Raw genomic sequence first — 461,373 nt, 5'->3', positions numbered from 1 at the left:
GCGGTGATCGCGGCTTCGGCGATCAGTCTCGTCTATCCCGGTGAAGGATTGGCCGGATATGACAAAGAGCAGTTCATCGCCGACTTGGTGAATGAGGCGGAGGCCGATATCCGCAGTAGCCTCGAGGCGGGTGCGGACAGTGTTCAGATCGACTTCACCGAGGGCAGGTTGTCGCTGAAGCTCGACCCGTCGGGCGGGCTGCTGCAGTCCTTTGTGGACCTGAACAACGCCGTGCTGGACCGGTTCTCGGCGGAGGAGCGGAAGAAGATCGGCGTGCACACCTGCCCCGGTGGCGACCAGGACTCGGTGCACAGCCTGGACGTCGACTACGCGGGGCTGCTGCCGACGTTGTTCCAGCTCAAGGTGGGCAACGTCTACGTCCAGCTGGCCAGTGAGAGCGATCCGGAGCGGGCGCTGCGGGTGATCGCCGAGCACGCGGGGCCGGAGCAGCGGGTCTTCGTCGGCGTCACCGACCCGATCGACCCGCGGGTCGAAACCGCCGAGGAGGTCCGGGACCGGGTGCTCCGGGCCGCGCGGTTCATCCCGCCGGACCGCCTGGGCACCTGTGACGACTGCGGGTTCTCGCCGTTCGCGGACGACACTTCGACGTCACGGGAGATCGCGTTCGCCAAGATCGCCGCCCGCGTCGAAGGCACGCGCCTCGCCGCCGAATCGCTCGGTTGACATCGCGTGATGGGCACCTTCGCTCAGTTCTGGACGGCGACCTTGATGCCGAGCCCGACGAGGAAGGTGCCCATCACCGCGTCCATCGCGCGCCGCACCCGGCCGGAGCCGAAGAACCGCCGGAGTGAGCCGACCAGCGTCGCCAGGGTGAAAGTCCACACCACGGCCACCGTCGTGGCCAGCACCGCCAGCTGCAGGGTCTGCGCTGTCGAGGCCGAATGCGGGAGGAACTGGGGGATCAGCGCGAGGAAGAAGACAGCGACCTTCGGGTTGAGCAGGTTGGTGAACAAGCCCTGGCGGAACGCCTCCTTGGGCGAGACGACGGGTGTCACCTTGTCCTTGAGTTCGCTGTAGTCGCCGCGGCGCACCGCCAGCCACGCCTTGACACCGAGGAAGATCAGGTATGCGGCGCCGACCAGTTTCACCACGGTGAAGGCGATCGCCGACACGGTGAGGATCGCCGCGACACCGAGCGCTATCGCGACCACCCAGACGAAGACGCCGATCGCGATGCCCGCTCCGGCGGCGATCCCGGCCTTCCGCCCGCCGAGGATCGCGCTGCGGGTCACCACCAGGAAATCCGGGCCGGGGGCCATCGCCCCGAGCAGGCAGACCAAGACGAACGAGAATGCGGTAGCCCCGGAGATCATGTCGCGATGCTATCCGGCTTTTCGACGCCCCGGGCCATCACGGCGCCCGGGATCTCGACGCCGTCGGGCGTCGTCACCGTCACCCGCTCGACTTCGGTGAAGCCGAACGACAGGTACAGCGGGACGCCGGGCATGGTCGCGGTCAGCGTGAGCGAGGTGAACCCCTCGGCCTTCGCGGCGAGACGGCACGACTCGAGGATCGCGCGTCCGAGCCCGCGCCGGGTCCAGTCGCCGCGGACGAACATGGCGCGCACCCGCGCGGGTTCGGTGGCCGGATCGAGCGGACGGTCGTCGTCGGCCGCGTCCCCGGCGCCGGCGTGCGTCTTGTTGCGCCTGCTCCAACCCCCGCAGGCGACGATCTCGCCGTCTGCCTCGTGCACGAAGTAGGTGCCGTCCTCGAGCAACCGCAGATCGAGATGCGCGATGTGCTCCGCCGCGCTCGCGGTCTGCCGTTCGTCGTAGAACCGGGGGAACAACTCCAGCACCGAGGCCCGCATCAGCGCCGCGATGGCGGGCGCGTCCGTGAGCGTGGCCGTCCGCTGCGGCGGCGTGTACGTCGTCATGTCGCGGAAGATAGTCAACGGCGGCGGTCGCGCCTACCGGATAATCGCGGGGTGATCACCGACGACGGCCGCGAGCTGTGGACCTCGGCGAGCGGCCGGGGCGAACCGATCCTGTGCTGCCACGGCGGCCCCGGCCTGTGGGACATGTTCGGCACGCTCGACCTCGGCCCGCGGTTCCGGCTGCTCCGATGGGACCAGCGCGGCGCCGGTCGCTCGGAACCGCGCGGCCCGTACACGCTCGACCGGATGGTGGCCGACGTCGACGCCGTCCGTGAGTGGCACGGACTCGACCGTGTCCCGGTGCTCGGCCATTCGTGGGGCGCGCACCTCGGTCTTCTCTACGCCCTCGCGCGTCCGGAGCGGGTGAGCGCGCTCGTCTACGTGTCGGGCGTCGGCCTCGGCCACGACTGGCACGCGGAGTTCGAGCGGAACTTCGAGCGGGTGCTGGGCGACCGGCATCCGCGATGGGCCGAGCTCCGCGCGATGGAGCGCGACGAGGCCGAGGAGCGCGAACTCGCGGTGCTGCAATGGACGGCCGATTTCGTGGCGGAGGGAAGCCGGCGGGCCGAAGCGATGGCGACGCCCTGGTTCCCGCTCAACTACGAGGCGAATGCCTTGCTGAGCGAGGAAATGCGGGCGAGGCCGGAGGAGGAGCTGATCTCGGCTTGCCGGTCCCTGCGGGTGCCGACGCTGATCGTGGACGGGTTGGCGGACAACCGGCCGCGGTGGGCCGTCGACTCGCTGGAGCACGCGCTGCCGTCGGTGACCAGGGTGCGGCTGCCCGGTGTCGGCCACGTGCCGTGGCTGGAGGCGCCGGAGGAGTTCCGGGCCGCCGTGGCCGACTTCCTGGATGGCCGCGCCGACTCATCGCCGTAGGTACCTATTGAGGAGAAGGGCACGTCGTGCTCGTGTCGGCCTCAGGGCGGGTATTGCGAAAGCCTCGTTCGCAACCTTCAACGTTGCGAACGAGGCTTTCGCAACACCGTCGTCCGCCGGAGAAAACGGCGGTGTCGATGAGTGGCGATGTGGGTTTGGCCTCAGGCCTTGGTGATCGGCTGCTGCAGTTCGGTGACCCACTTGTCCCCGTCGGCCGGGCAGTCGAGGTAGTACTCCCGCGCCGGGCCGCTCGCGCGGTACCCGTGCGCGTCGACCCACTTCGCCAGCGCCTGGTAGCTGGAGAGCACTGTCTCCATCGCTCCCCGGTGCAGGATCGTCGCGGCGGACGGTACCTCGGCGAGGCTCACCGTCGAGAATCCATCGGTGCCGTTGGTTTCGGCCGAGATCGGGACGGCGGCGTGGATCAGCACTCGCTCGCCGTCGGCGTCGTCCTCGTAGTAGGCGATGAGCGGTCCCGACGGCGTGATCGGGCCGAGCGCCCCGAACAGGTCCTTGTACAGTCCCTGCACGACCGGCCCGATCTCCTCGTTCACGTAGCCGCTGGCCGTGCCGGTCAGTTCGGCGACACGGACCGCGGGCAGGCTTTTGACGACGACGTCTTCGGAAGGCATGGTTCCCTCGCTTTCGATCGACCGGAGCCTCGCCTCGACGGCCATGAGCCGCGCCTGGTCGGCCGAGATGGCAGCCTCGAGCTCGGTGCGCCGTAGCCGCAGCATCCCGCGCAACTCGTCCGCGCTGATCTCCGCGTCGAGGATCTCCTGCACCTGGGTGAGCGTGAAGCCGAGATCCTTGAGCGCGATCACTCGGTTGAGCCGGGCCAGCTGCTCGCCCGAGTAAGACCGATAGCCGCTGAACGGGTCGACGTGGGCGGGCCGCAGCAGCCCGATGGCGTCGTAGTGACGCAGCATCCGGACCGACACCCGGCCGTGTTTGGCGAAGTCTCCGATACTGAACATGACGCCTCCCAGCGGACAGCCTGACACGGTGTCACAGTCAAGCCGTCACCGCACGAGCCGGAAGAACGATCGCACCTCCTCGGTGAACACGCCGGGCTGTTCGAAGGCCGCGAAGTGGCCACCCCGCACCAGTTCGTTCCAGTACCGGATGTCGGTGAACCGGCGTTCGGCCCAGCGGCGGGAGGGGCGCGGGGTTTCGCGCGGGAAGATCGAACAGCCTGCCGGTACGGCGATGGTGTCCACAGTGGAGTCCGAGAACCAGCTCGACACCTCGGCGAAGCTCTCCCAGTACAACCGGGCCGACGAGGCGCCGGTGCCTGTCAGCCAGTAGAGCGTGATGTCGTCGAGCATCGCGTCCCGGCTCAGGGCGTTTTCGGGATGGCCGTCGCAATCCGTCCAGGCTTGGAACTTCTCGACGATCCACGCGCACAGCGCGACCGGTGAGTCGGCCAGCGCGTAGCCGATCGTCTGCGGCCTCGTCGTCTGCTGGATCGCGTAGCCCGAACCATCCGCCTTGGCGCGCTCGAGATCGTCGAGCGACTTCCGTTCGGCTTCGGTGAGGTCGCCGAACGTCGCCGGATCGGGTGCCGCCAACGGTGGGTTGAGGTGGATCCCGGCCAGGCGTTCGGGAGCCGTCCGCGCCATGAGCGTGGTGATGCTGGTGCCCCAATCGCCGCCTTGGGCGCCGTAGCGTTCGTAGCCGAGGCCGTCCATGAGACGGATCCACGCGTCGGCGATGCGCTGGATCGACCAAGCCCGCTCGCGCGGGTTTGTCGCTGAAGCCGTACCCGGGAAGGGAAGGGACGACGACGTGGAAGGCGTCCGCGGCGTCGCCTCCGTGGGCGACCGGATCGGTGAGTGGGCCGAGCACGTCGAGGAATTCGAAGACCGAACCCGGCCAGCCGTGGCTGAGGATCAGCGGCAGCGCGCCGGGATGCGGGGAGCGGGCGTGCAGGTAGTGGATGCCGAGCCCGTCGATCTCGGTCTTGAACTGGGGGATCGCGTTGAGCCGGGACTCGGCGGCCCGCCAGTCGTAGGTCTCCGCCCAGTACGAGCACAGTTCGCGCAAGTAGGCGGCCGGGACGCCTGTCGGCCTCCGGGACCCGGGATCGGAATGGAGTGGTGTCCATGGCGGCCGACGGTAGCGAGGGGGCACGACAATAATTCACGTGCGCCCGCCGTTCCCGTCCGCCTACGGTTTCGGGGTGATTCACACGTATCCTCCGCTGAACCTCGAGGTGCGGACGCCGCGGCTGACCTTGGCCGGGGCGACGGATGAGTTGCTGGAGCGGCTGGTCCCGATCGTCCGTGCCGGGGTCGCCGATACCGCGCCATGGCCGTTCGACGACCCGATGTCGCTGTACCTGGACAGTCCCGATCGCGAGTGGCGCTGGTTGCGGGGTATCTGGGCCGGACGTGCTCGCGTCAACGAGGAGTTCTGGCGGCTGTACTTCGTCGTGCTGCGGGATGGCGAGCCGATCGGGATGCAGGATCTGATCGGATCCGATTTCACGAAGTTCGGGACGGTCACCTCCTTCTCATGGCTGGCGCCGGGACAGCGCGGGCGCGGGATCGGGGCGGAGATGCGCGCGGCCATCCTGCATCTGGCCTTCGCCGGGCTGGGGGCCAAAGAGGCCACGAGCGACGCCTTCACCGACAACCACGCGTCCAACCGGGTGTCCGCCGCGTTGGGTTACGAGCGGAACGGCACCACTTGGGACACCCGCCGCGGCGAGGTGGCGCGGATCCAGTGCTGGCGGCTGACCCGGGAAGCCTGGGAGCGAGCCCGACGCGACGACATCGAACTGACCGGCGTTCGGGAATGCCTGCCCGCACTGGGTCTCGCCTGATCATTCGTGGACTTCCGGTGGGCCGGATGCTATAACCAAACTACATACTGTATACAATCTGCCGTGAGCGGGGTGGGACCCATGCCCGATCCTCGAATCCTGCGAGACCACTACGGACGCCGGTATCGCGTCGGTGAAAGCGACGTGGACCTGCTCGGCAAGCCGAGGTCGTGGATGTCGTGGCTCAGTTGGGCCGCGATGTTCGCCGCCGGGATCCAGCAGTACGGCTTCGGTGTGGTCGCACCGGTCTTGATGACGACCTACGGCTGGACGTTCCCCGAAGTGGTCGTCTCGTTCGCGCTCTGGACGGTGTGCCAGGCCTGCGCGGTGTACCCGGCCGCGTTGCTGCGCGAGCGCGGGTTGTTCCCGCCCGCCGTGGCGGTGATCGCCGGCGGGGTGCTCTGTTCAGCCGGGATGTTCACCTTGGGTCACGCGAACAATCTGGTCGCGATGTTCATCGGCTACTCGGTGCTCGGCGGGATCGGGACCGGCGTCGTCTACGCGACGTGTGTCGGCACGGTGATGAACTGGTTCCCCGACCGTGTCCCGGCGCGGGTGGGCGCGGTCAGTGGTGCTTTCGCCTACGGCAGCGTGCTTTTCTTGCTGGCGGCGGGTTTCTGGCTGACGGAGGCCAACCGCGGGCCGCTGCTGGACGTCGTCGCGGTGGTGGTGCTCATGATGATCGCGGGCACCGCGGTCCTGCTGCGCGATCCGCCGCACCGCTGGTGGCCGGACCGGCCGGACCCGCGTGCGTGGGCGGCGGACAAGGTGCGCAACCGCGGCGTCGCGGTGAACCGGCCCGCTTTGCGCGAGTACCGGCCGGGGGAGGTGCTCCGCTGTCCCGCCGCGCTGGCGATGTACCTCATCGTCGTGCTGGCCGGTGCGGTCCTGCTCTTCGACGTCGCCTATCTCGCGACTTTCGTGGCCGCACAAGGAGGCGGCCCGGTACTCGCCGCCGTCGCGCTCGCGGTGCTCGCCGGGGTGACCGGTGCCGGACGGGTCCTGCTCGGCGGGCTCTCGGACCGGCTCGGCAGGCGTCGCATCCTGCGGCTGGCGTTGGCGACGGGCGGGATCGCCCAGTTCGTCCTGCTCTATTCGGGCGATCACGCGGTGGGACTCATCGCCGGCGCCGCGCTGGCCGGGCTCGGGAACGGAAGTTGTTACTCGCTCCTGGTGTCGCTGGTCCGCGACTACTTCGGCGAGGAGTCGGCGCTGCAGAACTTCGGAGTGCTCTACAGCGCCAAGGCCGTCGGGGCGCTGCTCGGAGTCGGCCTGGCCGCGTTCGTCGTGTCCACGCACGGTTACCTCGGCGCGTTCGCGGTGGCGGGGGCGCTCAGCGTGCTCGGCGCGCTGCTCGGCGGACGGCTTTCCCAGCCGGGACGGCCGAAGTCGCTGTTGCCGGCGGTCCGCTGATGGGTCGCGTGACGAGCAGACGGCGGGTGGTCCGCGTCGTCGAAGGTGTGTCCGGCGCCCGCCCGGACACACTGACCGTCGAAGAGCCCTTGGAGATCCGCGTCGGCGGGAAGCCGCTCACGATCACGATGCGCACTCCCGGGCACGACTTCGACCTCGCCGCCGGGTTTCTCGTCGGCGAAGGGGTTTCCCGTTCGAGCAAGGACATCCACTCGATCCGCTACTGCGCGGGGGCGACCGCCGACGGCTCCAACACCTACAACGTGCTGGACGTCGTCCTCGCTGACGGTGTCGCCCCGCCTGACGCTTCGCTGGAGCGCAATTTCTACACGACGTCCTCGTGCGGTCTGTGCGGCAAGGCGAGCCTTGACGCCGTGCGGACCACCGCGACCTGGCCGGTGGACGGCGACGACCTGGTGATCTCACCGTCCACAGTGGCCGAACTGCCGGACAAGCTCCGGACGGCCCAACTGGTGTTCGACCGCACCGGCGGTCTCCACGCGGCAGGACTCTTCAGCGCCGAAGGGGAACTGTTGTGCCTTCGGGAGGATGTCGGGAGGCATAACGCCGTCGACAAGGTGGTCGGCTGGGCGGCCCGCGAAGGGAAACTGCCGCTGTCCGGGACCGTGCTGATGGTCAGCGGGAGGGCCTCGTTCGAGCTGGTGCAGAAGGCGGTCATGGCCGGGATTCCGCTCCTGGCGGCGGTTTCCGCGCCGTCTTCGCTGGCGGTGGACCTCGCCGCGGAGATGGGGCTGACGCTGGTGGGGTTCCTGCGCGGCACGTCGATGAACGTGTACAGCCGCCCGGACCGCCTCGGCTTGTCCTGACCCCTCGCGTTTAGTCCTCTGGATGCGGTACTTGCGTGTGCAAGTACCGCATCCAGAGGACTAAACGCGGGAGAGGGTTTCCCGGACGAGCGCGGCGGTCTCGCCCGGAGTCCGGCCGACCTGGATCCCCGCCGCCTCGAGTGCCTTCTTCTTCGCCTCGGCCGTCCCGCTCGACCCGGACACGATCGCGCCGGCGTGCCCCATCGTCTTTCCTGCCGGCGCGGTGAATCCGGCGATGTACCCGATGACGGGTTTGCTCACCCGCGAGCGGATGTATTCGGCCGCGCGTTCTTCCGCGTCTCCGCCGATCTCGCCGATGAGCACGATCACGTCGGTCTCGGGGTCCATCTCGAACTCCTCGACGGCGTCGATGTGCGTCGTGCCGATGATCGGGTCGCCGCCGATGCCGACGCAGGTCGAGAACCCGTGCTCGCGCAGTTCGTGCATCAGCTGATAGGTCAGCGTGCCGGATTTCGAGACCAGGCCGATCCTCCCGGGTTTCGTGATCCCGTCCGGGATGATCCCGGCGTTGGACCGGCCGGGACTGATCACGCCGGGGCAATTCGGCCCGATGACGCGGGTCGGGCTTTCCTTGGCGTGGGCCCAGAACGCGGCCGCGTCGTGCACCGGAACCCCTTCGGTGATGACGACCGCCAGCCGGATACCCGCGTCGACGGCTTCGATGACGGCGTCCTTCACCGCGGGCGGCGGGACGAACAGCACCGAGACGTCCGCGCCGGTCGCGCTGACGGCTTCCGTCGCGCTGCCGAACACCGGCAGGTCGCTGCCCGCCAGAGCGATCACTTGACCGGCTTTGCGTGGGTTGATCCCGCCGACGACGTTCGTTCCCGCCGCCAGCATGCGCGCGGTGTGCTTGCGTCCTTCGGCGCCGGTCATGCCCGCGACGACGACCTTGCTGTGTTCGTCGAGGAAGATCGCCATTTCACGCCTCCGGTTCCGCTGCCGCCAGTTTCGCCGCCGCGCCCGCGGCGTCGTCCATCGTGTCCACCAGGGTCACCAAGGGATGCGCCGCCTCGGTGAGGATCCGCCTGCCCTCGGCGACGTTGTTGCCGTCGAGCCGCACCACGAGCGGTTTGGCGGCGCTGTCACCGAGCAGGGCGAGCGCGCGCACGATCCCGTCGGCGACGGCGTCACAGGCGGTGATCCCGCCGAAGACATTCACGAAAACGCTGCGCACCTGGTCATCGCCGATGATTACATCGAGCCCGGCCGCCATGATCTCCGCCGACGCCCCGCCACCGATGTCGAGGAAGTTCGCCGGGCCGCGGGCGCCCGCCTCCGCCGCGGCCGCCGCCACGACGTCCAAAGTGGACATCACCAGTCCGGCGCCGTTGCCGATCACGCCGATGTCGCCGTCGAGCTTGACGTAGTTGAGCCCGGCCTCGCGGGCACGTCGTTCGAGCGGGTCTTCGTCCGGTGAGTCGACGAACACGGCGTGGGACGGTCGCCGGAACGCGGCATTGGCGTCCAGCGTGACCTTTCCGTCCACCGCGACGACCGTTCCGTCCGTGGTCAGCACCAGCGGGTTGACCTCCACGAGCGTGGCGTCTTCCGCGACGAAGACGTTCCACAGCGCGACGACGGCGTCGGCCGCGGCTTCGGGCAACCCGGCGGCTTCGATGATCCGCGCCGCCAGGGCGGTGTCCACACCGGTCCGCGGATCGACCGGGATCCTTGCCAGCGCCTCGGGTGTGGCGGACGCCACCGCCTCGATGTCCATTCCGCCTTCGGCCGAGGCCATCGCGAGGAACGTCCGTTCTGCGCGATCGAGCAGGAACGAGAGGTAGAACTCGTCCGCGATCGCGCTGGCCTCGGTGACGAGCACCTCGTGGACGAAGTGTCCCTTGATGTCCATTCCGAGGATGTCCTCGGCGGCTTGCTCGGCGTCGTCAGGGGAGTGGACGACCTTCACGCCGCCGGCCTTGCCGCGCCCGCCCGTCTTCACCTGGGCCTTGACCACGACGGATCCGCCGAGTTCGACGGCGATCGCCCTTGCCGTTTCCGGGGTGGTGGCGACCTTTCCCCGGGGGACCGGGACGCCGTGCCGCTCGAAGAGATCTCGTGCCTCGTGCTCGAAAAGGTCCACGCGAAGTCCTTTCTCTGTGGGAGAGGACGAGCCCCGGCGGGCGGAAGAAACCTGCTTGCGGCCCTGGACACCGGAGCGTTCGAAGAGTAACTATATGCCTACCTCATACGGTATGCAATCTACAGTCTGCCGCGACCAGGGGCTTTGCGTAGGGGCCGCGCGGACGGAGCAGATCCGGAACGAGCGCACGGATCAGAGAGGTCCGGCGTGCGAGAAAGAGGAGTTGAACGATGGCGCCAACGACCGGCCGGGTGGACTCGGCGGACACCGCGAAGGCCACCACCAACGGTTCCGAACCCGCCCCGGATCTGATCTCCGGCGGCCACCTGGTGGCCAAGGCGCTCAAGGCGGAGGGCGTCGACACGATCTTCACCTTGTGCGGCGGGCACATCATCGACATCTACGACGGCTGCGTCGACGAGGGCATCGAAGTCATCGACGTCCGGCACGAACAGGTCGCCGCGCACGCGGCCGACGGGTACGCGCGGATCACCGGCCGGCCGGGGTGCGCCGTCGTCACCGCGGGCCCGGGGACGACGGACGCCGTGACCGGTGTCGCGAACGCCTTGCGCGCGGAGAGCCCGATGCTCCTCATCGGCGGGCAGGGAGCGCTGACGCAGCACAAGATGGGGTCGCTGCAGGACCTCCCGCACGTCGACATGATGGCGCCGATCACCAAGTTCTCCGCGACCGTCCCGGACACCGCGCGGGTGGCGGACCTGGTCTCGATGGCGTTCCGCGAGTGCTACCACGGCGCACCCGGACCGTCCTTTTTGGAGATACCCCGCGACGTCCTCGACGCGAAGGTCCCGGTGGACAAGGCGCGGGTTCCCTCGGCGGGCCGATACCGCGCCTCCACGCGTAACGCCGGCGACCCCGCCGACATCGAGAAACTCGCCGACCTCCTCGTCCACGCGAAGAAGCCGGCCATCCTGCTGGGCAGCCAGGTGTGGACGACGCGGGCCACCGAACCGGCCACCGAACTGGTGCGCAGGCTGAACATCCCGGCCTACATGAACGGCGCCGGCCGCGGGACGCTGCCGCCCGGCGACCCGCACCACTTCCAGCTCTCCCGCCGCTACGCCTTCGACAACGCCGACGTGATCGTCATCGTCGGCACCCCGTTCGACTTCCGCATGGGCTACGGCAAACGGCTGTCCCCGGACGCGACGGTCGTACAGATCGATCTCGACTACCGCACCGTCGGGAAGAACCGGGACGTCGACCTCGGCATCGTCGGTGACGCGGGTCAGGTGCTCGCCGCGGTCGCGGAGGCGGCGACCGGACGGGTCGACAACGGCGCCGTCGCGCGCAAGGTCTGGCTGGAGGAACTGCAGGGCGTGGAGGAGAAGGCGAAGCAGAAGCGGTTGCCGCTCCAGCATTCCGACGCGAGCCCGATCCATCCGTACCGGCTGGTGCACGAGATCAACGAGTTCCTCACCGAAGACTCGCTGTACATCGGCGACGGCGGCGACATCGTCACGTTCTCCGGACAGGTCGTCCAGCCGAAGGCACCGGGGCACTGGATGGACCCGGGTCCGCTCGGCACGCTCGGCGTCGGGATCCCGTTCGTGCTCGCCGCGAAACACGCGCGGCCGGAGAAGGAGGTGGTCGCGCTGTTCGGCGATGGCGCGTTCAGCTTGACCGGCTGGGATTTCGAAACCCTGGTGCGCTTCGATCTGCCGTTCGTCGGGATCGTCGGCAACAACTCGTCCATGAACCAGATCCGCTACGGGCAGGCCGCGAAGTACGGCCTCGGCCGTGAACGGATCGGCAACACGCTCGGCGACGTCCCCTACGACGAGTTCGCCCGGATGCTCGGCGGGCACGGCGAGGCGGTGCGTGACCCCGCGGACATCGGCCCGGCGCTCCTGCGCGCCCGCGAGTCTGGGAAGCCTTCGCTCATCAACGTTTGGATCGATCCGGACGTGTACGCGCCCGGAACCATGAACCAGACCATGTACAAGTAGCCGGGAGGGATCACCGATGGGAAAGGCACTCGACGGCGTCCGTGTCCTCGACATGACGCATGTCCAATCAGGACCTTCGTCCACGCAGATCCTGGCCTGGCTCGGCGCGGACGTGATCAAATTGGAGACACCGGGCCGTGGCGACATCACCCGTGGCCAGCTCCGTGACCTGCCGGGGGTGGACAGCCTCTACTTCACGATGCTCAACGCCAACAAGCGCAGCATCACCCTGAACATGAAGAGCGAGCAGGGAAAGAAGGTCTTCGAGCAGCTCGCGTCCAGTGTGGACGTCTTGGTGGAGAACTTCGGGCCCGGCGTCGTCGACCGCTTCGGTTACCCGTGGGAGAGGCTTGCGGAGCTGAACCCCCGGCTGATCTACGCTTCCATCAAGGGTTTCGGCCCTGGCCGGTACGCGGATTTCAAGGCCTACGAAGTCATCGCGCAGGCGATGGGCGGCGCGATGAGCACCACCGGGTTCGAGGACGGCCCGCCGACCGCGACCGGCGCCCAGATCGGGGACTCGGGAACCGGGATCCACCTGGTCGCCGCGATCCTCGCCGCGTTGTACCAGCGCACCAACTCCGGCCGGGGCCAGCGGGTCCAGGTCGCGATGCAGGACGCGGTGCTCAACCTCTGCCGCGTCAAACTCCGCGACCAGCAGCGACTGGCGCACGGTCCGCTCAACGAGTACCCGAACGACGTCTTCGGCGACGAGGTCCCGCGTTCGGGCAACGCCTCCGGTGGCGGGCAGCCGGGCTGGGCGGTGAAATGCGCGCCGGGCGGCCCGAACGACTACATCTACGTGATCATCCAGCCGGTCGGCTGGCAGCCCATCGCCGAACTGATCGGGAAACCCGAACTGGCCGAAGATCCGGACTGGTCGACGCCGGAGGCGCGACTGTCCAAACTGGACAAAGCGTTCGGGATGATCGAGGAGTGGACCGAGAAGCACACCAAATGGGAGGTGATGGAGGCGCTCAACGCCCACAACATCCCCTGCGGGCCGATCCTGTCCACCCGTGAGCTGGCCGAGGACGCCACGCTGGCCGAATTGGGCACGGTCGTCGAGGTCGAGCACCCCGAACGAGGTGCCTTCAAAACGGTGGGCTGCCCGCTGAAGCTCTCGGATTCGCCGGTCGAGGTCGAACGCTCGCCCTTGCTCGGCGAGCACAACGCCGAGGTCCTCGGCGAACTCGGCTACGGCGCGGACGACCTGGACCGGCTGCGCGCGGCCGGCGTGATCTGAGGGAGAGGGCGCATGGCAGACAAAGAGATCGTCGAAAAGATCCTCGAGAAGATCGCCGCCGAAGGCCGCACCTCGCTGACCGCGCCGGAAGGCCGTCAGGTGTGCGAGGCCTACGGGATCCCGACGCCGCGAGAGCGGCTCGCGACCACCGCGGAGGAAGCCGTCGCGCAGGCCGAGGAGATCGGTCTCCCGGTGGTGCTGAAGATCGTCTCGCCCGACATCCTCCACAAAACCGAGGCGGGCGGGGTGCTCGTCGGCCTGGCGTCGGCGGACGCCGTGGCAGCCGGGTTCCGGACCATCGTGGCCAACGCGAAGGCGTACGACGCCGGCGCGGACATCACGGGTGTCCAGGTTCAGCAGATGCTGACCACCGGACAGGAGGTGATCATCGGCGCGACCACCGACGCCACGTTCGGCAAGATCGTCGCCTTCGGACTCGGCGGGGTGCTGGTCGAGGTACTCAAGGACGTCACGTTCCGGCTGGCCCCGCTCGAGCGTGACCAGGCGTTCTCGATGATCGACGGGATCGCGGCCGCCGAGATCCTGCACGGGGTGCGCGGCGCGGAACCGGTGAGCAGGGAAGCGCTCGCCGACGTGCTCACACGCGTTGGCGCTCTGGTCACCGATTTCCCGCAACTGGCCGAAGTCGACCTCAACCCGGTGCTGGCCACGCCCGAGGGCGCCACCGCGGTCGACGTCCGGATCCTGGTCGATCCCGAGGCCGCGCGCGAGCCGGTGCGGTTCGGCCAGGAGGAGATCCTGGCGTCGATGACCCGGATCATGAAACCGGCGTCGATCGCCGTCATCGGGGCGTCCGCCGAAGCGGGCAAGATCGGCAACTCGGTGATGAAGAACCTCGTCAACGGCGGCTTCGCGGGCGAGATCCACCCGATCAACCCCAAAGCGGCCGAGATCCTGGACCGCAAGGCGTATCCGAGCATCTCCGACGTCCCGGGTGACGTCGACGTCGCGGTGTTCGCCATTCCGGCCAAGTTCGTCCCCGCCGCGCTGGAACAGGCGGGCCGGAAAGGGGTGGCGGGCGCGATCCTGATCCCGTCGGGCTTCGGTGAGACCGGAAACATCGAGTTACAGGACCAGGTCGTCGCGATCGCGCGGGAACACGGCGTCCGGATCCTCGGCCCGAACATCTACGGCTACTACTACACGCCCGAGAATCTTTCGGCGACGTTCTGCACGCCGTACGACGTCAAGGGCGGTGTCGCGCTTTCCTCACAGAGCGGCGGCATCGGGATGGCGATCCTCGGATTCAGCCGGTCGGCGAAAATGGGGGTCTCCGCGATCGTCGGAGTGGGCAACAAGGCCGATATCGACGAGGACGATCTGCTCACCTTCTTCGAGCAGGACGAAAACACCGACCTCATCGCCATGCATCTGGAAGACCTGAAAGACGGGCGATCGTTCGCGGAAACGGCGAAACGGGTTTCCGAGCGGAAACCGGTCGTCGTACTCAAAGCGGGCCGGACTTCGCAAGGCGCGAAAGCGGCGAGTTCGCACACCGGGGCGCTCGCCGGTGACGACAAGGTCTACGACGACATCCTGCGCCAGAGCGGCGTCATCCGGGCGCCCGGCCTGAACGACCTGCTCGAGTACGCGCGTGGCATCCCGCTCCTGCCGACACCGAAGGGCGAGAACGTCGTCATCATCACCGGCGCGGGCGGCTCCGGTGTGCTGCTTTCCGACGCCTGTGTGGACAACGGGCTGAGCCTGATGGAGATCCCGCCCGATCTCGACACGTCCTTCCGGGAGTTCATCCCGCCGTTCGGCGCGGCCGGGAACCCGGTGGACATCACCGGCGGCGAACCGCCTTCCACCTACCGGAACACGATCGCGCTCGGGTTGGCGGACGAGCGGATCCATGCCCTGATCCTCGGTTACTGGCATACGATCGTCACCCCGCCGATGGTCTTCGCGGAACTGGTTTCCGAGGTCGTGTCCGAATTTCGCGCGAAGGGGATCCACAAGCCCGTCGTCGCCTCGCTGGCAGGCGACGTCGAGGTCGAACAGGCCAGCAGTTATCTCTACGAGCACGGCGTCGTGGCCTATCCGTACACGACGGAGAAACCGGTGGCCGTACTCGGCGCGAAGTATCGCTGGGCACGTTCGGCGGGGCTTCTCGGCTGATTTCCGGTCCCCAACCGACCCAAGGAGAATGACAATGACGTCATCGACCGCGGCTCAACCACCCGGAACGTACAAGGAAGTAACCGATTCGAACGGCCGGATCTACCGGATCGGCGAGACCGATCGCGACATCATGGGCCGTCCACGATGGACGATGGTGATCCTGCCCTGGATCGCCATGATGGCCATCAGTTCCTCGGAATACGCGTTCACGTCGGCGGAGGAGACGCTGTCGTCGGCGCACGGCTGGCACGGCGCGACCATCTTCTGGCTGCTCGGGGTCTGGGTGTTCTTCCAGGCGATCGTGGCCTTCCCCGCCGGGAAGATGCGGGAGAACGGCACCCTGCCGGCGAAGGCGGCGATGATGTTGGGAGCGGCGGGCACCCTGCTCGCCTACCTTTCCCTCGCCTACGCGCCCAGTGAGGTCTGGGCGTATCTCGGCTTCGGGTTCTTCGGCGGTGGCGGGGCGGGCCTGGTCTACGCGACCTGCGTCAACATGGTGGGGAAGTGGTATCCGGAGCGGAGGGGCGGCAAGACCGGTTTCGTCAACGGCGGCTTCGCCTACGGTTCGGTGCCGTTCATCTTCCTCTTCACCTCCTACATGGACCTTTCCAACTTTTCGGGCGTGCTGCTCGTGGTCGGGATCTTCCTGGCGGCGGTGGTCGCGGTGAGCGGCTTCTACTTCCAGGACCCGCCGAAGAACTGGTGGCCGTCGCACGTCGACCCGCTGAAGGTGTCCGACGATCCGCGGATCCGCCGGTCGCTGCAGAAGAATCCGCCGGCGGTGAAGCAGTACACGCCCCAGGAAGCACTTCGGACCGGGATGCTGCCGCTGATGTGGTTCTGCCTGCTGTGCACGGCGGGGGTGAACATCTTCGGCATCGCGATGCAGGTCCCGTTCGGCAACGAGATGGGCTTCGCGGGCGGGATCGTCGCGCTGGCGATGAGCCTGAAGGCGATCATCAACGGCACCGGCCGCGGCGTCATCGGCTGGATCTCCGACCGTTACGGGCGGCGGCAGACGCTGTTCATGGTCTGCGTGGTGCTCGGCCTCGCGCAGGTCGCGGTGTACCTGTCCGGCTCGATCGGCAGCATGCCGCTGTTCCTGCTCGCCTCGATGGTGTCCGGCTTCGGCGGCGGCGCGATCTTCCCGCTGTTCGCGGCGATGACGGCGGACTTCTACGGCGAGAACAACAACGCCAGCAACTACGGCCTGGTCTACAGCTCGAAGCTGATATCGGGCCTGGTCGGCTCCGGTGTCGGCGCGATGGTCGTGGTGGCGTGGGGCTACGGCGGCGCGTTCTTCCTCGCGGGCGGGACGAGCCTGTTCGCGGCCGCGCTCAGTTTGCTGCTGCGCCAGCCCGGGCGTTCGCGGACGCGGACTCCCCGGCCTGAACAGGAGTTGAAGCCCGTCTAGTCCTCCTTCGGGCGTTCGTGGAAGGCCTGCCGGGTGCGCTCGGTGTGCTGGTTCATGATCCGCTCGGCGGCGGTGGTGTCACCGGCGGCGATGGCCTTGATCAGTTCCTCGTGTTCGTGCCAGGCGTCGTGGCTTCGGGGGCGGGCGATCGGCGTGTAGTACCAGCGGACCCGGCGATCGACCATGCCGATCATCTCGGCGAGGACGGTGTTCCCGGACAGTTCGGTGATGAACGCGTGGAGTGCGGCGTTGGCCGCGACGAGGCCTTCGGTGTCGTCGGCGGCCAACGCCTCCAGCCCGGTCTTCTGCAGTTCCCACAAGCGTTCGACGTCTTCGTCCCCGGCCCTGTCGGCGGCGAGACGGGCGGAGTGCGCCTCCAGGACGGTGCGCACGCTGAGGAGTTGATCGGCCTCCTCGTCGGTGGGCATGTGCACGAAGGCACCCTGCGCGGGGCGGAGGTCCACCCAGCCTTCGCTTTGCAGGCGCTGCAACGCTTCCCGGACCGGCTGCCGGCTCACGCCCAGGTACTCGGCGAGGTCGGCCTCGACGAGGTGCTGGCCGGGCTCGAGGGTCCGGTTGATGATCAGCTCCGCGAGCGCGTCGTAGACGACCTGCCGCAACGGCGCCGGCCGCTCGACGCGTTTGGCCGTCGCCGAGCTGAGCGTGCCCTTGGTGCGGCGGCCGGTGGGACCGCGCTCGGGCAGGGGTGAAACGGGCTGGCTCACAGGACCTCCGGAGGACTCGTCCGCCTCAGGATACAGGTTTTGGTATGCAAAATCCCGACAATCTCCCCTTCATTCCGCATTTCGTCCTCTGGATGCGGTCCTGTCCCGCGGCCAACGCCGATCTCGCGTGCTTGGAGGCGGAACTCACGTGACCAGACCCGGAACTCGCGTGCTTGGGGGCGGAACTCGCGTCGAGGGGCGGCTACGGGGTAGATCGGCCTCCAGACACGCGAGTTCCGTCTCCAGACACGCGAGTTCCGGGTGGTGGCGTGACGGAATGCGGGCTGGCGCGGCGACCATCTACAGGATACTGTATGCAATCTGGTCTTTCGGCTGAGCGGGAGGCACGTCATGAAGGTCGCTGTTCTGGGAGCGGGCGCGATCGGCGCGTACGTCGGGGCCGCGCTGCACCGAGGCGGGGCGGAGGTCCACCTCATCGCGAGGCGGGCGCACGGGGACGCGATGCGCGCTCACGGCGTGCGGGTGCTCAGCCCGCGCGGGAACTTCACCGTCCGGCCCCACGTCACCGACGATCCGGCGCAAGTCGGCCCCGTAGACTTCGTCTTCCTTGGCCTGAAAGCGAATTCGTACGCCTCGTGCGGTCCGCTGATCGCGCCACTGCTGGGTGAGGACACCGCGATCGTGGCCGCGCAGAACGGGATCCCGTGGTGGTACTTCCACGGTCTCACCGGACATCCGCTGGAGGACCGTCGCGTCGAGACGGTCGATCCCGGCGGCGCTGTCAGCGAGGTCCTGGAGCTGAGGCGCGCGATCGGCTGCGTCGTCTACTGCTCGACGGTGATCGAGGAACCAGGCGTGATCCGGCATCTCGAAGGCACCCGATTCGCTTTGGGGGAGCCGAAAGGCGGCGTCTCCTCGCGGTGCGCGGCGCTCGCCGACGCGCTGATCGCGGGCGGGTTGAAGGCGCCGGTCGAACTCGACCTGCGCGACGAGATCTGGGTCAAGCTCATGGGCAACGTCGCCTTCAACCCGCTCAGCGCGCTGACCAGGGCGACCATGGTCCAGATGTGCGAGCATCCGGACACCCGCGAGCTCGTCGCCACGATGATGAACGAGACCCTCGCGATCGCCCGTGCCGCGGGCAGCGACCCCAAGGTGTCGGTCGAGAAGCGCATCAACGGCGCCTGGCGCGTCGGCCACCACAAGACGTCGATGCTGCAGGACCTCGAAGCGGGCAAACCGCTGGAGATCGACGCGATCATCGGCGCCGTCGTCGAACTCGCCGAGCTCACCGGCGTGTCCGCCCCCGCGTTGCGGCACGTCCACGCCGCGATCGGCCTGCTCGACCAGACCGCGAACGCCGTTCCCGTCGGAGCGCACTGAATCGGAGGAACCCGGTGAAGCGCAAGAACACCGAGCCGTACGTCCGGCTCACGCAGCCACTGGTCCGCGACTCGGGAGTGTTGCGCCCGGCGACCTGGGAGGAGGCGCTGGAGCGCGCCGCCGCCGGGTTCCGGCGCACGCTCGAGACCAAGGGGCCCGAAGCCTTCGGCATGTTCTCCTGTGCCAGGGCGACCAACGAGATGAACTACGTCGCGCAGAAGTTCACCCGGGCGGTGATCGGTACCAACAACGTCGATTCGTGCAACCGCACCTGTCACGCGCCGAGTGTCGCCGGGCTGGCACGGGTGTTCGACAGCGGCGGCGGAACGTCTTCGTACCAGGAGATCGAAGACGCCGACGTCATCGTCGTCTGGGGTGGCAACCCGCGTGAAGCGCATCCGATCTTCTTCCAGCACGTGCTCAAGGCGATCCACCGCGGCGCGAAGCTGTTCGTCATCGACCCGCGCCGCACCAGCACCGCGAGCTGGGCGCACCGGCAACTCCAGTTGCACGTCGGCACGGACATCCCGCTGGCGCACGCGATCGCCCGCGAGATCATCCACTCCGGACTCGCCAACACCGCCTTCATCGAACGTGCCACCGAGGGTCTCGCCGAGTTCGCGGCGTCGGTCGAGCCGTGGACGCTCGAGGTCGCCGAAGAGACGACCGGTGTCCCGGCCGAGCTGATCAAGGAACTCGCGCACACCTACGCCCGCGCCGATCGCGGCCAGCTGTCGTGGACGCTCGGGATCACCGAACACCACAACGGCACCGACAACGTCCTGTCGCTGATCAACCTCGCGTTGCTGGCCGGGCACGTCGGCCGCTACGGCGCCGGGCTCAACCCGTTGCGCGGGCAGAACAACGTCCAGGGCGGCGGCGACATGGGCGCCATCCCGGACCGGATGCCCGGGTTCCAGAACATCCTGGACACCGGCGTCCGGGCGAAGTTCGACGCGGCGTGGGGTTCGGCCATTCCGCCGCACAAGGGTCTCAACCTCACGCAGATGCTCGACGCGATGGAGCGTGGCGAGCTGACCTGCGTCTACATCATCGGGGAGAACCCGGTCCAGTCCGAGGCGGACTGCGAGCACACGATCAAACGGTTGTCCAATGTGGACCACCTGGTGGTGCAGGACATCTTCCTCACCAAGACCGCGCAGCTGGCCGATGTCGTGCTGCCCGCCTCGGCGGCCTGGTGCGAATCCGACGGCACCTTCACCAACAGCGAGCGCCGGGTCCAGCGGGTCCGCAAGGCGCTCGAACCGCCAGAGGGCGCGCGTGACGACATCCAGCTGTTGTGCGAACTCGCCCGCCGTCTCGGCCACGACTGGCACTACGAGGGCGGCGAGGACGTCTGGGACGAACTCCGGACGCTGTCGCCGATGCACGCCGGGATGAGCTACGCACGGCTCGAGGAACTCGGCGGTATCCAATGGCCTTGCTACCGCGAGGACGAGCTCGAACCGACGTTCCTGCACGGGCGTCTCTGGGAGGAAGACCCGGCGAAACGCGGCCGCCCGGCGCCGTTCACCGTGATCGTGCACAGCCCGCCGGTGGACCTGCTCACCGAGGACTTCCCGATCCGGCTGACCACCGGGCGACGGCTGGACTCGTACAACACCGGCGTCCAGTCCGGGGGATTCCCGTCGCCGTTGCGCCGTGGGGAGACCCTCGATCTCTGCCTGGCCGACGCCGTCAAGCTGGGAGTCACCGAGGACGAGGTCGTGCGGATTTCGTCCCGCCGCGGCGAGATCGAGGCGCCGGTCCGGATCGACGAGGGGCTGCGTCCGGGCCTGGCGTTCATGACCTTCCACTTCCCGGACGAGATCGACGTCAACGTGATCACCATCGAGGCGACCTGTCCGGTCGCGGGTACGGCCGAGTACAAGGCCGCCGCGATCCGGGTCGAGAAGCTGCCCGCCACCGTGTGAGGAGTCCCGAATGGACCTGCGCTTCCTGAACGCCGAACCGACGGACACCGAACGGGAGGCCGTCGACGCGCTCGGGACCGGATCGGCCCGCGATCAGTTGCTCCCGGCCCTGCACGCGGTGAACGACCGGGTCGGCTGGATCAGCCAGGGAGCGCTGAACCACATTTGCCGACGGCTGAACGTCCCGCCGGCGGAGGCGTACGGGGTGGCCAGCTTCTACGCGCTGTTCTCGCTGAAGGAACGGCCGCCGCGGGTCGTCCACGTCTGCACGGACCTGGCCTGTCGGGTCAACGGCGCGGAGGCGGTGTGCGACGCGCTGACCGAGACCGCCGGCGCCGCGGGGTTCACCTGGCATCGCAGTCCTTGCCTGGGTGTCTGCGAACGCGCCCCCGCGGCGCTGGCTTTCGAAGCGGGCGACCCCGCCGAGGAACGCTTGCTCGCTCCGGCGACCCCAGAGGAGATCGCCCGCGGGACGTTCGATCGGGAGGAAGCGCCGATCTCCGTTCCGCAGCAAGGGGAACCGGGACTGCGCTTGCTGCGCAGAGTCGGCGTCGTCGACCCCGAGAGCCTGGACGCTTACCGCGCGGCGGGCGGTTATGCGGCCTTGCGCAACGCGTTGGTGCTCGGCTCGGCCGGGGTCATCCGCGAAGTGACCGACTCGGGGCTGATGGGCCGCGGCGGGGCCGCGTTCCCGACCGGCCGGAAATGGGACGCCACCGCCCGGCAACCGGAGCGGACCCGGTACCTGGTCTGCAACGCCGACGAGAGCGAACCGGGCACTTTCAAGGACCGAGTCCTGATCGAGGGTGACCCATTCGCGCTCGTCGAGGCGATGACCATCGCCGCGTTCGCCATCGGGGCGCAAAAGGGTTACGTCTACCTGCGCGGCGAGTACCCGCGAGCCCTGCGGCTGCTGCGCAACGCGATCGACGTCGCCCGCGAACGCGGGTTCCTGGGTGAGAACATCATGGGACGCCACGGTTTCTCGTTCGACATCGAGATCAGGCGGGGCGCGGGCGCCTACATCTGCGGCGAGGAAACGGCGATCTTCAACTCGATCGAGGGGTTCCGCGGCGAGCCGAGAACCAAACCGCCCTTCCCGGTGGAGAAGGGGTTGTTCGGCAAGCCGACGGTGGTGAACAACGTCGAGACCCTGGTCAACGTCCCGCTGATCCTCACCGAGGGCTGCGAGGCCTACCGCCGCATCGGGACCGAGCGTTCGGCCGGGCCGAAGCTGTTCTGCCTGTCCGGCAACGTCCGGCGTCCCGGTGTGTACGAGGTGCCGTTCGGGGCGACGTTGGGCGAACTGCTCGAACTGGCCGGGGGAGTGCCGGAAGGCCGCGAACTCCGGGCCGTCCTGCTCGGTGGCGCGGCGGGCGGTTTCGTCCGGCCCGACGAGCTCGGCCTGCCGCTGACCATGGAGGACGCCCGCGCGGCCGGGACCACACTCGGCTCGGGAGTCGTGCTGGCGCTGGACGACCGGGCCGACCTCGGCGGATTCCTGCTGCGGATCGCCGCGTTCTTCCGTGACGAGTCGTGCGGGCAGTGCGTGCCTTGCCGCATCGGGACCGTGCGGCAGGAGGAGGCACTGCACCGGATCGTCGGCGGCCGGAAGCTCAGCACCGGCGGAGACGATCTCGCGCTGCTGCGCGAAGTCGGCCAGGTGATGCGGGATTCGTCCATCTGCGGACTGGGCCAGACCGCCTGGAACGCCATCGAGTCGGCGATCGACCGGCTCGGCGCGCTGGAGGAGCGAACGTGACCATTGTCGAAATAGGACTCCCGCGGCGGCTCATCGAGTTCACTGTGGACGGTGAGACGGTCCGGGTTCCCGAAGGCTCCACGATCCTCGATGCCTGTACCGCGGCGGGAAAGAACATCCCGACGTTGTGTTACGGCGACACACTCGAACCGGCGAACGCCTGCCGTGTCTGCATGGTGGAGGTCGAGGGAACGCGCACGCTCGTGCCGTCGTGCTCCCGCAAGGCGGAACCGGGAATGGTGGTGCGGACCGAGACCGACCGGACCCGGCTCAGCCGCAAGGTGGTGCTCGAACTCCTCGGCTCGGCCACGGATCTGTCGACCACCCCCGACGTCGCGGGCTGGATGACCGAGTGCGACGCGGAACCCGGACGCTTCGGCCCGCCGGCAGCGCCTTCGAGCGACCGTGACGAGCGTCGTCCAGGCGAGCACGAGATCCCGGACGGGATGACGGCGGCGACCGTACGCCAGCCGGTCAAGGTGGACAACGAACTCTACGTCCGCGACTACGGGAAATGCATCCAGTGCTACAAATGCGTCGACGCCTGCGGCGAGCAGTGGCAGAACACCTTCGCCATCACCATGGCTGGGCGGGGATTCGACGCGCGGATCTCGACGGAGTTCGCGAATCCTCTGCCGGACAGCGCGTGTGTCTACTGTGGAAACTGTGTCGAGGTCTGCCCGACAGGCGCGCTGAGCTTCAAACGCGAGCACGACAAGCGCGAGGACGGCACCTGGGACGAGTCCCGGCAAACCGCGACGACCACCGTGTGCACCTTCTGCGGGGTCGGCTGCAACCTCACCTTGCATGTCCAGGACAACGAGATCGTCAAGGTCACCTCGCCGCACGAGAGCTCGGTGACGCACGGGAACCTCTGCATCAAGGGCCGCTTCGGCTGGCAGCACGTCCAGAACCGCTGACGGTCACCCCCGGCGCAGTGGGTCGGGGCGGGTGCCAGGTTTGGGGGCGGCGTTGCGGCGTTGCGAAAGCCACTTTCGCAACCTTCAACGTTGCGGAAGTGGCTTTCGCAACGTCCGGTGGGTCGTGACTGGCGATTCGGGATGCGGCCCGTGAAGGCCTCCTTCGCTACTGGACGCTCACCGTCGCCGCCCGCGAACACGTCGCGCTCACGGGCACCCAGCTCCCGTCGCCGGTATACCGCCCGTTGACCGAGGACAGGTCAGCGGGCTATTCTCGATATACGAAAGAAAGTTTCCGCAGAGCGAAATAACTGAGGTTTCGATGGTTGATCTTGCCGGTTCGCGTCATGCCTTGCCCTACGTGCTGAACCTGTCACTGGTCTTCACCGAGTTGCCGTTGCTCGACCGTGCGGAGGCGGCGCGGGCGGCGGGTTTCACCGCGGTCGAGTACTGGTGGCCGTTCGAGGCGCCGGTACCGGACGCCGCCGAGGCCGACGCGTTCGTGGCGTCGGTCGAGCGCGCGGGTGTCGCGGTGACGGGGCTGAACTTCTTCCCCGGTGACATGGCCGGCGGCGACCGCGGCCTGGTCACCTGGCCCGGCCGCGAGGACGAGTTCGCCCGCGGCCTCGCCTCCGCGATCGAGCTCGGCGAGCGGCTCGGCTGCCGCCGGTTCAACGCGCTCTACGGAAACCGGATCGACGGCGCGGACCCGGCCGGGCAGGACAAGCTGGGCCTGTCGAATCTGGCGCTCGCGTCGGACGCGGCCGCGGGGATCGGCGCGGAGGTCGTCTTGGAGCCGTTGTCGGGGGCGGACAAGTACCCGCTCAAGACCGCGGACGACGTGCTGAAGGTGCTCGACGAACTCGGGCGGGACAACGTGAAGCTGCTGGCCGACCTGTACCACCTGGCGGTCAACGGTGACGACCTCGACACGGTCACGACCGTCCACACCGGACGGATCGGCCATGTGCAGATCGCCGATTCCCCAGGGCGCCACCAGCCGGGGACCGGAACGCTGGACATCGAGGGATACCTGGAAAAGCTGCAGACGGCGGGCTACCGCGGGCAGGTCGGCGTGGAGTACAAACCCGACGGGCCGAGCGCGGATTCGCTGTCGTGGCTGCCTTTCGAACGAAGGGGACTGGCATGACCAAGCTGGGATTCATCGGCCTGGGGATCATGGGCGGGCCGATGGCGGGACATCTCGTCGCCGCCGGCCACGAGGTGAGCGGATTCGACACGAACGCGGACGCGCTCGCCAGGCTGGAAGAGGCGGGCGGCAGGGCTGCGAACGGGATCACGGACGCCGTTGCCGGCGCGGAAGTCGTCATCACCATGCTGCCGAACCATCCGCAGGTCGAGGCCGTCGTGCTGGCGGCGGGCGGGGTGCTGGAATCGGCAAAACCGGGAACCCTGCTGATCGACATGAGCACGATCCGGCCGGAGACCTCCATCGAGGTGGCCGAGCGGGCGGGCGAACGGGAGATCCGCGTGCTGGACGCGCCCGTTTCGGGCGGTCAGGCGGGCGCCGAGCAGGCCTCACTGTCCATTATGGCCGGTGGTGACGACGACGATTTCGCCGCCGCGCTCCCGATCCTGGAGGCCGTCGGCAAGACGATCGTCCACGTGGGGCCGCACGGCGCCGGCCAGGTCGTCAAGGCCGCCAACCAGCTGGTCGTCGGCGGGACCTACGGACTGATCGCCGAGGCGATCGTGCTGCTCGAGGCGTCCGGTGTGGACGCCGGTGTCGGGCTGGACGTCCTCGCGGGCGGCCTGGCGGGCAGCCGGATCCTCGAGCTCAAGCGGAAGTCCATGGTGGCGCGGGAATTCGCGCCGGGTTTCCGGATCGATCTGCACCACAAGGACATGGGCATCGCGCTCGCCGCCGCAAGGCAGGCCGACGTCGCGTTGCCGATCACCGGGCTGGTCGCCCAGCTCGTCGCCGCCGGACGGGCGATGGGACACGGCTCGCTCGATCACTCCGCCCTGCTGAAGGTCGTCGAAGCGCTGTCCGGCGCGGAAAGCAAGGAGTGAGGAATGCCCAGAATCCCCGCCATGCAGGCCGTCGTCGACGTCCTGATCAGTGAGGGCGTCGACACCGCGTTCGGCTGCCCCGGTGCCGCGATCCTCCCGCTGTACCACGCGATGCAGGGCAGCGGCATCGAGCACCTGATCGTGCGCCACGAAGAAGGCGCGACCCATATGGCCGACGGGTGGGCCAGGACCACCGGCAACGTCGGCGTCGCGATCGGCACCTCCGGGCCCGCCGGGACGAACATGATCACCGGCCTCTACACCGCGCAGGCCGACTCGATCCCGATCCTGTGCATCACCGGGCAGGCCGACTCGCGGAAGCTGCACACCGAAGCGTTCCAGGCCGTCGACATCGTCGAGATCGCCAAGCCGGTGACGAAATGGGCGGTGCAGGTCAAGGAGGCGGCGCAGCTGCCCTGGGTGTTCCGGGAGGCGTTCCGGATCGCGCGGTCCGGCCGTCCGGGCCCGGTCCTGATCGACCTGCCGATCGACGTCCAGCGGCAGGACATCGAATGGGACTCCAGCATCGACTCGCCGCTGCCGGTCATCACGGCGACGCCGTCGCCCGCCAGGGTCGAGCGGGCGCTGGATCTGCTCTTGGCCGCCGAACGGCCGCTGATCCTCGCGGGCGGCGGCGTGGTGCTGGGCGGCGCGAGCGATCGGCTGCGGACAGCGGCCGAACTGCTCGGAGTCCCGGTCGGCGTGACGCTGATGGGCAAGGGGACCTTCCCCGAGGACCACGAACTGTTCGCGGGTATGGCCGGTATCCAGACGTCGCAGCGCTGGGCGAACGCGGCCTTCCTCGAAGCGGATCTGGTGCTGGCGCTCGGCGCGCGGTTCGGCGACCGGCACACCGGTGACCTCGACGTCTACCGCGGCAGCCGGAAGTTCATCCACGTCGACATCGAGCCGACACAGCTGGGCAAAGTGTTCGGGCCGGACCTCGGGATCGTGTCGGACACGGGCGCGTTCCTGGACGCCCTGATCGAGGCGGCGTCGCGGCGTTCTCCGGCACGAGACCGCGCTTGGCCGCGACGCATCGGCGAGTTGAAGGAGAGCCTGCCCCGGCGGGAGGACTTCGAGGACACGCCGATCAAGGCTCCCCGGGTGTTCAAGGAGATCAACGAGTTCTACGGCGAGGACGCCTACTTCGTCACCGCGATCGGGCTGTACCAGATCTGGTCCGGGCAGTTCCAGCGCGCGCACAAGCCACGCCACTACCAGGTGTGCGGCCAGGCTGGCCCGCTCGGCTGGGAGATCCCGGCGGCGATCGGTGTCAAGAAGGCGAAACCGGAGGCCGAAGTCGTCGGCGTCGTCGGGGACTACTCGTTCCAGTTCCTGGTGGAGGAACTGGCGGTGGCCGCGCAGTACGACGTCGGATTCGTGCTGATCATGCTCAACAACGAGTACCTCGGGCTCATCCGGCAGGCCGAGACCGGCTACGAGATGAACTTCGAGGTCGACATCCACTACGACAAGAACGGCACGGACAACGTGAAGGTGATGGAGGCCTACGGGTGTTCCGGCACCCGCATCACCGAGCCGGGCGAGATCCGGGCGTCGCTGGAGTGGGCGCGCAAGGAGGCCGAGCGGACGTCGCGGCCGGTGCTGGTGGAGATCATGATCGAACGCGAAGGGAACGCCGCGATGGGCAAGGCGCTCGACAGCGTCGTCGAGTTCGAGCCGATCGCGGGCTGATGACGGTGTCCCGGCGGTTCGCCCGCCGGGACACCGTCATGCGATCAAGCCTTGCCTTGGTCGTTGCTCAGCCACTTCTCCGGCCGGACGCGGACAAGCACGGAATTGTCGCTGAGGGCACCGTCGACGTACTTCGTGGCCTCCGCCTCCGGCAGATAGCGGCGCGCGATCTTCAGCGCCTGCTCCCGGGTCGGCGGCGCGGCGTTGGCGATGACCGGCCCTTCGGCCGTCACGTACTTGTACGGCAAGGTCTCCGACTGCGCGACCAGGCTGAGCCTGCCCGCCTTCTTGATCGTCTTGTCCTTGACCGAACCGCCGTCCATCCAGATCAGGAGTTCCCCGCCGGGCTCGTAGTCGTACCAGACCGGTACGGCCAGCGGAGCCCGTCCTTCCCGCTCCACGGCCAAGACCCCGACGTGGACCTCGCTCAGGAACGCTTCCCGTTCTTCGGCGGTCATGACGAAAGACGACATCCGTGTCTCGCTTCTCTTGGTTGGTGAGCTACGAGAAGCGACAACGCGGGGTGGCTTCAGGACATTCCGGGTGCCCGCACCTCGTGAGTGGCGATTCGGGTTGGGGCCAACCGTGTCTTAGGTACCTACGGTCCGGCGGTGTCGCGTGATCAGACGGACGACACGCGTGTCGTCCGTCTGATCACGCGCGTCGTCCGCTCGGTCACGCGAAAGCACCGGCTCGGCCCGCGTGTCTCGTGAGTGGCAAATCGGGTTAGAACTGTCCTTGCCACTCACGAGCCGGAGTGCTGGGTCAGGCGAAGGCGTGACTCGTGTGATCAGGGACCGCACTCGTGTGATCGGGGACGGGACTCACGTGATTGGAGGCCGCACTCGGGTGTGCGGTCCCTGATCACGTGAGTTACGGGGTGGGCGAAGCGGAGCTGGTCGGGGTCGTCTCACCGGTGTTGCCCGCCGGTGTCGACGACGGCGGCGCCGAAGACGTGCTGGACGGCGGAGGCGTCGATGACGGGGGCGTGCTCGAAGGCGGTGTCGACGAGGGCGGGGTCGAGGACGGCGGGGTGCTCGTCGGCTTCGAGGGCGAAGTGCTGCTCGGAGGTGTGCTGCTGCTCGGCGGGAACGACGTGCCGGGCAACGGGGTCGGCGGCGGGGTGGTCGTGCCGGGCGGGGGAGTGCCTGGCAGGGTGGGCACCGGGACCTGACCACCGGGCACGCCGGCGGCGACGTCCGGGGAGTCGGGGGCGCCGACCGGGACCTGGCTGTCCGGGAACGTCGCGACTCCGCCGCGGTAGGAGACCGCCCACCGGATCACGGTGTCCACATAGGACAGCGAGTGGTTGTAGCGGTACACCGCCACGCGCTGGGTCTGCTCGGACGTCAGGTCGACGCCGCCGGAGCAGAGGTAGCGGCCCGAGCCCAGCGTCGCGTCGTAGATGTTGTTCGGGTTCGACTCGCCGTCGCCGTTCCCGTCGGAGGCGTAGCCCTTCCACGTGGACGGGATGAACTGCGTCGGGCCGACGGCGCGGTCCCACACCGTGTCGCCGTCGTACTTGCCGCCGTCGGTGTCGGAGATCGCGGCGAACGGGCCGGCGCCGTTGAGCTGCGGGCCGAGGATCGGTTCGAGTGTGTTGCCCTTGGCGTCGACATAGCCGCCGCGTGCGTGGTTGGACTCGATGCGGCCGATGCTCGCGATCAGCGCCCAGTCGATGTGACAGCCGGGCAGTTCCTTCGCGAGGATGTCGGCCGCGTTCTTGTACGCCTTCATCATGCTCGCCGGGATGCCGAGCGCGCCCGACGGCGCGAACGAGCCGCCGACGTTGCCGGTGCCGCCGGGGACCGTCAGCGGGTCCGGATTGGGCGGCTCGGGGAGGCTGCCGTCGACGGCGATCTCCGGGACCGTGCCCACCGGCGGTTGCCAGGCCGCGGCCTGGTTCTGCGGTGCGGCCGGTTTCGGCGCGGCGATCGGCGTGTCGGGACCCGCCGAGGCGGTGACCGCGGGCAGGACGGCGAGCGCGCCACCGGCGAGCGCGAAGGCCGTCCGGTGCCGGGCGGACAGCCTGTCCGTCTGTCGAGGGCGGTGCTTCGGCATGTTCTCTCCCGCTAGGTCGACTCCGCGCAAAACTATCCGATACAACCGAATTTCGGGGAAGGCGCAACGAAAAACCTGCGAACCTGTCGAGTTTTCGTCCGCCCGGCACAAGACCTTCGTAGTGAAGTTGTCAATTTCACGCTGAGTTCACCGAAACGTCAGCAGAATCCTCGGGCACTTCAAGAACGTGGTCTGAACCGCGTGCAAAGATGTCTTTGCACAATCTCCTTTGCACGAGGTACCTTGGTGCCATGACCGGCCCGCCACCGCCCGAGGAGATCACCGACGCCGCCGTGCTCAAGGCGGTGATGCACCCGTTGCGCAGGCGGATCATGGAGTCGCTGGGCAGGGAGCCCGCCACGGCGACGAAGCTGGCCAAGGAACTGGGGGAGAGTTCGGGCGCGACCAGCTATCACCTGCGAGAACTGGCGAAGTACGACTTCATCGACGAGGCACCGGAACTCGCGCACGGCAAGGAGCGCTGGTGGCGCGCGCGGCAACGGGACATCCGCTGGCCCCGGCACAGCGAGCAGAGCGAAGAGATGCGCGCGGTGTTCGACGAGGCGCAGCGCGCCGCGTTCAACGAGGACCTCGAGCAGATGGCGCGCTTCCTCGAACGCCGCGACGAGCTGGGCGAATGGGGTGACGCGCTGGTGTTCTCGCGTGGCGCCGTGCACGTCGAACTCGAAGAGCTCAAGCAGTTCTGGGAGGAGTACCTGGAGCTGTTGCGCCGCTACTGGCGGCCGGAACCCGGCCCGGACGCGCGGAAGGTGTACGTGCGCTGGACGGCGTTCCCGGATCCGGACGGAGAGTAAAGGGGGAACCGAAAACCGGTGGGAGAGCGGCCACTCGACCACCGACATCGCGTCACCACGCCGGACGGCGTGTCTTCACGAACGAACTCCAAACACAAAGGGGGAGCAGCATGCTGCTCTGGAAACGGATCGCGGCCGTCGGCGCCGCGATGAGCCTCCTCGCGGCGGGGACCGCGACGGCGGCGCAACCGCCGGATGGCGTATCCCGGGCGGATGCCACCATCCGCTACACCGAGTACGGCATCCCGCACATCGTCGCGAACGACTACGTGAACCTGGGCTTCGGTCAGGGGTACGCCGCGGCCAAGGACAATCTCTGCGCGATCGCGGACGTCGCGGTCACGACGCGGGCCGAGCGGTCCCGCTGGCTCGGCCCGGACGCGCCGCCGACGAGCGGGGTGAGCCAGGCGAGCACGAACCTCGCCAGTGACCTGTACTTCCAAGGCCTGAACGAAAGCGGCGCCGTCGAGCGGATGCTGGCCGAGCCGGCGCCGCGCGGGCCGTACCGCGAGGTCCGCGAACTGATCCGCGGTTACGTCGAGGGCGTCAACAAGTATCTGCGCACCGGGAAGAACACCGACCCGGCCTGCCGGGGCGCCGGCTGGCTGAAGCCGATCACCGAACTCGACGTCTACCGGCACAGTCACGCGATCGGGATGATCTTCGGGCAGGGCGGGGTCGCGGACTCGATCACCGCGTCACTTCCGGGTGCCCCGCCCGCGGGCACGGGACGTGAGCAGATGACCGGGGAGACCGGTATCGGCAGCAACGCGATCGCGATCGGTTCGGCCGCTTCGGCGAACGGGCGCGGTGTCTCGCTGGCCAACCCGCATCTGCCGTGGCAGCTGGGCGGGACCAGGCTGTGGCAGTCGCAGCTGACCCTGCCGGGCAAACTCGACGTCAGCGGCGCCGGTGTCGTCGGTATCCCGCTGATGTGGCTGGGGCACAACGAAACCGCGGCTTGGAGCGGCACGGCCACCGACACGACACGCACGTACACGCTGTTCGAGCTGAAGCTCGTCCCCGGCTCGCCGACGACGTACCTGGTCGACGGGAAACCCGAGCGGATGCGGCGCTCCGACGTGAGTGTCCTGTCCCGCAAGGCGGACGGCACCCTGGAGCGCGTCGTGCGCCCACAATGGACGACCAGATACGGTCCGGTGACGACCAGGCTCGGCCAACGGGAACTGCCGTGGACGGCGTCGAGCGCCTTCGCGATCGCGGACGCCAACGCCGGGAACCTCGGGATGACGAACTCGATGTTCGAGATCGCCCGCGGCCGGACGGCGGGGGAAATGATCGACGCGGTGCGCAGAACACAGGGGTTGCCGTGGATGAACATCCTCGCCACCGACGATCGCGGCCGGGTGGAGTACAGCCAGATCCACGGGGTCCCGCACGTCACCGACGCGAAGGCCGCGCGGTGCAACACTTCACTGGGCAAGGAGCTGTTCGAGGCCGACGGTGTCGCGGTACTCGACGGCTCCAGGACGGCCTGCGCTTGGGGCCGTGACGGCGACGCGCTGCGGCCCGGCGTCTTCGGACCGGCCAGCCTGCCGAACCTGACCCGGGACGACTACCTGGCGAACTCGAACGACAGCTACTGGCTGTTCAACCCCACCGCGCCGAAAACCGGCTTTCCCCGGATCGTGGGTCCGGTGCGTTACGAGCAGAACATGCGGACGCGGGGCGGCTTCATCGAGATCGCCGATCAACTGGAGAAGGGCGGGTTCACCGGGCAGGCCATGCGGGACTTGATGTTCTCGCATCGCGACCACGCGGCCGAACTCGTGCGAGCCGATGTCGTCGGGATGTGCGCCACGATGCCGGGAATGGACGCCGCGTGCGCCGCACTGGCGGGTTGGGACGGGCGTTCGGACACGGGCAGCCGGGGCGCGCTGCTGTTCGATCGCTTCTGGTCCCTTGTGGACCGAATGGGGCCCGGCATCTGGAAGGTGCCTTTCGATGTCAAGGATCCTGTCCGCACTCCGAACACCCTCGACACCGGGAACACGGCGATCCGCAAGGCACTCACGGACGCCGTCGCCGAGCTGACGGCGGCGAAGATCCCGCTCGACGCGCCCTACGGCGACAACCACTACGTCGAACGCAACGGCAAGAAGATCCCGCTCGGTGGCGGGACCGCCGGGCGCGGTGTCTACAACTCCTTGGGCGGGCCTTGGGATCCGGCTCGCGGATACACCGAGATCGTGCACGGCGGGACGTATCTGCACGTCGTGGCATTCAACGGTACCGGTTGCCCGGATACGACGACGCTGCTGACCTACTCGCAGTCCGCGAACCCGGAATCCGCGCACCACAGCGACCAGACGGAGCTGTACTCGCGCAAGCACTGGGTCACCGAAAGGTATTGCGAGAAGGACATCCTCGCTTCGCCGTCGCTCGAGGTGGTCCGGGTGAGCAGGCGATGATCGCCGCGCTGCTCGCCGCCGTCGTCGCGGTGTCGTCACCGGTGCCCGCCGCCGCTCCGGCCGGCGACGTCTCGTTCACCAGCCATGGCGTGACCTTGCACGGAACGGTGGTCGCGCCGGAAGGCGGCGGCCCGGCGCCGGGCATCGTCATGGTGCACGGTTCCGGCGAACACGACAGGGACGACTACCGCGCCGAGGCCGAAGCCTTCGCCAAAGCGGGGATCGCGACGTTGATCTACGACAAGCGGACCGAGGGCTATTCGCTGTTCGAGCGGGATTACTCGGTACTGGCCGATGACGCGCTCGCCGCGGTCCAGGCACTGCGCTCGCGTCCTGGCGTGGATCCGGCACGTGTCGGCGTCTGGGGCTTGAGCGAAGGCGGCTGGGTCGCGCCGTTGGCGGCGTCGAGGTCGAAGGACGTCGCTTTCGCGATCACCGTCGGCGCCAACGGGGTCTCGCCCGACCGTCAGCAGTCGTGGGCCTTGGAGACCTACCTGCGGCACGGCGGGGTCGACGGCTCGATGGTGGACATGGTGGCGTCGACGAACATGCGGACCCTCGCGGGCGCCGGTTTGTTCCCCGAAGCCGGGTACGACCCGGTACCGGTGCTGGAGAACCTGCGGCGGCCGGTGCTCGGGCTGTGGGGTGAACTGGACCGGCTCACCCCGCCCGGCGAGGCCGTCCGGATCTTCCGGGAAACGTTGGAACGGGCCGGGAACCAGCAGTACACGCTGAAGGTGTTCCCTCAGTCCCAGCACGCGCTCCGGCGGACCACCGACGGTTTCGACAAACTCGACGGGTTCGCCCCCGGCTACCTCGACCTCGTCGGGACCTGGGTGAACGGCCTCGCGGACGGGCCCGTCCGGCCGTCCTCGGATCCGCCACCGGAGCAAGCGAGTCAGAGCGTCGCCCTGGCACCGCTCTCGTGGTACGAGACGCCGTGGCTGCAGCTCGCCGGGTGGGCGCTGGCGTTGCTGGCGTTCGCGGCCTATCCGGTGACGGCGTTGTTCCGCCGTCGCGAGGAAGTGCCGCTCGCGCGGCCGGCCCGCTGGCTGGCGTCGACCGGTCTGCTCGCCACGGCGGGATTCCTCGTCTACTACGTCACCTTGTCGATGGGGGCGGCGATGGCGCCCGGGCCAGTCCTTTTCGGACGGACGCTGCCCTGGCTCGCGTTGCAGCTGCTCGCGGTGGGCGTCGTCATCGCCGGTGTGGTGACGGCGGTTTCGTGGTGGCGGCGCGAGGATCGCGGGGGAGTCCGGGTCGGGCTGTTGCTGGCCGGAACGCTTCTGTTCGTCCCGTGGGCGGTCCAGTGGGGACTGCTGGTGCCGTGACGTGAAACCTGGGTGCCGGGCGGCCACCCGGCACCCAGGCGAACGGAAGCCGCGTCACCACGCCCGAGGGCGTGTCTTCACGAACGGACCTCCGATTCAGAAGATACTCAGGACCTCGGGGTGACGGCGAACCGGCGCAGCTCCAGAGCCGGGTTCTTGGCGCGCACCTCGGAGATCCGCTCGGCGGAGACCTCGCCGGTCGCGGTGCCCGTGCGCTCGCCGAGCGAGGCGACGACGACGCCCATCGGGTCGACGATCATGCTGTGCCCCGAACCGGTCGGCGCGGCCTGCCCCGCGGCGACGAGATAGATCGTGTTCTCGATCGCCCGCGCCCGGATCAGGGTGGTCCAGTGGTCTTCCTTGAGCGGGCCGGGCATCCACTCGGCGGGCAGCAGCACCGCGTCCGCCCCTGCGTCGACCAGCCTGCGGGTGACCTCCGGGAACCGCAGGTCATAGCAGGTCTGGAGACCGAAGACGATCCCGTCGACCTCGAAGGTCTCCGGGGCTTCGATGTCGCCGGGCCGGACCAGCTCCGATTCGCGGAAGCCGAAGGCGTCGTACAGGTGCAGTTTGCGGTAGAGCGCGGCGATCGCCCCGTCGGGACCGGCCGCGACGAGCGTGTTCGAGATCCGTTCGCCGCCGGGCAGAGCCTCGTTGATGCCCGCGACGACGGTGATCTGCCGGTCCTTCGCGAGACCGCGCAGTTCGGTGACGAACCGGCCGTCGAGGTCTTCGGCCGAGGTCAAGAATTCCCGGCTCATCGCCGCTACGGTGAACAGCGAGTACTCGGGCAGCACGACCACCCGCGCCCCGCGGTCGGCCGCTTCGCCGACGAGGGAGGCGACGCGGGCGACGTTGGCCTCTTTGTCGTTGCCGGGCGCGAACTGCGCCACCGCGACGTGCACCATGGGACCCCTTCCGATAGGTGGAAGTCTTGTATACATGATGGATACTTAGCTGGTCCAGGTGTAGGGTCTGGTGCGGAGAGTGACTGCCGTAGAGGGGGAGCGAGATGACTGTGACCGCCGAGGGGGGCGGCCCGGCGCGCGAGCGGGTCTACACGTGGCTGCGCGACGGAATCATCTCGGGCGAGCTGGAAGGCGGCCGCTTCCTCGACGAAATGTGGGTTTCCGGTGTCGTCGGGGTGTCCAGGACGCCGGTGCGCGAGGCGTTCCACCGCTTGGCCGCCGAACGGTTCATCAGCCTCTTGCCCCGCAAGGGCGCCCAGGTGCGCACGGTCACTTCCAGGGAGCTGGAAGAGGTCTACCAGAGCAGGCGGCTGATCGAAGGTCACGCCATCGCGACGCTCTGCGCGAACCGCGCCGGAGCCCCCGCCGAAATGGCCGAACTCATCGAAGAGATGGTGCGCGCCGGCGCCGAACGCGACTGGTTCGCCGTTTCGGGGCTGGACCGCCGATTCCATCGCGCCATCGTGAACGCCGCGGGCAACACCGTCCTGACCGAGTTGTACGACACGCTCCGCTCGCGGCAGCAGCGGGTCACGGTCCGCGCGCTGGAGGCGCGCCCGGAGCGGCTGACGGTGATCAACGACGAACACCGGGCGCTCGTCGCCGCACTGGCCGACCACGACGTTAAAGAGGCATCACGGTTGCTGGAGCAGCATTTGCGCCCGGTGTCCGAAGTGATGTCGTTGCTGCCTCAGGAAGGCTGACCCGGCTGGTCGTGCGTCGAGCAGTGGATCCCGCCGCCGCCCGAGGCGATGGTCGAGATCTTCACCGGCACGATCTCGCGGCCGGGGAACTGCTCGCGCAGGATCTGCTGCGCGCGCTCGTCCGCCGCGGCGTCGCCGAACTTCGGCACGAAGACCGACTTGTTCGCGACGTAGAAGTTGGCGTACGAGATCACGCTGTCTTCGCCGTAGCCTTCGACCTTGTCCGGATCCGGCTGGACGAGATCGATCACCTTGAAGGGTTTGCCGTCGGCGTCGGTGGCGCCCGCGAGGACCGACCTCGCCTGATCGGCGGCACGGGACCACGAATCGGGCGGGGTGCCGGGGGCGGCCTTGTCCAGCAGGACCACGCCGGGAGCGGTGAACCGGGCCAGGCAGTCGACGTGGGCGTCGGTGATGTCCTCGCCGCGGACACCCGCGAACCAGATGACCTTCCGGACGCCGAGCACCTTCTTCAGCTCGTCTTCGATCTCCTGGCGGCTCTTGCCCTTGTTGCGGTTGTCGTTGACCAGTGAGCTTTCGGTGACCATCAGCGTTCCGGCGCCGTCGGTCTCGAACGAACCGCCCTCGGCGGTGATCCAGGTTTCGGTGCGGGCCAGGCCGTATTTGCTCAGCACGGACCGTGCGACGGCGTTGTCCTTGTCGTGCGGTTTCTGCTTGTCGCCCCAGCCGTTGAAGTTGAAGTCGACGCCCGCGACCTTGCCCGCCTCCTCCACGAACACGGGGACGGTGTCCCGCGCCCACAGATCGTCGACCGGGATCGGGACGACCTCGACGGTGTCGCCGCAAGCCTGCTGAGCGGCGTCCGCGTGCTCGGGCCGGGCGAGGAGCACCACCGGTTCGTAGCCGGCGATCGCCTTGGCGAGACCGGCGATCTCCTCGCGGACGGCCGGCAGATCCTCTGCCCAGATGGACTTCGACGCGGGCCAGGACATGTAGGTGCGCGCGTGGCTTTCCCATTCGGCGCCCAGTTTGCGGGCCGCCGCGGCGGCGGGCTCCGGCGACTCGGCCGTCGGCGCGGGTGCGGGCTCGGAGGGGCTCGACGAGCACGCCGCGCTCCCGACCGAGACGGCGCCGATCGCCGTCAGGGCGCGCAGAACCGTGCGGCGGGGAAGGGACGAATCGAACACTGTGCACTCCTTGGCTGAACCGATGGCGACACGATAGCATCCTGACTGAAAATTCAGTCAGGACGAAACCGCTAGGGTGAACACCCGTGTTCGAACGTCAGCAGAAGATCTTGGAAGCGGCCGTGCGAGTGATCGCGCGCAGCGGTGTGCGGGGCCTGCGGGTCGAGAAGATCGCGGCCGAAGCCGGGATCTCGACTTCGCTGATCTACTACCACTTCATCAATCGCGCCGGGCTGCTCCGGAAGACGCTGGAGTTCGTCAGCGATCGCGCCGCCGGGTACACCGAGGAGGCCGCGGCCGGTGCGGGTGACTCCCGCGCGGAGCTGGAACTCCTGCTGTTCGGGGAACTCCAGGACACCCAGGCGGTGCGGGAGAACAGCACGGCCTGGGGCGAGCTACGGGCCAGCGCGGTCTTCACCCCCGAGCTGCGCGAACCGCTGGCGGAGTCGACCCGGATCTGGGTGGCGGAGGTCGCCGACGTGATCCGCGGCGTCCACGGCGCCGAGGTCAAGGCGGAGGACGCGGCGGAGCGGCTGACAAGCCTGGTCGAAGGACTCAGCGAGCGGTGGCTTTCTGGTTCGATGGGCCTGGACAGGGCGCGAGACCTGCTGCGCGGCGCGATCGCGCTGGAACTGGACGGGCTGGGGGCCTGAATGGGACTCGAGAAGATCGTCGGCGTCATGCGTGACAACCTCACCGTCCGGCGTGTCTACGGCGAACCGGTCGAGAAGGACGGCGTCGTGGTGATCCCGGCGGCGAGCGTCATCGGCGGCGGAGGCGGCGGGCACGGCTCCGAACAGGAAAAGGAAGGCGAGGGCGGTGGCTTCATAGTGGCCGCTCGCCCTGTCGGCGCGTACGTGCTCAAGGGCGGCGACGTGCGCTGGGTGCCCGCGGTGGACCTGACGGTCCTCGGCGTCGTCTTCGCCGTCATGGTCGCGACGATCCACAAGGCCCGGCGTCGGCGGTGATCCCGGTGAGGATGAGGTCGACCCCGGTGAGGAACTGCTCGCGGTCGTCGTGCTCGCGCACCTGACCGGCGATGGACTTCATGAACGGGTACTCGTCGGAATCGAGCTCTTCCCACGCGTTCGCCGCGGCGTGGAGGAATTCGGCACGATCCACGTCGTCGAGCACGCGGACGTTCGCGGCGTTCTGGCCCGCCGCGCCGAAGATGTAGTGCGCCAGCGCCGAGGTCGCCGTGAACCAGGTGGCTTCGGGTACGCCGAGCGCGCTGACCCGCTGTCCGATGTCCTCGAAGATCCGCGGTGTCACCGAGCCCCAAGGGCTACGGGAAAGCTGTACGGCTAGTTGCGGGGAAAGCCACGGGTGCCGGGCGATCGCGTCGAACAGGCCCAGCGCGAGGGTGCGGATCTCGTCCTGGGGTGATCCCGTGGTTTCGACGGCCAGAGCGTTCGAGACGACGGAATCGGTCGCGGCGTCGAGCAGTTCCGCCTTGTTCGCCACGTGCCAGTAGATCGCACCGGGACCGGTGGTGAGGCGTTCGGTCAGCGTCCGGAAGGTCAGCCCGCTCTCGCCGTCCGCGTCGAGGAGTTCGACGGCGGCTTCGACGATGCGCTCGCGGGACAATGCCTCCGCGCGGGTCCGTGGTGCCATGCCGTTCATCCTGGCAGAGCGCGGGCCGGTCGCTTTCGGGCTAGTTTCCCTGCATGGCGAAAAGCTCGGCGGTGGAGATAGAGGTCGGCGACCGGACCGTGCGCGTCTCGAATCCGGATCGCGTCTACTTCCCGGCGCGGGGTGAGACCAAACTCGACCTCGTCCGGTACTACCTCGCCGTCGGCGACGGGATCGTGCGCGCGCTGCGAGAGCGGCCGTGCATGCTGCACCGGTTCCCGTCCGGGGTCTCGGGGGAGAAGGTCCACCAGAAACGCGTCCCGAACGGTGCGCCGGACTGGTTGCAGACCGTCCGCGTCGACTTCCCGTCCGGCAGGCACGCCTACGAGCTGTGCGTCACGCATCCCGCCGACGTGATCTGGGCGGTGCAGATGTCGACCGTCGAGTTCCATCCCTGGAACTCCCGCCGCGCCGACACCGAACGCCCCGACGAGTGGCGGATCGACCTCGACCCGATGCCCGACTGCCCGTTCTCCACCGTGCGGAAGGTCGCCCACACCGTCCACGAGATCCTGGACGAACTCGGCATCACCGGCTGGCCGAAGACCTCCGGCGGCGCCGGCCTGCACGTGTACGTCCGGATCGAGCCCCGGTGGGGTTTCCAGGAGGTCCGCCGGGCGGCGCTCGCGTTCGCCCGGGAGGTCGAGCGCCGGATGCCCGACGAGGTCACCACCACCTGGTGGCGCAAGGACCGCGATCCCGCGAAACTGTTCGTGGATTACAACCAGAACGCCCGGGACCACACGATCGCGAGCGCTTACTCGGTCCGCGGCGTGCCCGAGGCCGTCGTCTCGACCCCGATCACCTGGGACGAGATCGACGACGTCGAGCCGCGCGAGTGCACCATCGCCACGATGCCCGCGCGCTTCGCCGAACTCGGCGACCTGCACGCGGGCATCGACGACACGGCGTACTCGCTGGACACCCTGCTCGAGTGGGCCGATCGGGACGGCCTCGAGACCGAGGGCCAGTGACTCACCGCATCTAGAGGACTAAATGCCGGTGTTGTGGTGGGGTTGGCTGATGTTGCGAAAGCCACTTTCGCAACCTTCAACGTTGCGAAAGTGGCTTTCGCAACCCCGCCTCAGGTCATCCGCGACCGACGCCTCACCAGACCCCGGTCAGTGACTCACCGCATCTAGAGGACTAAATGCGGGTGTGGTGGTCACTTGCCGACGTAGGCCGCCAGGTGCTCGCCGGTGAGCGTCGAACCGGCTGCGACGAGGTCTGAAGGCGTGCCCTCGAAGACGATCTTGCCGCCGTCGTGGCCGGCACCGGGGCCGAGGTCGATGATCCAGTCGGCGTGCGCCATGACCGCCTGGTGGTGCTCGATCACGATCACGGACTTGCCCGCGTCGACGAGCCGGTCCAGCAGGCCGAGCAGGTTCTCGACGTCGGCGAGGTGCAGACCGGTGGTCGGCTCGTCCAGGACGTAGACGCCGCCCTTGTCGCCCATGTGCGTCGCGAGCTTCAGCCGCTGCCGTTCACCGCCGGAGAGCGTGGTGAGCGGCTGGCCGAGGCTGAGGTAGCCGAGCCCGACGTCGTTGAGCCTGCCGAGGATGGCGTGCGCGGCCGGGACGCGTCCTTCGCCTTCGCCGAAGAACTTCTCGGCCTCGGACACCGGCATCGCGAGCGCCTCGCTGATGTTCTTGCCGCCGAAGGTGTACTCCAGCACCGAGGCCTGGAACCGCCTGCCCTCGCACTCCTCGCAGGTGGTCGCGGTACCCGCCATGATGCCGAGGTCGGTGTAGATGACGCCCGCGCCGTTGCAGTTCGGGCAGGCGCCCTCGGAGTTGGCGCTGAACAGTGCCGGCTTCACGCCGTTGGCCTTGGCGAACGCCTTGCGGATGGGCTCGAGCAGACCGGTGTAGGTGGCCGGGTTGCTCCGCCGCGAGCCGCGGATGGGTGTCTGGTCGACCGAAACCACGCCTTCCGCGGCGGGGATCGACCCGTGGATCAGCGAACTCTTGCCGGAGCCCGCGACACCGGTGACGACGCAGAGGACGCCGAGCGGGACGTCGACGTCGACCTTCCGGAGGTTGTGGCGGTCCGCGCCGCGGATCTCCAGTTTGCCGGTGGGCTTGCGGACGCCGTCCTTGAGCGACGCCCGGTCGTCGAGGTGCCTGCCGGTGCTGGTGTCGCTGGCGCGCAGGCCTTCGACGGTGCCCTCGAAGCAGATCGTCCCGCCCTCCGTGCCCGCGCCGGGGCCGAGGTCGACGACGTGGTCGGCGATGGCGATGGTCTCCGGCTTGTGCTCCACGACCAGCACCGTGTTGCCCTTGTCGCGCAGCTGTCGCAGCAGGTTGTTCATCCGCTGGATGTCGTGCGGGTGCAGGCCGATGGTGGGCTCGTCGAAGACGTAGGTGACGTCGGTGAGCGAGGAGCCGAGGTGCCTGATCATCTTGGTCCGCTGCGCCTCACCGCCGGAAAGCGTGCCGGACGGCCGGTCGAGCGAGAGGTAGCCGAGCCCGATGTCCACGAAGGAGTCGAGCGTGTGCTGCAGCTTCTCCAGCAGCGGCGCGACCGACGGCTCCTTGAGCCCGCGGACCCAGCCGGCGAGGTCGCTGATCTGCATCGCGCACGCGTCGGCGATGTTGATCCGCTTGATCTTCGAAGACCGCGCGAGGTCGCTGAGCCGCGTTCCGTCGCATTCGGGGCAGGTGGTGAAGGTGACCGCCCGGTCGACGAACGCGCGGATATGCGGCTGCATCGCCTCGCGGTCCTTGGCCAGGAAAGACTTCTGGATCGTGGGGATCAAACCCGAGTAGGTCAGGTTGATGCCTTCGATCTTGAGCTTGACCGGCTCCTTGTAGAGGAGGTCGTCCAGCTGCCTCTTGGTGAACTTCTTGATCGGCTTGTCGGGGTCGAAGAAACCGCAGCCGCGGAGGATCCGGCCGAACCAGCCCTCCATGGAGAACCCGGGGATCGAAAGCGCGCCCTCGTTGAGGGACTTGGTCTCGTCGTACAGCGCGGTGAGGTCGATGTCGTTGACCTTGCCCCGGCCCTCGCAGCGGGCGCACATACCGCCGGTGATGCTGAATTCGCGGCGTTCCTTCGTGGTCCGCCCGCCCTTGTCGATGGTGACGGCACCCGCCCCGGAGATCGAGGCGACGTTGAAGGAGAAGGCCTGCGGCGAGCCGATGTGCGGTTTCCCGATCCGGCTGAAGAGGATGCGCAGCATCGCGCTGGCGTCGGTGGCGGTCCCGACGGTGGAGCGCGGGTCGGAGCCCATCCGCTGCTGGTCGACGATGATCGCGGTGGTGAGGCCGTCGAGCACGTCGACCTCGGGCCGGGCCAGCGTCGGCATGAAGCCCTGCACGAAGCTGCTGTAGGTCTCGTTGATCAGCCGCTGCGATTCCGCCGCGATCGTGTCGAAGACCAGCGAGCTCTTGCCCGAGCCGGACACACCGGTGAACACCGTCAGCCGCCGCTTCGGCAGCTCGACCGCGACGTCCTTGAGGTTGTTCTCGCGGGCGCCCAGCACGCGGATCAGGTCGTGGCTGTCGGCGGGGTGCTCCTCGGGCGGCTGCGGCCTGGTGGTCTTGCTCATCGTGTCTCCATCCTCATGTGGGCCGCGTGTACGGTCCGTCAGCCTCACCGGGCTCGATCTAACCAGTTTCGAGCCGTTCGTCCTCTTCAAACGTTCGGTGATCACGCTAGGTGAGTGCGCAGGCGCTCGCTTCTCGATTCCTGACCGGTGGTCAGACGCTCCAGCCCTCGCTCCTGGTCGCCTTGAGGAAGTCCTCGACCGGCGGGCCGACCGGCCTGCCCTCGTACTGCGTCGACAGCACCACCGACGATCTGATCTCGCCGTGTTTGCCCAGCCGTTCGAAGAGGCCCTCGAGATGTTCGAGCGACACCGCCCGCACCTTCAGCATGGTGCAGCGGTCGCCGCTGAGGCGGTGCAGTTCGACCACCTCGGGGTAGTCCTCCGACTTGCTGGTGCGCAGCAGGCAGCTGCCGAGCGAGCAGCGCATCTCGACGAACGCCTGCAGGTCGTACCCGGCGCGGCGCGCGTCGACCTGGGCGCGATACCCGGTGATGACGCCGGCCTCCTCCAGCCGCCGGACCCGTTCGGCGACGGCGGGTGCGGAGAGGTTGACACGGCGGCCCAGTTCCTTGAACGAGAGCCGCCCGTCGCTCTGGAGCGTTTCGACGAGCCGCCAGTCGAGGTCGTCCAGCGCTCTTTCCGATCGTAAGGTCATCGCGCCCGGATTCCTTTCATGATGCGCCTCGCACCCCCGCGAGGCCTTCGTCAGCCTATTCGCCGGAGCCTCCGGAATCCCTAGGTTTGAATCATGAAACCGATGTTCGCGCTCTTCATGGGCGTCGCCTGCCTCAGCACCGCGGTCGTCGGCCTGTCCACCACGGCGGCCTTGATCGTGGTCGAGCACGCCGGTGCCGCGTGGAGCGGGCTGCCGAACGCCGTGCTGGTACTCGGTTCCGCCGCGGGTTCGCTGTCGTCGGGAGCGCTGGCCGCCCGCTACGGCAGGCGGTTCGTCCTGGTATTGATGTACGGCGCCGCTGTGGCGGGCGCGCTGATCTCGTTCGCGGGGGTCCTCGGCGGGTCCGTGCTCGCGCTGGTGGCGGGTATGCCCTTGATCGGCTTCGGCAACAGCGGGGCGCAGCTTTCGCGGTACACGGCCGCCGACCTGTCGCCCGAGCACCGCAAGGGTTTCGCACTGTCCACAATGGTCTGGGCGGGGACCGTCGGCGCGGTCGCGGGGCCCGCCTTGATCGCGCCCGCCGCGGCGCGGGCGGAGGCGGCCGAACTGCCCGCCCTGTCCGGTCCGATCCTGGCGGGCGCACTCGTCGTGGCCGTCGCGGTGGCCGCCGTCGCCTCGCTGCCGCGTGGGCTCGCCGCCCCGGTGGAGGGTGTGCCGCGGCGGGAGCGGATGTCCGTGCGGAACCCGGTGATCCTCGGGCCGCTCGTGGCGATGGTCGGCGCCCAGGTGGCCATGGTGGCGGTGATGACGATGACCCCGGTCCAGTTGCACCAGCACGGTCAGGGACTCGACGTCGTCGGCTGGGTGCTGAGCGCGCATCTGATCGGGATGTTCGCGCTGGCACCGTTGTCCGGCTGGATCACCGACCGCTGGGGCGGCCGCACGGCCATCTTCGGCGGGATCGGCACACTCGCCGTCGCGGCGGTCACCGCGATCGGCGCGCCCGATTCGCCTCATCTGGGCATCCCGGTCGCGATGTTCCTGCTGGGCTACGGCTGGAACCTGGTGTTCGTCGGCGGCAGCGGCATGCTCAGCCGCGAGTTGCCGCCCGCCCAGCGAGCGAGGGCGCAGGGCACGGTCGACGCCTTCGTCTGGGGGACCTCGGCGGCGGCGAGCCTCCTCGCCGGGCATCTGTTCGGCCTGGGTGGATACGTTCTGGTCGCCATCGCGGGCGGTCTGTGCGCCCTCGTCCCGCTCGCGGTGATCGGCCGCCGGGCGGCCGTGCCGGAGCCGGTTGAAAAAGTCGTCCGCCGCTGATCTGCGAAACCCGGGTCCTGCCGTCATACTGCTTCACTCCGACACGAACGAACCCGTGATGACACAGATCACGTCGGTGACCGATTCGAGGGGTCCTAGGGTGAAAGCAGACAAGATGCGGGAGATCGGGGGTGCACGATGAGCGAGTTCGCGGTGAATCTGCGGGACCGGGTACGGCAGGCGAGGGAGGACGTCCGGATCGCCAGGCGGGACTCGGATGAGGACCGTGCCTCCGCCGTCGGCGCCGATCTGGCCAATCTGGAGCGACTGGCCGCCGAGCACGGGGTGGAACTGCCCACACAGGCCTCGGACGACGCCCGGGCGTGACCCCGGGTTCCGCCCCGATGATCGGCCTTTGACACCCTGGGGCTCGTGACCGCAAGCCTGAACCGGATCCGCGCCTTCCTGTCGGATCGTGAGCCGCCGACACCGTGCCTGGTCGTGGACACCGACCTGGTCGCGGAGCGTGCGGCCGCGGTCTCGGCGGCGTTCCCGGGCGCGCTGATCCGGTACGCGGTCAAGGCCAACCCCGTTCCCGAGGTGCTCGACGCGGTGCTGTCGACCGGGGCGGGGTTCGACGTGGCGGGTACGGCGGAGATCGGGTTGTGCCTGTCCCGGGGCGCGCGGGCGACGGAACTGGCCTACGGCAACACGATCAAGAAACCGGCGGACATCGCTTTCGCGTACGCGCGCGGAGTCCGTGAATTCACCACGGATTCCTCCGGTGATCTGGCGAATCTGGCCGAGCACGCGCCCGGCTCGCTGGTTTCGGTCCGGCTGCTGACCGGCGGTCCGGACTCGGTCACGCCGTTCGGGCACAAATTCGGCTGCGAGCCCGCGGTGGCCGCCACTTTGCTCCGTCAAGTAATGGAAGCGGGGCTGCGCCCGGGAATCGCGTTCCACGTCGGCTCTCAGCAACCGGATCCGACCGCTTGGGAGATCGGGATCGCGACGGCGGCCAAGGTCGCCGCCGAAGCCGGTGTCCGCCTGGAGCGGCTCAACATCGGCGGCGGGTTCGCCACCGAGCACCGGGAACCCGTGCCGTCTCTCCCGGACTACGCGGCGGTGATCCACGACGCCCTCGCGGCGCATCTGCCCGGACCGGAACTGATGCTCGAGCCGGGCCGCGTGATCGTCGCGGACGCCGGTCTCATCAGGACCGAAGTCGTCCTGGTGACCACCCGCGCCGCCGCCGACGAACGCCGCTGGGTGTACCTCGACGTCGGCAGGTACAACGGAATGGCGGAGTGTGAGAACGAAGCCGTCGCGTATCGGCTGGAGGCCGTCGGCGTTAAGGGTCCGGAAGGGCCGGTGGTCCTCGCGGGACCGACCTGCGATGGTGACGACGTGCTGTACCAGCGGACGCCGTGCGCGCTGCCGAGGTCGTTGAAGGCGGGTGACCGGCTGGACATCCCGGGCACGGGTGCCTATACCGCCAGCTATTCGTCCGTCGCCTTCAACGGGATCGAGCCGTTGCGCACCTATTGTGTGGGGAGGTTCGCCGATGCCTGGTGAAGAGTCACTCGTCGGCCGGTTCGCCGGCCGTCACGTCCTCGCGGAGTTCGAGGGCATCGAGCCGTCGCTGCTCGACGACGCCGTGCTCCTGAAGAAGACCCTCGCCGAAGCGGTGACCGAGGCGGGGGCGACGGTCTGCGAGGTCGTTTCGCATTCTTTCGCCCCGCAAGGGGTCACCGTACTCGCGCTGCTGGCCGAATCGCATGCGTCCGTGCACACCTATCCGGAGATCGGGTCGGTTTTCGTGGACGTGTTCACCTGCGGCGACCGGGCGGATCCGGAGCGTGCCGTCGCGTTGCTGGCGAAGATGCTGGGCGCCGGCACCGTCCGGATGTCCACTGTGGAACGAGGAGAGAACTGATGGCGCAACGAGTGATCGTCGAGCCGATGGGCGCGGGGCTCACCCGGAACTGGGACGTGGAGGAGGTCCTGTTCGAGGGCCGTACCGCGTTCCAGAACGTCCTCATCGGACGGACGGCGCAGGGGATCTCCCTGTTCTGCGACGACGAGCGGCAGAGCACGGAGCTGAGCCAGCTCGTCTACCACGAGGCGTTGATGATCCCGTCGCTGCTGCTCGCGGACCGTGTTGAGCGCGTGCTGATCATCGGCTCCAGCGAAGGGGTCGCTTCCGAACTCGCTGTCGCCGCCGGGGCCGAGGTGGTCGACCACGTCGACATCGACGCCGAGGCTGTCCGGGTCTGCGCCGAATACCTTCCCTACGGCTACACGCTCGAAGATCTCGCCCTTGCGGAAAAAGGGGAAGGAAAGATCCGTGTCCACTATCGCGACGGCTGGGAGTTCCTCGCCGAAGCGCGGGAGCGCGGGGATTCCTACGACGTGGTCGTGATCGACCTGCCGGACGAGAACGACGATCCGGAGGCACAGCACAACCGGTTGTACGGTAACGATTTCCTGGCCCGGTGCGCGGCTCTGCTGGCTGAGGGCGGGGTGGTCGGCTGTCAAGGGGGCTGCCCCACACTGTGGCGTAACCAGACGCTGATCACGTCGTGGCGCCGGTTCACCGAGTCGTTCGGGACCGCTCTTTACTACGGCTCGGACGAGCACGAGTGGGCTTTCCTCAGTGGCAGGGCCGATGTGCTGATCGATCCGGTCGCCTTCGTCGCGGAGAAGATCGGCAAGGCGGGAATCGGAGAGTCCACTCTGGACGAAGATGCACTGCGGGCGAATACCGTTCCGCCGATTTCCCTGCGGAAGCAATAAGAACCTCGCGGACGGCGGCTCGGCGGCATCACCCGGTCGCCGTAATCCGAGACGTCCTCGTGCAGGATCCTCCATCTGGGCGTTGCCGGGTGCCATGGTGCGGGCCAAAATCGCTCTAGTGAATATCTGGCGCGAGGGGATCGTCGCAGGGGTGGACAGGGAGTCCGCGGTCTGCGCGGCATTCACGGGTCTGACAGCGAGTGTCACGGAGGATCTCGGTCCGGATCGGATCGTGGACACGCTGTCCAGCGAATGTGTGCGGTTGCTGCCGATCGACTCGATGGAAGTCTTCCTGCCCGGTCTGAAACTCGAGCGATACTCCGCGGCGGGCGAGAAAGGGCCCGCGCGTGAGTCTTTCGAAACCGGCAACGACGTCGCGGTCAAGGACCTCTCCGCCGAGGTCGCGCGCTGGCCCGATTACGTCGCCAGGATGACGGATCTGGGCTATGCCGCGGTTTCCGCACTTCCGTTGCGCACGATGGAGGAAACCGTCGGTGCGGTCACGTTCCTCAGTGTCGAAACCGCGGTCTTGAGTGCCGAAGACCGACGGCTGGGTCAGGCGCTGGCCGATGTCGCGACCCTTTGCCTTCGCCAGCAACGGGAAGTGCGCCACTACCGGACGCTTTCGGCACAGTTGCAGTCGGCGCTCGACAGCCGGGTCATCATCGAGCAGGCGAAGGGCGTGCTCGCCGAGCGTGCCGGTATCGGAGTCAGCACGGCGTTTCAGCGGATGCGCTCCTTCGCCCGCAGTTCGAACAGCAAGCTGTCGGACGTCGCGCACGCTGTCGTGGACGGTACGGTGGACAGCGAGAAACTTCTTCGGCCGCGAGGCCGGTGACAACTACCGAAAATCGACCGGAAGTCGCCGGTAGGGCCGTTGGTCACCTGAACCGGGGACTTGTCCCGGTGAACGCGCGACCGTGCGGCCCTTGGGCACGAAGGCCCGATGGGAAAGGCTTCACGCCTAAGAGAGGATGCGTGAGGTCATGGCGCTGCTGGGAAGCCTTCTGGGGAAGAGCCGCTCGGTACGGCCGAGCCTGCTTCCGTTGCTGGAGCTGAGGTCGGCGGTAGTGACGCTGAGGTCCGGATACGGGCTCGCACCGACCGGGTCGGGGACGGTCTGCTTCATCCCCGACGGTCGTCCGGGTGACGGGACGGAAGCGGAGATCATCGCCGGTCTCGCCGGGGACTCCGCCCGCCGCAACGTGGTCACCCACGACGCGCACGGACGGACGATCGTGCGCTGCTGGCGGGAGAACGGCGATCTGGGCTGGCTGCTCGACGACCTCGTCGATGTCAACGACAGGCTCGCGCAGGCGGGCTTCGCGTCCTGGCTGCTGCACACGACCGTCGACTTCGCCGAACTGCGGGACATGCGTCATCCGAGGCTGACGATGGTCTACCGCCGGGAGCGCGGTGCGTTCTACCCGTACGCCCCACGCGGCACCCGAGGACGTGACCGGGCAGCGGAACTGAAGATCCGCTCGTCGCTGACCAGGATCGTGCCGATGGAGGCCGACATCGGCCGGTGGCGCCCGGTCTGACGGGCCGCCCGGTCTCAGCCGGTCGCGCCGCTGAGCCAGCCGCGCAGCCGCTGGACGCGCCGGTCCCGCGGGTTCCATCGCGGGAAGTGGTAGCGGGTGGCATCGTTCTTGGCCGGCGCCTCGGGTTTCACCGCGACCCTCGGCGGTTTCTCGAGTTCGGCGGATACCAGCATCCGGAGGGCGCCAGCGTGCGTGCCGGGACGGCGGCGGGTCTCGCAGATCCTCGTGGTCACGTCCCGGTCACCCTTTCCCCTCGCCGATCCGGCAGTTTGTCACCCTCGACCATGCGGTATCGCGGGCCACTCCGGTCACCGCCGAAGGTAGTGGCATCGAGGGCACAAAGACCCCACTAAGTCGCCGATCGGGTACGGCGTGTCACGGCTTGGCCTCGAATGGCCGAGCCCGTCGGCGACGGTGGGACAATGTCCGGCGGAATCCCCGTCTCCCGTTCTGGGAAAAGGACTTCATGCCCTGTGCCCGCGTCACGCGGGCGGGCAGGCTGTCGGCGGACGTCCGCCGGTGACGGCGGCGGGACGGGAGGCCGGTGATGACCGGGATCCAGCGGCGTGCCGACGTGGTCGTCGGCGTGGACTCCTCGCAGTCTTCGCGGGCGGCGGTGCGCTGGGCGGCGGGGGAGGCGGCGAGGCGGGACAGCACCCTGAAGCTCCTTCACATCGACGGACGTCGCTGGGAGAGCGGTGCGGCACAGGACAACCTCACCGCCGCGAGTGTCGCGAAGGAAGCCGAGCCGGCGGTGCCCACCGAACACGAGGTGAAACTCGGCGAGGTCGCGGGCGAACTGGTCGCGGCGTCGAGGTCGGCGTCGCTGCTGGTGCTGGGAACACACGGTTTCGGCGCGCTGCGCGGAGCCCCGATCGGCGCGGTCGCCGCGGAGGTGGCAGGCCACGCGGGGTGTCCGGTGGTCGTCGTCCGCGGGCTGACCGCCCCCCGTCGGGGTGAAGTGGTCGTCGGGGTCGATCCGTCCGGTGCCAGTGAACGGGCCCTGGCCTTCGCGCTCGACGGCGCTTCGGCGCGGAACACCGACCTGGTCGTCGTCCACGCCTGGCACGACGGCGTTCTCGAAGCGGGTGCCGAGCTGGCGAGTGTGGAAGCGGCGGAGGAACGCGCGCTGGAGGACCGGATGGCGGCCTGGCGTGACAAGTACCCCGGCGTCGGCCTCCGGCTCGCGATCGTCCGCGACCGCAACGTGGCCCGCGCGCTCATCCGCGTCGTCCCGCACGCGGGGCTGATCGTGATCGGCTCGTCCGGTGGTGGGCTCGGGAGCACGGCGCAGGCGCTGCTGGGCCGCGCGCGGTGCCCGGTCGCACTGGTCGGCGGACCGGCACGAGGGTGAATGCGGCCGTGAGCAGGATTGCTTTCCTGGAATCTGCCGGACAATGGTCCCGGCGAGACCACGATCGACGGAGAAGGTGCATGGTTGATCCGACCTCCCCGCTGCCCCTGCCCCCGGCCGCGGGTCCGATCAGGGTGCTCCTGGTCGAGGACCACAAGATGGTCGCCGAGGCACTCGGCGCCGCTTTCGAGGAGTTCCCGGAGATCCACCTGGTGGCGTCGGTGGAGTCCCTCGCGCACGGGATGATCGCGGCGGAGGAGCATCTGCCCGACATCGTCCTGCTCGACCGGCGCCTGCCGGACGGCGACGGGATCGAGGCGATCGCGAGGTTCCGCGCGATTTCGCCGTCGATCAGGGTGCTCGTGCTGACCGGTGACGCGAACAGCGCCATCGCCGCCAGGATCCTCGAGGTCGGCGGAGCCGGGCTGCTGCTGAAATCGGGTCTCCTCGACGAGCTGGTCACGGCGATCCGCACCGTCGCTGCGGGCGACGTGATCATCGACCCCGAACTGCTCGGCGGGGCGCTGGCCATGCTGGCCGGGAGCTCCGGCAGGCTCGGACCGGTGCTGACCGTGCGGGAACGACAGGTGCTCGGCCTGATCGCCGACGGCGCGGGAACCGACCGGATCGCGGAAGAGTTGCGGCTCGCGCGGAATACCGTGCGGAATCACGTGCAACGGATCCTGGTGAAGACCGGTACCCATTCGAAACTCGAAGCCGTGGCGCATGCGCGGAAGAATGGCCTCCTCGAACGGCCGTAGCGGTGGGGCGTATCCGAGTGCCAAGCTGCACTATGGCCAAGCTGCCATCGGAACAGGCGCCCGATCACCGCAATGCTGTGCTCTTCGAGTTGTTCGTGCACAGCGTCGTCGACTACGCCATTTACATGCTGGACGTCGACGGCCGGGTGATCAGCTGGAACCCGGGGGCGGAGCGGATCAAGGGGTATTCCGAGGAGGAGATCCTCGGGAGGAATTTCTCCGTTTTCTACACCGAGGACGACGTCGCCGACGGGAAACCCGCCACCGAACTGCTGATGGCCGCGGAGGTGGGCAGCCACGAGGACGAGGGCTGGCGCGTCCGCAGCGGTGGCGAGCGGTTCTGGGCCAACACCGTGATCACCGCGTTACGCGACGAGGAGGGCACTCTCGTCGGTTTCGGCAAAGTCACCCGCGACCTCACCGAACGCCGGAAATCACAGGAAGAAAAGACCGGGCGACGGCAGGCGTTCGCGCATTTGGTCCGGGCACAGGAAACCGAACGCCGTCGTATCGCGTGGGATGTTCACGACGATTCCATCCAGTCGATGATCGCGGTGAGCATGCGCTTGCAGATGCTCGCCGCGCAACGGCGGGATTCCGCTTTGATGCAACTCGACGACGCGATTCAAGGGGCGATCCGGCGGCTGCGGATCCTGGTCGCCCAATTGCGGCCGCCCGCGCTGAACGACGAGGATCTGATCGCCTCCGTCCGTGACTACCTCGACGAGGTCGTCGGTGGCTGGGGGCTGGACAGCACGCTGCGCCACGATTTCACCGCCAAACCGCCACCCGACTTCGTCGTCACCGCCTTCCGGATCCTCCAGGAGGCGCTGGTGAACGTGCGGAAACACGCGAACGCCACCGCCGTCGCGGTGTCACTGGCCGGACAGGACGGCGGGCTGCTGGCGGAGGTCGCCGACAACGGTGACGGGATGAAGCCGGGCGGCGAGACCTCTCACGAAGCGTTGTCGGGCGAGCACATCGGTATGGCATCGATGCGTGAGCGCGCGGAAGCGGCGCAAGGATGGTTCCGGGTTTCCAGCAAGCCGGGTGAAGGTACGTCCGTGGCCTTCTGGATTCCGCTGGCCTCTCCCGGGGTCGTGCGGAGATGACGGTCTCCCCCTGGACCTGGGGAACCCGAACGAAGGAGGCACCTCGATGCCGGAACCGGGGAACAAGCGTGGATCGAGAGACGCGGTCCGAGCAGGCGGGGCGATCGACGACCAAGGCTTGCAGCGACTGCTGGAGGGGCTGAAAGCCGTTCGCGACGGCGATTTCAGCACGCGGCTGCCTCAGGTGGACGACGTGCTGATGGACGAGATGGCCGTCGTCTTCAACGGCATGGTCGACCAGTTGGCGCTGTTCACCTCCGAGGTCACCCGGGTCGCCCGCGAGGTGGGGACCGACGGCAAACTCGGCGGGCAGGCGGCGGTGCCCTCGGTGTCGGGGACCTGGAAGGACCTCACCGATTCGGTGAACGCGATGGCGGGCAACCTCACCGGTCAGGTCCGCGACATCGCCGAGGTCGCGACGGCGGTGGCGAAGGGGGATCTGTCGCAGAAGATCACCGTCGACGTCAAGGGCGAGATGCTGGAGCTGAAGAACACGATCAACACGATGGTGGATCAGCTGTCGTCGTTCGCCGACGAGGTCACCCGTGTCGCGCGCGAGGTGGGCAGTGAAGGACGGCTGGGCGGTCAGGCGGAAGTTCCCGGTGTGGCGGGGACTTGGCGGGATCTGACGACGTCGGTGAACTTCATGGCGGGCAACCTCACCGATCAGGTCCGCTCGATCGCGGAGGTCACCACGGCGGTGGCGAAGGGCGACCTGTCGCAGAAGATCACGGTCGACGCGCGGGGCGAGATCCTGGAGCTGAAGAACACGATCAACACGATGGTGGATCAGCTGTCGTCGTTCGCCGACGAGGTCACCCGTGTCGCCCGCGAGGTCGGCACCGAGGGCGCCCTCGGTGGGCAGGCCCAGGTTCCCGGTGTGGCGGGCACCTGGCGGGATCTGACGACGTCGGTGAACTTCATGGCGGGCAACCTCACCGCGCAGGTGCGTTCGATCGCCCAGGTGGCCACGGCGGTGGCGAAGGGCGACTTGTCGCAGAAGATCACCGTCGACGCGCGGGGCGAGATCCTGGAGTTGAAGAACACGATCAACACGATGGTGGATCAGCTGTCGTCGTTCGCCGACGAGGTCACCCGTGTCGCCCGCGAGGTCGGCACCGAGGGGCGGTTGGGTGGTCAGGCGGATGTGAAGGGGGTGTCGGGGACGTGGAAGGGCTTGACGGAGTCGGTGAACGTCATGGCCGACAACCTCACCGACCAGGTCCGCTCGATCGCGGAGGTCACCACGGCGGTGGCGAAGGGCGACCTGTCGCAGAAGATCCGCGTCGACGCGCGCGGCGAGATCCTGGAGCTCAAGGACACGATCAACACGATGGTCGGCCAGCTGTCGTCGTTCGCCGACGAGGTCACCCGGGTCGCCCGCGAGGTCGGTACGGAAGGGCGGTTGGGTGGTCAGGCGGATGTGAAGGGGGTGTCGGGGACGTGGAAGAGCTTGACCGAGTCGGTCAATGTCATGGCCGACAACCTGACCGACCAGGTCCGCTCCATCGCCCAGGTCGCGACCGCGGTCGCCAGGGGAGACCTGTCGCAGAAGATCACCGTCGAGGCCAAGGGTGAGGTCGCCGCGCTCGCGCAGACGATCAACACGATGGTCGACACGCTTTCGGCGTTCGCCGACGAGGTCACCCGGGTGGCGCGCGAGGTCGGTACCGAGGGCATCCTCGGCGGGCAGGCCCGGGTGCCGAATGTCGCCGGCACCTGGAAGGACCTCACCGACAACGTCAACTCGATGGCGAACAACCTCACCGGACAGGTCCGCAACATCGCCCAGGTGACCACCGCCGTCGCGCAGGGCGACCTCTCCCGCAAGATCGACGTCGACGCGCGCGGCGAGATCTTGGAGCTCAAGACCACGATCAACACGATGGTCGAACAGCTTTCCGCGTTCGCCGCGGAGGTCACGCGCGTCGCGCGCGAGGTCGGCAGTGAGGGACGGCTCGGCGGTCAGGCCGAGGTCGAAGGCGTTTCGGGGACCTGGAAACGGCTGACGGAGAACGTCAACGAACTGGCCGGGAACCTGACGCGCCAGGTCCGGGCGATCGCCGAGGTCACCAGCGCGGTGGCCACCGGCGACCTCACCCGGTCGATCTCCGTCGAAGCGCAGGGCGAAGTCGCGGAACTGAAGGACAACATCAACGCGATGGTCCGGTCGCTGCGTGAGACCACGCGGGCGAACGAGGAACAGGACTGGCTCAACACCAACCTGGCGCGGATATCGGGTCTGATGCAGGGCCACCGCGATCTGCGGGTGGTGGCGACGCTCATCATGAACGAGCTGACGCCGCTGGTCGGCGCGCAGCACGGGACGCTGTTCCTCACCGAGTCCGGCGAGAGTGGCACGCGGCTGCGCCTGATCACCAGCTACGGGCACAGCGACGCCCCGGACACGCCGCCGGACTTCGCGCTGGGCCAGTCGTTGATCGGGCAGGCCGCGCAGACCAAGAAACCGATCGTCGTCGACCGGACACCGCCGGACTTCGTGAAGATCTCGTCGAGTCTCGGCTCCGCCCCGCCGGTCACCCTGATCGTGCTGCCGATCGTCTTCGAGGACCAGGTGCTCGGCGTCATCGAACTGGCGTCGTTCGGTGAGTTCAGCGCCGTCCGCAAGGATTTCCTCGAACAGCTGATGGAGACCATCGGCGTCAACGTCAACACGATCATCGCCAACGCGCGGACCGACTCCCTGCTGGAGGAATCCCAGCGCCTGGCCGAGGAACTGCAGGCACGCTCGGAGGAACTCCAGGCGCAGCAGGCGGAACTCCAGCGGTCCAACGCCGAGCTCGAGGAGAAGGCCGAACTGCTGGTGCGGCAGAACCGCGACATCGAGGTCAAGAACTTCGAAATCGAGCAAGCGCGCCAGGAGATCGAGGAACGCGCGCAGCAGCTCGCGCTGGCGTCGAAGTACAAGTCCGAGTTCCTGGCCAACATGTCGCACGAACTCCGGACCCCGTTGACCAGCCTGCTGATCCTCGCCGGGGTCCTGTCCCAGAACTCGACCCAGAACCTGACGCCGAAACAGGTCGAGTTCGCCAAGGTGATCCAGTCCGCGGGCACCGACCTGCTGCAGCTGATCAACGACATCCTCGATCTTTCGAAGGTCGAGGCGGGCAAGATGGACATCCATCACGAGCCGTTCCCGTTGCGGCAGCTGCTCGACTACGTCGGCACCACGTTCCGTCCGCTGACCGCGGAGAAGGGGCTCGACTTCCAGGTCGCGGTGGAGCCCAACGTGCCGGAACTGCTGTTCACCGACGAGCAGCGGCTGCGGCAGGTGCTGCGGAACCTGCTGTCGAACGCGGTCAAGTTCACCGAAGACGGCAGCGTCGAGCTGCGGGTGAAACTGGTCGACACCATCGTTTCGCCCTCCGCGGCGGGGCACGAGTCCCTGGTCGCGTTCAGCGTGATCGACACCGGGATCGGGATCGCCGAGGAGAACCTCGATTCGATCTTCGGCGCCTTCCAGCAGGCCGACGGCACCACCAGCCGCAAGTACGGCGGCACCGGGCTCGGCCTGTCGATCAGCCGTGAGGTCGCGTACCTGCTCGGCGGCGAGATCCGGGCGGACAGCGTGCTGGGCACCGGCAGCACGTTCACCCTCTACCTGCCGGTGGCCCGGTTCACCGTACCTGCGAGCCCCGGCGAGTCCACTGTGGATAGTTCGGGGGCGGAGCGGCGGGTCCTGGTCGTGGAGAGCGAGCAGAACAGCCTGCTGACCCTGCTCGCTCGCGGTGTCGCGGCCGACATCGCGGACAGTCACGGCTCGGTCCAGGTGCGGGCGGTGGCGAATCCGGCGGAGGCGTTCGAGGAATTGAAGCGCGAAAACTACCGCTGCGTCGTCCTCGACACCAGCATCCCGGGAACGGGCGCTTTGACGTTCCTCAAACGTCTCGCCGACGGGCCGGCCCCTGTCGAAGTCCCGGTGCTGGCGCACGCGACCCGCAAGCTCAGCGCCGCGCAGGACCGGTTGCTGCAAGGGCACGCGCGGGTGCATCCCGTCGAGCTGCTGCCTTCACTCGACATGCTGCGGGAACGCATCATGCTGCACATCTCGGCCAGCGAGCTCGAGGGCATCCTGCCGCTGATGCAGCAGCCCGAGGTCACGCCGGAGGAGACGGTGAAGGTCGCCGACCCGCCGACGGGATCGCCGCGGCTGCAGGGGCGCAAGGTCCTCCTCGTCGACGACGACGCCCGCAATGTGTTCGCGATCTCGGGGATGCTCGAACTGCACGGGCTGTCGGTCGTGCACGCGCCGAACGGCCGCAAGGGCATCGAGGAACTGCTGTCCGACGACGGCATCGACCTGATCCTGATGGACGTGATGATGCCCGAGATGGACGGTCACGCGACGACGGCGGCGATCCGCGAGATGCCGAGATTCGCCGGCCTGCCGATCATCACGGTGACCGCGAAGGCGATGGAAGGGGATCGCGAGAAGAGCCTCGCCGCCGGGGCGAGCGACTACGTCACCAAACCGGTGAACGCGGCGGAGTTGCTGGCCTGTATGGAACGCTGGCTCGCGGACTGATGCCCGTGCTACTCCGTGCCGTTGGCGCTGTTCGCGCAGAGACGTCGGATGGCCGCGACGATCTCGGTGTTGGGGCTGCCCTTGACGAGGTACTCGGTGACGCCCGCGGACGCCATCTGCGCGATGGACCGGGTGTCGCTGTGCGCGGAGAACGCCATCAGCCGGGTATGCGGCACTCGCCGCCGCATCTCCCTCGCCATCCACGCGCCACCCCCGCCGGGGATCCGGACGTCCAGGACGGCGACCTCCGGGACCAGCTGTTCCGCGAGCGCGACCGCCTCGACCGCGTCCAGCGCGATGGCCACCACCTCGATGTCCGGCTCGGTCTCCAGGAGGGCACGCAGGGCGTCGCCGATGACCGGGTTGTCGTCCGCGACGAGCACCCGAAGTCTGAGGGGCGTTCGGTTCATGGCCCAGTCCGTGCCCGCGGTGTCTGCGGCGCCGGTGGTGGTCGCGGGCCCCCCGCCGAGCTTGGCGTGACTCAGCAAGATACTCGTCGGTCGCCTTCGCTCGGCTGTTCGATGAGGGTCCTGGCGACGTCGTGGATCTTCATGTTGTTGTTGCGACAGAAGGAGCGCAGCAATTCGAACGCCGCATCGATGTCGATTTGGTATCGCTCGGCGAGAATGCCCTTCGCCTGCTCGATCGGCAGCCGGTGGTCCAACGCGTACTGGAGCTGTTCGGCGCGGGCTCGATAGAAACGGACGCGGTCGTACATGGCCACGAGCTCGTCGGCCGGGTCGGTAGAGCCGGACGAAGGGGCCGGCGAAAGCGTGGTCTCGGACATGGGCTGATCGTCGCAGCGGCCGACTGCGCCGGGAAGAACAGAACGTCCTGACTCGAATGATGCAAATGAACCTGGTCCGGTCGGCGGCAGGCACTCGAACGGGTGCCGAACAGGGTCCTTCGACCTGTCGCAGTGACCGGTCGTGCACCGTACGCTCAGAGCCGAAGAGGGGGAAACCGTGGAGGTCGGAATGCTCCGGGTGTTTCTGGTCGACGACCACGAGGTGGTCCGTCGAGGGGTCGCGGACATGCTCGAGGAGGACACCGGCCTGTGCGTCGTCGGTCAGGCGGCCACCTTCTCCCAGGCGCTGGCGAGGATTCCGGCACTGCGGCCGGACGTCGCGGTGCTCGACGTGCGGCTGCCGGACGGCAACGGCGTCGAGCTCGCACGCGAACTGCGGTCCAAGATCCCCGAACTGAAATGCCTGATGCTCACGTCCTACACCGACGAGCAGGCGATGCTGGACGCGATCATGGCGGGTGCCAGCGGCTACGTCATCAAGGACATCCGGGGGATGGATCTGGTGGCCGCGGTCAAGGAGGTCGGCCTCGGCCGGTCATTGTTGGACGCGCGGGCCGCCGCGACGCTGATGGCGAAGTTCCGGGACGACGCCGCGAAGAAGGGCCCGCTCGCCGGGCTTTCCGATCAGGAACGGACGCTGCTGGAACTGATCGGCGAGGGGCTGACCAACCGGCAGATCGCCGAGCGGATGTTCCTCGCCGAGAAGACCGTCAAGAACTATGTGTCCCGGTTGCTGACGAAACTCGGGATGCAGCGGCGCACACAGGCGGCCGTGCTGGCCACGGAACTGCGCCGCCACTGAGCCACCGCCGCTCACGCGGAAACGAGCGTGTCGAGCATGACGTCCTCCAGCGGGCGGCGCGGCGTCCACGGCAGCGGCGAGCCGTAGCCGACGCGCAGCAGCACCTGCGGCCACACCCCGCAGCCGAGAAGACGGCGGAGTTCGGCGCGTGCCGCGCGGACCATGATCGGCGGCGAGATGAACGACGCGTCGAGTCCCGCGCCGTTCGCGGTGAGCAGCACCCTTTGCAGCGCCTGCCCCGATTGCAGCCGGTCGAGCCGTCCGTCGGTCAGCGACCCGATGACCACCACCAGCGGATCCGGCCGGGTGCCGGTACTCATGACGCCGAATTCCTCCAGGAGCCAGCTTTCGTCGGCGGGGGAGCCTTCGGTCGCGTAAGACGGCACCCCGTCGCGAGTGCCGGCGGCCAATTCGGTCCAGCGGCCGAGTTCGGCGACGAAGGCTGGATCGGCGAGCTGGTCACGGTGCGCCCGTGCGGCGAGGTCACGCAGGAGACGGCACTGCTCGGCGTCGAGGCTCGGCATCCAGGCGTGCTCGAGTTCGGTGGCGTGGCGGAGCGTGGCGAGTGTGGGCCGCGGGACGACGCAGGACACGAACGGCCGGCGGTTGGTGCGGCGGCGGGGGATCGCGCGGGCGAGCCGGGTGACCTTCGGATCGGGCGTGCGTTCGACGAGCGGGCGGACGACGGCCAGCAGATCCGGATCGGCGCGGCTCGGCATGAGGGTGGTCGCCGGATGGAAACCCAGTGCGTGGATCGCCGTCCGGAGGGTGAACAGCGCGGCGCCGCACGAGAGGACGAGTTCACGTCCGTCCGGATCCGTGACCGGTAGGATACGGCGCGGATCGGCGTGGAGTTCGATCCCGGTGCCGGTGCACCGGAAGAGCCACGGCTGGGTGTTGTGCGTCGACGGGGCCAGCATGGCCGACCGGAGCACGGAATTCACCTGATCGGAGTTCAAACGCCCGACCCCGGTGACTTGTATGGTCATGGTTTCCCCCGCCGTCGCACCACGGGCAATACGGTTGTCTCGTTGAGACGGTCCCCGCCCGCGGTACGGGGCCGAAAGAGGAGAAAGTCACCACGGCCGCGAGTCGTCCCGATCTTCGGAGGCGCTGCAGGATGTCGGCCAAGGACCGCCCCGGCGGAAGCGACGACCGGGTCACCGGCGCGCTTTCCCAGCTGCGGGTGCGTGAGGTGCTGCGGGATCTCCAGGACCGTATCGAGCGGCTCATCGGCACGCGCGACAAGATGGACGGCCTGCTCGAAGCGGTGCTCGCCGTCGCGTCGGGGCTGGAACTGGACGCGACGCTGCACCGGATCGTGCAGGCGGCGATCGACCTCGCCGAAGCCACTTATGGTGCCCTCGGGGTGATCGCGGACGACGGTTCGCTCTCCGAATTCGTCTATCTCGGTATCGACGGTGAGACGAAACAACAGATCGGGCATCTCCCGAAAGGTCATGGTCTGCTGGGTTTCGTCATCGACGAGGCGAAACCGGTGCGGCTGGCCGACATCTCACGGCATCCGGCGTCGGTCGGGTTCCCGCCGTGTCATCCGCCGATGCGCTCGTTCCTCGGCGTGCCGATCCGGGTGCGCGAAGAGGTGTTCGGGAATCTCTATCTCACCGAAAAACGCGGGGAGAGTTTCACCGACGACGACGAGGTGGTCGTCCAGGCACTCGCCGCCGCGGCCGGGATCGCGATCGAGAACGCCCACCTCTACGAGCAGGCGCGGATCCGCCAGCAGTGGCAGGCCGCCACCAGCGAGGTGACCACGGAACTGCTGGGCGGCACCGATCCCGTCGACGCGCTCAACCTGATCGCGGGCAGGGCACTGGAACTGACCGGCTCCGATCTCACTTTGCTGGCACTGCCCGGTTCCGGCAGGCTCGACGTGAGCCCCGACGGCGAGGACGAGGCCGACGAGCTCACCATCGCCGTCTGCGCCGGTGCCCGTGCGGCGGAACTGACCGGGACGCGGATCAGCGTCGCCGCCTCGTTGCCGGGGGCGGTGTATCGCGACCGGACCCCGCGCAGCGTGCCGGAACTGGTGCTGGACGGCGAAGGGGAGTTCACCCTCGGCCCGACGCTCGTGGTGCCGCTCCGGGCGCGGGAACGCACGTCCGGGGTGCTGATGGCGGTGCGGAACCCGGGTTCGGTCCCGTTCGAGCTCGCCCAGTTGCCGGTGGTGGCCTCCTTCGCCGACCAGGCCGCGCTCGCGCTCCAGCTCGCCGCGCAGCAGCGCACGGCCAGGGAACTCGACGTACTCGCCGACCGCGACCGGATCGCCAGGGATCTGCACGATCACGTGATCCAGCGGCTGTTCGCGGTCGGCCTCGCCATGCAGAGCACGCACCGCCGGGCGGGTTCGCCGGAACTGCGGCGGCGGATCGGCGAGAGCATCGACCAGATGCACGAGATCGTGCACGAGATCCGTACGGCGATCTTCGACCTCCACGGCGGCGAGGCGGGCCAGCAAGGTGTCCGGCTGCGGCACCGCCTCTACGACTCGATCACCGAACTCACCGACGACACCGCGATCCACCCGACGGTCAGCCTGTCCGGACCGCTCGACTCGATCCCCTTCCTGTTCGCCGAACACGCCGAGGCGGTGGTGCGGGAGACTGTCGGCAACGTCGTCCGGCACACCCACGCGAGCGGTGTCTCCGTGAGTGTCGTCGTGAAGGACGACGTCCTGCGGATCGTGGTCACCGACGACGGCGCCGGGCTCGGTGAGCACCCCGGCGGCTTCGGCGGGCTGCGAAACCTGCGTGACCGCGCGGAAAAGGCGGGCGGGACGTTCCGGGCGGAGACGCGGGAAGAGGGCGGCACCCGGGTCGAGTGGTCCGCCCCCTTGCGCTGAGCCCGTTCAGTTCGTCGACTGGCCGGCGAGCATTCCGTCGACTTCGACCGAGCGGGCGACGTCGGACGCGACGGTCTCCAGCAGTTCCGCCGTGAGGTCCGAAAGCGCCCTCGTCACCGCGAGATAGGAACCGACCTGGGAGATCGGACTCTCTCTCAGCCCGGCCTCCGCGAGTCCGACACCGACGAACTCACCGCCGTCCTCCAGCCGGAGCAACGCCTCCGCGCGTACTCGGTAGGGCCCGTGCTGCAGAGAAACGTCAATGGTCCATTTGTCGGTCATGGTCGGCTCCGTTCCGGTCATCGAGACTCCCATCGCGGCCGCGCGTGGCACAGGGTCCTAAGTCCTCGCTCGCCGGTTATCGGGGGCGAAAGTCCTCGGAATTCGTGACCGGCGGCCGCTGCGGTCGCCGGATACCCCGGCCCAAGGTGGATCAACCCCTTTCCCCCGGAGCCCATGATGAAGATCCCGTTACCGAACCACGTCGACCAGGCGGTGGCGGCGGCCGTCCGCGCGCCGTCCCCGCTCAACACCCAGCCTTGGCGGTTCGTCGTCGACCGGGACCGGATCGAGGTGTGGCTCGACCGCGCCCGGGTACTCCGGATCGCCGACCCGGACGCCCGCGAAGCGCGGCTTTCGTGCGGCGCCGCCGTGTTCAACCTGATCGTTTCCCTGCGTTCCAACGGGAAGACGCTCTCCCTGCGGGTGCTGCCGAGGCCGGAGGAACCGGATCTGCTCGCCGACCTCCTGATCGACGGCGACCGGTTTTCCTCGCCGGAGGAGCGAAGGCTGGCCGAAGTCGTCTTCCGCCGTCACACGAACCGCCGCCCTTTCCAGGACCGGCCGGTACCGGCGTGGGCGCGGACGACGTTGCGGGCGGCCGCGCTGGTCGAAGGCGGGCTGCTGGAGCTGTTCGGCCGCGGCGACCGGGCGAACGCCGTCGCGCGCGTACTGCACCGGGCCGAAGCCGCTCAGGCGCGCAACGGCGCTTTCCAGGCGGAAGTCGCGTTGTGGACGCGGCGGGCGGCCAACGCCCCGGACGGTGTCCCGGCGCCGACCAAACCGCCGTCACCGCACGGCATCCCGGCGCAGGAGTCGTTCCTCGCCGCCGGGCCCGAAGGCGGTGAGCCGGTGCTCGGCGCGATCCTGACCGCGGCCGGCGGGCCGGCCGCCGACCTGCGGGCGGGGATGGTGCTGCAACGCGTGCTGCTGACCGCGACGGCGGCCGGGCTCGCGACGTCGTTCGTCGGCAGGCCGTTCGAAACCCCGGAGACAAGGATCGCGCTGGACCGGATCTTCGCCGATCTGGGCCGCCCGCATACGGTGCTGCGTCTCGGCTACGGCCGTCCGGCGCCGATGACCGCACGCCGCCAGGTCGACGAGGTGATGCTCCGCCGATCCGGGGTGACGCTCTGACCGGGGTCCGGCCGGCCTTTCCACGCGCCGAGCTGGCGCTGCACGGCGCGTGGAGCTACAAGGCCCGCTGGTGGATCGGTTGAGCGGTACTTCCGTGTCGGTACCGGCCGTTCGGGGGGCTGCCCGGCCGGTACCGACACACCAGAGAAGAGGGGAACCCGTCGCGAGGATGACGCCTGGCCGCGTCTTTCACCTGACCGAGTGAACTGGGCGGTTCGGAGGGCGTCGTTGACCCATTCGGGGTATAAGCCTCACCCGAGGAAGGTCTGCAGCTCGTCGATGACCGTTCGCGGCTGCTCTTCGGCGACGAAGTGACCGGAACCGGCGATCTTCCGCACCCGGACGTCCACCGCCTTGGACGGCAGGACCGCCGCGAGATAGTCGTAGTTGAACTCCGAGCCGAGTCCCAGTGTCGGCGCGGTGATCTTGCCGTAGGCCTTCTGGTCCTCGATGTCCTTGCCGAAGGCCTGGTACCAGCCGTTCCCGGCGCGGATCGCGTCCGGGCGGTCGTACGCCGCGGCGTAGATCGCCCGGTCCCGGTCGCCGATCGAGGCAGGATCGGCCGTCAGATGGTCGAGCATCCAGTCGACGAGGAAGCGCGACCGGCCGGTGAGGAGCTGTTCGGGCAGCGTGGCGACCTGGTTGAAGGCGAACCACCAGACGTGCACGGGCTGTCCGGGCGGGGCCAGCATCGGGATCTGATACAGGCTTTCGTCGGGGTGCGAGACGTCCATGAGCGTGAGGGTCTTCGTCGCGTCCGGGTGGTTAGCGGCGAAGCTGAACGCGACCATGGCGCCGATGTCGTGCCCCGCGATATGCGCCTGCCGGTAGCCCAGCGAGCGGACGAGCTCGAAGATGTCGCGGGCCATCGTCTTCTTGTCGTACCCGTCCTGCGGTTTGCTCGAACCGCCCATGCCCCGCAGGTCGACGGCGATCACGCGGTACCGCTTCGCCAGCGTGGGCATGATCTTGCGGTACTGCCACCACGTCTCCGGCCAGCCCGGCAGCAGGATCAGCGGCTCGCCACGGCCACCCGAGACGTAGTGCAGCCGGACCCCGTTCACCTGGGCGTACGCGCTGCGGAACCCGCCGGGCAGGGACCGGGCGAGTTCGGCGTCGCCGGGGCCACCGGACTGGCCGGCCTCGGCGATGCCACCCGAGGCCACCAGCGCGGCCGCGGCACCCGCGCCGAGGGTGAGCATGGACCGGCGGTTGAGGAAGGAACGGCTGTCTTCGGTCATGCCTTGATCGTGGCCCGTGACGGCGCCCGGCCGTGAGCGGTGTTTTCGCCAACCGGCGTCAGTTTTGAGACAGCCCGTTCAGGCCAGCATCGGCTCGAGGACGCCGAGCCGGGTCCCGAACGTCTCCCGATAGGACACCGGGGTGACCCCGACCTGCCGCCGGAAATGCGGCCGGAGCGCGGCTGAGGAGGAGAACCCGCAGTACCTGGCGATCTCGTCGACCGGGAGATCGGTGGATTCGAGCAGTTGCTGGGCGCGGATGATCCGCTGGTGGGTGAGCCAAGTGCCGGGGGCGGCGCCGGTGATCTCCCGGAACCGGCGGTCGTAGTTGCGCCTGCTCATATGCGCCCGCCTGGCGAGTTCGTCGACCGGGAGCGCGGTGTCCAGCCGGGTGAGCGCCCAGGCCATCGTCTCCGAGACCGGATCGCCCTCGTCGAGTTCCGGCATCGGCGATTCGATGTACTGCGCCTGCCCACCGGGCCGGTGCGGCGGGACGACCATGCCCTTGGCCAGCCGGTTCGCCACCTCCGCTCCGCACCACGAGCGGATGAGGTGCAGGCCGAGGTCCATGCCCGCGGCGCCGCCGCCCGCGGTCAGGATGTCGCCGTCGTCGATGTAGAGCACCGACTCGTCGAGGCGGACGGCGGGGAACCGGGCGGCCAGCAGCGGCGCCATCGCCCAGTGCGTCGTCGCGGGGCGTCCGTCGAGCAGCCCGGCGGCGGCCAGGACGAACGCGCCGCTGCACAATCCGGCCACCCGGGCGCCCCTGTCGTGCGCCGTGCGCAGTGCCTCCAGCGCGGCTTCCGGCGGATCCTCCATCGGCGACCGCCAGTTCGGGACCAGCACCAGATCCGCGTCCCGGACGGCGTCGAGGTCCTCGGGCACCGGGACGGTCAGGCCGCCACCCCGCAACGCGGCGCCCGGTTCGCCTCCGACGACCTTGAGCTCGAGGTCCGGCAGTTCCCCGAAAGCCGACGCCATCTCGAACACCCCGAACGCGAAGGACATCGCGCCGAGCGACGCCCCGTTGAAGACCACGACGGCCAGTCGTTTCATACGGCGAGTGTAAAGGCAGGTGAGCTGATTTTTGACCGTCCGAAGGGGACGGTAGATTCGCCGGACAGGGTCTTCGGGGAAGGAAGCGTCGATGTCGTATCCGCAGGGACCGCCGGGGCAGCAGTGGGGACAGGGACAGCCGCAACAGGGCTATCCCCAGCAGCCGTACCCCCAGCAGCAGTATCCGCAGCAGGGCTATCCGCCGCCGGGCTACGGCGGGCCGCAGTTCCCCGGACAGCAACCGCCGCCGAAGAAGGGCAACGGCCTGATGATCGGGCTGATCGCCGGTGGTGGCGCGCTCGTGGTGGTCGTCTTCGTGATCCTCGCTTTCGTGGCGCCCGGTTTCCTGCTGAGCGACAGCAAGTCCTCGAACTCGGCGAGCGCGACCCAGACTCCGCTCAGCCTCGACTGGGGCCCGGTGCTGGCGGGCAAGTTCATGCTCGCTGTGTTCGGCGACGAGGCCGACAAGGCCGCCGAGGCGGCCTGCGCGGATTCCAAGGCCGCGGTCCGGACCGCGGCGAAGGCCTTCGGCGACAGGAACGCTTCGCTCTCGGCCAAGGATCCGAAGCAGGTGAGCCCGAACCTGATTTCGGTGACCATGACCGGAACACTGAACTACGAAACGGACTTCACCGCGATGATGGAGGTCCGGCGGGAAGCCAACGACCAGTACTGCATCGCCTCGGTCTCGCCGCTGCCGCCTCCGGCCTGAGCGGTCGCGGACCGGGTCGTGAGGGGTAAGGCAAAGATGCCGGGCTGTGAGGGGGCTGGGGGTGCGTTGCGAAAGCCACTTTCGCAACGGTGAAGGTTGCGAAAGTGGCTTTCGCAACGCCTGCCCGCACCTCGCCGCCACCCTGATGTCGCGAAGCCACGAGTCAGTCCACAAAGGACGTCACTGGTCGATCGGCCAGGTCTCGTCCTTCAGCAACCGCTTGAGCACCTTCCCGGTCGCGTTCCGGGGGAGTTCCTCCACGAAGTACACGTCCCGCGGCACCGCGAAGCGCGCCAGCCGGTGGTGGATGTACGCGCGGACGTCGTCCGCGCTCATCCGGGCGCCCCGTTTCGGGACGATGTAGGCCGCGAACCGTTGCCCGAACTCGCGATCCGGCACGCCGATCACGGCCGCTTCGTGGACGCCGGGCAGCGCGACGATGGCCTCTTCGACCGGGCGGGGGGACACGTTCTCCCCGCCGGAAACGATCATCTCGTCCGCCCGGCCGGTGACGAAGAGACGTCCGGCGGCGTCCTGGTATCCGACGTCGCCGGTCGCCATCAGTTCTTCGGCGCGCGGCACGCTGGCACCGTCGGTGTAGCCCTCGAACAGCATGTCGTTGCCGACGAAGATCTGTCCCTCCCAGCCCGGCGGGACCCGGTTGTGGTCGTCGTCGAGGATGGCGACGCGGGTGCCCGGCGGACAGCGGCCCGCGGTGGTCGGCGCGGCGCGGAGGTCTTCGGGTGTGGCGATGCTGGCCCACGAAACCTCCGTGGAGCCGTAGAAGTTGTAGAGCACGTCGCCGAAGGTGTCCATGAACTCGGTGACGATCGGCCCCGGCAGCGCGGATCCGCTGCTCGCGACGATGCGCAGCGACGAGAGGTCGTAGCGGGCGCGGATCCGTTCGGGCAGGTCCAGGATGCGCTGCAACATGATCGGGACGGCGAACAGCACGCCGCAGCGGTGTTCGGCGATGGTCCTCAGTATCTCTTCGGCGTCGAACCGGCGGATGAGCGACAAGGACGCGCGTACGGCCATCCCGATCTGCATCCCGGCTAAGCCCCAGCTGTGGAACAGCGGCGCGGCCACCACGAACCGGTCACCGGAGTGGAGCGGGATGCGGTCCAGCATGGCGGCCGACGTCGCGAGGCCTTTCGGCGTCGGCCGTCGTGCGCTCTTGGGGGTTCCCGAGGTGCCCGAGGTGAGGACGACGAGCCTGCCGATCCGGTCCACCGGTTTGAGTTTGGTGGCGGGCACCCCCGCGATCAGCTGATCGATCGTTGGATAGCCGTTCTCGGTTTCCGGCCAGGTGGACAGCCGCAGGAAATCGCCGGGGATGTCGGCGATGATCCGCGAGAACTCGTCGTCGGCGAGTACCGCGACAGGTTTGTGCAGACCGATGACGTCCGCGACGGCGCCCGCGGAAAGCCCGGTGTTGAGCAGGATCGCGTCCACGCCGAGTTTGCTGCACGCGATCAGCGACTCGACCATCGTCGCGTGGTTGCGGCACAGCAAGGCGATCCGGTCACGGGAACGGACTCCGCGCGCCGCCAGCGCGTTCGCGAGCTGGTTGCTGCGGTCCGCCGTCTGTTTGAACGTCCGGACATTGCGTTCGTCGTGCAGCGCGACGTCTTCGGGCACGCGGGCCGCGTTGGCCGTGTAGCCGCCGGCGACGGTGGCGCCCCACTGCGAAAGCGACGTGAGCTGCTTGGCGATCTTGTCCGGCCGTGCGGCGGCGAGCACCCCGGCCTTGATCAGCGTGCTGGCCGTGTGCAGTGTGGTGGCCTTGGTGTGCGCCGGTTCTTCCTGCGGTGACATCGCCCGGCCGGAAAGGTGCAGATCGATCCGGCGGGCCACCGCGCGGACGGAACGTTTGAACGACGCGGCGGACACCAGATGCGAATGCGGAGCCGGAAGCATCAGCTGCGCCACGAGTTCCGTGCCGTTGTCGGGAGCGGGCCTCAGCTCGACCGAGACCCAGTTGCCGTCGTCCTCGACACCGCACCAGACGACGTGCTCGCCGGGCCGCCAGACCCTGGCTTCGATGTCACCGGCGACGAGCCGGCCTGCCCGCGGCTCCAGGCGGATGACGCACTTCGGACCGCGCCCGCGTTCGGCGGGCTGCCGGATCTCGCACCAGCTGATCTCCGCGACGAACCTCGAGTAGGACTCGGGATCGCCGATCACTTCCCAAACCTGGCCGGGAGCATGCCCGAGAATCGAGCTCGCCTGGACCACATCGTCTCGCATGCGATTCGCCTCACCACGCGCGTTCGGGTGTTGACCGGGCAGCTGCCGGCGCCTCCTTCGTCGATCGAGTTCGGCGAACCTACCAGCAATCGGCCGAACGCAATACTCCGAACGACGCCGGGTTCGCGCCGGTCCAAGGGAACCACTGCGAAAAGGGTAAACGCTCCGGCGGCGGAAAGCCGTCTGTCGACGGTGTCGATCGCGATGTCCGATTCACGCCAGCCTCCGCCGCGCGGGGCGGCGAAGCTGACGGACGTGACAGTTACGACGTCGGCGGCCGAGACCGCGCACACCCGTATTGAGCCCGGCATCCTCTACTTCGGCACCCCTGTGGTGCTCCTCTCGACGGTCGACCAGGAGGGCTCCCCGAACCTGGCCCCGATGTCGTCGGCGTTCTGGCTCGGGTGGCGGGGCATGCTCGGACTGGGCGCGAAATCCAAGACCGCGCAGAATCTCATGCACAACCGTGAATGTGTTCTGAATCTCCCTTCCGTCGATCTGGCGGCCGCCGTCGACGAGCTGGCCCTGACCACCGGGTCGGATCCCGTCCCGCCCCGTAAGTACGAGCGCGGTTACCGGCACGAAGCGGACAAGTTCGGCAGGGCGGGCCTGACCCCGGTCGCCTCGGAAACGGTCCGGCCGTCGCGTGTGGCGGAATGCCCGGTGACGATGGAGGCCGTGGTCGAGGCCGTCCATCCCCTCGCCGAGGACGACGAGGCACAACGCGGCGGTGTCCTCGTGTTCGAGGTTCGCGTGCAGCGCGTCCACGTCCACGACGAGGTGCGGATGCCGGGTACCGAAGACCGGATCGACCCCGACCGGTGGCGGCCGCTGATCATGAGCTTCCAGAAGCTGTACGGACTCGGCCCGCAGGTCCATCCGTCGACGCTGGCGCGGATCCCGGAGCGGCTCTACCGGGGACCCGACATCGAGCGGTCGCGGAATCAGTCGTCGCGGGCGAACGAGAACCGGTTCACCAGCGGCAACCAGCGCTGATAGGACGCGGCCAGCTCCGGCCATGTGCCGCCCTCCATGCCGCGCTCGACCTTCGGCCGGAGTTCGTGGTCGTTCAGTGACGGCACGATCTCGAGCGCGCCGTCGTCGGGGTCGAGCCCGTCGAGGGTGGCGAAGAACCAGGAAGCCACCTCCGGATACCCGACGAGTACGGAGAGCAGGACCAGCACCGCGCGGAACGGTGCCTCGCGGTCGCCGTCGGCGAGGAACTCGGCCAAGTCCTCGCCGGCGAGGCGCGCCCGCAGCAGCCGGTAGAGGTTCAGGAGTCGTTTCGCGGCCCGCGGTGACCGGACGAGCGGGGACAGGGTCGCCAGGAAGTCCAGCTCCGACGGCGAGATCACCAGTCGAGGAGGTCGGAGGTCTATTGTGGACTGTTCGGACGACGGTTCCGGTGCGTCCTCGCGAGGAGGAGCGGTCAACAGTCCCGCCGGGGCGCCGGTGGCCTGAACCGGTTCGGCGGGCTCCGGCACCGGCGTGGCGTCCTGACCCTCGGTGGCGGCGAGCCCGCGCACGAGCCCCGCGAACCCTGGATCGTCCATGGGGGACAACGTGAACGGCACCTGGAAGATCTTCTCGAGATAGTTCTCGGCGAACGTCTCGGGATCGTCGCCGAGCATCTCTTCGTAGTGCTGCTCGACGGCTCTCTTCAGCCACCGGGAATCGACGCCCACCACGACGACGAACACTGGCAGCGCCAGCAGGAGGTGGATGGCTTCGAGCACCTGGACGACGACCTTGGGCGGGCAGCGGTCGAGGTCGTCGATGTAGAGCACGGTCCGTTCGATCTTCCCGGAACCGTGCGGCACCTCGGCGAGCATGGTCGCGAACGTCTCGAGATCCTTGCGCAGCAACGAGACCACGCCCAGATGTTCGACGTAGTCCGAAACCCGGGACTCGGCGAACGACACCAGATCCAGCCCGGGCGCGAGTTCGGTGACCGCTTTCTCGAGCCTGTCGGATTCGGCGTCCAGTTCGGCGAGGCGCCGCTCGGTCTCTTCGTCCTCTTCGGACGGACCACCGAGTTTGTCGAGCGCCTGGTGGATCCGGCCCGCGCTGGCGCGCATCCGCAGGACGACGGTCAGCGCGGAGCTGATCACGGTGAGCCCGCCGAGTACCCCCGAAACCTGGGACCGGCCGACGAGCAACGTGACGACCAGGACCATCACCAGCCCGCCGATCAGGACCAGCAACGGAACCGGATCCTGCCGCAGCCGCCGCCAGAACTCGGCGACGTCCGAACGCAGCCCGCCGGTCTCCTGCGCCAGCCGTTCGAGATCCTCGGCGGTCGGCTGGTCGACGCCGAGCCTGGACGCGATCCAGGCCTTGTCCGCTTCGGTGAGGCTGTCGAAGACCGCACGGACGTACTCGCGTGGCTTCCGTCGCCTTCGGTTCGCTTGTTTCTGCCGGGCCGTCAAGGTCCTGCGTTCGAGGCGGACCGCGCTGAGCCTGCCGAGGAGGGTTTTCTCGGTCTTGCGGCGTTCCGCGAGCGCGTCGGCCTGACGCTGGAGGTCGTTCTCGGCGCCGCTGGCGGCGAGGTTGTCGAAGATGTGGGTGGCGAGACTCGCGAGAAGGTTCGCTTCGCTGTAGTGCCAGGCGTTGAAGCTGATTTGCCGGACGCTCGAACAGTAGGACGACACGGCCTTCCCGTGCGTGCCGGCCACGGTTTCGGCCTCCTGCGCGGAATCGGCGAGCTCGCGGACGCGCAGCTGCATCTGTCGCATGAAGAAGCTCTTGCCGGAACCCCAGCTGCCGAACAGGCCGATCGACAGGGGAGGGGTGATCATTCTGGAGACCACCAGGTCGGCGAGCATGCGCACGTCGGGGCCGATACCGAGGCGATCGACGCCGTCGTCGGTGTCGGGCCGGTAGTCGGCGACGTGGGCGGCGAACAGATCCGGCTCGGTGTTCTCGGCAGCGGCGGGTGTTCGCGCGACGGCGAGTTCGTCGATCGTGCGGATGGATCCCGCTCCCGGGAACATCTTCTCGGCCTTCGCGCGTTCCCCGGCGGAGAGATCCGGGCCGATGCGGAGGACCGTCGGCTCCAGACGATCGATCGCCGCGCGCAGTTCCGGGTGGTCGTACCGGCTCGCGTCGACGAGCCCCAGAAGCCGGCGTTCGGGATACCTTCTCAACCAGGCGGCAACCGCAGTGGGATCGCGTCGGAGGGTCTGGGGCAGCTTCCGGTCCAGCCAGAGGACTGCCGGTCCGCCGAACCGGTCCAGTACGAGTTCGTCGATCTCCGGCTCGATGACCAGTTGTGTTTCCGCGTACGTCGCGGCCAGGGCTTCCCAGGCCGTTCGTCTCGCACCCGAGTAGACCTCGTGGACGACGAGAGTGAAATGCCTGTTCGCGAGCGCGGCGCTGAGCAACGGGTCGATGTCCCTGGGCAGATAAGGTCCCGGGTTTTCGCCTGGTGCCTTGTTCACCAGCAGAATCGACGGATCGACGTCGCGCACCAGCACCATCCGTGCTCCCCTCCCAAGGCCGAACGGAAGGGCAGTCTAGAGGGCGGCCGCTCAGCTGTGGGTGAAACTCCGCCTCCGCTCGGTCACCGCTCGCTACGTTGATCCGATGACGGGGGAACGGCTGGACGGCAGGTACGCCAAACTCTGGGCGGCGAGCACGACATCCGCGCTGGGCAGCGGTCTCGCGACGGTGGCGGCACCTCTGCTGATCGCGTCCCGCACCGATGAGCCACTCGTGGTCTCGGGCGGGTTCGCGGTGGCGTGGCTGCCGTGGCTGCTCTTCTCGCTGCCGGGCGGGGTGCTCGTCGACAGGGTGGACCGGCGGAAGCTGATGATCACCCTCGACTGGATCCGCGTCCCCGCCGTCGCCTTGCTGGCTGTCGCGATCACGACGGGGAACGCCGGTGTCGCCCTGCTCTACGCCGTCCTCTTCGTGATCAACTCGGGCGAGGTCGTGTTCCGGACGGCGAGCGGGGCCATGCTGCCTTCGATCGTCCCGAAGGCGTTGCTGGAGCGGGCGAACGCGCGGCTGTACGCCGGGACGACCTTGACCCACGGCATGCTTTCCGGGCCGCTGAGCGGATTCCTGTTCGGTGTCGCGGCGAGCATCCCGTTCTACGTCAACGCCGGCACGTACGCGGTCAGCGCGCTTCTCCTCGGGCTGATCGCGGGCGCCTACCGGCCACGGCCCGACGGCGGCCCCGGCGAGCCGGTGAAGCGGCGCTCGATCCGGTCGGAGGTGGCCGAAGGGTTCCGCTGGCTCGCGGGTCAGCGCCTGTTGCGGACCATGGTCGGGCTGATCGGCCTGCTGAACGTGACGCTCGTCGCCGCCACCTCGATACTGGTGCTGCTGGCCAAGGAGCGGCTCCAGCTGGAGGCCGTCGGGTACGGCCTGCTCTTCACCTGCATGGCGGTGGGCGGGCTGCTCGGCTCGGTCACGGGCGACCGGCTGATCGCCTGGTGCACGCCGACCTGGACGTTGCGGATCGGGCTGCTGATCGAGGCCGGGACCCATCTCGTGCTCGCGACGAGCACGAGCGCGCCGGTGGTCGGGGTGGTGTTGTTCCTGTTCGGGGTGCACGGCGCGCTGTGGGGCATCGTCGGCAGTTCCCTGCGTCAGCGGCTCACCCCGCCGGAGATGCTCGGCCGCGTCGGCAGCACCACGTTGTTCATCGTCGCGGGCGGGACCTGCTTCGGCGCGCTGCTCGGCGGCGTGGTGGCTTCCGAGTTCGGCCTGACGACGCCTTATTGGGTGGGCTTCGTGGTGGCGATGATCGTTTCCGTGCTCACCTGGCGGGTGTTCGACCGTGAGGTCGTCTCCGCGGCCTACGCGGAAGAGCCCGCTGTCAGCCGTTGATGCCGGTGAGGGCGAAGAACTCCTGGCGCGAGCGGGCGTCTTCGCGCAACGTGCCGAGCAAGGTGGAGGTGACGGTGCTCGAACCGGCGGCCTGGACACCGCGCAGCGTCATGCACGAGTGCTCCGCTTCGATCACCACGCCGACACCGCGCGGCTCGAGCTGCTCGTCGAGCCAGTCGGCGACCTGTTTCGTGAGACGTTCCTGAACCTGCGGGCGACAGGCGAAGTGCTCGACGATCCTGGCCAGCTTGGACAGGCCGAGGATCCGCTCGCCGGGCAGATAGCCGACGTGGGCGACACCGACGAACGGCAGCAGGTGGTGTTCGCAGACGGACCGGACCGGGATCCCCCTCGCGAGGACGAGCTCGTCGTAGCCCTCGTCGTTGGGGAAGGTCGTGAGGTCGAACGGCCGCGGGGTGAACAGTTCGGCGTACGCGCGGGCCATCCGGCCAGGGGTGCCGCGGAGGCTCTCGGAGTCGAGTGAAATGCCCAGCGCGGTGAGGAGATCGGCCGCGGCGGCCTCGGCGGCCTCCAGGTCCGGCCCCGGCCCGGTTTCGTGCACGACACGCAAGGCTGGAGTGGACATAAGGCCTCCTAGGCTGACCGCGATCCCCAGTGCTATTCGACTAAGCTTTTTGGGCTTTTTACCGCCCGCCGGTTCAGCCTACATGGTAGATCCGCAGTTCTGGATGTTCCGCCGACTGAGATGGGCGATATCGTGGTGTACGTGACAGTGTCCGATCCGGACGGCCTCGACGCCCCATCCATCGCCGCGGTGGCGGCACTCGACGACGACCTCCGCCGGGGCATGTACGCCTTCGCCCGGGGCGCGCGGCGTCCGGTGACCCGGGACGAAGCGGCGGCCGCGGTCGGGATCTCCCGGAAGCTCGCCGCCTTCCATCTCGACAAGCTCGTGGCGGCGGGGCTGCTCAAGTTCGGCTTCGCGGCGGGCCCGGTGGTGAAGGTGGGGCGCAAGCCCAAGGTCTACGAACCCGTCGACGAGGCCATCCAGGTGCAGCTTCCCGCGCGGCGGCACGAGATCCTGGCGGCCATCCTCGCCGAGGCCGTGCTCGCCGAAGGCACCGGTGAGACCGCGCGGGACGCCGTGCTGCGGGTCGCGGGGGAGCGCGGCTTCGCGGCGGGCGAGGAGGAGCGCGCGCGGACCCGGCCGGGCAGGCTCGGCGTGGAACGCGCGCTCACCGTGGCGGAAGGGATGCTTCGCCGCTACGGCTTCGAGCCGAGCCGGGACGCCACCACCTGCGTCCGGCTGCGGAACTGCCCGTTCCATCCGCTGGCCGCCGAGGCCCCGGAGCTGGTCTGCGGGCTCAACCAGGCCTTCCTGGCCGGTTTCCTGACCGGCGTGCGCGCCGGGAACGTGGAAGCGGTCCTCGCTCCCGGCGCGGCCGAGTGCTGCGTGGAACTGCGGCAGGCCAGGTAAGGCGCTCAGGCGGCGCCGGCGATCTGCCGGGTGGCGACGTTGAGCCGGTTCCAGGTGTTGATGGCGGCGATGGAGAGGACCAGACTCGAGAGCTGCTTTTCGTCGTAGTGGCGAGCCGCTTCGTCCCAGACGTCGTCGTCGACGGGGTCGGCCCGGTCCGCGATCCGGGTGAGGGCCTCCGTCAGCGCGAGTGCCGCACGTTCGGCGTCGGTGAAGAAGGCCGTGTCACGCCACGCGGCGACGGTGAAGATCCGCTCGTCGGACTCGCCCGCCTTGCGCATTTCCTTGGTGTGCATCTCCAGACAGCCGCTGCAGCCGTTGATCTGGCTCGCGCGAACGTGCATGAGGTGGTGCGTGGTGTTCGGGACACCGGTGTCCCCGGTCGACTCCGCCAACGCGATCAGGGCTTTCAGCGTCGCGGGGTTCGACAGGGCCGGGTTCGGGATCCGGGCTTCCATGATGTTCTCCTCCAGGGTTTTCGTCTTGCTTCCACCGCACTGACGGATCCCGGGAGGAAGATGTGACCGGCCGCTACCAAGGCACGACCTCGCCGTAGAGATCGAGGAACTGCAACCCCTTCGCGCCTGCCTGGGCTTCGAGGACGTCGACGACGGCGGGCATGCTCTCCGCGGGGGAGAGGGGAGCGCCGGGGCCACCGAGCGGCGTCTGGTTGTGGCCGGGGTGGATGAGCAGCTTGGTGTGCCCGTCCTCGGCATACCGGGTGGAGTAGCTGCGCATCAACTGGTTGAGCGCGGCCTTGCTGGCCTTGTACAGCTCGAAGCCGGGCCGGGTGTTCAGCGAGACGCTGCCCTGCCTGGAGGACATGACCGCGACGGTGCCGCCGGGCGTGACCAGATCGCGAAGAGCTTCGACGGTGCGAAGCGGGCTCAACGCGTTGGTGATCATCACTTCGGCGAACGTCTCGGTCGAGACCTCGGTGATGGGCAGGTTCCCGCGATCGATCGCGGCGTTGACGAACAGCAGGTCCAGCTCGGTACCGTCCAGGCGCTCGCGCAGGGCGGCGAGCTGGTCGTCACTGGTCATCTCCAACGATTCGACCCGCAGCCGCCCGTTCGAAGCGTCGGCCTTCGCCCGCAGTTCGCCACCGTTTTGGCGGGCCGTGGCGATCACTCGCCAGCTGCGCCGGGTGAGTTCCTCGGCGAGGACGAGCCCCAGCCCGCGGGAGGCGCCGATGACGAGGGCTTGCCGCCCTGAGGTGTCGGACATTGAAACTCCTTGAAGTTCGAGGATTTGTCTAGACGCGACGTTGCGTCTAGACAGTAGCACGGTAGCTGTCGTGCCCGCCCGCGCCGACCGGTACTGTGGTCCGCATGCCCGCCGCGAACTCGCAGCCCCCCAGGGTGCGCTCCGGCAACCAGCGCGACGAAGCCGCCCGCCTCGCCGTGCTCCATGCCGCGGACGACCTGCTCGTCGAGCACGGCTTCGCCCGGCTGACCATCGAGGCGATCGCGCGCCGGGCGGGCGTCGCCAAGCAGACGATCTACCGCTGGTGGCCGTCGAAGGTCGAGATCCTGCTCGACACGCTCATCGAGGACAGCGAAAAGCGCTTCCCCGTCCCGGTGGAGAAGTCCACAGAGGACAGTATCCGCGGCTACTTCCGCGGTTTCGCACGCTTCGTCACCCGAGACCCGGCGGGCAAGGTCCTGCTCGCTCTCATCGCCGAGGCGCAGCACAACCCCGAAACGGCCAGGAGCCTCCACAGCCGCTATCTCGATCCGCGTCGCGAGCTGGAGCGTGACCTCCTCACGCGCGGAATCGAGGCCGGTGAGGTCTCACCGAGGCTCGACCTCGACGCCACGATCGACGCCGTCGTCGGCCCGGTCGTCTACCGGGCATTGACGGGGGCGAGCGTTCCCCGCGGTCTGGTGGACGCCCTCTTCGACGAGCTGCTCAAGCCCGGCGCCTAGGGAGCCGCCCCCACCTCCGCGCGTTCGCGGAGGGAGACGTCGAGTTTGAAGCCCTTCGGCTTCAGCGTCAGCAGCTCCTGCACTTCCAGCTGGTAGGACGGGTCTCCGCGCAGGTCGTAGCGGCTCAGCAGCATGCCGAGGACCAGCGTCGCCTCGTGCAGGGCGAACTGCCGACCGATGCAGGCGCGCTCTCCGGTGCCGAAAGGCTTGTAGACGTGCGCCGGACGGGCACGGTTGCGATCCGGGGCGAAGCGGTCGGGGTCGAACGCCTCGGGGTCTTCTCCCCAGACGGGGTCGCGGTGCAGTGCCGGGATGAGGACGAGCGCCCACTGCCCCTTCCGCACCTGGTACGTGTCGCCGACGACGGTGTCCACCTGTGCCTGGCGCGCGAACGCGGGAGCTGTCGGCCAGAGTCGGAGCGCCTCGTCGAGCACTCGCCGGACGTAGCGGAGCTTGGCGACCTCCTCGTAGGACGGATCCGGGTTCTCGCCCCAGACCTTGTCCACTTCGGACCGCGCGCGGGCGAGGACGTCCGGGTTCCGGGCGAGGTAGTAGAGGGCGAACGACAGCGCGCCCGACGTGGTCTCGTGCCCGGCCACGAGGAAGGTGATGATCTGGTTCCGGATGTTGACCTCGTCCAGCGCCTCGCCCGTGCTCGGCTGCGTGGTGTTGAGCATGAGCCCGAGCAGGTCTTCGGTGCTCGTGTCGCCCCTGCGTGCTTCGACGACCTCGTCGACCACCGAGTGGAGGAAGGCCAGGTCGGCCTCGTTGCGCTTGTTCGCCTTGCGGCTGAGCAGCGGGCCGATGACCGGCGGCTGGATCGCCGTTCGCTGCGCGTGCCGCAGCGTGCGGACCATCGCGGCGACGAACGGATGCGGTTCGGCGCGTTCGAACGACGAGAAGCTGTAGCCGAACCCCGTCTGCCCGATGGTCTCCAGCGTCAGCTTCGTCATGTCGTCCGCGACGTCGACCTCGCCGCCTCGATCCCACGTGCCCAGCAGTTCGCGGGTGATCGCCAGCATCGTCGGGTGGTAGCGCTGCATGGCGTTGCGGCTGAACGCGGGCGCGAGGATCTCGTGCGCGCGCCGCCAGTTCGGCTCCTCGTTGTGCGCGGTGAACAGCCCGTCGCCGCCGAGTGGGCGCAGGTTCGAGATCGCGGGCGTGACGTGCTTCGCGAACCGTTTCTCGTCGGAGAGGTCGGCGACCATCCCGGCGCCGTGGACGAACACGATCCGGCGTCCGAACACCTTGCGCTCGAAGACGGGGCCCAGTTCGGCGGCGTGCCGCATCGAGTCCTGGACCGGGGTCTTCGGTGACACGCCGAGCACGTCGCCGATCAGCGGGATCCGGCGCGGGGGATGGGGGAGAGCGGTGGCCATCGGGCCCCTCCAGGTGAGCACTGTTGAATCGGCATCCAATAGCGAGAGTGGCGTGTTACTGAACTCGTGTCAAGTAAGTACGATGCTCGAATGGCGCCGAGTGCTTCCGGAAGGCCCCGCAGCAGGCTGAGCACCGCCGAGCGGCGGGAACAGCTGCTGAGGATCGGTGCCCGCCTGTTCGCGGAGCGGCCGTACGACGACGTGTGGATCGAGCAGGTCGCGGACATCGCCGAGGTGTCCCGAGGGCTGCTCTACCACTACTTCCCGACGAAACGGGACTTCGTCACCGAGGTCATCAAGGCCGAGGGCGAACGCCTGCTCGCCATGACCAGGACGGATCCCACGCTGCCCGTCGCGGAGCAGTTGCTGTCGGGACTCGACGCGTATCTCCGCTACGTCGAAGCGAACGAGGACGGGTACCGGGCGCTGCACGCGGGTACGGCCATCGCGGTCGACGACGTCCGGGACGTCCTGGACAACAATTTCGCCGAACAGGGACGCCGGATCCTGGCGGTCCTGTGCCCGGACGCCGAGCCGCCGGAGACCCTGAGGGTGATCGTCCGCGGCTGGCTGGCCTTCGTCGTCGCGGTCTGCCTCGACTGGCTCAAGTACCGGCGGCTGACCCGGGATCAGACCCGCGATCTGTGTGCGAAGGCGCTGTTGGACATCGTCGTCGTGCCAACATGATCTCGGCGCGCTCCTCGATCAGTTTCATCCGCGCGAGCCGTTCCGCGTCGTCGTTGTGCGCGGCGGACGCGGTGACCTGACCCGGCCATTTCCGGTAGTACATACCGCAGGTGGCCACGAAGTACCCGTCGGAAGAGGCGTTCGCGGCGAGGACCAGCCCGGTGTCCTCCGACGCGGGCAGCGCCATCCAGCCGCCGAGTTCCAGCAGCAGTTCGCGGCGGATGCACAGCGTCCCGGCCACCACCGAAGACACGTAGCCGTTGTGTTGCCAGTACCGGAGGATCGCGCCGCATTCGATCGGCCCTTCCTCGGGATCGCTGTCGACGCCGGCCGTGGTCCCGTCCGGGAACAGGTCGAGGACGCGGCAGGTGGTCCAGCCGATCGCGGGATCCTCGAGCGCCGCGATGTCCCGCACGAGCGCGCCAGGCGCCAGGACGTCGTCCGCGTCGAGCGCCTTGATCAGCTCCCCGGAGGCGCGGGACAGCGCCATCATTCGCGCGACCCCAGGGCCGCCTCGGCGGCCGGAACCAGGGAGGACTCGTCCGTCGGTGGGGAGCACGCCGTCGAGCAGACCGGTCTCGCCGTCTTCCTGCACCAACCACTCCCAGGCCCAGCCCGGCGGGAGTTCCTGCGCGGCGAGGGACTCGTACGCCTCGGTCAAATACGGGAGGCTCGGCGGGTGGACCGGGGTGATCACGCTGATGACCGGCATGAACGCAACGCTAACCCGGGCGACGCGCCGTGATCAGCAGGTGTTCCTCCGGAGGCGTCCCCGGCTCGTCCGCGGTGAAGAGCTCCGAATGTGTCCCGATGACCTCGAGCCCGGCCGCCCCGACCCGCCGCACGAGGTCATCCGGCGCGAAACTGGTCTCGAGGAAGGTGCGGCCGAAGAACTCCGCCGGCACGTCCTCGGCGTCCCGAGGCACGGTGACCAGGGCGAACAGGCCGCCGGGCACCAGCCAGCGCGCGACATGGGCAAGCACGGCCTCGGTGTCCTTGCGCGGCATCTGCAGGAACGGGAAGAAGGCGCAAACCGCCTCCCAGGACTCGGGCGGCGAGGTCCATTCGCGCACGTCGGCGTGGACGAAGGTGGCGTCGGGGACCTGCTCGCGGGCGATGTCGATCATCACCTGCGACACGTCGAGCCCGGTCACCCGATGACCGGCGGCGGACAGCTTCTCCGCGACGGGCCTGCCCGTTCCGCTGCCGATGTCGAGCACCCTCGACGACGGCGGCAGCGCGTCCACCAGCTGCCGCACCGCCTTGTCGACCACCGGTGCCCGCCCGAAGGCGTCCTCGTAGGCGGAACCGATGGCGTCGAACAGTTCCGCCGCCGTGACCGGACGGTCCATTCCGCAGCTCCCCAGGTCGAGTGGACTCACCGCGAACCTACCGCCTCGGGAGGGGTGGCGTCGAACCTTTGTCCACTTCGGACAGTCGGCCCGGGCTCCCGGCCCCGTCGGCCGGTTCGCTTAGACTGTGGCCGCCGAGTTGGGGGGTTTCAGGTGAGTGTGCGGAGTGACGAGTTCCACCGGATGCTGGAGACGCTCGCGGACGTCCAGCGTTCCGACGCGACCGAGTGGGAGTCGTACAGCGTTCGTGGCAAGCGGTTCGGGTACTACTGGCCGCGGACCCAGACCGTCGGCTTGAAGCAGACCCTGTCCGAGCAGGAAGCGCTCGTCGCCGAGCGGCCGGACGTCTTCGAAGTGCAGTTCACTTCCGGGGGCTTCGGCTGGGTGGTGGTCCAGCTCGACGGTATCGAGTCCGACGAGCTGATCGAACTCGTCTACGAGGCCTGGCGGCTGTCCGCCCCGGACGAACTCGTCGAGCAGGTTCCGCCGCCCTGCTGAGCGTTTGTTGACGCGCGTCACTGTTTTCGGCCGGAACATTTCGAGCGGTGGTGCGTTGTAGAGGGTGTCGGTACGGATGGTGCCCCCGGGCCTCAACCTCCGCCTTCATGGAATACCGGTTCGGCCGGAGCCATGTCGTGCCATTCGCCGAGAGGCGGCCCTCCGTATCGACGTTCTGCTCCCGCTTCCGCTCGCAGGTAACCCCCAGGCCTTCGCTGAGCGGGAGCGGGTCTTTTGTTTACGGCTGTTCCCGCATTCGTGTGTTGACGCGGGTCACAGCGGTCAGGGCTTGGTGTGGGGGAACATTTCGAGCGGTCGTGCGTTGTAGAGAGTGTCGGTACGGATGGTGCCCCCGGGCCTCAACCTCCGCCTTCATGGAATACCGGTTCGGCCGGAGCCATGTCGTGCCACTCGCCGAGAGGCGGCCCACCGTATCGGCCATAAACTCCCGCTTCTGCTCGCAGGAACCCCCAGCCTTCGCTGAGCGGAAGCGGGACCTTTTCTTTTGTCGTGGTGACCAACGCGTTGAGTCTTTCTCTGGCGGCGTTTGATCGGTTCGGGGTTTCCTCTCGGTGGGCCTCGCGGCGGCTGTCTGGGGATTTCTGCCAAGGGGCCCGTCTCCGGCGTGGGTGGCGGGCTTCTCGGGTCATGCGGTGGTGGAAGCCGCAGAGGTTCCGGAGATTCGTGGGCCGCCTGGTCGCGGATGTTGAGGAGGTGACGTTGGGTTGGGGTGACGAGCCGCTTCAGCCGTCCCACGTCCAGTGGCTCACCTGCCGCGTTCATCACGATGGGGAGTATGAGGCGGCCATGGTTCCGACGAAGTCCTAGTCGCGATCGGGTGTGCTTCTGTCGGAGGATCGGCTTTCGCGGCCTCCGGGTGGTTGTGAGTGGTGAGTCGGGTTCTGGCGGACCGGTATTTGGTTGTCGGCTGGGTCTGGCCTTGTGTGGGTGGTGTGGGCATGCCGAGGGGCCCGTCGCCGGTGGGGGTGGCGGGCTCCTCGGGGTTATGCGGTGGCGCGGTGGAGGGTGTTGCGCCGGGGTTTTCGTAGCGGGTCCAGGTATTGGGGTGGGATGAACTCCGGTAACCCGTCGGCTGCCATCCGGACTTGCCAGTCCCCGTGGTGAATCAGGCGGTGGTGGAAACCGCAGAGCAACACCAGGTTCCGGAGATCCGTGGGCCCGCCGTCTGCCCAATGATCAATATGATGGGCGTGACAGTTCCGCGGCCGCCGATGACAGCCGGGGAACGCGCAGCCCCCGTCACGGATGTTGAGGGCTCGGCGTTGCGCTGGGGTGACGAACCGCTTCAACCGTCCCACATCCAGCGGCTCCCCAGCCGCGTTCATCACGATCGGCAACATCAGGCAGTCGCAGGCGGCCATGCGTGCTTCGCGGGCGGTCATTTTTCCGACGAAGTCTACGCAGGCGGTGCCGAGCCCGGTCTTGAGTTCCTCGAGCCCGATGGTCACGTGGATCAGGGTGCGGTAGCCGTTGGTGCCGGGCTGGTCGGGGCAGGCGACCGCGAGGTCCAGGAGTTCGGCCCAGGCGTCGCCTTGGCGTTCGGCTGTGGTGCGTAGATCGGCTTGGCCGGATTCGTCGATCGGGCGTGGTGCCGCGTAGGCCTCGAGGGCGGCGGCGGTGCGGGCACCGAGTTCGTCGTCGAGGAGGCCGTTCAGTGTCCAGAACCCGTCCTTGCGGCGCTCCAGGGTGACTTCACGGCTGGGTTGCTTGGGTTCGGGGTCTTTGGGTTCGTTCCCATCAGGGTCGAGCCACGCGAGCAGGTTGTCCCCGAGCTTCGACACCTGCCGAGGACCGGCGTCCCGCGCCAGATCAGCGAGAGTCTTCTCCGCACACTCCCGATCCTCCACCGACACATCCGACGGAATCCGAGCCAGAATCTCCAGGATCTGCTTGATCCGTTCACTCCCGATAGCGCCCTCGGCGGCAGCCGCACCCGTAGCGGGAGCCACCGCCGGAACCTCCGTGTCGTCCAGTGCTCGGGTCGGGTTCAGCGCGATCGCCTGACTCACGATCGGACCGGCCTCGCCCCGCGACAACCCGGCCACGTCAGCGAACCACGCTGCTGTACTGCCGTAGCCGTAGAGGTCTTTCGCGCCCCGGGACTCGATCTCCGCCAGATACCGCCCCAACCCGGCGGAGGCGATCCGCATCATCTGCAGGAACTGCAGCACGCCATGGGCAAGCTCCAGCTTGCCGGCACGCCACAGCTCCTGCGGCAGTTCGGGAAGAAAGGTCTCGGACACCCCACAACAATACCGCACATCTGTCGAACAGGTGTTCGTAATTTTAAGCAACAACACAACCGGCGCATTCACCACTGACGGGTGAATCCGCCAGAATCACGCCGCTATCCGGCGCGACACCGAGCAACGACCATCGTATTTAGTCGACTAGATGCGCAATGGCTGCCTTGCTTCGTAGGGTGGCGTGAGTGTTAGAACCGTCCTTGACGCTCACGTCCGCCACCCGCCACCGGCGGATTCAGCACTGACGGGTGAATCCGCCAGAATCACGCCGCTATCCGGCGCGACACCGAGCAACGACCATCGTATTTAGTCGACTAGATGCGCAATGGCTGCCTTGCTTCGTAGGGTGGCGTGAGTGTTAGAACCGTCCCTAACACTCACGTCCGCCACACACCGCCGGCGCAATCTCAGGACTCCACGAGAACCCCGCCGGCCAACCGCACCCGCCGATCCACCTTGATCTCGGTCAGGAACCGCTCATCGTGGCTCACGACCACGAAAGCCCCCTGATACGCCCCGAGCGCGCTCTCCAGCTGCCCGACGCTGACCAAGTCGAGATTGTTCGTCGGTTCGTCCAGTAAAAGCAGCTGAGGCGCGGGCTCGGCGAACAGGACGCAGGCCAGGGTGGCTCGCAGTCGCTCACCCCCGGACAGCACGCCGACGGGGAGCTGGCTGCGCGCGCCCCGGAACAGGAACCGGGCGAGCAGCGTCATCCGTTGCGACTCGGGGAGGCCGGGGGCGAACGCCGCGAAGTTCTCGGCGATGGTCCGGTCCAGGTTCAGTAGGTCCAGCCGTTGCGAGAGGTACGCGATCCGGCCTTCGGCTCGCTTCAGTACGCCGCCGTCGGGCTCCAGATCTCCGTTGAGCACCCGCAGGAGCGTCGACTTGCCGGTGCCGTTGCCACCGGTCAGTGCGATCCGCTCGGGACCGCGGATCGTCAGGTCGACTCCTTCGCCCGCGAAGACGTTTCGGCCGTCGTAGCGGACTTGGAGGTGCTCACCGTGGAACATCGTGCGTCCTGCCGGGACGTTGGTACCCGGCAGGATCAGCGAGATCTTCTGATCGTCGCGAAGGGACCGTTCGGCCTCGTCGAGGCGGTTCTTCGCGTCGCTGACCCGCGCGGCGTGCGTCTCGTTCGCCTTGCCCGCGGACTCCTGGGCGTTGCGTTTCATGGTCCCGGCGAAGATCTTCGGCAGGCCGGCGTTGCCGAGGTTGCGGGCCGCGTTGCCCGCTCGCCGGTCGGCTCGTTCCCTGGCTTGCTGCATCTCCCGCTTCTCGCGTTTCACCTGTTGTTCGGCGCTGCGGACATTGCGTTCGGCGACTTCTTGTTCGGCCTTGACCGCCGCTTCGTACTGGGTGAAGTTTCCGCCGTGGTAACGGAGATCGCCGCGGTCGAGTTCGGCGATCCGGTCCATCCGGTCGAGCAGTTCCCGGTCGTGACTCACCAGCAGCAGGCAACCGGACCAGTCTTCGAGCACGCCGTAGAGCTTGCGGCGGGCGTCGAGGTCGAGGTTGTTGGTCGGTTCGTCCAGCAGCAGGATGTCGGGCCGTTTCAGCAGCTGCGCGGCCAGGCCCAGGGAGATGATCTGCCCGCCGCTCAACGTGCGCAGGCTCCGCTCCAGCGAGATGCCGTCGAGGCCGAGCCTGTCGAGCTGGGCGCGGGTGCGCTCCTCGATGTCCCAATCGTTGCCGATGGTGGTGAAGTGCTCGTCGCTCGCGTCGCCGGACTCGATGGCGCTCAGGGCCGCGAGCTGTGGTGCGATGCCCAACACCTCGGCCACGTTCAGGTCGGCGGTGAGCGGCAGCGACTGCGGCAGGTAGCCGAGGACGCCCTGCGCCGAGACCGACCCGGAGACCGGCCGCAGCTCGCCGGCGATCAGTTTGAGAAGCGTGCTCTTGCCCGCCCCGTTGGGCGCGACGAGGCCGGTGCGGCCACCGGGCACGGTGAAGGACAGGTCGTCGAAGACAGGGGTGTCATCCGGCCAGGAGAAGGACAAGGCGGATACGACGACAAAGGCGTCTGACATGGAATGACCTCGTGAAAGACAGCGGGCGCGTCAAGGCAGCACCGCGGTGGACGTGGCTTGGAGGGGACGACAAAGAGGCCACCTCGGCATCATTGCCGGTGGCCTGGCAACTCCGGCTCACCCGGAGATGTCGTCTTCACCTGCCACGTCTGGTCTCCACGTTCGTTGATCGGCTACCCGTCCACCATAACAAGATCGGCCGGCGTCCGCTCGGGGATCCCGCCGTGCAGATGCGAAATGCGGGCCGATGTGCCGTGTACAACGCGATGAACGGCGATTCGGATTCGCGCGGATACGATTTCCGTTTCTTTGTTTTGACCGCGAAGGTTTCCGGTGAGCGGTACCCGCGATGAATGTGATGTGATGTCGATCATATCAATTGAGGGCGTGTGAGCGGCACTTCTAATGTTCGTCGAGTGACGGTTTCGTGACTGGGGGTTCCAGCCGCCGCGAGATCGTCATCGCCCATTTCTTCGATCCGAGAGGTTCTTTGATGACGCCCAGCGCAAGATCCCGAAGACGAGTCGCGACCACGGTAATCGCACTGGGGGCGTTCGCCCTGGTCGCTCCGCCGGCGCAGGCCGCCGAAGTCGCCGTTCCTTGTGACGCCGCCGCGCTGGTCCAAGCGGTCGCCACGGCCAGCGCCGGCTTCGGGCCGAACACGCTTTCCCTGGCGGCGAACTGCGTTTACACCCTCACCGCGGCCGCCGATGCCGGCCAGAGTGCCGGGCTGCCCTTGATCAGGGGAAAGCTCACCATCAACGGCAACCATGCCACCATCGCCCGTGCTCAGGACGCTCCCCAGTTCCGGATCATCTCGAACTGGGGCGACCTGACTCTGCACGAGATCACGATCGCCGGCGGTCACGCTCCCGACGGTGTCGGCGTCAACGCCTATGGACAGCCGAATCCGGGGAACTCGGGCGGCGGCATCGACAACTGGGGCCCACTGACCATCACCGACAGCGTCATCACCGGCAACACCGCGGGCTCGGGTGCTCCTGGTCCCGACGCCACCGCCACCACCGGCGCGAGTGACGGTGGCAGAGGAGGTTCCGGCGGTGGTATCAGTTCCTACGGTTCCCCACCGGTGACAGTGGCGATCACGAGTAGCTCGATCCGCGGCAATTCCTCCGGCGCCGGTGGCCGGGGCGGTGACGGCGCGGCCGCCAAACCGGGTGGACGGGGTGGCTCGGGCGGTTTCGGGGGCGGTGTCGACGCGCTCAGCGGCACCGTCCTGCGGATGGACGGCGGCGGTATCACCGGCAACATCGCCGGGAACGGTGGTCAGGGTGGTGCGGGAGGCGTCGATGGCGGCTCGGGCGGATCCGGTGGCAGCGGCGGTGTGGCCGGCGGCGTGATGATGTCGACCAGCAGAGGTGTGCTGCTGAATCCGGTCATCACCGGTAGCGACATCTCCGGAAACCAGGCGGGTCGCGGGGGCGACGCCGGTGTCGCGGGGCCGGGTGGCTACGCCGGAATGTCCGGCTATGGAGGCAGGGGCGGCGGGCTCAGCGTCTTCAGCGACAGTCTCACCCTCGACGGCACGAAGGTCGGCGACAACGCCGCGGGTGAGCCGGGAGCAGGCTCCTGGCCCTCACCCGCGTCCGCCGGGGGCATCTACACGCTCGATGGACACGTCACGCTGGTGAACGGGGCCGCGGTGAGCGGTAACCGGCCCGACAACTGCTCTTCCGTCGCGGACGTACCCGGTTGCGTCAACGGGTTCCACGCCGCTCGTGCCCCGCGAGCCCTCGAGTCCGACGGCTTGGACCGGCGGGCCGAGGAACGGGCAGCGGCTTCGGTGAAGCGCGGGTAAGCGACCTGCGGGGTCCTTTCCGGACGAAAGGACCCCGCAGGACACCCGGCCGTCAGCTCAGCCCGTTGAGGCTGATCGCCCGTGCGTACCAGAGCGCGCTTTGTTTCGGTGTCCGCCGCTGGGTCGCGTAGTCGACGTGCACGAGGCCGAACCGCTTGGCGTACCCCTCGGCCCATTCGAAGTTGTCGAGCAGCGACCAATAGAAGTACCCGCGCAGGTCGACGCCCGCCTCGATCGCCTCGTACGCGGCGCGCAGATGCGAGTCGAGGAAGGCGATCCGATCGGTGTCCGCGATGTCCCCGCCGATCAGGGCGTCCGGGTAGGAAGCGCCGTTTTCGGTGATGTAGAGCGGAATCGGCCGGTAGTCGCGGTGCACTCGCAGCAGGCATTCGGTGAGCCGCGAGGGTTGCACCTCCCAGCCGGAGTCGGTGCGCGGTGCCGCTTCGTCCGGGACGAAATGGACGTCGGGGACGCCGAGCCAGTCGGGGCCCGCCGGTTCGCTGCCGGGCAGGGGAGTCCCGGCGACGTGGTAGCCGCGGTAGTAGTTGATGCCCAGCCAGTCGATCGGCGCCGCGATCGTGGCCAGGTCCCCTTCCCTCACCAGGTCTTCGAAACCGAGCGGGGCCAGGTCGGCCACCAGATCGGCGGGGTACGAGCCACGCAGCACCGGGTCCAGGAAGAGCCGGTTCTGCAGACCGTCGACCCGGCGGGCCGCCTCGGCGTCCACAGTGGACGAAGAATCGTTCGCCGACACCGGATACAGGTTCAGCGTGATCCCCGAGGACGCCGCCGGAGCGTGCCGTCGCAGGACGTCCATCGCGAGTCCGTGGCCCAGTAGGAGATGGTGCGCGGCGGCGACGGCGGCGCGAGGCTCCTGCCGCCCTGGAGCGTGGATCCCGCCCGCGTAGCCCAGCATCGCGGCACACCACGGCTCGTTCAGCGTGGACCAGTTCGCCACCCGGTCGCCCAGCCGCGCCACGACCGTTTCGGCGTACTCGGCGAACCGGAAGGCGGTCTCGCGCGAGGCCCAGCCGCCCTCGTCTTCCAGTGCCTGGGGGAGATCCCAGTGATACAGCGTCGCCCAGGGTTGGACACCGGCTTCGAGGAGCCTGTCGACGAGCCGGTCGTAGAAAGCGAGCCCGCGCGGATTCGGTTCACCGCCGTCGGGCCGGATCCGCGGCCACGACAAGGAGAACCGGTACGCGCCGAGCCCGAGCCGCCGCATCAGGTCGACGTCTTCGGCGTAGCGCCGGTAGTGGTCGGCGCCCGGTTCGCCGGTGTCGCCGCCGACGACGGCGCCGGGGCGGCGGGCGAAGACGTCCCAGATCGAATCGGTCCGCCCGTCGGCGGCCGTGGCCCCTTCGACCTGGAAGGCCGCGGTGGCGGCGCCCCACACGAATCCGGGCGGGAACAGCAGCGCGGTCTTCGCCCGGACACTGTCGGGATGAGCGGACATGGTCACCCTTTCACGGCACCTTGCATGATCCCGGCCACGATCTGGCGGCCGAGGAGGAGGAAGACGATGAGGATCGGGATGGTGGCCAAGGTGGTTCCGGCCAGCACCAGTGAATAGTCGACGTAGTAACCGCTCTGCAGCTTCTCCAGTGCCAGCTGGACGGTGGGGTTGCCGGCGTCCAGCACCACGAGCGGCCAGAGGAAGTCGTTCCACGACGTCATGAACGTGAACATCGCCAGGATCGCCGCCGCCGGGCGGACGGCGGGCAGGCAGACGTTCCAGAAGATCCGGATCATGCTGCAGCCGTCGACCCGCGCCGCCTCGATCAGTTCGTACGGCACCGCGTCCACCGTGTACTGACGCATCCAGAAGACGCCGAAAGCGGTCACCAGGTTGGGCACGATCACCGCCTGCAGCCCGCCCGCCCAGCCGAACTCCGACATCGCCATGAACAGCGGGATGATGCCGAGCTGGGTCGGGACGGCGAGGGTGATGACGATGAACACGAACAACCCGTTCCGGCCGCGGAACCGCAGTTTGGCGAACGCGAACCCGGCCAGCGACGAGAACAGCACCGTGGTGAGGGTGACCGTGCCGGACACGAGCAGGCTGTTCGCGAGCGCCTTCCAGAACGGCACCGTGTCGAACACCCGCGCCGCGTTGGCGAAGAAGTTCCCGCCGGGCAGGAAGGGCGGGACGCGTTCGGTGAGCATCCCGCTGTCCCGGCTGGCGACCAGGAACGACCAGTAGAACGGGAAAAGCGAGCCCAGTACGAAGATCGTGAGCACGATGTAGGTGGACCGGCGTGGTTTGGTCATTTCTTCTTCACCGCCGCGAGCCTGCCGGTGAGGAAGAAGTTGACCAGCGCGATCAGCACGATGATCACGAACAGCACCCACGCGATCGCCGAGGCGTAGCCGAGTTCGTAGTTCTCGAAGGCCGTTTGGTACAGGTACAGCGTCACGGTCTGGAACTGGTTGGACGAACCGCCGTTGTTCGACCCCGGCATGGCGTCGAACAGCTTGGGCTCGGTGAAGATCTGCAGCCCGCCGATCGTCGAGGTGATCGTGACGAAGACCAGCGTCGGCTTCAGCAACGGGAGCGTGATGCTGAAGAACCGGCGTGCCGTGCCCGCGCCGTCGATGAGGGCGGCCTCGTGCAGTTCCTTGGGAATCGCCTGCATCGCCGCGAGGACGATCAGCGCGTTGTACCCGGTCCAGCGCCAGTTCACCATGATCGCGATCGCGGCGTGGCTGCTGAACCGCCCGGCCTGCCAGTCGACCGGGTCGAGGCCGAGGGTCTGCAGCAGACCGTTGACCAGGCCGTACTTCGGTCCGAACAGATTCGCGAAGATGATCCCGAGCGCCACCAGGCTGGCGGCGTAGGGGAGCAGGACACCGACGCGCCATCCGGTCGCTCCGCGCAGCCTGGCGCTGAGCAACGCGGCCAGGAGCACCGCGATGATCAGCTGGGGAACGCTGGAGAGCAGGAAGATGCTGACGGTGTTCTCGAGCGCGTTCCAGAACTGCGTGTCGGCGAACAGTTCCTTGAAGTTGTCGAGCCCGATGAAGTCCGGGGCGTCGTCACCCGCCTCCCAGCTGAACAGCGACACGTACGCCGTGTAGAGCAGCGGGAACAACCCGACGATCCCGAACACGAGGAAGAACGGGGCGATGTAGAGGTACGGCGAGACCTTGACGTCCCACCGGCTCAGCCGGTGACGGAGGGTGGGCCGGGGCGGTGTGCGCGCCCCGGCCTCATTCCCTTCCGGCGCGATCTTGTCGACGACGGTCATCGGTCAGCGCGTGATCTTCTTCGCGGCGTCGAGCAGTTGCGTCCAGCCCTCGTCCGCGGACTTGCCCTGTTCGACGGCCTGCAGTGCCGGGCTCGAGGCGTTCTCCTGGATCTGGCCGTCGCCCGGGCCCTTGTACTGGGGCTTCGCGACCTTCTTGGCCTGCTCGGCGAACAACTGGCCGATCTTGGCGCCGCCGAAGTAGGCGTCGGTCTCGCCCAGCAGCGCCGGGTCCTCCAGCGCCTTGACCTGGCTCGGGAAGGTGCCCTTCGCCTGGAACGCCTTGATCTGCTGCTCGGGCGCGGTCAGCCAGGCGGCGAGTTCGGCCGCCTCCTTCGGATGCTTCGACTGCGTGGGCACGGTCAGGTACGAGCCGCCCCAGTTCCCGCCGCCGCCGGGGAAGGCCGCGGTGACCGCCCATTTGCCCGCGTTCTCCGGACCGGAGTGCTCCTCGATCACGCCGAGCATCCACGCGGGGCACACCTTGGTCGCGAACGCGCCCTGCTTGAACCCGGAGTTCCACTCGTTGCTGAACGCGGTCAGCTTGGCCGACTGTCCTTTCGAGACGGCGCCGGTCACCTTGGTCCAGGCGTCCTTGATGCCCTGGTTCGTTTCGAGCGCCAGCTTGTCGTCGGTGCCGAGGTAGCCGGTGGGCAGCTGGTTGACCATGGCGTTGAAGTTCTGCGCCGCCGAGTCGAACCACGCCTTCCCGCCGGTCTTGGACACGTACTGGTCGCCCGCGGCGAAGTAGCTGTCCCAGGTCGCGAACAGCGGCTTGACCGCTTCGGGGTCGGTCGGAAGCCCGGCCGCGGCGAGCATGTCCTCGCGGTAGCACATGGCCAGCGGACCGATATCGGTTCCGTAGCCGATGACCTTGCCGTCCTTGGTCTTCGCCGCGTCGTACTTCCAGCCGAGCCAGCGCCCGGGGGAGGCGTCCGCCGGGCCGATCTCGGGCAGGTCGTTGAACTTCGAGCCCTTGTCGAGGACGTTCGACAGGTGCCCCTCCTCGACAGCGGTGACGTCGGCGAGGCCGGAGCCCGCCGCCAGCTTCGTGATCAGGTCCTGGTGGTACGGCCCGCCCTGGCCGGTCTTGCGGTGGGTGATCTTGATGTTCGGGTGCAGCCGTTCGTATTCGGGAATGAGCTCCTCGTAGCCGAACTCGGTGAACGTCGCCAGTGACAGCTCGACCTTCGCGTTCGGGTCCGACGCGGCGGGTGCCCCGCCGTCGTCACCCCCGCACGCCGCCAGGCCGAACGCCGTCATCGTGATACCCAGTGCCAGCACCAGGCCGTTCCGGATGGTTCTCACGTGTCCTACCCCTTGCCGATGACCGGAAAAATGGGAGCGCTCCCAGGATGCGCCGAGTTTGTCGCCAAGGTAGAGCCGTGTCAAGGGCTTGTAATGAGAGCGTTTCCATCAGGGGAGCGCTCTCAGTGCTCCGGGCCGCCGGACACTAAGCTGGGGGTGTCCGGATGACACTGAAGGGTGAAGGTGACGCGGGTGGGGCCTCGACCAGGGGAAGACGGCCGGCCGACGCTGGAAGACGTCGCCGCGTCCGCCGGGGTCAGCCGTTCGACGGCGTCCCGGGCGTTGAACGACGACGGCTACGTCAGCGCGCGTTCCCGGGAGAAGGTGCAGGCCGCGGCCAGGGAACTCGGCTACTCGCCGAACCAGGCGGCCCGGTCGCTGGTGACGAAGCGGACCGGTGCGGTCGCGGTCGTGCTGTCGGAGCCGGAGGCGCGGCTGCTCGACGACCCGTACCGCACCGCGGTCATGCGGGCGGGCTACCGCGAGCTGGCCGACATCGGCTGTCAGATGGTCTTGATCTTCAGCGATACCCGGGAGGACCTCGACCGCACGGTGCGGTTCCTGGACGGCGGGCACGTCGACGGCGTGCTGGTGTTCGCGCCGCACCGCACCGACCCGTTGCCCAAGGCGTTGCGGCAGTTGAGGATCCCGGTGGTGTACGGCGGGCAGGCGGCCGGGCTCAAACGCGGTGTCCACGTCGTCGACTTCGACAACGAGGGCGGCGCGAAGCTGGCTGTCGCGCATCTGGTCGAAGCGGGTCACCGCCGGATCGCGACGATCGCGGGTCCGCAGGACCAGAGCGCGGCGATAGACCGGCTTTCCGGCTGGCGCAAGACCCTGCTCGACGCCGGACTCGACCCGGCAGACCTGGTCGAGGAGGGCGACTTCACCCTGACCGGCGGGGCGAAGGCGATGGCGAACCTGCTCGCGCGGCGCCCCGACCTCGACGCGGTCTTCGTGGCCAGCGACATGATGGCCCTCGGCGCGCTCCGCACCCTGCATTCCGCCGGACGGCGGATCCCGTCGGACGTCGCCGTCGTCAGCTTCGACGACAACGCGACGCTGGCACCGGAGATGGATCCGCCGCTGACGTCGGTCCACCAGGATCCGCGGGAGCAGGTCCACGCGATGGTCGAGACGCTGCTCGCAGTGATGGACGATCGGGAACTCAAGCCACGCCAACGGATCTTGCCGGTCTCGCTCACGCATCGCGCCTCCAGCTGAGCCGGGCTTCCGTGACCCGACTGTGACTCGGGGAGCGCTTGACCAAGGTCGTGTTATCGCTAACACTTGCGGCACTCGTGACACGGTACCGGCAGGGAGAGACACGCGATGGCGCGCGAAACCGCCGAGGGCAAGCAGGCCAGTCTCACCGACGTGGCCGCGCTCGCGGGCGTTTCGCATATGACGGTCTCCCGGGTCGTCAACGGCACCGGACCGGTCCGCGCCGAGACCCGGGTCCGGGTCAACGCCGCCATCGAGCAGTTGGACTATCGGCCGAACTCGGTCGCCCGCGCACTGGTCACCGGCCGTTCGGGCACGCTCGGCGTGGTCGCGCTGGAGGTCAACCTCTACGGGCCGGCCAGCACGCTGAGCGGGATCGAACACGCCGCCCGCGAGGCCGGGTACGCGACGACCATCACCAGCATCAGCCGTCCGGGCCGCTCGTCGATCACCGACGCGGTGGAGCGCCTGCGACGGCAGGCGGTCGAGGGCATCGTCGTGATCGCGCCGCACGTCACCGCGGGCAAGGCGTTGGAGGCGGCGCCCAGTGACGTGCCGCTCGTCGCGGTCGGCGGCGGGGGAAAGGCGCCGGTGCCGGTGATCTCGGTCGACCAGTACGACGGCGCACGTCGCGCCACCGAGCACCTTCTCGGGCTCGGGCACGAGACCGTCTGGCATGTGGCCGGACCCGAAGACTGGCTGGAGGCGCTCGACCGTGAGCGCGGCTGGCGGGAGACCCTGCGGCGGCACGGCGCGCGGATCCCGCCGGTCGTCCGGGGTGACTGGAGTGCGCGTTCCGGGTACGCGGCGGGGCGATCCCTCGTCGGCGAAAAAAGGCTGGACGCGGTGTTCGTGGCCAACGACCAGATGGCCCTCGGTTTCCTCCGCGCCTGCACCGAGGCCGGGGTGAATGTGCCCGGGGAGATGCGCGTGGTCGGCTTCGACGACGTGCCGGAGGCGGCCTACTACACACCGCCGCTGACGACGGTGCGCCAGGACTTCGTCGAAGTCGGCAGGCGCACGTTCGACCTGCTCCGCCGCCGGATGAACGGCGGTGAGGAACGCGCCCGTGACCTGGTGGTTCCCGAGTTGATCGTGCGGGAGAGCACGGGCATTTCGTAAGCCCGATGCCTGAACGCAGGGTGCTTCACGATAAATTGTTAGCGCTAACAGTACGGAGAAGATGTGCGCTTGATTCCGCCACCTGTTCGGCCTACGACCTTGGAAGGATCTTGGTCTTCCGTCCCGGGGTCGTGGTGCGAGATCGTCAACGTTGTCAGCTCCCTGCTCAGCTGAACCCCTGGAGGTCGAACGCAGTGCTGCGAACACGCCCCATGGTCCTGGTCCTGGCGGTTCTCGCCGGTTCCCTGGTCGCGGCCGGAGCACCGGCCGCGGCCGGTGGCCCACCAGGAGACGTCCAGTCCTATCTCGACGATCCACGAAAGGTGGCGGAAGGACAGGAGCCGCCGCACGCCTTCCTGAAGCCGTACGCGGACATCTCCGCCGCCGCCCGCCGCGACGAACGCAGTCCGTACACGATGTCGCTCGACGGCAAGTGGCGGATCGCGATGGCGGACAACCCGTCCCAGGTCCAGGCCGGTTTTCACGAGGACGGCTACGACGCGTCACGCTGGCGCGAGGTCTCCGTGCCGCATACGTGGCAGACGGACGGCCTGGACCACCCGATCTTCCGCAACATCGCCACCGAGATCCAGCCCGACGATCCGCCGCGCGTCCCGCGTGACGTCAACCCGACAGGCGCCTACGTCCGCGACTTCCCGTTGCCCGCGGACTGGACGAAGAACAGGACATTCCTGCGCTTCGACGGCGTCACCTCGGCGTACTTCGTCTGGGTTAACGGGAAGTACATCGGCTACGACCAGGGCGGGTACACGCCGGCGGAGTTCGACATCTCGTCCGCGCTGCGGCCGGGGCCGAACCGGATCGCCGTACAGGTGCATCGCTGGAGCGCGGGGGCGTACCTCGAGGACGTCGACCAGTGGCGGTACTCCGGCATCTTCCGGTCGGTGACCCTGCACTCGGCGCCCGGGACGTTCATCCAGGACGTCGGGCTGACGACCGACCTCGACGCGACCTATACCGACGCCACTCTCAAGGCCGCGGTCGAGGTCGCCGCCAAACCCGGCGGAACGACGGGCAGGCACCGCGTCGGCCTGAGCCTGCGTGACGCGGCGGGCAAGGAGGTCGGGACGACGAGCGGGGAGGTCGACGCGGGCGGCAAGACCGCGTTGGGCCTGCCTGTCCGCAACCCCGCGAAGTGGACGGACGAGACGCCGAACCTGTACACGGCCGTCCTCACACTGACCGCGCCCGACGGCCGCGTCACCCACATCACCAGTGAGACGGTCGGTTTCCGCGAGATCGAGATCCGCGACAAACAGTTGCTGGTCAACGGGAAGCGAGTGCTGTTCAAGGGCGTCAACCGCGCGGAGACCGATCCGGATCACGGTCGGTACGTGCCCCGGAAGGCGCAGGAACGTGACGTCGCGCTGATGAAGCAGCTCAACGTCAACGCCGTCCGCACCTCGCACTATCCGTCCGACCCGTACTTCTACGAACTGGCCGACCGGCACGGGCTCTGGATCGACGACGAGATCGACATCGAGACCCACAACCACGAGAACTGCGCGAGTTACTGCCAGGCGAACGACCCGGCCTGGCGGGACGCGTTCTTCGACCGCATGATCGGCATGGTCGAGCGGGACAAGAACCACCCGAGTGTCTTCCTGTGGGACACCGGCAACGAAGCGGGTCTCGGCGCGCATCACTTCGCGCTGGCGGAATGGCTCGACGCGAACGAGCCCACCCGGCCGATCTACCACCAGTCCAACAGTCCTGACGGCGACGCTCCTTTCGCGGACGTCTGGGGGCCGCGCTATCCGTCTCCGGAGAAATTCGAGGAACAGGCGAAGAACACCACCAAACCGCTGATCTTCGGCGAGTACGCCCACGCGATGGGCAACAGTCTGGGGAACTTCCGGGAGTTCTGGGACACCATCCGCGCGAACCCCCAGACCCAGGGCGGGTTCATCTGGGACTGGGCGGAGCAGAACATCCGGCAACGGATCCGGACCACGCCGGATTCTTCGGGCAACAACATCTCGGCGCATGTGACCGGGAAACCGGATCTGGTCGAAGGGCATCGCGGCAAGGCGCTGGGACTGTCCGGTTTGGACGATTTCGTCGAGGTCTACCGCGACCGGAAGCTCGACATCACCGGCAAGGCGCTCACCCTCGACGCTTGGGTGAAGCCGGGGAAGTGGACCGGCGACTTCCGCATCCTCGGCAAGGGCGATCACCAGTACGCGCTCAAGATGAAGACGCAGGACACCCTGGAGTTCTTCATCCACAGTGGAACGTGGCAGGCGGTCCAGGCCAAGGTGCCCGCCGACTTCTACGGCAACTGGCACCGGGTGAGCGGTACCTACGACGGCACGGCCCTACGGCTCTACCTCGACGGCAAGGAGATCGGGAGCAAACCGTTCACCGGCGGGATCGACTCGTCGTCGGCGGAGGTCAACATCGGCCGCGACTTCGAGACGTCGTGGAACGATCCGTCGAGCATCGGGTGGATGGGACGCGGCGCCGTCGATGATGTCCGCATCTACGACAAGCCGCTTTCCGCCGCGGAGTTGTCCGGTGGCACTCCGGCAGGCGGCGCGCTGCTGGCCCTGGACTTCGACAGCGTCACCGATCGCGGGAGTCACCTCTCCTACGGGTCGAGTCTGTCCGGTGTGGACGGTCTGATCGGTTCGGACCGTTCGGCGCAGCCGGAAACCGCGCAGATGGCGTGGGCGCATCAGCCGCTCAGGTTCGCCTACTCCGGCGGTGCTCTGTCGGTGACCAACGAGCGGCAGTTCAAGGGCACCGACGAGCTGAACCTGCGATGGCGGGTACAGGAGGGCTCCCGGATCGTCGCGCGCGGCGAACAGCCGTTGCGGGTCGGTGCCGCGTCGACCGGGAAGATCTACTTGCCGGTTCCGGCGAATCCGGGCGATCGCGAGCGGTTCCTCACCGTCGAAGCGGTGACGACCCAGGGCGAGCCGATGCTCGCGCGGGGGCACGTCCTGGCGCACGATCAGTTCTCCTTGGGCGGCAAGCGGGTTCCCGGCCTGGACCGGACGCCGCTCGACGGGAAGTCCGTCGATGTCGTCGAGGACACGGCTTCGGTGACCACGACCGCGGCGGGTGTCACGTACAAAGTGGACAAGGCCACGGGCGCGCTGACGTCGATCCGGCACCAGGGCAAGGAGTTGCTGACGGCGGGTCCGAAGCTCGACGCGTGGCGGGCGCCGATCAGCAACGAGACCTTCGCCTGGGGCCGGGCCGAGGGCGAGGACTGGCGCAAGGCCGGGCTGGACCGGTTGAAGACCACGGTCACGGGTGTCCGTGTCGAGAAGGACGGGACGCGAAGCGCGAAGGTGATCGTGGACAGCCGGGTCGCGGCGCCCGACGTCACCGGGGCGTGGTTCGACCAGACGATGACCTACACCGTCGACCGGACCGGGACGCTGAGCCTCGGCAACAAGGTGGTGCCGCAGGGCAGCGTGCGCACTTTGCCGTACCTGCCCAGGATCGGCGTCTCACTCGCCGTTCCGGACCGCTACGACCGGTTCGCCTGGTACGGGCGGAAGGCCGAGAGCTACGTCGACCGCAAGGACGGGACGCCGATCGGCGTGCAGTCGAGCACGGTGGACGAACAGTACGTCGAGTACCACCGGCCGCAGGACCACGGTAACCACACCGACAGCCGGTGGGCGCTGCTCACCGACGGCCGGACCGGTGGCCTGCTGGTCGGGGGAGCGAACGACGTCAGCGTGACGCCGTTCGACGATCTCGACCGGGCGGCGTACCCGTTCCAGTTGCAGCGCAACAAGGGCTGGTTCACGCTGCACGCGAGCCACGCGGTGACCGGCGTCGGGGACACGCCCAACCCGGTGCGGGAACGCAGTCAGGTCCAGCAGGACCGCACCTACGAGTACACGCTTTCGCTGCGTCCCCTGACGTCGCAGGAAGCGCGGGCGGGGGTGCCGACAGGCGGCTGACCTTCGGCCTCGTGGGTGGCAGGGACGGTTCTAACCCGTCCCTGCCACTCACGAGGTTTCACACCCAGCCGGCTTCGTAGTTCTCGGGCGCGAAATCGCCCGGGCTCGCACCGGTGCGAAATGCTTCTTCGCACTGCGCGGCGTATGCGGCGTTCTTCTCGCAATGCGGGCTCGCGGCGATGTACATGACGTTGCCCCAGCCCTGCTGGTCTTCGACTCCGGCGACGGAATGGATCACGTCACCGTGCCACCAGACGGTGTCACCGGGCTCGACTTCGGGGATCGGTGTGAGCGCGGGCAGCAACGGCGCGTGCCAGCGTTCGTTCACCGGCAGGGCTTCCCCGTTCGCCGATCCGCAGAGATCGTCCTCGGCGACGTCGTCCTGGAGGGCGCGCAGCAGCAGGTAGACCATCGCGGACGGGATCGGGACGGCGTGCAGGACACCCTCGGTGGGCCGCATGTCGGACAACGCCGTCCAGCCCTGGAAGGTGCGGAACGCCGAGCACATGACGGTGGAGGGGAACTCGTGGACGTCGGTGCGGTAGGCCCCGTCCCACGGGTCGTACGCGTCGATGTCGCCGTCGAAGACATGGCGGAAGACGTTCTGATAAGCGGGAAGCAGCCACCGTTCGACCGAGCCGGAATCGGTGTGCGGTGACAGGCCGCGGGAGGTCGCGCCGGGGGCACGGCGGCGGACGCGATCGGGGTAGGCGGTGTCGCGAGTGGGGTCGAACCACACCCGGCCCTCGGATTCGTGCTTCCAGAAGCCGTTGAGGAACCCGCGTACCGCGACCATGTTGGCGTCTTCCCGCGCCTCCAGCTGCGGCCGGGACCAGTAGATCGGGAAGATCGCGGGCTTGCTCGCGGCGAGACCGCCGAACACGCCGTCGTCGATACGACGATACGCCTTCTCGAAGTCGTTGCGCTCCAGGTAGTCCGCCAGTTCGCGGTCCCACGCCTCGGCCCGCGCGCGAGGGAAGGTGTTCTTGACGACCGCGCAGCCGCGGCGCCGGACGGCCGCGACGAGATGGTCCGGCACGGTGCCTTCGGCGACGTCCTCGAATCGGATGACCGGCCAAATCTCTTGGCCGCTTTCGCGGAGGGCGACGATCTCGGCGACCTCGGCGCGCATCAGTTCCTCGGCCCTGGCGAACGCGGCCGCGACATCGCCGATACGGGCGCGGAGCCGTGCCTTGGTCTCGCGGATGGCGGCGGGGACGTCCGCGGGGAGTTCGGTGGTCAGGATCATCGCTGAACCTCCGGTGATTTGGTAAGGTCACCTAACTAGAACCGTCCTGTCAAGGTAGACCGGCGGAAGAGGGGAGCGCAAGGGTGCCGTTGCCGCAAGCCGTCCTGCGTGAGGCCACCGATCGCCGTCTGCTGGAGGAGGTCGTGACCCGGGGCCGGGTCACGAGGGCCGAGCTCGCCGCGGCGACGGGGCTGTCGAAGCCGACGGTGTCGGAAGCCGTGCGCAGGCTGACCGAAAGCGGTCTGCTGGAGGCGACAGGCGCGCAGGAGACCGGACGGCGGGGGCGCGTCGGCACGTTCTACGAACTGGGACCGTCAGCGGGGTGGGTGCTCGCCGTCGAGGTGGGCAAGTCCGGGGTGCGGGCCTGGTCGGCGGATCTCGCCGGCGCGGTGCTGCGCGAACACGAACGTCCGGCCGGCGTCAGGGGTGACGTCGAAGCGGTGGCCGCCGCCCTGCGTTCGGTCGCGTCCGACGCGGTGGATCAAGCGGGGGAAGGGGTTCTGCGCGCGGTCGCCGTTTCGATGGCCAACCCGGTCGACCCCGAGACGCACGACGTCATCGCCGTCCCGGCTTCTCCGTTTCCCGAAGGCCTTCTGAGTCCCGCAGAAATCCTCGTCGGCACCGTGACGGCACCGGTCTTGGTGGACAACGACGTCAACCTCGCCGCGCTCGCCGAACAACGCGCCGGTGGCGCCACCGGGGTGTCGAGTTTCGCGTACGTCTACGTCGGCGCGGGTCTCGGCGTCGGGTTGTACATCGGCGACAGGCTGGTCCGGGGCGCGCACGGGCTTGCGGGTGAGATCGGGTATCTGCCCGGCGCCGGCCGCGGCACGCTCGCCACGGAGCTTGCCGCCGGAATCGGTGGCGCGGGCGCGCGATCGAACGATGTCGCGACGGCGTTGCGGATGCTGGACGATGGCGACACCGAGACGATCGGTCGTGCTGTCGCGCGGGCGATCACGTCGATCACCGCCGTGGTGGATCCGGAACTCGTGTTGCTCGGCGGACCGGTCGGTTGTCATCCGGCGCTCCTGGAACCGGTGCGGGCCGCGCTCCCGCCGAGTCCGACCCGTCTCGAATACGGAAGGCTCGGCACACTCGCTTCACTCCACGGGGCTACATATTCGGCTCTGGAACACGCGCGGACCGCAGCTGTCCGGGTGATGTCGGACTGAGGCCGGTTCCGTCACCCTCGTTGTCGCTAGTCTCGATCTTCGACTGCGAGGGAGAATGAATTCATGGCGGAATGGGCCGATCTGGTCGCGTTCGTACGACACGAATATCGGGTGGTAAAGGACGAACCGGACGAAATTCGCATCCGGTTGTCCTACGGCGACGACGATTACGAAGAACGCGCCCAGACCGTTGTCATCGCGCGGGAGATCTTCGACCGCCGTGAGGATTGGGTGCAGATCGCGACGCCGTTCGCGCGGATCGACGAGGTCGACCTGGCGACCGTGCTGACCGAGATCGGCAACACGATCGTCGTCGGCGGGCTGGTGGTCATGGGCGAACACCTGGTGCTGCGCCATTCCCTGCCGCTGGTGAACCTCGACATCAACGAGTTCACCGACCCGCTCGAACTCGTCGCGGGTTCGGCGGAGCTGCTGGAGCAGCAGTTCACCGGACGCGACGACTACTGAGCCTGGCGACCTCTTCGAAGGAGGTCACGCGTTCGCACTCCTCTTCGGTGAGCTTGTCGATCGCCGCCCGGCACGCCTGCGCTCGGGGCGTGCTGGGCAGTTCGCCCTCGAGGAGACCGGGAAGGCCGAGTTCGAAGCCGCAGCGGGCCCGGACTCCGTAGCGATGCCGGGCCCGGGCGACGGCGGTGGCGACGCGGAGTCCGTGCTCGGTGCCCGGCGGTGTCGCGGGCTTGTCTGTTTCCCTGGCCGCGAAACGGAATCCGTCGGCCTGGGCACAGCTCTCGCAGCTCGTGGGACCCGCGCCGAGTTCGCCGCCGCATTCAGTGCACGACAGCCTGCCCAGGGCCGCGTCGACCACCCGCCACTCGAACGCGGACGTGTCGGCGACGACCATTCCGGCGAGGTCGTTTTCTTCCTTCGTCCCGGCGGCGACGCCGTATTCGACGAGGAGCAGCCGCCAGTAGTCCTCGATACTCGCCTCTACGGCCTCCAAGGCCTCCGCGGGACGGCCGCCGCGAGGAAGACAGGTCATGAGCAGGACCTTAACCCGCGATCGCTATTTCCCGCGGATAAGGGTGTCGGCGTCGATGCAAAGGTGGCCTTCGCAGGGAACGACCGTCAGTTCGTGGGTTTCGAGCGAGGAAGGCCGGCCGTCGCGGTAGTGCAGCGTGACCCGGACCCGGACGGTCGTCGCGGAGGTGGCCGACGCGCTGTGGACGTCCACCGCGTTGATCCTGCCCCAATGGGCTTCGTAATCGCTTAGGCCCCGGCGCTGGAGGTTCGGCCCGATGAGCGGCCATCCGGCTTGAGTGTTCGGCATCAAGCGGTAATAGCCGGTGACGAACTCGGTGATGTCTTCGTTCGAGACGGGCCGGGGCACGGTGGACGTCGTGATGGTCGTCGACGAGGGCGGTGGTGTCACGCGTGGTTCGATCGCCGCGGGGAGCGGTGTCCCGGCGGTCTGGATCGAGCCCGCGAAGTGGACGCCCACGAAAATGGCCGCCAGCAGCGAACCCGAGACCCCGAGGATCAGGAACACCAGCCACACGTTGACCTGTGAGTGCTGGACGTTGTAGACGTTCGTCGTGCCGCCGGTTTGCGGACCGCCGCCGTCGCGGCGGCTGAGGACCTGCGAGATTCCGCTGATCAGCCCGGTCGCGACGGTGAACGCGACGACGAGACCCCAGGCCAGGAAACTGGTCTTGAGGTCGGTCGCGAAATTGATCGCGGTGCCGAGGGCGGCGGCGATGAAGGCGCCGAGCAAGGACCAGAACCACACAGAACCCGCCCGGTTCAAGATCGTCCCCTTCCCGGGTGCCGAAGCCGTCGGCTTACAACTCGCGGGGTGAACAGGCCTTGTTACGGCGGGCGGGATCCGTGGCCCTATCGTGATCGCGTGCGTGCACCGGGGGAGCGGCGATGAATTCTTCCAAATGGGGCGGACTCGTGGCGCTGCTCGCGGGCTTCTTCGTGATCCTGCTCGACACGACGATCGTCGCGGTGGCGAGCCCGAGCATCCAAGCCGATCTCGGCGGGGACGTCGCCGCGCTGTTCTGGGTGACGGCGGGCTATCTGCTCGCCTTTTCGGTTCCTTTGCTGGTCGCGGGCCGGCTCGGCGACCTCTTCGATCCGAAACGCGTCTACCTCTTCGGCATGGCGGGCTTCGCCGTCGCCTCCGCGCTGTGCGGGTTCGCTCCCTCGATCGGATGGCTCATCGCCTTCAGGATCCTGCAAGGCCTGGCCGCGGCCGCGATGTCTCCACAGCCGCTCACGTTGATCAGACGGCTCTTCGCCGAAGACGAGAGGGGCCGCGCCTTCGGCGTCTGGGGCTCGGTCGCCGCCGCTGCCACTCTGCTCGGACCCATTCTGGGCGGGCTGCTGACGGCGAGCCTCGATTGGCGCTGGATCTTCTGGGTCAACGTTCCGCTCTGCGCCATCGCCGTCGTCATGGGGATTCGCCTGATTCCCGGTAGCCAAGGCGGTTTCGCGCGCTTCGACCTCATCGGCGCCGCACTGAGCACAGCGGGTCTGAGCCTTCTCGTGTGGGCGCTGCTGTCCTTTTCGTTGCTCGCGGCCGCCGGCGCCGTCGCCCTGCTCGTGGGTTTCTACTTCCGGGAACGCAGCGAAGGCGCCGACGCGCTCGCGCCATTGCGGCTCTACCGCTCGTCCGGATACCTGTCGGCGAGCCTCGCGATGGCGTCCCTCGGCGCGACGGTCCTCGCGATGGCGCTGCCGACCATGCTCTATATCCAAGAAGTACGCGGTTTCGGGCCGATCGAAGCAGCGATGGTCCTGGCACCGGACGCCGTCGTCGCGATCCTGCTGTCGCCACCGGCGGGCCGCTGGGTCGACCGAGTCGGAGGCCGTCGACCGGCGATCCTCGGCATGAGTCTGCTCGCGGTGAGCTTGCTGCTCATCGGTCTCGTGGTCGTGTCGGAGCTGAATCCCTGGTGGATCACGGCGGGGGCCGCACTTCTGGGCGCCGCCAACGCGGTGGCCTGGTCGCCGCTGTCCGCCATCGCGATGGCGTCCGTGGAACCCGCCGCCGCGGGTGGGGCGTCCGGTCTGTTCAACACGGTGAGGCAGGTGGGCGCGGTCGCGGGGGTCGCGGTGACCGGCGCGGTCCTGGCGGGCCTCGAATCGAGGCCCACGCTGGCTTTCGGGGTCGTGTTCGGCTTCATCGGTCTCGTTGCCGTTGGCGGACTTGTTGCGGCGCTTCGACTTCCGGCGAATCCGAGAGTGGGTGAGCTGGTTGGTGAGGATTAGGGCGGCGTGCTCTCGGGTGGGTCGCGAGTGGTTAGGCGTCGGCTGGCGAAATGCGGTGGTCGACGGTCGATGTCACGTCGGGTAGCAGCGACGTTTTGACGGATTCACCCGTCAGTGGTGAATGCGCCGGTTGTGTTGTTGCTTAAAATTACGAACACCTGTTCGACAGATGTGCGGTATTGTTGTGGGGTGTCCGAGACCTTTCTTCCCGAACTGCCGCAGGAGCTGTGGCGTGCCGGCAAGCTGGAGCTTGCCCATGGCGTGCTGCAGTTCCTGCAGATGATGCGGATCGCCTCCGCCGGGTTGGGGCGGTATCTGGCGGAGATCGAGTCCCGGGGCGCGAAAGACCTCTACGGCTACGGCAGTACAGCAGCGTGGTTCGCTGACGTGGCCGGGTTGTCGCGGGGCGAGGCCGGTCCGATCGTGAGTCAGGCGATCGCGCTGAACCCGACCCGAGCACTGGACGACACGGAGGTTCCGGCGGTGGCTCCCGCTACGGGTGCGGCTGCCGCCGAGGGCGCTATCGGGAGTGAACGGATCAAGCAGATCCTGGAGATTCTGGCTCGGATTCCGTCGGATGTGTCGGTGGAGGATCGGGAGTGTGCGGAGAAGACTCTCGCTGATCTGGCGCGGGACGCCGGTCCTCGGCAGGTGTCGAAGCTCGGGGACAACCTGCTCGCGTGGCTCGACCCTGATGGGAACGAACCCAAAGACCCCGAACCCAAGCAACCCAGCCGTGAAGTCACCCTGGAGCGCCGCAAGGACGGGTTCTGGACACTGAACGGCCTCCTCGACGACGAACTCGGTGCCCGCACCGCCGCCGCCCTCGAGGCCTACGCGGCACCACGCCCGATCGACGAATCCGGCCAAGCCGATCTACGCACCACAGCCGAACGCCAAGGCGACGCCTGGGCCGAACTCCTGGACCTCGCGGTCGCCTGCCCCGACCAGCCCGGCACCAACGGCTACCGCACCCTGATCCACGTGACCATCGGGCTCGAGGAACTCAAGACCGGGCTCGGCACCGCCTGCGTAGACTTCGTCGGAAAAATGACCGCCCGCGAAGCACGCATGGCCGCCTGCGACTGCCTGATGTTGCCGATCGTGATGAACGCGGCTGGGGAGCCGCTGGATGTGGGACGGTTGAAGCGGTTCGTCACCCCAGCGCAACGCCGAGCCCTCAACATCCGTGACGGGGGCTGCGCGTTCCCCGGCTGTCATCGGCGGCCGCGGAACTGTCACGCCCATCATATTGATCATTGGGCAGACGGCGGGCCCACGGATCTCCGGAACCTGGTGTTGCTCTGCGGTTTCCACCACCGCCTGATTCACCACGGGGACTGGCAAGTCCGGATGGCAGCCGACGGGTTACCGGAGTTCATCCCACCCCAATACCTGGACCCGCTACGAAAACCCCGGCGCAACACCCTCCACCGCGCCACCGCATAACCCCGAGGAGCCCGCCACCCCCACCGGCGACGGGCCCCTCGGCATGCCCACACCACCCACACAAGGCCAGACCCAGCCGACAACCAAATACCGGTCCGCCAGAACCCGACTCACCACTCACAACCACCCGGAGGCCGCGAAAGCCGATCCTCCGACAGAAGCACACCCGATCGCGACCAGGTGACCTCGGATGGCCAGCACGTTCTCGGGAGTTCAAATCACAGATCGTGGAGCTGTTCGGCAGAAATCCACTACAGCCCGCCCGACATCTCCGCCTAGCATCACCAGCGTGATCAACGACCAACCAGGCGAAATTCAGCCGGGTGACATCTACGAGGACTGCGCGTTCCACCCCGTGCTCTGCACCTACATCGACGACGGCGACGAGATCGGCGGCATTTCCCTCATCGACGCGAGCGCCCCACGAGCCTGCTCGCTCAGCGGCTGCGGCGTCATCAAGCTTTCCATCGCCGACGTGGTCGCGGCCCGGGCCGACTGGCCTGCCTACCTTGCCCGCCGCCAGGCTGATTTCGAAGCCCCGGACAGCGCGACGTCGTGAGCGGCGGCGAAGGCGACCGTCGACTGTGTGGATTTTGGGACGTCAGATGTCCCAAAATCCACACAGTCCGGACTCAGACCGAATGCCGCCGCGCGAGCGCCTCCGAACCCTGCGCCAGCAAGGAAACATCCGCGCCGACCAGGACGAACGAAGCACCGGCGTCGAGGTACCGCTGAGCCTGCGCGGGGTCGAAGGCGTTGACGCCGACAGGCTTTCCCTGTGCCCGCACGGCCTCGAACGTGCCAAGGACGGCCGCCGTGACGTCGGCGTGCGTCTGCTGTCCGAGCAGGCCCATCGAGGCGGCCAGATCGGACGGCCCGACGAACACGCCGTCGACGCCGTCGACAGCGGCGATTTCGGCGGCGGCCGCGACACCCGCCGTCGACTCGATCTGGACGTACAGCGACGTGAATTCGTCGGCCTTCGTGAGGTAGTCCTCGACCCGGTTCCAGCGCGCGGACCGGGAGAGGGCACTGCCGACACCACGCACGCCTCGCGGCGGATAGCGGACTGCCTGTACGACGGCCTCCGCTTCCTCGGCGCTGTCGACCATGGGCACGAGCAGGTTCTGCGCGCCCAGGTCGAGCAGCTGCTTCAGCGCGACAGTGTCACCGGACGGGGCGCGCACCACCGGCGTGATGGGATACGCGGCGATCGTCTGCAGCAACGATTGCACCGTTTCCAGCCCGGCGGGGGAGTGCTCGGTGTCGATGAGCAGCCAGTCGAGTCCGGAACCCGCGCAGATCTCCGCGACGACCGGGCTTCCCGACGTCACCCACATGCCGATCAGTGGCCGAGTGCCCAGCTGCTCCCGGAACGTCGGCGCTAGACGAAGCGGCATGTGATCGCCCCCAGGTCCCGGTAGTCGGCTGTCACGGTGTCGCCGGGGTGCACCCACATCGGCCGGGTGAACGACCCGGCGAGCACGATGTCGCCGGGCTCCAGTTTGTCGCCGTGTTGCGCGAGTTTGTTCGCCAGCCAGGCGACACCGTTCGCCGGATGGTTCAGCACCGCGGCGGCGACCCCGGATTCTTCGATGGTTTCGTTGCGGTACAACAGCGCCGAAACCCACCGTAGGTCCACGGCGTCCACGGCGACCGGGTTGCCGCCGTAGACCATGCCGCCCATGGCCGCGTTGTCGCTGATCGTGTCCACGATCGTCCGGCCCGTCATTTCGATGCGTGAGGACAGGATCTCCAGTGCGGGTACGACGTACTCGGTCGCGCGCAGGACGTCGAACACCGTGGCGTCCGGTCCGGTGAGGGTGTCCTTGAGCACGAAGGCCAGCTCGACTTCGATGCGCACGTTCGAGAACCGGCTGTGCTCGATCACGGAACCGTTTTCGAACACCATGTCCGCGAAAATGGCGCCGTAGTCGGGTTCGGTGATCCCGGTGGCGGCCTGCATGACCTTCGAGGTGAGCCCGATCTTGCGGCCGACCGGGCGGCGCCCCGACGCGATGCCCCGGCGCCGCCATTCGTTCTGCACGGCGTACGAGTCCTCGACGGTCATGTCCGGGTAGCGCGTCGTCAGCAGCGGGATCGTTGCCCGCGCCTCTTCCGCGGCCGCCAGTTCATCGGCGATCGCGGTGATCGTTTCCTGTTCGAGCATGATCCCGCCTCAGAGCTGGTTGCCGAGTTTGTACTCGCCCTGTTTCCAGGCGGGCAGTTCTCCGTCGTCGTCACCCTTGCGGGTGTAGGAGAAGCCGTCGGCCCCGATGGTGACCTCCAGCTCGCTCTCCTCGGTCCTCGCGACCACCGGCTGCGGCTTGCCGTCGAGGTCGAGCACGAGGGACGCGTCGGTGTACCACGACGGGACGACCGGGGTCCCCCACCAGTCACGGCGCTGGTTGTCGTGCACGTCCCAGGTGACGACCGGGTTGTCGGGGTCGCCGGTGTAGTAGTCCTGCGTGTAGATCTCGACGCGGTGCCCGTCCGGGTCACGCAGATACAGGTAGAACGCGTTCGAGACGCCGTGCCTGCCGGGACCGCGTTCGATGTGGTCCGACATCCGCAGCGAACCGAGTTTGTCGCAAATGGACAGGATGTTGTGCTTCTCGTGCGTGGCGAAAGCGACGTGGTGCATCCGCGGCCCGTCGCCGCCGGTCATCGCGGTGTCGTGCACGGTCGGCTTGCGGCGCATCCAGGCCGCGTAGGTGACGCCCTGATCGTCCTGGATGTCCTCGGTGACACGGAAGTTGAGGTCTTCCATATGCTTCACCGCGAGCGGGACGTCCGGGGTGACCTGGTTGAAGTGGTCGAGCCGCACCAGCGCGCCGGGCAGGTGCAGGTCGTAGCGCCAGCCGAGCCGCTCGACGTGCTGCACGTCGTGGAAGAACTCGATCGGGAAGCCGAGCGGGTCCTGCACGCGCACCGAGTCGCCGATGCCCTTCGTGTACCCGTCCTCGCGGCGCTCGACCCGGCAGCCCAGCTCCGTGTAGAACGCGACGGCCTTGTCCAGATCCTCCGGAGACCGGACGCGGTACGAGAAGGCGGCGACAGCGGCGACCGGGCCTTGGCGCAGCACGAGGTTGTGGTGGATGAACTCGTCGATCGTGCGGAGGCTGACCGTGGTGTCGTCCTCTTCGGTCACCGTCAGGCCGAGGACGTCGGCGTAGAACGCGCGCGAACGCGCCAGATCGGTGACGACGAGTTCCATGTACGCGCAGCGCAGGACGTCCGGCGGTGGCGACGACGGCGTGGGGATCGTGGTCATGGCATCATCCTTTGCCGAAGGCGGGGTTGTGCACCTCGCCGAGATTGATGTGCACCGCCTGCTGGTCGGTGTAGAAGTCGATCGAGCGGTAGCCGCCCTCGTGCCCGAGCCCGGACGCCTTGACCCCGCCGAAGGGCGTGCGCAGATCGCGGACGTTGTTCGAGTTGAGCCACACCATCCCGGCCTCGACGGACTGCGCGAAGTTGTGCGCCCGCTTGAGATCGTTGGTCCAGACGTAGGCCGCGAGCCCGTACTTCGTGTTGTTCGCGAGCTCGAGCGCCTCTTCCTCGCTGTCGAACGGCGTGATCGCGACGACCGGGCCGAAGATCTCCTCCTGGAAGATGCGGGCGTCCGGTTTGACGTCGGCGAACACCGTCGGCGCCACGTAGTTCCCGGTCGGGAAGCCGTCCGGGCGGCCGCCGCCTGCGACCAGCCTGCCTTCGGTCTTCCCGATCTCGATGTACTTCATGACCTTTTCGTAGTGCTCGGGATGCACCAGCGCGCCGACCTCGGTCGCGGGGTCGCTCGGGTCGCCCACCACGACGCGTTTGGCCTGAGCGGCGTAGCGCTCGACGAACTCGTCGTAGATCGCGCGCTCGACCAGGATCCGGCTGCCCGCGGTGCAGCGTTCGCCGTTGAGCGAGAACACGCCGAAGATCGTCGCGTCGATCGCGGTCTCCAGGTCGGCGTCGGCGAAGACGATGGCGGGAGACTTGCCGCCCAGTTCCATCGACAGTCCCTTGAGGAACGGTGCCGCGTTCCCGAAGATCAGGCTCCCGGTGCCGCTCTCGCCGGTGAACGAGATCAGCGGGACGTCCGGATGCTTCACCAGCGCGTCGCCCGCGTCCTCGCCGAAACCGTTGACCAGGTTGAAAACACCCGGCGGAAGCCCGGCCTCTTCGAAGATCTCGGCCCACAGCGACGCCGAAAGCGGGGTGAACTCGGCGGGCTTGAGCACGACGGTGTTACCGGTCGCCAGCGCGGGGGCGAGTTTCCACGATTCCAGCATGAACGGTGTGTTCCACGGCGTGATCAGCCCGGCGACACCGATCGGCTTGCGGTTGACGTAGTTGATCTGGCGGCCGGGCACCTTGTAGGTGTCGTCGGCCTGCGCGACGATCAGATCGGCGAAGAACCGGAAGTTCTCGGCCGCCCGGCGGGCCTGGCCCAGCGCCTGCGAGATCGGCAGGCCCGAATCGAAACTCTCCAGCGCGGCCAGCCGCTTGTCCCGCGATTCGACGAGATCGGCGATGCGGTTGAGCACCCGCGACCGTTCGCGCGGCAGCAGCTTCGGCCACGGCCCCTCGGTGAACGCCTTCCGCGCGGCGGCGACGGCGCGATCGATATCGGCCTTCTTCCCCGCCGCGGCCCGCACGTAGACCTCGTTGGTCACCGGGTCGAGCACGTCGAAAACGGCGCCGTCGGCCGAATCGACGAGCTCGCCGCCGATGTAGTGCCGGATCCGCTCCGGGACACCGTCCGGGATCGGCCGGGGAGTCGTGGTGGTCAAAAGTCCTCCTCAGTCAGCGGTTCGCGCGCTCTCGAGCGTCCAAAAAGGCCTGCATGGTGGCCCAGCGGTGATTGCGCGCGGCGAATTCGATGTCGAGCGGGTCGGCCTTCTCGGAGATCAGCCGGAGGATCTGTTCGTGCTCTTCGACCGACCGGTGCGCGCGGTCGGGCACGAAGGCGAACGTCGAGTCGCGCAGTCCGGACAGCCGCGTCCAGCCTTGGTGCACGAGCTCGAGGATCTGGGGGTTGGGGCAGCATGCGAAGAGCAGCGAGTGGAACTGCTGGTTCAGCGCGGTGAACTCGTGCGCGTCGAAGTGGTCGAGCAGGGCGATCATCCGCTCGTTCACCCTGCGTGCCTTCGCGATGTCCTCTTCGGACAGTCCCGGCGCGGACAGCGCGGTGGCGACGCCCTCGACCACGCCGAGGGTCTGCATGGCGTGGACGTATTCGTTCTGGTCCACCATCGCCACGCGCGCGCCGACGTTGCGCTCGAAGGTCACCAGCCGTTCGGCCTCCAGCCGCCGGATCGCCTCGCGCACCGGCACGACGCTCATGTCGAGCGCGCCGGCGATCTCGGCGAGGACGAGCCGGTAGCCGGGTCCGTACTCGTGCCGGGCGATCCGCTCACGCAGCCACTCGTAGGCGAGTTCGGACTTGCTGGCCGTCTTCACTGCTTCTTCTGCCATGCCTCATACCTTTCCCGCCACAACGGGTTCAGCGGGAAGAGCCCCTCGATCGGGCGGCCCTTGGCGACCTGCTCGGCGATCCAGGCGTCCTCGTCCTCCTGGACGAGTGTCGCGTCGACGATCTCTTCGGCCAGCGACGGCGGGATGACGACCACCCCGTCGTCGTCGCCGACGATGATGTCGCCGGGCAGTACGGTGGCCCCGCCGCAGGCGACCGCGACGTCGGTGTCCCACGGCACGTGCTTGCGGCCGAGGACCGCCGGATGCGGGCCCTGGGAGAACACCGGAAGACCGGTCTCGGCGACGGCCTCGAAGTCGCGGATCCCGCCGTCGGTGACCACCCCGGCCGCGCCGAGGTACCGCGCCCGCAGCGCCAGGATGTCCCCGAGCGTTCCGGAACCCCGGTCGCCCCGGGCTTCGATGACGATCACCTCGCCGGTGCCGACGGAGTCGAAGAGGCGTTTCTGCGCGTTGTAGCCGCCGCCGTGGGATTTGAAGAGGTCTTCGCGGTTCGGGACGAAGCGCAAGGTCCTCGCCGTACCGACGATCTTCGAGCCCGGCAGATTGGGGCGTACGCCGTCGATCGCGACGTTGTTCAGCCCGCGCTTGCGCAACTGGGCGGACAAACCGGCGACCGGCGCGCGCAGGAGTTTGGCGCGAAGCCCTTCGTCGAGAGCGGGAGCGTCCTCTGCGACCGGCTCGTCCGAGGGAGTGCCCCAGGCCTCGGCGCGCTGCTTGTCGTCGACCTCGGGCAGGCTGCCGATGTCCGAAAAGGACCGGATCCCCTGGGAGACGGTGGTGTGGAGCCGTCCGCTGCTGGCGGAGGTGCCGGGGACGTCCACCTCGACCACGACGACGTCACCGGGGGAGACCACGGTGGAGCCGGCGGGGGTCCCGGTGAGGATGACGTCGCCGGGTTCGAGCGTGAAGTGCTGGGAGAGGTCGGAAACGAACTGCCGCAACGGGAAGATCAGCCCGGCCGTCGTGTCCTCCTGCACGAGGTCGCCGTTCACCCAGGTGCGCACGCGCAGGGCGGAGGGGTCGACGTCGCGCGCGTCGATGAGGCCGGGGCCGAGCGGGGTGTAGCCGTCGCCGCCCTTGGACCGGACGTTGGAGCCCTTGTCCGCGGTGCGCAGATCGTAGAGGCCGAAGTCGTTCGCGGCGGTGACGGCGGCGACGTGATCCCACGCCCTGTCCGGTTTGACCCAGCGGGCCGTGGTGCCGATGACCAGCGCGATCTCGCCCTCGAAGGCCAGCAATTCGGTTCCGGCCGGACGTTCGACCGTGCCACCGGACGTGCCGATCGAGCTCGACGGCTTGAAGAAGTACGACGGGTTCGCCGGACGCCGTCCGCGCTGTTCTGCCCGTGACGCGTAGCTGAGATGGACGGCGATGATCTTGCCCGGCCGGGTACCCAGCGGACCGGACCCGCGTCCTGATGGCGCCGTTGCCTCGTAAGTGTCCATGTTTCCCTGAATCCCTCGACCCTTGCTTCGTATCTAATAACGTATATGATTCTGTGCCACAGTGGCAAGGCGGTCACCGAGTGGCCTTCGCCTCGCCCGGGATCTCAGCGGGCCGCCACTCGCGTCAGGCCTACGTCAAAGGAGCCAATGTGTCGAATCCAGCGCAGGATGAACGCACGTCCGGCCGGACCGCCCCACCGTCCTCCGACCGGCGCAGGGTCGCTTTCGCGACCGTCGTCGGAACCACCGTGGAGTGGTACGACTTCTTCGTTTACGCGTCCGCGGCAGGTCTCGTCTTCGGCAAGCTGTTCTTCTCGGGCCTCGGGGCGAACAGCACCCTCGTCTCCTTCGCCACCGTGGGCGTGAGCTTCCTGTTCCGCCCGCTCGGCGCCTTCCTCGCCGGGCACTTCGGCGACAAGTACGGCCGCCGCGTCGTCCTGGTGCTCACCCTGATCCTGATGGGCGCCGCGACCACGCTGATCGGCGTGCTCCCGACCTTCGGCCAGATCGGTGTCCTCGCGCCGGTTCTGCTGATCCTGTTGCGGATCCTGCAGGGCATTTCCGCCGGTGGCGAATGGGGCGGCGCCGTGCTGATGGCCGTCGAGCACGCCCCGCCGAACCGGCGGGGACTCTTCGGCGCTTCACCGCAGATCGGCGTCCCGCTCGGCCTCCTGCTGGCTTCCGGCGTTCTGGCGCTGACCAGCTTGCTCGTCCCCGGGCAGGCGTTCCTCGACTGGGGCTGGCGGATCCCGTTCCTGCTCAGCGTCGGGCTGATCCTGGTCGGGCACTACGTCCGGCGCCGCGTCGAGGAGAGCCCGGTCTTCCGCGAGATCGCCGAACGCCGTGAGCGGACCCGGACGCCGATCATCCAGCTGTTCCGCAAGCACACCGCGCTGGTCCTGGTGGCCGCGCTGGTGTTCGCGGGCAACAACGCCGTCGGCTACATGACCACCGGTGGCTACATCCAGAACTACGCGACCAACCCCAAGGGCCCGATCGGACTCGACCGCGGTCCGGTGCTGTGGGCGGTGACCGCGTCGGCCGCGACCTGGCTGATCTCGACATGGGCGGCGGGCGCGGTGTCCGACCGGATCGGCAGGCGGCGTACCTACGTGGTGGGCTGGATCGCGCAACTCGCCGGCGTCGCGGCCCTCTTTCCCTTGGTGGACACCGGGAACGTCGTCTTGTTGGCGCTGGGGTTGATCATCCTCAGCGTCGGACTCGGCTTCACCTACGGCCAGCAGGCGGCGTTCTACGCGGAACTGTTCCCCGCGTCGATCCGGTTCTCCGGCGTCTCGATCTCGTACGCGCTCGGCGCGATCCTCGGTGGCGCGTTCGCGCCGACGATCGCCACCGCGCTGGTCGGGGCGACCGGCACGTCGTTGTCCGTGGCCGTCTACCTGGCGGGGATGACGGTCGTCGGCCTCATCGCCACCCTGCTGTTGCGTGACCGGTCCGGGATTCCGCTCGGCCCGGACCACGAAGCCGATCAGGCGGTGAGCCCGCTCCGTTTCGGTAAATAGTCTCGCCGTCCGTGACGCTCATCCGCCGAGAGCGTCACGGACGGCCTTCGCCGCCGCCTTGAGCCGCTCCGCGAGCTCGGCGGGGGTGTGCGTGCTGGACAGATAGACGACCGAGAGCGCCGCGGGATTGTGGCCGCGCAGGGGAAGCGGAACCGCGACCGCGCTGAGGTTCTCGATCACTTCGCCATGGCTGTCCGCGTAACCGCGGGCGGCCACTTCGCGTATTCCGTCCGGCCAGTCCTCCGACGGGAGTTGGGAAAGGATCGCCCGGCCGGGGGCGCCGACGGTGAACGGATGCCGGGACCCCGGACGCTGCGCCACGGACGCGACGGCGTGCCGGGGTTCCACGCTGACCAGGGTCACGCATTCTTCGCGGTCCAACACCGCCACGAAACACGTCATGCCGAGTTCGTTCGCGACCGCGGTGAGTTCGGGCAGCGCGGCGGCCTGCAGATCGTGTTTGATCCCCGCCGCGAGCGCGGCCAGACGCGTGCCGAGCTCGAACTTCCCGGTGGGCTCCCGGGTGATGAGCCCGTGGTCCTCGAGCGTGCGGATGAGCCGGTACGCGATCGACCGGTGTACGCCGAGCCGTTCGGCGATCCGGTCGACGCTGAGTGCTTCTTGGGCGTCGGCAAGGACTTCGAGTACGCGGATGCCGCGGCTGAGCGTCTGGGACGTGCTCGCGGTCTTGCGGGAGTCCGAAGCCATCGTATACGATCCATTTCGATAGTTGAACTGGCTGTTCGATTATAGAACAGGAACCGACGATGATGTCACGCGAAACCAGTTTCCTGCCGGGTTCGAACCTGTATCGGCCGCCCGCGCAGTTCTTCCGGGGATGTCTCGGCCGCTTCGCGACCGGTGTCGCGGTGGTGACCTTCGACGCCGCCACGAAACGGCACGGCCTGACGGTGAACTCCTTCACCGCGGTCTCGATGGATCCGCCGCTCGTGCTCGTCTCGATCCAGCGCTCCGTGAAGAGCCACGACCTGCTCGAAGGCCGCCCGTTCGCGGTCAACGTCCTCGGCGCGGAACAAGAGGCGCTCGCGATGAACTTCGCCGGCCGTCCGAGTCCCGAGGGCGCACCGGTGTGGGTCGAAGGCAAGCACGCGCCACGGCTCGGCGGCGTCCTCAGCTGGTTCGACTGCACGCCGTGGGCCGCCTACGACGGCGGCGACCACACCCTGTTCCTCGGCGAGGTGCGGGAATTCGACTACCGCTCCGGCGACGCGCTCGGCTTCGTCAACGGGCGGTTCTCGACCATCCACGAATCCGCGCAAGGCCACGAATCCCTGTTCTGACAAGAGAAGGAGCCTGATATGGGAGCCCGCACCGGACAGCAGTACCTCGACAAGCTCAACGCGATGACGCCGGAGTTGTACGTCGACGGCGAGAAGGTGACCTCGAAGGTCGCCGAGCACGCGGCGTTCCGCAACAACGCGCTGACCTACGCGAAGCTTTTCGACCTCCAGCACGATCCGGCGCATCGCGACGTCCTCACCTACGAATCGCCGACCACGGGGGAGCGCGTCGGCACCTCGTTCCTGGTGCCGCGTACCGAGGAGGACCTCAAGCGCCGTCGTGCCGCTTTCTCCGTATGGGCGGAGTACTCGAACGGTTTCCTCGGCCGCACCGGCGACTACATGAACTCGTCGCTCACCGCGCTTTCGGCCGCGAAGAAGTTCTTCTCCCAGGCCGATCCCGTCTTCGGCGAGCGTATCGAGAAGTACTACGAGATGGCGCGCGAGAACGATCTCCTCGCGACGCACACCTTGATCCCGCCGCAGGTCAACCGTTCGGTCTCCGGGAGCCAGCAGGGTGGCGGCAACCTTTCGGCGAAGGTGGTCGAGGAACGGGAGGACGGCATCGTCATCCGCGGTGCCCGGATGCTCGCCACCATCGCACCGATCGCCGACGAACTCCTCGTGTTCCCGTCGACGGTGCTGCGAGGCACGCCTGAGGACGCTCCGTACTCCTACGCTTTCGCCGTCCCGAACGACGCGCCCGGGCTGAAGTACTTCTGCCGCGCCGGACTCGACCACGGCCGCTCGCGTTTCGACGAGCCGCTCGCCTCCCGGTTCGAGGAGATGGACGCGGTCGTGGTGTTCGACGACGTGTTCGTCCCGAACGAGCGGGTCTTCCTGCTGGGCCACCCGGAACTGTGCAACGCCTGGTACTCCGAGACCGGCGCCGGCGCGCTCATGACCCACCAGGTCGTCACCCGCACACTGGCCAAGACCGAGTTCTACCTCGGCCTCGCCAGTGAGATCGCCGCCGCGATCGGCATCGGCGGGTTCCAGCACATCCAGCAGGATCTTTCGGAGCTGATCTCCTACGTCGAGATCGAGAAGGCCGTGCTGCGCGCGGCCGAGGCCGACGGCACGGTGAGCGAGGACGGCGTCTTCCTGCCCAAGTGGGAAGTCCTCAACGCCGCCCGGAACTGGTACCCCACGAAGGTCTCGCCGCGGCTGACCGAGATCATCCGCAAGTTCTCCGCGTCCGGTCTCATGGCCCTGCCGGGGGAAGCGGATTTCGACGCGGACGGCCGTCCCGACATCGACACGTACCTCCAGTCGGCCACGTTGCCGGCCAAGGACCGCGCGCGGCTGTTCAAGCTGGCGTTCGACGCGTCGGTCTCGAGCTTCGCCGGGCGGGAGTCGCTGTACGAGTACTTCTTCTTCGGTGACCCGGTGCGGATGGCGGGCGCCCAGGTGAACGCGTATCCGAGGGAGGCGCTGCAGGAGCGGGTGCGTGAGTTGCTGGCGCGCGAGGACTGAGAAGGCCGTCGGACACGCCCGGGATTCGCGAACTTGATTCATTCCAGAAAATGGGCCAGACTGCGCCCGTGCCCACGACCCCGGACTTCGAGCGGATGCTGCGCGGGGCCTCCCTGCGCGTGACGCGTCCTCGGGTGGCCGTGCTGACAGCGGTACGCGACCACCCGCACGCCGACACCGACTCCATCATCGGTGCGGTGCGTTCAGAGCTCGGCGAGGTCTCTCACCAGGCCATTTACGACGTGCTGCGGGCATTGACCGCCGCACGTCTCGTCCGGCGGATCCAGCCGTCGGGGTCGGTGGCACGCTATGAATCCCGTGTCGGGGACAACCACCACCACGTCGTGTGTCGATCATGTGGCGCCATCGCCGACGTCGACTGCGCCGTCGGTCCGGCACCCTGCTTGAGCGCGTCGGACGACCACGGCTTCGTGATCGAAGAGGCCGAGGTCATCTACTGGGGCCTGTGTCCCGACTGCGCTATCGAACCCCGTTCCTGAGCCCTGCAGCTCTGATTCCCGGAAGGATTCCCGTGTCTGACAGCCCGGACGCCGTCGTCGGCGAAATGAACGAAGAGAGCGCGGGCGGCTGCCCCGTCTCGTCGGGGCGCCGCAACCACCCCACCGAAGGCGCGGGAAACCGTGACTGGTGGCCGAATCAGCTCAACCTGAAGATCCTCCGGAAGCACACCGCGGCTTCCGACCCGATGGACGCCGGGTTCGACTACGCCGCCGAGTTCAAGACCGTCGACCTCGACGAACTCGCCAAGGACGTCGACGCCGTCCTCACGACTTCGCAGGACTGGTGGCCCGCGGACTTCGGCCACTACGGCGGTCTCATGATCCGTATGGCGTGGCACAGCGCGGGCACGTACCGCATCGAGGACGGCCGCGGCGGCGCGGGCGCGGGCATGCAGCGCTTCGCCCCGCTCAACAGCTGGCCGGACAACGGCAACCTGGACAAGGCCCGCCGTCTGCTGTGGCCGGTCAAGAAGAAGTACGGCCGCAAGATCTCGTGGGCCGACCTGATGATCTTCACCGGCAACCGCGCCCTGGAGACCATGGGCTTCAAGACCTTCGGCTTCGCCGGTGGCCGCGCCGACGTCTGGGAGCCGGACGAGGACGTCTACTGGGGTCCCGAGCGCACGTGGCTCGGCGACGAACGCTACACCGGTGACCGTCAGCTCGAGGGCCCGCTGGCCGCCGTGCAGATGGGTCTCATCTACGTGAACCCGGAAGGCCCGAACGGCAACCCGGACCCGCTGGCCGCGGCCCGCGACATCCGCGAGACCTTCCGCCGCATGGCGATGAACGACGAGGAGACCGTCGCGCTGATCGCCGGCGGCCACACCTTCGGCAAGGCGCACGGCGCGGCGAACCCCGACGAGCACGTCGGCGCCGAGCCCGAGGGCGCTTCGATCGAGGAGCAGGGCCTCGGCTGGAAGAACTCCTTCGGCAGCGGCAAGGGCCGGGACGCCATCACCAGTGGTCTCGAAACCACCTGGACCTCCACGCCGACCCAGTGGAGCCACGGCTTCTTCCAGAACCTGTTCGGCCACGAGTGGGAGCTGACCAAGAGCCCCGCCGGTGCCCACCAGTGGCAGCCGAAGGACGGCGCCGGCGCGAACACCGTGCCCGACCCCGAGTCCGGCGAGCTCACGCGCCCGCCGACGATGCTCACCACCGACCTGTCGCTGCGGTTCGACCCGGTCTACGAGCAGATCTCGCGCCGGTTCCTGGACAACCCGGACCAGTTCGCGGACGCCTTCGCCCGCGCCTGGTACAAGCTGACCCACCGCGACATGGGCCCGATCCAGCGCTACCTCGGCCCGCTGGTGCCGCAGGAAACGCTGATCTGGCAGGACCCGGTGCCCGCCGTCGACCACGAGCTGATCGACGACGCGGACATCGCCTCCCTCAAGGAGAAGCTGCTCGCTTCGGGCCTGTCGGTCTCGCAGCTGGTCTCCACCGCGTGGGCGTCGGCCTCGACCTTCCGCGCCAGCGACAAGCGCGGCGGCGCGAACGGTGCCCGCATCCGCCTCGAGCCGCAGCGCGACTGGGAGGTCAACGACCCGCAGACGCTGGCCCAGGTGCTGCGGACCCTGGAAGGTGTCCAGGAGTCCTTCAACGGCGCCCAGACCGGCGGCAAGAAGGTCTCGCTGGCCGACCTGATCGTGCTCGGCGGCGTCGCGGCCGTGGAGAAGGCGGCCAAGGACGGCGGTCACGACGTCACGGTGCCGTTCACGCCGGGCCGTACCGACGCGACCCAGGAGCAGACCGACGTCGAGTCGTTCGCCCCGCTGGAGCCGACCATCGACGGCTTCCGCAACTACCGGGGCAAGGGCCACCGTCTCCCGACGGAGTACCTGCTCATCGACCGCGCGAACCTGCTGGACCTGAGCGCGCCCGAGCTGTCCGTCCTCGTCGGCGGCCTGCGTGTGCTCGGCGCCAACACCCAGGAGTCGAAGCACGGCGTGTTGACGGAGAAGCCGGGGTCGCTGACCAACGACTTCTTCGCGAACCTGCTCGACATGGGCGTTCAGTGGACCGCCGCGAACGGTGACGCGGAGATCTTCGAAGGTCGCGACTCGGCGACCGGCGAGGTCAAGTGGACCGGTACCCGTGCCGACCTCGTGTTCGGGTCCAACTCCGAGCTTCGCGCGGTGGCCGAGGTCTACGCCAGCGACGACGCCAAGGAGAAGTTCGTCCGCGACTTCGTGGCGGCGTGGGACAAGGTCATGAACCTCGACCGGTACGACGTGGCATGATCCGAGCCTGAACCTGGCTTGACAGCGGGCCGGCCGCGTTTCGCGGCCGGCCCGCTGTGTTTCCGCCGGACGAAGGGAGACGGACGTGGGAGACCTGCTGGCGGCGGGCGGCTGGGGCCTGCTGGCCGGGTCGGCGTTGCTGCTCGGGGCGATGGTCGGCTTCCTGGTCCGGATCCCGAGCAGGGCCGTGGCGAGCGTGATGGCCTTCGGCAGCGGCGTGCTGATCTCCGCCGTCTCGTTCGAACTGATCGCCGAGGCGCACGAGAAAGGCGGCTTCCTGCCGACCGCGCTCGGCGCACTGGGCGGTTCCCTGATCTACACCCTCGCCAACATCGTGCTCGCGCGGCGGGGTGCCCGTCATCGCAAACGTTCGGGTGGCCAACAGCCGTCCGAGACCGAGCAGGCGGGTTCCGGTACGGCCATCGCGCTCGGTGCCCTGTTGGACGGTGTCCCCGAATCGATGGTGATCGGCACCAGCCTGCTCGGCGGCGGGAGTGTCAGTGTCGTGACGGTGGCGGCCGTGTTCATCAGCAATGTCCCGGAAGGACTGTCCAGCGCGGCCGGGATGAAGCGGGCGGGCCGGAGTCCGCGTTACGTTTTCACCCTCTGGAGCGGTATCGCCGTGATCAGCGGGGTGGCGGCCCTGCTCGGCTACGGCGTCCTCGGTGGCGCGTCCGGCACCGTCCTCGCCGTGATCACCGCGCTCGCGGGCGGCGCGATCCTCGCCATGATCGCCGACACGATGATTCCCGAGGCCTTCGACGACGCGCATCTGTGGACCGGCCTGATCACGGTCGCCGGTTTCCTCACCGCTTTCGGCCTTTCACGTATCGAGGGCTGACGGCTGATGCCGGCCGATGGTCAGACGTCGCCCGAGGCCAGCAGGGTCAGCAGTTCGGCGTGCCCTGCCTGGGTGATCAGGCTGGCGGCGTCGAAGTAGACGCGCTCGTTGGTGATCCTGTCCCCGTCGAAGAAGAACACCGCGATGATCGGGACACGGAACGCCTTGCCGGTGGGCGGGCGGCCGTAGAACTCGCCGAGGTTGGTGCCGAGCAGGTCGAACTCGACGATGACCGACTCGTCGGCGTAGTGGTAGCGGACGTTGTCGTGCCGCTGGTCCGGGAACGCCGTCCGGGTCATGCGGTAGTACCCCATGACCTCCTCGTCGCCGTCGAAGATCTGCCCGGTCGCCATGATCTCGTAGTGCGGATGGCCGTTGAAGGTGCCCAGCGTGCGGTCGAACTCCTGGGTCACCTCCGTGTCCATGTGCTCTTCGATGATCTTGTGGCGGCGCTCGCGCAGGTCTTCGCTGGTCACTGGTCCTCCGGGTCGTTGCCGATGGCGATCCGGAGCCTACCGCCCGCGGCCTCGTCGTCGGTTCCGTAGAGCAGGCTGCCGCACGAGCGCGAGAGGCAGGTCATGGCCTCGATCTTGTGACCGGGGAAGTCGCCGATCTTCGCCGGGACGGGGGAGAGGGCGATCGAACCGTCGGAGCGGAGCACGCCCGCCGCGTACACGGCCGAGTCGAACGGGCCGTCGTCACCGGGATCGGAGGCGGCCGAGATCAGGACGCGGCCGTCGGCGGTGATCTCGACGTCGGAGGCGTGCCGGACGTCGGCGGTGGGGTACGCGACGCGGAACGGGATCGACTTCGGCTTCTTGAAGGACAGCTTGGAGACCGAGAACTCCGCTGAGTGGAGCGTGGCCGGACGGGCGTCCTGGCCCCGGTCCGCCCAAACCGCGAACAACCGGTCATTCACCTTTTTCAGCGCGAAACCCTCGTAATTGTCATCCGGGTCGCCTTTCGGTACCCGGAAGGCGCCGAGCACTTTCAGCCGACGGCCGTCGAGCCTGATGTGGAAGCCTTTGCCGTCGCTGGCCAGCGCGATGAATTCACCCGCCTTTCCCGGTACCGCTTCGGCCGCCTCCAGATCGACGGGGAGTTCGCCGGGCCAGTCGATCGGGTCCACCTTGGACACCTGGCCGCGATCGAGCCGCACCCGGACCGCCCGGTTCTCGCCGGGCTTCTTGTTGTCCCGCACCACGAGTGCGTCGATCCGGTCTTCGTCGTGAGCGAGGACGGCGACGCCGCTGGCGCCGGAGGTCATCCCGGCGCCGATCGATTCCCAGCCGTCACCCGCCGATGCCGTCGAGGGCAGGAAGAGAGGGATGACCAGAGCCGGGAGAACGGCGAGGGAGGCGAATTTCATGCGGGGAAACCTAGCCCAGGAACGGGACGGGACGAATGCCGAAATCGGTGCAGTGCGGTTCCGGCGCGGACCCGGGGGATCCGCGCCGGAAACACCGGTTCAGCCGCAGTAAAGGGCGCCGGCGCGGAGCGCGTGGCTCCCTTCGTTCCCGTCGTCGGCCCAGACCACCTGCTTGCCGCCGCGTTCGCAGGTCGGCGAGATGGCGAAGCCTTCGTTGTTCAAGTTCGGCATCGCGCTCGGGCGGTTGAACGTGTCGGTCACGGCGAACTTGCCCTGCGGGTTGACCGAGAGCGTCGTCGAGTTCCCGCTGCAGTTGTCGTCGCAGACCGCCCACAGCTTGCTCGTCGAAGCTTCGTACTCGAGTTCCATGATCGAGTCGAGGCCGCTCTTGAAACTCGCGACACGGGTGTACTTCTCGCCGGCCTGGTCGAGGGCGTAGGCGTAGATCATCCCGTTGCTCTCGAGACCGACGAGGTAGAGGCCGGTGCCGTGGCCGGGGTAGGTGGCCGGGTTGTACGGCGCCTTCGTGCGTTCGTCCACGAACCCCTTCGCGGTGAGCGCGGTGTCCGGGATCCACGACACGGCTTCGAGACCGTCGTTGGCCGAGACCTTCGGCAGATCCGCGGTCAGATTCCATTCGGCTTTGGCGGTGAGGGTTTTGGCCGAGCCGGAGACGTCGTACCGGAGCACCTTGAGCGCGCTCTTCTTGTCGTTGTCACCGTCTCGTTCGGTGGCCGTGACCACGCCGTCCGGGGTGGCGACGACGGCTTCGGCGTCGGGGTCGCCCTTGCCGTTGCGGTAGCGCAGCGCCTTGCCGGACGACCAGCCGTTGGCCGTGTCCGGCTGCCATTTGCCGGCGTTGCGCACGAGGCGGTACAGCGTGCCGGGGCCGTTCTTCACGGCCCACAGGACGTCGGCGCCTTGGAAGGACAATCCGCTCATGTTGCCGCCGAGGACGTCCGAATCGTCGACGGTCGTGACGGCGGACCCGCCTGGCCAGGAGCTGCTCGCGACGGTGCTCGCGTCGGCGGTGGCGGCGGGCAGGACCAGCAGGGCCGCGGCGACGGTGGCCACGGCGGCGGGGCGGATCCGGCGAGGTGATCGGGGCATTCGCGCTCCTTCGGGGCGGACGAAGTGAATCGCGGCGTGTCGTCACAAGTTAAGTAAGTTTCCTTACGAATACAAGATATCGCCGAACTCGCACGAAATGAAGCAACGGCAGGTTTACAAAAAGTGACTACTTGTCAAACCGGGTGTACATCACCTACAGTTTTGTAAACCCAGCCAGCGGAGGAGGGTGCGATGAGCGAGATGACGGGCACGATCCCGGAGGGCTCGACCGAGCGGTGGACCGACCGCAAGCGATACCTGTGGTTGATCGGCCTGGTGGTCCCCTCGCTCGCGTTCCTCGCCATCGGGCTGCACGCGGCCACCGGATGGGGTGTGTGGTTCTGGATCGGGCCGATCGTGATCCTGGTGGTCGTACCGCTGATCGACCTGATCGCCGGGCTGGACCGCGACAACCCGCCGGACGACGTCATCGAACGGCTGGAAAAAGATCGCTACTACCGGTGGATCACCTTCGCGTTCCTGCCCATCCAATACGCGGGTTTCGTGGCCGCGTTCTGGCTGATCTCGCGCGGCGATCTGTCCGTTGTGGACAAGATCGGCCTGGCGATCTCGATCGGTTGCATCGGCGGCATCGGCATCAACACCGCGCACGAACTCGGGCACAAGAAAGAAAGTCACGAGCGCTGGCTGTCGAAGATCGCGCTGGCGCAGAGTTTCTACGGTCACTTCTACATCGAGCACAACCGCGGCCACCACGTCCGGGTGGCGACCCCGGAGGATCCGGCCAGCAGCCGGGTCGGCGAGAGCTTCTACCGGTTCTGGCCGCGCACGGTGTTCGGCTCGCTGAAATCCGCGTGGGGGCTGGAGCGCAAACGGTACGCCCGGCGTGACCGGCATCCGTTCCGGATCGGCAACGACGTGCTCAACGCCTGGCTGATGTCGGCGGTGCTGTGGGCGGCGCTGGCGGTGTGGCTGGGGCCGGGGATCCTGCCGTACCTGGTGATCCAGGCGGTGATCGGGTTCTCGCTGCTGGAGGTCGTGAACTACATGGAGCACTACGGTATGCGGCGGCAGAAGGTCGGCCCGGCGAACCGGCGGCGCTATGAACGGGTGGATCCCAGCCACAGCTGGAATTCCAACAACATCGCCACCAACGTCCTGCTGTATCACCTGCAGCGGCACAGCGATCACCACGCGAACCCGACGCGCCGCTACCAGACGCTGCGCGATTTCGCGGAATCACCGGTTCTGCCGACGGGATACGCCGGAATGATCGTGCTGGCGCTGTTCCCGCCGGTCTGGCGTCGCGTGATGGATCCGCGGGTGCTCGCGCATTTCGACGGCGACATCTCGCGCGCCAACATCCAGCCGTCGAAGCGGGGCAAGATCCTGGCGCGCCACGGCACCCGCGTCACCGCGCCGTCGCGGGTCGCCTCCGACACACACGGCGACGCGACCGAAGGCGGGATGTGCCCGGGTTGCGGCTACGTCTACGACGAGTCACTCGGCGACCCGCGCGAAGGTTTCCCCGCCGGAACACCGTGGTCGGCGATCCCGGATTCGTGGTGCTGCCCGGACTGCGGGGTGCGGGAGAAGGTCGATTTCGTGGCACCGGGAAGGGTCGGAGCATGATGAAGATCGAGGCGGACCGCGCGAAATGCGACGGGCTGGGCATGTGCGAGGCGATGGCGCCCGACTTCTTCGAGGTCGGTGACGACGGCACGGTCGTGGTACTCGACGAGCGGCCCGGCGAGGAATACCGGCAGGATCTGTCGGCCGCTGTCGACGCCTGCCCGGTCCTCGCGCTGAAGCTGCGGGACTGATCGTGACACTGGTCGTCGTAGGAGCCTCGCTGGCCGGACTGCGTGCGGTGGAAGCCGCGCGCCGGGACGGGTACCGCGGGCGGATCGTGCTGATCGGCGCGGAGGACCACCCGCCGTACGACCGGCTTCCGCTGTCGAAGGCGTTCCTCGACGCGGAAGGCCCCGGGCGGATCGAGCCGTTCCACAGTGAGGCCGCGTTGCGTGACGAGCTCGGCGTCGAACCGGTGCTCGGCGCGCCCGCGGACGGACTCGACACCACCGCGCGAGAGGTGGCGGTGGACGGCCGGACGGTGTCTTACGACGCGCTGGTGATCGCGACCGGCGCCACCGCGCGGCGACTGCCCGGGAGCGAGGGGATCGCCGGGGTCCACACGCTGAGGACCGCAGAGGACGCCCTGGCTGTTCGGGCCGCGCTCGACCGCGGTGCGCGGACGGTGGTGATCGGGGCGGGTTTCATCGGCTCGGAGGTCGCCGCGGCCGCCCGGAAGCGCGGTCTGTCGTCGACGATCGTCGAGGCGCTCGACGTCCCGCTCATCCGATCGGTCGGGGCCGAGGCCGGTGCGGTGTGCGCTTCGCTGCACCGGGAGGCGGGCACGGAACTGTGGTTGTCCACGACGGTCACCGGCTTGGAAGCCAACGGCGGCGTGGTGACCGGTGTCCGGCTCGCGAGCGGCGAGGTGCTGCCCGCGGACCTGGTGGTCGCCGGTATCGGCGTCGTCCCGGCCACCGGCTGGCTGGCCGGGAGCGGTGTCCCGCTGCACGAGCGCGACGGCGGCGTGGTGTGCGATGCCACGCTCGCGACGGGTGTGCCCGGCGTGTACGCCGCCGGGGATGTCGCGCACGCCGAGAACCCGCTGTTCGACGGCGAACTGATGCGGCTGGAGCACTGGACGAACGCCGCGGAGCAGGGTGCCGCGGCCGCTCGTCACGCATTCGCCCCGGAGTCGGCGCGGGCGCTGGCGCCGGTGCCGTACTTCTGGTCGGACTGGTACGGCCACCGGATCCAGTTCGTCGGCACCCCGCGCGCGGACGAGGTGGTGACCGCCGTCCCGGCTTCCGGCGGGTTCACCGCGCTGTACCGGCGCAGGGACCGGATCGTCGGCGCGCTGACCGTCGACCGGCCGCGCGAGATCATGAAGTACCGCCGCCACATCGCCGGGCGGGCGCCGTGGCCCGAGGCGCTGGCGTTCGCCGCGGCCACGGCGGCTTAGAATGACGATCATGAGCGAGGCCCCCTCAACGCCGGTCACGGGTGGCCCGTACCGGCAGCCGATCGTCGCGTCGGCCATCGAACTGACCGTGCGTTCCGGCTGGTCCTCGGTGACGATGAGCAGACTCGCGGAGATCGTCGGCGTCAGCCGCCAGACCGTCTACAACGAACTCGGCTCGAAGACCCAGCTGGCCGAAGCGATGATCTCGCACGAACTCGCGCGGTTCCTGTCGGTCGTCCGGGATGCGTTCGAGCGGCATCCGGACGACCTCGTCGAGGCGATCCACGACGCCGTCCGCGGCGTTCTCGAACTCGCCGACGACAACCTCCTGCTGCGCGCGATCGTCTCGGCCACGCACGGCGCCGACACCGAGTTGCTGCCGCTGCTGACGGTCCGGGCCGGCAGCCTGCTGGGCGAAGCGACGATCATGCTGCGCGGCCGTGTCCGCGCCTACGGCCCGCCGTTGGACGCCGAGCAGCTCGACGTCGCGATCGACGTCGTCGTCCGGACGGTGCTGAGTCACATCATGCAGCCGTCGGACACCCCGGCCCGCACCGCCGACGCGCTGGCGTGGATGGCGTCGCGCGTGCTCGGCGCGACCACCACCCGCTCATTGCGGCATCCGTCGCAGGATTAGGGCCGCGGCCTCGGCCGGGCTCAAGTGGGTGTTGTCGATGCGCAGGTGACCGTGCCGCTCGATCAGGTCCTGGGCGTGGACACGGCGCTCCCCGCCGGTGTTCATGACGTAGTCGCGGTCGAGTTCGAGCAGGCTGGCGTGAGAGAACTCGAGATCACGCTTGCTCGGTTTGCGGTCGAGGCGGAGTTCGGTGGAATTGCGCCTGAGGCGCTCGTCGAGGTCCGCGTACAGCTCGACGAACCACGTCCGCCCGCCGCGTGACCGCACGATGTCGACGTACGAGCCGATGAGCTCCGCGTCTTCGGGCAGGTCAAGGCCCCAGACGTTCGTGTAGACGAGCCCGGGCAGATCGGCGTCGGCCGCCTCCTCGATGACACGGCGGCGGAACTCGTTGACGAGCCTGCCGAACGGCGGCGAGCCGAAGGGGAAGACGCCGAGCACAGGCTCGACGGCCATGTGGTTGTGAAACAGCTTGAACCCGGTGAGTTCGCACAGCTTTTCGCCGACGGTCATCTTGCCGACGGCGGGCGGTCCGAAGATCACGACGAACTCCACCCGGTCACGGTATCGGCCCGGCAAAACGGTTAAAAGCGCCAGACCTTCGAAGGGATACGCCGAGGGCGTGCGCTCCTATCGTCAGGGGACGGACCAGAAACCCCTGTGAGGAGCGCGCCTGATGAAGATCGTGCGCATGATCGGACTGGCCGTGGTGACGGCCTCCGCGTTGGTGTTGTCGATGACGGTGGCGTCCGCGCATGATCCCGACACGGCGGAGGGGCAGGCGGCGGCCCGGAGCTTCATGGCCGACCACGTCCCGGCCGAGCGGCACGCCGTCACCGGCACCGCGGCGGGTGTGCCGTGCGTCAACGGCAAGGCCGACATCTACCCGTGCAAGAACGTGGACCTGCTCAGCGTGCTTCCCCTGTCCGGTCTCGGCGGCGGGAACGGCAACGACATCTGGGGCTGGACCGATCCCTCGTCCGGCAAGGAGTACGCCATCGTCGGGCGGACCAACGGCACCGCGTTCGTCGACCTGAGCACACCGACCTCGCCGAAGTTCCTCGGCAACCTGCCGTCCAACGGTGGCAGCAGTTCGTGGCGTGACATGAAGGTGTACAAGGACCACGCGTTCATCGTCGCCGACTTCATCACCGGGCACGGCATGCAGGTGTTCGACCTGACCCGGCTGCGCACGGTCACCACGCCGCAGACCTTCACCGCCGACGCGCTGTACAAGGAATTCGGTCCCGCACACAACATCGCGATCAACGAGGAGACCGGCTTCGCCTACGCGATCGGCTCCAACACCTGCAGCGGCGGACCGCATATCGTCAACATCCAGAAACCGAAGGCCCCGGCCAAGGCGGGCTGCGTTTCGCAGGACGGCTACACCCACGACACACAGTGCGTCGTGTACCGGGGACCGGACGCGGCCTACCGAGGCAAGGAAATCTGCTTCAACGCCAACGAAGACACCTTGACCATCGTGGACGTCACCGACAAGGCCAGGCCGGTCCAGATCTCCCGCAAGGGCTACTCCGGCGCGCAGTACTCGCACCAGGGCTGGCTGACCGGCGACCAGCGCTACTTCCTGCTGGACGACGAACTCGACGAGTCTCGCGGCACCGACAAACGCACCAAGACCTACGTCTGGGATCTGGCCAAACTGTCCGCTCCCGTGCACACCGGTGTCTACAGCTCGCCCGCCACCGCGATCGACCACAACCAGTACATCAAGGGCCAGTATTCCTACCAGGCGAACTACCAGGCGGGCTTGCGCATCCTGGACGTCAGCGGGGTCGCCTCGGCGAAGCTGTCCGAGGTCGGCTACTTCGACATCTACCCGTCGGGCAACGCGGCGAACTTCAACGGGGCGTGGAGCAACTACCCGTACTTCTCCAGCGGCATCGTCATCGTCAACGGTATCGAGCAGGGCTTGGTCGTGGTGAAGCCCAATCTCGGCGGGAAGTAGCCGGGGAAGACCGTGCGCAAACCCCGGTTGACCGATTGGTTGTTCCTCGCGCTGGCCATGGTGATCGGGGTGGCCGCGGTGTTCGTCGCACTCCGCCCGACACCCGGTCCCGGCCACTCGGCACACCGGCCGGTGGTCACGGCGGACCTGGTGCCCGCCGCGCACAGTGACGGATTGTCGGAGGCGGAAAGCGGGTACCGGTTCGAACGGGTCACCACGCCCGCCGCCCGGGGGACCGAGGTTCCGGTCGCGTTCCGGATCCTCGGTCCCGACGGGCGGCCGGTCACCCGCTTCCTCGACAACCAGACCAAACAGCTGCACTTCTTCGCCGTGCGCGACGACATGAACGTCTTCCAGCACGTGCATCCGACGCTGGACGGGGACACCTGGCGCACGAGTCTCGCGCTGACCGACGGCGGCGCGTACCGGATGTTCGCCGAGTTCGTCCCGCTCGACACCAAGGATCCCAGACATCCCGTGGTGCTCGGGGTCCCGTTCACCGTGCCCGGGGACACCACTTTCGTGCCGGTGCCCGCTCCCGCCGGGGACACCGTGACGGCCACGGGCTACCGGGTGGCACGGGCGGAGGGGACGGCTCGGATCTCGGCCATGCGCGCCCAGGTTCTCCGTCTCGCCATCCGCGGTCCCGACGGTGAGCTCGTCACCGCCGTCGACCCGCATCTGGGCGCGAACGGGCATATGACCGGGTTCCACACCATGCTGCTTTCGGCCACGCACCTGCATCCGGTCCAGCCGCTCGGCGCGGCGCTGGTCAACGGCGAACTGACCTTCCACTCGTTGTTCTCGGAACGAGGGGAATACCGGCTGTTCCTCGAGTTCTCCCACGGCGGACGCGTGCACACGGCCGCCATCACCGTCGCGGTGGACTGACTCAGCCCTCGGCCACACCACCCAGTACGACCTCGGCGATCTTCGGCGCCGCTCCTCCCGGCGTCCAGAGGAGCCGGACGCGGTCGGTCACGACATCCTGGGCGGGTAGTTCCGTGTAGCCGCCCGTCATCCTGCCGATCGTCCGCCAAGCGCCCGCCGCGTCCGAGACCTGGACGTCGGCGCCGGCCCCGGCTTCCGCCGTCAAGACGACCACCTTGCCGAGTGCCTTCGGCGTGGCGGCCGCGACGACGAGAGCGTCGCCGGACACCGGCGAAGATGCCGCGGTGTACACCGAATCGGCGTTGTTGTCGGCGGCCGCGGCGAGATTCGGACCCGCCGGGGTTCCGGTGACGGTGTACCGGGGAGTGTCCGGTGTGGACACCGTGAACTCCCGGACCACGACCCAGAAGGCCTGCGGGCCCGTTGTCCGCACGCGCACGAACCGGGCCTGGGCGCCGTCCGGGAGATCCGCCGAGACCACCGGCTCGGTGACCGCTTTGACCAGGGTCCACTGCTCGCCGTCGGCGGAGTATTCGAGGACGCCGTTGTGGACGAAGTCGTCCGGGCTGGTCGGCTTGCCCATCGTGACGTCCACATGGGACACCCGCTGCGCGGAGCCGAGGTCGACGCCGATGGTGTCGCCGACGCGGGGTGCCCAATCACTCCAGTAGAAGGTCTCGGGGTCGCCGTCGACCATCCGGGCGGGAACGTTGTCGGTGTAGGTCCCCAGCGACGTCGTCGGCTGCGGCCGGAGACCCGGGAGGCCGAACCAGCGGTCGGCCTCCGCCAGTGCGGAGTTGAGGAACGGTACGCAGACGTCCGTGCAGGTGCTCGGGTTGCGTGGCCCCCGTGCGGTCTGGACGCGGATCGCCTGCGCTTTCTCGAGCGCGGTGACGAGCTCCCCACGCTCCGACCACGCCTTCGCACCGTCGCCGTCGTGCTGTGCCAGTAGCATTTTCACCGCGTGCCCGCCCGCTTGACCGTAGAGGCCGACCTGGTCGAGCCACGGTCCGACTTCGGCGAGGAACTTCGGATTCGAGGCCATTCCGCGTCGCAGATCGTCGGGATCGGTGGACATGGAAGTGAGATAGCGCTCCAGTTTCGCGGCGGCGTCCCAGGGATCCTTCTTCTCCAGCGCGGACCAGAACGCTGCGATCAGGGGGCGCAGCACCGGTGAATCCAGGTCGGGTCTCCCGGTCTCGAGGCGGGCGAGCAGACTGGAATAGTTGTTCTCCGCGAACACCTTCAGAGCCGGCGCGGACGGACCGGCGAGATCGGCGATGGCGGCGAGCCATGATTTGTCGGGGTCGTATCCCACCGGGTTCCACAGGAAGTCACCCGAGGTGAACTCGGCGATCTTGGACGCCTCGGCCTGCACCATCGGATTCGCGGTGATCCCCGAGAGGACCTTCGCGACCCCGGGTTCGCGGCCGATGTACGGGCCGAGCAGCAGTCGCTCGGTGATGTAGTCGTTGACCGGGTAGTTGTCCCAGATGAGGATGTCGTGTCCGAAGACCTCTTTCGCCTGCTGGGCCTGCTTTTCGGTGATCTGCCCGGCGATCACGCCGACACCGGTCCACTCGACGATCACCGCCTTGTCGAGCTGGGTGCGCAGCGCGGTTTTGTAGGGAGAATCGGCGAGGTCGTAGTACTCGGTCGGGACGGTCTGCAGCCGCTCGACACCGGGATGCGTGGCGATGAAGTCCTGCTGCACCCGGTTGAGCAGGAAGGACTGCGCCGCACCCGCGGCCGCGCCTCCGACGCCGAACTTCGCGGCGTCGGCGTCGCAGTTCCAGCGGGTGTAGGAGATGTCGTCGAGCGGGATCGCGAACGACCGCACCCCGATGTCCCACAGTGACTGGAACTTCGTGACCAGCGCGGCCTTGTCGGCGTCCGAGGAGTAACACACCGAAAGACCGGGGGAGAGGGCGTAGGTGAATTCGACGTGGTTCGCGGTGGCGCGCGCCACCAGTTGCGAGAGCAGCGCGAGCTGTTCGGGTGGGTACTGGTCGCGCCAGCGGGCCCGCAGGAACGGGTCGTCCTTGGGAGAGTAGACATACATGTTCTGCTTGGTGCGTCCGTAGAAGTCCAGTTGCGCCAGCCGATCGGCATGAGACCACGGTGCGCCGTAGAAGCCTTCGATCACTCCGCGCAGCGGCGCCACCGGCCAGTCGCGCATGCTGAACGCGCGGCTCTTGCCGGTGGCGAAGAGCTGCCGGAGCGACTGCGCGGCGTAGAACGTCCCCGAAGTGTCCACCCCGGACAGTGCGATCACACCGCGGTCGGCGGCAAGCACGTAGCCCCCGTGGGCGAGGCCGTCCGGACCCTCGATCCGGAGCGCGGCGAGCGCGAGGGCGGTGGCCCGGCTTTCGGTGGGGCCACCGACGAAGACGACGAGCCCGCCATCGGCCCGCGCCCGGTCGGCCGCGGCTCGGTCACTGTCGGTGATCTTGACGATGGTGCTCGCACCCGCCCCGCGGAGCACCTGGTCCACGACGGCGAGCGCGGACGGATCGGTGCCCCGGCCGACGACCTCGACGACGGTGCGCGGGATGGTCACCTGCCCCGGTCGCGGCGTCACCTGCTGGGGTGCCGGCCACACCTTCGCCGGCGGCGGGGTTCCGGCGGCCGCACTCGCCTCCGGTACGGGAACGGCCACCGCCGCCGCGGTCACCAGCAGCGTCACCGGAATGAGTCGGAGTACCCATCGGAAGGACATCGGCTTGCCCCCAAATCGTCGAACGACGACGGTCTGCGAGCAAGGAAACACCCGATGTGATGATGGGGGCTAGGTCGGTATGGGTGATTTTCCGACAGTCAGACACCCGAAACCGACATGGGCGAGCGACCCGACACCTCTGCCTTACCCCTCAGCGCAGCGCGCAGACCGAGGGCAGAGCGGCAGAGTTCCCCTCACGGACGGACGCCGGGCACGACAGAATGACGTCCGTGCGAATCCTTTGTGTTGTTGCCGCCCTCGTCCTGCTCGGCGTCACCGGATGTCAGGCCGATGTCTCCGGCAAGCCTGAACCCGACGGCGATGGTTTCGTCGTCAAGGACGGATCCCGGCTGCGGTTCCGGCCGGTCGTGGCCGAGCTCCCGCCGAGTCCGGCGACAGGGTCGGCGGCGAACCGTCAGGCCACGGATCCCGCCGGGCAGCAGGCCGCCGCGGCGGCGCTGGACTGCTCACAGGGGCCGGATCCGCTGGACGGCCGCGACGATCCCGCGCTCCCGTTGGTCAGCTGCGACCGCGCCCAGGGCACGAAATACCTGCTCGGACCGGCGTTCCTCACGGGTGCCGACCTCAGCAAGGCGAACGCCCAGCTCGATCAGTCGGGGAGCTCGATCATCGCGCTCAGCTTCACCGACTCCGGGGCGCGGGCCTGGGCCGACTGGACCGCGGCGAACGTCGGCAAACAGGTCGCGATAGTGCTGAAGAGCACCGTCCTGACCGCGCCGTCGATCCAATCCGCCATCACCGGCGGGGAAACGCAGATCACCGGCAAGTACACGCTGCCCGAGGCCCGGCAGCTGGCGCGCGACATCGCCGGCGGCTGAGCCCGGAGACCGCGTGGAATACGCCCGGCCGACCCGACGTTTGAGCGTTCAACTACTTGAGGAGTTGGACAATGGGTTACGAGATCCTGGGCACCCGGCAGGAGCCGTCGTTCGGCCTGGACACCTTCGGAGACGTGGAGAACGGCCCCAACGGCCAGCCGGTGAGCCAGGCCGAGGCCATCCGCCAGGTCGTCGCCGAGGGCGTCCTGGCCGATCAGGTGGGTGTCGACTACTTCGGCGTCGGAGAACACCACCGCGCGGAGATGGCGGTGTCCTCCCCGGACGTCGTGCTGGCCGCGATCGCGGGCCGGACGGAACGGATCCGGCTCGGCACGGCGGTCACGGTGCTCAGCTCGGACGATCCGGTGCGGGTGTACGAGCGGTTCGCCACGCTGGACGCCGTTTCCCGGGGACGCGCCGAGGTCACGCTCGGGCGTGGCTCGTTCACCGAGTCGTTCCCCCTGTTCGGGTATTCGCTGGACGACTACGAAGTGCTGTTCGCCGAGAAACTCGACCTGTTCACGCATCTGCAAGGGGAGAAGCCGGTCGACTGGACGGGGACCGTCCGTCCCGCGCTGGAAGGCGCGCAGGCCTTCCCGGTCACCGAATCGGGTAGTCTGCCCGCTTGGGTCGGGGTCGGCGGCACGCCGCAGTCGGTGGTCCGCGCGGCCGCGTACGGCCTGCCACTGGTGATGGCGGTGATCGGCGGATCGCCGGAACGGTTCACGCCGCTGGCCGATCTGTACCGGCGCGCCTTGAAGGAAGCGGGCCACCAGGAGCTGCCGATTTCCATGCACAGCCCGGGACACGTCGCCGAGACCGATGAACTCGCGATGGCCCAGCACTTCCCGTATCACCAGGCCGCCTTCGCCAAGATCGGCGCCGAACGCGGCTGGGGCCCGATGTCCCGCGCGGACTACGACGCCATGGCAGGGCCGACTGGCGCGCTGTTCGTCGGCTCTCCGGAGACAGTCGCGCAGAAGATCGCCTGGGCGGTGCGGACTCTCGGGCTGTCGCGGTTCCAGCTCAAGTACGGGGCCGGCGCGCTTCCGCACGAGCACCGGATGAACTCGATCCGCCTCTACGGCGAGCAGGTCGTCCCCAGGGTGAAGGAGTTGCTCGGCTAGCCTCGAAACCGTGGTGTTCGACTCCGAGCGATTCGACCTTCAGCCCTACACCGGTTTCGACATGTCCCGCTTCGTCCGGCGGACCTATTGCAGCTGGGAGGATTCCGGCTGGCAGTCCTTGCTCGTCCAGCGCTTCGAGCACGTTCCCGTCGCCGAGGACCTGCATCTGCCCGCCACGGCCGATCTGCACCTGGTCCTGCCTCTCTCGGGGCGGGCGGTGATGGAGACCCGCGGCGAAGGCCGGTGGAACCGCCACCGCTGGGGACGGCTCGAACTCGCCGTCCCCGGCAGGCCGGTGCGGCGCCGCTACCGCGGGAACGAGTCGATGCGCAGCCTCCAGGTGCACATCCCGGGCACCACGGTGGAATCGATCGCCGCCCGGCTGGGTGGCCGTGCGGTGGACCACGAGGCGATGGCGGCTTCCTTGGCCGGGGGAGATCCGCTGCTCGAGGAGCTGATCAGGGCGGTCGGGGACGCGGGGGAGGACGACGATCTGTACGCCGAATCCGCGGCCGCCTTCCTCACCGTGCACCTGCTCACCCGCCACGCGCTGAAACCGGGCCCGCCGAGCGCGGGACGGGAGGACGGCCGCGTCCGCGCGGCCATCGACATGATGCGTGACAGGCTGGCCGAACCCCTGAGCCTGGCCGAAATCGCCGAGGAAGCGCATCTGAGCGTCTACCACTTCATCCGGGTCTTCAAAGAGAAGACCGGCGAGACACCCCATCGTTTCCTCGGCGGGCTCCGGATCGACGAGGCGCGAAGACTGCTGCGCGACACCGACCTCCCGATCGCCCAGATCGCGCCGAGATGCGGATTCTCCACTCCCGGCGCCCTGTCCGCCGCTTTCCTGCGGCACACCGGATCGCGACCTTCGGACTACCGCAATTCCTGACCACGGCTCCGCAATCTCACGCATGGTGACCACGGCCGCCCGTTCCTAGGGTGATCGTGTGAGTGGTTCTCGAATGCGGTCTTACGACGTCATCGCCGAATCGGCGGCATCCCCGGCCCGGTTGTGGGCGCTGTTGCTGAACGCGCGCAGCTGGCCGGACTGGTCGCGCGTGGACGCCCTGGAAGCCGCCGCGTCACAAGGACTGTCCGCCGACGGACGGGACGGTGTCGGTGCGATCCGGGCGTTTCGTACCGGCAAGATGGTCACGAAGGAGCGGATCACCGCGCTCGAACCCGAAAGCAGGTTCGCCTACGAGGGCGTGGAAAACCCCACGATGGCCGACTACCAGGCCGTCGTCGAGCTCCTCGAAACCCCCGGCGGCGGGACACGGATCCGTTGGCGCGGAACGTATCGCGCACGCCGGGGTGGCGCGTGGTTTCTCGAGTGGTATCTGCGTCGCTTCATGCGGGACATGGCGGCGGGGCTCGCCGCCGGCCCGCGTTAGTGGTGGTGTGCCCGCTGGGCGGCTTCGCGGTGGAATCCGGCGATCATGGCTTCGGTGCCCGGCGGGTTGAACGGCTGCCCGAGGGTGCGCATGAGTGAGTTCACGCTGGGCCGGTACATCCCGGTCTTGCAGTAGCGGGAACCTTCGTAGGCGCCGACAGTGCCGCCGTCGGGGGAGGGCTTGCCGAGCCACGTGTACCACTTGGCGCGGCGGTCCCGCATCTGCGCGGCGGTGAGCGCGGACGCGTTGGGCTCCCGGGGTTCGCGGGTTTCGCAGGTGCCGTAGTCGTATTCGTCGGCAAGCCCGCCGATGGAATGCCCGAGTTCGTGGGCGACGATCTGGCTGGCTTGGATGTTGCCGCCGGAGGAAGTCGCGACGCCGCCACCCGCGCCACCGTATTTGGTCGTGTTCGCGAGCATGATGACCTGATCGACGTCCGGCGCGGCCGCGGCGTACTGGTTCGCCTTGGTTTCGTTGACGCACAACAGCCGTTCGATGCCGCCGCACCAGAAGTAGGAGCCCAGCGCGGTGTTGCGCCGCACCCCCTGGGTCGGGTCGTTGGTGACGCCGGATTGCGCGGACACGACGTCGACCTGCCAGAGATTGAACTGTTTGCGGTAGCTCTTGTACGGCTCGATGGCGAACAGCGCCGAGATGCTGGAGCGGACGTGCTGCGAGTACGTGCCCAGCTGTGTCGACGTGTAGCCGTCTCCGACGAAGACCAGGTCGAAGGTGGTCTCGCTGGGGCCGTTGATTTCGATCGGCTTCGCCGCGGCGGCGTTCGCGGCGAGCCGTGGCGCGGCGGTTCTGTCCGAAGACGGCCGGGTGACGTCCACCCGGGTGATGGTTCCCCCGGGTTCGAAGGCTTCCATCGAAGTCGTGAACCGGGGAGCCGCCGAAGCCGTCGCGGGGACGAGGCCGGTGACGAGGGTCGCGGTCAGCGCGAACATGAGACATGCGCGTCGCATGCGTACTCCTTGCAGGAGGAGGGGGGAGTACGAAAAACGATCCCGACTTTCGACGGCTTCCGGCACATCCCAAGTGGCCATAAGGTCCGCGTGATGGATGTCGAGTTACGTCATCTGCGGGTGGTGTGCGCCGTCGCGGACGCCGGCAGCATCACGCGCGCGGCGATCGGGATCGGGAGCACGCAGCCCGCGCTGACCGCCGCCGTGCAACGGATCGAGCGCGCGTTCGGCGGAACCTTGTTCGTCCGCAGCCGCGACGGCGTCTTCCCCACGGCGTTCGGCGAATGCGTCCTCGCCCGCGCGCGGACCGTGCTCGCCGCGGCGGACACGTTGCACCAGGACGCGGCGCGCTGGCTGGCGGACGAGGAGAAGCGTCCTGTCGCGCTGGGTGGGATCGGCGGCTCGATGGTCGTCGAGCTGGCGGACCGGCTGGGTGATTCCGGCCGGGCGCAAGCGGTTTCGGTGACCACCGAGTTCTCGCCCTTGCGGCTGCTGGATCTCGTGGCGGGCGGCCAACTCGACGCCGCCGTCGTCGCCGACTATCCCGGTCACGCCCTGCCCGCGGCACCGGGAGTGGTGTTGCGGCCGCTCGCCGCGCAACCGGTGTTCGTGGCGATCGCCGCGAACCATCCGGCCGCCCGGGGCGCCGAGATCGACCTCGCCGACCTAGCCGGGGAACGGTGGGTGCTCGGGCCGTCCGACGGCGCCGGTTGGCCGGAGTGCTTCGAGGAAGCCTGTGCGCTGGCGGGATTCCGGCCGCAGGTCGCCCACCGGAGTACGGAACTCCGGCCACTGCAACGGTTGATCGCGGCGGGCCGGGCGATTTCCCCGTGCCAGGTCACCTTTCCCGCCACGCTCGGAATCGCGATCCGCCCTCTCACGGGAGATCCGTTGTGGATGCGGTATCTGATCGCCTGGAACACCTCGGGTGCCTTCGGCGGGACGAGCGACGCCTTGATCGCCGCTGCCGAGACGGCCTACCGGTCCGACACCGACAGCAGCCACACCTATCGGCACTGGCTCGCCCGTCGCGGCGACCCCGTCGTCGCCCGGCGTGCCATCGGGTGACACCTGGTCGGGGAATTCCCCTTGTCGGGCAGTGGGTCCTAGCCTCGGAACCCTCAACGACGAAGGGTAAGAAATTGCGTCTGCGCGCCCTGCTGGCCGCTGCTGTCCTGACCATCATCGCCGCTCCGGCCGCGTCCGCCGCGCCGGACGTCGCCCACGGCACGGATGTCCCACCAGGGCAATTCGGGTTCGTCGCGAAGATCGCGATGACGAAGATCCCACGCCCGGACGGTTCCACCTACAGCAGCTACTGCACGGGCGCGCTGATCGCGCCCGGCTGGGTCGTCACCACCGGGCACTGCTTCCACGACGCGAACCGCAAGCGCGTCTCGGGCAAGATCCCGTATCCGACGACGGTGACGTTGGGCCTGGTCGACGAAGCGACCGAATCGGGTGTGGCCCGCAGGGCGACCGAAGTGCTGCAGGCGAGGGAAAACGACGTTGCGCTCATCAAACTGGACACCCCGGTGAGCACGGTGCCGCCGCTGACGGTGAACCGCGTGCTCCCGAAGGTCGGTCAGCAGTTGACGCTGGCGGGCTGGGGCAGCTTGACCGCCACGAATCCCGCTCCGGCGACGCGCATGCAGCAAGGCACCGTCCAGGTGGCGACGGTGGCCCCGACGACAGTGGGCGTCCGCGGCGCGGCCCCGGCGATCACGACCAGCGCCTGCACGTACGACTCGGGCGCCCCGTATTTCGTCCCGGGAGGCAAAAGCGGCGCGTTGGTCTCACTGGAGGCCACCGGGCCGAACTGCCCGCACGCCGGGATCGAGACGACCTCCCGCGCGGACGTCATCGCGGACTGGATCGTCACCCATACGGCCTAGGCGCTGCCGCCTAAGCAGTCGTTTCAGGCGGTGACGCAACGGGTAGCCGCGTGATCAGGAGGTACTGCGATGACGAGTGCTCGAATGACCGCGCCCCCGGCGCCGCCGAACCCGATGCCGCCGGATCCCGGAGTCCCCGATCCCGGTGTTCCCGAGCCGGTGCCGGACCCGGGTAGGCCCGAGCCGCTCCCGGACCCCGGGGTCCCCGAGCCGCTTCCCGAACCGGGACCGGGACCGGGACCTCAGCCGGGAACGGCCGGGCTCAAAGACTGAACGCGAGCCAGAGCGCCAGCCAGGCGCAGGCCGCGACCGCGACGACGACCGCGAACACCCGCAGGCCGACGGTGGCGATCCGGAGCGACGCCGGGTCGTCTTGCTGACGGTGATTGCCCATGATGCCGCCCTCCTCTCAAGATCATCTTGCGCTGCTCCGGCCGTCGTCGCAGCGGGGATGTCTTGCCCGGGTGACCCCATCCGGGTGAGGGCGGCATCAGAACCAGCCGTTGTGAGCGGCGAAAACCCCCAGCTGGAACCGGCTGGAGACACCGGCGCGGTCCATCAGGGTTTCGAGATAGCGGAACAGCGTGCGCCTGCTGACGCCGAGTTCGGCGGCGATCTCGTCGTCCTTGCGCCCGGCGGCGAGCAGGATCAGCAGTTCTCGTTCGATCGGCCGGATCGGCTGCTCCGAAGCCCGGCATTCCTGGTCGAGGGGGAGTGCCGCGGCCCACGAGGTTTCGAACAACCCTTCCAGCGCGGAGAAGAGGCTGCAGGGGCGCACGATGACGATGGACTGGTTGCGGTCGGCCTCGCGGATGGTCAGCGCGATGGTGGCCGCCCGGTCGTCGAAAAGCGTCAGCTTCACCGGGAGTTCGGGCAGCAGCCGTGCCTGCTCTCCGGCTCGCAGGCACGGAAGGATGTTCCCGGTGAGATAGCCGGGATCGCCCAGTGACGCTCCACTGTAGACACAGCGGTAGGTGATCCCGCGCCGTAACTGCTCTTCCTCGAGGAGATTCCGGCGGCCGCCGGTGAAGTAGGGCGGGGAATCGAGACGGCGCACCTGATGCCGCACCATGGTCGCGAGGTGCTGCAAGCGGGGAACGATGGCGTCGCCGGTGACCACTTCGAGCAGGTCTTGCGCCTGCGGCATCCCCGAGTGCGCTCGCCGAAAGGCGCGGTACGCGGTCTGGACGGCGAGCCGCGCGTCGTGCAGTTCCGCCTGGCGTCGCGTGGTCAGCGCGGCCAGCGCCTCACTGGGGTTCGAGGGGAGGAACTCGGTTCCGTCCACTCCGGACGACACCGCGAGCCCTGCGTCCGCCAGTTCCTTCAAGGCCAGTTGGACGGTCTCGACGTCGTCTTCCCATCGCGTCAGTTCCTCGGCGGTCACCGGCGCGCTTTCGAGCATCCGGCGATAGATCCGGGCGGCGGGTTCGCCGAGGCCCAGCCTGCTCAGCTGCGCGCCTAACCCGTCCGGGGGAGTCACCGATGCCACGCTGCACCTGCCTCTCAAGCGGTCCGGGAGCGGTGGCGCCACCGCTCCCGGACCGGTTCACCCGAGCTAGACGCCGGACGTGTCGCGGATCCAGGTGCGGTTGGCCGCGATGCTCGTATGCGTCGAACTGTCCACCTTGTTCCCGGCGATGTGCACGCCGACCTGCTTGCCGCCGACGAAGACCGGCCCGCCGGAGTCGCCGCCGTTGGTCAGCCCGTCGCCCCTGCGCGCCTTGATCAGTCCATTCCCGACACTGGACACCTTCATCCGGGCGACCTTGAGGTACCGCTGCAGATCACCGTCTTCGTTGTAGCCCCAGCCATAAACGTATTCGGTGTCACCGGCGGCGACCGAAGTGCCGAGGGACGCGTACGTCGTGCTGATCGAGCGGTCGAGCCGCAGCAGCGCGATGTCGGCACCGCTGGAAGGCGTGTAGATGTCGGCCACGACGGCGTAAGTCCCAGCCCGGTGGTCGATATCGCCCACCCGGACCGAATACTCGGCACCGGCTTCGTCGATGCAGTGCTGGGCGGTGAGTACCCAGCGGGCGCTGATGATCGAACCGGAGCACCACTGCTCACCGTTCTGCTCGATCATGGCGGCCCACGGCCCGGACTTGGCGTATTCGCCGTCGATGATGGGGGCCGCGCCGGCGGCGGGTGCGGCCGTCGTGAGCCCGGCCGCGCACAGCAGTGCGGTGAGGAGAACTCGGATGCGCATGGGTGCCTTCCACTGCAGGGAACTACAAAGAAAAGGGGAATCGACGGGTCGCCCGTTCATGGCCGCGAGGGGATCGCCAGGGGTCGCCCGGCCGGATCCGCTGCCGGTTTTTCCCATGCTAGGCAAGCGGATGCGGCGGTTGATAGCGACTAAAGACGGGAGAAGGCCGCGCAGAACGGCATCGATCCCGGACTGTCGGCACGGGAGTGCCGATGGCACCGTTGAGACGCGTGGTCGCAAGCGCTACGCGCGGCTATCGACGACGGCGTTTCCTGGGCGGCGCGGGCTCGAGCAGTTCCTCGGCGAGGAGGATCGCCCGGTCCGACAGTGTGGCGGACAGCCGCTCCACCGAATCGCCGATCCGACCGGCTTCCCGGCGCACGCCCTCGCCGACGGGCCTGCTGTGCCGATCGGCCATACCCGCGAGTTTGCTCCCGGAGACCAGGACCAGATCGGCGAGCCGTTCGCCCAGTTCCGTCAGCCGGTTCGCGGTCCTGCCTGCCCGGCGGGCCACGAGGTCTTCGGTCTCCCGCCGCAGCTCCCGGACGGCGGACCGTGACTCGGTTGTCGTCCCCGTGAGTGCGGACCTCAAGGTTTTTGTCACGTCCATTAGGAATCGACCTCCACGCGGCTTGCCTGCGTTTGAGTGTACGCACGTACTCCCGAATTACGGAATACGTGGCGCTGATTTCCCTTGTGTCACAAGAAATTGGCTGAGTTCAGTGCACGAGTATGAGCTGACCTGCTCGCGACGTGACCCGGCGGTCGCCCACAGTATGGCCGAGATGTGAGCCGAGTACGGCCGCCTCCATCGGCAGTCGCAAAATTTCTGAAACATGTCAACTTCTTGCATTTTGTCTCCGGGTTGTTGCATGCTCGTAACGCTCTGGCTCCCTCCCCGCTGTCTCAAAGAAGAGAAGACGCCATGACACGTATGCGCCTGTCCCGGCTCATCGCCGGTTTCCTGGTCACGGGGCTTTCCGTCGCGGGACTCTCCCTCGCGTCCGCCGCGAGCGGTCCACCCCCGGACCCCGCCGCCCCACCCGGACCGGCCGCGCTCGCCGAGGTGCCGTTGGCTCGTACGGTGTCGGCGAGCAGCGCGTTGCCCGGCTATCCCGTCTCGAACGCCGTCGACGGAAACCAGGACAGCTACTGGGAATCCGCGAACAACGCGTTCCCGCAGTGGATACAGGCCGACCTGGGGGCGGCCAAAACCCTCTCGCGGATCGTGCTGAAACTGCCGTCGGGCTGGGAAGCCCGCACTCAGACGCTGACCGTGCGCGGAAGCGCGGACGGCGCGGCGTTCACCGACCTCGCCGCTCCCGCCGGCTACGCGTTCACCCCCGGCGCCAACACGGTCACGATCCCGCTGACCACGTCGGCCCGCTACGTGCGGTTGCAGGTCACCGCGAACACGCGCTGGCCCGCCGCGCAGCTTTCGGAGTTCGAGCTGTACGGACCGGACACCGGCGACACGCAGGCACCGAGCGCGCCCGCGAACCTCGCGCTGACCGAGCCCGCCTCCGGCCAGATCCGGCTGACGTGGTCGGCCTCGGCCGACAATGTCGGTGTCACCGGCTACACCGTCTACCGGGACGGCACGCCGGTCACCACGATCACCGGCACCACGTTCACCGAGGCCCGGCCGACAGGAACACGGGTCGAGTACTTCGTGCGGGCCAAGGACGCGGCGGGCAACGAATCCGGCGACAGCAACCACGTCGTGCGCTCCGGGACGAGCGCGGGTGCGAACCTGGCGGCGGGCAAACCGATCGAGGCCACTTCGGCGGTCCACTCGTTCGTCGCCGCCAACGCCAACGACAACAACACCGCCACCTACTGGGAATCCGCCGCGGGGTATCCGAACTCCCTGACGGTGAAGCTCGGGACCGACGCGGACGTCGACTCGGTCGTGGTCAAGCTCGACCCGGCCGCGATCTGGGGCGCGCGGACGCAGAACTTCGAGATCCTCGGCCGCGAGCAGGGCGCCGCCGCGTTCACCTCGCTGTCGGCGCGGGCGGATCACCGCTTCGACCCGGCGACCGGCCAGAACTCGGTGGTCATCCCGGTCAGCGGACGTGCGTCGGACCTCCGTCTGCAGTTCTTCGCCAACTCCGGCGCCCCCGGTGGACAGGTCGCGGAGTTCCAGGTGTTCGGCACCCCGGCGCCGAACCCGGATCTAGTCGTCACCGGCACGACGTGGACGCCGTCGAATCCGACGGAGACCAGTCAGCTCGCGGTTTCGGCGACGGTGAAGAACGCCGGCACCGCGAACGCGGCCGCGACGACCCTGAACGTCAGCCTCGGCGGCACCGTCGTCGGCGAGGCGGCGGTCGGGGCACTCGCCGCCGGCGCGTCCACCACCGTGACCGTGAACGCGGGAACACGGCCGCAGGGTACTTACAGCGTGGCTGCCGTCGTCGATCCCGCCGGGACGGTGGCCGAGCAGAACGAAACCAACAACAACTACACCTCGCCGACGCCGCTGGTGATCGCGCAGTCGCCGGGGCCCGATCTCGAGATCACCGGCATCACGTCGAACCCGCCCAACCCGGTGGCCGGTTCGGCGGTGTCGTTCACGGTCGCGGTGCACAACCGCGGCACGAGCGACGCGGGTGCTTCGGTGACCAGGCTGGTCGTCGGGGGTACCACGCTGACCGGTGCCACCGGCGCGATCGCGGCGGGCGCCACCGCGAACGTCGCGATCTCGGGAACGTGGACCGCGGCCGACGGTGGCGCGACCCTCACCGCGACCGCCGACTCGACGAACACCGTCGCGGAGACCAACGAGTCCAACAACGGACTCTCGCGGGCGATCGTGGTCGGCCGTGGTGCGGCGGTGCCGTACGTCGAGTACGAAGCGGAAACCGCGCAGTACCAAGGACAGCTGCTGGAGGCCGACCCGCTGCGGACGTTCGGGCACACGAACTTCGCGACCGAATCCTCCGGCCGCAAATCCGTGCGGCTGGCGAACCAGGGCCAGTACGTCGAGTTCACGTCGGCGAACCAGGCGAACTCGATCGTCGTGCGCAACTCCATCCCCGACGCGCCGGCCGGTGGCGGACAGGACGCGACGATCAGCCTGTACGTCAACGGCACGTTCGCGCAGAAGCTGACGCTGTCGTCGAAGCACAGCTGGCTCTACGGCAGCACCGACGATCCCGAAGGCCTGACGAACACCCCGCAGGCCAACGCTCGGCGGCTGTTCGACGAGTCGCACGCGCTGCTGGCCCAGTCGTACCCGCCGGGCACGAAGTTCAAGCTGCAGCGTGACAGCGGGGACAACGCCGCGTTCTACATCGTCGACCTCATCGACCTGGAGCAGGTCGCCCCGGCGTCGCAGAAGCCGGCGAACTGCACGTCGATCACGGAGTACGGCGCGGTGCCGAACGACGGGAACGACGACTCGGCGGCGATCCAGCGCGCGGTCACCGACGACCAGAACGGCGTGATCGGCTGTGTCTGGATCCCGGCGGGGCAGTGGCGGCAGGAGAAGAAGATCCTGACCGACGACCCGAACGTGCCCAACGGCGGCGGCCAGTACAACCAGATCGGCATCTCCAACGTGACGATCCGCGGTGCCGGCATGTGGCATTCGCAGCTGTACTCGCAGATCGAGCCGCAGAACGCGGGCGGCATCAACCACCCGCACGAAGGCAACTTCGGTTTCGACATCGACAAGAACACCCAGATCTCCGACATCGCCATCTTCGGTTCCGGCCGGATCCGCGGCGGGGACGGCGGAGCGGAAGGCGGCGTCGGCCTCAACGGCCGGTTCGGCACCGGCACGAAGATCTCGAACGTGTGGATCGAGCACGCGAACGTCGGGGTGTGGGTCGGCCGGGATTACAGCAACCTCCCGGCGCTCTGGGGTCCGGCCGACGGCCTGGAGTTCAGCGGCATGCGCATCCGGAACACCTACGCCGACGGCATCAACTTCACCAACGGAACCCGGAACTCGAAGGTGTTCGATTCATCGTTCCGCACCACCGGTGACGACTCGCTGGCGGTGTGGGCGAACCAGTACGTGAAGGACACTTCACAGGACATCGCGCACGACAACGTGTTCGCCAACAACACGATCCAGCTTCCGTGGCGCGCCAACGGGATCGCGATCTACGGCGGCTACGGCAACAAGGTCGAGAACAACATCGTCCACGACACGATGAACTACCCGGGCATCATGCTGGCGACGGATCACGATCCGCTGCCGTTCTCGGGGCAGACGCTCATCGCGAACAACGTCCTGTACCGCTGCGGCGGGGTGTTCTGGGGCGAGCAGCAGGAGTTCGGGGCGATCACGTTCTTCGCACAGGGCAAGGACATCCCAGGAGTGGTCCTGCGGGACACCGAGATCCACGATTCGACCTACGACGGTGTCCAGTTCAAGACCGGCGGCGGCGTCGTGACCGCGGCCATCACGAATGTCAAGATCGACAAGTCGAACAACGGGGCCGGCATCCTCGCGATGAGCGGCGCCCGCGGCAGCGCGACGCTGACGAACGTGACGATCACGAACTCGTCGACGGGCGATGTCGTCCGTGAGCCGGGTTCGCAGTTCGTGCTCAACGGCGGACCGGTGCCGGCGGTGGTCTCGTCGGGCCGTCGCGGTACGAAATAGCACCGAAAGCGGGATAGGGCCGGGGTGGGCGACCACCCCGGCCCTGTTCAGTTCCGAGGACTCAAGCCCGCCACGGTCAGCCGGAACAGCCGATCCGCTCGGGCGGCCGGGTCGGGATGGTGCTCAGTGGCCAGGACGATGCCGACGATGACGGCGATCAGATCCCCGACGGTGACCTCCGGCGCCACCGCGCCGTCCCGCGCGGCCTGCCGCAGGAGGGGCTCTCCCGCTTTTTCCAGTGCCGCCGAGCAGGAGTTCTCGTACACGGCGCCGTCATAGGCGAGGGCGGCCGCCAGTCCTCGAGCGGAGACGCAGTAGGCGACGACGTCGTCGAGCCAGTCCATGAGCGCGGCCCGGCTGTCGTCTTTGCCGGTCAGTTCGGCGGCGCGGACGCGGAGTGCCTCGATCCGATGCGCGGACACCGCCTCCAGCAGGGCGCGGCGAGTGGGGAAGTGGCGGCGGACGGTCGCCGAGCCGACGTTGGCGGTGCGGGCGATCTGTTCCAGGGAGGCGCCCGCGCCGTGTGCGGCGACCTCCTTCTCGGCGACCGCGAGGATGCGCGCGTAATTGCGCCGCGCGTCGGCGCGCTGCCCGTCGGACATGCCTTCACCTCGATGGTTGCGAAAGTGGCGGGGCCCGCCATATCGTAGCTGACGTTAAACGGCGGGCCCCGCCACTTACGCCCACGAAGGAGCGACCATGTCCTCAGAGCCCGTTTTGGTCACCGGTGCCACCGGCAGGCAAGGCGGTGCGACCGCCCGCGCCCTGCTCGCGGCAGGCGTGCCGGTCCGCGCGCTGGTGCGAGATCCGGCGAGGGCCGGTGCCGTCGAAGCGCTCGGCGCCGAACTCGTCGTCGGGGACCTTCGCGACCTCGATTCCGTGGTCCGGGCCGCCAAGGGCGCTCGCGCCGTGTTCTCCGTGCAGATGCCCGGCGTGAGCGCGGAAGGGTTCGACTTCGCCGGGGAAGTGACCCAAGGTGTCAACCTCGTCGAGGCCGCGAAGGCCGCCGGAGTGCCGCAGTTCGTACACGCCTCCGTTTCCGGCGCGGGACAGCACGTCGAGGCTCCCGGCTGGGCCGAGGGGCGCTGGTCTTCGATGGAGTCCACGTTGGGCGCCAAGGCGGCCATCCAGGACAGGGTCCGGACGGCGGGCTTTCCGCGGTGGACGTTGCTCAAGCCGGGCTTCTTCATGGAGAACTTCCTGCCCGCCATGAAGTTCCTGTTCCCGAGAGGCGTCGAGGGCGGTCTGGTGAGCGTCCTCAGGCCGGATACCCGACTCTCGCTGGCGGCAGTGGACGACATCGGCGGCGCGGCCGCGGCGGCCATCGCCGAGCCGGAGCGCTTCGACGGCGTCGAACTGGAGTTGGCTAGCGATTTCTTGTCGATGCGGGAGATCGCCGAGATCCTTTCCGGTGCTTTGGGTACGAAGCTGCCCGCGCCGGACATGACGGTGGAGCAGGCGTCCGCCGCCGGAATGCCGCCGATGGGTGCCTCGCACGAGTGGCTGAACGTCGTCGGCCAGCCCGGGCGCCCGGAATACGCGAGGGAGCTGGGTCTTCCGATCACCGGGTTCGACGAGTGGGCGCGAAAGTACCTGCGTCCCGGCGAGGGGCGTTGACAAAGCGGAACAGTGCTCCGTATGTTTGTGGAACACTGTTCCGCTTAGTTTTCCGGTAAGGACAAGTCATGAGCCTTTCGACCGCCGCACCCGTCCTGTCGGTCAGCCCGGTGGTGCTGTCCACGCCGGACCGCGCCGTGGATCTGCAGATCCGGGTCTCCGCGCCGATGACAGGGGAGGAGCTGCCGATCATCCTGCTGTCGCACGGCCAGGGGCACTCGAACCATCTGTCCTCGCTGAACGGCTACGCGCCGCTCGTCACTTTCTGGGCGGCGCACGGGTTCGTCGTCCTCCAGCCCACCCACCTCAGTTCGAGGACGCTGAACCTGGCGTCCGATCACCCCGAGGCGCCGCTGTACTACCGTTCCCGCGCCGAGGACATGATCCGGATCCTCGACCGGCTCGACGAGATCGAGGCCGCCGTGCCACGCCTTCGCGGACGCCTGGACCGGGGAAAGATCGCCGTGGCCGGGCACTCGATGGGCGGGCACACCGCGAGTCTGCTGCTGGGCGCGCGGTACACCGAGCCCCGCGACGGAACGGAGGTGAATCTGGCCGAACCCCGGATCTCCGCCGGGATTCTGCTTGCCGCACCCGGACGCGGCGGCGACGCCGTCACCGAGTTCGTGGCGGAGAACTACTCCTTCTTCCTGAGTACGGATTTCTCCGCGATGGCGACCCCCGCGCTCGTGGTCGCGGGCGACAAGGACACGTCCACCCACTTGACGGTGCGCGGTCCGGAATGGCACACCGATCCTTACTTCCTTTCGCCGGGGCGCAAGACCTTGCTCACCCTGTTCGACGCGGAACACGGGCTCGGTGGGATCTCCGGCTACGACGTGGCCGAGACCACCGACGAGAACCCGGCGCGGGTGGCCGCGGTGCAAAGGCTCACCTGGGCCTACCTTCGCAGCGAGCTCTACCCCGGCGATTCCGCCTGGCAGCGGGCTTCCGCCGAGTTGACCGGCGGCCCCGACCCTCTGGGGCGAGTCGAGGCCAAGTAGGTCTCAGTGCATCGGCGCCGTGTCAGAGCACCGGGATCTCCGCCCACACCGTTTTGTATCCGGCGCCGGTGTCCACGCCCCATTGGGTGCTGATCGCCTCGACCAGTGCCAGCCCTCGCCCGTGGGCGCTGGCCGGATCCTGTTTTGCCACTCGGCGGGGCCGCAGCTGAGGGCGGTGGTCGTCGACCTCGACGCGGACCACGTCCCGGCCGGTGGGGACGGACACCCTCAGCTCGGTGACGCCGTCCGCGTGTTCGTGTGCGTTGGTGACCAGTTCCGTGGTCAGCAGTTCGGTGTCCGCCACGGTGATGCGTCCGACGCCGCGCAGCTGATCTCGCAGCCAGGCCCGGACCTGTCCCAGCGGTGGGGCTACGTCACTGGGGAATTCATAAGCTTCTCGTGTTCCTGTCGTACCCACGCGTGTCTCCTTAGCGGGTTTCCCAGCTGGGCCAAGAGCATGGGCGCAGTAGGGGAGTACCCAAGGAGAACCGCGTTCACACTCAGGCTGGTTCGGCGATCGCGGTGACCCGGATCTCCACCCGCATGTTCGGAGCGCCAAGGGCCGCGACGCCGATCTCGGTCCAGATCGGCAGCCGATCGCCCATCCACTTGCGGAACTGCTCGACCATGACGCGATTGTGGGTCTCGCCGATGAAACCTGGGGTTTCCGGGACGTGGTACGAGTTCACGGCGATGACGTCGCGCCAGGTGGCGCCCGCGGTGGCGAGGGTCCGTTCGACGTTTTCGAAGGCCCGGACGATTTCGTCTTCCAACGACTCGGGGAAGTTCAAGTCGTCGTCCCAGCCACCCTGTCCCGAGATCTCGACGCGATCGCCGACGCGCACCGCCTGGTTGTAGCGCATGACGATCCGTTGCCGGTCGCCGTATCCGGGGGTGGCGAAGAACTCTGGCTCGGTCATTCGTGGATCCTTTCATTAACTTCACGCTTGAAGTCAACGTAGCACAGAATGACTTCACGTGTGAACTCGTCCGGTTCTGGGTAGGGTTTCGCCATGGCCACCCCCGACCCGGACGAAGCGTTGTGGCTGAACCCTGCCGAAAAGGAGGCCTGGACCGGGCTCGTCTCGCTGGTCCTCCTGCTGCCGGGCAAGCTGGAGTCGCCACTGCAGCACGAGGCCGGGCTGACGCTGTTCGAATATCTGACGCTCAGTCATATTTCAGAGGCCCCGGAGCGACGGCTGCGGATGAGCGAATTGGCCTACCTCGCCAACGGTTCGCTCTCGCGTCTGTCCAATGTGGTCAAACGCTTCGAGCAGCGGGGGTGGGTGGAACGCTCACCCGATCCCGCGGACGGCCGGTACACCCTCGCCGCGCTCACCGACGACGGTTACGACGTGGTGGTGGCCGCGGCGCCCACGCACGTCCGCTCCGTGCGGGACCTCGTGCTCGACCCGTTGACCGCCGAGGATCAGCAGGCGCTGGCCCGCATCGCCGCCAAACTGCGGACGCGGCCGGTGGATCTCGCGTAGTCGGGCACCCCGAAGGCAGCGCCCAGGCTCTTACCAGGACACCGCGTACGACGAGGAGCAAGCCCGATGAGCACGATCCCCTCGTTGTCGGAAGACGGGGCCCAGAGCCTGTGGACCGGAGATCGGCCCGGACGCGACGAGTACTTCTTCACCACCGTCGCCGCCACCGGGACCGTGTGGGCGTGGGACTTCGAGACCGGCCTGCTGGAGATCGACGACCAGGACAACGCCCTGGTCCCGTTGTGGCCGCACCCACGGCTGGCCGTGATGGCCGCCGAGGCCATGGGGTTCGAGGACGCCGGTCCGGCGGTCCCGGTCGACGTCGACGTGCTGCTGGACGAGGAGTTCGAGCGCTTCCATCGGGAGGGGCACGAGATCGCCGTCCTGCCCACCGACGGCCAGTTCACCACCATCCTGTCGCTGGAGCGGTTCCGGGTGAAGGTCTTCGAGGCGCGGCTGCAGACCGCCGGACTGACCGACCACGCCGCCCGCGCCCGGCGGGAGGAATTCCACGCGGACCGGATCCGGCGCGCGGACCGGCGGCTCGGTCTGGCGCCGGACGACCGCCACGCCCTCGTGGAGCACCTGCGGGCACGCCTGGCGAGCGCGGCGTGCGACCACCGGATCGCCTTCCCCGCCACCAGGGACTGGATCGAAGCCCAAGGATTCTCCTGGGAACTGCTCTCCCGATCCGCGGTGAAGGTGCTGGCCGCCTGCGACTGCGAGACCCTCGACTACTTCCTGACCACACGGCGTACTTCATCGGCGTAAGCCTCGGGCTGTTCACCACCGTGCCCGTCCGCACGCGGCTCAACCCCCAGTCGATCGTGCGTGGTCCCCCGCAAAGTGGGTCTGTCAACACATTCCCCGTCGACGAAGGACCACAAGTGACCGGTTATTTCGAAGCGTTGACCGCAGGCAAGCTGGATCTGCCCAACCGGCTGGTGATGGCACCGATGACCCGCAGTCGCGCGCACGACGGCCTCGTGACCGAACTGACCGCCGAGTACTACGCGCAGCGCGCCGCGGCGGGATTGATCATCAGCGAGGCCACTCAGATCAGCGAGATCGGGCAGGGCTACATCCAGACCCCCGGTCTTCATTCGGCCGAGCAGGTCGAGGCCTGGCGCGTGGTGACCGACGCGGTCCACGCCGGTGGCGGCCGCATCGTCGCTCAGCTCGTGCACTGCGGCCGGATCGGCCACCCCAGCCTGTACCCCGACGCGGGGTTGCCGCTGGGCCCGTCACCAATCGCCTCCGGGGAGCAGCTGTTCACCCCGGACGGCATGCTGGACCATCCGACGCCTCGGGAGATGACGCCGGACGACATCGGCCGGACCGTCGCCGACTTCGCCGCCGCCGCGCGCAATGCGATCGAGGCCGGGTTCGACGGCGTCGAACTGCATGCCGCCAACGGGTTCCTGCTCCACCAGTTCCTGGCCGACGGCACCAACAAGCGGTCCGACGGGTACGGCGGCTCCATCGCGGGCCGTACCCGCCTCACGCTCGAGGTCGCCCGGGCCGTCAGTGACGCGATCGGCCCGGATCGCGTCGGGATCAGGCTCTCCCCGGGCGTCACCTACAACGGGATGGCCGAGAGCGACACCGCCGAGCTGTACACCGCGCTCGTCGCGGCCCTGGCACCGCTCTCGCTCGCGTACTTGCACGTCGCCGAGTTCCTCACCCGCGACATCACCAGGCTGATCCGCGCCCAGTGGCCCGGGGCCCTGATCCTCAACCCCCATCCCACCGCCGACTCCTTCCCCGGTACCGCCGAGATCGGCGCCGAGGCGCTCCGGGACGGCGTCGCCGACGCGATCTCGCTCGCCGAGCTGTGGCTGGCCAACCCGGATCTCCCTGCCCGGATCCAGACGGGCGGTCCCTACGCGGAGGCGGACAAGGCCACCTTCTACGGCGGCGACCACCGCGGCTACACCGACTATCCGACGCTGAACGACTGAGCAGCCCACCCAAAGATTAGGAACACCATCATGGATCTGGAACTCGCCGGAAAGACCGCCGTCGTCACCGCCGCGAGCGGCGGCATCGGAGGAGCTGTCGTCCGCACCCTCGTCGCCGAGGGCGTGACGGTCCTTGGCGCCGACCGCACGGTCACCCCGCAGTTGAAGGAAACCGGCGCTCTCACCGTCGAGGCGGACCTGCTCACCTCCGAGGGGGTGGCGGAGCTGCGGCGGGTCGCCGAGAACGAGCTCGGCGGCGCCGACCTGCTCGTCAACGGGGTCGGCGGCCTCGCCGGCCTCGACCTGGGCGCGCTGCCCGATCTCGACGACGTGACCTGGCAGCGCGCGTTCGAGCTCAACTTCTTCAGCAACGTGCGCATCACCCGCGCTCTGCTGCCCCTGCTGCGTGAGGCGGTCGTCAACGTCTCCACCAGCGTCGCCCATTGGCCGGCGTCGGGCCCGCACTGGTACGGCGCGTCCAAGGCGGCCGTGACCGCGCTCAGCAAGGGACTGGCCGACGAGCTCGGCCCGCGCGGCATCCGCGTCAACACGGTCTCGCCCGCGCTCATCCGCACCCCGTTGTGGGACGAGTACGGTCCTCGCGTCAGCCAGGCCCGGGGCGCCGACTTCACCCAGCTCATGACGGACCTGCCGGATCAGATCAACGTCACGCTGGGCCGCTGGGGGACACCCCAGGAGGTCGCCAACCTGATCGTCTTCCTCGGGTCCCCGGCGGCCAGTTACATCACCGGCAGCGACTACGTCATCGACGGCGGTTTGCTCAAAACGGTGTGACCAGCGGCCGCATAGCCGATGTCCCGGCGACCTTTCCGGGTCGCCGGGACATCGGGAGGGGCGGGTCACTCGGTCGGCTGGACGGCGATCGCGTCGATCTCGAAGAGCATGTCGGGCAGAGCCAAGGCGGCCACCCCGGTGAGGGTCTGGGTCGGCGGGACGTCTCCCCAGATCTCCCCGATGAGCCGGGCCACCACAGCGAGCTTGTCGGCGTCGTGGTCGACGATGTAGGTGCGGATCTGGATCACCTGCTGGTAGTCGAGTCCAACGGCGGCCAAGGCCGTGCGCAGGTTGATCAGGGACTGGCGGACCTGGTCGGTGAAGTCGGGAGAGGTCACATGCCCCTCGCCGTCCGAGGCGTACTGTCCCGCGACGAACACCAGGCCGCCGCTGGTGCGGGCGAGGTGGCTGTAGCCGTAGCCGACCGGGTTGTGCAGGGTCTCGGGATTGATGATCGTGTGCGACATGACTGTGCTTCCCGTCAGTAGTGGGTGTGGATCGTCGCCGGTGTTCCGGCGGCGATGGTCAGGGTGGTGAGCGGGGCGAGGACACCTCGGGCACTCAACGGTGTGCGTGGTGATGGTCTTTGAGGTCGTCGAGCAGCCGTTCGGCCGCCGCGTCGTCGGGAGCGTTGCGGAAGCGGAAGGTGACGGGGTCGCCGACGCATGCGGCGGCGAGGGAGGTGAAGACGGGCCGGAGGTGGTCGACGGCGCGCAGGCCGCCGGACTCGGCCCCGTAGGCGACGAAGGCCACGGGTTTGGCCCTCCACTCCTCGCGGTACCAGTCGATGGCGTTCTTCAGCGAGGCGGGGAAGCTGTGGTTGTCTTCCGAGGTCACGATGACGAAGCCGTCGGCGGTGGCGAGCCACGGCCGCAGGTCCTCGACGGCGGGTGGGCCACCGGTGGCCGGGGGTTCGGCGGGGAGGACCGTGGGCAGCCACGCCTGTGCGAGGTCGATGACGTCCACATCGAGGTCGGGGCGGCGGTACGCCCTGGCGGCGAGCCAGTCGGCGGCGGCAAGGCCGAAGCGACCCTCCTGGATGCTCCCGATAATGATCGCGATGCGCATCTCGTCCCTTCCCGCTTCGTCGGCTGCCTCCACTGTGCGCGGGGCCGCGCATGATCGGCTGGGGGTCGGCTGCGGATAGCCTCGTGTGATGCGATTCGGTGTACTGGGCCCGCTTTCGGTGTGGGCGGCGGACGGCACGCTCGTTCGGGTGCCGGAGCTGAAGGTGAGGGCGCTGCTCGCCGCGCTCCTGCTGCACGAGGGGCGTCCGGTGTCGACCGACCGGTTGCTGGACTCCTTGTGGGGCGAGGACCAGCCGGGGAATCCCGCCAACACCCTGCAGACCAAGGTCTCCCAGCTCCGGCGTGCCTTGGGCGACCGCGCGCTGGTCGCCTACGGGCCGACTGGGTACTCCCTTGCCAGCACCGCGGTGGACGCCGTGGAGTTCGGCACGCTGTTCTCGGCGGCGCTGGCCAGCCGGGACCTGCGGACCAGGGCGGATCTGCTGACCGACGCGCTGGCGTTGTGGCGCGGCCCCGCATACGCCGACTTCCGTGACACGTTCGCCTACGGCTCGGCTGTCCGGCTCGACGAGCAGCGGCTGACGGCGCTGGAGGAGCAGGCGGAAGTGCGGCTGGCGCTCGGCGAGCACCAACGGCTGGCCGACGAGCTGAGCGAACTCGTGGCCCGGCATCCGCTCCGGGAACGGCTGCGTGCCGCGCACCTTCGAGCGCTGTACCGCGCGGGACGGCAGAGCGAAGCGCTGGCCGGATACACGGACCTGCGCGAACGACTCGCCGATGAGCTGGGACTGGACCCCGGCCCCGACCTGATGGCGCTGCACCGGGCGATCCTGAACCAGGATCTGGGCCTTCCCCCTGTCGCCGTCCCCTTCACCTCGTCCCTGCCCGCGCAGGTCACGTCGCTCATCGGGCGGGAGGGCGAGGTCGCGAGGCTCCATGAGCTGCTGGAGGAGGAACGGCTGGTCACCCTGACCGGTCCCGGTGGGGTCGGCAAGACAAGGCTGGCCCTGGCGGCGGCTTCGGAGGCCGTGTTCCCCGACGGCGTGTGGCTGGTCGAGCTGGCGGGCTCTGACGGCCGCGTCGCCGAGCTGGTGGCGGCCGTGCTCGGTGTCCGGGACGAGACCTCCGCGCCGCCGCAGGTGCCCGTTCCCGAGGTCGCGGACCGGCTGGCCGACGCGCTTCGGACCCGGCGGCTGCTGCTGGTGCTGGACAACTGCGAGCACCTGATCGAGGAGGCCGCTGCCGTGGCGGCGACGCTGCTGCGGGCAGCCCCCGGCGTTCGGGTTCTCGCCACCAGCCGGGAGCCGTTGGCCTTGCCGGCTGAGACCGTCTTCGTGGTGCCGCCGCTCGACCGGGCCGCCGCGTTCGACCTGTTCGCCGAACGGGCGGGCGTGCCGCTGGACGCCGGGGACGTGCACTGGGCGGAGGCCGTCTGCGCGAGGCTGGACGGACTTCCGCTCGCGTTGGAACTGGCCGCCGTCCGGGTGCGGGCGCTCGGTGTGCGCGGAGTCGCCGAACGCCTGGACGACCGGTTCCGGCTGCTGGGCGGCTCGAGCCGGGGCAGACCTGCCCGGCAGCAGACCCTCCGGGCGGTGATCGACTGGAGCTGGGAGCAGCTCACCGAGGAGCAGCGTGCCGGGATGCTGGCGCTGGCCGTGCATCCCGGCGGGTGCACGCTGGAGGCCGCCGAGGCCGTCGGCGTCGATCTCGACCTGCTGGACCAGCTCGTGAACCGGTCGATGGTGACCGGCGCTCCCCGGTACCGGCTCCTGGAGAGCGTCACGGCCTACTGCCTGGAACGGCTCGACGCCGACGCCTCCGTCTTCGAGCTCCGCGACCGCTACTACACCGGCCTGGCGGAGCGGGCCGCCCCGCACCTGTACAGCGGCGGGCAGCGGCAGTGGCTCGCGCGGCTCGACGAGGAGGACCTGAACCTGCGCGCCGTGCTCGACCGGGCGGCACCGTCCCGGCTGGTCCAGGCGCTGACCTGGTACTGGTACCTGCGCGGAAGGCACCAGGAGGGGTACCGGCGCACGAAAGGAACGGCGTGGGGCGCGGGTTTCGCGCTGCTGTCGGGTGCGGGCCGGGTCGAGGGGCCTGTGTTCGCCGACGCGCGTTCGCGGTGGTTCCTGGCCCATGCCCATCTGCACTTCGGGGACGTCGAGGCCGCCTCCGGGCTGTTGGACGAGGCGCTGGCCGAGTTCAGGGCGCGGGGTGATCGGTGGGGTGAGGCTGCCGCGCTGGCGAGCCGTACCAAGCTGGCGATGTTCCGGGGCGACTTCGCGCTGGCCGCGACCAGCGGGGAGCAGAGCATCGATCTGTTCGGTGAGCTCGGCGACCGCTGGGGGCATCTCCAGGCGTCCGACATGCTCGGCTACCTCGCCGAGGTCACTGGTGACCATGCACGTGCCAGGCGGCTGCACAGTGAGGGACTGCGGATCGCGGAGGACCTCGGGTTGCGGACGGACGTCTCCTACCGGCTGTCCAGTCTGGGCCGGGTCGCGCTGCTGACCGGGGATCTGAAACGGTCCACCGATCTGCATGAGCAGGGCATGCGGGTGGCTGCCGAGCAGGCGAACCGGTTCGCCGAGGAGTTCGCGCGAGTCGGGCTGGCGCTGGTGGCGCGCAGATCGGGCGAACTCGACCGCGCCGAGACGCTGCTGCGGGAGTCGTTGAACTGGAACCGGCGGTTGGAGACCGAGTTCGGGGTGCCGTTCTACGGGGTGACCCTGATCCTGGCGGAGCTCGGCTTCGTCGCGGCGGCGCGGGGCGAGACGGCCGTGGCGCGTCGTCTGCACACACGTGGCCTGAACGCGGCTCGTGAGGTCGGTGATCCGCGTTCGGTGGCACTGGCGTTGGAGGGCCTGGCCGAGGTCGAGGCGCTTGAGGGCTCTCCCGTCGAGGCGGCCCGGCTGCTCGGGGAGGCAGAGGATCTTCGCGCGTCGGTCGGCGCGCCGCTCCCGCCCGCCGAACGCGGCGACGTGGATCGGATCCGCTCGTTGATCAGGCCGTGAGGGACCGTCAGCGAATCGTGCGTGGCCCTCGGCAGGGTGGGGCCCATGAGAGCACTCGTCTTCGCCCCGGAGCTGACCTTCGCCGACGTTCCCGACCCGGTCCCCGCTCCCGGCCAGGTCCTGGTCGAGGTGGCGGCTGTCTCCCTCAACTTCGGTGAGGTGGCCTACCGGTCGCCGGTTCCTCGCCCCCGGAATGTTCCGGGCTGGGACGCCGCCGGGGTGGTGGTGCGGGCGGCGGCCGACGGCTCCGGCCCGGCCGTGGGCACCCGGGTGGTGACGTTCGACTGGTCGGGAGCCTGGGCTGAGCAGCGCGCCGTCAGTACCGCCGACCTGGCCGTCGTCCCCGCGGACGTCGATCTGGCTCTGACCGCGGCGTTGCCCGTGGCCGGCGTCACCGCGTTCCAGGCCCTCCGGCGGCTCGGTCCCGTCGACGGCCGCAGAGTATTGGTGACCGGCGCCTCGGGCGGCGTCGGCAGGTTCGCCGTCCAGCTCGCCGCCAAGGCCGGGGCTCACGTGGTCGCGTCGGTAGGCGGGCCGCAGCGTGCGGCCGGGCTGCGCGAGCTGGGCGCGGCCGAGATCGTCGTCGGCCCCGAGGAATTGACGGAGCGCGTGTACGGCGTGCTCGACAACGTGGGCGGAAGCCAGCTCGCCGAGGCGTTCTACCGGCTGGAAGACGACGGCGTGGTCCAGGCGATCGGCAAGGCGTCCAAGGAACCCACCACGATCGACTTCGAGGAGGCTCGCGTCCGGTCCCTGCGTGGCCGGATCGAGAACTTCAGCATCACGGCCCCGTTCGGCGAGGATCTGGCACACCTGGTCGGGCTGCTGGCCACCGGCGAACTCGACGCCCAGGTGGGCTGGCGAGGCCCCTGGGACCGAGCGGCCGAAGCCGCCGGAGCACTGCTGTCCCGCGAGGTCCGGGGCAAGGCCGTCCTGACCCTGGCGTGACAGGGCGGGTGACGGACCCCGACGAGGGGCCGCATTCATGACCATCGACGAGAGGCTGTCTTCATGACCACGGACGAGCGGTTCTTCCCGATCAACGGGGTACACCTGGCGACTCGGCTCGCGGGGGACCCCGCCGATCCGGCGATCCTGTTGATCCACGGCGGAGGCCACTCCCTGCTGAACTGGGACGAGGAGTTCGTGCGGCGACTCGTCGACGGCGGCCGATACGTCGTCCGCTACGACGGCAGGGACGCCGGCCGCTCGACGGTCTCTCCGGCCGGTTCCCCGTCCCACACGTTGCGCGACCTGGCCGCCGACGCCGCCGCGTTGGTGCCGGCGCTCGGCTTGGACAAAGCCCACCTGGTCGGCATGTCACAGGGGGCCGCGGTCGCCCAGCTCGTGGCGCTCGACTGTCCTCAGCGGGTCGCCTCAGTGACGTTGGCCTCCTCGACGCCCGGCGGGCCAGGGCACTTCCACGATGATCTGCCTCGGATGTCGGAAGAGCTCGAGCAGGTGTTCTCGGCCGAGGCGGCCGAACCTGATTGGTCGGACCGCGATGCCGTTCTCGACTATCTGGTCGAGGCCGAACGTCCCTTCGCCGCCGCCTCGCGTCCCTTCGACGTGGCAGCCATGCGGGAGCTCTCCGGACGTGTCCTCGAACGCTCGGCCGACATCGCCGCACAGCTGACCAACCCGTTCCTGCTGGATCCCGGGGAGCCATGGCGGCACCGGCTCGGTCAGATCAGCGCCCCGACACTGGTCCTGCACGGCACCGAGGACCCGTTGTTGCCGGTCGAGCACGGCCACGCCCTGGCCGCCGAGATCCCCGGCGCGCTCTTCCTCGCGATGCCCCGGACCGGACACGAGGTCTTCCCTCGCGACCAGTGGGACACCGTCGTCCCGGCGATCCTCGACCACACCGCCCGCCACTGAACGACCAAAGGACCCCATGCTCGCCGTCTTGCTCGCTTTGGGCGCCAGCCTCGGCTGGGGCACGTCCGACTTCCTGGGTGGACTCAAAAGCCGTTCGCTCCCCTTGACATCGGTACTGCTGATCTCGCAGACCACCGCGCTGGCCCTGCTCGTGGCCCTTGTCGCCGCGAAGGGCACGCCTCTCCCCGAACTCTCCTCACTGGGCCAGGCGGCCATGGCCGGGTTGGCCGAGACGGCGGCCGTCGCCGCTCTCTACCGGGGGCTGGCGGTCGGCCGGATGGGCATCGTCGCCCCGGTCGCGGCGACGGCACCCGTCGTGCCGCTGGTGGCCGGGCTGGTGACCGGACAAGTCCCCGCTCCGCTCCAGTTCGCCGGGCTCGCCCTCGCGCTCGTAGGCCTCGTCATCACCTCGAAGGCCCCGGACGACGGCGGCACGAGCCCCCGGGCCCTGCCGAGCATCCTCTACGGGCTGCTGGCGTCATTGGGCTTCGGGACCTTCTTCCTCGCCATGCACAACGCCAGCGGCGAGGACGTCGGATGGGCCCTGCTGGTCGCCCGGCTCACGGCGGTCACCGCCATCGCGACCGTCATCGCCGCCCAGCGTCGACGCGTGACGTTCACGGGGGCCGACCTGCCCGCGACCGCCGCCATCGGCGTTCTCATCATCACGGCCGACTTCCTGTATGCCACCGCCTCCAACCTCGGCATGGCGAGTATCGCCGCCGTCCTGGGTTCGCTGCACACCATCGTCACCATCGCCCTTGCCCGGATCGTGCTGAAGGAACGGCTCGGGCGGCTGCAACAGTTCGGCATCGCCCTCTCCCTCGTCGGAGTCGTGGCCATCTCCACCGCGACGTGATCGGTCCGGTGTCGTTGGGCATGGCTGTCCGTCCGGTTGGGAGGATGCCGCGCACCCAGCCATCACACGTCCTGCCATCGCTTGTGTCCGTCGCCGACGCTGGTCGGTATGACAAGCGATATCGACGTGGCAGGCATGTGGGTCACCGCGGACGGGCATATCCGGCAGGAGCTGCGCACCGATGGCCGTTACGACGAAGCGCGCGGCGGACGGCGCAGCGCCTACACCGGTCGCTACACGGTGACCGGGAACCACCTCGACTACGTGGACGACACCGGGTTCACCGCGACGGGCGACATCCGCGACGGTGTGCTCTATCACGAGCATCTCGTCCTCTATCGCGAGTCCTCCGCCGCTGACGACCGAGGGCAGGCACGGCGATGAGCGTGCCATCCGCCATCCGTGAGCCGGAAGGCCGTGAACTGGAGGGTAAGGTCGCGCTGGTCACCGGGGCGGCCCGCGGGGTCGGCGCGGCCACGGTCGCCTGGCTGCACGCCCGCGGCGCGCGAGTGCTGGCCACGGACCTTCGGCCCGAGGTGGATGATCTCGCCGCCCGTTTCGACCGGGTGTCCACTTTGGTGGGTGATGTGTCACGGGAGGACGTCGCGGTGCGGTCGGTGGCCGCGGCGATCGACCGGTTCGGCGGCGTGGACATCCTGGTCGGCAACGCCGGCCGATCGGTGAACAAGCCGATCACCGAGACCACCGCGGCCGACTGGGACGAACTGATGTCGGTCAACGCTCGCGGAACTTTTCTGCACGCCCGGGAGGCGTTCCGGGTGATGCGCGAACGCGGTGGGGGTGTGATCGTCACCGTCGGCTCGTTCGCCTGCACGGTCGGTCTGGCCGATGCGGCGGCCTACAGCGCGTCGAAAGGGGCGTTGGCGCAGCTGACCAAGGTGCTCGCGCTGGAGGGCGGCCCACATGGCATCCGCGCCAACGTCGTCGCCCCCGGAGTGATCGAGACCGACATGCTCGACAATTTCCGCGCGGACAGCCGGGAGTATCTGCGCTCCTTCGGCGACGCCCACCCCTTGGGCCGTGTCGCGCAGCCCGAGGAGATCGCCGAGGTGATCGGTTTCCTGGCCTCACCCCGGTCCGGGTTCATCACCGGCGCGGTCGTCGCCGCCGACGGCGGCTACACCGCCGCGTGACACCCCGCGACCACAACGAAGAGCGCGTCATGCCTGGACGGCTCGCCGATTGCCGGCCGATCGCGTCGCGAGATCGATTACCGGGTCGACGTCCATGACACACCACTATGCTCATCGGATGGAATTCACCGTCGACCAGCTTGGCGGCTACGGCGACCGAGACCTTGACGCCGACCTGGCCCGCTGGTTCCCGGACCGGCCGACGATCCGGATCAATGAGCCGATCCGGCCGATCGAGCCGTTCCTCGCCCGGCTACCGCAGGACGCCGCCGCGGCGCTCGCAGCGTTCGACCGCAGAGTCAGGTCAGGGACACTGCCGTGGGTCGTCGACGTGACCGACGACTCCTACGGGTTCGACTTCGCCGGCAACGACTGCCAGATCCTCGACTCCGACTACGAGACAACCCTCTCCGACGACGACGTGTGGTCCATCGCCTCCGACGGCGGCGGAAACCTCTACGTCATGCTGACCAACGGCCGCGTCGCCGTCTGGTTCCACGAGGAGGAGGTCATCGAGGCGAACACCCAGTTCGACAACCTCGATGTCTTCCTCTACTCGATCGTGCGCTACGAAGCCGTTCGGGCACACGCACTGGATCGCGCCGCCGTCGAGGCCGACTTTCAAGCCCTCGCCCAGCCCGGCGCACTGGAACCAGAAGTGGGTCTCCTCGCATACCTGCGCTAGCGCTCAACGCCCTGGTTCACCCCGCAGGCCGTGCACCAACGGCGCACTGCCGCACCACCGAGGCCTGGTAGACAACGCCACCGCGGTAGCGGACCAGGCCAGCGTTCCCGAGTGCAGCACATGCGTCGCGCCGATACGTCCGTTTCACACGGTGGACTCAAGTCTCGACGTGCTGGGTGCGCGAATCGTGTGTAGACCGGACCGCGGTCGAACATCCTTACGTATTCGGGACGTCTCGTCGACGTCCTGGCTTCAGTCCGTCGGCGCGGACGCAGGCGTCGTCGTCGCGCGCGTTGCGCTCGGCGGGCGCTTGGGCGCGGTCGGCCCGATGTTTGGCCTCGCGGTCGAGTCGGCCCCCGCTGTTCCGCTCGTGCAGTACGGGTCTCGGCCTGTTCGGCGGCGGGCGTTGGCGACCAAGGCGACCGCGGACCGGTCGAGCAGGTCCGGGGCTGGTCGGACCTGCGTGACCGTCTGGGTGCCGACCTCACGTAGTTCAGTGCGGAGGACGTTGGGGGCGGATCCCATCGGTGTGCTGTCCGGCGGCGGCGCCCACGAGGGCCGCACGGCATTGGGAGTCGGCTGTCTTGCACCATCCGGGTCGACCTCATTTTCTCATCGCGACGCGCCCGGTTCCACCCCAACCCGGCGTGTACGGCGCAATCATGCCGCTCCCGTCATCACGAACGTCCTGACATGCCGCGATGAGGACCTTTGGGCAAGCGGCTGAACCAGTCGACGCTGCCCGGTCGCCGCAGCTGCCGGACTCACCTCGCACTCGATCAGACGCCGAAAGTGCGATGATCGACCAAATGGGCGTGTGGCTGTCTCATTCGCAGGGAGGCTTGACGCTGATCCCTGGAAAGTACTTGTCCCATTGGGCGGCGGTAATAGGTGCGCGGGGACGAGCGCAGACGGCCGCCGCCGCACGTTCTGGATCGAGGTTCCACCGCCATGCCGTCGAGACCGCTCCGAGACTGGTGCCGATCAAGGCTTTGTCGTGAGGGTGGAATGCCAGAGATTGCAGGACGCCGATGCGACCGGGGAGGTTGATGGTATGCAGCACCGAACCTAGCTCGCGGAGACTTCGGATGGTCAAGCGACCTTCGTCGTCCGCTATCGCGACCAAGTCGAGCTTCGGCGCAATCGCGCCAGAGCCGAGCCGTCCATCGAGGGGGACCGTGGTGAGGATTTCACGTGGCTCGCGAAGGTTCTCCATATCCCATAACGTCAGGCCGCGCGGTTCTCTTGTCAGCGCAATTTTTTCATTGACGATGACCGAGCTGCCCGAATTGTCGGTCCTTACGGGGCCGAGTTGACCCGATTTTGTGATTCTTCCAGTCTTGCCGATCTCCCAAATCTGCATTGACTTGGCGGGTATTGCAGTCGTGGAAATACCCGGATCAATCCCGCAATGCAGCAAGACGGCGCCGGTTCCGAGGAAAGCGGCCCTCATGACAAAACTCTTCCCGATATCTGGCCGCTCTTCGCACGATATAGGGCCCAGCTGGAGAGGTTGTCGGGGATCCTTTAAATCCCATAGCTTAGCTGTATCAGCGCGACGTGGCGAAGCGGGATCTGATGGGATGTCCAGTGTAACTAGAAGTCGACCATCAGGACTTAGCGTACCAAGGCGAGCCGGTTCCGGAATCACGCTGGTTTCTTCCGGTCTTTGGGGTTGTTCGACGTTCCAAATCCTGACTTTGGGGGCTTTGTCCGGGTGATTGTCGCTGGTTGCCGCAATGCCGCTACCGGCGCTTGCGCCCCACCCGCCGACGAGGTCCACGTGCCTCCTCCACTGTTGGTTCGAGAACTGCCAGATCTGCGTCACGTTCTCCCTGCTGGAGGTATACAGAACAGCTCGCCCGTCGTCCGCCGCGTGCGCGCTATTCGGATCGTCGATGACTGGAGTCAGGACCACCCTGTCAGCCGCGGCGGCGATGAAGCCGTCGAGAGTCGCCGCTGACGGAGCCAGCCGGTAGGCGACCAGGCTGAGTTGTGCCGCGAGGTCGGGGTCGATTCTGGACAATTCGCTGATGTCGGTGAGCACTTTCAGCGCGATCGCCTTGTTGCGTTCGCTGTCGGCTTGTTCCTGGGAGTGGGTCGCGTACACGGTGACAGAGACTGCGAGCAGCAGCAGCACACTGAGCAGCGCGAGGAGTTGGCGCTGACGGCGGATCATCCGTCGCTTCGTGTCGCGTTCACGTTCGTCTGCGGTAATGCTCACCTTGAGAAATGCATGCTCTTTCGCGCTGGGCCGGCCTGTGCGGTCGGCCCAGTCACGGATGACGGCGAGCCGGTTCCCGCGGAGCAGCACACTGGGGTCCTGGTCATGCCGTCTCCACGCCGCGGCGGCGTCGGTGAGTTCGCGGTGAACGCGCTGTCCCTCACGGTCCTCGGCCAGCCAGGTGCCCAGTCGTGGCCAAGCCTTGATCAGTGCTTCGTGGGCGAGTTCGAGGCTGTCCTCGCCGCGGGTGAGTAGGCGTGCCTGGGTGAACTGGTCCACGATCCGAGCCAGGACAGGATCGTCGTCGAGTTCAGCGGTACTGATTCTGCGTTTGGTGTCCTCGGTTCCTTTACCAGGGGCGGTCAGTCGCTGGAACAGATCACGAGCGAGGTCTCGCTGACGGTCGTCGAACCTGGTGAAGACGGCCTCAGCGGTCTTCACCAAGGCTCCCTCGAACCCTCCACTGGCTTGAAAGCCAGCATGGGTCAGGGTGGCGCCTCTGCGGCGTCGCCACGTCTCGAGCAGGGCGTGAGACAGCAAAGGCAGCACGCCGGGCCGGTCATGCGTGTACGCGATCAGGCTGGTCAGCAGTGCGTTCTCGACTGTGCACTGAGCCTGGATCGCCGGCTGGGAGATCGCCCGCCGCAGTTCGTCCGAGGACATGGGACCGACCGTGACTTGCGCGTCCTGAAGGGCTTCTGCGAGTTCCGGGTTCAGGGCGCAATGCGGATAGAAGTCGGCGCGCACACCCAACACAACGCGGCAGCGGCTGCCTTCCGCGGTCGCCGCGGTGAGCAGCATCGTGATGAACCGGGACCGTTCGCGCTCGTCCTGACACACCGTGAAGAGCTCCTCGAACTGGTCGAGGACGATCACGATGTAAGCGCCGGACGGGCCATCTGCGAGCTCCCGGCGCACCAGCCTGTGCAAACCGCGTGGCTCACTCGCCAGTTCGTCGTGCACAGCACCGGGCCTGTCGCCGGTCGCTGCCGCGAGCTGGAGCGCGCATTCCTCCAACGGATGAGCGCCCGGGGTGAAGACCAGGGCTCGGGCTGTCAGCCGTGGGACGAAGCCGGCGCGGAGCAGGGAAGACTTCCCGGAGCCTGACGGGCCGAACACAGCGACGAACCGCTGGGCCGCGACCCGGCGGAGCAGGTCCTCGGTAAGGCGCTCGCGCCTGAAGAAACGGTCAGCGTCATCGCCGCCATAGGGACGTAGCCCCACGTACGGCGCGTGCTCGTCGTCATCGATGGCGCGTTCGGTCATCAGCGCCGTCGACTTCGCGGCGACTGAATGCCACCGCCGTTCCCACTGTTCGACATCGCCACCGCACGCCCGGACATACGCCAGCGTGACGTCGAGGCTCGGCAACCGTCGCCCGCCGGCCGCGTCCGACAAGGTCGTCGACGAGTAATGGGCACGCCGACCCAGCTCCCGATACGACGGACCGCCTGCGCCCTCCCGCAGCTTCCGCAGGTCAGAGGCAAATTCCACCAGCGGAGAGCCGTCGCGCTCCAGTGGTCGCTCAGCACGCGGCATGAAGTACCAACCCCTCCCCAAGGCCGGTGACCGATTGTCCGGGCGTTGATGTCCGGCGTCCAGCGCTCGACACCGGACAACCCGTCCGCACTACACCGGAGGCAGTGCCGCGCTCACTCGAAGTCACGGCACCTGCCGGAACAGCCCGGCGACAACGCACGACGAAAGGTGAAAACTCATGCGCCTCTTCAAGGCACTGCCCGCAGCACTCGGGCTCATCGCTCTGGCGACGGTCGCCCCGGCGACCGCGGCGCAAGCCGCCCCGGCGTCGCAAGAAGGTGGTGTGTCGATCACCGCCTACTCGGACTGCCCGTCCGGCTGGTTCTGCGCGTGGGAGCACGCCAACGCTCAGGGCCGAATGGTTCGCTTCCAGACCGGCTCCGCCAATCTCCAGGGACAGAACTTCAACGACCAGATCTCCTCCGTCTACAACCGCACCAACAGGATCTGGTGCACCTACACCGACGCCAACTACGGCGGCACCCTGTGGCGTGTTTCCGTCGACTGGCGAGGAAACGTGCCCGCCCACATGAACGACCGCATCAGTTCGCTGCGCGGCTGCTGAGCAGGGGAGTCGATGCCATGCGTTCAGCCAGCATTCTGAGCACCGCCGTCGCCGCCACGGCTCTGGTAGCCATCCAGCCAGCCGTAACAGCCCACGCGGGCACCGTGTCAGCGGGCTCGTATGCCGCTTGCTCGGCTGGCTGGTTCTGCGCCTGGGACGGACCAGACGGAACGGGTAGGGAAATTCGGACCCAGGTCAGCATCCCCGACCTCAACACCGTCGGCATGGACAACCAGATCTCCTCGCTCTGGAACCGAACCGGCGTCGGATGGTGCGCCTACCTCGAGCCGCACTACCGCGGTCCCGCCTTACGGATCGGCGACTGGATGGGATCGCTGCCACCGTCCGCCGACAATGCGATCAGCTCACTCCGCAGAGGCTGCTAAGCGGACGCGCACCGGCGCTGCCGGCTTCAAGTGCACACGCACTCGAAGTCGGCAGCGCCGCCGGGATGTCCTGCTCTGCCGACGAGCTTGGTGGCCAGTGCGCCGAGTATCCGGTACTGAAGGGGTGGGTCGTCTGGTTTCGGAGGGTGGTGGGTTTCGTGGGAAGTGTCGTATCGGGCCTTGCGGGGGCGCTCATCGGACTGGTGGGCGTCTTGCTCGGCGCAGGGGTCACGAGCCGTTACCAAGACCGGCGCTGGTTGCGGGAACAGAAGTTGAAGGGCGCAGCGGAATTCATTGCGGCTGGCATGCATCTTTACGAATCCCAGCTCAGCCGCAGCGACCAGCACCGTGTCACCACGGCGGAACGCGTGGCCTGGCAGGACAGGTTGCAGACGGGGAGGTCGCAGGTTCATCTGCTGTGTCGGAGCGAAACACGCGAAGCCGCCGACAAGTTCGCGGGTCTGGTGTGGCGGTACGAGGGAACGAAGAAGGTGTCGGAGGAGGCTGACGTCGTTGAAGCCCTTCGAGGTTTCACTGACACCATTCGGCGCGAAATCCGCTCAGGCCGGTGAGTTCTCGAGGAACAGTCACTTCTGTCGTTGGTACGATTCGTGATGTTCCAGAGCTCGCTTTAAGGCGATCCGCTTGATCGTCACTACGATGTCCACACCGAGGATGGCTCGGGTGACGGCGGGCCGCCTCGTGGACGTCAACCTGGACCCTCCGTTCCCGAATGCCATGCCGTTCCGCACAGACTGGCTGCTGCTTCCACGATTTCTTTCGCCGCACCGGATCGGCCGACGAAACCCGACGGCCTCGGCTGGCGGCACGCCGACGTGCTCAGGCGGATGAAACCCGGCTGGCGGGTGGTAGAGCTCAGTGAACGGCAATTCCGTCGCATATTCGATGTCGCTGCGATCACAGGATGACCTACTCCTGGACTTCATGGTCGCTGACGACTGAGAACTTCAACCACTCATGCCGCTGAGCGGACGTGTACGCGTGAAGGGCGTCTCGGACTAAGAGCTTGAGGGCTGACTTGTGAAATTGACTCTGCCGCACGCCAGATAAAAGTGGCCGCAGCGATCGTGCTAAGGGGCTACTGCGGTCAAACTCGCGTCGAACACGCCTGGTGTGACCCACCAAACTCGATATGGCACAGTGGCAATGTCGCCCTTGCTCGCAGTCCCCGGGAAGATCCACACTCCGGCGCTCTTGTTCCCGTAATCGTAGAGGACTTCCAGGTCGGCTTTACCGTCGGCGTCAAAGTCTCCGACTGCGAGCTTGGATGACGCCACACTCCAAGTGCCGGGGTTCGTGTTCCACACTCGATACGGAGCCGTGGCGTTGTCGCCGCGCGCACTGGTCCCAGGGAACACATACAGTCCCGCGCTGGCATTGCCTTGATCGACCAGCGCCAGGAGGTCTGCTTTGCCATCTCCGGTGAAGTCTCCAGAACCGACAACTGACGAGTTTACACTCCACGTACCAGGGCCGGTAGCCCACACCTGGTAAGGCTGGGACGCGAGATTGCCTACCCGAGGGTCGCCGGGGAACACCTAGAGAGCTGCGCTGGCGTTGCCCCGGTCAACCAGCGACAACACATCACTCTTACCATCTCCGGTGAAGTCCCCGGAAGCCAGCTTCGACGAACCCCAAGTACCTTCCCACGCGGCATACGGAGCGGTGTCGTACTCCCCGGTCGCTGCAGTTCCATGAAGCACCATCAATGCCGCATTGCCTGGCCCATAGTTGCGCAGCATCAGCAGGTCGGCGAAGCCATCTCCAGTGAAGTCACTCCGCGTCGCAGATGCCGCGATCCCGGTCCGCAGTGGTGACATCGGCAGTCCCGGTAGGCAAAACCAGACCTGCGAAAAGCAACAGCGAGGCGACGATGTGCACTGCAATCACACCCATCAGTTGAGGTTTATAGTGAATATCGGATCGGCTCTCTCACTCATTCCATACGATTGGCCAGAATCACCCAGAGGGATCAACCTGTTTTGCAGTGCTCCGAGGCAATGCTGGTAGGAGCAAGTGGCTTAACTGCCGATCTTGGAAGTCCTCGACAACCGACAGGTTGTCCGGCGTGGAGAACGCTGAGGACTCGTAACTCGCGACCGGCATGGGCAGCTCGGACGAGTAACTCTTCGCAGAGTTGATCAGTTGCGCCAAGGTCGGCGGCGGCAGGGCGTCAAGGTTAGGTCGGGGTTACTGGTGTGCTGACAGAAGCTGCTTGAGTGCCCCCGAGGCGCCCGGATCGCCAACCACCTCGGCTACCGCCAGGCTGATTCGCCTACTCATCCGCCGCTGCGGCACTCCAGCCCAGCAGATACGTCCGTTCATGCCGCGAGGCGGTCGATGTAGCGACTGGGCGCGGTCATGCCGACGAGCGGACGTGAGTCGGTCCAAGTGGCCTGCGTTGATTGGCACGGTGCGTAACGGTGTGGGTGGTGGATGCGACTGTGCGGTAGCGGAGAGGGAGGAGTCGTGGTGGCTGGTCAGGTTGTGCCTATGCGTTTTGGTGGGGTTGAGGTGCTTGTGACGACGGTGCCGGTGGCGGGGACGGAGCCGACGTCTCGGCTGGGTGATGCTGGTGCGAAGGCGTTGGATGCGTTCGGGCGGGCGCATGAGGTGATCGTGGGTGCGGCGGCATCCACGGTTGAGGTGCTGGGCAAGTTGGCGGCAGAGTCGACGCGTCCGACCAAGTTAGAGGTCGAGTTCGGGTTGGGGTTTTCGGCCAAGGGAAATGTGATTGTCGCTGGCGGGTCGGTGGATGCGACGTTGAAGGTGAAGCTGACCTACGAGCCTCAGGCTGCGGAGTAATCCGATGCCGCAGGGCGTGCGTATTCCCGCCTACCTGGGACGGGTGCTCACCGACGAGGGCGTACCGGTCGGCACGTGTTTTCAGGTGTCTCCGGGTGTGGCGGTGACGGCGTGGCACGTCCTGAACGATCTCGGCCGCGGCGCCGTGCACGACACCGTCGGCATCGACGCGCTAAACGGCGCCACCGAGCCCGCCACAGCAGAGGTCGTCCGAGTTGATCCACTGCACGATCTGGCCGTGCTGCGGGTGGAGTTGCCACTGCCTGAGTCGGTGACCGGATTGTTCGCCACCGACTGGTTGCCGCTCAACGATTCCGTCGTGGTCACGGGGGTTGTCGAGGTCAACGACCCGGGGCATGAGTATGGGCACCTTGACGCGCCTGGCCTTTGGGCGGGTGGGACGACCCGTGACCGGCAGGTGCCGCTGGGCCGGTTGTCGGCCAACGCCGTGATGACGGGCATGAGTGGTGCCCCGGTCCGTCGGATCTCCGACGACCGGGTGGTCGGGGTCGTGTCCGCCCGGTACAACACGGCTGACGGCTGGCTCGAGCATTCAGTGTGGGTAGCCCGGACCGAGGACCTGGAAAACCTGCTTGCCGGTGTCGCGGACATCGCGGTCGCTGGTGCGCCGGATCTGGGTGAGGCCGTTGACCTGGTGCTGTCGGTGACCGAGACAGGGGTCAGGCTGGCTGGGCCGGATACTGTGGTCGCCGCGTCCCATCGTGGGATCAGCCAGGGCCTCGTTGCCGCGCTGGGTGATGTCCGCCGGGCCAGGGCACTCGCCGGCGCCGTGGACCGTACGATCGCGCAGGACACGGAACGAGCTGAAGCGGCGGGAGCGGTGTCGCTGCGGCGGGCTGGGCAGTTGCTGGCGGAGTCGTTCCTGCCCGGGCCGGTCGCGGACGCGCTGGCGCGAATACTCAGGCGCGCCACTGCGGAACATGTGCCTGTCCGCATCGGCATTGACGCGCCCGGTTGGACTGGGCTGCCGTGGGAAGCGCTGCCGGACCCGGTGACGTTGCGGCCTTTGGCGTTGTGTCCGCTGGTTACGGTGTTCCGTCGGGTGCCGGCGCCGAAGGTCAGGAACATTCCGGGGCCACTGCGGATTCTGGTCGCGATCTCCGCTCCGGAGATCGGCGGAGGTCCGGTGCTCGATTACGAGCGTGAACTCCGCAACGTTGTCGCGGCGGTCCGCGGGGCCCGAGCTGGTGACGCGGACGTGCGGGTGGTGCCGTTCGCGACCACCGCCGCGATTCGCGCGGCTTTGGACGAGGCACCGGCGCACATCCTGCATCTGTCCTGCCACGGCGGCCCCGGCGTCCTACACCTCGAAGACGAGGATGGCACCGCGCGCCCCGTGACTGCGGAACACCTGGTGGACGAAGCGGTCCCGCCGGGGATGATGCCGCCGGTAGTTTGCCTGGCCGCCTGCTACACCGATGTTCCCGGCGAGGAAGGAGCGCTGTCGCTGGCAGCGAGCCTGGTCGAGCATGGCGCCAGCGCTGTCATCGGGACCGAGACGTCGGTGACCGACTGGTATGCCACGGCACTGTTCGCCCGCGTCTACCAGGAACTCGCCCAGTCCGCGATCCCGGACATGGTCGCCGCAGTCGCCGACGCCCGCCGGATCGTGCAGCTGCACCTCGCGGCCTCAGAACATCCCCGGGAAGGCAAGCTGGCCGCGCTGGACGAGTGGAGCGTCGTCACCGTCCTGGCCGGTACCGGCTCGATGAGGGTATTCGATCCGGCGGAACACGAGCGCGTGCCGCAGCGGGAGAGCAGGTCGGTTGCCGGGTTGCCGTGGCGTGGTCACGGCAACTTCGTCGGTCGCCGCCGTGAGCAACGAGCACTACCCGCCGCGCTGGGCGGCCACGAGGTCAGCGGTGTCGTCCTGCACGGCATCGGCGGCATCGGGAAGACCACTTTGGCAGCCGAGCTACTGCAGCACCTGCGTTACCCCGTCACGGCTGTCTGCCAGGGCGAACTGTCAGTGGACGACGTGTTTGCTGCGGTGACGGGTGCCCTGCGCCGGCACCTGGCGATGCAGGGTGGTCACGAGCAACTACTGCGCGCTATCGGCTACGCCAGTCAGGTAGGCGAATTGTGGCAGGACCGGTTCCTCGTCTTGCGTGAACAGGTTTTCAGCCAGGTTCCGGTCCTGGTCGTTCTCGACAACTTCGAAGACAACCTCACCAACCGCGAGCTCGGCGACGAGGCACTTGGGAATCTGCTGGAAGAGTGGGCCACCGATCCAGGTGAGAGCCGGCTGCTGATCACCTCACGCCACCCGTTCACCCTTACCGGCGACGCGCACCAGCACCTGCGGTTCTCGCTGGTTGGCCCGATGTCACTCGCCGAGACATTCAAACTCATCTGGTCACTACCGACGCTCGATCAGCTCGACGACGACGACCTTGACAAGGTTTGGCGGCTGGTCGGCGGACATCCCCGCAGCCTCGAATACCTCGACGCCCTCCTCAACCACGGCCACGCCCGCTACCACGACGTCACCGCACGCCTCACCACAGCACTCCAAGCCCATCCCGAGGCCAGGGCTGCCGTGGCCGCTGGCACCCTGGACGCTGCGCTGGCACAGACCGTGACCCTGATCGCCGATGACGTCCTGCTCGACGCGCTCCTGCACACCCTCGAGGACCACCCCGGTGCGCGCGAACTGCTGCTTGGCGCATCGGTCTACCGGGAACCGGTAGGGCTTCCCGCGTTGCTGTTCCAGATCGGCGACGCCGATGAGGCCGCCGCACACATACCGGACCACCAGGGGGCGCAGCGGCATATCCTGGCCGTGCTCGAACAGCACGACATCCCGCTGGCCGAGCTTGACATCGCCGGGCTACCTGCGGACGTGCTGGCCGAGATTCAATCTGACCTCGACAAGCTCGCGGCGGTGCCGATGCCGCCACGGTCAACGTCCTACAACCTAAGCGACCTCGTCGCGGAGCTGGCGGCGACCAGTCTGCTGACCGTGAACTCCAAAGCCGGGACGACGTTCGTGCACCGCTGGACCGCCTCCGCTCTCGAACGCCGCTGCCACGACGAGGAACTGCGGCAAGCACACCGCAAGGCCGCGGAATACTGGAACTGGCGAATCAAAGTCTGGCTTCAAGACCGCGACGCGGACCTGAATGACGCACTGGAAGCGCGTCACCACCTCATCGCAGGCGACCAACTCGACCACGCGGAAACGATCACTCAGACCATCGCTCTCCAGCTTCATCTCGTGGGCGCCTGGGACCACGAGATGACACTCATCCAGCACACACTCGATGTCCTGGCACGAACACCAGAACAACAAGCCCGGTGGTATCACCAGCTTGGCATTCTTGCCCAGGCTCGGGGTGACTACGTCGAGGCCGAGCGTCGTTACACCGACTCTCTCACCATCAACGAAGAACTCGGCAACCGCGTAGGCATCGCCAGCGGCTATCACCAGCTTGGCATGATCGCCCAGCTCCGGGGTGACTACGTCGAGGCCGAGCGTCGTTACACCGACTCTCTCACCATCAAGGAGGAGCTCGGCAACCGCGCAGGCGTGGCCAGCAGCTACGGGCAGCTTGGCATTCTTGCCCAGGCTCGGGGTGACTACGTCGAGGCCGAGCGTCGTTACACCGACTCTCTCACCATCAACGAAGAACTCGGCGACCGCGCCGGTATGGCTCGCGGCTATCACCATCTCGGCATGATCGCCCAGGATCGGGGTGACTACGTCGAGGCCGAGCGTCGTTACACCGACTCTCTCACCATCAACGAAGAACTCGGCGACCGCGCCAGCATCGCCAGCGGCCATCACCAGCTTGGCATTCTTGCCCAGGACCGGGGTGACTACGTCGAGGCCGAGCGTCGTTACACCGACTCTCTCACCATCAAGGAGGAGCTCGGCGACCGCGCCGGTATGGCTCGCGGCTATCACCAGCTTGGCATTCTTGCCCAGGACCGGGGTGACTACGTCGAGGCCGAGCGTCGTTACACCGACTCTCTCACCATCAAAGAGGAGCTCGGCGACCGCGCCGGTATGGCCAGCGGCTATCACCAGCTTGGCATTCTTGCCCAGGCTCGGGGTGACTACGTCGAGGCCGAGCGTCGTTACACCGACTCTCTTACCATCAACGAAGAACTCGGCGACCGCGCCGGTATGGCTCGCGGCTATCACCATCTCGGCATGATCGCCCAGGATCGGGGTGACTACGTCGAGGCCGAGCGTCGTTACACCGACTCTCTCACCATCAACGAAGAACTCGGCGACCGCGCCAGCATCGCCAGCGGCCATCACCAGCTTGGCATTCTTGCCCAGGACCGGGGTGACTACGTCGAGGCCGAGCGTCGTTACACCGACTCTCTCACCATCAACGAAGAACTCGGCAACCGCGCCGACATGGCCAGCACAGTTAGTCAACTCGGAACTCTCGCCGAGGAGTTGAGCGACCCAGTCAGCGCTGTCACTTTTCACGCGCGCGCCGCCTACCTGCGTGTGCAAATGCAGCTGCGCGAACAAGCTTTTGACCTTCAGCGGCTGTTGTCACTGCGCGATGCGTTGGGAGCAAAGACCTTTGGCGGGGCCGTACGAGGAGCAATCGGTGAAGGCGCTGCTGCAGCACTCGCGACTGTATTGGAAGACGACGCGCCCACAGACTGACCGTCGAGCACTTCGCTTACGCATCCGATTTCAACAAGGGCGACCATCTCTGTCTAGGATCCCTACCGATGTCCGCTCGTGCCGCTGAGCGGACGATCAGCGCGACGACAAGGATTGTGATTGCCCGGCACTTCACATGCCGCGATAATCACCGTATGTGGGGGAAACGTATGTGCTTGGTGGTGCCGCTCGTGCTGGCGGTGGCAGCGTGTGGTGGCCCGTCGCGGGAGGACTACAAGGCGGCAGCGACGAGCGCCGGCGCCATGGCTGACCGCGATCTGCACGATCGCTGGGTCGCGGATCGATTCGCCGAACTGGAAAAAGCCACCTCCTGGGCAGAATGGGGCCCGGTGGCGACCCGAATACTCTGCAACGTCGATCGTGCTTCTTCCTTCGGTCAGGCCACTCCGAACACCGTGAGCTGCTCTTCGGCCTGGGTGCGGCAGGCAGGCTTCGACGGCGAGCTGCCTGACCGGATCCGGGCATTCGACGAGATCGTCAGGGCGCACGCATGGGCCGGACATGCCAACTCAATCGCGCAGCCCATCGAGTACTACAGCAAGTTCCGGGGTCGCCCGGAGGGCCCGGGCCGGGTCTATGACGCGAGCAACCTTCCTGGCGTCGGTTACTCCCGCCAAGTGGCCGACACCGGAGACATGGGACTCGGCGAGTCCTGGACCGAAGCGGGACAGCCGGTACTGGAGCGCCCCGAGCCGTCGTCGGACCTTTTCACCCACACCAGCGGGCCGAAACAGCCTGCCCTGATCACCGAGCAGTTGACCCGCCATCGCTACGTCATGACCTTGACCATGAGCACCACTCAGACGTACCCGACACAGTGAACGAGCGTCGTCGATGACGGAGGTTCGTCGAGGCTGTGGGATAGTCGTGACGTGGCTGGGCTGTCCGGGGGTCGTCGGGTTTGGCGTATGAGGTGGTGGGTCCGGCTGCTCTGCGTGGCGGTGCCGCTGGCGATGGCACCGTTCGTTTGGTACCAGCCTTGGATGCTCAACCCCGAGTGGCGGCGTGACGGTATGCCCGCGTCCGAGTGGTGGTGGGCGGCGGCGCTCTATGTCGTCATGGGGTCACTGGCATGGTCGGCGTTTCGCTCGCGGATCAAACTCGGCGACGGACGGCTCCGGGTGGTCAATCCTTGGCGCAGCCACGAGATTTCGACGGCGCACGTGATCGACGTCAAGCCTGGAAGCCTCGGCGTGGAGTTCCTGCTGTCCTCGGGGCGGATCGTGTCCGCGTTCGCGGTCCAATGCACCGCCTTCGAATTCGGTGCGGAACCGCGATGGGTCGATGTCGCCAGAGAAGTGACCGCGCGAGAGCCGGCTTGACGATGAGTTCGACCAGCGACTTCGCTCCGCCCGTCGATCTGGCTGACCGTGTCAGCCAGGTGTGGCGCCGCAGCGGGGAACTGCCGCCCGCGTTGCCGCAGCCGTCCGTGGACCTGTTGGTGTTCGGAGACGGTTCGTTGTGGTTGAGCGGGCCGGAGACGGAAGCCAGAACCGGGAGTCTGACCGAGCCGTTGACGGGGCTGCGGCTGCGACCGGGGACGTGCGCCTCGGTGTTGGGGATCGCCGCGGACGAGGTGCCCTTGACGGGGATGTCGTTTCCCGGCAAGGGGCTCGATGCCGCATTGCGGGCGTTGCGGGCACCGGCCCGTCCAGCCGATCGGGCGGTCAGTCAGGTGCTCCAGGCCATGCGCGCGGCCCCTGGGGCGCCGGTGTCCCACCACGCGGCCGCGGTCGGGTTGTCCGAGCGGCAGTTGCGACGGCGGTTCCTGGTGGCGGTCGGGTTGAGCCCCAAGGCTTACACGCGAGTGGTGCGGTTGCACCGGGCGATGGCGTTGGCGCGGTCGTCTTCGGCACCGGACTGGTCGGAAATCGCTGTCCGCAGTGGGTTCTACGACCAGCCGCACATGATCGCGGAGTTCCGGCGCGCGGTCGGGTCATCGTGTGTCCGTTTCTTCCAAGCGGCGGCCGTGGGCGGGTAGCACCCTGTCGGGATGTCCCTCGAGGAGATCTTCGCTTTCCATGCGCAAGAGGTGGGCCCGGTGCGGTTCGCCGAGTCGTTCGGCGGCTGGGTGGTCACCCGGTACGCGGACGTGGACAGAGTGCTCACCGATCACGAGGTGTTCTCCTCTGACGAGTTGCGCCACAGCACCCAAGCGATCCCGCACAGCTCGAACCCGTTGTTGCGTGGCTTGCAGGCCATGGATCCGCCCCGGCATCACGTGTTGCGCCGAGTGGTCAGCCAGGTTTTCACGCCACGGGCTGTGTCTTCGCTGGAGCCGTCGATCACGGCGAAGGTCGACGCTCTGCTCGCTTCGGCAGGGCCGAGTTTCGACCTGATCGGGGAGGTGGCGTACCCGTTGTCGGTGCATACGATCGCGGGCCTGCTCGGCGTACAACCGTCGCGGTGGCCGGATTTCGTCCGGTGGACCGAGGCCATCACGTCGTTCTTCGGCACGTCCACGGTGGACGAGGCCCGCCAGACCGCCTTCGGCGAGGCGCTGACGGAAATGGGTGACTACTTCCGCGAGGAGTTCGAGCGCCCGTCAGGAATCATCGCGACCCTGATGACGTCGGATCTCACCGAGTACGAGCTGATCGACTTCTGCGCGCTGCTGCTGATCAACGGCCACGAGACGACCAAGACCTTGCTCGTGAACGCCGTCCTTTGCCTTGTCTCCCAAGCGAAGCCGTCCGACATCGGGTTGGCCGGCGAGGAGGTTCTGCGCTACTTGCCGCCCACGGGCGGAACGGACCGGTTCGTCACCCGGCCCACCACTCTCGGCGGTCGGGAACTCCGCGCTGGCGAGAGAGTCGTCGCGATGATCACGGCGGCCAACCGTGATCCCGAGGTCTTCGCCGATCCGCAGACGTTCGACCCGGACCGGAAACCCAACCCTCACCTGTCTTTCGGGCACGGCATCCACTTCTGCCTTGGCGCTCACCTCGCCCGTATGGAGGTTCGCATCGCCCTCGCGGCTCTGCTGCGGCGCTCTTGGCGGATCACCGACCTGGACACGCACCGTACCCCGGTCGGCATCGACATTCTGAAAGCAACTTTGACGATCACGTCGTGACGGCACTACCTTGTGATACTTTGTAGTGGTACTCAGTGCCACTGAGTACAGGGGTGGAAGGGGTGCGATGGACGATCTGACCGAGATGCTGAAGGGCACGCTCGAGGGTTGCGTGCTGCAGATCGTCGGCGGCGAGGAGACCTACGGGTACGCCATCACGCGTCGCTTGAACGAACTCGGCTTCGCCGACGTCGTCGAGGGGACGGTGTACACCATTTTGCTGCGGCTGGAGAAGAACGGGCTGGTCCAGGTGACGAAACGGCCGTCCGGGCAAGGACCCCCGCGCAAGTTCTACGCGCTCAATGACGCGGGGCGTGCACAGCTCGCGACGTTCTGGGCGAAGTGGGAGTACGTCACATCGCGGATCGACAAGCTCAAGGAGGGCGGGGAATGAACTTCTGGGAGACCATCACGGGGAGCGATCTCACCAGGGAATGGAAGGCTTTCGAATCCCGGGTCGAGGAATTGCCTCCCGATCACCGAGCGGCGTGGGAAAAGATCACGGGGCATCTTTCGGTGTATTCGGACTTCAGCGGCCGGAATCTGATGCCGATTCTCGACGGCGCTCTGGGCCTGCTCGAGGAAACCGCCGCGGATGGACAGAGCGTGCACGACGTGCTGGGCGATGACATCGAGGGCTTCTGCGCGGCGCTGGCCGGAGGGGAGCGCCGGCGCGGCTATCGCGACCGTTGGCGCGAGCAGTTGAACAGGAATGTCGCCAGGAAACTGAACCAGCTGGGAGGCTGACGTGGGCATCCAGGACCTCATCGAGGGCAAGAAGCAGTGGCGCGCCCATGTGGCGCGGGTCAAGGCGCTCCCGCCGGATTATCGGATCGTCTACCAGGAGATGCAGAAGTATCTTTTCAAGGTGGGGCCGGTCGATCTGATCGACGGGCCGCTGCTTCCCGGGATCGTGGACTTCTTCGAGGAGGGTGCCGCGTCCGGCAAGGGAGTGTTGGCGCTCATCGGAGATGATGTCGCCGCCTTCTGCGACGACCTGATCAAGGACTCGCCCACCTACGCGGACATCTATCAGGAGTCCATCGGTGCGGCCGAGAAGTAACGCAGCCAAAGGAACGGAAAGGGGGACGGTCTGATGGAGACGCGGGATCAGGCGATCCAGGTGCGAGGCCTGGAGAAATCGTACAAGACACTGCACGTGCTGCGCGGCGTGGACTTCGATGTGGCGAGGGGGAGCATCTTCGCCCTCCTCGGCTCCAACGGGGCGGGCAAGACCACAGTGGTGCGAATCTTGTCCACACTGCTCAAGGCGGACGCGGGAACGGCGAGTGTCGCCGGCTTCGACGTCGCCACGCAGGCGGCGGGCGTCCGGGAGGTCATCAGCCTCACCGGGCAGTTCGCCGCCGTCGACGAGATCCTCAGCGGCCGCGAGAATCTCGTTCTGGTCGCCCGGCTGCGGCATCTGAAACAGCCGGGCAGGATCGCGGACGACTTGCTGGAGCGGTTCTCCCTGAGCGACGCGGCCGCGCGGAAGGTTTCGACCTACTCGGGTGGTATGCGCCGCCGCCTGGACATCGCCATGAGCCTCATCGGGAACCCGCCGGTGATCTTCCTGGACGAGCCGACCACCGGGCTCGATCCCGAGGCGCGTATCGAGGTGTGGGAAGCGGTGAAGGAACTCGCCGCGCGAGGCACGACGGTGCTGCTGACGACACAGTACCTGGACGAGGCGGAACAGCTCGCCGACCGGATCGCGATCCTCCACAAAGGACGGATCATCGTGAACGGCACCCTCGCCGAACTCAAACGGCTGCTGCCGCCCGCCGAGGTCGAATACGTCGAGAAACAGCCGTCCCTCGAGGACGTCTTCCTGGCCATCGTCGGCGCGGACAAGTAGTGGGGGGAGACGATGAACAAGCACTTCTTCGGTGACACCACCGTCCTGGTGGGACGATCGATGAAACACGTCACCCGCAGCATCGACACCATCGTCACGACCGCGATGATGCCGGTCGCCATGATGCTCATGTTCGTCTACGTGTTCGGTGGCGCGATCAACACCGGGTCGGATTCGTATGTGAACTACCTGCTGCCCGGGATCCTGCTGATCACGGTCGCGTCAGGCGTCGCCTACACCGCGCTCCGGCTCTTCACCGACATGAAAAGCGGGATCTTCGAACGCTTCCAATCCTTGCCGATCGCCCGCTCGGGCGTGCTGTGGGCGCACGTGCTGACCTCGCTCGTCGCCAACCTGATCTCGCTCGTGATCGTCGTGGGCGTCGCCCTGCTTCTCGGCTTCCGTTCAGGAGCGGGACTGCCGACCTGGCTCGCGGCCGCCGGCATCCTGCTCCTGTTCACCCTGGCGCTGACGTGGCTGGCCGTCATCCCCGGTCTCTCCGCGAAATCCGTGGACGGCGCGAGCGCGTTCTCCTACCCGCTCATCTTCCTGCCGTTCCTCAGCTCGGCGTTCGTGCCCACCGGCACCATGCCCGGCCCGGTGCGCGCCTTCGCCGAACACCAGCCGGTGACGTCGATCGTGAACGCCCTCCGCGCCCTGTTCGCCCGGCAGCCGGTCGGCACCGAGATCTGGATCGCCCTCGCCTGGTGCGCCGGTCTGCTGGTCTTCGCGTACTTCTTCGCCACGATCACCTACCGTCGCAAGATCTCCTGATCTTGTGCTCGGGGCGTCTAGCATCCGGGCATGGAAAGGGCTGGGGAGGACGACCTCGTCATCGAATTCGTCCCGTCTTTGATCGCGCTGCTGCTGGCCGCGGAGCGTTCCAAGGGTAGTCCTCTCGTGGAGGAGGAAGTCTTCGACATCCGCGACGGGGCAACCTGCATCCGCACGCCGAGGTCGCTGTCCGAGGCGATGGCGGAGCAGCGCGGATACGCCGACCTCGACCCGGAGCGGTGCTGGGAACAGTGGCAGGCCGTGCGGACCGAGCTGGTGGACTGACCGTCAGCGTGGTTTCCCGCCGCTTCAGCCGCCCGGCTGAAGCGGCGGGAAAGAACAAGACTGTTCTTCGCGATTGGCGCCGTGCACGCTCGATGGCACGGATCGCCGATTCGAAGGGGACGCGTGGCCGTGGCCGGCAGTGAAATCGACAAGGAACAGGACTACGTGGCGGACCTCTACGCCCGTCTGGACGCCATGCGCGAGGAAGCGGCCGAGCGGCTGGTGACAGGGCGAAATCGGGAGGCGGCGGCTGTCTGGCGGGCGGAGGTGGCTCGCCTCGAGGCGGTGGAGCAGGGGTTGTGCTTCGGGCGGCTGGACATGCATGACGGACGGCGCGTCTACATCGGCAGGCTCGGCCTGTTCCAGGACGAGGGCGGCGAACCGCTCCTGGTGGATTGGCGCGTTCCGGTGGCACAGGCGTTCTACACCGCGACGGCGATCGCTCCCGAGGGGGTGCGGCGACGGAGGCGGATCACCACGCGAGGCCGGATCGTCGTCGCGCTGGACGACGAGGTGCTGAACCCGGACGATGCCGGCGACGACGGCCTGGTCGGCGAGGCGGCGTTGCTGGCGGCGGTGACCGTGGAGCGGACCGGGCGGATGCGCGACATCGTCACCACCCTTCAAGCCGAACAGGATCGGATCATCCGGCACGAGACCGACGGGGTGCTGGTGGTGCAGGGCGGTCCCGGCACGGGGAAGACGGCCGTCGCGTTGCACCGGGTCGCGTACCTGCTCTACACCCGCCCGCATCTGCGCACCCGGGGCGTCCTGGTGGTGGGTCCGAGCCGGCTCTTCCTCGACTACATCGGCCAGGTCCTTCCCGGCCTCGGCGAGAACAGCGTGGTGACCGCGACCATCACCGATCTGAGGCCCGACGTCGAGGTCAGCCGGGTGGATCCACCCGGGATCGTCGAGCTCAAGGGCGAGGCGGTCATGGCGGAACGGCTGGCGGCGGCGGTGCGGTCGCGGGTCCGGGCACCGGAGCACGTCGTCGACGTCGTGTTCGAACAGGAGGTGCTGCGGCTCGACCCGCGTGAGTGCGGCCGTGCCATGCGGAAGGCCGTGCAAACCGGACTTCCGCACAACCAGGCCAGGCTGGTCTTCCAGCGAGAGATCGTGGATGTGCTCGTGGGGCGCCTGATCGAGGAGATGGAAGCGGTCGTGCTCACCGAAACGGGCGAGGCGCTCGACGGCGGCAGCCCGGACGGCCGGCTCGGCGAGGCCGATCTGCGTGCGCTGGCCGCCGCGGGTGTGGTGATCGACCACGACACCGAGCCGAAGACCATGCTGGACGAGGTGGACCGCGCAGGTCTGCGGGACGCGATGCTCGCCGACACCGGTGTCCAAGCCGCACTCGACGCGCTGTGGCCGGAACTGACCGCGGAAGACGTGGTGTCGGACCTCCTGGGCGAGCGCACCGACGGCTGGAGCGCCGCCGATGTCCCGTTGCTGGACGAAGCCGCCGGTTTGATCGGCCAGGGTGGCGGCCGGGCCACGTTCGGGCACGTGGTCGTCGACGAGGCACAGGAACTGTCCGAAATGGCCTGGCGGATGCTGATGCGCCGGTGCCCCACCAGATCGATGACCATCGTCGGGGACCTCGCCCAGACCGGGAACCCGGCGGGCGCCTCGTCGTGGGACCGCGTACTGCGGCCACAGGTGCGGGATCGATGGCGGCTCGCCCGGCTCACGGTCAACTACCGCACACCGGCGGAGATCATGGCCGCCACCGCGGATCTGCTCGCCGTCCACCATCCCGGAACGCCGCCGACCCGGTCCGTCCGCTCGACGGGCGAACCGCCGTGGCGGATCGGCACCGCCCGCGCGGACCTGGTCACCACCATCGCCGAGCTCGTCGCGGCGCACACCGACGGTCAACTCGGGATCATCGCCCCGGGCAGCCTCATCGAGCCCCTGGCCGCGGCGTCGTCGCTCGCCGTCCCGCCGGATCTGACCGGGAAGGCGGTCCTGCTCACGCCCGAACAGGCGAAGGGCCTGGAGTTCGACTCGGTCCTGATCGCGGACCCGGCCGGAATCCTCGGCGCCGCACCGCACGGCCACAACGACTTGTACGTCGCGATGACCAGGGCCACCCGGCGGCTGGGCGTCGTGCACCCCGGCGAGCCACCGGCCGAACTGTCCTCGCTCCGGGAACTCACGTCTCGCTGAGGTGTCGGGCAGCTGGGGGACGTTGCGACATTCGGTGAATACAAGCCGGTGAATACCGGACAGAGCCGGTTTTCGTCCGGCGAGGTGATCACGGAAAACGCGGAGAAATTCGATCGCTTTCACACTGAAGAGTGGAGGCGCCGAAATTCTTTCAGCGGGACGGACCATCGTGGACCTGGTCTGAGTAGTCCGGATTCTTGAGGACAACTCGTTGAGCGCCTTGACGTACGGCGCTACGGGTGACATTCGAGCCGGGTGCTAACGAAATGCCGGGCATTCCGTCTTTCTCAGGCAACCCACAGGAATTCCGGCCGCCGCCGGGTCTCGAAAGGGAAGTCCATGTCACGAAGACCACTGTTCGTCGTTTTGACCGCCGTCACGGCGATGCTCGCGTCCACCGCGGTCGCCGCCGCGGCCCCGCCGGGGGTGGACCCGGCCACGGTCGACCTCACCCTGAACGCGGGGCAGAGCACGACCGTGACCAAGAACGTGACCACCTCGGCGGTACCGCCGAACCCCGACCTGGTCCTGCTCGCGGACACCACGGGCAGCATGGGCGGGCCGATCGGCAACGTGCGGTCGAACGCCAGTGCCATCACCGGTGACGTGCTCGCCGCGCAGCCGACGGCGCAGTTCGGCGTCGCCGAATACAAGGACTTCACCGACTCGGTGCCCTTCAAGGTGAACCAAGGCATCACCGGCGACACCACCGCTGTTCAGACGGGAATCAACCAGTGGGTGGCCTCGGGCGGCGGGGACACGCCGGAAGCGAACCTCAACGCCCTGTTCCAGCTGGCCACCGGCGCGGTCACCTTCCGCCCGGACGGCACCCGCATCATCGCGTGGTTCGGCGACGCGCCGTCGCACGACCCGAGCGGCGGGCACACTCTGGCGCAGACCATCGCGGCACTTCAGGCGGCGAAGATCCGCGTGGTCGCCGTCAACGTCGGGGGGCTCGACGCCACCGGGCAAGCCAGTGCCATCACCTCGGCGACGGGTGGTGTGCTGCTGAACAACGTCCCCGCCGGTCAGGTCTCCCAGGCCATCCTGGACGGCATCAAGTCCATCGAGGTCACGGTGACCCCGAAGGTGACCAGCTGCGATCCGCAGCTCACGGTCACCAACGCCCCTAGCAGCGTCAAGGTGACCAGTGGTGACGTCGCCACGTTCACCGAGACGATCACGGCGTCGGCCAGCGCGGCTCCCGGCACCTACCACTGCGTGGTCGACTATCAGGTCGACGGCGTTTCGCGGGGGTACATCGAAACCACGACCGTCCGCGTGCTCGGCTTGAGCATCAACGACGTGACGGTCGACGAGGGTTCGGGTGGCGCTCAGGTACCGGCGACCTTCACGGTTTCGCTGCTCGGCGGTCCCAGCCCGAATCCGGTGACGGTCCAGTACTCGACCGCCAACGGCACGGCGACGGCGCCCGCCGACTACGCGACGGCCGGCGGCACTGTCACGTTCGCACCCGGCCAGACGAGCAAGCCGGTGACCGTCCTGGTCAACCCGGACACGGTCGACGAGCCGAACGAGACGTTCACGGTGAATCTCTCGGCTCCCTCGGGCGCCGGGCTCGTCGATCCCACCGGTGTCGGCACGATCATCGACGACGACCGTGACGGAGTGTTCTCCTGCACGGGTACCGCGGCGAACGTTCTCGGGGTGGTCGTGGCCCAGGCGAACCCGGCGAACCTGCCTTGTGCCGACGATTCGCGCACCGTCGCCGCCGCGACGCTCAACGCGGGCGTGATCAAGGTGGACACCCAGGTGCTGACCGCGTCGACCGATCTCACGCCGGACAACCAGTCGGCTGCTCCGGCCGCGGGCGACCGCGCGCTGGCGTCGGCCAGAATCGACAAGACGGTGATCAGCACGCTCGGGCTGACCGTCGAAATCGGCGTGATCCAGTCGCAGGCCACGGCGACCTGCCAGCCGGCGCCGGGCGGTCTCGCCCCGGTCCTGGCGGGCAGTTCGAACGTCGCCTCGCTGAAGATCAACGGTCAGCCGATCACGGTGGGCTCGGCCCCGCTGACCATTCCCCTGGTCATCGGTTCGCTGAAGCTCAACGGCCAGACCGTGGCGAACGGCGTCGTGAAGCAGCAGGCCGTCGCGCTGGAGACCGTGCTCACGAAGATCGTGCTCGCGGAATCCCAGGCGGACGTGCACGGCACCGCCGCACATCCGGCGGGCAACCCTTGCCGCCGCTGATCCGGTGAAACCAGTCGGGGCGGACGGATCTCCGTCCGCCCCGGCAGGTCTGTCAGGAAAGTGCCTTGACCGCCGCCGCCGTGGCGTCCGCGAGGAGCTTGTTGTCGATCTTGGCGTCCGCGGCCGCGCGGTCGGTCAGGACCGAGATGACGATCGGTGCCTTGTCCGGTGGCCAGACGACGCCGATGTCGTTGCGCGTTCCATAGCCCGCCGTGCCGGTCTTGTCGGCGACGGGCCAGCCGGGGACCCCGGCGCGGATGTTCCCGTCCCCGGTGGTGTTGGCGCGCATGATGTCGACCAGGACCTTGCGCTTGTCCTCGGGAAGCGCGTCGCCGAGGGCGAAGGCGCGCAAGCTCACGGCGAGGGCACGGGGCGTGCTGGTGTCCCGGGGGTCACCCGGGAAGGTGTCGTTGAGCAACGGTTCGATCCGGTCGGCGTGGCTCGTGGTGTCACCGATCCCGCGCAATACCGCGTTGAGGCCCTCGGGGCCGCCGAGTTCGCGGAAGAGCAGGTTGCCGCCGGTGTTGTCGCTGTAGCGAAGGGTTGCGTCGATGACGGCGCGCAGCGGCATACCGGTCGCGACGTGCTTCTCCGTCACCGGCGAGTTGGAGACCAGATCCTCCCGGCTGTAGGTGATCGTCCGGTCCAGATCGGCGATGGGCGTCCGTTGCAGGACACCGCCGGCGGTGAACACCTTGTGCGTCGAGGCGTAGGCGAACCGCTCGTCGGCGCGGAAGGCGACCTCGCGACCGGTCGCCGTGTCCACCGCGTACACCCCGAGCCGGGCGGTGAAGGCGCGTTCCAGTTGCTCGAAGTCGGCTCGGCCTGCCGTGGCGACCGGGGTGGCGGCGGGGGCAGGCGGCTGCGGGGGAGCGGGTGTGGAGCACGCGGTGAGTGACAAGACCGAGAGGGCCAGGAGAGCGGCTCGGTTCGTCCACCGGCGAGAGGTGACGGACACGGTGATTCCTTTCGAGATCGTTCGATGTCCGCAGTCTGGCCATCACCGTTCATGCTGTCCAAGACATGAATGACCGATTCCATGCGAAATGCGCATAGTATGTGGTCGTGGACCTGATCGGCAGCTGCCGGGCGTTCGTGAGCGTGAGTGAGGCCGGGACCTTCACCGCGGGAGCCGCGATCGCCCGCATCCCCCAACCGGTGGCGAGCCGTCGGATCGCCGCGCTGGAACGGCATTTCGGCGAGCGGCTGTTCGACCGCTCCACCCGGCGTGCCCGGCTCACCCCGTTCGGCAGGGACATGCTGCCGTCGGCGAAGCGGCTCGTGACCTTGGCCGACGCGATGGAGCACGACGCGCAGCGCGCGAAACTGCGCCCGATGCGGCTCGCGATGCCGGAAACCTGCACCATCCGGGAGCTCGCCGAACTCGACGCGGCGGCACGGGCTCTCGACATCTTCCTGGAGTTCCGGCAGGCCCCGCCGCGGGAACGGGCCGAACTCGTGCGCACCCAAGAGGTTCGCGCGGCTCTCACGGTCGTTCCCGCCGAAGAGGGCGCGTGGCGGGTCGCTTTGGGCCTGGCCGGGGGAGGCAGGCGGCGTCAGGGTTCGCTTCATCTGGAAACGCTGCGTGTCGGCCGGTCCGGTCGCGCGCCTCGCCGGGTCTGGATCCAGCCCGAGGACGACGTCCCGCATATCCGCGACCGCCTGTTCCGCGTCCGCGACTCGGTGGGACTGCGGCCCGCCCAGGTCATCGTCGCCGATTCGCTCACCGCGGCCGCGGCGGCCGTGTTCGGCTCGGACGATCTGCTGCTGTGCTCGACGGCCCAAGCCGCCGAACTCGGCTTGGGCTGGCAGCCCATCGGGGAGATCCGGCTCGCCCGCGGGTTCGAGATCACGGCGGGGCTCGGCGAGGACGCGCAGCGGCTCCGTGCACGATTGTGGTCCGACATCGCCCGGTGTCTCGGCGCGGAGGAAACCGAGGAGACGACATGAACACGGAGACGCTGCTCCTGCGGTTGCGCGCCGAACTGGACGACGGCGGCCTGCGCGGCTCGTTCCTGGTGCGGGATCTGCGGACCGGGTACGAGATCGGCATCGACCCCGAGCTCGAGTTCCCGAGCGCCTCGCTGGTGAAGATCCCGCTCGCCGCGGCGACGCTGGAGCGGATCCGCCGGGGCGAACTGGACGGCTCGGCGCCGATCGACGTCGAGCCGGGCCGGGCCACCACACCGGGGCCGACCGGGCTGACCCGGTTCCGGCATCCGGCCACGGTGGCCATCGACGATCTGCTGTACCTCGCGATGGCCATCAGCGACGAAACCGCGGCCGACACCCTTTTCGCGCTGACCTCGCCGGCCGAAGTCACCAGGTTGACGCGCGAATGGGGGATTTTCGGGATCACCGCGAGGCATTCGGTCGCGGAGCTCAGCGACACGCCGGCGGAACGCTTCGACCCCACGGACGTCCACCTCGCGCACGCCTTGGCGATCAACGCGGGGACCGACGGCCAGGGACATCCCGTTCCCCAGCTCGACATCACACGCGCGAGTTCCGGCTCCGCCCGCGCGTTCGTCGGCCTGCTCGAAGCGCTGTGGAAGCCGTCCAAAGTGGACGGCGAGGTGGCGGCGAGGGTGCGTGAACTGATGGGGCTCAACCTGTTGCGTCAACGGCTCAGCCCCGACTTCGTCTCCGACGCCACGAAATGGTCGTCGAAGACGGGCACCCTGCTGAACATGCGGCACGAGGTCGGGGTGGTCGAACACGCCGACGGCGGGATCTTCGCGATCGCCGCGCTGACCGAATCCCGGGTGCCCGCGGCGATCCAGCCGGAGGCCGAAGTGCTGATGGCCCGCGTGGCGCGGGCCCTGCGCGATCATCTGCGCGCGGGATGAGATCGCTTCGCCGTCGGGTCTGGCGCGGTGGTGGCTACGTCCTGATTGTCGCGTTTGCGTCCCCTCGGCCACGGGTATCAGCGGCGTGTGCTCGACTCATCACATTTCCCGGAGTTGCGGGACCAGCGTCTCGTCGTCGACTACGACGATGCCGACGACCCGGTTCTCCGCCGTCCGGACGGCTCCCCGATCGACACCTGGCGGGAGAACTATCCCTACACGACGCGCATGTCGCGTGACGAATACGAAGTGGTGAAACGGTCGCTGCAGATCGAACTGCTGAAGCTGCAGTACTGGATCAAGGACACCGGCGGCCGCATGGTGATCCTGTTCGAAGGACGCGACGCGGCGGGCAAGGGCGGCACCATCAAACGGTTCACCGAACATCTCAACCCGCGCGGAGCGCGAGTGGTGGCGCTGAGCAAACCCACCGACCGTGAGCAGGGCGAGTGGTACTTCCAGCGGTACGCGAACCATCTGCCCACCGAAGGCGAGATCGTGCTGTTCGACAGGTCCTGGTACAACCGTGCCGGCGTCGAGCGGGTGATGGGTTACTGCACGGACGAACAGTACGAGCGGTTCATTCGCCAGGCCCCGACCTTCGAGGAGATGCTCGTCGACGACGGGATCGTCCTGGTGAAACTGTGGTTCTCGGTGTCGAAATCCGAGCAGCGCACGCGGTTCCTCATCCGGCAGGTCGACCCGGTGCGCCAGTGGAAGCTGAGCTCCAACGACGTCAAATCGCTGGACCGCTGGGACGCCTACACCGAGGCGAAGGTCGCGATGTTCCGGTCCACCGACACGGAGATAGCGCCGTGGACGGTGGTCAAGAGCAACGACAAGAAACGGGCGCGCGTCGAGGCGATGCGCAGCGTGCTCGCGCGGGTGGACTACGCCGACAAGGACGAGGACACCGTCGGCGAGCCGGATCTGAAGGTGGTCGGTGCCGCGGCGACCCTCCTGGAGGAAGGGGAGGACGAAACGTCGCTCAGCCCGACCCCGATCGCGCGGCTGGAGGACCCCGATCACGGGCCGGGCCTGCATCCGGGTTCGGCTGGCCGATGAGCCGACCACCCCGGCAAAGGTGAGCAACCGAGCCACCGAGCCGCGCCGGCGCTGCTCAAGACACCTCTCTCACGCCCGCGAAAGCGAGTACCCAAGAACTGAAGGAAAGCTCATAATAGTGTCATGACCTGCGAAAACATTGGGAACCTGAAGTGATTCCGCGCCTCCAGCTCCCGGCGGCGCGCAAGATGATCACGCTGGAAGTGAAGGAGCGCGTCAGCCTGAGCCCGAACTTCGTGTCGGTCACGCTCGGCGGTCCGGCGTTGAAGGATCTCGTCGTGGCCGGTGCCGATCAGACGGTGCGGTTGTTCTTCCCTCGCGAGGGGCAGCGGCGGCTGCGGATGCCCACCTTCTCGAACGAGGCGTGGATGCCGGAGCTGATGCTGCTGCCCAAGTCGGTCCGGCCCTGGGTGCGCACCCTCACGATCCGCCGGACGAGGCCCGTCGACGACGAGGTCGACATCGAGTTCGCCCTCCACGGGGACTCGCCGATGAGCGAATGGGTCCGGCGGGTGGGGCCGGGGGATCCGGCCGGGATCTTCGACATGGGCACGACCTACCGGCCGCCGGACGACGTCGGCGCGCAGCTCATCGTCGCCGACGAGAGCGCTGTTCCCGCGGCATTGGCGATTCTCGACGGCGCCCCGGAATCCCTTGTCGCGGAAGTCTTCCTGGAGGTGCCGACGGTCGCCGACATCCGGCGATACGAGACCTCCGACGGTGTTCGCGTCCACTGGCTCAGTCGGGACGATCCAGGACGGCGTCCGGGAACCCTCGCCCTCGAAACGGTTCAGCGGGCGTCGCTGCCGCCGGGGCGGTTCTACACGTGGGTCGCGGGGGAGTCCCGTCTCGCGACGACGTTGCGCCGCCACCTGGTCTCCGAGCGGGGTGCGGCGAAGGCGGACATCTCCTTCGCCGGATACTGGCGGCATGGATGGTCGACCCCCGGCTGATCCGCAGGTGTCGAGATCCTGCCATGTCGGGTATCCGCCATCGCCGGGCCGTGTAGGAGACCTGATCACCCGTCTTTACTTCACGTACGGACGTCGGGGGCTCCTGTCGAAAGGGATCATGGTGATCAGTAGTACGAGAAAGACGCGGAGGGGCACGGTGGCGGTCATCGCCGGCGCCTTCCTGGCTTCAGGCCTGGTGCTGGCTCCCGCGGCGGGTGCGGCTCCCGCCGCCAAGGCCGACCCGGACACCGCGGCGCTGGCGGGCGCGCTGACCAAGCAGGCCGTGGCCTGGGGCGAGTGCTCGTTCCCCTCGGTCGCGCCCGCGACGGAAGCCGAACTGAAGAAGGTCAAGGGCCTGGCCTGTGCCACGGTCCAGGTGCCGCGTGACTGGCACAACCCGCAGGACGGCAACACCATCGGCGTCCGCGTCTCCAAGACCGCGACCGCGTACCCCGGCACCGGCAGGCAGGGCATCGCGCTGGTCAACCCGGGCGGACCAGGCGGCGAAGGTCTGCCGTGGGGTGCCGCGATGGCGATGCGCAGCCCGGTGCTGGCCTCGCAGTACGACTTCGTCGGCTTCGACCCGCGCGGCGTCGGCCAGAGCACCCCGCTGACCTGCACCTACACCGTCCCGGACAGCACGGATCAGAACGTGATCAGCCAGGCGAAGGTCGACGGCTGCCTGAAGAACCCGCTCACGAAGTTCATCACCACCGAGCAGACCGCGTACGACATGGACTTCATCCGCGTGCTGCTCGGCGAGAAGAAGACCAGCTACATCGGTTACTCGTACGGCACGTGGCTCGGCACCTGGTACGCCACCACGTTCCCGGGCAAGGCGCACCGGTTCCTGCTCGACTCGTCGACCGACGCGAGCCGATCGACGCTCGAGAAGACCTGGGATCTGCAGCCGCGCAGCCGTGACCGTCAGTTCCAGGACGCGCTGCTGCCCTACATGGCGCGCAACGACGCCAAGTACAAGGCGGGCACCGACCCGCTCGAGATCCGCCGCAACTGGGAGAAGGCCGGCGGCACCCGGGAGTTCGCGGGCATGCTCTACGCCGCCTGGTTCATCATCCCGGCGATGTACGACACCACTCAGTACCCGTCGGCGGCCTCCATGGTGGCCGCGCTGGCCAAGGGACCGGCGCCCGCCGGGACCGACGCGGAGAAGCTCGAGCAGGTCGTCGCCGAGGCGCTGACCACGCCCGGTCTGACCGACGCGAACAAGGCGTTCCTGAACAAGGCCAAGGGCAACGCGCTGGACGCCATCGCCAAGAAGGACTCGGTCGAGCGCAAGGCTTCCTACCAGGGCGGCGCCGAAGTCGAGACCTGGGACGCCGCTTTCGAGGCGATCCGCTGCCAGGACGGCCAGTGGAACCAGAACCTGCACTACTGGAACTACTGGCAGGCCGACCTGACCGTGAACGCGCCGTTCATCGCGCCGATCATGGCCCTCTCGGGCGCGCCGCTGTGCGCGTTCTGGAAGACCGGCAACGCCAAGCCGGCGCCGGACCAGAAGACGTTCCCGAAGCTGCTCATCGCGCAGACGGAACTGGACGCGGCCACGCCGTACGAGGGCGCGCTCGCCACCGCGAACGGCCTGCCGGGCGCCAAGATGATCAGCGTCGACAACGAAGGCAGCCACGGGATCTTCCCGTACAACACCGACTGCGTCGACGACCCGATCGTCGCCTACTTCCAGACCGGTTTCACGCCGAAGAAGAAGTTCACCGGCTGCCAGGGCCTGCCCCTGCCGGGTGAGGACAAGACGGTCGAGGTCGGTGGCAACCTCGGGCACGACGGGAAGATCAAGATCAAGATGATCACGCCCCAGGTGCGCAAGGCGAACGAGATCGTCCGCGAACTGCTCGAAGGGGCCGCCACCCCGGCCGCCGACGAGCAGGGGATGCCCGCCAACAGCTAGTCCCCGAAGGTGCTGAACGAGGCTCCCGCGAGCCGAGCTGGTCCGCGGGAGCCTCTTCGGCGTGGATCTGTGATCCTTTCGTTACCGGTTCAGGCGCACGAACCCGGCACTTTCCCCCTCAAGAACAGTGAGCGGACACAGCGATCCGCGGGGGCTTGACATCGATGTCAGGTCGCTGAGTCCTGGGGTGGGGGAGGAGAAGCGTCATGCTCGCCGAGTCGCGGGGCCTGTCGATGGAGGCCGAGCAGCTGTACCGGGCCATGCTGGACGGGCGCCAGATCACGCCCGGTGCCGAGCTGGCCGAGCTGGAGCGGTTCGGCCTGGTCCGGGCCGGCGCGGCCGGGGTCGAGGTGTGCCCGCCGCGTGCGGCGCTGTCGGCGTTCGCCGCGCAGCACGAGGCCGCGGCCGTCCGCGCGCGAGAGGCGGCCGAGGTGCTCGGAGCCGCCTACTCCTTGAGGACGGGCCGCGACGCGGACTTCGTCGAGGTGCTGCGCAGCCGGGACGAGGTGATCGCCACCTTCGAAGCCATGCAGACGCAGGCGGGCGTGGACATCGTCGCGCTCGACCCCGGGTCGTACATGAGCCCGAAACCCGAGGTGAGCACGGTGCAGCCGGGTTCGATGGCGCGCGGCATCGGCTACCGCGTCGTCTACGACTCGTCCGTGCTGCAAGACGACGACGGCTTCGCCCAGGTGCAGTCGAGTATCGCCCTCGGGGAGCAGGCGAGGGTGTTCCCCAGGCTGCCCTTGAAACTGGTGATCGCCGACAGCAATCGCGCGCTGATCGCCGTTCCGAACTCCGACGCCGGCGACGTGCTGGCGCTGCTGATCCACCCGTCGATGCTGCTCAGCGCGTTGATCGAGCTGTTCGAATCCTTCTGGCGGATGGCCGTGCCGGTCCGGGCGGGCGGTCCGGACGACGCCGAGGCGGCGCAGGAGCCGACCCTCGCCACCCGTCGTCTGCTCGCCTTGCTGAGCGGAGGCCTGACCGACGAGGCGATCGCCCGCGAGCTCGGCATCAGTGAACGCACGGTGCTCCGGCGGATCAGCCGTCTGCAGCAGCTGCTGGGTGCGCAGACCCGGTTCCAGCTGGGAGCACAGGCGTCACGGCAAGGCTGGCTCTAATCGTCCGAAGTGGACTCTTCCGGCGGGCGGGTGCCCAGTAGCTGGTGCGCCCGCAATGTCATCTGGATCTCCAGACGCTGCGCGGGATCCGCGAGGCGTTCGCCGAACAGGTCGCTCAGCTGGCTGACCCGGTAGCGCACCGTCTGCGGATGGATGCCGAGCGCCTGCGCGATGTCCGGCGTGCTCCCGTTGTGCTCCAACCAGGCCAGCAACGTCTCCGCGAGCCGGATCTGTTGTTTCACCGTCAACCCGGAGAACGGCGCGAGCACCTTGTTCGACACCTCGTCGAGCAGGAATCGGTCGAGCAGGAGCCAATGGGTGGCCAGATGGTCCGAAGTGCGGGTCACCGCGCGGTCTTCGAGTACACCCCGGCTCACCAGGTCGAGGGTGCTCCGGGCCCAGCGCAGCGACGTCGCGGCGTCGGCCGGGTGGACCCGTGGGCCGACAGCGGCCCGCCAGCCCGGCAGCCTGCCGTCGAGACCGCGCAGATCGCGGCCCGGATTCGGGGTGAGCAAACAGGGTTCGTTGCCCTCCAGATCGAGAAGGACGTCGTCGGGGACGCGCGGAGCGGGGATCTGGTGTTGTTCCGCACGCGGGTCGAGTGCGACCACACAGACCCACTCCGGCATCTCCCACTTCGCGGCCTTCGCCATCGTCGCGATGGTCGCGGGGGAGGACGGCGGTGTGGCGAGGAGCAGTTCGAGCAGCCTTCTTCGCCGCCGTTCGAGCGTGCCCGTCGCGGTCGCCTGCGCGAGGGTGTAGCCCTCCACCGAATGGGACGAGATCTCGTCCACATAAGCGAAGATCGCCTCCGCGCCGATGCAGAGCACCGCCGGGGGAAGCCGGTGCGCCTGACCGAATTTCGCCACATAGCGCAACGCGGCGCGGCCGCCCGCGCGGTACGCGGCCTGCAACGTGTTCAGGCTTCCGCCATCACGATGCACCCGTTTGCCGACTTCGACGAACAGCCTCACCCAGTCGTCCGGGGGCGAGCCGAGATCCCCGATGCTGTCGATGCAGCTGACGACGGCTTGCTCGATCGCCCGCACGAGGATCTTGCCGAACTCGCCGTCCAGTGGCTTCCCGTACTCGGGGACGGCCTGCTGGATCTCTTCCAGGATCCGCCGCGCGAGCGGATCGGCGTGCGGCCGGAAGCGCCGGGCCACCTCGGCGGGCAATGAGCACCAGAGCCGCTGTGCCTGCCCTGCTCCTCGAGGGCGGGGGACCAGATCGTGTGCGGAGTTCGTGGCCGTTCGGGTCATGGCTACTCCTTGCCGTACGACGACGTACGCGCACGACATGTACTCACATCAGTGAGGAAGTTGGCAACCGCCGGAGGGAGTTCCTGTCGCCGGTGCCAAGAGGGACGGCGGAAATTGTCATTTCGGAGAGGGGTGGTGTTTCGTGGGTGGTATAGACGGTTCCATGTCCGTGAAGGCCTCCTTCCCTACCTTGAGCGTAGGGAAGGAGGCCTTCACGGACATGCACCGACAGGAAAGGTTGCCTTACCCCTCAACAGAACCGTCATTCCCACTCACGAGGGTGAAATGAAATCGACGCTGGTCATGATCGCGCTCGGGGCGTTCGTCACCACCCTCGACAACACGATCGTCGCGGCCGGCGCGCCTTCGATCGCCCGGGACCTCGCTCTCGATCTGCCCACCCTGCAATGGGTGAGCATCGGGTACATGCTCCCGTTCGCCGGGTTGTTGCCGGTGGCCGGAACACTGGTGGACCGCTGGGGGCAGGCCGCGACACTGCGGGCGGGCCTGCTCGCGTTCGGCGCCGGCGCGGTCGCGGGCGGGCTCGCGACGACGGCATGGCTCGTCATCTCCGCGCGGGTGCTGCAAGGTGCCGCCGCGGCGTTCCTGGTACCGGCGTTGCTCAGTTTGCTCCGCACCAATCTCGACGCGCGAAGACGGGCAGTCGGCGCGACGGTGTGGACGGCCTGTCTCGCGGTCGCGCTGGCGCTCGGCCCGACACTCGGCGGTGTGCTGAGCGAGTATCTGGGCTGGGGCTGGATCTTCTTCGTCAATCTTCCGTTCGTGGCGGCGATGCTGATGCTGCTGCGGCGGGTCGCCACCGCCGGTCGAGATCCGGCCACGGGCCGGCCCGCCGTGCTCTCCATGCTGGTGGTGACCACCGGGATGGTCCTGGTCACCGCCGCCGTGGTGGAACTGGGCGAGGGCGGTGCGGTGCTGCCCACGGTGCTCGGCGCGGCGGGAGCGGGCTTCGCGATCTGGTTCGTGCTCAGGGAAAAACGCGCGCGCGAGCGGCTGGTACCCGGGGAACTGACCGGTCAGCGGGTCTTCACCGGCGCGCTCATCGTGCAGTTGCTGTGGGGTTTGGGGGTTTCGGGAGTCTTCTTCTTCACGCCGTTGCTGCACCAGGAATCCCTCGGGCTCGGACCCGGGCTCGCCGGATTGCCGCTGGTCGTGGTGGCGGTCGCGGTCGTCGCCGCGACGCCGCTGGGGCCGTGGGCGGTGCCGCGATTCGGTCCACATCGGACTGTCGCGGCGGGGCTGGCCACGGTGGCCGCCGGACTGCTCGTCCTCGCCGCGGTCAACCATCTGCCGGAAGTGCTCCCGCGGCTGCCCGGGCTCGTGCTGATCGGGGCCGGATCCGCCCTGACGACGCCGTTGACCTCGTACGCGCTGGAAATCGTGGCGGAGCGGCACGCGGGCACCGCTTCGGGCTTGCTCACCGCGTCCCGTGAGTTGTCGAGCGCGCTGGGCGTCGCGCTGATCGGCACGGTGCTGACGGTGGTACGCACGGCGAAGCTCGAAGAAGGTACCGCGTCGGCGTTGGCGAGCGGTTACACGGCGGGCTTGCTGACGGCGGCGGGGCTGGAACTCCTCGGCGCGCTGCTCGCTCTTCGGTTGCTTCGGGACCGGACAGGGCAAAGTCCGTCCCGAGGTGACAAGCGGGGTGCCCCGTTTCTCTCTTCCCGGTGAGCATGGCCGCACCGCCGTCAGCGTTTCGCGCTCCTTTCATTGACACTCTTCCCGGGTGATCCATACAGTTCCGGGCAGACGAAGAACGGCCTCCGGAATGGAATCCGCTTTCGGCAACGGTGCCGTTCCGAATTCACCTGCTCCTGCTCGAGTCGTCAAACGAGGGGCTATGGAAACCATTTCGGAAACGATCGTCGCCGTCCACGGACGGGACGACACACCCGGCGGGGAGTCGTTCGCGACGCTGCTGGAGTACTGGGCGCGGCGGCTCGGCGACGAGATCGCCGTGACCTACCTCGACCATCGTGCCGGTTCGGACGGGCGGGCGATCAGCCTGTCCTGGCGCGAACTCGACGACCGGGTCGAGGTCCTCGCCACGCGGCTGGCCGAATTCGCCACCCCGGGAGAGCGGGCGGCGATCCTGGCGCGGCAGTCCGCCGACTATGTCGTCGCCTTCCTCGGCGCGATCCGGGCCGGGCTGGTCGCGGTCCCGTTGTTCGCCCCCGACCTTCCCGGGCACGGCGGCAGGCTGGCCGCCGTCCTCGCCGACTGCGCGCCGCGGATCGTGCTCACCACCGCCGACGGAATCGACGGTGTCTCGGACTTCCTCGCCTCGACGGACATCGAGCGCCCAGCGGTGCTCGCCGTCGACACCCCAGCTCCGGTCGCGGCCGGTGAACGTTCCTGGCCGCGACCGGAATCGGACGGACTGGCGTACCTGCAGTACACGTCCGGTTCGACGCGGACCCCGGCGGGGGTGATGCTGACCCACCGCAACGCGCTCACCAACGCCCGCCAGGCCTGTGACGCCTACGCGATCGAGACCGGCACGACGTCCACCGTCAGCTGGCTGCCGCTCTTCCACGACATGGGGCTGATCCTCGGCATCGGCGCGCCGATGGCCGCGGGCGCGGCCTCGGTCCTGATGGATCCGCTCGCGTTCCTCGAACGCCCGTCACGATGGCTGCGCGCCCTCTCGGCCAGCCCCGGAGCGATCAGCGCGGCACCCAACTTCGCGTACGCCTACAGCGCTTCCCGTGTGAGCGAAGACGAGAAGAGCTATCTCGAGCTGAGCCGGGTCGTCTCGCTGATCAACGGAAGCGAGCCGGTGCTGCCCTCGACGATCGCGAAGTTCCACGATGCTTTCGAGGAGTGCGGACTGCGCCCCGAGGTGCACCGTTCCTCCTACGGGCTCGCCGAAGCGACCGTGCTCGTCTCGGTCACGGAGGCGGGCAAGGCGCCGCGAGAGGTCACCTTCGATCGCGACCGGCTCGCCGCCGGGGTCGCGACGCCCGCCGCGCCCGGCACGGGGTCCACCACGCTCGTCTCCTGCGGACTTCCGGCCGGCCAGCGGATCCGTATCGCCGATCCGGTCACGGGCGCGCTCGTCGAACCGGGCCGGGTGGGCGAGATCCAGGTCAACGGCCCGAATATCGGCGTCGGCTACTGGGGACGGCCCGCCGCGTCCGCCGCCGTCTTCGGCCTGCCGCCGATCGATCCGGAATCCGGTGCGGGCTGGCTGGCGACCGGGGACCTGGGCGTGCGCCACGACGGTGAGCTGTTCATGACCGGCAGGCTGAAGGACCTCGTCATCGTCGACGGACGCAACCACTACCCACAGGACATCGAACAGACCGTGGAGACGCATCCCGCGGTCCGGCCGCATTCCGCCGCGGCCTTCGCGGTCGAGGACGAAGACGGCGAAGCGGCGGTCGTGGTGCTGGAGCGGGCCAAGGCGACCGACGCCGACATCGACGTGGCGACGGCGGAGATCCGGCGAGCCGTCTCGGCCGCGCACGGGCTGCGGCCGCGAGACGTCGTCTTCCTCCCGCCGGGTGAAGTGCCGCGCACCTCCAGCGGCAAGATCAGCCGGGTGCTGTGCCGTAAGTCCTATCTGGACGGTGCGCTCACCGCACGGCGGCTCGGATGACCGCCCGGATCCGCGCCTGGCTCATCGCGCGGGTGTCGGAGCGGACGGGGTTGCCCGCGGACCGGATCGATCCGGACAGTCCTCTTCACGAGAGCGGGCTTTCCTCACGGGAGTCGATGGAGCTGGCCGCGGACCTGGGCCGGTACCTCGGCCGTCCACTCGCGCCGACCCTGGTGTGGCAGTACCCGACGATCGCCGCCCTCGCCGAGGGTCTGTCCACAATGGAGCACGATGCCGTCGTGAGTGCGGAGGGCCGGGAGGAGGAACCGATCGCGATCGTCGGCGTCGGCTGCCGTCTTCCTGGCGGAGCCGAGTCCCCTGAGAGGTATTGGCGCTTCCTGGACGCTGGACGCGACGGCATCCGCGACATTCCGGAAGACCGCTGGGAAGCGTTCGGCGAGAGCCTCGACTGGCTGCCCGGCAGAGGTGGATTCCTCGACGACATCGCCGGTTTCGACGCCGACTTCTTCGGCATCGTCCCGGGTGAGGCCGAAGCGATGGATCCCCAGCAGCGGATGTTGCTCGAGGTCACTTGGGCGGCGCTGGAGCACGCGGGAATCCCGCCGTCGAGCCTGCGGGGAAGCCGGACGGGCGTCTTCGTCGGGCTCTCGGCGGGGGAGTACGGCCACCTGACGATGACCGACGCCGCCGCCGTCGATGTCTGGTCCGCCACCGGAGCCGCGACGAGTATCGCCGCCAACCGGCTTTCGTACCTGTTCGACCTGCGCGGGCCCAGTCTCACGCTCGACACCGCTTGCTCGTCTTCGCTGGTGGCCGTGCATCAAGCGGTGCGGAGCCTGCGTCAGGGCGAATGCGGGACGGCACTCGTCGCCGGGGTCAACCTGCTGCTTTCACCCGCCGTCACCGCGACCTTCCAGCGTGCCGGTGTACTCGCGCCCGACGGTCACTGCAAACCGTTCGACGCCGCGGCCGACGGCATCGCCCGCGGCGAGGGCTGCGGAGTGGTCGTGCTGAAACCGCTGAAGGCCGCCCGTCGCGCGGGGGACCGGGTGCTCGCGGTGATCCGCGGCAGCGCGGTGAACTCCGACGGCCGGTCCAACGGCCTCGTCGCGCCCAGCCCCGGCGCACAGGCCTCGCTGTTGCGTGACGCCTATTCCGCGGCGGGCGTCGATCCGTCCTCCGTGGACTACGTCGAGGCGCACGGGACCGGTACCGCGCTGGGGGACCCGATCGAGGCCGTCGCGCTCGGCGAGGTTCTCGGCACCGGACGCGAATCCGCCCGCCCGCTGCTGATCGGCTCGGTGAAGGGCAACCTCGGTCATCTCGAAGGCGCGGCGGGGATCGCCGGGCTGATCAAGGTCGTCCTCGCGATGGTCCACCGGCGGCTGCCCCCGACCCCGCACCATCGCGAACCCAGCCCGCATATCGATTTCGACGGCCTCGGCCTGCGTGTGGTCGACACCGGCACGGACTGGCCGCGCTACTCCGGCGTCGCGCGCGCCGGGATCTCCGCGTTCGGCTTCGGTGGCACCAACGCCCATGTCGTCCTCGAAGAGTGGCCTGCCGCGTCGTTCCCCGTGCGCGAGGCGGAAGCCGAGGGCCCCCAGGTGCTCGCGTTGTCCGCCCGCTCGCCCGAAGTTCTCCGGGCACGGGCCACCGATCTGGCGGACTGGCTCGAGGAACACGGCTCGGTGCCGCTGGACGTCGTCGCCGCGACCCTGGCGCGGAGCCGGGATCATCTGCCGGTACGCGGCGCGGTGGTCGCCGAGGACCGCGGCCAGGCTGTCACCGCGTTACGGGAAATGACCGCCGTCGAGACAGAGCCTGTCTCCGATGTCGTGTTCGTCTTCTCCGGCTATGGCTCTCAGTGGCCGGGGATGGGCCGTCGGCTGCTGCGCACCGAACCCGCCTTCCGCGCCGAGGTCGAGGCGCTCGATCCGATCTTCGAGGCCGGAGCCGGCTTCTCCCTGCGCGAGGTGCTTTCCGGCGAGCTCGACCTCCCGGACCTCGGCGCGACGCAACTCGCGTTGTTCGGCATGCAGCTCGCCCTCGCGGGGCTTTGGCGCGCGCACGGCGTCGTCCCGGCCGCGGTGCTCGGGCATTCGATGGGCGAGGTCGCGGCCGCCGTCGTCGCGGGGGCCCTGGACGTCGCCGACGGTTTGCGCGTGATGACCACGCGCGCCCGGCTGCTCGCGGAGGTCGACGCGACCGGCGACGGCGCGATGGCCGTGGTCGAACTTTCGCCTGCCGAACTGGCCGAGCTGGAAGCGGACTTCCCCGGGATCACCGTCGCCGTCTACGCCTCGCCGGTCCAATGCACCGTCAGTGGCGGCGCGGAGCAGGTCGAGGCGCTGGTCTCGCACGTCGAGAGCCTCGGCAGGCTGGCGAGGCGGCTGCCGGTCGGGGGTGCCGGGCATTCGGAAGCCGTCGACGCCGTGCTCGACAGGCTCCGTGCCGATCTCGGCGGACTGTCACCGCGACCGGCTGAAATCCCTTGCTACAGCAGCGTCCTCGAAGATCCCCAGCGGACACCGGTGTTCGACGTCGAGTACTGGGCGGCGAACCTGCGCCGTCCGGTGCGGTTCAGCCAGGCGTTGGCGGCGGCGACCACGGACGGGTACGGCGTGTTCGTCGAGATCTCGCCGCATCCGGTGGCGCTGGCCGCGATCGAGCAGAGCACCGGGGCGCTCGCGCTGCCGTCGGCGAGCCGGAAGATCGATGAGCGGAAGGCGTTCCTGACCACCCTCGCCCGGCTCCACACGCTCGGACTGCCCGGTGTGCTCGACGCCCGTGGTCCCCGGCCGCTGCCGGTGGCGTTGCCCGGCCCGCGCTGGCGGCACCGGCGGTTCTGGCCGCGCCGCGCGGCTGCCCGTCCGGGATCCGGTGGCGCGCATCCGTTGCTGGGTGTCCACATCGAACTGCCGACCGGCGGCGGGCACCTGTGGCGCGCCGACGTCGGGACCGCGGTGCTGCCGTGGCTGGCCGACCACGCGGCGATGGGCGTCCCGCTGTTCCCGGCCGCCGGTTTCCTGGAGCTGGCGCTCGCCGCGGCCAAGGCCGTCCTGCGGCCCGGTGGGCAACTGCGCGTCGGCGGCCTCGAACTGCACCGGGTGCTCCCGCTCGCCGCGCACACCGAAGTGACGACCAGCCTCAGCACCGACTCCGGACCGTCCGAAGTGGACGTCTACACCCGGTCCGCGCACGGCGGCTGGATCCGGCACGCCACCGCTCGCGTCCGCGACGGGGAGACCACGCCGACGCCGTTCGGCGCCGTCGCGAACGACGCCCGGCCGGTCGACCTCTACCGGCTGCTCGCCGGGATGGGGCAGAGCTACGGCCCCGCGTTCCGCGGGCTGCGCGGGGTTTTGGCGGCGCCAGGCCGGGCTTCGGCATCGATCGCCATGCCCGACGATCATCCGGCGTACGTCCTGCACCCGGTGATCGCCGACGCCTGCCTGCACGCGCTGGCCGCGGCCGGCGGGGACGCGCTGCGCGAAGCCGACGGCGTCTTCCTGCCGCTGACCTTGGGTGAGGTCGTCCTCGCCGGTGACCCACGCCGTGGTGTCCGGGTCGACGCCGTGCTCGATTCGCTCGATCCGGCGGGCGACGGCCTGGTCGGCAGCGTTCAGCTCGTCGACGCCGACGACGTCGTGCTGGTCGAGTTCCGTGAGGTCTATTGCCGCCGGTTCCAGCGGTCGGCGCTGCCGGTGCCGATGGCGGACCTGCTGTTCGAAACGGTCTGGAGACAGGCCGAACTCCCGACAGCGGAACCGGGCGCGCGCAGCTGGCTCGTGCTGCACGACGGCGTGCCTTGGTCGACGCCGCTGCGCGACAAGCTCTCCGAAGCCGGGGACGAGCTGGTGACGGCCCCGCTCGGAGACCGCGCCGCGCTGGCGGAACTCCTGCGCTCCCGCGCCGTGACGGGTGTGCTCGCGTGTGTCCCCACCACGGACGATCCGGACCCGATGCGGGCCGCGCGAATGGTCGCCACGCTCTCCGGCGCTCTCGCGGAACTCGCCGAAGTGGCGTCCCCTCCGCGGTTGTGGCTGGTCAGCGCGGGTGCGTCGGCCATCGAACCCGGTGAGCGCGGTGACCCCGGGCAGGCGTCGCTGCGCGGCCTGGTCCGAGTCCTCGCCTTCGAACATCCCGAACTGCGGGCGAGCCAGGTCGACTTCGACGCCGAGCCGGATCCCGCCCGGCTGTGGATCGGCAGGCTGGTCGCGGAGATCCGCGCGGACGCGCCGGACGACGAGATCGCCTGGCGCGAGGGCGTCCGCTACACGCGGCAGTTGGCCCGCCCGAAACTCGGCGAACCCCGCCGCGAAACGATCGTGCGCGAGGGTGCTTACGTGATCACCGGTGGTCTGGGCGGTCTCGGCCTGGTCGCGGCGGAATGGCTGGCGGGGCGTGGGGCGAGCAGGCTGGTCCTCTCCGGTCGCCGAGGCGCGAGCGCCGATGTCGAACCGATATTGGCGGACCTGCGTGAACTGGGCGCTGACGTCCGCGTCGTCGCGGGCGACATCGCCGAACCGGGGACGGCCGAGGCGTTGGTCGCGGCGGCGACGGAAGGCGGTTTGCCGTTGCGCGGTGTGCTGCACGCGGCCGGGGTGCTGTCCGATGGCGCCGCCATCGCCGTCGAAGCCGACGCCGTGGAAGCCGTCTGGCGGGCGAAAGCGCTGGGAGCGTGGCGGTTGCACGAGGCGACCGCCGGACACGAACTCGACTGGTGGCTGACGTATTCGTCGGCGGCCGCGTTGTTCGGGTCGCCGGGGCAGACCGCGTACGCCACCGCGAACGCCTGGGTCGACGCGCTCGTCGAGTGGCGACGGGCCGCCGGACTGCCCGCGGCGTCCATCGGCTGGGGAGCCTGGGGTGAAGCCGGAGCGGCCGTCGGCAGCCGTAACCCGGTGCTCGAACCGCTCGGCACGGAGGAGGCCCTGTCCGCGATGGACGCCGTGCTGGCACGCGATCGCGGGGCGACCGGGATCGCCAGGGTCGACGCCGGGACCGTACTGGCCCTGTTCCCGCGTCTGGCCGGGCGGCCGTTCTTCGAAATACTGGTACCGGGGGAGGAACCGGCGGCCGGACCGTCCACTTGGGATGGACTGGACGCGTTGCGGGCGGTCCTGCCGGAAGCGGCCCGCGAGATGCTGGCCGACTACCTGGCCGGGCTCGTCGCGGGCATGCTCGGCCTCGCCGCGGGCGAGATCGACAGGAACGTCTCGCTCACCCAGCTCGGCCTGGACTCCCTCACCGCCATGCGTGCCAGAGGTGTCGTGGAACGCGATTTCGGCCTGCCGCTGCCGATTCCGCTGCTGTTGCGCGGGGCCAGCCTCGCCGAACTCGCCGACCATCTCGCCGAAGAGGCCGGGTTCGGCGGATCCCGACGGCAGGCTGGGCCGGTTGTGACTGTCGGTCCCCGCGATCCGGCCGAACGCTGGGTCGCCCGGCATTGGCAGGCTGAGCTGGGCGGCACGGAACCCGGTGTCCACGAAGACTTCTTCGACGCGGGCGGCGACGCCGACGCGGCCGAGAGGCTGCGTGCGGCGTTCGCCGGGCAGCTCGGAGCGGTCCCCGATCGGCTCTTCGCCACGCCGACGATCGCCGCGATGGCCGACCTGCTGCGAGACCGCATCGAGGGACGCGGAGGCTGCCCTGTCCGGCCGCTGCGCGAAGGCGGCACGGATCCGGTGTTCCTGTTCCATCCGGCCGGCGGGCCGACGAGCGTCTACGACGGGCTAGTCCGGCTGCTGCCGGAGGGCAGGCCCGTCTACGGGCTCGAACGGATCGACGAAGAGGACACCGTCGAGGGCAAGGCCGAGTGCTACCTCGAGCTGATCCGCGAAATCCAGCCACAGGGCCCGTACCGGCTGGGCGGCTGGTCGTTCGGCGGTTGCCTGGCCTACGAGACGGCGCGGCGGCTGACCGCGGCCGGGGAACGGGTCGACGTCGTGTTCATGATCGACAGCATCCTGCCGTTGCCCGCCCCGGGGAAACCGGCGCACGAGATCCTGCTGGAGCGCTTCGACCGGTTCGCCGAGCACGTCGAGCAGACCTACGGCGTCCCGCTGGACATCCCGCGCGGGGAACTCGTCGAGCTCGGCGACGACGACCAGATCCGGCTGGTGATCGACAGGCTGGCCGCGCGGGTGCCCGGAATGGGGCAGGGAGTGCTGCGCCACCAGTACGAGTCCTATGTGGACGCGCGGGTGGCCGAACGCTACGAGCCGGAACCGTATGCCGGGCCGGTACTGCTGATGCGCGCGCAGGAGCCGCATCCGCTGACCACCACCCTCGACCCGCGCTACCTGCGCACCGACGACGCTCTCGGCTGGGACGCCTTCTGCGCCGACCTCGAGGTCGTGCGGGTCCCGGGCGACCATCTGTCGATGATCGACCCGCCGCATGTCGAGGTGGTCGCCGCGGCGCTCGCGGCCCGGCTCACGGCACCGAGGGCGGCGCGGCCATGACCGACGTCCCGTTCGCTCCGACGACGGCGTTCCGGATCGCCGATCTCGCCGCCCGCCAGGAGGAAGCCGTCCGGATCGCCGAGAAGCGAGCCGTCGACCGGCAGCACGCCAAGGGCAAGCTGACCGCGCGCGAACGCCTCGACCTGTTGCTGGACCCGGGTTCCTTCGTCGAGCTCGACCAGTTCGCGCGGCATCGGTGCACCGAGTTCGGGATGGACGCCAACCGGCCCTACGGCGACGGCGTGGTGACCGGGCACGGCACCGTCGACGGCAGGCAGATCTGTGTGTTCTCGCAGGACTTCACCGTATTCGGCGGCAGTATGGGCGAGGTCTTCGGCGAGAAGGTCCTCAAGGTGATGGACCTGGCGATGACGCTGGGCTGCCCGGTGGTCGGGATCAACGATTCCGGCGGCGCCCGGATCCAGGAAGGCGTCGTCTCGCTGGCCTACTACGCCGAACTCGGCAGGCGCAACGCGCTGGCCTCCGGGGTCATCCCGCAGATCTCGCTGATCATGGGCCCCTGCGCGGGCGGCGCGGTCTACTCGCCGGCGATCACGGACTTCACGGTGATGGTCGACGAGACCGCGCACATGTTCGTCACCGGACCGGACGTCGTGCACGCCGTCAGCGGCGAGCGGGTCACCGCCCAGCAGCTCGGCGGCGCCGCGGTGAACAGCGAGATCTCCGGCAACGCCCATCATCGGGCCGTCGACGAACAGGACGCCGTCGACTGGGTGCAGACCCTCCTCGGCTACCTGCCGTCCAACAACCTGGACCCCGTCCCGGCCTACGCCGACGAGACCGCCGCCGACCTCACCGCCGCCGATCTCGAACTCGACAGGCTGGTTCCCGATTCGCTGAACCAGGCCTACGACATGGCCGAAGTGATCCGCCGCCTCGTCGACGACGGCGAGTTCACCGAGGTGCACAGCGCCTTCGCGCCCAACATGATCTGCGCGTTCGGCCGGGTGCAGGGCCGCACGGTCGGCGTCGTGGCCAACCAGCCGCGGCATCAGGCGGGGGTGATCGACATCGACGCCTCGGAGAAGGCCGCGCGGTTCGTGCGGTTCTGCGACGCCTTCAACATCCCGATCCTGACCCTCGCCGACGTCCCCGGTTACCTGCCCGGCGCGGAACAGGAACGGCACGGGATCATCCGCCGCGGCGCGAAGCTGATCTACGCCTACGCGGAGGCGACCGTGCCGAAGGTGACCGTGGTGATCCGCAAGGCCTACGGCGGCGGCTACGCGGTGATGGGGTCGAAGCATCTCGGCGCGGACGTCAACCTGGCGTGGCCGACCGCGGAGATCGCGGTGATGGGCGCGGAGGGCGCGGTGCGGGTGCTGCACCGGCGCGAGCTGGCCGCGCTGCCGCCGGAACAACGGTCCGCCGAACGGGGACGGCTCACCGAGGCGTACCGCAAACGGCATTCGAACCCGTACCTCGCCGCGGAACGCGGCTATGTCGACCAGGTCATCGCGCCGTCGCAGACCCGCCTGCAGGTGGCGAGGGCGCTGCGCTTGCTGCGGACCAAGCGGCAGACCCTCCCGGCCAAGAAGCACGGAAACATCCCTTTGTGAGCAAGGAGAAGCGATGAACCGAACATGGCGGTGGGGGCTGCTGGTGTTGTCCATGGTGGCCTTGCTGGGGAGCTCGATCCCCGCGAGCGCGGCTCCCACGCGGGTTGCCGCCGACAACGGCGCGAAGGTGGTCGAGGAGACCTGGCTGGACGCGCGCACTGTCGACCTCAAGATCGACTCGCCCGCGCTCGGCACCACCGGCATGGTCCGCCTGTTCGTCCCGACCGGCTGGGCCGCGCAACCCACGCGGACCTGGCCCACGCTGTACCTGCTGCACGGCTGCTGCGAACCGGTCGACTACCGGTCGTGGGACCAGTTCACCGACGCCAAGGCGTTCACCGCGGACAAGGACGCCCTCGTCGTCATGCCGACCGGCGGACCAGCCGGGATGTACACGAAGTGGTGGAACTTCGGGCTCAAGAGCACTCCGGACTGGGACACCTTCCACACCCTGGAAGTACGGCAGATCGTCGAACGCGGTTACCGGGCGGGCACGCGCCGGGCGATCGCCGGGCTGTCGATCGGCGGATACGGCGCACTCGCGTACTCGTTCAAGCACAAGGGAATGTTCGCCGCGGCGGCGTCCTACAGCGGAGTGCCGAACACGTTGAACCAGGGAGCGCCGCTGTTCATCCAAGGGATCCTGGCCCGCGCGGGGATCTTCAACTACCTCAACCTCTGGGGTGACAGCTGGGGGATGCGGCCGCTGTGGACGGCGAACAACCCCTTCGATCACGTCGACGACCTGCGCGGCACGGCGCTCTACGTCTCGTGCGGGAACGGGAAGACCGGCCCGCTCGACCCGCCGGGGCAGTCCGACTTCTTCGAACCGGCGGCGCTGACCTCTTCCGTGAGCTTCACGGATCGGTTGAAGTCCAGCGGGATCCCGGTGACCGTCGACTACTACGGCGAAGGCACCCACAGCTGGCCTTACTGGCAACGGGCGTTGCGTAACTCCTGGCCGGTGCTGGCCGGCGGCCTCGGCCTCTGACCGATCTCGTGTCGGTGCCCACTTCGGGTGTCGCGAAAGCCACTTTCGGGACACCAGACGTCCCGAAAGTGGCTTTCGCGACACCGCCACCGTGCCCACTCACGAGAGTTTCAGCGCGCGATCAGTTCGGCGAAGCGTTCCGGGCTGACGTTCCCGCCGCTGATGATCACCCCGACCCGACCCGAAACGGGCGCTTGACCGCTGAGCAGCGCGGCGAGACCGGTCGCCCCGCTCGGCTCCATGACGAGCTTCAGCCGCTCGAACGCGAACCGCATCGCGTCCCGGACCTGATCGTCGGTGACCAGCGCGATGTCGTCGACGAGCTCCCGGTTGATCGAGAACGTCAGCTCGCCGGGAATCGAGGCGGCCTGACCGTCGGCGATCGTCCGGGGGACCGGGATCGAGACGCGTTCGCCCGCTTCCAGCGAGCGTTTGGTGTCGTCGCCCTCGGCGGGTTCCACGCCGACGACCCGGATGCCGGGCCGGACGGCCTTCGCGGCGGTCGAGCTGCCCGCGATCAGGCCACCGCCCCCGACGGGGACGACCAGGGTGTCCAGGGAATCGGTCTCCTCCAGCAGTTCGAGCGCCGCCGTGCCCTGTCCGGCGATCACGTGCGGGTGCTCGTACGGCGGGATGAGCGCCAGGCCGCGTTCGGCCGCCAGCGCCTCGCCGATCGCGACGCGGTCACCGGTGTACCGGTCATAGGTGACGATCTCGGCGCCGTAGCCCACGGTGGCGTCCTTTTTGGACTGCGGGGTGTCCTCCGGGATCAGGATGACAGCGCTGCTCCCGAGTTCCCGCGCGGCGAGCGCGACGGCCTGGGCGTGGTTGCCCGAGGAGTAGGCGGCGATGCCCTTGGCCAGCTGTTCCGGCGAGAGCCGCGAGGCGGCGTTGTACGCGCCACGGAACTTGAAGGCCCCGACGCGCTGGAGGTTCTCGCATTTGATGAAGACCTCGGCGCCGACGAGGTCGTCGAGGGTGCGGGAACGCACGACCGGGGTCCGGTGCGCGACACCGGCCAGACGGGCGGCGGCGTCACGGATGTCGTCGATGGTCACGGGGGCGGTCATGATGCTCCTTGATCACGGATTTCGGAGAGATAGTTGTAAGCGGACGCACGCGAGATACCGATCCGCGCCGCGACCTGCGGGACGGCCCGCCGTACGGCGAAGACGCCGCGCGCGTGCAGGCTGCGGAACAGGTCGAGACGTTCTTCGCGGCTGAGCGCGGCCCAGGGTTTGTTCAGTCGTAGCTGGTGCTCGTCGACGATCGCGTCCACCACGGCGTCGACGTCGTCGCCGAAGGTGGTGGTCGGCGTTTCGGTGGCGGTGCCGACGTCGGCGAGTTCGCCGACCAGCGTCCGCAGCTGGCCCAGCGCGGTGACGTCGAGGTTCACGCACAGCGCGCCGAACACCGAACCGCCGCCGTCGCGCAGCAGCATGGTCGAAGACTTCACCAGCTTCCCGGACGCCGTCCGGGTGACGTAGTTCAGCTGGTCTTCCGCGTCGTCACCGCGGGCGAGCAGGCCCATGCCGATCTCGCTCATGGATCCGCCGACGCTGCGATCGGTGACCGATCCGGCGATCGCCACCACCGACTTCTCCGGACGGCGGAAGTCGTGCACGACGACCTCGCAGAACGAGCCGAGTGTCGCCGCGATGCCGTCGGCGACCGGGGCGAGCGCGTCGAGGATCGCGTCCTGCTCAGACATCGCGTACTCGGGCGAGGGCCTCGACTTCGACGGTGCCGCCGTAGGGCAGCGACGCGACGCCGACGCAGGTGCGGGCAGGCCGGGGCTCGGCGAAGAACTCTTCGTAGACGCGGTTGAGGCCGTCGCGGTCGACGATGTCGATCAGGTAGACGACGACCTTAACCACGTCGGCCCGGGTCGCGCCCACCGAACACAGCGCGGCGTCGAGGTTGGCGAAGGCCTGCGGGCATTCGGCGTCGAATCCGCCGGGCACCAGCGCGCCGGTCTCGTCCACGCCGAGCCGTCCGGACACGGAGACCAGGTCGCCGCTGCGAAAGGCCGGGGGATAAGGATGCTCGTTGCTCACCAGACTGACTGTATAAGGCTTAGACGAAAAGTCCAAGCGCGCGAAAAGTGACGTACCGCTCACGCAGAGGGAAAGGGATTGATATACTGTATACGGACAGGGAGGGAGTCTCTATGTCCACGGTTTCGACTGGTGCGGTGCGATTCGACGACGGGCGGATCGTCGCCCCGCCGAGCATGGCCGAACTGGCCACCCAAGCGCTGCGCGCGATGATCCTCTCCGGCGAACTCCCGCCCGGTACGCGATTGGTCGAGGCCAAGCTCACCGAACAGCTCGGGGGTTTCCCGTCCGCCGCTGCGCGAAGCGTTGCAGGTCTTGGCTTTCGAGGGGCTCGTGGTGCCCCATCCGCGGCGCGGTGTCATCGTCCGCCCCCTGACCCGGCACGACGTGTACGAAATCATCACCCTGCGCGAGGAGCTCGAAGCCTTCGCCGTCCGGATCGGCATCCCGGTCCGATCGCCGGAACGGCTGCAGGCCTGCCGGAACGCCTTGGCCGCCTTCGAGCAGGCCGGCCTCGACGGTGACGAGGGTGTCTTCACGCAACGCAAGTACGACTTCCATCAGTCGATCGTCGCGCTGGCCGGGCATGAGCGCGTCACCGAGGCGTATCGCGCTCTTTCCCTGCAGATGCAGCTGTGCATGGCGCTCAACCGCAGTGCCCGCCGTGGCGGCGAATCGTTGATGCAGAACGTCGAGAGGCATCGTGAACTGCTCGCCGTCATCGAGGACGGCGACCCCGAGGCGGTGTTGAAGGCGCTGGCCGCCCACGGGCACGGCAGCTTCCTCGACGAGGTGGTCGACCAGCTCGACGGCGACAGCCCCGAATCCGAGCGCTGGCTGGCCGAACGCCGGTCCCGCTAGAGTCCACATCGGACGGTCCACGTGGACCGTCCGATGTGGATCGAACTCAGCCCCAGCCGGGCAGGATGAACAGCAGCCAGGTCGTGATGGGCGCGATCGCGCACATGCTGAAGCCCCAGATCATCAAGCCCCGGAACGTCTTGTCGTTCTGGCCGGCGGGCGCGTTGGCCACGACGAGGGCGCCGCTGGTCGAGAACGGTGACGAGTCGACGACCGAGGACGAGATCGCCAGCGCGATGATCATGCTGACCGCGCCGACCTCGCCCGCCAGCAGGAACGGCACCGCGAGCGGGATGAGCGCGCCGAGGATCCCTGTCGTCGACGCGAACGCCGAAACCACCGCGCCGATGGCGCAGATCAGGATCGCGGCCAGCAGGGGTGAACCGATCTGTGTCACCAGGTTGCCCAGCCAGTCAATCGTCCCGACCCGTTCCATCAGCGAGACGAACGTGACGATCCCGCAGATCAACAGCACCGTCGGCCACGCCACCTCGCTGACGGCCGCCTTCGCCGAGCCCGGCGAGACCAGTGACAGCACTGTCGCCACCGTCAGCGCGGTGAATCCGACGTCGAGTTTGAACACCAGCGCGCCGACGGCGAGCGCCGCCAGCCCGATCAGGGTGAACACGTGGTCGCGAGTGAGCGGAAGGCGTTCCTCCGGCTCATCTGTCTCGTCGCTGGAGGGCGGCGCCGCCGGGGTCTCCGGTCCGGTGGTCGTGGCCGCACCGGCCGAAGCACCGCTGAGCGCGAGCGCCGCCGCGGGCTGGGCGACGACCTCGGCCTTGGCGGCCGAAGACCGGCGGATCAGTTCGCGGCCGCCGAAGAGGAAGAACACCACGACGCACAGCAACAGGTTGAAGACGAAGGAAGACACGAACAGCAGACCGGGGTTGCTCGGCAGGTTGTCTCGGGCGACGACGCCGTTGACGATGCTGCCGAAGATACTGATGGGGGAGAAGCCGCCCGCGCTGGCGCCGTTGATGATCAGCAGGCCCATCAGCATCGGGTTGATCGAGTAACGGCGGGCGAAGCCCATGCCGATCGGGGCGATGATCGCCACCGCGGCAGGCACCACCGCGCCGACGGCGGTCAAGGTCGCGGTGACCACGAACATCACCCAGGGGATCAGGGCGATCCGACCGCCGACGGCGCGCACCACCAGATGCACCAGCCGGTCGACGGTGCCGTTGCCTTTGGCTATCGCGAACAGCAACGTCACCCCGACCAGGATGACGAAGAGATCGCCGGGAAAGCCCGAGACGATGTCGTCGGTGCTCTCCCCGACGAACGCCGTGCCGATCACGAAAGCGGCGACGAACGCCAGCGCTCCCATGTGGACGGGGAGCACGGTCGCGATCAGGAACACGAGGGCGAGCGCCACGACTGTGACGAGTTGTATGGACATCTGAATCCTCTGCGGTCGGCGCTGACACATCCAGGGACTTGAAGTTGTTCCGGGTACCCCCTCGACGGAGTTCGGTACACGGTATACCTTTCAAGCAGCGAGACCAAGGTTTCGCTCTGTGGAACATCTCGAAGACGAGCGTGGAGGCGCACATGACATACGCAGCCGGACGTCACTTCCTGCAGATCCCGGGCCCGACGAACGTCCCGGACGTGGTGCTCCGCGCGATGTCGGCGGCCACCATCGACCACCGCGGTCCCGAGTTCCAGGAGCTGGCCAAGCAGCTGCTGCACGACGTCAAGCCGGTCTTCGGGACCACGAACCCGGTGGTCATCTACCCCGCCACCGGGACCGGCGCGTGGGAGGCGGCCCTGACCAACACGCTCAGCCCGGGCGACACCGTGCTGGCGTTCGAGACCGGTCACTTCGCCACGCTGTGGCAGGAGATGGCGCGGGGTCTCGGGCTGCACGTCGACTTCGTGCCGGGGGACTGGCGGCACGGTGCCAGCCCCGAGGTCGTCGTCGAACGGCTCCTCGCCGACACCAAACACCGGATCAAGGCCGTCTGCGTGGTCCACAACGAGACCTCCACCGGGGTCACGAGCCGGGTGCCGGAGATCCGCGCCGCGATCGACGCCGCCGAACATCCCGCGTTGCTGCTGGTCGACACCATCTCGTCGCTGGGATCGATCGATTACCGGCACGACGAATGGGGTGTCGACGTCACCGTCGCCGGCTCGCAGAAGGGCCTCATGCTCCCGCCGGGCATGAGTTTCAACGCGATCAGCGACAAGGCCCTCAACGCCGCCAAGACCGCGTGCCTGCCGAAGATCTTCTGGGACTGGGGCCCGATGCTCACCGCGAACGAGCGCGGATTCTTCCCCTACACCCCCAACACCAACCTCATGTACGGCCTGCGGGAGGCCTTGCGCCTGCTCTACGACGAGGGCCTCGAGAACGTCTTCGCGCGCCATGCCCGGCACGCCGCCGCGACGCGAGCCGCCGTGCGCGGCTGGGGGCTGGAAGTCCTTTGCGAGGACGAGCGTGAGCATTCCGGCGCGCTGACCGCGGTCCTGGTTCCCGAAGGCATCGACGCCGACAAGGTCCGCGCGATCATCCTCGACCGGTTCGACATGTCCTTGGGCGCGGGGCTGGGCAAACTCGCCGGGAAGATCTTCCGGATCGGGCATCTCGGCGCGTTCAACGACCTCACGCTCGCGGGAACCCTGGCGGGTGTCCAAATGGGACTGACGCTCGCCGGTGCCCCCGCCGATCCGCGGGGGTTGCAGGACGCCCTCGAACTGCTGCAGAACGACTGAAGGCCCGCCGATGACAGCCGAACTGACCCGCACCAGCCCACTCGAAGACGCCCTGAACGCGCGTATCAAGGGCGAAGTCGCCTTCGACGACTACACGCGCCACCTGTTCTCCCGCGACGCGAGCATGTACTCGATCATGCCGCGCGGTGTCGTGTTCCCCCTCGACGCCGAGGACGTCGCCGCGGCCGTCGCCACCGCGGCGGAGTTCGGCGTGCCCGTCGTCCCGCGCGGGGCGGGTACGAGCCTCGCCGGGCAGACCGTCGGTCCAGGACTGGTACTGGACCTCTCCCGGCACATGAACCGGATCATCGACCTCGATCCGGTCGCGCGCACCGCCGTCGTCGAACCCGGTGTCGTCCAGGACCAGCTGAACAAGGCCGCGGCCGCGTACGGGCTGATGTTCGGGCCCGACACCTCGACCAGCAACCGCGCCACCATCGGCGGCATGGTCGGCAACAACTCGGCGGGTTCCGGATCGCTGACCTTCGGGATGACCATCGACCACATCCGCGCGCTGGACGTGGTCCTCGCCGACGGCTCCACAGCGCGGTTCGAGCCGGTGAGCGAAACCGAACGCGAGTGGCGTGCCGAGGTGGACACCCTCGAAGGCCGCATCTACCGCGAGCTGCCCGAACTCGTCACCGCGCACGAGGACGCCATCGCCAAGGGCATGCCGGTGTTCTGGCGCCGTGCCTGCGGCTACCGGCTCGACCGCCTCTCCGGGTACGGCGACCGCAATCCCTTCGACCTGGCCAAATTCGTCGTCGGCGCCGAAGGCACCCTCGTACTGGCCACGCGGATCGAAGTCGACCTGGTGCCCAAGCCGAAGAAGACCGTCTACGCGGTCGGGCATTTCGACACGACGCACGGCGCGATTTCGGCCACGCTCGACGCGCTCAGCTGCGAGCCGCACCAGGTCGAGCTGATGGACAAGACGATCCTCGACCTGTCGCGGGAAAAGATCGAGTACGCCGACCTCGGCAACCACCTCGTCGGCGATCCGGCGGCGCTGCTGTTCGTGTCCTTCTCCGGTGACGACGAGACCGGTCTGGCGGCGAAACTCGACGAGGTCGCCGAGCTCTGGGAGCGCAACGGGCACGGCTATCACACGCTCAAACTGGTCACGGCCGCCGAACAGGCGGCGCTGCTCAAGGTGCGCAAGTCCAGTCTCGGACTGCTGATGGCGGCAGGCGAAGGCACCAAACGGCCGCTGGCGTTCATCGAGGACACCGCCGTCGACCCCGAGCATCTCGCGGAATACACCGCGCGGTTCAAGGGGATCCTCGACGAGCACCGCCTCGAGGCCGGGTTCTACGGCCATTGTTCGGTCGGCTGCCTGCACATCCGGCCGTTCGTCGACCTCACCGATCCCGCGCAGGTCGACACGATGCGCGTGGTCGCGGAGAAGATCAAAGACCTCGTGGCCGAATTCGGCGGCGTGAACTCGTCCGAACACGGTGACGGCCTCGCCCGCTCGGAGTTCAATCGTGAGATCTTCGGCGACGAACTCTACGAAGCCATGCGCCAGGTCAAGAAGCTCTTCGACCCCGCGGGCACGATGAACCCCGGCAAGATCGTCGACGCGCCCCCGATGACCGAGAACCTGCGCGACCGCGACGCCCTGCCGCCCGCGCCGCCGTTGCGGACCATGCTGTCGTTCGAGGTCATCGGCGGAGGCGGGATGCGTGACGCCGCCGACCGCTGCATGAACATCGGGTTGTGCCGCAAGACCACCGCTGGCGTGATGTGCCCGTCCTACCAGGTCACCCTGCAGGAGGAGCATTCCACGCGCGGCCGTGCGAACGCGTTGGTCAAGGCGCTCTCCGAGCCGGATCCGAAGGCCGCGCTCGGCGGAGAACGCCTGCACGAGATCCTCGATCTGTGCCTGATGTGCAAGGCCTGCAAGAGCGAATGCCCGATGAGCGTCGACATGGCGTCGCTCAAGGCCGAGACCTTGCATCAGCATCACGAGGAACACGGCACCCCGCTGCGGTCGCGGATCTTCGGCGCCATCCGGTTCCTCAACCGGATGGGCTCGGCCACCGCGCCACTGTCCAATGTGCCCGGCCGGATCGGGGTGCTCCGCAAGCTCATGGAACGCACCGTCGGCATCAAGGCCGAACGCCCGCTGCCGAAGTTCGTCCGGGACAACCTCGTGCGCTGGAACCGCCGTCGTCCCACGGCCCCGGGGACGGCGGGCACGGTGAACTGGCTGGCCGATTCCTTCACCACCTTCACCGAACCGCAGATCGGCAAGGCGGCCATCGAGTTGCTCGAAAGCGCGGGCTGGGCGGTGGAACTCGCTTCCGGTGGCTGCTGCGGTCGGTCGAGTCTGTCCAAGGGCCTGCTCGACGACGCCAAGAAGAAGGCGACCGGGCTGGTCACTTCTCTGGCCCGCGACACCGAACCGGGATCGCCGATCGTCGGGTGCGAGCCCTCGTGCGTGTTCACCTTGCGGGACGAGACCTTGGCGCTGTTGCCGGAGCTTCCCGAGGCGCAGGAGATCAAAGAGCGGGTCCGCCAGGTCGAGGAACTGCTCGTCGAGGCCATCGACGACGGCAGGCTGAAGCTGCCGGAGCGATCGTGGCTCAGCGGGCGGCGCGTGGTCTTCCACGGCCACTGTCATCAGAAGGCGGAGGTCGGCACCGCCGCCACGATGGCGCTCCTGCGCCGCATCCCGGGGCTGGAGGTCGCCGAGATCGACTCCGGATGCTGTGGGATGGCCGGCTCGTTCGGTTTCGAGGCCGAGCACTACGAGACCTCGATGGCCGTCGGCCGCGATCGTCTTTTCCCCGCGCTGGAACAGGAACCGGCCGAAACGCTGGTCGCCGCCACGGGGGTTTCGTGTCGTCAGCAGATCTTCCACGGTGCGGGCCGGACGGCCTGGCATCCGCTCGAACTGGTCCGCGAAGCGCTCGGAGGGCAGGAATGAGGCTGATCCGCTTCGCCGCCGAGGGAACCGCGCGGACGGGGTGCGTCGAAGGTGACGTGGTCCGCGCCTACGACCCTGTCTCCGGGCCCGGCGAGATCGTCGGCCCGCTGTCCGGCGTCCGGTTGCTCGCCCCGTGCGACCCGCGCACGATCGTCTGCGTCGGCAGCAACTACGCCTGTCAGCTGGAGGAAAAGCGCCGTCCTTGGCCGGAACAGCCCGCGTTGTTCCTCAAGGCCCCCAACGCCGTCACCGGCCCGGGACAGCCGATCCTGCACCCACCCGAGGTGGAGCGCCTCGAGTACGAGGGCGAACTGGCCGTCGTCATCGGCAAGACCGCCCGGAACCTGACCGCCGAGAACGCGGCCGAGCACATCCTCGGCTACACGTGCGCCAACGACGTCACCGCGCACGACTGGCGGGCCGACGGCCAGTGGGCGCGGGCCAAGAGCGCCGACACGTTCTTGCCGCTCGGCCCCTGGATCACCACCGACATCGAGAGCGGAGACCTCAAGGTGACCACCCGGATCAACGATCGGATCGGGCAGCGGTCCACCACCGCGGAAATGATCTTCGACGTGCCCGCGATCCTGACCTGGGTGACCCGCTGGTTCACCCTGCACCCCGGCGACGTCGTGCTCACCGGCAGCCCGGCCGGTGTCGGGCCGATGAAGCCGGGAGACGAGGTGACCGTGGCGATCGAGGGGATCGGCGAGCTGACCAACCCGGTCCGGAGCTGAGCCCGGGTGCGGGTTCGGTACAGGCGGCCGATGTCGCGAAAGCCACTTTCGGGACATCAGACGTCCCGAAAGTGGCTTTCGCGACACCCGGACCAGCACCGCCGCGCTTCCCCTGCGAGCGCCGTCAGAGCACCTCGAAGTTCGCCATCATCCCCATGTCCTCGTGTTCGGCGTTGTGGCAGTGGAAGACGAAGCGGCCGCGGTAGCCGTCGAAGCGGGCGATGACCTCGACCGACTCGCCGGGACTCAGGTCGACGGTGTCCTTGATGCCACCGTCGAACGGTCCCGGCGGGCGGCCGCCGCGCGAGAGGATCCGGAATCCCACCAGGTGCAGATGCACGGGATGGTGGATATCGGCGACGAACCGCCAGATCTCGACGTCGCCGAGACGCGGGCTCGCCGACATCAGGTCCGGTGAGAACGGCTCCCCGCCGATCACCCAGCCTTCACGGCCGTGGACGGTGCCCGCGCGGAACGAGAACTCGCGCGTGGTCGTGGCCTGGTCGCGAGTGAGTGGCGGGATTTCGGCGAGCTTCGCCGGAACCCGGCTTTCGTCCGGGGCGCGCCGGGCGACGACGAACCGCATGACCTGGGCGGTCGAGCCGGTGCCGAGCCGGTTCACCAGGGTGACTTCGGTCCCCACCGGATATCGGCCGAAGTCGACGACGAGGTCGTACCGCTCGGCGGGCGCGATGGGCAGATGGTCGTGCACGCGCGGCGCGTCGAGGAGGCCCTGATCGGCACCGATCTGGACGAAACCGCCCCCGCCGGGCGGCGGCGGGTCCAGTGCCAGGTCGTAGCGGCGGGCGTTGGAGGCGTTGAGGACGCGCAGCCGGTACCGCGCGGCCGCCACCTCGTGCACCGGCCACGGCGCGCCGTTGACCAGGATGACGTCACCGAAAACGCCTTCCACGTAAGCACTTTCCACTCCCGGCGTGGCGCGCAAGGTCCGGTCGAGAGACGGATACGCGAAGGCGCCGTGCTCGTCGAAGGAGCGGTCGGCGATCATCAGCGGCAGCTCGCGCTCGCCGGACGGGAGCCCCAGTGAGTCCTCTTCGTCGTCGCGGACCAGGTGGAACCCGGCGAGGCCCCGGTACACGGCGGGACCGGTGAAGTCCATGCGATGGTCGTGATACCAAAGGGTCGCGGCCCGCTGGCGCAACGGGAAAACGTAGTCGCGCGAACCGTTCGAGAGCTGGGCTCGGGCGTCGGTCATGCCGTGCCCGGCGTGTCCGGTGTCCCAGCCGGACCGCGGCAGGACGAGGTCGGTCGGGTAGCCGTCGGACTCGGCGGGGGTGTGCCCGCCGTGCAGATGGACCACCGTCGGGACGGGAAGTTCGTTGCGATGGTGGACCACGGCCGTCCGGTTCCGCCGCGACTCGATCGTCGGGCCGGGGAAGATCCCGTCATAGCCCCAGATCGGTGTCCGGACACCCGGGAGGATCTCGGCCGTCGCCGTCCGCTGGGTGATCGTGTAGAGATCCGCGTCAGGCGTCCTTTGTGGACTGAGCACCGGCGGGATCGGCAACGGGACCCGGAACGGCTCCGGCAAGGGGAGTCCGCTGCGCAGCAACTCGCCGGTGCCCGGCGAACCCTGCGCGAGGAGCCGGGGAGCGGTGAGTCCCGCGGCGAGGAGGACGCCCGCGCCGCCGGCGAGTCCGAGGAACGTCCTGCGGGGAAGCCCGCGGCTCATCGGTCCACCCGCCAGATCCCGATGGTCGTCAGCACCACTCCGGTGACCAGGGCGACGCCGAGGGGGATGTGCAGATCGAGCGCGCCCGCCATCCCGGCGAGGTACTGCGCGGTCTCGCCCGCCGCGAGCAGCAGGCTGACCCAGAACAGCCAACGCGGTCCGCGGACCAGCCACAGCACCAGGGCCGCCAGGATTTGGGCGTATGCCAGGTACGAGACGGCGTCGGCGCCCCATTTGTGCAGCCAAAGCATGTCGTAGTCGCCGCCGAGATAGCCGCCTGCGAACACCGGCTGGCCGATGATCGCGACGGCGTGGGCGCTCACGAGCACCCGGTTCACCACCAGCGTCCGGCTTCGGGTTGTCACGGTTCCACTCACGCGACCGAACGTAAGAGCCGACGCCTTATGCTGTCCAAGACAAGATCGGTTATCTATTCATAACAAGGGAGGCATCAGCGGTGGATCTTCTGGCGCTCCGGTACTTCCAGACGGTCGCCCGGCTCGAACACGTGGGCCGTGCCGCCGAGAAGCTGCGTGTCGCGCAGCCCTCGCTCAGCCGGACCCTGGCCCGGCTGGAAAACGACCTCGGTGTCCCCCTGTTCGACAGGCACGGCCGCCGGATCCGGCTCAACCGGTTCGGCACCGCGTTCCTCCGCCGCGTCGATCGCGTGCTGGCCGAACTCGACGATGCCCGGCAGGAGCTCGACGACGCCGCCGGACTGGAACGCGGCACGGTCACCGTCGCGGCCGAAAGCCTTCTCGTCCTCACTGAACCGCTTCGCACCTTCATCCCCGGCCATCCGCTGGTGGATGTCCGGCTGTCGCAGGGGTCGGCGGAGGGGATGGCGGAGAAGCTGCGCTCCGGTGACGTCGACCTGTGCGTGACGTCGCAACCGTTGTCCGGCAACGAGATTCGCAGCCGCGTACTGCTCGACGAACCCGTGATGCTCTGCGTGCCGTCCGGGCACCGGCTCGCCGGACGCGGCCGCGTCGGCCTGGCGGATCTCGAGGGAGAGCCGTTCCTCACCACGCGGCCCGGCTACTGGCAGCGCGCACTCGTCGATCGCCTCTTCGCGAAGGCCGGTCTGGAACTCCATATTGTCTGTGAGGGCGACGAAGCCGCCGTGCTCTTCCAGCTGATCGACGCGGGTCTCGGCATCGCGTTCGTGCCGTCTCTCGGGCTGCGTGCCGACACGAGCACCACGGTGGTCTGGCTGGACGTCGACGACCCCGAATGCCGTCGCGTGCTCAGCATCGCGTGGCGCGAGGACACGTACCTTTCCGTCGCCGCACAACGCTTTCGCGATCACGCCGTGGACCATTTCCACGCGCAGGCCGAAGCCGGGCCCCGGTCGAAGTGACCAGGACCCGGCCTCGGGGACGTGCTACTGGTTGAGCGCGACGCCGTAGGCGCTCATGGCCTCGCCGATCGGCTGGAAGTACGAGCTGCCGCCGCCCTTGCCGGAGGTGATGCCCAGGCCGACGCTGCCGGAGAACAGGCAGCCGCCCGAGTCACCGGGGTTGACCAGCGCGTTGGTCTGGATCAGCTGGTAGACCGAGCCTTCGGAGTAGTTCACCGTGACGTTGAGCCGCTGCACCGAGCCCGAGGTGAGGCGGGTGGTGCTGCCGCTCTTGCTGATCCGCTGCCCGACGGTGGCGGATCCGGCGGAGGCGATCCGCTGGGTGGAGCCGTTCCACAGGGTGACGGCGCCGGGGCCGCTGCCGGAGGTGTTGCGGATCAGGCCGTAGTCGTTGGTCGGGAAGCTGGCGCCCTGCGACGGTCCGACGTTCCACTGCGACACCGCGCGGGTGCAGTGACCGGCGTCGAGGATGTAGTTCTGGCCGCCCTTGTTGGTGTTGAAGCCGACCGAGCAGCGGGTGCCGCCGCCGGTGATGGCCTCACCGTTGTAGATGGCGGTGTGCATCTCGCCAGTGGTCCGCTCCACGCGGACACGGTCGCCGAGCGCTTCGGCGGCCTTCACGAGGGCTTCGGAGCCCTTCGCGGCGTCGGACACGGTCAGCACCACCTGGTTGGACTTCGGGTCGAGACCGATCGAAGTGTGCGTGACCGTCGGCAGGGCCTGCAGGGCGTTCTGCGCCCCGGACAGTGCCGCGCTCGAGTGCTTGACCACGCGGGCCTGCGCCCCGGTCGCCCTCACCTGGTCCGCGGCGGCCTGGTCGAGCACGTTCACCACCGGTTTGGCGGCGTCGTCGAGGTAGCCGTCGGCCGCACGGGAGCCGAGCGAGGCGGTGACCTTCTGCAGCGTCTCGACGCTGGCGGTCTGCGTCCGGAGGAACTCGACGGCGGCGGTCTGGCTGATCCCTGCCTCCGAGGCGAGGGACGTCACCGCCTCGTGCTGCACCGTGGGGGAGTAGCCCGCGATGGTGGTGGCGGTGGCCGTGGACGGGGCGAGAAAGCCGATGACCGCGGCCGCGGCCACCAGCGTGGTGGCGGTGCGAGCTAGGGGATGGCCCGGGGACGGTGTGCGCATACCGGTTACTCACTTTCGCGAGGGAGGATCCAGCGCGAAGGGGGACCGCACTGGACACAGTGGGGTAGCCGGGCACGGCCAAGGTGGCCCGGCACCGGTGATCCGGTGCTGATCATGGTGATCCGGATCATCGGCACCGGGTACCGACTTTCGTTGGACAGGAAGAAAAATAGGTATCGTGCCGTCGGGGTTACGGACCTAGCCGCGCACAGCAAACGGACTAGTCGCAAGCGGCCGACGTCGACTGTAGGAGGTGGCGCGCGAAGCGTTCCCCGATCAGCCGGTGCGTGGCCGCGTCCGGGTGGAGGTTGTCGGGCAGCGGCAGGGCGGCATGGTCCGCTTCGCCGTACAGTTCGAGGCCGTCGAGGTAGCGCAGGTTCGGATCGGTCGCGCTCCGCTCCTTGACGATGCGGGCCAGTTCGCCGCGGATCGTGGTGAGTGTCAGCCGTCCCGCGGCGGTTTCCGCGGGGTCACCGGTGGCGATGAAGCGCAGCTTTCCTTCGCTCAGGCCGCCCGGGTCGAACGCGCAGGGTCCCGGGGTGTTCTCGTGGATGGGGCAATGGATCGCCGAGACGACCAGCAACGGCGCGGTGGGGTGCCCTTCCCGGATGGTGTCGAGGAAACCGTGCACGGCCGGGACGAACGCGCGCAGCCGCATCGCGTCGGAGTTGACGAGGTTGATGCCGATCTTGACGCTGATCAGGTCGGCGGGCGTGTCCCGCATGGCGCGGGCGGTGAACGGATCGAGCAGCGCGCTGCCGCCGAAACCCATGTTGACCAGATCCACTCCGGCGAGGGACGCGGCCACGGCGGGCCACGTCCCTGTCGGGCTCGCCGCGTTGGAGCCGTGACTGATCGAGCTGCCGTGGTGCAGCCAAACTTTCCGGCCACCGGACTGTGCACTGTGGACAGTGGTATTCGTGCGCAGGGCGACAAGCTGCGTGGTTTCGTCATGGGGCAGCCAGATCTCGACGTCCTTGTCGCCGCTCGGCAAGTCGCCGAAGCGCAGGGTCCGCACGGGGCCTTGGCGGTTCTCGGCGGTGCCGGTGGCCATGTCGATGGTGAGCGTGTCGCCTTCGGTCACGCTGGCTCGTCCGGCGAGACGCCCGTCGACGAGCAGCTCGTAGACGCCGTCGGGACGGGGTGGCGCGCCGACGAAGACCCGTTTGGTGGCGATGACGTCCAGTTCGACGAGCGTGGCCGTGGTGCGGAAGACCAGCCGCACGCCGGACGGCTGGGATTCCGCCATCGCCAGCTGGCCGTCGGGGATCTGCTGCCGGGCGCGCGGGGGCAGCCGGTGGGGGAGCAGTCCGCGTTCGGTGTACTCGAGGTCCAGGGCGCCGCGTACGAGGGCGGGGGTGATCGGGGTCGTGCGCATTTCCTTGTTCATTTCCTTCGGGGCCAAGCGCGCAGCAGGACGTCCAGCGCGTCGAGGATTTCGGTCCAACTCTCCTGCGAGCCGGGGGTGCTGTGGCTGAAGCCTCCGGCGGCCTCCAGGCCGACGTAGCCGCTGAAGACACTGCCCAGCAGCCGGACCGCGTGCGTCTGGTGCGGTTCGGCCAGGTCGTAACCGCGCAGGATCGCGCGCATCAACTCGGCGTGCCGGACGCCGGCGCTGGTGGCGGCCTTCTCCGGCGCGAGGCGGAATCTCGCGGCGGTGAACCTGCCGGGGTGTTCGAGGGCATAGTCGCGGTGGACGTTCGCCAGCGCGATCAGCGCGTCCCGGCCCGCCAGCCCCGCCACCGCCGTGGCGGCCAGATCGGCGAGTTCGGTCAAAGCCAGCAGGGCTATCTCGGTCTTCAGCTCGTGGGCGTTCTTCACGTGCGAATACAGGCTCGCCGTCTTGACGCCGCACCGCTTCGCGAGCTCTGTCGGGGTCACCTGCTCGAAGCCGATCTCGTCGGCCATCTCCGCCCCTGCCCGGACCACGCGTTCCGTGGTCAATCCCGCTCGTGCCATGTCCGCCACGTTACCATAGTCCATTCTGTAATTAACTAATGCCATTAGGAACAGAAACCTGGGTTCGGTAGCACCGTGGAGCAGGGGAGGCTGAGCGCAGTCCGATCGGAGGTGAGCGTGATGAACACAGTGGACCCGGCCGAGGCCCGCCGCGAGCGCATCGAGCGCTGGAGGGGAGACCGACGCCTGCTCGTCGGCGCGATCGTCGCCTCAGCCGCCGCCCTGGTGTGCGGATTCGTGGCCGGGCGCGGGTTCGGCTCACTCTTCGAGGCGTTCCGGACCATGGCGATCGACAGCGTTTTCGACGACCGCGCCGACGGCGACCCGCCGTACGGAGTGGTGTGGGGAACCTTCGCCGTCTTCGGAGGTATCGCCGGGGTGGGCCTCGCCAGTGGCGCGATGCGGCGCTACCAGGGGCGCCCGTCAGGACCGATGTTCCCGGTCGTGCTGATCTTCGCGGCGAGTACCCTCGGCATCTGGGAATCGTCACGGGAGTGGCTTCCGCCGCTCGCCGTCGGCGTCGCGGTCGACCCGGTCTTCCACACGGACGAACAGTGGGGATTCTGGGGATGGCTGCTCTACTACGCGGACCGGTGGCTGCCCGCGCTCATGCTCGTCCTGACGTTCCTCATGCTGTGGTTCGCCGTCCGCGTCTCGCGCCGGTACGCCGAGATGGTCCGGATCAGGGACTGGCTGCTGGCGTATGGGCGGCGTGTTTTCGCCGAAATCGTCGACGTGAAGGTTCAGCTGGGAGGGGACGAATCCGGGACCCGCGTCGTCGGCGCGACCGTCACGGTGTGCTTCGTCGATCCCTCGGGCGTCCGGCACTGGGTGACCCGCCGCACCAAGGACACCACGATCGCCGGCGCCGAAGTGCTGTTCGATCCGGCTTCGCCCACCGACGACAAGAAGATCTTCGTGGCGCTGCGGCGCCATCCCGCTCTCAGCGACTGGCTGCCCGCGGCCTGAAAGTCAGGAGTTGTGTTCATGTCGGCTCTCCCCGAACCCACCCGCCCCGGCCCGCTGGTCCTCGTCCGCGGATTCCTGACCGGGATCGTCATCGGGACGACACTGTGCGCCTTCGTCGTCGGCATCATCATCGAGTACGTCCCGCTGATCATCGCCGGACTGGGACTTCCCCTCGTCTACGGGATCCTGCTCTACCTCGCCGGGGCGCCGCGACGCGCTCGTGAGGCGGCCGTCGTCCCGGTGGTCGCGCTCGCCAAGATCGAGAGCCTGCGAGCCAGCGGCACGGAAACGGGCGACATCCCGGTCGACTTCGTCCTCACCGTCGCCCCCGACGGCGCGGCGACGCACCGCGTCGAGATCACACACGGCGTCAACCTGGTCGACATCCCGAACCACCGGCCCGGCGGAATCCTCGTCGTCCAGTACCCACCGGACCGGCCGTGGAAGGCGCAGATCGTGGACAGGCCGCCACCGGCTTGGGAGCGCCGCGCGTCCGAAGCCGTGATCGAATCCGCTCCGGAGTCGAGTCTCGTGCAAGAGTCGCCGGAGGGCTGCGCTTTCGGCACGCTCCTGTTGTTCGGTCTGCTGCTGGGCGCGGCGCTCATGCTGTTCCTGTTCCGCGCGGAACTGTTCGCCCCGGAGCCCCGGACCGGATCGGAAGAGACGCAATCCTCGACGTCCAGCGTGACCACGTCTTCGTCAGGCTCCGCCACGGTCACCGTCGGCCAGTCGCTGCTGGGCGAGGGGGAACTGCGCCGGGTGATCGACTCGCTCGCCCAGGCGGCGGATGTTTCGCAGGTGGTCACCGCGGTGGTCGACGAGCGACGGCTGACCGTGGTCTTCGCGCCGTCCGACGCCCAGGTGCCGCGGTTCGACCTGCGCACCTTGCCCGTCGACGGCGTCCCGGCCCTGGTCCGGAGGGCGACGGCCACGATCGAAGTCGGGTCGCCGCAGACCTGGCAGGTCACGATCGTCCCGTTCGGAACCGCGGTGAGCAGCCGGGTCATCGTGACCGGCCCCAAGGGCAGCGGCTCACTCGCGGACGGTGGTTAGCGGGAGGCGCACCGAAGTGTCCGGCACTTTGCCCGTCGTTGAACACTGGCCTGACTGCTGGACTTCGCCTCGTCCCACCGGTAGACCAGAACCTCGTGACCTCCGCCAAGCGCCGCCTCGCCGGTGTCCTCGCCGCCCTGTTGCTCACGGTGGCCGGCACCGCCACACCGGCCTCCGCCGCAACGAACCTGACCGTGCTGAGTTTCAACATCTGGATGCGGGGTTCGCACGGCGGGATCGACGCGGTGGTGAACCAGATCCGCGTCTCGGGCGCGAACGTCGTGGCGCTTTCGGAGACCGGCGGCGGCGCCACCGAGGCCATCGCCGACGCGCTGGGCTGGCAGCACACCGAGCCCGGCTGGGACATCGACGTGATCAGCGCGCTGCCGATCCAGGACACCGACTGGAAGTCCTGGAACGACACGGGCGCGCGGGCCATCACGGCGAAGATCGCCGGTGTCTGGGTCTACGCGATCCATCTCGACTACACGAAGTACGGTCCGTACAACGCGTGCTTCGACAAGGACAACGTCAGCACGATCCTCGCCGACGAGACGAACCGCCGCCGTCAGGCCGAGCAGATCGCGGAGTGGACGGGCAGCAGTCCCGGCATCGTCGCCGGTGATCTGAACAGCCCGTCCCATCAGGACTGGACCGCGGCCGCCAAGTCCAGGCACTGCGGTTACGAGGTGGCCTGGCCGACGACGAAGGCGTTCACCGCCCGGGGCTTCACCGACTCCTACCGGAAACTGCGGCCCGACCCCGTCGCGGATCCGGGCGACACCTGGTCCCCGGTGGTCAAGGACAACCAGGGCAGGCCGGAACCGCAGGACCGGATCGACTTCGTCTTCTACCGTGGCGGATCGATCACGCCCAAGAGCACCCGCACCTTCGGCGGCGGGACGGGCTGGCCGTCGGACCACTTGGCCGTGCTCAGTTCGTTCACGGTGTCCTGACCGGCAGTTCGCGCACTCCGAGCTGCTCGAAGAGCCACAGGATGTCCGCGTTGATCCAGTACTCGGCGATCAGATCACCGTCCACGCGCAGGATGTCGGTGCCGTGGAAGGAAACGCGGCGGCCCACCTGACCTTCGTCCGCGCCGGGGAACCCGCCTCGGTAGGTTCCTTCCGCCAGCCAACGCAGGACGATGAAGGCCCCGTCGACGATGGGTCCGATGTGGACGGTGAAGAGCAGATCCGGGAACGCCGCCCGAAGGCCGCCCACCCAGGTCTTCAGGTTCTCCCGGCCGGTGGTCGCCCGCACCGGCCCGCCGTCGAGCGGCGCCGCGTGCCAGGTGAAGTCCTCGTGCACGGTGGTGTCGGTCAGCGCCAGGGCGCCGTTCCAAAGGCCGATCCAGGACTCGACGAGCTCGTCGGTCATGTCAGTCGCCGTGCTTTCCGGGCGCGGCGCTGCCGGAGTACTCGCCGAGATCGGAGACCAGCTTGGTCAGATCGGGGTCGTTGTCGTAGCGGCGCTGGTGCAGTTCGGCGATCTTCGCGGCCATCTCCGGGTCCGGGTCGTCGGTGATGTCGAAGGACGCGAACTTGTCGACCAGCGGCAGCCCGACCCGGTCGGTGTTCCGGTGCGCCGGGTGGATGAGGTACTCCCAGTAGCCTTCGAGATCCTCGATCATGAAGACGGCGCCCCATTCGTACTCGCCGCCGAAATCGCGGCCGACGACGAAGGATTTCACCGACGGGATGACCCGGCCCTGATTGCGGAGGCTTTCCAGGGCCTCCTCGACCTGTTCCGGGGAGGCGTCGGGCCGGAGGGTGAAACGGTTGCCGTGGTAGATCATCGTGCTTCCTTTCGTTTCGAGAGAAGAGCGGCGAGTGCCGCTCCGGCGCCCATCGCGACGCCGGTCCAGGTGAAGGCACCGTCGATGCCGATGGTCTGGACGAGTGGCTGGACGACGAGCGGGGACAGGAACTGCCCGAGAAAGATCCCGGTGACCAGGCCGCTGAGCACCCGGCCGCGCTGCTCGGGACGGGCGAACTCGGCCAGGCGCAGGTTGAGGTTCGGGACGACGAAGCCGACGCCGAAGCCGCCGACGAGCAGTCCGGCCACGACCTGGACGACGGTGCCCGCCGTACCGATCAGCAGCCAGCCCGCGCCCAGGAGCGCGACACTGACCGTGGTGATCGCGGTGGCGCTCAGGCGTTTGCGCAGGCGGGGGAAGGCCAGCGCGCCGGCGACGCTGGTCAGCGTGCTCCCGGCGACCACTGCGCCGATGACGGCGGGGCCGCTGCCGAAACCTTCCAGCAGGAACGGCAACTGCGTCGGCGCCATGTAGAAGATCAGCGTCGCGACCAGCGCCAGCACGTACACGCCGATGATGCGGCCGGGTAGCCGGGCCCGTTGGTCGTCACTCACCGTGGGATCGCTCCGCCGCGGTTCACGCAGGGAGACGATCGCGAAGACGGCCACGATCGCCGAGGCCGAGTAGATCCAGAACGGCGCCTGCCAGGTCACCGTGGCCAGCAGCCCGGCCAGTGGCAGGAAGACGACACCGCCCAGACTCGCGAACGCCTGTTGGAGCCCGAGGAAGGACGCGCGGCTCGGCCCGTCGAACCAGTCCGTGATCAGCGTGCTGACCGCGGTCATGATCCCGCCGACGGCGAGCCCGAGCCCGGCGCGGGTGATCAGCAGCAGGTAGAGGTCGTCCACGAAGAACCCGGCCGTGCCGGTGACCGCGTAGAGCACGAGACCGGTCAGGAGCAGCGGACGGCGCCCGAAGCGGTCGGCGATGATCCCGGACAGCGGTGCGCTGATCGCGATCGCGAGCGAGGTCACGGTCAGCGCCAACCGCACGAGAAGCCCGGAACCGGGCGTACCGGAGAAGACCTCCCGCATCGCGGGCAGACTGGGCGCGATGATCGCCGCGGCCATGATGGTCAGCGTCGCCGCGGCCAGCACGGTGCCGCGGGCCAGGCGCGTCGGCGTCAAAGCGGCTGCTCGGTTCGTCACGTCACCAACCTCGCAGTGGCACCCGTCGGCTCGCGTCGGTGAAAATCGCCTATCTTCGCGGTATGCCGACACAGCCGGTGGGCCGGACCACTGAGATCAGCGCCCTCGAGGCGGTGATCGCCGACGCCAGGAAGGGCAACGGGGGAGCGCTGGTGCTCCGAGGCGAGCCGGGCATCGGCAAGAGCACGTTGCTGGCCCAGGCGCGGCAGGACGCCTCGGACTTCCGGATCGTCGAGGCGTCCGGATCGGAGTTCGAGACCGAACTCCCGTTCGCCGCTCTGCATCAGCTGTGCGTGCCGGTGCTCGGGTATCTGGGCGAGCTGTCCCCACGGCATCGTGAGGCGCTTCAGGTCGCGTTCGGTCTCGCGACCGGGACGCCGGACCTGTTCCGGATCGGCCTCGCGACGCTGGATCTGCTGTCGTCCGCGGCGCGGAGCGGCCCGCTGTTGTGCGTGATCGACGACGCCCACTGGCTGGACGACGCCTCGACGAGGGCGCTCACGTTCCTCGCCCGGCGCATCACGTCGGAGCCGGTCGCGATGATCTTCGCCGTCCGCACCCCGGCCGGCGGGCTCGACGAGTTACCGGGCTTGGTCGTCGAGGGGCTGAGTGACGCCGACGCGCGGAAGGTGCTGGCGGACGGCGTTTCCGCGGTCGACCCGCGGGTGCGCGACCGTGTCGTCGCCGAGGCGCGCGGGAATCCTCTGGCGCTGCTCGAACTGCCCAAGTCGGGCGGGTTCGCGCTCCCGGACACGGCTTCGTTGCCGAACCGGATCGAGCGCGGCTTCGCGGCAAGGCTGGCCGGGTTGCCCGCCGACGCCCGTCTGCTGCTCACCGTCGCGAGCGCCGACCCGACCGGTGACCCAGGCCTGCTGTGGCCCGCCGCACGACAGCTGGGCGACGGGGTGGTGGCGAGCGCGGACGTGGCGGAGGCGTCCGGACTGGTCGACTTCTCGACCCGGGTGCGGTTCTGCCATCCGCTCGCGCGCTCGGCCGTCTATCTGGCCGCCGCGGCCGACGACCGCAGGCGCGCCCATCAGGCCCTCGCGAGCGTGACCGATCCCGCGGCCGATCCGGACCGGCGGGTCTGGCACCTCGCCCAGGCAAGCACCGGACCGGACGACGACCTCGCCGCGGAGCTGGCCCGTTCCGCCTCCCGCGCCCAGGCACGGGGCGGTGTCGCGGCGGCCGCGGCCTTCCTGGAGCGGGCGGCGGCGCTGTCGCTGGACGCCGGTCTGCGGACCGAGCACACCCTCGGCGCGGCACGCGCGAAACTCGACGCAGGTGCCGCCGACGCGGCCGCCGGGCTGCTCACCACGGTGGAGACCGGTCCGCAGGACGACCTCACCCGGGCGAAGGCCGACCTGCTGCGCGGGCGGATCGCGTTCGCCCGGCACACCGACGGCAACGGCGCGGACTTCATGCTCCGCGCGGCGCATCTCCTCGCCGGTCTGGATCCGGAGTGGTCCCGCGAGTGCTTTCTCGACGCGCTGGAGGTGAGTCTCGTCGTCGGACGGGCGAACGGGGTGATGGACAAAGTGGTGGACGAGGCGCGTTCGGCTCCGCCGGCGTCGTCACCCGACATCCTCGACGCGTTGGTCCTGCTGACCGCCGAGGGCCACCAGGCCGCCGTCCCGGTACTGCGCCGTATTCTGGCCGACCGTCCGATGTGGACTCGACGGCCCGCGCTGGCCACGATGATCGCGGCCGAGCTGTGGGATATCGAAACCCACGCGGAGATCGTCGGCCGGCTGATGGAGACCGGCAGGGAAACCGGATCGCCGCACACCCTCAGGCTCGGCCTCGCCCAGGTGGCGTCCGCCGCCGTGATCACCGGCGACCTCGGCAAGGCGATGTCCGCCATCGCCGAAGAAGAGGCCATCGCGGACGCACTCGGTGTCCCGTCGCTGCGGTATCCACGACTGCATCTGACCGCGATGCGCGGACGGCGGGCGGAAGGCCTCGCCTTGTTCGACACAACGGCCGCCTTGGGCATCGGCCAGCTGATCGCCAACGTCCATTGGACCTCGGCCGTGCTGCACAACGGCTTGGCCGACTATCCGGCCGCGCTGGCCGCGGCACGTCGGGCGACCGAGCCCGGCGACCTGTTCCTCGCCGGGATCGCCCTGCCCGAACTGATCGAGGCCGCCGTCCGTTGCGGCGAGCGTGAGTCGGCTGTGGCCGCGTTGGACTCCCTGACAGAACGCACCGCTCCCAGCGGTACCTCATGGGGGCTGGGCGTCACCGCGTACGCGCGAGGGCTGGTCACCGGCGCTGAAGCCGACTATCGGGAGGCCGTCGATCGGCTCGACGGAAGCCCGACGACCCCGTACCGGGCCAGGGCACACCTGCTCTTCGGGGAATGGCTGCGCCGCGAGGGCAGGCGGCGTGACGCTCGCGAGCACCTCCGGACCGCTCACGAACTGCTGTCCGGCATGGGTATGGAGGCCTTCGCCCGGCGGGCCGCCGACGAGTTGCGAGCCACCGGCGAGGTAGCCCGAAGCCGGTCCGGGCCCGGCGGCGAGGAACTCACCCTGCAGCAGGTGCACATCGCGCGGCTGGTCGCCACCGGCGCGACGTCGAAGGAGGTCGCCGCACGCCTCTTCCTCAGCCCGCGCACGGTCGATGCCCATCTGCGCAACATCTTCCGGAAACTCGGCATCACCTCACGCCGTCAGCTGAGGGACCTGCCCGATCCGCGGATCATCGGTAGCGTGGAAGGATGACCGACGAGATCTTGCCCGCCGTCGCCGGAGAGATCCTCACCGGAGAGGCCGCCCTTTCCATCGCCGGGCGTGACTGGGGAAATCTGATCCACGCGAGGCCCGGCCTGGTGGTGCGGCCCGCCTCGGTGACGGATGTGGCCGTGGTGCTCAGGTTCGCCGCCGCCCGGGGCCTGCCGGTCGCCGCCCGCGGCGCCGGGCATTCACCGTACGGCCAGGGATTGGCCGAAGGCGGGATCGTGCTGGACATGACCTCGTTGCCGCCGCATCGCGTGGTCACCGGGGATCTGGTGTCGGTGGACGCGGGCGCCCGCTGGCGTGAAGTACTGGAAACGACCTTGCCGCACGGGCTGACACCTCCGGTGCTCACCGACTACCTCGAGCTGACCGTCGCCGGCACGCTGGTGGTCGGCGGCATCGGCGGTGCCACCCACCAGTACGGCACGCAGACCGACGGCGTGGTGGAACTGGAGGTCGTCACCGGCACCGGCGAGGTGCTCACCTGCTCCCGTGACACCGACGCGGAACTTTTCGACGCCGTCCTCGGCGGTCTCGGGCAATGCGGGGTGATCACCCGCGTGACCTTGCGGCTGATCCCGGCGCCGGCGCGGGCCAGGCGATGGAAGCTCTACTACGACTCCCTTCCGGCGTTCCTGGCGGATCAGCGTGCCGTCGTCGTGGACGGTCGCTTCGACTACGTGGAAGGCCAGCTGATCCCCGACGGCGACGGCTGGCGGTACATGCTGGAGGCCGTCGCCTACTACACGCCACCCGAGGAGCCGGACGAGGCCGCGCTGCTGGACTCGCTCGGTTTCGGCGAGTCCGAAGTCGAAGACACGACGTACTTCGGTTTCCTGAACCGGATGGCCGACGGGGAGGCGGCGTTACGGGCCGAGGGAAGCTGGTTCCACCCGCATCAATGGCTGAACGTCTTCCTCACCGACGACACTGTCGAGCAGATCGTGGCCGAAACCCTCGCCGCCACCGGCGAAGCGGAGCTGGGCGCCACGGGGCTGATCCTTCTCTACCCGGTGCGGAACGACCGGTTGAAGACCCCTCTGTTCAGCGTGCCGCCGGGTGAGATCTCCTGGCTCTTCTCCCCGCTGCGCACCGGTTCGCCGGACGATCCGCTGCACAACGCGCGGTTGCTGGAGCTGAACGTGGACCTCCACCGGAAGGCGCGGGAACGGGGCGGGAAGGTCTACCCGTCGAACGCGCTGCCGATGTCCACAGAGGACTGGCGTGCGCACTTCGGCGCCGTCTGGCCGAAGCTCGCCGAGGCGAAGGCCCGGTACGCGCCGGGGAACCTGCTCAACCCGGGGCAGCGGTTGCGGGTCCCTTGAGGCCTACGGCCATGACCGGACATCCCGGACACTGATAGAAAGGTCCGATGCGGGATTTCTTCACGGGTTTCCGGATGTTCGGGCGTGGCCTCGGCATCCTTCTGCGGTCGCCGAAGCTGCTGCTGATCGGGGCGCTGCCCGCGGTGCTGACCACGGCGCTGCTGCTCGGCGGGGTGATCGCGCTGGCGTTCCGGATCGACGATCTGTCCACACTGGTCACCCCGTTCGCGGACGACTGGGACTCGGGCCTGCGGACGGCTGTCCGGGTGGCGGCCGGGGCCGCGGTGTTCGGGATGGCGCTGGCCATCGCCATGATCGGGTTCACGGCGATCACCCTCGCCATCGGCGGACCGTTCTACGAGCACATCGCGGAGAAGGTCGAGGACGACCTCGGCGGGGTGCCCGGCGCGGTGGACTTGTCGTGGTGGAAGTTGCTGGTGATGGGGTTGCGCGACGGTCTGCTGCTCGTCCTGCGCTCGCTGATGTTCACCATCCCGCTCCTGATCGCGGGCTTCATCCCGGTGGTGGGGCAGACCGTGGTGCCGGTCCTGCTGGCCTTGGTCACGGCGTGGTTCCTGGCGCTGGAACTGATCGCCGTGCCGTTCTACCGGCGCGGCATGGATCTGAAGCAGCGGAGGCTGGTGCTGCGTAAACGCCGCGCGCTCGCGCTCGGGCTGGGGCTGCCCGTTTCGTTGCTGTGCCTGATCCCGTTCGCCGCGCTCATCGTCATGCCGGTGGGCTTCGTCGGTGGCGTCCTCGTCGCCCGTGAAGTCCTCGCGGTCGATCAGCCAGTCTGAGCTTCACGAAGGTGGTGTCTGTGTCAGATGACGCAGACACCACGAGGCCCCCGGCGTCATCGTTCGCGTGACACTGAGGGGAGCTTCCGATGAAGAGAGCACTGTTCCTGACTGCCGCCATACCGATCGCCGCGCTGCTGATGTCCGGCCCGGCCATGGCCGACCAGGGGGTCGTGTCCGGTGTGGTGAAGGCCGCGGATTCCGGGGAGCCGGTGCCCGGGGCGTGCGTCACCTTGTTCGATCTGGACCTGAAGGAAACGGGTTCGGGTTGCGCGGGCGCGGACGGCCGCTACGAGATCGCGGACGTCGTCCCCGGCAAGTACAAGGCCCGCGCGACCGCCGCCGGATACGGCGAGCTTTGGTCGCACAACAAGGGAAGCGCGCTCGCCGCGGACGTGCTGGACCTGCCGCACGGACTGGATTTCGGGCTGCGACAGGGCACCGCCACCGTCCGAGGGACGATCACCGACCAGGGCAAGCCCGCCGCGGGCGCGTCGGTGAGCCTCACCGATCAGAACCAGCGGTGGTGGTCGACGGTCCTCACCGCGGCGGACGGCACGTACACGTTCGGCGGCGTGAAGGCGGACACCTACACGATGGCGATCACGTACGGCGATCGCACACAATGGATCCGGCAGAAGTCGAACTTCCCGGACGCGGACACCTTCGCCGTTTCCGAGGGCGAGGTGGCCGTCGTCGACGAGGCCATCGCGCCGTACGGGAAACTGAGAGTGACCGCGACGGACGAGAAGACCGGCAAGCCCGTCGCGGGAGCGTGCTCACAGGTCGAACAGGGACATCCGCCGCAGTTGCGGAAATGCGCCGGAGCCGACGGTGTCATGGTCTACGAGGACTTGCCGCCGTTCGGGTACTACACGCTGAGCGTCTGGGGACCGGACGGTTCCTATCAGCCGGTGAACTGGCAGCGTGTCGATCTGAGCCCCGGGCAGACCACCGACTTCCGGGCGTCGATGAAGCCGGCCGCTTCGATCGTGACCACCGTGCGCGACGCGAAGACCAAGGCCCCGCTGGAGCGCATCTGCGTCGACACCTACGCCCTTCCGGTCGTCGGGGTCCTCGACGCCGACTATCAGTACTACTGCAGCGACGAGAACGGCAAACTGGTGATCGGGCCGATCGACCCCGGCGCGTACAAGCTGCTGGTCAAGCCGCTGGACGAGCGCTACGGCGTCCAATGGGCGGGGCAGAACGGCGGCACCGGCGACATCGGGCACGCCCGGACGGTCACCGCCGAACTCGGCAAGGTCGTCTCGATCCCGGACATCCAAATGGATCCCGCGGGCACGATCACCGGGAAGGTCACCGATCGCGCCACGGCAGCCGCGGTGAACGGCGTCTGCGTGTACCCGTACGCGGTCGATCCCCGGATCGGCTTCCACTTCGACGTGAACTGCAGCCGGAACGACGGGACCTACACGATCAAGGGTCTCGGCCCGTACGACTGGCCGCTCGAGTTCGCCTCCTCCCGAGGCGACTACGCGTGGCAGTGGTCGGGAGGCGCCGCGGACCGCTTCGCCGCCCGCCCGGTGCGGGTGCGGCCGAACGCCACGGTGACGGAGAACGCCGCGCTCGTGCCGAACGGCTCGGTCAGCGGAAAGATCCTCGGCAAGGACGGCAAGCCGACCTTCGGCTACGTCTACACCTACAACGCGCGCACCGGCGACATCATCGACTGGACGACACCGGATTCGGCCGGGCAGTACACCGTGAACGGGCTCGCCACCCAGAACGTCAAGATCAAGTACTACACCGATGCCGAATGCTGGCACCGAGACGCGGCCGATTTCGCTTCCGCCACACCGGTTCCGGTCACCGCCGGGCAGACGACGGGAGGGGTGGACCTCGGCCCTTGCCGCCGCTGACAGCTTCCGAGCGGCGACATCGGCTGGCCCGGTCCTCGTAAGGGGTGAGGACGGTTAGAGCGGAGCTGTATTTGCCCACCTACGCCTGGCGTGCTCGAGGATGACGGGTTGCGTGGGTGTTGGAGTTGACGGTGGAGGATTTGGGACGTTCAACGTCCCAAATCCTCCACCGTCGCGAGGCTACTTCCGTCGATCAAGGCCATGCCGGTCACAACCGTCAGCCGACAAGCTCGATCACATCAGCCCCGGCACGAGCTCCGCAGGCTCACCGAGAGGACATCCGGTCCAGCGGCTAGGTGAATACCGCCCTCACCACTCACGAGCACTGGTCCTCTTGCTACCCGATCGGTTCGATCCAGATGTTGCGGAACCGCGGGTTCTCACCGGGGTCGCCGTGATCCTGGAGCCGGATCGCGCCCGGCCCGGCGTTCTCCGGGTTGTTGTCGCCCGTGCCGCCGTCGATCGCCACGTCGTTGTGGACCACGACACCGTTCCAGACCACGGTCACCCGGGCGTTGTCGGTCTTGTTCCCGGCGCCGTCGAACCGCGCGGCGCGGAAGGTGACGTCGTAGGTCTGCCAGGTCCCGGGAGCCGTCGCCATGTTCCGGTCAGGCGCCTTCTTCGAGTAGATCGCGCCCGCCTCGTTGTTGGCGAGCGTGGTGTCCCCGAACGATTCCAGCACCTGCAGTTCGTAGCGCTCCTGGAGATAGATCCCGCTGTTGCCCCTCTGCTGTCCGGTGACCTCCGGCGGATAGTTCGGCTCGTTCCACTCGGCGTGCAACCGGAAATCGCCGAACTGCTGCTTCGTGCGGATGTCGCCGCCGTTGGACTCCATCGCGCCGCCGGACACCGGCCAGGTCGCGGCGCCGCCCGCGCGTTTCTCCCAGGCGTTCAGGTCGGTGCCCTTGAACAGTGGGATGCGCTGAGACTCGGTGACGGTGAGGCTGTCGAGGTTGACGTTGCCCGCGTCGCCGCTGTCGTAGCGATAGGAGATCGTGTTGTTCCCGGCGGCGAGGGTGAGTGTTTCCGGTTGGGAGTTCCAGGTGTCCCAGTTTCCGGTGCTGGCGAGCCTGACCTGTTTGCTCTTGGTCCCGTTGACGTAGACGGTCACGGATTTGGTCCCTGGGGCCGGATCCGGGCCGTTCGAGTAGCGCAAGGACGCGTTGTACGCACCGGCCTTCGGCGCGTTCACGGTGAACGTCGTCGCGGCGCCCTGGTTCCAGTAACCATCGACAAATCCGGTGCCCGCGTAGCCCGCGTGGTTGGTGTTGGTCGCGGCGCCACCGCTCAGCGCGGCACGCTCCGCCTCGTAGGTCGTGCTCGCCGGCGGGCCGCCGACCAGCGAGTTCAGTGTGTACCACGCCTCCGTGCTCCACAGCGCCGCACCGGATTCCGCGGCGAACGGACGCGGGGAGCGGACGTGCACCACGTGCCCGGCCTTCAGTCCGGCCACCTGCAGCGTGACCTTCTTGCGGTCGGGGGACAGGCTCGCGGAGGTGACGGACAAGGTCTGCTCGTCGACCTTAGGCCCGCCGTACGCGGAGGTGGGCTGGTAACGCCACTGCTGCGCCTGGTACTTCGCCGCGAGGTTCTGCGCGGTGTCGGCCGACAGCGGCTGGGTGTACTCGAGTTCGAATCCGCCCGCGACGGCCCGCATCGCACGGATGTCGAAGGCGTTCGTGCCGTTGGGAGTCACCTTCTGGAGGCCGTAGGCGAGTTTGCCGGGCTGGCCCCAGTTGCCCCCGCCGTCGATCCCGCCGGTGTAGATCGCGCCGTCCGGTCCGAGGCTGATCCGGCTGACGCCTGACTCGAGTCCTTGGGTGAGCCGGAAAACGGCGCCCTGGTACTCGCCGTTGACCTTCTCCAGGAAGGCTCGCTGGAGCCCGCCGTAGGTCACGTCGCCGTAGACCATCTGCCCGGCGAAGGGGCCCTGCGACAGCATGACCATGTTGCTCGGCGAGTTCGCGATCTCGTTGTGCGGCAACCACAACACGGGCGCTGTCACCGGCTTCGAGTCGAACGGGCCCGGGGGATTGGTGTAGTGGTTGAAGAAGCGGTCCTGCTTGACCCGCACGAGCTTGTTCGCCGGCAGCCAGCCGCCCTGGTTGTCCGTGACGAAGACGTCGCCTTCCGGGCCCCAGCCGATACCGTGCGGCGTGCGCAGCCCGCCGGCGATGTAGGACACCTGACCGGTGGCCTTGTTGACCTTGATCGTCGTGCCGCGGTTCGGCGCGGGCTGCGGGTCGGTCGTGGCGCCGCCGTAGTTGATGGACACGGAAAGGTTGGCGTAGAAGAAGCCGTCCTTGTACAGCAGGCCGAACGCGAACTCGTGGAAGTTGCCGCCGAACGGCCAGGTGGCGACGGTGCGGTAGTCGTCGGTCACGCCGTCGCCGTTGGTGTCGTTCAGTTCGACGAGCCGCGTCTTCTCCGAAACGTACAGCTTGCCGTCGACGTACTTGACGCCCATCGGTTCCTTCAACCCGCTGGCGACGCGCTTGGTCTGGACCTTGGTCGGATCGGTGTTCCCGCTGACGTTGCTCAGCAGGTGGACCTCGCCGAGGACCTTGTCGGACCCGCCCCACGTGGCGATGGCGAGCCGCCCGTCCGGCAGCCAGTCCATGCCGGTGACCTGCGGCTGGAAACCGTTCGGGCGCAGGTTGGTCAGCGTGAAGCCGGGGTGGACGGCGTTCAGCGGCAAGCCGTCACCCGGCGAATCCGCGGCGCCCTCGCACTCCTTGCGTCCCGGCGAGGTCACGCGGACGACGTCGGCGTCGGTGCTGAGCACCGAATTCGGCACGAGCGTGAAGTCGGCCGCGCCCGGCGGCCGCCATTCGAGGGTGACCTGCTGGTCGTTGGTGTTGTCGAAGTGGTCGATCCGCAGCGCGTGATACCCCGTGCTCAACTGGACCGAGCCGGTCGCGGGCGTCGCCCCGTGCAGGCCGTCGTGGTTGATCACCGTTTGGCCGTCGATGCGAAGCCTGGAGCCGTCGTCGCTGGTGAGCCGGAATTCGTGCTGGCCGGCGGCAGCGATGTTGATGTTTCCGATGACCTCGGAGACGAAACGCTCGCCCAGCCCGAAGTCGGCCGTGCTGGTCCAGTTGATCGTCGGCATCAGCTTGTCGACGTTGGGTGTCTGGCCGGACTTGATCACGCAGAGCTTGGTGATCTCGCGTTGGAGGTCGTACGTGCGGAGCGTGACGCCTGGTTGCTGGGGCGGGATGGCCGCTTCGGCGGGGGCTGTCACCAGCCCGGACAGTGCCGTGACCAGCGCCAAGGAAGCGACGATGGACCGGTTGGAACGCTTGCGGACAGACGGAAGCATCGTTGCTCCTCGAGGTCGGCGGCGGAGCACCTCTGTGACGTCCGCTGAACCTAAGAGGACTTTCGTCCGGAGTCAACGAAAGTATGTACAGATCGGGCGAAAGTTAGACCGAACGGCCGCGCGCTACCCCAGCACCGAAACCACGAGCCGGTCCAACCCCGCCAGCAACCGATCACCCGTCTCCGGCGCGTGCACGATGTGCTCGGTCACCCCGTGCATCGCCGAGTACAGGATCAAGGCCGTCGTCTCCGGATCCGGGGGAGGCGAGTCCAGCGCCGCGAGGAACTCGGCGAACGTGTCGACGACCGTGTTCGGTGTGTCCCGCTCGCCGCGCGCCGTGGGGTGGAAGAGGACGTCGTGGAGGCGGACGTCGCGGAGGTATTCCGTGACGCCCGCCCGCATCCAGGCCCGCACCCCGGCGACGCCGCCGTCCGCGCGCGCGGCGGACAGCTGCACTTCGGCGAACCGGCGCACGTAGCGGTCTCGCAGCGCGTCCAGCAGATCTCCCTTGCTCGTGAAGTGGAGATAGAACGTGCCCTTCGCGACGCCCGCGCCCGTAGTGACGTCCTCGACGGTGAAGCGCTCGGCTCCCTGCTTCTGGACCAGTTCCTCGGCCGCGTCGAGCAGATCCGTCCGGCGCTCGTCCGAGGGTTTGGTCCTGGGTGCCGTGCTCTTCATACCCCCAGCTTAGGACGGCTCAAGATCCGACGACGCCCGCGTGTTGTGCCGCGATGAGCCGGGCGTAGGGCCCGCCTCGGGCCAGAAGGTCCTTGTGGGTCCCGATTTCGGCCACGCGGCCCGCGTCCAGGACGACGATGCGGTCCGCGCCGCGGATCGTGGACAGCCGGTGCGCGATGATGATCGTGGTGTGCCCGCTGCGCAGGTTCCGCAGCGCCGCCTGGATGTTCCGTTCGTTTTCGGTGTCGAGGTTCGAAGCGGCTTCGTCCATGACGAGGACCGAAGCCGGCGAGACGAGCGCGCGGGCGATGGCGAGGCGCTGACGCTGGCCACCGGAGAGCCGCAGCCCTCGCTCACCCGCTTTCGTGTCGTACCCGTCGGGCAGCGCCTCGATGAAGCCGTGGGCGTTGGCGGCCCGTGCCGCGGCTTCGAGTTCGGCGAGGCTCGCGCCGGGCCGTCCGAGGCGGAGGTTGTCGGCGATGGTGGCGTCGAACAGGTAGACGTCCTGGGGGATGACGGTGATGTGCTCCCGCAGGTCCGCCAGCGGGAAGTCCCGCAGATCGTGTCCGCCGAGGGTGATGGCGCCCCGTCCGGCATCCCAGAACCGGAGCAGCAGGTTGACGCACGTCGACTTCCCGGCGCCGGAGTGCCCGACGATCGCGACCGTCGAGCCCGCGGGCACCTCGAAGGAGACGTCGTCGAGAACGGGACGGCCGGGTTCGTAGGAGAACGACACATGATCGAAGCGCACGGCGGGGGACTGGACAGCCGGAGTGGAGGTCGCGGAATCGGGAACCTGCGCCGGCTGGTCGATCAGCTCCACGACCCGGCGGGCGCTGGCGCGCAGAGGCGACAGCTGTCCCGCCATCTCCACCACTTCGGTGACCGGCCGGACCGCGGCGATGACCAGGCCGACGGCGACGGTCGCGATCGCGAGTGAGATCCCGCCCGACGCGCTGAGGACGACCGCCGTGATCAGCACGGTGATCGTGGTGGCCGACGAAAGCAGGTCGGTCACGCCGTTCTGAAAGCCCACGGCGCGTCCGTGCGCGAGCTGGTGACGGCGGATCGCCGACGTGCGCGCGGTGAGTTTGGCCTGCCACGCGTCGATCCGGCGGAAGGCCAGCAGCTCGCGAATTCCTTGCACCCCATCGACGACGTCGCCGTTCAGTCCGCCGAGCTCGGCTCGCAGCCGCTGCCCGTCGCGTTCGGTCCGGCGCGCCACGATGATCGGTACCAGGCTGGTCAGCAGCATGCCGATCCCCGCCGCGGCCGCGAGCCGGAGGTCGATCGTGGCGAGGGCCGCGACGCTCGCGATGCCGATGGTCACCGCGTTGAGGACACCGGGAAGCAGATGCGCGAAGAACAGTTCGAGCTGCTCGATGTCGCCCATCGCGACAGCCGCGACTTCGCCGGTTCGCCTTCCCTGCAGTTCGCGAGGAGCGCTGCGTTCCAAACCGTCGTAGAGCGCCAACCGCAGACCGGCCTGGTACCGGAAGGCGAAGGCGTGCCCGAACTGCGCGGCCGCCCACGTCCCGGCACTGGCGACGACCACCGCGGCGGCGAGCACGATCAAACCGGGGGAGAGGCCGCCGGGTCCGGCGCCGGTCACGGCGGTCGCGATCAGCCAGGCACCGGCGGCCGCGGCGACGACGGCCCCGGCGTGCTGGGCCACGCCGCCGATCAGGGCGAGGACCAGTGCGGTTTTCCCTTGCCGCGCACGGTTCAGCGTCGCGCGAAGCGGGGAGGTGACGGCGTTCATGAGGCTCCTTGTGCGGAGAGGAGATCGGCGTAGCGCCCGGAGCGGGCGAGGAGTTCGTCATGGGTTCCGGTTTCGCGGATCACGCCCGCGTCGAGTACGACGATGCGGTCCGCGTCGCGCACGGTGGAGAGCCGATGCGCGATCACCAGCGTGGTGCGGTCCCGGGTCAGCCTGCCCAGCGCCGCTTGGATCGACGCCTCGGTGGCGGCGTCGACGCTGGCCGTGGCCTCGTCCAGCACGAGGATCGGGGCGTCCAGCAGGACAGCGCGCGCGATCGCCACCCGTTGACGCTGGCCGCCGGAGAGCAGCAGCCCTCGTTCCCCGACCTCGGTGGCGTAGCCGTCCGGCAGCCCGGCGACGAAGCCGTGGATGTCGGCCACCCGTGCGGCTTCGGCGATCTGCTCGTCCGAGGCGTCCGGGCGGGCGAGCGCGATGTTGTCCCGGATGGTGCCGCCGAACAGATGGGTGTCCTGGGAGACGAGCCCGATCATCGACCGGATCTGCTCGAGCGGCAGATCGCGCAGATCGTGCCCGCCCAGTGTCACCCGTCCGGTGCCGGGATCCACGAACCGTTGGAGCAGTGCGACGAGTGTGGACTTCCCCGCACCCGACGGGCCGACGACGGCGACAGTCTCTCCCGGCGCGAGACGCAAGGAGAGTCCACTGAGGACGGTCTCGCCTTCCTGGTAGGCGAAAGACACGTCTTCGAAGCCGATCGACGCAGTCACCCCTTCGGCCGGAGCGACCCCTAGACGCTCCGGGGCGGGTGGCCGCCGCGCGAACAACTTGTGCAGCACCTCGGCCGCGCTCGCGGCGTCGTAACTGGCGTGGAACGACGTGGCGAGTACGCCGACCGCTCGCAGTGCCTCGCCGGAAAGCACCAGGACGACGAACAACGCGGCGACGTCCAGTGAGCCGCCCGCGGCGCGGACGGACGCGACCGCGACGGTCACCGCCACCCCGCCGACGATCGCCAAGGTGTAGATCATCTGCGCGATCAACGCGACCGCCATCACCCGGTTCCAGCCGGTGATCAGCCTGTCCGACACGGTCGCCAGTTCCTCGCGACGCCGTCCCGCCGCGCCGAAGGCCTTGAGCGTGACCAGACCCTGGAGCGTGTCCAGCACGGTCGCGCCCATCCCGAGATACGCCGTCATCAGCTCGTCGCCGCGGCGCTTCAGCATCCGCGACCACAGCTTCGGCAGGATCAGCGCGGCGACGACGAACGCCGCCACGATCACCGCGGACCACGGGTCATAGCCCGCCAGCACCCCGAGCACGATCACCGGCGTCACCGCGACCGCCACGAGCGAGGGCACGTAACGGGCGTAGTACGCCTCCAGGGACTCGATGCCCTCGACGAGCGCGCCTTTCAGCTCGCCGGTGCGTTCACCGGACGTGTGCCCGGGGCCGAGTTCCGCCAGTTTCGCGAACGCCCGCGTCCGCAGTTCCTGCTTGGTCGCGGCCGCGGTGAGCTGTCCGACGATCTCCGCGATCCAGAGCAGCCCGAACCGGAGCAGTGCCGCGGCCCCGACCCCGGCCAGCGGCGCGATCTGCTCGCCGATCCCATGTCCGGTCAGCATTTGCTCCAGCACCCGGGCGAGCAGCAACCCCTGGCCGAGGTAAGTGCAAGTCACGGCGACGCGCAGGAGAACGCCGACGGCCAGATAGCGGCGAACTCCGGTCGCCAGCGTCATGATGCGTCCCACCGGCACCCCCTTCGATAGTTGATTTAGGGTTACCTTAGTTCGACTGACCGACGGTCAGTCAAGAGCGGTCGTTGTGACGTGGGCCACGCGCTTGCGCCATTCAGGTGGGAACGGGGAGAACCCGCGACGGTGGGCGGTTCCCGGGCGACTCCTGGATATGGATCGTTGGGACGACGAGTCCGCGGCCCGCTCTCCGTTGACGCCGCATCAGCTGCCCGCCGTGACCGCCACGTTCGTCGGGAGGGAGTCGGAACTGGCCGAACTCGGCGCCATCGCGGATCGGGGCGAGGACAGCCATTCGGTCGCGGTCGCGATCGTCGCCGGGGCGCCGGGCGTGGGAAAGACCGCACTGGCCGTGCAATGGGCGCATCGGCAGCGCGACCGGTTTCCCCATGGCGATCTCTATTGCGATCTCCACGGCTACGCTCCCGGGCCGCCGAGTACACCGCACGAGGTCCTCGCCGGGTTCCTGCGCGCGCTCGAAGTCCCCGGGAAGATGATTCCGCGAAGCCTCGAGGCGAAATCGGCGCTCTTCCGTTCGCTGGTGAACGATCGCCGCTTCGTCATCGTCTTGGACAACGTCACCTCCCCGGACGAGGTCCGTGCCCTGCTGCCCAGTACGTCCGGCTGCTTCGTCATGGTGACCAGCCGCAGCAGCCTGTCCGGTCTCGTCGTGCGCAACGGCGCGCGGCGGATCACCTTGGACATGCTGTCCCCGGCCGAATCCGAAGCCCTGTTGCGCAAGGCGATCGGGCCAGGGCGAGCGGACGAGGAGGCCGGTGCGACAGCGGAACTCGCCGACCTGTGCGGACACTTGCCCCTCGCACTGCGGATCGCGGGCGAACGCGTGGCCGCCCATCCGTATCTGCGGGTCGCCGACCTCCTCGCCGAACTCGATTCGGAAGCGCGCAGGCTGGACGCGTTCGAAACGGGGGACGACGAAATGTCCGCCCTGCGGCCCGTGTTCTCGTGGTCGTACCGGGCGCTGGATCCCGAGACCGCTCGCCTCTTCCGGTTGCTCGGGCTTCATCCGGGCCCGACCATCAGCGTGACCACCGCGACCGTGCTGTCCGGGATGCCCTCGGCCGAGGTCCGGCGCAGGCTCGACAATCTCACCGGCGGATGTCTGTTGTTCGAGGTCGACCGCGACCGGTTCCGTTTCCATGACCTGCTGCGTGTCTACGCGAAGGAATGCGTCGAGGCCGAGGAGTCCGCCGAAGAGCGGGAAAACGCGCCCAAACGGCTGCTGGAGTGGTATCTCGCCTGTGCCGATTCCGCGGATCGCGTGCTCACCCCCATGCGAAGACGGACCGAGATCGAGTTCTCCGTCGACATCGCCGGCAGGCTCGAATTCGACACCTACGGGGACGCGCTCGCCTGGTGCGAGGCCGAGCAGCCCAATCTGGTCGCGTCGGCGCACGCCGCGCTCGCCGAGGACTGGCCGGTGATCGCGTGCCGGTTGCCGCTCGCGCTGTGGGCGTTCTTCACGCTGCGCAAACCGTGGGCCGACTGGATCGCGACCTACAAGACCGGGGTGGAGGCCGCCAGACGATGTTCCGACCGGTTCAGCGAGGCGTCCCTTCTGGCGGGACTGGGGATCGCCCACCGCGACCTGTGCCGGTTCGAAGAGGCGTCGGAGTACCTTGAATCGGCGCTCGCCATCCGCCGCGAGATCGGCGACTCCTGGGGACAGGGCCAGGCACTGATCAGTCTGGGAATCGCCTACCACGAACAAGGAAGATTCACCGAAGCCCTCGAGCACCACGCCGACGCGCTGTCGGTCTTCCACGCGCTCGGCGACGAATGGGGGGTGGCGCAGACCCTGCACTTCCTCGGTCTCACGAACCACGAGCTGGGCAGATTCGACCAGGCCTACGAGAACCTCCGCCAGGCTTTGGACATCCGCCATCGGATCGACTATCGCTACGGCGAGGCGGAAACGCTGGTGGGGCTCGCGCTCGTGTTCCAGAAGATCCACCGGAGCGGGGAATCGGCGGGACAGCTCGACCGGGCACTGGAACTCCGGCGCGAAATGGGGGATCGCTACGGCGAAGCGGCGGCACTGGACCATCTCGGCCAGCTCTGGGAGGCGAAAGGCAAGGTCGACTCGGCGAGGGGTTGCTGGGGAGACGCGCTGAAGATCTTCAACGAACTCGGCGCGCCGAGAGCCGCGGACGTGTACGCGCGGCTTCGGCGGATCAAGGCCGGCTAGAGACGGGCTCACCCCCGATAACGCTTCCGCGCCCAGGCCACCAGCCCTCTTTTCGTGAGGGACAACGGAACCTCCACCGTGCGGGCGAGCCGCCGCGCGGACGGTTCCGGCAAACCCCTGCCGCGCAGGAACAACGCGACCGCGGCGTGATCGGGAAGCGTCACGAGCCGGGCGTCCCACGTCCGGACCGATTCCACCTCGAACACCTTGCCCAGGAGGGTTTCCGCGATCTCGGCGTCGAAGCTCGACGGCCGTCCCCAGCGAGGTAGTGCCCAGGCCAGCTCGGGGTCGTTCCAGCGGCTGGACGTCGAAACGGCGAGGAGGCCGCCGGGGGTGAGAACCCGGCTCACCTCGGCGAGGGCCTCCACCGGCTCGGGCACGTGGTGCAGCATCCACAGGGCCGCGGCGCCGTCGAAGGTCCCGCCGTGGAAAGGGAGGCCCGCGACATCCGCCCGTACCGCGAACCCCGGTGCCCGGGAGACGTGCGACGAGAGGTCGGCCACCACCGTCGCAACCCGCCTGCGCGTGAGCAACCGCGAGAGCGCTCCGGTGCCGCCTCCGATGTCCAGCACGAGAGAGCAGCCGTCGAGACGGCGAGCGATCTCCGGATGGACGTCGCCACACGAGGAGAACCGTGCCGTCGAGAGGACATTGGCCGCGAAGCGCCCTGGATCGGTCTCGTAGTCGAGGGGTACGGCGTCGTTCGCCGGCGACGGCATCCAGGCACTCCTCCCGCCCCCGGCACTCCAGGGTAAAGACCGGGAGAAGCCGTCCGCGTCGTCTGCTCGGTTAGAGTGCGGTCAGAGCGAGGGAGGGCGTTTGACGACGGGATCAGGCGAGTCCCGGCCGCGGTCGGCCGTTCTCGCGCGGGCGTGGGCGAGCGTCCCCGGGGTGGAGGTCCTGTCGTCGGCCGACGGCGGCCCGCTGACCCGGACGATCAAGAAGATCATCGACCCGCTGGTGATCCGGACGGCGGCGCGTCCCCGGCTCGGCCGTCCCGTGCTGGACCCGGCCGCCGCGGCGGAGCTGACGGAGCTGCTGCTGGCCGACGCGGACAGGCTGCGCGCCACGGCCGCTTGGTTCACCCATCTGAAACGGCGCCGCCGCGCTTTGCGGATCACCGCGGGCAACGTCCAGGACGTGTGCTTCCCGCTGGCGTACGAGCTGGCGACGGCTTTCGGCACGCCGGGTCCGGACGCGACGGCGACCGCCGAGGCGGCGTTGCGCGATCTGCACGGCGAGGGCGGCGTGGCGGGCGTCGATCAGCTCGCCGGGTATCTCTCGGATCCCCGGCTGTCGGCGGAGCTGACCGCGGAGCTCGAACGCCGCTGGCACGCGGAATCCGCCGCATCGCAGGACATCGCCGCGCTCCGGGTGTTCGTCGACGGTCTTTCCGACACTGCCTGGCGGGCCCTCGCCGGTTCCGCCACCGGGCACGCCCTCGGGCTCGCCCTCCGGCGTCCGGGTGGGGCACGAGCCTTGAGCGAGGCCGTCCAGGAGATCTCCGGGCTGCCCGTGCCGGACCTCGGGCTGCAGCGCGGGGATCGCACCGCCGTCCCGCCCTTGAACCGGCGGGACGAGACCGGTGCCGAACTTCTCGAACGCAGCGTCGAAAGGCGAGTACGCGCAACCTTGCGCCGCCTTCCCCCGGATGAGCGGGCTCCCGTCGCCGAGCTCGTCGACGACGAACTGGCCCGGGTCGCCGCCGGGTTCGGGCTCGGCCTGCCGGCGCTGGCGGCCTGCTTCGCGCTCGGTGTCGTCCTCGCGCCCGCGCTCCGGCCGCTCGACGGCGCGGCGCCTGCGGGGGTTCCCGAGTTCGCGCGGCAGCTCAACGCCCAGGTCGCGAGGGAGGGTTACGTGCTGCACGCCCGGCGCGCGCTGGCCGGGGCCACGCCGCTCACGCCGCGGCCCGATGCCGAGCTCCTGCGCGATCTGCGCGAGTTCGCCAAGCAGTTCCTGAGCAGGTTGTGGGTCCGGCTGCACGGTTTCGACGTCCGCGGCGATCTGCCCGCCGATGCCGCCGACGTCCGCGACCTCGTCACCGGCGTGGTCCGGTCGACTTCCCTGGATCTGCGGACGAAGGTGCGGCGCGCGCTCGTGGCCCGCCTGCCGGATCTGGAGGCCGTGTCGTGACGCATCCGGTGCACAGCCCCGTCGTCGCGGCCGACGGCGCCGTCATCCACTTCGCCCTCGCCGAGTTGCTCGACGGCCGGACGTCCTCGATGCGGATCGAACTCAGCGACGCCGGGGCCGCTGAACCGTGGCTGACCCGGCTCGTGGGCGAGGAAACCAGCCTCACCGTGCTCGGCCAAGGCCAGGCGGATCTCCCCGCACGCCCGGAACTGGGCAGACTCGCCCTGCTGCTTTGGCTGCGCCGCTGGTGGCCCGCCAGCCCTTCGCTCGGCGTCCCTTCACTCGACCCGGCGTTGCTGGACCTCGAAACGGCTGTCGCGACGGCTGCGGTCGAGGATCTGGCCGAAGGTCTTCTCGACGCTTTCGAGGCATCGCCCGCCGAGCTGTTCGACGCGGCGATCGCGGAGGGCGCTCTCCTGGCGGCCGCGCGGCCGGTCGCCGACGACGTCCGGGGTATGTGCACTCATCTCGCGGCGTGGTTCGACGACCAGGATGACGTCGTGCGCGCCGAGGCAGCGGCGGAAGTGCGTCCGGAAACCGCGACCTCGGGCCAACGTGCGTACGCGCTGGCCGCGGGCACCGAATCGGCCGCTCCCGGTGAAGGCGTGCTGGCGAGCGGACGGGCGAGCGTCGACTGGGCTCGGGTGCCGCCTGGGATCCTGGACGCCGCCGAAGACACGGTGACCTGGCGGATCGTCGTCGCCACGGCCGCCACCCGGCTCGAAGTCGAGGTCGCGGGCGCGTTCGCCGACGCGGCCATCGTCGCCGTCGCGACCCACGACGGCGAGCCGTTCGCGGAAGTGCCTTTGCACCTGGGAGCCGGACGGTTCACCGGCGCCGCCGAACTGGACGAAGCCGCGATCCGGCTCGCGGCGGGCATCCACAGTGGACGGATCGCCTTGGTCGTCGGAGTGGCCGGCGAGGGTGTCACCGGGACCACTCCGGAAGACCGGGCTCGCGTGGTCGCGCTCGTGCGGGCACGCGAGCCGGGGTTCAGGACGCTCGCCGAACGGGCGGCGGCCGCCTCCGCCGATGAGGAGTTCTGACGTGCTCGTCGGCATGCCGCCACCCCAGAACCCCCCGGATCGCCCGCTCCCGCCCGAACTGAGCCTCGCGACGTCACATGGCTACAACTGCCGTTGTGTGGCAAAGCATTTCGGCCTCGACCCGGCTCCGTACGGTGAAGTGCCCGCGTGCTCGCTGTCCGAACGCCAGTACCGCAAGCTGCTCATCGAAGCCGCCAAGGTCCAGGACCAGGCCAAGCACCTCGCCGCGGTCCGGAACGTCGCCGGGGCGCACCGGAAGTACACGCGGATGCGGGAGATCGCGCAGAAACTCGACCGGACCGACCTCGAGCTCGCCGCTGTCAGCGATCTGGCCCACGTCTGCTACTCCGCGGGCGATCTGCGCAACGCGAGACAATGCGCCGAGGCCGTACTCCAGGTCTTCGGGGTGAGCACCGCCGCCATCGTCCACTTCGGACAGTACGCCGAGGTGCGGATGATCGAAGGCTCCCGGGAGGTCGCCGAGCGCGTGCTCATCTCCCTGGCCACGGAGGAAGGGGACGTCGTCAAGGCGCGTGAGCTGATCGCCGGTCAGCGACGCCGGGCGGCGTTCCGCAAGGAAGCGGGGCCGGACCAGTATCCGCCCGAGTTGCTCGACGTCCACGGTTCCGACGAGATGGAACTGCGGATCTTCGACGTGCGCGTCCAGATCGCCGCCGGGGAGCTGGCGGGTGCGCGGGCCGCGCTCGAGGAGATCCTGGCGGGGCTGGACGTCCTCACCGAGATCGACGAGGTCCGCGAGCGGGCCATCCAGCAGCAGGCCATGGCCAGGGCCGAACGTGCCCGGATCCGCCACGCGGGTGGCGAGGACGCGGACGCGCGGGCCGATCTGCTGAGGCTGAGCGCTCAGCACGAAGGCGGCCCACTGGCCGTGAAGGCAGGCATCGGGCTGGCGGAGGCCCGCGCCCTGGCGGGTGACTTCCCCGGCGCGGTCGCCGCGATCGTCGCCGCCCGCGACGAACTCGCGGCGGCGGGCCTGACCGGCGACGTCGCGGAGGCGAGCTACGCGCTGGGCACGTTGCTGCTGTACACGGGCGACGTCACGCAGGCACGGGAACAGTTCGAGCACGCGAAAACGATCCGGACGGCCAACGGTGACGTCCCGGGCCTGCGCGTCGTCGACACCGCACTGGCCCGCTGCGCCGCGGCGGAAGGCGACTGGGCGACGGCGGAGGACCACGCGACTCGCGCGAGGGAATCAGCGCGACTGTCGGGGGACTGGTCGGACCACCTGCATACGGATTTCGTCGCGGCCACTGTCGGGTTCGCTCGCGGCGAAGACCTGCGGACGCTGCTGGATCTGGTGCTCCCCTTGACGCTCGCGGCGGCGGAGTACCGGTTCGAGTTCATTTCCCCGCAGGCGCGCACGGCCTGGGCGCGTGACATCGCGGCGCCCACGCTGGGGCTCGCGCTGGCGTTGCTGGCCCGGCTGAAGGAACCGAGGCTGGCGGCCGAACTGATCGAGCGCACCTGCGCCGTCGGGGCGTACACAGGGGTCGAGGGGCCGTCGCTCGGCCTGACCGGGACACTGCCGTCCCTCGAAGTACTTCCGTCCACTGAGGATGATCGGCTTCCCTTGGCGGCACTGGGTTCTGTCACCTCGTCCTTGCCGCTGCGGCTCGCTCCGCCGCCCGCCCTGCGCTGGTCGCCGTCTTCGCCGATGGAGCTGGATCGGTGGCATCGCCTCGCCACCGAGCGCTACCGCCTGCCTCGGCTCGCCGCTGAAACCGTCGAGACCTGGCCTGCGGCCCGGCCTGGGCGAGAGACCTTCCTCCTGCGTTTCGCCGATGCCGGGCACACCTTCCTCACCTGGCGGACCACCGAGGACCTCGACACCGTCCACACGCATCCGATCGAGTTCGCCCTGGTCGGGACCGCCCGCGAGGTCCTGGACGCCGCCTCCCCGACACCGCACGAAGGCGAGAGCGTGGCCGACGCCGTCCGGCGTTCACTGGGCGAAGACGCCTTCGGCAGCCTCGCCGGTGAGCAACGCCTGGCCCGCGTCCTCGCCCTCAATCTCTTGCCCGCCGACCTGGTCGCACGGCTCCGGCGATCCGCCGCCGAAGGAAACCGCCCGCTCCTGAGGATCCAGCCGTCCCCGAGCCTCGCCGCTGTCCCATGGGGACTGCTGGCCCTGCCCGACAGGAGGGCGGATCACGTCCTCGAGATCGAGGAGATCGGCACCTGTTTCGACAGCGACGAGCGTGTCGTCGACATCGCCGACGTCTCGCTGCTCGCCCCGGCCGCGATCCCGCGCCGTCCGCCCGCCGCGGACGGCCCGCCCCTCTATCTGCTCGACCCGCGGATCCCCGGCCAGAGTGCGTTCGGCGAGTTGGGTTCCGTACTCGGCAAGCAGGACGCGACGTCGCCGCTGATCCGGCACCTGGACGCGCGGCTCGCCGACGGCCCGGTCCTTCCCGAGGTCGCACACGGGCTCGATCTGGTCCGCCGCGCCGACACCGACCGCCGGCTGCTCGCTGAACTCCTGTCACGGCCCTGTTCGCGGCTGGTGTTCGTGGGCCACGTCAGCCGGGTGCGCGACGAGTACGGCGCTCAGACCGCGCTGCATCTGTCCTGCGCGGCCGATCTCCCCGGAACGGCCGCGCCGATCGGACCGCACCGGCCGTTCACCGCCGCCGACCTCGCACTGTCCGAAGTGGACACCATGCCCGCACGGGTCGCGCTGATCGGCTGCGCCAGCGCGAGCGACTTCGGTCTGGCCGAACCGTTCGGCGTGCTCCTCGCCGCCGTCGCGGCCGGAGCGGGACTGGTCGCCGCCACGGTCTGGGCCCTCCCGACCTCGGCCGCCGTGCCCGGTTCGGACCCGATGTCCGAACTGGTCATCGCCGCCGACACCGCGCTCGCCGGTGAAGATCCGGTCACCGAGCTGAACGCCTGGCAGCGGTCCCGGCTCGCCCGCTGGCGCGAAAAGCCCGAACCGGCGAATTCCCCGGTCTTCTGGGCGCCTCTGACCTGCCTCGACGCGACCGACGACGGGAAAACCTGGGTTCGGTAGCGGTCCGCCCCGCCGAAGCTGTGTTCATCGAGAACGACACAGCGAAAGGCGGGACCCGATGTTCAAGAAGATCCGCGACAAGATCAACGACGCGACGCAGCAGGGCATGGCCCGGGGCGAGCAGGACTTCCAGCGGCACGCGGAGCAGTTCCGGCGGGCCGCGGCCGCGCAGGGGCACGACATCACCCCGCAGCTGCCGACGCCGCAACTGGCCGCGCAGGCGTTCCGGAACATGAACGCCGACCCGGACATGGCCGCGTTCCTGGCGCTGCCGATGGACGAGCAGCTGCGCCAGCAGCAGGAACTGCAGGCCTACGGCACCGAACTGCGGCGGCTCTACGACACCTGCGAGCCCGCCACCCTGGTGATCCGCGGACTGGAGCCGACCGGCCGGAAGATCGCCGGGCAGGCGCAGTACACCGCGACGCTCGAGGTCACTCGCGCCGACGGTGGCACCTACCGGACGGTGACCTCGCTGATCGCGCCGCTGGCGACGATCCAGCAGTACGCGCCCGGTACCCGTCACGAAGCCCGCGTCGACCCCGCCGACCCGGCGAAGGTCGCTGTGTTCGGCCCGATCGGTTAGAGCGGCCATGATGTTCGGTTCCTTCGAGTTCGGCCTGCCGGGCGACCCTCGGCAGGCCCGTCGTCCAGGCCTGCGCCTGTGGCTGCTCGGCGTGCCCACGACGCTCGCCTGGGCGGTCGCGGGCTGGTCGGGCGCCCTCGGGCTGCTGGACGGTTTCCGGCTGATGTCACTCAACCGCGTCGACGCGTGGGGGGCCGACGCGGGCCCGGCGGTTTCGCTCGTCCTGTTCTTCAGCATCTCGATCACGGTCGCTTCGTCGCTCGGGTTCGCGATGCTGTGGGGCGGCGGGATGTCGCTGCGGGGGATGGGCGTCGGCTTCCGGGCGAGCAGCCTCGCCGCGTCGTTGGGCGTGGCGCTGGGCACCGGCTTCGCGATCCCGTCGTGGACTCCGCCCGAGTCGGTGGGGCAGCGGCTGCCGTTCGGCGAGGGCGCGGCCGAACCGTGGACCGACGTCGACTGGATCGTCTACTACGAACCGTATCTCGTGCCGGCGGTGGCCGGGGTGACCGCGCTGGTCATGATCATGGTGCTGGGACGGGCGTTCGTCACCAAGGCGGAGGCGGACGATCGCGCCCACGCGCTGGCCCAGACCGGGCTCCAGGTGATCGGGCAGGTCATCGGCGTCGAGTTCACGAACGTCTGGGTGATGGGGAATCCGCGGTTCACCGTGCAGGTCCGGTTCCCCGCCGAAACCGGGGAGCGGACGGTCATCGCGACGATGATCACCCCGCCGTTGCAGGCGCCGGCCCGCGGTTCGACCGTGAAAGTCACCTACGACCCGCGCAATCCCGACTCGGTCCAGGTGGACCCGGACCCGGCCGATCGGGCCGCGGGCGGGAACCTCGGTGCCTTCCTGCCCCCGCTGTTTTGATCGCCCTCTACACTCCCGCGGATGGACGAACAGACGGCAGAGGTGTCCACCTCTCAAGCGGTCCGCAAAGCGATGATCCGGCTGGTCCCGTTCCTCGGGCTGCTCTATCTGCTCAACTATCTCGACCGGGTCAACGTCGGGTTCGCGGCGCTCACCATGAACGCCGATCTCGGCATCAGTTCGGCGGCCTACGGACTCGGTGCCGGCCTGTTCTTCGTCGGGTACTTCTTCTTCGAGGTGCCCAGCAACGTGATCCTGCACAAGGTGGGCGCCCGCATCTGGATCGCGCGGATCATGGTCACCTGGGGCATCGTCGCCTCGGCCACCGCGTTCATCCAGGGCGAGGTCAGTTTCTACATCGTCCGGGTGCTGCTCGGTATCGCCGAGGCCGGGTTCTTCCCCGGCATCATCCTGTACCTGACCTATTGGTTCCCGCGGAAGGTGCGGGCCAAGATCGTCGCGCTGTTCTTCCTGGCGGTGCCGCTCTCATCGGTGATCGGCAGCCCGATTTCCGCCCTGCTCATCAAGCACGGTGACGGTGTCCTCGGCTTCGACGCCGGCTGGCGCTTCATGTTCTTCGCCGAAGGAGTCCCTTCGATCCTGCTCGGCTTCGCCGTGTTCTTCCTGCTGCCGAACCGGCCCAAGAACGCGAAATGGCTGACCCCGGAGCAGCGCACGGCGCTGCAGACGGCCATCGACGCGGAGGACACACGCGAGGTCGGCAAGGAGGTGAGCACGCGATCGGCGCTGACCGATCCGCGGGTGCTCGCGCTGAGCGCGGTCTACTTCGGAATCATCTTCGGCCTCTACGTGCTCGCGTTCTTCCTCCCGCAGGTGATCAAGGGCTTCCAGCAGCAGTTCCAGACCTCGTACAGCATCGTCGAGATCGGGCTCATCACGGCGATTCCCTACGCCGTGGCCGCGGTCGCCATGGTGCTGTGGGCGCGCCATTCCGACCGCACCGGCGAACGGGCGGGGCATGTCGCCATCGCCGCGTTCGTCGGCGCGGTCTCGATCGCCGTCGCGCTGTACCTGGGTTCGCCACTGCTGGTGATGATCGCGGTGACGCTCTGTGCGATCGGCGTGTTCACCGCGATCCCCGTGTTCTGGCAGCTTCCCAACGCCTTCCTCACCGGCGTCGGCGCCGCGGCCGGGATCGGCCTGATCAACTCGTTCGGCAACCTGTCGGGTTTCGTCGGTCCCTATCTCACCGGCTGGCTGCAGGGCCTGACCGGCAGCTTCCGTGCCGGGATGTGGGCCGTCGCGTTCTTCATGGCGATGGCGGGATTCATCGCGTTGTCCTTCCGTAACAAGGAGAAGAACGCGATCAAGTGAGGTGGTCGAAGTCGCCGCTGACCCACCGGATGTGGGTCTCGGCGCTTCGTCGGACGACGGCGCGGGCGTCACGGTCGATGGTGTCGCCGCCGAGGGTGTAGAGCCTGTCGTAGGAGAAATCGTCGAGCCTGTCGACGATGCGGCGCACCACGGCCGCGGACATCGGGATGTGCTTGGGGAAGTTGCGCTGAAAGGACACCCAATCCGGCGCAAGTCCGCCCGTGATGGTGTCCCCGGCCAGGATGCTGCCGTCCGGTGTCCTGGCCACGGCGCTGCCGCGCATGTGCCCGCCGAGCCGGACGAGTTCGAGGCCCGGTAACGGTTCGGCGTGCTCGTCCCAGAACTCGAACGCCGGATCGGGCGCGGGCAGCCATTCGCGATTACGTTCGTTGACCAGTACCGGGATCCCGCCCAGTGCGCGGCTCCAGCCGAGCTGGGCGCCGAACATATGCGGGTGGCTGGTGGCGATCGCGGCGACGTCGCCGAGGCCTCGCACGAGGTCGAGCACTTCGGTGTCCAACCAGGACGGCGGGTCCCAGAGCAGAGCGCCTGCCGGGGTGACCGCGATGAACGACCAATGCCCGATGGCGAAATGCGGTTCTCGTTTGATGCTGTGCAAGCCGCGGCCGTGATCGCGGTGCAAGGTCTTGTGCGGCGCGGAGATCAGTTCCTCGTGCGTCCACCAGCGTCCGGTGTGCGCGCCGAGGTCGCCTGCTTCTTCGATGCCGACCTCACCGCGGTCGAGAACGCACCGGGGAGGCTCTGGGGTGGCCGGGTGTTCGATACCGCACCTGTCGCAGATCCACATGATCGAGAGCGTGCAACCTCCAGCGTGATGGAGGTCAAGACGCGTCTTCCCCCGGCTCGGCGAGCCGGGGGAAGACGGGTGATCAACTGACGGTCGTCTTGCCGAGGACGGCGTCCTGGTCGGGCGGGTCGAGCGCGAGCTGGACGTCGAACTCGCCGAGCGAGCTGTCGGTGACGATATGCGAGGTCGCCGCGGCGTCCACGCTGCTGGTCGCCTCACCGGCGGGGGTTCCCGCCGGGATGGTGAAGTCGACCTTGCCCTCCGCGGTGAACTTCAGCGGTCCTTCGGCGGGCACCTCGGTGTCCGGGATCGGCAGCTCGATGGGGATCGACACCTTCTGCTCGCCGAGCGCGACGTTCACCTTCGAACTGATCGTGCCGGAGAGCTTCGTGGCGCCGACCAGCCGGAGTCCGTCGCCCGCGGCCTGACCGGCGTCGACGTCGAGGGTGAACGGTACCGAAATCGGCTCCCCGGCCTTCGCCGTCGCCGGGATTTCCGCCTTGACGACCACCGCGACCTGCTGGTCGCCGATGATGGGGAAGCCGCCCTTGTACGTGAGATTCTTTTCGACGGCGGCCGCGGTTCCCGCCGCGGTGAGCATTACGGTTCCGGCGACCGCAGCCGCGATCCCGGCGGCGCAGAACCGGCGAACACCCTTTCGTACGAGGGTTTCCGTCATGTCAGGTCCTTTCGTCGTTGAATGGGCTCGCCGCCGAATCTAGGTGGAAAGTCACCAACGGGGAAAGGAAAAGATCTGCCGGATTTTCTTTACGCGTCGATCTTGTCATGCGTATGCGGAATTGTGCGTTCGTCAATTGTCATGGTGAAGTGGAAAGGGGAAACGCGCCGGTGTTTCTTGTCATGACGGTGACAGGTGCTCCGAGCACGGGGTGACCGGCTAGGGTCTTGATCGTGACCGACCGACCAGAGCCATGGCACCTCCGGACCCGCAAGTTCCTGCGGGCGACGGATCAGCGTGGCGAGCTGGTGCGCGGCGCACGGTTCCTCCGCAGGCTCGTCCCGGGGGAGAGCGACCCGCTGGCGCCGTCGACGGGCCGGTCGTCCGACAGGCTCGCGCGACTGCTCACCGAGGCGGGAGCCGATCGGCCCAGCGCCACCCGTGAGCTGGGGCTGGCCGCCGTGCAGGCCTGGCAGGCCGTCCGCCGGTCCGGCGACCAGCCGCAGGCCACGAACGGCCTCACGGTGCTGTTCACCGACCTCGTCGGCTTCTCGACCTGGGCCTTGCAGGCCGGCGACGAGCGCGTGCTCGAGCTGCTGCGCTCGGTCTCCGAGGTGACCGAGTCGATCGTCACCGGACATCGGGGGAGCGTCGTCAAAGGGCTCGGCGACGGTGTGATGGCCGTGTTCGCCGACCCGGGTGAAGCGGTGAACGCCGCCTACGAGACGTGTTCCGCCGTCGGTGTGATCAAGGCGGAGGGTTACCTGCCGCATCTGCGCGCGGGCCTGCACCGGGGTAACCCGCAGCGTGTCGGCGACGACTACCTCGGTGTCGACGTGAACATCGCGGCCCGGATCATGGCCGCCGCGGACGGCGACGAGGTGCTGGCCAGCGGCAGCGTCGTCGACGAACTGGACCCCGGCGCGGTCATCGTGCGACCGCGCCGGAGTTTCCGCGCCAAGGGGACCCCGAAGGATCTCCGCGTCTACCGCGTCGTGCCTCGCTATTCGGCTACTTAGGCATGTCGGACGGCTGCGAATCCAGCCCGGCCCGGGGCTTCGACCAGCCGCCGCGCGTGAAGTCCGGCACCGCGACCGGTTTCCCGCCACGGGCCAGCGACACCACGCTCAGCGGTACGGGTGAGCACCAGGCCGCCGAGTCGTAGACGTCGATGTCCGGCACGAGCCCGGCGCGCATCTGCTGCACGATCCGCCACTGCAGCACGTAGTCCATGCCGCCGTGACCGCCGAGGTTCGGGTCGTCCTTGAGCTTCTTCCACAGCCAGTGGTCGTGGCGGTCGCGGTACGGCCCGAAGTCCTTCCACGCGTGACCGCTGTGGTCGGGCTCCACGTAGATGCGGGCGGGATAGTCCTCCACGATTCCGCGGCTGCCCGCGAGGCTGTTGATGCGGCTGTACGGACGAGGTGAGCTGACGTCGTGCTCGGCGCGGATGATCCGGCCCTGCTCGGTCTCGATCAGGCAGGACACCAGGTCGCCGTTGATGTAGGTCTCTTTCCACGACGGGTGACCCGGCGGCATGTGCCGCTTCCGGTAGTCGGCGAGCCCCTTCGGCTCGGTCGCCGTGGCGCGCAGCGTGGCGAACCGGTCGCCGCGGTTGACGTCCATGCAGGCGGCGATCGGCGCGAGACCGTGCATCGGGTAGAAACTCGCGGTGCTGCGGGTGTGCCACTTGCGGCGCCACGCGTCGGTGTAATACGTGTCGGAGAACAGCAGTTCGCGCAGGTCGTGCAGGTAGCCGCCGTGCCCGTTGGTGACTTCGCCGAAAACGCCCTCGTGCGCCATCTTGAGGATGGCCAGTTCGTTGCGGCCGTAGCTGCAGTTCTCGGCGAGGAACAGGTGTTTGCGGGTCTGCTCGCTGGTGTTGACCAGATCCCACAACTGGTCGAGTTCGGTGGCGATGGGCAGCTCGATGCCGACGTGCTTTCCGGCCACCAGCGCGGCTTTGCCCTGGGGGTAGTGGAACTCCCACGGCGTGGCTATGTAGACCAGGTCGATGTCGTCGCGGGCGAGCATCTTCTTGTAGGCGTCCGCGGATCCGCCGTACTCGGCCGGACGCGGACGCCCGTCGGCGGCGAGCTTGTCCGCCGCGGCCTTCGCGCGCTCGGCGCGGATGTCGCAGACCGCGGTGACCGCCGCGCCGGGGACGGCGCTCCACCCGCCGATCATGGACATCCCGCGGTTGCCGAGACCGATCATCCCGATCCGGACGGTCTGGTGCCGCTCGAACGGCACCCCGATCATGCTGCGCTGGCCAGGACGGCGGGGTGAGCTTTCGGCCTCTTCCGCGGCGGTGGCGCTCGTCGGGATCGCGGCGAGCGCCCCGGCGGCGAGAGCGCCACCGAACAGTGTCCGCCGGGAAACAGAGGGCAGGTCGGCCATGAAGAACACTCCTTCGTGTCGCCTTCGGTGCCCAGACTGTGTCCAATCGCCGCCGGATATGTCAAGAGATGCATCAAAGTGAGCAGTAAACTGCACTAATGCGCAGTTTGACTGTGTGGAATCGGAAGTTTCACGCAACCCGGGTGCGCGCGCACCCGGGTCACGCGGGCGTTCAGCGCCGGATCAGCACCTGGTCGATCGACTTGCGCACGAGGTTCGGCACGACGCAGTCGTCCGCCGGGTAGCCGACCGGGATGACGGCGAACGCCTTCTCGTTCTGGGGCCGCTCGAGCAGTTCGCCGAGGAACCGCATCGGCGAGGGCGTATGCGTCAACGCGGCCAGCCCGGACAGATGCAACGCCGTGAGCAGCATCCCGACCGCGATGCCCACCGACTCGTCGACGTAGTAGTGCTTGTGCTTCGTGCCGTCCTCGTCGAGGAAGTAGCGCTGCTGGAAGACCACGATGAGGTACGGGGCATCGGTGAGGTGGGTCTTGACGGCGTCGGTGCCCAGCGGTCGCAAGGCGGACAGCCACTCCTCGCCGAGCCTGCCCTCGTAGGAGACGCGTTCCTCCTCTTCGGCGGCCTCGCGGATTCGCTGTTTGGTCGCGGCGTCCTTGATGAGCGCGAAGGTCCACGGCTGCTGATGCGCGCCGCTGGGCGCGGTGGACGCCACCGCGATCGCGTCCACCAGGACCTGCTCGGGCACCGGGTCGGTGGAGAACATCCGCACGGTGCGGCGGTCGTCCATCCGTCGGCGCAGATCGGCGGCGGTGGCCAGCGATTCTTCCGCGGACAGGCGGGCGGGGCGGTAGGGCACCGGCTCGAAGGGGTCGCCGTAGGTCGGGGTCCACTGTGCTGCGGTCATGATCCCGATTGTGGCCCAACGGAAGCCCTGCCGACAGGTTATGCCCCTGGGATTATGCCGCCATCTGTCCCCAGTGGACGGACGCCGGGCGGCCCAGCCGGGGGCCGGTTCCGCTACCTAGCGGCGCCCCTAGCGGTCATCGTGGCGAAGAGATTAGGTGCCCACTGCACGACTTTCGTCGGTGTCCGATTTCTCGTGCCGCGTCCCAGAATCAGCACACCCGTCCCCATCGCGCGGCTGAACCCCCGGCCGCAGAAATGAGTCGGAACCATGCGTCTGCGCTCCTTCGCCCTGATCGCCGGTACCGCCTTCGCGGCGCTGCTCGGCGTGACCGCCCCCGTGGCGTCCGCCGCGGAACCGTCCTCCGATGTCCAGCCGATGATCATCGGTGGCCAGAACGCGTCGAGCGGCCCATGGGCGGCCAGACTCTTCGCCAACGGCCGGCAAACGTGTACCTCGACGATCATCGCGCCGCAATACATCCTGACCGCGAAACACTGCGTGGCCAGCGGCGGCACGTTCACCTTCCGTATCGGCAGCCTCGACCAGCAGAGCGGCGGCACCATGGCCACCGGTTCGACCGTCACCCGGCACGCGTCCGCGGACCTCGCGATCGTGAAGCTGACCACGTCGGTCAACGCCACCTACTCGCCGCTGGGCACCACCGCCAACGTCTCCGTCGGGCAGACCGTGCAGGTCTACGGCTGGGGCGCGACCAGTCAGTGCGGTTCGGAGATCAACTGCCAGTCGCGCTACCTGAAGGTCGCGAACGTCTCTGTCACGTCGGTCTCCTGCCGTGACTACAACGGCGGCGTCGCGGTGTGCGCGCGCCGCGGTGACGGCATCACCGCCGGTGGAGACTCGGGAGGCCCGATGTTCGCCTCCGGCCGCCAGGTCGGCGTCGCGTCGACGAGTGACCGGCAGACGACGACCGCGTACACGAACATCACGCGGTACCGGCCCTGGATTCAGCAGATCGCCGGCGTTTGATCTTTTGGTTGTAGCGGGGCCCTCCTCGGCGCATGCCGGGGAGGGCCCCGTGCTGTCCGGTTCCTCGCGTGATGCCTGCAAACTGTTGGTAGCCACAGTCTCCGACTTTTCGGCCTGCGGCGTGGGGATCGCAATGTGACAACACGGGTTGGTATGTCGCGGTGACATCGCATACGCAGAGCTTCGTGCCATGTCACGGTCGATGTCGCCTCTCGTCACCTCCGTGATGATCCAGCCCAAGTCGCCGCAAGCGGAATCAGCCTGACTCGTTACGAGTCATCCTTTTGGTGGGTTGACCGCTCGCCCAGAGTGAGGTCGACTTACTGCACAGCCCAACGAATCAAAGTGGATCAATTTGAATCACGGGCACGGCGAGAGCGGGTTTCATGCAGTCGACAGCGCGATCACGGCTCGCTGCTGAATTGCGCAGGTTGCGTGACCTTTCTGGTGTTTCCGGACGCAAGCTTGCTCACTTGGTCTCGATCAGTCAGTCGAAGGTGTCGAGGATCGAGTCGGGGGCGGTGATCCCGTCGCTTCCGGAAGTAACCGCGTGGGGGAGGGCGCTCGGTGCGCCCGAGGAGACTCTCCAGCAACTTACCTTTCTGACCAAGCAGGCATTCACCGAAGTTCAGCCCTGGCGTGAACTCCTTGAAGACCAGTCGCACATCCAGGATGAGGTAGGGGAACAGGAAAGGCGCGCACGGAGGGTCCGCACCTTCCAGTCTTCCGTCGTACCGGGACTGCTTCAGACCGCCGATTACGCACGGCGGGTGTTCGCCACCTATCAACCCCCGTACGGAGAGGAGGAGATCAGCGCGGCCGTTGCCGCGCGGCTGAATCGACAGCAACTGATCTTCGAGCCGGACCGGCAGTTCGACTTCGTGATCACGGAAGGGGCGCTGCGCTGGTGTCCGGGCCCGCCCCGAGGACTGCTCGCGCAGTGGGATCGAATCGCGTCGATCGTGACTTTGGATAACGTTTCAATCGGCTTGATCCCGTATCACCAGGAGGCCGTCACCTTGCTTTCGCACAGCTTCGTCATCTACGACGATGATGATGCCGAGCACAGCTGGGTCACGCTCGAGATGATTCACGGCACTATGACGGTCAGTGACCCGCACGATGTCATGATCTACGGCCAACGATGGTCGTCACTTCGCCAGATGGCGGTGTTCGGCCAAGACGCTCGCGACTACCTTGCCGTTCTGGCTGACGGTGTCCGGACCTCCGCGCCTTAGGTGAGACGGGTGTCGCGATCAACTGATCGCGACACCCGCCAATGATCAGCTGCCCAGGCCGAACTCGCCGACGAGGACTCCGTAGAGGAACGCGGTCCATTCGACGGCCGAGAACCACAGCATCGGACCGCCAGGGTTCTTGGAGTCGCGCACAACTACTCCATCGCCCATCCGGGAGACCTCGACGCACGCGCCGACGTTCTCGCTGAACGGGCTCTTCTTGAACGAACTGTTGTCCATCATGACTTTCTCCTGTGTCTGGCAGCGGCTCCTCTGCCGCCGGTGATGTAAGCCTGAGACCACGGAGTGGGTGTGAAGCGACGTCCGTGGCGAGGTGCCCACCTGGGTGCGTGGCTACGAAGAACTACGAAAGAGGTGAAGCATCTTGCAGGAGAGCACCGTCGCTTCCGCTGATCAGCCGGTGATCTTTCGGTTGTGGGGAAAGGTTGAAGCTGTCCATGACGGCGAGCTTGTGCCGATGGGGTCACGACGAGAACAGGGCATGCTCGCCGGGCTGCTCGCGGCGAAAGGTTTGGAGATCCAGCGCGAGACCTTGAAGGCGTGGGCTTGGGATGACGAACCGGAGAGCGCCTCCGACGATCTCAGTCGGTTCATGTCAGAACTGCGCAAGCGTCTGCGGAAATTGGGTTTCGCGGACTCCTTGGTCAACAGGAACGGACTATGCCGGTTGGGCGTCCCTGCGGACTCGGTCGATGTGAACAGGGTGAAAGCCTTGACCAACGTAGAGAAGCGAGACGACCGCCACGCGGCTGTACTGCTGGCGCAAGCACTGCGTTTGTCGGAAGGGAAGCCGCTTGCGGGCCTTGATACTCGCCGGGTCAACAGCTATCGCAAAGAACTCGAAAGGGAGCGTCACGCGCTCAAGATCGCTTATCTCCGTGTGGAACTCAGACTGGGACGGTATCAGGATCACATCGGAGAGTTGAGCGGTCTGCTGGACGAACACCCCGATGACGCCGCGGTCACGGCTCTCATGATGTGTGCGCTTCACTTCGCAGGGAGAGACACAGAGGCGCTTGAGGTGTTCCGGAGACACCGTGGATACCTGAACGACGAACTCGGAATGGGTGCATCGCCTGAACTCGAAGGACTGGAAAAGTGTTTACTCAACAACGACTTGACGGCGGATGGTCGCGCGTACGCACTGGGGCGACCCTACTTGGCGAACGGAGATTCCCCAATGAGTCCCACTGAACCACTTCTGGTCGCGATTCGTCCTGACGCGGGCAGCCCCGAGGAGGTCCGGCGCGTGGCGTTCGAATCCTTTGGCGCCGGCAGTTTTCAGGCACGACAGGCGGAGGACTGTCTGCTCTGTGTTGTCTCTCCTGACGTGGCTCCGGTCGAGGTCATGGGTGTTTGGATGGACCGTCTTGTCCTGGGGATGCCGCACCGGGCGCAGGTTGGTATCGGAATGGGCAATGAGGTCGAGGTCTGCGACCTTGCGAGGTCCGCGTACGCCCGGTCAGTCCTCAACTGTGCCCCTGACAGCAACCTTGTCGTCGCGGTCTCAAATGAGTTGTACGAGCTTACATCCAGCCTGCCCGAGCTGCAGATCGATTCGTCCAGCTACCGGAAAGACGACAGAGGGGTCGCCGGCTGGGTACGTGTTCCAGGGTTGTCTGTCCCGCCCCGGCCGAGACCGGATGGACCAACTGAGGACGTCCGAATGGTGTCGTCCGCGTCATCTGGCCCGAACGTCGCCTTCAACGGAAAGACGAAGATCCGCACGCAGGTAGTCGCGTCGACCGTCGAGAATATCAAGTGATGACCTATGGCCGACGATGCGATCTCCGCCTCCGCCTCCGCCTCCGCCTCCGCCTCCGCCTCCGCGTCAGCTTCACCGAAACAGGGAACTGTTCCTGAATCCGGCAAGGCGATACCGACCGGAAAATCAGACCCTGACAACGCGAAGAAGGTTCCTGACGCGCCGAGAAAGACTCCCGAAACGGGGAAGAAGGCAGGCGAAAGCCGAACTGACGCCAAGGATCCTTTCGGAGCCGAGCGGCGTGAGGCGGAAGAGGCCTATCGAAACGGGATCCTGAGAACAGACGGAACGATGGCGTTCCTGCGTGATACGAAGATCAAGAAGCAGCATATCGGTGACGTCAACATCTTCAGCACTGGGCCACGTGCGCGCCGATCCAGCACGGTACTCAAGGAGTATCTCGTCCGGCTGCGCGCTCGGTATGTACAGGTGGTCGGGTATCACGGTATGCACGAAAGGCTGGTTGAGCGTCACCTTCTCGTTCTCGGGGGTCAAGATGGGACCGGCCGGTTCGCGACGGCACTGCATCTGCTCGATCAACTGAGTCGTGGCAAGGTCTCGAGGTTCGACGATGATCAGGACATCGAATCCTTGACCGACGCGGACTTTGAGAAGGAAGGCCGTGGATACGTCCTCGTGCTCGCTGGAGATGAAGCCGCAGGTCTGACTGAAGCGAACCTGGGCAAGCTGCGTGACCTGCTCGGCGAGCGCTCCTACTGCGTCGTCATCACCGACCGCGATGATCTCAAAGAGAGCAGCCTCGGTGGATGCGCTGCAGCATACAGTCCTCCGTTGGTAGTCGACTTACTAAAACGGCACATCGCTGAAGAAGTGCGAAAAGATGGAGAGATCGGTATGGCGCTCCGGCTGAATGAAATCGCGGCCGGAGCACGGTTCAAAGATGCGCTCGGCCCGGCGCCAAGACCGGCTGAGGTGGTTGAGATGGCCAGGCTGTTAGCAGACTACGGACGAGGTCGATTAAGTCCCGAGGAGGTCGAGACCCAGGCCAACCAGCTGGTTCAGGATCAGGTAGTGCAGTGGTTCGCTGGGCTGAGTGGCGCTCGAACCGAGCAAGCGCTTGAAAGGGAGCTTCGGCTGGCAGCTTTTCGGATCGCTTTGGCCGTCTTTAGCAAGTCGCCCTATCATATCGTCGCCAAAGCCGGAGTCTCTCTGGCGGAGAACCTTCTCAAAGTGGTCTCCCGGTCGTCCGACGACGAAGCTCGTGGACTTGGCGCAGCAAAGATGTCATTGTTTTCTGATGACCAGGCGCGGCGCCTGCCGGCTTGTCGGGCTGAACTCGTCGACGGCTGGCTCTCTTTCGGCGATGTTCGGCTTCCGGTAGATCTGGCGAAGTATGCGGATGACCGGTTTCCAGTGGTACTTCTCAGTCATGTTTGGCTGCATCATCACAATCTTCGGGGGGCCATGGTCACCTGGCTGCAGAAGCTGAGTGAGGATCCGCGGCCCACCATCTGGGTGCGGGCTGCGCAGGCAACAGGATTGTTCTGTTCTTTGGATTTCCACTTCACCTTCAATGAAACAATTTGGCCTGCGGCTGATGCTCGCGGCGCGAAGGCGGCACAGCGGAGGTTGTTCGCCGCCGTCGCGCTCGACCAGGCCGCACGAGATGAGCGGATGACGGAAGCGATCAGCGACCGGCTGAGAGGTTGGCGTCACGGTGGAACCGAAGCGGAGAAATGGACGACGGCGGCAACACTTGGTTACGACCTGGGCAGGCAAGCGATCCAAGTGACGCTGCGAGAGTTGCGTGTCCTCGGTACACCGTCGGAACAGCAGAGGGCATTGGATGAAGATGAAGGTGCTGATCTTGTAAGGGTCTCTGCGCGGAGTATCGCTAACCTGCTTGCCTTCGGCGAAGCTGAACCGATTCTTCAGCAGTTGGTCGAATGGATTGATGTCGACCAACGTAGCAGTGTTCGAGAGCTGGCCTGGTGGGCGATGCTGTACTCGATCGTCCTGCGTGGCTTCGACCTCGATGCGCTGAGAATTTCAGCCGGAAGGCAAGAACGATCTTTGCCAAGAGAGCAAGAGGGGTGGCCTCTGCTGCTGGCCCTGCAGGACGCCGAGCCGAGATTCACTGTGCAGATTGCTGAATTACTGCGATGGGGCTTACGGGGTCGTCGCGGTGATTTCGTTGCGAAGTCACTTTTCGGGTCGTGGATCCGAGCGGCTGAAAATGACGCCGAGTGCCTCCGTGCCCTTGTTGCGTTTGTCCCTTATCTTGTGCACGACGATGCCGACGCTAGTCGGCTGAGTTACCTGATAACCCGGTTGCAGAACGACTGGAGCGACCCTCTTGATAGCGAGGCTGCCACAGTACTGACAGCTGCCATTTCAAAGGAGACAGCATGACCAGATCCGAGATTGCCGAGGAGCCGCTCGCGCCTCCCGCTCGATCCAAGCCCGCTAGGAGAAAAGGGGTGACTGCCCGGTTGGGGCGACGTGAAGATGTCAGCCCGATCATCAGTGAGCGCCGGATCAAACGGTTCGAATTTCTCTACCGCCGGCTGCCCGTGACCGGCAGAGTCGCGCATGTGCTCGTGACGAGTGCCGGACGCCGCGTCGTTTGTCGGCCAGAGAAGCATCCGACAACGGGTGAACTCCTATGGAGTGGCTATCGCATGGCATACGACGTCGACCTCGGGGTCCATGTGGTCCAACTCGAAGCGACGTCACCCAGTGAGGGAGACAAGATCGCGTTCCGCGTTTCGGTAGATCTGATCTGGACGGTCGAGAGTCCGGAGAAAGTAGTGTCCGCCGGCATCAGCGACGTGCGCCTCGCGTTGGCGCCCTTCGTCCTGCAAAGTTTGCGCATGGTGACTCGAAAGTTCAAGATCACGGAGTCCGAGGATGCTGAAATGGCCGCGAATGCACGCTTTCGGAACTGCACTCTCGGGGCTAGGTTCGGCCTTTCGGTTGAAGTCTTCATCCGTTTGGCCATGGACGAACCGACCCTCAACCACGCGGCCATCCAGCGGAAGGTGGAGCTTTTCCGCGAGATCGTCGCCGCTGGCGACTTCCATCAGGCCGCACTCCAGCTCGCGTTGGCACCAGGTGATGTTAGTTCGGTCGTAGGTATGCTCCTCCAGGAGCGGGACTCGCACAGGCAGGCGGTCTTCGACTTCGTAACACGACTGCTCGAATCCGATGCGCTCGATCGTTGGCAGATCGATGATCAGGTACGGACCACGCTCCAGTGGCTTCGCGACTCCGGCTACAAGGTGCTCACGGGGAGCGACGAGGCGCGTAAGTTCTCCTACGGTGAGAACCACCGGGCGTCCGCGGCAGCCGGAGAAAATGGATCGAGCCCACAGTGATCGTCGGCCCGCTCATCCCGCCCGGTGTCGGTCCAGTGATAGTCGGAATGATCATCGGCTGTCTGATGACCCGCTGGATCGCGCCGTGGGCGCTGCGCCTGCTTGCCGCCTTCATCCAGTTGACCGTCGCGGTGCTCGCCACGGTGATGGTTCTCCCGGAGTTTCACTTGAGCACGGTGAGCAGGCGGCGCGATCGTGATCCACCTCAGTTCGCATACGACTATGGAGCCGCGGTCGGGTGGATGGCCTTGTTGATCCATCGGGTCGTGGGTTGGCTTTTGCGCGGTGCTGCGCGTGTGCTTCACGCGATCCCCGTCGCTGTGGTGGCGGTTGTTGCCGGCGTGGTGACGATCGCATGGTTACTTGACTTGATTTCTCTCTAGAAGGAGCTCTCAGAGCGGTCGCTGGTGGAAGTGAAATGCCGGTTGGTGGAGACGGCCAACTAGAATCCGTTCGTGAACCATCCAGGCCTGCCACACGTTCTTCCTTGAGGAGGGCGTACTCAGGAGCTGATTCAGGCGTGGGCCAAGCGTCTGGTTGGTGTCGGCCTGCTGCTTTGCTTGAACGTCCTAACCAGCACTGCCCATCAGGGGGCCAACGCACCCGAGGACGTCCGTGAGAACGAAGCCGCTCGCCCCAGTCGCAGCGCGGAGTGCACGTACGAGTCATTGTCGAACGTTGTCAGGATGAGCACGCGTGGCGCCGTCGAATCTGCCGCCACAGCTCACGAGGAGGAACGACGCGTACCTTCTTTCGCCGATCGGGGCGGTGCTGATGATGGGCTTGTACATCGCCCTTTCCTTGATCACTGGAGTGGCTGCCTTCAACCGCCGCGGCGCTTGATGCGTGCCCGGTGGTTGGCCACGTTGACGCGGTTGCCGCACAACCCCGGCATGCAGTATCGCCTCCGCCCAGGCCGCGTGGTGTCGATGAACGCGCCCCGGCAAGTAGGCGCGCCGCACGCGCGAAAACGTTCCGCGCCGAGAGTCTGGACGACGCCAAGGATCCCGACGCCGCAGATCAGGGACAGTGCGTCCGTGACTGTCGCGCTCGGCTGAAGCGAAACGGCCCACCGTGCGCTGTCGCTGTGAAGGGTGACGCCACCGGCCGTCGAGGTGAGCGCGAAAGCACCGTCGATGAGGCGTGCCCGGTCCGGGGCGTCGATCAGGCCTCGCACTGTGGTGCGCAGCCTATGGATGGCACGCAGATCACCGGACCGGGTGGGCTCGGGTAGAGAGTGTAGGGCTGCGAAGGCGGCGAGATCCGACAGGTGTTCTTCGCCGTGCCAGACTTCGGGAGCGGTGTTGACCAGCTCGGTAGCGATGCCCGCCGCCCAGATGTAATCGTCTAACGCTACTTGCATCCCTTACCAACCTCTCGTACGTTCACGGTTAAACACTACTTTAACCCTTACTGAGAGGTTGACCGTGGAGATCGACGCTTTGGTGTTCGACATACTCGGCACGCTCGTCGACGAGCCCGCTGGGATTCGTGCGGCCATCCGGCAAGCCGTGCCGGATGCCGACGCGGACGAGCTGGTCGACCAGTGGCTGGGCCATGTCGAAACCGAGCAGCGACGCATCGTCGCAGGAGACAGGCCGTACGCAGCGAGCGACGTTCTCGACCGCGAAGCAGCCAAGACAGACGCACTCGCGACGGCGGGCCGAAGGATGCCGCCCTGGTCCGACACCGTCGAAGGGCTCAACAGGCTGGCCGAACGGTTCCCGCTTATAGGCCTCTCCAACGCCAGCCGCACAACCCTGCTCCGGATGAACGCCCACGCCGGTCTCCGCTGGCATCAGGCGCTCTCCGCCGAAGAGGTACGGAGCTACAAGCCCGACCCGGCCGTCTACGAGCTCGCCGTCAAGGTGGCCGGCGCCCCGCCGGAGCGGCTGCTGATGGTCGCCGCCCACGCGTGGGATCTGAGGGGAGCGCAGAGCGTCGGTCTGCGGACCGCCTACGTCGCCAGGCCCGTCGGAGACCCTCCGTCGCCGGCCGATCGGTTCGATTTCTACGCCGAAGACCTCCTCGATCTGGCCGCTCAGCTCGGCGAACGGCACGCTTGATCAGAACTGTCGGTGCCTCCCGCTAGGTTCATCCCAGTCCCCACCGAGGCACCCCCGCAAGGAGAAGATGCGTTGTCAGACTGGGAAAGAGCGAGTACGGCACGGGTGTTGGCACCCGCTCGCCCGCGCAAGCTCGCCAAGGTCCCGTTCGTCGAACTGGCCGACGGACGGGTGCAGGGCGTGGTGTCCAGCGGATCGGACATCGGCCGTGTGTACGTCTCGTCGGTCGCGGCGAGCACGTACGAATTCGCCTGCAGTACCAACAACAACCGGCCCTGCGGCGGGGCGCGGGGCATGTTCTGCAACCACATCCTCGCCTTGCTCAACGAAGCCACCCTTCAGTACAGCGCCGAGCGTGTCGCACGTTATTTACGTGTCGAGCCTGAAGAATTGACCGCCCAGGCCATTTCGCAGACCATGAGCGCGACACGGCCGTCACAGGGGGACAACACCGCCGCCGCGTCCGTCTTCAGCCAGTTCCTGCGGCACTTGGCGTACCTGGAATTCGAGCCATCGACCGCGCCCGTGCCGGAACTGCAGTGGTTCCCGCCGACCAGGACGGTGGTGTGATGCGCACCGATCTGCTCACCGACCCCATCGCAGGTCTCGATGAGGCACTGTCGACCGTTGACGCCTTCGATCACGTGCTCGTCGCCGGGCTGCTTCGCCCTCAACAAGTCACTGGTTTGACCGAGTTGGCCGATGCCGTGTCCGGGTCGCCGCTGGCGGCACGGGTCGCCGAGGCGGCCGAGAAGACCGCGGCAGGCGCGGCGGGGGAGGAGCACTTCGTTTCCCTTGCCGCGGCGCGGATCGCGGTATTCGGCTCGGTGCATGACGCGCTCGCCGCCCGGGTGGCCGGAGCGACCGGGCGAACGTCCGAAGAGGACGCAGTTCCCGGCGCCGCCGGTGCCGAGTCACCGAATCTGCTGGCCGCCGCCCGTTCCTGGCTGTCCGATCTGGCCCGCGCGGGCTGGCAGGGCATCGACCACGACCTGATTTCGGCCTCGGCGCCGGTGATCTCCGCCCTGCTCGCGGAACCGGGCCTGCGCCGGCTGGCCGTCCTGCTCGACGGCTTCGCGGCCGAACTCGCGGCGTCTTGTCCTGGCGCTGCCTTGGACCGCGTCCCCGTCCGGCGCTGGGGTGACCTGTGGTCGCGCGGGATGCTGCTGACCGTGCCCGGCGTGGCGGCGGCGCCCGCGGTCGGCACCGTCACCGGCCGTCTGCTGCCGCTCGGGGTCGACCTGCTGGAACACGCGACGGCCGCGCAGGCCCAGGTCCACGCGGTGTTCGAGCCGGACGATGGCACCGCATCGCGTCTCGTGCGCGCGAGCGTCACCGTGCCGAAGCCGGACACGATCATCGGAGCCGGGATCTGGCAGTTGCTGCGCCCGCATCTGTCCCTGCTCACCGCAGTCAGCGAGGGGCGCTCGATGGACCTTGTCGAGATGCCGGTGACCGCCGAGGGCGACCTTCTGTGGCAGGACGAGCACGCTCGTCTCGGTGAGCTCGCGGATCCGTTCGCCACCGCGCGTGTCGCCCTGCCGAAAGCCGGAACGGCGCCGATCGCGCCGCTGGACAGGCATCCGGCGCGCATCGCCGTGCCCGTGTTCCTGGAGGGCTACGGCACCGAGGGCGACGAAGACGCCCTCGCGTTCACGTTCGCCGGGAACCGCCTCGCCGTCGAGACCGATCGGATCCCCGCCGCCGGTCCGCTCACCCCGAAGGCGGTCGCGATCTCGAGCGCTTGCATCGGCCTGATCCGGTGGGACGAAGGCGGTTTCCGGCTCCAGCCGCTCGCCGTGGAGACCACCGTGCGCAAGAAGACCAGCGGCGTGCACGCCGGTGCTTGGGCCGGCGGCACCACGGACAAGGCCGGGGTGAAAGCCGAGAAGGCGGCCACCGACGCCGCGGCCGTGCTGCGCGAGCGCGCCGGAAGGCTGTTGCGGAAATGACCGAATCCGAGGACAACCGCCGCCAGGTCCTGTACTGGCGGCTGCTCGCCCGGCTCTTCGACAACGACGAGCAGGCCGCGCTCGAATCGGCCAGCCTGGCCGTGGTCGAGGACATCGGCTTGCCGTCCGCGTTGCTGGATCCGAACGTCGCCGTCGACTCGGTCGTCCAGCGTCATCCGGAGCTTGCCGCCGAGTTCGACGGGCTGATGGTCCCCGAAGCCGAGGACGGCCGGGACAAGGCCGCGGAGGTACGCCGCGCGGCGTTGGTGTCGAAGGTGCTGCTCAACGTCTTCGCCCCGGCGCCCCACACCGTGACCGCCAGCCAGTTGTCGTGCTGGCAGGCCGACGCGGGCTGGTTCGAACGCGCGCTGGGGTGCCGTCCGGGCGAGCTGCGTGGCGGCCGCCCAGGTGGAGCTCCGACCGGGCTCGGCGGCACCGGCGGAGGTGGAGCGCCGGACTTGAGCACGCTGCTTCCGGCGATCGGTCCTGAACTCGGCGGCATCGAGGCGGACCTGGTCAAGCGGATGCAGTTGCGTGAGGTCCTCGCCGATCCCGCGCTCGCGGCGAAGCTGAGCCCGAGCATGTCACTCATCGAACAGTTGTTGCGGGACAAGGACAACCTGTCCGGAGTGGCTTTGGCCAACGCCAAATCGCTGATCCGCCGCTACGTCGACGAGATCGCGGAGGTCCTGCGGACCCAGGTCGAGAAGGCCTCGACGGGCAAAGTGGACCGCTCGGTCCCGCCCAAGCGCGTGTTCCGCAACCTCGACCTCGATCGCACCATCTGGAAGAACCTCACCAACTGGAGCCCGGAAGAGGAGAGGCTCTACGTCGATCGTCTTTACTACAAGCAGACCGCCAAGAAGACCACGCCGCAGCGGCTCATCGCGGTCGTCGACCAGTCCGGCTCCATGGTCGACTCGATGGTCAACTGCGCCGTGCTGGCGTCGATCTTCGCCGGACTGCCCAAAGTGGACGTTCACCTGATCGCCTACGACACCCAGGCACTCGACCTCACGCCGTGGGTCCACGACCCGTTCGAAACCCTGCTGCGCACCAATCTCGGCGGCGGCAACGACGGCATGGTCGCGATGGCGCTCACCCAGCCGAAGATCGCCGAGCCCGCCAACACCGTGGTGGTGTGGATCTCCGACTTCTACGAGACCCGCGTCGAGCAGCTTTTCGAGAGCATGGCCGCGATCCACCGGTCCGGGGCGAAGTTCATCCCGGTCGGCTCGGTCACCAGCGCCGGCCGGGGCAGCGTCAACCCGTGGTTCCGCGAGCGCTTCAAGGATCTCGGCACGCCGGTGATCTCCGGTCACATCACCAAGCTCGTCCACGAACTCAAGACTTTCCTCACCTCCTGAACTTCTCCGAAAGGCAAGACATGTCCGACGTGTTGCGTGCCCCCGCCGAACTCAAGTACGCCGAAGAGCTGGACTGGCTGGAGTCGGTCGACGACAGCCCCAAACCGTTCGCCTGGCGCCTGTCCCCGAAGATGCTGCGTCTGTTCATCCTCGGTTCCGAGCGTGCGGACGGCCTCGACCGCGAGATCTCGCAGAAGTGGTTCGGCGAGCGGAGCATCGTCGAGCGAGCCATCGTCACGCTCGCCTCCGACCGCGGGTTGCTGCTGATCGGTGATCCGGGCACCGGCAAGAGCTGGCTCGCCGAACTGCTGGCCGCGGCGATCTCGCGGAACTCCACGCTCGTCGTGCAGGGGACCGCTGGGACCACCGAGGACCACATCAAGTACTCCTGGAACGTGTCGATGGTCATCGCGAAGGGGCAGTCGCGTGACTCGATGATCCCGTCGCCGATCATGACCGCGATGGAGGCGGGTTCGATCGGCCGTTTCGAGGAGCTGACCAGGTCGACCAGCGACGTGCAGGACGCGCTGATCTCGATCCTGTCGGAGAAGTACATCTCGGTGCCGGAGCTGGACAGCGACGGCATCGTCTTCGCCAAGCCGGGCTTCTCGGTGATCGCCACCGCCAACAGTCGCGACCGCGGCGTCAACGACCTGTCTTCGGCGCTCAAGCGCCGGTTCAACTTCGTCCGGATCCCGGTGGTGACGAACAAGAAGAGCGAGGCGGAGATCGTCCGCTTCCGCACCGAGGAACTCCTGCGCCGTCACGAGATCGAGCTGGACGTGCCCCCGACGCTGCTCGATGTCCTGCTGCGCAGCTTCGGAGACCTGCGTGCCGCGGCGGCGTCGGCGGGCAGCGACGACGAAAAGCTGGAGTCCGCGTTGTCCACCGCCGAACAGATCGGCGTGCTCGAAGACGCGGTCCTGCACAGCAACTTCTTCGGAGAGAGCGCGCTGACAGCCCGCGTGCTCGCGTCCTCGCTGGTCGGGTCGCTCGCCCGGCGTGAGCCTGAGGATCTGGCGATCCTCAACAAGTACCTGCACGGCGTCGTCGAGCCGCGCAGCAAGGACGAGGGCGGGGACTGGCCGGAGTTCCTCGATGGCGGCCGCGACGCGATCGCCACACTCTCGTGAGCGGCGCCTTCGAGGCGTTACGCGGCCAGTTGCAGGAGGCCGCGGCCGCTTTCGCCGACGGGCCCGGCGCGCTGGAGGGCATCTTGCTCGGGCTCGTCGACGACGTCGACCGCGCGGTGAGGGAGCCTTTGGAGATCTTCCCGGTCTGCCACCATTCCCCGGCTTCGGCCGTGTCGATGGCGCGGCGGTTGCGGGAAAAGCAGCCGAAGGTGGTGTACCTCGAACTGTGCGAGGACATGGCACCGCTGCTGACCGAGCTGCGCAACTGCCGTCTTCCGGTGGCGGTGCAGGCCTTCGCGACGGACGTGAAGGGGTTCCCCGCCGAGTGGGCGCCGTTGTCGGTGGTCGCGCCGATCACCGAGGCTTCGGCGGAATACCAGGCGATCGCGTACGCCCTCGACACCCCGGGTGTCGAGCTCGTCCTCGTCGATCGGTCGGCCGACCACGTCTTCCAGTGGGACGAGCGTGAGCCGTCCCCCGAACCGGACGCGGCGTCCGCCGAGGAAGAGGCCGCGCTGCACGGGGACGCTGTCGGCGTCGAGATCGGTGACCTGCGGCCCCGGTTCACCGAACTCGAGGAGCACCTGCTGCGCCATGGGCGGGTACGGCACTGGTCGGAGTGGTGGCATCAGTACGTCGAGCTGACGCTCGGCGACAGCGACCACGACACCTATCGCCAGGTCATGTTCCTGATCGGGAGTCTGTTCCGGCGTCTCGCTCCCGGCGACACCCGCCGCGTGCGGGTGGACGAGGACCGCGAGCGCTACATGTGGACCAGGATGCGTGAGCATCTCGCCGCTTCGGGGGCCGATCCCGCGGACTGCCTCTACGTCTGCGGCGCGTTCCACGCGGCCAGCCGGGTCGCGGAGTTCGGCGTCGAAGGCACGGACGGGTTCGAGATCAGCCCGCGCAGTGCGAGCACCTGGCAATACGGGCTGATCCCGTCGAGTCACGCGTCGATCGAGGCGCAGTTCGGTCTCGCCGGCGGGTCGGTGTCGATCGCCGCGACGGAGTGGGCGAAGAACCTCAAGCGCACCAAGGTCAAGCAGTTCCAGCTGGACGGTCAGGTGGGTGGGCCGAAGCGGAAGAAGCCCGCGGAGTTGCCCGCGCCCGCATCGGATCCGGTGGCAGTGGATCCATCGGACCAGCTTTCCGGTTTCCTGCAGCGACCTCCGGTCCTGGACCGGCTGGACGAGGCCGAACTGCTGGGCTGGTCGGTCGAGATCGTGCGGGCGGCACGCCGCAACGGCTATCTGTCCTCGACGGCCGACGCCATCGCGGTGTTCGAGACCTCGATCCTGCTGGCTGGCCTGCGAGACCGGGCGAAGCCCACGCCGTACGACTTCCAGGACGCCGCGGTCACGTGCATCGAGAAGGACGTCGTCCCCGGTAGACGCGACGTGCGCCGTCTCGTCGAGATCATGATGGGCGGGGACCGGATAGGTCAGGTCGGCTACGACGCGTTGCCACCGCTGGCGCGCGACGTGCACGACAGGCTCGAGCCGCTGAACCTCAAGCTACAGCAACGAGGTGTTCAGCGGGCGCTGCTCGACATCGCCTCGCGGCCGGAGCTGGAACCCTGCTCGGACCTGTTGTGGATGCTGCGGTACCTGATGCCGCACGGCGCCGCGCGGCCGATCATGGGGGAGCGGCGGCTCGGCGAACGGCCGATCCAGGAGTCGTGGGATCTCGCGCTGGGCACCCACCAGCGGGCGCTGATCGAGCTGGGTTACGAGGGCGTCAGCATCGAACAGGTGCTGGAACAACGTCTTCGACGTGCCGCATACCACCCGCAGGCCACCGCGGCGAAGGTGCTCGAAGCCGTCGAGGACGCGACGCGCTACTTGCGCAGCGCCCGGCTGGCGGGGGAGCTGGGCGCGCGGGCGCTGGAGGTGCTGGCCACCGAACGCACGGTCGACGGCGCTCCCGAAGTCCTGCGGCGGGTGCGGAGGCTGCTGGCGCACTACCGGACCAGCGAGCCGGTGCTGCCCCGGTGGATCGAGGACTTCGTCAAGACGGGGTACGCGCACTACTGCACCCTGCTTCCGGCGGCCTTCACCGACGAGGAGGCCGGTGTCGAGCAGGTCGCCGCGATGCTGGGCTTCCTGTTCAGCATGGAGGCGCTCGCCTTGTCGCTCGGCTGCGACCGCACCCAGCTGGAGCTGGCGATCGCCGGATCGCATCCACAGGAGCCGTCGAAGGTGGCGTTGCTGTGGGCGGCACAGGTCCAGCTCGGGCACCTCTCGCGCGCGGACTTGCGCGAGCGTTGTGCCGGGCTGCTGGCCAACCCGTTGGTGCTCCCCGCTTATCCGCGTTACCTCAGCGGATTCGTCCACGCGTTGGAACCGGCGCCGGGGTTGGCCGACTTCGTCGTCGAGGCGGTGTCGAACGCCTTCGCCGAGCTCCCGGACAGGTTGCTGCTGCCGTGGTTGCCGACGTTGATCACGACGTTGCGATCACGAGGTGCGGAGCTCGTGCCGCTCCTCGTCCGGGAAGCCGGACGACTGTTCCCCGGACGGCTCGCGGCGCTCGACGAATGGGTCCCGCCCTGGAAGAACCAGCCGGAGCCGGTCGCGGCGAGAAGGACTACCGGCGGGAGCGGCCTCGCGTTGCTGGCCGCGCATCCGGCGACCTGTGACGCCGTGGCGGATCTGCTGGGCTGCGACGAGCCATGGGGGAGCACCGCGCCCACAGGCTTGACGCTGCTCGAGCGTCATCCGGACACCGCGGCCGCGCTGGAGGGGGTGCTCACCGGGGTATGACCGGAGGGCGGTCGCCGGGTGCCCGGCGACCGCCCGATCCCTCAGTCGGCGACCCAGCTGCCGTGGAAGCCCAGCGGGACGGGCCGCGGCAGGTGGATACGTGCCAACGGCTTCGCGGTGAAGTCCTGCGCCGAGAGGATCACCAGATCCGAGGCGTTGCGGTCGGGGTTGTTCACGTAGGCGAGCGCGTAGCCGTCGTCCTCGGACTTGCTGTGGGACGACGGCACGAATACCGCTTCGCTCGCGTCGGCGCCCCGGCCGAAGCGGTGCACTTCGGAGCGTCCTCCGGTCAGGTCGTGCTTGATCAGAGCGTTGCCGAAGGTGTCGGCGGGCTTGTCCAGGTAGACATCGAACAACTCGCCGGGGGAGGCCGAATACCCGTACCGGTGCCGTCGTGACACCAGGCTTTCGTTGACACGCGGGAATTCCTGCGGCCGGTCGTCGAGGACACGGCGCCGCACCCGTCCGTGCGTCAAATCGATCGTCCAGCGCTCCAGCACCGGCGGGCCCGACGCGGACGGGCCGCCGAAGCCTTGCCTACCGGCGACTTCGAACGGCGCGGGCATCGTGGTCAGGTCGACCACCACCGTGGAGCCCTGCTCGTAGGCGTTGAGCGTATGCGAGTAGAACACCGGATCCACGCCGAACCAGCGGACCGGACCGCCCTCGCGTTTCATCACCCCGACCCTGGCCGGGTGATCCGAGTTCCACTTGTAGGGCACGACTTTGCCCGGCTGCGGGTCGAAAGTGACCGGCACGTCGAACACGACCACGTAGTTCTTCGTGAGCCCGAAGTCGTGCATCATCGGACTGTCGGTGACCGGGATCCGGGTCGTCCGCACCACGCGGCCGGTTCTGTCGATCATCAGATGCCGTACGTGGTCCCAGATCGGGTGGTAGGTCACGGCGTGCAGTTCGTCGGCATGGGCGTCGAACTTGGTGTGCGCGGTGTAAGACCCCTCCAGCGAACCGCTGAAATCGAACGGTCCCAGCGTGTTCAGTTCTCCGTCGAGTTCGTATGGCGGTGCGCCGGACTCCTGCAGGGTGAGGATGCGACCGTGGTGGCTGATCACGTGCGTGTTCGGCGCGAAGTCCTGCTCGGGCACCGGCCACGGGTAGCGCTCGCCCAGCTTCGCCGCGACGCCGGAGGAACGCACCCAGCGGTTGCGGTACCACTCGGCCTTGCCGTCGCGCAGCCGGACGCCGTGCACCATTCCCTCACCCAGCATCCAGTGGTGCGCGCGCGGATCCTCGAGACCGAGGACGTTCGGCCCGGTGCGCAGGTACCGCCCGCAGAGATCCTTCGGGATGCGGCCGGTGACCGGCAGGCCGAACGCGGTCACCTCCTCCTTGACCGGCGCGAAAGCGCCCTCGATGAAGGGGAAGTGCTCCTTCGTCGCGCTCTGCCCGGCCGAGGCGGAGCCGACGCTTCCATAGGTCGCGGCGACCCCGCCGATGGCCAGTGCCGCCGCTCCGCGAAGCACGTTCCGCCTGTTCGGTTCGCTCATGATCGATCCCCCAAAACCGGAAGTTAACTGTGTATGCCATGAACAGTGTATGCCTTTACTGGTTTTGGGTGCAACAATGCCCCGATGGACGACAAGATCGAGTTGCTGCCGCCGGGTACCGCGCTGGCCTGGGGGTACACGCCGGCGCCCCGGCGGGGGCCGAAACCGGGATACAGCCTCGAGCAGATCGTCGACGCGGCCATCGCGCAGGCCGACGCGGAGGGTTACGCGGCCCTGTCCATGCCGTCGATCGCCAAGCGACTCGGCATCACCGCGAACGCGCTCTACAGGTACCTGAGTTCCAAGGAGGAACTGCTCGTCCTCGTCGCCGAATCGGCTTGGGGGCCGCCGCCCGAGTCTCCATCCGGTGACTGGCGGGTGGCCGTCACCGTCTGGGCTCGCACGCTCCTCGAACGGAGCCGCCGCCATCCGTGGCTGATCGACCTCCCGGTGCGCAACGCGCCGACCACGCCGAACCTGTTGGGCTGGCTGGAGAACTTCCTGGAAGCGATGGCGGACACGGGCTTGAGCACCCGCGACGTGATGGGTTGCACGGTGCTCGTCGACGGCTGGGTGCGCAGCACCGCGGCCTTGCTTCGTGACATCGACGCGGGCGCTCCCGAGCGGACCCTGGCGTTGAGCGAGTTCCTGGAGCCGCGCCTGCAGGAACGGGGCTACTCACGCGTCGCCACGGTGATCTCCGGTGAGGCGTACAGCGAAGAAGGCATCGACGACAGCGACATCGAATTCGGCCTCGGTCGCATCCTGGACGGTATCGAGGCGCTCATCGCGCGCCGGTGAACACCCCGTCGAGCCGGTAGTCGACGATCTCCGCCGCGCGCTCCGCGGTATAGGCGTCGACCAGGATCCCGGTGACGAGGCCGGCGGACATCGTCGCGAGCGCGTCGGCCTCCAGCCGGGGGTCGAGATGGGCCGGGATGTCGCCCTTCGCCTGGGCCTTCTGCAGTAGTTCGGTGAGTGCGCGGATCAGGTGGGGCAGAAGCGGTTCCTGTTCGGGATCTTGACTTCCGCGGGTGACGTCGACGGCGAAGTAGGCGATCTGGACCGCGGCCAGCCTGCGGCGGCGTTCGCCGTCCGGCAGGACGCCGGTCAGGTAGGCGCGCACGATGGTGCGCTCGTCCCCGGTCGCCATCGCTTCGACGATGCCCTTCCCGGCGATCTCGCCGGTCAGTTCGACGATCCGCTGCCAGGCGAACCGCAGCATCTCCTCCTTGGTCGGGAAGTAGTACTGGACCAGGTTCATCGAGATTCCGGCCTCGGAGGCGACCGCACGCAGCGTGACGGCTTGCAAGCCTCGGGCGGCGGCGATCCGGAAGAGTGCCTCCGCGATCTCGCGCCTGCGTTCAAGGTGGTCGACACGTTTCGGCACGCGATCACTCTGCCATGTCGTCGAGAGGTGGCCGAAGTGGCCACCGACTGTTATGGTGCAAGTGCACCATAAAAACTTCGAGGAGGCACGATGCTGGGGGAGTTCACCGACAAGAAGGCGGAGGAGCGCTTCTTTGTCACCTATGACGCGATCCTGCGGAAGTGGCCGATTCCCGCCGAGGAGCTGGACATCGAGACGAGATTCGGCCCGACGCGGGTCCGGCGCTGCGGCCCGGAGGACGGCCCGCCGGTCGCGCTGCTTCCCGGCGGGATGGGCACGTCACTGTCCTGGTATCCGCACATCGCCGAACTCGCCGTCCGGCACCGGGTCCATGCCGTCGACACCATCGGCGAACCAGGACGATCGATCCAGACCGCGCCCATCGAGTCCACAGAGGACTGTGCGGAGTGGCTCGCCGAGGTCGTCGATGGGGTGCTCGCGGGAACCGGCCACGAAAAGGTCCATCTCGCCGGAGTTTCGCGAGGTGGCTGGCTCGCCCTGAACCTCGCCTCCCGGGCGACCGACCGGATCGCCGGTGTCATCACCTTCGAAGCCTCGGGGTTCGGTGCGATCGGCCGGAGCTTCATCTGGTGGAGCCTCCGCGAGATCTTCCGCTGGTTCCTGCCGAAGTGGCTGCTCCGGCTGGTGTCGTCCGGGGATCCGGAAGTGCGGCACACCGTGCGGCCACTGCTCTTCGCCGCTCTCAAGTACAAACAGCGCCTCCCCGGGATGCACCTGTTCAGCGATGACGAGCTGTACGCGATCGACGTGCCCACCCGGATCGTCGTCGCCGAACGCAGTGTCATCCACGACGCCCGCGCGGTGGCGGCCCGGCTGGAATCCTTGAGTCCGCACATCCGCGTCGAGGTCGTGCCCAAGACCACTCACGGACTGTCCCTCGAGAAGCCCGAACTGGTCACCGCCCGGATTCTCGAGGCCGTGCCGGTCAGGCCTGGGGTGTGACGTCCGGCCAAGACGGGGAGCGTCCCAGCAGGGCGACGATCGTGTCCAAATCGGACTTCCCCGCCTCGTCGACGGCCGGGCCGAAGGCGGCGCCCGGCGCCTTCCGGTTCTGGCCGTTCGGGATCGACTCGGCGAATCCCAGTCCGGCGTCGAGCACCTCCTGCTGGAACTCGACGGGCAGGCCGAGAGTCTTGGCCACGTCCCACGAATGCACCAGGTAGTCCACGAAATGGAAGCCCAGTGCCTGCTCCGCGGTGAAGGTGATCTCGGTGGAGAACTCGGGAAGCGCGAACTTCCGGTCGGCCAGGTCGTGGGGGACGAAGGCGTTCAGCACCCGCTTGACCGAGGCGCGGTAGGTGGCGATGGGGTCGTCGCCCAGCGGGAGCAGGCGCCAGTAGTCGAGGTGGCTCTCGCCTTCGGCCGCGGCGGCGAAACCGTGGTGCTGGGTGGTCATATGCGCCAGCAGGCCGTGGAGGGTCCAGGCGCTGCACGGGGTCGGCTTGGTCAGGTCGGCCGGGGTGATCTCGGCGACGAGGTCGAGGCTCGTCCGGGTCACGATGGCGTCGAGGATGCGAAGTTCATCGGTATGCATGCGCTTATCATCTACGTATGCATACGAGTTCGTCAACCGGTTTCGCGAGTCCGGTCGGTATGGTCTGCGCATGGCGGAGCAGGGGAGGCCGGATCTCGCGGCGATGCTCGGCGGGCTGATGCGACGGCTGATGAACGCCGAGACGCCGGTGCTGGCCGAGCACGGGTTGACGATGTGGGGCTATGTGGTGCTCAGCGCCCTCGACGACGGGCCCGTCCGCACGCAGGCCGCGCTCGCCAAGGCGATCGGTGCGGACAAGACCCGGATCATCGGCACCCTCGACACACTCCAGGAAGAGGGCCTGATCACCCGCGAGCCCGACCCGAAGGATCGCCGGGTCCGGTTGCTGGGGATCACCGACGACGGCCGCGCCGCGCGGAGGTCGGCCCAGTCGCGAATCCAGGAGCAGGAGGAGCGGCTCCTCGAACAGCTTTCCGCCGCCGATCGCAAGGCGTTCCTCCGTGCCGCGCTGGCGCTTTCCGAAGCTCGCTGGCCGTAAGCGTCACCCAGTGGCGGGACGGCGAGCGAACCAGCCGGCGTAAGTCAGCAGCAGACCCAACGCGGCCAGGGCTCCGAAGAAGACGCGGGCGGCGGTCATCGCGACGGGGGAGAGCATGGTGGCGTCGACCCCGGACCGGATCGTCGCGGGCGTCGCGATGAGCAGGAAACCGCGGATGGCGACGAACCAGCCGAACAGGGACACGGTGACCGCGAGGGGCCCGCGCCAGCTGCGGTGCCCGCCGATGATGACGAGCCCCGCGGCGAGCATCATCGCGCCCAGCAACAGCATCAGGCCGGGCTGATCGAACAGGTCGCCGGTGAGGCCCTGGAGTTCGGGCAGGCGGATCGCGTAGATGGTGGTGAACGTGGCGACGTAGGGGCCGATCACGCGGGCGAACGCCCGGGTTCGCCGCTGTGCTTCCGGGCTCGCTGTGGTCATGGCGCTGTTCCTTCCTCTGGACGCGGCCGATAGCCGACTTGGCGGAGCACGTCGCGGAGGAAGTCCTCGGTCTCCGCCGGCGTGCAGGTGTCGGGGCGGGTGGCGAGGTGCTGCCAGATCGCGCCGGTGAGCAGGTCGAGCAGGACTTCCAGGTCGACGCCGGCGGGGAGGTGCCCGCTGTCGCGGGCACGGGCGAACACGTCCCGGCGGGCCTGATCGCGATCCTTGCCGAACAGGTCCTGATACGCCTTGGCGAGTTCCGGCAGGTCCTCGATCGCGCCGTAGACGCGGCGGAGGAGCCGGCGTTGCCGCGGATCGGCGACGACGGTGGCCCAGCTTTTCACCAGCTGTTCGACGTCGGCGATTTCCGGGATCGGTGGGGGATCGCCGTAGGCGGCTTCGAGCGCGGCGATCAAGAGGCGGGTTTTGTCCGGGAAACGGCGGTACACGGTCGCGCGGGTGACTCCGGCGCGGCGCGCCACCTGTTCGATGCTGGTCGCGGTGGCGCCGGATTCGATCAGCAACTCGAGCGCGGTCTCGAGAATCGCCGCGTCCGCTTCCCGGCTGCGCGGCCTGCCGGGCGCGCGGTCTTCTGAAGTCACCTCATTAAGATACAGTGCAGACCTGTATTGTAAATAGTCAGACGAGCTTCCGGAACGAGATGAGGAAGCCGGGGTCGTAGTCCTCATCGACGTGGTTCACGTTCCACAGTCCCGAGTCTCGGACCTTGCCGCTGAGCGCGTGATGGCCGAGCCAGGTGTAACTCGGCCGATCGGGGGCCCCGCGGAGGTTGGAGAGCAGCGCGATGCTGTTCCGTTCGAGGTGAGCGCGCAGATCGGCGGTATGGACCGCGAGCCAGAGAAACGGCATCCTGCCCAGGTGGTCGCTGACTTCGCGTTCGATCTCGGACTCGGCAGCGGCCCATTCCGGAAGTCGAGGCCGCGCGGTCCACGCGGTCAGCAAGGGGCCGGGTGCGTGATCGCGCCTGATCAACGCTGTCCCGATGTGGTGCCGGAAGATCGACGCGCGATGGTTTTCGCCGCCCTTCAGCGTCCCGCGATGCTGCGCGAGGCGCTGCCATAACTTCGTCCGGCTGGTGGCGCTGAGGCCGTGGGTGCCGACGCGGACCACCCTCGGTGTGCTGTCGGCGCGCAGTTCGCCGTCCTCGAAGAAGAAGTAGACGCCGTGACTCGGCCAGCCATCCCGGCCGGTCGCCTCACGCAGCCGCCGAGGAGTGCCAAGCCGATCGAGCAGGGTGTAGAACTCGGCGAGATCCGTGTCTCTCATCCCAGCTTCTCCACGACCATGCCGGCCGGGTAGTCCGACGGCGACCCGCGCCACCACGCGCCGAAAGCCCGCGCCAGCCGTCGCGGTACCTCGATCTGCGCCCCGCCGTCGTGGAAGTCGATCGTCACCAGCACGGCCCCGATCTCCGTTTCACCCCAAGGGATCCGCCGGATCAGCTTGGCGTAGTCGGCGCTGGCGGACACGAACGTGACCACCTTCGCCGCACCGATCCGGCGCGCTTCGCCGATGACAGCGTCCTCGAGGACGCCTGTCGGCCAATCGCTGAGCCTCAGTTTCCGGTCGTAGTAGGGGATCGGCTCGTCGGCGCGCAGGATTCCGTAGCCACCGCTGAGGATCAAGGTCCGCCCGTGCTCGACGGCCTCGCCCAGCGCGCCGTCGACGTTCCGGTAGAAGTGCCCGCTGTAGCGGAGCCAGGCCGGCCGCAGTCCGCCGTCTTCGACCTTGGACTTCGCCAGGACATCCGCCCGCGCGCGAAGCATCGGTTCCGGCCAGACAGTGCCGTTTTCGGGCGTCGTGCCTCCCCGGGTCTTGCCCTTCGAGCAGCCGAGGATCGTCAACGCTTCACGCGGATCGATTGCGTCCAGGGCGTTTTCCACGGAGGAAACCTATCACCGGAACCAGGTCGAACCGCCGCCGTTCGGCGACGGGAGCATGCCGTGACTCGGCGGCCACAACGCCGCCGTCGGCACCTGCTTCAGCTGTGCGCGCAGGGAATGCACCGGCAGCGGCCGTTTCCTGGTGAGCATGGTGGTCGTCCTCGGGTGCAGATCCACGAACGGGTACGTGGCGTGGAGGGCGCCGAGCCGTCGTTCGAGCCGCAGGCTGCGTTCGGTCAGGTCGGCCGCTTCCAGCGCGGGCTGGACGAGCAGGAATTCTTCGGTGCCGAGCCGGACGGCCTTGTCGAGCGGGCGCAGGTCTTCGCGGATCAGATCCGCGATGTTCTGCTCGGTGTGCATCCTGACCCGGTTGCCGTGGCGCCGCTCGACTTCGGTGAGGTCGTCGACGGTGATGAGGATCAGGCCGAGCGGAACGGTGTCGGTCGACGCGCCCAGCCAGCCGGCGATCCCGGCCATGGTCGCCAGGCCGGTTTCGGGATCGGTCGCGAGGGCGGGTTCCTCCGGTTTCGGCGCCGGTCGTCGTTCCAGGCGGGCGGCGAGATGACGCAGCGCCGCTTCAGCGCGGTTCTCGACCGGCGCGGCGGCGGGGGTCGTCACGCTGTTCAGGACCTCGTCGATCTTGATCCGCGCGGTGGGCGGCAGCCGATCGCCGAGCGCGTCGCGCAGCCGGACGACTTCGGCGTAGGCCTCGTCCCGGCGGAAACCCCAGCGGCCCTGGAAACGCCGCGCCGCTTCGACGGACGTCGCCGAGGGGTCGACGTCGTCGAGATCCTGGGCGACGACCGAGCCGCCGAACGTCGGGGTGAGCACCGCGACCGACCATTCGCGGGCAAGGCTCTCGTCGGCGCGCAGCAGGACGGGGGTCACGCCGTGCGGCAGGTCAGGGCGGCCGGAATCGACCATGCCGACGACGGTCACGGCCGCGCGACGGGCGATCCTGGCGTAGACCTCGCGTTCCCGCTCGAAGTACGGCAGTCGCTGGAAAAGCGCGAGGACGACCATGTTCTCGTCGGTGCCTTCGGCGAGCGCGGCCCGTTCAACCGCGTGCGAGGCGATCACCAGCGCGCGTTTCGACAGCACGCCGGCGCGCGCCTCTCCGTCGGTCATCGAATGCATCGCTTCCGTGTGGGGACGAGCTCATCAGGCTAGAAGAGCGGGCGACCCCCGCCTAGCTACACGATGGTGTGACCCTCGCTGACCGGACGCTGATCGGTCCCGGGCATGCTGGAGGGCACAGACCGCGGAAGGGAGAACATGTCGCCACTCGTCGTGCACGGCCTGTGGTCCCGTGGCCGCGGGATCGTGCTTTGGGGTGAACACGGCGACCGCCCGGCGACGACGTCGATGCGGCCGTCGAGCGCGGCCCGGCCGCATCCGTTCGCCGCGTCCGTCGCGGATCTGACCGCGCTGCACCCCGGTAAACCGGCGTCGGCGGTCCTGCTGCTGCCGTCGCGGCGCGGCGGCCCGGTCGCCTCGCCGGAACTGGGTGTCCGAGGCCGCCCGCAGCAGGAGCTGTCGCTGGAACTGTGGTCGGTCCCGGCGCTCCTCGTCGACCCCTCCGAGCTGGGAGATCTGGCGGACACGGTCAGCTACGGCACTTCCGTCCGCCATCTCCGCGCCGTCGTCCGGCTGGCGGACGATCTGGTGCGCCGCGGCCGGGTGCTGCCCACCCTCGTGCGGAACGAGATCGTCGCGCGAGCCCGGTGGCGGCCGGTGGCCAGGGGCGGCGACGCCGTCACGCTCCGGACGCTGATCGCGGCCACCCCGCCGGTCGGCCGGGCCGAGCACACCAGGCCGGATCCGGCGGCGCTGATCACCGACGCGCTCCACACCCTGGTCGACGCCGCCGTCCGCGATCGCCTGGCCGCCGCGGGCCACGCCACGGAAAGCGACGGGCGCGAGGGGCCGTTCGGGTCGTGGTTCCACGCGCTGAAGAGCGCGGACGATCGGATCGGCCAGGCGCCGGGACGGATGGGGATCGTCGCCGAGGGCATCGCGGCCTGGGACGCCCTCGGCGACACCGACCTCACCGAGGGCACCGTCTGCCTCCGGCTCGACGAGGTCCCCACGCTGTACGGCCCGATGGACGACCCGGACGACCAGACCGGTGACGGAACCAAGTGGCAGCTGCGGTTCTTCCTGCGCTCCGCAGCCGATCCCAGTCTCCTGCTCCCGGCCGAGGACGTCTGGTCCGGCAAGGCGGGCGCGAAGTTCACCGACCCCGAAGGTCTTTTCACCGCCGAGCTGGAGCGAGCCGCGGGAGTGCTGCCGCTGCTCGGCCCGGCGGTCGAGGCCGAGAAACCGGGCCTCTACGACCTCACCGTCGCCGAAACCGTCGAGTTCCTCGACGGCGGCGCGGAACAGCTGGTCGCGGCCGGTTTCGACGTCCAGCTCCCGGCGAGCTGGGGTGGCAGGCGGAAGCTCGCGCTCAAGCTGTCCGTCCGCGGCGCGCCCGTCGACCAGGCCGCCGTGCACCGGCTCGGCCGCCACCAGCTCGCCTCCTACCGCTGGGCGCTCGCCGTCGGGGAGGACGCGCTGACCGACGAGGAGTTGGCCGCGCTCGCCGACGCGAAGTCGTCGCTGGTTCGGCTGCGCGGCCGCTGGGTGAGCGTGGACCCCGAACTGCTGCGCGCCGGTCTCGAGTACCTGCGCCGCGACCCGGATCGCGAGAAGCCGCCGCTGCCCACCCCGGCGGACCTGCTGGCCCTGCTCCGCGGAGGCTTCGAAGCGCCGCTGCCGGTCACCGAGGTCACGACCGACGGCTGGATCGACGACTTCCTCGCCGGGCGTGTCCAGCGCACCATCGAGCCGGTCGAGCCGCCGCCGACGTTCCTGGCGACCTTGCGGCCCTACCAGAGCCGGGGTGTCGCCTGGCTTTCGTTCATGGCGTCGATCGGGCTCGGCGCCTGCCTCGCCGACGACATGGGGCTCGGCAAGACGGTCCAGCTCCTCGCGCTCGAAGCGATCGAGCGGGCGCAGGCCGACCGGAGGCCGACGCTGCTCGTCTGTCCGATGTCGTTGCTCGGGACCTGGCAACGCGAGGCGGCCAAATTCGCGCCGGAGCTACGCGTGCACATCCATCACGGTGCCGATCGTGGTCACGCGCGCGTCGAGGACGTGGATCTTCTCGTCACCACCTACTCGACCGCCGCCCGCGACGCCGACGAACTCGCCGGGATCCGGTGGCACCGGCTCGTGCTCGACGAGGCTCAGGCGGTCAAGAACCAGAACACCGGACCCGCTCAGGCCTTGCGCCGGATCCCCGCGGGCCATCGGGTCGCGCTGACCGGGACTCCGGTGGAGAACCGGCTCGCGGATCTGTGGTCGCTGTCGGATCTGCTCAACCCCGGCGTCCTCGGTGGCAGGCAGGAGTTCCGCGAGCGGTTCGAGGTGCCCATCGAGCGCCGGGGCGACCTCGCCGCGGCCACCGAGCTGCGCCGGCTGACCCGGCCGTTCCTGTTGCGGCGCCTCAAAACCGATCCCACCGTGCTCGCCGACCTTCCCGAGAAGATCGAGATCCTCCAGGAGTACCGCCTCACCCGTGAGCAGGTGACGTTGTACCGGGCGACCGTGGACGAGATGATGACCAAGATCGCCGACAGCGCCGGGGTCAAACGGCGCGGCAACATCCTCGCGGCGATCACGAAGCTCAAGCAGATCTGCAACCACCCGGCGCATCTGCTGCACGACGGTTCGCCGATCGGAGCCCGGTCCGGCAAGGTCAACCGGCTCGAAGAACTCCTCGCCGAAATCCTGGATTCGGGCGACCGTGCGCTGTGCTTCACCCAGTACGCCGAGTTCGGTCACCTCCTGGTGCCGCATCTTTCGGGCAAGCTGAACGCGAAGATCGCCTTCCTGCACGGCGGGTTGTCGCAGCGGCGCCGTGACTCGATCGTCGAACACTTCCAGTCGGGCGAAGGCCCGCCGATCCTGCTAGCGTCGCTGAAGACCGGGGGAGCCGGACTGACGCTCACCGCGGCCACGCACGTCCTGCATCTCGACCGGTGGTGGAATCCGGCGGTCGAGGAACAGGCCACCGACCGGGCCTTCCGCATCGGCCAGCGGAACAGTGTGCAGGTGCGGAAGTTCGTCTGTCCCGGCACCATCGAGGATCGGATCGACGCCGTCATCACGAAGAAGGAAGCGCTGGCGGGTCTCGTCGTCACCGACGGGGAGGACTGGCTCACGGAGCTGTCCACCGATTCGCTGCGCGAGGTCTTCGCGCTGGGACGGGAGGCGGCCGATGACTGACGGATTCCGCCGGGCGCTCGACGAACTGGGCGTCCACAAAGGACTCGTACCGCCCTGTCGGGTCGACACCCTGACGATCGGGCCCGGCGCGGCCGTCGCCCAGGTCCGGGTGACCCGGCAGCGGTTCTACGAGGTCCGCGTCGGCCTGCCGACGTTCGGCAAGCAGGTGTGGACGGCGGTCATCGCCGCCGTCGCCGCGGACGAGGCCACGACAGCGGCCCTGCTCGACGGCGAGGTTCCGGAGGACATCGAGCGCTTCTTCACCGCGGAGCAGGTGCCGCTGTTTCCCGAAGCGGCTTGGGAACTTTCGCTGGACTGCACATGTCCGGGCACCCGAGTCCCGTGCGACCACCTCGTCGCCGGGCTGATCGCGCTCGCCGAAGAAGAGGACCCGTTCGCGATCTTCGCGCTTCGCGGACGGGACCGCACAACGTTGCTCGAGGAGATCGGACGGCAGGCGGGCGCCCGCGTGACGGCACCGTCGGCGGAAACAGAGACGCCCGGACTCGATGACGTGATGGACGACTTCTTCGGCTGGGGCCCGGCCGGGGACGTCACGAACAAGCGACGCCCCGCGGCCGGGGACCCGTTGGGACTGCTCGACGAGGTCCCGCCGCTCAAGGCCACGGTGGACGGGACCTCGGTCACCGCCCTGCTGCGACCGCTCTACCGGTCGCTCACCGGTCAGGAGTGAAGGAACTTCGGCTCGCGCTTCTCGGTGAACGCGGCCATGCCCTCCTTCTGGTCCTGGGTGGCGAAAGTGCCGTGGAACAAGCGCCGTTCGAACCGGAGCCCGTCGGCGAGACCGCTCTCGAAGGCCTGGTTGACGGCCTCCTTGACCATCATGGCCGCGGGACGCGACATGCTCGCGATCTTCGCGGCGACCGCGAGCGCGTCGTCGAGCAGGCTCTCGGCCGGGACGATCCGGGAAACGAGTCCCGACCGCTCGGCCTCGGCGGCGTCGATCATGCGGCCGGTCAGGCACAGGTCCATCGCCTTGGCCTTGCCGATCGCACGGGTGAGCCGCTGCGAGCCGCCCATACCGGGGATGACGCCGAGGGTGATCTCCGGCTGGCCGAATTTGGCGTTGTCGGCGGCGATCAGGACGTCGCACATCATCGCGAGTTCGCAGCCGCCGCCGAGGGCGTACCCGGAGACCGCGGCGATCAGCGGGACACGGACGCGGGAAAGCGCGTCCCAGCCCGCGAACCAGTCGGCCGCGTAGACGTCGCTGAACGACTGGGGTTGCATCTCCTTGATGTCCGCGCCCGCCGCGAAGGCCTTGGCCGAACCGGTGAGCACGATGGCGCCGACGTCGGGATCCTGCCCGAGTTCGCCCGCCGCCCCGGTGATCTCCCGCATCGCCCGCAGGTTCAGCGCGTTGAGCGCCTTGGGCCGGTTGAGGGTGATGAGGGCGACGCGGTCGCCCGCCCGCTCGACGGTGATGGTCTCGTACTCGCTCATGCGGTGGTTTCCTTGCCGAGGAGGCCGTCGCGGACGGCGGTGATGATGGCGGAGAAGTCCCGGCCGGGGCCGTCCTGCTCGACGAACGCCGCGTAGAGTTCCGCGGCCCTCGTGCCGAGCAGGGTGGCGACGTCGTTGTCCCGGGCGGCGGATTCGGCCAGGCGCAGGTCCTTCAGCATCAGGCCGCTGGCGAACCCGCCGGAGTACTCGCGGTTGGCGGGGCTGGCCGGGACCGGGCCGGGGACCGGGCAGTTGGTGGTCAGCGCCCAGCACTGTCCGGACGCGGTCGAGGCGACGTCGAACAGGGCCTGGTGGGTGAGGCCGAGTTCCTCGCCGAGGGCGAATGCCTCGGAGACGGCGATCATCGAGACGCCGAGGATCATGTTGTTGCAGATCTTCGCCGCCTGGCCGGCACCGGAGGATCCACAGTGGATCGCCCTGGCTCCCATGACGCCGAGCAAGGGACCGGCCGCGGCGAACGCCTCCGGATCGCCGCCGACCATGAACGTCAGCGTTCCGGCTTCGGCGCCGACCACTCCACCGGACACCGGGGCGTCGACCGCTCGGTGCCCCGACGCCGTGACCAACTCGGCCGCCTGGCGGGCGTCGGCGACGTCGATGGTGGAGCAGTCGACGAACAGCGTCCCGGGCCGCGCGGACGGCAGGATCTGTTCGTAGCAGTCGAGCACGTGCTTGCCGCTAGGCAGCATCGTGACGACGACATCGGCCTGCGCGACAGCCGCGCTCGCGGTGTCGAACCTGGCCACGCCTTCGGAGCGGGCGGCGGGAGCCGGGTCGTAGCCGTGGACGGTTTCACCGGACTTCACCAGGTTGGCGGCCATCGGGCCGCCCATGTTGCCGAGACCGAGGAAGGCGATCGTCATCGTGCCACCCACTCGGCGTCCTCGAGGCCGGCGAAGTAGGCGTCGACGAGCTTGTCGTCCACCTCGGGAAGGGTGGCGGGCGACCACTTCGGCGAGCGGTCCTTGTCGATGATCTGGGCCCGGATGCCCTCGACGAACTCGGCGGAGGAGAGTGCGCGGGCCGAGATCCGGAACTCCTGCGCCAGGACGGATTCCAGATCGGGCAGCGCCGCTGCCGACCGGAGTGCCCGCAGGGTCACCTTGAGCGCGGTCGGCGACCTCGCCTCGATCTCCTTGGCGGCGGTGGCCGCCGCGTCGCCCGACGCGTGGAGCCGGGTGAGGATCTCTTCGACCGTGTCCGCCGCGTAGCAGTGGTCGATCCATTCGGCGTCGGCCGCCAGCCCGCTCGGCGGCGCGGGTTCGGCGAACAGGTCCAGCGCGGTGTCCGGGGTGCGCGACGCGAGCGCGTCGAGCAGGTCCGGAACTTTCTCGCTCGGGACGAAATGGTCGGCGAGTCCACAGTGGACCGCATCGGGCCCGGTGACGGAACCCGCGGTGAGGGCGATATGCGTGCCGAGTTCACCGGGCGCGCGGGACAGCAGGTACGTGCCGCCGACGTCCGGGACGAAGCCGATGCCGGTTTCGGGCATGCCGATCCGGGAGCGTTCGGTGACGATCCGGTGGCTGCCGTGCGCGGAGACCCCGACGCCGCCGCCCATGACGAGCCCGTCCATGAGTGCCAGGTAGGGCTTGGGGTACCGCGAGATCAGGGCGTTGAGCCGGTATTCGTCGGCCCAGAAGCGCAGGGACGCGGTGCCGCCGGTGCGGGCGTCGTCGTAGATCGCGCGGATGTCGCCGCCCGCGCAGAGCCCGCGGTCGCCGGCGCCGTCGATCAGCACGGCGCGGACAGCCGGATCGGAACGCCACGCTTCGAGGCGCTCGAGCATCGCGAGGACCATGTCGTGGTTCAGCGAGTTCAGCGCACGCGGCCGGTTCAGCGTGATCCGGCCGATTCCACTGTGGACGAGGAACTGGACGTCGTTCACGAAGCCTCCTGCAGCATCCGGCGCGAGATGATCACGCGCATGATTTCGTTGGTCCCTTCGAGGATCTGGTGTACCCGCAGGTCGCGGACGATCTTCTCCAGTCCGTACTCGGCGAGGTAGCCGTAGCCGCCGTGCAGTTGCAGCGCCTGGTTGGCCACCTCGAACCCGGTGTCGGTGCAGAACCGCTTGGCCATCGCCGAAAGCTGGGTCGCCGTGTCCTCGCCCTGGTCGAGCGCGTCCGCGGCCCGCCACAACAAGGTCCTCGCGGCTTCGAGATCGGTGCGCATGTCGGCCAGCCGAAACTGCAATGCCTGCTTTTCGGACAGCTTCTCGCCGAACGCGGAACGCTCCGACAGATGCCGGACGGCCATGCCGAGCGCGGCCTCCGCGCCACCGAGTGAGCAGGCCGAGATGTTGAGCCTGCCACCGTCCAAAGCGGACATCGCGACCCGGAACCCGTTGCCTTCGCCGCCGAGCAGCGCGGACGCCGGGACGCGGGCGCCTTCGAAGATGACCTGCCTGGTGGGCTGGGCGTTCCAGCCCATCTTGAGCTCGTTGGGGCCGAAGGAGACCCCGGGCGTCTCCCGGTCGACGATGAACGCCGAGATACCCCGGGCGCCCGGACCGCCGGTGCGGGCGAGCACGACGTGGACGTCCGAAGTGCCCGCGCCGGAGATGAACTGCTTGACGCCGTCGAGGACGTAGTGGTCACCGTCGCGGCGGGCGCGGGTGGAGAGCGCGGCCGCGTCGGAACCCGCGTCCGGTTCGGTGAGGCAGTAGCTGCCGAACGCGTCCATCGTGGACATCCGGGGCAGGTACCGGTGCCGTTGGGTGTCGTCGCCGAATTTGTCGATCATGGTCGCGACCATGTTGTGGATCGAGATGTAGGCGGCCAGCGACGGGCAACCGGTGGCGAGCGCCTCGAACACGAGGACGCCGTCGAGCCGCCCGAGCGCGGAGCCTCCGAGGTCTTCGGGCAGGTAGATGCCGCCCATGCCCAACTGAGCGGCCTTGCGGAGGACGTCGACCGGGAAGTGCTTGGCCTGGTCCCATTCGATCGCGTGCGGGGCGAGGTGTTCCGCCGCGAACTCCGCGGCGGTATCCTTCAGCGCCCGCTGTTCGTCGGTCAGTCTCATCGCGGCCTCAGCTCATCGTCGGGATGACGAAGCTGGCGCCTTCCTTGGTGCCCGAAGGCCAGCGCGAGGTGACCGTCTTGGTCTTGGTGTAGAACCGGATCGAGTCCGGTCCGTGCTGGTTGAGATCGCCGAAACCGGAGCGCTTCCAGCCGCCGAAGGTGTGGTACGCGATCGGGACCGGGATGGGCACGTTGACCCCGACCATGCCGGTGTTCACCCGCGAGGTGAAGTCGCGGGCCGTGTCACCGTCGCGGGTGAAGATCGCGACGCCGTTGCCGTACTCGTGTTCACTGGGCAGGCGCAGCGCTTCCTCGTAGTCGGCCGCGCGCACGATCGACAGCACCGGGCCGAAGATCTCCTCGCGGTAGATCCGCATGTCGGCGGTGACGTGGTCGAACAGGCAGCCGCCGAGGAAGAAACCGTTCTCGTGACCGTCCACAGTGGTCCCGCGACCGTCGACCAGCAGTTTCGCCCCTTCGGCGACGCCGATGTCGATGTAGTCGCGGACGCGCTGGACGGCCTCGGCGGTGACCAGCGGCCCGAAGTCGGCGGTTTCGTCGAGCGAGGCACCGATCTTGAGCGTCTTGACGCGCTCGGTCAGCCGGGCGGCCAGCGCGTCGGCGGTGGCCTCGCCGACCGGGACGGCCACCGAGATCGCCATGCAGCGTTCGCCCGCGGAGCCGTACCCGGCGCCGATCAGTGCGTCGACGACCTGGTCGAGGTCGGCGTCCGGCATCACGATCATGTGGTTCTTGGCGCCGCCGAAGCACTGCGCGCGCTTTCCGTGCGCGGCCGCGGTCGTGTAGATGTACTCGGCGATCGACGACGAGCCGACGAAACCGATGGCCTCGACGCGAGGATCGGTGAGCAGCGCGTCGACGGCTTCCTTGTCGCCGTTGACCACGTTGAACACGCCCGGCGGCAAGCCGGCTTCGAGGAAGAGTTCGGCCAGCCGCAGCGGGACCGAGGGGTCGCGTTCGGACGGTTTGAGCACGAAGGAGTTCCCGCAGGCGATCGCCGGGGCGGCCTTCCAGAGCGGGATCATCGCGGGGAAGTTGAACGGGGTGATGCCCGCGACCACGCCGAGCGGCTGCCGCATCGAGTAGACGTCGATGCCGGTGCCCGCGCTGTCGCTGTACTCGCCTTTGAGCAGGTGCGGGATGCCGATGGCGAACTCGACCACTTCGAGACCGCGCTGGATGTCACCCCGCGCGTCGGGGACGGTTTTGCCGTGTTCTGAAGAGAGCAGGCGGGCGAGGGAGTCTTCTTCGGCGCGGACGAGGTCGACGAACTTCATCAGCACCCGGGCCCGCTTCTGCGGGTTCCAGCGGGCCCACTCGAGCTGGGCCTGCGCCGCGTCGGCGACGACCGCGGCGACCTCGGTGGCCGAGGCGAGTGGGACACGGGCCTGGACGGCGCCGGTGCTGGGGTCGAAGACGTCGGCGAACCGGCCGGACGTTCCCGCCACCGGCTTGCCGCCGACGAAGTGACTGAGTTCGGTGCTCATGGATGCCCTTTCCGAAAGTGCGCAGGACGGAGCCGCCCGTGACCACGATCGGCGGCCGGGCAGGGGAGTACGGACGACTTACCGCCGGGGTGGTGGCGGGTCGGCGACTTTCGCGCAGGCAGGAAGAATCCGCATGCGTTCAGCTCCATCCTCGTGGACGAACACGACACGTCTGCGGCCGGTATCCTGGCTCCCGGATCCGCGGCGGCTCCGGCCTTCCCGGCTCGCGCCAGTGGCCTTCTCTGCAGGAGCGCCGCTCCCCGGTCACAGTGGCGGGACCGCACCGGATTTTCACCGGCTTCCCTGCACCGCAGACCTGTGGACACCATAAAGTAGGAAGTCCGACTATGTCGAGGGTGTGGCGTACGCCTCAGGTGCGCGATGGGTCTCGTGAGTGGTGGTGTGTGGGAGCGGGGCCGACGAGCGACACCTCGCCTCACACTGGCTGAACCTCCAGCCCTGGCCACGAACACGCCAGGTTTGCCGTTCTCCTCGATAAACCGCCACTCACGAGAGTGGCGGGTAGGGCAGCAGGCTGGACGAATGCTCGTCCACCCGCATCGGTTTCCCGATCGCGGGGAAGGCGCGCTGGGGGCACGCGGGTCGTTCGCAGACCTTGCACCCCATCCCGATCGGGGTGACGGCCGCGCCGGTGCCGAGCGCCAGCCCGTCGGAGTACACGAGTCGCCGTGCGTGCCGGAGTTCGCAGCCGAGCCCGATCGCGAACGTCTTGCCGGGATCGCCGTGCCCGCCCGCCGCGCGGGAAACGGTGCGGGCGAGCCAGAAGTACTTCTTGCCGTCCGGGAGTTCGGCGATCTGGGTGAGGATCCGGCCCGGCGAACTGAATGCCTCGTAGACGATCCACAGTGGACACGAGCCGCCGATGCGCGAGAAATGGAACCCGGTGGCGGACTGGCGTTTCGAGATGTTGCCCGCACGATCGACCCGTACGAAGGAGAACGGAACGCCGCGGGTGCCCGTTCGCTGCAAAGTGGACAGTCGATGGCAGATCGTCTCGAAGCCGACGCCGAATTGGTCGGACAGGCGCGTGATGTCGTAGCGGTGGCGCTCAGCGGCGCCGAGGAGGACGCGGTACGGCAGTACGAGCGCGCCCGCGTAGTAGTTGGCCAAGCCGATCCGCGCGAGCCGGCGGGCGGTTTCGCCACTGAACTTCCCGTCGTCGACGAGCCGGTCGATCACGTCGCCTGCCTCCAGCAGCGCCAGTTCGGACGCGAGCCGGAACGCGGCCTGTCCCGGACGTAGCGCGGGGGAGAGGCGCAGGGTCTTCTTTCTCGTGTCGAAGTGATGCTGATCGGCGCCCAGGGATTCGGTGACCACTTTGACGCCGTGGCGGTCCAGCAGTCCGGCGGCCAGTCCATTGCGGACTTCGCCCGGGTGGAGGCGCAACTCGGCGGCGAGCTTCTCGGCGGGGGTGTCGAGTTCGGCGACGTGGTTGCGGCGCAGATAGAACCAGTCGCGGATCTCTTCGTGCGGTTGCTGCGCCGTCGAGCGGTCCAGCCCCTGCTCGGTCACCAGCGTCGCGATGTTCTCCACCGCCTCGCGGTAGCGGCGGTGCAACGCGACGAGCGTCCGCGCCACCTCGGGCAGCGTGGTGGTCAGCGCGTCGACCTCGCCGGCGGAGATCGCGCCGCTGACGGTGTTGTCGCCGAACACCTCGCGGACGTCGGCGACCAGCCGGGCGGTGTCCCGGGCGGCGAAGAACTCCGTGTCCACGCCGAAGGTCTCGGTGAGCTTCAGCAGGACCGGCAGGGTCAGCGGCCTGCCGTTGTGTTCGAGCTGGTTGACGTAGCTGGGGGAGATCTCCAGCAGTCTGGCCAGTTCGGATTGGGTCATCGAACGGTCTTCTCGCAGCTGGCGAAGCCGGGCGCCCGCGTACATCTTCTCCACAAGCCGACTGTAACAACCTTTACAAGATGCCCGCGAACGTTCACAAGGTTTCACAGTGCCAAGCGGTAGCAAGGAGTTTCCGAAGGTGCCACGCTCAGGGCAGGACATCACAAGGTTCACAACCGAGGGGAACCATGATCGACCACACCGTCCGCGCTTACCGCTCCGCCGAGTCGCCTCCCCGCGAGGAACAGCTGGCGTGGAAGCTCGCCGCCGTCGCCACCGACGACGTCCCCGTCACCGGAGAGGTCGCCGACATGGTGATCAACCGGGTGATCGACAACGCCGCCGTGGCGGCCGCGTCGCTGGCACGGCGCCCCGTTCGCTCGGCGCGCGACCAGGCACTCGCGCATCCCGGCGGACCGGGTGCCGCGGTGTTCGGGGTCGAAGGCCGGTTCTCCCCGGAATGGGCGGCCTGGGCCAACGGCGTCGCGGTGCGGGAACTCGACTATCACGACACCTTCCTCGCCGCCGACTACTCGCATCCCGGCGACAACATCCCGCCGATCCTCGCCGTCGCCCAGCACACCGGGCGCACCGGCGCGGACGTGCTCCGCGGGATCGCCGCCGGGTACGAACTCCAAGTAGACCTCGTCCGAGGGATCTGCCTGCACGAACACAAGATCGACCACATCGCCCATCTCGGCCCGTCTGTCGCGGGCGGCATCGGCGCGCTGCTGGGGCTGGACACCGCGACCGTGTACCAGGCCATCGGCCAGGCACTGCACACCACGACGACGACCCGCCAGTCCCGCAAGGGCGAGATCTCGTCGTGGAAGGCCTACGCGCCCGCATTCGCGGGCAAGGCCGCGATCGAGGCCGTCGACAGGGTGATGCGCGGCGAAGGAGCGCCGAGCCCGATCTACGAAGGAGAGGACGGTTTCATCGCGTGGCTGCTGAGCGGTCCGGACGCCGAGTACACCGTGCCGCTCCCCGCACCGGGCGAGCCCAAACGGTCCATTCTGGACACTTACACCAAGGAGCACTCGGCTGAGTACCAGAGTCAGGCGCTGATCGATCTCGCGCGGCGGCTCGGCCCGAGGATCGGTGAGTTCGGCAAGATCGAGCGGATCCTCATCCACACCAGCCATCACACGCATCACGTGATCGGCTCCGGTTCGGGCGATCCGCAGAAGTACGATCCCCAGGCCAGCCGCGAAACGCTGGATCACTCGATCCCGTACATCTTCGCTGTCGCCCTGCAAGACGGTGTGTGGCACCACGAGAAGTCCTACGACCGGGCACGCGCGACGCGACCGGACACAGTGGAACTGTGGCAGAAGGTGGCCACCGTCGAGGATCCCGAGTGGACCCGCCGCTATCACGCGCCCGAACCGGCCTTCGGCGGCCGTGTCGAGATCACGCTGGCAGACGGAACGGTGCTGGCCGACGAGATCGCCGTCGCCGACGCTCACCCGGCCGGGGAACGGCCGTTCGCCCGCGAGCAGTACCTCGCCAAGTTCCGTACGCTGGCCGACGGGGTGATCGCCGCCGCCGATCAGGACCGGTTCCTCGACAAGGTCACCCGGCTCGGGGAACTGGACGCGGCCGAAGTCGCCGGGATCGCGCTCCAGGCCGGGCTCGACGCCGTGCCGACGAGCAAGGGGATCTTCTGATGCTGCACGCCGCTCCCACGGCCGCGCGGAAGCGGGCCGCTTTCCGCGCGGGGCTGGACTCCGGGACACTGCAACGCTTTCCCGGCGCGTTCAACCCGTTGTCGGCCAAGCTGATCGAACGTCGCGGATTCGAAGGGGTCTACATCTCGGGCGCGGTCCTTTCGGCGGAACTCGGCCTGCCGGACATCGGGCTGACCACGCTCACCGAGGTCGCCGGACGATCGCAGCAGATCGCCCGGGTCACCGCGCTGCCCGCGCTGGTCGACGCCGACACGGGCTTCGGCGAGCCGATGAACGCGGCCCGCACCCTGCAGATACTGGAGGACGCGGGGGTGGCCGGACTGCACCTGGAGGATCAGGTGAACCCCAAACGGTGTGGTCACCTCGACGGCAAGGACGTTGTCGAGCGGGACGTCGCTGTCCGGCGGATCACCGCCGCTGTCACCGCCCGCCGCGATCCGGATTTCGTCATCGCCGCCCGCACCGACGCGGCCGCCGTCCACGGCATCGACGACGCCATCGATCGCGCGAAGGCCTACGCCGACGCCGGAGCCGATCTCCTCTTCCCCGAGGCGATGCGGAACGCGGGCGATTTCGAACGGATGCGCGCCGCCGTGGACATCCCGATCCTGGCGAATATGACCGAGTTCGGGAAAAGTGAGCTGCTGGACGTGAAAACGCTGGAATCCCTGGGTGTGAACGTCGTGATCTACCCGGTCACCCTGTTGCGCCTGGCGATGCACGCTGCCGGAGCCGGGCTGGACGCCATCGCCGAACAGGGCACCCAGGCGGAACTGCTCGACCGGATGCAGCACCGGCGCGACCTCTACGACCTGCTCGACTACCGGTCCTACACCACGTTCGACGAGAACGTCCACACCTTCCGCCTCTGAGGGGACGCCCATGTCCGCACCCAGTATCCACAAAGGACTCGCCGGAGTCGTCGTCGACACCACCGAGGTGTCGATGGTCAACCCCGACACCAACTCTTTGACCTACCGCGGTTACCCCGTCCAGGATCTGGCCGGGAAATGCCGCTTCGAGGAGGTCGCGTACCTGCTCTGGTACGGCGAACTGCCGACACCGGAACAGCTGGCCGCGCAGAACGAGGCCGAGCGGGCTCACCGGACCCTGCCGAGGGATCTCGTGCTGACCCTGCTGTCGTTGCCGGAGACCGCGCATCCGATGGACACCCTGCGCACCGCCGTCAGCATCCTGGGCGCGCACGACCCGCACGAGGACGACAACGGTCTGGAAGCCAACCGTGCCAAGGCACTCCGGCTGTTCGCCGCGCTTCCCGCCGTCGTCGCGCTGACCCAGCGGCGCAGGCACGGCCTGCTCCCGCTCGCGCCGCGCGACGACCTCGGCTACGCGGAGAACTTCCTGTACATGACGCTCGGCGAGGTTCCCGAACCCGTGATCGTCCGGGCTTTCGAGACGTCGCTGGTCCTCTACGCCGAGCACAGTTTCAACGCCTCCACGTTCACCTCACGGGTCGTCACGTCCACGCTTTCGGATCTCTACAGCGCAGTCACCGCGGCCATCGGCGCGCTCAAGGGCCCGCTGCACGGCGGGGCCAACGAAGCCGTCATGACGACGTTCGAGGAGATCGGCACCGCGGCCAACGCCGAGGCCTGGCTCGCCGCGGCGTTGGCGGGGAAGCGCAAGATCATGGGCTTCGGGCACCGCGTCTACAAGAAGGGCGACTCCCGCGTGCCCACCATGCGCCGGGCGCTGCAGGAGATCGCGGAACTCCGCGACGGCCACCACCTGCTCGATCTCTACGAAGCCCTGGCGCGCGCGATGGCCGGCGCGAAGGGACTGCACCCCAACCTGGACTATCCCGCGGGCCCGGCGTACCACCTGATCGGCTTCGACACCCCCGTGTTCACCCCGATCTTCGTCGCCGCCCGGATCACCGGCTGGACCGCGCACATCGCCGAGCAACTGGCGGACAACAGCCTCATCCGGCCGTCGAGTGCCTACACCGGCCCGACCGAACGGATGCTCGGCACCGCGGGGTAAAAGGTGAGCGCGAACCGGGACCGGTCTGGTAGTTGTCGGATATGAGCGAACAGCCGACAGCGGCGGAGCTGGCCGACGAACTGCTCGACGCCCTCGCGGCCGAGATCCCGTTGATGGCGACGTTCGACGACATCCCCGGCCATGATCACGAGTTGCGGGACGTCTCCGAGGCCGGTGACGCCCGGCTGCGCGAGGTGGCCGTGCGGGTCGGGGAGCGGGCCGCCCGGTCCACGGATCCGGACTGGGTCACCCTCGGTGTGGTCGCCCATCACGCGGAAGGGCTTCTGGCGAGGCTGGACTCCGGGAAGATCGAGTTCATCGTCGCCGATCCGATGGCCGCAGAGGGCGCCGGAATGCTGTCTTGGCTTCCTCAACTGGCGCCGTCGGGGGAGCAGGCCGAGGAGGACTACCTGGCCAGGATGGCGGCGATCCCCGGGTTCCTCGCGGGCCTGGGCGACCGGTATCGCGCCGGGATCGCGGCGGGGCGGACACCGGTGGAACGCGCTGTCGGCAACGCCATCGCCCACGTCGACCGATTCCTGGCCGTCGAACCCAACGCCCTGCTGACCCCGCCGCTGACCGGTGACCGCGAGACAAGGCGGGAGCGGTTGTTCGCCGAAAAGGTCCGCCCGGCGCTCGTCGCGTATCGCGACATGCTCGCCCGCGACGTCGCCGGGCGCGGACGCCCCGACGAACAGCCGGGTCTCTGCTGGCTCGAGGGCGGCAAGGAGAGCTATACGCGGCTGGCCCGGACGCACACCACCACCGGGATCACTCCGGAGGAGCTGCACGAGACCGGCCTCGAACTCGGCCGGGCGCTGGAAGAGGAGTACCGCCTGCTCGGCACCGCCCTGTTCGGCGAGGACGATCCCATCGTGGTCCGTCGGCGGCTGCGCACCGATCCGTCACTGTGCTGGCGCGACGCGGACGAGATGGTCACGACAGCGGCGGAAGCGGTCGCGCGGGCGACGGCCGCCGCTCCCGGCTGGTTCCGCCGGACGCCGTCCGCCGAATGCGTCGTCCGCGCCGTGCCGGCATCGGAAGGACCGTCCGCCGCGCAGGCGTACTACATGACGCCCGCGGGCGACGGCAGCCGTCCGGGCGTCTACTACACGAACACGTATCGGGTCGAGGAGCGGTTCCGGTTCATCGCGGAGTCCGTCGCCTTCCATGAAGCCGTTCCAGGACACCACTTCCAGGCATGTACGGCCCACGAACTCGACGGAGTGCCCGCGCTGCGCAAACTCGTCCCGCTCTCGGCGTTCGACGAGGGCTGGGCGCTCTATACCGAACGGCTCGCCGACGAGATGGGCCTCTACTCCGACGATCTGATGCGGCTGGGCATGGTCGCGGAGGACTCGCTGCGCGCGGCCCGGCTCGTCGTCGATACCGGCCTGCACGCTTTGGGCTGGACCCGGCAGCAATGCGTGGGCTACCTCACCGAACACTGCGTGCTCAGTGACGTCGAGGTGCAGTCCGAGACCGACCGGTACATCGAATGGCCTGGTCAGGCGCTCTCGTACATGACGGGCAGGCTGGAGATCCAGCGGTTGCGTGCTCTCGCCGAAGAGCGGCTGGGTGAGGCCTTCGACATCCGCGACTTCCACGACGTCGTGCTGAGGCACGGGCAAGTGCCCTTGCCCGTACTCGGCGAGATCGTGCGGGAGTGGATCGAGTCGTAGGGGAAGGCCCCCTTCACCGCTTCTAGCGCAATGAAGGGGGCCTTCACGTACCTCAGTCGCGCTTCGCGAGCGTTGCGACCTCGGCGTCGGACAGCGGCCGGTCGTAGAGCCGGACGTCGTCCACCGCGCCGCGCAGGAAGTCGACCTGCTGACCGCCGTACTGACCGCGGCCGATCACCGTGTGCCCGGTGCTCTGCGCAGCGGAGCAGGCGTTCTGCGAGGCGACCTTCTTGCCGTCGACGTACAGCGACAACGTGCCCGCCTTGGCGTCGCGAACGCCGGTCAGGTGGTACCACTTGCCGACTTCCGGCTTCTCCGGCGACAGGGCGCGGAGGCCGACGAAGCTCATGGCCCACCGCTGCTCTTGCCCGGAGTACTGCAGGAAGAAGGCGCTGTCGCGTCCGGTGTCCTGGCTGACGACGGTCTGGAAAGCGCCGCTCGCCTCATCCAGCTTCGCCCACGCCGAGACCGAGTAGCTGCCCGCCGTGTTGACGAGGGTCGCCCCGGTGTCGGCCTGTCCATTGCCCGCGAAGGCCAGTGCGCCGCCTTCGGCACCGCCTGCCCACTGCGCGTTGGTCAGCGTGGCGTGCGCCGTGCCGACCGAGTCCGCCGCGCTGGATCCGTTGCCCTCGTTGAACTTGTAGGCGTGCACACCGGTGAGTCCCGGTGTGCCGGGGCCCGGGTCGGGTGCGCCCGAACCACTGCCGTCGGCGTTGCGGATGATCGCCTGGTTGACCGCGCGCACCTGCGCGAAGTCCATCTTCTTCACCTGCCTGTCGTAGGTGAAGAAGCCGTTGACCTCGTGCTCGACGTCGGTGATCTGCGTGTAGATCGAGCCGCTGATGCCGCAGCTCTGCGCCGAGGCGAGCACGTCGCGCTGGTTCTGGACGTAGCGGCTGTTCAGGGTCGCCTGGTCCTTCACCATCTCGTAGGCGTGGCCTTCGCCGAACCACATGTGGTCCTTGACCTCGAGGCCGTAACCGCCGTGTTCGCCGTCGATCGAGATCCGCTTGGCGTCGGGCATCGGCTTCGCGGGACCCGGGTAGGCGTGCCAGTCGAGGACGTCACCCTTGCCGGAGTCGCCGAGCGAATCGCAGCAGTTGACCCCACTGTGTGCGTTGACCAGCCTGGTCGGGTCCTGGGCCTTGACGCTTTCGGCGACCTTCCCGGTTTCCTCGCGCGACCACTCCGCCCAGCCCTCGTTGAACGGCACGTATCCGACGATCGAGGTCCAGTTCTTCTTCTGCTCCACCAGTTCCTTCAGCTCGACCTTGAACTGCTGTTGCGCGTCGACGGGAGGACGGCCGCCGGTGCGCATCGACGGCATGTCCTGCCAGACGAGCAGACCGAGCTTGTCGGCGTGGTGGTACCAGCGATCGGGTTCGGTCTTGATGTGCTTGCGGACCGTGTTGAAGCCGAGGACCTTGTGCTGCTCGAGGTCGAAGCGCAGCGCCTGGTCGGTCGGCGCGGTGTAGATGCCGTCCGGCCAGTAACCCTGGTCCAAAGTGGACTGCAGGAAGAGGATCTTGCCGTTGAGCGTGAACCGGAGCTTGCCGTCGGCGCCCTTCGTGGTGCCGAATTCACGCATGCCGAAGTAGGACGACACCTTGTCGACGGTGCGGCGGCCGTCCTTCAGTTCGACGTCGAGGTCGTAGAGGAAGGGCGAATCCGGCGACCAGAGCTTCGCCTTGGGCACCGGCAGGGAGATCGTGCCCGCGGCGGAGGCCTTGCTGCGGCTGACCACCTTGCGGCCGTCGCGGACCACGGCTTCGACGGTCAGCCCCGAGTTCCCGCCGGTGTCGACGGTCAGCTTGAGCGTGGACGACTTGAGGTCGGGGACCATGCCGAGCGTGCCGACGTGCTTCGCCGCGACCGGTTCCATCCACACCGTCTGCCAGATGCCCGAGGCGCCTTCGTAGAAGATCCCGCGATCGGGGACGAGGCGCTGTTTGCCGACAGGCTGCCAGGTGGCGTCGGCGCGATCCTCGACACCGACGATGATCTCCTGCTCACCCTTGGGTTTCAGCGCCGAGGTGACGTCCGCGGAGAACGCGCCGTAGCCGCCTTGATGCGCGGCCACCTCCTTGCCGTTGACGTAGACCTTCGCCTTGTAGTCGACGGCGCCGAAGTTGATCCGGAGGGTGTTGTCCTTGCCCACGCCCCAGTTCTTGGGCACGGTGAACGTGCGCCGATACCACATGTGGTCCTCGTGCCGCTGGATCCCGGAAAGCGCGGACTCGGTCGGGTAGGGGACCAGGATCTTCTCGGCGAGCCGCTCGCCGAACGGCGGGACTTCGCCGGGTGCGGCGCCGGCGAACTCCCAGAGCCCGTTGAGGTTCTGCCAGTCCTGGCGCACGAGTTGCGGGCGGGGGTACTCGGGCAGCGCGTTCGAGGGCGACACCTGGTTCGTCCACGGGGTGGTCAGGCGCGGCTTGCCCATCTTCCAGCCGCTGTCCGCGGCTGTCGCGGCTCCCGATGTCATCGACAGGGCGGCTATGGCGGCCACCGCGACGGTCAGGGTCTTCCGAAGACGTCCGGTACTTCGGGACGTACCTCTGGGGCGATGAGGTGACAACGTTGACAACATCTGTTCGACACCCTTCTCCGGGGGGCGGCCGCCTCGGCGGAGTGCGCCTCCCACTGGACCTGTGCAGGCGTGAAACCACGACCCCGTGGCCGGTGGGAACCGGTGTGAGCCGGGCCACGGCTGGCCGTCAGAACGTTTTTACATCGTTGATACAACGTTGTAAAGCGTCGAAGGGGTCGAACCGGTCCTGGGACGAGGAGCTGTCCTGTGTGTCAGGGGAGACGGGGTTTCCGCGGCCATTCGCCGAGCGCCCGGTAGTCGGCGGCGGCGATCTCCGTCACGCGTTGACACGATAATTGACCGTTGAGTAACTTACTGGGGAGTCAGATCGAACGGAGGCGCCGATGCCGGCCGGAGAGCGTTCCTGGTGGGGCTGGGGGAACACCGCCGAAGCCTTGACCGCGGAGGAATCCGACGCGCTCGTCGCCCGCACGGCGGCGGTGCTGCCCGGGCACGATTTCACCGATCACGGCCCGCCGCGGCCGTCGGATCTCGACGTGCCGCCGTCGCGGCTGGACCCGCCCGCCGCGCTCGCCGCGTTGTGCGGCGACGACGTCGCCGATCGCTTGTCCCACGCCCGGGGCAAGGCCTTCCGCGACGTCGTCCGCAACCTGCTCGGACGTGCCGAGCACGTCCCGGATCTGGTCGCCCGTCCGCGCTCGGAACAGGACGTCGTCGACCTGCTCGACTGGTGCTCGTCTTCCGGTACACCGGTGATTCCTTACGGCGGCGGCAGTTCCGTGGTCGGCGGCGTCGAACCTCGCTTCGAAGGACCGGCGGTGTCGATGGATCTCGCGGGACTCGACGCCGTGCTCGAAGTGGACACGGTCAGCCGCGCGGCCCGGATCCAGGCCGGGATCTTCGGCCCCGCCCTCGAAGACCGGCTTCGCCCGCTGGGGCTGACCTTGCGGCATTTCCCGCAGTCCTTCGCCCATTCCACCCTCGGCGGTTGGCTCGCCACCCGCGCCGGTGGGCATTTCGCCACCCTCGCCACGCATATCGACGATCTCACCGAGTCGATGCGCGTCGTCACCCCGGCCGGGATCAGCGAATCACGACGGCTTCCGGGATCGGGCGCGGGCCCGTCGCCGGACCGGATGTTCCTGGGCTCGGAGGGCACGCTCGGCGTGATCACCGAAGCGTGGATGCGCCTGCAGGACAGGCCGGTCTGGCAGGTCACCGCGTCGATCACCTTCGAGAGCCAGGAGGACGCGATCGCCGCCACCCGCGCGATCGCGCAGTCCGGGCTCCACCCGTCGAACTGCCGCCTGCTCGATCCGGCCGAGGCGTTCATCAACGCGGGCGCGAGCGTCGGCGGTGGCCTGCTCCTGGTCGGGTTCGAATCCGCCGACCATCCGGTCGACATCTGGCTCGATCGCGCGCTGGAACTGGCCGCCGGTCATGGCGGGGTCGTGAAAACCAGGCGCAGCAAGGATTCCGCACGCCCTGACGGAGACTCGGCGTCGACGTGGCGATCTTCGTTCCTGCGGATGCCGTATCAGCGCGACGCCCTCGCGCGACGCTCGCTGATCGTCGAGACCTTCGAGACCGCGTGCACTTGGGAGGGATTCGAAGAATTCCACCACACGATCACCTCGGCGGCCCGCGCCGCGATCGACGAGGTGTGCGGCGGCGCGGGGGTCGTGACCTGCCGTTTCACGCACGTCTATCCGGACGGTCCCGCGCCCTACTACGGGATCTACGCCGCCGGGCGCTGGGGGAGCACGGTCGGGCAGCGGGACGAGATCAAGGCCGCGGTGTCCGAGGCGATCGCCGGGCACGGCGGTACGATCACCCATCACCACGCCGTCGGCCGCGACCATCGCCCCTGGTACGACCGGCAGCGTCCCGATCCGTTCGCGGCCGCGCTCACCGCAGCCAAGACCGCGCTCGACCCGGCGGGGATCCTCAATCCCGGCGTCCTGATCCGCTGACCGGCGGGCGGACGAACGAGGTGAGCAGCGTGGTGAACCGCGAGGCGGCCAAGGACAACGTCCGTCCCGCCATGGTCTGCACCTGGGCCTCGCGCTTGCGGAACACGGCGTTGTCGAGGAGGACGTAGGTCACTCCTTCGGCGGCCGCGTCCTGCTCGATGTCACCGAGGCCGCCGACGAGCGCGATCCCGCCGCCGCATCGGACGAACTCGTACTTCGGGCTGAGTTCGTCGCACACCAGCACGGGACGGGCCACGAGGTTCTCGATCCGGGTGGCGATGTCGAACAGATCGCGCAGGCTTTGACCCTGCGACGGCAGGGCGAGGGGGTGTTCGCACAGTTCGGCGAGCCCGAGGGAGTCGCGACCGGTCAGCGGATGGCCGAGCGGAACGATCGCGTACACCGGGACGACGACGGCGCTTTCGACCCGCACGCCGTGCTGAGGCCCGGTCGTGAAGGTGACCGCGACGTCGGCCGCGCCGTCGAGCACGCGGCGGGTGGCTTCCTCCCGGTTCACGACGTCGATGTGGAAGGTGACGTCGTGTTCGCGGCGGAAGGCGGCGATCGCCTGGGGTACGACACGGCGGGCGAACCCCTCCGAGCAGGCGACCGTGAGCGAACGGGCGTGAAACCCTCGTCCGGTACGAAGTTCGTCGACGAGGACGGCCGATTCGGCTTCGCTGCGGCGGACGTGGTCGAGCAGCCGGTTCCCGGCGTCGGTCGGCTCCATGCCACGCGGACGCCGGACGAACAGTGGTACTCCGATCCCGGCCTCGAGCTTCGCGATCTGACGGCTGATCGCCGAAGGTGCGACGGTCAGTTCGGCCGCCGCTTCCGACACCGAGCCGGTGCGGGCGACCTCCAGGAAGTACGTCAGCGCGATCGGCAGCAGGCGCATGGCAGTTCCTTTGCCTCGATCAGAACGCGGGGCGCCGCAAACGGCAATGGTCAGTGTAGGCGAACCGGCCTACGCTTCTCCTCGACACTCGGCGAACGAAACGGGAGAGAACGTGTCCACCCCAGCGGAACTGGTTTCGAAGGCCCAAGAACACGTGGATTCGGGCGCCTTCTTCGCCGAACTCGCCGAACTGGTCCGCTACCCGACCGTGAGCGACCATCCGGACGGTCGCGTTGCCATCAAGGCATACCTGGACGAGGTGCTGACTCCGGCCTTGACGGAGCTCGGCTGCACGGTGCGGCGGTATCCCAACCCCGATCCCGCCGGTGGCCCTTTCCTGATCGGCACCCGGATCGAGTCGCCGGAGCTGCCGACCGTCCTGTGCTACGGCCACGCCGACGTCGTCGACGGCCATGAAGGGCGGTGGAGCGAGGGTCGTGACCCGTGGACGCTGACCGCCGACGGCGAGCGTTGGTACGGCCGCGGCTCGGCGGACAACAAGGGGCAGCATCTGATCAACCTGACCGCGCTCAGGCTGCTCCTCGCCGAAACGGGCTCGCTGGGGTTCAACCTCAAGTTCCTGTTCGAGACCGGAGAGGAGATCGGCTCGCCCGGTCTCGGCGAGTTCGTCGCGGCGCAGTCGCGGGCACTCGGCGCCGATGTCCTCATCGCCTCGGACGGCCCGCGGCTGGACGCGACGACGCCCACGGTGTTCCTCGGCGCGCGCGGCGCCGTCCGGATCTCGCTCGACGTCGACCTGCGCCCCGACGCCTATCACTCCGGGAATTGGGGCGGGGTGCTGCGCAATCCCGCCACCACCCTCACCGGGGCGATCGCCTGTCTCGTCGACGGGCACGGGCGCATCCGGGTGCCCGGTCTCCTGCCGCCCGAACTCCCTGACAGCGTCCGCGAGGCGCTCGCGGAGATCCGGATCGCCGGCAAACCGGGAGATCCGGCACTGGAGGAAAGCTGGGGCGACACAGGGCTTTCGGCCGCCGAGCGGCTCTACGGCTGGAACACCCTCGAAGTCCTTTCGCTGGGAGCCGGCGATATCGACCGGCCCGTCAACGCCATCCCCGGCAAGGCCCGCGCGGTACTGCAACTCCGCTACGTCGCCGGGACCGAGGTCTCGGACGTCGCGGACACGATCAGGAAACACCTTGCCTCGCAAGGGTTTTCGATGGTCGAGGTCGCCGTCGAAGCGAGTTTCCAGGCCAGTCGCACCCCGGTCGGAAATCCGTGGGTGGGCTGGGCGAAGGGCGTCCTCGACGAGGTTTCCGACCGGCCGGTGGCGATCCTGCCGAGTTTCGGCGGTGGCCTGCCCAACCACGTGTTCACCGACATCCTCGGCATCGCGACCCTGTGGCTGCCGCATTCCTACCCGGGCTGCCTGCAGCACGCGCCCGACGAGCATCTGCTCGCGCCGATCGTCAGGGAAGGCCTCGTGCTCGCCACCACCCTGTTCCACGCGCTCGGCCGGTTCACCACTCCCGCAACAGATACCGCTGCGGCGCCTCGATGAACCGGACTCGCCGCGGGGAAAGTTCAGCCCACGACGTCGGTGACAGCGCGGCGCAAGGTCGTGCGCACGGTCTCGGCGTCGTCGAGATTCCCGCCGTGCAGTGCGCCGTCGCGGAGGAGGACGAGCGTGCGGGCGGCGTGGTCGGGGTCGGCATGACCCGCGTCGCGCGCCAGGTCGCGAAGTACGCCGAAGAACCAGTCCCGGTGGTCGTCGATGACCTGACGGACCTGGTGGGCGGGGTCGGGGTACTCGGCGGCGGCGTTGAGGAACTGGCAGCCGCGGAAGTCGTCGTCGAGCGTCCTGTCGCCGATGATGCCCAGCGCGGCGAGCAGCGCTTCGCGTGCGGGCTTGCCGCGCGTCATCGCGCCGACGCCCGCGCGGATCTGCTCACTCGTCGCGCGCAGGTACGCGGCGACGAGGTCGTCCTTGGTGGGGTAGTGGCGGTAGAAGGTCGCCCGCGTGACAGCCGCTTCGGAGACCAGGCGCTCCACCCCGATGGCGTGGATGCCCTCGGCGTAGAACAAGCGTGAAGCGGTCTCGAGCAGCCTGACCTTCGGGTGCACGTCCCGATCGACAGTCGGCATGGCCCCACCTTAGAGAAAGAACGGTCATTCCACCAGATCGCCTTCGTCACATTGCGGAAGGCGTGATCGGCGAGCATTGTTCTGGGAGAAAGACCGATCATTCTCTCTCGCTTTGAAGGAGCCACCATGAGCAGCCAGAAGCCCACCATCGTCCTGGTCCACGGTGCTTTCGCCGACTCGTCCAGCTGGAACGGCGTCGTCCCGAAGCTGCGGGAGCAGGGCTACCGGGTGTTGGCGGCGTCGAACCCGCTGCGCGGGATCGAGTCCGACGCGGCCTATGTCGCCGACGTCGTCAATGGCGTGGACGGTCCCGTCGTGCTGGCCGGGCACTCCTACGGCGGCGTGGTGATCAGCCGCGCGGCCGTCACCGCGCCGAACGTGAAGGCGCTCGTCTACATCGCCGCCTTCCAGCCGGAAGCGGGGGAGAGCGTGTTCGAGCTGTCCGGCCGTTTCGAATGGAGCAAGCTCGGTCCGGAGACCACGAACGTCCTCGCCTCCCAGGGTGAGCTGTCGATCAAGCCCGAGAACTTCTCGGACGTGTTCGCGGCCGACGTCCCCGCGGAGACCGCCGACGTCATGGCCGTCACCCAGCGTCCGGTCACCGAGCGTGCGCTCGCCACGCCGTTCGACGGCGAGCCGGCGTGGAAGAACGTGCCGTCCTGGGCGCTGATCGCCGAGCAGGACCACGCGATCCCCGCCGCCGCGCAGGCGTTCATGTCCGAGCGCGCCGGTTCGGAGGTCACCCGTGTCGACGCCTCGCACGCCGTCTCGGTGTCGCGGCCGGACGTCGTCGCGGAGATCGTCCTCGCGGCGGCCGCCAAGGTCGCTTGACAGGTGAAACCTTCCCCGGAGAGACTGCAAAAGCGTTTTTGCAGTCTCTCCGGGGAGAACCATGTGAAGGTCTTGGTGCTCGATTCGAGCCCGCGTCGTGAGGGCAACTCCTGGGCGCTCGCCCAGTCTCTGGCGAAGGGAGCGGAGGAAGCCGGGCACACGGTCGGCTTCGTCCACCTGTCCGATTTCGTCGAGTCGCCGCTGGGGGATTGCCGCGGTTGCCGGCTGAGCGACCGGTCCTGCGGGATCGGCGACGGCTACGAGCGCCTGCTGTTCGACCACGTGCTCCCGGCGGACGCGATCGTGTACGCGACGCCGCTGCACTGGTACGGCATGACCGGCAGGCTCAAATCCTTCTTCGACCGGCTTTTCTGTTACACCTCCGGCAGTTCGCCGCATACCGCCGAGGTCGTGCCGGGGCTGATGAACAAGCGCGCCGCGGTGCTGATCTCCTGTGAGGAGAGCTATCGCGGCGCGACGCTCGGCCTCGAAGCCCAGTTCCAGGAACTCACCCGGTACCTGCGCCAGGACCTCGCCGGGATCGTGGTCGGCGTCGGCAACAGCCGGGGCGAGGTCGAGCGAGATCCCGCCCGGCCGCTGGAGGCCGCGGCCGACCTCGGACGTAGGCTGGGCGACGCCCACGTCACCGACTATCGGCTGGACACCGACCGGCCGAACCGCGTTTGGGGACCGCCCGTGGAGGCCTGAGTGTCGCCGACCATCCGTGACGTCGCCGCCGCCGCGGGTGTCTCGATCACCACCGTGTCCCACGTGCTCAGCGGGCAGGGCCGGATCTCCGAGGACACCAGGCGGCGCGTCGCACGGGCGGCGGCGGAACTCGGTTACCAGGCCAGCGTCCACGCCCAGCAGCTGGTCACCCGGCGCAGCCGCACCCTGGCGATCCAGCTCGCGAATTCGGTCGACGCGAGCAGTGCTTGCGCGCTCGTGCCCAATTCGGACTACTTCCTCGAGGTCCTCAACGGGGCGGCCGAAGCCGCGTCGAAACGGTCGTACGCCCTGCTGCTGACGCCGTCGGACGCGGATCTCGACAGGCTGAACGCTTTCGCCGTCGATGGCGCGATCCTCGTCGACCCTCGCGGCGATGAGCCGTTTTTCGCCACCGGCTGGTGTCAGGATCGGCCACTGGTGACCACCGGCCGCCCGCTGGCGGCGCCGTGCCCGGTGCCGGTCGTCGTCGACAACGACCTGGTCGCGGCGGCGCGGTTGATGCTGGATCACCTGGCGGACAACGGTTACGAGCGTCCGGCGATGATCACCACCGACACCAGCCGCTCGTACGCGGCGGATCTCGTCGCCGGGTACACCGCCTGGGTGGAAGACCGGGGGCTGGAACCGGTGGTGGCCGAGATCGACGAACCGCCGACCACCGAAGGCACGGCGGAGGCCCTGGGCAGGCTGCTCGACCGGAGAGTGTGCCCGGACGCCGTCTTCACGACGTCGGAGAACCTCGCCCTCGGCGTTCTCCACGAGGCTCGCCGACGGCGCCTCGCGGTACCCGGCGAACTCGGGATCTGCAGCGCGGTGGACAGCGGTTCGCTTCGGCTCACTTCGCCGCAGGTGACCGGGATGTTCGTCCACCCGCGTGAGGTGGGTGGACGCGCGGCCACGGCGTTGATGGACCTCATCGAGGGCGTCACTCCGGAGGACGAGCCGCGTCGCATCGAGGTACCCGTGCGGCTGAACGCGCGCGAATCGACAAGGACGCGTTTAGTCCTCTGAATGCGGTAGTTGCACGTGCAACTACCGCATTCAGAGGACTAAACGCAGGCGCTAGGAACTCCGGCACACCGCGACAGGCGCGTTCCCGCCGTCGTCGCCGGTGGTCGAGATGAAACCGAAGGTCGTCGTCCCGCCGGCGGGCAGCACGGCGTTCCAGTCGAGTTCGGACACCCGCACGCGGTCGCCTTCCTGTGCCAGGGAACCGTTCCACAGAGTGGCGATGCGGGTGCCGGGCGGCAGGGTCCAGCTCACTTCCCAGCCGGTGAGCCGGGAGTCTTGGGAATTCCGCACGGACACGCGGATCTCCGAGCCTCCGGGCCAGCGATTGGTCACCTCGTAGCGCGCTTCGCACACCGGTTTCTCCGCCGAGGTGCTCGCGGGTGGGGCCGCCGCCGGCGCGTCGGGGGTGTCGCCGTCGAACAGGAGGATCCCCGCCAGGACACCACCCGCCACCACCGCACCGCCCGCGATCGCGAACGGCAGCCGCGAACGGCGGGTGGGGGTGGGAAGTCGTTTCGTGCCGGACAGGATCGCCGGACGGCCGTCGGCGACCGCGCTGAGCATCCGCTCGGCCTCGGCCATGTCCGGCCGCTCGACGGGATCGCGCCGGAGCAGCCGCAGCAGGACGTCCGTGAGCGGGCCGGTGGTGCGCGGCGCGATGATCTCGCCGCGGGCGACCCGTTTGAGGAGCGCGATCTGGTTGCCGTCGGTGCCGAAGGGCGGTGCGCCTTCCAGCACGGTGTAGAGCGTGGCACCGAGGGAGAAGACGTCCGACGGATAGCCGGGTTCCTCGCCGTCCGCGACCTCGGGGGAGAGGAACGCCGGAGTGCCCACGACGAGGCCGCCGCCGGTCATGGTCCCTTCGCCCGTGGCGTGGGACAGGCCGAAGTCGGCGATCTTCGCCCGGCCGTCCTCGGTGATCAGGACGTTGTTGGGCGTGACGTCCCGATGCAGGATCCCGTCCGCGTGGGCCGCGGCCAGCGCCGAGGCGACCTGCGCGCCGAGTTCCGCCACCCGGCCCGCGGGAAGCGGGCCGTCGTCCGCGAGGAGTTCCGTCAGCGGCCGCGACGGCAGGAACTCCATGACCAGGAACGGGGTTCCATCCTGCTCGGCGACGTCGTACACGGTGACGGCGTGCGGATGCTTGAGCCGTGCGGCGACCCTGGCTTCCCGCATCGCGCGCACGATCGACCGGAACGGCGCGTCGTCCGGCGAGTTGTCCGGTAGTAGCTGCTTGACAGCGACCGTCCGGCCGAGCCGTTCGTCGCGCGCCTGCCACACGATGCCCATCGAGCCGCGGCCGACCTTGCGCTCGAGCCGGTAGCGCCCGGCAATGATGGCATCCCGGTTCACGACGCAACTGTATCCGCTAAGGACGCGGGGCCTCCTCGACCGCCGCGAGCCACGCCTCGGCGAGCAACCGGTGGCCGAGCGGGCTGGGGTGGACGCCGTCCGGGGCCAGCGTCGCCGCCCCGTGTTCTTCGGCGGCCCGAGGCATGAACAGATCCGCGCGGACCGGGCGCGCGCCGAACTCGGCCGCCACGTCGAGTGCGACTTCGACGCGGGGCGCCAGATCGGCGATCCAGTCGTGCTGTTCCGGCTCCACCGGCAGCAGGAACGGCGTGATCACGTACAACTCGGCAGGCAGATGCTGCCGCGCGCCGGACAGCAGCCTGCGGTAGGCACCGCGGAACTTCCCGATCGGGCTCGGCAGGCCGCGGTCGAAGGTCCGCCAAGTGTCGTTGATGCCGATTTTCACGGTCAGCACGGTGGGGCGCATCGCGAGGACGTCGGTGGTCCAGCGGGCTTCCAGATCGTAGATCCGGTTGCCGTTGAGCCCCTTGTTGATCACTTCGGGCCCGCTGGGCAGGAGGTCGGCGATCTGCCGGACGTACCCCTTGCCCAGTGACGCGGGATCCGTGCGATCGCGGCTGGAGTCGGTGATCGAGTCGCCCGCGAACAGCAGCCTGTCGGCTTCGGTGAACCTCACGCGCCCGCCTCGATCAGCTTGCGCAGGGAGTCGGCCTCGCCGGGGAGGAGTTCCGGATCGTTGTCCGGGACGAACTCCAGCAACGCGTCGAGAGGCCGCCCGGTCTTCGCGAGCAGCTCGAACGCCCGCGTCCACAGCTCTGTCCGTGCGGTCAGCGGGTGCCGCTCGTTGCTGGGCCACCACGAGAACACGTGCACCGCGCGAACCCGGTCGAGGACCAGTTCCAGCCCCGCCAGCGTCCGCTCGTCCGGAAGATCCTGCGGCGGCTGCCAATAGGTCCCGAGGTTGTCGCGGCCGACCTCCTCCAGCAGCTGGACTGTCGATTCGGCGGTGTCGGTCAGTGTCCCGCCGTGGAACTCCAGCGCGACTTCCAGACCGTGTTCGCCCGCGTCGTCGGCGGCCTTGCGCAGACCGGCGACGACCTGCTCACGCTCTTCGGGGTCGACGTCCGCCGAGCCCGCTTTGCCCGCCCACACCCGGATCCTCGACGCGCCGAGCCGGGCCGCGGTGGCGGCGATGTCGCCGAACTTCCCGGTCTCCATCGGGGTGGCGCGAAAGTAGGATCCGTAGGAATCACAGGTCAGACCATGCCGGTCCATGGCTTCGCACGCGCGGTCGGCCGCCCAGTCGTCGCCAGGGCGGACGTGGACGTCGGCGCCCCACTCGATCACCTGCAGGCCCGCTTCCTCGGCACGGCGGGCGACCTCGTCGGCGTCCAGCCGCCGCAGCGTCACCGAACACAGTCCCGGGCGGATCATTTTCCCTCCAACGGTTGAGTGCTTTCCCGCAGCACGACCTCGCCGGTGATCGGCTTGACGCGGGGGCTGTCCGCGCGGTCGGCGAGGATGAAGTCGAGGGCTTGCTCGCCCATCCGCTCGATCGGCACGCGCACGGTGGACAGCGAAGGCCTTATGTCGCGCAACGTGATGATGTCGTCGAATCCCGCGATCGCGATTTGCGTGGGGACCAGCAGACCGCGGTCGCGGCAGGCGGCCATCGCGCCGACGGCCATCACGTCGTTGACCGCGAACACGCAACCGCGGAAGCCGTTCTCGATCGCCCGCACCATCGCCGCGTAGCCGCCGTCACGGGTGAACTCCGCACGCAGCACATGGTTCTCGGGCAGCGCGATGCCTTGTCGGGTGAGGCCGTCACGGAAACCCAGGACGCGATCCCGCGAGGTCATCAGGCCGGGCGGCCCGGCGAGGACGAGGAAGTCGCGGTGTCCGAGCAAGACGAGTCGCTCAGCCAGATCCGCCGCTCCAGCGCGGTTCTCCAGCATGACGGTGTCGAACGGGAGCTTGCGCTGTCCGATCACCACGACCTGGCCATCGGCGGCTTCGAACGCTTTGAGTTCGTTCGTCAGATTCCGTTGCAGGGCATCGTCCTCGTTGCGCGAACCAGCCAGAATGACCGCTCTGGCCCGCTGACCGCGCAACGTCGTGACGTACTCGAGTTCCTTCTCGGGATGGTTCTCCGTACTAGCGATGGTGACCGTCAGACCGTGTCGGGCGGCCACACGCATGACCCCGGACGCGATCGAGGAGAAATAGGGGTCGACGATGTCGTGCACCAGCAGTCCGACGACGTTGCCGCGGCCGCGGGCCATCGCCTGGGCGGGTACGTTCGCCGTGTACTGCAAGCGTTCCGCGGCCTGCAGCACCGATTTCCGCAGGTCCCCGGAGACCTGTCTGGTCCCGCCGTTGAGCGCTCGCGACGCCGTCGCGAGCGATACTCCCGCCTCACGGGCGACGTCGGCCAGGGTGACAGAACCCGCGGCGCGCTGCGGCATGGCTCCTCCTCGGGTGGTACGGGCTCACGCCGGCGAGGACGGCCGCCGGCGTGAGCCCGGGTTTTCGCTACGGAGCGGCGGGGCCGACGTCCGCGGTGGTGAGCGGCCGGTTGGCGATGGCGGCCGTCGAGTACTCGTCGGCCCCGACGTCGCGCTGGCTGCCGCGGGCCTGACCGTCGATGTCCACCGTGACCGGGGCGGTCGACAGGGTCGCCGCGTTGATCGCGGGGCTGTTCGAGGCGAGGCGCGAGACCCCGTCCGACGCCTGCACGAGCTTCGGGTCGACCCGCTGGAAAGTGCCCGCCGGGATGTTCCCGTTCCCGCCCGAACCCCACAGGATGTTGCCGGACCAGGTGAAGTTGCCCGTGGTGCTCATCGAGACCAGGTCGCCGTTGCTGCCGACGAAGAGGTTGTCCGAGATCGTGCAGTCGCGCGGTTCGATCGTCCGTTTGGTCTCGCCGGAGAGCGTACTGTTGTTGTTCAGCAGCGTGTTGTGCGCGATGAGCACGCGGTCCGCCGCGTCGTTGCCGCGCCGCGATTCCTTCGATTCACCCGGGAAGTGGTCCCGGACGGAGCCGCTGCCGATGACCAGCGCGTTGCTGGACAGCCCGGCGACGTAGTTGTTGAGGATCTTGTGGTCGTTGCCGTAGATCCGGATGCCTTCCTTGCCGCCGATGATGAAGTTGGATTCGACGACGGTCTTGTTCCCGTGGCGCAGCACAATGCCGCCCAGGCTGTTCCGGATGGTGTTGTTGCGGATGAAGTTGCCCGACGACTTGACCGAGATCGCCTCCGGGTCGCCGTTCGCGCGTTCGAACAGGTTGTACTCCACCGTGGCGCCGGCGGTGCTCAGCGCACGCGGGCTGACGCCCAGCCGGATCGGCTCGCCACCGTTGTCCCCGGCGAAGGTGTGGTCGGAGAAGTAGTTCCGCAAGACGTGGACGCCCACCGCCATCTTGTCTTCGTCCGCGCCCTCGATGCAGAGCATGACGCCGAGCGTCGTCTTGTGGTGGAAGTGGTTGCGGTCGATCTTGCTGTAGTCGGCGCGGACCATCACCCAGTGCAGGTCCGTGATGTCGGCGAACTGGAGATCGTTGCGGGTCAGGCGGATCCGGGAACAGTTCGGCGGGATCTCCAGCGTGGTGCTCTGCCGGAGCTTGAATCCGCTGATCGTGACGCCGGTGGAGTCGTCGAAGACGAAGCTCTGCTCACCGTTCAGGGTCACCCCGCCGACGGACTGGGCGACGATGGTGATCGGCTGGTCCTTGGTGCCGCGCCTGCCCTTGATGCTGATCGGCTTGCCCGTGGGCACGGTGTAGGTGCCGTTGTTCAGGGTGATGACGGCACCGGCGGCGGCCGAGTTGATGGCGTTCTGCAGTTCGGTCAGCGAACTGACGTTCAGCGCGCACAGCCCCTGAGGCTTGGCCGAGGCCGTACCGGCGGTGACCCAGGGGACGGTGACCAGCGCGGCGCCGAGAGTGGCGCCGGTGAGGAACCTTCTGCGATCCATGATGCCTCCGTGCTCAATCGGTGGGGAGGGTTTCCGCGGCGGCGGGGCTCTCTGTGTTCAGGAACAGTTCGATCACCGGGACCGGGGTGTCCGGTTTCCGGATCGGGAGCTTGAGGGTGAGCGTGCCTTCGGGCAGCGCGCCCATCTGGGTGTTCTGTGCGGTCTGCCGCGGATCCGTGTGCACCACCCGGATTTCCGAAGCGTCGTCGAGCAACTGGGCGTAGCGCACCCGTCCGGCGAGGCCGGGCAGGTGGACGTGGTTCATCGGCCAGCTGAAGAGATGCAGGTAGAGCCGGTTTCCGCGCTGGGTGTAGCGGCCGTCGGCGGGCGGGGTGAACTCGGCGGGGCCGCAACCGCGGATGGAACGTTCGTGCCGGTCCATCCAGCGGCCGAGTTCGGCGAGTACTTCGTGCGCCCGCGGGTCGATCTCGCCCCGGCCGTTCGGCCCGACGTTGAGCAGCAGGTTGCCGTCCTTGGACACGCCGTCGACGAGCATCCGGATGAGCAGCTCGGGGCTCTTGTAGTCGAGGTTGTCGCGGTCGTAACCCCAGCTGCCGTTGAGCGTCTGGCACGCCTCCCACACCACCGGGACACCGTCGCGGGTCATCGGCCCGGACGGCTGGTACTGCTCCGGGGTGATGAAGTCGCCGGGGATGCCGGTGCGGTCGTTGACCAGGATGCCGGGCTGCAGTTCGCGGACCATTTCGAGCAGGCCGGGGGAGTCCCAGTCGTCCGGTCCCTTGCCGCCCCACCATTCCTTGCGGCCCTTGTAGGAGAAGTCGAAGAACAGATAGTCGATCGTGCCGAAGCGGGTGAGCAGCTCGCGGACCTGACCGTGCAGATAGAGCTGGTACTCGGCGATGTCGGCGTACTGGTGCGCCGCGATGTACTCCTGGTCGTCACGGCGGGGATGGGTGCCGTCGACGGGGAACGCGGGATGGTGCCAGTCGATCAGCGAGTGGTAGAAGCCGACCTTGAGGCCTTCTTCGCGGCAGGCTTCGACGAACGGACCCAGCAGATCCTTGCCGTACGGCGTGTTCGTCACCTTGAAGTCGGTGAGGTCGCTGTCCCACAGGCAGAAACCGTCGTGGTGCTTGGTGGTGAGCACGACGTAGGTCATGCCCGCGTTCTTCGCGGCTCGAGCCCAGGAACGCGGGTCGTACTTGTCCGGTTCGAAGTGGTCGAAGTAGACGCGGTACTGCTCGTCGGTCAGCTTTTCGCGGTTCTGCACCCATTCGTGCCGCGCGGCGAGTGAATACAGTCCCCAGTGGACGAACATCCCGAACCGGTCGTGGGTGAACCAGGCGGTGGAACTCACTTCAGGATCGCTCCTTGATTGTGGGTCAGCCCTTCAGCGCGCCCGAGGCGAGGCCGCGGACGAACGAACGCTGGAAGAACAGGAACGCGGCGACCGACGGCAGCAGCGCCAGCAGCGACGCCGCCATGATCACGCCGGGCGTCACGTCCGCGTCGATGCGCAGGGTGCGCAGTGCCAGCGGCAGCGTGTAGGTCGAGGCGTCGGACGAGACCAGCATCGGCAGCAGGTACTGGTCCCAGATCATCGTGAAGCCGAAGACGCCGATCACGCCGAGCGCGGGCTTGCACATCGGCAGGATGATCTGCGCGAAGATCCGCAGATCCCCGGCGCCGTCGATCCGCGCGGCCTCTTCGAGTTCGCGGGGGACGTCCTTCATGAACTCGGTCATCACCAGGATCGAGAACGCCCACGCGCCGAGCGGCACGATCATCCCGGCCAGACTGCCGATCAGGTTGATGTGCACCACGGGAAGGTCGGACAGGATCAGCGAAAGCGGGATCGCGAGGATCTCCTCCGGCAGCATCAGCGTCGCCAGGATCGCGACCAGCACGAAGGTCATGAAGCGGAACTTCTTGCGTGCCAGCGCGTATCCGGCCAGCACCGAGATGACGACCTGCAGCAGCAGGCCGAAGCCGACCACCAGGAACGAGTTGAGCAGGTACATCCCGACGCCGTGGTCGAACGCGATACCGAAGTTGTCCAGGGTGGGGCTCGACGGGATGACGCTCAGCGCCGTCGGGTCGGACACGTCGCTGAACGCGCTGACCAGCAGCGCCAGCAGCGGACCGGCGAACACCACCAGCAGAAGGGCGTACACGGCGTACTTCAGGATCCGCCCGCCCGGCGATTTGACGGCGTCGAGGCCGAGTGCCGAATCGTTGGCCGCGGTCATGCGTCTCGCCTCCGTCGGAGCACCTGGACGAACAGCGTCAGCACGAGCGTCGCGAGGAACAGCAGGACCGCTCCCGCCGCGCCGACGCCCAGCCGGTTCTGTTCCAGTCCGAGTTTGTAGATCAGGGTCATCGCCACCTCGGTCGAGCCGTTCGGCCCGCCGTTGGTCAGCAGGAACACCTCGGTGAACACCCGCAGGCCGCGGATCGCCGCGAGGACGAACAGGATCGAGAACACCGACCGCAGCCCCGGCAGCGTCACGTGGAGGATCTTGCGCCAGCGCGAGGCACCGTCCACAGTGGCCGCTTCGTAGAGCCCGCGGTCGATTCCCGCCAGGCCCGCGAGGAAGATCATCATGTCGTACGGCGCACCGCGCCAGATGCCGGTGATGATGACCGAGATCATCGACGTGTCGGGATCGTTGATGAAGCCCGACGGGCCCAGCCCGACCATGCCGAGGATGGAGTTCAGCATCCCGTCCTCGGTCGGGTGGTACATGATCCGCCAGAGTTCGGCGACCACCGCGATCGGCACGACCACCGGCAGGAACGCCGCCGACCGCAGGAACTTCAGCCGTTTGCTCTGGCCCTCCATCAGCAGGGCGAGTGCGAGGCCGATGACCATCGACCCCACGGTCTGCCCGACCGCGATCACGACGGTGTGCCAGATCGCGGAGTGGAACGCCTCGTCACCGAGGACGGTGCTGTAGTTCTCCCCGCCGACCCACTGGTTTCCCAGATACGGCTGGACGTCCTGGAAGGACATCGTCACCGCGGTGATCATCGGGATGAACTTGAAGTACACGAACAGGATCAGGGCGGGGGCCAGGAACAGCCACGGCGTCCACCACTTCCCGTCGCGATCGCTGCGCCTGCGGACCTTCGGCGCGGGCGTCCGCTTGACGGCGGGACGGTCCGCGCCGACGGCCGCCGGCTTGGCGTGATCTACGGTCATGACGCGCTGATCCCCTGTTGCTGCAAGGTCGCGGTGAGCTTGGTGTCGAGTTTGGACAGTTCCGCCTTGGTGTCGAGCTTGCAGTCGGCGACGAGCGCGCTGACCGTGTCGGCGGTGTCCTGGCGGACCGGCGTCCAGTTCGGGATGGACGGCGCGTAGTGGCCGGACTTGGCGTAGATCTCGGCGTAGGTCTTCCATCGCGGGTCCGAGCGGACCTGGGTGATGTCGACGTTCTTGTTCACCGGGAGCTGCACGATGAAGGCCGATTCGCCCTCCATGCCGATCTTCTGGCCTTCGGTCGAGATCGCGAAGTCACCGAACGCGTCCTGCCCGGCCTGGTTCGGCGAGCCCGCCATCATGTAGATCGAGAGTCCCTCGGCGAGGACGTCGGAGTTCTTGGCGCCCGCCGGCATCGGGACGACCTCGTACTTGTCCTTGCCGAGCGACTTGTCGAAACGCGGCAGCAGGTACGGGCCGACGACGTACATCCCGGCCTTGCCCGCTTCGAAGGTCTCGTTGGTCGCGGGGGTCGGCATGGTGACCGAGCCGGGCTGGATCACGTTGTCCTTGCAGCCGAGGTCGCGGAAGTACTGCACCGCGGCCACGGATTCGGGCGTGCTCATCGACGGCTTGTACTTGCCGCCGCCGGTCTCGGTGATGAAGTCGCCGCCCGCGGCCCACAGGAAGTTGGAGAAGTACCAGGAGGCGTAGCCCCGCTTGGTCGACAGCGTCGCGGTCAGTCCCGCGGTGTCGTTCTTGCCGTTGCCGTCGGGGTCGCCGGTGGTGAAGGCCTTGGCGAGGTCCGCCAGTTCGGCCCAGCTCTGCGGCACGGCCTTGCCGAGCTTCTCCCGCCAGTCCTTGCGGATCAGCAGCGCCGAGGCCTGGGCGCTGTAGGGCAGGCCGTAGAGCTTGCCGTCGGGGGTCTGGTTCGACTTCAGCGCCTGCTCGGTGAGCTCCGAGGCGTGCTTGATCTTGCCCGGCTCGACCTCGCGGACGAGACCCTGGCTCTTCAGCGTTCCGACCTGCGTGACGTCGTTCATCACGATGTCGGGCAGGTCGCGCTGGGCGGCGCGCTGGGCCAGCTTCGTCTCGAAGTCGTCGAAGATCGCGGTGACCTGCACCTTGAATCCGGTGGCCTTCTCGAAGGCTTCCGCGAGCCGCTTGGTGGCCTGCTCACCGGCGCCGCCGGGGGTCGTCCGGGTCCACAGTTCCAAGGGTGCCTTGGTGTCCTGCGCGACGTTCGTTCCGGCGGGGCCTGCCGAGCAGCCCGAAAGGACCAGCGCTGAGACAGTGAGTCCCACGCCGATCCACCGCGATTTCCGCATCGCATCTCCTGTTCACTGTGGACCACGCTGTCTACTCCGGAGGGGACGGTAAGCGCTTTCACAGCGTTCGGTCAATGGTCCGATGATTACGAATTTCAATCGGCCGGGTTTGCCCCTGCGTGGGACTCGCCGCGCGTGGACCGGGTCAAGCATCCGATGTATGGTCGCCGGCGGAGGTAGGGATGACCGAGCTGCAACACCGCCCGACGGCACTTCTCGTGATGGAGGAACGCCGCCGCGACGACGTTTACCCCGAGGCGGTGCTGAAGGAGATCGGCACGCTGGTGGACCTGCGTGAGCCGCTCACCCGCGAGCGCCTGGCGGAGGACCCGGCGGCCCTGGAGGGCGTCGAAATCCTGCTCTCGGGCTGGGGAGCGCCGGTTCTGGACTCCGTCCTGTTGGGACACGCGCCGGATCTGCGCGCCGTACTCGTCGCCGCCGGATCGGTCCGGCCGTTGACCACGCCCGAGTTCTGGGCGCGCGAGCTCCCGATCGTGTCCGCCGCGGCCGCGAACGCCGTCCCGGTCGCCGAGTTCACGCTGGCCCAGGTCCTCTTAGGACTCAAGCAGGTGCATCGGATCTCCCGCGAGATCCGGGAGCGGAAGGCGTACCCGCCCGATCCGAGGGTCGCCGGGGCGTACCGCTCCCGCGTCGGCCTGCTCGGACTCGGCGAGATCGGTGCTCTCGTCGCGTCGCATCTGCGGAATTTCGACGTCGAAGTGCTCGCGAGCGACCCCGTCGTGGGCGCCGCGGCCGCCGCCGAACTCGGCGTACGGCTGGTGGAACTGGACGAACTGTTCGCCACGAGCGCCGTCGTCAGCCTGCACGCGCCGCTGCTGCCGGAGACCGAAGGGCTGGTGAACGGGGAGCTGGTGGCCAGGATGGGCATCGGCGCGACCCTGATCAACACCGCCCGCGGCGCCGTTGTCGACGAACCGTCGGTCGTCCCCGTGCTGAGCGAGCGGCCGGACCTCACGGCGATCCTCGACGTCACCTGGCCCGAACCGCCCGCGCCGGACTCGCCGCTGTACACGCTGCCGAATGTCGTGCTCACCCCGCATCTGGCGGGTGCGCTGGGTGCCGAACGGGCCCGGATGGGCGAGCTCGTGGCGGGGGAGCTGCGGCGGTTCGTGCTCGGCCAGCCGCTGCGGCACGCCGTCGCGCCGGACGTTGCCCACCTGCGGGCCTGAGCTGGCGGGATGCGGCGGGGGCCTGGCTCGCCGTGTTCTGGCTGTCGACCCGGCAGCGCCTACGAAGTGTATAACGCCCTATGCGGCGAGCCTGTTGCCTCGAATCAGCAACAGGCCTCCTTCCTTGCGTCACGCGGCCTCGCTGTGACTGCTGGTGCTCCTGAGGCGACCAGGGGGCTGTGAAGGCCTCCTTCACTACCTTGAGCGTAGGGAAGGAGGCCTTCACGGACCTCGCACGCCGCTCCGGGCGATCTCCAGAGGCGGCCGGGGTCGGTCGCCAGGGTGGTGAGGGTGCCGAGCGGGTCTCCGGTCAGCCGCCGGGTCGTGTGGTCGAGCAGCCCAGAACGCCGTCGTCGCCTCAGTGGTGTCCATTGTGGACGGGGACGACGAAGTTCACGGTCTTCTCGTCGAGGATCTTGTGCGTCGGATCGGCCAGGCCGATCCACACCTTGTGCGGTCCCGCCGGGAGCGACTGGATGATCAGCGGTTCGCCGCTGCCGTCCGCCCAATGCCATGCCGCGTCGTCGACGGTCACGTGGATGTGGCCGATCCGCGGCGAGACGTCGAGGGCGGCCGGGCCGTAGACGGGGACGATCCGGAGGTTCTCCGCCCGGTAACGCAGGACGACCAGGCCCATCGCGAGCTGTTCGGGCAAGGGCGCGTCCACGACGAGCGCGGGTGCCGGCTGGGACGGCAGCGGCACCACGGGAGCGGGCGCCCAGCCGGCGACGGCGGCAGGGGCAGGGGGAGCGGCCACCGGTGGCGGAGCACTGCAGGCGGCGGTGAACAGAACGGCGATGAGGGCGAACTTTCCCAGAGCGGGCATGAAGTCACGTTAGGACGGACGCAGGGGCCGCGGCGCCCGTCGGACGACGTCATCGCTGTACGTCGTCGTGACACTTTCCGGTGATCACCAGGTGAACCTGCGGGGGCCGGGTAATCCCTGGAGGTACCGACCACAGAGCCGCACGAAGAGGAGAGAACGATGAAGACACGTATCGCCGCCTTGGCGGCCACCGTCACGCTCATGGTTTCCGCGGGGGCGATCGCCGCCGCGCCCGCCTACGCGGAAAGGGTTCCCGGCAAGCCGAGTCAGTTCTACGCCTTCTGCTTCGTCGACCTTCTCGGAGCGCCGGCCGCCTGCGCGGAGACCGAAAAGGACAACGCGACCCATATCTGCCAGTACGTGTTGACACCTTTCGGCCTCATCGGGCTCGACTGCATCCAGGAATGAACGCCGAACCGGGTGGGCGTCCCTGCGACGCGCCCACCCGGCTCCCCTCCCGGTGCGGATCACCGGATCACCGCACCGGGAAGATCACACCCCGGTGACCGAGGCGATCCACTGCCGGTGTGCGACGACATCGGTGTAGATGGTGTCGCCGGTACCGCAAGACGGGCTGTTGTGACCCGCGCGGCTCGTCGCACCGGCCAGCGTGCCCTGGACGACCAGCGGTCCGCCGGAGTCGCCATAGCAGGCTGTCTGGTAATTCGTGCTGTAGACACACAGTTCGCTGGAACCCTGGATGCCCTGGCACCGGCTGTCCGGATCGATGCGGGTGTTGAGCTGCTTGAGGTTGGACGGCGGCCTCGGCTCACAACCACGCTGCGGACAGGTCTGTCCCCAGCCGTACAGCGTGACACCGGTCCCGGCCGCGGGCGAGCTGGCCGCGATCTGGATCGGTGGGTTCTGCACGGGCTGCGCGAGCCGCACGAGCGCGATGTCGTACGGTCCCGCCTGACCGCTGTAGTTCGGATGCTTGATCATGCGCGACGCCGAGGTCAGGACCCCGCCGGACTGCCATGTCTTCGACCCGATGCGCAGCCGCAGTGCCTGCTGCGGGATGCAGTGGGCCGCGGTCACGACCCACTGCGACGCGATCAGCGAGCCGCCGCAACCGTGACTGCCGTTGACCTGGAGAGAAGCGATCCACGGGAAGTCACCGGAGGCCTGTCCGCCGCCGACGATGGCGGGGCCGACCTGCCCGGGTTCCTGGGCCGCCACCGGCGACGACACGGACAGCGCCGCCGCACCCGCGACCAGCGGGATCAGGGCGGCGCGTAGCAGGGTACGCAGTCTCATAGGGGGTCCTCCTCGACGTTGAAGGGGATGTGTGGGATTCACCCTCGCCTCGGCGGGGCTTCCGGAGAACTCCCGGCTTTGTATAGCGTTCGTCTATGGAACTCGGGTTCCGGCAGCTGCGGGTGGTCCGCGCCATCGCCGAGACGGGGACGCTGTCCGCCGCCGCGGCCGCACTCGGTCTGACCCAGCCCACCGTCACCGATTGCCTGCGCCGGGCGGAACGCGCCGCCGGCGGCCCGCTGTTCCATCGGGACCGTCGCGGCGCGAGGATCACCCCGCTCGGCGAGCTGGTCCTCGCCCACGCGCGCACCGTGCTGGACGCGCTGGCCAGGCTGGAATCCGCCTTGGACAAGAACCGGTACGGCACGCTTCCCGATCCGGTCCGGGTCTGCGGCATCCCCGGGCAGCTGGTGGGGAATCTGGCGGTCGCCGTGCCGCGGGTGCTGTCGGCGGACGTCGAGGTGCGGGGCGCGCTGAGTGTCCCGGCGGCGTTGGACCTGCTCGCCGATCATCGGCTCGAGGTGCTCGTCGTGGTCGACTTCCCCGGCTATGCCCACGATCCGCCCGCCGAGATCGGACGGGCGACGGTCGCGGTGGAACCGTTGTTCATGGCCGTCGCCGAGCATCACCGGCTCGCCGGACGCGCCGAGATCGCGCTGGAGGAGCTCGCCGGTGAACGCTGGCTGAGCGTCGCCGACACCGCGGACCTCGCCGACACGGAGTTCACCGGCTATCTCGGTGACGTGTGCCGGGCGGCCGGGTTCACGCCCGACATCCGCACGCTGCCGCCGAGTGTCTGCGCGCAGCTGTGCGAACTGGGCGAGGCCGTCCTGCCCATGGTCCCCGCCGCGCGGCGCCGCAGCGGGATCGCGGTCGTCCCGTTGCGCGGCAACCCGCTGCGCATGACCACCCGGCTGTACTGGCACGAGCGCGGCCCGCTGTCCGAAGACGCCGTCCGCGTGTTGTGGGAAGAACTCGTGCGGGCACAGCACACCGTCATGGAACTCCCGGAGCTGTACCGCGCGTGGCTCGCCGAAAATCCACAGTGGACGACCACTGTGGACTCCTTCGAGGAAGCGCGGTCAGGTGCCGAGCCAGCCGGGATTGGCCGCCGCCCACTCGGGGAGGCGATGCCGGATCGCGGCCAGCTCGGTGATCGCGCGCACCAGTCCGCCGCGGATGGCCGGGACGTCGACCGCTGAACCGTCCCGCCACAGCAGGAGATGCCTCGTCCTCAGCGGCACTCCCCGCAGGGCCACCACCGAACCGGGCATCGTGGAACCGGAATCGAGGGACTGGGCGAGCGCCACCGCGCGGGGATCGCGCCGGACGGTCTGCCGCAGCACCATCGGTTCCAGCTCCTGCACGGTGATCGTGCCGAGTCCGGCGCGGGCGCACTCGTCCGTCAGGTGCTCGTGGAACTCGTCGTCCCCGCCCGCCACCGCGAGCCAGGCCGATCCGGCGAGTTCCGCCAGCGACACCTCGCCGCGTCCGGCGGCGGGATGCTCCGGGGACACGATCACGAAAACCGGCTCCGTCCCCACCGGAAGCAGGTGGACGCCGTCCGGCGGAACGATCTCCTGGCCGGGGTGGTCCACGTACAGCGCCAGTTCCACCGTGCCGTCGAGCAGCGCGGAGAACAACGCCGTCCTGCTGGTCAGCGCGAGTAATTCGACCGGGCGTCCCGGGGTGGCCGCGGCGACCACGCCGCTCAACGTCTCGGCGAAGACCGTCGGAAGCGCGCCGATCCGGAGCAGGCCGTCGGCCGGTGCGCTGTGGAAGCGGCGGATCGCCAGGTCGAGGTCGTCCGCGGCGGCCAGGACCCGCCGCGCGTGGTTCAGCAGCACCTCGCCCAGCGCGGTGGGCCGCACGCCTTGGCGGTCCCGTTCGAACACGGTCCGTTCGAGTGCCCGCTCGACCCGGTGGAGCTGCGCGCTCAGCGCGGGCTGGGAGAGCCCGAGCGAGGTCGCGGCCTTCGCGATGCTGCCCGCCGACGCGATCGCGTCGAGGAGGCGCAAATGCCGGACGTCGATTTCCACCGGCCAAGTATGACCGTCTCCGGGACCGATGAGGGGGCTGATCACAGGTCGTCCTCGCTGATGATCGTGCGAAGTTTCTGCAGGGCCCGGTGCTGGGCGACCCGGACGAGGCCGGGGCTCACCCGCAGGACCGCGCCCGTCTCGGGCGCCGACATGCCGACGGTGATGCGCAGCCGCAGGATCTCGCGCTGGATGTCGGGAAGGCTGCTCATCAACCGGGTCAGCCGGTCGTGGCCGTCGGCGGCGAGGGCTTGCCACTCGGGTTCGTTGGGCTCGGGCGTCGCGCGGTCGGGCGGGTCGGGCGTGGGTTCGGATCTGTCCCGCGCTCGCCCCCGGAAGGCAGCGGCGACCTTCCGGGCGGCGATCCCGAGTACGGCGGTGAGGAAGGAACCGCCGGTGGCCCGGGCGGTGGGAAGCGCGGTGAGCACGGCGAGGCAGGTCTCCTGCGCGACATCCTCCGCGGCGATCACGCGCACGTCGGACCCGCCCATCCGGCTCCGGCAGTACCGCACGACGACCGGCTGGACGATGCTCATCAACTCGTTCGTCGCGGCGGGGTCGCCGCGGCGGGCACGCGGGACGAGGGATTCGAGATCCGCCGTCAGCGCGCCGTTGTCAGGAGGAGGGGCCGCCCCCGGCGAGGTGAGTGCGCCGGGGGCGGTCCAGGTCAGGCGAGTTCCCAAAGCGCGGGCACGTTCGGCGGTTCCCAGCCGGGCATGGAGGTGTGCGGCTGGATCACGCGGTAGGTGCTACCGCCATAGGTGGTGGTCGCGCCGGAGCCGTAGTAGGTGTACGGCGCCCAGGTGCCGCCCGGCGGGTTCGAGGTCGTCGGGCTGGTCGGGGTGGTGGGCGTGGTCGGCGTCGTGGTGGTGCTGGACGGCGGGTTCCCGCTGACCGTCAGGCGCAGGTTGTAGACGCTCAGGATCTCCGTGATCGGCTGGAAGTAGATGGTGCCGCCGGAGGTGCAGTTGCCGGAGCCACCGGAGGTGACGCCCTGCGCCTGGTCGCCGGTGATCCACGAGCCGCCCGAGTCGCCGGGTTCGGCGCAGGCGTTCGTCCGGGTCAGGCCGGTGATGGTGCCCTCGGGGTAGGTGACTGAAGTGTTCTTCTGCAGGATGGTGCCGCAACGCCAGCCAGTGGTGGAGCCGGAGCGGCACACCGACGAGTTGACCGGGGCCTCGGTCGAACCGGCGACCGGCACGGTGCCGGGGTAGCGGTTGACCAGCGGTCGCGGGGTGTTGCCGGCGTCGGCGCGGACCCACGCGTAGTCGTTGCCGGGGAAGCTGGAGCCGGCGACCACCCCGCTCGGGTTCGAGGTGCGGGTGCCGGTGGTGCCGCAGTGGCCCGCGGTCACGAAGCCGCCTTCGACCGCGAAACCGATGGAACAGCGGCCCGAACCGAAGGTGTAGGCGTTGCCGCCGATGATGTCGATCAGCGCACGCGGCATCTCGGTGCTGGCCTCGACCCGGACCAGGTCGGCCTGGACGCCGGACTCGGCCGCCCACGACTTCGCGGCGGCCTCGCCACCGGCGTTGGCGAGCACGACGATCGAGTTGGTGACGACGTCGGTGTACCAGCCGGGCACGGCCTTCGGTGCCTTGGCGGACTTGGCGTCCAGCCGCAGCTTCGCCGTGTCGAGGTCGGTGGCGCTGCGGGCGACGGTCTTCGGGGTCGCGCCGGCGGCGCGCACCAGGTCGGCCTGGGCGGCGTCGGTGACCGCCACGGTGAGGGTGGTTCCGGTGGTGTCCAGCCAGGATCCGGCGTACGACGTGCCGAGCTGCCTCTTCAGCGTGTTGTCGGCGACCGCGGCGCGCTGTTCGCTCGCGAGCCGGAGCTTGGCCTGCTCCGGGCTGATCTTCAGGTCGCGGGACAGGGCGGCGAGCATTTCGGATTGTGCCTGGTCTGCCGGGGTGGCTTGTTGACCGGCGCTCGCGTTGGGAGTGAGGGCGATGGCGGTGATCAAGCCTGCCCCCGTTATGGCCGCGGCTGTCGCGGCGAGGATCTTTTTGTTCATGTCAACGCTTTCCTCGAAACGGGCGGGGGAGGGAGATTCGTTCCGACCGTACGAGGGGTATCTCGTGACTGGTACATACCATTTGGGTCATATCGCCCGGGCTGAGCGCAAGGTGATATGTCGGGGAATCATGGTGATCCGGTAGGCGATTCCCTTGCCGCGCAAAGGTTTCATACTTCGTAAAAAGGACCTGTGCGACGGCGCGTGATCCGGTTCGTCGAGGCGCTCCCCTCGTCAATACCGTACTTTTGAGGGGTATGGCAAAGGAGAGGCCGGAACTTCTCACAGGGTGAGGAAGTGCCCGTCGTACCGGAGGGGGCGCCGGCACGACGGGCACGGGTGTGGTGGACCTCAGTGGGCGGTGCAGCGGTAGCTCGAGGCGACCGCGGGATCACCGTGACCCCGATACCGCGAGACCCGCGGATAGGCGCAGAGATCGCGAGTGAGGGTCTTGTCGGCGTTCGCCTCGGGCAGGGTCGACGGCGCCTTGCCGTGCTCGACCCAGTCGACGAGCGCACCCAGCGCGTTCGTCGGCGCGGCACCCGCGCCGCCGCCGCAGTGCGCGACACCCGGCGCGAGGAACAGCCGGTAGAACTCGTTGACCCGCTTCGGGCCGCCCAGTTCGCGTTCCACCTCGTGGCGGTACTGGAGCGTGCCGCCCGGCGGGATCAACTGGTCGTCGGTGCCGACGAAGGTGATCAGCTTGCCGCCCGCCCGGCGGAAGTCCGACAGGTCGGGGTCCGAAGTCCCGATGACCTCGTCGTACTCCCGCACCGACTGGCGGAACAGGTCGGCGAACTGGCGGTAGGTGATCTTCGAGGCGTCGAAGCCGGGCTGCTTCTTCAAGAACGTCCGCACCCAGCCCAAGGCCACCGGGAAGCCCGGAGCGCTCGTCACCGGGCCGAACTCCGCGCCCTTGGGGAGACCCGCCCAGAGCCGTCGTCCGTGTTCGTCGGTCGGCCCGGCCCAGATCTTGCGCACCACCTCGGCGTCCGCCGCGGTGACGGTCACCTCTTTGTCGCCGCACAGCACCTTCGTGCCGATGAGCGAACGGGGGTCGTAGCCGCATTCGTCCGGCCGGTCCACGATGCCGTCGGTGACCCCGTCCCGGTTGTCGCAGGCCTTGATCGCGGCCTGCCGGAAGGCGGTGAAGACACAGTCCGAGGGGAAGGTCTTGTCCTGGTTCATCACGACCTGCGGCCAAAGAGTCGCGACCGCGAACTCCGACCAGTGCACGGCAGGCGCGTTCGCCAGGACGCCGTCGAAGTCCCCGGGATACCGCTGCGCTTCCGAGTAACCCTGACGGCCGCCGGTCGAGCAGCCGTTCCAGTACGAGTAGGAGACGGCTCGCTGGTAGAACTTCTGCGTCACGTCCTTGCCGATGACTGCGGCCTCATGTACAGAGCGGGTGGCGAAGTTCGTCACCAGCGGTTTGTTGATTTCGCCTTGAGGAGTGAGCGCCCACGAGGTGTCGAGGAAGGTCAAGGGGACCCCGGCGTCGGTCGTCACGCCGCTGTAGCCGTCCTTGACCGCTTGGACGAGCGGGGCGCCGAAGTCACCGGCGGTGTACGCGCTGCCGCCGACCGCCTGGAGCCTGCCGGTCCACCCCGTCTGGGGCAGCGCGACGGCGACCTTGACGTGGTCGCCCGCCTTCCCGTGGGTCAGCGTGACGGTGATTTCGCAGTAGGCGGGTACATCGGCGTCGGCGGGTTTCGCCGCGGCCTGGACCGACTCGATCCGCGCGCCCGTGGGCGCCGAAACGGGAACGGCCGCACAAGATGACGACGTCGCCGCTTCGGCGGGCGCCGTCTGGGTGACCGAGGTCAGCACCAGCGGCAGCAGCGCGGCCAGCGGTGCCGCCGCGAGGAACATTTTCTTGCGTCTCATCACTTTCCCGAAGCTAGGCCGATCGTGTTGACATGCCGTCTACATCCTGTGGACGCCGCCGGAGAGTCCAAACCGGACCGTTTGGGTATCGTCGGACTGGCGGCCAGCCGTGGCCGAGGGGAGGAATGCCGCACCATGCCGCTTTTCGGACGGGAAGCCGAGCTGAAGGACCTGGGCGAGCTCGTCGACGGGCCGGCCGCAGGGTGCGGCGGTGTCCTCGTCCAGGGCGAACCCGGCGTCGGCAAGACAGCCGTCGTGGGGGAGGCGGTCGCCGCGGCGACGCTCGGCGGCCTGCGCGTGCTGCGCACGACCGGTGTCGAGGCCGAACGGAACTTCGCCTACGCGGCCCTGCACCAGCTGCTCTATCCGCTCCGGGCCGGTGCCGACACCCTGCCCGCGCCGCAGCGGTCCGCGCTCTGGACGGCTCTGGGGCTCGCCGAGGCGGCGGAGCCGAACGCGTACCTGGTCGGGCTCGCGGCGCTGACGCTGCTCTCGGACGAGGCGGCGGCCAAGCCGTTGCTGATCGTCGCCGAGGACGTGCACTGGCTGGATCGCGAGAGCGCCGACGTCCTCGCTTTCGTGGCCCGGCGGATCGAGACGGAACCGATCGTCCTGATCGCGACCCTCCGGGAGGGGGAGCCGTCGCCGTTGCGCGACGCGGGACTGTCCTCAATGGACCTCGAACGCCTGCCCGGTGAGGTCGCGGCCGAGCTGCTCGACTCCGTCGCTCCCGGACTCTCGTTTCCCGTCCGGTCCCGGCTGCTCGCCGAGGCCGCCGGTAACCCGTTGGCCCTGACCGAGCTGCCGTCGGCCGTGACCGAGGCGCCCGATCCCGTGCTGCCGCTGACCGAACGGCTCGAGCGCACCTTCGGCGCCCGGTTCACCGCCTTGCCGGAACCGGCGCGCACGACCTTGCTGGTCGCCGCGCTCAACGAGACCGGTTCGCTCACCGAGACGCTTGCCGCGGCCGGCGCGTTGCTGGGCGAAGACGTCGAGCCGGTGGCGCTGGCCCCCGCCGCCGAGGCCCGGCTGGTCGACCTCGAGCCCCGGACGGTCTCGTTCCGGCATCCGCTGATGCGCTCGGCCATCCCCGCTTCGGTGACGCTCGAGGAACGGCGACGCGCTCACCTGAGCCTCGCCGAGATCTTGCGAGAGCAGCCGGATCGTCGAGCCTGGCATCAGGCCGCCGCGGCGACCGGTGCCGACGAAGACGTGGCAGATGCGTTGGAGGGGGCCGCCGACCGCGCCCGGCACCGAGGCGGGGCGACCGCCGCCGTCGCCGCGCTGGAGCAGGCAGCCCGGCTGAGCGCCGATCCGGAACGGCGGGCGGACCGGCTGCTGCGCGCGGCCGAGGTGGCTGTCGAGTCCGGCGGCCGCGAGACGGCGGAACGGCTCGTCCGGGACGCCCGCGCGGGAGAGCTCACGCCCCGGCAGCGATCGACGGCGAGCTGGTTGCTCAGCGGATTCGAGGACGGTGTCCGCGAGGACCTTTCCCGGGTCACGGAACTGGCGCGGCTGGCCGAGTCGGTCGCGGAGGAAGGGCGCCCGGATCCGGCGATGCGCATCCTGTGGGGTGCTGCCATGCGCTGCTTCTGGGCCGAACCCGGCCCGGAAACGCGCCGGACGCTGCTGGCCGTCGCGGACCGTCTCCCGGTCGAGAACTCGGATCCGCGCCTGGTCGCCGTCGCCGCCTATGTCGCGCCGTTCGAACGGTCCGAGGCCGTACTCGGGGAGCTGCGCGAACTCGCCGCGGCCACCGGGGCCGATCCCGAGGTCGACCGCTTTCTCGGCAGCGCGTCGCTGCAGGTCGGCGCGGTCGATCTGGCCGCCCGGTTCTCCGCGGCCGCGGCGCCGGGACTGCGTGCGCAAGGCAGGCTCGGGTTGCTGCCGCGAGCGCTGGCGGTCCAGGCGTGGAGCCGGGTCCGGCTCGGTGATCTGGCGGCGGCCGTACCGGTCGCCGCGGAAGCGGCCAAATTCGCCAAGGAGACCGGGCAGCCGTTCATGTACGGCCTCGCCACCGCTGTCCAGGCCGAGATCGCCGCGCTGCGGGGCGAGCACAAACAGGCCAAGGCGCTGGCCGACGAGGCCGAACGGGCCGGGCTCGCCGCCGGTGCCCGGCCGGTGCTGGCGACCGTTCAGCTCGCGAGAGGCATCGCGGCGTCGAGCGAGGGACGCTTCGACGACGCGTTCGCCGACCTGCGGCGGCTGTTCGACCCCGCCGATCCCGCCTTCCAGCTGGCCCTGCGCGTCTACTTCGTCGCGGAAATCACCGAGGTCGCGATCCGGGCGGGCCAGGTCGAGGCCCTGCGCGAGATCGTCGCGGAGATGGAACAGCTGGCGCTCTCGACCCCGGCACCCGCCCTGCACATCGGACTGCGGTACGCCCGCGCCGTGCTCGATCCGAGTGACGATCTTTTCGAGACCGCCTTGCGGGCGGAGCTGGACGGATGGCCCGCCGAACGCGGGCGCCTGCACCTGGCGTACGGCGAATGGCTGCGGCGGCAACGGCGCGTCGTGGACTCGCGGGCGCACCTGCGCTCCGCGCGGGAGACGTTCGACGCACTCGGCATGACCGCGTGGGCCGAACGCGCGCGTCGTGAACTGCGGAGCGCGGGGGAGTCGAGCCCTCACCGCGGCCCGGACGCGCGCGAGAAGCTGACCCCGCATGAGCTGAGCATCGTGCACCTGGCCGCGGAGGGCCTGACGAACCGGGAGATCGGGCAGCGGCTGTACCTGTCGCACCGGACGGTCGGCACGCATCTGCACCGGATCTTCCCGAAGCTGGGAGTGAAGTCGCGGGCGGAGTTGAAAGAGGTCGTGAGTGGTAAGGACTGAGGGGTAAGGCAAGCGTGTCTTGGTCGCGGACGGCTGGGGGAGGCACGTCGCGAAAGCCACAGTGACACCCGAAGCCGACACGCGGGCAACGTCCCACCGGGGGAGGCGCGTTGCGAAAGCCACTTTCGCAACCTTCAGCGTTGCGAAAGTGGCTTTCGCAACCCCACCCACGTATCAGGCAGGTTCGGTCCGTGAAGGCCAGTGGCCGTGTCGCGAAAGCCACTTTCGCGACATCAGACGTCCCGAAAGTGGCTTTCGCGACACCCGAAGTGGTTCGTGTCAGCCCTCAACAGAACCGTCCTCACCACTCACGAGTCGCCACGGTTCACGCCACCGTCGCGTCCAGCGTGACCTCGACGTTCCCCCGCGTCGCCTTGGAGTACGGGCACACCTGGTGCGCGCCCTGGACCAGCTCGTCGGCGGTGGCCTGGTCGATGCCGGTGGCCTCCAGGTGCAGCGCGGCGCTGAGGTGGAACTCGCCCGCGTCGGTGTCGTGGTGCAGCGTCACCTCGGCGACGACGGCGAGGTCGTTCAGCGGCACCTTCTTCACACCCGCGACCCGGCGCACGGCACCGACGAAGCAGGACGCCCAGCCCGCGGCGAACAGCTGCTCGGGGTTGGTGCCGTCGCCGGCGCCGCCGAAGGCCTTCGGCACGGCGAGGCCGACATCGAGGGCGCCGTCGTCGGAGGTCGCCCGGCCGCCGTTGCGGCCTTCCGCGGTCGAAGTGGCGACGGCGGTGTACGTGGTTTCAGACATGCCGCAACCGTAGGAATCCGGCCGGGACCGCGGCGACCGTCGGACGACGTCAGTTCTGTACGTCATCGAGGGGCGACGTACGCCGACGACGTCGTCCGACGGTCGCGGCGCCCGCTCGGGCGGGCCTACCTTTCCGCTCATGTCCCACCTGCCGCAGGAAGTCCGGTATCGCTTCACCGTCCTCGGGCCGCCGGGTTTCACCAGCGGCGGTACCCGGCTCGACCTCGGCTCGCCGCAGCAGCAGGCCGTCCTGATGGTGTTGCTGGCCAACTCGGGCAGTTTCGTCCGGACCGGTGAGCTGATCGACGGGCTCTGGGGTGAGCGGGCACCCGCGACCGGCGAGGCCGTCATCCGGACCTACATCTCCCGCCTCCGTCGGCTACTTTCCTTGCAGGGATTGGGATCGGCGATCGTCTCGCAGTCCGGCGGCTACAAGCTGGACGAGGATTCCTTCGAGGTGGACGCCACGGAATTCGCCCGGCTGGTCGAGAGCGCCCGCCAGACGCACAACGTGGAGACGGCGGCGAAGCTGCTGGAGCGTGCTCTCGGTCTCTGGACCGGGACGGCGCTGGCCGGTGTCCCCGGCGAGGCGGCCGAACACGAGCGCTCGCGCCTGGAACGGTTGAAACTGACCACCACCCAGGAGCTGCTCCGGCTGCGGCTGGAACTCGGGGACCACGCCGAGGTGATGGCCGAGGTGCCCGTGCTGATCGAGCGGAACCGTCTTGAGGAACCGCTGTACGAGATCTACCTCCTCGCCCTCCATCGCGGCGGGCGCCGGGCCGAGGCACTCGAGCTCTACCGGACTGTCCACGACCTGTTCGACGAGGAACTCGGAGTTCTTCCGGGGCCGAAGCTGCGGGCGCTCCACGAGAAGGTGCTGCGCGCCGAGGACGAGCAGGTTCCCGGCCTCGGCGAACCGGATTCGCTGTTCGTCGGACGGGAGCGCGAACGCGCCGAGTTCCGGCGGTTGCTCGCGAGAAACCCGGCCGGCGGCGTCGAAGTGCTGTTCTTCACCGGCGCTCCCGGCATCGGGAAGTCGACGCTGCTGCGGAAGTTCGCCGACGACGCGGCCGCCATGGGCAGACCCGTACGGTTGTTCGACGAGCCAGGCGATCCGGCAGGCGTCCTCCGCGGTCTGTCCGGGAACGCCACCGTCGTCATCACCGGCCGGAGTGACCCGGACGCCACATTACTGGTCGATCCGGCCTGGTCGAGGAGGATCAGGGTTCGCAGGCTCGAAGCCTTGAGTGAAACCGAGTCCGCGGCGCTGCTCGAAGCGCGTGACGTCGACCAGGGGCTGCGGCAGTCCATTGTGGACTTCGCGGCGGGCAACCCGTTCGCGCTTTCCCTGGCCGCCGAGGTCAGCAGGTCACCGCGGGCGGACGCGGAGCGCTACGTGGTCGACACCGTTTACGCGCATTTGGCCGGTGAGCCGCCGACGGAGGCACATCGGTGGGCGCTGTACATATGCGCGCAAGCTGACCACACCACCGAGGACCTCCTCCGGTCCGTGCTGCCGGGAGGCCGGTCTTCGGAGCTGTTCGACTGGCTCCGCGACCATCCCTGTGTCGAGGCCGCCACTGACGGTCTCGTCCTCTGTGGTGTGCTCCGCGAAGTGCTCGACAGGCACCTCCGGTGGCGTGACCCGGCAGGCCGCGCGCGGATGCGCGGCCGGATCAGCCGGGTCACGACCGGTCGCTGATCAGGTGCGGAGCCACACCGCCGTATCCGTCGGGAGGTCACCGTCGACCGGGCCGCTGGCCATGAGCACGTCGAGATGCGGCGGAAGCGGCACCGGCGCGTCCGAGAAGTTCAGCACGAAGGTGAACCCCGGCTCCCGGGTGAACGCGAGCACCCCGTCGCCCAGCGACAGCCACTCCAGATCGCCGGGGCCGAGCGCGGGAAGTTCTTCTCGCAGACGCAGGCCGGCGCGGTACAGCCGGAGCATCGACGCCGGATCGGCCGCCTGCGCTTCCGCCGTACCGGAGCGCCATTCCCCGGGCTGGGGCAGCCACGTTCCGCCGGTGCCGAAGCCGAACGGCGGAGCGTCGCCGGACCAGGGGAGCGGGACACGGCAGCCGTCACGGCCGGGGTCGGCCCCGTTCGTCCGGGCCCACACCGGATCCTGACGGAGTTCGTCGGGGATGTCCTCGATCTCCCACAGGCCGAGCTCTTCACCTTGGTAGACATACAGGCCGCCGGGCAGAGCCAAGGTCAGCAGTGCCGCCGCCCGTGCCCGCCTGGTCCCGAGTTCCCGGTCCACCGGTGTGCCGTGCAGCCGGTCGGCGAACGCGAAACCGGTGTCACCGTCACGTCCGTACCTGGTCACGTGCCGGGTGACGTCGTGGTTCGACAGCACCCAGGCCGCGGGCGCGTCCACCTCCTCGTGCGCCGCCAGCGTCCGCTCGATGACATCCCGGAACCGCGCGGAATCCCAAGGGCACACCAGGAAGTCGAAGTTGAACGCCGCGTGCAGTTCGTCGCGGCGGAGATAGCGCGCGGCACGCGACATGTCCGGCAGCCACATCTCGCCGACCAGCACGCGATCACCCGGATAGCTGTCGGCGATCTTGCGCCACGACCGGTAGATCTCGTGCAACCCCTCCTGATCGGAGAACGGCGTCTCGTCGCCGGGATCGACGTCGGGCAGTCGAGGGTCCTTCACCAGGCCGTCGGCGACGTCGATGCGGAAACCGTCGACCCCGCGGTCGAACCAGAACCGCAGCACGTCCTCGAAGTCCGCGCGGATGTCCTGGTTGTCCCAGTTGAAGTCCGGCTGGCGCGAGCTGTAGAGGTGCAGGTACCACTCGCCGTCAGGCACCCGCGTCCACGCGGAGCCGCCGAAGCGCGACTTCCAGTTGTTCGGTGGCTCGGAGCCGCCCGGCCCCCGGCCCGGGCGGAACCAGAAACGTTGCCGCTCAGGCGATCCCGGTTCCGACGCGAGCGCCTCTTGGAACCAGCGGTGCTCGTCGGAACAGTGATTCGGCACGATGTCGATGATCACGCGGACACCTTTGGCGTGGGCCGCGGCGATCAGGTCCTCCGCCTCGGCGAGCGTGCCGAAGAGCGGGTCGATCTCCCGGAAGTCGGCGACGTCGTAGCCGCCGTCGTCCATCGGCGACGGATACCACGGGGTGAACCAGATCGCGTCGATCCCCAGCTCGGCCAGGTAGTCCAGCCGCGCGCGGACCCCGGCGAGATCGCCGACACCGTCGCCGTTCCCGTCGGCGAAACTGCGGATGTAGACCTGGTAGATGGCCGCGCTCCGCCACCATCCGGCGGACTGCCCCAATGCGGTCACGAAATGCCCTCCCAATCTTTGCGGAAATCCCGAGAGTCAGCCTTTGACGCTGCCGGCGGTGAGCCCGGCGAGGATGTGCCGCTGGAACGCCAGGAACAGCGCCACCATCGGCAAACTGGCCAGCACCATGCCCGCGACCAGCACGTTCAACGGCATGTCGATGGCGACTCGCTGCAGCATCACCGACAGCGTCTGCTTCTCGGTGTCCGGGAACACCAGCAGCGGCCAGATGAAGTCCTTCCACGCGGCCACCACCGCGAGGATCGAGACCACGGCGAGGATCGGCCGTGAGATCGGCAGGATGATGCGCCACAGCGTGCGCACCGGCCCGGCGCCGTCGAGCCGCGCGGCCTCGATCAGCTCGTCCGGGATCTGGTCGAAGAACCTTTTCAGCAGGTAGATGTTGAACGCGTTGGCGGCGGCGGGCAGCCAGACCGCGGCCGGTGAGTTGATCAGGTTGACGTTCAGCAGCGGCAGATCGGTGATCGTCACGTAGGTCGGCACCAGCAGCGCCGCCGCGGGCAGCATCAACGTCGCGAGCATGAGCCCCAGTACGACGTTGCCGAATTTCGGCCGCAGCTTCGACAACGCGAACGCGGCGGGGACGTCGATAGCCAGCTGCGCCAGCCACGCGCCGCCGGCGACGATGATCGTGTTGAGGAAGTACTTGCCGAGACTCAGCTGGTCCCACGCGTCGGCGAAGGTCTCCGGATGCCACTCGTTCGGAATGAAGGTCGCCGGGGTCTGAGCCAATTCCTGCGGCGATTTCATCGCGCCGGTCATCGCCCAGTAGAGCGGGAACAGGAACGCGATGACGAACAGGAGCAGGGTGCAGCCGAAGATGACGGCGTACCCGATCTTCCCACCAGGGCTGCGGAGCGTGCTGGGGGAGACGAGCGTCCTCATGACTCGTCCGCCTTCCGGGTCACGCGCACGTACAGCGCGGAGAACACGCCTAGCGCGACGAACAGCAACAGGCTCAACGCGCTGGCCGAGCCGAAGTCGTTGTAGACGAAGGCGTAGCGGTACAGGAGCAGGAGAACAGTGACGGTGGAGTCGTCGGGACCGCCGCCGGTCATCACGTACGGCTCGGTGAACACCTGCATGGTCGCGACGACCTGCAGCAACAGGAGCACCAGCAGGACGAACCTGGTCTGCGGCAGGGTGACGTGGATCAGGCGCTTCCACATCCCGGCGCCGTCGAGCTCGGCGGCTTCGTAGAGCTCGCCGGGGATGGTGCCGAGCGCGGCGAGGTAGATCAGTGTGGTGCTCCCCATGTTCGCCCACGTGGAGACGAACACCAGCGACAACATCGAGGTGTCGCTCGAGTCGAGCCATTGGCCGCCGGGGAGGCCGACGGCGCCGAGCGCGGAGTTGAACAGACCGGAACCCGGGTCGTAGAACCACTTCCACATCAGGGCGGTGACCACCGGCGGCAGCATCACCGGCAGGTAGACCGCGAGCCGGAAGAACGCCTTGGCGTGGCGCAGTTCGTTGAGCAGTACCGCGGTCAGGAACGGCACCAGGAAGCCGAAGACCAGCGCCAGCACGGTGAACAGCAGGGTGTTGCGCCACGCGACGCCGAACAGCGGATCCTCGAACAGGCGGGTGAAGTTGTCGAACCCGACCCACGACGGCGGGTTGACGAAGTCGACCTGCTGGAAGCTCAGCAGCACCCCGCGCACGATCGGGTACCACGAGAACAGCGCGAACACCACGAGCGCGGCGCACAGCAGGCCGTACGCGGTGAGGTTCTCCTTGAGCTTGCGCCGCAACCGGTTCCGGCGGCGCTCCGCCGCGGACGCGACCGGGCGACCGGCCCGCGACGACGACGTCGCGGGCCAGTCGAGGACGCTACTTGACCTGTGCGAGGACACTGTTGACCTTCGACTCGGCCGACGACAGCTGCTGATCGACGTTCGCGTTCCGATCGGTGAGCACCGCCTGCATCACGCTGTCGAGCACGGCGTACACCTGCTGCGCGTTCGGCGGTTCGATGCTGCCCTTGATCCGGGAACTGGCGTCCACATAGGACTGGAAGTTCTCGGCGGGGACGTTGGCGTGCTTGGACTTGAGCGCGAGCTGCTGATCGCGGACGGCACCCTGCCAGATGTCCGGCGTCGGCTCGGCGGGCAGGCCGACCGGCTGCTTGCCGTCGACGTACTGCTGGACGTGCTTCTCGAAACGCTCCGGGTTGAGGTACTTCCAGCGGACCCATTCCAGGCCGGCCTTGATCTTCTCCGGCGAGGCCTTGGGATTGACCATGTAGCCCTCGCCGCCCAGCAGCGTGCCCTGCCCGCCCGGCATCCCGGCGACGCCGTAGTCCTCGTACTTGCCGTTGAACTGCTTGACCAGCACCAGGACGTTGTCCGGGGCGGCCATGTACATGCCGAGCTGGCCCGCGCCCATCATGCGCTGGACGTCCTGCGCTTCGAGCAGCTGCTTGCTGCCCATGGTGTCGTCGTCCCAGCGCATGGCGCGCAGCTGGTTCAGGGCGGCCTTGGCCTTGTCGTTGTTGAAGGCGGCGACCCATTTGTCGCCGTCCTTGCGCGCGACTTCGCTGCCCATGGAGTAGAGCCAGCTGGTCAGATGCCAGCCGCCCTGGTTGTTCTTGCTGTAGTCGGCGTACCCGACGGTGCCGTTGCCCAGCGCGGTGATCTTCTTGGCCGCTTCACGGACCTCGTCCCAGGTTTGCGGCGGTTTGTTCGGGTCGAGCCCGGCCTTCTGGAACAGCGGACGGCTGTAGAGCAGGCCCATGCTGTAGTTCATCGTGGGCAGGCCGTAGAGCTTGCCGTCGGCACCCCGGAAGTTGTCCAGCAGTTCGGGTTTGAGGTCGCCGAAGTTCTTCAGGCCCTTGGCCGCTTCGGTGATGTCGGCGGCTTGGCGGCGAGCGATGATCTGCGCCGGGTCGGTGAAGTACACGTAGTAGACGTCCTCCAGCTGACCGCCGGCGAGCTTGGCAGAGAACGTCTTCGGGTCCATGAACCCTTCGTGCGGCTCGATGTCGATGTCCGGATGGGACTCCTCGAACTCCTTGACGTCGGCGTCGAACACGCCGCGCTCGAACGGCTGGCTGGTCGGGGGCTGGCCGGTGACGGTGATCTTGACCTTGCCCCCGGCCCCGGTGCTTTCACCGGAACCGGAGCCGCAGGCGGCCGCCCCCAGGGTGAGCCCGCCCGCAAGGAGCAGGCAGAACATCCGGCGGCGCACGGTGGGGGACCAAGTGCTGCTCATCTTCAAGCCTCATCTCGGGATCGCGACGGCTGTCACGTGATTGCGGTCACTCTAAAGTGAAGCCCCAGATTAACGCAATAACTGGATGAGAACTTGCAACTTAGCGACAGTCGCCGTTACGGCTGCGGCTGAGTGTGAAGGCTCCTCTGGTCGCGTCAGACGCGACGAAGGGGCCCTTCGCCGCGTCAAACGCGGTGAAGGGCCCCTTCGGCCCACTCTCGGGGTTACCGGCGTGCGGTGGAGCCCCGGACGACGAGCTCGGGGGCGAAAAGCAGCTCCTCGGCCGCCACTTCGCCGCCGTTTATGCGCTTGACCAGCAGTTCCACCACGGCGCGGCCCATCGCCTCGATCGGCTGGCGGGTGGTGGTCAGCGGCGGATCGGTGCAGTTCATCAGTGCCGAATCGTCGTAGCCGACGACCGAGACGTCCTCGGGTACCGAGAGTCCCTGGCGCCGGGCCGCGCGGATCGCGCCCAAGGCCAGCAGGTCGCTCGCGCACAGGACCGCGGTCGCGCCGCGCGGGTACAGCCGGGCCGCGGCCGCGTGACCGCCCTCGATGGAGAACATGCCGTGCTCGATGAGTTCGTCCAAGACCGGGAGTCCGAGCTTCGCCGCGTAAGCGCGAAACGCCTCGAGTTTGCGCTGGGACGGCACGTGATCGGTCGGACCGAGGACGAGGCCGATCTTCTCGTGTCCGAGCGAGCTCAGATGCCCGACGACCTGCTCGACGGCGACAGCGTCGTCGCACGAGATCTGCGGCAGTCCGAGGTGGTCGACGGCGGCGTTGATCAGCACCGTCGGCAGGCGGCGCTCGGCGAGATGGTGGTAGTGGGAGTGCACCGCGTCGGCCTGTGCGTACAGTCCGCCGGCGAACACGACGCCGGAAACCTGTTGCTGCAACAGCAGTTCGACGTACTCGGCTTCGGAGACCCCGCCCGCCGTGCGCGTGCACAGCACCGGGGTGAAACCCTGCTGGGCGAGCGCGTTGCCCATGATCTCGGCCAGTGCGGGGAAGATGGGATTCTGCAGTTCGGGAAGGACCAGCCCGACCAGGCGGGCGCGATCGCCGCGCAGCTGGGTCGGCCGCTCGTAGCCCATCACGTCCAGTGCGGTGAGGACGGCGGCCCGGGTGCTGGCGGAGACCCCGGACCGGCCGTTGAGCACCCGGCTGACCGTGGCTTCGCTGACCCCGACCTTGAGGGCTACTTCGGCAAGACGACGCGTCATGGGTGAAACTTTACCGCAAGCGAGCGCAAGACCTAGACATTCTTGATCGGTGCGGTGACCCGGAAATCTCGCGAAGAGGGAATGAGCGCGGCGGCGGCCGGTGCGGCGAAACAGACCACGGCGCACACCGCCAGCACCGGCGCCGCGCCGAACTGACTGATCGCGGGCGCGATGAACGCGAGTCCGGCGGGCGCCAGGCCGTAGGAGAACAGGAAGTCCAAAGAGGACACTCGCGCGAGCTTCCCCGGTTCGACCTCCCGCTGCGTCGCGGTGAACCACGGGACGTTGAACAGTTCGATGCCCAGCCCGGCGACGGCGTAGGCGGCGATGACGAAGGCCGGGTGCACCGGGAACAGCAGGCTCAGTGGCGCGAAGCCGTAGCAGCCGAGTCCGATCAGCGCGGCCCAGCCTTGCCGTTTCGGGCGCCAGCGCGCGATGACGACGGCGCCCGCCAGAGCGCCGAGCGTGTACGCGGTGAGCCCGGCGGCCAAGACGGCTTCGTTGTCGTAGCGATCGCGGCTGACCAGCGGAAGGACGACACCGGTCGCGGAGTATCCGGTCGCGATCACGGCGGTCAGCGCGCCGAGTCCGGCGAGGAACCATGGGTGTCGGCGGGCTTCGCGGAGTCCGTCGGCGAACTCGCCGAAGAAGCGGGTCTTGGTGGCGGCCGGAGCCGGGGTGAAGGTGCCTCGCGGCGGGATCAGCGCCACGCCCAGCCAGAGCACTCCGGTCCCGATCACCAGGACCGACGTCGAGGCGAAGGCGGCGAGCAAGGCGGTGAGGCCGGGCGCGACCAGCGTCGTGACCCGGACGGCCAGTGTCATCGCGGCGTTGGCCTGCTGACGCTGGTCCTCGGCGATCACTTCGGCGGTCAGCGCCTGGAACGCCGGGCGGCACGCGCCCTGGCCGACCCCGACGACGGCGGCCGCGACGGCCATCAGCAGGACCGATCGGCCCATGCCGACCGCGATCAGGGGAGTGGCGAGGCCCGCGATGAGGCCCGCCCAGAGTACGACCTGACGGCGGGAGTGCCGGTCCGCGAGGACGCCCGCCACCGGTACGGCCACGAGGAATCCCGCGGTACGCGCGGCCAGCACGATGCCGAGGTCGACGGCCGAAAGCGACCGTTCGAGGACCGCCAGCCCGAGGATGAACGGCAGGGCCCAGGTCGCCAGCCCGGAGGCGGTGTTCCCGGTCCAGAGCCGTACGAACGACAGGCTGCGGAACACCGGGGTCCGGGTCTGCACGGTGTCGTCGGTCACGCGGATCGCACCTCAACTCACTTGAAATCGGTAATCGTTGTCGGTAAGCCTATCGGGTGACACTCGAAGGCTGGAGGAACCATGGCATTTCCCGTACGGCTGGCGACCGCGTCCGTCGTCATGGCGCTGGTCGCGGGCTGCGCCACCGGCACATCTGATCAGGGCGCGCCCGGCGCCGCCGCACCGGGCGTGATCGAAAGCTGCGGCAAACGCTCGACGTTCGCCGCCGCGCCGAACCGCGTCGTCGCGTTGGATCAGTCTTCGACCGAGACTTTGCTGGCCTTGGGCGCGGGCGCCAAGATGGCCGGGACGGCCAACCTGAAGACCAAGGTTTCGCCGGAGCACGCCGCGGAGTACGCGAAGATCCCAGTGCTGTCGCCCAAGGTCCTCACCGCCGAACCGTTGCGTGCGGCCAATCCCGACTTCGTGACGGCTTCCTTCAAGGAGCTCTTCACCGCCGACCGTGCGGGCACCCGCGACGAACTGGAGGCCCTCGGCGTCCCGACCTATGTCAGCGCGGTCAACTGCCCCGATGGCACCACTGGCGCGTTCGAGCGGCTGTTCCGGGACTACGAGAACCTCGGCAAGGCCCTGGGTGTCGCCGATCGCGCCGGTGAACTGGCCACCGCTCAGCGCGCACTGCTCGCCGAGGCGCGCGAGAAGGGCGCGAAGCGACCGCAGGGTCTCAAAGTCGCGTGGGTCTACTCGGTGTTCAAGGACGTTCCGTACGTCGCCGGGCGCACCGGGATGCCGAGCGAGATGAGCCGGATTTCCGGCGTCACCAACGTTTTCGACGACGTCGACCAGGAATGGCCGGAGGTCTCGTGGGAGGCGATCGCCGATCGTGCCCCTGACGTCGTCGTGATCGGCGACCTGTCAGAACGGGGCAACCCCGGTGACACCGCCGACGAGAAGCTCGCGATGATGCGCGCGCATCCCGTGCTCTCGCAGTTGCCCGCGGTACGCGACGGCAAGATCATCAAGCTGCCGGGTATCGAACTCGACGCCTCCGTGCGGACGGTCAACGCCTTGCGCGCCTTCGGTTCCGGGCTCGACGCCCTCGGTCATGGCTGACCCGGCGCTGCTCGACCCCGCCGTCGATCCGGTCGTCGAGGAACGCCTTGTCGCACCGACGGAGGTCCGGCGCCGCGGACTGCTGATCACCGGCTGGCTGCTCCTGCTGATCGTTTCGCTGGTCGTCGCGACGCGTGCCGGGCTGGGGAGCGGCATCGACTGGGCGGAACTCGGCCGGGCCGCCGGTACCCGGCTCGGGCTTCCCGTGACGCCGTTGCCGAGGCTGGCCGATTCTCTGATCTGGGATCTCCGGGTGCCGAGGGTGCTGCTGGCGGCCTTGGTCGGAGCGGTGCTGGCGGTGTGCGGCGCGGCCCTGCAGAGCGTCACCCGCAACGCGCTCGCGGATCCGTACCTCCTGGGCGTCTCTTCGGGCGCTTCCACCGGTGCTGTCGTCGTGGTCGTCCTCGGGTTCGCCGGCTCCCAGTTGGGCGTCACCGGCGGCGCGTTCGCCGGAGCGCTGCTCTCGTTCGGGTTGCTCATGCTCCTGCTGCGGCGCCGGGGCGTCGACTCGATGCGGATCGTGCTGACCGGCGTCGTGGTCGCCGAACTGTTCGCCGCGCTGACGTCGCTGGTGATCATGTCCTCCGGTGACGCGGACAGCACGCGGGCGCTCGCCCACTGGCTCCTCGGTTCGCTGGCGCCCGCCCGTTGGCAGTCGGTCGTCGTCTGCGCCGTCGCCGCCGCGATCGGGCTGCTGGTGATCTGGTCGTGTTCGGCGGCGCTGGACGGGTTCGCGTTCGGCTCGGACACCGCCGCGTCGCTGGGCATCGACGTCCGCACCACCCGGACCGTGCTGCTGGTCACGACGTCCTTGCTGACGGCTGTCGCCGTCGCGGCGGTGGGCGCCATCGGCTTCGTGGGGCTGATCGTCCCGCACGGGGTCCGGTTCCTGACCGGGCCTTCGCATCGGTTGCTGTTGCCGCTTTCGGCGGTGGCCGGGGCGGTGTTCCTGGTGTGGACCGACGCGGTGGCGCGCGTCCTGTTCGCGCCGCTCGAGGTGCCGGTCGGGGTGTTCACCGCGCTGGTCGGCGTCCCGTTGTTCCTGCTGGTGCTGCGGAAACGGGGAGAACTGTGAGGATCGAAGCCCGCGGGATGAGCTGGGGTGTGCCCGGCAAGACGATCGTGCGCGACGTGGATCTCGTCGTCGAGGCGGGCGAGACCGTCGGCATGATCGGGCCGAACGGCTCCGGCAAATCGTCACTGTTGCGCTGTCTCGCGGGACTGCGGGCTCCGACGGCGGGCGTGGTCCGCTACGACGGCGCCGACATCGCCACCTGGCAGGCGCGGACGCGAGCGCGGCACGCGGCCTTCGTCGAGCAGAGCGCCGAGACCGAAAGCGACCTGTGCGTCGCCGAGGTCGCGATGCTCGGCCGGACGGCCTTCCGCTCCCGGTGGCGGGCACCGGACGCGACGGACCGGGCGATCGTCATGGCGGCGCTCGAGCGGCTCGACCTCGGGCCGCTGGCCGACCGGCCGTGGAAGCAGCTCTCGGGCGGGGAGCGCCAGCGCGCACATCTCGCGCGGGCGCTGGCCCAACGCCCGTGGGCGCTGCTGCTCGACGAGCCGACCAACCATCTCGACGTCCGGCACCAGCTGGAGCTGATGGATCTCGTCGCCGGAACCGGGCAGACCGTCGTGATCGTCCTGCACGACCTCACGCTGGCCGCGCGATACTGCGATCGTCTGGTCTTGATGCGGGACGGAACGATCGTCGCGGACGGTCCGGCGGAGGACGTCCTCACCGCGTCGTCGCTGCGGGAGGTGTTCGAAGTGGACGCCGAAATCAGCCCTGACCAGGACGGATATCTCTCCGTCCGCTACCGGGGAGCGAGCCGGAAAGGTAACGAACAGGTAACGCGTTGAGCCGCGGCCCGTCCCGGTCCGTAGTACCGGATATGCCCCGGGCGTCATCGACGCGCGACAGAAGGCCTGGTCGCGCTCTACTCTGCCACCCGTGCGCATGCTGACCCCGACCCGAGGCCCGGCCCGGCGCCTCCGGGGCGGGGCCGTGGGGGTCCTGACCGGCATCCTGGCGACCGGCGCCCACCTCGGCACCAGCGGACGAGTCCCCGACCTGGGCGTGGTCGTGCTGCTCGTCGCGCTGCTGAGCTGGGTGGCGTACGCGTTCGCGGGTCGTCAACGCGGTCCGCTCGCCATCCTCTGCCTCGTGGCCGGCGGGCAAGTGGCGATGCACGTTTCTCTCGCCTTCTTGACCTGGGAATCGCACTCCCACCACGCCGAAACCCCGGACAACGGCCTGCTCATGACGGCCGGGCACGCCGCCGCGACCCTCGTCGTGGTCACGGTGCTGGCCGGTGCCGAGCGCGTGCTGTTCGCCCTGACGACGCTGATCGCGTCGGTCCTCCCGCGCCGCCTGACGCCGCGGCCCGCGACGGCCCCGCTGCGCATCCACGTCCCGCTCGCGGTGAAGTACCCCGCGACCGAGGCGCTCCTGCGAGACGTGCTTTCCCGGCGCGGCCCGCCGGTGTCGTTCGCCTGATCCCCGAAACCCTGCCGAGGCCCCCGTCCCGGCAGGGCTCAGCACGCGTGCCGTGACGGTCCCGGCGCGCGGCGCAGGCGCACGCCTCCCCACCGACGCCTCAGGAGTTCCCCCATGGCAACACAAACCGAACCGACCACGAGCCCACCGCGCGCGTCAGCTTGGCGCGGACTGTTCCTCCGGCTCCACTTCTACGCCGGCGTTCTCGTCGGCCCGTTCGTCCTCATCGCCGCGCTCACCGGCGTTCTGTACGCGGCCACCCCTCAGATGGAGTCCTGGGTCTACTCGGACCAGCTACGAGCACCCGTCGGGCTCAACCAGGCCTCACTCGCCGATCAGGTCAAAGCGGCGCAAGCTGCCCACCCCGGCGCCGACCTCGTCGCGGTCCGTCCCGCCCCCGAGCCGGGCGACACGACCCGCGTGCTGTTCGCCGAGGAAGGGCTCGGCGAGTCCGAACGACGAGCGGTCTTCGTCGATCCCGCCACCGCCCAGGTGCGCGGTGATCTCGTCGCGTACGGCTCGAGCGGCGCCTTGCCGCTGCGCACCACACTCGATCAGTTGCACCGCAACCTGCTGCTCGGCGAACCGGGACGCCTCTACAGCGAACTCGCCGCGTCCTGGCTGTGGGTGGTCGCGCTGGGCGGTCTCGTGCTGTGGGTGAGCCGCCGCCGGACCCGCCGCGCCGAAAAGGCCGAGAAAGCGGAGTCTCCGCGCGGAAAGTCCGTCCGCAGGCACGGATCCGTCGGCCTGTGGGTGCTGCTCGGCGCGTTGTTCCTGTCCGCGACAGGGTTGACGTGGTCGACATACGCGGGCGAGAACGTCTCCTCATTGCGCGAATCCCTCGGCTGGGCCACCCCGGCGTTGAAGGTGACGGGCACCGATGAGCACGCCGGCCACTCGGGGCATGGGGAAGCGCCCTCCGCGCCCGCCCCGGCGCGGCCCGAGAGCGTGGACGCGATGCTGGCCTCGGCCCGCGCCGCCGGGATCGACGCGGCGTCCGTCGAGATCGGGCTGCCCACGAAACCCGGCGCCCCCTGGCAGGTGGCGGAAGTCGAACGCGGCTGGCCGACACAGGTCGACACGGTCGCGGTCGACGGGACCACCGGGCAGATCCTGGGCGAGGTGCGGTTCGACGACTACCCGCTGATGGCGAAATTCGCCCGCTGGGGGATCGACGCGCATATGGGCGTGCTCTTCGGCTGGCCCAACCAGATCGCGCTGCTCCTGCTCGGCGCCGGGCTGGTCACGCTGGTCGTCCTCGGCTACCGGATGTGGTGGCGGCGCAGGCCGACCCGGGCCACCGGGCTGACCTTCGGGCGGCCCATCCCGCGTGGACAGTGGCGGAAGGCGCCGCCCGCCCTGGTGGTGGGGCTCGTCGTCCTCGCCGCCGCGATCGGCTGGTTCGTGCCGCTGTTCGGGATCAGCCTGCTGGCGTTCCTGGTGATCGACCTGCTGCTGGGCCTGCGGTCCGGCCGCCGGTCCAAACCGGACACCACCGACGTCACCGTGTGACCTCGACGCCGGTGAGGCCGACGCTCGCCGTCCACAACCGGGCGGCGAGCGCGGTGTCGGCCAGTTTGCCGCGAACCGGTTCCAGCCGGGGTTCGCCGCGCATCCCGAACACGCGGGGGCCGAACATCTCACCGCCGCGCACGTCCGGATCGAGTACGGCCCTGACGGCGGGCCATGCCCCGGCGTCCTTGCCCTGCAACAAAAGCCCGGCCGGGAACTTCCACCCACCCGAGGTCGCGTGCACCGGCCTCGGCGGGGTGAGGGAGTCGAGCGCGCCGCCGGGGTGGTCGACCACGCTCAGCACCGTGCTCCCGGCCGCGCGCAGCCGCCGGTCGAGTTCGAAGGCGAACAGCATCTGCGCCAGCTTCGAGCGTCCGTAGGTGCGTTTGGGCTGGTAGTCCCGCTTGCTCTGGAGATCTTCCAGGTCGAGTTCGGCGGACTTGCCCACGAAGCTGCCCGTGGTGACGACGCGGCCCGCCTCCGCCGCTTCGAGCAACGGCATCAGCTGGTGCACCAGGACGAAATGCCCGAGGTGGTTGGTGGCGAACGTCAGTTCATGGCCCTCGGCGGTCTCGCGCCTCGGCTGCCCCTCCAGGAGCACGCCGGCGTTGCAGACGACGGCATCGAGCCGCTCGATCCCGAGAGTGTCCACAGAGGACTTGATGGACGAGAGATCCGAAAGATCGAGCCGAAGGTGCCCGAGCTTCGCGTCCGGCACTTGGGACCGGATCGACGTCATCGCGGAGTCGGCCTTGGCGGTGTTCCGCGTGCCCAGCAGGACCGTGGCGCCGGTTCCGGCGAGCTGTTCGGCGACGAAGTAGCCGATTCCCGCGTTGGCGCCGGTGACCAGGAAGGTCTTGCTGTCGGCGCGAGGCGGGTGGTGGACGTCCCAGTGCGTCATGATGGCCCCTGTTCAAAGTCGAAGTCACTCCGAATATACACACGCTATGAGTTCGAAGTGGATTCGATGTATTGTGGCTCGCATGGGACAGACCGAGCCGGGCAGGCGCGAACGCAAGAAGGCGGCGACTCGCCAGGCCCTGTCAGGGGCGGCGCGAGAACTCTTCCTGGAGCGGGGCTTCGACAACGTCACTGTCGCGGAGATCGCCGACGCCGCGGACACGGCGGTGTCGACGCTGTTCGCGCACTTCCCGGGCGGCAAGGAGGCGCTGGTCCTCGGCCACGGGGGAGAGCGCGAAGCGGCCCTGGCCGACACGGTGCGTGGCCGGGCCGAGGGCGTCTCGATCCTCGAGGCGTTGCGGGACTTTCTCGCGACCCGCGGTCCGTTCGACCCGAAACCCGATCCGCTTTCGCGCCGCGTCGCGGATCTGGTGATCGCCACCCCGGCGTTGCGCGCCTACGCCAGGACACTCTGGACCGACTGTGAGGACGCGCTCGCCAAGGTCATCGCCGAGGAGACGGGCCAGGACGACTTCTCCGTGCGCCTGCTGGCCCGCTATGTCCTGGAGATCCCGGATCTGGCGGGCACGGAACCCGCTCCCGCCGCCGCGCTGGACGCCGCTTTCGTTTTTTTGCGGAGGGGCTGGCCGGGCTTCTAGCCTGGAGCGATGAAGGGTCTGCTCTTGCGGCTGTCCGCGGTGGACGCCGACGCGGAAGCCGCGGTCCGGGCATCGCCTACTTCGACGAACTCGTGGCCCGGCAGGCCCGCCTGTCCGATCTGGTCCGTGCCACCGCGTCCCTCGTGGACTGCGTGGCCGGGCTGAGCAGAGAGGGCCTCCCGTCGCCGCTGCGGTTCACGCCGGACGGCGAACGTGCCGCCGATGCGGTGGCCGAGCCCGCGTCGGCGGATCTCGGGGGGTCGCTGGGGAAGGTCTGGCTGGAGCGTTCCGGGCCGCCTGGACCGCTCGACGATCTCGTGCTGGAGCGGTTCGCCATGGCGGCCCGCGTTCTCGGTCACGCCGAACCCGGCGGGGGCGCGCCCCAGCTGGCGGATCCGGCGCTGGTCGAGTTGCTGCTGGGGGAACAAGCCGCCGAGGAGGACAGGGCCAGGGCGCTCCGGCTGCTCGGCCTGGACGCCGGGCGGCCGGTCCGGGTGGTGGCCGTCGGCACCGAAGACGAGCGTGATCCCGGGGTGGCCGCGGTCGGGCTCCTGGCGCGGGGTGGCTCGTTGCCGCGGCTGCACGTCGCCGTCGTCGGGGAAGTGGCCGCGGTCCTGATGCAACCGCGCGACGACTCGGTCGTCGCCGCCCTGCGATCCGCTCTCGCCGACAGGGCAAGGGAACGCGATACCGCCGGTGGCGTGCGGGTCGGCGTCGGGGACGCGGTGCCCGGTCTCGAAGTCCGCCGGTCTTGGCTGCAGGCGCGGCTGGCCGAACGCTTCGCCGTACCCGCGGTGGAACCGGTCGTGGTGCACGGCGAACTCGGTTCGCTCACCCTGCTCGCCGAAGTCCCGGTGACACGGCTACGCGAACAGGACGACGTCCGGGCCTTGGACGCGCTCGCCGCGACGCCGACCGGGGCGGCCGACGTCGCGGCGTTGGAAGCGTTCTGCCGCACGGGATCGCTGCGGCAGGCGGCCGTCGCGCTGCACCGCCACCACAGTTCGGTGGCGGCACGGCTGGCCCACGTCGAGGACGCGCTGAGCTGGCGGCTGGACGAACCAGGTGATCGCTTCCGCGCCCGCCTGGCGTTGCTCGCCCGCCGCCTCGCGCAGCGCGGCTAGACGTCCAAGGCGCGCGCCAGCACGGCGAGTGCTTCGGCGGCCTCGCGTTTGCTCACGGCGGCGTGCTTCACCGCGGCCGAACCATGGAACGTGCCGGGGAACAGGTGCAGTTCGGTGGTGACCCCGGACGCCAGCAGCGTTTGGGCGTAGGCGATCCCCTCGTCGCGCAGCGGGTCGAACTCCATCACCGAGACATACGCGGGCGGCAGGCCGCTCAGGTCCACCGCCCTGGCGGGAGCGGCGTAGACCGGGACATCGGCGCTGCCGCGGACCCCCTTGCCGAGATAGCTGTCCCAGCTGACCTCGGCCCGCGGCCGGTTCCACTGTGGAGTGTCGACGAACGCCCGCATGCTCGGCGTCTCCAGCCTGTCGTCGAGTTCCGGCACCCCGAGGTACTGGAACAGGATCGCCGGGCCGCCCCGGTCACGGGCCAGCAGCGCGAGTGCCGCGCACAGGCCGCCGCCGGCACTGATGCCGTGGATCGCGATCCGGGCGGGGTCGACGCCGAGTTCGGCCGCGTTCTTCGCGACCCAGGTGAGCGCCGCGTAGCAGTCTTCGAGCGGTCCGGGGTACGGCGCTTCGGGCGCGAGCCGGTAGTCGACCGACACCACCACGACACCGAGTTCCCTGGCGAACCGGAGGTTGGTCACGTGGTCGATCTCGACGTCGCCCACTATGAAACCGCCGCCGTGGACGTCGAAGATCGCGGCGGGCGCGGCGATCCGGTCGGGAGTGTAGATCCGCACCCGGACGTCGGGAGCGCCCTCGGGGCCGGGTACCAGTTCGTCGCGGAAGGTGACTCCCGTCGTGTCGACCTCACCCTGCATCTCGGCGAACACGGTCTTCAGCAGCTCGCGGGCCGCTGGGAGGTCGTCGAGGGACACCTTGGGCAACAGCGGGACGGCCGGGGCGATTTCCGGATCGAACGCGTAGGTCATCGGTCGCACTCCTGACGTGGCATGAAGTTCTGCCACCGAGTCTGGACGCACCGGCCGCCCGGTTTCATCCGCCACGCGTCGCGGAAGCGGGCACTTTCGCCCGCCGGACGTGCGCCGCGCCGAGTTCCTCGGTCGGGACGTCGTGCGTCTCACGCGCGGTGAGCGCGGCGCCCGCGCTGAGCAGGCAGACCGCCGCGGTGAAGACGGCGACGCCGAGCCAGTCGTCCTTCCCCGACCCGATCGCGGCCACCACACTCGGGGCGAACCCGGCGATGGCGAACCCGATCTGAGTGCCGATCGCCATCCCCGAGAGACGGACCTTGGCGCTGAACATCTCGCCGTAGAACGACGGCCAGACTCCGTTGACACCGCTGTAGGCCACGCCGAACAGCAGGATGCCGAGGGTGAAGATCAGCGGGTACGAACCGTTCGAAATCGACCACAGGTACGGGAAGATCAGCACCGCGCAGGCGAGACAGCCCGCGATGAACACCGGTTTGCGACCGATGCGGTCGGAAAGTCCCGCCAGGAAAGGGATCGCGAGCAATGCGGCGACGTTGGCCAGTACGCCGACCCACAGGATCGGCCCGCGTTCCAGTCCGACCGTGTTGACGGCGTAGCTCAGCGCGTAGACGGTGAAGATCGTGCTGACGGAGGCGATCGTGGCCGCGGCGACGACGCGGAGCACGTCCTTCCACTGTGTCCGGAAGAGCACGGCGACCGGCAGCTTGGCGACGTCGGACTTGTTCTGCTCGAACACCGGGGTCTCGTCGATCTTGCGGCGGATCACGAACCCGACGACGACCACGATCGCGCTGCACCAGAACGGGATCCGCCAGCCCCAGGTGAGCAACTGTTCCTGGGGGAGCGCGGCGATCGGCAGGAAGACGGCGGTGGCGAGGATCTGGCCCGCCTGTGTGCCGCTGAGGGTGAAGCTCGTGTAGTAGCCACGACGGTGGGGCGGCGCGTGCTCCATGGACATCGAGTTGGCGCCCGCCTGCTCGCCCGCGGCCGAAAGTCCTTGCAGCAGGCGGAGAACCACCAGCAGGATCGGGGCGAGCACGCCGATGGAGGCGTACGTCGGCAGGCATCCGACGAGGAACGTCGTGGCGCCCATCAGCAGCAAGGTGAAGACCAGGACCTTCTTGCGGCCGAGCCGGTCGCCGACGTGTCCGAGCACGAACGCGCCCACCGGGCGGGCGAGGTACCCGACGCCGAAGGTCGCCAGCGCGAGCAGCGTTCCGGTGGCGGGGGAGGAGGCCGGGAAGAAGACCTTGTTGAACACCAGCGCGGCGGCGGTTCCGTAGATGAAGAAGTCGTAGTACTCCAGGGCACTGCCGATCCAGGCGGCCAGTGCCGCTTTGCGGGGCATGCCTTGCGTGACAGGGGAGGGAGAGGCCACGTCGACGCTCCAATGTACGATCTAGTTAGTTAATACAGCGTGCGAGAAGGTGCCCCGGTTGTCAAGAGCGGGGGCTTCAGGCCGTCAGGTACTCGATCACCAGGTCGCCCAGCATCAGGCGGTAGTGGGCGCGGCGCGCGGGGTCGAGCATGTCGCGGCCGAAGATCGCGGAGAAGGTGTGCCGGTTCGCGAGGCGGAACACGCAGAACGAGCTGATCACCATGTGCACGTCGAGCGCGTCGACGTCGTCGCGGAACCGGCCTGCCTCACGGCCGCGGCCGAGGATGCGGGTGAGGACGTCGAGCGCGGGGTTCGCCATACCGGACAAGGCTTCGGAACGCGCGATGTGCTCGCCGTGATGGATGTTCTCGATGCTCACGAGGCGGATGAAGTCCGGATTCGCCTCGTGGTGGTCGAAGGTGAGCTCGGCCAGCTGGCGGATCGCGTCCTCGGGTTCGAGGTGGTCGACGTCCAGGTCCTGTTCGAGGGCTCGGATGGTGGCGTACGCCCGCTCGAGGGCGGCGACGTAGAGCTGTTCTTTGCCGCCGAAGTAGTAGTAGATCATCCGCTTGGTGGTGCTCGTGCGCGCGGCGATCTCGTCGACCCTCGCGCCGGCGTAACCCTTGTCGGCGAACTCCCTGGTGGCCACCGCGAGGATTTCGGCGCGGGTGCGTTCCTTGTCGCGCTGGCGCTCGACTTCGGACGACGGTGCGGCCACCTGACTCCCTTCGAACCGCTGGTGGGGCCCCACTCTAGCGCAGCCCTTCTCGCGTCGGCGCGTTCGCGCTACAGTGAACTCACTAGTTCGTACATTAGAGGAGGATCTTGGTGGACAGCTACCTCATCGGCCTGGTCGGCGCCGGTATCGGGCCGTCGCTGAGCCCCGCGCTGCACGAACGGGAAGCCGATGAACTCGGGCTGCGCTACCTCTACCGGCGTCTCGACCTCGACGTGCTGAGGATGCCGATCGGCGAGGTGCTGGCCGCCGCCCGGACCGCGGGCTTCGACGGGCTCAACATCACGCATCCGGTGAAACAACGGGTGTTGCCGTATCTCGACGAGATCGCGCCCGAAGCCGCTGCGCTCGGCGCCGTGAACACTGTCGTGTTTCGCGAGGGACTGGCGACCGGGCACAACACCGACTCGACCGGATTCGCCCGCAACCTCATCCAAGGACTGCCCGACGCGGACATGGACACTGTCGTTCTTCTCGGCGCGGGCGGCGCGGGTGCGGCCGTCGCCCATGCCCTGCTTTCGCTGGGGACCGGACGGCTGATCGTCCACGACGTCGACTCCGTGCGTGCCGGGGCTCTGGTGGCCGGGCTGCGGAGGCGTTTCGGTGACGACAGGGCTCTCTCCGGCTCTCTTGAAGATATTCGGATGGCCGACGGTCTCGTCCACGCGACCCCGACCGGGATGGCCGCGTACCCGGGATCGCCGGTCCCCGCCGGGTCGCTGCGCGCGGGGATGTGGGTGGCGGACATCGTGTACCGGCCGCTGGAGACCACGCTGCTGAAGCAGGCGCGGGAGCGCGGATGTCGGACGCTGCACGGCGGCGGCATGGTGGTCTTCCAAGCGGCGGACTCGTTCCGCATGTTCACCGGCGCGGAGCCGGACGCCGACCGGATGATCCGGCATTTCGAAGCGTTGGAAGGGAAACCCGCCCATGTCCGGTGACACCGCCATCGCGACCGTCTGTCTGTCCGGCACGCTCGAGGACAAACTCGCGGCGGCCGCCGCGGCCGGATTCGGCGGTGTCGAGATCTTCGAGAACGACCTGATCGCGTCGCGGAGGTCGCCGTCGGAGATCCGGCGGCTCTGTGCCGATCTCGGGCTCAGGATCGATCTCTACCAGCCTTTCCGGGATTTCGAGGCGGTGCCGCCGGACGTCCTCCGGGCGAATCTTCGCCGGGCGCGACGGAAGTTCGACCTCATGGCCGAACTCGGGGCGGACACCGTCCTGGTGTGCTCGTCTGTCTCGCCCGATGCCGTCGATGACGACGACCTCGCCGCTTCGCAGCTGCATGAGCTGGCCGAAGTGGCTGGTGAACGCGGAATCCGCGTCGCGTACGAAGCGCTCGCGTGGGGCCGGTTCGTGAACACCTACGAGCACGCGTGGCGCATCGTCCGGCGGGCCGATCACGCGGCCTTGGGGGTCTGCCTCGACAGCTTCCACATCCTGTCGAGGCGCAGTGATCCTCGCGCGATCCGGACGATCCCCGGGGAGAAGATCTTCTTCCTGCAGCTGGCCGACGCGCCCCTGCTGGACATGGACGTGCTGCACTGGAGCCGCCATCACCGGCTCTTCCCGGGGCAGGGCGCGTTCGACTTGGCCACATTCACCGGTCATGTGCTGGCAGCCGGCTATCGAGGGCCGCTTTCACTGGAGGTCTTCAACGACGTCTTCCGGCAGGCGGACCCGCGTCCCGCGGCCGTCGATGCCATGCGGTCCCTGGTCGCGTTGCGGGAATCCGTGGGTACCCTCGAGATTCCCCCGGCACCTCGATTGGGCGGGCACGCGTTCGCGGAACTCTCCGTTCCGGGGACGGTACTCGAGGCTCTCGGTTTCGTGCGTGCCGCAACTCATCGCTCGAAGCCGGTTCAGCTGTGGCAACAGGGTTCGGCTCGGGTGCTGGTGAACGAAACCACGAGGGACGGCGCTGTCAGCGCTCTCGGCCTGGTGAGTGCGGACCCGGCCGGATCGGCGCGGCGTGCCGAGACCTTGCTCGCGCCCGAACGCGGCCCGTCCTCCGTCGCCGCGCCGGACGGAACCGAAATCGTCTTCTGCGGCAATGACGAGTGGCTTCGCGACTTCGTCCCGTCCGGCGCGGCGCCGTCCGGGGTGGGGATCACCGGCATCGACCACATCGCTTTGACGCAACCCTTCGACCACTTCGACGAGGCGACGCTGTTCTATCGTTCGGTGCTGGGCTTGCGGCCGGAAGAGGTCTCCGAATTCGCGGCGCCGTTCGGACTCGTACGCAGCCGGGCTGTCGGCGACCAGGACGTCCGGCTGACGTTGGACAGCGCTTTGGTGCGGCGAGGGGAGTGGGCGCCAGGAGTGCCTTCGCCTCAGCATGTCGCTTTCGCTTGCGAAGACGCTCTCGCGGTCGCGCGCGCTTTAAGGGGACGTGGTGCTCCCTTGCTGGATATTCCCGGAAACTACTACGACGATCTCGACGCCCGGTTCGACTTGCCTTTCGCCGCCGAGCTGCGGGAGAACTCGGTGCTGTATGACCGTGACTCGTCCGGTGAGTTCTTGCATTTCTGTACCGAACTGATCGGGGCGCGCGTCTTTTTCGAGGTGGTACAACGGATCGGCGGCTATCGCGGGTACGGCGTCGTGAATACGCCGGTCTACATGACCGCACATCGCGAACGGCGGCTGAGTCTGGCGCGCTAGTTTTGTCGGTGGCCGGTTGTAGGTTCCGTTCGTGGCTACTTCCAGTGCCGAACTCTCGGCCGTACTCGAGGAAATGACCGATCCGGATTGTTTGGAGGAGATCAATGCTTTAGCGGGTTCTTTGGAAGACAAGGATTCCTTGCTCGTCGCGAAGGAGGTCGGTGTCGCGATCGCGCGGCTCGAGGCTGTGCGGTATCGGGCGCTGTCCCGGTTGAGCGAGGTGCGGGCCGGTGTGCGGAGCGTGGTTCAGGAGGTCGCGCTGGAACTGTCTCTTGTGGACGCTTTCGCCGGATCTCTCGTGGCGACGGGTGTGGCACTGACGTCACGGCTGCCGCGGACGTTGTCGTTGATGGATCGTGGTCAGGTGAGCGGGTTCGCGGCACAGAAGGTGGCCGAGGCGACCGCATGGCTGTCCGATGAGGACTCCTTGACCGTGGACGCGTTGCTGGAGAAACGGCTGCCCGACAAGAACAGTGAACAGGTCCGTAAGGCGGCGAGCCACGCGGCGACGAAGGTCGATCGATCCGGCGCCGAGAGGCGGGCGACCGAGAGCAGGGAAGGCCGCCGCTTGTCCATGGCCCAAGGGGAGATGGGAGTCGCTTCGATCGAGGTGGTGGACGGACCCGTCGAGAAGGTCACTGCCGCCTATCAGCGAATCCACCGGGAAGCGCGGGCGCTGCGGAACGAAGGCGATACTCGCACGATGGACCAGCTCCGCGCCGACATCGCGCTGGACCTGCTCCTCGGTGGGCAGGGCGGTGTCTCCGAACGCGCCGAGGTGTTCCTGAACATGGATCTCACCACGTATCTGGGGCTGAACGACGACCCGGTGAAGATGGCCGGGCACGGTTACATCCCGGCGGGTTTGGGGCGTCAGATCGCCACCGGAGCGAACACCGTGCTCCGTCGCATCATCACGGACCCGCTCAGCGGCCAGGTCCAAGATCTGGGCAGAACGCGCTATCGCCCCGACGCGGCAACGGCCGAGTTCGTCCTCGTGCGAGATCGCGAGTGCCGAAGACCCGGCTGCACCCGGGCCGCCCACTCCTGCGAACTCGACCATTCGATCCCGTGGCAGTTCCAAGGCGAAACGAACGTGGCCGACCTCGTCACCTACTGCACTCGTGATCACCGGTTGAAGGACGAACCCGGCTGGATCTACCGCCTCGACCCCGACGGTGGTCTCACTGTCACCACCCCCGCCGGACGGACCCACACCAGCACGCCGCCGCCGTTGCACGAACCCGGCCGGAAGTGCTGCCGTTTTGAGCTGTTGCCGCAAATCGGCGATGGCGCCTGCTGCACTGATCACCTGAGTGTGGCTTGCGGCTCTGACAAGACCGGGCGGTCCAGTTGTTGCCAACTGAGCTGTCGCGGCGAATCGGCGACGGCGCCTGCGCATGCCGCACTGAGCACTTGAGGCGGGGCTTGCTGCTTCTGTCAGAACCGGGCGGTCCAGTTGTTGCCAACTGAGCTGTCGCGGCGAATCGGCGACGGCGCCTGCGCATGCCGCACTGAGCACTTGAGGCGGGGCTTGCTGCTTCTGACAAGACTCGAGCAGTCCGGCCGTTGCCGAAATGCGGCAACGAGCAAACGAGCACGCAGCAGAGAAGAGGTGGTCGTTGGCGCTGGCTTCGTACGCCCTCGGCTGGACGACCAGGTCGCGCCGGACGATCGGCGGGCCCGCTACCAAGCGGACTACGGCACCGGGAAGATCGGCCATCTCCATCACGCCATCGACGAAGACCCGCCGCGACATCGCCGCGGAATCAGAACCCGATCGGCAGTCCCGCGTAGTTCTCCGCCAGTCCCGCCCGGCCCGCCTCGCTCCGGCCCAGCCACTGCAGCTGCGAAAGCTGGAGCTGCTGATCGAACGGGTCGCCCGATTGGTGCAGCATCGTCGTCATCCACCACGAGAAATGCGTGCACCGCCAAACCCGGCGCAGTGCGGTGTCGGAGTAGGCATCGACGAGTGAGGAGTTCTTGTCTCGTACCAAAGCCGCCAACGCTGGGGCGAGGAGAGCGACATCGGCGACGGCGAGGTTGAGGCCTTTCGCACCGGTGGGCGGAACGATGTGCGCGGCGTCGCCGGCGAGGAACAGGCGGCCGTGTCGCAGGGGCTGCTGCACGAAACTGCGCATGGGCAGCACGCTCTTGTCGGTGATCGGCCCGGGCGTGAGCGTCCAGCCGTGCTGGCCGTGGCCGAGCCGGGCCGCGAGCGCTTCCCAGATCCGGTCGTCGGACCAGGTGCCGATGTCGGTGCCGTTGGGCACCTGCAGGTACAACCGGCTGACGGTGGCCGAACGCATCGAATGCATGGCGAAACCGTCGGGATGCCAGGCATAGATGAGCTCATCGGTCGACGGCGCGACGTCGGCGAGGACGCCGAGCCACGAGTACGGGTAGGTGCGCTCCCAAGTCTGCTTCGCGGCGTCGGGAATCGCGGTGCGACAGGGGCCGAAAGAGCCGTCGCAGCCGACGACGACGTCGGCGTCCAGTCTTTCCGGTTTGCCGTCCGGGCCGGTGAAGGTGACGTAGGGCTTGTCGGTCTCGAGGTCGTGCACGGCGGTGTCGGTGACCTCGTAGTGGATCTGTTGTCCGGCCGCCGTGCGCGCCTTGCCGAGGTCCTTGGTCACCTCGGTCTGGCCGTACACGGTGACGCTTCGCCCCACCAGGTCCACGAAGTCGAGATGGTGCCGTTCCTCCGGCCATTGCAGGTAGATCCCGCGATGCTCGTCGCCCTCGCGGTCGAGCCGGTCGGCGAGCCCGACCTCGCGCAGGAGGTCCACTGTGGACTGTTCGAGGATACCGGCCCGGATCCGTGCCTCGACGTATTCGCGCGAGCGGGTCTCCACGATCACCGATTCGACGCCCGCCAGATCGAGCAGATGCGACAGGAGCAGTCCGGCGGGGCCTGCGCCGACGATGGCGACTGGGGTTCGCATGACCGGAGTCTCGTCCCGCGCCAGGCGAACTCCTAGCGTTCGCTTCCACTCAGTGAAACTCGCAGGCTCCGGCCGATTCCGGCGGCCGCCACTTGAAGCGCCGAGACCAGGCGCGCCCGGCCTCGGCTCAAGTCGGGGACGACCAGGCCGAGTGCCGCGACGACCTCGCCGTCGGCGGACGGCCGGATCGGGACGGCGACCGAGCAGGCGCCGGGGCTCATCTCCTCGACGGTCTGCGCGTAGCCCTCCCGGCGGACGCGCCGCAACTGCTCGCGCAGCCGTCCGGGCTGGGTGATGGTGTACGGCGTGACGCGGGTGAGCGAGGTGAGCACCTGCCGCTGGACGTCCTCCGGTGCCCAGGCCAGCAAGACCTTCCCGATGCCGGTGGCGTGCAGGGGCAGTCGCCCGCCGATCCGGCTGACCACCGGCACCGACGCGTTCCCGGACAGCCTGTCGAGGTAGAGCACCTGGCCGCCGTCGCGCTCGCCGAGATGCACGGTGGCACCTGTCGCGCCGTAGAGATCCTGGAGGAAGGGTGCGGCGACCTGCCGTAGTTCGAACTGGACGGGGGCGAGCAGGCCGAGATCCCACAGCCGCCTGCCGATGGCGTAGAGATCCTCGCGTCGCTCCAGCGCGCCGAGGCCGACGAGTTCGCGGGCGAGCCGGTGCGCGGTGGGCAGCGGCAGGTCGGCGCGGTTCGCGAGTTCGGTCAGGGACAGTTCCCGGTGGTCGACGTCGAAGGCGCCGAGCAGCGCGAACGCCCGCGAGGTGACGCTGGCGCCCGGTGTGGAGAGATTCCCGGACATCCGGGCATTCTCTCACTGAGTGGAATCAAGACAGGATGAGCAGCCCGGCCCACAGCCCGGCGACGGCGAGCACGATGGACGCCGGCACGGTGAGCAGCCCGAGCCGGGTGAACTCGCCGAGGTCTGGCCGGGTGTCGTGCCGGTGCAGGATCCGCCGCCACAGCAACGTGGCCAGCGAGCCGACGTAGGTGAGGTTCGGCCCGAGGTTGACCCCGATCAGCACGGCCAGCACCACCGGCGTCCCGCCCGCGGCGGCGAGCGGCAGCAGGACGAGCACCGCCGGAAGGTTGTTGATCAGGTTGGCGAGTACGGCCGCCACCATGGCGGCGCCGAGCAGGCCGAGGAACGTGGTGGAAGTCGGCACCAGATGGCTGAGCGCCTCGTCGAGTCCGTTGTCGACGACGGCGCGGACCACGATCGCCAGCGCGAGTACGAACGCGAGGAAAGGGACGCTCGCGGACCGCGCGATCGCGGCGGGTGAGGTCCGCCGCTGCGCGAGGGCGCGGCAGGCCAGGACGGCGGCACCGGCGAACGCGGCCCACGCGGGACTGAGGTCCAGCAGCGAAGTGACCACGAACCCGGCCAGCGTCAGACCGAGGACGACCAGGACGAACGCTGGGACCTTCCCGGCCGGGACCGCTTTCCCGCCCCGAGGCCGCGCCGCCAGGTCGGCGGCGAAGAACCGGCGGAACACCAGGTACTCGGTGAGCACCGCGGCGAGCCAGGGCAAGGTCATCAACGCGGTGAACCGGAGGAACGAGATGCCGGTCGCGGCGACGGCGAGCAGATTGGTCAGATTGGACACCGGCAGCAGCAACGAGGCCGAGTTCGCCAGATGTGTGCAGGCGTAGGCGTGCGGTTTGGCCCGCGCGCCCATCCGCGCGGCGGTGGCGAACACGACCGGCGTCAGCAGTACGACGGTGGCGTCGAGGCTGAGGACCACGGTGACCGCCGCGGCCACGACGAACACGGCGGGCAGCAGCCGTCGCGGCCGTCCGCGGCTGAACCGGGCCATGAGTGTCCCCGCCGCCTGGAACAGCCCTTCGTCGTCGCACAACTTCGCGAGGACGAGCACCGCGGCGAGGAATCCGACGACCGGGGCGAGCCTGGCCACTTCGTCGACGGCGTCGGGGAACGAGATCGCCCCGACGGCCAGCACGATGCCCGCGGCGGGGACGGCGGCGACAGCCTCCGGCAGGCCGCGTGGCCGGATCACCGCGAAGGCCAGGACGACCAGCAAGAGCGCGATGGACACCATCTCGCCGGAAATGCCTGTCAGTGCGAACCTCCTCCGGGTGAAGCCGACCTCGGCAATCTAGGCTGGGCCTGGTGCGTGAGACGAACTGGGCGGGAAATCAGACCTTCACCGCGGAGCGGATCCTTCGTCCGCGCACGGTCGAACAGGTCCAGGACGCCGTCGCCGGGGCGACAGCGGTCAAGGCTCTCGGCAGCGGGCATTGCTTCAACGACATCGCGGACTGTCCGGGTGGTCTCCAGCTCGACCTGTCCGCGCTCGACGAGAAGGTCGTAGTCGACGAGGAGAACGCGTCGGTCACGGTGCCGGCCGCGGCCCGTTACGGCGACGTCGCCGTGCGGGTGCAGGCAGCCGGTTTCGCCTTGGCCAACCTCGCTTCGCTGCCTCATTGCACGGTGGCGGGCACCGTCGCGACGGCGACCCATGGTTCCGGACGGCGCAACCAGAGTCTCGCGTCGGCGGTTTCCGGTTTGGAGTTGGTCACCGCGAACGGCGACCTGCGGACTTATGCGGGGCACGACGGAGTGGTCGTCGGCCTCGGCGCGCTGGGTGTGGTGACCCGGCTGACCCTCGACCTGGTGCCGTCCTTCGAGCTCCGTCAGGACGTTTTCGATGGCTTGCCCTGGGAGTCGGCGTACGAGCACTTCGAGGAGATCCAGGCCGCGGGTTACAGCGTCAGCATGTTCACGAACTGGGCTCGCGGCACGATCGACCAGGTTTGGGTCAAGGGAGAGGGACAGCCGGGCGCCGACTTCTTCGGTGCGAAGGCGGCGGACGGGCCGCGGCATCCGGCGCACGCGGCGGGGATCCCGGCGGACAACTGCACGCGGCAACTCGGGGTGCCGGGGCCGTGGCACGAACGGATCCCGCATTTCCGTCTGGACTTCACTCCCAGCATCGGGAACGAACTGCAGACCGAGTACTTCGTGCCCGTCCGGCACGCCGTCGCCGCGATGGAGGCGATGCGCGGGATCGGGCACCGGCTGGCGCCCGTCCTGCTCACGTCGGAGATCCGCACGGTCGCGGGGGACGACCTGTGGCTCAGCCCGTTCCACGGCGGCGACAGGGTGGCGCTGCACTTCACCTGGCAGCCGGACGAGGCCGCGGTCCGTGCGCTGCTTCCCGTCATGGAGGAACGCTTGGCGCCCTTCGAGGTCCGGCCGCACTGGGGGAAGCTCTTCGACCAGGCCGCGGACTATCCGAAACTGGCCGAGTTCCGGGCGCTGGCCGCCGAACTGGATCCGGACGGCAAGTTCCGGAGCCCGTTCGTCCGGCGGCACGTGTTCGGGGAGCGTTAGTCCGACTGCGACCAAGCGGCGACGGGCAGTGAGAGGTACACGCCGACGTCGTCGATCCCGGTCGCGGCTTCGATGCTCGTGCGCAGCAGGTCCACCCGCTCCTGACGGTTGTCCGCGCGGCTCGGGAACCACTTGGACCGGACCTCGACCAGGAGGTCCAGCCCGAAACGGTCGAACGGCCCCGGCTGGCGGAAGCGCAGCTCCACGTCGCCCGGCTGGAGGTCGCCGTCGTACGGCTCCTCGGGGCACTCCACGGCGAGGGACACGAGGTGCGGCAGAACCGAACCCAGTTCACGCAGCTTGGTTTCGGGAAGATGAGGCGCGTAGGTGATTTCCACGAGGGGCACGAGGACGAGCTTAGGACAGTCTCTTACTCGGTCTGTGGATCCCATGCCAGCAGCCGGACCTTGCTGACCGTCTGGACATGCCGTCGCATCGCGCTCGCGGCCGCCTTCGGATCGCCGTTCCGGATGGCGTCGGCGATCTTCTGGTGCTGGCCGAGCGATCGCGACGGTCTGCCGGGCTGGCGCAAGGATTCGGTGCGGCTTTCCGCGATCTGCGCGTCGATCGAGCGCATGAACTCGGCGAGGAGGCTGTTGTTCGCGGCGGCGGTGATCGCTTCGTGGAACCGGCGATCACCTTCGGCGCCGTGCCCGCCCTCGTCGATCTCGGCCGCCATGTGGGCCAGCGCGGTGTCGATCGCGGCGAGATCCGCGTCGGATCGCCGCAGCGCGGCCAGTTCCGCGAGCTTGGTCTCCATCGCCTCGCGGGCTTCGAGTACTTCCGGAAGCCTGCTGCGGCGGGCCACGAGGACATCGACGGGCTCGACGTCGAGGTGATCGTTGCGCAGGTACGTGCCCCCGCCGTGACGGGACTCGAGCAGTCCTTGGACCTCGAGCACGACGATGGCCTGCTTGATCGACGCGCGGCTGACCCCGAGCCGCTCGGCGAGGTCGCGCTCGCTCGGGAGCTTGTCGCCGGCGTGCAGTCCGGATTCCTCGACGTGCGCCTTGATCCGCTCGACGACCTGCTCGTAGAGCTTCGCCCGGTTCAACCGGCTCAGCGCCTCCGGCACTGGGTCCCCCTCGCTCGTGCTGGTCAAGTGGCTCAGCCAATTTACCACTTGCGGGTTGACAGGTGGTCGCCGTCACAGGGAAAGTGGCTCAGCCACTAGTCCACTGAGCCACCAGTCGTCCGGCCGCTAGCCAGGGCCCCGCCGTCAAGGAGGACGGTCATGTCCGCCCAGCTGATCTCGATCCTCGTCCTCGTGGTGATCTTCGCCCTCGCCACGACCCGCTCGGTCAACATGGGGGCGCTCGCCTTCGCGGGCGCGTTTCTCGTCGGCACCCTCGCCGGTGGCCTGGACACCGACGGCATCTTCGCCGGTTTCCCCGGCGACATCTTCGTGGTGCTGGTGGGGGTCACCTACCTGTTCGCCATCGCGAAGGCCAACGGCACCACCGACTGGCTGGTGGCCGCGGCCGTCCGGCTGGTCGGCGGCCGTATCGCGCTCATCCCGTGGGTGATGTTCGTGGTCACCGGCGCGCTGACCGCGATCGGCGCGGTCAGCCCGGCGGCGTGCGCGATCGTCGCGCCGATCGCCCTCGGTTTCGCCGCCCGCTACAAGATCAGCCCGCTGCTCATGGGCGCGATGGTGGTGCACGGCGCGCAGGGCGGCGGGTTCTCGCCGATCAGTGTCTACGGCTCGATCGTCAACGGGATCGTCGAGCGCAACAACATCGCGGGCAGCCCCGTGGTGCTGTTCTTCGCGAGCCTGGGCATGAACCTCGCCATCGCCGCCGTCCTCTTCGTCGTGCTCGGCGGGACCAAACTGCGGCGCCGTCAGCTCGTGACGGCAGGTGGTGCCGGTGAAGAGACCGACGAGGAACCGTTGCCGCATGAGCGGCGCATTCCCTTGGACGGCCCCAAGATCGTCACCCTGACCGGACTGATCGCGCTCGTGGTCGGCACCCTGGTGTTCGACCTCGACCCGGGCCTGACCGCCATCACCGTCGCCGTCCTGCTGAGCGTGGTGTGGCCCAAGACCAGCCGCTCCGCCGTCAGCGAGATCACCTGGCCGACGGTGCTGCTGATCTGCGGCGTGCTGACCTACGTGGCCGTGCTGAAGGAGATCGGCACCATCGACTACGTGGGCAACGCGGTCACCACCGTGGGGATCCCGCTGCTCGCCGCGCTTCTGCTCTGCTACATCGGCGGCGTCGTCTCGGCCTTCGCGTCCTCGGTGGGGCTGATGGGCGCGCTCATCCCGCTCGCCGTGCCGTTCCTGGCGCAGGGCACGATCGGGCCGGTCGGCATGATCGCCGCGCTCGCGGTCTCGGCGACGATGGTGGACGTCAGCCCGTTCTCCACCAACGGCGCGCTCGTCCTCGCCAACGCGAAGGACGTCGACAGGGACAAGTTCTTCAAGCAGCTGCTGGTCTACGGAGCGCTCGTGGTGGCCGTCGTGCCGCTGATCGCCTGGCTCGTGTTCGTCGTGCCCAACTGGGGCTGAGGAGGAGATCCATGCTGTCAGGACTGTTTGCCGGGAACGATCGCGTCGCCCTGCGGTTCGGCGCCGAATCCCTGACCTACGGCGAACTCGCGTCCGTCTCGGGATCGCTCGCCGCCGGGCTGGCCGGCCGCACGCGGGTCGCGGTGTGGGCGACGCCGACGCTGCGGACCTGCGTCGCGATCGTCGCCGCGCTGACCGCCGGGGTCCCGGTGGTGCCGATCAACCCGAAGGCCGGATCGCGCGAACTGGCGCATATCGTCGCCGACAGCGCGCCCGATTTGGTGCTGGCCGAGCCGGACGCCGTGCTGCCCGCGGAACTCGAGGCGCTGCCGCGGGTTCCGGTCGCGCTAAACCTCTCGGGTACGCCGTGGCAGGGCGAAGAGCCGGATCCGGAGGCGACGGCGTTCGTCGTCTACACCTCGGGGACCACCGGACCGCCGAAGGGAGTCCTGCTCCCACGGCGGGCGGTGGCGTCGAATCTCGACGCGCTCGCCGAGATCTGGGAGTGGACCGAGGCCGACGTCCTCGTGCACGCCCTCCCGCTCTTCCACGTGCACGGCCTGATCCTGGGCGTGGTCGGCCCGCTGCGGCGGGGCGGTTCGCTGCACCACCTCGGGCGGTTCTCCAGTGAAGCGGCCGCGAAGGAACTCGCCGGTGCGGGCACGATGCTCTTCGGCGTACCGACGATGTACCACCGGCTGGCGGCCGACTGCGAGGCCGGCCCCGCACTGGCCGCCGGAGTGGGCGCGGCGCGGCTGCTCGTCTCGGGCTCCGCGGCCCTGCCCGCGACCGACCACGAGCGGATCACCGCCGCGACCGGACAGCGGGTCGTCGAACGCTATGGCATGACCGAGACGTTGATGAACTGCGGCGTCCACGCCACGGGGGATCGGCGGCCAGGTTCGGTCGGCCCGCCGGTGCCCGGCGTCGAACTGCGGCTCGTCGACGACTCCGGAGCTCCTCTCGACGGTGAGACGGTGGGGGAGATCGAGGTCCGCGGCCCCAACCTGTTCCTCGGCTACCTGAACCGGCCGGACGCCACGGAAGCCGCGCTGCACGACGGCTGGTTCCGCACCGGCGACATGGCGATGCGGGATCCGGACGGTTACGTGCGGATCGTGGGCCGCCGCGCCACCGACCTGATCAAGAGCGGCGGTTACAAGATCGGCGCGGGCGAGATCGAGAACGCGCTGCTGGAGCATCCCGGGGTGGCCGAGGCGGCCGTCACCGGCGAACCGGACGAAGACCTCGGCGAGCGCATCGTCGCCTGGATCGTCCCCGACGGGCCGAAGCCGACGGCGGCCGAACTCGCCGATCACGTCGCCGGACTGCTTTCGCCGCATAAACGGCCGCGGGTGGTCCACTACCTGGAAGCGTTGCCCCGCAACGAGATGGGCAAGGTCCTCAAGCGGGCACTCCATGGCTGACCCGCTCGGCTGGGACGGTTACGCCGCCTCCCTGGCCCGAGCGAGGGAACGCACGGGCACGGACGAGGCCGTCGTCTGCGAGCGCGCGAAGATCGGTGGCCACAAGGTCGTGGTGATCCGGTTCGAGTTCGGCTTCCTCGGCGGTTCGGTCGGCACCGGGACGGGCGCGCTGATCGAGGAGGCGCTCGTCGAGACCCGCGCGCTCCGCTTGCCCGTCGTGTCCCTGCTGTCCACGGGCGGGACCCGGATGCAGGAAGGTGTGCCGGCCTTGCGGCAACTGCAACGGATCGCGCGCGGGCTGGTGCTGGTGCGCGAAGCCGGACTCCCGCACATCACCGTCGCACGGCATCCGACCACCGGAGGGGTATGGGCGTCCCTCGGCGCCGCCGCCGACGTCGTGCTCGCCGTACCCGGCGCCCAGGTGGGATTCGCCGGTCGCCGGGTACGGCCCGAGTCGTACGGCGACGATCCCGCGTACACGGCGGAAAACCAGTACGCGGCCGGGTATCTCGACGAACTGGTGACCGAGGACAGGCTCACCGACAGGCTGGAGGTCTGGCTCGGCCTCCTGGCCGGTGAGTCCCGGAACCGTCCGGCGGAACTGCCCAGGGCACTCGGCGCTCTTGAGCCCGCTTCGGACGGCTGGGCCGCGATCCAGCGCGTACGATCTGCCGAGAGACCTCGTGCCGGCGCCTATCTCGACGACTACTTCGACACCTACGCAACCCTCCGCGGCGGCGTCGACGACGGCGTCCTGTGCGGAATCGGCAGCCGGGGCGGACGGTCGATCGCGTTCGCGGCGCAGACCGGGACCGCGACCACGCCCGGCGGCTTCCGGTCGGCGACCCGGCTGATCCGGCTCGCCGACCGGCTGCGGCTACCGGTGCTGACGCTCGTCGACACCCCGGGCGCGGCCGCCGATCCGGCCGCGGAGAGGGCGGGGATCGGGCACTCCATCGCCGAACTGTTCGGCGCGGTCGCGGCGGCGGACGTGCCGATCACGACCTTGGTGATCGGCGAGGGCGGTTCGGGCGGCGCGCTCGCCTTCTGTTCGGCGGACCGGATCTGGCTCACCCCGGACGCCTGTTTCTCCGTCATCGCCCCGGAACTGGCGGCCGGGATCCTCAAGCGACCTCCCGACGGGATACCGGCTCTCGCCGGTGAGCTGAAGCCACGACCCGAAGATCTGCTCGCCCTCGGTGCCATCGACGGCATCGCGGGACCGGAACCGGTTTCGTTCGTGAGATAAGGGGTTCGAAATGCTCAAGCGGACACTCGCCGCGGTCACGCTCGCCCTCTTGATCGCTCCACCCGCCCAAGCCGCCGACACGGTCCGCTATGTCGCGATGGGCAGTTCTTTCGCGGCAGGGCCGGGAATCCCGCCGCAGCAGCCGGGCACCCCGGCGGCGTGCGGGCGTTCGACGAAGAACTACGCGAGCCTCGTCGCCGCGAGACGCGGGCTCGCCCTCACCGACGTCACCTGCAGCGGCGCCACCACCGCGAACATCCTCACCGCCGGTCAGGCCGGGCAACCGCCACAGATCGAGGCCGTCACGCCGGACACCCGGATCGTGACGATCACCATCGGCGGCAACGACGTCGGGTACGTCGGGAGCCTGTTCACCTACGGCTGTCAGAACACCGGCGGCGCGAACTGCGGACAGGTCGACCAGGGTGCCGTCCGCACGGCGCTCACGACGGTGCACGAGAAGATCGGTGCCGTCATCGCGGCCGTCCATCGGCGCGCGCCGCGGGCCCGGGTGCTGGTCGTCGACTACCTGACCATCGTGCCGCGCACCCGTCCCGCCTGCGATGGAGTGCCGCTCACCCCGGCACAGCTGGACTTCGAACGCGAGGTCGCGGACAAGCTGGCGGCGGCGACCCGGCGGGCTGCCCGCACCGAGCGGGCCACCCTGATCCCGGCGGCCGCCGCGAGCGCCGCCCACGACGGCTGCGCCGCGGTTCCTTGGATGGAGCGCTATTCGGCCGCGCCGGGGCGCGTTCCCTACCACCCCAACGAAGCCGGGATGGCGGCCGTCGCGGATCTGGTCACGGCGCGGCTCCGCTAGCCGTCTGAGCGCGGAAGGTGCGGCGGTAGCTGTCCGGCGGCACTCCGACGGTCCGGTTGAAATGCCGTCGGAGGGTCGCGGCCGTCCCCATCCCGGTGGCCTCCGCGATGAGGTCGACGCTGTCGTCGGTCCGCTCCAGTAGTTCCTGCGCGCGGCGGATGCGCTGGATCAGCAGCCAGCGCAACGGTGTCGTCCCGGTCGCCGACCGGAAGTGGCGCGCCAGGTTGCGCGAACTCATGTTGGCGTGCCGGGCGAGGTCTTCGACGGTCAGCGGCCGGTCCAGCCGTTCGGTCACCCAGGGGAGCAGGCCGCCGAGCGGATGGTCGTCCTGCTCCGGCACCGGAGCGGTGACGAACTGGGCCTGCCCGCCCGCGCGATGCGGCGGGACGACCAACCGGCGGGCGACGGTGTTCGCGACCGCCGAACCGTGGTCCGAGCGGACCAGATGCAGGCACAGGTCCATCGCGGCGGCCTTGCCCGCCGACGTCAGCACGCTGCCGTTGTCGACGTAGAGGACGTCCGGATCGACCTCCACCAAAGGATGGCGGGCGGCGAGGACGTCGGTATGCGCCCAGTGCGTCGTGGCGCGGCGGCCATCGAGGAGACCGGCGGCCGCCAGTACGAACGCGCCCGTGCACAGGGACGCCACCCGGGCGCCCGCTTCGTGGGCGGCGCGCACGGCCTCGACGAGGTCCGCGGGCGGGTCGACGTCGATGTCGGCCCAGCCGGGGACGATGACCGTGTCGGCGCGCACGAGCTGATCGAGCCCGTGATCCGGTTCGAGGAGGAACCTGCCGACCTTCACCGGGGCCGGACCGCAGACGACGAGTTCGTACCAGGGGCCGAAGCCCGGCAGGCCCGAGCCGAAGACCTCTTGGGCGATGGCCAGCTCGAACTGCAGCATGCCGTCGGTGGCGGCGAGGGCGACCGTACTCATGTCCGAAAGTGTACGCATGATGGCGTTCCGGACACTGTCGGCGGGCGGTTCCCGTCGGCAGGATGGTCCACAGTGGATCAGTCAAGGGCAGGAGAACCCATGGGTACGGGGTATGACGTCGCGGTGTTCGGGGCTTACGGGCACACCGGCCGGTTCGTGGTGGCGGAATTGCGCGAGCGCGGATTCGGGGTGCTCGCCGTCGGCCGCGACGAGGCGAAACTGCGCGCTCTGCCTTGGCCGGATCTCGAGATCCGGCAGGCTTCGGTCTACGACCCGGCTTCGCTCGATCGCGCCTTCGAAGGCGCGGACGCGGTGATCAACGCCGCCGGGCCGTTCGCCGACACCGCCGCGCCGGTGATCGAAGCGGCACTGCGGGCGGGCATCCCGTACCTCGACGTGGCCGCCGAGCTCGAAGCGAACATCGACACCTTCGCGCGGTTCGGCGATCGCGCGGAAGGGGCGACGGTGATCCCGGCGATGGCGTTCTTCGGCGGTCTCGGCGACCTGATGGTCACCGCCGCGATGGGCGACTGGACGTCCGCCGACGAAGCGCACATCGCCTACGGACTGAGCAGCTGGCATCCGACGGAAGGGACGCGTGCGGCGGGCAAGGTCTCGCGGGAGCGGCGGAACGGGAAGCGGATCCGGTTCTCCGGCGGCCGGATCGAACACCGTGACGACGCGCTGCCCACGTTGGACTGGGACTTCCCCGAGCCGCTCGGGACCCGCGCCGTACTCGGCGAGTTCACGATGGCCGACGTCGTCACCGTCCCGAGCCATCTCGCCATTCCCGAAGTGACCACGTACATGACCACCGACGCGGCCCGCGAGGTCGTGACGCCCGAGACGCCGTCGCCCGACGCGTACGGCCCTTCCTCGCAGACGTTCGTGGTCGACGTCGTCGTGCGTTCGGGTGCGGAGGAACGGCGGATCGTCGCACAGGGCCAGGACATCTACGCGATCACCGCGCCGCTGGTGGTGGAGGCCGTCCAGCGGGTGCTCGACGGGCGGACCAAGGCGACCGGGGTCGTCTCGGCCGGGGAGGCCTTCGACGCGGCCGACTTCCTGGCGGCGCTGGCGCCGCGGGTGACCGTCACCGGGTGACCTCCGCCTGCCAGCCGGGGTGAGGCAGCCGTGCGGGCGGAGCGGCTCCCGGCCGGTACTCGAAATGCCACCACTCGTTGTCGTAGATCCGGTAGAGCGCGAAGCGGGCGCCGTGGTCTTCCAGCCACTGCGCGCCCTCGCGCGGCCGGACGTCCAGCGCGGTCCCCCTGACGTGCGCCGAGTCCTTCGGCGGCAGGACACGTTTTCCGTCGCGTCCGGCCTCGGCGAGGAACAGACGGTGCTGCTCGGCTGCGTCTCGGTGTCCCGAGGTGAGGCCGAGCAGTGTCCGGTGCCGCCAGAACGCTTCGGTCCTGGCGGCGGTGAACGCGGCGAGGGTGCCACCGGTGAGCCCGGCGAGGTTCTCGGTGGGAAACCGGAGCGACAGCGCCCATCCGCAGGCGAGCCGCCGGGCGTCGCCGGGGGACCGCAGCCACGCCGGGATCAGCAGCAGCAGCGCGAGGACGCGGGTGACCACCGCGAAAACGAGTTCCTTCATGCCGTTCACAGTCGACGGCGCTTGTCCGAGGCCGATCGCGGCGGAGTGCGCGGACGCCGACGAATATGTCACCGTTCCGCACGGACCACTCCGTGACAGAACGAAGACATTCCGTGGACGTTCCGCGGAAGCCGGGCGGGCACCATGGCGTGTCATGGACGAGCGGATTCCGTCCGGCGCTGCGATAGTCGTCGGCATGCCCAGGGTGCTGCTCATCGAAGACGACCAAGCCGTGCGTGAGGGGCTGAGCATGGCGCTGGGCGGCCGGGGCCACGCGGTCGACGCGGTGGCCACCGGCGAGGAAGGCCTCGCCCGGCTCGCGTCGCGGCCGCCGGACATCGTCGTGCTGGATCTGATGCTGCCCGGGCTGGACGGATTCGAGGTCTGCCGCCGGATCCGGGCCGCCGGTGACCTGCCGATCATCATGCTCACCGCGCGCAACGAGGACATCGACGTGGTGGCCGGGCTCGCCGCCGGCGCGGACGACTACGTGGTCAAGCCCGCCAGGGCACAGGTGCTGGAGGCACGGATCCGGGCCGTGCTGCGCCGCACCGCGCAGACGCCGCCCCCGGTGCCCGCGCAGTGCGAGATCGAGCAGCACGGCGAGCTCGGCGTCGACCGCGCCGCGCTGACGGTGACGAAGGGCGGCAAACCCGTCGCCCTCGCCCCGACCGAACTGCGGCTGCTGCTGGAACTCACCCAGGTCCCCGGCCGGGTGCTCAGCCGCCAGTACCTGCTGGAAAGCGTGTGGGAGCACGGCTATTTCGGTGACTCCCGGGTCGTCGACGCCTGCGTGCAACGGCTGCGCGCGAAGATCGAGGACGACTCGTCCGCGCCGGTGTACGTCCAGACGGTCCGCGGATTCGGCTACCGCTTCGGGCCGCTGTGAAGCTTTGGGGTCTGCGCACACGGCTGCTGATGGCGTTCAGCCTGCTGGTCGTGATCACCGCCGCGACGGTCGCCGGCGCCGCCTACGTCCAGTCCCGCACGGTGATCCTCCAGCAGGCACAGGACGCCACCGCGCGCGTCCTGGTCGACAAGGCCGCCGCGCTGTACCCGCTCGGCCCGCTGCCGCCGGCGGGCGGGACGCTGGACCGGATCAGCGGCGAACTGTCCGACCGGGACCTGAGTTCCCTGGTGCTGTACGAGGACCAGGCGAGTGGGAACGCGCAACTCCGATCGCTGATCTCACCCGAACTTCGCGATCAGGTGCGGTCGGGGAACGTTGCCTGGCAACGGGTCGACTCCGGCGGTACACCGATGTTGGTGGTGGGGACCAGGTTCACCGTGCTGCTCCCGGGCGGGCAGCAACGGGCCTCGGGTATCGAGGCCTACATCGCGCGCAGTATGGATCCGGAGGAATCGAGCATCGACGAACTCGCCACGCGTGCCTGGCTGATCGGCGGGGTGGCGCTCGTTTTCGCCATCGGGCTGGCCTTGCTGGCCGCACGCGGTGTCCTGCGGCCGGTGCGGGAGCTGGGCGACGCGGCGCAGCGGCTGGGGGCGGGTGACCTGCGGGCCCGGATCAGTGTCCGCGGTTCGGACGAACTGGCCGGAGTCGCGCGGACGTTCAACGAGACGGCCGAAGCACTGGAACGTCATGTCGGTGAGCTGGAACGGATGGAATCCGACGCGCGGCGGTTCGTCGCCGACGTCTCGCACGAATTGCGCACTCCGCTGGCCGCGATGACCGCGGTCGCGGACGTGCTGGAGCAAGAGGCATCGCGGCTGCCCGGGGACGCCGGTCGTGCCGCGCGGATGACCATCGACGAAACACATCACCTGACGCGGCTGGTGAACGACCTCATCGAGGTGTCCCGGTTCGACGCCGGAGCCGCCGCGCTCGCCCCGGAAGAGGTCGACGTCGCCGAGGTGGTCACGGCGAGCCTGCGCATCCGCGGCTGGACCGGCGAGGTGGAGCGAGACCTGCCCGCCGGGATCTTCGCCGTGCTCGATCCGCGGCGGCTGGATGTCATCGTGGCGAATCTGGTCGGCAACGCGGTGCGGCACGGGGAAAAGCCCGTCACGCTCCGTCTCGCCGAAACGGGGGAGTGGATCACGCTGGAGGTCGCGGATCGCGGGCCCGGGCTGGCGCCCGCGGTGCTGCCGCACGTGTTCGACCGGTTCTACAAGGCGGATTCGGCCAGGGCGCGTTCGGGCGGGAGCGGGCTCGGTCTCGCGATCGCCTGGGAGAACGCCCGTCTGCACGGCGGAACCCTGGTCGCCGAGAACGGCATGGACGGCGGCGCGGTGTTCACGTTACGGCTGCCTCGTCAGGGAGCGACGGCATGAGGAAGACCTGGCTCGTGCTGCTCCTGATGGTTTCGGCGGTCGCCGGATGCGGGGTCCGGCCCAGCGGTGTGATCCCCGGCGCGCCCGCGCCGGTCGGCCCGGCCAACGGGGCGGTGCTCTACTTCCTGTCCGGCGGGCAGCCGGTCCGGGTGCTGCGTCCGCTCGCCGGCGAACTGGCCCCGGCGAGCCCCATCGACCTGCTCGCCGCCGGTCCGGACGAGAGCGAGCGGGAACGTCGCTACACCAGCGAAGTCCCACCTGGTATCACGGTTCTCGACCAGATACCCGCACCCAACGGCGTGACGGTGACCCTTTCGGTCGCCGTCACCGGGCTGTCGGCGAGAGCCGTCGACCAGATCGTGTGCACCGCCAGGGACTCGCTCGGCGGCAGCGCGCAGATCACCTTACGGGGCGGAGGAAGCGTGAGAGGTCCACTGTCCTGCCCGCTGCCCGGTTAGGAGTGGCCCGAATCACCGGTGTCGTTCCCTCGCTTTGCCCGGATTCCCCAGCTAGCTTAGGCAAGGCTAAGCAAATGGACGTGGGGTGGTTCGGCGTGGAAGGGATCGAGGGCAAGGTCGCGCTCGTCACCGGAGGCGCGCGCGGGATCGGGGCGGCCGTCGTGGCCGGGCTCGCCGAGGCCGGCGCGATCGTGGCGGCGGTGGATCTGGTGGAGGGGTCTTCCCGGGACGGGGTGACCTCGTTCGTCGCGGACGTCGGGGATCCCTCGGCCGTGGCCCGGGTGGTCGACGAGGTCGAACGCGAACTCGGGCCGATCGGGATCGGGGCGGCCGTCGCGGGCGTGCTGAAACCGGGGACCGTCCGTGAGACGAGCGACGAGGACTGGGCGGCGACCTTCGCGGTCAACTCCACCGGTGTCTTCACCGTGCTCCGCGAGATTTCCCGCCGGATGGTGCCCCGCCGGAGCGGTGTGCTGGTGACGGTCGGGTCGAACGCCGCGGGTGTCCCACGGACCGGGATGGCGGCCTATGCCGCCTCGAAGGCCGCGGCGACGATGCTGACCCGCTGCCTCGGCCTCGAACTCGCGGGCTCCGGAATCCGCTGCAACATCGTCTCGCCCGGCTCGACCGACACCGATATGCAGCGTCTACTGTGGACGGACGAAAACGGTGCGGACCGTGTCATCGCGGGAAATCAGGAGCAATACCGGGTCGGCATACCGCTGGGCCGGATAGCCGAACCCGCCGACATCGCCGACGCGGTCCTGTTTTTGGCCTCCGATCGGGCGCGGCACATCACGATGCAGAACCTCTACGTCGACGGCGGCGCCACGCTCCGCGCGTGATCTCGATGACGCAACGAAGACTTTTCGGGTCCATATGATTAGGTTAGGCTAACCGAAAAGGTGTGTTCGGCGCGTCCGGGGGGTCGCGGTCCGCGTCGGCAAGAGGCACTGCGACACACCAAGAGTGCCCACCTGGTCAGTAGTATTTGCGAAAGGGAATCCTGTCGTGTCCTCACCTGCACCGGCCCGACCAAGGCCGGTCCACCAGGCGGCCGATCTGCTGGCGGCGTACCTGCCCGGATCGTTCTACTACTCGTCCGCTCGAGGATCGCTGCTCGCCGACGGGGTGTACTCCCCGGTCCACGCGGCGCCGGGCAGGCGCGCCCACGCCGCCGCCGAAGTCCTCGACGCCGCCCTCGTGGCGGGCGTGACGGAGCCCGTGGTGGCCGGGGCGATCGGGTTCCGGCCCGATGCCCCGAGCAGCTTGGTGGTGCCCGCCGTGGTGCGCCGGGCGGGCCCGCCGGGAGCGGGGAGGCCGGTCGCCCCGCTCGGTGGCGGTAGCTGGTCGGTTTCGCCGCGCCCCGCGCCGGAGGTCTACACCACTGCCGTCGAACGGGCGCTGGACGAGATCCGCGACGGTGACCTGCGCAAGATCGTGCTGGCCCGCTGCCTCGACGTCACCGGTGGCGATCCCATCGCCGTGCCGCGGCTGCTGGCCCGTCTCGTCCACGCAGACCCGGCGGCCCACGCTTTCGCCGTCGATGTCAGCGCGCCCGGGGATCCCGCGCCGCGCACCCTGATCGGCGCGAGCCCGGAGCTGCTGGTCTCCCGGCGCGGCCGGATCGTGACGGCCAACCCGCTGGCGGGGTCGCGACCGCGAGTGGCCGACGACGCGGAGAACGCGCGCCGGATCAGTGAGCTGCTGGCGTCCGAAAAGGACCTCGCCGAACACGCCCACGTCGCGGCGCAGGTGGCCGGGGTGCTGGGCCGGTTCTGTGTGGACCTCGATGTTCCCGCCGAACCCGAGGTGATCGGCACCCCCACGATGTGGCATCTCTCGACCCGGATCAGCGGGCGGCTCGCCGACGCGGGTGACGCGGGTTCGTCCGCGCTCGCGCTGGCCGAGGCGCTGCATCCGACGCCCGCCGTATGCGGTGTCCCGACCGGACTCGCCCGCGACACCATCGCCGCGCTCGAACCCGAGGATCGCGGCTACTACGCGGGTCTCGTCGGCTGGACCGATCAGGACGGTGACGGTGAATGGGTCGTCACCATCCGCTGCGCCGAGGTCCGCGACCGGACCGTGCGGCTGTTCGCCGGCGCGGGAGTGGTGGCGGGCTCCGACCCGGCGGCCGAGCTCGCCGAGACCGGCGCGAAGTTCGGCACCATGCTGCGGGCGCTCGGGCTGGAGGGAGTGGCGTGAACCCGGACCACGTGCCCTGGCCGCCCGAAACCGCCGCTCGCTACCGGGCTTCGGGACACTGGCGCGGCCAGACCTTCGGCAAGCTGCTGACCAGCCTCGCCGAGGCCTACGCCGAACGCCTCGCCGTGATCGGCGAGACCGCCCGCTGGACCTTCGCCGAACTCGACGAACGCGCGCACCGGCTCGCCGCCGGATTCGCCGAAGCAGGGATTCGGCCTGGTGACCGGGTCGTCGTGCAACTGCCGAACGTGCCGGAATTCGCGTCCGTCGTCTTCGGACTGTGGCGGGCAGGCGCGTTGCCGGTGTTCGCGCTGCCCGCGCACCGCGTCAGCGAACTGCGGCACTTCGCCGAACAGAGCGAGGCCGCGGCGATCCTGACCGTCGGAGAGCACGAACGGTTCGACCACGCGGCCATGGCCCGCTCGGTCGCGGCGGAAATCCCGTCGGTGCGGGAGGTCTTCGTCGTCGGCACGGAGGAGTTCGCCGCGCTCGAAGCGACCACCCCGCGCGCTCTGCCGGACCCGGATCCGGCCGGCGTCGCGTTCCTTCAGCTGTCCGGCGGCAGCACCGGGCTGCCCAAGCTGATCCCGCGCACGCACGACGACTATCTCTACAGCGTCCGGGAAAGCGCCCGGATCTGCGGCCTGCGGCCGGAAAGCGTGTACCTGGCCGCACTGCCCGCCGCGCACAACTTCCCGCTCAGCTCACCCGGTCTGCTCGGGGCGCTGCACGCGGGAGCGGCCACGGTGTTCGCTCCGCGTCCGGACGCCGACACCGCGTTCCGGCTGATCGAGGCCGAGGGCGTGACGATCACCGGGCTCGTGCCGCCGCTGGCCGCCGCGTGGGCACAAGCGGCCGCGAGGACCACCCGCGATCTGTCCTCTTTGGACGTCCTGCTGGTCGGTGGCGCCAAATGCGCCCGCGAACTGGCCGAGAAGATCGGGCCCGCGCTGGGCTGCCGCCTGCAGCAGGTGTTCGGCATGGCCGAGGGGCTGGTCTGCTACACCCGCCTCGACGATCCGGACGAGTACGTCCTCGCGACGCAGGGACGGCCGATCTCGCCGGACGACGAGATCCGCGTCGTGAACCCGGACGACCCGCTGTCCACTTCGGACGATGTCGTCGCGCCGGGCGAGATCGGCGCGCTGCTCACCCGCGGTCCGTACACGATCCGCGGCTACTACCGCGCCACCGAGCACAACAAGACCGCGTTCACCGAGGACGGTTTCTATCGCACGGGAGATCTCGTGCGGCAGCACCCGTCGGGACATCTGGAAGTGGTCGGCCGGGCCAAGGAACAGATCAACCGCGGCGGCGAAAAGGTGGCCGCCGAAGAGGTCGAGAACCATCTGATGGCCCACCCCGGCGTGCTCGACGCCGCCGTCGTGGCGGTGCCGGATCCGTACCTGGGCGAGCGCACCTGCGCCTACGTCGTCCCCGCGGCCGGGGCCGAACCCGCCGCGGCGGAACTCCGCCGGTTCGTGCGCGAGCGCGGGGTGGCGGCGTTCAAGGTGCCCGATCTGGTCCAGGTGGTGCCGGAGTTCCCGGTGACCGGCGTCGGCAAGACCAGCAAGCGCGAGCTTCGGGCGGCACTCGCCGCCCTGGCGAAGGAGGGATGAAAGTCGTGTCACTGCCCAAGATCCGGCCCTACTCGTTGCCGACGGAGGCCGAGTTGCCCGCCGGACGGGTCGGCTGGAAACCCGACTCCGCCCGTGCCGCGCTGCTGGTGCACGACGCGCAGCGGTACTTCCTCGCGCCGTACGAGGGCTCCCCGGTGCCGGAGATGGTCGCGAACATCGCGGCACTGGCGGAAGCCGCCCGCGCGGCGGGTGTCCCGGTGTTCTACACCGCCCAGCCGGGCCACCAGGCCGCCGAGGACCGCGGCCTGCTCACCGAGTTCTGGGGCGACGGCATCGGCGCGGTCATCGACGAAGACCCCGCCGCCGCCGACGTCGTGGACGAACTCGCCCCGAAACCGGGCGACGCCGTGCTGACGAAGTGGCGCTACAGCGCTTTCCAGCGCAGCACGTTCACCGAACAGCTCGCCGAGGCGGGCCGGGACCAGCTGCTGATCACCGGCGTCTACGCGCATATCGGCTGCCAGGCCACCGCCGTCGAGGCGTTCATGCGGGACATCCAGCCGTTCCTGGTCGGGGACGCGGTCGCGGACTTCTCGCGCGAACGCCACGACCAGGCCTGCGAATACGTCGCCCAGCGCTGTGGCGCCCTGACCACCACCGCCGCCGCGCTCGCCGCGCTGGCCCCGATCCACGCCGGAGCACAGTAAATGAGTCTCACGACCGAAAAGATCCACGCCGACGTCGCCGAACTGCTCGGCTGCGACGCGGCCGAGCTGAAGCCGGAAACCGATCTCACCGACCTCGGCCTCGACTCGATGCGGATCATGGGCCTGGTCGAGCAATGGCGTTCCGAAGGCGCGGAGAACCTGGAGTTCGCCGACCTCGCCGAGCAGCCGACCCTCGGCCACTGGACGCGGGTCCTCACCGGGAGCGCCGCGTGAGCCGCGCCGACCATCGCCACCGGCACCTCGAGCGCATCGCCGAGGTGCGCGGGGGAGAGCACGCGGAGAAGGTGCCGTACCCGATCCGCGTCCGTCAGGCCGAAGTGGTGCGCACGGAGATGATCGGCTCCGGACTGCTCCGCGTCACCCTCGGCGGGGCCGGAACGGCGGGGTTCGAGGCGCATTCGCCCGACGAGCACGTGAAAGTCCTGTTCCCCGAACTGGACGCCGAGCCGAGGCTGCCGGAACAGCACGGCGACATGCTGCGCTGGCCGAAGCCGTCGCCGACGTCGCGCGAGTACACGGTCCGCCGGTACGACCCGGCTTCCGGGGAACTCGATCTGGATGTCGCGCTGCACGAAGGCGGACTCGGTTCCGGATGGGCGGAGAACGTGACACCCGGAACCGCGGTGCACGTCGCCGGCCCGCCCGGCGGGCTGATCGTGCCGCACACCTACGACCGCTACCTGCTCGCCGGTGATCTCACCGCGCTGCCCGCGATCGCGCGCTGGCTCGAAGAACTGCCGCGTACCGCCGCGGGCTGGGCGTTCATCGAGGTCGCCGACGCGAGCGAGGAGATCGAACTGTCCGCGCCCGAAGACGTCGAGGTGCACTGGTTGCACCGAGGCGACGTCGCACCGGGCGACTCGGACGTACTCGCCCGCGCGGTCCAGACGATCGAAGTCCCCGCCGGAGAACGGCTCTACGCGTGGGTCGCGGGCGAGGCGGGGCAGATCAAACCCCTGCGCCGCTGGCTCAAGAACGACCTCGGGCTCGGCAAGGACGACCACGACGTCACCGGTTACTGGAAACGCGGTGTCGCGGACTTCGACGACGAGCACGACCACTGATCCCCACCCGATGAACAAACGAGGAAAACCTATGCGCACCACAAGAACCCGCCGCCTCACCGGAGCGCTCGCGCTCGCGTTGACCGTCGCGACCGCGGCCACCGCCTGTGGCTCGGGTGACGACGGCAAGGCAGCCGAAGGCGGCCAGACCCGGGTGTTCGCCGCCGACAACGGCCAGATCACCATCCCGGTCTCGCCGAAGCGGGTCGTCGCCACCGGCTACGCCGTGCCCGCCCTGCTCGAAGCGGGTGCGCCGCTGGTCGGGGTGTCCAGCTGGAAGCGCGGTATCCCGCTTTTCAACGAGCAGGAGCGCAAGAAGTACGACGAGCTGGCGAAGGTCGCGGGCGAGGCGGCTTCGGAGACGAACTACGAGGCGATCGCCCAGGCGGATCCGGACCTCATCGTGATCGGCGTGCCGAAGCCGGTGCTCGCCGACATCGACATCAAGCGGCTCGAAGCGATCGCCCCCGTCGTGGCCATCGGCCCGTCGGTGCCGTCGATGTGGCGTGAGCTGTCCCGCAAGCAGGCCGACGCCGCCGGTGCGGCCGCCGGGTTCGACGCGATCAAGACCGCGTACGACACCAAGGCCAAGGGCCTCACCGACAAGTACAAGTCCGTGCTGCCGCAGCTGAAGCTCGGCCACGTCGGCGCGTACGGCGAGGTCGCCAAGGGCAACTTCCAGCGCGAGTTCAACGGTTCCTGGGGCACCAACATCGCCCAGGACCTCGGCGCCACCTACTACGGCCAGGTCAAGGTCAAGGGCGGCGGCTCCAAGGACGTCAGCGAGTACCCGTCGATCGAAGAGCTCTCGACGGCGTTCGCCGAGGCCGACGCGATCACCTACTCCGTCAGCGCGGACGGTGCCGTGCCGGCGCCGGTCAAGTACGTCCTCGACTCGCCGCTGTGGAAGGAACTCCCCGCGGTGAAGGCGGGCAAGGTCTACCCGTTCCGCTACACCGAGGCCGCCACCTACCGGGCCGCGACGTCCACTTTGGACGCCGTCGACCAGGCGTTCGCGCCGCTGCTCAAGCAGTGACCACCACCGGGCGGTCCGCGCTGCTCGGCGCCGCACTGCTCGGGCTCGTCGTGGTCGCCGTGCTGAGCGTCGGCATCGGCGCGCACGCCATCGCCCCCGGCGAGGTCGTGCGCGCCCTGCTGGGCGAGGGGAATCCCAGTGACCGTGCGGTGGTCCTGGACATCCGCGCGCCGAGGGCGGTGCTCGCGATCGGTGTCGGCGCGGCCCTCGCCGTCGGCGGGGTGCTCGTGCAGGCCCTGTCGCGCAACGCCTTGGCCGAACCCGGTGTGCTCGGCGTGACCGCCGGGGCCGGGTTCGCCATCGCGGTGGGGTCGTCGTTCGGCTTGGCCGCGTCGGCGCCCGCCGAACTGGGCCTCGCGGTGGTGGGCGCTGTCGGTGCGTCGGCGCTGGTGTACGCGGTCGGCAGCAAATCGCCGCTGCGGCTGGTGCTCGCCGGGACCGCGTTGAGCGCCGTGCTGCTGGGCCTCACCCTCGGCCTGCGGCTGCTGTTCCCGGACACCTTCGACGTCTACCGGTTCTGGTCGGTGGGGTCGCTGGCGGGCCGCGAACAGGCGCCGACCACGGTGCCGCTGATCATCATCGGCCTGTCCCTGCTGGGCGCGTTCGCGGTGAGCCGTCAGCTGAACGCGATCGCGCTCGGCGAGACGGTCGCGCACACGCTCGGCGCGAACGTCGCCCGCGTCCGGACGATCACCCTGCTGCTGATCACGCTGATGGCGGGCGCGGCGACGGCGCTGGCCGGGCCGATCCTGTTCGTCGGGCTGATCGTGCCGCATCTGGCCCGGCGGGTGGCCGGTGCGTCGATCCCGTGGCTGATCGCGTTCGCCGCGCTGCTCGGCCCGGTCCTGATGCTGGCCGCGGACGTCGGCTCCCGGGTCCTGCTCCCGACCGGCGAGGTCCCGGTCGCGATCGTGACCGCGTTCCTCGGCGGCCCGGTGCTGATCTGGGCCGTCCGCAAGTACGGGGCGGCGCCGCTGTGAACACTGTGATCTTGCGGCGCGGGCGTTTCTCCGCCCGCATCGAACGCCGCACACTCTGGTTCTTCGTCGCGATGCTCGTGGTCATCGCCGGGCTGACCCTGCTCGGACTCTGTTACGGCGCCGCGTGGGCGAGTCCCGCCCGCGTGTTCGCCGCGCTCACCGGTTCCGGTGGGGGCCCCGGTGTGGTCATCCGGGAATGGCGCCTGCCGCGAGTGCTGGCCGGGCTCGTGTTCGGCGCCGCGCTCGGGCTGGCGGGCGCGATCTTCCAGAGCATCACCCGCAACCCGCTCGGCAGCCCGGACGTGATCGGCCTCGACGCCGGCGCCTACACCGGCGCGCTGTTCGCGATCACCGTGCTGTCGGGGACGTCGACGCAGCTGACGATCGGTTCGGTGCTCGGCGGGGTGATCACCGCGGCCGTCGTGTACGCGCTCTCACTCGGCGGCGGGCTGTCCGGACTGCGGCTGATCGTCATCGGGATCGCGATCAACGCGATGCTGACCGCGTTCAACTCGTGGATCGTGCTGCGCGCGGAACTCGAGATCGCGATCGCGGCCGTCGGCTGGAACGCTGGTTCCCTCAACGGGGTCGGCTGGGACGACGTCGCCATCCCGTTCGGCGTGCTCGCGGTGCTGTTCGTCGTGCTGTTCACCCGGGCGCCGGCGCTGCACCAGGCCGCGCTCGGTGGTGCGCTGGCGGTCACCACCGGCGTCCGCTGGGACCGGCTGCGGCTGGTCCTGGTGCTGATCGGGGTCGGCTGCACGGCCACGGTCACCGCCGTCGCCGGGCCGATCGCGTTCATCGCGCTGGCGGCCCCGCAGATCGGGCGGCGGCTGGCCCGCACGCCCGGTATCGGCCTGCTGCCCGCCGCGCTCACCGGCGCCGTCCTGCTGACCGCCGCCGATCTGGCCGCCCAGATGCTGCTCGCGCCGGAAGCGCTGCCGGTCGGTGTGGTCAGCACCGTGATCGGCGGCGGATACCTGATCTGGCTGCTCACCAAGGAGGTGCGGCGCTCATGAGTGCCCGCTTGACCGCCCGGGATCTGACCCTGAGCTATGGCGACAGGGTCGTGTCGACCCGGCTGAGCCTCGACGTGCCCGATCGCGCGTTCACGGCCGTCGTCGGACCGAACGCCTGCGGCAAGTCCACTCTGCTGCGTGCGTTCGTCCGGCTGCTGCGGCCGTCCGGGGGAGAGGTCCTCCTGGACGGCAAGGACGTCGGTTCCTTCCCCGGCAAGGGTTTGGCGCGGGAGCTCGGCTTCCTGCCGCAGGATCCGGTCGCCCCGGAGGACGTCCGGGTCCGGCAGCTGATCGCACGCGGCCGGTTCCCGCACCAATCGCTGTTCGCGTCGTGGTCCGAAGAGGACGAACGCGCGGTGCTCGACGCGATGACCGCGGCCGGGGTCGCCGGGCTGGCCGACCGGCCGGTCCAGGAACTCTCCGGCGGGCAGCGGCAGCGCGTGTGGGTGGCGCTGGTGCTGGCACAGAAGACGCCATACCTCCTGCTCGACGAACCGACGTCGTTCCTCGACATCGCGCACCAGTACCAGTTGCTGTCGTTGCTGGCGCGCCTGCGCGACGAAGGGCGCACGGTGATCGCCGTCCTGCACGACATCAACCAGGCCTGCCGCTACGCCGACCACCTCGTCGCCTTGCGGGACGGGCGGATCGTGGCCGAAGGCGCTCCCGCCGACATCGTCGACGCGGAGCTGATGAAGGAGGTCTTCGATCTCCCCAGCGTCGTCGTGCCCGACCCGGTGACCGGAACCCCGATGGTGGTGCCCTCATGTTGAGTCTCACCGGAGCCCAGCTGGGCATCTGGACCGCACAGCGACTGGAACCCGACTCGCCGTACTACGTCGTCGGTGACGTGGTGGAGGTCCGGGGTGAGCGGCCGATCGACGTCGCCGTGCTGGCCGAGGCGATCCGGGCGACCGTCGAGGAGGCCGACAGCCTGCGGCTGCGGGTCTTCGAGACACCGGACGGCCCTCGTCAGCTGGTGTCCGCGGAACCGGTGCCGTCGCCGGAAGTGGTGGACCTGCGGGGCGCGGCCGATCCGGAGGCCGCGGCGCACGAGCGCGTGGAGGCCGAACGCCGCCGGGTCGCCGAGGCTTGCCGCGGCATGCTGGACCGGCCCCTGTTCGCCCACCTCGTGCTGCGGCTTTCGGAGTCGGAGGTGTGGTTCACCCAGCTCGGGCACCACCTCGTTTTCGACGGCTACACCGCCGCGATGCTCGCGCGCCGCACCGCGGCCCGCTACACCGCTTTCCTCCAGGGCAAGGACGTGCCGCCTTCGACGTTCGCCCGATTCGCCGATCTGGTCGAGGCCGATCGCGAATACCGTGCCGGTGACCGGTTCCAGCGGGATCGGGAGTACTGGCGGGAGCGGTTCACGCCGCTGCCGGACCTCGACGACGGCGGCGGCGCGTCCGGTCCGCCCGAGCACACCGTGACCGCGCGGTCGATCCTGCCCGCTTCGGACGTGGCACGCCTGCGCGAACTGGGCAAACTCGCCGGGACGACCTGGGGTGACGCGCTGATCGCGTGCTACGCCGCTTTCCTGCACCGCGTGCTCGGCTGGGGCGATGTCGTGTTCGCCCTGCCGTTGATGTGCCGTGAAGGAGCGGCGCTGCGGACTCCGGCGATGGCGGTCAACGTGCTGCCGCTGCGGGTCACGGTACGTCCGGAAGACTCGGGCGCCGAACTGACCGCGCGGGTGTCGGTCGCGCTGAAGGAGATGCGCGCGCACCAGCGCTACCGGGGCGAGGACCTGCCGCAGGATCTCGCGGTGCCCGGCGCCGGCGCGCTGCTGCACGGCCGGGGCATCAACCTCAAGGCGTTCGACCTCAAGCTCGATTTCGCGGGCGCGCACGGCACCATGCGCAACGTCGCGGGCGGGCCGCCCGAGGACATGGGCCTGTCCGTGCTCCCGACCTCGGACGGCGGACTGCTGCTCGGCTTCGAGGTCGACGCGCGGACCCACGACCAGGCCGCCGTCGACGCCAAGCTGACCGCGCTGCGGTGCCTGATCACCGCGATGACCGAACCGGACGGTCCGGCCGTCGGCGGCGCCGATCTGGTCCCGGCGGGGGAGCGGGACACCCTGCTCGACGCGTGGTCCACTCCCGCACCGGACGCCGAACTCCTTGGCGTACCGGAGCTTCTCGACGCACTTGAGCCCGGGCGGACGGCCTTGGTCTTCGGTGACGAACGGCTGACGGCCGGGGAACTCGTCACCCGGGTGCACCGGCTCGCTCGGGCACTGCGGGCCCGCGGTGTCGGGCCCGATGACGTCGTCGCGCTGGCTTTGCCGCGATCGGCGGATCTCGTCGTCGCCTTGCTGGCGGTGCTCGACGCCGGGGCGGCGTTCCTGCCGCTGGATCTCGCGCATCCGGTCGAACGGTTGCGGGAACTCGCCGCCGAAGCCGGTGCCGTCCTCACCGTGGCCACCGACCCGGAGATCGTGCCCGGACCACACCTCCTGCTCGACGAAACCGATCTGTCCACACTGGACGGATCGCCGCTGGGGATTTCGCGTCACCCGGAACATCTCGCGTACGTCATCTTCACTTCCGGCTCGACCGGCCGTCCCAAGGGCGTGCTCGGCCGGGTCGGGGGACTGGCGACGTTGCTGCGTCATCACCGCGCGACCACGGTCGCCGAGACCGAACGCGCCGCGGGCAGGCCGCTCCGGGTGGCGCACACGTACTCGTTCGCCTTCGATTCCGCGCTCGATCAGCTCATGTGGCTGCTGTTCGGGCACGAACTGCACGTCTACGGGACGGATGTCGCCCGTGACGCCGACGAACTGCTGGCCGCGTTCGCCCGCGACCGGATCGACGTCGTCGACACCACGCCGTCGATGGCCGCGCCGCTGGTCGACGCCGGACTGCTCGACCGCCCGAACCCGCCCGCGCTGCTCGTCCTCGGCGGCGAGGCGACCCCGCCCGCGTTGTGGCGTCGCGTCGCGGAGTCCGGTGTCCGCGCCCGCAACATGTACGGCCCCACCGAGGCCACTGTGGACGGTGCCGGATCCTGGCTGGACGACGGGGAACCGACCATCGGGACAGCGGTACCGGGCACGGCGGTGCGAGTGCTCGACGCCGCGCTGCGTCCGGCGCCCGCGGGCACCCCGGGCGAGCTGTACCTCGCCGGACCACATCTGGCGCGCGGGTACCTGGGGCGTCCGGACGCGACCGCCGAGCGGTTCGTCGCCGATCCCTACGGTGCGCCGGGCGATCGCATGTACCGCACGGGAGACCTCGCTCGCTGGGTGCCGGGCCGCGGGCTGGAGTACCTGGGCCGCCGCGACGGTCAGGTGAAGGTGCGCGGCCACCGCGTCGAACTCGGCGAGGTCGAGGCCGCGCTGGCCACCGTCCCCGGTGTGCGCGCGGCGGCCGCCGCGGTGCGCGGACCGAGGCTCGTCGGATACGTCGTCGGCGACGTCGTCCCGGACGACGTCCGTGCCGAACTTGCCGGGCGGGTCCCGGAGCATCTCGTGCCGGCCGCCGTGGTCGTGCTCGACTCGCTTCCGTTGACCTCCAACGGGAAGATCGACAGGGCGGCGTTGCCCGCCCCGCGAGCGGCGGCGGGCCGGACCGCGGCCACCGAACGCGAGCGGCTGCTGTGCGCGACCATCGCCGAGGTCATCGGCGTCGAAGAAGTCGCCGTCGACGACGACTTCTTCGCACTGGGCGGCGACAGCATCACCGCGATCAGCGTCAGCAGCAGGCTGCGCGCGCACGGTCTCGACCTGCGGCCCCGCGATCTGCTCGCCCGGCGCAGTTTCGAGGCGCTGGCGGCGGCGAGCGCGGAGATCGCCGGACCGGCGGAGCCGCCGGACGAGCCCGTCGGTGAGGTACCCGCCCCGCCGATCGTCCGCGCCCTGCTCGACTCGCATCCTGACGTCAGGACGGTCGACGGTTACACGCAATGGACCGCGATCCGGCTCGACGAGGACCTTCCGCCGTACCTGCTGATCGAGGGCGTGCAAACGCTCCTGGACCATCACGACGCCCTGCGCCTGCATTCAGAGGACGAATTGCGGGTTCGCGAGCGGGGAGCCGTGAAGGCGTCCGACGTGGTCATCGAAGCCACCGGCGATCCGGCGGAGGTCGCGGCGGAACTCGCGGCTTCGCTCGATCTCCGGACCGGAGTGCTCCGGGTCGCGCTGCTGCCCGGCCATCTCGTCATCGTGATCCATCACCTGGCGATCGACGGCGTTTCGTGGCGAATCCTCCTGCCGGACCTGCGCGCCGCTTGCGCGGGCGAGAGGCTCGAACCGGTGGGGACGTCGTGGCGGCGGCACGCGCAACTCCTTGCCGAGCAGGGGACTTCGGGTGCCCGGCGCGGCGAACTCGACCACTGGCGGGGAGCGCTCGACGGCCCGCGCCTCGGTCACCGTCCGCTCGACAGGGCGGCCGACACGGTCGCGACCGCGCGGCGCTCGGTCACCCTCGCCTCACCGGAGCAGACCGAGGCGGTGCTCACCGGTCTGCCCGCGGCCTACCGCGCCGGACCGGACGACGTCCTGCTCGCCGCGCTCGTCCTCGCTCTCCGGTCGTGGCGGGAGACCCCGGTCCCGGCCGAAACCGTATCCCTCGAAGGGCACGGCCGGGACCAGGACGGCCTGGACCTGTCGCGCACCGTCGGCTGGTTCACCGCCGAGCATCCGCTGCGCGTGCCCGCCACGGCGGTGGCCACGGCCGCGGACTTCGACAGCGCGCTCGAGGGCGGCGACGCGGCCGGAAAGCTGCTGCGGGCCGCCAAAGAGGCCAAACGCGCCGTGCCGGACAGCGGTTCTGGCTTCGGGGTCCTGCGCTACCTCGACCCGCTCACCCGGGACGAGCTCGCCGCCGTCCCGCCGCCGGACGTCGTGCTGAACTACCTCGGCCGGTTCGCGGCGCTGCCCGGCACCGGCTGGAAGCTGCCGGAGGAAGACCCGTTCGCGGTCACCGAACCGGATGCCAAATCGCTGGAACAACTACTGGCGCTGAACTGCTTCGTCCGTGAGGACGGCAGTCCCCGGCTCGCCGTCGAATGGACCGCGGCCAGTGCGGTCCTGTCCGCGGAAAGCGTCGAGGCGCTTCAAGAAGCGTGGGCGCGAGCGCTCGAAGCGCTGGCCGCGCACGCGGCCCGGATCGGACCGGACGGTGGCGGGCTCACGCCGTCGGACCTGCCGCTGGTCGGCCTCGGCCAGTCCGACATCGACGAGCTCGAACGCCGGGGCCGGATCGAGGACGTCCTGCCCGCGACGCCGTTGCAGACCGGGCTTTCGTTCCACACCCTGGCTCGCGGCGACGAAGACACCGACGTCTACGTGGTGCAGGCCGTCACCCTGCTCAGCGGCGCGCTCGACGTCGACCGCATGCGGGAAGCCGCGGCGGAAGTGCTGCGGCGGCATCCCGCGTTGCGAGTCCACCTGCACACCACCGACGCGGGCGAAGTCGTCCAGGTGGTACCCGCGGCGGTGTCGCTGGACTGGCGGCACTCGAACGCGGCGCGCGAGGAGGTCGCGGCCGAGTGCCGTGCCGAACTGGCCCGACCGTTCGATCCGGCGGCCCCGCCGCTGATCCGGTTCCTGCTGCTGACCCTCGGCGCGGACGAGCACCGCCTGGTGCTCACCAACCATCACGCGCTGCTCGACGGCTGGTCGATGCCGCTGGTCGGCCGCACCCTGTTGGCCACCTACGCCGAACTCGACGGCGGCCCGGCGGCCCCGGTCGCCCCGCCGCTTTCGGAGTACCACCGGGTGCTCGGCGAACGCGACCCGGACGCGGGGCTGCAGGCATGGCGCGAGGCTCTGGCCGGACTCGACGAGGGCACCCGGCTCGCTCCCGCCAGTGTCGAGTCCACCGTGGAGCGTCCGGAGCGGGTCACCGTGGAACTGGGCGGGGAGTTCAGCGAACGGCTGCGCGCCTTCGCCCGCGAACGCGGGATCACGCCGACGACGGTGTTCCAGACCGCGTGGGGAGTGCTGCTCGCCAGGCTGACCGGCCGCCGGGACGTCGTGTTCGGCTGCCCGGTCTCCGGCCGTCCGGCCGACGTCCCCGGTGTCGAGCGGATGGTCGGGCAACTCGGCGGCACGATTCCGGTGCGGGTGCGGTTCGATCCCGCCGACACCGCGGTCACCGTGCTGGAACGCGTGCACACCGAAAGCGTCCGGCTCACCGACCACCACCACACCGGGCTGCCGGACATCCAGCGCGCGGCCGGCGTCGGCGACCTGTTCGACACGATGCTGGTGATGGAGAACTTCCCGCTCTCCAGCCGCGCCCGCACCACCCTGGCACCCGGCCTCGACCTCGTCGGGGTCGACATCACCGACGCCACGCACTATCCGCTCACGGTGATCGTGCTGCCCGGCGACGAGTTCACCGTCGGCCTCGGTTACCAGCCCCAGGCCTTCACACGCGACGAGGCCGAGTCCTACGGGCGCTGGCTGCGTGCCGTGCTGCACGAGATCGTCACCGACCCGGCGCGGCCGGTCGCCCGGCTGCGGGCACTCGACGCCGACGAGGAACGCGCGATGCTGCGCCTCGGGGAGGGCCCGGAACCGAAGCGGGAACGCGGCGGCGCCTTGGCGGAATTCGCCCGCTGGGTGCGGGAGACCCCGGACGCCGAGGCCGTCGTCTGCCGGAACCGGAGCCTGACCTACGCCGAACTGGACCGGCAAGCCAACCGGCTCGCGCACAGCCTGATCGAAGCCGGGGTGAAACCGCAGGATCCGGTCGCGGTCCTGCTGCGCCGCGACGTCGACCTGGTGGTCGCGCTGTTCGGCGTGTTCAAGGCCGGAGCCGTCCACGTGCCGATGGACCCGGACTACCCGGCCGATCGGCTCGCCTACATGCTCGGTGACATCGAACCCGCCGCCGCCGTGTCCACTTCGGACGTCGACGGGCTCCCGGTGATCGACCCGGGACATCTGTCCCTTGTGGACACCGATCCGTCGATTCGGCTCAGCGACGACGCCCTCGCCTACGTCATCTACACCTCAGGCACCACCGGCAAGCCCAAGGGGGTCGCAGTTCCGCATCGTGGCGTCCCGAGCCTGATCGCGTTGCAGGAGGACATCGTCGGGATCGGGACCGCCGAGCGGTACCTGCACTTCGCCTCGACCAGTTTCGACGTCGCGTTCTGGCAGTTCATGCTGCCGCTGCTGTCCGGTGGCACGTCGGTCATCGCGCCGGAGGAGGTGCGTGTCTCCGGCGACGATCTGCTCGCCTACGCCGCCGAACACCGCGTCACCGGGCTCAACCTGCTCCCGTCGTTCCTGTCCGCGATGCCCGACGACGCGACCGTCGATCCGGACGTGTTCTTCGTCGTCGGCGCCGAACGGCTCGATCCGGAACTGGCCCGGCGCTGGGGGAACCGGCGGGCGCTGTTCAACGCCTACGGCCCGACCGAGGTCACCATCAACTCGGTCACCTGGCATTACGACCCGGCCGACCCCGGACCGCTGCCGATCGGCCGCCCGGATCCGGAGGTCCGCGCGTACGTCCTCGACGGGGGTCTGCTCCCGGTAGGGACGAACGTCACCGGCGAGCTCTACCTCGCCGGGCCGAAGCTCGCCCAGGGCTACGTGGGCCGGGCGGCGCTGACGGCCGAACGGTTCGTGGCCGATCCGTTCGGCCCGCCGGGCGAGCGCATGTACCGCACCGGTGACCTGGTCCGATGGCGGCCGGACGGGCAGATCGTGTTCCTCGGCCGCGCCGACCACCAGGTCAAGCTGCGTGGATTCCGGATCGAGCTCGGCGAGATCGAGACAGCGCTGACAGCGCACGACGACGTGCGTGCCTCCGCGGTGATCGTCCGCGAGGACCGGCTGGTCGCGTACGTCGTCCCTGTGGACGGCGCCGAACCCGAACCGGCCGCGCTGCGCGAGTACCTCGCCGCGGACCTGCCCGCGTACATGGTGCCCACCGCGTTCGTGCCACTGGACCGGTTGCCGCTCGGTCCGAGCGGCAAACTCGACCGGACCGCCTTGCCCGCGCCGGAGGCCCGGTCCGCGCAAGGCCGGGAACCCGCCACGCCGGCGGAGGCCGTCCTGCTGCGGGTGGTCCGGGACCTGCTCGGTCCCGGGGTCGGCCTGGACGACGGCTTCCTGGAGGCCGGCGGGGACAGCATCGCGTCGCTGCGGGTGGTCTCCCGCGCTCGTCGCGAGGGGCTGCACCTGACCGCGCGAGACGTGCTCGAAGGCGGCACCGTCGCCGGGATCGCGGCGCGCTGCGGCGAACCCGCGCGGGCGGAGGAAGCGCCCGCGGTCGGCGACGCACCACTCACGCCGATCATGCGCGATCTGCTGCTGCGCGCGGAAAAGGCGGCCGACGGGTTCTGCCAGTGGGTCGAGATCTGCGTGCCGGGGGCAAGCGACCTGGCGCGGTGGCGATCGGTGCTCGACGCCGTCCTCGCCCGCCATGACGTCCTGCGCGCGCACCTTGTCGAGGACGCGCTGCGCGTCCCCGACGTCGGCGCCGTGACCGCCCACTCGGTACTCACCACCGTCCAGGCGTCCGGCGATCCACGCGCGGTTCTGGACGCGCAGGTCGAGCGGATCGTCGCGCGGATGGACCCGCGCACGGGGCCGTTGCTCCGCGCGGTGCTGGTGGACGCGGGCGAAGAACGGCCGGGGCGGCTGTTGCTGGTGGCGCATCACCTGGTCGCCGACGCGGTGACCTGGCGAGTGCTGCTCGACGACGTCGAACAGGCCTTTTACGGCAACGCCCTGCACCGGCGCGGGCAGTCGTTCCTGGGCTGGGCGCGGTCACTGCGGTCCGCGGCACCGCATCGAGAGGACGAATCGCGGTATTGGCAAGGGATCTCCGCCGCGCCGGAGACCAGGCTCGGCCGCACCGGACTCGATCCGGCTCGCGACACCGTGGCCACCGCGCGCCACCACCGGCTCGACATCGGCGCGGACACCACCCACGCCGTGCTCACCGCGTTGCCCGCGGCCTACCGCACCGGTCCGGACACCGTGCTGCTGACCGCGCTGGCCCGCGCTGTCGGGGCCTGGCGCGGGACGCGGGCGGATCTGCTCGTCGCCGTCGAGAGCCACGGGCGGCCGGGGCACACGCCGGACTTCGCGGGCACCGTCGACCTGGCGCAGACCGCGGGCTGGTTCACCGCCGTGCATCCGGCGCGGATCGCGCCGCCCGCAGGATCGCTTCCGACGGCGCTGCGCGTGGTCCGTGACCACTTGCGTGCGGCGGGCGACGGCCTCGGCCACGGAATCCTCGGCGTCGAAGGGCCTCGGCCCGAGGTCGCCTGGAACTATCTCGGCCGGTTCCCCTCGGCCCCGGTCGAGGAAACCCCGTGGCAGCGCCCACCGGACGCCGATCCGCTCGGTTCGGGCGGCGGTGCGGACCTGCCGCTGCCGTACGCGCTGACGGTGAACGCGATGGTGCCCGACGGCGGCACGCTCGGCGTCCGCTTCACCTGGCCGTCCGCGCTGTTCGGCGACGACGAGATCGCCGTGCTGGGCGAACACTTCCGCCGCGAGCTGGACGAACTCGCCGCCGACCTGCCGGGGCCGGGCGAGGTGCTGCCGCTGACGCCGTTGCAGGAGGTCATCCTGCGCGAATCCCGGGCGGCGGACGAGGATCCGTATCCGGTCCAGGCGGCGTTCGCGTTGTCCGGCGACCTCGATGTCGACGCGTTGCGGGCGGCGGCGTCCGCGCTGGTGCGACGGCAGCCGAACCTCGGCGCCGTGTTCCCGACCTCGCACGAGGTCCAGGTGATCCCCGCGGCGCCGGAGGCCGGGTTCCGCGTCCGCGACGTGTCCGAAGTGGACACTGCGCTGGACGAGGAGCTCGCGGAGCCGTTCGACCTGGCGAACGGGCCGCTGTGGCGGGTCGCGGTGCTGCGACAAGGGCCAGAGCGTCAGACGCTCGTCCTGACCAGTCACCATCTGCTGTCCGACGGCTGGTCGGCGCCCCGCATCCTGGGCGAGTTGTTCGCCCTGTACGCGGGAAAGCCGTTGCCGGAGCCGGTTCCGCCGTCCCGATACACCCGCCTGCTCGCCGCGGCCGACCACTCGGCCGACGTCCGGGCCTGGCGGGCGGAACTCGACGGGCTTCCCGAAGGCGATCACCTGCCGAGAACCGGAGGCGCGGCCGAGCCCGCGCTGTTCACTGTGGACAGTGCGCTGGTCACGGAGCTCACCCGGTCGGGCGCGTCACGCGGGCTCACGGTCAACATGCTGCTGCAGGGCGCTTGGGCGGCCGTGCTCGCGGCTCACGCGGGGCGTCCGGACGTCAGCTTCGGGGTGATGACCTCGAACCGGACGTCCGATGTGGACGGTGTCGAGGAGATCATCGGCCTGCTGGCGAACAGTGTCCCGGTCCGCGCCAGGTTCACCGGGACGGTGGCCGAAGCACTCGCGGACTTGCAGGCACGGCAGCAGGCGATGGCCGGGCACCACCGGATCGGCCTGCCCGAACTCGCGTCGCTCGCCGGCCGCGAGCGGTTGTTCGACAGCTTGCTCGTCTTCGAGAACTATCCGGTGGATCCGGCGAAGCTGCGTGAACCGGCGCCTGGCCTGACCGTCACCGGCACCCGGTTCCGTGAACGGACCCACCATCCGGTGAGTGTCACCGTCGTTCCCGGCCAGGACGGCTGGGAAGGTGTCCTGTACGCGCGGGACGCCGATGCCCGGTCGCTGGCCGGCGATCTGGTCCGGTTCCTCGAGGAGTTGCCGTCCTGGCTGGACGGCGACGCGGCCGGATTCGTGGGTGAGCGATGACCGCGCGCCCTGTCGACGCCGCGCTGTGGCGTACGGCGGCCGTGCTGGTGCTCGGCACCTTCATGGCGACCTTGGACAGCACGATCGTCTCTGTCGGCGTCGACACGCTCGCCGAGGAGTTCGGCGCGCCGGTCACCGGCGTCCAGTGGGTGACGACGGCCTATCTGCTGGCCGTGGTCACCGCGGTGCCTGCGTCCGGCTGGCTGGCCGACCGCTTCGGCGGCCGTCGCGTATGGCTCACCGCCGTCGTCGTGTTCCTGCTGGCGTCCCTGCTGTGCGCGCTGGCACCGACCTTGCCCGCGCTCATCGCCTTCCGGGTTCTCCAAGGACTCGCGGGCGGACTGCTGCCGCCGACCGGTCAGGCGCTGCTGGCACGCGCCGCCGGCCCGGACCGGATCGGCCGCGTGATCAGCGTCGTCGGCCTCGTCCCGCTGTTGTCACCCGTGCTCGGCCCGCTGGCGAGCGGCACGATCCTCGCGGTCGCCGACTGGCCGTGGCTGTTCTACGTCAACCTCCCGGTCGGCGTGGTGGCCATCCTGCTGGCACGGCGCTGGGTTCCGGCAGGCGAACCGGGCGGCCGGGGCGATCGGTTCGATTTCCGGGGCGCGCTGCTGCTTTCACCGGGTCTCGCGGTGCTGGTGTTCGGGCTCACCTGGTTCGAGCGGGGGAGCCCGGCGCTCGCCGGGATCGCCGTCGCGGCGGGCGTCGTGATGCTCGCGGCGTTCGTACGACACGGCCTGCGGGCCGAAGCGCCACTGCTCGATCCGAGGCTGTTCACCAAACCGCCGTTCGGGGTCGCCGCGCTGGCGCTGGTCCTCCTCGGCGCCTCGGTGTTCGGCACGATGTTCCTGCTCCCGCTCTACCTCCAACGCGGTGCCGGACTGTCCACATGGGACACCGGTCTGCTGCTGGTGCCCCAGGGCATCGGCGCGGCGGCCGGGTCGGTGCTGGTGAACCGGCTCGTCGACCGGATCTCGCCACGCACCCTGGTACTGAGCGGGATCGGGCTGGTCGCCCTCGGCACCGCACCCTTCACCCAGCTCGGCCCCGGACTCCCGGACTGGGTGATCGTGATTTCCTTGCTGCTGCGAGGTTTCGGCGCGGCGCTGATCGGCGCGCCGGTGATGACGATCGTCTACCGCCGGGTCGAACCCGCCCGGCTGCCCCGCGCGGCCGGGGCACTGAACCTGCTCAACACGCTCGGCGGCTCGATCGGCACCGCGGTGCTGGCCGTGGTGCTGCAGGCCCGGCTGGCCGCGCGCGGTCCGGACGTCGCCGCGGCCTTCGCGGACGCTTTCTGGTGCGTTCTCGGCCTCGCCGTCGTGGCGGTCGCCGGTGCGACGCGGCTGCCCCGGGCCGGGGTGGCCGCCCCCGACAAGAAGAGAGGTCACGCGGATGCCTGACCAGGACACCCTGCCCAGCCCGGCCGAGGTGGCCGTGAACGGGACCGTGCCGGACGAAGTGGCCCGGCACCGCGAAACCGTCGCGGACGTCCTCGCCCGTCGCGACTCGCGGCTGCTCGTCGTCGTGGGCCCGTGTTCGGTGCACGACGCCGACGGCGCGCTCGAATACGCGCACCGGCTCGCCGACGCGGCCCGGAACTTCGCCGACGACCTCGTCGTGGTCCTGCGCGCCTACCTCGAAAAACCGCGGACGATCGCGGGGTGGACCGGCCTGGTGCCCGACCCCACCTTGGACGGCAAGGGCGATCTCGCGTCCGGAGTGCGGATCGGACGGCGATTCCTCATCGACGCCGCCGCGACCGGGCTGCCGCTCGCGTACGAGTTCGTCGACCCGTTCTTGGCGCCCTACTTCGCCGACACGATCAGCTGGGGCGCGATCGGCGCGCGGACCGTCGCCAGCCAGCCGCACCGGCATCTGGCGTCGTGGTTGCCGATGCCTGTGGGCATGAAGAACTGCGTCTCCGGGCGACTGGACACGGCCGTCGCCGCGGTGCGGGCGGCCGGGCTGCCGCACGTGTTCCCCGGCGCCGCGGCGGACGGGCACCCGAGGATCCTGCGCAGCACCGGGAATCCGGACGCCCACATCGTCCTGCGCGGCGGCTCGAAACCGAACTACCACGCCCACGCGGTCGCCGACGCCCTCGACTCGCTGACCGCCGCCGGCCTGCCGCACCGTCTCGTCGTCGACGCCTCGCACGGCAACAGCGGCAAGGACCACAACCGCCAGCCCGTGGTCGTCGCGGATCTGGCGGACCAGATTTCGGCGGGCAACGACGCGCTGGCCGGAGTGATGATCGAGTCCTACCTCTCCGACGGCAGGCAGGACGTCGGGTCGGCGCCGCCCCGGCCCGACCTGAGCATCACGGATGCTTGTCTCGGCTGGGAACGGACGGTGCCGCTGCTGGAGTCGCTGGCCTGCGCGAACGCGGTGCGGCGGCTCAGCAACCCGCGGCGGCGGCGACTGGAGTCGCCGCGCGTCTAGAGCGCTTCCAGTGTCGCCTTCATGGTCGGCACCAGCTCATCGCCCATCTTCTCGAACTGCCGCTTCAGGAAGGGGTCCGCGAGTTTCGCCAGTCCGTGGAACTCGATGGTGGCGTGGTAGCTGACGGTCGTCGTGCCGTCTTCTTCGGTCACCGTCAGATCGTCGGTGGAGGTGGCGGTCTTGTTGTCGCCGACGAACACGATCCGTCCCGGCTCCAGCCGGTCGAGGCGGTAGGTCAATTCGGTCTTCTTGCCGCGGAACTCGGACACGTTGTGCCACCGCGACCCGACGGCGATCGGGCCGGTGTCCGCCCGGGTGCAGGACACGGTGCCCGGATCCCACGCCTCGGCGTGCGCGAAGTCCCGCAGATAGTCGACGACGGTCTGGGCGGGGGTTCGGACGGTGATCGTCCGGTGCACGTGGACCACGGGACAACGGTACGCAGCAGTACCCGGTCCCGCAGCACGGTCAGGGCATGTGTCGGCTTCGGGTGTCGCGAAAGCCACTTTCGGGACCCTCGATTTGCTTGCCCACTGGCGTGGCCGGTGGTCGAGCGTGAAGGATTTGGGACGTTGAACGTCCCCAATCTTCCCCACTCGGGTTGCCTGCCACCGGTCCGCGACTGGATGGACCCGCGCAACCACCGTCCTCGCGCAGGTCAGACGAAGGTAGTGAAGGCCTCCTTAACGGGCTTGTGTTTGCTGACCTGCTGGTGTGTGGGTTCGGGTGTGGAGGTTTCAGGACGTTGAACGTCCGGAATGTTCCTCGCTCGGTCGTCGGCCACGAGGTCGTGACCGACACTGCCTCGATCAACCAGGTGACTCGCGCGACGGTGGAGGATTTGGGACGTTGAACGTCCCAAATCCTCCACCGTCGATCCCCGAACAGATCGAGCCGCCAGCTACGCGCAGGTCAGACGTAGGTAAACAAATGAAGGCCTCCTTCGGGACGTCAGATGTCCTGAAAGTGGCTTTCGCGACATCGGGGATGGCGGTGAGGCGCCACCCGACCCGAGGGCCTTACTTCTTCCAGATGACCGGGTCGTCCTTGTAGCCGTCACTGTCGGTGTAGGTCGCGCCGCCGACCTCGCCGCCGTCGCGCACGGCTTGGAGCTCGCAGGTCTCGTAGGTCGCGCCGGCGGCCTTGAAGTCCTTCTTCGCCGTTTCGGACTGGCACTGCGGGGTTTCGCCGGTGATGATCACGCCGGTGCTCTTGTTGTTCGGGCCCACCGCGCGCAGCCGCACCGTGCTGTAGGTGAGGTCCGTGCCGCCGACGTTCTCCACCGACATCCGGATGTACACCGGCGTCATGCCCTTGGCCTTCTCGCCATAGGCGGCGAGGTCTTCCTTCGCGCCCAGTTCGATCGACTTGACGGTGATCGCGATGGTGCCGGTCTTGTCCGTGCCGTACTTGAACGGGACGACGGCGCGGTCGCCCACCTTCAGTTCGCTGCCGGGCGCGGTGGCGTCCGCGTTCGAGACCGGGACGGTGCCGCTGGTCGCGGGCGAGGAAGCGGGAGCCGACGTCGGCGCGGGCGAAGGGGCGGGGGCCGCGCTGCCCGATTCCTCTTTGCCGCCGCACGCGGAAAGCAGCAGCACGGCGGCGCAGCCGGTGGCGAACAGGGCGATGCGGTGGGACTTCATGGATCTCCTCGGACTTCTCGCCGAATCTGCTCCGGCGTGCTCGCCACGCACCGTAATCGACACGGGAGTAGGGCGGTGTGGGCCGTTCGCACCACAAACGATCACGAATCGATTGCGCTGATCAGCCCAGCGGTGTCACTTCTTCCAGATGATCGGGTCGTCCTTGTAGCCGTCGCCGTCGCTGAAAGTCACGCCGCCGATCTCGTTGCCGTCCTTGACGCCTTGGGTGTCGCACGTCTCGAAGGTCGCACCCTTCGTGGTGAAGTTCTCCTCCGCCGATTCGCCTTTGCAGGCCGGGGTGCCGCCGGCCATGATCACCTTGGTGCCCTTGCCGTCGGCGCCCACCGCGCGCAGGGACACGTCGGCGCCGGAGAGGTCTGTGCCGCCGACGTTCTCGATCACCATCCGGACGTACACCGGAAGGGTGCCTTCGCCCTTGTCCTTGAACTTGGCGAGGTCCTCCTTCGGCCCGATGTCGATCGACTTGACGGTGATCGCGATGGTGCCGGACTTCTCGGCGTAGGAGAACGGGACGACGGCGCGCTCGCCGACCTTCAGTTCGCTGCCGGGCGCCATGGTGCCGTCGGCCTTGACGGTCTTCCCGCCCTCCTCGCCACACGCGGAAAGCAGCAGCGCGGCGGCGCAGCCGATGGCGGACAGGGCGGTACGGCCGGACTTCATGGATCTCCTCGGAAACTCCCCGCCGGATCGGCTCCGGCGTGCTCGCCACGCACCGTAATCGCCGAGGGGATGCGACGGTGTGGCTCGTTCGCACCACAAGTGATCACAAATCGCTCACGCCGATCAGTCCATCTTGGATCGCCCGTGCGACCAGGGCGGCCTTGGTCGGCGCCTCCCTGCCGATCTGGGCGTATTTGACCCGGATCCGCTCGAGATGCGAGTTGACCGTGTTCGGCGAGATCCCCAGCCGGTGCGCGACGAAGTCCTTCGACTCGGACTGGAACCACTCGATGAGCACTTCGGTTTCCCGCGCGGAGAGGGCCGGACGCCGCTCCGAGCGGTCACCGGCCAGCGCGCCCGCCAGTGACGGCGGCGTGTACGACCGGTCGGCCGCCGCCGCGCGCACGGCTTCGAGGAGATGGTCCGCGCCCTCGGCCTTGGTGAGATAGCTGAGCGCGCCGAGTTCGAGGCAGTGCAGGACGGTCTCGTCGTCGGCCCGCATCGAGTAGACGACCACGCGCCGTCCCGCCTCGGTGAGCCTGCGCAGATCGCCCATCGCCGGGGTGGTGCTGTTCAGGTGCAGGTCGAGGATGACGACGTCGGCCCGCGCGCCCTCGCCGATCCAGGCGGCCCGCACGTCCTCACCCTCGGCCACGACGGTGACCGGCGGGGTCCCCGAGGACAGCCAGTGCACGACCCCGGCCCGTACGGCCGGATGATCGTCGACGACCACCGCGGTCAGTTCTGTCGCGAACGCCATTTCGCCTCCATCCACGATCGTTCTCCCAGTGCGTGCCATTCGACGTCGACGGCGTCCGATCCGTTCGACCGTGTGCCCGGTTCACCGTCCGTGATCGCCGCGACCCGGATCTCGTCGCCGGTGCGGAGCACGCTGACCCGCGCTTGGGACCGCGCGGCGACCAGCGCGGTCATCAGCGGGCCGGTCAGTTCGCGCCGGACGTCCGTCGGCACGGGCGCCGGTTCGCCGCTCACCGCCAGCGTCACCGTCAAACCCCGCCGCTCGGCGAGATCGACGCACGCCGACACCTCGTGCACCAGCGGGTCGGGGACTTCGTCGTTCTCCGCGAACAGCCGCCGAAGCTGCGTGGCCGCGAGCGCGCACCGCTGCCGGACAGCTTCGTCACGCGGGTCCAAGGTGCGGTCGGCCAGCCCGGCGAGCAGCGGCAGCGTGGCGCCGAGCTGACCGGCGAACCGGCTCCGCTGGTCGGCTTCCCGCTGCTCGGCGAGCGCCTTGCGATGGGCCAGCCGGTCCCGTTCGGCCGAGGCCTCCGCGGCTTCGCCCGCCCGCCGGTTGACGATCCGGACCAGCGCCAGCGTCGCGGCCTGGAAGGTGATCACGCTGAGCCCGACGATCACCACCCCGCCGATCTCGAACCGGTCGGTGGGCGCGGACGCCACGAGCCGGACGAGGGTGAGCGCGAGTTGCGCGCCCAGGGCGGCGACGGCGGCCACGGGACGGTCCAGCAGCAGGACCAGCAGATGCCACCCGGCCAATCCGAAGACCCAGTGCCGGTCGCCGAACAGCTCGCCGGGCGGCACCGCCCACGTCGCGACCGCCGAGGCGGTCAGCACCATGACGGCCGCCATCCCGGCCACGGGCCACGGGACAGCCCTGCCGCGCAGCACCCAGAACGCCGCGACCACCAGGACCGCACCCAGCGCCGCGAAGGCGTACGCGCTCGCGGCTCCGGTCACCACGGGCAGGCTGAGGCCGATCTGGATCACCGCGGTCACGATCAGCAGCGCGATCCGGCAGCCGCCGAGGACCCGGTCCGCCGTCTCACCCATCGGGCCACACCAGTTCCACCGTGGTCCCCGCCCCGGGCGCGGAGGTCACCTCGGCCCGGCCGCCCGCCGCGGCCATGCGCTCGACGAGCGAATCCCGCACGCCTCGTCGTTGAGCCGGGGTCCGTGCCGGATCGAAACCGCGGCCCTCGTCCCGGACTGTCACGCGCACACCGGGTTCGACCGTCAGCAGGGCTTCGCCGACGCCCGCGTGCCTGTCGACGTTCACCAGCGCCTCGCGCACGGCCCGGACCAGTGCGAGCGCGGCCGACGCCGGCATCGGCGGGACGGGCGACCAGCGCGTCTCGACCTTCACCGGGCTGTGCGCGAGCACGCCGCGCAACGAGCTCTCGAGGTCGACCTCGCCACCTCGCCCGGATTCGCCGGTGAGGATCGCGAGATCCCGGCGGGCGTACTCGGCGACCTCGGCCGGGCCCGCCGTTTCCCCGCGCTGGGCCACGGTGAGAAACGTGGCCGCCGCCGTGTCGTGCAGGACGGCCAGATACTCCCGCTCCTGACGACGTCGTTCCACGGCGAGGGATTCCTCTCGCGCCAGCCGGGCACGGCGCTCGCGAAGATGGTCGATCCGCCGCGTCGTGCGCGAAAGCAGGAGGAAGGCACCCCTGGCGAGCGCGGCTTCGATCACCACTCGAAGTACCACCGAGAGACCGTCTTCGAACTCGAGCGGAACCACCTCGATCGCCAGCAGGCCGAGGATGGCGGGCACGGTGATCTTCGGCGGCCATTCCCATTGCAGGGTGATCGCGGTGACGGTGAGGACGTTGAGCGCCCACTGGTTCAGCTCGCCCGCTTCGGGCGCCGTCAGGAACTGGGTGCCGCAGATCGCCGCGGCGCGCACCAGCGTCAGCGCGAACGCCACCGGCCTGCCCCGGCCGGTCTTGCCCGCCAGATGCTCGGCCACGGCGGTGACGAGCGCCAGGGCGAGCAGACCGAAGCCGAGCGGAAGTGCGGCCGACGGTGTCGCGAGTACACCAAAAACGCTGATCACCAGCAGCCCGGCGCCCCGGGCCGGTCCGGCGAACCGGCCGACCACCGTCAAGAACTCCGCTTCGACGGAGGGCTCACGATCGGACGGCACGGGCAGCAGTCAAGCAGACCCCTTCAGGGTCCGCAGGTCCAGGACCCGCCAGGTCAGCGCCTCGTTCCCGCCCTCGGACCACCACACGAACGGCCCTCGCGCCAGTACCGTGCCGAACTCCGTCGCCAGGTCGGCCATCCGGCCGCTGACGGTGTCGTAGAGGACGAGCGCGCCACGGTCGTCGTCGACCACCACCGCGTACCGGTCGAGCACGACGACGTCGCCGAACGCGGGCCGGATTCCCTTCCCGCCGACCCGCCTCCGTTCGGAACCGTCGGGCCTCATCAGGTCGAACCGCGCCGTCCCGCTCTGGCGCAGTACCTGGACCCGGCACCAGGACGGCGTGCAGTCGACCAGTTCGACGCTTTGCCCGTCGACCTTCGTGCTCCGGCCGTCGCGGACGTCCACGAGTTCCGACGGACCGGCCTGCTCGATCGCCGCCGACGTCGCGAACGGCCACGCTGTCAGCGCGAAGTCGCCGGACAGCGGCGTGACGGTCACCGGGCCGCCGGACAACGCCACCGTCCGCACTTCGGTGGCGTCGCCCCGCACGGCCATCCAGCTGACCTGGCCGTCGTGCACGACGAGGTCGTATTGGGACTCCAGGAGCACGACCCGCCCGACGTCGGAGGTGACGCGGACCGGATTTTCGCCGAGCGGTCCGGCCCGCCACAGGGAACCCGCCCTGGTGACGTCGGACAGTTCCAGCCACACCAGCGCGTCCGGGGCCTGCGAGAGCACGAACCGGGGCGAGCCCGACGGCGGTACTTCACGGACTACGCGATCTCCCAGCGTCAGCCGGATCGAGTCGTTCGCCCGCGTGATCCCGGCGGAGACACCGGAATCGAGATACGCCAGCGGTGTGTAGGGCGCCCCGGTGACGGCCTCCGTGCCGATCCGCGCGTCCGGCCAGACGTCGGTGAGCGACGGGATGGCGGCGGCCTTGGATTCGGGCTTTGGCCCCGGCAACACCACGACCGCGATGGCCGCCAGTGTCACCAGGACCAGGCCGAGCGGGGTGCAGTCGCGCGGGATCACCGCACGACCGCGGGGGAGGAGGCGGCGGGGCGGACGAGGACGGGCGCGCCGGTCCCGTCGGCGGGCACCGAGTAGATCGCCTTGTCGCGGCCGTACGCGACGGTCCGGTCGTCCAGCCACTGCGGCTGGTCGTCCAGATGCGCGGGGTCGGCGAGCGGGACGTCGCGGTCGTCGGCGAGGGAGAGCACGTGCAGCCGCCAGCGGTCGCCTTCCCGGAACTTGTAGGCGATCCGGGTGCCGTTCGGCGAGAGCGACGGGCATTCGACGTTGCGCCGCAGCGCGGTCAGCGTGCGGCCGCGGAGATCACCCCGCACCAGCCAGGTCCCGCCCGCCGATCTGGCGGTGGCGTAGAACGTCAGGTCGTCCCGGGCGAACGTCACTCCCCAATAGTTCAGATCCTTGGCCGGGTAGGGCTTCCCGTCCACGGTGAGCGCGAAATCCTCCAGGGAGCCGAAATGATTCCCGGTGTCCAGATCGAAGATCCCGGCGGTGGTCGAGAACGTGCCGACGCCGCCGAGATACGAGTCGCCGGTGCGGAACACCGTCCAGCCCACCAGCCGTCCGGACGGCGAGACCCGGACCCGCGACGGCATTCCCCATTCGGAGATCAGCCGCGGTTCGGCTCCCGGTTTCGTGACGACGAGCTCGGCTTGGTCGGGCACGGCCGTCGCGCGCAGGCACGCCAGCGTCCCCGCGGCGACGTCCACCCGCTGACAGGACGGTCCGACGCGGTCGTCTTGGCGGACCCGGCCCGACTCGTCCACGGACAGCAACCCGCCGCGGGCGAGGTCGAGTCGCTGCTCCTCCACCGCGTCGCCCGTGCGCAGGCCGACGAAGACCGCCCCGGCCACCACCGTGACCACGACGGCGGCGATTCCCAGCCAAGTCCGTCTCATTTCACCCTCGTTCCGGCCAGCACCGACACCAGCAGCACGACGGCGAAGATCGCGAACGCCGGTCGCAACGCCGTCGCGGCCGCGAGCGCGCCGAACAGCACCGCCCCGGCAGCCCTGGCCAATGACTGTCCTGTTTGGACAAGCGCGAGACCGGTGGCCCGCAACGACTCCGGCACCAGCGGTGACGCGTGTGCCATCAAGACACCGTCCGTGCACGCGTAGAACGCACCGTGTGCCGCCAGGACGACCGCCGCGACGAGCCAACCACTCGCCGAAGCGGCCAGGACGACGTACGCGGCGAGCAGCACGACGTGGCCCGCGAGGAACACCTTCCACCGTCCGGCGCGGTCGGCGAGCCGTCCGATCGGCGACGCCAGCGCCATGAACACCAGCGCTGTCGCCAGCGGCAGCAACGGGAGCGCCCCGGGCGGCAGCCCGGCGGACCGCTGCACGCCGACGAAGAGGAACATGTCGCCGATCGTGCAGACGCCGAGCGACGCGGCGGCCAGGCAGGTTCCGCGCAGGCCGGGTTGCCGCAGCAGGGCGAAACCCTCCCGCAGCCGCACCCGCGATCGCCCGACCGTCCCGGCGGGGGCGCGGACGAACACCGCCAGCACGATCACCGCGATCACGGCGAGGCAGAAGCTCACCCCGAACACCGCCGGGTAGTCGCCGACGAGCAGGGTCAGCAGGCCGAAAGCGATGATCGGCCCGAGCAGCGCGCCGGCGGTGTCCATCGCGCGATGGACACCGAACGCGCGGCCGAGACCGTCGGCGGGGGTGGCGAGCGTGATCATCGCGTCCCGCGGCGCGGTGCGGATGCCCTTGCCGGCGCGATCGGCGCCGATGACGAGGCCGATCGCACCCAGCGAGGATCCCGCGGCGGGGAACGCGAGTTTGGTCGCCGCCGAGAGGCCGTAGCCCACCAGGGCCACGGCCTTCGGACGGCCGAGGCGGTCGGCGAAGTAGCCGCCCGCCAGTCGCAGCAACGCCGTGGCGCCCGTGTAGAGACCGTCGATCGCGCCCAGTTGCAGGTAGCCCACGCCAAGGCCATAGACGAGATACAGGGGGAGCACGGCGGTGACCATCTCGGCGGACATGTCCGTGATCAGGCTGACCACACCCAGGCCGACCACGGTGGCGGGTACGGCGTGCTTCGCGCGTCCGGCGGGCGGGGCGGGGTCGGTGGAACGGATACTGGAGACGTACATGTCCGGCCTTCCTGCGTTACGCGGTGACGCGGAGGTCGTCGACAGCCGATTCCCACAGCGACGCGGTACTCGCGTCCGCCGCTTCGACCAGCAGGCGGACACTCCGCCCGGCGTACGACGCCAGATCGGCGGTCGCGGTCTGCCAGGCGCCCGCGACCTCGGCCGCGGAGCCGAGTTTCTCGAAGACCGTCGTCGGCGTGGTGCCGTCGAGCACGCGGATCCGCAGGTAGTCGGCCGACGTCGCGTTGTCGCCGTGCGCGAAGGTGTAGGAGAAGCTCAGCTTCCCGCCCGCGGGCACGGTGAACTGCGGCGACGTCATCGACGAGGCGCCGCCGTCGAGATCGTTGGCGCCGTACTCGGAACCGGCCAGCCGCCCGGTGACCAGGCAGTTCGCGCCGCTGGTCGTGTCTCCGCGCTGCTTGATCTGGTTGCTGTAGGTCGAGGTGGTCTGCTCGGGATCTCCGCGCTCCCATCTACCCGACGTGGCGGTGTCCGAACCGTCCGCGTTGACCTGCCAGCCCTTGTCGGTCTCGAAGTCGTCGGAGAACGCCTCACCGCCGCCCGAGCCGACGCTGACGGACACGTTCGCGGTGTGGCTGACCGAACCGGAGGATCCGGTGACCGTGGCTGTCGCCGAACCCGTGGCCGCGTCCGAGGCGGTCAAGGTCAGCGTCGCCGTCGCGGTGCCGTTGGCGGGCGGGGTGACCGACGACGGCGAGATCGTCCCGGTCACCCCCGAGGGCAGGCCCGACACCGAAAGCGCGGTCGCCGCGGTGAAACCGCCGGTGCTGCCGACGTTCACCGTCACCGACGCGGTGCCGCCCGGTTTCACCGACACCGACGACGGGCTGGCGCCGACGGAGAAGGCGGGGGAGGAGACCCCCTTCTTGCACTTGCCGGTCGTCGAATCGGTGAAGGTGCGGCCGGACACCGGCACGAACTCGCTGCGGTAGTCGGTCGCGGTGAGCGTCAGCTTGCCCACGCCGAAGGTGTTGGTGTTGCCCGCTTCCTGTTCGGCGGCCGAGGACTGGTCGAAGTTGTAGTACCCGCGGCCGCCGGTGCCGATCAGCAGCTGGCGGACGCCGTTGACGTCGTCACGCTTCCCATCGGGCCGCGACGGCGCGTACCGCTGGTAGTTGTGGTCGTGGCCGACGACGACCAGATCCGCCTTCGCGTCGTAGAGCGTCTGGAAGAACGGCGTCACCGACGAGTCGTCGCCGTGGGTGCCGCGGCTGAACCGCGGGTGGTGGAAGAACGCGGCCGTGCACGGTTTGGTGCTCGCGGCCAGGTCGTTCTTCAACCAGGTCACCTGCGTCGAACCCGCGTTGTGGGTGATGTTGGAGTTGAGCGCGACGAAATGCCAGTCGCCGACGTCGAAGCTGTAGTAGCCCTTGCCGCGTTCGCCCGCCCGTGCGCCGAAGTAGTCGAAGTAGCCCGATGCGCCGGAGGTCTTGTACTCGTGGTTGCCCGGCGTCGGATAGGTGATCGACTTGAACTGGCCGTAGTTCGGGTCGTACTTGTTCTTGTAGTCGGACAGCGTGCCCGAGTCGTAGGCGTTGTCCCCGGCCAAGATCAGCGCCTGCGGATTCATGTTCTTCACCAGCGGGGCTGTCTGGTTGCACGAAGACCCGCAGACATCGCCGACGGCGGCGACGGTCGTGGCCGCCGCGGCGAGCGGCCGGTCACCCGCCTGATAGGAGTCGATCGCGAACCGGCTGGCGGGGTCGGACAGCGCCGTCGAGACCCGCACGCAGTCGCCCTCGAAGGCGCGGGTGTGGAACGCCCGGCCCGGCCAGTTCCGCGCGGTGAGCGTGAACGAGCCGGCACTGCTGCCGGTGAGTGTCACCGAATCGTTGCCGCGCAACGAAAGTTCCGTGAACCGGACGCGGAGCCACTGTGCGCCGGGAGCGCAGACCGAGCGGGTGGAGGCGGCCTGTGTGGACGCGCCGCCGGACACCGAGGCGGGCCCGCCGGTGACACCGTCCTCGGTCAATTGCGGAACCTGATCGGCCACTTCGGGTACGGCGGGTGGCGCGGCGCCGACCGCCGATGGTTGTGCGGCGACCAGGAAGGCCCCGGCCGCGAGTGCCGAGGTCGCGACGGCCAGTGTCCGGCGGCGCCATCGTCGTTGTCGTGTCGCTGAGTGCATGAGAATCCTCTTCCGGCTATGCAGGGGAACGAGCAATTCGGGAATGGGCAAGGAATTCCAGGATTCTCCCGACCCTAATCGCGGCCGGTTCGCCGTCAACGGAAAGCGGTTCGGGACGCTGGATAACTCTGAACGAGGCCCGGTTCACCCGACGAAAGTCGGGCGTTCCGGGCGGTACGCTGCGCTTTCATGACGAGCACCGTTCCGGCGGAATTCGGGTCCGCGCTGCGCACCGCGATCGAGCGCAGCGGGCTGAGCCTCAACGAGATCAGCCGCCGTCTGCGGGCACGAGAGACACCGGTCAGCATCAGTGCGCTCAGTTACTGGCAGAACGGGGAGAACCGGCCCGAACGGGCCAGCTCGCTCGCCGCTGTCACCGCGCTGGAAGCCATTCTCGGCCAGCAACCGGAAACCTTGACCGGGCTGTTGGGTCCACGAAGGCCGCGCGGCAGGCTGAACCATCGCACGGTGGCCTACGACCTGGTGTGGCGCCGTCCCGAGACGGTCGCGCGTGCACTGGCCAAAGTGGACGCGACGCCCGAGGAACTCGATACCCCTCACCGGCTCTCGCAATACGTGTCCTTCCGTGTCGACGGTTATGGGCACGAGGAGTCGATACGGGTCCGGCGGCTGGTCCGCGCCGATCACGACGGCACTTCCCGGTTCCTGTTCGTGACCCGGTGTTCCAGTCTCACCAGGCCGCCGGTGGTGCTGTTCACCGAAGGCTGCCGTCCGGCGCGGTTTCGCGCGGACGTGCCGTCGTCCACCTGCGCCTTCGAATTCGTGCTGGACCGGACACTGGCCGCGGGGGAATTGGCCGTCGTGGAATTCGGCGTCCGGTTCCCGCCGGGGCAGGCCGGGAAACACGCCCAGATCGCCATCTACCGGCCCGCGAGGGATCTGGCGTTGCGGATCGCGTTCGATCCGGCCCGCCTGCCCCGGAGTTGCGCCGCGTTCTTCCGGGCGAAAGCCGCCTCACCGCCGGAAGAACGCGGTGAGGCGACCCTCGACCGGGAGACGGGCACCTTCCAGTTCATCACCCTCGACCCGCTGCCCGGCCAGTACGGGATCCGGTGGAGCTGGACCTGAGGCCCTATTCGTAGGGACGTTCGGGCGCGGCCACCGGGGTGACGCTTTCGACCTTGAGGAAAGGGATGCGTTCGCCGTTGACGGCGTCCGCCACGGACCCCGGCCTGAACGTGCCGGTGACCTCGATCCAGGTGTCGGGTTCGCTCGGGACGTGCCCGTCCAGCACGACCTTGACCGGGCGCCCGTCCGCGGCGCAGCAGGTCAGCATCATCCGGACCAGGAGCGACCCGCCGTCCGGGGCGGTGGCGGTGAAGCCGGTGAGCACGACCCGCTTCGAACCGAGGGAACGGCCTTCGTCGAAGACGGCGCGCGAGGCGTAGTCCAGGACGGTCACCTTCACCGGATCGCCGTCGGGCAGTGGCGGGTAGTCGTCGGAACGCGTCAGCGCCGTGCCCGCGTTGCCCGCCGCGTAACTGCCGAGCGGTTGCGGGACGACCAGCAGTAACGCGAGGACCGGAAGCGGGAGCAGCCAAGCCACTTTCGGGTGACGATGGCGGTTCGTGGCCGCCAGCGCCAGCACCAGGAGACCCGACGCGAGCAGGAACGGCCACAGCCCCTCTTTGACATAGAGCAGGTATTGGCCGGTCAGGCATACCTTGACCACGGCCACGCCCAGCAGGAGCAGCACGACGGTCGCCGCGGTGCGGTTCACCAGAGCACCGTGCCGGTCACGGTCGCGCAGGCGAGCGCGACGACGAACGTGGCGGGCGCGAACCGGACGGCGAACTGCTTGCCGAAGGTGCCGGCCTGCATGGCGAACAGCTTCAGGTCGATCATCGGCCCGACCACCAGGAACGCCAGGCGGGCGGTGAGGGAGAACTGGGTGAGCGAGGCGGCGACGAAGGCGTCCGCCTCGCTGCAGATCGACAACAGGACAGCCAGCAAGGACAGCGCGAGGATGCCGAGCACCGGGTTGTCCGCGAGGGCCTGGAGCCAGCGGCCGGGGATCAGGACGTTGAGCGTCGCGGCCGCCATGGCACCGATGACCAGGAAGCCGCCCGCGTGCACCAGATCGTGCCCCGCCGCCCCGGCGAACGCCCGCCAGCGAGTGTCACCGTGGGAATGTTCCGGCAGCTTGATCCACTCCGTCCGACCGAGGCAGAGCCACAGCCAGCCCATCACGACCGAGGCGGCGAGACCCGCCACCGCCCTGGCGAACACCATCGACGGCTGATCCGGGAACGCGATCGCCGTGGCGGTCAGCACCACGGGATTGAGGGCGGGAGCGGCGAGCAGGAACGCCAGCGCCGCGGCCGGGGTGACCCCCTTGCGCACCAGCGCACCCGCGACCGGGACCGAACCGCATTCGCATCCCGGCAGCACCATTCCGGTCGCCGCGGCCGCCGGAACCGCGAGAGCCGGATGTTTCGGAAGGGCTTTCGCGAAGAATTCCCGCGGGACGAAGACCGCGATAGCGGCGGAAAGGGTGACGCCGAACACGAGGAACGGAACGGCTTGGAGGACGATCGAAACGAAGACCGTGGTCCAGGTCCGCGCGATCGGTGTCCCGAGGAGGTCGTCGAGTGGCCCGCGGACGAGTAGAACAAGAGCGAGAAGGCCCGCGAGCACTTCCACCGAACCGGTGCGTCGGTTCACTTCGGCGTCCATCGGCCAGACTCTAGGGATTCAGCGTTCCACCAGGAATTTCGTTGTCTGGACAACACTGGACGGGTGGGTTACCGATCCCACCCGGTCGGGGGTATTTCCGCATTCCGATTGTGTTCATCCGGTCGGAGGGCACAAGAATCGCCCCATGCGTGCAAGGCGGTTCGCCTCGATTTCTGCCGGTGCCGCCGCGGCGGTGTGCGTGGCGGCCCTCGTGGTCACCGACGGCGCGGTCGCCGCCCCTTTACCGGGCGGACTGGGACCGTGCGTCGGGCCGGCGTGCCCCGGAAAATACCCACCGGTGAACAACCTGGACTACGCCGGTCGCGACAACGGCATCAACGTTTTCGTCGGCGGTGAGTTCCAGGTACGCGAAGCGGCGGCGGAAGCCGAAGGACGGGTCGTCGTCCTTGGCGGCTTCGACATGGCGAAACGAGCGGGAGTGTCCGCGATCTACAACGTCGGCATCGCCGGCGTCGGTTCGCGGGTCCCGCCACCGGACGGCGCGGATTTCCTGACCACCGGCGGGAACGTGAGTGTCGCCCCGCAGCAACGGTTGGTCGCCGACGACGGTGTCGTCCGGTACGCGGGGACAGCCACCGGGACGGTGGACGGGACGCTCACAAAGGCCGCCGACGCGGCGAAACCCTATCTGGGCCTGCGCGAGGATCTTCGGGTGGCGAGCCAGTGTTACGCGCGTGAAGGCACCACGCCGCGGCCCGCCACGGGCACGGCGAAGAACGAGGGATACCGCACCCTGTTCACCGGGGACGGGAAATCCGCGTTGCAGGTGTTCACCGTGGACTTCGACGTGACCGCGGCCAACGGCGGTATGCAGGGCATCGAGTTCGAAGGCATCCCGGCCGGGGCGACGATCCTGGTCAACATGGTCGGCGGCGCCCGGACGATCAACACCTTCACCGGTGACCCCGGCGACGCGGATCCGATCAACAAGCTGCGGGAACGCCTGCTGTGGAACTTCCCGGACGCCACGAAGGTGAAGATCGCCGGTGGCGCGCAGTTCCAGGGGAGTGTGCTGATCGGTGAGCCGGGGAGCACCGCCACGGTCACCGCGTCCGGGATGAACGGCCGTTTCTTCACCACGGGCTCGCTGGTGCACAGCTCCGAAGCCACCGGTGGCGGCGGACAGGAGTTCCACGCTTACCCGTTCACCGGCGACCTGCCCGACTGCGGCAGCACGCCGACCACGACACCGAGCAGTTCGACGACATCGAGCAGTTCCACAACACCGAGCAGTTCGACGACGCCGAGCAGTTCGACGTCCTCGTCCTCCAGTTCCACGAGCCCGACCAGCAGCTCGCCGTCGAGCAGCAGTTCGAGCACCTCGTCTTCGTCGACGTCCTCTTCGCCGTCGAGTAGCTCGTCGTCCAGCAGCAGTTCCAGCAGCAGCGCCTCGTCTTCTTCGAGCACGTCCAGTTCGAGCACTTCTTCGCGCCCGACGAGCACGTCCAGCAGCAGTACCTCGAGCACCACACCGGGGCCGGGGGGCACGACGAGCACCACGCCGGGGCAGCCGGGAGCGACCACTCCGGGCGGCGGACCGACCGACAGCGGCCCGCTGGCCTCGACCGGCAGCGAGGTCCGGGGCCTGCTGGCTCCCGGCCTCTTCCTGCTGATGCTCGGTGGCGTGCTGGTGGCACTCACGATCCGGTCGAGGCGCCGCGAGTCCTGAGCGCGGTGTCGATGATGTCGCGGCGGTCCGCCAGCAGGGCCTCCGCGGCGGTGCGGCCCGTCGCGGCCAGGTAGGCGTCGACGAGGCGGTTGCCGACCGCGTACCCGGCACCGGTCGGCAGTCCGACGGGCGTGCCGCCGTAGCGGGCGGCGGTCGCGTCGCCGTGCACCCAGGCCATGAAGTTCTGCATACCGGTGATCTCCAGCCCCGAGACGACCTTCGCGAACACGGCGTCGTCGTGCAGATGCGGCACGCCGATCCGGGCATGGCCGAGCTCGTCGCCGTACAACTGCCGGGCGAACGCGTCGGCCAGCCCCTCGGACACGATCTGCTCGCCGACGGTGACCGTCGCCGGATCCCAGATCACCCCGCCGGGGCTGTAGCGCAGATTGTGGTTCAGCTCGTGGACCGCCGTGGCCTCCAGCCGCGCCAGGTTCTCCGGATACGGCCAGAAGGTGAGGTAGATGTAGCCGGACACACTGCCGTTCGCCGACATCCCCAGGTTCGGCCCCATGAAGTGTGCGTCGCCGGGGTCACCCAGAACGGTGAGCACGGTGATGTCCGGCACCGCGAGCCCGGGCGTCGCCGAGAGCTGCACGGTGACGGCGTCGTCGAGCGCCCGCTGGATCCGGTTCCATGCGTCGGCTTCGTGCAGGGCTTCGAGGGCGTCCAGGCAACGCTCGGTGTCACAGTCGAGGGGGAAACCGGAGCTCATCGCGTGCATCGCTACGAGGTCCACCTCGCCGGGAAAGTAGCGGTACATCCCGGCGGCGGGTTCGACCATCGTCTTGAGGAGAGCGGCGCGGTCGGCCCGCGGCGTGCGAAGGATCTCGCGCATCGCCGGGTAGGTGTCGAGAACCTTGATCGTCATGAAGAGAACGGTAAAGCCTCCAGTGGGTGGAGACTCAAGTCTTCAAGGGCGGGCCCGCCACGGAATCGCGAGCCCGCCCCTCAGTCCTTTGTGGACGGAAGATCAGACGACGGTGCCTTCGGAGTCGTCGTCGGAGTCGGCTTCTTCGATCTTCCACTTCAGCTGGAACTCGACCTCTTCCTCGCCGTCGCCGCGCTCGTGCTCGATCGAGAACTGCGCGCGGGCGGGGACGCGGAACCGTTCCCCGGCGATCTGGATGCGGAACGAGGTCTCGGACTCGAGCGCGTCGGCGAGGCGGCGCAGCTTCGCGACGACGTCGGCGGTGGAGTAGACGCGTTCGACGTCTCGGGGAGCGGTTCCGGTCACGGTTTCCTCCAGGGTCCGACACCCCGGCCGGGTGTCCGTGGCGTCATTCAATCGTGTGATCATCGCGCGCTGTAGGCGGGGTCACAGTGTCCGGGCGAGGCGGAAACCGACGTCGTCGACGCGGAAGGTCGGGTGGCTGCGGCGCCGCACCCCGGCCCGGCAGCTCCATTGTTCGTCGAACCAGCCGCCGCCCCGCAGGACCCGGTACTCGCCGTACACCTGGGCGTCGTAGACGTCCCAGCACCATTCCCAGACGTTGCCCAGCATGTCGTGCAGGCCCCACGCGTTGGGTGCCTTCCGGCCGACGTCGTGCGCCGACTCCGCCGAGTTCTCGCGGTACCAGGCGATCTCGTCGAGCGGTCCGTAGCGGGGGCCGGTCGTCCCGGCACGGCAGGCGTGCTCCCATTCCGCCTCGGAGGGCAGGCGGTAGCCGTTCGCAGACCGGTCCCACGACACTTCGGGGTCCAGCCGGTACGCAGGGGTCAGCCCTTCGCGTTCGGACAGCGTGTTGCAGAACCGGAGGGCGTCCGGCCACGAGACCTCGACGAGCGGACGCTCGTCGGACTCCCGGGTGACCGGCACCGGCGCGAGCAGGAAGGACGCGACCTCGACGGTCCAGCTCCGCTGGGTCCGCCGGTCGGACAGCGTGACCTCGCCCGCCGGCACGGTGATCATCTCCATGGTCCGGCCGATGTTACCCAGACCGGCGGCGCCGGTGCGCCATGATGGGCGCGTGCCTCTGCTCATCGAGCCAGTCCTTCCCGCCGGTACCTTCCGGGCGGTCAAGCAGCCGTGCCTGATCGTCGACGACAGGCTGGTGTTGCGCCCGTGGTGCGCTGAAGACGCGAAGAGCGTCGAAACCGCCTTCGCCTGTCCCGCCATCCAGCGCTGGCACGTCCGCCGAGTCGACGGCGAGGACGAGGCCCGCGCCTGGATCGCGGGCTGGGAACGGCGCTGGACGGACGAGACGGACGCGAGCTGGGCGGTGGTCGACGCCCGCGAAGACCGGCCGGTCGGGCAGGTCGGCCTCCGCACCGTCTCGCTTTTCGAGGCTTCAGCGCAGTTGTCCTACTGGGTTCTGCCTTCCGCGCGCGGCATCGGGATCGCGACCGGCGCGGTGGCGGCGTTGACGCGGTGGGCGTTCGAAACAGCCGGGATGAACCGGTTGTCCCTCCTGCATTCCACCGCGAACAACGCCTCGTGCCGCGTCGCGGACAAGGCCGGATACGGCCTCGAAGGCACTTTGCGCTCCTCGATGCTGCACGCGGACGGGTGGCACGACGTCCACGTCCACGCACGGCTCAAGAGCGACGCGGTACCCGCGTGAGCGCCACGACGGCGATCGCCGCGCTGATCCAGAGGGCGTGGCGATAGTCGTCCGTCGCTTCCGTGACGAGACCGGCGAGCACCGGCCCCAGGAACGCGCCCACGTTGAGCGCCACCGTGGCGAACGAGCCGCCGAGGGTCGGCGCCCCGGACGCGACGTGCATGACCCTGGCCACGAGCGCCGACCCGCAGCCGAACGACAGTCCACCTTGGACGGTCGTCACGACGAACAGGGCGACCGGTTGTGCTCCTGTCAGCGCCAGCACCGCCCAGCCCACCGGCAGTGCGCACAGGGCGAGGATCAGTCCGCGACGGAGTTCGCCGTCACCCTTGCGGCCCGCCACGGTCACCCCGAGGAACGCGCCGACGCCGAAGGCCGCGAGCAGACCGGAAACCGCCCCGGCGGGGAGGCGGGCGACGTCGGTCGCGATGACCGCGAGGAAGGCGAAGCTCGCGAAGGTCGCGCCGTTGACCAAGGCCGCGAGGATCATCGCCTGCCGCACCGGAGGTGCTTTCAGCTCGCGTGCCTCTTGCCTGATCGAGACTTCGGGCCTGCCCGCCGCGTCGGCGGGTGCCGAACGGAACACCAGTACCAGCGCGGGAAGGCACAGCGCCGCGACCGCCCAGAACGCGGAGCGCCAGCCCGCGATGTCACCCAGTACGGCCCCGGCGGGCACACCGGCGACACACGACAGCGTGATGCCCGCCAACAGGACCGCGGTCGCCCGCGCCTGCTTTCCCGGTGGTGCCAAGGCGACCGCGACGGGCATGGCGACGGCGAGGAAACCGGCGTTGACGACCGCCGCGGCGATCCGGGTGCCGAACAGCACCGGAAAACTCGTCGTCACCGCGCCGATGACGTGCAGCAAGACGAACGCGGCCAGAAACCCCGCCAGCGCCCGGCGTCGTGGCCAGCGAGCGCTGAGCACGGCCATGGCGGGAGCGCCGACGATCATTCCGACGGCGTACGCCGAAGTCAGCGCGGCGGCGGCGCCCACCGGGACGGACAGGTCATCGGCGATTCCCGGTACGAGACCGGAAGCCATGAATTCGGAGGTGCCTTGCGCGAAGACGGCAAGGCCGAGGACATAGACGAACAGGGGCAACGGACGACTCCCAAGCAGAAGGTGAGCAGGAGGAGCCGTGCGCGGGACAGGAGGAAACCGGCCGGGCGCACGGAACAGCGCTCCGGTCACCGGAAAGCGAGGGGGCCGACGACGTCTAACGGCCGGACACGACGACTCGCCGCCGGATGACCGGCGGCGGGATTCTGTCCGACTCGGGGCTCGTCACGGGAACGCACATTACACAGCCCGTGGCGAACGGCCCAACGGGTATTGCCGGTCACCGAAGAAAACGGGGTCCGTTCCGCGTACCGGAACGCTTTCGTTGCCCCGGTGAATGAAGCCGAGTAATGCACTCTGACCTGGGGTTTTCGTGATTGTTTCGGTACTGGGAACCGATCCGTTATTCGGTTAACCTCGACTCCATGATTCCCACAGTTGTCTGGGGTACAGGCAACATCGGCCGTGCCTCCCTCCGCGCCGTCGACGCGCATCCGGCACTGGAACTCGCCGGTGTGCTCGTGCACGACCCCGCGAAGGTGGGCCGCGACGCGGCCGCGCTCGCCGGTGTCGACGGTGAATTCGGGGTGGCGGCGACCGATGACGTCGAAGCCGTGCTGGCGGCGGGGCCGAGGGCGGTGGTGTACGCGGCGTCCGGCGACATCCGGCCCGCCGAAGCGCTGGCCGACATCGTCCGCGCGATCCGGGCGGGGGCGGTGGTGGTGACACCCGCGCTCTACGCGCTGTACGACCAGCGCAACGCGCCGGAGGAACTGCGGGAACCGGTGCTCGCGGCGATCGCCGAGGGTGGCGGCTCACTGTTCGTCTCGGGCGTCGATCCGGGCTGGGGCAACGACATCCTGCCGTTGCTGATCAGCGGGCTCGGGACCACCGTCGACGCTGTCCGTTGCCAGGAGATCTTCGACTACTCCACCTACGACCAGCCGGATTCCGTCCGCTACCTGGTCGGTATGGGACAGCCGATGGACTACCAGCCGCCGATGCTGGCCCCGTCGGTCCCCACCATGGTGTGGGGCGGGCAGGTGCGGCTGATCGCCCGTGGTCTCGGTGTCGACCTGGACGAGATCCGCGAGACGCTCGACCGCCGTCCGCTCGAGGAAACCGTGACCACCCGGGCGATGGGCGAATTCGAGGCGGGCACACAGGGAGCCGTCCGGTTCGAAGTGCAGGGCATCGTGGACGGCGAACCCCGCATCGTCATCGAGCACGTCACCCGCATCCACGCGTCGTGTGCGCCGGACTGGCCGAAACCGCCCAGCGGTGACGGGGCGCACCGGGTGATCATCGAGGGCCGACCCCGGATCGAGGTCTCGGTCGAGGCCACCGACGAGGGCGAGAACCGGTCCGCCGGCGGCAACGCGACCGCGGTCGGCAGGCTGGTCGGCGCCATCGACTGGCTCGTGGACGCCAAACCTGGGCTCTACGACGCACTGGACGTCCCCCTGCGACCGGCGACCGGCAAGCTCGGAAGGAGCGCGCGATGAACATCGACATTCCCGAGGGCAAGGATCCGATCGGCTACGTCTGGGGTGAGATGGTGCCCGGCATCGGCGTCGCGGCGTCGAACTACTCGCTCGCTGTCTACTCGCACACCACCTTGGGGCTCCGCGAGTTCGAGGCGGCACGGCTGCGGACCGCGCAGATCAACGGCTGTGTCTTCTGCCTGGACTGGCGTACCGAACGCGATGGCGTGAAAGTGGAGGAGGAGTTCGCCGACGCGGTGACCGAGTGGCGCACCACCGAGTTGTTCGACGAACGGACCCGGTTGGCGGCCGAGTACGCGGAGCGTTACGCACTCGACCACCACGGCCTCGACGACGAATTCTGGAAGCGGATGGGCGAGTACTACACCGAGGCGGAAATCGTCGAATTGAGCATGAGCATCGGTGCTTGGCTCGCTTTCGGGCGGCTGAACCATGTATTGGGGATCGACACCGTTTGCGTTCTTCCGAAGATTTGAGCGCTCAGAGGAAAACGCGAGCGATCTCCAGCCACTTCTGAGCGTGTTCGCCGACGGCCGTGCCGTGTTTCGTTCGCAGGGCGGGCGTTGTGAACGCCACTTTCGCAACGGTCAAGGTTGTGAAAGTGGCTTTCACAACACTTTTGTCCTGGATGATCCCGTTCCCAGCCAGGGCTGAAGGATCAGACCGCGTGGGGTGGGTCGGATGTCGCGAAAGCCACTTTCGAGACATCAGACGTCCCGAAAGTGGCTTTCGCGACACGGCCGATGGGCATTCGGACGCGGCGAAGGACACCGTCATCCCGCCGCCACTCCTACCCGCGAACACGCCACGATTGCCTCACCCCTCACGAGAGCGACAGTTCTCGTCTTGCCACGCCCAAGTGGGCCTCCGGACGGAGTCAGCGAGCAGAGCGACGTCACGCTCCACACCGGACAGGTCGAGGCCGTAGTCCAGCATGCCGCCACGCTACCGGAAACGGGGCGGCGGGTGCCGTGAACGAGAAGCACCCGCGCCCCGGACGGTGTCAGAGATCGGTGGCGACGATCTTTTCGATGTTCCTCTCCGCCAGCGCGGTGATGGTGACGAACGGGTTCACCGACGTGTTACCCGGGATCAGCGCGCCGTCGATCACGTAGAGCCCCGGATAGCCCTGGAGCCTGCCGTAATTGTCGGTCGCCTTGCCGAGCACCGCCCCGCCGAGCGGGTGATAGGTGAGATGGTCGCCCCAGATCTTGTACACCCCGAAGAGGTCGGTCCGGTAGATCGTCCCCTCCTTGGAATTGATCTTGTCGAAGATCGTCTTCGCCATGTCGATCGACGGCTGTTTCCAAGCGGTCTGCCAGTCGAGGTCGACCTTGTTCGTACTCGCGTTCCACGAGAACGCCGCCCGCTTGGGGTTCTTGGTGATGGACAAGTAGAACGAGGCGTAGGTCTCGATACCCGTCGGCAGCGGCGCGACCTCGGCGAACGCGCCGCCCGCGGCCCAGTTGTCGATGCCCGCGGTGGGGATGGACGACTGCAGCGCGCCCGTGGCGTCCCACATGTGGTTCGCCCGGCCGCACATGACGTTCCCGTTGTCGCCCCAGCCCTTTCCGACCTCGTTGCTGAGGTTGGGCAGCGCACCGGTGGCCTTGAGCTTGACCAGGAGTTTGCTCGTGCCGACGCTGCCCGCGGCGAAGAAGACCTTGTCCGCTGTCACGGATTTCGTCGCGGTCACCGTCCCCGCGGTGTCGAGCTGCTCCATCACCACGGTGTACCCGCCACCGGACGCCGGCGCGACCGAGGTGACGCGGTGCAGCGACGAGATCGTCACCCGTCCCGTCGCCTTGATCCGCGGGAGATAGGTCTGCTGCAACGACTTCTTGCCCGCGTTGTTGCCGTAGAGGATCTCCCCGGCCAGCGCGGACCTCGGAGCCGTTCCCGCCTGCTCCTTCTTCATGTAGTCCCAGTCGTACACGTCCGGAACGAACAGGAACGGGAAACCCGACCGCTGTGCGTGTTTCCGGCCGACCCGCGCGTACTGGTAGCACTCGGCGGTCTCGAACCAGTTCTGGTCGATGGTGGCGACGCCGAGGCCCGCGTTCGCTCGCGGGTAGTAGACGCCGTACATCTCGTCGGCGTTGACCGTCGGCAGGACGGAGCCGAAGTTCTCGCGCTTCGGCGTGACCGCCATCCCGCCGTTGACCAGCGAGCCGCCACCGACGCCACGTCCCTGGTAGACGGTGATGCCGCTGAACTCCTCGGCGTCGAGGATGCCGGTGTGGCGCGGGACGTCCTTGTCGATCGGGAAGCCGAGGAAGTTGCTCAAGGGCTGCTTGGTCCTGGTCCGCAACCAGAACGAGCGGTAGTCCGGCTTGGTGGTGTTGGCGAAGATCTTGCCATCCGTGCCGGGGGTGTCCCACGCCTTGCCGAGCTCGACCAGGTGGACGTCGACACCCGCTTCGGCGAGCCGGAGCGCGGCGACGCAACCGCCGTATCCGGAACCGATGACGAGTGCCGGGATCCGCGCGGCGTCGGCGATCGAACTCCGCGCCGAGGCGGTCCCGCCCAGGGCCGCGGCTCCCAAGATAGAACCAGTTCCTGCAATAAACAGGCGGCGGGATAACTGTCCGGAAGCGCTTCTCCACATGGTTTCGTCGCTCACGTGATCTTCCTCACCGTTGAGGGATTTAGAACAAGTTATACCTGTGGCCATGCTGGGAGGCAATGAAAGTGAAGTTTCTTTCGGCGCGGTTGGGGCAGGCAGGCGGGCATCATGCCGGTGGATGGGCCACTATGTACTGCTGTGGAGTCCACTCGAGTTGATCGCTGGCTGTGGGCCGTCCGGCTGACCAAGACGCGTCCGGACGCTGCCGCCGCGTGCCGTGGCGGCCATGTGCGCGTGAACGGCAAACCGGCCAAGCCCGCGACAGCGGTCGTCGCGGGCGACGAGGTGCGCGCCCGGGTCAACGACACCACGCGGATCTTGGAAGTGACGCGGGTGATCCAGAAGCGCGTCGGTGCCGCCGACGCCGCGACCTGCTTCATCGACCGGACGCCCGCGCCGCCGCCCGAATCCGCCGTGCCGGTCGCGCGGCGGGAGCGGGGCGCGGGACGCCCGACCAAACGGGAACGCCGTGTGCTCGACCGGTTCCGTTCCGGTGAGAACTGAGCCCTAGGCGATCTCGATCGGGAACGAATGGTGCTCGTGTGCGACGAGCCAGCGGCCGGATTCCTTGCGCAGCCCGAAGGTCAGCCGCAACCGGTTCGCCGGGTTCCGCTCGAATTCCTCGGCCGTGCCGCAGCGCAGCAGGGCGTGCGCGAACGCGACGTCCTCGCCCGCGGTGACGTCGAGCGAGACGATCTCGAACGACGCGCCCGTCGCCTGCCACGTGAAGAAGGACGGCCAGGTCTCACGGTAGGAGTCGATGCCGAGGACGCCGTCGTAGGGCGGCGGGACGTCGAACATCACGATGTCGCCGGTGTGCTCGGCGAGAACGGCGTCGAGATCGCCGGCGTGCACGGCCTTGGCCCAGTTCTCGATGAGCGCGCGGATCCGGCTTTCGTCGGTACTCATGGGGTGTTCCTTTCGTAGAGTTCGACGTGACAACCCCGGTGGACCCCGAAACTCATCGCGTTCACATACGTGGACGTTATTCACATCCGTTGACGGGTGACAGGGACGTGAACTATAAAGGCTGTGTCCGGGTGTACACGCCGCAACACCTTCCGTCAGTCCGTCACGGAGGTTTCGGGTGTCCCGAAAAAGTCCTCTTCGTCGTGTCGTCCTCCCGGCGATCGCCGCCGTGGTCGCCACCGCCGCGCTCCTGCAAGTACCGCCCGACCTGGCGGACGCGGCACCGGGGCCCGGCGCGCTGACCGGCCTCGATGTCGGCGCGGCGAACCGTCGCGCACCTGTTGCGGGGCTCTACGACTGGTCCAAGGCCGGATACCGGGGCGGCGCCGCCCTGCCCGGCTCCGGTGAAGTGAATCCGAACGCCACTTGCCAGGTCACCGCCGCGGAACTGGCGGGCCAGTACAACGTCAAACCCGACGACGGCGCCGACGACACGAACGGGATCCAGGCGGCGATCGACGGGGTCAAGAGCGCGTGCTCGCCGTCCGGGAGCTACACCAAACTGAGCACGATCACCTTCCCGGCAGGCCGGTTCGACGTCACCCACGAGATCCACGTCGACGCCGACTACCTGATCCTGCGCGGCGCGGGCAAGGACGCGACGAAATTCGTCTACAAACCCGACGCGAACACGCAGTACGACACGCTCACCCCGGACGGTTCCGACTGGGACGAGGACGGGATGACCTCGGGTGCGGGCAAGGGCGGCTGGTTGTGGCCGGGACGCGGGCTGTTCCGCGTCCAGTCCAGGGGAGTGCACTCGTCCTACGCGAGTGACCACGCCTCGGCGCCCGCCAACCGCAAGGACATCTTCGAGGGCACCGTCAACGTCCATTGGAAGGCCGGGGTGAAGCTGCGGGGCAAGCCCGGTGACACCGCGTTCGCCGCGCGGACGGGGGACCGGGTCGTCCATCTGGCGGGCGGCGGCGCCCTGACTTCGCTCGCCGCCGGGAACCTGGTCAACATCCGCGCGGCCAACTCGCAGAAGTTCTACGAGCAGCAGCAGGCGACGCCGACCACGTTCCCGTTGCTGAACATGCACATGCGCCAGCAGATCTTCACCATCGCGGCTCTCGATACGGCCGCGCGCACCATCACGCTCGACAAACCGCTCGAGTACGACGTCCCGGTGAACTCCACTTCGGACGGTTCGGCCCCGATCGACGGCGCCACCTACGACTCGAAGGCGGCACCGTTGGTGGACCCGGTGCTCGGCGTCGGCTTCGAGAACCTCGGATTCACCCAGGAGATGCCGGGTCTGAATCCCACGGAGGCGAACAACAACTACGGGAACATGGCACCCGCAGCGGAGATGCACGGGATCGTGTTCAAGTGGGCTGCGAACTCCTGGGTCCGCGGCATCCGCGCGGACATGACCGGGTCACACCCGATCGTCACGGAGGAGGCCAAGAACCTCCAGATCGTCGACAACGAACTCAACGGCTCGTGGAACAAGGGCAAGGGTGGCAACGGGTACTTCCGCGGCTCCCGGGTCTGGGATTCGATCTACGCCGGGAACACCTCCACCTTGTTGCGGCACTTCACCTTCCAGTGGTCCGCCGCGGGCAACGTGGTGATCGGCAACTCGTTCGACTCCGACCTGAACCTGCACGGCGGCTGGGAGCGCAACAACCTCTTCGAGCTCAACACGGTCAAGGTCCCGTACGCGCACCGCTCCGGGAACTGCCGGGCCAACTGCGGTGAAGAGGGCGGCGGCGGTCCCGACGACTCGAACTGGTTCCCGATCTGGTGGGGTGCGGGCAAGAAGGCCGTCAAATGGTCGGGTGCCACCGGCCCCCGGAACGTGTTCTTCAACAACGCCATGACCAAGCAGCTCGTGGACAACGGCCCGTATAACGACTTCTACGGCGACCGGCACCGCGTTTACGCCTTCGGGTGGGACGGCACGGCGTACAAGCACCTCGACGCGGGTGGCACACCGATCGCCGACTGGGCGAAGAACGAGCAGCGGGACTACACCGGAGGACACGGGGTCGACGCGACCAAGACCGACGCCGCTTCGTCACTGTTCCTGAAGTCCGTCGACGGGACCCCGCCGTCCTCGTCGACAGGTCAGACGTCCACCACGACGACGCCGTCCACCACGACCACGTCGAATCCCGGCGCCTGCCTGACGGCGGCTTTCGCCCGCAAGTCGGTGTGGGACAGCGGCTACGGCGCCGGTTTCACCGTCACCAACACCTGTTCGGCCGCGGTGGGCTCCTGGGTGGTCGAGTTCGACCTGCCCGAGGGGACGACGGTCAGCAGTTCCTGGAGTTCGGTCCTGACCAAGACCGGCCGGCACTACCGGTTCGGGAACGCGACGCACAACGGAAGCGTCAAACCCGGCGGCACGGCGACGTTCGGCTTCAACGCCGCCGGTCAGGGACTGCCGGTCGCGTGCTCGATCGCCGGAACGAAATGCGGAGGCACGGAATGACGAGGAAACGACTGCTCGCCGCGATCGCGGCCACGGCGTCGGCGGTGGGCCTGTCCGGCGCCGTCGTCACCGCCGAGGCCGCCGCGCCCAGCCTGTCCGCCGCGTTCGCCCAGAGCTCGTCCTGGGACAGCGGCTACGGCGGGAAGTACACGCTGACCAACGCCGGGGACGCGAACAGTACACAGTGGACGATCGAATTCGATCTCCCCGAGGGGACCGCGATCACCACGTCGTGGAGTTCGGTGCTGACCAGGACCGGGCAGCACTACAAGGTCACCAACGCGGGCTTCAACGGCACGGTCAAACCCGGTGGGACGGCGACGTTCGGCTTCAACACCGCCGGACTGGGCCTGCCGACCGGGTGCACGGTCAACGGAAGCCCGTGCGGGGGAGGAGCGCCGACCACCACCGCGTCGCCGACCACCACGACCACGAGCAAGCCACCAACGACCACCACGACCACCCCGTCGGGTGACGTCGTCGAGGTGGACACCGCGGCGGAGCTTCAGTCCGCGCTGGCCGCCGCGAGCCCCGGGCAGACCATCCGGCTGGCCGCCGGAACCTACCTGGGTTCCTTCGTGGCCATGAAACCCGGGACGGCCGGCGCGCCGATCACGGTGACCGGGCCATCGACGGCGGTTCTGATCAACGACGGCCCCTCGGGTGAGGCGCCGTCCTGCCCGGCGCCGACGGCGGGCTGGGACTCCGGGTACGGATTCTGGCTTTATGGCGCACCGTACTGGCACCTCGAGGGTTTCACCGTGCAGGAGTCGAAGAAGGGCATCGTCGCCGACAACTCGCACCACACCGTGATCGACGGTGTGCGGGTTCACCGGATCGACGAGGAAGCCGTTCACTTCCGGCGTTCTTCGGCCGACAGCGTCATCCGTGACTCGACGATCAGCCACACCGGTCTCGTACAGGCAGGCTACGGCGAGGGCGTCTACCTCGGCTCGGCGAACTCGAACTGGGCGTGCCACGGGAACTCCGGCGGGGTCGACCGCAGTGACCGGATCCAGGTCCTCGGCAACCACATCGGACCGTACGTCGCCGCGGAAGGCATCGACGTCAAGGAAGGCACCGAGGGCGGCGTCATCCGCGGCAACACCTTCGACGGTCAAGGGGTGTCCGGGCAGAACTCGGCCGATTCCTGGGTCGACGTCAAGGGATTCGGTTACGTCATCGAGGACAACACCGGCACGTTCGCCTCGCCGGGGACGTTCGTGAACGGCTACGAGACGCACAACCCCGGGACCACCCCGTCGTTCCCGAACGGCTGCGGGAACGTCTGGCGGGGCAACAAATCCGATCTCGGCGGCGTGGGCCAGTACGCCATCAAGATCACGTCGACGTCGAAGTGCTCGGAACGGCCGAACGTCGTCTACGCGTCCAACACCGTGTCCAGGGCGGTGAACGGGCTGACCAATGTTCCCGTCACGCCTTGACGGACGCCGGTGGCGGGAGCGGCGCGGCTCCTGTCACCGGCGAGTCAGTCCCGGACCGCGGTGATCGCGACGGTGGCATAGCGGGTGGTGAACCGGCCGCCCATCCGGTCGATCGCCTCGCCGACTTCGGCGAGGATCTTGTGCTGTGCAACGGGTTCGACCCAGGTGAGCGAGCCGAACGTCGGAAGCTGGTCCAGCCATTCGTCGCGAGTGTGGATGCGTTCCCAGTCGTGGCGGATTCGCTCCAGTTCACCGAACCCGCCTGCTTCGCGCAGACCGTCTGCGACCTTCGCGATGAGCGGCCCGTACGGGTCGGCGGGCTGTTTCGGCACACTCTTGAGGTCGATCGGGGCGTCGGGAACGAACCGCTGGTACGCGTCCGCCAAGGCGTCCGTGACCTCTTCCGGTGGTTCGGGCACGTGCCAGAACGCGGCCCAGAGACCGCCGGGCCGCAGCACTTCGGCGGCCTTGGCGGCTCCCGCCACCGGGTCGACCCAGTGCCAGGCCTGCCCGGAGACGAGCAGGTCGAACCGGCGCCCGGCGGGATCCCAGGTTTCGAATTTCGCGACCTCGACGTCGATCCCGCCGCGGCGGGCGAACTCGGCCATCCGCGGATCGGGTTCGACGCCCAGGACGTGACAGCCCGCCGCCTGGAGCTGGCGCGCTTCGATCCCGGTGCCGACGCCGACGTCGAGGGTTTCGCGGCCGGGAGCGGTCGCGGTGAGGTGTTCGATGAGTTCCGGGGGATAGGCGGGCCGGGTCCGGTCGTAGCGTTCGGCGTCCACGCCGAAGGATTCCGCGGCCTGTCGATGACGGTGAGGCTCTTGCCCCGAAGGTAGAGTGGGCATGTGCCCACCTTAAGTGGGCACATGCCCACTCGTCAACGCGAAGGAGCCGTATGCCGACCGGGGTAGCCCTGCGCGCCGTGCGCGCGCAGTTGTTCGACGCCGCTGAACGGGTCCTGCTGCGGGACGGGCCGAGCGGCCTGACCAGCCGCGCCGTGACCACAGAGGCTGACTGCGCGAAAGGCGTGCTGCACCGGCATTTCGACGACTTCGACGCGTTCCTCGCGGAGTTCGTGCTGGACCGGATCGAGAAGCTGGACGAAGAGAGCCTGCGGAAGGCTGTCGGCACCGGAACGGTGGTCGACAACCTGGCGGCGGCACTCACGGCGGTGTTCGAGTCGGTCGCGGTCGCGATCGTCCCGCTGGTGATCTTCCGCGACGAACTCCGTGCCCGGTTGCGTCGCGAGTGGCCGGCCGGGGTCCCGGTGCTGACGCAGGCGGCCGTGATGATCGCGGGTTATCTCAAGGCCGAACGCGATGCGGGCAGGATCGGCGAGAACGCCGACGTCGATACGCTGGCAGCCACGCTCATCGGCGCGACACATCTGCTGTTCGCCGATCGTACGGGTGCCAGGCCGGAGGCGGCCCAGGTCCGGAAGACCGTGGCCGCCGTCGTCGGCTCGGGGGTCAGGCCTGCGCGGCGGTGACCGTGTGCCGCAGCAGCAGCGAAGTGGTGACCGGGCCGACGCCGCCGGGGACCGGCGTGATCGAGCCCGCGATCTCCTCGACCGCGGCCTGGTCGACGTCGCCGACGAGCCCGCCTTCGGGGGTCGGGTTGGTGCCGACGTCGATCACCACGGCGCCGGGCTTGACGTGGTCCGCGCCGACGAAGTGCGCGCGGCCCACGGCCACGACCAGGACGTCGGCGGTCTTGGTGACCGCCGCGAGGTCCTTCGTGCGGGAGTGGCAGACGGTCACTGTCGCGTTCTCGCCGAGCAATAGCAGCGCGGCAGGCTTGCCGACGACGGTCGAGCGGCCCACGACGGCGACCTGGGCACCGGACAGCGCGACCTGCTCGCGCTTCAGGATCTCCAGTACCGCGGCGGCGGTCGCGGGCGCGTAGGTCGGGAGGCCCGCGGCGAGACGGCCGAGGCTGACCGGGTTGGCGCCGTCGACGTCCTTGGCCGGGTCGATATGCGCGCCGACGTGGTCGAGCGTCACACCTTCGGGCAGGGGGGTCTGGCAGATGATGCCGTGGACCGACGGGTCCGCGGACAGCTTGTCGAGTTCGCGGGTGACGTCCTCGCCCGTCGGGTTCTCCAGCTTGACCACGCGGCAGTCGATGTCGACCTTCTTCGCGGCGCGTTCGATCGAGCGCACGTACCAGGCGGTGGCGTCGTCGTCGGTCGGCACCAGCACGGCCAGCGTCGGAACGGTGCCCGATTCGCGCAGCTTGGCGGCGGTCTCGGTGACCTCGGCGGTGATGGCGGCGGCGATCGCGCGCCCGTCGATCAGCGTCATCGGGCGATCCTCTCGCGAACCTGGGCGATGAGAGCGTCGGCACGCCCGGCGGCCGGGGTGTACTCGGCGAGGCGGGCCTCGGTCTCCTTGCGGAGCTGCTCGTCCGACATCGACGCGAGGTTGACCTCGACGTTGACCACGCCCGATTCGAGAGCCGACTTGGCGGAGGAGGCGGCGACCGCGATGTCGGAGATGACGTTGGTGTTGGCGCCTTCGAGGATCGAGGCGGCGACGTCGATGACCTCGGCGGCGAGGGCGGCCGTCCGCAGCGGGACGTCGGCGGCGCCGACCAGGGCGGCCTGGATCGCGGCGCTGCGGGCCTGCTTCTCCTCGTCGGTGGCCTTCGGGAGCTTGTACGCGGAGACCACGGCGTCGAACGCGGCGGCGTCGTCGGCGGCGAGGCCGAGCGCACGACCGCGAAGGTCTTCGGCCTTGGCGAGCGCCTCGGTCATCGTCGCCTCGTGCTCGGCGTACTTCGGCTTGCCGATGGTCAGGTTGCACACCATGGAGACCAGTGCGGCACCCACGGCGGCGTTCATCGCGGCCGCCGCGCCACCACCGGGCGTCGAGGCCTTCGAAGCCAGCTCGTCGAGCCACTGACCGACCGGTCGATCCTCCACGCGATGTTCCCTTCCCACTGGTTTTGCCGTCGCGCCGAAGCCTACCCGGGCGTCCACGGACGGCCCGAAGGCCACCTTTCGCCGGTGATCAACGCCGGCGAAAGGTGGCCTTCGGGAACCGGGTCACGCGCGCTGGTACTCCTCCCAGGTGAGCTTCGGCGAGACGGCGGGGCCGTCGTCGGAACCACGGCCCGCGAGGCCGTTGTAGCCGAGGTAGTAGTCGCCGGCCTGGTGCTGAGCACCGGACGACAAGTCCGGATCGGACAGTGCGATGGCGTGGATGTGGTAGGCGAAGCCCTGAGCCGGTGTCCGGATCCAAGCCGCGAAGCCCACCTGGCGAAGCTTTCGCGCGACGTCGGTCCGCGTGGCCGAGGACATGCCCTCGACGCCGATGTCGAGCGCGCCGCCACCGTCGTGCGTACCGGCCGAAGCGCCGACGCCGCCAGGGTTGTACGAGCCCTGCGTGATGGTGAACTGCCTGCCGAGCAGAGCCTCGGCCTTCACCAGCATCGCCTTGGTCCGGGTGTTCATGGTCTTGCCGTGATAGGTCAGGCGGCTACCCGCCGAGACCGTCGCGGTCACCGTGTACCGGCCGTCGCCCAGCTTCTCGAGCGACGTCTTGCCCGGCAAGCCGGAGGCGTCGATCCCGGTGTACCCCAGCGACTTCTGGTAGCTGGAGTACGCGTTGATCGTCGACGTGCCGAAGTGGCCGTCGACGTACTGCTGGTCGAGCAATCCCTTGGCGGCCAGCGCCTGCTCCACCAGCAGCACGCTGTCCTTGGCACCCGGGGTCAGCGCGCTGTCCGCCCGGCGCGGGTCGATCTGCGCGGCCTTGAGCACCGCTTCCATGCTGGCCGCGGGCAACGCGGCCGCGGTCACTTCGGCACTGGCCGGTGCGGCCACACCGAACGAGAGCGCGGTCGCTGTCGCGAGCACGGCTACCTTGGTCAACAATTCCTGCCTCCTGAACGAACTCACCCGTTGTCCGGTCAGCATGAGCAGCGCGAATACAAGGGCCGTACAAACGGGCCAGTCTCTTGTCGCCCGGTCGGGTGTCACTCCGGCGAAATCGGAAGTGACCTGATAAGACTTCCCGTGGACGCCGAAAGGTTGAGACCCACATGGTGCTTCGTACTTCGCCACACTCGAGGGCTCATCTCAGACTGCTCGCGGAGGCGGACGCGGCACCGCCGGCCCGGCGCCGGGACCGGTACGGCGAGATCGAAGACCGGCGGCTGGCCGCGATCCTCGCCGCGGAAGACGTGGCCGAGGAACACGGGCTGAGCGCGCACGTGCGGACCACTTGCTACGTCCACCGCTGCTGGGTGCATGAGTGCGTCTCCGATCCGATGCACGTCCTGGTCGTCACCGGGCACCGGTGGTGCCGCCGGTGCGATCGCACTGTCGACGTCGAGGTCGTCGAGGACTTCCCGGGATCGGTCGAGCTCTCTTGCGACGGCTGCGGCGTCCCGCCGGACACGGTCGCGAACCGAGAGGTGCTCCTGGCCTGCCGGGCCAGCCTGAGCGCCATGCACGGTGGGGAAGCTTCGACGCTCTACGTCGTCCCCGACAGCTGACAGGCGCCCGATCGCGCCGTTCGGTGACGCCGAACGGCCGTCTATCGCGCCGTCTTCTGGCCCAGTCAGTGGTTTGGACCACCACTGTTACCGAAGCGTGATCTGGACATATGGCACGGACGGCTACTTTGTTGTGGCGCGCAACGAATTGCTTCGCCCGTGGATTTCCAACGCCGGAGGTGTCACGACGTGGACCGGATCTTTGTGCAGCCCAAGCGGCGGAAAGGGGTTCGGGGCGTGCTCGCCCTCGGCCTTTCCGCGCTCCTGATCGCGGCCGGTCTCGGCGGTGCCACCGCCGCGGCCGCCGACTACAGCCAGAGCGCCGCGTCCTTGAACGCGACCCAGGCGCAGTTCTCCTTCACCCCGGCGACGACCGCGCGGTACGTCGACATCCACTACACCGGTGTCCCGGGCGTGGGCCAGCAGAACGTCCGGATGACCGACAGCGGGGGGACCTGGCGGCACACCGTCGGTTCGCTGGCCGCCGGCACGGTGCTCGACTACTGGTTCACCTACGAGAAGAGCGGGCCGCAGTACGACACCCCGCATTTCGGCTACACGCACGGCGGCAGCGGCACGACCGTCGCTTCGCCGACATTCGACCCGCCGGGCGGCAGCTATCCGAGCGCTCGCTCGGTGACGTTGTCGACCGCGACCGCGGGCGCGACCATCCGGTACACAGTGGACGGATCGACGCCGACGGCGTCGTCCACTCAGTACACCGGGCCGATCACGGTCTCCGCGTCCTCGACGGTTTCCGCGATCGCGCTCAAGCCGGGCTCGGCGAACTCGCCGGTGGCGTCGGCGAGCTACACGATCGGATCGACACAGGCGACCTGTCCGGCTCAAGCCGAGGTCCCGGATTTCGGCCCGAACGTGCGGATCTTCGACCCGGGCATGTCGGCGTCGTCGATCCAGAGCAAGCTCGACGCGGACTTCAACGCGCAGAAGGACACCCTGACCGCGCAGTTCACCGAACGCCGGTACGCGCATCTGTTCAAGCCCGGCGTGTACAACGGCATTCACGACGATGTCGGCTACTACACGTCTGTCGCGGGTCTCGGGCAGAACCCGGGGGACGTCGTCATCAACGGTGACGTGACCGTCGACGCGTTCAACGAGTCGGACAAGGGTGTGGCGCTGCAGAACTTCTGGCGTTCGACGGAGAACCTGGCCGTCGTGCCGAGCAGCGGCGCGACCCGCTGGGCCGTCGCGCAGGCCGCGCCGTTCCGGCGGATGGACATCCGCGGCGGGCTCAACCTCTTCCCGGCCAGCTACGGCTTCGCCAGCGGCGGGTACACCGCCGACAGCAAGGTCTCGGGCAAGACGGCGTCGATCTCGCAGCAGCAGTGGTACACGCGTGACAGCAGCTACGGCAGCTGGGAAGGCGGCGTCTGGAACATGGTCTTCTCCGGGACGAACGGCGCCCCGGCGAACACCTTCCCGAACCCGCCGGAGACCACGCTCGGCACCACGCCGGTGTCGCGCGACGTCCCGTACCTCTACCTCGACGGTTCCGGCAAGTACCGCGTCTTCCTGCCCTCCTTGCGTACCAACGCCTCCGGGCCGAGCTGGGCCAACGGCGGCACGCAGGGGAGTTCGCTGCCGATGAGCCAGTTCTACGTCGTGAAGGCGGGGGACACGGCGTCGTCGATCAACAACGCCCTTTCCCAGGGGTGCAACCTGTTCTTCACGCCGGGCGTCTACCACCTCAACCAGACGCTGAACGTGACCAAGGCCAACACCGTCGTCCTCGGCGTCGGCTATCCGACGCTGGTGCCGGACAACGGCGTCGACGCGATGAAGGTCGCCGACGTGGACGGAGTCCGGCTCAAGGGCTTGCTGTTCGACGCGGGCACCACCAACTCGCAGTCGCTGCTGACGGTCGGCCCGGCGGGTTCGACGGCGAACCACTCGGCCAACCCGACGACCCTGCAGGACGTGTTCTTCCGGATCGGCGGTCAGATCGCGGGGAAGGCGACGAACAGCCTGATCGTCAACAGCCGTGACACGATCATCGACCACATCTGGGCCTGGCGGGCAGACCACGGCAACGCGGGCACCTACGGCTGGACGGTCAACACCGGCGACACCGGGGTGGTCGTCAACGGCGACAACGTGCTGGCGACCGGTCTGTTCGTCGAGCACTACCAGAAGTACCAGGTGATCTGGAACGGCCAGAACGGCCGGACGATCTTCTTCCAGAACGAGATCCCCTACGACGTCCCGGATCAAGCGGGCTGGAAGAGTCCCAACGGGCTCAACGGATACGCCGCCTACAAGGTGGGGGACAACGTGACCTCGCACGAGGCGTGGGGCCTGGGCAGCTACTGCTTCTTCAACGACAACCCCGCGGTGAACCTGTACCACGCGTTCGAGGTGCCGAACCGCTCCGGCGTCCGGTTCCACAACCTGGTGACGGTTTCGCTGAACTACAAGGGGACCATCACCCACGTGATCAACGACGCGGGGGCGGTGACCCCGCCGGGGACCACGCCGAGCAACCTGGTCAGCTACCCGTAGCGCCCGGGGGCTGAAGGACGCTTTCCCCGCGTCTCATGAGGTGAAGGGCGCTTTTCCCGCATGCCATGCGGGGAAAGCGCCCTTCAGCTCTCTCGAGGCGGATTTCAGACCACGTTGTTAGGCTCGGATCCATGACAAGCAGTGATGCCACCGCAGTCGTCGGTGAGCTGCGTGACCTCTTCCGTTCCGGCGTCACGAAACCGGTGTCCTGGCGGCGGAAGCAGCTCATGGGATTGCGTTCGCTCCTGTCCGAACAGGCGGACGTCTTCCTCAAGGCGGTCTACGCCGACCTTCGCAAGAACGCCGTCGAGGCCAAACGCGCGGAGATCGCGCTCGTGCGCAACGAGATCGACCACACGCTGGAGAACCTCGACTCGTGGCTGGATCCGGAGCCCGCCGAGCTGCCCCGGACCCTGCGGCCCGGCTCCGGCCGCGTCGTCCGCGAACCGCTCGGCGTCGCGTTGATCATCGGGCCGTGGAACTACCCGCTGCAACTGGTGCTGGCGCCGCTGGTCGGAGCGCTGGCGGCGGGTAACTGCGCGGTCGTGAAGCCGAGCGAGCTGTCGCCGAACACTTCGGCCGCGATCGCCGAGCATCTGCCCGACTACGTCGAAGGCGTCCGCGTGGTCGAGGGCGCGATCCCGGAGACGACGGCGTTGCTGGAGCAGAAGTTCGACACCATCTTCTACACCGGGAACGGCACCGTCGGCCGGATCGTCATGGCCGCGGCGGCGAAGCACCTCACGCCGGTCACGCTCGAACTGGGCGGGAAGAGCCCGGCGATCGTCGAGCCGGGCGCTGATCTCGCCGTGACCGCGCAACGGCTGGCCTACGGCAAGTTCGCGAACGCGGGCCAGACCTGCGTCGCGCCCGACTACGTCCTCGCGATCGGCGGCACCGGCCCGAAGCTGGCGGAGCACCTCGCCGAGACCGTCGAAGGGATGTTCGGCGAGGACCCCGCAACCAGTGACACCTACGGCCGGATCATTTCGACCCGGCACTACGACCGGCTCGCCGCCTTGCTGGACGACGGAACCGCGGTCGTCGGCGGCAAGGCCGACCGCGACGAGAAGTACATCGCGCCCACCGTGCTCACCGGCGTCTCCCCGGACGCCCCGGTGATGCAGGACGAGATCTTCGGCCCGATCCTGCCGATCATCGACGTCCCCGACGTCGACGCGGCGCTGGCGTTCGTCAACGAACGCGACAAGCCGCTGGCGTTGTACGCCTTCACCGAATCGGACGAAACGAAGCGCCGGATCGAGACGGAGACGTCGTCGGGCGGTCTGGTGTTCGGCGCGGCGATCATCCATCTCGCGGCGCCCGAACTGCCGTTCGGCGGGGTGGGGGAGAGCGGAATGGGCCGCTATCACGGCCGCTACTCGATCGACAACTTCAGCCACGTGAAGGCAGTGCTGGACAAGCCACTCGCCTGAGTCCTCGCCGAACCGCCACGGTTCGGTGCCCTGGTCGCTTGAAGTACATGGCGGTCCGTAAGTCCGTGAAGGCCTCCTTCACTACCCTCAGAGTAGGCAAGGAGTCCTTCACGGAATTGCACGGCAGTCACGTGTGATCAGACGAGCAACACACGTGACTGCAGGTACTCAAGACACGCTTCGCCCTAACCGCCGTTGTCACTCACGAGAGCCACGCCGAACCGGCGGAGGCGGCACGGTCTTGGCCAGGACGATGTCCGCCAGCCGGATCGTCGCCAGACCGCGTTTGGTCTCCACGGTGCACTCCGCGTCGTCCCGGGAGCGCAGGTAGCCGAGCGCGTCGGTGAACCCGCCTTCGATCCGGTACCGCACGACGACCCTCGTGCCGACCGGGACGTCCGGAAGGGTCATCGGTTCAGATGCGCGGTGAGCTCGTCGTCGCTCGGTTCGACCAGGTGGGTGCCGTCCGGCCAGACGATGGTCGGGATCCGCCGTTCACCGTTCTGCAGTCCGCGCACGGTCTCTTCGGCACCGGCGTCCGCTTCGACGTCGAGGTAGGCGTACTCGACACCCTTCGAGTCGAGCAGGGCGCGGCTGCGTTTGACGTCGGGGCACCAGCCGGCGCCGTACACGGTGAGGTCGCTCATGGATCACAGCATGCCAGGTCGCAGTGCGGCGGCGTGTTCGGCGAGGGCCGACCGGTCGGCGAGCCCGGTTTTGGCGAGCAGGCTCGCCACGTGTTTCTCGACCGTCCGGGGAGAGATGTGCAGCCGGGTGCCGATGTCCTTGTTGCCCATCCGCTCGGCGAGCAGCACCAGCACCTCGTACTCGCGCACGGTCACACCGGACGCGCGCAGGTCGCCGGGGACCCGGTCGACACCCGCCCGCCGCTGCCGGACGGGCGCGCCGAGCTTGCGCAGCAGGCTCCGGCAGGCGCCGGCGACCGCCTGGATGTCCCTGCCGTGGAAGTACTCCTCGGCCTCCTTGAGCCAGCCCGCGGGATCGCCCCAGCCGTCGGCGGCGGCCGGTTCGGCGATCAGCCGGAGCCCGAGGTGCCGGGCCAGGGGGTAGGGCGCGGACGTCTCCAGCGCGGCGGCCACCGACCGGCCGGCTTCCGCCGCGTCGCCTCGTCTGCCGTGTTCGACGGCGTGCGCGAATTCGACGAACTGCCGGTTCCATCGCATCCCGCTCACGGCGGATCCGGTTTCCGGGCAGTCGGCGCCGCCGAGGGTGTCGACGAGCGTCCTGAGGCCGTGCTGGCCGGCGAGGTGGAACCGGCTCGGCCGCAGGTCCTCCAGCTCGGTCACCTGCTCGAGTTCCCGGCGCGCGCGGTCGAAGTCCTCCTCGAGCAGTGAGCAGAAGACACGCGCCAGCCCGATGCTGAGCACCTTCTCTTGCGCGTTCTCGCCACCGCTTTCCCGGAAGTCCTCGAGCGCCTGTTCCATCGCCGGACGGTCCGCCCGGTGTCCGGCCGACATCGCCCTGGTCATATGCGCGTACTGCAGCAACGCGGTCAACCGGAGCCTGCCGAGTACGGCGAGGTTCTCCTCCAGCAGCTCGTGCGCCGTCCCGAACTCGCAGCGCAGGACGGCGTGCATGGTGCGCACGGCGTCAACGGCGCAGTGCAGCGTGATCGAGCCGTGCCGCTGGGCGTCGGCGCGGGCGAGCAGCAGGGTCTGTTCGTCGCCGTTCATCAGCACGCGATGCCCGCCGAGCCGGACCAGTGCCTGGGTGCGGAGGTGGTGCAGGTGGTTGTCCTCGGCGGTCCGCCGTGCGAGCTGCATGTAGTGCTCGGACTCGGTGAGGTCCCGCGGCAGCGCGAGCATGCCGAGCACTTGAAGAGCCTGGCAGACGACGAAGGGCTGCTCGGTCTCCTCGGCCACTTTCCAGGCCTGGCGCGCGAGCCGTTCCGCGGTGCCTGTCCGGCCGGGGACGTCGAGCCAGAGATTCGCTTCGACGGCGTCGAGCGCGGCTTGCTGAGCAGGCGAGATCGCCGAACCCAGGGGAGCGCGGGCGCGTTCGATCTGGCCGAGGCATTCGTCGTGCCGCCCGGCGATGTAGGCGGCCCACGCCAGCTGGGTGTGCAGTTTGGCGGCTCGTTCGAGTGTCCCGATCTCGCCGAAACCCGCGGACAGTTCGACGGCGCGGTCGAATTGGCCGGTTTGCCCGAGTGCGTACAGCAGCGTCTCCAGCACCTCGGCCCGATCACCCGCGTCGGCCCCGGACAGCAGGTCGACGGCCTTGGTGAGCATCGTGACCGCGGAGTCCGCGGCACCGGCGTCGAGGGCGCGGCGACCGGTTTCCGCGAACAGGTGACCCGCCGCCCGCTCGTCCAGCGCTGTCAGCCGCAGCGACGCGACGAGCGCGCACAGATCGCCGGGCAGGCCCGGGTACAGCTTCTCGACGGCATCGGCGGCCTGACGGGCGAGCGCCGCCTTCCGTGCCGGGGCTTGGCGCTCCAGCAGCGCCTCCGCGGTCAGCGGATGCCGGAAGGCGTACCAACCGGGTGTCGTCTCGTCGGTGGTCACCAGGTTCGCCGACACCGCCGCGCTCAGGTGGTTGTGCAGGGTCCGGTCGTTCGTGCCCGTGACCGTTTGCACGACCGACAGCGGGAAACGGCGGCCGATGATCGCGGCGACCGAAAGCAGCTCGCCCGCCTGCTCGCCGAGTTGTTCCATCCGGACGCCGAAGCTGGTGACCAGCGCGGCGGGTACGCGGGCGCGGAGCTCGCCGATGACGCGCCAGCCGTCCCGGCTCTCGACCAACAGACCGTCGTTCACCATTCCGTGAAGCAGTTCCTCGACGATGAACGGCAGGCCGGCGCTGTTGCGCCACAACAGCTCCGCCGCTGATGACGGCAGGTTCCCCGGCTCGGTCTCCAAGCAGGCGGCGGCGAGAGCGCGGGTGTCGGCGAGGCCGAGCCTGTCGAGTTCGAGGACGGCGCAGCTCATCCGCTGGGCGCCGGAGGTCGCCAGGCGCAGGGCGTCGGAGGGCTCGTTGCGCAGCGTGCCGACGAACAGGGCCTGCGCCGCGGGCAAGTTGTCGACGAGGTACTCGAGGATGAACAGAGTTTCGGCGTCGGCGTCCTGCAGGTCGTCGAGGACCAGGAGCGCGCCGCGGTCGCGGCTGGTGACGGCCAGCAGGCGGAACACCGCTTCGGCCAGCACCATCAGGGAGCCCGATTCCCGTGGCCGGTCGCCTCGGCTCCAGTCGGGGACGAGCTGCGCGAGTACCGGGATGAACGGGTCGAGTTCGGCCGCCTCGGGCGGTCCGCCGCCTCGGAAATGCGACAACAGCGCCTGGGTCAGCGGCCGGAAGGGGACGAGCGGGCCGATCGAACTGGCCCTGCCCTGCAGGACCGGGACGTCCGAGGCGATCGCTCGCGAAGCGGCTTCGATCGCGAGCCGGGATTTGCCGACCCCACCTTCGCCCACGAGAAAGATCGCGCCGCCGCGGCCGGCGATGGCGCGATCGAGAGCTCCGGAGAGCTCGGCCAGTTCGGCGTCGCGACCGATCACCCGCGACGAACGGATCCCCACCGCCGTGACTATAGCGAGCGGGTTCCCCTGCTACGGCGAAGAGTTGATCACGAAGGCGGGCGGCGCGAGCCCGCCTTCGTGACCGGTCTCAGATCCAGCCGCCGGTGAAGACACTGACGACGGACGGCGAACCGGGGTCGCCGGACAGGGTGGCGAGCGGGTTGGCGCTCAGCCGCGGCTTGCTGCCCGCCAGCGCGTGGTTGCGCGAGCCGACCTCGAGGGCGCGCGGCAGGTTCACGGCGCCGAGGGCGTCTTCGGTGGCGGGCAGATCTCTTTCGTACATGCGGTTTTTCTCCTCATACTCGGTTTGCCGGTGGAACGATGGTGGCCGCCGGATGCGGGCGGTCGGGGCGGAGCAGGAGCGCGGACGGGACCCGGTCGCCGAATCCCAGCCGCAGCAGGCCGTAGCCGATGCCCGCCAGACCGCTCAGCAGCCCGGGCGCGGAGACCGCGCCGGGAGTCCCGCAGCGAGCACCGCGCTGGTCGACGGCGGCGAGCAGATGACCGGTCCGGCGACGCACCGCGGCGGCGGCGCCAGTGTGCCCGTTCTCCGCCAGCACGCACAACACTTCCGACACTCCGGACTCGCCGTGGCAAAGACTGAGATCCTTCAGGGGTGCCCCGTCGGCCAGCCGTTTGATCGTCCGGTCCAGTTCCACGGCGTGAACGGGATCGGGCAGGTGAGCCGCGAGGCCGAGAGCGGCACCCGCGAGGCCGTCGCACCAGCCGGTGGTGCTTTCCGTCCGGTCGTCCGCCTTTTCGGACGGTTCTTCGCCGGTCCGGTCGTGTGCCCGCAGGACCCAGTCGACCCCGGCGGAACCGCGGGCGAAGCCCGTCTCTTGTGGACGCCCACGGTCGAGCAGCTGCTCGGTGTAGCGGTCCGCTCTGGCCAGCGCCGAGTCCAGTCCTGTTTGGACATACACCGAGCGCATCGAGGCGACACCGCCCGCGAGTCCCGTCGTGAACCCGGAGGGCGTGCCGGGCCCGGCGTCGGGCATCAGGTCGACGGCCTGCTCGATGAGGTCACCCGCCGGAAGACCGACCAGTGTGCTGAGCCGGGCGATCGTGTACGCGACGCCGCCGAGCCCCAGCAGCCCGCCGCAACCGGCGGTGGCGGCCAGCTCACGGTCTGCCCGGAGAGTGGCGAAGAGGCCGGGGAGCGGGGTGATCGCGTACGCGGCCAGATCGCGGTAGCGCGCTATCCCGGTCAGTTCGGCGAGTTGGGCGAGGAACAGCGCGACCCCGCAGTAGCCCTCGCCGAGTCCCGCGCCCATCGGCAGCACGGTCCAGTAGCGGTCGTCGACGAGTTCGATCCCGAGCCAGTTGGAGCGGCGCTCGTCGGAGAAGGCGTTGGCGACGATGTGATCGGCGATGCCGCAAGCGGTGATCAGCAGCCGTTCCGCGTCGGGAGCCTGGTTCGGCACCGCCGTTTCCACGGTCTCGCCACCGCCGTGATGCCCGGCGGTCGCCGTGCTGATGGCGAGCGTGGCCGAGATCAGCCATTCCTGATCACGCTGGTCGAGCGGGTCCATGTCGGCGACCTTCGCCAGCACCGTGTCCAGCGACGGCCGGTCCACCACGCCTTCGACACTGTCGCCGCGCGAATCCAGTAGCGAGGTCGAACCGGGGTTCGAGGTGAACATCGGGACGTCGCCCGCCCACAGGTCGGCCCGTTCGTGCGGCACGAGCCGGAGCAGTTTCTCCTCGCCCGCCGAATCCTCTTCGAGCAGATCGAACGCGCGGTCGCGGTCGGCGGCGTCGCGCAGGAGATCGGGATGGGTGGTTTCGTCGAGCAGGCGGAAGTAGAAGTTCGTCGGCCGGATGAGCACCCGGATGGGGTCGTCGGCGCAGCGCCGGAGGTGCTCGGCGAGTTCGTCCCGCGCGGTGGAGAGCGCGTCGTAGCCGAGCCGGAATCCGGCCAGCAGCGCCGCGCTGTGCTCGGCGGGGGTGACGTCGCGGCCGTCGAGACGCGGGAGGTTGTTCCCGCCCGAGAGCTCGCCGGGCACGCGGACCAGCCGCATCCGGTCGGTGCCGGGATCGGCCCAATCGACCCGGTCGGTGGGCAGTTTGCCGCCGCGGCCCGCGAGCCCGGAGATGTCGACGGCGCCGTGCTCCCCGGCGAAGAGCTGGGGGAGCAGCAGCGTGCGCTGCACCGACCGCGCGAGCATCGCCGCCGCGGGGTCACCGTCCGGCTGATCGGGCGGCGACGGCTGGAACAGCGTCTCGATGTCGATCAGCACCGGCTGGTCGCCGCTGGCGATGATGTTCTCGTAGTGGACGTCGGTCGCGTCGAGCGCGTGCAGGAGCGCCAGCAGAATTCCCTGGCGGCGGTAGAAGCGGTCGACGTCGGCGATGTCGGCGCACGGCCGGTGCTCGACGAACCGCAGCCAGCCGTAGCCGTCGCGCGGCAATGCGTCGGCGGTCCTCAGCTCGAGGCCGGGCAGCCGCTTGTTGAGCCGTTCGACGACGTCGCTGAAGCGCTCGTGCAGGATCAGCGGGCGGGGCTTGTAAACCACCCTGGCGCCGCTCGAGAAGCGGAGCAGTTTGACCGCACGTCCCCGCGCGTGCGAGTCGCCGATCCCGCCCGTCACCTCGACGAGCGTTCCGAGTTCGCCGTCCGCCACGGAGGCGGGCAGAGCGGCGGCGTCGGCGGAGAAGCGGGTCAGCATCTCGGCGTGGGCCTCTGCCGCGTAGAGGCAGGCCTGGGCGACGAGCCGGGCCAGGACCGGGTACTCGCCGAACAGGCGGACCAGGCCGGCTGGGGTGGATTGACGGCGCACGAAGTCCGAGAAGCGCTCTTCAGGAGTCTCGCCCTCAAGGGCGCCTGCGTTACGGGCCCGGTGGAGTTCGAGGACCAGCGTGCGGACCGAAAGCTTGAGCAGATGCTGGTCGAGTTGGGCCGCGAAACCCCGGCGGAGCGCATCGACATCCGCGCCGGCGAGGTCCTCGGGGACAGCGTCGCGGCAGGCGGCCCGGACGAACGACCTGAAGACCCCGGCGAACTCGACACACCAGTCACCGACTGGGGGGCGCTCCGGCAGAAGCGTGGTGACGGCGTGTTCGGTCAAATCCGCCCAAGCGGGTTTGACCGATGTCCGTTCGCGCGGGGTCTGGCCGTGTGCCCACCACTTCAGCGGCAGGGACGTCGCCGGAAGCTGGGGCGTCACGGCAGTGATGCTTTCAGCTCGGCCGGACCCGCACATGGGGGCGGGCCCCCCACATTCAGCGCACACACGAAGGTGCCCGGAGAGTGACGACGGGGGAGGGCACGCTCACCGCCCGAATATGGGGTCCCGGTACCCATACGCGGGGACCGGTCCCGGCCTCACCATGGTCTGGTGGCGGGGAACTCGCGGCGGTCGCAGGGGGCTCGCCGCGGTTTCGGGCGCGGGCCGGTTTCACTGGGGGTCCGGCCCGCGCCGACGGAGGATCACTCGTCCGGGCCGCGCAAGGTCAGGACGACCCGGAGTACGTGTTCGACCGCGGCCGGGAACGCGGCGCCGCGCAATTCGCCGCGGCTGGCGAGCGTGCGCCCGGCGAAGTCCAGCATCCGGTCCTCTCCCAGCCGCCGGACGGTCAGCGTGGCCACTTCTTCGAGGTCGAGGCCGGGATGGTCCAGACGGGTCAGCGCGAACTCGACGATCAGCTGCTCGTCCGTCACTTGCCGAACTCTCGCTCCGCGTCGGCGAAGGTGCCGGGTTCGGTGGCTTCGGTGTCGGCCACGGCGGTGTTCCCTCCTGGCGTCGTCGGTTCCGTGCTGCAGGCGCAGAGGACGAACGCCAGGAGGATCCACCTGAGGCCGGAATACGCGGCGATGGCCTGCTCCTAGGCGACGAGGGCTCCAGTTACTGGGGAGCGTACTCGCGCGAGGAGATCAATCGCGTGCGTGGATGGTGCGATCGATCCAATCGGTGTAGGCGGGCACGCTGGTGTAGAGGCCGGGTCCGTTCGCGCAGGGAACGTCGTCGTCACCGGGGCCGGACGTGACGCCGATCAGCTCCCAGCGGCCTGCCCTCCCGCGCTGGACCTGCGGTCCGCCGGAATCGCCCATACACGCCATCGCGTCGCGCTTGCGGCTGATCGTGCACAGCCGGGTCGAGTCCGCGTAGCCGGGCGAGCATTCGGATTCCGCACCGCGGCGGGTGTTGAGTTCCTGGAGCCGTTCGGGGAACACCACCTTGGTCAGGTCGCCGGTGTCGACCGTGGTGCCGAAGCCCATCAAGCGGGTCGGCGTGCCGGGGCGGCCGGGGCGATCGGCGATCCGGATCGGCCGCTGGAAGACCGGGCGGTCCAGGCGGACCAGCGCGATGTCGTTCTTGTTCGGCGCGCCCGGCTCGTAGCCAGGATGACGCACCATGCGGTCGATCTCGCGTACGGTGCCGCCGGAAGTCCGCCGCTGGCTGCCGATGCGCACCGTCCCTTCCGGCCTGGCGGGGTTGCGTTCCGGATCGACGCAGTGTGCCGCGGTCACCACCCACTGCGGATGGACAAGCACCGCCCCGCACACCCCCTTGGCGTTGCCCATTTCGGGCACGACCTCCGGGATCGAGGCCATGAACTCGTAACGCTCGGTCGAGTTCCTCCCGTTCACCACGGCGTCGGCGCTCCCGGCCGTCGCGATCGCGCAGAAAGCCCCTACGAGCGCGACACCGGCGGCCCGGACCAGGTTGCGGCGTGCGGAATTTACTCTCGACATACTTTTCCTTCGTTCGGCGACTTCGGATCGATCGAGTTGATCATCGCCGTCCGTGGCGTCGTGAACCATCGGGCCAGCCCGCCGGTTCGTGGTGAGGACAGCCCGACTCCGGGAGGTGGTGCCCGCGCTACCCGGCTCAGACGGCCGCCGCGTGCTTCCCGCTGGGCCGGTCCTCGGCCGCCTGGTCCAGGATCCGGTTCGCGACCCGGCCGAGCGCCGCGTCGAGTTCGTCGTGTCCTTCCAGACCCCAATCCCGGAGTCGCTCGGCCAGCCAGTTCTTCCACGCCCGGATGAGCTTGTCGAGTTCGGCGCGTCCGGCCTCCGTGGTGACCCATTCGCCGGACCGGAAGGCCAGGTGCCCGGTGAACTCGAGCCGCGCGAAGGCTGCTTCGAACACCTCGGGCGGGATGCCGTAGCGGTCGCCGATCACCAGCAGGGACGTCGGTTTGTCCCGCCGTTCCCGCAGCCGGACCTGCCCCAGGCACCACAGCCCGCCGTTGTCGAGTTCACAGCCGGACTTCGCGAGGACACCGCTGGACGCCGCCTTCCCCTCGCGGGCGAGCAAGCGGCCGACGGCGCGCTCGAGGTCCTGGTCGCCGTTGCCCGATTCCGGCATCGCGAAACCCTCGCCGAGGTCCGGCGCGGCCGCTCGTGAGGTGTCCCGCAGCGGAACCTCCTTCAGGAAGAACGCCAGCACCAGCGCCACGAGTCCGGCCGGCGCGGCGTACAGGAACACGGTGTGCAAGGAATCGCTGTACGCCTGCACATACGGCGCGGACACGGAATCCGGCAAAGCGTGCAGCGCGTTCGGGACCTGAACGGCCTTGGGGTCGATCCCGGGCGGCAGCGGATGTCCCGCCCCCGCAGCGGCCAGGTTCGGCGCCAGCTGATTGGCGTAGATCGTGCCGAAGATGGCCGCTCCGAAAGAAGAACCCAAGGACCGGAGGAAGGTCACACCGGAGGTCGCCACGCCGAGGTCACGGTAGTCCGCGGTGTTCTGCACGACGATGACCAAGACCTGCATGCTCAAGCCGATCCCCAGGCCGAGCGCGGCGAAGTAGAGGGACATCTCCCAGAACCCGCTCGACGGGGTCAGCCGCGAGAGCAGGTACAGGCCGAGTGTCAGCCCGACCCCGCCGGCGATCGGGAAGATCTTGTACCGCCCCGTCTTGCCGACGATGTTGCCCGCGAAGACGCCCGCCACCAGCAGCGCGACCACCATCGGCAGCATCCGCACCCCCGAACTGGTCGCCGAGATGCCGTGGACGTACTGCAGATAGGTCGGCAAGTACGAAAGGGCACCGAGCATCGCGAAGCCGACGACGAAGCTCAGAATCGCCGAAACGGTGAAAACGGGGTTTCGGAACAGCCTCATCGGGAGAGTCGGTTCTTTCGCGCGCTTCTCCGCGAAGACGAACAGTACGAGCAAGATCACGGAGCCGATCGACATCCCGATGATCGTCGGCGAATCCCACGCGTACTGCGTGCCGCCCCAGCTGGTGACCAGTGTCAGCCCGGTCGCGGCGAGCCCGATCAGCAGGATCCCCAGATAGTCGATCACCGGCTTCGCCGCCGCTTTCACCTTCGGCATCGTGCTCGCCGCCACGATCAACACGACGACCGCGATCGGGACGTTGACGTAGAAGGCCCACCGCCACGACAGGTGGTCCACGAACAGCCCGCCCAGCATCGGGCCGAGCACCGTGACGACGCCGAAGACCGAACCGAGCACGCCCTGGTACTTGCCCCGCTCACGCAAGGGCACGACGTCGGCCACGAGCGCGGTCGCGGTGACCATCAGACCGCCCGCCCCGAGGCCCTGTACCGCGCGGGCCACGATGAGCCAGATCATGTCGTCGGCGAACCCGCAGAAGAACGAGCCCACGGTGAACACGATCACCGACAGCTGGAACATGAGTTTGCGGCCGAACAGGTCACCGAGCTTCCCGACGACGACGGTCATGATCGTCTCGGCGAGCAGGTAGGAGGTGATCACCCAGGACAGGTGCCCCGCCCCGCCCAGATCTCCGACGATCGTCGGCAGCGCCGTGCCGACGATCGTCTGATCCAGCGCGGCGAGCAACATGCCGAGTACGACCGCTCCGAACACCGCGTTCCGGCGCTTGCGGCTCAGTACCGGTGGGGTGACGTCCGGCCTGCTGACCTCGGCGGTCGTGGTCATCGAGTCTCCCTCACGTCAGGAAGCCAACGTAAGACAGGCGCGGGGGACGGCGCATTTCGATGATCACCCGATCCGGTAAGACTGGTGCTGGTCAGCGCGCCGGGGCATGGCTGACAGACTGCGGGAGTGATCGTCGGATACATCCTCGCGCTGCTGGCGGCGCTGGCCTCGGGTAGCGGCTCGGTGCTGGAGTCGATCGGTGTCCGCCGCGCGGGCGCTTACGGTGGCAGCGCGCTGGACCTGGTGCACGTGCGGCGCCAATGGATCTACTTCCTGGGCATCGGCGTCGACCTGGTCGGTTTCGCCTGCGCGGCGGCCGCGTTGCAGCGGCTGCCGCTGTTCCTCGTCCAGTCGGTGCTGGCGTTCAGCGTCGGCGTGACGGCCACGATCTCCGCGTTCATGGGCACCCGCCTGGCCGCGCAGGGCTGGGCCGCGCTGGGAGTGGGGGCGGTCGGTCTGGTCTTGCTGGGCCTGTCGGCGCAGCCGGGCCCGGCCAAGGTGCTCCCGTCGGCCTGGCGCTGGGTGCTGCCCGCGATGGCCTTGGTCGTGGGGGCGATCGCTTGGTACTTCCGGCGATTCGACCGCCCTTGGGCCGCGCAGGTGCTCGGCTTCGCGACAGGCGTCGGCTTCAGCGTGGTCGGTGTCTCGGCACGCACCCTCGAGCTGCCGTCATCGGGCTGGGCCATCCTGGCGGAACCGGCTGTGTGGGCGATGATCCTGAACGGTCTCGCCGCCGCGGTCGCGTTCGCCCTGGCCTTGCAGAAGGGCGGCGCGACGGCGGTCAACGCGATCATGTTCACCACGAACACGGCGTTGTCCTCGGTCATCGGCTTGGTCTTCCTCGACGACCGCGTCCGCGACGGCTTCACCACCTTCACGGTCGCGGGCCTGATCCTGGCGATGTCCGGCGCGATCGTCACCGCCCACTACGCCACGCAGGCCACGGAACCCGTCCGTACGGCAGAAAGGGCGTACCGGTAGCGGCTCGAACCCGGCCGTGGCGCGCTCACCGACGCCGAGCTCGATGCCATCGGCCTGGCACTCGAACGGGTCCTCGCCAGGCTCCTCGATGACGACGGCTAGCCGACGCTCTCACGACTGCTCTGACCCGCCACCGTAGTCCCGCAGGAACAGTGCTTCGGTGAGCGCCGCGATGGCCGCGACCGGGCTGCTGCATGTCCTCTTGATCGGGACACCGCGCGCGAGGTCCTTCTTCGTGTCGATCATGCTGCTCCTCACGGCGATCACCGTGATCATCCCGTTGGGCATCGACGCCGATCGGGGCGCCAGATTCGCGACGGCCGCCGGGAACCTGTTCCTGGGCGTGGTGATCACCGGCACGTTGTCAGGCGTCCTCCATGCCGCGATCCGGGCAGGCGCCAGTGCGCCGAGGCCTTGGTGGCCAAGGCGCACTGGCGCCGCAGGGCTAGGTGTCCGCGGAATACCTGAGGTGAAGGCTCAAGCGGAGGATTATCGAGACGACGTCGCCTCCCAGGCGGTCACCGCACCGCCCGTGACCTGGTTGATCCAGGCCCGGTAGCCGGGAACACTGTTGTAGATTCCGGGACCGTTGAGGCAGTTGCTGCTGTTGTTGCCGGATCGGCTGGTGGCGCCGGTCAGTTCACCGTTCAAAATGGACGGTCCACCGGAATCGCCGTAGCAGGCGCTGGTTCCAGGTGCGCCCTGGAAGCAGATCTCCTTGCCTCGCTTGAAATCGGCGGTACACCTCGAGTCCGCGACGGTAGTGGTGTCCACCTCGCGAAGCTGTGGCGAGGAGCCACTGCAACCGGGGGTGCCGCACGTCTGGCCGTGTCCGATCAGCTTGTTGACGGTGCCGACGGCCGGGCTGGACGCCGCGATCTTGATCGGCGCGGAAGTGGCTGCTCTCGAGAGCTTCACCACGGCGATGTCGTTCGCGCCGAGGGTCGCGCTCGCCGCGGTGATGAGCTCTCCGCCGAATCCGGTGTTGACCGAGCCGATCCGTGCGGAGAAGCCGCCACCAGTGGAGCCCTGGACGCAGTGCTTCGCCGTGACGAGCCACTGCGGGGCGATCAGTGACGCCCCACAGAAATGACGGCCATTGCGTTGCAGCGACGCGAAGAACGAGTAAGGAGTGGTGACGACCTTGCCGCCGATGATGAAAGGTTCGATCGGCGGCCCGGCCGGTGATTCGGCCACAGCCGCGGGCCCGGCGAAGAGCGACCCGGCAAAGAGGGCGGCGGCGATCATGGACATACGTCGGATCCACATGATTTTTCGGCCTCCTGAAGCGAAAGGGGAGTCCAGCATGGGACGGGATTCAGTGGTGTCAGATCGATCAACACCCGACCGTAGTGCCCTGTAAAGTATCCGGCACCCCCCATTGGTACTGAATCGGCATACCAACGAAGGGTGAGGCGAAGGACGGCTGGTGGGACAGCACGAAATTTCTCGAAGGGGCGACTACCCGCGGACGCGACAGTCCGCTATTTCCGCGACCGGCCGTTCCGGGTCCCGAACGCCCACCGGATCACCAGGGGATGACGTCCTCGAGCGAATCCGGTCCGCGGAAGACGCCGGTCGGGCCGTCCGCGGGGATCGTCGCGAGCAGGACCGGAACGGCCGCGCCCTCGGCCACGGTGCGGTGCCCGCGCGGGAAAGGGGCCCCGGCGTTCTGATCGGTCGGCACCATGCCGGGGCTGACGGCGTTGACCTTGATGCCGTCGGCACGGAGGGTTTCGGCGTACAGCAGGGTCAAGGCGTTGAGTGCGGCCTTGGACGAGCTGTAGGCGAGGAATCCTTCGGTGGGTAGGGAAATCTCCGGGTCGCTCAGCAAGGTTAGGGAGGCGAGCCCGCTCGAGAGGTTGACCACGCGTGGATTGGGGGAGCGTCGGAGCAAGGGCACACAGGCCGAGATCATCGTGACGACACCGAAAACGTTGACCGCGTACACTTCGCGCAGGTGCGCGGCGGTGAAGTCGGTGGTGCGCAGACCCCAGTCGCTGGTGATGCCGGCGTTGTTGACCAGGACGTCCAGCCTGCCGGTCTCGGCCTCGATCGTCTCGACCGCCGCCGCCACGGACGCTTCATCGGTGACGTCGAGCCGGATGGGCCGGACGCCCGGTCCGGTCGTGACGCCCCGGTCCGGATCCCGCGCGCCGAGGTAGACGGTGAGCCCGCGCGCGGCCAGTCGCCGGACGATTTCCTTGCCGATGCCTTTGCCGCCGCCGGTGACGAGTGCGACTTCGTGGGGGTGCATACCGCCCACTCCAGCCGACCTCGTGCCCGGAAGGAAGCACCGATCCGGTGTGCTGGCCATACCCTGGCGGTATGCCGGATCCGGAGATCCGCGAACTGCGCTACTTCCGCGCCGTCGCCGAAGACCTGAACATCACCCGCGCGGCCGAGCGGCTCGGTATCGCGCAACCGCCGTTGTCGCGGGCCATCCGCGGGCTCGAACGCCGGATCGGCGTGGAACTGTTCGACCGCACCGGGCGCCGGTTGGCGCTGACATCCGCCGGGGAGACCCTTTTCGCCGAGTCGGCCAAGGTCTTCGCCGCCCTGGACGTCGCCGTTCGCCGGACGCGGCAGGGCGGGAACGTGCTCGTGGTGACCGCCAAACCCGGAGTGGCCACCCGGCTGCTGCATCGCGTTCGCGAACGCTTCCGGGAGGATCCGGCAGCGGCGGAGATCCGCGTGGTGGTGAGCGGGTTCGGTGAACAGGCCGAGCTGGTCCGTGACGGGCGCGCCGATCTGGCGATCGCCGCCTGCGTGGACGGCGACGGGCTCGATACCGAACTCCTGACAACCGAACCGCGCGTCGCCGCGCTCGCAGCCGATCACGAGCTCGCCGGTCGCGATGCGCTCAGCGTCGCCGATCTGATCACCGAACCCGCCCCGAGATGGGCGGATTCGCGGGTCGTCGAGCGCGGCCACTGGCTGGGCCACCCCGATCGCCGGTCCGACGGGCCGGTCGTGCGCGACACCGCCCAGCTGCTGGACGTGGTCTCCCTCGGGCAGGCCGTTGCCTTGGTGCCTGCCTCGCTGGCCGCGGTGAACGTCCGCCCGGACGTCGTCTACCGGCCGGTCGGTGACGTGACGCCGTACCGGACCCTGGCGCTCTGGCGCACGGGGAGCCGGTCGCCTTCGATCGCCAGGTTCCTCAGCATCGCCGGAGACGAGCGGAAATAGCGTCGTCGCGATCTCCTCAGAACGTCACCGGGAACTGGCTCAGGCCTCGGATGGAGCTGCCCTCCCGGCGTCGCAGCGGGCCTGCCTGACGGAGGAGCGGCATTCGTTCTGCCAGGGTGCGAAAGACGATTTCGCCTTCGACGCGTGCCAGCCTGGCGCCGAGGCAGTAGTGAATTCCGCTGGAGAACGCCAGATGGTCCGGTCCACCGGAGCGGGTGATGTCGAAGTCGCCCGGCCTTTCGTACACCTCTGGATCGCGGTTGGCCGCGGCCAGGAGCACTGCGACGAACCCGCCCGGTCTGATCGTTCGCCCGGCCAGCTCCACCTCGGTGTGCGCGATCCTCAGAGAAGCCTGCACCGGAGGGTCGTAGCGGAGTACTTCTTCCACCGCGGCGGTGGCGAAGCCCGGATCGGAGCACAGTAGATCCCACTGTCCTGGGTGATCCAACAGCGCCCGCACGCCGTTGCCGATCAGGTTGACCGTCGTCTCGAACCCGGCGATCAGCAACAGCAACGCGGTGCCGTGCAGCTCCCGCGCGGTCATCCTTTCCTGCCCGGCGGCGACCGCGAGATCGCTGATCACATCATCGCCGGGAACCGCCGTCCGCTCGTGAAGCAGCCGGTCGAACATCGTGACCAGGTCCTCGCCGACTGCGATCAGCCGTTCGGCTTGACGGACCGAGTGCACACCGCTGAGGCCTTCGCCGATCAAAGTGCCGTACTCGGTGAAGGCCGACCGGTCGGTGTCCGGGATCCCGAGCAGGTCACTGATCACCGTGATCGGGAGCGGTGCGGCCAAATCCATGATGAGGTCGAAGCTCTCCTTCGCGGCCGCCTTGGCCAGGAGAGAGTCCGTGGCCGCGTGAGGCAGCCAGAACTGAACGTAGAAGCCCGACCTTGCAGGCTCATGGCAGGTTCCGGGCACCGGCCCAGCGCTCCCTAGGTAGGGCACATCGCACAAGTACGGGCATTTCATCGAAATTTAATGACCCGCCGATAGCGTCACCGGGGATCGACGTCTCATCTTTTTGCCGGGGTTGTGCCCGGCAGGGAGTTCGACCGAACGCACTAATTCTTTTCGGCTATTCGAACCAATTTCTTCGTCACCGAATCCATTGATCCAGAGGGGGTCGAGGGCATGTCTGCCTTCGCGTGGGCTCGTCCTGTTCGTCATCGTCACAGGGCCGTGGTGATGGTGTTGTTCCTGGCGTTGGTGGCGATGGCCGTCCCGAGTGCGGGCCCGCCCGCTTCGGTTCGGGTTTCGGGTGAGGGTGGGGCGGTGACGGCTCCCGAGCATCCGGAGGGAACGGCGTTCGACCCGAATCAGATCAAGGACATCAAGGCGGCCGATCCGGGAGCCGGGGTGAACCTGATCGGGCCACCGACGGCGAATTCCATGGGCGACGCCCGTATGTCGTACCCGCTGGAGGTACCGAAGGGGAGAGCCGGCCTGGAGCCGAAACTGGCGGTGTCGTACAGCTCCGGGGGTGCGAACGGCTGGCTGGGCGTCGGGTGGGACGTCTCCATGCCGTCCATTTCGGTGGACACCCGTTGGGGGGTGCCGCGCTTTGACGCCGGGCTGGAGACCGAGACCTATGTGCTGGCTGGTGAGCAGTTGTCGCCGGTGGCCCATCGAGGTGCGCCGCAGGCCCGGACGGCGGAAAAGGTGTTCCACGCGAGGGTGGAGAGCCGGTTCGATCGGATCGTGCGCCATGGGGACAAGCCCGCGAACTACTGGTGGGAGGTCACTGACAAGTCGGGAACTCGCACGGTGTTCGGCGGTGCGGAGAACACCACGTTGACCGATGCCTCGGGCCAGGTGGCGACCTGGGCGGCGCGCGAGGTCCGTGACACCAACGACAATGTCATGCGTTACCACTACGCCCGGGTGGAAGACGGCGGCACCGCGAAGTCGACGGTGCCGGGGAGCAACCTGTATCCGCGGCGGATCACCTACACCGGCCACGGTGCGACCGAGGGCAAATACTCGGTGACGTTCTTTCGCGACCGGGACAGGGGTGAGCCGCGCCGCGGCGACGTGCAGATCGACGCTCGCGGCGGGTTCAAGAAGGTGACCGCGGACCTGCTGCGGCGGGTCGAGGTCAAACTGGACGACCAGCTGATCCGGGCCTACGAGCTGAACTACCGGGCAGGCGCGTTCGCGAAAACGTTGCTGGCGTCGGTGTCGCAGTTCGGTGAGGACGACAAGCTGTTCAACACCCACTCGTTCGACTATTTCGACGAGGTGCGTGACCAGGCGGGCAACTACACCGGGTTCGCCGACGCCGCCGGCTGGTCGGTCCCGGATGACGATCTGGGCGTGAACATCCGTGAAGGCGAGGCGAGTGCGATCTCGGCGAACACCTCCGTCGGGTTCGGTGCGCACTTGTTCGCCGGCTACAACGTGCAGGGTCTGCCGGTCAAGCAGGGCGGCGTCGGGCTGAAGGTCGGGTTCAACGCCGGCCAGTCCGACGGCCTGTCGGCGCTCGTGGACGTGAACGGCGACAACCTGCCGGACAAGGTTTTCCGCAAGAACAACGACGTGTACTACCGCCCCAATCTGAGCACCCCTGGGGGTGAACCGAAGTTCGGCGACCCGCCGGTCAGGTTGCGCGACCTCCCGGGGATCTCGACCGAGCGGACGTTGTCGGGCACGATCGGCGTCGAGGCGTTCGTCGCCGCTATCGCCGCGCAGCTGGATTTCGTGGGGACCACGACCACGTCGGATCGGTTCTTCAGCGACGTCAACGGTGACGGCATCACCGACCTGGTCGACAACGGTGGCGTGTTGTTCGGCTACCTGGACGCCAACGGGCAGCCCGCCTACAGCGCGGATTCCGCCCGCACCCCGGTGCCGGTCGGCGGTGGCGCGGTGACCGGCGAGATCGTCGGTGACCAGACCGCCCAGTTCAACCAGCAGGTCGACAACTCGCCGCTGCTGGACTCGGTGCGCCGCTGGGTCGCGCCGTTCGACGGAACCGTCCGCGTCGACGGCCGGGTGCAACTGACCGTGGACCCCTCGCCCGCGCGCGCCGCGTACACCAAAGCCGACGGGGTGCGGGTCACCATCCAGGCCAAGGACACCGAACTCTGGGCGCAACGAATCGGCCCGGACGACCACACCGAGTTCACCCCGGCCAACGTGTCGGCGATCGCGGTGAAGAAGGGCGACGCGCTCTACTTCCGCACACAGTCCATTCTGGACGGAAAGTACGACACGGTGGCGTGGGACCCGACGATCGCCTACACCGACCTGGCGGCCGGTACGGACGTGAACGGGTTGGCGAACACCGTGTTCCGTGCGTCGGCGGACTTCACGCTCGGCGGCCGCTCGTCACAGGTGATGGTGCCGGTGAGCGGCAAGCTTCAGCTGACCGGCGACGTGGTCAAGAGCAAGGTCACCTCGGATGACGTGACCGTGGTGATCACGAAGGGCAACGGGGTGCACGCGCCGGCGGAGGTGTTCCGCAAGGTCTTGCCCGCCGCGTCGACCGGGACCACCAAGATCGACATGAGCCTCCCGGTCAGCCAGTTCGAGAAGATGTCATGGCATATCAAGACCGACTCCGCGATCGACGTTTCCGCGGTGTCCTGGGTACCGAAAGCGCACTACACGGAGGCGCCGGGGGTGGAGTCGCTGGTCGACGACAAGGGGCAGCCGTCCCTGGTGATCAGCCCGCCGTTCGACGTGGACATGTACCCCGCCGACACCCTCGCGGCACCGCAGCAGACCTACAAGGTGACCAAGACCGGCAAGCTGCGGGTCCGGCCGAACGTGAAACTCAACTTCGGCTTTCCCGGGGCGACCAAGATCGCGTTCACCGTCAAGAAACGCGGCGGGCAGCTGCTGGGCAAGCGGGTCGTCGACATCGTCAACGGGCAGTACGGCTCGCCCGGCCAGGACCTGGACGTGGTCGTCCCGGTCACCCAAGGCGACGAGCTGTATTTCGACCACTCCACAACGGATTCCTACCTGTTCGGGCTGGTCGCCGAACAGTCCGCGAAGGTCACCTACGATCTCTCGTCTCCATGGCCGACGTTCAGCCCGGCGCCGAGCGCGGCGCACGGCTCCGCTCAGCAGGGTGCGTTCCCGCAGCCCTATCGCGGCTGGGGTGTGATCGGCTACCAGGCCAACCGCGATCGCGCCACCCAGCCCATCAAGCAGGCCGAGCTCGCGATCGACGAGAGCTTCAAAAACGCCCTTCCCCGGGAACCGAAGGAAGCCGACATCCCAGGGTTCGCCGCGAACCCCCGGATCACCATGCCCCGGCTGGCGATCTTCGCCCCGAACCCGGCCAAAGGCGGCTGGGCCGCGCAGGACGAGTCGTCCTGGTTCACCGCCACCATGGCGACCAGTTCGCGGCTCGGCGCGGACACCATCGACGTGGTCACCGACGCCGATGTCGCAGGCGACCGCACCGTGATGCGTCGCGGCGTGACCGGTCAGGTATCCGGCACGCTGTCCGCCGGTCCGTTCGGGGGCACGGTCGTCGGTGGGATCACCGCGGGTTCCGTCGACTATGTCGACCTCAACGGTGACCGTTTTCCCGATGTCGTCGGCGCCAAGGAGATCCAGTTCACCGATACCAACGGCGGGCTGGGCGCCAGACGCGGCACACTCGGCGGCAATGTCCGCGAGTCCGACACCTTGTCCGGCAACGTGTCCTACTCTTCCGGCAGCGAGTCGGCCACCCTTGCCAGCGCATTGGGCCTGGCCGCTCCGGAGGCCGGAAGCAGCAACAACACCGCCACCTCCGGCTCGGTCCAACCGGCACTCGGGATCGGCGGCAGCCTCGGCGGCGGCGAGTCCGACACCCGCGTCGACCTCGTCGACATCAACGGCGACGGTCTACCCGACAAGGTCTTCGCCAACGGCGACGCACAACTCAACCTCGGCTACAGCTTCGCCGCCAGGGAACCCTGGTCAGCGGGACCGATCAACGACGCCTCCACCCGAAACCTCGGCGTCAACCTCGGTTTCAACGTCGACAACTACGGCTTCGCCGGGGGACTGTCCGCCGAACTGAGCACTTCCTTCACCAACGCGAGCATGCTCGACGTCAACGGCGACGGCCTCACCGACCGCGTCTTCACCGACGGTGCCAACCCGATCAAGGTCGCCATCAACACCGGCACCGGCTTCACCGCGCCCACCACATTCCGCGGCAGCTTCTCCGACCTCGCCGTGGACAAGAACGCCACCCTCGGTGCGGGCGTCTACTTCACGTTCCCTGTCCCCACCCCGATCGGCACTTTCGTGTTCAACCCCGGCGTCAACGCCTCCACCGGCATCGGCCGCGCCGAGATCGGCCTGCGTGACATCAACGGTGACGGCCTCGCCGACCACGTCAAATCCACCCGGGACAACGAGCTGCTGGTCGCGGTCAACAAAACCGGCCGTACGAACCTGCTCCGCACGGTGACGCGGCCGTTGGGCGGGAAGATCGATCTGGACTACACCCGTACCGGTAACACTCAGGCGATGCCCGAGTCCCACTGGGTGCTGTCCCGCACCAGCGTGTCCGACGGTCATCGCGGCGATGGCGCCGACACCCAGCTCGCCACCTATCGCTACGAGCAGGGGAAGTACGATCGGCTCGAGCGCGAGTTCCACGGTTTCGGCAAGGTCGTCACCGAACAGCGCGACCCCGGTACTGCCGAGGCGCTCTATCGCTCGACCACCGATGAATACCGCACCGACGGCCCGTATACCCGAGGACTGCTCGCTCGCACCCTCAGCACCGACGGTGCGGGACGGCCGTTCACCGAAACCGTCAACACCTACCAGCTTCGCGACACCGCACCGGGCAGCGTGTTCGTGGGTCTGTCCCGAGTGGACAAACGCTTCTACGAAGGCGCGGAGAAGCCTGGCAAGTCCACCTACACAGAAATGTCGTATGACGACTTCGGCAACCTGATCCGCTCGTTCGACGCCGCCGACGAGGGCGCCGCCGACGATGTGGAGACCACCTACGGCTACACCGCGTCCGACCCGGACTGCCGGACGCGCAACCTCGTCGGTACCGCCACCTCGCACAAACAGCGCGGCACCAACGGCGGCGCCGTGTCGCGGCACAGCGAATCCACAGTGGACTGCGTGACCGGTGCGGTGCGGCAGGTCCGCGCGTACCTCACCGACACCATCTCGGCCGATACCGACCTGGAGTATTTCCCGGACGGGAATCTGAAAGCGGTCACCAAACCGGCAAGCAAGACCGGTCAGCGATACCGGCTGGAGTACGGCTACGACACCGTCGTCGGCGTCCACATCGAGTCTATTGTGGACAGCTTCGGGCTGCGGTCGGGCGCGACGCACAACCTCAAGTACGGGCAACCGGATCGCACCACCGACCAGAACGGCCAGCAGGTGCTGCGCTCCTACGACAGCGTGGGTCGGCTGGACACGGTCACCGGGCCGTACGAGATCGGTTCGGGCAAGGCCACGATCGACTTCGACTATCACCCCGAAGCCACCGTCCCGTACGCCACCACGCGTCACCTCGACCGTGACGCCACTGGTGTCCGGGAGGACACCATCGACACCGTCACCTTCACCGACGGTCTCAAACGCGTCCTGCAGACGAAAAAGGACGCGTCGGTCGCGAACAAACCCGGTGACACCCCTGACCAGGTCATGACCGTCTCCGGTCGCACCAAGTTCGATTTCGTCGGCCGCGTGGTGGAGCAGTACCACCCGGTGACCGAGCCCAAGGGCGACGGCAACACCACGTTCAATGCCGCCTTCGACACCGTCGCCCCCACCAGAACCTCGTTCGACGTGCTCGACCGGACGGTCAAGGCGGTCGAGCCGGACGACGTCACGACCACCATGGCCTACGGATTCGGCCCCGACCGCGCCGGTGTCGCCCGGTTCGAAACCATCGCGACCGACGGCAACGGCAAACAGAAGCGCAGCTACACAGACCTGCGGGAGAAGACCACCGCGGTCAAGGAGTTCAACCCTGCCGGTGGGCAGCCGGTGATCTGGACCAGCTACGACCACGACGCGCTCGGGCAGATCACCACCGTGGTGGACGACAAGAACAACACCACCCGGTCCGAATACGACACCCTCGGCCGCCGCACTGTGCTCGACAGCCCCGATGCGGGCCGCACCGAGACCCGCTTCGACCTGGCGGGCAACCCGACGGCGAAGATCACCGCAAGCGGCAAACAGGTGGAGTACGACTACGACCACAGCCGCCTCAAGGCGGTCCGTTATCCGACCTTCCCGGCCAACAACGTCACTTACCTCCACGGCGAACCCGGTGCACCGGACAACGCCGCCGGGCGGATCACCGAGATCCGCGACGCGGCCGGGACGCTCACCCGCGGTTACGGCCCGTTGGGCGAGACCACTCGGGAGACCCGCACCATCAAGATCGCCGGGCAGGCGGACCGCGGCTACACCACCGGATGGCGCTTCGACGCCTTCAACCGTGTCCTGCAGATGACCTATCCGGACTCCGAAGTCCTCCGCTACGACTACGACGCAGGCGGCCAGGTCACCCGCGCCACCGGGTCCAAGAACGGAACCGACTACATCTACCTCGGTCGCCTGGACTATGACAAGTTCGGCCAGAAGGTGCTGCAGCAGGCCGGAAACGGGGTGCGCACGACCTACACCTACGACCAGGCCGACCGCAGGCTCGCCACCCTGAAGTCGAAGACGCCGGGTGCCACCGAGTTCCAGAACCTCGGCTACACCTACGACAACACCGGCAACATCACGAAGCTGACCAACAACACGGCACAGAACCCGACGATCGGTGGCCCGAGCAGCCAGACCTTCGGCTACGACGACCTCTACCAGCTCACCTCCGCCAGCGGCCAGTACACGACCAAGAACAACCAGCAGGACAGATACACCCTGGCGTTGGGTTACGACTCCATCCACAACACGACCACCAAGACCCAGCACCACGAGATCACCGGCACCTCGACCTCGTCCGCCCAAGTGGCTTCCCTGAACCGCGGCGGCGGGGGGAGCCCGGCGTCACTGGGCCCGCTGTCGGTCGGACCGATCGAGCCGGTCGAGGATCCGGCCAACCCTGCCGGGGTACAGGACAAGACCAGCTACGACTACAAGTACGACTACGGCAGCGGAAAACCCCACGCGCCGAGCAAGGTCGGCCCGATCACCCAGGTCTACGACGCGAGCGGAAACCTCACCGACACGGTGAACGCCGAAGCCGAGGGGAAACGACGCCAGTACGTGTGGGACGAGGAGAACCGGCTCGCCTGCAACCAGGACACCGTGACGGCGACGGTCCCTCAAACCCCGGCAGGCTGCCAGGCGGCGACCGTCGGCTACACCTACGACGCGGCCGGAGAGCGCGTCATCAAACAAGGCGACGGCCAATCCCTCTACCCCAACCCCGGCTACAGCGAACGTGACGGCGTCGGCTTCAAACACATCTTCATCGGCGACAGCCGCCTCACCACCAAGACCGTCGCCGCCGCCGGGCCCGAAAACGTCCAGTCCTACTTCCACGCCGACCACCTCGGCTCGTCCGGCTACGTCACCGACAAGCAGGGCAACGTCACCGAACACCTCGAGTACATGCCCTTCGGCGAAACTTGGGTGGAAGAGAGGGCAGGGCAAAGCGGTACGCCGTACAAGTTCACCGGCAAGGAACTCGACGAAGAGACTGGCCTCTACTACCACGGTGCTCGCTACTACAATCCGAGAACGCAACTATGGGCGAGCGCGGATCCAGCACTGCCTGACTACCTCGATTCAAACCTCGCTGGTGGCGTCGACAACCCCCGTAACCTTGCCACCCACACCTATGCCCACAACAATCCTGTCAAGCTCACTGACCCCACCGGCAAAAGCCCTACCGAGCGCACCCCCGGGGTGGGGGTGCTCGACGACGACGAGATGGCGAGGGTGAGGAGCCAGTTCTCGCAACTCCCGTCCGACAACGCGGGTGCGAAGACGAAATATTTCATATTTCCGGTGACTCAAGCGGAAAGTGATTTGATCGGAAAGCTCAAGCCCTGGGAAAAGATCAAGTTTCGTGAGCTCAAGAGTGAGGCTCAAACTACGGCCGCCATACTTTTCGGTCGCATTGCGAACGAAGACGGAAAGTATGGAACAGCGGACGGGACAATCGGTAATGCCTTCCAGCACGTGTACTGGAGCGCTCTGCTGACGGTATATTTCGGCCCGACGAGGGCGAAGGAGTTCACCGACGCCCACGAGGCCACGTCGGATAACCATGGCAAGTACTGGCTCGAGTTGATGGACCTTCACAACAACTGGATCGGCCGGACCATCGGTGTCAACTTCAAGCCCAGCGACTTTGAAAACAGCCCTCATTACGAAGGTGCCCCTAGTCGCTACAAACTCCTTATTGATTCGGTCATGCATGCGATCAACATCGGGAGAGCGGTCATGCTGAATCCGCAGGGCGATTGGCTTCAGTGGACGGGAACGAAACCGTAGCGCGGCCTGTCGAACTCCAGTGCCGCTCGACGACTGCATAGTCGTCGAGCGGCACTGAGTCTTGGAATTTCATTCGGGCACGCTACCCGGGCCCGCCCGTAACAGGGATCTCTGTCAGTTCTTCGGCCCCGCTGCCGTCGGTTCCGGTGCCGTGCGTCCGTTCTCCACGGCCTCGGATGATGCCGGGGTGTCTTCGGCTGTCTTTATCGTATGTGGCTCGTCATGGAACTCCACTGTGGACGGCTTCTTCTTCGTGCGAAGGATGTAGGTCGCGCCCGCGGCCACGACTCCGAGAACCACGATCCATGGCCAGCGGGGGCGGGACCTCGGGAGACCTTCACCTCGTGCCACGCTCTTGGCCTCGGCCAGGGCTTCGCCCAGGTTTGCCTTCGCGGCGGCTCGCCGCCTCTTGCCCCGCCGCCCAGGCTCGCGGGTTGATTTCGCGGCGAGCACCGCCGCTTTTGTCGCCCTGCGTCCAGGCTCGCGCAACCCGGCCATCCTCGTGAGTGTCTCATCGCGCACGGCAGACGAGTTCTCCCGGATTTCCTTGCGGGTTTTCCGTGTTTGCCTGACAAAATCCCGACGTGCCCGGCGGGTCGTCTTGGTGACTTCGTCAGCTGCCTCGGAGAACTTCCGCTCGGCGATACTGGCAACGTCGGCGACCGCTTCGGCACCGGCCTTTCCCGCCTCCGCGGCGAGTTCGCGTACGCCAGTCACGCTGGTGCTCACCGATTGCCCCATCGAGTTCGGACTCTGCGTCATCACCTTCTCCTCGCTGGCCGTGCTCAAGGATCTCCCTGTACAAGCAACTGCGTTCCCGGTTACCCCCTGACCGTGCGGCTGAAACTGCCCGTGCCTCGAGCTGCGGGCCGGATCACGCAGGGGCGCGGAGTCGGTACGGAACTCCCGGTATGAGAGCGCACCCTTGGTCGACGAGACGCGTAAGTCGTATTCAAGTTGCTTCTGACTGATCAATCTCACGTTGTCGCATGTCGGGGCCGCGGGATGGGCACTTCAGTGGCGAGAGCGATCTTGGTCGGCATGACGCCACCGGTCGCCGCCGGGACCGGACCGTCCGTCCCGGAGTACGGCAGAAGGGGAAGATCGATGACCACTCGCACGAATGTCCGCCGGAGCGCCGCGGTCCTGCTCGTCGCCGGAGCGGCGGCCGGGGCCACCGTCCTGACCGCCGGGACCGCCGGCGCGATGCCCACCGACTTCCACTGCACGTCGGGCCAGGTCACCAGCCGGCTCGTCTACGGCGGAGCGGGCGCAGGGGGACGGGACGCCGCCATCCAGTTCACCGCGAGGTCGGGCGAGACCTGCACGCTGCCCGGAGCGCTGCCCATCGACCTCGTCGGCGCCCACGACGTGATGCTGTCCTCGGACGCCGCACCGGACGCTCCGTCGGTGGAAATCAGCGACGGCTCCTCGGCCTACATCCCGCTGCATTGGACCGCGATCGGCTCACCCCAGCAGCAGACACCGCTGGCGATCACGGTCACCGCGCCCCAGGAAACCAGTCCGCGCGGCGACACCAGTGACCCGCGGATCACGCTGCCCTGGAACCTCGGCGCGGTCAACGCCGCCCCGGAGAGTCACACCATCCGCACCGGGGCGACGACAGCCGGCACCGCGCCCACCGTCTGACCACAACCCGAATTTCGCCGTTTCCCGGCGGCCGGTCGTTCTGGCCCGGCCGCGGGGAGCGACGACCGTGGCCAGGCAGGCGCCTCGCCAAGCACATGCCATACGTCACCCTTAGCGCCGCTTACCGCTTCGGGGTAACGGGGGAGAGGCCGCCACCGACCGCAGGAAGCACGCTCCGTCCTGGCACTCTCGAAGAGCTGTTCACGGTGTGTCAGGAGGAGCGTGAGCGGTATGCGTTCCTCTACCCGCAGTACGCCCTGCACCCTGGTCTCGCCGAAGCGCGTTGTTCGCCGGACGGGGCTTCGAGCGTGCGCCTGCGCCGACACGGCGCCGCGTGGGGGAGTGGGTCTTCACACGCTGTCCACCACGCGGTGGCATCGGGTCGGTGGGCTCCACCAATGGTAGGAATGCCTGGTGACCGAACCGAATCTGATCGAAGCCGCCGCCGAAGAGGCAGTCACCCTCACCAGTGAACTGATCCGCATCGACACCACCAACACGGGTGATCCCGACACACTCGTCGGTGAACGCGCCGCGGCGGAGTACGTCGCCGAGAAGCTCACCGACGCGGGCTACGAGATCACCTACGTCGAGTCCGGTGGCAAGAACCGCCACAACGTGATCGTCCGGCTGCCGGGTGCCGACCCGTCGCGGGGTGCGCTCCTGATCCACGGTCACCTCGACGCCGTTCCCGCTGACGCTTCCGAGTGGTCTGTTCACCCGTTCTCCGGTGCGATCCAGGACGACTACGTCTGGGGTCGCGGCGCGGTCGACATGAAGGACATGTGCGCGATGACGCTCGCGCTGGCCCGCCACTACAAGATCAACGGCATCGTGCCGCCGCGCGACCTGGTCTTCGCGTTCCTCGCGGACGAGGAGGCGGGCGGCAAGTACGGCGCGCAGTGGCTGGTGGAGAACCGGCCGGAGCTGTTCGAGGGCGTCACCGAGGCCATCAGCGAGGTCGGCGGCTTCTCGATCACGCTGAAGGACAACGTCCGCGCGTATCTCATCGAGACGGCGGAAAAGGGCATCCGCTGGATGAAACTACGGGTGCGGGGCACCGCTGGCCACGGCTCGATGATCCACCGCGACAACGCCGTCACCAAGCTGTCCGAGGCCGTCGCCAGGCTCGGCAACCACCGCTTCCCCCTGGTCATGACCGACTCCGTCCGCGAGTTCCTGGACGGCGTCACCGAGATCACCGGCTGGGACTTCCCCGAGGACGACATCGAGGGTTCCGTCGCCAAACTCGGCAACATCTCCCGGATGATCGGCGCGACCCTGCGCGACACGGCGAACCCGACGATGCTCACCGCGGGCTACAAGTCGAACGTCATCCCCTCGGTCGCGGAAGCCTCGGTCGACTGCCGGATCCTCCCCGGCCGTCTCGAAGCCTTCAACGCCGAGCTCGAGGAGATCCTCGGTCCGGACATCGAGAAGGAGTGGATGGAGCTGCCGCCGGTCGAGACGACCTTCGACGGCGCTCTCGTCGACGCGATGACGGCCGCGGTCCTCGCCGAGGACCCGGGCGCCCGCACGCTTCCGTACATGCTCTCCGGCGGCACGGACGCGAAATCGTTCCAGTCACTCGGGATCCGCAACTTCGGGTTCGCCCCGCTGCAACTGCCCGCGGACCTCGATTTCTCGGCGCTTTTCCACGGCGTCGACGAGCGTGTCCCGGTCGACGCGCTGAAGTTCGGTGTACGGGTGCTCGATCGCTTCCTCCGCTCAGCCTGATGCCCGGTCTGCTGGCAGCCGACGGGACACCCCTGCATTTCGACCGCTGGGGTGACTCGTCGGCGCCGGTGACCGTGGTGCTCCTCCACGGATACGCCCTCGACAGGCGGAGCTGGCGCGCCATCGCGCCGGTCCTGGCCGAAGCCGCCGAGGAACCGATCGCGGTGCTGGCCTACGACCAGCGCGGGCACGGCGAATCCGGTGAGGTCCGCGCCGCGTCGGCGACCATGGGGCATCTCGCCGACGATCTGGCCGAAGTCCTGGAGAAGGTGATCCCCGACGGCCGGGTCGTCCTGGTCGGCCATGACATGGGCGGGCTCGCCATCCTTTCGCTCGCCCAGCGCCACCCGGACGTCTTCGAGACCAGGGTCGCGGGGATCGGGCTGCTCGCCATGTCCGCGGGCGGTGTCACCCCGGACGCGATCTGGCCGAACGCGCTCGGGAAACTCGGCAGGGACCTGGAGATGGTCTTCGGGACGAAGCTGATCGGCCTGGTGCGGGAGCACACCAGCAAGGCGGTCACCGCCGGGCTGCGATGGTGGCTCTTCGGGGACGACCCGGCACCCGGCGACGTCGAACTGACCGTCCGGATGATCCGCGGCAACTGGCCCCAGACGGTGTCCGCGTTCCGCCCGGCACTGGACGCCTACACGCGGGAATCGGCGTTGTCGCAGGTCGGCGCGGTGCCGGTGACCGCGATCGTGGGGGAGCGCGACAAACTGGTGCCCGCCGCCGACGTCGAAGAACTGGCGGGCGCGGTGGAGAACGGGACGTCCGTGGTGCTGCCCGGCGTCGGGCACGTCGTCCCGCTGGAGGCCGCCCCGCAGGTGGTGCCCCGTCTGCTCGCCCTGGCGAACCGGGCCCGCCGACAAGACTGACTTCCTTGACAATTTCTCTTTTCGGTGGCACCTTCTTGCCATGTTCTCCGTAGCGGTGATCGAGGACGCGGAAGCGGCCGAAGTGTCGCTGGACCCGGTCCGGGCCCGGCTGCTGTCCGAGCTCGCGGAGCCCGCGTCGGCCACGATGCTGGCGGCGCGGGTGGATCTGCCGCGGCAGAAGGTGAACTACCACCTGCGCGCGCTGGAAAAGCACGGTCTGGTCGAGCTCGTCGAAGAGCGGCGCAAGGGCAACGTCAACGAACGCATGATGCGGGCGACGGCGGCGTCCTACGTGATCTCGCCGACCGCGTTGTCCGCGGTCCAGCCAGACCCGGCCGAGTCACCGGACCGGCTGTCCGCACGCTGGCTGCTCGCGGTGGCCGGCAGGCTGGTGCGCGACGTCGGCATGCTGATCACCGGGTCCACGAAGGCGCGCAAGCGGGTCGCGACCTTCGCGATCGACGGCGAGGTGCGGTTCTCGTCCGCGGGCGACAGGGCCGCGTTCGCCGAAGAACTCACGGTCGCGATCACGAACCTGGTGAGCAAATACCACGACGAAGGCGCCGAACAGGGCCGCGATCACCGGATCGTCGTCGCCGTCCATCCGAGCGTCAAAACCGGGACCGAGGAGCGCTGAGTGGGGCACGAATTCGAAATCGCCGACCGCGTCGAGGTCGACGCGACACCGGAACAGGTCTGGGACGCCATCGCGACCGGGCCGGGGATCACGTCGTGGTTCATGGGGCGCAACGAGGTCGACGGAGGCGTCGGCGGCACGGTGAAGACCGCGTTCGGCGGCTACGAACCCACGTCCGCGATCACGTCGTGGGATCCGCTGGAAAGGCTCGTCTACGGCGCGGAACCCGAGCAAGACGGGCGATTCGTCGCCTACGAGTTCCTGATCGAGGCCCGCTCCGGCGGCAGCACCGTGCTGCGGACCGTGACGAGCGGCTTCCTGCCCGGCGACGACTGGGAAGACGAGTTCGAGGCGATGCGCGCCGGTGGCGAGCTATTCCTCCGCACCCTGGTGGAGTATCTCAACGGTTTCGCGGGCAGGCAGGCGGTGCCGGTGACGATGTTCGGGCCCGTGATCGAAGACTGGGACCGCGCTTGGCTGGCGTTGGGCCGCGAGCTGGGGCTCGCCGGGCGGCCGGACACGGGCGACCGGGTGCGGCTGAGCACGGGATCGGTGTCCACTGTGGATGGCGAGGTCTACCTGGCGAACGAGCAGACCGTCGGGATCCGGACGGCGGACGCGCTCCTGCGCTTCGTCCGCGGTTTCCAGGGGCCGATGGTCGCGATGCATCACCTGTTCGGCGACGTCGACCCCGCGAAACAGGACGAGCTCTGGGCGGACTGGCTCGGCCGGGTCTTCAGGTGATCAGGCCGGGCAGGGGAGTGGCGGTGCGCTTGCGGCGCAACCACACCCTCCGGGTCCCATCGGAGTAGAGCCGGACGGTCGAGAGTTCCCAGCCGGCGAACTCGGCGTGGATCGACAGCTGCGTCGCCGCCGCCCGCCGGGAAACGCCGGGAGGCAACTGCAGCCGCCGGTACTCCCAATCCCCTTCGACCACCGCCTCGTCAACGACTGTCATGGCGTGATCACCTGGATCCCTTCTCCGATGGCCGAGCCGACGACCACACGGCCGCCCTGCTCGTCGACGGTGACCGAATCTGGCTGCCGCAGGGTGGGGAACCGGTACTTCTCGATCGGCTCTCCGCCGCGGACGTCGAAGCCGACGACCTCGTTGCGCTCGGTGAGGGTGACCCAGGCGAGACCCCGGCTGCGGTCGTAGGCGATGCCGTACGCCCCGCCGGGGACGGGGTAACGCTGGCGCAGCAGGAGCGGTGTCGTGGAGAACGCCAGCAGCGCGCCCGCTCGCGCGTCGGTGACGAAGACCCGCCCGAGATCGTCGGTGACCGCGTTGGCCGCACCGTCGCCTGCGCGAAGGCCCTCGCCGATCTTGCCCTCGGCGAGGTCGACGGAGAACAGGGCGGTGCGCAGTTTGTCGAGGACGACGACGCCGTCACCGGTGTTCAGCACGTCGTCGGCGCTGTAGATCTGGCCGGAGATGGTCTTCGGGCCCGCGTTCTTCGACAGCACCTCGACGACCTTGCGGTCGCGGACCGAGACCAGCGTCGCGTCGCCGTCGGCGAGCCCGGCCGACGGCTGCCCCGCGACCGGGACCGTCTCCAACACGCCGCCGGGCAGCGAGACCTTCGCCAGGAGGCTCTTGCCCGGGACGCTGGCGAGCACCTGCTCACCGGAGACAGTGAGACGCTCAGCGGGGCCGGGCAAGGCCACGGTCGTCTTCGGGGCGTCCAGGGCGGCGAGATCGTAGATGCGCAGCGAGGGCGGCTCCGAGACGGCGACGATCAGCGTCTTGCTCACCTCGTCGGTGGCCAGCGCTTTCACCCCGGGCCCCGCGAACACGGAACCGGCGGGCTTGACCGTCACCGCGGGGGAGACGGCCGCCGTCACCGCGACGGGGTTCTGCACGATCTGGAGCGTGTCGTTCGGGGTGTCGTCCGTACCGCAGGACGAGAGCACCAGGGCACCGGCGAGCGGGAGCGCGATCCGGGAAACGGCGGACAGCCGACCCACCTTGGTGCCTCCACCTGCTACTCGTCGAACGGACCTGTCCAGCATCCCCCAGGAACCCCACCGCGTCACGTCTGTGTCACCTAACAGTCACCTAATCCAGTAATCGGAACGGCCGGCGGAGCTGAGTCGTACCCGGAAAACGACCATACGTGGCGTGAGCCCGCATAGGCCGAAGGCCCCGCTATCGCGGTGGCAGGGCGCCCTGTCCGCTCGACGTGAGCTGTCTGACCAGCGAGCGCCCTGTCGACGTCGATCGCGGACGCGGGTTCACCAGGAACACGGAACGGCTCAGAGGCCGCGTTCGGGGTACCCGACCTCGATCGCGCTGACGTCGTCGAGCGCCGATCGGATGGCGGGCGGGAGCGTGATCTCCTCGGCCGTGAGCGATCCGGTCAGCTGACCGGTGTCACGGGCTCCGACCACGGGCGCGACCACTCCGGGCCGGTCACGGACCCACGCCAGCGCGACGGCCAGCGGCGAGGTGCCCAGCCCGTCGGCCGCGGTCGCGACCGCCTGCACGATCCTGGCCGCACGATCGGTCCGGTGATGTTCGACATAACCCGCGAAAACACTCGAAGCGCCGCGCGAATCGGCGGGCGTCCCGGTGCGGTACTTGCCGGTGAGCACACCCCGGCCGAGCGGCGCCCAGGGCAGGAGCCCGATGCCGTGGTGCTCCGCGGCGGGGACGACCTCGCGGTCCACCCCGCGCTCCAGCAGCGAGTACTCGACCTGCGTCGAGACCAGCGGGGCGACCGCGGAACTGCGGGCCGCGGCCGTCGCCAGCTGCCAGCCGGAATAGTTGGAGACGCCGACGTAGCGGGCCTTGCCGCTGGTCACGGCGTAGTCGAGGGCGGCGAGGGTCTCGTCGACCGGCACGGTGGTGTCCCAGGCGTGCAGCTGCCACAGGTCGATGTGATCGGTGCCGAGGCGGCGCAGCGAACCCTCGAGCGCGCTCAGCAGGGCGCCGCGCGAGGCCCCGCCGCCGAACGGGCCGTCGGTCCGGCGCGCGACGGCCTTGGTGGCGAGCACGATGTCGTCACGGGGGACGAGGTCGCCGAGCAGTGCGCCGAGGACGCGTTCGCTTTCGCCCTCGCCGTAGATGTCGGCGGTGTCGACCAGGGTGCCCCCGGCGTCGACGAACGCGACCAGCTGGCTGGCCGCCTCCTCCGAGTCGGTGTCGCCACCCCACGTCATGGTCCCGAGGGCCATCCGCGAGACCCGCAGTCCCGACCGGCCGAGCTGTCGCTTTTCCACGACGGGCGAGCCTAGCCGGAAGGCAAGTGCGGGACGCGGAGCAGGTGAGCGTGTCGTGATCGAGTACCACCGGCCGGGTCACCGCGGTGTCAACACCCTGAACGGAGGAGTGACACCCAGCTGGATACATTCACGCCGTGCGACTCGGACTGAATTTGGGCTATTGGGGCGCGGGCAACGACGCGGCCAACCTGGCATTGGCGAAGAAGGCGGACGAACTGGACTACGCGGTCGTCTGGGCCGCGGAGGCGTACGGCTCGGACGCGCCGACGGTGCTGTCGTGGGTGGCGGCACAGACCTCACGGATCGACGTGGGCAGCGCCGTGCTGCAGATCCCGGCGCGGACGCCCGCGATGACCGCGATGACCGCCGCGACCCTGGACACGCTTTCGGGCGGCCGGTTCCGCCTCGGCCTCGGGGTGTCCGGCCCGCAGGTCTCGGAAGGCTGGCACGGCGTGAAGTTCGCGTCGCCGCTCGGCCGCACGCGCGAATACGTCGAGATCGTCCGCAAGGCGCTGAGCCGTGAGCGGGTCAGGTACGACGGTGACCACTTCCAGCTGCCGCTGCCCGGCGGGCCCGGCAAGGCGCTGACCTTGACCGTCCACCCGGTGCGCGAAGAGATCCCCGTGTACCTCGCCGCCATCGGTCCGAAGAACCTCGAACTGACCGGCGAGATCGCGAACGGCTGGCTGCCGGTGTTCTTCTCGCCCGAGCACGCCGGAGAGCAGCTCAAGCTGATCCAGGCGGGCGCCGAGAAGGCCGACCGCTCGCTGGAGGGCTTCGACATCGTCCCCACCGTCCCGCTCGTGCTCGGTGACGACTGGAAGGCCTGCGCCGACGCCGTCCGCGGGTACGCGGCGCTGTACATCGGCGGGATGGGCAGCCGGGAGAAGAACTTCTACAACCAGCTCGCCTGCCGGATGGGCTTCGAGCGCGAAGCCGCCGACGTCCAGCAGAAGTACCTGGGCAAGGACTACGAGGGCGCCATGGCGGCCGTCCCGCTGGAGTTCATCGACGCGACGTCGCTGCTCGGCCCCAAGGAACGGATCGCCGAACGGATGCAGGCCTTCGCCGGGGCGGGGGCCACGACGCTGACCGTGGCACCCGCCATGCCGGACCCCGAGAGCTCCGCACGCGCTCTCGAGGTCGCCGCCGAAGCGATCGAACTGGCCGGTGTCGCCTGATGGGATGGTTCGAAGCACTGGTCCTCGGCCTCGTCCAGGGCCTCACCGAGTTCCTGCCGATCTCGTCCAGCGCGCACCTGCGGATCACCGCGGCGCTCGCCGGCTGGGACGACCCGGGCGCCGCTTTCACCGCGGTGACCCAGATCGGCACCGAACTCGCCGTCATCCTGTACTTCTCGAGCAAGATCGGGAAGATCCTCCGCGCCTGGTTCTTCTCGATCTACAAGAAGGACTGGCGGCACGACCCGGACGCGCGGCTCGGCTGGCTGATCATCATCGGCTCGATGCCGATCGTGGTGCTGGGCCTGCTGCTGCAGGACGCGATCGACGAGACCTTCCGTGATCTGCGGATCACAGCCACCACGCTGATCGTGTTCGGCCTCATCCTCCTGCTGGCCGACCGCATCGGACGACAGGAGCGCACGCTCGACCATCTGACCGTGCCCCACGGCCTCGGGTTCGGGTTCGCACAGGCGCTGGCCCTGATCCCGGGTGTCTCCCGCTCCGGCGGCACCACCAGCGCCGGGCTGCTGCTCGGCTACACCCGCGCGGAAGCGGCGGAATACTCGTTCCTGCTGGCGCTGCCCGCCGTGTTCGGCTCGGGCCTGTACAAGCTGACCGACATCGGCAAGGACGGCGCCCCGGCCCAGTGGGGGCCGACGATCCTGGCGACGCTGGTCGCGTTCGGCGTCGGCTACGCCGTCATCGCCTGGCTGATGTCGTACATCAAGACCAAGAGCTTCGTGCCGTTCGTGATCTACCGGCTCGTGCTCGGTGTCCTGCTGTTCGTGCTGATCTTCACCGGCGTCCTGGACCCGCAGGCCGGTCCGCATCTGTAAACCCTCGCATCCAGAGGACGAAACGCGAGAGCAGGCAAAGCACGACACGTAGGGTGGGCGACGTGAGTACTGTGATCCTTCTGCGCCACGGCAAGTCCACGGCGAACGGTTCCGGCATCCTGGCCGGGCGCACCCCCAAGGTCGGGCTGGACGACACCGGCCGGGCGCAGGCCGAGGCGCTCGTGAAGCGGCTGGCGCCGGTCCCGCTCGCCGAGCTGGTGGTCTCGCCGATGCTCCGCTGCCGCCAGACGGTCGCGAAGCTGGCCGAGGCGCGCGGTCTGGACAAGGTCAAAGAGCCCGGATTGTCCGAAGTGGACTACGGCGACTGGACCGGTCGCGCGCTCAAGGACCTGTTCGAGGAACCCCTGTGGCGGGTCGTGCAGGCGCATCCCTCGGCCGCGGTCTTTCCCGGCGGGGAAGGACTGGCCGAGATGCAGGCGCGTTCGGTCGCGGCCGTTCGCGCGCACGACGCCCGGATCACCGCGAAGCACGGCGAGAACGCGGTCTGGCTCCTGTGCAGCCACGGCGACGTGATCAAGTCGATCCTCGCCGACGCGCTCGGCCAGCATCTCGACGCGTTCCAGCGGATCGTGGTCGACCCGGCGTCGGTTTCGGTGGTCCGCTACACCGAGACTCGTCCGTTCGTGTTGCGCGTCAACGACAACGGCGGTGACCTGGCCGGGATCGCCCCACCGGCGCCCAAGGACAAAGCCAAGCGAGGCAAGGGAAAGCAGAGCTCCGACGCGGTGGTGGGCGGTACCACCGGAGCGTGACCGGCTCCGTCGGCGGCGTCACCGCCACGGACGGCATCCACCGGCCCCTCACTGCCCGTAAGGTGGCCTGAACAGCAGATTTCGACGACCCGGGAGCAACACCGATGATCTCGCAGGACAACCCGTTCGCCGCGCCGAGTGAGCTGCCCTACGCCCTTCCTCCGTTCGACCGGATCACCGACGAGCACTTCATGCCCGCCTTCGAAGCGGGCTTGGCCGAGCACGCCGCCGAAATCGACGAAATCGCCGGTTCCGCCGAGCCGCCGACCTTCGAGAACACCATCGCCGCGCTCGAGAAGGCCGGCAGGCTGCTGTCCCGCGTCTCCAGCGTGTTCTTCAATCTGTCCGGATCGAACGCGAACGACGAGATCCAGCGCGTGCAGGCCGAAATGGCACCGCGACTGGCCGCGCACGCCGACGCGATCAACCTGAACCCCGCGCTGTTCGCCCGGATCAACATGCTGTTCGAGCGCAAGGACGAGCTCGGTCTCGACACCGAGTCGCTCCGTTTGCTGGAGCGTCACCACACCGAAGTCCGCCGCGCCGGGGCCGGGCTTCCCGAAGCCGACCAGAAGCGCCTGCGCGAACTGAACGAGCAGCTTTCGACCCTGTCGACCCGGTTCCAGCAGAACCTGTTGAAGGACACGAACGAACTCGCTGTCGTCGTCGACGACGTGGCGGAGCTCGCCGGGTTGAGCGGCGACGAGATCGCGGGCGAGGTGGGCAAGTACGTCCTCAAGCTGACCTTGCCGACGGCGCAGGCGGCGCTGGCGGCGCTGGAGGACCGCGCGCTGCGCGAGCGGATCTTCACCGCGTCGGTTTCGCGTGGCAACCGCGGCAACGAGTTCGACAACAACCAGATCGTCGCCGAGCTGGTCCGGCTGCGCGCCGAGCGGGCCGCCGTGCTCGGCTTCCCCGACCACGCCTCGTACGTCATCGAAGACGAGACGGCGAAGACGGCCGCCGCCGCTGCCGGGCTGCTGGAACGCCTCGCGCCGGTCGCCGTCGCCAACGCCAAGGCGGAGGCCGAAGAACTGCAGCGCTACCTCGAGGCCGACATCCCCGGCGCGATCCTGCGGCCGTGGGACTGGGCGTTCTACGCCGAGCGCGTCCGCAAGGACCGGTTCGAGGTCGACACCGCCGCGCTGCGCCCGTACTTCGAGCTGAACCGGGT

General features: G+C 68.7%; 397 protein-coding genes, 1 pseudogene and 1 riboswitch (2 of these 399 only partly in view). Of the genes and pseudogenes, 222 read left to right on the top strand and 176 right to left on the bottom strand.

From position 1 onward, the window contains the following. Positions 1-684, top strand: partial view of a cobalamin-independent methionine synthase II family protein gene (locus tag HDA45_RS02500; protein ID WP_184891689.1) — the 3' portion only. It extends 378 nt beyond the left edge of the window; only the last 684 of its 1,062 coding nucleotides appear in the window; its start codon lies beyond the left edge, outside the window; it ends in the stop codon at positions 682-684. Positions 685-707: 23 nt separating this feature from the next. Here the strand turns inward: HDA45_RS02500 and HDA45_RS02495 are convergent, their stop codons facing one another. Next, positions 708-1,334: a LysE family translocator gene (locus tag HDA45_RS02495; RefSeq protein WP_184891688.1), complete on the bottom strand. Its 627-nt coding sequence runs from the start codon at positions 1,332-1,334 to the stop codon at positions 708-710. Next, entirely contained in the window at positions 1,331-1,897 is a 567-nt protein-coding gene (locus tag HDA45_RS02490) for a GNAT family N-acetyltransferase (RefSeq protein WP_184891687.1), read from the bottom strand. Before HDA45_RS02490 ends, HDA45_RS02495 begins: the two co-directional genes overlap by 4 nt. Positions 1,898-1,948: 51 nt before the next feature. On the opposite strand from HDA45_RS02490, the gene HDA45_RS02485 reads away from it, so the two are divergent. Beyond that, on the top strand, positions 1,949-2,773 hold the full coding sequence (locus HDA45_RS02485) for an alpha/beta fold hydrolase (RefSeq protein ID WP_184891686.1): 825 nt from the start codon (positions 1,949-1,951) through the stop codon (positions 2,771-2,773). Between the two features lie 161 nt (positions 2,774-2,934). Here the strand turns inward: HDA45_RS02485 and HDA45_RS02480 are convergent, their stop codons facing one another. Both HDA45_RS02480 and HDA45_RS02475 read right to left on the bottom strand, forming a co-directional pair. After that, positions 2,935-3,750: a MerR family transcriptional regulator gene (locus HDA45_RS02480; protein ID WP_184891685.1), complete on the bottom strand. Its 816-nt coding sequence runs from the start codon at positions 3,748-3,750 to the stop codon at positions 2,935-2,937. A gap of 45 nt (positions 3,751-3,795) precedes the next feature. Continuing rightward, positions 3,796-4,915 (bottom strand): annotated as a pseudogene (locus tag HDA45_RS02475) (epoxide hydrolase family protein). A gap of 40 nt (positions 4,916-4,955) precedes the next feature. Here HDA45_RS02475 and HDA45_RS02470 point away from each other — a divergent pair. The 3 genes from HDA45_RS02470 to fdhD all read left to right on the top strand — a co-directional run bounded on the left by HDA45_RS02470 (position 4,956) and on the right by fdhD (position 7,840). Further along, positions 4,956-5,600, top strand: coding sequence for a GNAT family N-acetyltransferase (locus HDA45_RS02470; protein WP_184891684.1), 645 nt, complete (start codon positions 4,956-4,958; stop codon positions 5,598-5,600). Positions 5,601-5,681: 81 nt separating this feature from the next. Further along, on the top strand, positions 5,682-7,013 hold the full coding sequence (locus HDA45_RS02465; RefSeq protein ID WP_184891683.1) for an OFA family MFS transporter: 1,332 nt from the start codon (positions 5,682-5,684) through the stop codon (positions 7,011-7,013). Further along, positions 7,013-7,840, top strand: a complete 828-nt coding sequence (fdhD, locus tag HDA45_RS02460) for a formate dehydrogenase accessory sulfurtransferase FdhD (protein ID WP_184891682.1) — start codon at positions 7,013-7,015, stop codon at positions 7,838-7,840. Before HDA45_RS02465 ends, fdhD begins: the two co-directional genes overlap by 1 nt. Positions 7,841-7,900: 60 nt before the next feature. Here fdhD and sucD read toward each other — a convergent pair whose 3' ends face one another. Continuing rightward, the gene (gene sucD, locus HDA45_RS02455; protein ID WP_184891681.1) at positions 7,901-8,782 is read right to left on the bottom strand and encodes a succinate--CoA ligase subunit alpha; all 882 of its coding nucleotides are present in this window, start codon (positions 8,780-8,782) and stop codon (positions 7,901-7,903) included. A gap of 1 nt (position 8,783) precedes the next feature. After that, entirely contained in the window at positions 8,784-9,947 is a 1,164-nt protein-coding gene (gene sucC / locus HDA45_RS02450) for an ADP-forming succinate--CoA ligase subunit beta (protein ID WP_184891680.1), read from the bottom strand. A 230-nt stretch (positions 9,948-10,177) separates the two neighbouring features. Here sucC and HDA45_RS02445 point away from each other — a divergent pair, with 230 nt between their 5' ends. From HDA45_RS02445 to HDA45_RS02430, 4 genes are read left to right on the top strand one after another with little or no spacing between them, the layout of a single operon-like run. After that, positions 10,178-11,917, top strand: a complete 1,740-nt coding sequence (locus HDA45_RS02445) for a thiamine pyrophosphate-binding protein (RefSeq protein WP_221470991.1) — start codon at positions 10,178-10,180, stop codon at positions 11,915-11,917. 16 nt (positions 11,918-11,933) lie between these two features. Further along, a complete protein-coding gene (gene frc / locus HDA45_RS02440) occupies positions 11,934-13,163 on the top strand; it encodes a formyl-CoA transferase (protein WP_184891679.1) in 1,230 nt (409 codons plus the stop codon). Positions 13,164-13,175: 12 nt separating this feature from the next. Then, entirely contained in the window at positions 13,176-15,305 is a 2,130-nt protein-coding gene (locus HDA45_RS02435; protein WP_184891678.1) for an acetate--CoA ligase family protein, read from the top strand. Positions 15,306-15,339: 34 nt separating this feature from the next. Further along, positions 15,340-16,722, top strand: coding sequence for an OFA family MFS transporter (locus HDA45_RS02430; protein WP_184891677.1), 1,383 nt, complete (start codon positions 15,340-15,342; stop codon positions 16,720-16,722). Here the strand turns inward: HDA45_RS02430 and HDA45_RS02425 are convergent. Beyond that, on the bottom strand, positions 16,719-17,447 hold the full coding sequence (locus tag HDA45_RS02425; RefSeq protein WP_184891676.1) for an FCD domain-containing protein: 729 nt from the start codon (positions 17,445-17,447) through the stop codon (positions 16,719-16,721). The two genes, HDA45_RS02430 and HDA45_RS02425, sit on opposite strands and share 4 nt — an antisense overlap. 351 nt (positions 17,448-17,798) lie before the next feature. On the opposite strand from HDA45_RS02425, the gene HDA45_RS02420 reads away from it, so the two are divergent. From HDA45_RS02420 to gcl, 7 genes are all read left to right on the top strand, one after another. Beyond that, a complete protein-coding gene (locus tag HDA45_RS02420; protein ID WP_184891675.1) occupies positions 17,799-18,791 on the top strand; it encodes a 2-dehydropantoate 2-reductase in 993 nt (330 codons plus the stop codon). A 14-nt stretch (positions 18,792-18,805) separates the two neighbouring features. Then, positions 18,806-20,725 carry a molybdopterin-dependent oxidoreductase gene (locus HDA45_RS02415; protein ID WP_184891674.1) on the top strand — a complete coding sequence of 640 codons (1,920 nt, stop codon included), beginning with the start codon at positions 18,806-18,808 and terminating at the stop codon, positions 20,723-20,725. Positions 20,726-20,735: 10 nt separating this feature from the next. Next, entirely contained in the window at positions 20,736-22,487 is a 1,752-nt protein-coding gene (locus tag HDA45_RS02410) for an NAD(P)H-dependent oxidoreductase subunit E (RefSeq protein WP_184891673.1), read from the top strand. Further along, positions 22,484-23,407 (top strand): 2Fe-2S iron-sulfur cluster-binding protein, encoded by a 924-nt coding sequence (locus tag HDA45_RS02405; RefSeq protein ID WP_184891672.1) that lies wholly within the window; start codon positions 22,484-22,486, stop codon positions 23,405-23,407. Before HDA45_RS02410 ends, HDA45_RS02405 begins: the two co-directional genes overlap by 4 nt. Positions 23,408-23,729: 322 nt before the next feature. After that, positions 23,730-24,557 (top strand): hydroxypyruvate isomerase family protein, encoded by an 828-nt coding sequence (locus HDA45_RS02400; protein ID WP_184891671.1) that lies wholly within the window; start codon positions 23,730-23,732, stop codon positions 24,555-24,557. Then, complete coding sequence (locus HDA45_RS02395; protein ID WP_184891670.1) at positions 24,554-25,441, top strand: NAD(P)-dependent oxidoreductase; 888 nt, start codon at positions 24,554-24,556, stop codon at positions 25,439-25,441. Before HDA45_RS02400 ends, HDA45_RS02395 begins: the two co-directional genes overlap by 4 nt. Positions 25,442-25,444: 3 nt before the next feature. Further along, on the top strand, positions 25,445-27,139 hold the full coding sequence (gene gcl / locus HDA45_RS02390; RefSeq protein WP_184891669.1) for a glyoxylate carboligase: 1,695 nt from the start codon (positions 25,445-25,447) through the stop codon (positions 27,137-27,139). A 44-nt stretch (positions 27,140-27,183) separates the two neighbouring features. On the opposite strand, the gene HDA45_RS02385 is transcribed toward gcl, so the two are convergent. Further along, positions 27,184-27,612, bottom strand: a complete 429-nt coding sequence (locus HDA45_RS02385) for a pyridoxamine 5'-phosphate oxidase family protein (protein WP_184891668.1) — start codon at positions 27,610-27,612, stop codon at positions 27,184-27,186. Positions 27,613-28,012: 400 nt separating this feature from the next. Beyond that, positions 28,013-29,200, bottom strand: coding sequence for a lytic transglycosylase domain-containing protein (locus HDA45_RS02380; protein ID WP_184891667.1), 1,188 nt, complete (start codon positions 29,198-29,200; stop codon positions 28,013-28,015). Positions 29,201-29,451: 251 nt separating this feature from the next. Between HDA45_RS02380 and HDA45_RS02375 the strand changes: the two genes are divergently transcribed. From HDA45_RS02375 to HDA45_RS02365, 3 genes are all read left to right on the top strand, one after another. Next, a complete protein-coding gene (locus HDA45_RS02375) occupies positions 29,452-30,015 on the top strand; it encodes an ArsR/SmtB family transcription factor (protein WP_184891666.1) in 564 nt (187 codons plus the stop codon). 110 nt (positions 30,016-30,125) lie between these two features. Then, positions 30,126-32,447 carry a penicillin acylase family protein gene (locus HDA45_RS02370; RefSeq protein ID WP_184891665.1) on the top strand — a complete coding sequence of 774 codons (2,322 nt, stop codon included), beginning with the start codon at positions 30,126-30,128 and terminating at the stop codon, positions 32,445-32,447. Then, entirely contained in the window at positions 32,444-33,778 is a 1,335-nt protein-coding gene (locus tag HDA45_RS02365; RefSeq protein ID WP_184891664.1) for an alpha/beta hydrolase family protein, read from the top strand. Before HDA45_RS02370 ends, HDA45_RS02365 begins: the two co-directional genes overlap by 4 nt. Positions 33,779-33,885: 107 nt before the next feature. On the opposite strand, the gene HDA45_RS02360 is transcribed toward HDA45_RS02365, so the two are convergent. Then, positions 33,886-34,686 (bottom strand): carbon-nitrogen hydrolase family protein, encoded by an 801-nt coding sequence (locus tag HDA45_RS02360; RefSeq protein WP_184891663.1) that lies wholly within the window; start codon positions 34,684-34,686, stop codon positions 33,886-33,888. 104 nt (positions 34,687-34,790) lie between these two features. Between HDA45_RS02360 and HDA45_RS02355 the strand changes: the two genes are divergently transcribed. Next, the gene (locus tag HDA45_RS02355) at positions 34,791-35,450 is read left to right on the top strand and encodes a GntR family transcriptional regulator (RefSeq protein ID WP_184891662.1); all 660 of its coding nucleotides are present in this window, start codon (positions 34,791-34,793) and stop codon (positions 35,448-35,450) included. Here HDA45_RS02355 and HDA45_RS02350 read toward each other — a convergent pair. Further along, complete coding sequence (locus HDA45_RS02350; protein WP_184891661.1) at positions 35,438-36,598, bottom strand: agmatine deiminase family protein; 1,161 nt, start codon at positions 36,596-36,598, stop codon at positions 35,438-35,440. The genes HDA45_RS02355 and HDA45_RS02350 overlap by 13 nt on opposite strands. 86 nt (positions 36,599-36,684) lie before the next feature. Between HDA45_RS02350 and HDA45_RS02345 the strand changes: the two genes are divergently transcribed. Both HDA45_RS02345 and HDA45_RS02340 read left to right on the top strand, forming a co-directional pair. After that, positions 36,685-37,251 (top strand): TetR family transcriptional regulator, encoded by a 567-nt coding sequence (locus HDA45_RS02345; RefSeq protein WP_184891660.1) that lies wholly within the window; start codon positions 36,685-36,687, stop codon positions 37,249-37,251. Further along, entirely contained in the window at positions 37,252-37,566 is a 315-nt protein-coding gene (locus HDA45_RS02340) for a sporulation protein (protein WP_184891659.1), read from the top strand. Here HDA45_RS02340 and HDA45_RS02335 read toward each other — a convergent pair. After that, positions 37,526-38,212 carry a TetR family transcriptional regulator gene (locus HDA45_RS02335; protein ID WP_184891658.1) on the bottom strand — a complete coding sequence of 229 codons (687 nt, stop codon included), beginning with the start codon at positions 38,210-38,212 and terminating at the stop codon, positions 37,526-37,528. The genes HDA45_RS02340 and HDA45_RS02335 overlap by 41 nt on opposite strands. Before the next feature lie 53 nt (positions 38,213-38,265). Here HDA45_RS02335 and ligD point away from each other — a divergent pair, with 53 nt between their 5' ends. Next, positions 38,266-39,204: a non-homologous end-joining DNA ligase gene (ligD, locus tag HDA45_RS02330; protein WP_184891657.1), complete on the top strand. Its 939-nt coding sequence runs from the start codon at positions 38,266-38,268 to the stop codon at positions 39,202-39,204. Between the two features lie 191 nt (positions 39,205-39,395). On the opposite strand, the gene HDA45_RS02325 is transcribed toward ligD, so the two are convergent. Together HDA45_RS02325 and HDA45_RS02320 are read right to left on the bottom strand one after the other, a co-directional pair. After that, positions 39,396-41,780: an ATP-binding cassette domain-containing protein gene (locus HDA45_RS02325; RefSeq protein WP_184891656.1), complete on the bottom strand. Its 2,385-nt coding sequence runs from the start codon at positions 41,778-41,780 to the stop codon at positions 39,396-39,398. 151 nt (positions 41,781-41,931) lie between these two features. Beyond that, positions 41,932-42,435: an Lrp/AsnC family transcriptional regulator gene (locus tag HDA45_RS02320; protein ID WP_184891655.1), complete on the bottom strand. Its 504-nt coding sequence runs from the start codon at positions 42,433-42,435 to the stop codon at positions 41,932-41,934. A 93-nt stretch (positions 42,436-42,528) separates the two neighbouring features. Between HDA45_RS02320 and HDA45_RS02315 the strand changes: the two genes are divergently transcribed. The 7 genes from HDA45_RS02315 (at position 42,529) to pspAB (ending at position 47,993) form a co-directional block, all read left to right on the top strand. After that, positions 42,529-43,713, top strand: coding sequence for an MFS transporter (locus HDA45_RS02315; protein WP_184891654.1), 1,185 nt, complete (start codon positions 42,529-42,531; stop codon positions 43,711-43,713). Positions 43,714-43,851: 138 nt separating this feature from the next. After that, the gene (locus tag HDA45_RS02310) at positions 43,852-44,040 is read left to right on the top strand and encodes a hypothetical protein (RefSeq protein WP_184891653.1); all 189 of its coding nucleotides are present in this window, start codon (positions 43,852-43,854) and stop codon (positions 44,038-44,040) included. A gap of 45 nt (positions 44,041-44,085) precedes the next feature. Beyond that, positions 44,086-45,228, top strand: a complete 1,143-nt coding sequence (locus HDA45_RS02305; protein WP_184891652.1) for a type III PLP-dependent enzyme domain-containing protein — start codon at positions 44,086-44,088, stop codon at positions 45,226-45,228. Continuing rightward, positions 45,218-45,589: an adenosylmethionine decarboxylase gene (speD, locus tag HDA45_RS02300; protein ID WP_184891651.1), complete on the top strand. Its 372-nt coding sequence runs from the start codon at positions 45,218-45,220 to the stop codon at positions 45,587-45,589. Before HDA45_RS02305 ends, speD begins: the two co-directional genes overlap by 11 nt. Further along, positions 45,589-46,449, top strand: coding sequence for a spermidine synthase (locus HDA45_RS02295; RefSeq protein WP_184891650.1), 861 nt, complete (start codon positions 45,589-45,591; stop codon positions 46,447-46,449). Before speD ends, HDA45_RS02295 begins: the two co-directional genes overlap by 1 nt. A gap of 118 nt (positions 46,450-46,567) precedes the next feature. Beyond that, positions 46,568-47,287, top strand: a complete 720-nt coding sequence (locus HDA45_RS02290) for an ANTAR domain-containing protein (RefSeq protein ID WP_343071961.1) — start codon at positions 46,568-46,570, stop codon at positions 47,285-47,287. A 148-nt stretch (positions 47,288-47,435) separates the two neighbouring features. Then, the gene (pspAB, locus tag HDA45_RS02285; RefSeq protein ID WP_184891648.1) at positions 47,436-47,993 is read left to right on the top strand and encodes a PspA-associated protein PspAB; all 558 of its coding nucleotides are present in this window, start codon (positions 47,436-47,438) and stop codon (positions 47,991-47,993) included. Positions 47,994-48,007: 14 nt separating this feature from the next. Here pspAB and HDA45_RS02280 read toward each other — a convergent pair whose 3' ends face one another. Beyond that, the gene (locus tag HDA45_RS02280; RefSeq protein WP_184891647.1) at positions 48,008-48,226 is read right to left on the bottom strand and encodes a hypothetical protein; all 219 of its coding nucleotides are present in this window, start codon (positions 48,224-48,226) and stop codon (positions 48,008-48,010) included. A 314-nt stretch (positions 48,227-48,540) separates the two neighbouring features. On the opposite strand from HDA45_RS02280, the gene HDA45_RS02275 reads away from it, so the two are divergent. From HDA45_RS02275 to HDA45_RS02260, 4 genes are all read left to right on the top strand, one after another. After that, positions 48,541-49,347 (top strand): universal stress protein, encoded by an 807-nt coding sequence (locus tag HDA45_RS02275; RefSeq protein ID WP_221470990.1) that lies wholly within the window; start codon positions 48,541-48,543, stop codon positions 49,345-49,347. 80 nt (positions 49,348-49,427) lie between these two features. Then, the gene (locus HDA45_RS02270) at positions 49,428-50,108 is read left to right on the top strand and encodes a response regulator (RefSeq protein ID WP_184891645.1); all 681 of its coding nucleotides are present in this window, start codon (positions 49,428-49,430) and stop codon (positions 50,106-50,108) included. Positions 50,109-50,140: 32 nt separating this feature from the next. Beyond that, positions 50,141-51,220 (top strand): PAS domain-containing sensor histidine kinase, encoded by a 1,080-nt coding sequence (locus HDA45_RS02265; protein WP_221470989.1) that lies wholly within the window; start codon positions 50,141-50,143, stop codon positions 51,218-51,220. Positions 51,221-51,266: 46 nt separating this feature from the next. Further along, a complete protein-coding gene (locus HDA45_RS02260) occupies positions 51,267-55,766 on the top strand; it encodes a HAMP domain-containing protein (RefSeq protein ID WP_184891644.1) in 4,500 nt (1,499 codons plus the stop codon). 8 nt (positions 55,767-55,774) lie between these two features. On the opposite strand, the gene HDA45_RS02255 is transcribed toward HDA45_RS02260, so the two are convergent. Both HDA45_RS02255 and HDA45_RS02250 read right to left on the bottom strand, forming a co-directional pair. Further along, on the bottom strand, positions 55,775-56,176 hold the full coding sequence (locus HDA45_RS02255) for a response regulator (RefSeq protein WP_221470988.1): 402 nt from the start codon (positions 56,174-56,176) through the stop codon (positions 55,775-55,777). A 71-nt stretch (positions 56,177-56,247) separates the two neighbouring features. Next, the gene (locus HDA45_RS02250; protein WP_184891643.1) at positions 56,248-56,553 is read right to left on the bottom strand and encodes an ANTAR domain-containing protein; all 306 of its coding nucleotides are present in this window, start codon (positions 56,551-56,553) and stop codon (positions 56,248-56,250) included. Positions 56,554-56,743: 190 nt separating this feature from the next. On the opposite strand from HDA45_RS02250, the gene HDA45_RS02245 reads away from it, so the two are divergent. Further along, the gene (locus HDA45_RS02245) at positions 56,744-57,376 is read left to right on the top strand and encodes a response regulator (RefSeq protein ID WP_184891642.1); all 633 of its coding nucleotides are present in this window, start codon (positions 56,744-56,746) and stop codon (positions 57,374-57,376) included. Positions 57,377-57,387: 11 nt separating this feature from the next. On the opposite strand, the gene HDA45_RS02240 is transcribed toward HDA45_RS02245, so the two are convergent. Continuing rightward, a complete protein-coding gene (locus HDA45_RS02240; protein ID WP_184891641.1) occupies positions 57,388-58,365 on the bottom strand; it encodes an Acg family FMN-binding oxidoreductase in 978 nt (325 codons plus the stop codon). Between the two features lie 131 nt (positions 58,366-58,496). Here HDA45_RS02240 and HDA45_RS02235 point away from each other — a divergent pair, with 131 nt between their 5' ends. Further along, positions 58,497-60,239, top strand: coding sequence for a sensor histidine kinase (locus HDA45_RS02235; protein ID WP_184891640.1), 1,743 nt, complete (start codon positions 58,497-58,499; stop codon positions 60,237-60,239). Positions 60,240-60,245: 6 nt separating this feature from the next. Here HDA45_RS02235 and HDA45_RS02230 read toward each other — a convergent pair whose 3' ends face one another. After that, positions 60,246-60,542 carry a dsRBD fold-containing protein gene (locus HDA45_RS02230; protein ID WP_184891639.1) on the bottom strand — a complete coding sequence of 99 codons (297 nt, stop codon included), beginning with the start codon at positions 60,540-60,542 and terminating at the stop codon, positions 60,246-60,248. Between the two features lie 156 nt (positions 60,543-60,698). Here HDA45_RS02230 and HDA45_RS02225 point away from each other — a divergent pair, with 156 nt between their 5' ends. Then, a complete protein-coding gene (locus HDA45_RS02225; protein ID WP_184891638.1) occupies positions 60,699-61,655 on the top strand; it encodes an Acg family FMN-binding oxidoreductase in 957 nt (318 codons plus the stop codon). Between the two features lie 251 nt (positions 61,656-61,906). Here the strand turns inward: HDA45_RS02225 and HDA45_RS02220 are convergent, their stop codons facing one another. Then, the gene (locus HDA45_RS02220; protein ID WP_184891637.1) at positions 61,907-62,896 is read right to left on the bottom strand and encodes an alpha/beta fold hydrolase; all 990 of its coding nucleotides are present in this window, start codon (positions 62,894-62,896) and stop codon (positions 61,907-61,909) included. Positions 62,897-62,974: 78 nt separating this feature from the next. After that, positions 62,975-63,952 (bottom strand): GlxA family transcriptional regulator, encoded by a 978-nt coding sequence (locus HDA45_RS02215; RefSeq protein WP_184891636.1) that lies wholly within the window; start codon positions 63,950-63,952, stop codon positions 62,975-62,977. Positions 63,953-64,043: 91 nt separating this feature from the next. On the opposite strand from HDA45_RS02215, the gene HDA45_RS02210 reads away from it, so the two are divergent. After that, on the top strand, positions 64,044-64,664 hold the full coding sequence (locus HDA45_RS02210; RefSeq protein WP_184891635.1) for a hypothetical protein: 621 nt from the start codon (positions 64,044-64,046) through the stop codon (positions 64,662-64,664). A gap of 180 nt (positions 64,665-64,844) precedes the next feature. Here the strand turns inward: HDA45_RS02210 and HDA45_RS02205 are convergent, their stop codons facing one another. Continuing rightward, positions 64,845-66,914 (bottom strand): AMP-binding protein, encoded by a 2,070-nt coding sequence (locus tag HDA45_RS02205; protein ID WP_184891634.1) that lies wholly within the window; start codon positions 66,912-66,914, stop codon positions 64,845-64,847. 204 nt (positions 66,915-67,118) lie between these two features. Here HDA45_RS02205 and HDA45_RS02200 point away from each other — a divergent pair, with 204 nt between their 5' ends. After that, positions 67,119-67,910 (top strand): flavin reductase family protein, encoded by a 792-nt coding sequence (locus tag HDA45_RS02200; protein WP_246480586.1) that lies wholly within the window; start codon positions 67,119-67,121, stop codon positions 67,908-67,910. Here HDA45_RS02200 and HDA45_RS02195 read toward each other — a convergent pair. Then, the gene (locus HDA45_RS02195; RefSeq protein WP_184891633.1) at positions 67,859-70,393 is read right to left on the bottom strand and encodes a P-loop NTPase fold protein; all 2,535 of its coding nucleotides are present in this window, start codon (positions 70,391-70,393) and stop codon (positions 67,859-67,861) included. The genes HDA45_RS02200 and HDA45_RS02195 overlap by 52 nt on opposite strands. A gap of 106 nt (positions 70,394-70,499) precedes the next feature. On the opposite strand from HDA45_RS02195, the gene HDA45_RS02190 reads away from it, so the two are divergent. Next, on the top strand, positions 70,500-71,750 hold the full coding sequence (locus tag HDA45_RS02190) for an MFS transporter (RefSeq protein ID WP_184891632.1): 1,251 nt from the start codon (positions 70,500-70,502) through the stop codon (positions 71,748-71,750). Here the strand turns inward: HDA45_RS02190 and folE are convergent. Further along, positions 71,740-72,336: a GTP cyclohydrolase I FolE gene (gene folE / locus HDA45_RS02185; RefSeq protein ID WP_184891631.1), complete on the bottom strand. Its 597-nt coding sequence runs from the start codon at positions 72,334-72,336 to the stop codon at positions 71,740-71,742. The two genes, HDA45_RS02190 and folE, sit on opposite strands and share 11 nt — an antisense overlap. Positions 72,337-72,456: 120 nt before the next feature. Here folE and HDA45_RS02180 point away from each other — a divergent pair, with 120 nt between their 5' ends. Beyond that, positions 72,457-73,188 (top strand): helix-turn-helix transcriptional regulator, encoded by a 732-nt coding sequence (locus HDA45_RS02180; RefSeq protein ID WP_184891630.1) that lies wholly within the window; start codon positions 72,457-72,459, stop codon positions 73,186-73,188. Between the two features lie 5 nt (positions 73,189-73,193). On the opposite strand, the gene HDA45_RS02175 is transcribed toward HDA45_RS02180, so the two are convergent. Next, the gene (locus HDA45_RS02175) at positions 73,194-73,646 is read right to left on the bottom strand and encodes a carboxymuconolactone decarboxylase family protein (protein WP_184891629.1); all 453 of its coding nucleotides are present in this window, start codon (positions 73,644-73,646) and stop codon (positions 73,194-73,196) included. A gap of 73 nt (positions 73,647-73,719) precedes the next feature. Continuing rightward, entirely contained in the window at positions 73,720-74,415 is a 696-nt protein-coding gene (locus HDA45_RS02170; protein WP_184891628.1) for an SDR family NAD(P)-dependent oxidoreductase, read from the bottom strand. A gap of 104 nt (positions 74,416-74,519) precedes the next feature. Between HDA45_RS02170 and HDA45_RS02165 the strand changes: the two genes are divergently transcribed. Then, on the top strand, positions 74,520-75,116 hold the full coding sequence (locus HDA45_RS02165; protein ID WP_184891627.1) for a TetR/AcrR family transcriptional regulator: 597 nt from the start codon (positions 74,520-74,522) through the stop codon (positions 75,114-75,116). On the opposite strand, the gene HDA45_RS02160 is transcribed toward HDA45_RS02165, so the two are convergent. Next, entirely contained in the window at positions 75,113-76,495 is a 1,383-nt protein-coding gene (locus tag HDA45_RS02160; protein WP_184891626.1) for a cytochrome P450, read from the bottom strand. The two genes, HDA45_RS02165 and HDA45_RS02160, sit on opposite strands and share 4 nt — an antisense overlap. Before the next feature lie 90 nt (positions 76,496-76,585). On the opposite strand from HDA45_RS02160, the gene HDA45_RS02155 reads away from it, so the two are divergent. Further along, positions 76,586-77,182, top strand: coding sequence for a TetR/AcrR family transcriptional regulator (locus HDA45_RS02155; RefSeq protein ID WP_184891625.1), 597 nt, complete (start codon positions 76,586-76,588; stop codon positions 77,180-77,182). Here HDA45_RS02155 and HDA45_RS02150 read toward each other — a convergent pair. Together HDA45_RS02150 and HDA45_RS02145 are read right to left on the bottom strand one after the other, a co-directional pair. Further along, positions 77,100-77,894, bottom strand: a complete 795-nt coding sequence (locus HDA45_RS02150) for a glycosyltransferase (protein ID WP_184891624.1) — start codon at positions 77,892-77,894, stop codon at positions 77,100-77,102. The two genes, HDA45_RS02155 and HDA45_RS02150, sit on opposite strands and share 83 nt — an antisense overlap. A gap of 10 nt (positions 77,895-77,904) precedes the next feature. Then, positions 77,905-78,534 carry a class I SAM-dependent DNA methyltransferase gene (locus tag HDA45_RS02145; RefSeq protein WP_184891623.1) on the bottom strand — a complete coding sequence of 210 codons (630 nt, stop codon included), beginning with the start codon at positions 78,532-78,534 and terminating at the stop codon, positions 77,905-77,907. Between the two features lie 153 nt (positions 78,535-78,687). On the opposite strand from HDA45_RS02145, the gene HDA45_RS02140 reads away from it, so the two are divergent. Continuing rightward, a complete protein-coding gene (locus tag HDA45_RS02140; RefSeq protein WP_184891622.1) occupies positions 78,688-79,032 on the top strand; it encodes an MmcQ/YjbR family DNA-binding protein in 345 nt (114 codons plus the stop codon). 1,004 nt (positions 79,033-80,036) lie between these two features. Here the strand turns inward: HDA45_RS02140 and HDA45_RS02135 are convergent. Next, positions 80,037-81,296, bottom strand: a complete 1,260-nt coding sequence (locus HDA45_RS02135; protein ID WP_184905209.1) for a DUF222 domain-containing protein — start codon at positions 81,294-81,296, stop codon at positions 80,037-80,039. A 410-nt stretch (positions 81,297-81,706) separates the two neighbouring features. Next, complete coding sequence (gene abc-f, locus HDA45_RS02130; protein WP_184891621.1) at positions 81,707-83,326, bottom strand: ribosomal protection-like ABC-F family protein; 1,620 nt, start codon at positions 83,324-83,326, stop codon at positions 81,707-81,709. A gap of 493 nt (positions 83,327-83,819) precedes the next feature. Here abc-f and HDA45_RS02125 point away from each other — a divergent pair, with 493 nt between their 5' ends. Beyond that, complete coding sequence (locus HDA45_RS02125) at positions 83,820-85,145, top strand: hypothetical protein (protein ID WP_184891620.1); 1,326 nt, start codon at positions 83,820-83,822, stop codon at positions 85,143-85,145. A gap of 52 nt (positions 85,146-85,197) precedes the next feature. Here HDA45_RS02125 and HDA45_RS02120 read toward each other — a convergent pair whose 3' ends face one another. Genes HDA45_RS02120 through HDA45_RS02105 form a run of 4 tightly spaced genes read right to left on the bottom strand, consistent with a single transcriptional unit; the run spans position 85,198 to position 89,701 of the window. Then, on the bottom strand, positions 85,198-86,607 hold the full coding sequence (locus HDA45_RS02120) for a GH1 family beta-glucosidase (RefSeq protein ID WP_378317891.1): 1,410 nt from the start codon (positions 86,605-86,607) through the stop codon (positions 85,198-85,200). Next, positions 86,604-87,419 (bottom strand): carbohydrate ABC transporter permease, encoded by an 816-nt coding sequence (locus HDA45_RS02115; RefSeq protein WP_184891619.1) that lies wholly within the window; start codon positions 87,417-87,419, stop codon positions 86,604-86,606. Before HDA45_RS02115 ends, HDA45_RS02120 begins: the two co-directional genes overlap by 4 nt. Then, positions 87,416-88,396 carry a carbohydrate ABC transporter permease gene (locus tag HDA45_RS02110; RefSeq protein ID WP_184891618.1) on the bottom strand — a complete coding sequence of 327 codons (981 nt, stop codon included), beginning with the start codon at positions 88,394-88,396 and terminating at the stop codon, positions 87,416-87,418. Before HDA45_RS02110 ends, HDA45_RS02115 begins: the two co-directional genes overlap by 4 nt. Before the next feature lie 3 nt (positions 88,397-88,399). Further along, positions 88,400-89,701: an extracellular solute-binding protein gene (locus HDA45_RS02105; protein ID WP_184891617.1), complete on the bottom strand. Its 1,302-nt coding sequence runs from the start codon at positions 89,699-89,701 to the stop codon at positions 88,400-88,402. A 177-nt stretch (positions 89,702-89,878) separates the two neighbouring features. On the opposite strand from HDA45_RS02105, the gene HDA45_RS02100 reads away from it, so the two are divergent. The 3 genes from HDA45_RS02100 to HDA45_RS02090 all read left to right on the top strand — a co-directional run bounded on the left by HDA45_RS02100 (position 89,879) and on the right by HDA45_RS02090 (position 95,991). Further along, a complete protein-coding gene (locus HDA45_RS02100) occupies positions 89,879-90,925 on the top strand; it encodes a substrate-binding domain-containing protein (RefSeq protein WP_184891616.1) in 1,047 nt (348 codons plus the stop codon). A gap of 108 nt (positions 90,926-91,033) precedes the next feature. Then, positions 91,034-92,047 (top strand): LacI family DNA-binding transcriptional regulator, encoded by a 1,014-nt coding sequence (locus tag HDA45_RS02095; protein WP_184891615.1) that lies wholly within the window; start codon positions 91,034-91,036, stop codon positions 92,045-92,047. A 194-nt stretch (positions 92,048-92,241) separates the two neighbouring features. Next, positions 92,242-95,991 (top strand): glycoside hydrolase family 2 TIM barrel-domain containing protein, encoded by a 3,750-nt coding sequence (locus HDA45_RS02090; RefSeq protein ID WP_184891614.1) that lies wholly within the window; start codon positions 92,242-92,244, stop codon positions 95,989-95,991. 58 nt (positions 95,992-96,049) lie between these two features. Here the strand turns inward: HDA45_RS02090 and HDA45_RS02085 are convergent, their stop codons facing one another. Beyond that, positions 96,050-97,240, bottom strand: coding sequence for a YbiU family protein (locus HDA45_RS02085; RefSeq protein ID WP_221470987.1), 1,191 nt, complete (start codon positions 97,238-97,240; stop codon positions 96,050-96,052). Positions 97,241-97,323: 83 nt separating this feature from the next. On the opposite strand from HDA45_RS02085, the gene HDA45_RS02080 reads away from it, so the two are divergent. Then, complete coding sequence (locus HDA45_RS02080) at positions 97,324-98,415, top strand: ROK family protein (RefSeq protein ID WP_184891613.1); 1,092 nt, start codon at positions 97,324-97,326, stop codon at positions 98,413-98,415. Positions 98,416-98,478: 63 nt separating this feature from the next. Continuing rightward, entirely contained in the window at positions 98,479-98,883 is a 405-nt protein-coding gene (locus HDA45_RS02075; protein ID WP_181772472.1) for a hypothetical protein, read from the top strand. Here the strand turns inward: HDA45_RS02075 and HDA45_RS02070 are convergent. Together HDA45_RS02070 and HDA45_RS02065 are read right to left on the bottom strand one after the other, a co-directional pair. Then, a complete protein-coding gene (locus tag HDA45_RS02070) occupies positions 98,861-99,415 on the bottom strand; it encodes a hypothetical protein (protein WP_184891612.1) in 555 nt (184 codons plus the stop codon). The two genes, HDA45_RS02075 and HDA45_RS02070, sit on opposite strands and share 23 nt — an antisense overlap. Before the next feature lie 24 nt (positions 99,416-99,439). Next, positions 99,440-100,180 carry a serine/threonine protein kinase gene (locus HDA45_RS02065; protein WP_184891611.1) on the bottom strand — a complete coding sequence of 247 codons (741 nt, stop codon included), beginning with the start codon at positions 100,178-100,180 and terminating at the stop codon, positions 99,440-99,442. 122 nt (positions 100,181-100,302) lie between these two features. Here HDA45_RS02065 and HDA45_RS02060 point away from each other — a divergent pair, with 122 nt between their 5' ends. The 3 genes from HDA45_RS02060 (at position 100,303) to HDA45_RS02050 (ending at position 103,657) form a co-directional block, all read left to right on the top strand. Continuing rightward, positions 100,303-101,649 carry an MFS transporter gene (locus tag HDA45_RS02060; RefSeq protein WP_184891610.1) on the top strand — a complete coding sequence of 449 codons (1,347 nt, stop codon included), beginning with the start codon at positions 100,303-100,305 and terminating at the stop codon, positions 101,647-101,649. A gap of 189 nt (positions 101,650-101,838) precedes the next feature. Further along, the gene (locus HDA45_RS02055; protein WP_184905209.1) at positions 101,839-103,098 is read left to right on the top strand and encodes a DUF222 domain-containing protein; all 1,260 of its coding nucleotides are present in this window, start codon (positions 101,839-101,841) and stop codon (positions 103,096-103,098) included. Between the two features lie 289 nt (positions 103,099-103,387). After that, positions 103,388-103,657, top strand: a complete 270-nt coding sequence (locus HDA45_RS02050) for a hypothetical protein (RefSeq protein WP_221470986.1) — start codon at positions 103,388-103,390, stop codon at positions 103,655-103,657. A 73-nt stretch (positions 103,658-103,730) separates the two neighbouring features. Here the strand turns inward: HDA45_RS02050 and HDA45_RS02045 are convergent, their stop codons facing one another. The 6 genes from HDA45_RS02045 to HDA45_RS02020 are packed head-to-tail and all read right to left on the bottom strand — an operon-like array spanning position 103,731 to position 110,033. Further along, positions 103,731-104,498, bottom strand: a complete 768-nt coding sequence (locus HDA45_RS02045; protein WP_184891609.1) for an HpcH/HpaI aldolase family protein — start codon at positions 104,496-104,498, stop codon at positions 103,731-103,733. Further along, entirely contained in the window at positions 104,483-105,268 is a 786-nt protein-coding gene (gene hpaH / locus HDA45_RS02040; RefSeq protein WP_184891608.1) for a 2-oxo-hept-4-ene-1,7-dioate hydratase, read from the bottom strand. Before hpaH ends, HDA45_RS02045 begins: the two co-directional genes overlap by 16 nt. A gap of 9 nt (positions 105,269-105,277) precedes the next feature. After that, positions 105,278-106,372 (bottom strand): 3,4-dihydroxyphenylacetate 2,3-dioxygenase, encoded by a 1,095-nt coding sequence (gene hpaD, locus HDA45_RS02035; protein ID WP_184891607.1) that lies wholly within the window; start codon positions 106,370-106,372, stop codon positions 105,278-105,280. 4 nt (positions 106,373-106,376) lie between these two features. Beyond that, positions 106,377-107,882 (bottom strand): 5-carboxymethyl-2-hydroxymuconate semialdehyde dehydrogenase, encoded by a 1,506-nt coding sequence (gene hpaE / locus HDA45_RS02030; protein WP_184891606.1) that lies wholly within the window; start codon positions 107,880-107,882, stop codon positions 106,377-106,379. A gap of 13 nt (positions 107,883-107,895) precedes the next feature. Continuing rightward, positions 107,896-108,567 carry a GntR family transcriptional regulator gene (locus HDA45_RS02025; RefSeq protein WP_184891605.1) on the bottom strand — a complete coding sequence of 224 codons (672 nt, stop codon included), beginning with the start codon at positions 108,565-108,567 and terminating at the stop codon, positions 107,896-107,898. Beyond that, positions 108,549-110,033 carry a fumarylacetoacetate hydrolase family protein gene (locus tag HDA45_RS02020; RefSeq protein ID WP_184891604.1) on the bottom strand — a complete coding sequence of 495 codons (1,485 nt, stop codon included), beginning with the start codon at positions 110,031-110,033 and terminating at the stop codon, positions 108,549-108,551. Before HDA45_RS02020 ends, HDA45_RS02025 begins: the two co-directional genes overlap by 19 nt. Before the next feature lie 149 nt (positions 110,034-110,182). On the opposite strand from HDA45_RS02020, the gene HDA45_RS02015 reads away from it, so the two are divergent. Next, entirely contained in the window at positions 110,183-111,556 is a 1,374-nt protein-coding gene (locus HDA45_RS02015) for an MFS transporter (RefSeq protein WP_184891603.1), read from the top strand. A gap of 18 nt (positions 111,557-111,574) precedes the next feature. On the opposite strand, the gene HDA45_RS02010 is transcribed toward HDA45_RS02015, so the two are convergent. After that, positions 111,575-112,264, bottom strand: coding sequence for an IclR family transcriptional regulator (locus tag HDA45_RS02010; protein WP_184891602.1), 690 nt, complete (start codon positions 112,262-112,264; stop codon positions 111,575-111,577). Between the two features lie 59 nt (positions 112,265-112,323). Between HDA45_RS02010 and HDA45_RS02005 the strand changes: the two genes are divergently transcribed. The 5 genes from HDA45_RS02005 to HDA45_RS01985 all read left to right on the top strand — a co-directional run bounded on the left by HDA45_RS02005 (position 112,324) and on the right by HDA45_RS01985 (position 117,941). Continuing rightward, positions 112,324-112,857, top strand: a complete 534-nt coding sequence (locus HDA45_RS02005; RefSeq protein ID WP_184891601.1) for a flavin reductase family protein — start codon at positions 112,324-112,326, stop codon at positions 112,855-112,857. Between the two features lie 18 nt (positions 112,858-112,875). After that, positions 112,876-114,333, top strand: a complete 1,458-nt coding sequence (gene hpaB, locus HDA45_RS02000) for a 4-hydroxyphenylacetate 3-monooxygenase, oxygenase component (protein ID WP_184891600.1) — start codon at positions 112,876-112,878, stop codon at positions 114,331-114,333. Between the two features lie 68 nt (positions 114,334-114,401). Beyond that, positions 114,402-114,833 (top strand): transcriptional repressor, encoded by a 432-nt coding sequence (locus tag HDA45_RS01995; protein ID WP_184891599.1) that lies wholly within the window; start codon positions 114,402-114,404, stop codon positions 114,831-114,833. Between the two features lie 32 nt (positions 114,834-114,865). Then, complete coding sequence (gene katG / locus HDA45_RS01990) at positions 114,866-117,100, top strand: catalase/peroxidase HPI (RefSeq protein WP_184891598.1); 2,235 nt, start codon at positions 114,866-114,868, stop codon at positions 117,098-117,100. Positions 117,101-117,185: 85 nt separating this feature from the next. After that, the gene (locus HDA45_RS01985) at positions 117,186-117,941 is read left to right on the top strand and encodes a ZIP family metal transporter (RefSeq protein ID WP_184891597.1); all 756 of its coding nucleotides are present in this window, start codon (positions 117,186-117,188) and stop codon (positions 117,939-117,941) included. A 20-nt stretch (positions 117,942-117,961) separates the two neighbouring features. On the opposite strand, the gene HDA45_RS01980 is transcribed toward HDA45_RS01985, so the two are convergent. The 3 genes from HDA45_RS01980 to HDA45_RS01970 form a co-directional block, all read right to left on the bottom strand. Continuing rightward, on the bottom strand, positions 117,962-118,417 hold the full coding sequence (locus tag HDA45_RS01980; RefSeq protein WP_184891596.1) for an ester cyclase: 456 nt from the start codon (positions 118,415-118,417) through the stop codon (positions 117,962-117,964). Continuing rightward, complete coding sequence (locus HDA45_RS01975) at positions 118,414-119,310, bottom strand: hypothetical protein (RefSeq protein WP_184891595.1); 897 nt, start codon at positions 119,308-119,310, stop codon at positions 118,414-118,416. Before HDA45_RS01975 ends, HDA45_RS01980 begins: the two co-directional genes overlap by 4 nt. 99 nt (positions 119,311-119,409) lie before the next feature. Further along, positions 119,410-120,420: an SdiA-regulated/phytase-like domain-containing protein gene (locus HDA45_RS01970; protein WP_184891594.1), complete on the bottom strand. Its 1,011-nt coding sequence runs from the start codon at positions 120,418-120,420 to the stop codon at positions 119,410-119,412. Between the two features lie 192 nt (positions 120,421-120,612). On the opposite strand from HDA45_RS01970, the gene HDA45_RS01965 reads away from it, so the two are divergent. From HDA45_RS01965 to HDA45_RS01950, 4 genes are read left to right on the top strand one after another with little or no spacing between them, the layout of a single operon-like run. Further along, positions 120,613-122,013, top strand: a complete 1,401-nt coding sequence (locus HDA45_RS01965) for a fatty acid desaturase (RefSeq protein ID WP_184891593.1) — start codon at positions 120,613-120,615, stop codon at positions 122,011-122,013. Beyond that, complete coding sequence (locus HDA45_RS01960; RefSeq protein WP_125782839.1) at positions 122,010-122,204, top strand: ferredoxin; 195 nt, start codon at positions 122,010-122,012, stop codon at positions 122,202-122,204. The genes HDA45_RS01965 and HDA45_RS01960 overlap by 4 nt, the downstream gene beginning before the upstream one ends. Before the next feature lie 2 nt (positions 122,205-122,206). Then, positions 122,207-123,415, top strand: coding sequence for an FAD-dependent oxidoreductase (locus tag HDA45_RS01955; protein ID WP_184891592.1), 1,209 nt, complete (start codon positions 122,207-122,209; stop codon positions 123,413-123,415). A 1-nt stretch (position 123,416) separates the two neighbouring features. Further along, a complete protein-coding gene (locus HDA45_RS01950) occupies positions 123,417-124,052 on the top strand; it encodes a TetR/AcrR family transcriptional regulator (protein ID WP_184891591.1) in 636 nt (211 codons plus the stop codon). Here HDA45_RS01950 and HDA45_RS01945 read toward each other — a convergent pair. After that, on the bottom strand, positions 124,026-124,607 hold the full coding sequence (locus tag HDA45_RS01945) for a DEAD/DEAH box helicase family protein (protein WP_184891590.1): 582 nt from the start codon (positions 124,605-124,607) through the stop codon (positions 124,026-124,028). The two genes, HDA45_RS01950 and HDA45_RS01945, sit on opposite strands and share 27 nt — an antisense overlap. A 121-nt stretch (positions 124,608-124,728) precedes the next feature. On the opposite strand from HDA45_RS01945, the gene HDA45_RS01940 reads away from it, so the two are divergent. Then, a complete protein-coding gene (locus tag HDA45_RS01940) occupies positions 124,729-126,024 on the top strand; it encodes a choice-of-anchor B family protein (RefSeq protein ID WP_184891589.1) in 1,296 nt (431 codons plus the stop codon). Positions 126,025-126,051: 27 nt separating this feature from the next. Next, the gene (locus tag HDA45_RS01935) at positions 126,052-126,915 is read left to right on the top strand and encodes a hypothetical protein (protein ID WP_246480585.1); all 864 of its coding nucleotides are present in this window, start codon (positions 126,052-126,054) and stop codon (positions 126,913-126,915) included. Position 126,916: 1 nt separating this feature from the next. Here the strand turns inward: HDA45_RS01935 and HDA45_RS01930 are convergent, their stop codons facing one another. Then, complete coding sequence (locus HDA45_RS01930; RefSeq protein WP_343071960.1) at positions 126,917-129,601, bottom strand: glycoside hydrolase family 84 protein; 2,685 nt, start codon at positions 129,599-129,601, stop codon at positions 126,917-126,919. Between the two features lie 263 nt (positions 129,602-129,864). Here HDA45_RS01930 and HDA45_RS01925 point away from each other — a divergent pair, with 263 nt between their 5' ends. The 4 genes from HDA45_RS01925 to HDA45_RS01910 all read left to right on the top strand — a co-directional run bounded on the left by HDA45_RS01925 (position 129,865) and on the right by HDA45_RS01910 (position 133,000). Next, the gene (locus HDA45_RS01925) at positions 129,865-130,473 is read left to right on the top strand and encodes a SecDF P1 head subdomain-containing protein (protein ID WP_184891586.1); all 609 of its coding nucleotides are present in this window, start codon (positions 129,865-129,867) and stop codon (positions 130,471-130,473) included. A gap of 71 nt (positions 130,474-130,544) precedes the next feature. Continuing rightward, positions 130,545-131,600: an LLM class flavin-dependent oxidoreductase gene (locus HDA45_RS01920; protein ID WP_184891585.1), complete on the top strand. Its 1,056-nt coding sequence runs from the start codon at positions 130,545-130,547 to the stop codon at positions 131,598-131,600. A 10-nt stretch (positions 131,601-131,610) separates the two neighbouring features. Then, the gene (locus tag HDA45_RS01915; RefSeq protein ID WP_184891584.1) at positions 131,611-132,495 is read left to right on the top strand and encodes a helix-turn-helix domain-containing protein; all 885 of its coding nucleotides are present in this window, start codon (positions 131,611-131,613) and stop codon (positions 132,493-132,495) included. 73 nt (positions 132,496-132,568) lie between these two features. Then, positions 132,569-133,000 carry an SRPBCC family protein gene (locus tag HDA45_RS01910; RefSeq protein ID WP_184905205.1) on the top strand — a complete coding sequence of 144 codons (432 nt, stop codon included), beginning with the start codon at positions 132,569-132,571 and terminating at the stop codon, positions 132,998-133,000. Here the strand turns inward: HDA45_RS01910 and HDA45_RS01905 are convergent. Further along, positions 132,997-133,968 (bottom strand): M64 family metallopeptidase, encoded by a 972-nt coding sequence (locus HDA45_RS01905; RefSeq protein WP_184891583.1) that lies wholly within the window; start codon positions 133,966-133,968, stop codon positions 132,997-132,999. The genes HDA45_RS01910 and HDA45_RS01905 overlap by 4 nt on opposite strands. Positions 133,969-134,061: 93 nt before the next feature. Here HDA45_RS01905 and HDA45_RS01900 point away from each other — a divergent pair, with 93 nt between their 5' ends. The 3 genes from HDA45_RS01900 to HDA45_RS01890 all read left to right on the top strand — a co-directional run bounded on the left by HDA45_RS01900 (position 134,062) and on the right by HDA45_RS01890 (position 136,136). Continuing rightward, positions 134,062-135,036, top strand: coding sequence for a LysR family transcriptional regulator (locus HDA45_RS01900; RefSeq protein WP_184891582.1), 975 nt, complete (start codon positions 134,062-134,064; stop codon positions 135,034-135,036). A 74-nt stretch (positions 135,037-135,110) separates the two neighbouring features. Further along, positions 135,111-135,863: a S1 family peptidase gene (locus tag HDA45_RS01895; RefSeq protein WP_184891581.1), complete on the top strand. Its 753-nt coding sequence runs from the start codon at positions 135,111-135,113 to the stop codon at positions 135,861-135,863. Positions 135,864-135,932: 69 nt separating this feature from the next. After that, entirely contained in the window at positions 135,933-136,136 is a 204-nt protein-coding gene (locus HDA45_RS01890; protein WP_184891580.1) for a hypothetical protein, read from the top strand. On the opposite strand, the gene HDA45_RS42705 is transcribed toward HDA45_RS01890, so the two are convergent. The 4 genes from HDA45_RS42705 to HDA45_RS01875 form a co-directional block, all read right to left on the bottom strand. Next, positions 136,126-136,257: a hypothetical protein gene (locus HDA45_RS42705; RefSeq protein WP_281400655.1), complete on the bottom strand. Its 132-nt coding sequence runs from the start codon at positions 136,255-136,257 to the stop codon at positions 136,126-136,128. The two genes, HDA45_RS01890 and HDA45_RS42705, sit on opposite strands and share 11 nt — an antisense overlap. Positions 136,258-136,353: 96 nt before the next feature. Beyond that, the gene (locus HDA45_RS01885; RefSeq protein ID WP_343071959.1) at positions 136,354-137,343 is read right to left on the bottom strand and encodes a helix-turn-helix transcriptional regulator; all 990 of its coding nucleotides are present in this window, start codon (positions 137,341-137,343) and stop codon (positions 136,354-136,356) included. A 75-nt stretch (positions 137,344-137,418) separates the two neighbouring features. Then, positions 137,419-138,072 carry a S1 family peptidase gene (locus HDA45_RS01880; RefSeq protein WP_184891578.1) on the bottom strand — a complete coding sequence of 218 codons (654 nt, stop codon included), beginning with the start codon at positions 138,070-138,072 and terminating at the stop codon, positions 137,419-137,421. Between the two features lie 253 nt (positions 138,073-138,325). Next, on the bottom strand, positions 138,326-138,664 hold the full coding sequence (locus HDA45_RS01875; protein ID WP_246480584.1) for a hypothetical protein: 339 nt from the start codon (positions 138,662-138,664) through the stop codon (positions 138,326-138,328). A gap of 333 nt (positions 138,665-138,997) precedes the next feature. Here HDA45_RS01875 and HDA45_RS01870 point away from each other — a divergent pair, with 333 nt between their 5' ends. Then, positions 138,998-142,693 carry a CARDB domain-containing protein gene (locus HDA45_RS01870; protein WP_184891576.1) on the top strand — a complete coding sequence of 1,232 codons (3,696 nt, stop codon included), beginning with the start codon at positions 138,998-139,000 and terminating at the stop codon, positions 142,691-142,693. Positions 142,694-142,740: 47 nt separating this feature from the next. Here the strand turns inward: HDA45_RS01870 and HDA45_RS01865 are convergent, their stop codons facing one another. Beyond that, a complete protein-coding gene (locus tag HDA45_RS01865; RefSeq protein WP_184891575.1) occupies positions 142,741-143,295 on the bottom strand; it encodes a TetR/AcrR family transcriptional regulator in 555 nt (184 codons plus the stop codon). Between the two features lie 97 nt (positions 143,296-143,392). Between HDA45_RS01865 and HDA45_RS01860 the strand changes: the two genes are divergently transcribed. After that, on the top strand, positions 143,393-144,310 hold the full coding sequence (locus tag HDA45_RS01860) for an NmrA family NAD(P)-binding protein (protein ID WP_184891574.1): 918 nt from the start codon (positions 143,393-143,395) through the stop codon (positions 144,308-144,310). A 68-nt stretch (positions 144,311-144,378) separates the two neighbouring features. Further along, positions 144,379-145,314: an alpha/beta hydrolase family protein gene (locus tag HDA45_RS01855; RefSeq protein ID WP_184891573.1), complete on the top strand. Its 936-nt coding sequence runs from the start codon at positions 144,379-144,381 to the stop codon at positions 145,312-145,314. A 22-nt stretch (positions 145,315-145,336) separates the two neighbouring features. Here the strand turns inward: HDA45_RS01855 and HDA45_RS01850 are convergent, their stop codons facing one another. Together HDA45_RS01850 and HDA45_RS01845 are read right to left on the bottom strand one after the other, a co-directional pair. Then, entirely contained in the window at positions 145,337-145,732 is a 396-nt protein-coding gene (locus HDA45_RS01850) for an ATP-binding protein (protein ID WP_184891572.1), read from the bottom strand. Positions 145,733-145,814: 82 nt separating this feature from the next. After that, the gene (locus tag HDA45_RS01845) at positions 145,815-146,234 is read right to left on the bottom strand and encodes a RidA family protein (protein WP_184891571.1); all 420 of its coding nucleotides are present in this window, start codon (positions 146,232-146,234) and stop codon (positions 145,815-145,817) included. Between the two features lie 93 nt (positions 146,235-146,327). On the opposite strand from HDA45_RS01845, the gene HDA45_RS01840 reads away from it, so the two are divergent. The 4 genes from HDA45_RS01840 (at position 146,328) to HDA45_RS01825 (ending at position 149,560) form a co-directional block, all read left to right on the top strand. After that, positions 146,328-146,804: a MarR family winged helix-turn-helix transcriptional regulator gene (locus HDA45_RS01840; RefSeq protein ID WP_184891570.1), complete on the top strand. Its 477-nt coding sequence runs from the start codon at positions 146,328-146,330 to the stop codon at positions 146,802-146,804. A gap of 66 nt (positions 146,805-146,870) precedes the next feature. Next, positions 146,871-147,575 carry a DUF2750 domain-containing protein gene (locus HDA45_RS01835; protein WP_184891569.1) on the top strand — a complete coding sequence of 235 codons (705 nt, stop codon included), beginning with the start codon at positions 146,871-146,873 and terminating at the stop codon, positions 147,573-147,575. Positions 147,576-147,691: 116 nt separating this feature from the next. Continuing rightward, positions 147,692-148,765 carry an oxidoreductase gene (locus HDA45_RS01830; RefSeq protein ID WP_184891568.1) on the top strand — a complete coding sequence of 358 codons (1,074 nt, stop codon included), beginning with the start codon at positions 147,692-147,694 and terminating at the stop codon, positions 148,763-148,765. Positions 148,766-148,795: 30 nt separating this feature from the next. Then, on the top strand, positions 148,796-149,560 hold the full coding sequence (locus HDA45_RS01825) for an SDR family oxidoreductase (RefSeq protein WP_184891567.1): 765 nt from the start codon (positions 148,796-148,798) through the stop codon (positions 149,558-149,560). A 65-nt stretch (positions 149,561-149,625) separates the two neighbouring features. On the opposite strand, the gene HDA45_RS01820 is transcribed toward HDA45_RS01825, so the two are convergent. Both HDA45_RS01820 and HDA45_RS01815 read right to left on the bottom strand, forming a co-directional pair. Next, on the bottom strand, positions 149,626-150,027 hold the full coding sequence (locus HDA45_RS01820) for a RidA family protein (RefSeq protein ID WP_184891566.1): 402 nt from the start codon (positions 150,025-150,027) through the stop codon (positions 149,626-149,628). Between the two features lie 94 nt (positions 150,028-150,121). Further along, a complete protein-coding gene (locus HDA45_RS01815) occupies positions 150,122-150,628 on the bottom strand; it encodes an NADPH-dependent FMN reductase (RefSeq protein WP_184891565.1) in 507 nt (168 codons plus the stop codon). 88 nt (positions 150,629-150,716) lie between these two features. Between HDA45_RS01815 and HDA45_RS01810 the strand changes: the two genes are divergently transcribed. The 7 genes from HDA45_RS01810 to HDA45_RS01780 all read left to right on the top strand — a co-directional run bounded on the left by HDA45_RS01810 (position 150,717) and on the right by HDA45_RS01780 (position 158,181). Further along, entirely contained in the window at positions 150,717-153,602 is a 2,886-nt protein-coding gene (locus HDA45_RS01810) for an AfsR/SARP family transcriptional regulator (protein ID WP_184891564.1), read from the top strand. Between the two features lie 45 nt (positions 153,603-153,647). Next, the gene (locus HDA45_RS01805; RefSeq protein WP_184891563.1) at positions 153,648-154,550 is read left to right on the top strand and encodes a zinc-binding dehydrogenase; all 903 of its coding nucleotides are present in this window, start codon (positions 153,648-153,650) and stop codon (positions 154,548-154,550) included. 63 nt (positions 154,551-154,613) lie between these two features. Further along, positions 154,614-155,483 (top strand): alpha/beta fold hydrolase, encoded by an 870-nt coding sequence (locus HDA45_RS01800; protein ID WP_184891562.1) that lies wholly within the window; start codon positions 154,614-154,616, stop codon positions 155,481-155,483. 16 nt (positions 155,484-155,499) lie between these two features. Continuing rightward, positions 155,500-156,342, top strand: a complete 843-nt coding sequence (locus tag HDA45_RS01795) for a DMT family transporter (protein ID WP_184891561.1) — start codon at positions 155,500-155,502, stop codon at positions 156,340-156,342. 108 nt (positions 156,343-156,450) lie between these two features. After that, positions 156,451-156,726 carry an Atu4866 domain-containing protein gene (locus HDA45_RS01790; protein ID WP_184891560.1) on the top strand — a complete coding sequence of 92 codons (276 nt, stop codon included), beginning with the start codon at positions 156,451-156,453 and terminating at the stop codon, positions 156,724-156,726. Then, the gene (locus tag HDA45_RS01785; RefSeq protein WP_184891559.1) at positions 156,723-157,496 is read left to right on the top strand and encodes an SDR family NAD(P)-dependent oxidoreductase; all 774 of its coding nucleotides are present in this window, start codon (positions 156,723-156,725) and stop codon (positions 157,494-157,496) included. Before HDA45_RS01790 ends, HDA45_RS01785 begins: the two co-directional genes overlap by 4 nt. Before the next feature lie 118 nt (positions 157,497-157,614). Next, positions 157,615-158,181, top strand: coding sequence for a hypothetical protein (locus HDA45_RS01780; protein ID WP_184891558.1), 567 nt, complete (start codon positions 157,615-157,617; stop codon positions 158,179-158,181). Positions 158,182-159,007: 826 nt separating this feature from the next. Here the strand turns inward: HDA45_RS01780 and HDA45_RS01775 are convergent. Continuing rightward, positions 159,008-161,944 (bottom strand): nSTAND1 domain-containing NTPase, encoded by a 2,937-nt coding sequence (locus HDA45_RS01775; RefSeq protein ID WP_184891557.1) that lies wholly within the window; start codon positions 161,942-161,944, stop codon positions 159,008-159,010. 178 nt (positions 161,945-162,122) lie between these two features. Here HDA45_RS01775 and HDA45_RS01770 point away from each other — a divergent pair, with 178 nt between their 5' ends. From HDA45_RS01770 to HDA45_RS01760, 3 genes are all read left to right on the top strand, one after another. Further along, positions 162,123-162,509, top strand: a complete 387-nt coding sequence (locus HDA45_RS01770) for a peptidase inhibitor family I36 protein (RefSeq protein WP_184891556.1) — start codon at positions 162,123-162,125, stop codon at positions 162,507-162,509. 17 nt (positions 162,510-162,526) lie between these two features. Further along, the gene (locus HDA45_RS43160; protein WP_184891555.1) at positions 162,527-162,895 is read left to right on the top strand and encodes a peptidase inhibitor family I36 protein; all 369 of its coding nucleotides are present in this window, start codon (positions 162,527-162,529) and stop codon (positions 162,893-162,895) included. 158 nt (positions 162,896-163,053) lie between these two features. Beyond that, complete coding sequence (locus HDA45_RS01760) at positions 163,054-163,467, top strand: hypothetical protein (RefSeq protein ID WP_184891554.1); 414 nt, start codon at positions 163,054-163,056, stop codon at positions 163,465-163,467. A gap of 519 nt (positions 163,468-163,986) precedes the next feature. Here the strand turns inward: HDA45_RS01760 and HDA45_RS43155 are convergent. Together HDA45_RS43155 and HDA45_RS01750 are read right to left on the bottom strand one after the other, a co-directional pair. Beyond that, positions 163,987-164,403, bottom strand: a complete 417-nt coding sequence (locus HDA45_RS43155) for an FG-GAP repeat domain-containing protein (RefSeq protein WP_184891553.1) — start codon at positions 164,401-164,403, stop codon at positions 163,987-163,989. 51 nt (positions 164,404-164,454) lie between these two features. Continuing rightward, the gene (locus HDA45_RS01750) at positions 164,455-164,736 is read right to left on the bottom strand and encodes an FG-GAP repeat domain-containing protein (protein WP_184891552.1); all 282 of its coding nucleotides are present in this window, start codon (positions 164,734-164,736) and stop codon (positions 164,455-164,457) included. Between the two features lie 652 nt (positions 164,737-165,388). Here HDA45_RS01750 and HDA45_RS01745 point away from each other — a divergent pair. The 14 genes from HDA45_RS01745 to HDA45_RS01680 all read left to right on the top strand — a co-directional run bounded on the left by HDA45_RS01745 (position 165,389) and on the right by HDA45_RS01680 (position 180,772). Further along, entirely contained in the window at positions 165,389-165,721 is a 333-nt protein-coding gene (locus HDA45_RS01745) for a CU044_2847 family protein (protein WP_184891551.1), read from the top strand. 4 nt (positions 165,722-165,725) lie between these two features. Continuing rightward, positions 165,726-170,372 (top strand): tetratricopeptide repeat protein, encoded by a 4,647-nt coding sequence (locus tag HDA45_RS01740; RefSeq protein ID WP_184891550.1) that lies wholly within the window; start codon positions 165,726-165,728, stop codon positions 170,370-170,372. A gap of 68 nt (positions 170,373-170,440) precedes the next feature. Continuing rightward, positions 170,441-171,214 (top strand): hypothetical protein, encoded by a 774-nt coding sequence (locus HDA45_RS01735; RefSeq protein ID WP_184891549.1) that lies wholly within the window; start codon positions 170,441-170,443, stop codon positions 171,212-171,214. A gap of 87 nt (positions 171,215-171,301) precedes the next feature. Further along, a complete protein-coding gene (locus HDA45_RS01730; protein WP_184891548.1) occupies positions 171,302-171,715 on the top strand; it encodes a hypothetical protein in 414 nt (137 codons plus the stop codon). 2 nt (positions 171,716-171,717) lie between these two features. Next, a complete protein-coding gene (locus HDA45_RS01725) occupies positions 171,718-172,374 on the top strand; it encodes a helix-turn-helix transcriptional regulator (protein ID WP_184891547.1) in 657 nt (218 codons plus the stop codon). A gap of 12 nt (positions 172,375-172,386) precedes the next feature. Then, on the top strand, positions 172,387-173,469 hold the full coding sequence (locus HDA45_RS01720) for a cytochrome P450 (RefSeq protein WP_184891546.1): 1,083 nt from the start codon (positions 172,387-172,389) through the stop codon (positions 173,467-173,469). A 67-nt stretch (positions 173,470-173,536) separates the two neighbouring features. Further along, the gene (locus HDA45_RS01715; protein ID WP_184891545.1) at positions 173,537-173,863 is read left to right on the top strand and encodes a PadR family transcriptional regulator; all 327 of its coding nucleotides are present in this window, start codon (positions 173,537-173,539) and stop codon (positions 173,861-173,863) included. After that, entirely contained in the window at positions 173,860-174,216 is a 357-nt protein-coding gene (locus HDA45_RS01710; RefSeq protein WP_184891544.1) for a DUF1048 domain-containing protein, read from the top strand. The genes HDA45_RS01715 and HDA45_RS01710 overlap by 4 nt, the downstream gene beginning before the upstream one ends. 1 nt (position 174,217) lies before the next feature. Next, positions 174,218-174,532, top strand: coding sequence for a DUF1048 domain-containing protein (locus HDA45_RS01705; RefSeq protein ID WP_184891543.1), 315 nt, complete (start codon positions 174,218-174,220; stop codon positions 174,530-174,532). A 33-nt stretch (positions 174,533-174,565) separates the two neighbouring features. Then, the gene (locus HDA45_RS01700) at positions 174,566-175,327 is read left to right on the top strand and encodes an ABC transporter ATP-binding protein (protein WP_184891542.1); all 762 of its coding nucleotides are present in this window, start codon (positions 174,566-174,568) and stop codon (positions 175,325-175,327) included. A 12-nt stretch (positions 175,328-175,339) separates the two neighbouring features. Then, positions 175,340-176,101: an ABC transporter permease gene (locus tag HDA45_RS01695; protein ID WP_184891541.1), complete on the top strand. Its 762-nt coding sequence runs from the start codon at positions 175,340-175,342 to the stop codon at positions 176,099-176,101. A 30-nt stretch (positions 176,102-176,131) separates the two neighbouring features. Beyond that, the gene (locus HDA45_RS01690) at positions 176,132-176,386 is read left to right on the top strand and encodes a hypothetical protein (RefSeq protein ID WP_184891540.1); all 255 of its coding nucleotides are present in this window, start codon (positions 176,132-176,134) and stop codon (positions 176,384-176,386) included. A 129-nt stretch (positions 176,387-176,515) separates the two neighbouring features. Then, positions 176,516-178,558 carry a UvrD-helicase domain-containing protein gene (locus tag HDA45_RS01685; protein ID WP_184891539.1) on the top strand — a complete coding sequence of 681 codons (2,043 nt, stop codon included), beginning with the start codon at positions 176,516-176,518 and terminating at the stop codon, positions 178,556-178,558. Between the two features lie 339 nt (positions 178,559-178,897). Beyond that, complete coding sequence (locus HDA45_RS01680; protein ID WP_184891538.1) at positions 178,898-180,772, top strand: Calx-beta domain-containing protein; 1,875 nt, start codon at positions 178,898-178,900, stop codon at positions 180,770-180,772. 52 nt (positions 180,773-180,824) lie between these two features. Here the strand turns inward: HDA45_RS01680 and bla are convergent, their stop codons facing one another. Continuing rightward, positions 180,825-181,730 (bottom strand): class A beta-lactamase, encoded by a 906-nt coding sequence (bla, locus tag HDA45_RS01675; RefSeq protein ID WP_184891537.1) that lies wholly within the window; start codon positions 181,728-181,730, stop codon positions 180,825-180,827. 101 nt (positions 181,731-181,831) lie between these two features. Between bla and HDA45_RS01670 the strand changes: the two genes are divergently transcribed. The 6 genes from HDA45_RS01670 to HDA45_RS01645 all read left to right on the top strand — a co-directional run bounded on the left by HDA45_RS01670 (position 181,832) and on the right by HDA45_RS01645 (position 188,690). Further along, complete coding sequence (locus HDA45_RS01670; RefSeq protein ID WP_184891536.1) at positions 181,832-182,722, top strand: LysR family transcriptional regulator; 891 nt, start codon at positions 181,832-181,834, stop codon at positions 182,720-182,722. Further along, complete coding sequence (locus HDA45_RS01665; protein WP_184891535.1) at positions 182,719-183,621, top strand: serine hydrolase; 903 nt, start codon at positions 182,719-182,721, stop codon at positions 183,619-183,621. The genes HDA45_RS01670 and HDA45_RS01665 overlap by 4 nt, the downstream gene beginning before the upstream one ends. A gap of 87 nt (positions 183,622-183,708) precedes the next feature. Then, a complete protein-coding gene (gene ppk2, locus HDA45_RS01660) occupies positions 183,709-184,686 on the top strand; it encodes a polyphosphate kinase 2 (RefSeq protein ID WP_184891534.1) in 978 nt (325 codons plus the stop codon). Between the two features lie 152 nt (positions 184,687-184,838). After that, on the top strand, positions 184,839-185,639 hold the full coding sequence (locus HDA45_RS01655; RefSeq protein ID WP_184891533.1) for an SIP domain-containing protein: 801 nt from the start codon (positions 184,839-184,841) through the stop codon (positions 185,637-185,639). 157 nt (positions 185,640-185,796) lie between these two features. After that, the gene (locus HDA45_RS01650; RefSeq protein WP_184891532.1) at positions 185,797-187,566 is read left to right on the top strand and encodes an alpha/beta fold hydrolase; all 1,770 of its coding nucleotides are present in this window, start codon (positions 185,797-185,799) and stop codon (positions 187,564-187,566) included. A 206-nt stretch (positions 187,567-187,772) separates the two neighbouring features. After that, entirely contained in the window at positions 187,773-188,690 is a 918-nt protein-coding gene (locus HDA45_RS01645; protein WP_184891531.1) for a helix-turn-helix transcriptional regulator, read from the top strand. On the opposite strand, the gene HDA45_RS01640 is transcribed toward HDA45_RS01645, so the two are convergent. Then, positions 188,687-189,952 (bottom strand): PucR-like N-terminal domain-containing protein, encoded by a 1,266-nt coding sequence (locus HDA45_RS01640; protein ID WP_184891530.1) that lies wholly within the window; start codon positions 189,950-189,952, stop codon positions 188,687-188,689. The two genes, HDA45_RS01645 and HDA45_RS01640, sit on opposite strands and share 4 nt — an antisense overlap. Before the next feature lie 285 nt (positions 189,953-190,237). Between HDA45_RS01640 and HDA45_RS01635 the strand changes: the two genes are divergently transcribed. The 5 genes from HDA45_RS01635 to HDA45_RS01615 all read left to right on the top strand — a co-directional run bounded on the left by HDA45_RS01635 (position 190,238) and on the right by HDA45_RS01615 (position 202,576). Continuing rightward, positions 190,238-191,644, top strand: coding sequence for an MFS transporter (locus HDA45_RS01635; RefSeq protein ID WP_184891529.1), 1,407 nt, complete (start codon positions 190,238-190,240; stop codon positions 191,642-191,644). A 169-nt stretch (positions 191,645-191,813) separates the two neighbouring features. After that, positions 191,814-193,574, top strand: coding sequence for a fatty acyl-AMP ligase (locus HDA45_RS01630; protein ID WP_184891528.1), 1,761 nt, complete (start codon positions 191,814-191,816; stop codon positions 193,572-193,574). After that, complete coding sequence (locus tag HDA45_RS01625; RefSeq protein WP_184891527.1) at positions 193,571-200,005, top strand: type I polyketide synthase; 6,435 nt, start codon at positions 193,571-193,573, stop codon at positions 200,003-200,005. The genes HDA45_RS01630 and HDA45_RS01625 overlap by 4 nt, the downstream gene beginning before the upstream one ends. Continuing rightward, entirely contained in the window at positions 200,002-201,585 is a 1,584-nt protein-coding gene (locus HDA45_RS01620) for an acyl-CoA carboxylase subunit beta (RefSeq protein ID WP_184891526.1), read from the top strand. The genes HDA45_RS01625 and HDA45_RS01620 overlap by 4 nt, the downstream gene beginning before the upstream one ends. 13 nt (positions 201,586-201,598) lie before the next feature. After that, positions 201,599-202,576: an alpha/beta hydrolase gene (locus tag HDA45_RS01615; RefSeq protein WP_184891525.1), complete on the top strand. Its 978-nt coding sequence runs from the start codon at positions 201,599-201,601 to the stop codon at positions 202,574-202,576. A 110-nt stretch (positions 202,577-202,686) separates the two neighbouring features. On the opposite strand, the gene HDA45_RS01610 is transcribed toward HDA45_RS01615, so the two are convergent. The 3 genes from HDA45_RS01610 to HDA45_RS01600 are packed head-to-tail and all read right to left on the bottom strand — an operon-like array spanning position 202,687 to position 204,633. Beyond that, entirely contained in the window at positions 202,687-203,646 is a 960-nt protein-coding gene (locus HDA45_RS01610; protein ID WP_184891524.1) for a pyridoxal-phosphate dependent enzyme, read from the bottom strand. Then, on the bottom strand, positions 203,643-204,287 hold the full coding sequence (locus tag HDA45_RS01605) for a helix-turn-helix transcriptional regulator (RefSeq protein ID WP_184891523.1): 645 nt from the start codon (positions 204,285-204,287) through the stop codon (positions 203,643-203,645). The genes HDA45_RS01610 and HDA45_RS01605 overlap by 4 nt, the downstream gene beginning before the upstream one ends. Continuing rightward, positions 204,280-204,633: a Rid family hydrolase gene (locus HDA45_RS01600; RefSeq protein ID WP_184891522.1), complete on the bottom strand. Its 354-nt coding sequence runs from the start codon at positions 204,631-204,633 to the stop codon at positions 204,280-204,282. The genes HDA45_RS01605 and HDA45_RS01600 overlap by 8 nt, the downstream gene beginning before the upstream one ends. Before the next feature lie 315 nt (positions 204,634-204,948). Between HDA45_RS01600 and HDA45_RS01595 the strand changes: the two genes are divergently transcribed. Continuing rightward, positions 204,949-205,494 (top strand): GntR family transcriptional regulator, encoded by a 546-nt coding sequence (locus HDA45_RS01595; RefSeq protein WP_246480583.1) that lies wholly within the window; start codon positions 204,949-204,951, stop codon positions 205,492-205,494. Between the two features lie 46 nt (positions 205,495-205,540). Here HDA45_RS01595 and HDA45_RS01590 read toward each other — a convergent pair whose 3' ends face one another. Beyond that, positions 205,541-206,899, bottom strand: coding sequence for an SLC13 family permease (locus HDA45_RS01590; protein WP_184891521.1), 1,359 nt, complete (start codon positions 206,897-206,899; stop codon positions 205,541-205,543). A 152-nt stretch (positions 206,900-207,051) separates the two neighbouring features. Between HDA45_RS01590 and HDA45_RS01585 the strand changes: the two genes are divergently transcribed. The 3 genes from HDA45_RS01585 to HDA45_RS01575 are packed head-to-tail and all read left to right on the top strand — an operon-like array spanning position 207,052 to position 211,887. Beyond that, positions 207,052-208,218: a pyridoxal-phosphate-dependent aminotransferase family protein gene (locus HDA45_RS01585; RefSeq protein WP_184891520.1), complete on the top strand. Its 1,167-nt coding sequence runs from the start codon at positions 207,052-207,054 to the stop codon at positions 208,216-208,218. A 10-nt stretch (positions 208,219-208,228) separates the two neighbouring features. Continuing rightward, positions 208,229-211,150, top strand: coding sequence for an FAD-binding and (Fe-S)-binding domain-containing protein (locus HDA45_RS01580; protein ID WP_184891519.1), 2,922 nt, complete (start codon positions 208,229-208,231; stop codon positions 211,148-211,150). Beyond that, entirely contained in the window at positions 211,147-211,887 is a 741-nt protein-coding gene (locus tag HDA45_RS01575) for a fumarylacetoacetate hydrolase family protein (RefSeq protein WP_184891518.1), read from the top strand. The genes HDA45_RS01580 and HDA45_RS01575 overlap by 4 nt, the downstream gene beginning before the upstream one ends. Positions 211,888-212,011: 124 nt before the next feature. Here HDA45_RS01575 and HDA45_RS01570 read toward each other — a convergent pair whose 3' ends face one another. Then, the gene (locus HDA45_RS01570) at positions 212,012-213,580 is read right to left on the bottom strand and encodes a multicopper oxidase family protein (RefSeq protein WP_184891517.1); all 1,569 of its coding nucleotides are present in this window, start codon (positions 213,578-213,580) and stop codon (positions 212,012-212,014) included. After that, the gene (locus tag HDA45_RS01565) at positions 213,577-213,957 is read right to left on the bottom strand and encodes a hypothetical protein (protein WP_101608389.1); all 381 of its coding nucleotides are present in this window, start codon (positions 213,955-213,957) and stop codon (positions 213,577-213,579) included. The genes HDA45_RS01570 and HDA45_RS01565 overlap by 4 nt, the downstream gene beginning before the upstream one ends. Positions 213,958-214,037: 80 nt before the next feature. On the opposite strand from HDA45_RS01565, the gene HDA45_RS01560 reads away from it, so the two are divergent. Continuing rightward, positions 214,038-214,940 carry a LysR substrate-binding domain-containing protein gene (locus tag HDA45_RS01560; RefSeq protein ID WP_184891516.1) on the top strand — a complete coding sequence of 301 codons (903 nt, stop codon included), beginning with the start codon at positions 214,038-214,040 and terminating at the stop codon, positions 214,938-214,940. A 24-nt stretch (positions 214,941-214,964) separates the two neighbouring features. On the opposite strand, the gene HDA45_RS01555 is transcribed toward HDA45_RS01560, so the two are convergent. From HDA45_RS01555 to HDA45_RS01545, 3 genes are all read right to left on the bottom strand, one after another. Continuing rightward, on the bottom strand, positions 214,965-216,071 hold the full coding sequence (locus HDA45_RS01555; protein ID WP_221470982.1) for a S1 family peptidase: 1,107 nt from the start codon (positions 216,069-216,071) through the stop codon (positions 214,965-214,967). A gap of 220 nt (positions 216,072-216,291) precedes the next feature. Beyond that, on the bottom strand, positions 216,292-217,449 hold the full coding sequence (locus HDA45_RS01550; RefSeq protein ID WP_184891515.1) for a GDSL-type esterase/lipase family protein: 1,158 nt from the start codon (positions 217,447-217,449) through the stop codon (positions 216,292-216,294). 8 nt (positions 217,450-217,457) lie between these two features. After that, positions 217,458-218,030 carry a TetR/AcrR family transcriptional regulator gene (locus HDA45_RS01545; protein ID WP_184891514.1) on the bottom strand — a complete coding sequence of 191 codons (573 nt, stop codon included), beginning with the start codon at positions 218,028-218,030 and terminating at the stop codon, positions 217,458-217,460. Positions 218,031-218,150: 120 nt separating this feature from the next. Here HDA45_RS01545 and HDA45_RS01540 point away from each other — a divergent pair, with 120 nt between their 5' ends. From HDA45_RS01540 to HDA45_RS01530, 3 genes are all read left to right on the top strand, one after another. Beyond that, on the top strand, positions 218,151-218,999 hold the full coding sequence (locus HDA45_RS01540; protein WP_184891513.1) for a hypothetical protein: 849 nt from the start codon (positions 218,151-218,153) through the stop codon (positions 218,997-218,999). A gap of 18 nt (positions 219,000-219,017) precedes the next feature. Next, the gene (locus HDA45_RS01535; protein ID WP_184891512.1) at positions 219,018-220,052 is read left to right on the top strand and encodes a hypothetical protein; all 1,035 of its coding nucleotides are present in this window, start codon (positions 219,018-219,020) and stop codon (positions 220,050-220,052) included. A 95-nt stretch (positions 220,053-220,147) separates the two neighbouring features. Continuing rightward, entirely contained in the window at positions 220,148-221,008 is an 861-nt protein-coding gene (locus tag HDA45_RS01530; protein WP_184891511.1) for an endonuclease/exonuclease/phosphatase family protein, read from the top strand. On the opposite strand, the gene HDA45_RS01525 is transcribed toward HDA45_RS01530, so the two are convergent. Genes HDA45_RS01525 through HDA45_RS01515 form a run of 3 tightly spaced genes read right to left on the bottom strand, consistent with a single transcriptional unit; the run spans position 220,995 to position 223,019 of the window. After that, complete coding sequence (locus HDA45_RS01525) at positions 220,995-221,432, bottom strand: ester cyclase (RefSeq protein WP_184891510.1); 438 nt, start codon at positions 221,430-221,432, stop codon at positions 220,995-220,997. The two genes, HDA45_RS01530 and HDA45_RS01525, sit on opposite strands and share 14 nt — an antisense overlap. A gap of 1 nt (position 221,433) precedes the next feature. Further along, complete coding sequence (locus HDA45_RS01520; protein ID WP_184891509.1) at positions 221,434-221,850, bottom strand: Dabb family protein; 417 nt, start codon at positions 221,848-221,850, stop codon at positions 221,434-221,436. Then, positions 221,847-223,019, bottom strand: a complete 1,173-nt coding sequence (locus HDA45_RS01515; protein ID WP_184891508.1) for an MFS transporter — start codon at positions 223,017-223,019, stop codon at positions 221,847-221,849. The genes HDA45_RS01520 and HDA45_RS01515 overlap by 4 nt, the downstream gene beginning before the upstream one ends. A 62-nt stretch (positions 223,020-223,081) precedes the next feature. Here HDA45_RS01515 and HDA45_RS01510 point away from each other — a divergent pair, with 62 nt between their 5' ends. From HDA45_RS01510 to HDA45_RS01495, 4 genes are all read left to right on the top strand, one after another. Next, positions 223,082-225,745, top strand: a complete 2,664-nt coding sequence (locus tag HDA45_RS01510; RefSeq protein ID WP_184891506.1) for an AAA family ATPase — start codon at positions 223,082-223,084, stop codon at positions 225,743-225,745. Continuing rightward, a complete protein-coding gene (locus tag HDA45_RS01505; protein WP_184891505.1) occupies positions 225,742-227,085 on the top strand; it encodes an FAD-binding protein in 1,344 nt (447 codons plus the stop codon). Before HDA45_RS01510 ends, HDA45_RS01505 begins: the two co-directional genes overlap by 4 nt. Before the next feature lie 47 nt (positions 227,086-227,132). Then, on the top strand, positions 227,133-227,882 hold the full coding sequence (locus tag HDA45_RS01500; protein ID WP_184891504.1) for an EI24 domain-containing protein: 750 nt from the start codon (positions 227,133-227,135) through the stop codon (positions 227,880-227,882). Positions 227,883-227,971: 89 nt separating this feature from the next. After that, the gene (locus tag HDA45_RS01495) at positions 227,972-229,765 is read left to right on the top strand and encodes a carboxypeptidase regulatory-like domain-containing protein (RefSeq protein WP_184891502.1); all 1,794 of its coding nucleotides are present in this window, start codon (positions 227,972-227,974) and stop codon (positions 229,763-229,765) included. A gap of 337 nt (positions 229,766-230,102) precedes the next feature. Here the strand turns inward: HDA45_RS01495 and HDA45_RS01490 are convergent, their stop codons facing one another. The 4 genes from HDA45_RS01490 to HDA45_RS42700 form a co-directional block, all read right to left on the bottom strand. Next, the gene (locus HDA45_RS01490) at positions 230,103-233,087 is read right to left on the bottom strand and encodes a 3-keto-alpha-glucoside-1,2-lyase-like domain-containing protein (protein WP_184891501.1); all 2,985 of its coding nucleotides are present in this window, start codon (positions 233,085-233,087) and stop codon (positions 230,103-230,105) included. Positions 233,088-233,210: 123 nt separating this feature from the next. After that, entirely contained in the window at positions 233,211-233,765 is a 555-nt protein-coding gene (locus HDA45_RS01485; protein WP_184891500.1) for a TetR/AcrR family transcriptional regulator, read from the bottom strand. A gap of 19 nt (positions 233,766-233,784) precedes the next feature. Then, a complete protein-coding gene (locus tag HDA45_RS01480) occupies positions 233,785-235,527 on the bottom strand; it encodes an ABC transporter ATP-binding protein (RefSeq protein WP_184891499.1) in 1,743 nt (580 codons plus the stop codon). Further along, on the bottom strand, positions 235,524-237,236 hold the full coding sequence (locus HDA45_RS42700) for an ATP-binding cassette domain-containing protein (RefSeq protein WP_184891498.1): 1,713 nt from the start codon (positions 237,234-237,236) through the stop codon (positions 235,524-235,526). Before HDA45_RS42700 ends, HDA45_RS01480 begins: the two co-directional genes overlap by 4 nt. A gap of 157 nt (positions 237,237-237,393) precedes the next feature. Between HDA45_RS42700 and HDA45_RS01470 the strand changes: the two genes are divergently transcribed. Then, positions 237,394-239,448 carry an ATP-binding protein gene (locus HDA45_RS01470; RefSeq protein ID WP_184891497.1) on the top strand — a complete coding sequence of 685 codons (2,055 nt, stop codon included), beginning with the start codon at positions 237,394-237,396 and terminating at the stop codon, positions 239,446-239,448. 8 nt (positions 239,449-239,456) lie between these two features. Here HDA45_RS01470 and HDA45_RS01465 read toward each other — a convergent pair whose 3' ends face one another. Continuing rightward, on the bottom strand, positions 239,457-240,167 hold the full coding sequence (locus HDA45_RS01465) for a class I SAM-dependent methyltransferase (RefSeq protein WP_184891496.1): 711 nt from the start codon (positions 240,165-240,167) through the stop codon (positions 239,457-239,459). Between the two features lie 100 nt (positions 240,168-240,267). Between HDA45_RS01465 and HDA45_RS01460 the strand changes: the two genes are divergently transcribed. The 6 genes from HDA45_RS01460 to HDA45_RS01435 are packed head-to-tail and all read left to right on the top strand — an operon-like array spanning position 240,268 to position 248,453. After that, entirely contained in the window at positions 240,268-241,581 is a 1,314-nt protein-coding gene (locus HDA45_RS01460; protein WP_184891495.1) for a hypothetical protein, read from the top strand. Continuing rightward, complete coding sequence (locus tag HDA45_RS01455) at positions 241,578-242,627, top strand: hypothetical protein (RefSeq protein WP_184891494.1); 1,050 nt, start codon at positions 241,578-241,580, stop codon at positions 242,625-242,627. The genes HDA45_RS01460 and HDA45_RS01455 overlap by 4 nt, the downstream gene beginning before the upstream one ends. Then, positions 242,614-245,661, top strand: a complete 3,048-nt coding sequence (locus tag HDA45_RS01450) for a tetratricopeptide repeat protein (RefSeq protein WP_221470981.1) — start codon at positions 242,614-242,616, stop codon at positions 245,659-245,661. Before HDA45_RS01455 ends, HDA45_RS01450 begins: the two co-directional genes overlap by 14 nt. Positions 245,662-245,719: 58 nt before the next feature. After that, the gene (locus HDA45_RS01445; protein ID WP_184891493.1) at positions 245,720-246,247 is read left to right on the top strand and encodes a DUF3592 domain-containing protein; all 528 of its coding nucleotides are present in this window, start codon (positions 245,720-245,722) and stop codon (positions 246,245-246,247) included. Positions 246,248-246,254: 7 nt separating this feature from the next. Then, the gene (locus HDA45_RS01440) at positions 246,255-247,118 is read left to right on the top strand and encodes a DUF3592 domain-containing protein (protein ID WP_246480582.1); all 864 of its coding nucleotides are present in this window, start codon (positions 246,255-246,257) and stop codon (positions 247,116-247,118) included. A gap of 21 nt (positions 247,119-247,139) precedes the next feature. Beyond that, positions 247,140-248,453 (top strand): MFS transporter, encoded by a 1,314-nt coding sequence (locus HDA45_RS01435; protein WP_184891492.1) that lies wholly within the window; start codon positions 247,140-247,142, stop codon positions 248,451-248,453. On the opposite strand, the gene HDA45_RS01430 is transcribed toward HDA45_RS01435, so the two are convergent. Next, positions 248,446-249,261, bottom strand: coding sequence for an MBL fold metallo-hydrolase (locus tag HDA45_RS01430; protein WP_246480581.1), 816 nt, complete (start codon positions 249,259-249,261; stop codon positions 248,446-248,448). The genes HDA45_RS01435 and HDA45_RS01430 overlap by 8 nt on opposite strands. Before the next feature lie 82 nt (positions 249,262-249,343). Next, a complete protein-coding gene (locus HDA45_RS01425) occupies positions 249,344-249,940 on the bottom strand; it encodes a DUF6801 domain-containing protein (RefSeq protein ID WP_184891491.1) in 597 nt (198 codons plus the stop codon). A gap of 227 nt (positions 249,941-250,167) precedes the next feature. Between HDA45_RS01425 and HDA45_RS01420 the strand changes: the two genes are divergently transcribed. After that, on the top strand, positions 250,168-250,959 hold the full coding sequence (locus HDA45_RS01420; protein ID WP_184891490.1) for an adenylate/guanylate cyclase domain-containing protein: 792 nt from the start codon (positions 250,168-250,170) through the stop codon (positions 250,957-250,959). On the opposite strand, the gene HDA45_RS01415 is transcribed toward HDA45_RS01420, so the two are convergent. Together HDA45_RS01415 and HDA45_RS01410 are read right to left on the bottom strand one after the other, a co-directional pair. Further along, complete coding sequence (locus HDA45_RS01415) at positions 250,952-252,340, bottom strand: Gfo/Idh/MocA family protein (protein ID WP_184891489.1); 1,389 nt, start codon at positions 252,338-252,340, stop codon at positions 250,952-250,954. The two genes, HDA45_RS01420 and HDA45_RS01415, sit on opposite strands and share 8 nt — an antisense overlap. Positions 252,341-252,512: 172 nt before the next feature. Continuing rightward, the gene (locus tag HDA45_RS01410) at positions 252,513-253,208 is read right to left on the bottom strand and encodes a nitroreductase family protein (RefSeq protein ID WP_184891488.1); all 696 of its coding nucleotides are present in this window, start codon (positions 253,206-253,208) and stop codon (positions 252,513-252,515) included. Positions 253,209-253,478: 270 nt separating this feature from the next. On the opposite strand from HDA45_RS01410, the gene HDA45_RS01405 reads away from it, so the two are divergent. Both HDA45_RS01405 and HDA45_RS01400 read left to right on the top strand, forming a co-directional pair. After that, positions 253,479-254,198, top strand: coding sequence for a S1 family peptidase (locus HDA45_RS01405; RefSeq protein ID WP_184891487.1), 720 nt, complete (start codon positions 253,479-253,481; stop codon positions 254,196-254,198). Positions 254,199-254,584: 386 nt separating this feature from the next. Further along, the gene (locus HDA45_RS01400; RefSeq protein ID WP_184891486.1) at positions 254,585-255,436 is read left to right on the top strand and encodes a helix-turn-helix domain-containing protein; all 852 of its coding nucleotides are present in this window, start codon (positions 254,585-254,587) and stop codon (positions 255,434-255,436) included. A gap of 45 nt (positions 255,437-255,481) precedes the next feature. On the opposite strand, the gene HDA45_RS01395 is transcribed toward HDA45_RS01400, so the two are convergent. Continuing rightward, positions 255,482-255,679, bottom strand: a complete 198-nt coding sequence (locus HDA45_RS01395; RefSeq protein ID WP_184891485.1) for a DUF397 domain-containing protein — start codon at positions 255,677-255,679, stop codon at positions 255,482-255,484. A 142-nt stretch (positions 255,680-255,821) separates the two neighbouring features. Between HDA45_RS01395 and HDA45_RS01390 the strand changes: the two genes are divergently transcribed. From HDA45_RS01390 to HDA45_RS01375, 4 genes are read left to right on the top strand one after another with little or no spacing between them, the layout of a single operon-like run. Beyond that, on the top strand, positions 255,822-257,222 hold the full coding sequence (locus HDA45_RS01390; RefSeq protein ID WP_184891484.1) for an AfsR/SARP family transcriptional regulator: 1,401 nt from the start codon (positions 255,822-255,824) through the stop codon (positions 257,220-257,222). Positions 257,223-257,228: 6 nt separating this feature from the next. Then, positions 257,229-259,595 (top strand): hypothetical protein, encoded by a 2,367-nt coding sequence (locus tag HDA45_RS01385; RefSeq protein ID WP_184891483.1) that lies wholly within the window; start codon positions 257,229-257,231, stop codon positions 259,593-259,595. Then, complete coding sequence (locus HDA45_RS01380; protein WP_184891482.1) at positions 259,592-260,560, top strand: hypothetical protein; 969 nt, start codon at positions 259,592-259,594, stop codon at positions 260,558-260,560. The genes HDA45_RS01385 and HDA45_RS01380 overlap by 4 nt, the downstream gene beginning before the upstream one ends. Further along, entirely contained in the window at positions 260,557-260,943 is a 387-nt protein-coding gene (locus HDA45_RS01375) for a hypothetical protein (protein WP_184891481.1), read from the top strand. The genes HDA45_RS01380 and HDA45_RS01375 overlap by 4 nt, the downstream gene beginning before the upstream one ends. Positions 260,944-261,383: 440 nt before the next feature. On the opposite strand, the gene HDA45_RS01370 is transcribed toward HDA45_RS01375, so the two are convergent. Then, on the bottom strand, positions 261,384-261,923 hold the full coding sequence (locus tag HDA45_RS01370; protein ID WP_184891480.1) for a CGNR zinc finger domain-containing protein: 540 nt from the start codon (positions 261,921-261,923) through the stop codon (positions 261,384-261,386). A gap of 64 nt (positions 261,924-261,987) precedes the next feature. Between HDA45_RS01370 and HDA45_RS01365 the strand changes: the two genes are divergently transcribed. The 6 genes from HDA45_RS01365 (at position 261,988) to HDA45_RS01340 (ending at position 269,840) form a co-directional block, all read left to right on the top strand. Further along, positions 261,988-262,626, top strand: coding sequence for a haloacid dehalogenase type II (locus tag HDA45_RS01365; RefSeq protein ID WP_184905194.1), 639 nt, complete (start codon positions 261,988-261,990; stop codon positions 262,624-262,626). Positions 262,627-262,731: 105 nt separating this feature from the next. After that, complete coding sequence (locus tag HDA45_RS01360; RefSeq protein ID WP_343071957.1) at positions 262,732-263,196, top strand: hypothetical protein; 465 nt, start codon at positions 262,732-262,734, stop codon at positions 263,194-263,196. Continuing rightward, the gene (locus HDA45_RS01355) at positions 263,196-264,578 is read left to right on the top strand and encodes a hypothetical protein (RefSeq protein ID WP_184891478.1); all 1,383 of its coding nucleotides are present in this window, start codon (positions 263,196-263,198) and stop codon (positions 264,576-264,578) included. Before HDA45_RS01360 ends, HDA45_RS01355 begins: the two co-directional genes overlap by 1 nt. Next, on the top strand, positions 264,575-265,945 hold the full coding sequence (locus HDA45_RS01350) for a VWA domain-containing protein (protein WP_184891477.1): 1,371 nt from the start codon (positions 264,575-264,577) through the stop codon (positions 265,943-265,945). The genes HDA45_RS01355 and HDA45_RS01350 overlap by 4 nt, the downstream gene beginning before the upstream one ends. Before the next feature lie 20 nt (positions 265,946-265,965). Next, on the top strand, positions 265,966-267,078 hold the full coding sequence (locus HDA45_RS01345) for an ATP-binding protein (protein WP_184891476.1): 1,113 nt from the start codon (positions 265,966-265,968) through the stop codon (positions 267,076-267,078). Next, positions 267,075-269,840 carry a DUF5682 family protein gene (locus HDA45_RS01340; RefSeq protein ID WP_184891475.1) on the top strand — a complete coding sequence of 922 codons (2,766 nt, stop codon included), beginning with the start codon at positions 267,075-267,077 and terminating at the stop codon, positions 269,838-269,840. The genes HDA45_RS01345 and HDA45_RS01340 overlap by 4 nt, the downstream gene beginning before the upstream one ends. Before the next feature lie 41 nt (positions 269,841-269,881). Here HDA45_RS01340 and HDA45_RS01335 read toward each other — a convergent pair whose 3' ends face one another. Beyond that, positions 269,882-271,348: a carotenoid oxygenase family protein gene (locus HDA45_RS01335; protein WP_184891474.1), complete on the bottom strand. Its 1,467-nt coding sequence runs from the start codon at positions 271,346-271,348 to the stop codon at positions 269,882-269,884. Positions 271,349-271,432: 84 nt separating this feature from the next. Here HDA45_RS01335 and HDA45_RS01330 point away from each other — a divergent pair, with 84 nt between their 5' ends. Next, positions 271,433-272,149 carry a TetR/AcrR family transcriptional regulator gene (locus HDA45_RS01330; RefSeq protein ID WP_184891473.1) on the top strand — a complete coding sequence of 239 codons (717 nt, stop codon included), beginning with the start codon at positions 271,433-271,435 and terminating at the stop codon, positions 272,147-272,149. Here HDA45_RS01330 and HDA45_RS42985 read toward each other — a convergent pair. Next, positions 272,133-272,738, bottom strand: a complete 606-nt coding sequence (locus HDA45_RS42985) for a TetR family transcriptional regulator C-terminal domain-containing protein (protein WP_184891472.1) — start codon at positions 272,736-272,738, stop codon at positions 272,133-272,135. The two genes, HDA45_RS01330 and HDA45_RS42985, sit on opposite strands and share 17 nt — an antisense overlap. Positions 272,739-272,828: 90 nt before the next feature. On the opposite strand from HDA45_RS42985, the gene HDA45_RS01320 reads away from it, so the two are divergent. Then, a complete protein-coding gene (locus HDA45_RS01320; protein WP_184891471.1) occupies positions 272,829-273,701 on the top strand; it encodes an alpha/beta fold hydrolase in 873 nt (290 codons plus the stop codon). Here HDA45_RS01320 and HDA45_RS01315 read toward each other — a convergent pair. Next, positions 273,685-274,293, bottom strand: coding sequence for a TIGR03086 family metal-binding protein (locus HDA45_RS01315; protein WP_184891470.1), 609 nt, complete (start codon positions 274,291-274,293; stop codon positions 273,685-273,687). The genes HDA45_RS01320 and HDA45_RS01315 overlap by 17 nt on opposite strands. Positions 274,294-274,363: 70 nt before the next feature. Here HDA45_RS01315 and HDA45_RS01310 point away from each other — a divergent pair, with 70 nt between their 5' ends. After that, positions 274,364-274,792, top strand: a complete 429-nt coding sequence (locus HDA45_RS01310; RefSeq protein WP_184891469.1) for a MarR family winged helix-turn-helix transcriptional regulator — start codon at positions 274,364-274,366, stop codon at positions 274,790-274,792. Between the two features lie 3 nt (positions 274,793-274,795). Here HDA45_RS01310 and HDA45_RS01305 read toward each other — a convergent pair whose 3' ends face one another. Genes HDA45_RS01305 through HDA45_RS01285 form a run of 5 tightly spaced genes read right to left on the bottom strand, consistent with a single transcriptional unit; the run spans position 274,796 to position 278,265 of the window. Beyond that, a complete protein-coding gene (locus tag HDA45_RS01305; RefSeq protein WP_184891468.1) occupies positions 274,796-275,233 on the bottom strand; it encodes a hypothetical protein in 438 nt (145 codons plus the stop codon). Further along, positions 275,230-275,835: a TetR/AcrR family transcriptional regulator C-terminal ligand-binding domain-containing protein gene (locus tag HDA45_RS01300; protein ID WP_184891467.1), complete on the bottom strand. Its 606-nt coding sequence runs from the start codon at positions 275,833-275,835 to the stop codon at positions 275,230-275,232. Before HDA45_RS01300 ends, HDA45_RS01305 begins: the two co-directional genes overlap by 4 nt. Before the next feature lie 37 nt (positions 275,836-275,872). Next, a complete protein-coding gene (locus HDA45_RS01295) occupies positions 275,873-276,520 on the bottom strand; it encodes a GIY-YIG domain-containing protein (RefSeq protein ID WP_184891466.1) in 648 nt (215 codons plus the stop codon). Then, a complete protein-coding gene (locus tag HDA45_RS01290) occupies positions 276,517-277,137 on the bottom strand; it encodes a YaaA family protein (protein WP_184891465.1) in 621 nt (206 codons plus the stop codon). The genes HDA45_RS01295 and HDA45_RS01290 overlap by 4 nt, the downstream gene beginning before the upstream one ends. Before the next feature lie 12 nt (positions 277,138-277,149). After that, the gene (locus HDA45_RS01285) at positions 277,150-278,265 is read right to left on the bottom strand and encodes a DICT sensory domain-containing protein (RefSeq protein ID WP_184891464.1); all 1,116 of its coding nucleotides are present in this window, start codon (positions 278,263-278,265) and stop codon (positions 277,150-277,152) included. 147 nt (positions 278,266-278,412) lie between these two features. Here HDA45_RS01285 and HDA45_RS01280 point away from each other — a divergent pair, with 147 nt between their 5' ends. After that, positions 278,413-281,409, top strand: coding sequence for a DEAD/DEAH box helicase (locus HDA45_RS01280; protein WP_184891463.1), 2,997 nt, complete (start codon positions 278,413-278,415; stop codon positions 281,407-281,409). Next, positions 281,402-282,103: an SWIM zinc finger family protein gene (locus tag HDA45_RS01275; protein WP_184891462.1), complete on the top strand. Its 702-nt coding sequence runs from the start codon at positions 281,402-281,404 to the stop codon at positions 282,101-282,103. The genes HDA45_RS01280 and HDA45_RS01275 overlap by 8 nt, the downstream gene beginning before the upstream one ends. On the opposite strand, the gene HDA45_RS01270 is transcribed toward HDA45_RS01275, so the two are convergent. From HDA45_RS01270 to HDA45_RS01245, 6 genes are all read right to left on the bottom strand, one after another. Then, positions 282,094-282,873, bottom strand: a complete 780-nt coding sequence (locus tag HDA45_RS01270; RefSeq protein WP_184891461.1) for an enoyl-CoA hydratase — start codon at positions 282,871-282,873, stop codon at positions 282,094-282,096. The genes HDA45_RS01275 and HDA45_RS01270 overlap by 10 nt on opposite strands. Next, positions 282,870-283,757, bottom strand: coding sequence for a 3-hydroxyisobutyrate dehydrogenase (gene mmsB / locus HDA45_RS01265; protein WP_184891460.1), 888 nt, complete (start codon positions 283,755-283,757; stop codon positions 282,870-282,872). Before mmsB ends, HDA45_RS01270 begins: the two co-directional genes overlap by 4 nt. Next, positions 283,754-284,782 carry a 3-hydroxyisobutyryl-CoA hydrolase gene (locus HDA45_RS01260; RefSeq protein ID WP_184891459.1) on the bottom strand — a complete coding sequence of 343 codons (1,029 nt, stop codon included), beginning with the start codon at positions 284,780-284,782 and terminating at the stop codon, positions 283,754-283,756. Before HDA45_RS01260 ends, mmsB begins: the two co-directional genes overlap by 4 nt. Beyond that, the gene (locus HDA45_RS01255) at positions 284,779-285,918 is read right to left on the bottom strand and encodes an acyl-CoA dehydrogenase family protein (RefSeq protein WP_184891458.1); all 1,140 of its coding nucleotides are present in this window, start codon (positions 285,916-285,918) and stop codon (positions 284,779-284,781) included. Before HDA45_RS01255 ends, HDA45_RS01260 begins: the two co-directional genes overlap by 4 nt. A 7-nt stretch (positions 285,919-285,925) precedes the next feature. After that, the gene (locus HDA45_RS01250; RefSeq protein WP_184891457.1) at positions 285,926-287,425 is read right to left on the bottom strand and encodes a CoA-acylating methylmalonate-semialdehyde dehydrogenase; all 1,500 of its coding nucleotides are present in this window, start codon (positions 287,423-287,425) and stop codon (positions 285,926-285,928) included. Positions 287,426-287,584: 159 nt separating this feature from the next. Next, a riboswitch (cobalamin riboswitch) is annotated at positions 287,585-287,770 on the bottom strand. A gap of 162 nt (positions 287,771-287,932) precedes the next feature. Continuing rightward, entirely contained in the window at positions 287,933-289,333 is a 1,401-nt protein-coding gene (locus tag HDA45_RS01245; RefSeq protein ID WP_184891456.1) for a short-chain fatty acyl-CoA regulator family protein, read from the bottom strand. Positions 289,334-289,467: 134 nt separating this feature from the next. Here HDA45_RS01245 and HDA45_RS01240 point away from each other — a divergent pair, with 134 nt between their 5' ends. The 4 genes from HDA45_RS01240 to HDA45_RS01225 are packed head-to-tail and all read left to right on the top strand — an operon-like array spanning position 289,468 to position 294,656. Further along, positions 289,468-290,949, top strand: coding sequence for an MmgE/PrpD family protein (locus HDA45_RS01240; protein WP_184891455.1), 1,482 nt, complete (start codon positions 289,468-289,470; stop codon positions 290,947-290,949). After that, positions 290,949-291,842, top strand: a complete 894-nt coding sequence (prpB, locus tag HDA45_RS01235; protein WP_184891454.1) for a methylisocitrate lyase — start codon at positions 290,949-290,951, stop codon at positions 291,840-291,842. The genes HDA45_RS01240 and prpB overlap by 1 nt, the downstream gene beginning before the upstream one ends. Positions 291,843-291,852: 10 nt before the next feature. After that, positions 291,853-292,974: a bifunctional 2-methylcitrate synthase/citrate synthase gene (locus HDA45_RS01230; RefSeq protein ID WP_184891453.1), complete on the top strand. Its 1,122-nt coding sequence runs from the start codon at positions 291,853-291,855 to the stop codon at positions 292,972-292,974. 41 nt (positions 292,975-293,015) lie between these two features. Next, entirely contained in the window at positions 293,016-294,656 is a 1,641-nt protein-coding gene (locus HDA45_RS01225) for a DUF885 domain-containing protein (RefSeq protein WP_184891452.1), read from the top strand. 52 nt (positions 294,657-294,708) lie between these two features. Here the strand turns inward: HDA45_RS01225 and HDA45_RS01220 are convergent, their stop codons facing one another. Further along, positions 294,709-297,138, bottom strand: a complete 2,430-nt coding sequence (locus HDA45_RS01220; RefSeq protein ID WP_221470979.1) for a LamG-like jellyroll fold domain-containing protein — start codon at positions 297,136-297,138, stop codon at positions 294,709-294,711. A gap of 449 nt (positions 297,139-297,587) precedes the next feature. On the opposite strand from HDA45_RS01220, the gene HDA45_RS01215 reads away from it, so the two are divergent. Further along, positions 297,588-299,177, top strand: coding sequence for an FAD-binding oxidoreductase (locus tag HDA45_RS01215; protein WP_184891450.1), 1,590 nt, complete (start codon positions 297,588-297,590; stop codon positions 299,175-299,177). Here the strand turns inward: HDA45_RS01215 and HDA45_RS01210 are convergent. Further along, on the bottom strand, positions 299,152-300,075 hold the full coding sequence (locus HDA45_RS01210) for a LysR family transcriptional regulator (protein WP_184891449.1): 924 nt from the start codon (positions 300,073-300,075) through the stop codon (positions 299,152-299,154). The two genes, HDA45_RS01215 and HDA45_RS01210, sit on opposite strands and share 26 nt — an antisense overlap. 112 nt (positions 300,076-300,187) lie before the next feature. Here HDA45_RS01210 and HDA45_RS01205 point away from each other — a divergent pair, with 112 nt between their 5' ends. After that, positions 300,188-301,597 carry a M20 family metallopeptidase gene (locus HDA45_RS01205; RefSeq protein WP_343071956.1) on the top strand — a complete coding sequence of 470 codons (1,410 nt, stop codon included), beginning with the start codon at positions 300,188-300,190 and terminating at the stop codon, positions 301,595-301,597. Positions 301,598-301,620: 23 nt separating this feature from the next. Here the strand turns inward: HDA45_RS01205 and HDA45_RS01200 are convergent, their stop codons facing one another. Continuing rightward, complete coding sequence (locus HDA45_RS01200; RefSeq protein WP_184891447.1) at positions 301,621-302,181, bottom strand: TetR/AcrR family transcriptional regulator; 561 nt, start codon at positions 302,179-302,181, stop codon at positions 301,621-301,623. Positions 302,182-302,307: 126 nt separating this feature from the next. Between HDA45_RS01200 and HDA45_RS01195 the strand changes: the two genes are divergently transcribed. From HDA45_RS01195 to HDA45_RS01185, 3 genes are all read left to right on the top strand, one after another. Continuing rightward, positions 302,308-303,012: an alpha/beta fold hydrolase gene (locus tag HDA45_RS01195; protein ID WP_184891446.1), complete on the top strand. Its 705-nt coding sequence runs from the start codon at positions 302,308-302,310 to the stop codon at positions 303,010-303,012. 63 nt (positions 303,013-303,075) lie between these two features. After that, positions 303,076-303,720 carry an NAD(P)H-dependent oxidoreductase gene (locus tag HDA45_RS01190; RefSeq protein WP_184891445.1) on the top strand — a complete coding sequence of 215 codons (645 nt, stop codon included), beginning with the start codon at positions 303,076-303,078 and terminating at the stop codon, positions 303,718-303,720. Next, the gene (locus tag HDA45_RS01185) at positions 303,721-304,752 is read left to right on the top strand and encodes a substrate-binding domain-containing protein (RefSeq protein WP_184891444.1); all 1,032 of its coding nucleotides are present in this window, start codon (positions 303,721-303,723) and stop codon (positions 304,750-304,752) included. A gap of 51 nt (positions 304,753-304,803) precedes the next feature. Here HDA45_RS01185 and HDA45_RS01180 read toward each other — a convergent pair whose 3' ends face one another. The 9 genes from HDA45_RS01180 to HDA45_RS01140 all read right to left on the bottom strand — a co-directional run bounded on the left by HDA45_RS01180 (position 304,804) and on the right by HDA45_RS01140 (position 314,532). Then, positions 304,804-306,105 (bottom strand): protein kinase domain-containing protein, encoded by a 1,302-nt coding sequence (locus tag HDA45_RS01180; RefSeq protein ID WP_184891443.1) that lies wholly within the window; start codon positions 306,103-306,105, stop codon positions 304,804-304,806. 16 nt (positions 306,106-306,121) lie between these two features. Further along, a complete protein-coding gene (locus tag HDA45_RS01175) occupies positions 306,122-306,742 on the bottom strand; it encodes a GDSL-type esterase/lipase family protein (RefSeq protein WP_184891442.1) in 621 nt (206 codons plus the stop codon). Then, positions 306,739-307,500: a sugar phosphate isomerase/epimerase family protein gene (locus HDA45_RS01170; protein ID WP_184891441.1), complete on the bottom strand. Its 762-nt coding sequence runs from the start codon at positions 307,498-307,500 to the stop codon at positions 306,739-306,741. Before HDA45_RS01170 ends, HDA45_RS01175 begins: the two co-directional genes overlap by 4 nt. Continuing rightward, the gene (locus tag HDA45_RS01165; protein WP_184891440.1) at positions 307,497-308,534 is read right to left on the bottom strand and encodes a LacI family DNA-binding transcriptional regulator; all 1,038 of its coding nucleotides are present in this window, start codon (positions 308,532-308,534) and stop codon (positions 307,497-307,499) included. Before HDA45_RS01165 ends, HDA45_RS01170 begins: the two co-directional genes overlap by 4 nt. Positions 308,535-308,601: 67 nt before the next feature. Continuing rightward, entirely contained in the window at positions 308,602-310,044 is a 1,443-nt protein-coding gene (locus tag HDA45_RS01160) for a polysaccharide lyase 6 family protein (protein WP_184891439.1), read from the bottom strand. A gap of 13 nt (positions 310,045-310,057) precedes the next feature. Then, positions 310,058-311,362: an alpha-L-fucosidase gene (locus tag HDA45_RS01155; protein WP_184891438.1), complete on the bottom strand. Its 1,305-nt coding sequence runs from the start codon at positions 311,360-311,362 to the stop codon at positions 310,058-310,060. Positions 311,363-311,387: 25 nt separating this feature from the next. After that, positions 311,388-312,254 carry a carbohydrate ABC transporter permease gene (locus HDA45_RS01150; protein ID WP_184891437.1) on the bottom strand — a complete coding sequence of 289 codons (867 nt, stop codon included), beginning with the start codon at positions 312,252-312,254 and terminating at the stop codon, positions 311,388-311,390. Next, positions 312,251-313,207 carry a carbohydrate ABC transporter permease gene (locus tag HDA45_RS01145; protein ID WP_184891436.1) on the bottom strand — a complete coding sequence of 319 codons (957 nt, stop codon included), beginning with the start codon at positions 313,205-313,207 and terminating at the stop codon, positions 312,251-312,253. Before HDA45_RS01145 ends, HDA45_RS01150 begins: the two co-directional genes overlap by 4 nt. After that, positions 313,204-314,532 (bottom strand): sugar ABC transporter substrate-binding protein, encoded by a 1,329-nt coding sequence (locus tag HDA45_RS01140; RefSeq protein ID WP_184891435.1) that lies wholly within the window; start codon positions 314,530-314,532, stop codon positions 313,204-313,206. The genes HDA45_RS01145 and HDA45_RS01140 overlap by 4 nt, the downstream gene beginning before the upstream one ends. Positions 314,533-314,714: 182 nt before the next feature. Between HDA45_RS01140 and HDA45_RS01135 the strand changes: the two genes are divergently transcribed. Continuing rightward, positions 314,715-315,722: a hydroxyacid dehydrogenase gene (locus HDA45_RS01135; protein ID WP_184891434.1), complete on the top strand. Its 1,008-nt coding sequence runs from the start codon at positions 314,715-314,717 to the stop codon at positions 315,720-315,722. Between the two features lie 358 nt (positions 315,723-316,080). On the opposite strand, the gene HDA45_RS01130 is transcribed toward HDA45_RS01135, so the two are convergent. Continuing rightward, a complete protein-coding gene (locus HDA45_RS01130) occupies positions 316,081-316,548 on the bottom strand; it encodes a DUF6130 family protein (protein ID WP_246480579.1) in 468 nt (155 codons plus the stop codon). A gap of 159 nt (positions 316,549-316,707) precedes the next feature. On the opposite strand from HDA45_RS01130, the gene HDA45_RS01125 reads away from it, so the two are divergent. After that, positions 316,708-316,956, top strand: coding sequence for a hypothetical protein (locus tag HDA45_RS01125; protein ID WP_184891433.1), 249 nt, complete (start codon positions 316,708-316,710; stop codon positions 316,954-316,956). Between the two features lie 84 nt (positions 316,957-317,040). Here the strand turns inward: HDA45_RS01125 and HDA45_RS01120 are convergent, their stop codons facing one another. Next, positions 317,041-317,805 (bottom strand): S1 family peptidase, encoded by a 765-nt coding sequence (locus tag HDA45_RS01120; protein ID WP_184891432.1) that lies wholly within the window; start codon positions 317,803-317,805, stop codon positions 317,041-317,043. 95 nt (positions 317,806-317,900) lie between these two features. On the opposite strand from HDA45_RS01120, the gene HDA45_RS01115 reads away from it, so the two are divergent. Further along, on the top strand, positions 317,901-319,007 hold the full coding sequence (locus HDA45_RS01115) for a LysR family transcriptional regulator (RefSeq protein WP_184891431.1): 1,107 nt from the start codon (positions 317,901-317,903) through the stop codon (positions 319,005-319,007). On the opposite strand, the gene HDA45_RS01110 is transcribed toward HDA45_RS01115, so the two are convergent. The 4 genes from HDA45_RS01110 to HDA45_RS01095 form a co-directional block, all read right to left on the bottom strand. Next, complete coding sequence (locus HDA45_RS01110; protein WP_343071955.1) at positions 318,888-319,844, bottom strand: LysR family transcriptional regulator; 957 nt, start codon at positions 319,842-319,844, stop codon at positions 318,888-318,890. The two genes, HDA45_RS01115 and HDA45_RS01110, sit on opposite strands and share 120 nt — an antisense overlap. A gap of 41 nt (positions 319,845-319,885) precedes the next feature. Beyond that, a complete protein-coding gene (locus HDA45_RS01105) occupies positions 319,886-320,527 on the bottom strand; it encodes a sigma-70 family RNA polymerase sigma factor (RefSeq protein WP_184891429.1) in 642 nt (213 codons plus the stop codon). Next, entirely contained in the window at positions 320,512-321,858 is a 1,347-nt protein-coding gene (locus HDA45_RS01100; protein ID WP_184891428.1) for an alpha-lytic protease prodomain-containing protein, read from the bottom strand. Before HDA45_RS01100 ends, HDA45_RS01105 begins: the two co-directional genes overlap by 16 nt. A gap of 351 nt (positions 321,859-322,209) precedes the next feature. Further along, positions 322,210-323,745 (bottom strand): tannase/feruloyl esterase family alpha/beta hydrolase, encoded by a 1,536-nt coding sequence (locus HDA45_RS01095; RefSeq protein WP_184891427.1) that lies wholly within the window; start codon positions 323,743-323,745, stop codon positions 322,210-322,212. A gap of 135 nt (positions 323,746-323,880) precedes the next feature. Here HDA45_RS01095 and HDA45_RS01090 point away from each other — a divergent pair, with 135 nt between their 5' ends. Further along, positions 323,881-326,580, top strand: coding sequence for a helix-turn-helix transcriptional regulator (locus HDA45_RS01090; RefSeq protein ID WP_184891426.1), 2,700 nt, complete (start codon positions 323,881-323,883; stop codon positions 326,578-326,580). A gap of 325 nt (positions 326,581-326,905) precedes the next feature. On the opposite strand, the gene HDA45_RS01085 is transcribed toward HDA45_RS01090, so the two are convergent. Next, positions 326,906-327,337, bottom strand: coding sequence for an organic hydroperoxide resistance protein (locus HDA45_RS01085; RefSeq protein WP_184891425.1), 432 nt, complete (start codon positions 327,335-327,337; stop codon positions 326,906-326,908). Between the two features lie 139 nt (positions 327,338-327,476). Here HDA45_RS01085 and HDA45_RS01080 point away from each other — a divergent pair, with 139 nt between their 5' ends. Beyond that, positions 327,477-329,042, top strand: coding sequence for an AfsR/SARP family transcriptional regulator (locus tag HDA45_RS01080; protein WP_184891424.1), 1,566 nt, complete (start codon positions 327,477-327,479; stop codon positions 329,040-329,042). Here HDA45_RS01080 and HDA45_RS01075 read toward each other — a convergent pair whose 3' ends face one another. The 6 genes from HDA45_RS01075 to HDA45_RS01050 form a co-directional block, all read right to left on the bottom strand. Further along, on the bottom strand, positions 329,043-330,641 hold the full coding sequence (locus HDA45_RS01075; RefSeq protein WP_184891423.1) for an alpha-amylase family glycosyl hydrolase: 1,599 nt from the start codon (positions 330,639-330,641) through the stop codon (positions 329,043-329,045). It lies immediately after the preceding gene. A gap of 36 nt (positions 330,642-330,677) precedes the next feature. Continuing rightward, entirely contained in the window at positions 330,678-331,547 is an 870-nt protein-coding gene (locus HDA45_RS01070; RefSeq protein WP_184891422.1) for a carbohydrate ABC transporter permease, read from the bottom strand. Further along, positions 331,544-332,518 (bottom strand): ABC transporter permease subunit, encoded by a 975-nt coding sequence (locus HDA45_RS01065; protein ID WP_184891421.1) that lies wholly within the window; start codon positions 332,516-332,518, stop codon positions 331,544-331,546. Before HDA45_RS01065 ends, HDA45_RS01070 begins: the two co-directional genes overlap by 4 nt. Further along, on the bottom strand, positions 332,496-333,875 hold the full coding sequence (locus HDA45_RS01060) for an ABC transporter substrate-binding protein (RefSeq protein ID WP_184891420.1): 1,380 nt from the start codon (positions 333,873-333,875) through the stop codon (positions 332,496-332,498). The genes HDA45_RS01065 and HDA45_RS01060 overlap by 23 nt, the downstream gene beginning before the upstream one ends. A gap of 224 nt (positions 333,876-334,099) precedes the next feature. Continuing rightward, on the bottom strand, positions 334,100-335,101 hold the full coding sequence (locus HDA45_RS01055) for a LacI family DNA-binding transcriptional regulator (RefSeq protein ID WP_184891419.1): 1,002 nt from the start codon (positions 335,099-335,101) through the stop codon (positions 334,100-334,102). A 32-nt stretch (positions 335,102-335,133) separates the two neighbouring features. Further along, positions 335,134-336,330, bottom strand: coding sequence for an MFS transporter (locus tag HDA45_RS01050; RefSeq protein ID WP_184905190.1), 1,197 nt, complete (start codon positions 336,328-336,330; stop codon positions 335,134-335,136). A gap of 114 nt (positions 336,331-336,444) precedes the next feature. Here HDA45_RS01050 and HDA45_RS01045 point away from each other — a divergent pair, with 114 nt between their 5' ends. The 5 genes from HDA45_RS01045 to HDA45_RS01025 all read left to right on the top strand — a co-directional run bounded on the left by HDA45_RS01045 (position 336,445) and on the right by HDA45_RS01025 (position 341,449). Then, positions 336,445-337,437, top strand: coding sequence for a helical backbone metal receptor (locus HDA45_RS01045; protein ID WP_184891418.1), 993 nt, complete (start codon positions 336,445-336,447; stop codon positions 337,435-337,437). Further along, positions 337,430-338,512, top strand: coding sequence for a FecCD family ABC transporter permease (locus tag HDA45_RS01040; protein ID WP_184891417.1), 1,083 nt, complete (start codon positions 337,430-337,432; stop codon positions 338,510-338,512). Before HDA45_RS01045 ends, HDA45_RS01040 begins: the two co-directional genes overlap by 8 nt. Next, positions 338,509-339,300, top strand: coding sequence for an ATP-binding cassette domain-containing protein (locus tag HDA45_RS01035; protein ID WP_184891416.1), 792 nt, complete (start codon positions 338,509-338,511; stop codon positions 339,298-339,300). Before HDA45_RS01040 ends, HDA45_RS01035 begins: the two co-directional genes overlap by 4 nt. 97 nt (positions 339,301-339,397) lie before the next feature. After that, positions 339,398-339,937, top strand: a complete 540-nt coding sequence (locus HDA45_RS01030; protein WP_221471444.1) for a hypothetical protein — start codon at positions 339,398-339,400, stop codon at positions 339,935-339,937. Positions 339,938-340,051: 114 nt separating this feature from the next. Continuing rightward, positions 340,052-341,449 (top strand): PepSY-associated TM helix domain-containing protein, encoded by a 1,398-nt coding sequence (locus HDA45_RS01025; RefSeq protein ID WP_184891415.1) that lies wholly within the window; start codon positions 340,052-340,054, stop codon positions 341,447-341,449. Here HDA45_RS01025 and HDA45_RS01020 read toward each other — a convergent pair. Beyond that, the gene (locus tag HDA45_RS01020) at positions 341,439-342,350 is read right to left on the bottom strand and encodes an SDR family NAD(P)-dependent oxidoreductase (protein WP_184891414.1); all 912 of its coding nucleotides are present in this window, start codon (positions 342,348-342,350) and stop codon (positions 341,439-341,441) included. The two genes, HDA45_RS01025 and HDA45_RS01020, sit on opposite strands and share 11 nt — an antisense overlap. Before the next feature lie 82 nt (positions 342,351-342,432). On the opposite strand from HDA45_RS01020, the gene HDA45_RS01015 reads away from it, so the two are divergent. Next, positions 342,433-343,008: a TetR/AcrR family transcriptional regulator gene (locus HDA45_RS01015; RefSeq protein WP_184891413.1), complete on the top strand. Its 576-nt coding sequence runs from the start codon at positions 342,433-342,435 to the stop codon at positions 343,006-343,008. A 92-nt stretch (positions 343,009-343,100) separates the two neighbouring features. Further along, positions 343,101-344,132 (top strand): helix-turn-helix domain-containing protein, encoded by a 1,032-nt coding sequence (locus HDA45_RS01010; RefSeq protein WP_221470978.1) that lies wholly within the window; start codon positions 343,101-343,103, stop codon positions 344,130-344,132. Here the strand turns inward: HDA45_RS01010 and HDA45_RS01005 are convergent. The 3 genes from HDA45_RS01005 to HDA45_RS00995 form a co-directional block, all read right to left on the bottom strand. Further along, a complete protein-coding gene (locus HDA45_RS01005; protein WP_184891412.1) occupies positions 344,129-345,070 on the bottom strand; it encodes an alpha/beta hydrolase in 942 nt (313 codons plus the stop codon). The two genes, HDA45_RS01010 and HDA45_RS01005, sit on opposite strands and share 4 nt — an antisense overlap. 64 nt (positions 345,071-345,134) lie before the next feature. Further along, on the bottom strand, positions 345,135-346,442 hold the full coding sequence (locus HDA45_RS01000) for an MFS transporter (protein ID WP_184905186.1): 1,308 nt from the start codon (positions 346,440-346,442) through the stop codon (positions 345,135-345,137). A gap of 106 nt (positions 346,443-346,548) precedes the next feature. Next, entirely contained in the window at positions 346,549-347,190 is a 642-nt protein-coding gene (locus HDA45_RS00995) for a TetR family transcriptional regulator (RefSeq protein ID WP_184891411.1), read from the bottom strand. Between the two features lie 110 nt (positions 347,191-347,300). On the opposite strand from HDA45_RS00995, the gene HDA45_RS00990 reads away from it, so the two are divergent. From HDA45_RS00990 to HDA45_RS00980, 3 genes are all read left to right on the top strand, one after another. Then, positions 347,301-348,149, top strand: a complete 849-nt coding sequence (locus HDA45_RS00990; RefSeq protein ID WP_184891410.1) for a shikimate dehydrogenase — start codon at positions 347,301-347,303, stop codon at positions 348,147-348,149. Then, positions 348,139-349,875 carry a sugar phosphate isomerase/epimerase and 4-hydroxyphenylpyruvate domain-containing protein gene (locus HDA45_RS00985; protein ID WP_184891409.1) on the top strand — a complete coding sequence of 579 codons (1,737 nt, stop codon included), beginning with the start codon at positions 348,139-348,141 and terminating at the stop codon, positions 349,873-349,875. The genes HDA45_RS00990 and HDA45_RS00985 overlap by 11 nt, the downstream gene beginning before the upstream one ends. A gap of 73 nt (positions 349,876-349,948) precedes the next feature. Next, positions 349,949-351,295 (top strand): HNH endonuclease signature motif containing protein, encoded by a 1,347-nt coding sequence (locus tag HDA45_RS00980; protein ID WP_184905184.1) that lies wholly within the window; start codon positions 349,949-349,951, stop codon positions 351,293-351,295. Positions 351,296-351,644: 349 nt separating this feature from the next. Here the strand turns inward: HDA45_RS00980 and HDA45_RS00975 are convergent, their stop codons facing one another. From HDA45_RS00975 to HDA45_RS00965, 3 genes are read right to left on the bottom strand one after another with little or no spacing between them, the layout of a single operon-like run. Beyond that, positions 351,645-352,820 (bottom strand): 4-hydroxybenzoate 3-monooxygenase, encoded by a 1,176-nt coding sequence (locus HDA45_RS00975; protein WP_184891408.1) that lies wholly within the window; start codon positions 352,818-352,820, stop codon positions 351,645-351,647. 32 nt (positions 352,821-352,852) lie between these two features. Then, entirely contained in the window at positions 352,853-353,626 is a 774-nt protein-coding gene (locus HDA45_RS00970) for an IclR family transcriptional regulator (protein WP_184891407.1), read from the bottom strand. Between the two features lie 25 nt (positions 353,627-353,651). Further along, the gene (locus HDA45_RS00965) at positions 353,652-354,884 is read right to left on the bottom strand and encodes an SLC13 family permease (protein WP_184891406.1); all 1,233 of its coding nucleotides are present in this window, start codon (positions 354,882-354,884) and stop codon (positions 353,652-353,654) included. 71 nt (positions 354,885-354,955) lie between these two features. Between HDA45_RS00965 and HDA45_RS00960 the strand changes: the two genes are divergently transcribed. Then, a complete protein-coding gene (locus HDA45_RS00960; protein ID WP_184891405.1) occupies positions 354,956-356,179 on the top strand; it encodes an FAD-binding protein in 1,224 nt (407 codons plus the stop codon). Here the strand turns inward: HDA45_RS00960 and HDA45_RS00955 are convergent. Both HDA45_RS00955 and HDA45_RS00950 read right to left on the bottom strand, forming a co-directional pair. Continuing rightward, the gene (locus HDA45_RS00955; RefSeq protein WP_184891404.1) at positions 356,176-356,526 is read right to left on the bottom strand and encodes a hypothetical protein; all 351 of its coding nucleotides are present in this window, start codon (positions 356,524-356,526) and stop codon (positions 356,176-356,178) included. The genes HDA45_RS00960 and HDA45_RS00955 overlap by 4 nt on opposite strands. A 23-nt stretch (positions 356,527-356,549) precedes the next feature. After that, positions 356,550-357,254: an FCD domain-containing protein gene (locus HDA45_RS00950; protein WP_184905182.1), complete on the bottom strand. Its 705-nt coding sequence runs from the start codon at positions 357,252-357,254 to the stop codon at positions 356,550-356,552. 159 nt (positions 357,255-357,413) lie between these two features. On the opposite strand from HDA45_RS00950, the gene HDA45_RS00945 reads away from it, so the two are divergent. From HDA45_RS00945 to HDA45_RS00930, 4 genes are read left to right on the top strand one after another with little or no spacing between them, the layout of a single operon-like run. After that, the gene (locus HDA45_RS00945; RefSeq protein ID WP_184891403.1) at positions 357,414-358,691 is read left to right on the top strand and encodes an SLC13 family permease; all 1,278 of its coding nucleotides are present in this window, start codon (positions 357,414-357,416) and stop codon (positions 358,689-358,691) included. Between the two features lie 11 nt (positions 358,692-358,702). Further along, positions 358,703-360,118 carry an acyl-CoA synthetase gene (locus HDA45_RS00940; RefSeq protein WP_184891402.1) on the top strand — a complete coding sequence of 472 codons (1,416 nt, stop codon included), beginning with the start codon at positions 358,703-358,705 and terminating at the stop codon, positions 360,116-360,118. Further along, a complete protein-coding gene (locus HDA45_RS00935; RefSeq protein ID WP_184891401.1) occupies positions 360,111-361,367 on the top strand; it encodes a carboxyl transferase domain-containing protein in 1,257 nt (418 codons plus the stop codon). Before HDA45_RS00940 ends, HDA45_RS00935 begins: the two co-directional genes overlap by 8 nt. 10 nt (positions 361,368-361,377) lie before the next feature. Beyond that, on the top strand, positions 361,378-362,187 hold the full coding sequence (locus HDA45_RS00930) for an SGNH/GDSL hydrolase family protein (RefSeq protein WP_184891400.1): 810 nt from the start codon (positions 361,378-361,380) through the stop codon (positions 362,185-362,187). On the opposite strand, the gene HDA45_RS00925 is transcribed toward HDA45_RS00930, so the two are convergent. Continuing rightward, positions 362,168-363,124 (bottom strand): helix-turn-helix domain-containing protein, encoded by a 957-nt coding sequence (locus HDA45_RS00925; RefSeq protein WP_221470975.1) that lies wholly within the window; start codon positions 363,122-363,124, stop codon positions 362,168-362,170. The two genes, HDA45_RS00930 and HDA45_RS00925, sit on opposite strands and share 20 nt — an antisense overlap. A gap of 99 nt (positions 363,125-363,223) precedes the next feature. On the opposite strand from HDA45_RS00925, the gene HDA45_RS00920 reads away from it, so the two are divergent. Then, positions 363,224-364,228 (top strand): saccharopine dehydrogenase family protein, encoded by a 1,005-nt coding sequence (locus tag HDA45_RS00920; protein ID WP_184891398.1) that lies wholly within the window; start codon positions 363,224-363,226, stop codon positions 364,226-364,228. Here the strand turns inward: HDA45_RS00920 and HDA45_RS00915 are convergent. Next, positions 364,218-364,724 (bottom strand): M15 family metallopeptidase domain-containing protein, encoded by a 507-nt coding sequence (locus tag HDA45_RS00915; protein ID WP_184891397.1) that lies wholly within the window; start codon positions 364,722-364,724, stop codon positions 364,218-364,220. The two genes, HDA45_RS00920 and HDA45_RS00915, sit on opposite strands and share 11 nt — an antisense overlap. Positions 364,725-364,878: 154 nt before the next feature. Between HDA45_RS00915 and HDA45_RS00910 the strand changes: the two genes are divergently transcribed. The 16 genes from HDA45_RS00910 (at position 364,879) to HDA45_RS00840 (ending at position 389,257) form a co-directional block, all read left to right on the top strand. After that, a complete protein-coding gene (locus tag HDA45_RS00910; RefSeq protein ID WP_281400644.1) occupies positions 364,879-365,613 on the top strand; it encodes a response regulator in 735 nt (244 codons plus the stop codon). Then, positions 365,610-367,016 (top strand): ATP-binding protein, encoded by a 1,407-nt coding sequence (locus HDA45_RS00905; protein WP_184891396.1) that lies wholly within the window; start codon positions 365,610-365,612, stop codon positions 367,014-367,016. Before HDA45_RS00910 ends, HDA45_RS00905 begins: the two co-directional genes overlap by 4 nt. Further along, on the top strand, positions 367,013-367,474 hold the full coding sequence (locus HDA45_RS00900) for a GerMN domain-containing protein (protein ID WP_184891395.1): 462 nt from the start codon (positions 367,013-367,015) through the stop codon (positions 367,472-367,474). The genes HDA45_RS00905 and HDA45_RS00900 overlap by 4 nt, the downstream gene beginning before the upstream one ends. Before the next feature lie 95 nt (positions 367,475-367,569). Beyond that, positions 367,570-368,319, top strand: coding sequence for a 2,3-dihydro-2,3-dihydroxybenzoate dehydrogenase (gene dhbA, locus HDA45_RS00895; RefSeq protein WP_184905178.1), 750 nt, complete (start codon positions 367,570-367,572; stop codon positions 368,317-368,319). Positions 368,320-368,485: 166 nt separating this feature from the next. Beyond that, positions 368,486-369,682: an isochorismate synthase gene (locus HDA45_RS00890; RefSeq protein ID WP_184891394.1), complete on the top strand. Its 1,197-nt coding sequence runs from the start codon at positions 368,486-368,488 to the stop codon at positions 369,680-369,682. After that, on the top strand, positions 369,679-371,301 hold the full coding sequence (locus HDA45_RS00885; RefSeq protein WP_184891393.1) for an AMP-binding protein: 1,623 nt from the start codon (positions 369,679-369,681) through the stop codon (positions 371,299-371,301). Before HDA45_RS00890 ends, HDA45_RS00885 begins: the two co-directional genes overlap by 4 nt. Next, positions 371,298-371,969, top strand: a complete 672-nt coding sequence (locus HDA45_RS00880; protein WP_246480577.1) for an isochorismatase family protein — start codon at positions 371,298-371,300, stop codon at positions 371,967-371,969. Before HDA45_RS00885 ends, HDA45_RS00880 begins: the two co-directional genes overlap by 4 nt. Beyond that, positions 371,970-372,203: a phosphopantetheine-binding protein gene (locus tag HDA45_RS42210; RefSeq protein ID WP_246480576.1), complete on the top strand. Its 234-nt coding sequence runs from the start codon at positions 371,970-371,972 to the stop codon at positions 372,201-372,203. Further along, positions 372,200-373,054: an SIP domain-containing protein gene (locus tag HDA45_RS00875; protein ID WP_184891392.1), complete on the top strand. Its 855-nt coding sequence runs from the start codon at positions 372,200-372,202 to the stop codon at positions 373,052-373,054. The genes HDA45_RS42210 and HDA45_RS00875 overlap by 4 nt, the downstream gene beginning before the upstream one ends. A gap of 31 nt (positions 373,055-373,085) precedes the next feature. Further along, positions 373,086-374,090, top strand: coding sequence for an ABC transporter substrate-binding protein (locus HDA45_RS00870; protein WP_184891391.1), 1,005 nt, complete (start codon positions 373,086-373,088; stop codon positions 374,088-374,090). Then, entirely contained in the window at positions 374,087-375,070 is a 984-nt protein-coding gene (locus HDA45_RS00865) for an iron chelate uptake ABC transporter family permease subunit (protein WP_184891390.1), read from the top strand. The genes HDA45_RS00870 and HDA45_RS00865 overlap by 4 nt, the downstream gene beginning before the upstream one ends. Then, positions 375,067-376,089, top strand: coding sequence for an iron chelate uptake ABC transporter family permease subunit (locus HDA45_RS00860; RefSeq protein WP_184891389.1), 1,023 nt, complete (start codon positions 375,067-375,069; stop codon positions 376,087-376,089). The genes HDA45_RS00865 and HDA45_RS00860 overlap by 4 nt, the downstream gene beginning before the upstream one ends. Beyond that, positions 376,086-376,862, top strand: a complete 777-nt coding sequence (locus HDA45_RS00855; RefSeq protein WP_184891388.1) for an ABC transporter ATP-binding protein — start codon at positions 376,086-376,088, stop codon at positions 376,860-376,862. Before HDA45_RS00860 ends, HDA45_RS00855 begins: the two co-directional genes overlap by 4 nt. Beyond that, complete coding sequence (locus HDA45_RS00850) at positions 376,856-386,812, top strand: non-ribosomal peptide synthetase (protein ID WP_184891387.1); 9,957 nt, start codon at positions 376,856-376,858, stop codon at positions 386,810-386,812. Before HDA45_RS00855 ends, HDA45_RS00850 begins: the two co-directional genes overlap by 7 nt. Next, positions 386,809-388,215 (top strand): DHA2 family efflux MFS transporter permease subunit, encoded by a 1,407-nt coding sequence (locus HDA45_RS00845; protein WP_184891386.1) that lies wholly within the window; start codon positions 386,809-386,811, stop codon positions 388,213-388,215. Before HDA45_RS00850 ends, HDA45_RS00845 begins: the two co-directional genes overlap by 4 nt. Then, positions 388,208-389,257 carry a 3-deoxy-7-phosphoheptulonate synthase gene (locus HDA45_RS00840; RefSeq protein ID WP_184891385.1) on the top strand — a complete coding sequence of 350 codons (1,050 nt, stop codon included), beginning with the start codon at positions 388,208-388,210 and terminating at the stop codon, positions 389,255-389,257. The genes HDA45_RS00845 and HDA45_RS00840 overlap by 8 nt, the downstream gene beginning before the upstream one ends. Here the strand turns inward: HDA45_RS00840 and HDA45_RS42980 are convergent. The 10 genes from HDA45_RS42980 to HDA45_RS00790 form a co-directional block, all read right to left on the bottom strand. Next, positions 389,254-389,685, bottom strand: a complete 432-nt coding sequence (locus HDA45_RS42980) for an SRPBCC family protein (protein ID WP_184891384.1) — start codon at positions 389,683-389,685, stop codon at positions 389,254-389,256. The two genes, HDA45_RS00840 and HDA45_RS42980, sit on opposite strands and share 4 nt — an antisense overlap. 591 nt (positions 389,686-390,276) lie before the next feature. Next, positions 390,277-390,900 carry a hypothetical protein gene (locus HDA45_RS00830; protein ID WP_184891383.1) on the bottom strand — a complete coding sequence of 208 codons (624 nt, stop codon included), beginning with the start codon at positions 390,898-390,900 and terminating at the stop codon, positions 390,277-390,279. A 135-nt stretch (positions 390,901-391,035) separates the two neighbouring features. Then, positions 391,036-391,581 (bottom strand): hypothetical protein, encoded by a 546-nt coding sequence (locus tag HDA45_RS00825; RefSeq protein WP_184891382.1) that lies wholly within the window; start codon positions 391,579-391,581, stop codon positions 391,036-391,038. A 103-nt stretch (positions 391,582-391,684) separates the two neighbouring features. After that, a complete protein-coding gene (locus HDA45_RS00820) occupies positions 391,685-392,341 on the bottom strand; it encodes a response regulator transcription factor (RefSeq protein ID WP_184891381.1) in 657 nt (218 codons plus the stop codon). Further along, positions 392,320-393,390 (bottom strand): histidine kinase, encoded by a 1,071-nt coding sequence (locus HDA45_RS00815; RefSeq protein WP_184891380.1) that lies wholly within the window; start codon positions 393,388-393,390, stop codon positions 392,320-392,322. Before HDA45_RS00815 ends, HDA45_RS00820 begins: the two co-directional genes overlap by 22 nt. After that, positions 393,383-394,486, bottom strand: coding sequence for an ATP-binding protein (locus tag HDA45_RS00810; RefSeq protein WP_184891379.1), 1,104 nt, complete (start codon positions 394,484-394,486; stop codon positions 393,383-393,385). Before HDA45_RS00810 ends, HDA45_RS00815 begins: the two co-directional genes overlap by 8 nt. 9 nt (positions 394,487-394,495) lie before the next feature. After that, positions 394,496-395,524, bottom strand: a complete 1,029-nt coding sequence (locus HDA45_RS00805) for a hypothetical protein (RefSeq protein ID WP_184891378.1) — start codon at positions 395,522-395,524, stop codon at positions 394,496-394,498. Beyond that, complete coding sequence (locus HDA45_RS00800; protein ID WP_184891377.1) at positions 395,521-396,420, bottom strand: TolB family protein; 900 nt, start codon at positions 396,418-396,420, stop codon at positions 395,521-395,523. Before HDA45_RS00800 ends, HDA45_RS00805 begins: the two co-directional genes overlap by 4 nt. Next, positions 396,417-397,631: an MFS transporter gene (locus tag HDA45_RS00795; protein WP_184891376.1), complete on the bottom strand. Its 1,215-nt coding sequence runs from the start codon at positions 397,629-397,631 to the stop codon at positions 396,417-396,419. The genes HDA45_RS00800 and HDA45_RS00795 overlap by 4 nt, the downstream gene beginning before the upstream one ends. A gap of 16 nt (positions 397,632-397,647) precedes the next feature. Further along, positions 397,648-399,780, bottom strand: a complete 2,133-nt coding sequence (locus HDA45_RS00790) for a metallophosphoesterase (RefSeq protein ID WP_184891375.1) — start codon at positions 399,778-399,780, stop codon at positions 397,648-397,650. A gap of 189 nt (positions 399,781-399,969) precedes the next feature. On the opposite strand from HDA45_RS00790, the gene HDA45_RS00785 reads away from it, so the two are divergent. Beyond that, the gene (locus HDA45_RS00785; protein ID WP_184891374.1) at positions 399,970-400,869 is read left to right on the top strand and encodes a helix-turn-helix transcriptional regulator; all 900 of its coding nucleotides are present in this window, start codon (positions 399,970-399,972) and stop codon (positions 400,867-400,869) included. A 4-nt stretch (positions 400,870-400,873) separates the two neighbouring features. Here the strand turns inward: HDA45_RS00785 and HDA45_RS00780 are convergent, their stop codons facing one another. Together HDA45_RS00780 and HDA45_RS00775 are read right to left on the bottom strand one after the other, a co-directional pair. Further along, on the bottom strand, positions 400,874-401,521 hold the full coding sequence (locus HDA45_RS00780; protein ID WP_184891373.1) for a TIGR03943 family putative permease subunit: 648 nt from the start codon (positions 401,519-401,521) through the stop codon (positions 400,874-400,876). Further along, positions 401,518-402,477, bottom strand: a complete 960-nt coding sequence (locus tag HDA45_RS00775; protein WP_184891372.1) for a permease — start codon at positions 402,475-402,477, stop codon at positions 401,518-401,520. Before HDA45_RS00775 ends, HDA45_RS00780 begins: the two co-directional genes overlap by 4 nt. 145 nt (positions 402,478-402,622) lie before the next feature. On the opposite strand from HDA45_RS00775, the gene HDA45_RS00770 reads away from it, so the two are divergent. Then, positions 402,623-404,167 (top strand): choice-of-anchor A family protein, encoded by a 1,545-nt coding sequence (locus HDA45_RS00770; RefSeq protein WP_184891371.1) that lies wholly within the window; start codon positions 402,623-402,625, stop codon positions 404,165-404,167. Here HDA45_RS00770 and HDA45_RS00765 read toward each other — a convergent pair. The 3 genes from HDA45_RS00765 to HDA45_RS00755 all read right to left on the bottom strand — a co-directional run bounded on the left by HDA45_RS00765 (position 404,136) and on the right by HDA45_RS00755 (position 406,085). Further along, complete coding sequence (locus tag HDA45_RS00765) at positions 404,136-405,038, bottom strand: DUF2268 domain-containing putative Zn-dependent protease (protein ID WP_184891370.1); 903 nt, start codon at positions 405,036-405,038, stop codon at positions 404,136-404,138. The two genes, HDA45_RS00770 and HDA45_RS00765, sit on opposite strands and share 32 nt — an antisense overlap. Positions 405,039-405,140: 102 nt before the next feature. Then, complete coding sequence (locus HDA45_RS00760) at positions 405,141-405,404, bottom strand: amphi-Trp domain-containing protein (protein WP_076167887.1); 264 nt, start codon at positions 405,402-405,404, stop codon at positions 405,141-405,143. Between the two features lie 81 nt (positions 405,405-405,485). Then, positions 405,486-406,085, bottom strand: coding sequence for a formylglycine-generating enzyme family protein (locus tag HDA45_RS00755; RefSeq protein WP_184905176.1), 600 nt, complete (start codon positions 406,083-406,085; stop codon positions 405,486-405,488). A 52-nt stretch (positions 406,086-406,137) separates the two neighbouring features. On the opposite strand from HDA45_RS00755, the gene HDA45_RS00750 reads away from it, so the two are divergent. Next, positions 406,138-406,731: a GNAT family N-acetyltransferase gene (locus tag HDA45_RS00750; protein WP_184891369.1), complete on the top strand. Its 594-nt coding sequence runs from the start codon at positions 406,138-406,140 to the stop codon at positions 406,729-406,731. On the opposite strand, the gene HDA45_RS00745 is transcribed toward HDA45_RS00750, so the two are convergent. Then, positions 406,706-407,836, bottom strand: coding sequence for a Cmx/CmrA family chloramphenicol efflux MFS transporter (locus HDA45_RS00745; RefSeq protein ID WP_184891368.1), 1,131 nt, complete (start codon positions 407,834-407,836; stop codon positions 406,706-406,708). The two genes, HDA45_RS00750 and HDA45_RS00745, sit on opposite strands and share 26 nt — an antisense overlap. A gap of 383 nt (positions 407,837-408,219) precedes the next feature. Here HDA45_RS00745 and HDA45_RS00740 point away from each other — a divergent pair, with 383 nt between their 5' ends. Continuing rightward, positions 408,220-409,299, top strand: a complete 1,080-nt coding sequence (locus tag HDA45_RS00740) for an NAD(P)H-dependent amine dehydrogenase family protein (RefSeq protein WP_184891367.1) — start codon at positions 408,220-408,222, stop codon at positions 409,297-409,299. Beyond that, positions 409,296-409,775 carry a carboxymuconolactone decarboxylase family protein gene (locus tag HDA45_RS00735; protein WP_184891366.1) on the top strand — a complete coding sequence of 160 codons (480 nt, stop codon included), beginning with the start codon at positions 409,296-409,298 and terminating at the stop codon, positions 409,773-409,775. Before HDA45_RS00740 ends, HDA45_RS00735 begins: the two co-directional genes overlap by 4 nt. A gap of 527 nt (positions 409,776-410,302) precedes the next feature. Here HDA45_RS00735 and HDA45_RS00730 read toward each other — a convergent pair. Then, complete coding sequence (locus tag HDA45_RS00730) at positions 410,303-411,844, bottom strand: GMC oxidoreductase (RefSeq protein ID WP_184891365.1); 1,542 nt, start codon at positions 411,842-411,844, stop codon at positions 410,303-410,305. Between the two features lie 219 nt (positions 411,845-412,063). Here HDA45_RS00730 and HDA45_RS00725 point away from each other — a divergent pair, with 219 nt between their 5' ends. After that, positions 412,064-412,429: a S4 domain-containing protein gene (locus tag HDA45_RS00725; RefSeq protein ID WP_184891364.1), complete on the top strand. Its 366-nt coding sequence runs from the start codon at positions 412,064-412,066 to the stop codon at positions 412,427-412,429. Positions 412,430-412,432: 3 nt separating this feature from the next. On the opposite strand, the gene HDA45_RS00720 is transcribed toward HDA45_RS00725, so the two are convergent. Next, a complete protein-coding gene (locus HDA45_RS00720; protein WP_184891363.1) occupies positions 412,433-412,834 on the bottom strand; it encodes a YybH family protein in 402 nt (133 codons plus the stop codon). Positions 412,835-413,012: 178 nt separating this feature from the next. Here HDA45_RS00720 and HDA45_RS00715 point away from each other — a divergent pair, with 178 nt between their 5' ends. Then, positions 413,013-415,334, top strand: coding sequence for a cellulose binding domain-containing protein (locus HDA45_RS00715; RefSeq protein ID WP_343071954.1), 2,322 nt, complete (start codon positions 413,013-413,015; stop codon positions 415,332-415,334). Continuing rightward, positions 415,331-416,779, top strand: coding sequence for a cellulose binding domain-containing protein (locus HDA45_RS00710; protein ID WP_184891362.1), 1,449 nt, complete (start codon positions 415,331-415,333; stop codon positions 416,777-416,779). The genes HDA45_RS00715 and HDA45_RS00710 overlap by 4 nt, the downstream gene beginning before the upstream one ends. A gap of 44 nt (positions 416,780-416,823) precedes the next feature. Here the strand turns inward: HDA45_RS00710 and HDA45_RS00705 are convergent, their stop codons facing one another. Next, positions 416,824-417,564, bottom strand: a complete 741-nt coding sequence (locus HDA45_RS00705; protein ID WP_343072282.1) for a class I SAM-dependent methyltransferase — start codon at positions 417,562-417,564, stop codon at positions 416,824-416,826. Positions 417,565-417,677: 113 nt separating this feature from the next. Here HDA45_RS00705 and HDA45_RS00700 point away from each other — a divergent pair, with 113 nt between their 5' ends. After that, a complete protein-coding gene (locus HDA45_RS00700; RefSeq protein ID WP_184891360.1) occupies positions 417,678-418,271 on the top strand; it encodes a TetR/AcrR family transcriptional regulator in 594 nt (197 codons plus the stop codon). On the opposite strand, the gene HDA45_RS00695 is transcribed toward HDA45_RS00700, so the two are convergent. The 3 genes from HDA45_RS00695 to HDA45_RS00685 form a co-directional block, all read right to left on the bottom strand. Then, positions 418,252-419,085: a bifunctional 5,10-methylenetetrahydrofolate dehydrogenase/5,10-methenyltetrahydrofolate cyclohydrolase gene (locus HDA45_RS00695; RefSeq protein WP_184891359.1), complete on the bottom strand. Its 834-nt coding sequence runs from the start codon at positions 419,083-419,085 to the stop codon at positions 418,252-418,254. The two genes, HDA45_RS00700 and HDA45_RS00695, sit on opposite strands and share 20 nt — an antisense overlap. Beyond that, positions 419,082-419,705 carry a cyclodeaminase/cyclohydrolase family protein gene (locus tag HDA45_RS00690; protein ID WP_184891358.1) on the bottom strand — a complete coding sequence of 208 codons (624 nt, stop codon included), beginning with the start codon at positions 419,703-419,705 and terminating at the stop codon, positions 419,082-419,084. Before HDA45_RS00690 ends, HDA45_RS00695 begins: the two co-directional genes overlap by 4 nt. Positions 419,706-419,828: 123 nt before the next feature. After that, positions 419,829-420,659: a peptidoglycan-binding protein gene (locus tag HDA45_RS00685; protein WP_184891357.1), complete on the bottom strand. Its 831-nt coding sequence runs from the start codon at positions 420,657-420,659 to the stop codon at positions 419,829-419,831. Positions 420,660-420,826: 167 nt separating this feature from the next. Here HDA45_RS00685 and HDA45_RS00680 point away from each other — a divergent pair, with 167 nt between their 5' ends. The 3 genes from HDA45_RS00680 (at position 420,827) to HDA45_RS00670 (ending at position 425,241) form a co-directional block, all read left to right on the top strand. Further along, positions 420,827-421,282, top strand: a complete 456-nt coding sequence (locus tag HDA45_RS00680) for a hypothetical protein (RefSeq protein ID WP_184891356.1) — start codon at positions 420,827-420,829, stop codon at positions 421,280-421,282. A 189-nt stretch (positions 421,283-421,471) separates the two neighbouring features. Further along, the gene (locus tag HDA45_RS00675) at positions 421,472-423,805 is read left to right on the top strand and encodes a chitobiase/beta-hexosaminidase C-terminal domain-containing protein (RefSeq protein WP_184891355.1); all 2,334 of its coding nucleotides are present in this window, start codon (positions 421,472-421,474) and stop codon (positions 423,803-423,805) included. 65 nt (positions 423,806-423,870) lie between these two features. Then, entirely contained in the window at positions 423,871-425,241 is a 1,371-nt protein-coding gene (locus HDA45_RS00670; RefSeq protein ID WP_281400643.1) for an aldehyde dehydrogenase family protein, read from the top strand. Between the two features lie 198 nt (positions 425,242-425,439). Here HDA45_RS00670 and HDA45_RS00665 read toward each other — a convergent pair whose 3' ends face one another. From HDA45_RS00665 to HDA45_RS00640, 6 genes are all read right to left on the bottom strand, one after another. Further along, on the bottom strand, positions 425,440-425,652 hold the full coding sequence (locus HDA45_RS00665; protein WP_184891353.1) for a putative acetyltransferase: 213 nt from the start codon (positions 425,650-425,652) through the stop codon (positions 425,440-425,442). Further along, positions 425,649-425,888, bottom strand: coding sequence for a glutaredoxin family protein (locus tag HDA45_RS00660; RefSeq protein WP_184891352.1), 240 nt, complete (start codon positions 425,886-425,888; stop codon positions 425,649-425,651). The genes HDA45_RS00665 and HDA45_RS00660 overlap by 4 nt, the downstream gene beginning before the upstream one ends. Before the next feature lie 3 nt (positions 425,889-425,891). After that, entirely contained in the window at positions 425,892-428,780 is a 2,889-nt protein-coding gene (locus tag HDA45_RS42975; RefSeq protein ID WP_184891351.1) for an AAA family ATPase, read from the bottom strand. 88 nt (positions 428,781-428,868) lie between these two features. Then, entirely contained in the window at positions 428,869-429,063 is a 195-nt protein-coding gene (locus HDA45_RS00650; RefSeq protein WP_093935228.1) for a hypothetical protein, read from the bottom strand. Between the two features lie 13 nt (positions 429,064-429,076). Then, entirely contained in the window at positions 429,077-431,947 is a 2,871-nt protein-coding gene (locus HDA45_RS00645) for a type 2 lanthipeptide synthetase LanM (RefSeq protein WP_184891350.1), read from the bottom strand. 263 nt (positions 431,948-432,210) lie between these two features. Next, positions 432,211-432,441, bottom strand: coding sequence for a hypothetical protein (locus HDA45_RS00640; protein ID WP_184891349.1), 231 nt, complete (start codon positions 432,439-432,441; stop codon positions 432,211-432,213). 42 nt (positions 432,442-432,483) lie between these two features. Between HDA45_RS00640 and HDA45_RS42670 the strand changes: the two genes are divergently transcribed. Then, positions 432,484-432,609 (top strand): hypothetical protein, encoded by a 126-nt coding sequence (locus HDA45_RS42670; RefSeq protein ID WP_281400642.1) that lies wholly within the window; start codon positions 432,484-432,486, stop codon positions 432,607-432,609. Positions 432,610-432,654: 45 nt separating this feature from the next. Here the strand turns inward: HDA45_RS42670 and HDA45_RS00635 are convergent, their stop codons facing one another. Both HDA45_RS00635 and HDA45_RS00630 read right to left on the bottom strand, forming a co-directional pair. Continuing rightward, on the bottom strand, positions 432,655-433,476 hold the full coding sequence (locus HDA45_RS00635) for a S1 family peptidase (RefSeq protein ID WP_184891348.1): 822 nt from the start codon (positions 433,474-433,476) through the stop codon (positions 432,655-432,657). Positions 433,477-433,612: 136 nt separating this feature from the next. After that, entirely contained in the window at positions 433,613-435,658 is a 2,046-nt protein-coding gene (locus HDA45_RS00630; protein ID WP_184891347.1) for an MDR family MFS transporter, read from the bottom strand. A 126-nt stretch (positions 435,659-435,784) separates the two neighbouring features. On the opposite strand from HDA45_RS00630, the gene HDA45_RS00625 reads away from it, so the two are divergent. Beyond that, complete coding sequence (locus tag HDA45_RS00625; RefSeq protein WP_184891346.1) at positions 435,785-436,639, top strand: DMT family protein; 855 nt, start codon at positions 435,785-435,787, stop codon at positions 436,637-436,639. Positions 436,640-436,750: 111 nt separating this feature from the next. Here the strand turns inward: HDA45_RS00625 and HDA45_RS00620 are convergent, their stop codons facing one another. From HDA45_RS00620 to HDA45_RS00610, 3 genes are all read right to left on the bottom strand, one after another. Continuing rightward, positions 436,751-436,999, bottom strand: a complete 249-nt coding sequence (locus HDA45_RS00620) for a hypothetical protein (RefSeq protein ID WP_184891345.1) — start codon at positions 436,997-436,999, stop codon at positions 436,751-436,753. A 129-nt stretch (positions 437,000-437,128) separates the two neighbouring features. Continuing rightward, a complete protein-coding gene (locus HDA45_RS00615) occupies positions 437,129-437,908 on the bottom strand; it encodes a S1 family peptidase (protein WP_246480575.1) in 780 nt (259 codons plus the stop codon). A gap of 259 nt (positions 437,909-438,167) precedes the next feature. Beyond that, entirely contained in the window at positions 438,168-438,896 is a 729-nt protein-coding gene (locus tag HDA45_RS00610) for an SDR family NAD(P)-dependent oxidoreductase (RefSeq protein ID WP_184891344.1), read from the bottom strand. 71 nt (positions 438,897-438,967) lie between these two features. Between HDA45_RS00610 and HDA45_RS00605 the strand changes: the two genes are divergently transcribed. Then, positions 438,968-439,828: a LysR family transcriptional regulator gene (locus HDA45_RS00605; protein ID WP_184891343.1), complete on the top strand. Its 861-nt coding sequence runs from the start codon at positions 438,968-438,970 to the stop codon at positions 439,826-439,828. Positions 439,829-439,844: 16 nt separating this feature from the next. Here HDA45_RS00605 and HDA45_RS42970 read toward each other — a convergent pair whose 3' ends face one another. Then, positions 439,845-440,753, bottom strand: coding sequence for a cytochrome P450 (locus HDA45_RS42970; protein WP_184891342.1), 909 nt, complete (start codon positions 440,751-440,753; stop codon positions 439,845-439,847). Positions 440,754-441,107: 354 nt separating this feature from the next. Between HDA45_RS42970 and HDA45_RS00595 the strand changes: the two genes are divergently transcribed. Beyond that, positions 441,108-449,279, top strand: a complete 8,172-nt coding sequence (locus HDA45_RS00595) for a SpvB/TcaC N-terminal domain-containing protein (RefSeq protein ID WP_343071953.1) — start codon at positions 441,108-441,110, stop codon at positions 449,277-449,279. Positions 449,280-449,393: 114 nt separating this feature from the next. On the opposite strand, the gene HDA45_RS00590 is transcribed toward HDA45_RS00595, so the two are convergent. Beyond that, on the bottom strand, positions 449,394-450,068 hold the full coding sequence (locus HDA45_RS00590) for a hypothetical protein (protein ID WP_184891341.1): 675 nt from the start codon (positions 450,066-450,068) through the stop codon (positions 449,394-449,396). A gap of 318 nt (positions 450,069-450,386) precedes the next feature. Here HDA45_RS00590 and HDA45_RS00585 point away from each other — a divergent pair, with 318 nt between their 5' ends. The 5 genes from HDA45_RS00585 to HDA45_RS00565 all read left to right on the top strand — a co-directional run bounded on the left by HDA45_RS00585 (position 450,387) and on the right by HDA45_RS00565 (position 454,925). Further along, positions 450,387-450,929 (top strand): DUF4232 domain-containing protein, encoded by a 543-nt coding sequence (locus HDA45_RS00585; protein WP_184891340.1) that lies wholly within the window; start codon positions 450,387-450,389, stop codon positions 450,927-450,929. A gap of 414 nt (positions 450,930-451,343) precedes the next feature. Continuing rightward, positions 451,344-452,666 carry a M20/M25/M40 family metallo-hydrolase gene (locus HDA45_RS00580; protein ID WP_184891339.1) on the top strand — a complete coding sequence of 441 codons (1,323 nt, stop codon included), beginning with the start codon at positions 451,344-451,346 and terminating at the stop codon, positions 452,664-452,666. Continuing rightward, positions 452,666-453,544, top strand: a complete 879-nt coding sequence (locus HDA45_RS00575) for an alpha/beta fold hydrolase (RefSeq protein WP_184891338.1) — start codon at positions 452,666-452,668, stop codon at positions 453,542-453,544. The genes HDA45_RS00580 and HDA45_RS00575 overlap by 1 nt, the downstream gene beginning before the upstream one ends. A gap of 40 nt (positions 453,545-453,584) precedes the next feature. Next, complete coding sequence (locus HDA45_RS00570; protein ID WP_184891337.1) at positions 453,585-454,181, top strand: winged helix-turn-helix domain-containing protein; 597 nt, start codon at positions 453,585-453,587, stop codon at positions 454,179-454,181. Beyond that, positions 454,182-454,925: an SRPBCC domain-containing protein gene (locus HDA45_RS00565; protein ID WP_184891336.1), complete on the top strand. Its 744-nt coding sequence runs from the start codon at positions 454,182-454,184 to the stop codon at positions 454,923-454,925. It abuts the gene before it with no gap. Here HDA45_RS00565 and HDA45_RS00560 read toward each other — a convergent pair. The 3 genes from HDA45_RS00560 to HDA45_RS00550 form a co-directional block, all read right to left on the bottom strand. Beyond that, positions 454,918-455,139 carry a DUF5703 family protein gene (locus HDA45_RS00560; RefSeq protein ID WP_016334446.1) on the bottom strand — a complete coding sequence of 74 codons (222 nt, stop codon included), beginning with the start codon at positions 455,137-455,139 and terminating at the stop codon, positions 454,918-454,920. The two genes, HDA45_RS00565 and HDA45_RS00560, sit on opposite strands and share 8 nt — an antisense overlap. Further along, positions 455,136-456,149, bottom strand: coding sequence for a YncE family protein (locus tag HDA45_RS00555; protein WP_184891335.1), 1,014 nt, complete (start codon positions 456,147-456,149; stop codon positions 455,136-455,138). The genes HDA45_RS00560 and HDA45_RS00555 overlap by 4 nt, the downstream gene beginning before the upstream one ends. Positions 456,150-456,437: 288 nt before the next feature. Next, a complete protein-coding gene (locus HDA45_RS00550) occupies positions 456,438-457,403 on the bottom strand; it encodes an aldo/keto reductase (RefSeq protein ID WP_184891334.1) in 966 nt (321 codons plus the stop codon). A 137-nt stretch (positions 457,404-457,540) separates the two neighbouring features. On the opposite strand from HDA45_RS00550, the gene HDA45_RS00545 reads away from it, so the two are divergent. The 4 genes from HDA45_RS00545 to HDA45_RS00530 all read left to right on the top strand — a co-directional run. Beyond that, positions 457,541-458,587, top strand: coding sequence for an LLM class F420-dependent oxidoreductase (locus HDA45_RS00545; RefSeq protein WP_184891333.1), 1,047 nt, complete (start codon positions 457,541-457,543; stop codon positions 458,585-458,587). Continuing rightward, positions 458,587-459,426: an undecaprenyl-diphosphate phosphatase gene (locus HDA45_RS00540; protein ID WP_184891332.1), complete on the top strand. Its 840-nt coding sequence runs from the start codon at positions 458,587-458,589 to the stop codon at positions 459,424-459,426. Before HDA45_RS00545 ends, HDA45_RS00540 begins: the two co-directional genes overlap by 1 nt. A gap of 62 nt (positions 459,427-459,488) precedes the next feature. Further along, the gene (locus tag HDA45_RS00535; RefSeq protein WP_184891331.1) at positions 459,489-460,199 is read left to right on the top strand and encodes an MSMEG_4193 family putative phosphomutase; all 711 of its coding nucleotides are present in this window, start codon (positions 459,489-459,491) and stop codon (positions 460,197-460,199) included. 104 nt (positions 460,200-460,303) lie between these two features. Beyond that, positions 460,304-461,373: the 5' portion of a M3 family metallopeptidase gene (locus HDA45_RS00530; RefSeq protein WP_184891330.1), read on the top strand. It continues 955 nt past the right edge of the window; the window shows 1,070 of its 2,025 coding nt (coding positions 1-1,070); the start codon lies at positions 460,304-460,306; the stop codon falls past the right edge of the window.

The organism is Amycolatopsis umgeniensis, from assembly GCF_014205155.1.
Lineage (GTDB): Bacteria > Actinomycetota > Actinomycetes > Mycobacteriales > Pseudonocardiaceae > Amycolatopsis > Amycolatopsis umgeniensis.
This window is presented reverse-complemented; position numbering and strand designations above follow the sequence as displayed.

Excerpts from the sequence above, each read along its gene's own strand:
- HDA45_RS02495 (WP_184891688.1), bottom strand. The coding sequence starts at position 1,334 with ATGATCTCCGGGGCTACCGCATTCTCGTTCGTCTTGGTCTGCCTGCTC.
- HDA45_RS02490 (WP_184891687.1), bottom strand. The coding sequence starts at position 1,897 with ATGACGACGTACACGCCGCCGCAGCGGACGGCCACGCTCACGGACGCG.
- HDA45_RS02480 (WP_184891685.1), bottom strand. The coding sequence starts at position 3,750 with ATGTTCAGTATCGGAGACTTCGCCAAACACGGCCGGGTGTCGGTCCGG.
- HDA45_RS02465 (WP_184891683.1), top strand. The coding sequence starts at position 5,682 with ATGCCCGATCCTCGAATCCTGCGAGACCACTACGGACGCCGGTATCGC.
- fdhD (WP_184891682.1), top strand. The coding sequence starts at position 7,013 with ATGGGTCGCGTGACGAGCAGACGGCGGGTGGTCCGCGTCGTCGAAGGT.
- sucD (WP_184891681.1), bottom strand. The coding sequence starts at position 8,782 with ATGGCGATCTTCCTCGACGAACACAGCAAGGTCGTCGTCGCGGGCATG.
- HDA45_RS02445 (WP_221470991.1), top strand. The coding sequence starts at position 10,178 with ATGGCGCCAACGACCGGCCGGGTGGACTCGGCGGACACCGCGAAGGCC.
- frc (WP_184891679.1), top strand. The coding sequence starts at position 11,934 with ATGGGAAAGGCACTCGACGGCGTCCGTGTCCTCGACATGACGCATGTC.
- HDA45_RS02435 (WP_184891678.1), top strand. The coding sequence starts at position 13,176 with ATGGCAGACAAAGAGATCGTCGAAAAGATCCTCGAGAAGATCGCCGCC.
- HDA45_RS02430 (WP_184891677.1), top strand. The coding sequence starts at position 15,340 with ATGACGTCATCGACCGCGGCTCAACCACCCGGAACGTACAAGGAAGTA.
- HDA45_RS02420 (WP_184891675.1), top strand. The coding sequence starts at position 17,799 with ATGAAGGTCGCTGTTCTGGGAGCGGGCGCGATCGGCGCGTACGTCGGG.
- HDA45_RS02410 (WP_184891673.1), top strand. The coding sequence starts at position 20,736 with ATGGACCTGCGCTTCCTGAACGCCGAACCGACGGACACCGAACGGGAG.
- HDA45_RS02400 (WP_184891671.1), top strand. The coding sequence starts at position 23,730 with ATGGTTGATCTTGCCGGTTCGCGTCATGCCTTGCCCTACGTGCTGAAC.
- HDA45_RS02395 (WP_184891670.1), top strand. The coding sequence starts at position 24,554 with ATGACCAAGCTGGGATTCATCGGCCTGGGGATCATGGGCGGGCCGATG.
- gcl (WP_184891669.1), top strand. The coding sequence starts at position 25,445 with ATGCCCAGAATCCCCGCCATGCAGGCCGTCGTCGACGTCCTGATCAGT.
- HDA45_RS02385 (WP_184891668.1), bottom strand. The coding sequence starts at position 27,612 with ATGTCGTCTTTCGTCATGACCGCCGAAGAACGGGAAGCGTTCCTGAGC.
- HDA45_RS02380 (WP_184891667.1), bottom strand. The coding sequence starts at position 29,200 with ATGCCGAAGCACCGCCCTCGACAGACGGACAGGCTGTCCGCCCGGCAC.
- HDA45_RS02375 (WP_184891666.1), top strand. The coding sequence starts at position 29,452 with ATGACCGGCCCGCCACCGCCCGAGGAGATCACCGACGCCGCCGTGCTC.
- HDA45_RS02370 (WP_184891665.1), top strand. The coding sequence starts at position 30,126 with ATGCTGCTCTGGAAACGGATCGCGGCCGTCGGCGCCGCGATGAGCCTC.
- HDA45_RS02365 (WP_184891664.1), top strand. The coding sequence starts at position 32,444 with ATGATCGCCGCGCTGCTCGCCGCCGTCGTCGCGGTGTCGTCACCGGTG.
- HDA45_RS02360 (WP_184891663.1), bottom strand. The coding sequence starts at position 34,686 with ATGGTGCACGTCGCGGTGGCGCAGTTCGCGCCCGGCAACGACAAAGAG.
- HDA45_RS02355 (WP_184891662.1), top strand. The coding sequence starts at position 34,791 with ATGACTGTGACCGCCGAGGGGGGCGGCCCGGCGCGCGAGCGGGTCTAC.
- HDA45_RS02340 (WP_184891659.1), top strand. The coding sequence starts at position 37,252 with ATGGGACTCGAGAAGATCGTCGGCGTCATGCGTGACAACCTCACCGTC.
- HDA45_RS02335 (WP_184891658.1), bottom strand. The coding sequence starts at position 38,212 with ATGGCACCACGGACCCGCGCGGAGGCATTGTCCCGCGAGCGCATCGTC.
- ligD (WP_184891657.1), top strand. The coding sequence starts at position 38,266 with ATGGCGAAAAGCTCGGCGGTGGAGATAGAGGTCGGCGACCGGACCGTG.
- HDA45_RS02325 (WP_184891656.1), bottom strand. The coding sequence starts at position 41,780 with ATGAGCAAGACCACCAGGCCGCAGCCGCCCGAGGAGCACCCCGCCGAC.
- HDA45_RS02320 (WP_184891655.1), bottom strand. The coding sequence starts at position 42,435 with ATGACCTTACGATCGGAAAGAGCGCTGGACGACCTCGACTGGCGGCTC.
- HDA45_RS02315 (WP_184891654.1), top strand. The coding sequence starts at position 42,529 with ATGAAACCGATGTTCGCGCTCTTCATGGGCGTCGCCTGCCTCAGCACC.
- HDA45_RS02310 (WP_184891653.1), top strand. The coding sequence starts at position 43,852 with ATGAGCGAGTTCGCGGTGAATCTGCGGGACCGGGTACGGCAGGCGAGG.
- speD (WP_184891651.1), top strand. The coding sequence starts at position 45,218 with ATGCCTGGTGAAGAGTCACTCGTCGGCCGGTTCGCCGGCCGTCACGTC.
- HDA45_RS02295 (WP_184891650.1), top strand. The coding sequence starts at position 45,589 with ATGGCGCAACGAGTGATCGTCGAGCCGATGGGCGCGGGGCTCACCCGG.
- pspAB (WP_184891648.1), top strand. The coding sequence starts at position 47,436 with ATGGCGCTGCTGGGAAGCCTTCTGGGGAAGAGCCGCTCGGTACGGCCG.
- HDA45_RS02275 (WP_221470990.1), top strand. The coding sequence starts at position 48,541 with ATGACCGGGATCCAGCGGCGTGCCGACGTGGTCGTCGGCGTGGACTCC.
- HDA45_RS02270 (WP_184891645.1), top strand. The coding sequence starts at position 49,428 with ATGGTTGATCCGACCTCCCCGCTGCCCCTGCCCCCGGCCGCGGGTCCG.
- HDA45_RS02265 (WP_221470989.1), top strand. The coding sequence starts at position 50,141 with ATGGCCAAGCTGCCATCGGAACAGGCGCCCGATCACCGCAATGCTGTG.
- HDA45_RS02260 (WP_184891644.1), top strand. The coding sequence starts at position 51,267 with ATGCCGGAACCGGGGAACAAGCGTGGATCGAGAGACGCGGTCCGAGCA.
- HDA45_RS02255 (WP_221470988.1), bottom strand. The coding sequence starts at position 56,176 with ATGAACCGAACGCCCCTCAGACTTCGGGTGCTCGTCGCGGACGACAAC.
- HDA45_RS02250 (WP_184891643.1), bottom strand. The coding sequence starts at position 56,553 with ATGTCCGAGACCACGCTTTCGCCGGCCCCTTCGTCCGGCTCTACCGAC.
- HDA45_RS02245 (WP_184891642.1), top strand. The coding sequence starts at position 56,744 with ATGCTCCGGGTGTTTCTGGTCGACGACCACGAGGTGGTCCGTCGAGGG.
- HDA45_RS02240 (WP_184891641.1), bottom strand. The coding sequence starts at position 58,365 with ATGACCATACAAGTCACCGGGGTCGGGCGTTTGAACTCCGATCAGGTG.
- HDA45_RS02235 (WP_184891640.1), top strand. The coding sequence starts at position 58,497 with ATGTCGGCCAAGGACCGCCCCGGCGGAAGCGACGACCGGGTCACCGGC.
- HDA45_RS02230 (WP_184891639.1), bottom strand. The coding sequence starts at position 60,542 with ATGACCGGAACGGAGCCGACCATGACCGACAAATGGACCATTGACGTT.
- HDA45_RS02225 (WP_184891638.1), top strand. The coding sequence starts at position 60,699 with ATGAAGATCCCGTTACCGAACCACGTCGACCAGGCGGTGGCGGCGGCC.
- HDA45_RS02220 (WP_184891637.1), bottom strand. The coding sequence starts at position 62,896 with ATGACCGAAGACAGCCGTTCCTTCCTCAACCGCCGGTCCATGCTCACC.
- HDA45_RS02215 (WP_184891636.1), bottom strand. The coding sequence starts at position 63,952 with ATGAAACGACTGGCCGTCGTGGTCTTCAACGGGGCGTCGCTCGGCGCG.
- HDA45_RS02210 (WP_184891635.1), top strand. The coding sequence starts at position 64,044 with ATGTCGTATCCGCAGGGACCGCCGGGGCAGCAGTGGGGACAGGGACAG.
- HDA45_RS02205 (WP_184891634.1), bottom strand. The coding sequence starts at position 66,914 with ATGCGAGACGATGTGGTCCAGGCGAGCTCGATTCTCGGGCATGCTCCC.
- HDA45_RS02200 (WP_246480586.1), top strand. The coding sequence starts at position 67,119 with ATGTCCGATTCACGCCAGCCTCCGCCGCGCGGGGCGGCGAAGCTGACG.
- HDA45_RS02195 (WP_184891633.1), bottom strand. The coding sequence starts at position 70,393 with ATGGTGCTGGTGCGCGACGTCGATCCGTCGATTCTGCTGGTGAACAAG.
- HDA45_RS02190 (WP_184891632.1), top strand. The coding sequence starts at position 70,500 with ATGACGGGGGAACGGCTGGACGGCAGGTACGCCAAACTCTGGGCGGCG.
- folE (WP_184891631.1), bottom strand. The coding sequence starts at position 72,336 with ATGTCCACTCCAGCCTTGCGTGTCGTGCACGAAACCGGGCCGGGGCCG.
- HDA45_RS02180 (WP_184891630.1), top strand. The coding sequence starts at position 72,457 with ATGGGCGATATCGTGGTGTACGTGACAGTGTCCGATCCGGACGGCCTC.
- HDA45_RS02175 (WP_184891629.1), bottom strand. The coding sequence starts at position 73,646 with ATGGAAGCCCGGATCCCGAACCCGGCCCTGTCGAACCCCGCGACGCTG.
- HDA45_RS02170 (WP_184891628.1), bottom strand. The coding sequence starts at position 74,415 with ATGTCCGACACCTCAGGGCGGCAAGCCCTCGTCATCGGCGCCTCCCGC.
- HDA45_RS02165 (WP_184891627.1), top strand. The coding sequence starts at position 74,520 with ATGCCCGCCGCGAACTCGCAGCCCCCCAGGGTGCGCTCCGGCAACCAG.
- HDA45_RS02160 (WP_184891626.1), bottom strand. The coding sequence starts at position 76,495 with ATGGCCACCGCTCTCCCCCATCCCCCGCGCCGGATCCCGCTGATCGGC.
- HDA45_RS02155 (WP_184891625.1), top strand. The coding sequence starts at position 76,586 with ATGGCGCCGAGTGCTTCCGGAAGGCCCCGCAGCAGGCTGAGCACCGCC.
- HDA45_RS02150 (WP_184891624.1), bottom strand. The coding sequence starts at position 77,894 with ATGCCGGTCATCAGCGTGATCACCCCGGTCCACCCGCCGAGCCTCCCG.
- HDA45_RS02145 (WP_184891623.1), bottom strand. The coding sequence starts at position 78,534 with ATGGACCGTCCGGTCACGGCGGCGGAACTGTTCGACGCCATCGGTTCC.
- abc-f (WP_184891621.1), bottom strand. The coding sequence starts at position 83,326 with ATGTCAGACGCCTTTGTCGTCGTATCCGCCTTGTCCTTCTCCTGGCCG.
- HDA45_RS02125 (WP_184891620.1), top strand. The coding sequence starts at position 83,820 with ATGACGCCCAGCGCAAGATCCCGAAGACGAGTCGCGACCACGGTAATC.
- HDA45_RS02115 (WP_184891619.1), bottom strand. The coding sequence starts at position 87,419 with ATGACCAAACCACGCCGGTCCACCTACATCGTGCTCACGATCTTCGTA.
- HDA45_RS02110 (WP_184891618.1), bottom strand. The coding sequence starts at position 88,396 with ATGACCGTCGTCGACAAGATCGCGCCGGAAGGGAATGAGGCCGGGGCG.
- HDA45_RS02095 (WP_184891615.1), top strand. The coding sequence starts at position 91,034 with ATGGCGCGCGAAACCGCCGAGGGCAAGCAGGCCAGTCTCACCGACGTG.
- HDA45_RS02085 (WP_221470987.1), bottom strand. The coding sequence starts at position 97,240 with ATGATCCTGACCACCGAACTCCCCGCGGACGTCCCCGCCGCCATCCGC.
- HDA45_RS02075 (WP_181772472.1), top strand. The coding sequence starts at position 98,479 with ATGGCGGAATGGGCCGATCTGGTCGCGTTCGTACGACACGAATATCGG.
- HDA45_RS02070 (WP_184891612.1), bottom strand. The coding sequence starts at position 99,415 with ATGACCTGTCTTCCTCGCGGCGGCCGTCCCGCGGAGGCCTTGGAGGCC.
- HDA45_RS02060 (WP_184891610.1), top strand. The coding sequence starts at position 100,303 with ATGAATTCTTCCAAATGGGGCGGACTCGTGGCGCTGCTCGCGGGCTTC.
- HDA45_RS02045 (WP_184891609.1), bottom strand. The coding sequence starts at position 104,498 with ATGCCGCTTCGTCTAGCGCCGACGTTCCGGGAGCAGCTGGGCACTCGG.
- hpaH (WP_184891608.1), bottom strand. The coding sequence starts at position 105,268 with ATGCTCGAACAGGAAACGATCACCGCGATCGCCGATGAACTGGCGGCC.
- hpaD (WP_184891607.1), bottom strand. The coding sequence starts at position 106,372 with ATGACCACGATCCCCACGCCGTCGTCGCCACCGCCGGACGTCCTGCGC.
- HDA45_RS02025 (WP_184891605.1), bottom strand. The coding sequence starts at position 108,567 with ATGGCAGAAGAAGCAGTGAAGACGGCCAGCAAGTCCGAACTCGCCTAC.
- HDA45_RS02020 (WP_184891604.1), bottom strand. The coding sequence starts at position 110,033 with ATGGACACTTACGAGGCAACGGCGCCATCAGGACGCGGGTCCGGTCCG.
- HDA45_RS02010 (WP_184891602.1), bottom strand. The coding sequence starts at position 112,264 with ATGGCTTCGGACTCCCGCAAGACCGCGAGCACGTCCCAGACGCTCAGC.
- HDA45_RS02005 (WP_184891601.1), top strand. The coding sequence starts at position 112,324 with ATGATGTCACGCGAAACCAGTTTCCTGCCGGGTTCGAACCTGTATCGG.
- hpaB (WP_184891600.1), top strand. The coding sequence starts at position 112,876 with ATGGGAGCCCGCACCGGACAGCAGTACCTCGACAAGCTCAACGCGATG.
- HDA45_RS01975 (WP_184891595.1), bottom strand. The coding sequence starts at position 119,310 with ATGAAATTCGCCTCCCTCGCCGTTCTCCCGGCTCTGGTCATCCCTCTC.
- HDA45_RS01970 (WP_184891594.1), bottom strand. The coding sequence starts at position 120,420 with ATGCCCCGATCACCTCGCCGGATCCGCCCCGCCGCCGTGGCCACCGTC.
- HDA45_RS01965 (WP_184891593.1), top strand. The coding sequence starts at position 120,613 with ATGAGCGAGATGACGGGCACGATCCCGGAGGGCTCGACCGAGCGGTGG.
- HDA45_RS01960 (WP_125782839.1), top strand. The coding sequence starts at position 122,010 with ATGATGAAGATCGAGGCGGACCGCGCGAAATGCGACGGGCTGGGCATG.
- HDA45_RS01950 (WP_184891591.1), top strand. The coding sequence starts at position 123,417 with ATGACGATCATGAGCGAGGCCCCCTCAACGCCGGTCACGGGTGGCCCG.
- HDA45_RS01940 (WP_184891589.1), top strand. The coding sequence starts at position 124,729 with ATGAAGATCGTGCGCATGATCGGACTGGCCGTGGTGACGGCCTCCGCG.
- HDA45_RS01920 (WP_184891585.1), top strand. The coding sequence starts at position 130,545 with ATGGGTTACGAGATCCTGGGCACCCGGCAGGAGCCGTCGTTCGGCCTG.
- HDA45_RS01910 (WP_184905205.1), top strand. The coding sequence starts at position 132,569 with ATGCGGTCTTACGACGTCATCGCCGAATCGGCGGCATCCCCGGCCCGG.
- HDA45_RS01905 (WP_184891583.1), bottom strand. The coding sequence starts at position 133,968 with ATGCGACGCGCATGTCTCATGTTCGCGCTGACCGCGACCCTCGTCACC.
- HDA45_RS01900 (WP_184891582.1), top strand. The coding sequence starts at position 134,062 with ATGGATGTCGAGTTACGTCATCTGCGGGTGGTGTGCGCCGTCGCGGAC.
- HDA45_RS01890 (WP_184891580.1), top strand. The coding sequence starts at position 135,933 with ATGACGAGTGCTCGAATGACCGCGCCCCCGGCGCCGCCGAACCCGATG.
- HDA45_RS42705 (WP_281400655.1), bottom strand. The coding sequence starts at position 136,257 with ATGGGCAATCACCGTCAGCAAGACGACCCGGCGTCGCTCCGGATCGCC.
- HDA45_RS01880 (WP_184891578.1), bottom strand. The coding sequence starts at position 138,072 with ATGCGCATCCGAGTTCTCCTCACCGCACTGCTGTGCGCGGCCGGGCTC.
- HDA45_RS01870 (WP_184891576.1), top strand. The coding sequence starts at position 138,998 with ATGACACGTATGCGCCTGTCCCGGCTCATCGCCGGTTTCCTGGTCACG.
- HDA45_RS01865 (WP_184891575.1), bottom strand. The coding sequence starts at position 143,295 with ATGTCCGACGGGCAGCGCGCCGACGCGCGGCGCAATTACGCGCGCATC.
- HDA45_RS01860 (WP_184891574.1), top strand. The coding sequence starts at position 143,393 with ATGTCCTCAGAGCCCGTTTTGGTCACCGGTGCCACCGGCAGGCAAGGC.
- HDA45_RS01855 (WP_184891573.1), top strand. The coding sequence starts at position 144,379 with ATGAGCCTTTCGACCGCCGCACCCGTCCTGTCGGTCAGCCCGGTGGTG.
- HDA45_RS01845 (WP_184891571.1), bottom strand. The coding sequence starts at position 146,234 with ATGACCGAGCCAGAGTTCTTCGCCACCCCCGGATACGGCGACCGGCAA.
- HDA45_RS01840 (WP_184891570.1), top strand. The coding sequence starts at position 146,328 with ATGGCCACCCCCGACCCGGACGAAGCGTTGTGGCTGAACCCTGCCGAA.
- HDA45_RS01835 (WP_184891569.1), top strand. The coding sequence starts at position 146,871 with ATGAGCACGATCCCCTCGTTGTCGGAAGACGGGGCCCAGAGCCTGTGG.
- HDA45_RS01825 (WP_184891567.1), top strand. The coding sequence starts at position 148,796 with ATGGATCTGGAACTCGCCGGAAAGACCGCCGTCGTCACCGCCGCGAGC.
- HDA45_RS01820 (WP_184891566.1), bottom strand. The coding sequence starts at position 150,027 with ATGTCGCACACGATCATCAATCCCGAGACCCTGCACAACCCGGTCGGC.
- HDA45_RS01815 (WP_184891565.1), bottom strand. The coding sequence starts at position 150,628 with ATGCGCATCGCGATCATTATCGGGAGCATCCAGGAGGGTCGCTTCGGC.
- HDA45_RS01810 (WP_184891564.1), top strand. The coding sequence starts at position 150,717 with ATGCGATTCGGTGTACTGGGCCCGCTTTCGGTGTGGGCGGCGGACGGC.
- HDA45_RS01805 (WP_184891563.1), top strand. The coding sequence starts at position 153,648 with ATGAGAGCACTCGTCTTCGCCCCGGAGCTGACCTTCGCCGACGTTCCC.
- HDA45_RS01800 (WP_184891562.1), top strand. The coding sequence starts at position 154,614 with ATGACCACGGACGAGCGGTTCTTCCCGATCAACGGGGTACACCTGGCG.
- HDA45_RS01795 (WP_184891561.1), top strand. The coding sequence starts at position 155,500 with ATGCTCGCCGTCTTGCTCGCTTTGGGCGCCAGCCTCGGCTGGGGCACG.
- HDA45_RS01790 (WP_184891560.1), top strand. The coding sequence starts at position 156,451 with ATGACAAGCGATATCGACGTGGCAGGCATGTGGGTCACCGCGGACGGG.
- HDA45_RS01785 (WP_184891559.1), top strand. The coding sequence starts at position 156,723 with ATGAGCGTGCCATCCGCCATCCGTGAGCCGGAAGGCCGTGAACTGGAG.
- HDA45_RS01780 (WP_184891558.1), top strand. The coding sequence starts at position 157,615 with ATGGAATTCACCGTCGACCAGCTTGGCGGCTACGGCGACCGAGACCTT.
- HDA45_RS01775 (WP_184891557.1), bottom strand. The coding sequence starts at position 161,944 with ATGCCGCGTGCTGAGCGACCACTGGAGCGCGACGGCTCTCCGCTGGTG.
- HDA45_RS01770 (WP_184891556.1), top strand. The coding sequence starts at position 162,123 with ATGCGCCTCTTCAAGGCACTGCCCGCAGCACTCGGGCTCATCGCTCTG.
- HDA45_RS43160 (WP_184891555.1), top strand. The coding sequence starts at position 162,527 with ATGCGTTCAGCCAGCATTCTGAGCACCGCCGTCGCCGCCACGGCTCTG.
- HDA45_RS01750 (WP_184891552.1), bottom strand. The coding sequence starts at position 164,736 with ATGTCACCACTGCGGACCGGGATCGCGGCATCTGCGACGCGGAGTGAC.
- HDA45_RS01740 (WP_184891550.1), top strand. The coding sequence starts at position 165,726 with ATGCCGCAGGGCGTGCGTATTCCCGCCTACCTGGGACGGGTGCTCACC.
- HDA45_RS01735 (WP_184891549.1), top strand. The coding sequence starts at position 170,441 with ATGTCCGCTCGTGCCGCTGAGCGGACGATCAGCGCGACGACAAGGATT.
- HDA45_RS01730 (WP_184891548.1), top strand. The coding sequence starts at position 171,302 with ATGAGGTGGTGGGTCCGGCTGCTCTGCGTGGCGGTGCCGCTGGCGATG.
- HDA45_RS01725 (WP_184891547.1), top strand. The coding sequence starts at position 171,718 with ATGAGTTCGACCAGCGACTTCGCTCCGCCCGTCGATCTGGCTGACCGT.
- HDA45_RS01720 (WP_184891546.1), top strand. The coding sequence starts at position 172,387 with ATGTCCCTCGAGGAGATCTTCGCTTTCCATGCGCAAGAGGTGGGCCCG.
- HDA45_RS01715 (WP_184891545.1), top strand. The coding sequence starts at position 173,537 with ATGGACGATCTGACCGAGATGCTGAAGGGCACGCTCGAGGGTTGCGTG.
- HDA45_RS01710 (WP_184891544.1), top strand. The coding sequence starts at position 173,860 with ATGAACTTCTGGGAGACCATCACGGGGAGCGATCTCACCAGGGAATGG.
- HDA45_RS01700 (WP_184891542.1), top strand. The coding sequence starts at position 174,566 with ATGGAGACGCGGGATCAGGCGATCCAGGTGCGAGGCCTGGAGAAATCG.
- HDA45_RS01695 (WP_184891541.1), top strand. The coding sequence starts at position 175,340 with ATGAACAAGCACTTCTTCGGTGACACCACCGTCCTGGTGGGACGATCG.
- HDA45_RS01690 (WP_184891540.1), top strand. The coding sequence starts at position 176,132 with ATGGAAAGGGCTGGGGAGGACGACCTCGTCATCGAATTCGTCCCGTCT.
- HDA45_RS01680 (WP_184891538.1), top strand. The coding sequence starts at position 178,898 with ATGTCACGAAGACCACTGTTCGTCGTTTTGACCGCCGTCACGGCGATG.
- HDA45_RS01665 (WP_184891535.1), top strand. The coding sequence starts at position 182,719 with ATGAACACGGAGACGCTGCTCCTGCGGTTGCGCGCCGAACTGGACGAC.
- HDA45_RS01645 (WP_184891531.1), top strand. The coding sequence starts at position 187,773 with ATGCTCGCCGAGTCGCGGGGCCTGTCGATGGAGGCCGAGCAGCTGTAC.
- HDA45_RS01640 (WP_184891530.1), bottom strand. The coding sequence starts at position 189,952 with ATGACCCGAACGGCCACGAACTCCGCACACGATCTGGTCCCCCGCCCT.
- HDA45_RS01635 (WP_184891529.1), top strand. The coding sequence starts at position 190,238 with ATGAAATCGACGCTGGTCATGATCGCGCTCGGGGCGTTCGTCACCACC.
- HDA45_RS01630 (WP_184891528.1), top strand. The coding sequence starts at position 191,814 with ATGGAAACCATTTCGGAAACGATCGTCGCCGTCCACGGACGGGACGAC.
- HDA45_RS01625 (WP_184891527.1), top strand. The coding sequence starts at position 193,571 with ATGACCGCCCGGATCCGCGCCTGGCTCATCGCGCGGGTGTCGGAGCGG.
- HDA45_RS01620 (WP_184891526.1), top strand. The coding sequence starts at position 200,002 with ATGACCGACGTCCCGTTCGCTCCGACGACGGCGTTCCGGATCGCCGAT.
- HDA45_RS01615 (WP_184891525.1), top strand. The coding sequence starts at position 201,599 with ATGAACCGAACATGGCGGTGGGGGCTGCTGGTGTTGTCCATGGTGGCC.
- HDA45_RS01610 (WP_184891524.1), bottom strand. The coding sequence starts at position 203,646 with ATGACCGCCCCCGTGACCATCGACGACATCCGTGACGCCGCCGCCCGT.
- HDA45_RS01605 (WP_184891523.1), bottom strand. The coding sequence starts at position 204,287 with ATGTCTGAGCAGGACGCGATCCTCGACGCGCTCGCCCCGGTCGCCGAC.
- HDA45_RS01590 (WP_184891521.1), bottom strand. The coding sequence starts at position 206,899 with ATGTCCATACAACTCGTCACAGTCGTGGCGCTCGCCCTCGTGTTCCTG.
- HDA45_RS01585 (WP_184891520.1), top strand. The coding sequence starts at position 207,052 with ATGACATACGCAGCCGGACGTCACTTCCTGCAGATCCCGGGCCCGACG.
- HDA45_RS01580 (WP_184891519.1), top strand. The coding sequence starts at position 208,229 with ATGACAGCCGAACTGACCCGCACCAGCCCACTCGAAGACGCCCTGAAC.
- HDA45_RS01575 (WP_184891518.1), top strand. The coding sequence starts at position 211,147 with ATGAGGCTGATCCGCTTCGCCGCCGAGGGAACCGCGCGGACGGGGTGC.
- HDA45_RS01570 (WP_184891517.1), bottom strand. The coding sequence starts at position 213,580 with ATGAGCCGCGGGCTTCCCCGCAGGACGTTCCTCGGACTCGCCGGCGGC.
- HDA45_RS01555 (WP_221470982.1), bottom strand. The coding sequence starts at position 216,071 with ATGCGCACACCGTCCCCGGGCCATCCCCTAGCTCGCACCGCCACCACG.
- HDA45_RS01550 (WP_184891515.1), bottom strand. The coding sequence starts at position 217,449 with ATGCGCACGACCCCGATCACCCCCGCCCTCGTACGCGGCGCCCTGGAC.
- HDA45_RS01545 (WP_184891514.1), bottom strand. The coding sequence starts at position 218,030 with ATGGCACGAGCGGGATTGACCACGGAACGCGTGGTCCGGGCAGGGGCG.
- HDA45_RS01540 (WP_184891513.1), top strand. The coding sequence starts at position 218,151 with ATGAACACAGTGGACCCGGCCGAGGCCCGCCGCGAGCGCATCGAGCGC.
- HDA45_RS01535 (WP_184891512.1), top strand. The coding sequence starts at position 219,018 with ATGTCGGCTCTCCCCGAACCCACCCGCCCCGGCCCGCTGGTCCTCGTC.
- HDA45_RS01525 (WP_184891510.1), bottom strand. The coding sequence starts at position 221,432 with ATGACCGACGAGCTCGTCGAGTCCTGGATCGGCCTTTGGAACGGCGCC.
- HDA45_RS01520 (WP_184891509.1), bottom strand. The coding sequence starts at position 221,850 with ATGATCTACCACGGCAACCGTTTCACCCTCCGGCCCGACGCCTCCCCG.
- HDA45_RS01510 (WP_184891506.1), top strand. The coding sequence starts at position 223,082 with ATGCCGACACAGCCGGTGGGCCGGACCACTGAGATCAGCGCCCTCGAG.
- HDA45_RS01505 (WP_184891505.1), top strand. The coding sequence starts at position 225,742 with ATGACCGACGAGATCTTGCCCGCCGTCGCCGGAGAGATCCTCACCGGA.
- HDA45_RS01500 (WP_184891504.1), top strand. The coding sequence starts at position 227,133 with ATGCGGGATTTCTTCACGGGTTTCCGGATGTTCGGGCGTGGCCTCGGC.
- HDA45_RS01495 (WP_184891502.1), top strand. The coding sequence starts at position 227,972 with ATGAAGAGAGCACTGTTCCTGACTGCCGCCATACCGATCGCCGCGCTG.
- HDA45_RS01490 (WP_184891501.1), bottom strand. The coding sequence starts at position 233,087 with ATGCTTCCGTCTGTCCGCAAGCGTTCCAACCGGTCCATCGTCGCTTCC.
- HDA45_RS01485 (WP_184891500.1), bottom strand. The coding sequence starts at position 233,765 with ATGAAGAGCACGGCACCCAGGACCAAACCCTCGGACGAGCGCCGGACG.
- HDA45_RS01480 (WP_184891499.1), bottom strand. The coding sequence starts at position 235,527 with ATGAACGCCGTCACCTCCCCGCTTCGCGCGACGCTGAACCGTGCGCGG.
- HDA45_RS01470 (WP_184891497.1), top strand. The coding sequence starts at position 237,394 with ATGGATCGTTGGGACGACGAGTCCGCGGCCCGCTCTCCGTTGACGCCG.
- HDA45_RS01465 (WP_184891496.1), bottom strand. The coding sequence starts at position 240,167 with ATGCCGTCGCCGGCGAACGACGCCGTACCCCTCGACTACGAGACCGAT.
- HDA45_RS01450 (WP_221470981.1), top strand. The coding sequence starts at position 242,614 with ATGAGGAGTTCTGACGTGCTCGTCGGCATGCCGCCACCCCAGAACCCC.
- HDA45_RS01445 (WP_184891493.1), top strand. The coding sequence starts at position 245,720 with ATGTTCAAGAAGATCCGCGACAAGATCAACGACGCGACGCAGCAGGGC.
- HDA45_RS01440 (WP_246480582.1), top strand. The coding sequence starts at position 246,255 with ATGATGTTCGGTTCCTTCGAGTTCGGCCTGCCGGGCGACCCTCGGCAG.
- HDA45_RS01435 (WP_184891492.1), top strand. The coding sequence starts at position 247,140 with ATGGACGAACAGACGGCAGAGGTGTCCACCTCTCAAGCGGTCCGCAAA.
- HDA45_RS01430 (WP_246480581.1), bottom strand. The coding sequence starts at position 249,261 with ATGTGGATCTGCGACAGGTGCGGTATCGAACACCCGGCCACCCCAGAG.
- HDA45_RS01425 (WP_184891491.1), bottom strand. The coding sequence starts at position 249,940 with ATGACGGAAACCCTCGTACGAAAGGGTGTTCGCCGGTTCTGCGCCGCC.
- HDA45_RS01415 (WP_184891489.1), bottom strand. The coding sequence starts at position 252,340 with ATGGCCGACCTGCCCTCTGTTTCCCGGCGGACACTGTTCGGTGGCGCT.
- HDA45_RS01410 (WP_184891488.1), bottom strand. The coding sequence starts at position 253,208 with ATGACCGCAGCACAGTGGACCCCGACCTACGGCGACCCCTTCGAGCCG.
- HDA45_RS01405 (WP_184891487.1), top strand. The coding sequence starts at position 253,479 with ATGCGTCTGCGCTCCTTCGCCCTGATCGCCGGTACCGCCTTCGCGGCG.
- HDA45_RS01400 (WP_184891486.1), top strand. The coding sequence starts at position 254,585 with ATGCAGTCGACAGCGCGATCACGGCTCGCTGCTGAATTGCGCAGGTTG.
- HDA45_RS01395 (WP_184891485.1), bottom strand. The coding sequence starts at position 255,679 with ATGATGGACAACAGTTCGTTCAAGAAGAGCCCGTTCAGCGAGAACGTC.
- HDA45_RS01385 (WP_184891483.1), top strand. The coding sequence starts at position 257,229 with ATGGCCGACGATGCGATCTCCGCCTCCGCCTCCGCCTCCGCCTCCGCC.
- HDA45_RS01380 (WP_184891482.1), top strand. The coding sequence starts at position 259,592 with ATGACCAGATCCGAGATTGCCGAGGAGCCGCTCGCGCCTCCCGCTCGA.
- HDA45_RS01370 (WP_184891480.1), bottom strand. The coding sequence starts at position 261,923 with ATGCAAGTAGCGTTAGACGATTACATCTGGGCGGCGGGCATCGCTACC.
- HDA45_RS01355 (WP_184891478.1), top strand. The coding sequence starts at position 263,196 with ATGCGCACCGATCTGCTCACCGACCCCATCGCAGGTCTCGATGAGGCA.
- HDA45_RS01350 (WP_184891477.1), top strand. The coding sequence starts at position 264,575 with ATGACCGAATCCGAGGACAACCGCCGCCAGGTCCTGTACTGGCGGCTG.
- HDA45_RS01345 (WP_184891476.1), top strand. The coding sequence starts at position 265,966 with ATGTCCGACGTGTTGCGTGCCCCCGCCGAACTCAAGTACGCCGAAGAG.
- HDA45_RS01335 (WP_184891474.1), bottom strand. The coding sequence starts at position 271,348 with ATGAGCGAACCGAACAGGCGGAACGTGCTTCGCGGAGCGGCGGCACTG.
- HDA45_RS01330 (WP_184891473.1), top strand. The coding sequence starts at position 271,433 with ATGGACGACAAGATCGAGTTGCTGCCGCCGGGTACCGCGCTGGCCTGG.
- HDA45_RS01320 (WP_184891471.1), top strand. The coding sequence starts at position 272,829 with ATGCTGGGGGAGTTCACCGACAAGAAGGCGGAGGAGCGCTTCTTTGTC.
- HDA45_RS01315 (WP_184891470.1), bottom strand. The coding sequence starts at position 274,293 with ATGCATACCGATGAACTTCGCATCCTCGACGCCATCGTGACCCGGACG.
- HDA45_RS01310 (WP_184891469.1), top strand. The coding sequence starts at position 274,364 with ATGGCGGAGCAGGGGAGGCCGGATCTCGCGGCGATGCTCGGCGGGCTG.
- HDA45_RS01305 (WP_184891468.1), bottom strand. The coding sequence starts at position 275,233 with ATGACCACAGCGAGCCCGGAAGCACAGCGGCGAACCCGGGCGTTCGCC.
- HDA45_RS01295 (WP_184891466.1), bottom strand. The coding sequence starts at position 276,520 with ATGAGAGACACGGATCTCGCCGAGTTCTACACCCTGCTCGATCGGCTT.
- HDA45_RS01285 (WP_184891464.1), bottom strand. The coding sequence starts at position 278,265 with ATGACCGACGGAGAGGCGCGCGCCGGCGTGCTGTCGAAACGCGCGCTG.
- HDA45_RS01280 (WP_184891463.1), top strand. The coding sequence starts at position 278,413 with ATGTCGCCACTCGTCGTGCACGGCCTGTGGTCCCGTGGCCGCGGGATC.
- HDA45_RS01275 (WP_184891462.1), top strand. The coding sequence starts at position 281,402 with ATGACTGACGGATTCCGCCGGGCGCTCGACGAACTGGGCGTCCACAAA.
- HDA45_RS01270 (WP_184891461.1), bottom strand. The coding sequence starts at position 282,873 with ATGAGCGAGTACGAGACCATCACCGTCGAGCGGGCGGGCGACCGCGTC.
- mmsB (WP_184891460.1), bottom strand. The coding sequence starts at position 283,757 with ATGACGATCGCCTTCCTCGGTCTCGGCAACATGGGCGGCCCGATGGCC.
- HDA45_RS01255 (WP_184891458.1), bottom strand. The coding sequence starts at position 285,918 with ATGAGACTGACCGACGAACAGCGGGCGCTGAAGGATACCGCCGCGGAG.
- HDA45_RS01250 (WP_184891457.1), bottom strand. The coding sequence starts at position 287,425 with ATGAGCACCGAACTCAGTCACTTCGTCGGCGGCAAGCCGGTGGCGGGA.
- HDA45_RS01240 (WP_184891455.1), top strand. The coding sequence starts at position 289,468 with ATGATCGACCACACCGTCCGCGCTTACCGCTCCGCCGAGTCGCCTCCC.
- prpB (WP_184891454.1), top strand. The coding sequence starts at position 290,949 with ATGCTGCACGCCGCTCCCACGGCCGCGCGGAAGCGGGCCGCTTTCCGC.
- HDA45_RS01230 (WP_184891453.1), top strand. The coding sequence starts at position 291,853 with ATGTCCGCACCCAGTATCCACAAAGGACTCGCCGGAGTCGTCGTCGAC.
- HDA45_RS01225 (WP_184891452.1), top strand. The coding sequence starts at position 293,016 with ATGAGCGAACAGCCGACAGCGGCGGAGCTGGCCGACGAACTGCTCGAC.
- HDA45_RS01220 (WP_221470979.1), bottom strand. The coding sequence starts at position 297,138 with ATGACATCGGGAGCCGCGACAGCCGCGGACAGCGGCTGGAAGATGGGC.
- HDA45_RS01215 (WP_184891450.1), top strand. The coding sequence starts at position 297,588 with ATGCCGGCCGGAGAGCGTTCCTGGTGGGGCTGGGGGAACACCGCCGAA.
- HDA45_RS01210 (WP_184891449.1), bottom strand. The coding sequence starts at position 300,075 with ATGCGCCTGCTGCCGATCGCGCTGACGTACTTCCTGGAGGTCGCCCGC.
- HDA45_RS01200 (WP_184891447.1), bottom strand. The coding sequence starts at position 302,181 with ATGCCGACTGTCGATCGGGACGTGCACCCGAAGGTCAGGCTGCTCGAG.
- HDA45_RS01195 (WP_184891446.1), top strand. The coding sequence starts at position 302,308 with ATGAGCAGCCAGAAGCCCACCATCGTCCTGGTCCACGGTGCTTTCGCC.
- HDA45_RS01170 (WP_184891441.1), bottom strand. The coding sequence starts at position 307,500 with ATGATCCGCCCGGGACTGTGTTCGGTGACGCTGCGGCGGCTGGACGCC.
- HDA45_RS01165 (WP_184891440.1), bottom strand. The coding sequence starts at position 308,534 with ATGCCGCAGCGCGCCGCGGGTTCTGTCACCCTGGCCGACGTCGCCCGT.
- HDA45_RS01160 (WP_184891439.1), bottom strand. The coding sequence starts at position 310,044 with ATGGATCGCAGAAGGTTCCTCACCGGCGCCACTCTCGGCGCCGCGCTG.
- HDA45_RS01150 (WP_184891437.1), bottom strand. The coding sequence starts at position 312,254 with ATGACCGCGGCCAACGATTCGGCACTCGGCCTCGACGCCGTCAAATCG.
- HDA45_RS01145 (WP_184891436.1), bottom strand. The coding sequence starts at position 313,207 with ATGACCGTAGATCACGCCAAGCCGGCGGCCGTCGGCGCGGACCGTCCC.
- HDA45_RS01140 (WP_184891435.1), bottom strand. The coding sequence starts at position 314,532 with ATGCGGAAATCGCGGTGGATCGGCGTGGGACTCACTGTCTCAGCGCTG.
- HDA45_RS01135 (WP_184891434.1), top strand. The coding sequence starts at position 314,715 with ATGACCGAGCTGCAACACCGCCCGACGGCACTTCTCGTGATGGAGGAA.
- HDA45_RS01130 (WP_246480579.1), bottom strand. The coding sequence starts at position 316,548 with ATGCCCGCTCTGGGAAAGTTCGCCCTCATCGCCGTTCTGTTCACCGCC.
- HDA45_RS01125 (WP_184891433.1), top strand. The coding sequence starts at position 316,708 with ATGAAGACACGTATCGCCGCCTTGGCGGCCACCGTCACGCTCATGGTT.
- HDA45_RS01120 (WP_184891432.1), bottom strand. The coding sequence starts at position 317,805 with ATGAGACTGCGTACCCTGCTACGCGCCGCCCTGATCCCGCTGGTCGCG.
- HDA45_RS01115 (WP_184891431.1), top strand. The coding sequence starts at position 317,901 with ATGGAACTCGGGTTCCGGCAGCTGCGGGTGGTCCGCGCCATCGCCGAG.
- HDA45_RS01100 (WP_184891428.1), bottom strand. The coding sequence starts at position 321,858 with ATGAACAAAAAGATCCTCGCCGCGACAGCCGCGGCCATAACGGGGGCA.
- HDA45_RS01095 (WP_184891427.1), bottom strand. The coding sequence starts at position 323,745 with ATGAGACGCAAGAAAATGTTCCTCGCGGCGGCACCGCTGGCCGCGCTG.
- HDA45_RS01090 (WP_184891426.1), top strand. The coding sequence starts at position 323,881 with ATGCCGCTTTTCGGACGGGAAGCCGAGCTGAAGGACCTGGGCGAGCTC.
- HDA45_RS01085 (WP_184891425.1), bottom strand. The coding sequence starts at position 327,337 with ATGTCTGAAACCACGTACACCGCCGTCGCCACTTCGACCGCGGAAGGC.
- HDA45_RS01080 (WP_184891424.1), top strand. The coding sequence starts at position 327,477 with ATGTCCCACCTGCCGCAGGAAGTCCGGTATCGCTTCACCGTCCTCGGG.
- HDA45_RS01070 (WP_184891422.1), bottom strand. The coding sequence starts at position 331,547 with ATGAGGACGCTCGTCTCCCCCAGCACGCTCCGCAGCCCTGGTGGGAAG.
- HDA45_RS01060 (WP_184891420.1), bottom strand. The coding sequence starts at position 333,875 with ATGAGCAGCACTTGGTCCCCCACCGTGCGCCGCCGGATGTTCTGCCTG.
- HDA45_RS01055 (WP_184891419.1), bottom strand. The coding sequence starts at position 335,101 with ATGACGCGTCGTCTTGCCGAAGTAGCCCTCAAGGTCGGGGTCAGCGAA.
- HDA45_RS01045 (WP_184891418.1), top strand. The coding sequence starts at position 336,445 with ATGGCATTTCCCGTACGGCTGGCGACCGCGTCCGTCGTCATGGCGCTG.
- HDA45_RS01040 (WP_184891417.1), top strand. The coding sequence starts at position 337,430 with ATGGCTGACCCGGCGCTGCTCGACCCCGCCGTCGATCCGGTCGTCGAG.
- HDA45_RS01030 (WP_221471444.1), top strand. The coding sequence starts at position 339,398 with ATGCTGACCCCGACCCGAGGCCCGGCCCGGCGCCTCCGGGGCGGGGCC.
- HDA45_RS01025 (WP_184891415.1), top strand. The coding sequence starts at position 340,052 with ATGGCAACACAAACCGAACCGACCACGAGCCCACCGCGCGCGTCAGCT.
- HDA45_RS01020 (WP_184891414.1), bottom strand. The coding sequence starts at position 342,350 with ATGACGCACTGGGACGTCCACCACCCGCCTCGCGCCGACAGCAAGACC.
- HDA45_RS01015 (WP_184891413.1), top strand. The coding sequence starts at position 342,433 with ATGGGACAGACCGAGCCGGGCAGGCGCGAACGCAAGAAGGCGGCGACT.
- HDA45_RS01005 (WP_184891412.1), bottom strand. The coding sequence starts at position 345,070 with ATGACCTACGCGTTCGATCCGGAAATCGCCCCGGCCGTCCCGCTGTTG.
- HDA45_RS01000 (WP_184905186.1), bottom strand. The coding sequence starts at position 346,442 with ATGCCCCGCAAAGCGGCACTGGCCGCCTGGATCGGCAGTGCCCTGGAG.
- HDA45_RS00985 (WP_184891409.1), top strand. The coding sequence starts at position 348,139 with ATGTCCGGTGACACCGCCATCGCGACCGTCTGTCTGTCCGGCACGCTC.
- HDA45_RS00980 (WP_184905184.1), top strand. The coding sequence starts at position 349,949 with ATGACCGATCCGGATTGTTTGGAGGAGATCAATGCTTTAGCGGGTTCT.
- HDA45_RS00975 (WP_184891408.1), bottom strand. The coding sequence starts at position 352,820 with ATGCGAACCCCAGTCGCCATCGTCGGCGCAGGCCCCGCCGGACTGCTC.
- HDA45_RS00970 (WP_184891407.1), bottom strand. The coding sequence starts at position 353,626 with ATGTCCGGGAATCTCTCCACACCGGGCGCCAGCGTCACCTCGCGGGCG.
- HDA45_RS00965 (WP_184891406.1), bottom strand. The coding sequence starts at position 354,884 with ATGGTGTCCATCGCGCTCTTGCTGGTCGTCCTGGCCTTCGCGGTGATC.
- HDA45_RS00945 (WP_184891403.1), top strand. The coding sequence starts at position 357,414 with ATGTCCGCCCAGCTGATCTCGATCCTCGTCCTCGTGGTGATCTTCGCC.
- HDA45_RS00940 (WP_184891402.1), top strand. The coding sequence starts at position 358,703 with ATGCTGTCAGGACTGTTTGCCGGGAACGATCGCGTCGCCCTGCGGTTC.
- HDA45_RS00935 (WP_184891401.1), top strand. The coding sequence starts at position 360,111 with ATGGCTGACCCGCTCGGCTGGGACGGTTACGCCGCCTCCCTGGCCCGA.
- HDA45_RS00930 (WP_184891400.1), top strand. The coding sequence starts at position 361,378 with ATGCTCAAGCGGACACTCGCCGCGGTCACGCTCGCCCTCTTGATCGCT.
- HDA45_RS00925 (WP_221470975.1), bottom strand. The coding sequence starts at position 363,124 with ATGAGTACGGTCGCCCTCGCCGCCACCGACGGCATGCTGCAGTTCGAG.
- HDA45_RS00920 (WP_184891398.1), top strand. The coding sequence starts at position 363,224 with ATGGGTACGGGGTATGACGTCGCGGTGTTCGGGGCTTACGGGCACACC.
- HDA45_RS00915 (WP_184891397.1), bottom strand. The coding sequence starts at position 364,724 with ATGAAGGAACTCGTTTTCGCGGTGGTCACCCGCGTCCTCGCGCTGCTG.
- HDA45_RS00910 (WP_281400644.1), top strand. The coding sequence starts at position 364,879 with ATGGACGAGCGGATTCCGTCCGGCGCTGCGATAGTCGTCGGCATGCCC.
- HDA45_RS00900 (WP_184891395.1), top strand. The coding sequence starts at position 367,013 with ATGAGGAAGACCTGGCTCGTGCTGCTCCTGATGGTTTCGGCGGTCGCC.
- HDA45_RS00880 (WP_246480577.1), top strand. The coding sequence starts at position 371,298 with ATGAAAGTCGTGTCACTGCCCAAGATCCGGCCCTACTCGTTGCCGACG.
- HDA45_RS42210 (WP_246480576.1), top strand. The coding sequence starts at position 371,970 with ATGAGTCTCACGACCGAAAAGATCCACGCCGACGTCGCCGAACTGCTC.
- HDA45_RS00870 (WP_184891391.1), top strand. The coding sequence starts at position 373,086 with ATGCGCACCACAAGAACCCGCCGCCTCACCGGAGCGCTCGCGCTCGCG.
- HDA45_RS00855 (WP_184891388.1), top strand. The coding sequence starts at position 376,086 with ATGAGTGCCCGCTTGACCGCCCGGGATCTGACCCTGAGCTATGGCGAC.
- HDA45_RS00850 (WP_184891387.1), top strand. The coding sequence starts at position 376,856 with ATGTTGAGTCTCACCGGAGCCCAGCTGGGCATCTGGACCGCACAGCGA.
- HDA45_RS00845 (WP_184891386.1), top strand. The coding sequence starts at position 386,809 with ATGACCGCGCGCCCTGTCGACGCCGCGCTGTGGCGTACGGCGGCCGTG.
- HDA45_RS00840 (WP_184891385.1), top strand. The coding sequence starts at position 388,208 with ATGCCTGACCAGGACACCCTGCCCAGCCCGGCCGAGGTGGCCGTGAAC.
- HDA45_RS00830 (WP_184891383.1), bottom strand. The coding sequence starts at position 390,900 with ATGAAGTCCCACCGCATCGCCCTGTTCGCCACCGGCTGCGCCGCCGTG.
- HDA45_RS00825 (WP_184891382.1), bottom strand. The coding sequence starts at position 391,581 with ATGAAGTCCGGCCGTACCGCCCTGTCCGCCATCGGCTGCGCCGCCGCG.
- HDA45_RS00820 (WP_184891381.1), bottom strand. The coding sequence starts at position 392,341 with ATGGCGTTCGCGACAGAACTGACCGCGGTGGTCGTCGACGATCATCCG.
- HDA45_RS00815 (WP_184891380.1), bottom strand. The coding sequence starts at position 393,390 with ATGGGTGAGACGGCGGACCGGGTCCTCGGCGGCTGCCGGATCGCGCTG.
- HDA45_RS00800 (WP_184891377.1), bottom strand. The coding sequence starts at position 396,420 with ATGAGACGGACTTGGCTGGGAATCGCCGCCGTCGTGGTCACGGTGGTG.
- HDA45_RS00795 (WP_184891376.1), bottom strand. The coding sequence starts at position 397,631 with ATGTACGTCTCCAGTATCCGTTCCACCGACCCCGCCCCGCCCGCCGGA.
- HDA45_RS00790 (WP_184891375.1), bottom strand. The coding sequence starts at position 399,780 with ATGCACTCAGCGACACGACAACGACGATGGCGCCGCCGGACACTGGCC.
- HDA45_RS00785 (WP_184891374.1), top strand. The coding sequence starts at position 399,970 with ATGACGAGCACCGTTCCGGCGGAATTCGGGTCCGCGCTGCGCACCGCG.
- HDA45_RS00775 (WP_184891372.1), bottom strand. The coding sequence starts at position 402,477 with ATGGACGCCGAAGTGAACCGACGCACCGGTTCGGTGGAAGTGCTCGCG.
- HDA45_RS00770 (WP_184891371.1), top strand. The coding sequence starts at position 402,623 with ATGCGTGCAAGGCGGTTCGCCTCGATTTCTGCCGGTGCCGCCGCGGCG.
- HDA45_RS00765 (WP_184891370.1), bottom strand. The coding sequence starts at position 405,038 with ATGACGATCAAGGTTCTCGACACCTACCCGGCGATGCGCGAGATCCTT.
- HDA45_RS00755 (WP_184905176.1), bottom strand. The coding sequence starts at position 406,085 with ATGGAGATGATCACCGTGCCGGCGGGCGAGGTCACGCTGTCCGACCGG.
- HDA45_RS00740 (WP_184891367.1), top strand. The coding sequence starts at position 408,220 with ATGATTCCCACAGTTGTCTGGGGTACAGGCAACATCGGCCGTGCCTCC.
- HDA45_RS00735 (WP_184891366.1), top strand. The coding sequence starts at position 409,296 with ATGAACATCGACATTCCCGAGGGCAAGGATCCGATCGGCTACGTCTGG.
- HDA45_RS00720 (WP_184891363.1), bottom strand. The coding sequence starts at position 412,834 with ATGAGTACCGACGAAAGCCGGATCCGCGCGCTCATCGAGAACTGGGCC.
- HDA45_RS00710 (WP_184891362.1), top strand. The coding sequence starts at position 415,331 with ATGACGAGGAAACGACTGCTCGCCGCGATCGCGGCCACGGCGTCGGCG.
- HDA45_RS00700 (WP_184891360.1), top strand. The coding sequence starts at position 417,678 with ATGCCGACCGGGGTAGCCCTGCGCGCCGTGCGCGCGCAGTTGTTCGAC.
- HDA45_RS00695 (WP_184891359.1), bottom strand. The coding sequence starts at position 419,085 with ATGACGCTGATCGACGGGCGCGCGATCGCCGCCGCCATCACCGCCGAG.
- HDA45_RS00680 (WP_184891356.1), top strand. The coding sequence starts at position 420,827 with ATGGTGCTTCGTACTTCGCCACACTCGAGGGCTCATCTCAGACTGCTC.
- HDA45_RS00670 (WP_281400643.1), top strand. The coding sequence starts at position 423,871 with ATGCGGGGAAAGCGCCCTTCAGCTCTCTCGAGGCGGATTTCAGACCAC.
- HDA45_RS00665 (WP_184891353.1), bottom strand. The coding sequence starts at position 425,652 with ATGACCCTTCCGGACGTCCCGGTCGGCACGAGGGTCGTCGTGCGGTAC.
- HDA45_RS00660 (WP_184891352.1), bottom strand. The coding sequence starts at position 425,888 with ATGAGCGACCTCACCGTGTACGGCGCCGGCTGGTGCCCCGACGTCAAA.
- HDA45_RS00650 (WP_093935228.1), bottom strand. The coding sequence starts at position 429,063 with ATGTACGAAAGAGATCTGCCCGCCACCGAAGACGCCCTCGGCGCCGTG.
- HDA45_RS00635 (WP_184891348.1), bottom strand. The coding sequence starts at position 433,476 with ATGTCGAGAGTAAATTCCGCACGCCGCAACCTGGTCCGGGCCGCCGGT.
- HDA45_RS00630 (WP_184891347.1), bottom strand. The coding sequence starts at position 435,658 with ATGACCACGACCGCCGAGGTCAGCAGGCCGGACGTCACCCCACCGGTA.
- HDA45_RS00615 (WP_246480575.1), bottom strand. The coding sequence starts at position 437,908 with ATGTGGATCCGACGTATGTCCATGATCGCCGCCGCCCTCTTTGCCGGG.
- HDA45_RS00610 (WP_184891344.1), bottom strand. The coding sequence starts at position 438,896 with ATGCACCCCCACGAAGTCGCACTCGTCACCGGCGGCGGCAAAGGCATC.
- HDA45_RS00605 (WP_184891343.1), top strand. The coding sequence starts at position 438,968 with ATGCCGGATCCGGAGATCCGCGAACTGCGCTACTTCCGCGCCGTCGCC.
- HDA45_RS00585 (WP_184891340.1), top strand. The coding sequence starts at position 450,387 with ATGACCACTCGCACGAATGTCCGCCGGAGCGCCGCGGTCCTGCTCGTC.
- HDA45_RS00575 (WP_184891338.1), top strand. The coding sequence starts at position 452,666 with ATGCCCGGTCTGCTGGCAGCCGACGGGACACCCCTGCATTTCGACCGC.
- HDA45_RS00570 (WP_184891337.1), top strand. The coding sequence starts at position 453,585 with ATGTTCTCCGTAGCGGTGATCGAGGACGCGGAAGCGGCCGAAGTGTCG.
- HDA45_RS00560 (WP_016334446.1), bottom strand. The coding sequence starts at position 455,139 with ATGACAGTCGTTGACGAGGCGGTGGTCGAAGGGGATTGGGAGTACCGG.
- HDA45_RS00540 (WP_184891332.1), top strand. The coding sequence starts at position 458,587 with ATGGGATGGTTCGAAGCACTGGTCCTCGGCCTCGTCCAGGGCCTCACC.